Source organism: Sinorhizobium fredii NGR234, from assembly GCF_000018545.1.
GTDB lineage: Bacteria > Pseudomonadota > Alphaproteobacteria > Rhizobiales > Rhizobiaceae > Sinorhizobium > Sinorhizobium fredii_A.
In genome coordinates, this window is record NC_012587.1 from 1,967,246 (window position 1) to 2,428,618 (window position 461,373).

Annotated in this window: 402 protein-coding genes, 2 tRNA genes, 2 other RNA genes, 10 pseudogenes and 2 riboswitches (2 of these 418 only partly in view); of the genes and pseudogenes, 176 read left to right on the forward strand and 240 right to left on the reverse strand. The window is 62.5% G+C overall.

Features of this window, described 5'->3' with window-relative positions; translation table 11 throughout:
• From NGR_RS20795 to NGR_RS20810, 4 genes are all read right to left on the reverse strand, one after another.
• Positions 1-355 carry the 5' portion of a BA14K family protein gene (locus NGR_RS20795; RefSeq protein ID WP_012708441.1) on the reverse strand. The gene continues 47 nt to the left of window position 1, outside the view, so 355 of the gene's 402 nt are visible here — the first part of the coding sequence; it begins with the start codon at positions 353-355; its stop codon lies off the left edge, out of view.
• Positions 356-566: 211 nt separating this feature from the next.
• Positions 567-1,058, reverse strand: a complete 492-nt coding sequence (locus tag NGR_RS20800; protein ID WP_012708442.1) for a BA14K family protein — start codon at positions 1,056-1,058, stop codon at positions 567-569.
• A 186-nt stretch (positions 1,059-1,244) separates the two neighbouring features.
• Positions 1,245-1,862, reverse strand: coding sequence for a hypothetical protein (locus NGR_RS20805; RefSeq protein WP_012708443.1), 618 nt, complete (start codon positions 1,860-1,862; stop codon positions 1,245-1,247).
• A 113-nt stretch (positions 1,863-1,975) separates the two neighbouring features.
• Complete coding sequence (locus tag NGR_RS20810) at positions 1,976-2,473, reverse strand: helix-turn-helix domain-containing protein (RefSeq protein ID WP_164924378.1); 498 nt, start codon at positions 2,471-2,473, stop codon at positions 1,976-1,978.
• Positions 2,474-2,779: 306 nt separating this feature from the next.
• Here NGR_RS20810 and NGR_RS20815 point away from each other — a divergent pair, with 306 nt between their 5' ends.
• The 4 genes from NGR_RS20815 (at position 2,780) to NGR_RS20830 (ending at position 4,821) form a co-directional block, all read left to right on the forward strand.
• A complete protein-coding gene (locus NGR_RS20815; RefSeq protein ID WP_164924379.1) occupies positions 2,780-3,469 on the forward strand; it encodes a LexA family transcriptional regulator in 690 nt (229 codons plus the stop codon).
• 221 nt (positions 3,470-3,690) lie between these two features.
• The gene (locus tag NGR_RS20820; RefSeq protein ID WP_012708446.1) at positions 3,691-4,017 is read left to right on the forward strand and encodes a hypothetical protein; all 327 of its coding nucleotides are present in this window, start codon (positions 3,691-3,693) and stop codon (positions 4,015-4,017) included.
• Complete coding sequence (locus NGR_RS20825) at positions 4,014-4,292, forward strand: hypothetical protein (RefSeq protein WP_012708447.1); 279 nt, start codon at positions 4,014-4,016, stop codon at positions 4,290-4,292. The genes NGR_RS20820 and NGR_RS20825 overlap by 4 nt, the downstream gene beginning before the upstream one ends.
• Before the next feature lie 91 nt (positions 4,293-4,383).
• Positions 4,384-4,821, forward strand: coding sequence for a hypothetical protein (locus NGR_RS20830; protein ID WP_240545155.1), 438 nt, complete (start codon positions 4,384-4,386; stop codon positions 4,819-4,821).
• Positions 4,822-4,870: 49 nt separating this feature from the next.
• Here the strand turns inward: NGR_RS20830 and NGR_RS20835 are convergent, their stop codons facing one another.
• The 4 genes from NGR_RS20835 to NGR_RS20850 form a co-directional block, all read right to left on the reverse strand.
• Positions 4,871-5,626: a pentapeptide repeat-containing protein gene (locus tag NGR_RS20835; protein ID WP_012708449.1), complete on the reverse strand. Its 756-nt coding sequence runs from the start codon at positions 5,624-5,626 to the stop codon at positions 4,871-4,873.
• A gap of 161 nt (positions 5,627-5,787) precedes the next feature.
• Positions 5,788-6,780, reverse strand: a complete 993-nt coding sequence (locus NGR_RS20840; RefSeq protein ID WP_012708450.1) for a TIM44-like domain-containing protein — start codon at positions 6,778-6,780, stop codon at positions 5,788-5,790.
• Between the two features lie 127 nt (positions 6,781-6,907).
• Positions 6,908-7,918, reverse strand: a complete 1,011-nt coding sequence (locus NGR_RS20845) for a glycosyltransferase family 2 protein (RefSeq protein WP_164924636.1) — start codon at positions 7,916-7,918, stop codon at positions 6,908-6,910.
• A gap of 286 nt (positions 7,919-8,204) precedes the next feature.
• Positions 8,205-8,975, reverse strand: coding sequence for a Stf0 family sulfotransferase (locus NGR_RS20850; RefSeq protein ID WP_012708452.1), 771 nt, complete (start codon positions 8,973-8,975; stop codon positions 8,205-8,207).
• Between the two features lie 271 nt (positions 8,976-9,246).
• On the opposite strand from NGR_RS20850, the gene NGR_RS20855 reads away from it, so the two are divergent.
• Positions 9,247-9,322, forward strand: a tRNA-Lys gene (locus NGR_RS20855).
• 204 nt (positions 9,323-9,526) lie between these two features.
• Here NGR_RS20855 and NGR_RS20860 read toward each other — a convergent pair.
• The 8 genes and pseudogenes from NGR_RS20860 to NGR_RS20895 all read right to left on the reverse strand — a co-directional run bounded on the left by NGR_RS20860 (position 9,527) and on the right by NGR_RS20895 (position 18,790).
• The gene (locus NGR_RS20860; RefSeq protein WP_012708453.1) at positions 9,527-10,444 is read right to left on the reverse strand and encodes a PhzF family phenazine biosynthesis protein; all 918 of its coding nucleotides are present in this window, start codon (positions 10,442-10,444) and stop codon (positions 9,527-9,529) included.
• Positions 10,445-10,633: 189 nt separating this feature from the next.
• Positions 10,634-11,362, reverse strand: coding sequence for an NUDIX domain-containing protein (locus tag NGR_RS20865; RefSeq protein WP_012708454.1), 729 nt, complete (start codon positions 11,360-11,362; stop codon positions 10,634-10,636).
• 1 nt (position 11,363) lies between these two features.
• The gene (locus NGR_RS20870) at positions 11,364-12,470 is read right to left on the reverse strand and encodes an endonuclease/exonuclease/phosphatase family protein (protein WP_012708455.1); all 1,107 of its coding nucleotides are present in this window, start codon (positions 12,468-12,470) and stop codon (positions 11,364-11,366) included.
• A gap of 216 nt (positions 12,471-12,686) precedes the next feature.
• The gene (locus NGR_RS20875) at positions 12,687-13,130 is read right to left on the reverse strand and encodes a TIGR02594 family protein (protein ID WP_012708456.1); all 444 of its coding nucleotides are present in this window, start codon (positions 13,128-13,130) and stop codon (positions 12,687-12,689) included.
• A 677-nt stretch (positions 13,131-13,807) separates the two neighbouring features.
• Positions 13,808-14,383: an S-(hydroxymethyl)glutathione synthase gene (gene gfa, locus NGR_RS20880; RefSeq protein WP_012708457.1), complete on the reverse strand. Its 576-nt coding sequence runs from the start codon at positions 14,381-14,383 to the stop codon at positions 13,808-13,810.
• 229 nt (positions 14,384-14,612) lie between these two features.
• Complete coding sequence (locus NGR_RS33580) at positions 14,613-14,999, reverse strand: DUF1176 domain-containing protein (protein WP_164924381.1); 387 nt, start codon at positions 14,997-14,999, stop codon at positions 14,613-14,615.
• A 113-nt stretch (positions 15,000-15,112) separates the two neighbouring features.
• Positions 15,113-15,661: pseudogene (locus NGR_RS33865) on the reverse strand (DUF1176 domain-containing protein); the annotation flags it as partial.
• A gap of 198 nt (positions 15,662-15,859) precedes the next feature.
• Positions 15,860-18,790, reverse strand: coding sequence for a beta strand repeat-containing protein (locus NGR_RS20895; protein ID WP_012708460.1), 2,931 nt, complete (start codon positions 18,788-18,790; stop codon positions 15,860-15,862).
• 514 nt (positions 18,791-19,304) lie between these two features.
• Here NGR_RS20895 and NGR_RS20900 point away from each other — a divergent pair.
• Both NGR_RS20900 and NGR_RS20905 read left to right on the forward strand, forming a co-directional pair.
• Positions 19,305-21,329, forward strand: coding sequence for a BTAD domain-containing putative transcriptional regulator (locus tag NGR_RS20900; protein ID WP_012708463.1), 2,025 nt, complete (start codon positions 19,305-19,307; stop codon positions 21,327-21,329).
• A 475-nt stretch (positions 21,330-21,804) separates the two neighbouring features.
• On the forward strand, positions 21,805-22,929 hold the full coding sequence (locus tag NGR_RS20905; protein ID WP_012708464.1) for a helix-turn-helix transcriptional regulator: 1,125 nt from the start codon (positions 21,805-21,807) through the stop codon (positions 22,927-22,929).
• 9 nt (positions 22,930-22,938) lie between these two features.
• On the opposite strand, the gene csgH is transcribed toward NGR_RS20905, so the two are convergent.
• Positions 22,939-23,241 (reverse strand): curli-like amyloid fiber formation chaperone CsgH, encoded by a 303-nt coding sequence (gene csgH / locus NGR_RS20910; RefSeq protein ID WP_012708465.1) that lies wholly within the window; start codon positions 23,239-23,241, stop codon positions 22,939-22,941.
• Between the two features lie 70 nt (positions 23,242-23,311).
• Positions 23,312-23,671: a hypothetical protein gene (locus tag NGR_RS20915; protein ID WP_164924382.1), complete on the reverse strand. Its 360-nt coding sequence runs from the start codon at positions 23,669-23,671 to the stop codon at positions 23,312-23,314.
• 695 nt (positions 23,672-24,366) lie between these two features.
• On the opposite strand from NGR_RS20915, the gene NGR_RS20920 reads away from it, so the two are divergent.
• Complete coding sequence (locus NGR_RS20920; protein ID WP_012708468.1) at positions 24,367-25,536, forward strand: hypothetical protein; 1,170 nt, start codon at positions 24,367-24,369, stop codon at positions 25,534-25,536.
• A gap of 438 nt (positions 25,537-25,974) precedes the next feature.
• Here the strand turns inward: NGR_RS20920 and NGR_RS20925 are convergent, their stop codons facing one another.
• The 3 genes from NGR_RS20925 to NGR_RS20935 form a co-directional block, all read right to left on the reverse strand.
• Complete coding sequence (locus NGR_RS20925) at positions 25,975-27,714, reverse strand: TRAP transporter large permease (RefSeq protein ID WP_012708469.1); 1,740 nt, start codon at positions 27,712-27,714, stop codon at positions 25,975-25,977.
• On the reverse strand, positions 27,711-28,379 hold the full coding sequence (locus NGR_RS20930; RefSeq protein WP_012708470.1) for a TRAP transporter small permease subunit: 669 nt from the start codon (positions 28,377-28,379) through the stop codon (positions 27,711-27,713). The genes NGR_RS20925 and NGR_RS20930 overlap by 4 nt, the downstream gene beginning before the upstream one ends.
• Positions 28,380-28,458: 79 nt before the next feature.
• On the reverse strand, positions 28,459-29,601 hold the full coding sequence (locus tag NGR_RS20935) for a TRAP transporter substrate-binding protein (RefSeq protein WP_012708471.1): 1,143 nt from the start codon (positions 29,599-29,601) through the stop codon (positions 28,459-28,461).
• 256 nt (positions 29,602-29,857) lie between these two features.
• Here NGR_RS20935 and NGR_RS20940 point away from each other — a divergent pair, with 256 nt between their 5' ends.
• The 3 genes from NGR_RS20940 to NGR_RS20950 all read left to right on the forward strand — a co-directional run bounded on the left by NGR_RS20940 (position 29,858) and on the right by NGR_RS20950 (position 34,885).
• Entirely contained in the window at positions 29,858-31,198 is a 1,341-nt protein-coding gene (locus tag NGR_RS20940; RefSeq protein ID WP_012708472.1) for a PQQ-dependent sugar dehydrogenase, read from the forward strand.
• A 195-nt stretch (positions 31,199-31,393) separates the two neighbouring features.
• Positions 31,394-33,166 (forward strand): adenylate/guanylate cyclase domain-containing protein, encoded by a 1,773-nt coding sequence (locus tag NGR_RS20945; RefSeq protein ID WP_012708473.1) that lies wholly within the window; start codon positions 31,394-31,396, stop codon positions 33,164-33,166.
• A 468-nt stretch (positions 33,167-33,634) separates the two neighbouring features.
• On the forward strand, positions 33,635-34,885 hold the full coding sequence (locus NGR_RS20950) for an IS110 family transposase (RefSeq protein WP_012708474.1): 1,251 nt from the start codon (positions 33,635-33,637) through the stop codon (positions 34,883-34,885).
• Positions 34,886-34,989: 104 nt separating this feature from the next.
• Here the strand turns inward: NGR_RS20950 and ftsZ (NGR_RS20955) are convergent.
• A pseudogene (gene ftsZ / locus NGR_RS20955) lies at positions 34,990-36,026 on the reverse strand (cell division protein FtsZ).
• 313 nt (positions 36,027-36,339) lie between these two features.
• Between ftsZ (NGR_RS20955) and NGR_RS20960 the strand changes: the two are divergent.
• Positions 36,340-36,534, forward strand: coding sequence for a hypothetical protein (locus NGR_RS20960; RefSeq protein WP_012708477.1), 195 nt, complete (start codon positions 36,340-36,342; stop codon positions 36,532-36,534).
• A 25-nt stretch (positions 36,535-36,559) separates the two neighbouring features.
• Here the strand turns inward: NGR_RS20960 and NGR_RS20965 are convergent, their stop codons facing one another.
• The 7 genes and pseudogenes from NGR_RS20965 to NGR_RS32700 form a co-directional block, all read right to left on the reverse strand.
• The gene (locus NGR_RS20965) at positions 36,560-38,272 is read right to left on the reverse strand and encodes an HAD-IIB family hydrolase (RefSeq protein ID WP_012708478.1); all 1,713 of its coding nucleotides are present in this window, start codon (positions 38,270-38,272) and stop codon (positions 36,560-36,562) included.
• 141 nt (positions 38,273-38,413) lie between these two features.
• A complete protein-coding gene (locus tag NGR_RS20970; RefSeq protein WP_012708479.1) occupies positions 38,414-39,022 on the reverse strand; it encodes a glutathione S-transferase family protein in 609 nt (202 codons plus the stop codon).
• Positions 39,023-39,383: 361 nt separating this feature from the next.
• Positions 39,384-40,447: pseudogene (locus NGR_RS20980) on the reverse strand (ABC transporter ATP-binding protein).
• The gene (locus NGR_RS20985) at positions 40,435-42,459 is read right to left on the reverse strand and encodes an ABC transporter permease (RefSeq protein WP_012708481.1); all 2,025 of its coding nucleotides are present in this window, start codon (positions 42,457-42,459) and stop codon (positions 40,435-40,437) included. The pseudogene NGR_RS20980 and the gene NGR_RS20985 overlap by 13 nt, the downstream one beginning before the upstream one ends.
• A 7-nt stretch (positions 42,460-42,466) precedes the next feature.
• Positions 42,467-43,447, reverse strand: coding sequence for an ABC transporter substrate-binding protein (locus NGR_RS20990; protein WP_012708482.1), 981 nt, complete (start codon positions 43,445-43,447; stop codon positions 42,467-42,469).
• Positions 43,448-43,597: 150 nt separating this feature from the next.
• Complete coding sequence (locus tag NGR_RS32695; RefSeq protein ID WP_202800174.1) at positions 43,598-44,602, reverse strand: hypothetical protein; 1,005 nt, start codon at positions 44,600-44,602, stop codon at positions 43,598-43,600.
• Positions 44,603-44,621: 19 nt separating this feature from the next.
• On the reverse strand, positions 44,622-45,278 hold the full coding sequence (locus NGR_RS32700) for an RNA-directed DNA polymerase (protein WP_012708484.1): 657 nt from the start codon (positions 45,276-45,278) through the stop codon (positions 44,622-44,624).
• Between the two features lie 373 nt (positions 45,279-45,651).
• On the opposite strand from NGR_RS32700, the gene NGR_RS21000 reads away from it, so the two are divergent.
• The 3 genes from NGR_RS21000 (at position 45,652) to NGR_RS21010 (ending at position 51,284) form a co-directional block, all read left to right on the forward strand.
• Complete coding sequence (locus NGR_RS21000) at positions 45,652-46,764, forward strand: AI-2E family transporter (protein ID WP_012708485.1); 1,113 nt, start codon at positions 45,652-45,654, stop codon at positions 46,762-46,764.
• Positions 46,765-46,931: 167 nt separating this feature from the next.
• Entirely contained in the window at positions 46,932-48,050 is a 1,119-nt protein-coding gene (locus NGR_RS21005) for an efflux RND transporter periplasmic adaptor subunit (RefSeq protein WP_012708486.1), read from the forward strand.
• A gap of 3 nt (positions 48,051-48,053) precedes the next feature.
• The gene (locus NGR_RS21010) at positions 48,054-51,284 is read left to right on the forward strand and encodes an efflux RND transporter permease subunit (RefSeq protein ID WP_012708487.1); all 3,231 of its coding nucleotides are present in this window, start codon (positions 48,054-48,056) and stop codon (positions 51,282-51,284) included.
• Here the strand turns inward: NGR_RS21010 and NGR_RS21015 are convergent.
• The gene (locus NGR_RS21015) at positions 51,253-52,065 is read right to left on the reverse strand and encodes a class I SAM-dependent methyltransferase (protein WP_165447157.1); all 813 of its coding nucleotides are present in this window, start codon (positions 52,063-52,065) and stop codon (positions 51,253-51,255) included. The genes NGR_RS21010 and NGR_RS21015 overlap by 32 nt on opposite strands.
• Before the next feature lie 399 nt (positions 52,066-52,464).
• Positions 52,465-53,373, reverse strand: coding sequence for an SDR family oxidoreductase (locus NGR_RS21020; protein ID WP_012708489.1), 909 nt, complete (start codon positions 53,371-53,373; stop codon positions 52,465-52,467).
• 79 nt (positions 53,374-53,452) lie between these two features.
• Between NGR_RS21020 and NGR_RS21025 the strand changes: the two genes are divergently transcribed.
• The 3 genes from NGR_RS21025 (at position 53,453) to NGR_RS21035 (ending at position 56,072) form a co-directional block, all read left to right on the forward strand.
• Complete coding sequence (locus NGR_RS21025; protein ID WP_012708490.1) at positions 53,453-54,034, forward strand: TetR family transcriptional regulator; 582 nt, start codon at positions 53,453-53,455, stop codon at positions 54,032-54,034.
• An 88-nt stretch (positions 54,035-54,122) separates the two neighbouring features.
• Positions 54,123-54,797: a glutathione S-transferase family protein gene (locus NGR_RS21030; protein ID WP_164924638.1), complete on the forward strand. Its 675-nt coding sequence runs from the start codon at positions 54,123-54,125 to the stop codon at positions 54,795-54,797.
• A 216-nt stretch (positions 54,798-55,013) separates the two neighbouring features.
• The gene (locus NGR_RS21035) at positions 55,014-56,072 is read left to right on the forward strand and encodes an aldo/keto reductase (RefSeq protein ID WP_012708492.1); all 1,059 of its coding nucleotides are present in this window, start codon (positions 55,014-55,016) and stop codon (positions 56,070-56,072) included.
• Positions 56,073-56,120: 48 nt separating this feature from the next.
• Here the strand turns inward: NGR_RS21035 and NGR_RS21040 are convergent, their stop codons facing one another.
• The 5 genes from NGR_RS21040 to NGR_RS21060 form a co-directional block, all read right to left on the reverse strand.
• A complete protein-coding gene (locus NGR_RS21040; RefSeq protein ID WP_012708493.1) occupies positions 56,121-56,537 on the reverse strand; it encodes a nuclear transport factor 2 family protein in 417 nt (138 codons plus the stop codon).
• 110 nt (positions 56,538-56,647) lie between these two features.
• The gene (locus NGR_RS21045) at positions 56,648-58,672 is read right to left on the reverse strand and encodes an acyltransferase family protein (RefSeq protein WP_012708494.1); all 2,025 of its coding nucleotides are present in this window, start codon (positions 58,670-58,672) and stop codon (positions 56,648-56,650) included.
• Positions 58,673-59,024: 352 nt separating this feature from the next.
• Complete coding sequence (locus tag NGR_RS21050; protein WP_012708495.1) at positions 59,025-60,251, reverse strand: PLP-dependent aminotransferase family protein; 1,227 nt, start codon at positions 60,249-60,251, stop codon at positions 59,025-59,027.
• 158 nt (positions 60,252-60,409) lie between these two features.
• Entirely contained in the window at positions 60,410-61,597 is a 1,188-nt protein-coding gene (locus NGR_RS21055) for an ABC transporter substrate-binding protein (RefSeq protein ID WP_012708496.1), read from the reverse strand.
• Between the two features lie 138 nt (positions 61,598-61,735).
• Complete coding sequence (locus tag NGR_RS21060) at positions 61,736-62,659, reverse strand: adenylate/guanylate cyclase domain-containing protein (protein WP_164924385.1); 924 nt, start codon at positions 62,657-62,659, stop codon at positions 61,736-61,738.
• A 239-nt stretch (positions 62,660-62,898) separates the two neighbouring features.
• Here NGR_RS21060 and NGR_RS21065 point away from each other — a divergent pair, with 239 nt between their 5' ends.
• From NGR_RS21065 to NGR_RS21085, 5 genes are all read left to right on the forward strand, one after another.
• The gene (locus NGR_RS21065) at positions 62,899-63,501 is read left to right on the forward strand and encodes a class I SAM-dependent methyltransferase (RefSeq protein ID WP_012708498.1); all 603 of its coding nucleotides are present in this window, start codon (positions 62,899-62,901) and stop codon (positions 63,499-63,501) included.
• Between the two features lie 59 nt (positions 63,502-63,560).
• Positions 63,561-64,082, forward strand: coding sequence for an aldo/keto reductase (locus tag NGR_RS21070; RefSeq protein ID WP_012708499.1), 522 nt, complete (start codon positions 63,561-63,563; stop codon positions 64,080-64,082).
• 65 nt (positions 64,083-64,147) lie between these two features.
• Positions 64,148-65,278 carry an IS5-like element ISRsp5 family transposase gene (locus NGR_RS21075; protein ID WP_012708500.1) on the forward strand — a complete coding sequence of 377 codons (1,131 nt, stop codon included), beginning with the start codon at positions 64,148-64,150 and terminating at the stop codon, positions 65,276-65,278.
• A gap of 134 nt (positions 65,279-65,412) precedes the next feature.
• Positions 65,413-65,856, forward strand: coding sequence for an aldo/keto reductase (locus tag NGR_RS21080; RefSeq protein WP_240545157.1), 444 nt, complete (start codon positions 65,413-65,415; stop codon positions 65,854-65,856).
• Between the two features lie 82 nt (positions 65,857-65,938).
• On the forward strand, positions 65,939-66,193 hold the full coding sequence (locus NGR_RS21085; protein WP_012708502.1) for a hypothetical protein: 255 nt from the start codon (positions 65,939-65,941) through the stop codon (positions 66,191-66,193).
• Positions 66,194-66,300: 107 nt separating this feature from the next.
• Here NGR_RS21085 and ilvC read toward each other — a convergent pair whose 3' ends face one another.
• Both ilvC and NGR_RS21095 read right to left on the reverse strand, forming a co-directional pair.
• Positions 66,301-67,320, reverse strand: a complete 1,020-nt coding sequence (gene ilvC / locus NGR_RS21090) for a ketol-acid reductoisomerase (RefSeq protein WP_012708503.1) — start codon at positions 67,318-67,320, stop codon at positions 66,301-66,303.
• Positions 67,321-67,378: 58 nt separating this feature from the next.
• Positions 67,379-68,008: a TetR/AcrR family transcriptional regulator C-terminal domain-containing protein gene (locus tag NGR_RS21095; RefSeq protein ID WP_012708504.1), complete on the reverse strand. Its 630-nt coding sequence runs from the start codon at positions 68,006-68,008 to the stop codon at positions 67,379-67,381.
• 276 nt (positions 68,009-68,284) lie between these two features.
• On the opposite strand from NGR_RS21095, the gene macA reads away from it, so the two are divergent.
• Together macA and NGR_RS21105 are read left to right on the forward strand one after the other, a co-directional pair.
• Entirely contained in the window at positions 68,285-69,553 is a 1,269-nt protein-coding gene (macA, locus tag NGR_RS21100; RefSeq protein ID WP_012708505.1) for a macrolide transporter subunit MacA, read from the forward strand.
• Between the two features lie 8 nt (positions 69,554-69,561).
• Positions 69,562-71,505 (forward strand): MacB family efflux pump subunit, encoded by a 1,944-nt coding sequence (locus NGR_RS21105; RefSeq protein WP_012708506.1) that lies wholly within the window; start codon positions 69,562-69,564, stop codon positions 71,503-71,505.
• A 127-nt stretch (positions 71,506-71,632) separates the two neighbouring features.
• Here the strand turns inward: NGR_RS21105 and NGR_RS21110 are convergent, their stop codons facing one another.
• Positions 71,633-72,196, reverse strand: coding sequence for a transglutaminase-like cysteine peptidase (locus NGR_RS21110; protein ID WP_012708507.1), 564 nt, complete (start codon positions 72,194-72,196; stop codon positions 71,633-71,635).
• 198 nt (positions 72,197-72,394) lie between these two features.
• On the opposite strand from NGR_RS21110, the gene NGR_RS33670 reads away from it, so the two are divergent.
• Both NGR_RS33670 and NGR_RS21120 read left to right on the forward strand, forming a co-directional pair.
• A complete protein-coding gene (locus NGR_RS33670; RefSeq protein WP_164924386.1) occupies positions 72,395-74,203 on the forward strand; it encodes a hypothetical protein in 1,809 nt (602 codons plus the stop codon).
• 226 nt (positions 74,204-74,429) lie between these two features.
• On the forward strand, positions 74,430-75,140 hold the full coding sequence (locus tag NGR_RS21120; RefSeq protein WP_012708508.1) for a thermonuclease family protein: 711 nt from the start codon (positions 74,430-74,432) through the stop codon (positions 75,138-75,140).
• 20 nt (positions 75,141-75,160) lie between these two features.
• Here NGR_RS21120 and NGR_RS21125 read toward each other — a convergent pair whose 3' ends face one another.
• The 3 genes from NGR_RS21125 to NGR_RS21135 form a co-directional block, all read right to left on the reverse strand.
• Positions 75,161-76,063 (reverse strand): aminoglycoside phosphotransferase family protein, encoded by a 903-nt coding sequence (locus NGR_RS21125; RefSeq protein ID WP_164924387.1) that lies wholly within the window; start codon positions 76,061-76,063, stop codon positions 75,161-75,163.
• 64 nt (positions 76,064-76,127) lie between these two features.
• The gene (locus NGR_RS21130) at positions 76,128-77,396 is read right to left on the reverse strand and encodes an NAD(P)/FAD-dependent oxidoreductase (RefSeq protein WP_012708510.1); all 1,269 of its coding nucleotides are present in this window, start codon (positions 77,394-77,396) and stop codon (positions 76,128-76,130) included.
• Between the two features lie 90 nt (positions 77,397-77,486).
• Positions 77,487-77,951 (reverse strand): Lrp/AsnC family transcriptional regulator, encoded by a 465-nt coding sequence (locus NGR_RS21135; RefSeq protein ID WP_012708511.1) that lies wholly within the window; start codon positions 77,949-77,951, stop codon positions 77,487-77,489.
• Between the two features lie 221 nt (positions 77,952-78,172).
• On the opposite strand from NGR_RS21135, the gene NGR_RS21140 reads away from it, so the two are divergent.
• Positions 78,173-78,892 (forward strand): aspartate/glutamate racemase family protein, encoded by a 720-nt coding sequence (locus NGR_RS21140; protein WP_012708512.1) that lies wholly within the window; start codon positions 78,173-78,175, stop codon positions 78,890-78,892.
• Between the two features lie 264 nt (positions 78,893-79,156).
• Here the strand turns inward: NGR_RS21140 and NGR_RS21145 are convergent, their stop codons facing one another.
• Positions 79,157-79,561: a winged helix-turn-helix transcriptional regulator gene (locus NGR_RS21145; RefSeq protein ID WP_012708514.1), complete on the reverse strand. Its 405-nt coding sequence runs from the start codon at positions 79,559-79,561 to the stop codon at positions 79,157-79,159.
• 154 nt (positions 79,562-79,715) lie between these two features.
• On the opposite strand from NGR_RS21145, the gene NGR_RS21150 reads away from it, so the two are divergent.
• Positions 79,716-80,603 (forward strand): SDR family oxidoreductase, encoded by an 888-nt coding sequence (locus NGR_RS21150; protein ID WP_012708515.1) that lies wholly within the window; start codon positions 79,716-79,718, stop codon positions 80,601-80,603.
• Between the two features lie 135 nt (positions 80,604-80,738).
• Complete coding sequence (locus NGR_RS21155; RefSeq protein WP_012708516.1) at positions 80,739-81,350, forward strand: 2-hydroxychromene-2-carboxylate isomerase; 612 nt, start codon at positions 80,739-80,741, stop codon at positions 81,348-81,350.
• Between the two features lie 20 nt (positions 81,351-81,370).
• Here NGR_RS21155 and NGR_RS21160 read toward each other — a convergent pair whose 3' ends face one another.
• From NGR_RS21160 to NGR_RS21170, 3 genes are all read right to left on the reverse strand, one after another.
• Positions 81,371-81,772 (reverse strand): DUF983 domain-containing protein, encoded by a 402-nt coding sequence (locus tag NGR_RS21160; protein WP_012708517.1) that lies wholly within the window; start codon positions 81,770-81,772, stop codon positions 81,371-81,373.
• Between the two features lie 193 nt (positions 81,773-81,965).
• Positions 81,966-83,396 (reverse strand): PLP-dependent aminotransferase family protein, encoded by a 1,431-nt coding sequence (locus NGR_RS21165; RefSeq protein WP_012708519.1) that lies wholly within the window; start codon positions 83,394-83,396, stop codon positions 81,966-81,968.
• 46 nt (positions 83,397-83,442) lie between these two features.
• Positions 83,443-84,195, reverse strand: coding sequence for a pyridoxine 5'-phosphate synthase (locus NGR_RS21170; RefSeq protein ID WP_164924388.1), 753 nt, complete (start codon positions 84,193-84,195; stop codon positions 83,443-83,445).
• 196 nt (positions 84,196-84,391) lie between these two features.
• Between NGR_RS21170 and NGR_RS21175 the strand changes: the two genes are divergently transcribed.
• The 5 genes from NGR_RS21175 (at position 84,392) to NGR_RS21195 (ending at position 88,616) form a co-directional block, all read left to right on the forward strand.
• Positions 84,392-85,099, forward strand: a complete 708-nt coding sequence (locus NGR_RS21175) for a DUF899 family protein (protein WP_012708521.1) — start codon at positions 84,392-84,394, stop codon at positions 85,097-85,099.
• A 285-nt stretch (positions 85,100-85,384) separates the two neighbouring features.
• Positions 85,385-86,479, forward strand: a complete 1,095-nt coding sequence (locus tag NGR_RS21180; RefSeq protein ID WP_012708522.1) for a hypothetical protein — start codon at positions 85,385-85,387, stop codon at positions 86,477-86,479.
• Positions 86,480-86,868: 389 nt separating this feature from the next.
• Positions 86,869-87,543, forward strand: a complete 675-nt coding sequence (locus NGR_RS21185) for a MerR family transcriptional regulator (RefSeq protein ID WP_012708523.1) — start codon at positions 86,869-86,871, stop codon at positions 87,541-87,543.
• Positions 87,544-87,918: 375 nt separating this feature from the next.
• The gene (locus NGR_RS21190; RefSeq protein ID WP_012708524.1) at positions 87,919-88,161 is read left to right on the forward strand and encodes a glycine zipper 2TM domain-containing protein; all 243 of its coding nucleotides are present in this window, start codon (positions 87,919-87,921) and stop codon (positions 88,159-88,161) included.
• A 101-nt stretch (positions 88,162-88,262) separates the two neighbouring features.
• Complete coding sequence (locus NGR_RS21195) at positions 88,263-88,616, forward strand: EF-hand domain-containing protein (protein ID WP_164924640.1); 354 nt, start codon at positions 88,263-88,265, stop codon at positions 88,614-88,616.
• A gap of 159 nt (positions 88,617-88,775) precedes the next feature.
• Here NGR_RS21195 and NGR_RS21200 read toward each other — a convergent pair whose 3' ends face one another.
• The 7 genes from NGR_RS21200 to NGR_RS21230 all read right to left on the reverse strand — a co-directional run bounded on the left by NGR_RS21200 (position 88,776) and on the right by NGR_RS21230 (position 97,785).
• A complete protein-coding gene (locus NGR_RS21200; protein WP_012708526.1) occupies positions 88,776-89,462 on the reverse strand; it encodes a hypothetical protein in 687 nt (228 codons plus the stop codon).
• 21 nt (positions 89,463-89,483) lie between these two features.
• Entirely contained in the window at positions 89,484-90,668 is a 1,185-nt protein-coding gene (locus NGR_RS21205) for a hypothetical protein (RefSeq protein WP_012708527.1), read from the reverse strand.
• A 36-nt stretch (positions 90,669-90,704) separates the two neighbouring features.
• Entirely contained in the window at positions 90,705-91,511 is an 807-nt protein-coding gene (locus NGR_RS21210; protein WP_012708528.1) for a TfuA-like protein, read from the reverse strand.
• Between the two features lie 4 nt (positions 91,512-91,515).
• Complete coding sequence (locus NGR_RS21215) at positions 91,516-92,727, reverse strand: YcaO-like family protein (protein WP_164924389.1); 1,212 nt, start codon at positions 92,725-92,727, stop codon at positions 91,516-91,518.
• Positions 92,711-95,785, reverse strand: coding sequence for an ATP-binding protein (locus NGR_RS21220; RefSeq protein ID WP_012708530.1), 3,075 nt, complete (start codon positions 95,783-95,785; stop codon positions 92,711-92,713). Before NGR_RS21220 ends, NGR_RS21215 begins: the two co-directional genes overlap by 17 nt.
• A 229-nt stretch (positions 95,786-96,014) precedes the next feature.
• Entirely contained in the window at positions 96,015-96,647 is a 633-nt protein-coding gene (locus tag NGR_RS21225; RefSeq protein WP_012708531.1) for a LysE family translocator, read from the reverse strand.
• A 10-nt stretch (positions 96,648-96,657) separates the two neighbouring features.
• Complete coding sequence (locus tag NGR_RS21230) at positions 96,658-97,785, reverse strand: ATP-dependent DNA helicase (protein WP_012708532.1); 1,128 nt, start codon at positions 97,783-97,785, stop codon at positions 96,658-96,660.
• Between the two features lie 296 nt (positions 97,786-98,081).
• Between NGR_RS21230 and NGR_RS21235 the strand changes: the two genes are divergently transcribed.
• The 4 genes from NGR_RS21235 to NGR_RS21250 all read left to right on the forward strand — a co-directional run bounded on the left by NGR_RS21235 (position 98,082) and on the right by NGR_RS21250 (position 101,073).
• Complete coding sequence (locus tag NGR_RS21235) at positions 98,082-99,170, forward strand: AbrB family transcriptional regulator (protein ID WP_164924390.1); 1,089 nt, start codon at positions 98,082-98,084, stop codon at positions 99,168-99,170.
• A gap of 187 nt (positions 99,171-99,357) precedes the next feature.
• Positions 99,358-99,732: a COG4315 family predicted lipoprotein gene (locus tag NGR_RS21240; RefSeq protein ID WP_012708534.1), complete on the forward strand. Its 375-nt coding sequence runs from the start codon at positions 99,358-99,360 to the stop codon at positions 99,730-99,732.
• Positions 99,716-100,264, forward strand: a complete 549-nt coding sequence (locus NGR_RS21245; protein ID WP_012708535.1) for an RNA polymerase sigma factor — start codon at positions 99,716-99,718, stop codon at positions 100,262-100,264. The genes NGR_RS21240 and NGR_RS21245 overlap by 17 nt, the downstream gene beginning before the upstream one ends.
• On the forward strand, positions 100,261-101,073 hold the full coding sequence (locus NGR_RS21250) for an anti-sigma factor family protein (RefSeq protein WP_012708536.1): 813 nt from the start codon (positions 100,261-100,263) through the stop codon (positions 101,071-101,073). Before NGR_RS21245 ends, NGR_RS21250 begins: the two co-directional genes overlap by 4 nt.
• Before the next feature lie 11 nt (positions 101,074-101,084).
• Here the strand turns inward: NGR_RS21250 and NGR_RS21255 are convergent, their stop codons facing one another.
• From NGR_RS21255 to NGR_RS21270, 4 genes are all read right to left on the reverse strand, one after another.
• Complete coding sequence (locus NGR_RS21255; protein ID WP_012708537.1) at positions 101,085-101,462, reverse strand: nitrile hydratase accessory protein; 378 nt, start codon at positions 101,460-101,462, stop codon at positions 101,085-101,087.
• Positions 101,449-102,108: a nitrile hydratase subunit beta gene (gene nthB, locus NGR_RS21260; protein WP_012708538.1), complete on the reverse strand. Its 660-nt coding sequence runs from the start codon at positions 102,106-102,108 to the stop codon at positions 101,449-101,451. The genes NGR_RS21255 and nthB overlap by 14 nt, the downstream gene beginning before the upstream one ends.
• Positions 102,105-102,749: a nitrile hydratase subunit alpha gene (gene nthA, locus NGR_RS21265; RefSeq protein WP_012708539.1), complete on the reverse strand. Its 645-nt coding sequence runs from the start codon at positions 102,747-102,749 to the stop codon at positions 102,105-102,107. The genes nthB and nthA overlap by 4 nt, the downstream gene beginning before the upstream one ends.
• 91 nt (positions 102,750-102,840) lie before the next feature.
• Positions 102,841-103,437 (reverse strand): LysE family translocator, encoded by a 597-nt coding sequence (locus NGR_RS21270; RefSeq protein ID WP_012708540.1) that lies wholly within the window; start codon positions 103,435-103,437, stop codon positions 102,841-102,843.
• Between the two features lie 495 nt (positions 103,438-103,932).
• On the opposite strand from NGR_RS21270, the gene NGR_RS21275 reads away from it, so the two are divergent.
• The gene (locus NGR_RS21275; protein ID WP_012708542.1) at positions 103,933-104,778 is read left to right on the forward strand and encodes an aldo/keto reductase; all 846 of its coding nucleotides are present in this window, start codon (positions 103,933-103,935) and stop codon (positions 104,776-104,778) included.
• Positions 104,779-105,033: 255 nt separating this feature from the next.
• On the opposite strand, the gene ilvN is transcribed toward NGR_RS21275, so the two are convergent.
• From ilvN to NGR_RS21290, 3 genes are all read right to left on the reverse strand, one after another.
• Entirely contained in the window at positions 105,034-105,606 is a 573-nt protein-coding gene (ilvN, locus tag NGR_RS21280; RefSeq protein WP_012708543.1) for an acetolactate synthase small subunit, read from the reverse strand.
• 24 nt (positions 105,607-105,630) lie between these two features.
• Positions 105,631-107,409, reverse strand: coding sequence for an acetolactate synthase 3 large subunit (locus tag NGR_RS21285; RefSeq protein WP_012708544.1), 1,779 nt, complete (start codon positions 107,407-107,409; stop codon positions 105,631-105,633).
• Positions 107,410-107,650: 241 nt separating this feature from the next.
• Positions 107,651-108,991, reverse strand: coding sequence for an Ig-like domain-containing protein (locus NGR_RS21290; RefSeq protein WP_012708545.1), 1,341 nt, complete (start codon positions 108,989-108,991; stop codon positions 107,651-107,653).
• A gap of 187 nt (positions 108,992-109,178) precedes the next feature.
• Between NGR_RS21290 and NGR_RS21295 the strand changes: the two genes are divergently transcribed.
• Both NGR_RS21295 and NGR_RS33675 read left to right on the forward strand, forming a co-directional pair.
• A complete protein-coding gene (locus NGR_RS21295) occupies positions 109,179-111,215 on the forward strand; it encodes an ATP-binding protein (protein WP_012708546.1) in 2,037 nt (678 codons plus the stop codon).
• A gap of 460 nt (positions 111,216-111,675) precedes the next feature.
• Positions 111,676-112,107, forward strand: coding sequence for a nuclear transport factor 2 family protein (locus NGR_RS33675; protein WP_348774937.1), 432 nt, complete (start codon positions 111,676-111,678; stop codon positions 112,105-112,107).
• A 12-nt stretch (positions 112,108-112,119) separates the two neighbouring features.
• Here NGR_RS33675 and miaA read toward each other — a convergent pair whose 3' ends face one another.
• Entirely contained in the window at positions 112,120-113,031 is a 912-nt protein-coding gene (gene miaA, locus NGR_RS21305; RefSeq protein WP_164924391.1) for a tRNA (adenosine(37)-N6)-dimethylallyltransferase MiaA, read from the reverse strand.
• Between miaA and serB the strand changes: the two genes are divergently transcribed.
• Positions 113,030-113,917, forward strand: a complete 888-nt coding sequence (gene serB / locus NGR_RS21310) for a phosphoserine phosphatase SerB (protein WP_012708549.1) — start codon at positions 113,030-113,032, stop codon at positions 113,915-113,917. The genes miaA and serB overlap by 2 nt on opposite strands.
• The gene (locus tag NGR_RS21315; protein ID WP_012708550.1) at positions 113,914-114,483 is read left to right on the forward strand and encodes a GNAT family N-acetyltransferase; all 570 of its coding nucleotides are present in this window, start codon (positions 113,914-113,916) and stop codon (positions 114,481-114,483) included. The genes serB and NGR_RS21315 overlap by 4 nt, the downstream gene beginning before the upstream one ends.
• A gap of 81 nt (positions 114,484-114,564) precedes the next feature.
• On the opposite strand, the gene NGR_RS21320 is transcribed toward NGR_RS21315, so the two are convergent.
• The 8 genes from NGR_RS21320 to NGR_RS21355 all read right to left on the reverse strand — a co-directional run bounded on the left by NGR_RS21320 (position 114,565) and on the right by NGR_RS21355 (position 120,914).
• Positions 114,565-116,073 carry a Do family serine endopeptidase gene (locus tag NGR_RS21320; RefSeq protein ID WP_012708551.1) on the reverse strand — a complete coding sequence of 503 codons (1,509 nt, stop codon included), beginning with the start codon at positions 116,071-116,073 and terminating at the stop codon, positions 114,565-114,567.
• A 194-nt stretch (positions 116,074-116,267) separates the two neighbouring features.
• Entirely contained in the window at positions 116,268-116,654 is a 387-nt protein-coding gene (locus NGR_RS21325; RefSeq protein ID WP_012708552.1) for an ACT domain-containing protein, read from the reverse strand.
• Positions 116,655-116,660: 6 nt separating this feature from the next.
• On the reverse strand, positions 116,661-116,846 hold the full coding sequence (locus tag NGR_RS21330) for a DUF2065 domain-containing protein (protein WP_012708553.1): 186 nt from the start codon (positions 116,844-116,846) through the stop codon (positions 116,661-116,663).
• A 7-nt stretch (positions 116,847-116,853) separates the two neighbouring features.
• Complete coding sequence (gene hflC, locus NGR_RS21335) at positions 116,854-117,786, reverse strand: protease modulator HflC (protein ID WP_012708554.1); 933 nt, start codon at positions 117,784-117,786, stop codon at positions 116,854-116,856.
• Positions 117,783-118,868 carry an FtsH protease activity modulator HflK gene (gene hflK / locus NGR_RS21340; RefSeq protein WP_012708555.1) on the reverse strand — a complete coding sequence of 362 codons (1,086 nt, stop codon included), beginning with the start codon at positions 118,866-118,868 and terminating at the stop codon, positions 117,783-117,785. Before hflK ends, hflC begins: the two co-directional genes overlap by 4 nt.
• Positions 118,869-119,073: 205 nt before the next feature.
• On the reverse strand, positions 119,074-119,613 hold the full coding sequence (locus NGR_RS21345; protein WP_012708556.1) for a dihydrofolate reductase: 540 nt from the start codon (positions 119,611-119,613) through the stop codon (positions 119,074-119,076).
• Positions 119,606-120,211: a glutathione S-transferase gene (locus tag NGR_RS21350; RefSeq protein ID WP_012708557.1), complete on the reverse strand. Its 606-nt coding sequence runs from the start codon at positions 120,209-120,211 to the stop codon at positions 119,606-119,608. The genes NGR_RS21345 and NGR_RS21350 overlap by 8 nt, the downstream gene beginning before the upstream one ends.
• 199 nt (positions 120,212-120,410) lie before the next feature.
• Positions 120,411-120,914: an Lrp/AsnC family transcriptional regulator gene (locus NGR_RS21355; RefSeq protein WP_012708558.1), complete on the reverse strand. Its 504-nt coding sequence runs from the start codon at positions 120,912-120,914 to the stop codon at positions 120,411-120,413.
• 145 nt (positions 120,915-121,059) lie between these two features.
• Here NGR_RS21355 and putA point away from each other — a divergent pair, with 145 nt between their 5' ends.
• Both putA and NGR_RS21365 read left to right on the forward strand, forming a co-directional pair.
• Positions 121,060-124,752: a trifunctional transcriptional regulator/proline dehydrogenase/L-glutamate gamma-semialdehyde dehydrogenase gene (putA, locus tag NGR_RS21360; protein WP_012708559.1), complete on the forward strand. Its 3,693-nt coding sequence runs from the start codon at positions 121,060-121,062 to the stop codon at positions 124,750-124,752.
• A gap of 56 nt (positions 124,753-124,808) precedes the next feature.
• The gene (locus NGR_RS21365; RefSeq protein WP_164924392.1) at positions 124,809-124,994 is read left to right on the forward strand and encodes a hypothetical protein; all 186 of its coding nucleotides are present in this window, start codon (positions 124,809-124,811) and stop codon (positions 124,992-124,994) included.
• A 438-nt stretch (positions 124,995-125,432) separates the two neighbouring features.
• On the opposite strand, the gene NGR_RS21370 is transcribed toward NGR_RS21365, so the two are convergent.
• The 6 genes and pseudogenes from NGR_RS21370 to NGR_RS21395 all read right to left on the reverse strand — a co-directional run bounded on the left by NGR_RS21370 (position 125,433) and on the right by NGR_RS21395 (position 131,552).
• On the reverse strand, positions 125,433-126,815 hold the full coding sequence (locus NGR_RS21370; RefSeq protein ID WP_012707092.1) for an IS1380-like element ISRsp7 family transposase: 1,383 nt from the start codon (positions 126,813-126,815) through the stop codon (positions 125,433-125,435).
• A gap of 128 nt (positions 126,816-126,943) precedes the next feature.
• Entirely contained in the window at positions 126,944-127,963 is a 1,020-nt protein-coding gene (locus NGR_RS21375) for an Ldh family oxidoreductase (protein WP_164924393.1), read from the reverse strand.
• 133 nt (positions 127,964-128,096) lie between these two features.
• Positions 128,097-129,133: pseudogene (locus tag NGR_RS21380) on the reverse strand (quaternary amine ABC transporter ATP-binding protein).
• A complete protein-coding gene (locus NGR_RS21385) occupies positions 129,126-130,013 on the reverse strand; it encodes an ABC transporter permease (RefSeq protein ID WP_012708564.1) in 888 nt (295 codons plus the stop codon). The pseudogene NGR_RS21380 and the gene NGR_RS21385 overlap by 8 nt, the downstream one beginning before the upstream one ends.
• A gap of 73 nt (positions 130,014-130,086) precedes the next feature.
• Positions 130,087-130,911, reverse strand: coding sequence for a pyrroline-5-carboxylate reductase family protein (locus tag NGR_RS21390; protein WP_012708565.1), 825 nt, complete (start codon positions 130,909-130,911; stop codon positions 130,087-130,089).
• A gap of 11 nt (positions 130,912-130,922) precedes the next feature.
• A complete protein-coding gene (locus tag NGR_RS21395; RefSeq protein ID WP_012708566.1) occupies positions 130,923-131,552 on the reverse strand; it encodes a TetR/AcrR family transcriptional regulator in 630 nt (209 codons plus the stop codon).
• A 144-nt stretch (positions 131,553-131,696) separates the two neighbouring features.
• On the opposite strand from NGR_RS21395, the gene NGR_RS21400 reads away from it, so the two are divergent.
• The 10 genes and pseudogenes from NGR_RS21400 to NGR_RS33680 all read left to right on the forward strand — a co-directional run bounded on the left by NGR_RS21400 (position 131,697) and on the right by NGR_RS33680 (position 141,763).
• Positions 131,697-133,733 carry an NADH:flavin oxidoreductase gene (locus NGR_RS21400; protein WP_012708567.1) on the forward strand — a complete coding sequence of 679 codons (2,037 nt, stop codon included), beginning with the start codon at positions 131,697-131,699 and terminating at the stop codon, positions 133,731-133,733.
• Between the two features lie 31 nt (positions 133,734-133,764).
• Positions 133,765-134,370: a dimethylsulfonioproprionate lyase family protein gene (locus tag NGR_RS21405; RefSeq protein ID WP_012708568.1), complete on the forward strand. Its 606-nt coding sequence runs from the start codon at positions 133,765-133,767 to the stop codon at positions 134,368-134,370.
• 32 nt (positions 134,371-134,402) lie between these two features.
• Positions 134,403-135,149: an electron transfer flavoprotein subunit beta/FixA family protein gene (locus NGR_RS21410; RefSeq protein WP_012708569.1), complete on the forward strand. Its 747-nt coding sequence runs from the start codon at positions 134,403-134,405 to the stop codon at positions 135,147-135,149.
• A gap of 25 nt (positions 135,150-135,174) precedes the next feature.
• Positions 135,175-136,107 (forward strand): electron transfer flavoprotein subunit alpha/FixB family protein, encoded by a 933-nt coding sequence (locus NGR_RS21415; RefSeq protein WP_012708570.1) that lies wholly within the window; start codon positions 135,175-135,177, stop codon positions 136,105-136,107.
• 37 nt (positions 136,108-136,144) lie between these two features.
• Complete coding sequence (locus NGR_RS21420) at positions 136,145-136,819, forward strand: dimethylsulfonioproprionate lyase family protein (RefSeq protein WP_164924394.1); 675 nt, start codon at positions 136,145-136,147, stop codon at positions 136,817-136,819.
• 33 nt (positions 136,820-136,852) lie between these two features.
• Positions 136,853-138,517 (forward strand): electron transfer flavoprotein-ubiquinone oxidoreductase, encoded by a 1,665-nt coding sequence (locus NGR_RS21425; protein WP_012708572.1) that lies wholly within the window; start codon positions 136,853-136,855, stop codon positions 138,515-138,517.
• Positions 138,518-138,547: 30 nt separating this feature from the next.
• The gene (locus tag NGR_RS21430; protein WP_012708573.1) at positions 138,548-139,675 is read left to right on the forward strand and encodes an S-(hydroxymethyl)glutathione dehydrogenase/class III alcohol dehydrogenase; all 1,128 of its coding nucleotides are present in this window, start codon (positions 138,548-138,550) and stop codon (positions 139,673-139,675) included.
• Positions 139,676-139,677: 2 nt separating this feature from the next.
• Positions 139,678-140,511, forward strand: a complete 834-nt coding sequence (fghA, locus tag NGR_RS21435; protein WP_012708574.1) for an S-formylglutathione hydrolase — start codon at positions 139,678-139,680, stop codon at positions 140,509-140,511.
• 57 nt (positions 140,512-140,568) lie between these two features.
• Complete coding sequence (gene gfa / locus NGR_RS21440; RefSeq protein ID WP_012708575.1) at positions 140,569-141,141, forward strand: S-(hydroxymethyl)glutathione synthase; 573 nt, start codon at positions 140,569-140,571, stop codon at positions 141,139-141,141.
• A gap of 133 nt (positions 141,142-141,274) precedes the next feature.
• Positions 141,275-141,763, forward strand: a pseudogene (locus NGR_RS33680) (GFA family protein).
• Between the two features lie 124 nt (positions 141,764-141,887).
• On the opposite strand, the gene NGR_RS21450 reads toward NGR_RS33680, so the two are convergent.
• From NGR_RS21450 to NGR_RS21460, 3 genes are all read right to left on the reverse strand, one after another.
• Positions 141,888-142,184: a DUF1330 domain-containing protein gene (locus tag NGR_RS21450; protein ID WP_012708576.1), complete on the reverse strand. Its 297-nt coding sequence runs from the start codon at positions 142,182-142,184 to the stop codon at positions 141,888-141,890.
• 149 nt (positions 142,185-142,333) lie between these two features.
• The gene (locus tag NGR_RS21455) at positions 142,334-143,449 is read right to left on the reverse strand and encodes a mandelate racemase/muconate lactonizing enzyme family protein (protein WP_012708577.1); all 1,116 of its coding nucleotides are present in this window, start codon (positions 143,447-143,449) and stop codon (positions 142,334-142,336) included.
• An 8-nt stretch (positions 143,450-143,457) separates the two neighbouring features.
• Complete coding sequence (locus tag NGR_RS21460; protein WP_012708578.1) at positions 143,458-144,588, reverse strand: alcohol dehydrogenase family protein; 1,131 nt, start codon at positions 144,586-144,588, stop codon at positions 143,458-143,460.
• A 120-nt stretch (positions 144,589-144,708) separates the two neighbouring features.
• Here NGR_RS21460 and NGR_RS21465 point away from each other — a divergent pair.
• Positions 144,709-144,954: pseudogene (locus NGR_RS21465) on the forward strand (LysR family transcriptional regulator); the annotation flags it as partial.
• Between the two features lie 130 nt (positions 144,955-145,084).
• A pseudogene (locus NGR_RS21470) lies at positions 145,085-145,681 on the forward strand (proline racemase family protein); the annotation flags it as partial.
• Positions 145,682-145,714: 33 nt separating this feature from the next.
• Here NGR_RS21470 and thyA read toward each other — a convergent pair.
• A complete protein-coding gene (gene thyA / locus NGR_RS21475; RefSeq protein ID WP_012708580.1) occupies positions 145,715-146,632 on the reverse strand; it encodes a thymidylate synthase in 918 nt (305 codons plus the stop codon).
• 216 nt (positions 146,633-146,848) lie between these two features.
• On the opposite strand from thyA, the gene NGR_RS21480 reads away from it, so the two are divergent.
• The gene (locus NGR_RS21480; protein ID WP_012708581.1) at positions 146,849-147,274 is read left to right on the forward strand and encodes a gamma-glutamylcyclotransferase family protein; all 426 of its coding nucleotides are present in this window, start codon (positions 146,849-146,851) and stop codon (positions 147,272-147,274) included.
• Positions 147,275-147,411: 137 nt separating this feature from the next.
• On the opposite strand, the gene NGR_RS33225 is transcribed toward NGR_RS21480, so the two are convergent.
• From NGR_RS33225 to NGR_RS21495, 3 genes are read right to left on the reverse strand one after another with little or no spacing between them, the layout of a single operon-like run.
• Positions 147,412-147,630: a hypothetical protein gene (locus NGR_RS33225; RefSeq protein WP_012708582.1), complete on the reverse strand. Its 219-nt coding sequence runs from the start codon at positions 147,628-147,630 to the stop codon at positions 147,412-147,414.
• Between the two features lie 57 nt (positions 147,631-147,687).
• Positions 147,688-147,930 carry a hypothetical protein gene (locus NGR_RS33230; RefSeq protein ID WP_012708583.1) on the reverse strand — a complete coding sequence of 81 codons (243 nt, stop codon included), beginning with the start codon at positions 147,928-147,930 and terminating at the stop codon, positions 147,688-147,690.
• A gap of 19 nt (positions 147,931-147,949) precedes the next feature.
• Positions 147,950-148,156 carry a hypothetical protein gene (locus NGR_RS21495; protein ID WP_164924395.1) on the reverse strand — a complete coding sequence of 69 codons (207 nt, stop codon included), beginning with the start codon at positions 148,154-148,156 and terminating at the stop codon, positions 147,950-147,952.
• Positions 148,157-148,381: 225 nt separating this feature from the next.
• Here NGR_RS21495 and ssrA point away from each other — a divergent pair.
• The 4 genes from ssrA (at position 148,382) to NGR_RS21515 (ending at position 150,025) form a co-directional block, all read left to right on the forward strand.
• Positions 148,382-148,738: a transfer-messenger RNA gene (ssrA, locus tag NGR_RS21500) on the forward strand.
• Positions 148,739-148,943: 205 nt separating this feature from the next.
• On the forward strand, positions 148,944-149,456 hold the full coding sequence (locus tag NGR_RS21505) for an SspB family protein (RefSeq protein ID WP_012708585.1): 513 nt from the start codon (positions 148,944-148,946) through the stop codon (positions 149,454-149,456).
• A gap of 17 nt (positions 149,457-149,473) precedes the next feature.
• Entirely contained in the window at positions 149,474-149,701 is a 228-nt protein-coding gene (locus NGR_RS21510; protein ID WP_012708586.1) for a DUF4169 family protein, read from the forward strand.
• Positions 149,702-149,794: 93 nt separating this feature from the next.
• Positions 149,795-150,025 carry a ribbon-helix-helix domain-containing protein gene (locus tag NGR_RS21515; RefSeq protein WP_012708587.1) on the forward strand — a complete coding sequence of 77 codons (231 nt, stop codon included), beginning with the start codon at positions 149,795-149,797 and terminating at the stop codon, positions 150,023-150,025.
• 2 nt (positions 150,026-150,027) lie between these two features.
• Here NGR_RS21515 and NGR_RS21520 read toward each other — a convergent pair whose 3' ends face one another.
• Both NGR_RS21520 and NGR_RS21525 read right to left on the reverse strand, forming a co-directional pair.
• A complete protein-coding gene (locus NGR_RS21520) occupies positions 150,028-153,771 on the reverse strand; it encodes an AsmA family protein (RefSeq protein ID WP_012708588.1) in 3,744 nt (1,247 codons plus the stop codon).
• Between the two features lie 63 nt (positions 153,772-153,834).
• Positions 153,835-155,241: an FAD-binding oxidoreductase gene (locus NGR_RS21525; protein WP_164924396.1), complete on the reverse strand. Its 1,407-nt coding sequence runs from the start codon at positions 155,239-155,241 to the stop codon at positions 153,835-153,837.
• Positions 155,242-155,712: 471 nt separating this feature from the next.
• On the opposite strand from NGR_RS21525, the gene NGR_RS21530 reads away from it, so the two are divergent.
• From NGR_RS21530 to NGR_RS21565, 8 genes are all read left to right on the forward strand, one after another.
• Positions 155,713-156,153 carry a DUF1772 domain-containing protein gene (locus NGR_RS21530; RefSeq protein WP_012708591.1) on the forward strand — a complete coding sequence of 147 codons (441 nt, stop codon included), beginning with the start codon at positions 155,713-155,715 and terminating at the stop codon, positions 156,151-156,153.
• 198 nt (positions 156,154-156,351) lie between these two features.
• Positions 156,352-157,551 carry an ABC transporter substrate-binding protein gene (locus NGR_RS21535; RefSeq protein WP_012708592.1) on the forward strand — a complete coding sequence of 400 codons (1,200 nt, stop codon included), beginning with the start codon at positions 156,352-156,354 and terminating at the stop codon, positions 157,549-157,551.
• A 116-nt stretch (positions 157,552-157,667) separates the two neighbouring features.
• A complete protein-coding gene (locus NGR_RS21540) occupies positions 157,668-158,534 on the forward strand; it encodes a branched-chain amino acid ABC transporter permease (protein WP_012708593.1) in 867 nt (288 codons plus the stop codon).
• A 4-nt stretch (positions 158,535-158,538) separates the two neighbouring features.
• Entirely contained in the window at positions 158,539-159,525 is a 987-nt protein-coding gene (locus NGR_RS21545; protein WP_012708594.1) for a branched-chain amino acid ABC transporter permease, read from the forward strand.
• Positions 159,526-159,527: 2 nt separating this feature from the next.
• Complete coding sequence (locus tag NGR_RS21550) at positions 159,528-160,307, forward strand: ABC transporter ATP-binding protein (RefSeq protein ID WP_012708595.1); 780 nt, start codon at positions 159,528-159,530, stop codon at positions 160,305-160,307.
• A 3-nt stretch (positions 160,308-160,310) separates the two neighbouring features.
• Positions 160,311-161,033, forward strand: a complete 723-nt coding sequence (locus NGR_RS21555) for an ABC transporter ATP-binding protein (protein WP_012708596.1) — start codon at positions 160,311-160,313, stop codon at positions 161,031-161,033.
• Between the two features lie 9 nt (positions 161,034-161,042).
• A complete protein-coding gene (locus NGR_RS21560) occupies positions 161,043-161,798 on the forward strand; it encodes an aspartate/glutamate racemase family protein (protein WP_012708597.1) in 756 nt (251 codons plus the stop codon).
• A gap of 142 nt (positions 161,799-161,940) precedes the next feature.
• A complete protein-coding gene (locus tag NGR_RS21565) occupies positions 161,941-162,645 on the forward strand; it encodes a GntR family transcriptional regulator (RefSeq protein ID WP_164924646.1) in 705 nt (234 codons plus the stop codon).
• A gap of 54 nt (positions 162,646-162,699) precedes the next feature.
• Here NGR_RS21565 and NGR_RS21570 read toward each other — a convergent pair whose 3' ends face one another.
• A complete protein-coding gene (locus NGR_RS21570) occupies positions 162,700-165,840 on the reverse strand; it encodes an efflux RND transporter permease subunit (protein ID WP_012708599.1) in 3,141 nt (1,046 codons plus the stop codon).
• Positions 165,837-167,030 (reverse strand): efflux RND transporter periplasmic adaptor subunit, encoded by a 1,194-nt coding sequence (locus tag NGR_RS21575; RefSeq protein ID WP_012708600.1) that lies wholly within the window; start codon positions 167,028-167,030, stop codon positions 165,837-165,839. Before NGR_RS21575 ends, NGR_RS21570 begins: the two co-directional genes overlap by 4 nt.
• Before the next feature lie 249 nt (positions 167,031-167,279).
• Between NGR_RS21575 and NGR_RS21580 the strand changes: the two genes are divergently transcribed.
• The 3 genes from NGR_RS21580 to NGR_RS21590 all read left to right on the forward strand — a co-directional run bounded on the left by NGR_RS21580 (position 167,280) and on the right by NGR_RS21590 (position 171,276).
• Positions 167,280-168,101 (forward strand): cyclase family protein, encoded by an 822-nt coding sequence (locus NGR_RS21580; RefSeq protein WP_012708601.1) that lies wholly within the window; start codon positions 167,280-167,282, stop codon positions 168,099-168,101.
• A gap of 20 nt (positions 168,102-168,121) precedes the next feature.
• Positions 168,122-168,532, forward strand: coding sequence for a carboxymuconolactone decarboxylase family protein (locus NGR_RS21585; protein ID WP_012708602.1), 411 nt, complete (start codon positions 168,122-168,124; stop codon positions 168,530-168,532).
• Between the two features lie 128 nt (positions 168,533-168,660).
• Positions 168,661-171,276 (forward strand): ATP-dependent helicase, encoded by a 2,616-nt coding sequence (locus NGR_RS21590; RefSeq protein ID WP_012708603.1) that lies wholly within the window; start codon positions 168,661-168,663, stop codon positions 171,274-171,276.
• A 10-nt stretch (positions 171,277-171,286) separates the two neighbouring features.
• Here NGR_RS21590 and NGR_RS21595 read toward each other — a convergent pair whose 3' ends face one another.
• Together NGR_RS21595 and NGR_RS21600 are read right to left on the reverse strand one after the other, a co-directional pair.
• The gene (locus tag NGR_RS21595) at positions 171,287-171,748 is read right to left on the reverse strand and encodes a GNAT family N-acetyltransferase (RefSeq protein WP_012708604.1); all 462 of its coding nucleotides are present in this window, start codon (positions 171,746-171,748) and stop codon (positions 171,287-171,289) included.
• 86 nt (positions 171,749-171,834) lie between these two features.
• Positions 171,835-172,545: a phosphoribosyltransferase gene (locus NGR_RS21600; RefSeq protein ID WP_012708605.1), complete on the reverse strand. Its 711-nt coding sequence runs from the start codon at positions 172,543-172,545 to the stop codon at positions 171,835-171,837.
• 283 nt (positions 172,546-172,828) lie between these two features.
• Between NGR_RS21600 and NGR_RS21605 the strand changes: the two genes are divergently transcribed.
• On the forward strand, positions 172,829-174,064 hold the full coding sequence (locus tag NGR_RS21605; RefSeq protein WP_164924397.1) for a GGDEF domain-containing protein: 1,236 nt from the start codon (positions 172,829-172,831) through the stop codon (positions 174,062-174,064).
• Positions 174,065-174,252: 188 nt separating this feature from the next.
• Entirely contained in the window at positions 174,253-174,753 is a 501-nt protein-coding gene (locus NGR_RS21610) for a CreA family protein (RefSeq protein ID WP_012708607.1), read from the forward strand.
• Between the two features lie 98 nt (positions 174,754-174,851).
• Here NGR_RS21610 and NGR_RS33235 read toward each other — a convergent pair whose 3' ends face one another.
• The 4 genes from NGR_RS33235 to NGR_RS21625 all read right to left on the reverse strand — a co-directional run bounded on the left by NGR_RS33235 (position 174,852) and on the right by NGR_RS21625 (position 178,731).
• On the reverse strand, positions 174,852-175,154 hold the full coding sequence (locus tag NGR_RS33235; RefSeq protein WP_012708608.1) for a hypothetical protein: 303 nt from the start codon (positions 175,152-175,154) through the stop codon (positions 174,852-174,854).
• 252 nt (positions 175,155-175,406) lie between these two features.
• Entirely contained in the window at positions 175,407-175,799 is a 393-nt protein-coding gene (locus NGR_RS21615; RefSeq protein ID WP_012708609.1) for a hypothetical protein, read from the reverse strand.
• Positions 175,800-176,188: 389 nt separating this feature from the next.
• Positions 176,189-176,653, reverse strand: coding sequence for a chemotaxis protein CheW (locus NGR_RS21620; protein WP_012708610.1), 465 nt, complete (start codon positions 176,651-176,653; stop codon positions 176,189-176,191).
• A gap of 2 nt (positions 176,654-176,655) precedes the next feature.
• Entirely contained in the window at positions 176,656-178,731 is a 2,076-nt protein-coding gene (locus tag NGR_RS21625; RefSeq protein WP_012708611.1) for a methyl-accepting chemotaxis protein, read from the reverse strand.
• A 308-nt stretch (positions 178,732-179,039) separates the two neighbouring features.
• Here NGR_RS21625 and NGR_RS32415 point away from each other — a divergent pair, with 308 nt between their 5' ends.
• The 4 genes from NGR_RS32415 to NGR_RS21640 all read left to right on the forward strand — a co-directional run bounded on the left by NGR_RS32415 (position 179,040) and on the right by NGR_RS21640 (position 183,304).
• Positions 179,040-179,198, forward strand: a complete 159-nt coding sequence (locus tag NGR_RS32415) for a hypothetical protein (RefSeq protein WP_012708612.1) — start codon at positions 179,040-179,042, stop codon at positions 179,196-179,198.
• 145 nt (positions 179,199-179,343) lie between these two features.
• A complete protein-coding gene (locus NGR_RS21630) occupies positions 179,344-179,943 on the forward strand; it encodes an SCO family protein (protein ID WP_012708613.1) in 600 nt (199 codons plus the stop codon).
• 132 nt (positions 179,944-180,075) lie between these two features.
• Positions 180,076-180,951 carry a 50S ribosomal protein L11 methyltransferase gene (locus NGR_RS21635; RefSeq protein WP_012708614.1) on the forward strand — a complete coding sequence of 292 codons (876 nt, stop codon included), beginning with the start codon at positions 180,076-180,078 and terminating at the stop codon, positions 180,949-180,951.
• A 517-nt stretch (positions 180,952-181,468) separates the two neighbouring features.
• On the forward strand, positions 181,469-183,304 hold the full coding sequence (locus NGR_RS21640) for an aminopeptidase P family protein (RefSeq protein WP_012708616.1): 1,836 nt from the start codon (positions 181,469-181,471) through the stop codon (positions 183,302-183,304).
• Between the two features lie 230 nt (positions 183,305-183,534).
• On the opposite strand, the gene NGR_RS21645 is transcribed toward NGR_RS21640, so the two are convergent.
• From NGR_RS21645 to panC, 5 genes are all read right to left on the reverse strand, one after another.
• The gene (locus NGR_RS21645) at positions 183,535-183,774 is read right to left on the reverse strand and encodes a hypothetical protein (protein WP_012708617.1); all 240 of its coding nucleotides are present in this window, start codon (positions 183,772-183,774) and stop codon (positions 183,535-183,537) included.
• 101 nt (positions 183,775-183,875) lie between these two features.
• Complete coding sequence (locus tag NGR_RS21650; protein WP_012708618.1) at positions 183,876-184,184, reverse strand: AzlD family protein; 309 nt, start codon at positions 184,182-184,184, stop codon at positions 183,876-183,878.
• Positions 184,185-184,187: 3 nt separating this feature from the next.
• Entirely contained in the window at positions 184,188-184,904 is a 717-nt protein-coding gene (locus NGR_RS21655; RefSeq protein WP_012708619.1) for an AzlC family ABC transporter permease, read from the reverse strand.
• Positions 184,905-185,076: 172 nt separating this feature from the next.
• Entirely contained in the window at positions 185,077-185,898 is an 822-nt protein-coding gene (gene panB, locus NGR_RS21660) for a 3-methyl-2-oxobutanoate hydroxymethyltransferase (RefSeq protein WP_012708620.1), read from the reverse strand.
• 2 nt (positions 185,899-185,900) lie between these two features.
• Positions 185,901-186,776 carry a pantoate--beta-alanine ligase gene (gene panC / locus NGR_RS21665; protein ID WP_012708621.1) on the reverse strand — a complete coding sequence of 292 codons (876 nt, stop codon included), beginning with the start codon at positions 186,774-186,776 and terminating at the stop codon, positions 185,901-185,903.
• Between the two features lie 284 nt (positions 186,777-187,060).
• Between panC and NGR_RS21670 the strand changes: the two genes are divergently transcribed.
• Entirely contained in the window at positions 187,061-187,465 is a 405-nt protein-coding gene (locus NGR_RS21670) for a VOC family protein (protein WP_012708622.1), read from the forward strand.
• A gap of 234 nt (positions 187,466-187,699) precedes the next feature.
• On the opposite strand, the gene ligA is transcribed toward NGR_RS21670, so the two are convergent.
• The 25 genes from ligA to NGR_RS21795 form a co-directional block, all read right to left on the reverse strand.
• Positions 187,700-189,853 carry an NAD-dependent DNA ligase LigA gene (gene ligA, locus NGR_RS21675; RefSeq protein WP_012708623.1) on the reverse strand — a complete coding sequence of 718 codons (2,154 nt, stop codon included), beginning with the start codon at positions 189,851-189,853 and terminating at the stop codon, positions 187,700-187,702.
• A gap of 164 nt (positions 189,854-190,017) precedes the next feature.
• Entirely contained in the window at positions 190,018-191,691 is a 1,674-nt protein-coding gene (gene recN, locus NGR_RS21680; protein WP_012708624.1) for a DNA repair protein RecN, read from the reverse strand.
• Positions 191,692-191,727: 36 nt separating this feature from the next.
• Positions 191,728-192,594: an outer membrane protein assembly factor BamD gene (locus NGR_RS21685; protein WP_012708625.1), complete on the reverse strand. Its 867-nt coding sequence runs from the start codon at positions 192,592-192,594 to the stop codon at positions 191,728-191,730.
• Between the two features lie 323 nt (positions 192,595-192,917).
• The gene (gene lpxC / locus NGR_RS21690) at positions 192,918-193,871 is read right to left on the reverse strand and encodes a UDP-3-O-acyl-N-acetylglucosamine deacetylase (protein ID WP_012708626.1); all 954 of its coding nucleotides are present in this window, start codon (positions 193,869-193,871) and stop codon (positions 192,918-192,920) included.
• A 321-nt stretch (positions 193,872-194,192) separates the two neighbouring features.
• Entirely contained in the window at positions 194,193-195,953 is a 1,761-nt protein-coding gene (ftsZ, locus tag NGR_RS21695) for a cell division protein FtsZ (protein WP_012708627.1), read from the reverse strand.
• 98 nt (positions 195,954-196,051) lie between these two features.
• On the reverse strand, positions 196,052-197,383 hold the full coding sequence (gene ftsA / locus NGR_RS21700; RefSeq protein WP_012708628.1) for a cell division protein FtsA: 1,332 nt from the start codon (positions 197,381-197,383) through the stop codon (positions 196,052-196,054).
• Positions 197,380-198,309 (reverse strand): cell division protein FtsQ, encoded by a 930-nt coding sequence (gene ftsQ, locus NGR_RS21705; RefSeq protein ID WP_164924398.1) that lies wholly within the window; start codon positions 198,307-198,309, stop codon positions 197,380-197,382. Before ftsQ ends, ftsA begins: the two co-directional genes overlap by 4 nt.
• The gene (locus NGR_RS21710; RefSeq protein WP_012708630.1) at positions 198,297-199,217 is read right to left on the reverse strand and encodes a D-alanine--D-alanine ligase; all 921 of its coding nucleotides are present in this window, start codon (positions 199,215-199,217) and stop codon (positions 198,297-198,299) included. The genes ftsQ and NGR_RS21710 overlap by 13 nt, the downstream gene beginning before the upstream one ends.
• Before the next feature lie 330 nt (positions 199,218-199,547).
• Positions 199,548-200,522 (reverse strand): UDP-N-acetylmuramate dehydrogenase, encoded by a 975-nt coding sequence (gene murB, locus NGR_RS21715; protein WP_012708631.1) that lies wholly within the window; start codon positions 200,520-200,522, stop codon positions 199,548-199,550.
• Positions 200,523-200,525: 3 nt separating this feature from the next.
• Positions 200,526-201,935, reverse strand: coding sequence for a UDP-N-acetylmuramate--L-alanine ligase (murC, locus tag NGR_RS21720; RefSeq protein WP_012708632.1), 1,410 nt, complete (start codon positions 201,933-201,935; stop codon positions 200,526-200,528).
• Complete coding sequence (gene murG / locus NGR_RS21725; protein WP_012708633.1) at positions 201,932-203,053, reverse strand: undecaprenyldiphospho-muramoylpentapeptide beta-N-acetylglucosaminyltransferase; 1,122 nt, start codon at positions 203,051-203,053, stop codon at positions 201,932-201,934. The genes murC and murG overlap by 4 nt, the downstream gene beginning before the upstream one ends.
• A 3-nt stretch (positions 203,054-203,056) precedes the next feature.
• The gene (ftsW, locus tag NGR_RS21730; protein ID WP_012708634.1) at positions 203,057-204,211 is read right to left on the reverse strand and encodes a putative lipid II flippase FtsW; all 1,155 of its coding nucleotides are present in this window, start codon (positions 204,209-204,211) and stop codon (positions 203,057-203,059) included.
• An 85-nt stretch (positions 204,212-204,296) separates the two neighbouring features.
• Positions 204,297-205,688 carry a UDP-N-acetylmuramoyl-L-alanine--D-glutamate ligase gene (gene murD / locus NGR_RS21735; RefSeq protein ID WP_012708635.1) on the reverse strand — a complete coding sequence of 464 codons (1,392 nt, stop codon included), beginning with the start codon at positions 205,686-205,688 and terminating at the stop codon, positions 204,297-204,299.
• Between the two features lie 6 nt (positions 205,689-205,694).
• Positions 205,695-206,795 carry a phospho-N-acetylmuramoyl-pentapeptide-transferase gene (gene mraY / locus NGR_RS21740; protein WP_012708636.1) on the reverse strand — a complete coding sequence of 367 codons (1,101 nt, stop codon included), beginning with the start codon at positions 206,793-206,795 and terminating at the stop codon, positions 205,695-205,697.
• 138 nt (positions 206,796-206,933) lie between these two features.
• Positions 206,934-208,367 (reverse strand): UDP-N-acetylmuramoylalanyl-D-glutamyl-2,6-diaminopimelate--D-alanyl-D-alanine ligase, encoded by a 1,434-nt coding sequence (locus tag NGR_RS21745; RefSeq protein ID WP_012708637.1) that lies wholly within the window; start codon positions 208,365-208,367, stop codon positions 206,934-206,936.
• 1 nt (position 208,368) lies between these two features.
• Entirely contained in the window at positions 208,369-209,829 is a 1,461-nt protein-coding gene (locus NGR_RS21750; RefSeq protein ID WP_012708638.1) for a UDP-N-acetylmuramoyl-L-alanyl-D-glutamate--2,6-diaminopimelate ligase, read from the reverse strand.
• 66 nt (positions 209,830-209,895) lie between these two features.
• Positions 209,896-211,644 carry a peptidoglycan D,D-transpeptidase FtsI family protein gene (locus NGR_RS21755; RefSeq protein WP_012708639.1) on the reverse strand — a complete coding sequence of 583 codons (1,749 nt, stop codon included), beginning with the start codon at positions 211,642-211,644 and terminating at the stop codon, positions 209,896-209,898.
• Positions 211,644-212,045: a cell division protein FtsL gene (gene ftsL / locus NGR_RS21760; protein ID WP_012708640.1), complete on the reverse strand. Its 402-nt coding sequence runs from the start codon at positions 212,043-212,045 to the stop codon at positions 211,644-211,646. The genes NGR_RS21755 and ftsL overlap by 1 nt, the downstream gene beginning before the upstream one ends.
• Positions 212,046-212,051: 6 nt before the next feature.
• The gene (gene rsmH / locus NGR_RS21765; protein WP_012708641.1) at positions 212,052-213,077 is read right to left on the reverse strand and encodes a 16S rRNA (cytosine(1402)-N(4))-methyltransferase RsmH; all 1,026 of its coding nucleotides are present in this window, start codon (positions 213,075-213,077) and stop codon (positions 212,052-212,054) included.
• A 14-nt stretch (positions 213,078-213,091) separates the two neighbouring features.
• Positions 213,092-213,532, reverse strand: coding sequence for a division/cell wall cluster transcriptional repressor MraZ (gene mraZ / locus NGR_RS21770; RefSeq protein WP_012708642.1), 441 nt, complete (start codon positions 213,530-213,532; stop codon positions 213,092-213,094).
• A gap of 426 nt (positions 213,533-213,958) precedes the next feature.
• An RNA gene (gene rnpB, locus NGR_RS21775) (RNase P RNA component class A) lies at positions 213,959-214,356 on the reverse strand.
• A gap of 51 nt (positions 214,357-214,407) precedes the next feature.
• Positions 214,408-215,619: an NAD(P)/FAD-dependent oxidoreductase gene (locus NGR_RS21780; protein ID WP_012708643.1), complete on the reverse strand. Its 1,212-nt coding sequence runs from the start codon at positions 215,617-215,619 to the stop codon at positions 214,408-214,410.
• 284 nt (positions 215,620-215,903) lie between these two features.
• Positions 215,904-216,437 (reverse strand): lytic transglycosylase domain-containing protein, encoded by a 534-nt coding sequence (locus NGR_RS21785; protein WP_012708644.1) that lies wholly within the window; start codon positions 216,435-216,437, stop codon positions 215,904-215,906.
• Positions 216,438-216,663: 226 nt separating this feature from the next.
• Entirely contained in the window at positions 216,664-217,428 is a 765-nt protein-coding gene (locus tag NGR_RS21790; RefSeq protein WP_012708645.1) for an N-acetylmuramoyl-L-alanine amidase, read from the reverse strand.
• A complete protein-coding gene (locus tag NGR_RS21795) occupies positions 217,425-218,132 on the reverse strand; it encodes a J domain-containing protein (RefSeq protein WP_164924399.1) in 708 nt (235 codons plus the stop codon). Before NGR_RS21795 ends, NGR_RS21790 begins: the two co-directional genes overlap by 4 nt.
• A gap of 318 nt (positions 218,133-218,450) precedes the next feature.
• On the opposite strand from NGR_RS21795, the gene NGR_RS21800 reads away from it, so the two are divergent.
• The 3 genes from NGR_RS21800 to NGR_RS21810 all read left to right on the forward strand — a co-directional run bounded on the left by NGR_RS21800 (position 218,451) and on the right by NGR_RS21810 (position 221,645).
• Positions 218,451-219,665 carry a pyrophosphate--fructose-6-phosphate 1-phosphotransferase gene (locus NGR_RS21800; RefSeq protein WP_012708647.1) on the forward strand — a complete coding sequence of 405 codons (1,215 nt, stop codon included), beginning with the start codon at positions 218,451-218,453 and terminating at the stop codon, positions 219,663-219,665.
• Positions 219,666-219,872: 207 nt separating this feature from the next.
• Positions 219,873-220,508 carry a LysE family translocator gene (locus NGR_RS21805; protein WP_012708648.1) on the forward strand — a complete coding sequence of 212 codons (636 nt, stop codon included), beginning with the start codon at positions 219,873-219,875 and terminating at the stop codon, positions 220,506-220,508.
• 117 nt (positions 220,509-220,625) lie between these two features.
• Positions 220,626-221,645, forward strand: coding sequence for a lytic transglycosylase domain-containing protein (locus NGR_RS21810; protein ID WP_012708649.1), 1,020 nt, complete (start codon positions 220,626-220,628; stop codon positions 221,643-221,645).
• Between the two features lie 49 nt (positions 221,646-221,694).
• On the opposite strand, the gene NGR_RS21815 is transcribed toward NGR_RS21810, so the two are convergent.
• Positions 221,695-223,059: a serine hydrolase domain-containing protein gene (locus NGR_RS21815; RefSeq protein WP_012708650.1), complete on the reverse strand. Its 1,365-nt coding sequence runs from the start codon at positions 223,057-223,059 to the stop codon at positions 221,695-221,697.
• Between the two features lie 247 nt (positions 223,060-223,306).
• Between NGR_RS21815 and NGR_RS21820 the strand changes: the two genes are divergently transcribed.
• The 5 genes from NGR_RS21820 (at position 223,307) to NGR_RS21840 (ending at position 228,606) form a co-directional block, all read left to right on the forward strand.
• A complete protein-coding gene (locus NGR_RS21820) occupies positions 223,307-224,557 on the forward strand; it encodes a DUF3419 family protein (RefSeq protein WP_164924400.1) in 1,251 nt (416 codons plus the stop codon).
• Entirely contained in the window at positions 224,554-225,231 is a 678-nt protein-coding gene (locus tag NGR_RS21825; protein ID WP_012708652.1) for a class I SAM-dependent methyltransferase, read from the forward strand. Before NGR_RS21820 ends, NGR_RS21825 begins: the two co-directional genes overlap by 4 nt.
• A 154-nt stretch (positions 225,232-225,385) precedes the next feature.
• Positions 225,386-226,165, forward strand: coding sequence for a glycoside hydrolase family 25 protein (locus NGR_RS21830; RefSeq protein WP_012708653.1), 780 nt, complete (start codon positions 225,386-225,388; stop codon positions 226,163-226,165).
• Between the two features lie 146 nt (positions 226,166-226,311).
• Positions 226,312-227,529 (forward strand): lytic murein transglycosylase, encoded by a 1,218-nt coding sequence (locus tag NGR_RS21835; protein WP_012708654.1) that lies wholly within the window; start codon positions 226,312-226,314, stop codon positions 227,527-227,529.
• A 138-nt stretch (positions 227,530-227,667) separates the two neighbouring features.
• Positions 227,668-228,606 carry a DMT family transporter gene (locus NGR_RS21840; RefSeq protein ID WP_012708655.1) on the forward strand — a complete coding sequence of 313 codons (939 nt, stop codon included), beginning with the start codon at positions 227,668-227,670 and terminating at the stop codon, positions 228,604-228,606.
• Positions 228,607-229,203: 597 nt separating this feature from the next.
• On the opposite strand, the gene metF is transcribed toward NGR_RS21840, so the two are convergent.
• The 4 genes from metF to NGR_RS21860 all read right to left on the reverse strand — a co-directional run bounded on the left by metF (position 229,204) and on the right by NGR_RS21860 (position 234,116).
• Positions 229,204-230,136 (reverse strand): methylenetetrahydrofolate reductase [NAD(P)H], encoded by a 933-nt coding sequence (metF, locus tag NGR_RS21845; RefSeq protein ID WP_012708656.1) that lies wholly within the window; start codon positions 230,134-230,136, stop codon positions 229,204-229,206.
• A 2-nt stretch (positions 230,137-230,138) separates the two neighbouring features.
• Positions 230,139-231,158, reverse strand: a complete 1,020-nt coding sequence (locus tag NGR_RS21850) for an ArsR/SmtB family transcription factor (protein ID WP_012708657.1) — start codon at positions 231,156-231,158, stop codon at positions 230,139-230,141.
• A gap of 415 nt (positions 231,159-231,573) precedes the next feature.
• Positions 231,574-233,223, reverse strand: coding sequence for an energy-dependent translational throttle protein EttA (ettA, locus tag NGR_RS21855; protein WP_012708658.1), 1,650 nt, complete (start codon positions 233,221-233,223; stop codon positions 231,574-231,576).
• A gap of 119 nt (positions 233,224-233,342) precedes the next feature.
• Positions 233,343-234,116, reverse strand: a complete 774-nt coding sequence (locus NGR_RS21860; RefSeq protein WP_012708659.1) for a ribonuclease T2 — start codon at positions 234,114-234,116, stop codon at positions 233,343-233,345.
• 246 nt (positions 234,117-234,362) lie between these two features.
• Between NGR_RS21860 and NGR_RS21865 the strand changes: the two genes are divergently transcribed.
• Positions 234,363-235,316: an alpha/beta hydrolase gene (locus NGR_RS21865; RefSeq protein ID WP_012708660.1), complete on the forward strand. Its 954-nt coding sequence runs from the start codon at positions 234,363-234,365 to the stop codon at positions 235,314-235,316.
• 60 nt (positions 235,317-235,376) lie between these two features.
• Entirely contained in the window at positions 235,377-237,023 is a 1,647-nt protein-coding gene (locus NGR_RS21870; RefSeq protein ID WP_012708661.1) for a thiamine pyrophosphate-binding protein, read from the forward strand.
• Between the two features lie 15 nt (positions 237,024-237,038).
• Here the strand turns inward: NGR_RS21870 and NGR_RS21875 are convergent, their stop codons facing one another.
• From NGR_RS21875 to NGR_RS21885, 3 genes are all read right to left on the reverse strand, one after another.
• Positions 237,039-237,245, reverse strand: a complete 207-nt coding sequence (locus tag NGR_RS21875) for a hypothetical protein (RefSeq protein WP_012708662.1) — start codon at positions 237,243-237,245, stop codon at positions 237,039-237,041.
• 268 nt (positions 237,246-237,513) lie between these two features.
• Complete coding sequence (locus NGR_RS21880; RefSeq protein ID WP_012708663.1) at positions 237,514-237,852, reverse strand: TIGR01244 family sulfur transferase; 339 nt, start codon at positions 237,850-237,852, stop codon at positions 237,514-237,516.
• Positions 237,853-237,924: 72 nt separating this feature from the next.
• The gene (locus NGR_RS21885; RefSeq protein ID WP_012708664.1) at positions 237,925-238,761 is read right to left on the reverse strand and encodes a DUF4432 family protein; all 837 of its coding nucleotides are present in this window, start codon (positions 238,759-238,761) and stop codon (positions 237,925-237,927) included.
• Between the two features lie 249 nt (positions 238,762-239,010).
• Between NGR_RS21885 and NGR_RS21890 the strand changes: the two genes are divergently transcribed.
• A complete protein-coding gene (locus NGR_RS21890; protein WP_012708665.1) occupies positions 239,011-240,450 on the forward strand; it encodes a L,D-transpeptidase family protein in 1,440 nt (479 codons plus the stop codon).
• Positions 240,451-240,615: 165 nt separating this feature from the next.
• Positions 240,616-241,905 (forward strand): NAD(P)/FAD-dependent oxidoreductase, encoded by a 1,290-nt coding sequence (locus tag NGR_RS21895; protein WP_012708666.1) that lies wholly within the window; start codon positions 240,616-240,618, stop codon positions 241,903-241,905.
• Between the two features lie 71 nt (positions 241,906-241,976).
• Here the strand turns inward: NGR_RS21895 and NGR_RS21900 are convergent, their stop codons facing one another.
• The 6 genes from NGR_RS21900 to NGR_RS21925 form a co-directional block, all read right to left on the reverse strand.
• The gene (locus tag NGR_RS21900; RefSeq protein WP_012708667.1) at positions 241,977-242,693 is read right to left on the reverse strand and encodes a ParA family protein; all 717 of its coding nucleotides are present in this window, start codon (positions 242,691-242,693) and stop codon (positions 241,977-241,979) included.
• Positions 242,694-242,895: 202 nt separating this feature from the next.
• Positions 242,896-244,041, reverse strand: a complete 1,146-nt coding sequence (locus NGR_RS21905) for an iron-containing alcohol dehydrogenase (protein ID WP_012708668.1) — start codon at positions 244,039-244,041, stop codon at positions 242,896-242,898.
• Entirely contained in the window at positions 244,038-245,423 is a 1,386-nt protein-coding gene (locus NGR_RS21910) for an aldehyde dehydrogenase family protein (RefSeq protein ID WP_012708669.1), read from the reverse strand. Before NGR_RS21910 ends, NGR_RS21905 begins: the two co-directional genes overlap by 4 nt.
• A 215-nt stretch (positions 245,424-245,638) precedes the next feature.
• A complete protein-coding gene (locus NGR_RS21915; protein ID WP_012708670.1) occupies positions 245,639-247,003 on the reverse strand; it encodes a glutamine synthetase family protein in 1,365 nt (454 codons plus the stop codon).
• 94 nt (positions 247,004-247,097) lie between these two features.
• Positions 247,098-248,645, reverse strand: a complete 1,548-nt coding sequence (locus NGR_RS21920) for an amino acid permease (protein WP_012708671.1) — start codon at positions 248,643-248,645, stop codon at positions 247,098-247,100.
• Positions 248,646-248,751: 106 nt separating this feature from the next.
• Positions 248,752-249,525 carry an N-formylglutamate amidohydrolase gene (locus tag NGR_RS21925; protein WP_012708672.1) on the reverse strand — a complete coding sequence of 258 codons (774 nt, stop codon included), beginning with the start codon at positions 249,523-249,525 and terminating at the stop codon, positions 248,752-248,754.
• A gap of 167 nt (positions 249,526-249,692) precedes the next feature.
• On the opposite strand from NGR_RS21925, the gene NGR_RS21930 reads away from it, so the two are divergent.
• The 6 genes from NGR_RS21930 to NGR_RS21955 all read left to right on the forward strand — a co-directional run bounded on the left by NGR_RS21930 (position 249,693) and on the right by NGR_RS21955 (position 255,555).
• Positions 249,693-250,571 (forward strand): MurR/RpiR family transcriptional regulator, encoded by an 879-nt coding sequence (locus NGR_RS21930; RefSeq protein WP_012708673.1) that lies wholly within the window; start codon positions 249,693-249,695, stop codon positions 250,569-250,571.
• A 192-nt stretch (positions 250,572-250,763) separates the two neighbouring features.
• Complete coding sequence (locus NGR_RS21935) at positions 250,764-251,870, forward strand: ABC transporter substrate-binding protein (RefSeq protein ID WP_012708674.1); 1,107 nt, start codon at positions 250,764-250,766, stop codon at positions 251,868-251,870.
• Between the two features lie 114 nt (positions 251,871-251,984).
• Positions 251,985-252,866 (forward strand): ABC transporter permease, encoded by an 882-nt coding sequence (locus NGR_RS21940; protein WP_012708675.1) that lies wholly within the window; start codon positions 251,985-251,987, stop codon positions 252,864-252,866.
• A complete protein-coding gene (locus tag NGR_RS21945) occupies positions 252,863-253,645 on the forward strand; it encodes an ABC transporter permease (RefSeq protein WP_012708676.1) in 783 nt (260 codons plus the stop codon). Before NGR_RS21940 ends, NGR_RS21945 begins: the two co-directional genes overlap by 4 nt.
• An 11-nt stretch (positions 253,646-253,656) precedes the next feature.
• Positions 253,657-254,718: an ABC transporter ATP-binding protein gene (locus NGR_RS21950; protein WP_012708677.1), complete on the forward strand. Its 1,062-nt coding sequence runs from the start codon at positions 253,657-253,659 to the stop codon at positions 254,716-254,718.
• A 110-nt stretch (positions 254,719-254,828) separates the two neighbouring features.
• Positions 254,829-254,993, forward strand: a riboswitch (FMN riboswitch).
• 88 nt (positions 254,994-255,081) lie between these two features.
• Positions 255,082-255,555 carry a 6,7-dimethyl-8-ribityllumazine synthase gene (locus NGR_RS21955; protein ID WP_012708678.1) on the forward strand — a complete coding sequence of 158 codons (474 nt, stop codon included), beginning with the start codon at positions 255,082-255,084 and terminating at the stop codon, positions 255,553-255,555.
• Between the two features lie 72 nt (positions 255,556-255,627).
• Here the strand turns inward: NGR_RS21955 and NGR_RS21960 are convergent, their stop codons facing one another.
• The gene (locus NGR_RS21960) at positions 255,628-255,954 is read right to left on the reverse strand and encodes a TfoX/Sxy family protein (protein WP_012708679.1); all 327 of its coding nucleotides are present in this window, start codon (positions 255,952-255,954) and stop codon (positions 255,628-255,630) included.
• 124 nt (positions 255,955-256,078) lie between these two features.
• A complete protein-coding gene (locus NGR_RS21965; protein WP_012708680.1) occupies positions 256,079-257,050 on the reverse strand; it encodes a GlxA family transcriptional regulator in 972 nt (323 codons plus the stop codon).
• 108 nt (positions 257,051-257,158) lie between these two features.
• Here NGR_RS21965 and NGR_RS21970 point away from each other — a divergent pair, with 108 nt between their 5' ends.
• From NGR_RS21970 to NGR_RS22015, 10 genes are all read left to right on the forward strand, one after another.
• Complete coding sequence (locus tag NGR_RS21970; protein ID WP_012708681.1) at positions 257,159-258,061, forward strand: 3-keto-5-aminohexanoate cleavage protein; 903 nt, start codon at positions 257,159-257,161, stop codon at positions 258,059-258,061.
• A gap of 234 nt (positions 258,062-258,295) precedes the next feature.
• On the forward strand, positions 258,296-259,786 hold the full coding sequence (locus tag NGR_RS21975; RefSeq protein WP_164924401.1) for a carnitine 3-dehydrogenase: 1,491 nt from the start codon (positions 258,296-258,298) through the stop codon (positions 259,784-259,786).
• Between the two features lie 232 nt (positions 259,787-260,018).
• Positions 260,019-261,179, forward strand: a complete 1,161-nt coding sequence (locus NGR_RS21980; RefSeq protein WP_164924402.1) for an acyl-CoA dehydrogenase family protein — start codon at positions 260,019-260,021, stop codon at positions 261,177-261,179.
• A 202-nt stretch (positions 261,180-261,381) separates the two neighbouring features.
• Positions 261,382-263,445: an acetate--CoA ligase family protein gene (locus NGR_RS21985; protein ID WP_164924403.1), complete on the forward strand. Its 2,064-nt coding sequence runs from the start codon at positions 261,382-261,384 to the stop codon at positions 263,443-263,445.
• Between the two features lie 5 nt (positions 263,446-263,450).
• Complete coding sequence (locus tag NGR_RS21990; protein WP_012708685.1) at positions 263,451-264,233, forward strand: carnitinyl-CoA dehydratase; 783 nt, start codon at positions 263,451-263,453, stop codon at positions 264,231-264,233.
• 257 nt (positions 264,234-264,490) lie between these two features.
• Entirely contained in the window at positions 264,491-266,080 is a 1,590-nt protein-coding gene (locus tag NGR_RS21995) for an ABC transporter substrate-binding protein (protein ID WP_012708686.1), read from the forward strand.
• Positions 266,081-266,082: 2 nt separating this feature from the next.
• On the forward strand, positions 266,083-267,195 hold the full coding sequence (locus tag NGR_RS22000; protein ID WP_012708687.1) for an ABC transporter permease: 1,113 nt from the start codon (positions 266,083-266,085) through the stop codon (positions 267,193-267,195).
• Entirely contained in the window at positions 267,192-268,019 is an 828-nt protein-coding gene (locus tag NGR_RS22005) for an ABC transporter permease (protein ID WP_012708688.1), read from the forward strand. The genes NGR_RS22000 and NGR_RS22005 overlap by 4 nt, the downstream gene beginning before the upstream one ends.
• The gene (locus NGR_RS22010; RefSeq protein ID WP_012708689.1) at positions 268,012-269,643 is read left to right on the forward strand and encodes an ABC transporter ATP-binding protein; all 1,632 of its coding nucleotides are present in this window, start codon (positions 268,012-268,014) and stop codon (positions 269,641-269,643) included. The genes NGR_RS22005 and NGR_RS22010 overlap by 8 nt, the downstream gene beginning before the upstream one ends.
• A gap of 85 nt (positions 269,644-269,728) precedes the next feature.
• A complete protein-coding gene (locus NGR_RS22015; RefSeq protein ID WP_012708690.1) occupies positions 269,729-271,726 on the forward strand; it encodes a CocE/NonD family hydrolase in 1,998 nt (665 codons plus the stop codon).
• 55 nt (positions 271,727-271,781) lie between these two features.
• Here NGR_RS22015 and NGR_RS22020 read toward each other — a convergent pair whose 3' ends face one another.
• Positions 271,782-272,705: an alpha/beta hydrolase gene (locus NGR_RS22020; RefSeq protein ID WP_012708691.1), complete on the reverse strand. Its 924-nt coding sequence runs from the start codon at positions 272,703-272,705 to the stop codon at positions 271,782-271,784.
• A 225-nt stretch (positions 272,706-272,930) separates the two neighbouring features.
• Here NGR_RS22020 and NGR_RS22025 point away from each other — a divergent pair, with 225 nt between their 5' ends.
• The 10 genes from NGR_RS22025 to NGR_RS22070 all read left to right on the forward strand — a co-directional run bounded on the left by NGR_RS22025 (position 272,931) and on the right by NGR_RS22070 (position 284,647).
• Entirely contained in the window at positions 272,931-273,839 is a 909-nt protein-coding gene (locus NGR_RS22025; RefSeq protein ID WP_012708692.1) for a LysR family transcriptional regulator, read from the forward strand.
• 134 nt (positions 273,840-273,973) lie between these two features.
• The gene (locus tag NGR_RS22030; RefSeq protein ID WP_012708693.1) at positions 273,974-275,134 is read left to right on the forward strand and encodes an ABC transporter substrate-binding protein; all 1,161 of its coding nucleotides are present in this window, start codon (positions 273,974-273,976) and stop codon (positions 275,132-275,134) included.
• A gap of 207 nt (positions 275,135-275,341) precedes the next feature.
• A complete protein-coding gene (locus tag NGR_RS22035; RefSeq protein ID WP_012708694.1) occupies positions 275,342-276,340 on the forward strand; it encodes an ABC transporter ATP-binding protein in 999 nt (332 codons plus the stop codon).
• On the forward strand, positions 276,337-277,287 hold the full coding sequence (locus NGR_RS22040; protein WP_012708695.1) for an ABC transporter permease: 951 nt from the start codon (positions 276,337-276,339) through the stop codon (positions 277,285-277,287). The genes NGR_RS22035 and NGR_RS22040 overlap by 4 nt, the downstream gene beginning before the upstream one ends.
• Positions 277,277-278,092 carry an ABC transporter permease gene (locus tag NGR_RS22045; protein ID WP_012708696.1) on the forward strand — a complete coding sequence of 272 codons (816 nt, stop codon included), beginning with the start codon at positions 277,277-277,279 and terminating at the stop codon, positions 278,090-278,092. Before NGR_RS22040 ends, NGR_RS22045 begins: the two co-directional genes overlap by 11 nt.
• Before the next feature lie 25 nt (positions 278,093-278,117).
• Positions 278,118-279,545 (forward strand): gamma-aminobutyraldehyde dehydrogenase, encoded by a 1,428-nt coding sequence (locus tag NGR_RS22050; RefSeq protein ID WP_012708697.1) that lies wholly within the window; start codon positions 278,118-278,120, stop codon positions 279,543-279,545.
• Between the two features lie 323 nt (positions 279,546-279,868).
• Complete coding sequence (locus NGR_RS22055) at positions 279,869-282,058, forward strand: TonB-dependent siderophore receptor (RefSeq protein ID WP_012708698.1); 2,190 nt, start codon at positions 279,869-279,871, stop codon at positions 282,056-282,058.
• Between the two features lie 4 nt (positions 282,059-282,062).
• Entirely contained in the window at positions 282,063-282,818 is a 756-nt protein-coding gene (gene fhuF / locus NGR_RS22060; protein WP_012708699.1) for a siderophore-iron reductase FhuF, read from the forward strand.
• A 1-nt stretch (position 282,819) separates the two neighbouring features.
• Positions 282,820-283,944 carry an ABC transporter substrate-binding protein gene (locus NGR_RS22065; protein ID WP_012708700.1) on the forward strand — a complete coding sequence of 375 codons (1,125 nt, stop codon included), beginning with the start codon at positions 282,820-282,822 and terminating at the stop codon, positions 283,942-283,944.
• Positions 283,945-284,128: 184 nt separating this feature from the next.
• The gene (locus NGR_RS22070) at positions 284,129-284,647 is read left to right on the forward strand and encodes a hypothetical protein (RefSeq protein ID WP_012708701.1); all 519 of its coding nucleotides are present in this window, start codon (positions 284,129-284,131) and stop codon (positions 284,645-284,647) included.
• Here the strand turns inward: NGR_RS22070 and NGR_RS22075 are convergent, their stop codons facing one another.
• Positions 284,648-285,232, reverse strand: a complete 585-nt coding sequence (locus NGR_RS22075; protein ID WP_012708702.1) for a cysteine hydrolase family protein — start codon at positions 285,230-285,232, stop codon at positions 284,648-284,650.
• A 114-nt stretch (positions 285,233-285,346) separates the two neighbouring features.
• Between NGR_RS22075 and NGR_RS22080 the strand changes: the two genes are divergently transcribed.
• Entirely contained in the window at positions 285,347-285,790 is a 444-nt protein-coding gene (locus NGR_RS22080) for an Lrp/AsnC family transcriptional regulator (protein WP_240545159.1), read from the forward strand.
• Positions 285,791-285,947: 157 nt separating this feature from the next.
• Here NGR_RS22080 and NGR_RS22085 read toward each other — a convergent pair whose 3' ends face one another.
• From NGR_RS22085 to NGR_RS22095, 3 genes are all read right to left on the reverse strand, one after another.
• Positions 285,948-287,492, reverse strand: a complete 1,545-nt coding sequence (locus NGR_RS22085; RefSeq protein ID WP_012708704.1) for a trimethylamine methyltransferase family protein — start codon at positions 287,490-287,492, stop codon at positions 285,948-285,950.
• A gap of 175 nt (positions 287,493-287,667) precedes the next feature.
• Positions 287,668-290,115 (reverse strand): GcvT family protein, encoded by a 2,448-nt coding sequence (locus NGR_RS22090; RefSeq protein ID WP_012708705.1) that lies wholly within the window; start codon positions 290,113-290,115, stop codon positions 287,668-287,670.
• A complete protein-coding gene (locus tag NGR_RS22095; protein ID WP_012708706.1) occupies positions 290,112-292,559 on the reverse strand; it encodes a GcvT family protein in 2,448 nt (815 codons plus the stop codon). Before NGR_RS22095 ends, NGR_RS22090 begins: the two co-directional genes overlap by 4 nt.
• Before the next feature lie 129 nt (positions 292,560-292,688).
• On the opposite strand from NGR_RS22095, the gene NGR_RS22100 reads away from it, so the two are divergent.
• Positions 292,689-293,540 (forward strand): LysR family transcriptional regulator, encoded by an 852-nt coding sequence (locus NGR_RS22100; RefSeq protein WP_012708707.1) that lies wholly within the window; start codon positions 292,689-292,691, stop codon positions 293,538-293,540.
• A 139-nt stretch (positions 293,541-293,679) separates the two neighbouring features.
• Here NGR_RS22100 and NGR_RS22105 read toward each other — a convergent pair whose 3' ends face one another.
• The 3 genes from NGR_RS22105 to NGR_RS22115 form a co-directional block, all read right to left on the reverse strand.
• Entirely contained in the window at positions 293,680-295,368 is a 1,689-nt protein-coding gene (locus tag NGR_RS22105) for an alpha/beta hydrolase (protein WP_012708708.1), read from the reverse strand.
• Between the two features lie 124 nt (positions 295,369-295,492).
• Positions 295,493-295,996 (reverse strand): methyltransferase family protein, encoded by a 504-nt coding sequence (locus NGR_RS22110; protein WP_012708709.1) that lies wholly within the window; start codon positions 295,994-295,996, stop codon positions 295,493-295,495.
• Between the two features lie 13 nt (positions 295,997-296,009).
• Positions 296,010-296,468, reverse strand: coding sequence for an Lrp/AsnC family transcriptional regulator (locus NGR_RS22115; RefSeq protein WP_164924404.1), 459 nt, complete (start codon positions 296,466-296,468; stop codon positions 296,010-296,012).
• Between the two features lie 126 nt (positions 296,469-296,594).
• On the opposite strand from NGR_RS22115, the gene NGR_RS22120 reads away from it, so the two are divergent.
• Entirely contained in the window at positions 296,595-297,878 is a 1,284-nt protein-coding gene (locus NGR_RS22120; protein ID WP_012708711.1) for a cystathionine gamma-synthase family protein, read from the forward strand.
• A 26-nt stretch (positions 297,879-297,904) separates the two neighbouring features.
• On the opposite strand, the gene NGR_RS22125 is transcribed toward NGR_RS22120, so the two are convergent.
• Together NGR_RS22125 and NGR_RS22130 are read right to left on the reverse strand one after the other, a co-directional pair.
• Positions 297,905-298,255: a glyoxalase superfamily protein gene (locus NGR_RS22125; RefSeq protein WP_012708712.1), complete on the reverse strand. Its 351-nt coding sequence runs from the start codon at positions 298,253-298,255 to the stop codon at positions 297,905-297,907.
• An 88-nt stretch (positions 298,256-298,343) separates the two neighbouring features.
• Positions 298,344-298,823, reverse strand: coding sequence for a DUF1772 domain-containing protein (locus NGR_RS22130; RefSeq protein ID WP_164924405.1), 480 nt, complete (start codon positions 298,821-298,823; stop codon positions 298,344-298,346).
• A gap of 179 nt (positions 298,824-299,002) precedes the next feature.
• A riboswitch (cobalamin riboswitch) is annotated at positions 299,003-299,277 on the forward strand.
• A gap of 40 nt (positions 299,278-299,317) precedes the next feature.
• On the opposite strand from NGR_RS22130, the gene NGR_RS22135 reads away from it, so the two are divergent.
• Together NGR_RS22135 and NGR_RS22140 are read left to right on the forward strand one after the other, a co-directional pair.
• On the forward strand, positions 299,318-299,494 hold the full coding sequence (locus NGR_RS22135; RefSeq protein WP_012708714.1) for a CbtB domain-containing protein: 177 nt from the start codon (positions 299,318-299,320) through the stop codon (positions 299,492-299,494).
• A 175-nt stretch (positions 299,495-299,669) separates the two neighbouring features.
• Positions 299,670-300,458 (forward strand): CbtA family protein, encoded by a 789-nt coding sequence (locus tag NGR_RS22140; RefSeq protein WP_012708715.1) that lies wholly within the window; start codon positions 299,670-299,672, stop codon positions 300,456-300,458.
• 34 nt (positions 300,459-300,492) lie between these two features.
• On the opposite strand, the gene NGR_RS22145 is transcribed toward NGR_RS22140, so the two are convergent.
• Both NGR_RS22145 and NGR_RS22150 read right to left on the reverse strand, forming a co-directional pair.
• Complete coding sequence (locus tag NGR_RS22145) at positions 300,493-301,311, reverse strand: IucA/IucC family C-terminal-domain containing protein (protein ID WP_240545160.1); 819 nt, start codon at positions 301,309-301,311, stop codon at positions 300,493-300,495.
• A gap of 4 nt (positions 301,312-301,315) precedes the next feature.
• Positions 301,316-302,629 (reverse strand): glucoamylase family protein, encoded by a 1,314-nt coding sequence (locus NGR_RS22150; RefSeq protein WP_164924648.1) that lies wholly within the window; start codon positions 302,627-302,629, stop codon positions 301,316-301,318.
• 284 nt (positions 302,630-302,913) lie between these two features.
• Between NGR_RS22150 and NGR_RS22155 the strand changes: the two genes are divergently transcribed.
• Complete coding sequence (locus NGR_RS22155; RefSeq protein WP_012708718.1) at positions 302,914-303,708, forward strand: DUF1194 domain-containing protein; 795 nt, start codon at positions 302,914-302,916, stop codon at positions 303,706-303,708.
• 120 nt (positions 303,709-303,828) lie between these two features.
• Here NGR_RS22155 and NGR_RS22160 read toward each other — a convergent pair whose 3' ends face one another.
• The 6 genes from NGR_RS22160 to NGR_RS22185 all read right to left on the reverse strand — a co-directional run bounded on the left by NGR_RS22160 (position 303,829) and on the right by NGR_RS22185 (position 308,276).
• Positions 303,829-304,062, reverse strand: a complete 234-nt coding sequence (locus tag NGR_RS22160) for a hypothetical protein (RefSeq protein ID WP_012708719.1) — start codon at positions 304,060-304,062, stop codon at positions 303,829-303,831.
• A 183-nt stretch (positions 304,063-304,245) separates the two neighbouring features.
• Positions 304,246-305,427, reverse strand: coding sequence for a YcaO-like family protein (locus NGR_RS22165; protein WP_012708720.1), 1,182 nt, complete (start codon positions 305,425-305,427; stop codon positions 304,246-304,248).
• Positions 305,428-305,456: 29 nt separating this feature from the next.
• A complete protein-coding gene (locus tag NGR_RS22170; RefSeq protein ID WP_012708721.1) occupies positions 305,457-305,672 on the reverse strand; it encodes a hypothetical protein in 216 nt (71 codons plus the stop codon).
• Positions 305,673-305,695: 23 nt separating this feature from the next.
• Complete coding sequence (locus NGR_RS22175; RefSeq protein ID WP_164924407.1) at positions 305,696-307,492, reverse strand: adenylate cyclase; 1,797 nt, start codon at positions 307,490-307,492, stop codon at positions 305,696-305,698.
• A 7-nt stretch (positions 307,493-307,499) separates the two neighbouring features.
• Positions 307,500-307,868, reverse strand: a complete 369-nt coding sequence (locus NGR_RS22180; protein WP_012708723.1) for a helix-turn-helix domain-containing protein — start codon at positions 307,866-307,868, stop codon at positions 307,500-307,502.
• A gap of 201 nt (positions 307,869-308,069) precedes the next feature.
• The gene (locus NGR_RS22185; RefSeq protein WP_012708724.1) at positions 308,070-308,276 is read right to left on the reverse strand and encodes a CsbD family protein; all 207 of its coding nucleotides are present in this window, start codon (positions 308,274-308,276) and stop codon (positions 308,070-308,072) included.
• Between the two features lie 360 nt (positions 308,277-308,636).
• On the opposite strand from NGR_RS22185, the gene nuoH reads away from it, so the two are divergent.
• The 3 genes from nuoH (at position 308,637) to NGR_RS22200 (ending at position 310,905) form a co-directional block, all read left to right on the forward strand.
• Positions 308,637-309,623: an NADH-quinone oxidoreductase subunit NuoH gene (gene nuoH / locus NGR_RS22190; RefSeq protein ID WP_012708726.1), complete on the forward strand. Its 987-nt coding sequence runs from the start codon at positions 308,637-308,639 to the stop codon at positions 309,621-309,623.
• Positions 309,624-309,755: 132 nt separating this feature from the next.
• Entirely contained in the window at positions 309,756-310,322 is a 567-nt protein-coding gene (locus tag NGR_RS22195; RefSeq protein ID WP_012708727.1) for an NADH-quinone oxidoreductase subunit I, read from the forward strand.
• A gap of 142 nt (positions 310,323-310,464) precedes the next feature.
• Positions 310,465-310,905, forward strand: a complete 441-nt coding sequence (locus tag NGR_RS22200) for a CBS domain-containing protein (protein ID WP_012708728.1) — start codon at positions 310,465-310,467, stop codon at positions 310,903-310,905.
• A gap of 33 nt (positions 310,906-310,938) precedes the next feature.
• Here NGR_RS22200 and nuoG read toward each other — a convergent pair whose 3' ends face one another.
• The 16 genes from nuoG to NGR_RS22280 all read right to left on the reverse strand — a co-directional run bounded on the left by nuoG (position 310,939) and on the right by NGR_RS22280 (position 328,684).
• On the reverse strand, positions 310,939-313,551 hold the full coding sequence (gene nuoG, locus NGR_RS22205) for an NADH-quinone oxidoreductase subunit NuoG (RefSeq protein ID WP_012708729.1): 2,613 nt from the start codon (positions 313,549-313,551) through the stop codon (positions 310,939-310,941).
• A gap of 30 nt (positions 313,552-313,581) precedes the next feature.
• Positions 313,582-314,844 carry an NADH-quinone oxidoreductase subunit NuoF gene (nuoF, locus tag NGR_RS22210; RefSeq protein WP_012708730.1) on the reverse strand — a complete coding sequence of 421 codons (1,263 nt, stop codon included), beginning with the start codon at positions 314,842-314,844 and terminating at the stop codon, positions 313,582-313,584.
• A 4-nt stretch (positions 314,845-314,848) separates the two neighbouring features.
• Positions 314,849-315,361, reverse strand: a complete 513-nt coding sequence (gene nuoE, locus NGR_RS22215; RefSeq protein WP_012708731.1) for an NADH-quinone oxidoreductase subunit NuoE — start codon at positions 315,359-315,361, stop codon at positions 314,849-314,851.
• 17 nt (positions 315,362-315,378) lie between these two features.
• Complete coding sequence (nuoD, locus tag NGR_RS22220; RefSeq protein ID WP_012708732.1) at positions 315,379-316,593, reverse strand: NADH dehydrogenase (quinone) subunit D; 1,215 nt, start codon at positions 316,591-316,593, stop codon at positions 315,379-315,381.
• Between the two features lies 1 nt (position 316,594).
• Entirely contained in the window at positions 316,595-317,158 is a 564-nt protein-coding gene (locus NGR_RS22225) for an NADH-quinone oxidoreductase subunit C (protein WP_012708733.1), read from the reverse strand.
• On the reverse strand, positions 317,155-317,658 hold the full coding sequence (locus tag NGR_RS22230) for a NuoB/complex I 20 kDa subunit family protein (protein ID WP_012708734.1): 504 nt from the start codon (positions 317,656-317,658) through the stop codon (positions 317,155-317,157). Before NGR_RS22230 ends, NGR_RS22225 begins: the two co-directional genes overlap by 4 nt.
• Positions 317,646-318,011: an NADH-quinone oxidoreductase subunit A gene (locus tag NGR_RS22235; protein ID WP_012708735.1), complete on the reverse strand. Its 366-nt coding sequence runs from the start codon at positions 318,009-318,011 to the stop codon at positions 317,646-317,648. Before NGR_RS22235 ends, NGR_RS22230 begins: the two co-directional genes overlap by 13 nt.
• 139 nt (positions 318,012-318,150) lie before the next feature.
• A complete protein-coding gene (locus NGR_RS22240; protein WP_012708736.1) occupies positions 318,151-319,590 on the reverse strand; it encodes an NADH-quinone oxidoreductase subunit N in 1,440 nt (479 codons plus the stop codon).
• Positions 319,587-321,062 (reverse strand): NADH-quinone oxidoreductase subunit M, encoded by a 1,476-nt coding sequence (locus NGR_RS22245; protein ID WP_012708737.1) that lies wholly within the window; start codon positions 321,060-321,062, stop codon positions 319,587-319,589. Before NGR_RS22245 ends, NGR_RS22240 begins: the two co-directional genes overlap by 4 nt.
• An 8-nt stretch (positions 321,063-321,070) precedes the next feature.
• A complete protein-coding gene (locus NGR_RS22250; protein ID WP_012708738.1) occupies positions 321,071-322,831 on the reverse strand; it encodes a Na(+)/H(+) antiporter subunit D in 1,761 nt (586 codons plus the stop codon).
• Complete coding sequence (locus NGR_RS22255; protein ID WP_012708739.1) at positions 322,824-323,078, reverse strand: hypothetical protein; 255 nt, start codon at positions 323,076-323,078, stop codon at positions 322,824-322,826. Before NGR_RS22255 ends, NGR_RS22250 begins: the two co-directional genes overlap by 8 nt.
• A complete protein-coding gene (locus tag NGR_RS22260; RefSeq protein WP_012708740.1) occupies positions 323,075-324,538 on the reverse strand; it encodes a monovalent cation/H+ antiporter subunit D family protein in 1,464 nt (487 codons plus the stop codon). The genes NGR_RS22255 and NGR_RS22260 overlap by 4 nt, the downstream gene beginning before the upstream one ends.
• Positions 324,539-324,542: 4 nt before the next feature.
• Positions 324,543-324,845, reverse strand: a complete 303-nt coding sequence (nuoK, locus tag NGR_RS22265; RefSeq protein ID WP_012708741.1) for an NADH-quinone oxidoreductase subunit NuoK — start codon at positions 324,843-324,845, stop codon at positions 324,543-324,545.
• Positions 324,845-325,345: an NADH-quinone oxidoreductase subunit J family protein gene (locus NGR_RS22270; protein WP_012708742.1), complete on the reverse strand. Its 501-nt coding sequence runs from the start codon at positions 325,343-325,345 to the stop codon at positions 324,845-324,847. Before NGR_RS22270 ends, nuoK begins: the two co-directional genes overlap by 1 nt.
• A 239-nt stretch (positions 325,346-325,584) precedes the next feature.
• The gene (locus NGR_RS22275) at positions 325,585-326,469 is read right to left on the reverse strand and encodes a hypothetical protein (RefSeq protein ID WP_012708743.1); all 885 of its coding nucleotides are present in this window, start codon (positions 326,467-326,469) and stop codon (positions 325,585-325,587) included.
• A 211-nt stretch (positions 326,470-326,680) separates the two neighbouring features.
• The gene (locus NGR_RS22280; RefSeq protein ID WP_012708744.1) at positions 326,681-328,684 is read right to left on the reverse strand and encodes an aldo/keto reductase; all 2,004 of its coding nucleotides are present in this window, start codon (positions 328,682-328,684) and stop codon (positions 326,681-326,683) included.
• Between the two features lie 240 nt (positions 328,685-328,924).
• Here NGR_RS22280 and NGR_RS22285 point away from each other — a divergent pair, with 240 nt between their 5' ends.
• From NGR_RS22285 to NGR_RS22300, 4 genes are all read left to right on the forward strand, one after another.
• Positions 328,925-329,821: a helix-turn-helix domain-containing protein gene (locus NGR_RS22285; RefSeq protein ID WP_012708745.1), complete on the forward strand. Its 897-nt coding sequence runs from the start codon at positions 328,925-328,927 to the stop codon at positions 329,819-329,821.
• Between the two features lie 72 nt (positions 329,822-329,893).
• On the forward strand, positions 329,894-330,424 hold the full coding sequence (locus NGR_RS22290; RefSeq protein ID WP_012708746.1) for a dihydrofolate reductase family protein: 531 nt from the start codon (positions 329,894-329,896) through the stop codon (positions 330,422-330,424).
• A 486-nt stretch (positions 330,425-330,910) separates the two neighbouring features.
• Positions 330,911-334,330, forward strand: coding sequence for an STY4851/ECs_5259 family protein (locus tag NGR_RS22295; RefSeq protein ID WP_240545162.1), 3,420 nt, complete (start codon positions 330,911-330,913; stop codon positions 334,328-334,330).
• Positions 334,327-340,455, forward strand: coding sequence for a DEAD/DEAH box helicase (locus NGR_RS22300; protein WP_012708748.1), 6,129 nt, complete (start codon positions 334,327-334,329; stop codon positions 340,453-340,455). The genes NGR_RS22295 and NGR_RS22300 overlap by 4 nt, the downstream gene beginning before the upstream one ends.
• Before the next feature lie 77 nt (positions 340,456-340,532).
• Here the strand turns inward: NGR_RS22300 and NGR_RS22305 are convergent, their stop codons facing one another.
• A complete protein-coding gene (locus NGR_RS22305; RefSeq protein ID WP_012708749.1) occupies positions 340,533-341,297 on the reverse strand; it encodes a competence protein CoiA in 765 nt (254 codons plus the stop codon).
• A gap of 265 nt (positions 341,298-341,562) precedes the next feature.
• Entirely contained in the window at positions 341,563-342,351 is a 789-nt protein-coding gene (locus tag NGR_RS22310) for a glutaredoxin family protein (protein WP_012708750.1), read from the reverse strand.
• Positions 342,352-342,425: 74 nt separating this feature from the next.
• Between NGR_RS22310 and NGR_RS22315 the strand changes: the two genes are divergently transcribed.
• On the forward strand, positions 342,426-342,809 hold the full coding sequence (locus NGR_RS22315) for a MerR family transcriptional regulator (protein ID WP_012708751.1): 384 nt from the start codon (positions 342,426-342,428) through the stop codon (positions 342,807-342,809).
• Positions 342,810-342,861: 52 nt separating this feature from the next.
• Positions 342,862-343,602, forward strand: a complete 741-nt coding sequence (locus tag NGR_RS22320; RefSeq protein ID WP_012708752.1) for a hypothetical protein — start codon at positions 342,862-342,864, stop codon at positions 343,600-343,602.
• Between the two features lie 101 nt (positions 343,603-343,703).
• Here NGR_RS22320 and NGR_RS22325 read toward each other — a convergent pair whose 3' ends face one another.
• From NGR_RS22325 to NGR_RS33870, 3 genes and pseudogenes are all read right to left on the reverse strand, one after another.
• Positions 343,704-344,744, reverse strand: a complete 1,041-nt coding sequence (locus NGR_RS22325; RefSeq protein ID WP_240545163.1) for a hypothetical protein — start codon at positions 344,742-344,744, stop codon at positions 343,704-343,706.
• Between the two features lie 219 nt (positions 344,745-344,963).
• On the reverse strand, positions 344,964-345,728 hold the full coding sequence (locus tag NGR_RS22330) for a metallophosphoesterase (protein ID WP_012708754.1): 765 nt from the start codon (positions 345,726-345,728) through the stop codon (positions 344,964-344,966).
• A gap of 610 nt (positions 345,729-346,338) precedes the next feature.
• A pseudogene (locus NGR_RS33870) lies at positions 346,339-347,518 on the reverse strand (MFS transporter).
• 181 nt (positions 347,519-347,699) lie between these two features.
• Between NGR_RS33870 and istA (NGR_RS22340) the strand changes: the two are divergent.
• Together istA (NGR_RS22340) and istB (NGR_RS22345) are read left to right on the forward strand one after the other, a co-directional pair.
• Positions 347,700-349,250: an IS21-like element ISRsp2 family transposase gene (gene istA, locus NGR_RS22340; protein WP_010875060.1), complete on the forward strand. Its 1,551-nt coding sequence runs from the start codon at positions 347,700-347,702 to the stop codon at positions 349,248-349,250.
• Positions 349,251-349,261: 11 nt separating this feature from the next.
• On the forward strand, positions 349,262-350,038 hold the full coding sequence (gene istB, locus NGR_RS22345; RefSeq protein WP_012708757.1) for an IS21-like element ISRsp2 family helper ATPase IstB: 777 nt from the start codon (positions 349,262-349,264) through the stop codon (positions 350,036-350,038).
• Positions 350,039-350,214: 176 nt separating this feature from the next.
• Here istB (NGR_RS22345) and NGR_RS22350 read toward each other — a convergent pair whose 3' ends face one another.
• Both NGR_RS22350 and NGR_RS22355 read right to left on the reverse strand, forming a co-directional pair.
• Positions 350,215-350,814, reverse strand: coding sequence for an NADPH-dependent F420 reductase (locus NGR_RS22350; RefSeq protein WP_012708758.1), 600 nt, complete (start codon positions 350,812-350,814; stop codon positions 350,215-350,217).
• A 26-nt stretch (positions 350,815-350,840) separates the two neighbouring features.
• Positions 350,841-351,593 carry a 3-oxoacyl-ACP reductase family protein gene (locus NGR_RS22355; protein WP_012708759.1) on the reverse strand — a complete coding sequence of 251 codons (753 nt, stop codon included), beginning with the start codon at positions 351,591-351,593 and terminating at the stop codon, positions 350,841-350,843.
• 111 nt (positions 351,594-351,704) lie between these two features.
• Between NGR_RS22355 and NGR_RS22360 the strand changes: the two genes are divergently transcribed.
• Entirely contained in the window at positions 351,705-352,634 is a 930-nt protein-coding gene (locus NGR_RS22360; protein WP_012708760.1) for a LysR family transcriptional regulator, read from the forward strand.
• Between the two features lie 59 nt (positions 352,635-352,693).
• Here NGR_RS22360 and NGR_RS22365 read toward each other — a convergent pair whose 3' ends face one another.
• The 3 genes from NGR_RS22365 to NGR_RS22375 form a co-directional block, all read right to left on the reverse strand.
• A complete protein-coding gene (locus tag NGR_RS22365) occupies positions 352,694-354,640 on the reverse strand; it encodes an AAA family ATPase (RefSeq protein WP_164924410.1) in 1,947 nt (648 codons plus the stop codon).
• A 32-nt stretch (positions 354,641-354,672) separates the two neighbouring features.
• Positions 354,673-355,284 carry a hypothetical protein gene (locus tag NGR_RS22370; RefSeq protein WP_012708762.1) on the reverse strand — a complete coding sequence of 204 codons (612 nt, stop codon included), beginning with the start codon at positions 355,282-355,284 and terminating at the stop codon, positions 354,673-354,675.
• A 224-nt stretch (positions 355,285-355,508) separates the two neighbouring features.
• Positions 355,509-356,105: a hypothetical protein gene (locus tag NGR_RS22375; RefSeq protein WP_240545164.1), complete on the reverse strand. Its 597-nt coding sequence runs from the start codon at positions 356,103-356,105 to the stop codon at positions 355,509-355,511.
• Positions 356,106-356,245: 140 nt separating this feature from the next.
• On the opposite strand from NGR_RS22375, the gene NGR_RS22380 reads away from it, so the two are divergent.
• Positions 356,246-356,392 (forward strand): hypothetical protein, encoded by a 147-nt coding sequence (locus NGR_RS22380; RefSeq protein WP_164924411.1) that lies wholly within the window; start codon positions 356,246-356,248, stop codon positions 356,390-356,392.
• Between the two features lie 4 nt (positions 356,393-356,396).
• Positions 356,397-357,035 (forward strand): hypothetical protein, encoded by a 639-nt coding sequence (locus NGR_RS22385; RefSeq protein WP_012708765.1) that lies wholly within the window; start codon positions 356,397-356,399, stop codon positions 357,033-357,035.
• A gap of 27 nt (positions 357,036-357,062) precedes the next feature.
• Here the strand turns inward: NGR_RS22385 and istB (NGR_RS22390) are convergent, their stop codons facing one another.
• A complete protein-coding gene (istB, locus tag NGR_RS22390) occupies positions 357,063-357,800 on the reverse strand; it encodes an IS21-like element ISRel16 family helper ATPase IstB (protein ID WP_012706223.1) in 738 nt (245 codons plus the stop codon).
• 11 nt (positions 357,801-357,811) lie between these two features.
• Positions 357,812-358,594, reverse strand: a pseudogene (locus NGR_RS22395) (Mu transposase domain-containing protein); the annotation flags it as partial.
• Between the two features lie 44 nt (positions 358,595-358,638).
• Between NGR_RS22395 and NGR_RS22400 the strand changes: the two are divergent.
• The 4 genes from NGR_RS22400 (at position 358,639) to NGR_RS22415 (ending at position 361,902) form a co-directional block, all read left to right on the forward strand.
• Positions 358,639-358,902, forward strand: coding sequence for a DUF5372 family protein (locus NGR_RS22400; protein WP_348774936.1), 264 nt, complete (start codon positions 358,639-358,641; stop codon positions 358,900-358,902).
• 190 nt (positions 358,903-359,092) lie between these two features.
• A complete protein-coding gene (locus NGR_RS33245) occupies positions 359,093-359,542 on the forward strand; it encodes a helix-turn-helix domain-containing protein (protein ID WP_010875068.1) in 450 nt (149 codons plus the stop codon).
• Positions 359,543-359,561: 19 nt separating this feature from the next.
• Positions 359,562-359,828, forward strand: a complete 267-nt coding sequence (locus NGR_RS33250) for a transposase (protein ID WP_010875069.1) — start codon at positions 359,562-359,564, stop codon at positions 359,826-359,828.
• Entirely contained in the window at positions 359,818-361,902 is a 2,085-nt protein-coding gene (locus NGR_RS22415) for a recombinase family protein (protein ID WP_010875070.1), read from the forward strand. The genes NGR_RS33250 and NGR_RS22415 overlap by 11 nt, the downstream gene beginning before the upstream one ends.
• On the opposite strand, the pseudogene istA (NGR_RS22420) reads toward NGR_RS22415, so the two are convergent.
• Positions 361,876-362,661: pseudogene (gene istA, locus NGR_RS22420) on the reverse strand (IS21 family transposase); the annotation flags it as partial. The gene NGR_RS22415 and the pseudogene istA (NGR_RS22420) sit on opposite strands and share 27 nt — an antisense overlap.
• Positions 362,662-362,824: 163 nt before the next feature.
• On the opposite strand from istA (NGR_RS22420), the gene NGR_RS22425 reads away from it, so the two are divergent.
• Entirely contained in the window at positions 362,825-363,676 is an 852-nt protein-coding gene (locus NGR_RS22425; protein WP_164924412.1) for a hypothetical protein, read from the forward strand.
• Between the two features lie 149 nt (positions 363,677-363,825).
• Entirely contained in the window at positions 363,826-365,625 is a 1,800-nt protein-coding gene (locus NGR_RS22430) for an ATP-dependent nuclease (protein ID WP_193377885.1), read from the forward strand.
• A 160-nt stretch (positions 365,626-365,785) separates the two neighbouring features.
• On the opposite strand, the gene NGR_RS22435 is transcribed toward NGR_RS22430, so the two are convergent.
• From NGR_RS22435 to NGR_RS22470, 9 genes are all read right to left on the reverse strand, one after another.
• Positions 365,786-367,474, reverse strand: a complete 1,689-nt coding sequence (locus NGR_RS22435; RefSeq protein WP_012708769.1) for an AAA family ATPase — start codon at positions 367,472-367,474, stop codon at positions 365,786-365,788.
• Positions 367,475-367,525: 51 nt separating this feature from the next.
• Positions 367,526-368,590, reverse strand: a complete 1,065-nt coding sequence (locus NGR_RS22440) for a dsDNA nuclease domain-containing protein (RefSeq protein ID WP_012708770.1) — start codon at positions 368,588-368,590, stop codon at positions 367,526-367,528.
• A gap of 516 nt (positions 368,591-369,106) precedes the next feature.
• A complete protein-coding gene (locus NGR_RS22445) occupies positions 369,107-369,511 on the reverse strand; it encodes a hypothetical protein (RefSeq protein WP_012708771.1) in 405 nt (134 codons plus the stop codon).
• A gap of 28 nt (positions 369,512-369,539) precedes the next feature.
• On the reverse strand, positions 369,540-371,705 hold the full coding sequence (locus NGR_RS22450; protein WP_012708772.1) for a TniQ family protein: 2,166 nt from the start codon (positions 371,703-371,705) through the stop codon (positions 369,540-369,542).
• A gap of 1 nt (position 371,706) precedes the next feature.
• Entirely contained in the window at positions 371,707-372,660 is a 954-nt protein-coding gene (locus NGR_RS22455) for an ATP-binding protein (RefSeq protein ID WP_012708773.1), read from the reverse strand.
• On the reverse strand, positions 372,657-375,080 hold the full coding sequence (locus tag NGR_RS22460; RefSeq protein WP_012708774.1) for a DDE-type integrase/transposase/recombinase: 2,424 nt from the start codon (positions 375,078-375,080) through the stop codon (positions 372,657-372,659). The genes NGR_RS22455 and NGR_RS22460 overlap by 4 nt, the downstream gene beginning before the upstream one ends.
• Positions 375,080-375,859, reverse strand: coding sequence for a hypothetical protein (locus tag NGR_RS22465; protein WP_240545165.1), 780 nt, complete (start codon positions 375,857-375,859; stop codon positions 375,080-375,082). Before NGR_RS22465 ends, NGR_RS22460 begins: the two co-directional genes overlap by 1 nt.
• A 94-nt stretch (positions 375,860-375,953) precedes the next feature.
• A complete protein-coding gene (locus NGR_RS32420; protein ID WP_012708776.1) occupies positions 375,954-376,103 on the reverse strand; it encodes a hypothetical protein in 150 nt (49 codons plus the stop codon).
• 1,891 nt (positions 376,104-377,994) lie between these two features.
• Positions 377,995-378,070, reverse strand: a tRNA-Ile gene (locus tag NGR_RS22470).
• A 148-nt stretch (positions 378,071-378,218) separates the two neighbouring features.
• On the opposite strand from NGR_RS22470, the gene NGR_RS22475 reads away from it, so the two are divergent.
• On the forward strand, positions 378,219-379,004 hold the full coding sequence (locus NGR_RS22475; protein ID WP_012708777.1) for an SIMPL domain-containing protein: 786 nt from the start codon (positions 378,219-378,221) through the stop codon (positions 379,002-379,004).
• A gap of 319 nt (positions 379,005-379,323) precedes the next feature.
• Here NGR_RS22475 and NGR_RS22480 read toward each other — a convergent pair whose 3' ends face one another.
• From NGR_RS22480 to NGR_RS22535, 12 genes are all read right to left on the reverse strand, one after another.
• The gene (locus NGR_RS22480) at positions 379,324-379,680 is read right to left on the reverse strand and encodes a hypothetical protein (RefSeq protein WP_012708778.1); all 357 of its coding nucleotides are present in this window, start codon (positions 379,678-379,680) and stop codon (positions 379,324-379,326) included.
• A gap of 312 nt (positions 379,681-379,992) precedes the next feature.
• On the reverse strand, positions 379,993-380,397 hold the full coding sequence (locus NGR_RS22485) for a ketosteroid isomerase-related protein (RefSeq protein WP_012708779.1): 405 nt from the start codon (positions 380,395-380,397) through the stop codon (positions 379,993-379,995).
• Between the two features lie 179 nt (positions 380,398-380,576).
• Positions 380,577-380,999 (reverse strand): secondary thiamine-phosphate synthase enzyme YjbQ, encoded by a 423-nt coding sequence (locus NGR_RS22490; protein ID WP_012708780.1) that lies wholly within the window; start codon positions 380,997-380,999, stop codon positions 380,577-380,579.
• A gap of 209 nt (positions 381,000-381,208) precedes the next feature.
• Positions 381,209-381,562: a DUF1428 domain-containing protein gene (locus NGR_RS22495; protein ID WP_012708781.1), complete on the reverse strand. Its 354-nt coding sequence runs from the start codon at positions 381,560-381,562 to the stop codon at positions 381,209-381,211.
• Between the two features lie 227 nt (positions 381,563-381,789).
• Complete coding sequence (locus NGR_RS22500; protein ID WP_012708782.1) at positions 381,790-382,359, reverse strand: transglycosylase SLT domain-containing protein; 570 nt, start codon at positions 382,357-382,359, stop codon at positions 381,790-381,792.
• Between the two features lie 405 nt (positions 382,360-382,764).
• Complete coding sequence (locus tag NGR_RS22505) at positions 382,765-383,058, reverse strand: GYD domain-containing protein (RefSeq protein WP_012708783.1); 294 nt, start codon at positions 383,056-383,058, stop codon at positions 382,765-382,767.
• Positions 383,059-383,378: 320 nt separating this feature from the next.
• On the reverse strand, positions 383,379-385,433 hold the full coding sequence (rpoD, locus tag NGR_RS22510) for an RNA polymerase sigma factor RpoD (protein ID WP_012708784.1): 2,055 nt from the start codon (positions 385,431-385,433) through the stop codon (positions 383,379-383,381).
• Between the two features lie 471 nt (positions 385,434-385,904).
• Positions 385,905-386,942, reverse strand: a complete 1,038-nt coding sequence (gene tdh / locus NGR_RS22515) for an L-threonine 3-dehydrogenase (RefSeq protein WP_012708786.1) — start codon at positions 386,940-386,942, stop codon at positions 385,905-385,907.
• 78 nt (positions 386,943-387,020) lie between these two features.
• A complete protein-coding gene (locus tag NGR_RS22520; RefSeq protein ID WP_012708787.1) occupies positions 387,021-388,208 on the reverse strand; it encodes a glycine C-acetyltransferase in 1,188 nt (395 codons plus the stop codon).
• A gap of 173 nt (positions 388,209-388,381) precedes the next feature.
• Positions 388,382-390,247, reverse strand: coding sequence for a DNA helicase RecQ (gene recQ / locus NGR_RS22525; RefSeq protein ID WP_164924413.1), 1,866 nt, complete (start codon positions 390,245-390,247; stop codon positions 388,382-388,384).
• 235 nt (positions 390,248-390,482) lie between these two features.
• Positions 390,483-392,474, reverse strand: coding sequence for a DNA primase (dnaG, locus tag NGR_RS22530; RefSeq protein ID WP_012708789.1), 1,992 nt, complete (start codon positions 392,472-392,474; stop codon positions 390,483-390,485).
• A 142-nt stretch (positions 392,475-392,616) separates the two neighbouring features.
• Positions 392,617-393,066 carry a GatB/YqeY domain-containing protein gene (locus NGR_RS22535; protein WP_012708790.1) on the reverse strand — a complete coding sequence of 150 codons (450 nt, stop codon included), beginning with the start codon at positions 393,064-393,066 and terminating at the stop codon, positions 392,617-392,619.
• Between the two features lie 324 nt (positions 393,067-393,390).
• Here NGR_RS22535 and carA point away from each other — a divergent pair, with 324 nt between their 5' ends.
• A complete protein-coding gene (gene carA / locus NGR_RS22540) occupies positions 393,391-394,596 on the forward strand; it encodes a glutamine-hydrolyzing carbamoyl-phosphate synthase small subunit (RefSeq protein WP_012708791.1) in 1,206 nt (401 codons plus the stop codon).
• Positions 394,597-394,799: 203 nt separating this feature from the next.
• Here carA and NGR_RS22545 read toward each other — a convergent pair whose 3' ends face one another.
• Both NGR_RS22545 and NGR_RS22550 read right to left on the reverse strand, forming a co-directional pair.
• Positions 394,800-395,912, reverse strand: coding sequence for an ISAs1 family transposase (locus NGR_RS22545; protein WP_012708792.1), 1,113 nt, complete (start codon positions 395,910-395,912; stop codon positions 394,800-394,802).
• 257 nt (positions 395,913-396,169) lie between these two features.
• A complete protein-coding gene (locus NGR_RS22550) occupies positions 396,170-397,372 on the reverse strand; it encodes a pyridoxal phosphate-dependent aminotransferase (RefSeq protein ID WP_012708793.1) in 1,203 nt (400 codons plus the stop codon).
• Between the two features lie 439 nt (positions 397,373-397,811).
• On the opposite strand from NGR_RS22550, the gene NGR_RS22555 reads away from it, so the two are divergent.
• The 3 genes from NGR_RS22555 to NGR_RS22565 all read left to right on the forward strand — a co-directional run bounded on the left by NGR_RS22555 (position 397,812) and on the right by NGR_RS22565 (position 399,763).
• Positions 397,812-398,195, forward strand: coding sequence for a hypothetical protein (locus NGR_RS22555; RefSeq protein WP_012708794.1), 384 nt, complete (start codon positions 397,812-397,814; stop codon positions 398,193-398,195).
• Positions 398,185-398,379: a hypothetical protein gene (locus NGR_RS22560; RefSeq protein ID WP_012708795.1), complete on the forward strand. Its 195-nt coding sequence runs from the start codon at positions 398,185-398,187 to the stop codon at positions 398,377-398,379. Before NGR_RS22555 ends, NGR_RS22560 begins: the two co-directional genes overlap by 11 nt.
• Before the next feature lie 202 nt (positions 398,380-398,581).
• Positions 398,582-399,763, forward strand: coding sequence for a PQQ-dependent sugar dehydrogenase (locus NGR_RS22565; RefSeq protein WP_012708796.1), 1,182 nt, complete (start codon positions 398,582-398,584; stop codon positions 399,761-399,763).
• A 9-nt stretch (positions 399,764-399,772) separates the two neighbouring features.
• Here the strand turns inward: NGR_RS22565 and NGR_RS22570 are convergent, their stop codons facing one another.
• Positions 399,773-400,201, reverse strand: a complete 429-nt coding sequence (locus NGR_RS22570; RefSeq protein WP_164924655.1) for a hypothetical protein — start codon at positions 400,199-400,201, stop codon at positions 399,773-399,775.
• Positions 400,202-401,076: 875 nt separating this feature from the next.
• Between NGR_RS22570 and NGR_RS22575 the strand changes: the two genes are divergently transcribed.
• Together NGR_RS22575 and NGR_RS22580 are read left to right on the forward strand one after the other, a co-directional pair.
• A complete protein-coding gene (locus tag NGR_RS22575; RefSeq protein WP_012708798.1) occupies positions 401,077-401,292 on the forward strand; it encodes a cold-shock protein in 216 nt (71 codons plus the stop codon).
• A 150-nt stretch (positions 401,293-401,442) separates the two neighbouring features.
• Positions 401,443-401,853: a BA14K family protein gene (locus NGR_RS22580; protein ID WP_012708799.1), complete on the forward strand. Its 411-nt coding sequence runs from the start codon at positions 401,443-401,445 to the stop codon at positions 401,851-401,853.
• Between the two features lie 71 nt (positions 401,854-401,924).
• Here NGR_RS22580 and NGR_RS22585 read toward each other — a convergent pair whose 3' ends face one another.
• Together NGR_RS22585 and NGR_RS32425 are read right to left on the reverse strand one after the other, a co-directional pair.
• Positions 401,925-402,566, reverse strand: coding sequence for an MBL fold metallo-hydrolase (locus NGR_RS22585; RefSeq protein ID WP_012708800.1), 642 nt, complete (start codon positions 402,564-402,566; stop codon positions 401,925-401,927).
• Positions 402,567-402,656: 90 nt separating this feature from the next.
• Entirely contained in the window at positions 402,657-402,818 is a 162-nt protein-coding gene (locus NGR_RS32425) for a hypothetical protein (protein ID WP_165447158.1), read from the reverse strand.
• Positions 402,819-403,054: 236 nt separating this feature from the next.
• On the opposite strand from NGR_RS32425, the gene NGR_RS22590 reads away from it, so the two are divergent.
• The 4 genes from NGR_RS22590 to NGR_RS22605 all read left to right on the forward strand — a co-directional run bounded on the left by NGR_RS22590 (position 403,055) and on the right by NGR_RS22605 (position 406,764).
• Entirely contained in the window at positions 403,055-403,678 is a 624-nt protein-coding gene (locus NGR_RS22590) for a DUF1236 domain-containing protein (protein ID WP_012708801.1), read from the forward strand.
• A 238-nt stretch (positions 403,679-403,916) separates the two neighbouring features.
• A complete protein-coding gene (locus NGR_RS22595; RefSeq protein WP_012708802.1) occupies positions 403,917-404,399 on the forward strand; it encodes a MarR family winged helix-turn-helix transcriptional regulator in 483 nt (160 codons plus the stop codon).
• Between the two features lie 205 nt (positions 404,400-404,604).
• Positions 404,605-405,306: a response regulator gene (locus NGR_RS22600; RefSeq protein WP_012708803.1), complete on the forward strand. Its 702-nt coding sequence runs from the start codon at positions 404,605-404,607 to the stop codon at positions 405,304-405,306.
• A gap of 78 nt (positions 405,307-405,384) precedes the next feature.
• Positions 405,385-406,764 (forward strand): ATP-binding protein, encoded by a 1,380-nt coding sequence (locus NGR_RS22605; protein WP_164924656.1) that lies wholly within the window; start codon positions 405,385-405,387, stop codon positions 406,762-406,764.
• 86 nt (positions 406,765-406,850) lie between these two features.
• On the opposite strand, the gene NGR_RS22610 is transcribed toward NGR_RS22605, so the two are convergent.
• The 4 genes from NGR_RS22610 to NGR_RS22625 all read right to left on the reverse strand — a co-directional run bounded on the left by NGR_RS22610 (position 406,851) and on the right by NGR_RS22625 (position 409,421).
• Positions 406,851-407,192 (reverse strand): tRNA-binding protein, encoded by a 342-nt coding sequence (locus NGR_RS22610; RefSeq protein WP_012708805.1) that lies wholly within the window; start codon positions 407,190-407,192, stop codon positions 406,851-406,853.
• A 136-nt stretch (positions 407,193-407,328) separates the two neighbouring features.
• Complete coding sequence (proC, locus tag NGR_RS22615) at positions 407,329-408,147, reverse strand: pyrroline-5-carboxylate reductase (protein ID WP_012708806.1); 819 nt, start codon at positions 408,145-408,147, stop codon at positions 407,329-407,331.
• A gap of 1 nt (position 408,148) precedes the next feature.
• A complete protein-coding gene (locus tag NGR_RS22620) occupies positions 408,149-408,649 on the reverse strand; it encodes a YbjN domain-containing protein (RefSeq protein WP_012708807.1) in 501 nt (166 codons plus the stop codon).
• Between the two features lie 484 nt (positions 408,650-409,133).
• On the reverse strand, positions 409,134-409,421 hold the full coding sequence (locus NGR_RS22625; RefSeq protein ID WP_164924414.1) for an accessory factor UbiK family protein: 288 nt from the start codon (positions 409,419-409,421) through the stop codon (positions 409,134-409,136).
• Between the two features lie 173 nt (positions 409,422-409,594).
• On the opposite strand from NGR_RS22625, the gene lgt reads away from it, so the two are divergent.
• The 6 genes from lgt to NGR_RS22655 all read left to right on the forward strand — a co-directional run bounded on the left by lgt (position 409,595) and on the right by NGR_RS22655 (position 415,820).
• Complete coding sequence (lgt, locus tag NGR_RS22630; RefSeq protein WP_165447169.1) at positions 409,595-410,446, forward strand: prolipoprotein diacylglyceryl transferase; 852 nt, start codon at positions 409,595-409,597, stop codon at positions 410,444-410,446.
• A gap of 12 nt (positions 410,447-410,458) precedes the next feature.
• On the forward strand, positions 410,459-411,562 hold the full coding sequence (locus tag NGR_RS22635) for a class I SAM-dependent methyltransferase (RefSeq protein WP_012708810.1): 1,104 nt from the start codon (positions 410,459-410,461) through the stop codon (positions 411,560-411,562).
• 169 nt (positions 411,563-411,731) lie between these two features.
• Complete coding sequence (gene pgeF, locus NGR_RS22640; protein ID WP_012708811.1) at positions 411,732-412,526, forward strand: peptidoglycan editing factor PgeF; 795 nt, start codon at positions 411,732-411,734, stop codon at positions 412,524-412,526.
• 1 nt (position 412,527) lies between these two features.
• Positions 412,528-413,679 (forward strand): M24 family metallopeptidase, encoded by a 1,152-nt coding sequence (locus NGR_RS22645; RefSeq protein WP_012708812.1) that lies wholly within the window; start codon positions 412,528-412,530, stop codon positions 413,677-413,679.
• Positions 413,680-413,780: 101 nt separating this feature from the next.
• Positions 413,781-414,689: a hypothetical protein gene (locus NGR_RS22650; RefSeq protein WP_012708813.1), complete on the forward strand. Its 909-nt coding sequence runs from the start codon at positions 413,781-413,783 to the stop codon at positions 414,687-414,689.
• Positions 414,690-414,887: 198 nt separating this feature from the next.
• Positions 414,888-415,820, forward strand: coding sequence for a ribose-phosphate pyrophosphokinase (locus NGR_RS22655; protein WP_164924415.1), 933 nt, complete (start codon positions 414,888-414,890; stop codon positions 415,818-415,820).
• Positions 415,821-416,267: 447 nt separating this feature from the next.
• On the opposite strand, the gene NGR_RS22660 is transcribed toward NGR_RS22655, so the two are convergent.
• The 17 genes from NGR_RS22660 to adh all read right to left on the reverse strand — a co-directional run bounded on the left by NGR_RS22660 (position 416,268) and on the right by adh (position 436,266).
• Positions 416,268-416,942, reverse strand: a complete 675-nt coding sequence (locus NGR_RS22660) for a prepilin-type N-terminal cleavage/methylation domain-containing protein (protein WP_012708816.1) — start codon at positions 416,940-416,942, stop codon at positions 416,268-416,270.
• Complete coding sequence (locus NGR_RS22665; RefSeq protein ID WP_348774929.1) at positions 416,929-417,333, reverse strand: type IV pilus modification PilV family protein; 405 nt, start codon at positions 417,331-417,333, stop codon at positions 416,929-416,931. The genes NGR_RS22660 and NGR_RS22665 overlap by 14 nt, the downstream gene beginning before the upstream one ends.
• Positions 417,311-417,790, reverse strand: a complete 480-nt coding sequence (locus tag NGR_RS22670; RefSeq protein ID WP_012708818.1) for a prepilin-type N-terminal cleavage/methylation domain-containing protein — start codon at positions 417,788-417,790, stop codon at positions 417,311-417,313. The genes NGR_RS22665 and NGR_RS22670 overlap by 23 nt, the downstream gene beginning before the upstream one ends.
• A complete protein-coding gene (locus tag NGR_RS22675) occupies positions 417,787-419,001 on the reverse strand; it encodes a type II secretion system F family protein (protein ID WP_012708819.1) in 1,215 nt (404 codons plus the stop codon). The genes NGR_RS22670 and NGR_RS22675 overlap by 4 nt, the downstream gene beginning before the upstream one ends.
• A complete protein-coding gene (locus tag NGR_RS22680; protein ID WP_012708820.1) occupies positions 418,998-420,635 on the reverse strand; it encodes a GspE/PulE family protein in 1,638 nt (545 codons plus the stop codon). The genes NGR_RS22675 and NGR_RS22680 overlap by 4 nt, the downstream gene beginning before the upstream one ends.
• Positions 420,632-421,426, reverse strand: a complete 795-nt coding sequence (locus NGR_RS22685; protein ID WP_240545166.1) for a general secretion pathway protein GspK — start codon at positions 421,424-421,426, stop codon at positions 420,632-420,634. The genes NGR_RS22680 and NGR_RS22685 overlap by 4 nt, the downstream gene beginning before the upstream one ends.
• Positions 421,427-421,503: 77 nt before the next feature.
• On the reverse strand, positions 421,504-421,731 hold the full coding sequence (locus tag NGR_RS33255; RefSeq protein WP_240545167.1) for a hypothetical protein: 228 nt from the start codon (positions 421,729-421,731) through the stop codon (positions 421,504-421,506).
• 296 nt (positions 421,732-422,027) lie between these two features.
• Positions 422,028-422,621 (reverse strand): type II secretion system protein GspM, encoded by a 594-nt coding sequence (gene gspM, locus NGR_RS22695; protein WP_012708823.1) that lies wholly within the window; start codon positions 422,619-422,621, stop codon positions 422,028-422,030.
• On the reverse strand, positions 422,618-423,679 hold the full coding sequence (locus tag NGR_RS22700) for a PilN domain-containing protein (protein WP_012708824.1): 1,062 nt from the start codon (positions 423,677-423,679) through the stop codon (positions 422,618-422,620). Before NGR_RS22700 ends, gspM begins: the two co-directional genes overlap by 4 nt.
• Entirely contained in the window at positions 423,666-424,136 is a 471-nt protein-coding gene (gspG, locus tag NGR_RS22705; protein WP_012708825.1) for a type II secretion system major pseudopilin GspG, read from the reverse strand. Before gspG ends, NGR_RS22700 begins: the two co-directional genes overlap by 14 nt.
• A 1-nt stretch (position 424,137) precedes the next feature.
• Positions 424,138-424,611, reverse strand: a complete 474-nt coding sequence (locus NGR_RS22710) for a prepilin peptidase (protein WP_012708826.1) — start codon at positions 424,609-424,611, stop codon at positions 424,138-424,140.
• Between the two features lie 9 nt (positions 424,612-424,620).
• Positions 424,621-426,738 carry a type II secretion system secretin GspD gene (gspD, locus tag NGR_RS22715; protein ID WP_164924417.1) on the reverse strand — a complete coding sequence of 706 codons (2,118 nt, stop codon included), beginning with the start codon at positions 426,736-426,738 and terminating at the stop codon, positions 424,621-424,623.
• A 232-nt stretch (positions 426,739-426,970) separates the two neighbouring features.
• The gene (locus NGR_RS22720) at positions 426,971-427,783 is read right to left on the reverse strand and encodes a hypothetical protein (RefSeq protein ID WP_012708828.1); all 813 of its coding nucleotides are present in this window, start codon (positions 427,781-427,783) and stop codon (positions 426,971-426,973) included.
• Positions 427,784-427,806: 23 nt separating this feature from the next.
• Positions 427,807-430,242, reverse strand: coding sequence for an RHS repeat domain-containing protein (locus NGR_RS22725; protein WP_012708829.1), 2,436 nt, complete (start codon positions 430,240-430,242; stop codon positions 427,807-427,809).
• A 63-nt stretch (positions 430,243-430,305) separates the two neighbouring features.
• The gene (locus NGR_RS22730) at positions 430,306-433,860 is read right to left on the reverse strand and encodes a toxin TcdB middle/N-terminal domain-containing protein (RefSeq protein ID WP_012708830.1); all 3,555 of its coding nucleotides are present in this window, start codon (positions 433,858-433,860) and stop codon (positions 430,306-430,308) included.
• Between the two features lie 266 nt (positions 433,861-434,126).
• Positions 434,127-434,522, reverse strand: a complete 396-nt coding sequence (locus tag NGR_RS22735) for a DUF779 domain-containing protein (protein ID WP_012708831.1) — start codon at positions 434,520-434,522, stop codon at positions 434,127-434,129.
• Between the two features lie 235 nt (positions 434,523-434,757).
• Positions 434,758-436,266: an aldehyde dehydrogenase gene (gene adh, locus NGR_RS22740; RefSeq protein WP_012708832.1), complete on the reverse strand. Its 1,509-nt coding sequence runs from the start codon at positions 436,264-436,266 to the stop codon at positions 434,758-434,760.
• Between the two features lie 367 nt (positions 436,267-436,633).
• Here adh and NGR_RS22745 point away from each other — a divergent pair, with 367 nt between their 5' ends.
• Positions 436,634-437,836, forward strand: a complete 1,203-nt coding sequence (locus NGR_RS22745; protein ID WP_164924418.1) for an integrase core domain-containing protein — start codon at positions 436,634-436,636, stop codon at positions 437,834-437,836.
• Positions 437,837-437,938: 102 nt separating this feature from the next.
• On the opposite strand, the gene NGR_RS22750 is transcribed toward NGR_RS22745, so the two are convergent.
• Positions 437,939-438,895 (reverse strand): helix-turn-helix domain-containing protein, encoded by a 957-nt coding sequence (locus tag NGR_RS22750; protein WP_012708834.1) that lies wholly within the window; start codon positions 438,893-438,895, stop codon positions 437,939-437,941.
• A gap of 244 nt (positions 438,896-439,139) precedes the next feature.
• On the opposite strand from NGR_RS22750, the gene NGR_RS22755 reads away from it, so the two are divergent.
• From NGR_RS22755 to pth, 5 genes are all read left to right on the forward strand, one after another.
• On the forward strand, positions 439,140-440,321 hold the full coding sequence (locus NGR_RS22755) for a benzoate/H(+) symporter BenE family transporter (RefSeq protein ID WP_012708835.1): 1,182 nt from the start codon (positions 439,140-439,142) through the stop codon (positions 440,319-440,321).
• Between the two features lie 156 nt (positions 440,322-440,477).
• On the forward strand, positions 440,478-441,089 hold the full coding sequence (locus NGR_RS22760) for a 50S ribosomal protein L25/general stress protein Ctc (protein ID WP_164924419.1): 612 nt from the start codon (positions 440,478-440,480) through the stop codon (positions 441,087-441,089).
• Between the two features lie 252 nt (positions 441,090-441,341).
• The gene (locus tag NGR_RS22765) at positions 441,342-443,708 is read left to right on the forward strand and encodes a putative bifunctional diguanylate cyclase/phosphodiesterase (protein WP_012708837.1); all 2,367 of its coding nucleotides are present in this window, start codon (positions 441,342-441,344) and stop codon (positions 443,706-443,708) included.
• Between the two features lie 24 nt (positions 443,709-443,732).
• A complete protein-coding gene (locus tag NGR_RS22770) occupies positions 443,733-444,467 on the forward strand; it encodes a substrate-binding periplasmic protein (protein ID WP_012708838.1) in 735 nt (244 codons plus the stop codon).
• 210 nt (positions 444,468-444,677) lie between these two features.
• Positions 444,678-445,397, forward strand: coding sequence for an aminoacyl-tRNA hydrolase (gene pth / locus NGR_RS22775; RefSeq protein WP_012708839.1), 720 nt, complete (start codon positions 444,678-444,680; stop codon positions 445,395-445,397).
• Between the two features lie 185 nt (positions 445,398-445,582).
• On the opposite strand, the gene NGR_RS22780 is transcribed toward pth, so the two are convergent.
• Positions 445,583-445,795, reverse strand: a complete 213-nt coding sequence (locus NGR_RS22780) for a hypothetical protein (protein WP_012708840.1) — start codon at positions 445,793-445,795, stop codon at positions 445,583-445,585.
• Positions 445,796-445,857: 62 nt separating this feature from the next.
• Positions 445,858-448,896, reverse strand: a complete 3,039-nt coding sequence (locus NGR_RS22785) for a beta strand repeat-containing protein (protein ID WP_164924420.1) — start codon at positions 448,894-448,896, stop codon at positions 445,858-445,860.
• A gap of 273 nt (positions 448,897-449,169) precedes the next feature.
• Between NGR_RS22785 and NGR_RS22790 the strand changes: the two genes are divergently transcribed.
• Positions 449,170-450,399, forward strand: coding sequence for a LysR family transcriptional regulator (locus NGR_RS22790; protein ID WP_012708842.1), 1,230 nt, complete (start codon positions 449,170-449,172; stop codon positions 450,397-450,399).
• 55 nt (positions 450,400-450,454) lie between these two features.
• Here the strand turns inward: NGR_RS22790 and clpS are convergent, their stop codons facing one another.
• Positions 450,455-450,766 (reverse strand): ATP-dependent Clp protease adapter ClpS, encoded by a 312-nt coding sequence (gene clpS / locus NGR_RS22795; protein ID WP_012708843.1) that lies wholly within the window; start codon positions 450,764-450,766, stop codon positions 450,455-450,457.
• A 176-nt stretch (positions 450,767-450,942) separates the two neighbouring features.
• Between clpS and ychF the strand changes: the two genes are divergently transcribed.
• From ychF to NGR_RS22810, 3 genes are read left to right on the forward strand one after another with little or no spacing between them, the layout of a single operon-like run.
• Positions 450,943-452,046 (forward strand): redox-regulated ATPase YchF, encoded by a 1,104-nt coding sequence (gene ychF / locus NGR_RS22800; RefSeq protein ID WP_012708844.1) that lies wholly within the window; start codon positions 450,943-450,945, stop codon positions 452,044-452,046.
• A gap of 26 nt (positions 452,047-452,072) precedes the next feature.
• Positions 452,073-452,525 carry a MaoC family dehydratase gene (locus NGR_RS22805; RefSeq protein ID WP_164924421.1) on the forward strand — a complete coding sequence of 151 codons (453 nt, stop codon included), beginning with the start codon at positions 452,073-452,075 and terminating at the stop codon, positions 452,523-452,525.
• On the forward strand, positions 452,522-452,992 hold the full coding sequence (locus NGR_RS22810) for a MaoC family dehydratase (protein ID WP_012708846.1): 471 nt from the start codon (positions 452,522-452,524) through the stop codon (positions 452,990-452,992). Before NGR_RS22805 ends, NGR_RS22810 begins: the two co-directional genes overlap by 4 nt.
• 34 nt (positions 452,993-453,026) lie before the next feature.
• Here NGR_RS22810 and NGR_RS22815 read toward each other — a convergent pair whose 3' ends face one another.
• A complete protein-coding gene (locus NGR_RS22815) occupies positions 453,027-453,569 on the reverse strand; it encodes an adenine phosphoribosyltransferase (protein ID WP_164924422.1) in 543 nt (180 codons plus the stop codon).
• Positions 453,570-453,867: 298 nt separating this feature from the next.
• Here NGR_RS22815 and NGR_RS22820 point away from each other — a divergent pair, with 298 nt between their 5' ends.
• Positions 453,868-454,053, forward strand: a complete 186-nt coding sequence (locus NGR_RS22820) for a DUF1059 domain-containing protein (protein WP_012708848.1) — start codon at positions 453,868-453,870, stop codon at positions 454,051-454,053.
• A gap of 15 nt (positions 454,054-454,068) precedes the next feature.
• Here the strand turns inward: NGR_RS22820 and NGR_RS22825 are convergent, their stop codons facing one another.
• The 3 genes from NGR_RS22825 to NGR_RS22835 are packed head-to-tail and all read right to left on the reverse strand — an operon-like array spanning position 454,069 to position 456,577.
• Positions 454,069-455,328, reverse strand: a complete 1,260-nt coding sequence (locus NGR_RS22825; RefSeq protein ID WP_012708849.1) for a CCA tRNA nucleotidyltransferase — start codon at positions 455,326-455,328, stop codon at positions 454,069-454,071.
• Positions 455,325-455,957, reverse strand: coding sequence for a CoA pyrophosphatase (locus tag NGR_RS22830; protein WP_012708850.1), 633 nt, complete (start codon positions 455,955-455,957; stop codon positions 455,325-455,327). Before NGR_RS22830 ends, NGR_RS22825 begins: the two co-directional genes overlap by 4 nt.
• The gene (locus NGR_RS22835) at positions 455,954-456,577 is read right to left on the reverse strand and encodes a DUF1285 domain-containing protein (RefSeq protein ID WP_012708851.1); all 624 of its coding nucleotides are present in this window, start codon (positions 456,575-456,577) and stop codon (positions 455,954-455,956) included. Before NGR_RS22835 ends, NGR_RS22830 begins: the two co-directional genes overlap by 4 nt.
• Before the next feature lie 268 nt (positions 456,578-456,845).
• Between NGR_RS22835 and NGR_RS22840 the strand changes: the two genes are divergently transcribed.
• The 3 genes in view from NGR_RS22840 to NGR_RS22850 are tightly spaced (at most 3 nt apart) and all read left to right on the forward strand, a layout consistent with a single transcriptional unit that may run on beyond the window.
• Positions 456,846-457,859 (forward strand): AAA family ATPase, encoded by a 1,014-nt coding sequence (locus NGR_RS22840; protein ID WP_012708852.1) that lies wholly within the window; start codon positions 456,846-456,848, stop codon positions 457,857-457,859.
• A 3-nt stretch (positions 457,860-457,862) separates the two neighbouring features.
• The gene (locus tag NGR_RS22845; RefSeq protein WP_012708853.1) at positions 457,863-458,783 is read left to right on the forward strand and encodes a DUF58 domain-containing protein; all 921 of its coding nucleotides are present in this window, start codon (positions 457,863-457,865) and stop codon (positions 458,781-458,783) included.
• Positions 458,780-461,373 carry the 5' portion of a DUF4159 domain-containing protein gene (locus NGR_RS22850; RefSeq protein ID WP_012708854.1) on the forward strand. 220 nt of this gene lie beyond the right edge of the window, so only the first 2,594 of its 2,814 coding nucleotides appear in the window; its start codon is at positions 458,780-458,782; its stop codon lies beyond the right edge, outside the window. Before NGR_RS22845 ends, NGR_RS22850 begins: the two co-directional genes overlap by 4 nt.

A 461,373-nucleotide genomic window follows, 5' to 3' on the forward strand; every position in this document is an offset into this window, starting at 1 on the left:
GATAGGAGTTGTCGTCGAGACGGTATGAGGCATAGCGCTCGAGACACCAGCGCATATGGGCATTCAGGTCGAGGCGGATCTCGCGGCGGGGGCGCATGCGCGGCCCGACAGTTCCCGGCAAGGGCCCGCCGACCGTCGCTCCCGGCCCAACGCCGATGTCGGGCCGTTGTCCTTGATAGCGCGATGCACCATAGCTTGGATAGCGCGGCAGGATAAAATCCCTGTATTGCCGCTCGACGAAGAGCTCATGCTTGGAAGGGCCCGCGCAAATGCCGATGCATGTTTGAGCCACTCCCGGAGCGGGACCTACCACGGCACTCCCAAGCGCCAAAGCAATGATAAATGGTGTTCTCACTGGCTTCCGTCTCGCGCAGCAGTCCCGCTACGCGCACCTCTTCAGGGGGCCGGCCGAAGGGCGCCTTGTCGATATCCATCTTAGCAGAATGTCGACGGTCCCGCCCCTCAATTTCTTGAAAGCTGGCCCATGGCGCCGACGGCGAATCGACGCTGACCGCCTCGTGCCCGGAGCGGCCAGTCACTATCACGAAGAGTCGCCTACAGCTTGCTTATAGATAAGGCGAAACGCATAGTCGACGCGGCCCATAATAGGGCTGGTAGGTGTTGTCGTAGGCCCGATAGGACCGATAGCGCCCATAGCACCAGCGGACGTGGGGATTGCCTCCGGCATAATATCGCGGTCCCGAATAGTACCGCGGCTGCGCCAGCAGCCCGCCGATAATCGCGCCGGCCGCGAGACCACCGAACAATGCGCCAAAATCATCGTCGTCGTCATCGTAGTGCCGGTAGTGATGGCGACGGTATCCGTTTCGGTAGTAGCGATTGCTATAGTGCCCTCGCCGATAGTCGCGCCCGCGAACACAGGGATATCGGCACCCGCTCCCCTTGAATTGTTCACCCCGTTCATAGGAGAACTGGACCCGCTGAACATCGGCGGTTTCCGATTTTACGGTCGGCATGGTGGGAAACGCCCCTGCGGGCGGCGGAACGCTGCTCATCGCCGTCGCCAGCGACAGGGCAATGATTGCTAGCCTCTTCATTGCCATTACCTTTCCTAGGATCTGTCATCCCTTCGAAAGAGAGAATGGCTGAATTCCGGATTTGTGCCAGCGTCTGGAGAGCGATCACGAAGTGTTGATCGCTTCCGCGACATTGGCTTGACCGGACTGGCTGGTTGAGCTCTCGTCGAGCACTTGTGCCGTCTTTGTAGTGGGATAATATTCCTATCACGGCTCAAAACAATTGTCCCTCTCGCCGCAATCGTGCAAACCCTTTTCGAAGACGAGGGCGTTCAATCCCCGCTTGAGCCACAGCAATTGTGCCTCCGGCATCATCCGCAGCCCTTCATAGTCCATCACGCAGACATTGAAGACCGTGGATTTGACCTGCCGCCCCTCGTCGCATCCGAGCAACACGCCTTCGAGCCGCATCATTCTTTCTGTCGCCCGCTTTATCTGGCGATGGCGCTCCTCGGTCGTCTCGGCGGGATGCCCCTGTACCCGGTCGAGCGCTTGGGCACGTATGCTCGGAAAAGGGATGCCGCTAAGGTGATAATATCGCGCCATCACGCGCCCATAGTCGTCACCAGCCTCCCGCTGCGCTTCGGTGATCCGCCCGTCAAGAAACAGCCGTCCAAGCGTATAGCCGGCGAAGGTACTGCTCGTGGCGAGCCCATGCATGCGCTTTCGCGCCGCAAGCGCTACGGCCATGGTCTCCTTTTCGCTCTCGCGCTTCGCCCAATCCGGTTTGATCTTGCCACAGGCGAAGCGCTCGGCATCGATTTTGCGCGGACGTCCGAGTTGCGCCTTGCGCTTTGCACGGAGCTTCTGAGCCTTGCTCAACATTGATTTATCCTTTCGAAATTTCGGGACGAGGAAGAAGCGCGCCGGGTTCGCAATCCCGGCTCTCAAAATCGGGAGCCGGCGCCGCATCCCGGTGCGCTGCAGGTGGCGGCCGATCACGGCACTGGGCGATTCACGACTGCGAGCACCGTCGTATGGTCGCGATGAAAGATGCGGCCGATCCTCGGCAGCGACAGATCTTTCCGCTTCTCGTAGACCGCACGCATGCAGGCATGTCGGGGTTTCACCAACTGACGGTCGCGCCGGACGCTGACAATGTCCGCCCACGTCACGCCAGGAAAGTCCGCGAGCACGGCTGCAACGATCTCCTCGATCGAGGACCTGTCGCAATCCGCTTCGTCGCCGTCATCCGCGCGACGACCTGACAACAGCATTTGAGCTTGCGCGAGCAGCCGCGCCTGAGCATCGGCCAAATCCTCTTCCAGCGTAGCTATTCGACGCGCTTTTGTGGCGTTCGCCGTGGCGAGTTCAGCCAGTTGTGCCTCCAGTTCGGCGATTGCGGGCCATCGTCCGGAGTTGCCCGCAGAGCGGACCAGCCGCTCACGGACCGCCAGATAATGACGATGCTGCCTTGCGAGTTGCGAACTGGTCATGCGCTTTTCCTCCCCACTGTCCAGAGCGCCTGAGGCTCGGCCCAACTCCCGACCTCCCCGGAACCAGCACGAGGCCACATCAATGGTCGACGCGTGCAGCAAACGCAGCCGTCCGTCGCTTGCCCGCTCCTTATACTGTCCTCGCGGTGCTCGATGGCACGCTGGGCGACTGCATCCTCTCCCTTGGAGATCGGATATGGGTAGTTCATAGGCGATTGTCTCCCTTGACTTCTCACTCACGAATGACACCATACATGTTGTGTTGTCAACATGATTTATGTTATGCGTGTTGCTATGCTCCATGTCATGAATGAAAAATCTGAACGATTGCGCCAGGCACGCATCAATGCGAGGTACCGCTTTGCCTCCGATGCGGCGAACGCCCTTGGCATCGTCGCCTCGACTTATCGCGCCCACGAGAACGGCCAGAACGAATTTGACTTTGCCGAGGCCAAGATCTACGCGCGCAAGTTCAACGTCGATCCCGTTTGGCTCATGGGCGAGGCAGCGGACGCAGAGACCGGCGGACCGATCCCGATCCCCAAGCCGGCAGAGGTCGACCCACCGAACGCCGGCCCTCCCACCAAGCTGGTCGGACCGGGCAAGAAAATCCCTGTCTTTGGCCAGGCCGTTGGCGGTGTAGATGGTGAATTTCTGATGAACGGCACTGTGCTGCACGAAGTCCTGGCGCCGCCCATTCTGTCCGACATTTCTGATGCTTACGCGGTTTCAGTATCCGGCGATTCCATGTATCCGCGCTATGAAGACGGCGAAGTTTGCTTTGTCGATCCCGGGCGGCGCGTCAGGAAAGGCGACTATGTGATCGCCCAGATCCGCCTGGAAGAGGGCGGCGCCCTGCTCGCCTACGTGAAGAAATTCGTCCGGCATAACAGTTCCGAGCTGGTACTTGAGCAGTTCAACCCGCAAAAGGAACTGCGCTTCGAGGCCCGCACGGTGCACTCGGTCCATTACATCGCGCTCGCCGGCAACGCCTGAGCGCCCCTTCAGGCCGCAGCCTTCTCAACGACATTCAGGGCGTGCCCTGCCATTGCCCGCCGTTCCGAATCGTCGGCGACCGGCTTCGCGCCCTGAGATCGTGATGTCATCATTTCAACACGGAGAATGTTGACATGTTTCGTGTCGAATGAGATGTTGTCCTCAGGTCGAGATACATCGCCCAACGCGACGGTGACGATTGGAGACTACGAGGAAAGCAGATGTCCATCCCACGCATAAAGTCCAATTTCCACGACCACGTGGAGGAACTCTTCTCGGCCGATTTGCTGCGATCGAGCGACACGGAAAATCAGACGGCGCTGAAGACGTTTCTCTCCTCCACCTATTCGAGCCTCGCCTCGCTGGCCTGGCATTTGGGCGCTGACGGTGACGTTTTTCAGCGCGAAGCCGTGCCTGCGTCGGAAATCACCGACGACGCCTTCTTCGAAATAGCCCGCGAGCGCGAGTTTGCGGGCGTTCGGGCCGACAACACGCAAAGTTCTCATGGAACGCACAACCACCGTCAGCAATTCGGGAGATTCCTATGATGCGCGCCGAGACCTATGCCGTCGTCAATCTCGCCGCCTTGAATCTCATCGAGGCGATAAGCGCCGCCTATTACGTCACCGAGGAGGAAGCTGCCGCCCGCCACGAGTTTCGCGCGCGCCAGATGCTGAAGAAGGTCGCCGCTGCATTGGGGTACGAAGTGGCCACGGTCGTCCGCACCGATGGAGTCGCAGACGAGCCTAAAAAGGATTGCTTCTCCGGCCATCCCGGCCTCAGCCTCGTGCCCATGCCTCATGAAAGGAAGATTGAGATATAGTTTAGCTATGTCCAAGGTCGCGGCTGGAGCGGACATGATCGCCGACGTCTCGGAAAGATCCTACGAACCGTTGACCTTGGCGGATCTGAGGATGATCGCCTCGGCCGCCATGCGAAGTGTCAGCGCCATTTTCGATCGTGCAAAAGTGGCCGGCCTCTATCGCGATCGTCTGCTCCTGCTGGCCCTCGCGCAGGGAAGCGCGCTCCACTACCTCGATGGCGCGAACGGCATAAAGGATTTCGACGTGTGGGCCTACTTCGAGGCCGGTCCCGCAAAACCGTTTCCGCACAGGAAACGGTGGTGCAGCGACCTCGGCCCGACGCGCTTCGGCAGACACCCCGACGATCTCGGCTATTCCGGCCGCCGCCTCGATCTCATGGGCCGATCGATCGAAATGGTCAGCGACGAAGACGCCGAGGACGCCGTGCGGCGATGGCTGGCCTCAAACGCAAGATCGGCCGTCGCCCTACGGCAAAAGCCGGTGTTCTGCCTATTCCCAGAGAGTTCCTTCGGCAAGCGGATCAACTAATGCATGTGGCACGAAAGGTGCGCAGCGCTTTTGGGATAACGAGATGCGCTCAGTCATCGTCTGGAGGGCACGGCCACTTGTCAGGCGCCGCAAGACCAGCGGGAAGTTTCGTTGCAGCATCGCCACAAGCGAGATCGATTTGATCCTGCGTAAGACCCGTTGCAGCCGAAAGGTCTAGCCCCTCGATCCTTGTCAGGAACAGAAAGGCGCGGTCGAAATCGATCGGACCCTCGAAAACTGCGCCGCTCAGATCGGCACGCGAGAGATTGGCCACGGAAAAGCGCGTTCCAGTCACAACAGCCTTGCCGAAATTGGCGCGGCCGAGTTCGGCCTTCTCGAAATCGGCTCCCGTCAGCCGCGCCCCAGAAAAATCGGCGCGCTGCAACTCGGAACTGACGAACAATGCACTCTCGGCGGAAATGCCGGAGAAGTTGCCACGATAGCCCTCGACTCTGGAAAAGTTCGCTTTATCGGCCTTGGCGCCGGCGAGCGAGGCCCGCACCAATGTGGCCTTCTCCAGATTTGCCGCGGTGAGATCAGCGCCGCTCAGATCCGTGGAGGCAAAATCCGTATCGACCAGATTGCCGCCTTTCAGGTCGCTGCCGCCGATCATCAGTTGCCGTTTGTTGCAATCCTGCCAGTCAACCCCGGGTCCCGGCAGGCTCTTGCAATCCGCCGCCGCCGCGCTGCAGGCAAGGCCCGATACGGTGAGCCCGATCAGGCATAAAACGATGCCGCGCCGCTTCACGGCCCAGCTTGGCCGCCACCCTGCATGCTTGGCCGATGCCGATGCCCACAAGACCATGTCAATCGCCCCCTGAGAGGATCTCTATTTTATTATTCAACGCGCTGCGACGAAAGCCGGTCGCCGCCTCCTGCCGAGCGCGGCTTTCCTGCGCCCTGGCACGCACGGCCAAGGCGGCCGGCATCCGCCGGATTGGGAGCACCGATCCCGGCTTTTGCCGCTTATGCTTCGACCGCCTGAATCGCGGAGACCTGCCAGTCGCCGCCCCGCTTGCGCGCGAAAGTCCACAGTTCCACGGCTTCGGTCGGCCGTTCGGCATCGCCGCTGACGATGCGGCCGGTTGCGCGGTCGCGCATCACGTCGATGCTCTCGTAGCGCATGGCAACAGTCGCATAGTCGGTGCCGCTCTCGTTCCAGGCCTCGGCCACGTCGCCCTGGACGAGGTGAACCTCGCGAACGTCGTTCTTGAGGCCCTTCGTCGCGTCCTCGCCAAGCTCTTCGGCAAGGTAGGACATGGCCTCCGGAGTCGTTAGCCGGCGCAAGGCCGCATAATCTTCCGCCGCGTAAGCCGCCTGCAACTCCTTCAGCATCGTTTCGAACCGGTCGAGATCGCCCTGCTCGACGCCGATCTCGTCCGTCTGCGCACCCACGGCAGACGCTGACGCTGTGGTGGAGGTCGCGGCGGCGCTCGCACCGAGGCCACCCGGCCCCTCGCCGATTCTCGGAATGCGGAACGACGACGGCGCTGTTGCGGCTGCTGAAGACTGTGCCGAAGACCCTGCATAGGCCGGGCTCTGCCCACGACCCAACAGTCGCATTGCGAAGGTGACGACGAGGAAGATCAGGCCAAGCTGCAGCAGCAGTCCCAGGAAGCCGATGCCGCCGCCAAACCCGTGGCCGAGCAGCATGCCGAACAGCCCGCCCATCAGCAGACCGCCCAGCATCGAGCCGCCGAAACTGTTGAAGAAGCCGGGACGGTTTGCCGTCCGGTTCTGTGTCGTCGGGCTGGTGGCGCTCGGCGCAGTCTGCCGTGGCGTCATGGTCCGCTCGATCGGCGCAGCCGGAGTGGGCGCCGTGCGTGTTACCGGCGCGGTGGAAAAGGTCCGGCTGCCACGCGAGCCGAATCCCCCGCCGGCGCGCCGGGCGTCGGCGACGTCGACCACCGTCAACATGACCACGAGGGCGACCGCCATTATCGACAGAATACGCTGCATCTATATGCTTCCCATTACAACTCCGACCGCGTTGCGGCCACGCAAGGCGCATATAGCGCTTGCGGTGCGAGAGTTTAAGGGTTTCGGTGCGAATTATGAAAGGACGCCGTATTCATCAATCGCGACGTCATTTCCGCTTCGTTGCTTCCCGCGTCGCGATCGGCTCCGATGCGAAGGGGATAGGGGCGATGAAGCCGAGCTCCAGCAATTGCCTTGACCCGGAAAACCGGACGGAATGCTCATCTGCAAAATCGAATTCGCCGGTTTTCTGCAGGTCATTCAACATCTTGCGGTAAATGGCGGCACCGTCGAAATACTGTCCGTCGCTAACCGCCTGTTCGATCTTCTCGCGGTAATCGGAAAAGAACTTGAAGTGCAGCAACACCCCGGAAATGTCCAGGAAGTTTCTTTCGCAGGGTAGCGGCTGGTGGATGCTGACGCTAAGACTGCAATTCCTGTCCCAAAAGATCAGCGGATATTTGATGAGTTCCAGCACATGCGCGAACTTGCGCTTCCGGGGACCGCCGGTGATGCTTATGGCTCGTTTGGTATAACTGATTTCATAGCCAACGCCGTCGAAATGGTCAGCGATTTCCCACGGCATGCGATGATCGTCGGTGTCGAGCGTGGCCGAGCCGATCGGCTCGATCGGATACATGTCGAGCATGGGAGCAGCGAGGCGCTTGTCGCCCCGCCGTTCGAGTACCTGGATCAGCTTGTCGAGACGCTGATGCTCAGAGTCCTGATAGATCAGAAACTCATCGGAATCGACATTGACATACCACCTGTCCGCGCCGTAGCGGTCGAATAGGGCTTCGCGCCACTCACGACCACGGCGAGCATCGCGGTAACGCAGGGGTGAACCCCACACTTCGACGTCCGCTTGAGAAAGCAGATATTCGCGGGTCCCGTCGGATGAAACGTCATCGACACAGATGAAACGGGAAACGCCGAGCTTCCTGTAATGCGCCAGGAAGGCCGGCATCAGCTTTATGTCGTTGTGCGTATTGAAAACGAGCGGAAGATCATTCTTGGCGAGAGGTCGGGGACCGCCTTCCCGAAGGCAGACCATCGCAATCTCGCGTTTCCTTTTGCGCACTCGAGCCGTGAGCTTGTAGGTCTCATAGCGGGTCAGCAACCGGTCCAGAAGACCCCTGTGGCTTCGCCCGGACCCAGAAAGACGAAAGGGATAATGAAGATCGCCCAATATGCGCTCCAGTCGGCCGTCCACGATACGCGCGTGTACCGATATCGCCTCGAGAATTCAACTCCACACGAGCGGCACACTGACCGCTACCGCATGTGTCCTTAGTTCGTATTCGATTTAGGGACAAAAACATGCAGCAATTCAAAGTGCTGCAGCGACCTGTGCGTCTGAAAAAGACGCACGGCGCTGTAGTTATCGCATGATCCGAATCTGCCCCTCAGAACGCGAACGGATAGCGCGGCTCAAGACTCCGCGTCGCCAGCTTGAAGAAGTTCTTGATCTTCCCGGGTATGTGTTCGCGGCGATCATAGGCGTCCAGCAAGTGTGCAGATTTGCGATCCTCGTTGAAGCGGGCAACCCATTCATCGGTCACCTCGTCGCGCTGAACCGCCATCGTCGTTTCGAGCGCCCCCGGCGCGGGCACCCCCAGGTGTTCTGCGACGCAAGAGATGAAAGGAGATGGGTCCGGGACCAGGTTCTCGTAGACGAACTCGGTGGACTCCGCACCTGTGAGTTCCAGATAGCTCCGCCAGAAACTATAGCTGTCGCGAATATAGAAAAAGCACTTCGCGATCTCTTCGAAATTGTATTGAGGATCAGCATTTCCCTGAACATGGGCAGCAAAACTCCGTGTTTGTCTTGCCCTGGCATAGGAAATGGCTTGCCGTAGCGTGTCGTCGCGTCGCAGGAAGACAAGCGCCACATCGTGTACGGAAAGGCAATATTGAATGAAGTCCATCCCATAGATTTCACGGGTGATGAAAAGATGGTTGGGGAATATTTTCAGCCCGAAGTTGCCATTTTCGGTGGAACTTTTTCGGATGATTTCCTCGAAGAATTCCTCCCACGACAAGGAGCTGGTGTCGAGACGATGGATTTTTGGCGACAGCCATTCGCTCGATTGCCCCATGTTTCCTGAATTATTGATGAGGGAGCCAAGCCAATTCGAGCCGCTTCTCGCCTCGGTCAAAAGTAGATACCCGCGCATAAATCTCCGTCAGATCCGTCTTGCAACGCTCCAGCCGGTCGGGGTGCTAGAGAGAAATGTCGGCGATTTTTGGGGCGCTTCGTGCTCGCCAAAGGTATTGAACTGCCGATCTGGAGCGTTGAGGCCAGTCACGAAAATCGCAGCACGCACTCGCCCACCGGTTCACCGAATGAGGACGATAATTTTTCCCAAGAATTTTGCAGAGGGTGCTGGACAAGCCAGTCGAAGGCCATTATACGCCCCACCAGACCGCTGCGACGCGGTCTTGGACGGGTGATTAGCTCAGTTGGTAGAGCAGCTGACTCTTAATCAGCGGGTCCACGGTTCGAGCCCGTGATCACCCACCAAAAACTCCTCAATGTTGCAATTCCTTGATGTTTTTGCGCGCAACGCGACTCAAGACCGGATTTTGCAGCGCCCCGGTCGATTTGACCAAACTGGTCTACTGTAATTCTCCCTCAGGTGGGCCAATCTGCGGGTACCGATGCAGCTGCCTAAGCATATCGATGCCACCGCCCCGCCCCCGGTAACCGTCGATGGCCTCGGATCGCCTAAACCGCCAATTCCCCCTCGGCAATCTTCACCGCGTGGCCGCCGATACGCGCGGTCGCGATCTTGCCGCCGGCAATGTCGAGGTGCAGATGGATGAAGGAGGGCCTCCCCATCTCCACCCCCTGCTCCACCAGGATCGGGTGGTGCCCATCGACAAGCTCATCGAAGAGGTGAATCGCGCCGGAGAGCGCCGCCACCGCCGCGCCGGTTGCCGGGTCTTCGGAGATCCCCATCTCCGGGCGAAACATGCGGGCATGAAACCGGGCCATGTGGTTGATGCCGCCGCGGCAGTAGAGATAGGCGGCGGCGAGCCGGCCTTCGGCCAGCGGCGCGAGTCGCTCCCAACGCTGCGGGTCGAACTCGACAGCCGCGACGGCACCGACATCGTGCAAGGGCACCATGACAAAGGGAACGCCGGCACTCCAGAAGGAAATGACATGATTCTCGAAACCGATCTGCGTCGCCTTGAGGCTAAGCGCATCGGCAATCGCCTGCTTGTCGAAGCGCGCATCCAGCCGGCTCGGCTTGCGGGGCAGGTCGAATTCGGCAAATGTCGGGCCGCCGGGCCGCAGCCGCACCGCCGCGCGCACCGGCCCCACCTTCTGCTCCAGAATCTGCATGAGATCGAGCGGCTTCTCCGCGTCGCCGTAGAGCCCCTCTGCGAGCGCCACCGCCGCGCCGACGGTCGGGTGCCCGGCAAAGGGCAGTTCGTGCCAAGGCGTGAAGATCCTGAGGCGCACTGAATGGGTGGCACTCCCCGGCCGCTGTATGAAGACGGTCTCGGACAGATTGAATTCCTGGGCAATCGCCTGCATGGCCACGTCGCTCAGGTCTCCGGCATCGAACACCACTGCAAGCGGATTGCCCTCGAGACGCTTCTCGGTGAAGACGTCGTAAATCGCGTAGCGTCGTCCCATGCATCTCCCCTTCGTGAAGGCGCGCGTTTCCCGATGCTCCCTTGTCCGAAACGGACCCGCACGAAGCTTGCTATGCTCTCGCCCCGGCGGCAAGGCGAAAACATCCACAGATTGACCCACGGACAAAAGCATGCAGCATTTCAAGATACGGCAAGCGCCTCCGAGTGGACGCGCGGCGCTGCAACCGCCTCACCGCGCAAAGAGCCACTTGAGGATCGGCGGGATGAACGCCGGATAATTGTGCGCTGTGGGCTCGGGTCCGCGGATTGCCACCGCCTCGTCGATCTCCGGATGCGGATCGGCGGCGACGTGCGCAGCCACCCGCGCAAGCACTTCGTCTGCCGTGGCTGAGAGCCTGAAAACGCGGAAGACAGTGACGGTACTGTCCATGTGAATGGCGTTCCATCCCGTTTCGGCGACCGCCTCGGAAAGCGAAATGCCTGTTTCCTCCTTGACCTCACGGGCAATGTTGCCGGCGACGTCGCAACGTCCGTCGACGATATCTTCCGGCTCCAGCGAACCGCCGGGGCTGTAGACGCGGCCGGGATTGGCCGTGCGGGCACCCATGCGGATGGCGATCATGGCCCCGTCCGAGGAAAACAGCATCGGCATGCCGAAAAGATGATACGCGCCCGGTTCACGCGTTCTTCGCCACCAAAGGAACGTCGAATAGGGTACGATATGGGCTCGCGCGGCGATGTGTCCGTCGGCGATGCGGATCTCCCGCTGCAGCAGCATCCTGCCGTCGAAGAGATGCGGGTTGGCGGCGATCTCGCGCTGCCAGCTTTGCCGCGCTCGTTCCGCCTCGGCGAGATGGAACGGATGCGGCTCGGCCGAAACTTCGATGTCGATCTCCGAGACCGGGAAGACCGTGCCTTCCGCCGGCCAGGCTGCCCGGTTGCCTTCGAGAACGGTCATGTCATATGTCCAGCGTCATGACGAGTGGGCAATGGTCGGAGGCCTTGGGTCGGTCCCAGCCGGTGCGCGGATAACGCTCCACCTCCTGCCCAGCGGGAAAGATCGTCCGGTAGGGTTGGCCGGCGCGGACGATTTCCGGAACACGGCTGGAGTTGCGCCGCGCAAGGGCCGGTGACAGCCAGATGTAGTCGAGTTGGCACAGGTGCCGTTCCTCCGGGCCGCGGCTGTGGAAGAGCGTCCAGCGATCAAGCACCGGCCGCCTCGACATGGGGTTCTCGACAAAGCCGTCATGGCTGAGAATGTCGAGCGCGCTCACCTCTTCCTCATGCGGCACGAATTCGTAGCCGTTGCGCCGGTCGCCGAGGATGACCACCTTCTCCTGATAGTCGTTCATGTCGCCACAAATGGCGAACATCTTGTCCGCGGTATGACCGCGACCGAACCGGCTTTCGATGACGTGGCGCACCGCCTTCGCCTCGGCTGCGCGAAGTGCCATTGTCGCCCGTCGGCCGTCGAGGCCGTCTCGGGCCGGCCCCATCGATTTGAAATGCACCACATAGAGCGTCAGCGGCCGGCCGCCGATCCTCAGATCCACCTCCAGGCAGTCGCGTTTGAAGATGCGGTCGCGCGGACGGTTGGTCAGTGCCAGTTCCTCGTTGAAAAGATCGAGATCTTCATAGGTCAGCGTGGCATGGCTCTTGACCTCCAGGCATTCGATCCTTTGCCCGTCGCGCGTCTCCTCGCGCATCAGCACCGCCACGTCGATGCCCCGAGAGTCGTTGCCTTCGATCAGGTACTTTTGTCGGTAGCCGTTGCCGACCATGCGGAAGAGATAGCCGTATTCGAAGGCCTGCAGCGCCGCCATGTTGTCGGCCTCCTGCAGGCAAAGAATGTCGGCATCGCAGTCGGCGATGGCGAGCGCCGACATCTGCCGCGTGTCGTCCGTATGGGCGATCGTGCGCGCCTCTTCCAGCCGCTGATACTCCGCCTCGCTGCGCACATCGAAAAGCCGCAACACCCGGTCCTGCTTGAGCTGGTTGCGGAAGCCGGAAAAATCGAAGCGGCTGAGCAGGTTCTCGATATTGAAGGTGGCAAGGCGAAGCGACATCGGGCAATCCGCAAAAATGGAAATGCCGCGGAGATTACTGCATGATTCCTTAAATCGGAATCGATTTAAGGACAAAATCATGCAGCATTTCAAAGGCTACAGCGACCTTAGCGCGTCCGAATGGACGCGCGGCGCTGTCGCGCGGGACGACCAAAAGTGTAAAGCGCAACGCCCTCTTTGGCGCCCGATGTCGACTGGGACGCAGCCTTGTCCGTTCTAGCGCCTGACGGCGACCACTTGGCCGCGGCTGAAATAGGACAGTTGCACCCTTCCGGACTGATTGCCGCCGATCAACCGCGCGGTCGATTTCGACAGCGTGGAGAGGATCCCGACATGATAGCTACGGCCGGTCCTGACCACGATGACGTCGCCCGGGCGGGCGTAGGAAAGCTTGATCGGCGCCCCGAACCGGATCCAGGACCGCGCAAAGCTGTAGCTCTGTGGCGGTTGCCGACCGGCTTTTCGGGCGATCATGCCCATGAAGTGTCCGCACCAGGGCGTGCGTGCCGGGTTGATGCCAAGGGCGGCGCGCAGCCGCTTGTTGTTCTTGACCTCGTGCAGACCCGCATATTGCTGGGCCTGGGCCAGCATGCCTGCCGACGTGGTCTCCGGTGATGTAAGCGCGACTAATGCCGCAGTCAGAAACGCCACAACCTTCATGAGTCGGGTCTCCTTTGTGCGCGGGCCGGCCTCATGCCGGGTTGCGCCGCTCTGCGTTTCCGTCCATCGCACCGGGTATGCCCCCCGTAGGCGCGCAAATTCCTTGCACGCAAAGAGCCGCCCGCGTTCGGGAGAGCGTCCCGAACGCGCGAATGAAATGCTCCGGAATCAAAGGGCTAGAGCGTCCTTGATCGAGGCGCGCGACAAACCTCAGGCGAACCTGAGAGGCCGAAGCTTTGCATGGCTCCGCCCGAGAGCGGTGCAGCCCTATGGCAACCACGCAAACTACATCACGCCTTCGCTACGACGTACGAAAGACTCTCTAGCGCTTTGAGGCTGCACATCTCCTATCGCTGGATCCCGATGTCGAGTTCCAGGATTGAAGTTGCAGCCGGCCCGCAAACTGCAATGGCCGTGCCCCAACCTGATGGCGGTCGCTCAGCGAGATATGGAATTCCCCTGCCAGCCGTTGGTCAGCGTCAGGACTTTGCCGGTGAGGTGCAGCGAAATTGTGGCAGAGATCGCGCCTAACGTGCGCGAGGCGCGCATTTCTACGCCGATCCGGCTGGATCGACCCAAAATTGGCGCGCCGACACCCCGAGGCACCGGGATTTTTCGCGCGTGCATTTCTGGTTCGTCACCCGCGCAGCGCGCGGCGGCACTCGAAGCGTTCCCCCCTACTGCGTCAGAACGCCGCTCTTCTTTGCTGTCCAGGCAGCAATGAAGTCCATGAGATCGGGCGACAGGCAGTCGTAGGGTTCGAGGCCGAGCTGCCTTAGATGATTGCGGACCGAATTCATTCTCGAGGGGTCGACGCCCGCCTCGATGATCGACGAAACGAAGGCCGCGAAAGTGGGCTCCGGCCATCCGCGCTCCTGGAAGCGTTCCGGATGAATGAAGTCGAGCCCCTGGAACGCGTGCTCGCGCTCGACCGGCCCGTACATGTGCACGCCGCATTCCCGGCACCGATGGCGTCGGATCAGCGCCGTCGGATCGACGATCTCCAGCTTGTCGCCGTTTTCGATCACGCTGACATTCTCATGAGGCGTGACCGCCACGATAGAAAAAGTAGCGTCGGCCGGTTTCCAGCATTTCGTACAGCCGCAGGCGTGATTATGCGCGATCCCGCCGGATATCCTGACTTTGACCGGGCGGTCAGTGCAGGCGCAGACCAGCGTGCCGCCGCTGAAGCCCGGATCGCCCTTGGCGAAGCCGTTGTCGAGCCATGGATGCAGTGAAATAGGGGTTTCCATTTGTTCCTCCCTCGGCTGCACTCCCGTGCCGCGCCTCTCCGGACTCGTGCAACCTTCTCAAGCGTTTACGCCGGATCTGGCCCTCAGCCTGCGCACCGGCGAAGAGACCGCGACGTTCAGCCCCGAGAATAGCACTGAACGCCTCCGTTGCCGAATTCCATCTGGATGCGGACCCGCCGCCGATTGCGTCGTCACGGAGAAACACAGCCCTTGAGCATCGTGCATTCCCTCATTCCCTGTTAGCGCGATAGATCACGGGCCACTCGCTGGCTACGATACCTCGACACGTGTCGAGCCTGCCGTAACGCAGCAGTTGGAAACGCTCGCCGTCCCACACCCATTCCCCCTTCTCGCCACAGTCTCCGGCCCCACGCCCGGCATTTGTTGCCGAAAGCGTCAAGCCGTCTCTGGAGATCGAAGGATTGACGAGTTCGGTCAGCACCGAAACGCCATTTTGGAAGCGACCGTTACTGCTGCCGTGGTCTTCGAAGACGACCGGGGTGACCTGCCCCTCCGCGACGATAAAGAACGAGTAGCCGATATTGTAGGCGGCTGCCCAATTGCAGATGCCCCATAGTGTCTGCCTTGCCGAGAGGCGGGCAACGATCGGCTCCATGCCATCCGGGCAGGAAGAATATCGGCGTCCTTCGTCGCATCTGCGGTGGAAGCCGGCGGCGGACTGTCCTCGACGATTTGGATTGGTTTCGCCGCCACAAGCGGCGCCTCGGGAACTGCGGGAACCCTGGAAGCGGGCTGCCAGCCCTTGTTGACGAGGGCCGTAACAGTCCCACCGCGCATTTGCCTGTCGTCGACGAAACGAAGCGACGGCACCGATCCCGCCACCGCGATCACCACGCGCGCCAAAGCCCTCCCATTCTTGTCGCTCCTTGAAATGCGGAGTTGCCTGGCCTTGCCCAGCGCAACGAAAAAGGCATCGGCATTCTGACCGGACAGCACCGCCTTCGTGTAAACACCGTCCTGCTCGCTGATGAACCCGCCCACTTCCTGATCGTCCAGGAAGACTTCCAGCTTCCTATCCGTTCGTGGTTCGACGTCATAAAAACCAAAGGTCACGAGAGGCGCAGCCTTCGCCGCGCCGCCACGCTCGATCTTCACGAACCCGATTTCCGCAACACCCTCCTCGGGCAGTCCGATGGCCGAGCAGGATCGGAGATTGTCGCAACCGGCGACCCAGTTCTCGAAATACGCCATCTCCTGGGCAAGAACATTGGAAGCCGACAACACGAGCGCTATCGCCGATTTCATAAAGCTACGCATTTTCTAGCCTTTTCTGAATAACGGAATAGAGACCATCAAGCGGGACAGGTCGCTGCAAGCAAATTATGGACAAACGGCATCGGAATCTCCGAACAATGAGCGCTCAGCGGCTGGCGGCCCGAATGTTTTACTGACTGGACGGGGCGGGATACTGTCTATCCCGCCCCGTCTCGCTATCAATAGGCTAGCGAAACCGCGTCAGGCGAGGAGTAAATCTCTAGTCGAGAGCGTCGTGACACCCTTCAGGATCGCCACCAGTTCGAGGTCCGCCTCGCTGCCCTTGCCGTCGGCGTCGAACCACAGGCGGCCGTTGTCGCTTTCGAACAGAAAGGTGCCCTTCGTGCTGGTCGCCACCGGATCGGCGCCGACGACGAGCGTCACGCTGGCGTCGGCGGCGGCAATGCCGTAGTCGCTCTTGTCGATCAGCAACTTGTCCTGGCCGCGGGTGAAGTCGGTGATGACGTCGCCCTCGCCGTCGCGGCCGGAACGGTCGAAGACGAACAGGTCGTTGCCGGTGCCGCCGGTCAGCCAGTCGTCGCCGGCGCCGCCGTTCAGCCGGTCGACGCCGGCGCGGCCGTCGAGGACGTCGTCGGCCCCACCGCCGTTGAGGGTGTTGGCGAGCGCGTCGCCGCGGAGGACGTCATCATTGCCGCTGCCGTTGATGATCTCGAAGTTCTTCACCGTCAGGCCCTGCGCCATGCCCCTGTTCGAGGCCTGGCTCTGCAGATCGAGCACGACCGAGATGTCGCTGGCATTCGCGAAGGACAGCGTGTCGGTGCCGGCGCCGCCGTCGAAGACGTCCGTCCCGCTGAACACGGTGCGCACCAGCGTATCGTTGCCGGCATCGCCGAAGAGGCTGTCGCTGCCGGCGCCGTCGTGCAGCACGTCATTGCCGGCTCCGCCGCGCAGCGTGTCGTTGCCGGCATTGCCCTCCAGACGATCGTTGAGGCTGCCGCCGGTGACGGTATCCTTGCCGGCACTGCCGAGATAGTTCAGCACCTCGAAGGCTTTGAACGAGGTGGTCGTGTCGACGGTGGCGCTGCCGGTCGCGAAGCTGAAGGAGATGTCCTTCGTCTGGTTGCGCGCGTCGAGATCGAGCGTGTCGGTCCCGGTACCACCGTCGGCGGTGTCGCCGATCCCGGCATAGACGCGGTCATTGCCGTCTTCGCCGGAGATCTTGTCGCGGCCGCCGTAGAAACCGACGCCGTCGCCCGACAGCGTGTCGTTGCCGAGGCCGCCGGCCAGCGTGTCGTTGCCGAGATTGCCGGCCAGCACGTCGTCGCCGGCGCCGCCGGTCAGGCTGTCGTGGCCGTTGCCGCCGTGCAAGGCATCATTCAATGCGCCGCCGACGAAGATATCGTTGCCGCTGCCGCCGACGAGCTTCACCCGCTCGATGTTCTTGACCGCGACTGGCGCGTTGCTGACGGTGACGGAGGGAGCGAGCTTGAAGGTGACCCCAGCCGTATATTTGGAGAAATCGATCCCCGCGAAATCGGTACCGGTTCCGCCATCGAGCGTCAGCTTTCCGGTCGAGGCTGTCCGCTCGAACGAGTCGTTGCCGGTGCCGAGATCGACCGTGTTGTTACCAATCAGGGCACCGCTGTCGCCGACGGTGACCGTGTCGTTGCCGTCGCCGGCGTTGATGACATTGGTGCCGCCGAAGTCGATGAGGCGGTCGTTGCCGGCCCCGGAGGAGAGGCTGTCATTGCCGGTGCCGCCATCGAGCATGTCGGATCCGGCGGTGCCGATCAGCGTGTCGTTGCCGGCAAAGCCGGAGAAGCTGACGCTCTGGGCGCTGCCGACCGACTTGACGACGTCATTGCCGGCGCCGAACGACACCCGGTAGTGCTCGAAGTTCTTGAGGCTGGTGCCGTCCGACAGCGTCGCTGTCGCATTCGTCGCCGAGAAGCTCAGGCTTGCCGTCGCCGCACGCCGATCGACGATAACCGTATCCGTGCCGGCTCCGCCGTCACCGCTGTCGGCGCCGCCGTCGCCGAGGGTGACGACATCATTTCCGTCACCGCCCGACACGCTGTCTTTGCCGATGCCCGCATTGAGATTGTCGTTGCCGGCGCCGCCGCTGACCGAGTCGTTGCCGGCACCGCTATCGACGACGTCGTTGCCCGCTCCGGTGACGATCTTGTTGATCCCGGTGCCGGTCGCAACGATGGTGTAGTGGTCCATGCCGACGAAGGTCGTGCCGCCGGCCAGCGTGTTGAGCTGCGTCGGCAGCTTTGCCGTGAAATCGCCTGTGAAGTTGCGGATGACCAGGCGATCGCTGCCGCCGGCGTCGGTGATCGTGTCCTTGCCCTCGCCATAGATGTAGGTGATCGTGTCGTTGCCCAGTCCGCCCTCGACCTTGTCGTCGCCGGCGCCGCCGTCGAGCATGTCGTCACCATCATCGCCGAACAGGCTGTCCGTGCCCAGGCCACCGGAAACGGAGTCGGATCCGGTGCCGCCGCGAACGTCGTCGTTGCCGCCGTCGCCGGCAAGAAAATCGTTGCCATTATCCCCGGTGAGGACATCATTGCCGTCACCGCCGTTGAGGAAATCCAGTCCATAGCCGCCTTTCAGGGTGTCGTTGCCGAGGTCCCCCATCAGCAAGTCGGCACCGCGGCCGCCGGTCAGCTTGTCGTCGCCCTCGCCCCCCGAGAGCATGTCACTGTAGTTACCGCCAGTGACCATGTCGGCGAAATCGGTGCCGGTAATGTAAAACGCTTCGACATTGGTGGCCTGGATGTTGCCTGTCAGCGTCTGCGGCGTAATCCAGTCGCGGATCGTGATGCTAACGCCTTCCGAGAGTTCGGAATAGTTGACCATCAGGCGGTCCGTGCCCGATCCGCCGTCGACGACGTCGCCGTCGCCAAAGTCGAGCTCGCGCAGCAGCGGCACTTCCGACATGATCGTATCGCGTCCCGAGCCGCCGTTGATATGGTCGCTCGCGTCACCGCCATCGAGGAAATCATCGCCGCTGTTGCCGTTCACTGTGTCTTCGCCCGTATCGCCGAAGATCATGTCGCCTTGGAATGAGCCGCTGAGCGTATCGTTTCCGCCCATGCCTAAAATCTGGTCCGTGCCGAAATCGCCATCCAGCGTATCGGCGCCGTCGGTGCCAGGTATCATTTTCATTTGTCTCTCCTGAGTACTTGTTGGCATAGAAGCTTCGTTCGCCGGCTAGGAGCAGCGTCGAAGCGGATTTGAGTTTTTCGGAAAATGCTGCCGCGGCTGGATGCCGGCGACCTTGCTTGAGAGGACGTCTTCGCTAACGGTTCTTGATCACGGCCTTATCTCCCCGAATCCGGACGACTACGTCCATGTCCGCCATATTGTTCAGAAAAATCCGGCGCGGTGTTCCCATGGAAACAGCCTGAATGTGGCGAAGAACTCTACTTCGATCGTCACGGAGAAAGCTGGAGGCGCAGACGGATCATGCTGAAAATTTTAAGTTTCCTCGCTGAATATAGTGGACGTTATATTTCATCTGACCCGACAGGAACGCTCCATCCGGCATCGGAGACCGCACGCCCCGAGCATATTCCACTCCTTGGCGTCGAAGGGCGACTCGCGTTTCGATGCTGCTTGTCGCATTGGGCCGCACCCGATTTGAAAATTGAGCATAAGCCGTCCGTGAAAAGAGCGTGAAATGAGCGAGGGACCGAGGTTTTCAGAGAGCGTCCACGCATCGCGGGTCAACTTCACCCTGCTTGGAGGGTTCGCCGTGTGCTCCGGCAAGGGCGAAGCGCTGATCCTGCCGACTGCGAAGGTCCGGCTTCTTGCCGCCTATCTCGCTTTGACAGCCGGCCAGTATCAGGCCCGCTCGAAGCTCTGTGCGCTCTTTTGGGAGGACCGCGGCGCCGATCAGGCGCGGGCGAGCCTGCGCAATGCGCTGGCGTCCATCCGCTTCGTGTTGGGCGACCGGATACTGATCGCGAACCGCGACGCGGTAATGTTCGATCCGGACTTCATTTCCGTCGACGTCAGCGAACTCGAGGCGCTTGCGGCCGGGAGTGCGGCAACGGCCGGAGCCGAAACGGCGCGGCGCCTTTCCTCTCCGTTTCTGGAAGGCTCGACGGTCTCGGGGGAAGAGCTATCGGAATGGATCGAGTTCGAACGAACGCGGTGCCGCAATCTGTCTGAAATACTGCTTGCAAAGACGGCAGAACAGCTTGCCGGCGTCGGCGAAGAAGCCGCCGCCGTGGCGCTCGCCCAGCAACTGGCCGCGCTCGACCCCTTTCGGGAAAAGAGCCATCGATTGCTGATGCGGCTCTATGCGCGCCAGGGAGAGCACGCGCTCGCCATGGCGCAATTCCAGAGGTGCCGCCAACTGCTAGCCGACGAGCTCGGAACCGAGCCCTCGCCGCAAACCGTCGCCCTGGCCGATGAACTATCGTTGAAAGGGATGCCTGCCCGGGAGGCCAGACGCCCGGAAGTCGCATCCACGTCCCTGCAACGGCAAACGGCGCGGGCTGCGGAGACCGATTTCCGAATCTCCATCGCCGTCCTCCCCTTTCTCCGTCCGGCGGAAGATGCCGACCAGTCTTTCCTCGCGGAGGGCCTTGCAGAGGATCTGATCACGGAGCTTTCGCGTCATAAGGATTTCCTCGTCATTGCCCGCCAATCGACCTTAGCACTCGACCCCGAACCGCGGCATGCAGAGCACGCCGCTCGGGCACTTGATGTCCGCTATGTGCTCACCGGCAATCTCAGACGACGGGGCGAGGATCTCAGTCTCGGCGTCCAGCTCGTCGACACGGCCACTCACCGCACCGTCTGGGCCGAACGCTACACCCGCAAGCTTGAAGAGATATTCGCGGTCCAGGAGGAAATCGTCGGTCTCATCATCACTGCAGTCGACGCGGAGGTGCGCTCGTCCGAGCGCGAACGGGCGCTGCGCAAACTGCCCGAGACCATGGATGCCTGGGAACTCTTCCACCGCGGCCTCTGGCACGTCTACAATTTCTCGATTGACCAAATCGAGGCGGCGGAGGAATGCTTCAGGCGCGCGACGGTCCTCCACCCACGCTTCGCGCTCGGCCACGCTGGCCTGGCGCAGGCCGCGGTCGTGCGCATCGTCTGGCAGATGTCGGAAGATATCCCCGCAACACTTGAGTCCGGCCTCGCCCACGCCCGCCATGCCGTCGCCCTCGATGGCGCCCATCCGTATCCGCACGTCATGCTGGGGAGGCTTCTCACCTGTCAGGGCGAGCTCGGTCTTGCCCATGATCATCTTCGCATAGCCATAGAGCTCAACCCGAGCTACGCCCATGCCTTCTACGCGCTGGCGCAGGTGCATATCTGGTCCGGACGGCCGGGCGAAGCCCTTTCCTACATCGATCGCGCCATCCGCTTCAGTCCGCGCGATCCGCTTCTCAGCATGTTCATGACCGTGCGTTCGGTCTGTCTCTTCCTGATCGGCGACATCGCCGGTGCGGAGGCTTCGGCCCGCGCCGCAATCGGCCGCCAGGCACGCGAGTGCTGGTCGCGATTGGGACTTGCCGCAGCACTCGCCGAGAGCGGCCGTACCGACGAGGCGTTGGCAACAGTCGCCGAGGCCAAGACGATCCTGCCGAACCTCTCGATCGCGACCCTCGATAACCTGATCGGACGAATGGCGCCGGCGCCGCGCCAACGTATTATAAACGCATTGAACCGGGCAGGCCTTGAATAGCCGGTTTTGCAAAGGCGAAAAGCCATCGGCCGCGCTCCAACCGCATTGCGGCGCAGCATTTCCTAAATACTTGATAAAGTTGACGCACGAAGCGGTTGCCATCGGCATCACCAAGCCATCCTAGTGCGGCGCAATACAATTACTCCGTTTGGCCGCCAAGATTATTCTGGAGGAATTGCTAAAATACATGTATCTTTCGAGCTAGATCGCCCTTGGGAGGGGTTAGAATTCCGGGGATTGGTCGAAGCGATAAGACAAATATTTGCTATACGAGGCCCAGATTAACATCTGCTGGCCGTCATATTCATGATCTGCAAGTGTGACGTAGTGAGTCTTCTTAACGCCCTGCTGCAACAGACATTTTTCTATTAAAGGTCCATTGCTGAATCACCGATTCATCTAGAACGAATTGTGAACCAAATTTCTATTGCGTGTCGTCATTGAAAGGGGCGTTGTGTAACCGGAGTACTGGACGATGTCGGACGCGTACCAAGACAAATTATTGCTTAGCCTCATTCAAGCGATTTACGAAACAGTATTATTGCCTTCCGCTTGGGATCGAATTGTCGCGGATCTGACGAAACTGGCGCGGGCGGAATCGGGCGCCATTCTCGGATTCGAGGGGCTCGACAACAAAAAGATCAGCCTTGCCGTCAAGGGTGTGCAGCGGTCGGCTCTGCTGGACGTCGATACGCTTTCGGCGCTCGACGATGCCACGCTCGCGATGGGCTTGGGAGCGATCGCGACCCTGCCCGTGACGCTGGCGAACAGCGCGCCATGGTCTTCCGCCTTGCGTCGCTGCTTTGGCGAAGACGGCAAACTTCTCGTTCTGCTCGTATCGAAGGAAGGAAGCCGGCGAATTTTCGTCGCCTGCTTCTTCCCGCACGCGGCCGATAACCATCTGGCGATAGCCGCCGAAACGCTGATGAAGGTTCTCCCCCATTTCCAAACGGCGTTCGCCTTGCAGAAAGCGATGGTCAACGAACGGGAAAAATCGACACGCACGGAACGGGCTCTGAGAAGCTGCGCCACGTCGTCGGCCATTGTCACCGCCGATCTTCGGGTAAAATTCGCCAATCGCCGCTTTGGTCGTTTTGTCGATGCCTCGGGATCGTTCATCGAATTCAGCGATGAAGGGCTCGAATTCCAGGACGAAGAGCTTCAGTCGGAGGTCGAGGACCTGATCGAACAGGCGCGTGTCAACAAGCACGATCACCACCTGCGCTGGGCGAAGAGCAAACGAACCGGAGTAAGCTGGATTGTCAGCGTCGATTTCCTGTCGTTTGGCAGCGACACCTATCGATTCGGCAACGTCTTCTCCAGCAACGAGCCGAGCTTTCTGCTGACGATCCGGGAGCTGAGCCGGAACACCTTGCTCACTCCCGACGATATCAAGACAGTCTTCGGGCTCACGCCAACCGAAGCTGCGTTGGTGCACTCGCTTGCCAACGGCGACGCGCCGTCCGACATCGCGAAACGGCGGGGCGTTTCCAAGAACACCGTCCACAATCAGCTCGCCTCGGCGATGGGGCGGCTTGGTGTGCGCCGGCAGGCGCAGCTCCTGAGTTCGCTCGCCGTGCTTTCGTTTTTCACGAAATGACCGGGCCGGTCACGGAACAGAACTTTCGCACAACAGCACCCCGTCGGCGCCGTAGACCGACAGGCGAGCCGTCCACACATCGGGTGCGGCGCTGACCATGATCGTTGAAAGCTCTTGCCGTCCGGCTTGCTCGCTCGCGAACGCGCCGGCTTGCACATTCGTCGACGACCCCGTCATCACCTTGAAGTGATAGGTCCCCCTTTCGGTCCAGTCGCTGTGCAGCGTCGCAACCAAGGAGGTCAGATTGTTGGTTCTGGAATGCTCGATGACACATTCGATCGGAGCATAGGCGATTGCATCCACGCTGATCATGGCCTCATCCCGCAGGTTGTTTCTCCCAAAAGAGGACCGGCCGCCATCGCGGCCGGTCGATCAACGTCGATCAGTCCTGCACTGTGATGGAGAGATTTCCTTCTCCGTCCTGGTGGGTCAGCGATTTGTTGCCGTAACCGAACTGGAACGTGCCCGAAGCGTTGTACTTGCCCTTTTGCAGGGTGATCGCCTTGTGGTTCTTTCCGAACTGCGCCGTTCCGGAGATATTGCCCTTGCCTTCCTGAACAGACACGGACTGGTTACCCTTGCCGACTTGCCCGGTTCCGGAGAAGTTGCCCCAGCCCGACTGGCCGGTTGCAGACATGTTGCCGAAGCCCTTCTGGCTCGTCACGGATACGTTGTTGCCGGCATAAGCGCCGGAAACGGTGGAAAATGCGAGAAGTGCGGAAATTGCAAGCGTCTTGATCATGACCATGTCTCCCACTTGGACGCCATCATGGCGCCAGGAGACGGTCGCAGAATTATCTTGTTTAGTACTCATGAACAGATAACTAGAAAGTGCGTACGTTTCTCGCCAAAGAATCACGTTTTGTAACAAAAAATTCACCAATATATTCGCTCAGTTGGTGCAATTATACTATTACTATTCCAGAAATTTACCCAACTTGAAAGTTTGGAAATCCAAGCAACCACAATCTTGGTTATGTTTTCTCAATATGCTGCTCGCCTCCGTCGACGGCCGCCTCGCAGGTGCGTTCAGCAGCGCACTCTTTTTTTACCAATTCCTGAAATACTGCAGGCGAACGCCTTTGTTCGCCTCGATCTGAACCGCCAAGCCGCGGGACACCTGCTGCATGTCTCCTTAAATCGACGTCGATTTAGGGACAAAGACATGCAGCAATTCAAAGTGCTACAGCGACCTTTGCGCGCCTGATAAGGCGCGCGGCACTGTGGAGGCACGACTGAGCAGTACCGAGTATCAGTTGATAAGGGGAAAACGTTCTGGGCGCCGACGATGTGGGGCGGCATCCCTCGACCGAGGAGCCGCACGGCAGCATCACAACCACGTTGATTGCTCGCTTGCCGGGCCACTTAGCCGGTGTCTTGGCGATCGTCATCTGTTGGCAGCAGTCAACCGATGTGAGGGCCGACGAGCCGATACAGATGATGAGTTCGGCAGACGTTCCGACTTTCTCCTGGAGCTTTGGCGCCCGCTGGGAAGACATCGACACGCCGGACCTGGCCTCGAACGTCATGGCGCCGGTCGGGACTGGTCTCGATCCACCCGATACCGTCGGCGTAAGAACGGCTTTTTCCTTCCGGCTACCGCTCGAAGAAGCCGGGAGCGGACCGTTCTTCCTGGAGTGGGACGGAACGATTTCGCATGCAAGCGGCTCCTCCCGGACGGTCGTGCAGCCGGTCGGCAGCAGCTTTGATCTTACGGCCGGCGAACCGGCCGGCGGAAGCATCTCTCTGGCGACAGCGACCGACCTCACGGGAGCGACCGCCGCCGGCACGATACATTTCACGGATAGTTCGGGCGATGACTCAGGCATCATGGCCTTCGCCCATTCGCCGGCAGGAAACGGCAATGCCATCACGCAATATGCCACCGGCGGCACGCGAACGGGGGCCGCGTTCATGGCCCTGGTCACCCGCGGCACTCCATCGGCCGCCGCCTATGCAGCTTTTGCGGACGATCGAGGTCTCTTCTTTCAGGCCCTCGGCGACCTGGAAGGAAGTGTCGTAAGATCCTCGGTCGAACAACGGGCGAACCATTTCGATCAGACGCTCTGGCTCGGCTCCTCGCTCGATCTTGGGAACGGCTGGACGATCACTCCGAGGTTCGGCCCGACTTACCGATCGACAAGGCAGGACACCGTGTTCCGCACGGAAGTCGACATCGATGAGGGCGTTGTGTCCGGTGTGGCAATTCCAGCTATCGGCTACCAGGAGACGATCAAGCTCTCCGCCGACTATTACGGCGTCGTTTCCGGTCTGACCGCGGAGACACCGGTGGCCGAAAACATCCGGTTTCAGGTCAATTTGAATGCGGGCGTCGCGCATTATCGGGCGCGCCTCGACAACCACGCGACCGCGATATTCCCGGAAGCCGATATCAGCCTGTCCTCCAGCGAGCAAAAGCGAAGCGGCGGCACGTTCCTTGCCGACGTCAGCGCTGCGATGATCTTTTCGTCACATGAAAGCCTCTCGGTAAAGTTTGAAGCCGGCACGAGTTTCCTCGCGGACGTGCCGGTCTATCGGTCCGGAACGCTCGATACGGACGACACGCAGAGCTACTATCTGGCCGTCGGTCTGGTCCATCGGTTCTGAGGGACTCCTATTTGACATTCTCGACCCAAGAAGACCGTATACCGGGTCAAATACAGTGGCATCACCCACCGGGAAGAAAACGCCAGGTTGCGCAAGAATCGATCGTGCACCGTTACAATTCGCCCTGAAAAGTTACTGGACCGAAGCCGCTGATCTGGCGAATATGCGGTTGCAAATCATCGAACTGATTTCAGTATCAATTTAGATCAGAGCTCACTGCGAAGTGAGCTCTGATTGAGAATCGAACCGGTTGAGCTCGCGGCGGCTCTCGGGGAAACGTGCTGATCGGTACAGCCCAGTATATTCCAGGGCGGGCGCGACATTACCGCCAAAATGACTGCGCCATAGGTGGGACATTTCACCGCTTCCTTGAAGGGCTCGCTTGCTGACAGCGGGCCCTTTCTTTGACTCGAGACCGGGACGGTTCGGCGCGCCTGCTCAGCCGTAGAGATAGTTCGGCAGCCACAGTGTCATGCCGGGCCAGATATACATGATGATCATGCAGAGGATAACGATCAGCATGTAGGGCATCATGCCCGCGAAAATCTGCCTGAGCGTGACGTGCGGCGGAGAGACGCCCTTGAGATAGTAGGCGGACATGGCGACCGGGGGCGACAGGAAGGCCGCCTGGAGATTGACGAAGACGAGAACGCCCCAGACGATCGGATCGATGTCGAAGTGCCGGAGCATCGGCAGGAAGATCGGCACGAAGATGATGATGATCTCCGTCCATTCGAGCGGCCAGCCCAGGATAAAAATGATCGCCTGCGACAGGATCATGAACTGCAGTGGTGTGAGATCGAGGGCGAGCACCCATTCCTCGACCAGCGCCTGTCCGCCGAGGATCGCGAAGACCGCGGAAAACAGCGCCGATCCGACAAAGAGCCAACAGACCATCGCCGTCGTCTTCGCCGTCAGGAACACCGCTTCCTTGGTCCGCTTCCAGTTGAGCGTTCCCGCCTGCAAAGCGAGCAGAAACGCCCCCGCCGCCCCGACCGCTGCGGATTCCGTCGCTGTCGTGATGCCGAAGAGGATGACGCCAAGCACGACGATGGTGAGGATGGCAAGCGGCATGACAGAGGAAGTCAAGAGCTTGACGACCTGTAGGCGTTCGGCCGTCATCTTGCGATAGTACCGGACGAGCAGGATGAGCGCGACCGCCGCCGCCAGCCCGAACCACAGGTAAAAGCCCGTCGCCGGTCCGTCGGCGCCGGTCGGCGCGGCATCTGCCGAAGGTGCTCCGAGTTCCTCCAGCCCCTCGGGCGCTTCGGCTTCAGCCCCCTCAGGATGGATGACCACATACCACCACACAAGCGCCAGCGTGCCCGAGGTCAACAGAAAGGGGACGAGCGCAGCGGCTGCATTCTTGAGAAGCTTCCAATAGGTAAGAGGTCCTTCTTCCGTCTCGATCGCCCATGCTCGCCGAGGTGAGAACAGCGCGGCAAGGAGCCCGACCAACATGTTGCGCGAATAAAGCGCCTCGAAGCGCCTCATCCAGGCCGGCACCGGGACACGAGTCTCTTCCTCGGGAAGGGCCGGCGCGATCTTCGGATTGAGCGCCGCCCAGCCAAGGACATAGGCAAGATAGAGAAGCGCGAGGAAGAAGCCCGGGAACATCGTCGCGGCATAGAGTTTGACCACCGATTGCCCGGCGACCGCCGCATAGACGATGATCATCACCGAGGGCGGGATCAGGATGCCGAGCGTGCCGCCGGCGGTGATGACCCCGGAGGCGAGCTTCACGTCATAGCCGGCGCGCAGCATCGGGTTCATGGCGATCACCCCCATCAGCACCACGACCGCGCCGACCAGGCCGCTGGCGATGCCCCAGAAGGTGCAGATGATCAGCGTCGTCACTGCGAGCGAAGCCGGCACCCGGCGGAAGGAAAGCTGGACGCTGTAGAACATCTTGTCGACCAGCGCGCCGCGCTCCATCACATAGCCCATCAGCACGAAGAGCGGGATGCAGATCAGCACGTCGTTGGTCATCGCCCCATAGGTGCGCTGGACCATGAGGTCGAAGACGCGGTTGTCGATCCAATGCTCGGCGGGATTGTAGAAGGCGTAGAAGCCGAAGACCATTCCGAGCCCCATCAGCGTGAAGGCCGTCGGAAATCCCATCAGGATCACAACGACGATAAGCATCAGCATGGTCAATCCGAGAAACGGGTCGCTCACGGCTCCTCCTCACCCCCGAGACCGCGCTGCCGGGCCGCTTTTTCGATGTCCTGCGCCCGCTCGATCGCCGCTGCGCGAGCCTCGACGTCGACATGTTCGCTGTGGGCAAGCTGCTCGGCGACCACGTCCATCTCCTCGACGTCTTCCATCCGGCGCGGCCATTCCCCGGTCCTCAGGCAGGCGATGCAGCGGACGATCTCGGCGAGCCCCTGCAGCATCACGAGGGCGCCGGCCACGGGAATGACCGTCTTGAAATAGTAGATCGGCGGCCCTTCCGCCGTTACGGTCGAGTGCTCACCGATGCGCCAGGAAAGGGCGGCATAGTCGTATCCGGCATAGACGAGTGCTGCGACGCCCGGCAGGAAGAACAAGATATAAAGCGCAAGATCGAGCGCAGCCTGGGTGCGGGGTTTCAGCGAGCTGTAGATGAAATCACCGCGCACATGGGCGTTCTGTGCCAGCGCATAGGCGCCGGCCAGCATGAACAGCGTGCCATAGAGCATGTTGCTCGCGTCGAAGATCCAGGCGGTCGGCGCATTCATGATATAGCGCTTGAATACCTCGACGCAGACCAGCGTCATCAGACCGATGATCAGCCATGCGGCGGCCTTGCCGGCCCACACGCTGAGCTTGTCGATGCTGATGAGAAAATGCTGAACGTCCACGCGTCCCCCCCCCCGGATGCCCCACGCTCCGACCACGCGTCACCGGCACCGACCCGCTGACGCGTGAAAGGTGAGAAAGTCAGAGCGACTTCGCGACCCCCTCTTTCCCGAAATAGTGGTCGAACGCCAGCCGCCGTCCGACGAGGGTGTCCTGTTCCCACCGCGTGGCGCGCTCGGCAAAGGCGATCTGGGACTGGATCACCTCCTTGAACAGCGGGTTTTCAGCCGACTTCTTCTTCACCACCTCGTCGTAGACCTCGAGCTGCCTCTTGAGGATCGCCTCCGGCGTCTTGTAGAACTTGACCTGATCGGTGGTCTGCATCTCCACATAGTCACGCGAGTAGCGGTCGATCGCCTTCCAGTGCATGTCCTGCGAGGCGGCTTCCGCCGCATTGGCGATGATCGCCTTTATCTGTTCCGGCAACTGGTCGTATCGCGCCTTGTTGAACAGAACTTCGAACTGCTCGGCATTCTGGTGATAGCTCTGCAGCATGCAGATCTTCGATACGTCCGGGAAACCGAGCACCCGGTCGGACGAGGCATTGTTGAACTCCGCCGCGTCGAGCAGGCCGCGATCGAGCGCGGCGACGATCTCGCCGCCCGGCAGAGCGTTGACCGCCGCGCCGAGCCCGGTGAAGACGTCGATCGAGATGCCGACCGTGCGGAATTTGAGGCCCTGGATATCCTCGGCCTTGGCGACCGGCTTCTTGAACCAGCCGAGCGGCTGCGTCGGCATCGGCCCATAGAGGAACGAAACGACATTGGCGCCGATCGATTCATAGAGCTTGGCAAGCAGGTCCTTGCCACCACCGTATTTATGCCAGGCGAGCAGCATGTTGGCATCCATGGCGAAGCCCGGCCCTGAACCCCAGAGCGCCAGCGCCGACTGCTTGCCGTAGTGGTAGGCGACGACGCCATGACCGCCGTCGAGCGTCCCTTGCGATACCGCATCGAGCAGGCCGAAGGCCGGCACGACGGCGCCCGACGGCAGCACCTCGATCTTGAGATCGCCGCCCGTCATGTCGTTGACCTTCTTGGCAAAATCAATTGCGAACTCGTGAAAGATGTCCTTCGACGGCCAGGTACTTTGCCAGCGCATGTTGGTCGGCCCTTGCGCCTTGACGACGCTAGGCGCCGCGACTGCCGCTGCGCCGGCCATGGCCGCGCCGCTCAAAAATTGGCGACGCGATGTTCTCCCCCGGGTCCGGGTTCCTTGCTTCATCTTTTCCTCCCAGAGCCTGCGCACATGAGGAACAGGTTTCCGCAGGCGATTCAAAGTTCTACGAGGCGGCACGCCCAATTCGAGGCGTCGCGCCCCAGTCGTTTCGAGCTGCTTCAAGAATACTCCTGAATGCTGCCCCACGCAAAGATTGCAGGAACAAGAAGGGAACACGGGTGTTTGAGGGACTGACTAGGAATATTGCGCCACGGCCGCGCATCTAATGCCGAAACGGCGCAATGCATTCGGAGGACATCCGATGAAGACCGGCTTCCCGCGCAACTCACTCATCATCATCCTGGGCGCGCTTCTCGTGGGCTGCACCAGCGTCTCCGCGCAGCGCACCGGCGCAATCGCCGGGAGCGGTGGCTACGGCCCGAACCCCACGCTGCCGAAGCCAAGACCGACGCTGATCCCGACTATCAGGATTGCCGAGGCGAAAGGCTGGCCGGGAGGTGCGTTACCGCAGCCGGCTAAAGGGTTGAAAGTGAATGTCTTTGCATCCGGCCTGGACCACCCGCGTTGGCTGCATGTGCTGCCGAACGGCGACGTGCTGGTCGCCGAAAGCAATGCTCCGGAGAAGAAGAACAGCGGCTTCAGCCTTCGCAAGCTGGTCATGGGCGCCGCGATGAAACGGGCTGGCGCGGCGACGAAGAGTGCCAATCGCATCACACTGCTGCGCGACACGAATGGCGACGGCGTCGCCGATCTGCGCCGGCCGTTTCTCGAGGGGCTCAATTCGCCCTTCGGCATGACCTTGTCGAACGGCAGGCTTTACGTCGCCAACACCGATGCGCTGGTCGCCTTCCCCTATAGGAGCGGCCGGACCCGGATAACCGCAAGACCGGAAAAGATCGTCGATCTGCCAGCCGGTGATCTGAACCACCATTGGACCAAGGACGTCATCGCGAGCCCCGACGGTCGCAAGCTTTACGTTACGGTGGGCTCAAACAGCAATGTCGGGGAGAACGGCATGGCGGCGGAGATAAACCGTGCAGGCGTGCTCGAGGTCGACCGGGCAAGCCGCCGCACCCGGGTGTTCGCCTCCGGGCTGCGCAATCCGAATGGCCTCTCCTGGAACCCTGAGAGCGGCGAGCTCTGGGTCGCCGTCAACGAGCGGGACGAGATCGGTGACGATCTTGTCCCGGATTATATGACCTCTGTTCGCGCCGGCGGTTTCTACGGCTGGCCCTACAGCTACTTCGGCCAGAACGTCGACGCACGGGTCAAGCCGCAGCGCCCGGACCTCGTCGCCAGGGCGATCAAGCCCGACTACGCGCTTGGCTCGCATACCGCCTCGCTTGGGCTGACATTCTCCAAGAAAGCGAAGCTGGGGCCGAGCTACCGCAACGGCGCTTTCGTCGGCCAGCACGGCTCCTGGAACCGAAGCGTCTATAGCGGATACAAGGTCGTCTTCGTCCCATTCCGCAACGGCGAACCGAACGGCCCGCCGAGGGACGTCCTCACCGGTTTCATCGGCCGCGACAACAAAGCGATGGGTCGGCCGGTCGGCGTTGCGATCGACAGGACGGGCGCCCTGCTCGTCGCCGACGACGTCGGCAACATCATCTGGCGCGTGACGCCGGCGAAGGGTCGGTAGACCGCTCCACAAACAGCTCCATCTCGATGGCGAAAGCCCGCGGTGGACACCCCTCTCTGCCGTTGCTACTCTTCGCAGGTGGGCCGAGGGACGGCTGCCTGGCGGTTTCGCGCCTCATTTCCTGGAAACCGTCGCGCCCGTGACTTGAGTTGAATCACTCCAGATCGGCGTGATTTCAAACGAGGAGGTTGCCGCATGAGGCGGCTGGCAGCGATCCTGGATGCGGATGTCGTCGGCTACAGCCGCCTGATGGGGCTCGACGAGGCGGGAACCTTCAGCGCGCTGAAGGCCTGCCGCAGCACCCTGATCCTCCCGACAATCGCCGCGCATAGCGGCCGGATCGTAAAGCAGACGGGCGACGGCTTGCTGGCGGAATTCGCGAGCGTTGTCGATGCCGTCGGCTGCGCCATGACAATCCAGCAGATGATGCCGCAGCACAACGAAAAGGGCAGCACCCAGCGCTTGGAACTGCGTATCGGCATCCACCTCGGCGACGTCTTTGTCGAAGACGACGACATCCATGGCGACGGCGTTACCGTCGCGGCGCGCCTCCAGGAAATCGCTCCGCCCGGCGGAATCTGCGTTTCGCAGCAGGTCCATGATCACGTCGCGTCCAAGCTTCATTTCCCGGCCACCGATTTCGGCAAGCGGACACTCAGCGACGTGCGTGGCCCCGTTCGCATCTGGGGATGGCAACCGGGTGGGACGCCTGAGCCCGCCCCGGCCGCGCCGCCGCCGGACGAACGGCCGCTACAGGAGCGTCAGCGCCCTTCGATTGCCGTCCTGCCCTTCGTCAACCTCTCGAGCGTCGGCGAGCAGGAACATTTTTCCGACGGTTTTACGGAAGAATTGATCGCGACGCTCGCCCGCTGCCGCTGGCTCAGGGTGGTGGCCCGCAATTCATCCTTCACCTACAAGGGCAAGTCCGTCGACGTCAGGAAGGTGGCGGAGGACCTTGGCGTCAAATACGTCATCGAGGGCAGCGTTCGCCACTCCGGGAACCGCATCCGGATTACCGCCCAGTTGCTGAGCGGCGAAAGCGGCATGCTGCTCTGGGCGGAGCGCTATGACCGCACGCTCGACGATATTTTCGTCCTGCAGGACGAGATCGCCGGCCAGATCACCGGCACCGTCGAGCCGGAACTCGGGATCATCGAATTCGCGGCGCTGCGTGGCCATCCCACCGCCGACATGGATGCCTGGAACATCTATCTGAAGGGCCTCTGGCACCTCTACAAGTTCAACATCGACGATCTGAAGACCGCCAAGCAACTCTTCGAGCGGGCTATCGGCCTCGAGCCCACCTTCGCGCAGGCCCATGCGCGGCTTGCCTATGTCCATATCCAGCTCGGCTGGTACGGGCCGCTGGAGGAACGGGCCGAGCGGATCGGCGACGCCATTAGGCTCGCCGAGCGGGCGATCGCCCTCGACAGCCGCGAGCCGGCAGCGCATCTGGCGCTCGGCCGGGCGCTGGCGCTCGGCGGCCAGCCGGAGCGCGGCATCGACCATCTGCGCAACGCGCTCCGGCTCGATCCGAGTTTCGCCCAGGGCCATTTCGCCCTCGGCCAGGCGCTTTGCTATGTCGAGCGTCCGGAAGAAGGCATCACCGCGATCAACGAGGCTTTCCGGCTGAGCCCGCGCGATCCGCATCTCTGGACCTTCCACAACATGCTGGCGATCGCCCACTATCAGGCGGGACGGCTTGCGGAATCGGTTGCCGCGGCCCGCGCCTCGCTGCGCCAGGAAAACGTCACCTTCTGGCCCGCCATGGTGCTGGCAGCCGCCCTCGGCGCCGAAGGCCCGAGCGTCGAAGCAGGTGAAGCCGTTGCCGCCCTTCTTTGCCGGCGACCGGACCTGACGGCCGACAAGGCGCGGGCCGAATTCTATTTCGGCAGCCTGCCGGCCATGCCGGAGCATTTCATCGATCGCTTCGTCGACGATCTGCGCCACGCTGGCCTAAAGGCTTAGCTTCGTACAGAGCAGGCGCGCCCCTCATCCGGCCTGCCGGCCACCTTCTCCCCGCACGCGGGGCGAAGGGAACTCGCGGCGCCCTCTGAAATCCCCTCTCGCCGCTGCAAATCCCTTCAACGGGGCGCAGGAGACCCGCGGCGCCCTCTGAAGTCCCCTGTACCTTTTTCCGGCGGTTCTTGGGTTGCACGCCGTCGTCGCGTGTCGTGCGAAGTGAAGCGTAGCGGAATGAAGCATGACCCGCGACGATGGCCGAAATTGGCGTAGCCTTCCTGAACCGAGCCGATTCGTCGGGAGCAACCAATTGTCCCCTGTGGCCCGACCACCTGGAGAGGACGCGTGCCCCGTCGGATTGGCCGTGATCGATGCCCCGTGGGGAGTCCGCGCCGGAGCTGTATCCGTTTCCGAGCGCCAGTACAGGGATCGGCGAAGATCGCGGTGGCTCGCAGGCTTGGACGAGGAGAAGGGATGACCGATCAGAAACAATTCTATGCCGGCGTCGACTGGGCGTCGGAGAGCCATCATGTGTTCCTCACGGATGGTGATGGCCGGAAAATCGGCGAAAGGGTCTTCAGGCACGGCGGCGAAGGGCTCGCCGAGCTGGCGGCCTGGCTGACGGCAACCAGCGGTGCAACCGAGGCCGGGCAAATCCAGGTCGCGATCGAGGTGCCGCACGGGCCCGTGGTCGAGACGCTGATCGAGCGCGGCTGCCAGGTGCATGCCATCAACCCGAAACAAATGGATCGCTTTCGCGACCGGTTCACCCTGGCCGGCGCCAAGGACGACAGCCGCGATGCCGAAGTGATGGCCTCGGCCTTGCGCACCGATCGCCGGTGCTTCCGGCTGCTCGCCGCCGCCGATCCTGTCGTCATCGAATTGCGCGAATGGTCGCGCATGGCCGAGGACCTCGGCGCCGAGCGCAACCGGTTGACCAACCGCATGCGCGAGCAGCTCTGGCGCTACTTTCCTGCGCTGCTCGAGCTCGAAAACGACCTCGGGGCCGAGTGGCTGCTCGATCTCTGGGAAGCCGGGCCGACGCCGGCCAAAGCCGCGCGGATCCGCGCGGCGACGATCGCCAAGCTTCTCAAACGCAACCGCATCCGCCGCGTCGACGCCACCCATGTGCTCGCCGTGCTGCGCACGCCGCCCGTCAAGGTCGCCGCCGGGACGACCGAAGCCGCCAGCGCCCACATTGCCACGCTCATTGCCCGCATTCGCCTCGTGAACCGGCAGCTCAAGCAAGCGCATCAGCGGCTCGATACCCTGACTGCCCGCCTTGTCCCGACCGAGGAGACCGAGCCGGGGCAGAGGAAGCAGCATGACGTGGAGATCCTCGCATCCTTGCCGGGAGTGGGAAGGATCGTCCTCGCCACGCTGCTCGCAGAAGCCTTCGATGCCCTGCAGCGACGTGACCACGCCGCCTTGCGCAGTTTGACAGGAGTCGCGCCCGTTACCAAGCGGTCCGGCAAGAGCTGCATCGTCATCAGAAGACAGGCCTGCCACGACCGGCTCGCCAACGCCATGTACCATTGGGCACGCGTCGCCATTCAGCACGACTCTCGGAGCCGTTTGAAGTACGCCGCCCTTCGAAGCCGAGGTCACAGCCACGGTCGTGCCCTGCGATCCGTCGCCGACCGCCTCCTCAACGTCGCATGCGCAATGCTGAAAACCGGCACCACCTTCAATCCTTCCTTGGCCGAGCAGAAACTCTCTTGCTAAACGGTGGGGAGTCCTCTCCCCGCATGCGGGGCGAGGTTAGCCTCGGGTTTAACCCGAGGAAAGGGCAAATATACGCCACTTCCGAACGGGGCTTGTCGAACCAACTACTGCAGCGTCCGCACCGGCGCGGCCGCCGGCTGGCCGTTCATTGCCTCGGGCGCCGCCGCGTCGGTGCCGCGGCCGCTGTCGAGGCCGGTCGCCCGACCGAAACGCGGAAGGTGCCGTCGAGGCTGCGGTCGAAGATCGCGCCGACGACGATGTCGGCCTCGTCGTAGACCTCCTCGCGGATCCGGGTCGCCGCTTCGTCTACCTCGAAAAGCGTCATGTCCATGCCGCCGGAGATCGACACCAGCACGCCCTTCGCGCCGCGCATCGACACTTCGTCGAGTAGCGGGTTGGCGATCGCCGCCTCGGCCGCCATCATCGCCCGGCCCTCGCCGGCCGCCTCGCCGGTGCCCATCATGGCGCGGCCCATCCCCTTCATCACCGTCTTCACGTCGGCGAAGTCGAGGTTCATCAGGCCTTCCTTGACGATGAGGTCGGTGATGCAGCTGACGCCGGAATAGAGCACCCGGTCGGCGATCATGAAGGCATCGGCGAAGGTGGTCTTGGAATCGGCGATACGGAAAAGGTTCTGGTTGGGGATGACGATCACCGTATCGGCGCTTTCGCGCAGCCGCTCGATGCCGAATTCCGCCGTCTGCATGCGCCGCTTGCCTTCGAAACTGAAGGGCTTGGTGACGACCGCGACCGTCAGGATACCGGCCCGCCGCGCGGCTTCCGCGATCACCGGCGCCGCGCCGGTGCCGGTGCCGCCGCCCATGCCGGCGGTGACGAAGCACATATGCGTGCCGCCGAGGTGATCCATGATCTCGTCGATCGATTCCTGCGCCGCCGCATTGCCGATGTCCGGCAGCGAGCCGGCGCCGAGGCCTTCGGTGATGGCCGCGCCGAGCTGGATGCGGCGCGCCGCCTTCGACATGGCGAGCGCCTGCGCATCCGTATTGGCGGCGATGAAGTCGACGCCCTGCAGGTCTTCGGCGATCATGTTGTTGATCGCGTTGCCGCCGCCCCCGCCGACACCGATGACAGTGATTTTCGGGCGCATCTCGGTGATGATCGGCTTCTTGTACTCTGTCATGGCTCTTCTCCTTGGGCAGTTCCCCGGCCGTCGAAAGCTGCCCGTGCCCCGGGAAACGCGATCGAATGCGGTGCGGCGCGAATCACACGCCTTCATTCTAGGAATTCAAAAAGGCCAGGGAGAAGGCAAGAGGGGCAAATTCAAGGCAAGTCCACAGCTACGTGTACGGCAGGCGAACCACTATCGGCATTTTGACCACAAGTTGCACGCCCATCCCTCCCTATTCGGGCGCGGCAAAAGCGAAAAGCATTCCGGAAGGAACAAGCAAATGCCCCGGCACGTTCCATTCCGTATTCATTGAGGAGTGGCTGCAATGGGTGTCGACCAAGCCCCGACGACAAAGGGCAAGAAATCCGCTGGCGGTCTGCACAAGAGCGCCGCCAAGGAAGAGAAGAAGGTGGAGGCGCAAAAGGGATCCGATCTTGCCAAGGGCGCCGATCGGTTCGAGGAGCGTTCGAAGAGTTCCGACGGCAGGAGCGCCGGCGCGAAACAGAAGCCGAAACGCTAAACTCGTTTCGTCCCTCGCCGCCGCCTCAGCGGGTCCCGGAAGCCGCTGCGATGTAGCGACGGCGCACCGCCTCGGCGAGCTTGTTGCGGCTCTCGGCGGGTGAGAGGGACCGATCCTCTTCGATTCCCGCCGCTTTCTGTGACAGGTCGGGATCGCCGATGCTCTCGCCGAACCATTTCGAGTAGTCGCCGGCCCTGAGGTGGTGTTCCCACGTCTCGTCGTCGATTCCTTCGGCAATCTGCAGGAAGATCGTCAGATTGTCGGCGCGCAGGTTCAACTTGTCCTCCGGACCGCGGAAATAGAAGCTCGCCTCCTCGCCGAGATGCCCTTCGGCATATTTGCGCGCGTTGCGCGTGCGAACCTGCTTCGGCTTTTCGGCCCGGATGCGCTGCACCGACGCACCTGGCGCGCGCCGCCAGAAAAGCACCTCCTCGTCTTCGTGGAATTTTTCGAGGCCCGCCGGCGACGCCTCGCCGACCGCCCGGCAGAAGGTCTCGATCGCCTCGTGCGCCTTGGGGCCGAGGGCCACCACCGCCGTGACCGCCGCGAGTACGCCTGGCGAGGCCGCATCGGGATGGTCGGTGATCATGATCGTCCCCGAAATGTCGTCCGCAGGCGCCAGCGGGGCACCGTCGCGCGCCGCCGGCATGAGGTGATCGACCGCGTCGATGATCAGCCAGTGCGGCCGGCCCGTCCGGGCGCGCTGCGCCGACAGGCCCGACATCAGCTTGGCGAAGAAGGAGGGGCGTTCCTCGGGCTCGAAACCGAGCGCGCTGACAACCACATTGTCGTCGGGGTTGGCGAGGATTTCGAGCACCTGGCTGTCGGTCGGCGTGGTCGAACCGTTGCCGACGGTCACTGCACCTTCGAGATCCTCGTAGTCGCCCTCCGGATCGAAAACACAGAACTGGAAGCGCCGCTCGCGCAAATGCTCCGAAAGTGCCGTTGCGAGCATCGACTTGCCGACGCCGGAACTTCCGGCGATCAGCAGCACGTCAGGCGGTCCGATTTCCACCGGCCCATTCTCGCTCTCGCCGACCGGCACCAGGTGGCGCTGATTGGTGCAGAACGCATAGTCGCGCTCGACCATCGCGACGATCAGCTCCTCGACCCCCTCGCCGCGCGCGCCTTCAAGCGCAAAATCGGCGGTATCTTTCAGGGCCGGTAAGGCGTTCGCCACCGCCGCGCCGCAGCCGCACATCCGCAGCAAGGCGTGGTCGTTCTCCGCATCGCCGACCGCCACGACGTTCAGGAAGGAAAGCTGCATCTCCTTCAGCGCCGCCTTCAATCCCGTCGCCTTGTTGACCCCGGTCGGAAGGATCATCACCGCGCCCTTGTTGAAGATGATCTCGAGCTCGAGGCCGAGCTCGTTGATCGCTTCCAGTGCGGCCGCCTGATGCGGCTCCCAGGTGGCGACGATCGAGCGCCCGACCGATATGTCATCGACGCCCTTCTGCCGAAGGCGCTCGACGAATTCCCTCGGCGGCGCCGGCGCGATCGGCGTCTCCTCACCGGTATCGGGCGAGTAGAGCAAGGCGCCGTTCTCGACGACGACCTTGTCGAAGAGGTCGATTTCAGGGAAAACCCGCTTGAGGTCCGGCAACTCGCGCCCCGTGACGAGCAGCAGCTTGCGGCCCGTCTGCTTCAGTCTTTTCAGCGCGTCCAGGGTTTCCGGCCGGACCATGCCGTCCTCGGCTAATGTGCCGTCATAATCCGTCGCAAGAGCCATGAAATACATGAGATTGCCCGCCTCTCGTGCCGGGTCGGCCTCCCCGACCTCGCCGTTATAGTGCTGACGGGGAACGTGCGAGCCCCATGCTGGTTCCCGCGCGATAGCGGATCCAGGCGACCTATCGGGCCGAAGCGAGCCTTTGCGGCCTCACGCGTTCCAGCTCCGCCGGCTCCTCACCCGCTCGTTCCAGCGCTTCACGTTCTCGAGCGAAGCGGGGATTTCCATGCCGAAGACGTCGCCCAGCCAGCCGCAGACGCCGGCGGTGATATCGGCGATCGAGAAATCGTCTCCCGCAAGGAACGGCCGGCCATCGGCAAGCTCGCGGTCGAGCCAGGCCCATTTCTTCGGCACGGCCCGACGCTCGGTTTCGGCGAAGGCCGGAAATTGCGTGAGGCGATCCTTGAAGAACGCATCCGAGTGCAGCGCGACATTGCCGATCGTGGCGAAGATCACCAGTTCGGCCCGCCGGTTCCACATCTCCACCTTGGCGCGGCTGACGGCGTCCGATCCGAAAAGCGGCGGCTCCGGATGGGTCTCCTCGAAATAGCGGCAGATCGCGACGCTTTCGGTGATGATCGCTCGGTCGTCGAGCTCCAATACCGGAATCTGGCCGAGCGAATTGAGCTTCAGGAATTCCGGCGCCTTGTGCTCGCCCTTGGCGAAGTCGACCTCGACCATCGGCACGTCGATCGCCTTTTCCTTGAGGAAGATGCGCACCCGATAGGAGTTCGGTCCCATGCCCTGGTGAAGCTTCATTGTCTCCTCCTTTGCTTATAGTCCAAGCATTGTGGGCACTATGGCGAAATTGATTGCATATGACAACCAGTTTAATTATTTATCCAGTTCCAGAAGGAATGGGACCCACCCTTCATCGTCGGCTGACTTCATCAACGTCGGACGCGACCTCCGTCATGCCTGAGTGAAGGTTCAGGCCCGCCCACCTCTCTTCGTCATCCTCGGGCTTGACCCGAGGATCCAAACGCAAGCCGTTCAAAACGCTTCAAAAATCTTGCTCGTTCATGGATCCTCGGGTCAAGCCCGAGGATGACGGAGGACCGGAGGCGGTGCGTCCCGAAACGTCGTCGGTGCACGCAAACGCATGCGCGCCCCGACCCCCTCAAAGCCGCCAGCCACCCGCGATCACAAATGGCGCCATCTGTCCCTCGGCGATCGCCACGCTGCTATAGGCCTTCAGCCGCTGGCCATCGCCAGCGCGAGGTCGAGGGCGAAGCGTTCGCCTTCGAACACCGACGAGACGACCCGCATCCGTATGCCGTCGGTGCCGCGGTGGACTTGCTCCGGCCGCACCAACACGTCGGCAGGCGGCACGTCGGCAAGCGACCCGCCCCCGGCAGCACGCGCCGCGACATCCCGCGGCCCAAGCGCCTCCCGCAGCACCGGCCAGTCGAGCCGCCGTTCGCCATTCTCGGGCAAGCTCAGCCGCAGAATGCTGCCGCGCCCGATCAGCCCGCCGACCACCCGGCCCTCCGGCCGCGCGTAGATGTGCGCCGGCGCGGCCACCTGGAGAAGCCGCCCCTCCGACATCACCGCGACGTCGGTCGCGAGCGCCATCGCCTCGGCCTGGTCGTGGGTGACATAAACCATGGTGGCGCCCGAGCGTTCGTGAAAGGCGCGGAACGTCTCCTCCATCGCCTTCCTCAGATGCTGGTCGAGATTGGCGAGCGGCTCGTCGAGCAGCACCACGTCCGGCTGGGTGACCAGGCAGCGGGCGAGCGCCACCCGCTGGCGCTGGCCGCCGGAAAGCTCGGCCGGCCGCCGCTCGGCATACTCGGTGAGCTTGACCAGCGACAGCGCCTCGCCGACGCGCATCTGCCATTGAGCCCCGGAAATACCCCGCACCTTCAGGGGATAGCCGACATTCTGCGCGACCGTCATATGCGGCCAGAGCGCATAGGACTGGAACACCATCGCCATGTTGCGCTTTTCTGGCGGCAGGGCGCGCCCGGCGTCCGAGAGCCGCCGCTCGCCATAGGAAATCGAGCCGTCGCTCGGCTGCTCGAAGCCGGCGATCATCCGGAGCACCGTGGTCTTGCCGCAGCCCGACGGCCCGAGAAGCGCCAGGAAAGCCTGGCGGCGCAGCGTCAGCGACACGTCGGCCACCGCCGGCCTTCCATTCCCGCCGAAATCCTTGGTCAGATGGTTGAGGATCAATTGCGCCACGGCAACACGCCCTCCGGCAGATGTTTCGCCAGCAATTCGAGCGCCGTCATCAGCGCGATCACCAGGAGGACGACGAGCACCGAGAGCGCCGCGGCGAGATCGGAGGAGCCGCTGTCGTCGAGATTGAAGATCGCCACGCCGAGCGTCTGGGTGCCGGCCGACCAGAGCAGCGCCGAGACGGTCAACTCGTTCGCGGCAATCAGGAAGACGAGGATGACGGAGGCACCGGCGGCGGGCGCCACGAGCGGCAGGAGCACGTCGCGCATGCGGCGGAAGAAACCCGCGCCGGCAAGCCTTGCCGCCTCCTCGAGCGCAGGGTCCATTTGCAGCATGGCACTCACCACCGGCTTCAGGCTGACGGCGAGGAAGGACGAGAAATAAGCGGCAAGGATGATCCAGATCGTCCCGTAGAGCGAGACGCCGACGACCGGCAGCGGTGCCGCGAAGGTGAGGATGAAGGCGACGGCGAGCACTATGCCGGGCAGTGCATAGGGAATCTCGATCAGGATGGCGACGAGACCCGCGAGCGCCCCCTTCCGCCGCGCCAGCAGATAGGCGGCCGGCACGGTGACGGCGAGCAGCCCGAGGGCGGCGGCGGAAGCCAGGAACAGCGAATTCTTGAGCGCCGTCAGGGTGATCGACTGGCGGAAGAGGATTTCGCCATAGGCGTCCAGCGACATGGTGTCGAAATTGAGCGGCACGCCATAGGCCGGCACGAGCGAGCTTGCGACGAGCGCCAGCAGGGGTGCGGCCAGCACCAGCACCAGCACCGCCCAAAGCAGCGCCTCGACAGCGACGCGAAAGCGGCCGAGCGAAAAGGCGGCGCGGGCCCCGGAATGGCCGATGAGGCGATAGTCGCGGCCTTGAAGGGCCCGCTGCTGCACGATGAGCCCGGCGGCGGAGATTGCCGCGATCAGCGTCGAGATCAGCGCAATCTCCCCGAAGGTGGCGGCGCCGAAGCTTGCCAGCCGGCTGAAGATCAGCGTCGGCAGCGTCTCGATCCCGGCCGGAATGCCGAGGATCGCAGGAATGCCGAAATTGCCGACGCCGGAGACGAAGGCGATTGCCCCGCCGGCAATCAGCCCCGGAGCGCCGAGCGGCAGCACGATATCGCGAAACACCCGCAGCGGCCCGGCGCCCGCCAGCCGCGCCGCCTCGATGCCGTCGCGCGGGCTCGCCGCAAGCCCGGCCTTCAGAGCCAGGAAGACGAGCGGCGCATGCTGCACGCCCAAGAGAAGCGCGATGCCGGAGAGCGAATAGAGCGGCTGCGGGCTGCCGAGCGGCGGCGCCAGCCCGAGCGTCTTCAGGAGCGGGCTCGCCGGTCCCGACATCTCCACCCAGGCAAGCGCCGTCACCTGCGGCGGGATCATCATCGGCAGCATGAAGGCGAAGCTTAAAATCAGCTTGCCCCTGATATCGGTGAGCGCCAGCGCGAAGGCGAAGAGCGAACCGAGGATAAGCGACACGACCATGCCGCCGGTGGCGGTGAGAAGCGTGTTGCGGAGCGCCGCAAGGGTCGCCGGCGCGAAGATCAGCCGCGCCGCCTCGCCGTCGACAAGCCCGTTCACTCCCGCCCCGGCCAGGCGGGCGAGCGGCAGAACGGAAAGCAGCAGCACGGCGCAGAGCACGAAAGGCAGCAGCCAGGCCGGCTCGCCGCCGGGCACCCGCGGCTTTCGTGGGCGGAAGCCGAACCGCCGCCCTTCTCGGCTGCAGCGCGGCGGCCTCGCCTTGGGGAAACCGGCTTCCCTCACGTGAGGCATCGGCGGTAGTTCGACGCCGCTCAAGGTCCGCGTCAGTGCGCCCGGCAGTTTTCCGAACGTCGTCCGGGGCCGTCGGCCTTCCGCCGCCTCCCCGCCCCCGAAGAAAAACCCGCGAAAGAAAGACCGCAGCCGGCCGAAGCGCCGCGCCCCCGACGGAAGGCGTCGAGGCGGCTCCGGGAACCCGGAGCCGCCTTCCGCATCCGATTCCACCGGAGCGCCCCGGCTGCGGGCGATCTCGTCGGCTCGCGTCATATGGCGATCAGTTCGTCCCGAAAATGCCCGAGAAGGTCTTGAGGGCCGCCTCGGAATTCTTGACCGCCGCCGCCGCATCGACCGGCAGCACCTTGATCGTCTCGCGGGCCGGATAGCCTTCCGGCAGCGCCACGCCGTTGCGGGCCGGGATATAGCCCATCTTCACCGCCACCTTCTGGCCTTCCTCGGAGATGAGGAAGTCGACGAATTTCTTCGCCGCATCGACGTTCCTGGCGGTCTTCAAGATGCCGACCGGCTCGGTGACGGCGGAAACGCCCTCGGCCGGGAAGACGAATTCCACCGGCGCGCCCTTGGCCTTCTCGCGGATCGCCATGAAATCGACGAGCATGCCATAGGCCTTCTCGCCGGTCGCGACCGCCTTCAGCACGCCGCCATTGCCGCCGGCCGCCGTCGCGCCGTTTTCGGCGAGCGCCTTGTAATAATCCCAGCCGAGGCCGGGAATGGCGGCGAGCGTCTCGGCATGGATCAGCGCAGCACCAGAGGTGAGCGGGCTCGGCATGGTGACGAGGCCCTTCGCCTCGGGCTTTGCGAGATCCTGCCAGCCTTCCGGCTTCATCGCGGCGGAGGTGTTGTAGACGATGCCGGTGGTGATCATCTTGGTCGAGTAATAGGCTCCATCCGCATCATAGAGCGCCGCATCGTAGCCCGCCGCCTCCGGCGACTTGTAAGCGAGCAGATGCCCGCCCTCCTTCAGCCGCTGCATCGTCACCGTGTCGGCGATCAAGAGCACGTCCGCCACCGGATTGCCCGCCTCGATCTCGGCCATCAGCTTGGCCATGATCTTCGTCGTGCCCTCGCGCACCCACTCGACCTCGACGCCGGGGTTTGCCGCCTCGAACGCATCCACCGTCGCCTGCGCATCCTCGTTCGGCTGGCTGGTATAAAGCACGAGGCTTTCGGCATGGGCCGCGGTGGAGAGAAGACCGGCGACGAGCGTGGCGGCAACGGCGGAGAGAAGCGTTTTCATGGGATTGCCCTCGGTCAGAGAAAGATGGCGCCGAGGGATAGAGGGTGGGTTTTACAGGGGTGTGACAGGGGGCGAAGTGGACAGTCGGCTTTGCGCTGATAGCGGCTGGTCCACACAAACGACGGTCGGCTTGAGCTTAGCGCAAACGAATTAGTATTCGTTGTCGTGGAACTCATCGACGAAGTCGTCGTCGTCCATCTCATCCAAATCCAGCAAGAAATCCTCCAAGAAGTCGTCCCGGACGCGTCGCATGCGATCGTTCCCCCCGCGCAAGCTTCTCAGGGTCGCTGCGATCGATGTGAAGCCCCTACCGATTTCTAGAAACCTCACACTTCTACGATGAAGCAAAGAAAAATACTGATCTTGCTCAATGAACTGGGCATTGGCGCCGGGATTTATACCTCGGCCGACACTTTCGTAGGCGTACAACCACATTGGACTTCGAAGTCCATCCGCGTTCAAGAATTGATTCCAAATTCTGGGATTTATCGGCCCGTCGACTTGCCCCCGGGAGACCGATAAGACGACAAGCAGCGCAATCATCGAATTGTCCATCTCAAACATGGGCTCAAGCGCCGCTGCGCGAACAGTAATGTTTAGTCGCAAGATCAGGAAAATGAGCCAGATAATTTCTCCAGATCGATTAGCTTTAGCAAGTACCGGAAGTCGATTCTCTACGAAATCTTTTATGTTGTTTCTATCAACGTCACGACGTTCAGCGTGTCTCAAGACAAATATCTCTACGAGAAACGAGATTAAGCTGGAATTTCGGCGATAAGCTTTTATCAAATTACTCTGTATTTTCTTCCAATCGTCAGCGCGTACAAAAGCTAATCGGGCGTTCTGAAAAGCGAACTTCTCAACGTTAAGCTCGGGGTGAGCGTCGCAAACTCTACCCACCTCGTAAAAGAAATGCTGAAACTCAGTATAGTTCGCACCGGCTTGAGGTATATGCACCCTGAGGGCCTGTTTCCATCCTGTGTTTTGTCGAAAGGATGTTGGGTAAATGGCGGATTTCTCGCTGTTCAACTCCAGTTCAAAGTGAGCAGCAGTCTGGCGTAGCGCCGAGATTAAGGTTTCTCCATTCTCGCCGTTGACACTGCTGATAGTGTAGTCGTCGATGTAGCGCGATGCATCTCGGAGCGTAACGCCCAACTTGTTCCGAAGCCTTTCGTCAACCGCTGATGCAACCACCCCCAGCGATCAAACGTGAAGTATCGGGTCCGACTGGGAGCCCGATGGTTTGACCATCTTGTCCGTTACGACAAAGAAGATCGATCATGTTTCCATAGTGGGCAACACCTCTATTTGCCTTCGCCCATTGCTTCCCATAGATCGCCCATGGAATGGCATGTGTGTATATTGAGTGAAAGAAAGCTCGAACGTCAGCCGAAACGAACTCTTCTCTTCGCGAGGATAGGTCGACTCGGAAATCATCGCGCAAATCCACACTGGGCCGCATCAACGCTCTGTCCTCACTCCAGTCGAACACCGGGGGCGATGCGGAAATGCCCGATCTCTTCGCTTTCCTCCGCAAGTCCACATAGTTGTCAGCGATTACGTTTGCCAAAAGAAGATACGAAATAGGATTCAATACGCCGTGACGTCTGTCATCCTTGCCGAACCGCGGAAAATAGAACCAACTTGGCTCGGATACGTATTTCTGAAACGCTGGCTGATTTCGAACCGGCGGCAGTGCCATGATGCCGTCAACAAATGATCTTCTGAACCGTGCCAAGTCCTCCGAAACGAAGCACGGGGGAAGCTCGGGAGCAAAAAAACCATGTGATAGCAATCGTTTCAGCCGCGCTGATTTTGTCTTCGCAGTCAATGAAGTGTACTCCCCTGTGCCGCCAAAATAACAATAGCAATTGCCGTCGATTATACCTTCTATCGTGCGTGAAGGTTGCAGCTAAGGCGCGAACGCAATTAAGTGGCAATTTACTGATGGAATTTGTGCCTTGCCCGCTTAGCGGCTGCTTTTTAGGCTCAAGGACAGTCATCATCGACTGCCCTCAACTTCCAATCCACCTCCCCAATCGATTCTCCACCGCCAAGCCCACCCTTCCCGCCACCCCGCCCCCGCTGTACACTCCCCTTGCCGCCTGATCCCGTCCGCATCCGGACGCCGCGATCCCGCGGCCATGCCGGCCGTCGCGGGGGCGAACGGCGGCGGGCGTTGCCGCGCCCCCGGGGAGGCCGCCATGGACGATGCGCAAACCCCAGTCAAAGCCGAACCTGCCGCCCCGCCGGCGTCGATCGAGCCCAGGGTCACCGAGTTCCTGCGGCTCGGCGTGCTGGCGCTTTTCGCCTACTGGTCGCTGACGCTCGTCGCGCCCTTCGCGATCATCGCCATCTGGGCCGGCATTCTCGCCGTCGCGCTCTATCCGGTGTTCAGGGCGCTCGCTGCCCTCTTCGGCGGCCGCCCGCGCCTTGCGGCGGCGGCGATCACCGTCGTCGCCCTGGCGGTGATCGCCGGCCCGCTGGCGGCGATCGCGCTGAGCTTCGCCGAAGCGGTGCAGGCAGTGCTTGCGAAACTGGCGTCGGGCACGCTCGTGGTGCCGGCACCGCCGGATGCGGTGCGCGACTGGCCGCTGATCGGCAACTGGCTGCACGCCGCCTGGGCGCAGGCTTCCGGCAATCTGGAAGCGACGCTGCAGCGCCTGGCGCCGTCGCTGCTGCAGGCCGGCGGCACCGTGCTCGGCAAGATCGCCGGCATCGGCGTCGACCTCATCGGCTTCATCGTTTCGGTGATCATCGCCGGCTTTCTCTTCCGCCCCGGGCCGCGGCTCGGCGAAGGGCTGAAACTCTTCGCCCGCCGGGTCGCCGGCGAGCGCGGCGCCGGCTTCGTCGATCTCGCCGGCGCGACGATCCGCAATGTCGCCCGCGGCGTGATCGGCGTGGCGCTGCTGCAGGCTCTGCTCGCCGGGCTTGCCTTCTCGCTGTTTGGCATTCCGGCCGCAAGCGTGCTCGCCTTCGCCGTGCTGATCTTCTGCATCATGCAGATCGGCCCCGCCCCGGTGCTGCTGCCGGTCGCCATCTGGGCGTGGACGGCGATGGAGACGCGTGCCACCCTCGGCCTGACCTTGATCCTGGTGCTGATCGGGCTGATCGACAACGTCCTGAAGCCGGTGCTGGTCGCCCGCGGCCTGAAGACGCCGATGCTCGTCATCCTCGCAGGCGTAATCGGCGGCACGCTGTCCTATGGGCTGATCGGCCTTTTCCTCGGGCCGATCGTGCTCGGCGTCTTCTACGATCTGGTCGTCGCCTGGATGCGCTCCGTGCCACGGCCGGAGGACGAGACGAAGCCGGCGTGATCCGCCGGCGCACGCCCCGTCCACCTGCCGCGCTACGCCCCTTGACTATCGGCACCGGGACGTATCAATCTCAAGTTGCGTGACTTGGCGGGGTGAAAGTGCTCTGATTCCGGGTCATCCGAGAGTGAAATCGTAAGCCGTCTCAAGCTGTAACGGGGGAACGTTGCATGCGTGGTTCGAGAACTCTGGCTGCCGTCCTTTCATCAACCCTGCTCGCCGCGGTCTCGCTCGCGCCGGACAAGCTTGGCGCCCAGCAGGCGCCGGCGCCGGCCGTCGTCGTGGCGCCCGCCGCCATCATGGACCTGCGCGAAACCGCCGACTTCACCGGCCGGATCGTCGCGGTGCAGAAGGTCGATATTCGCGCCCGCGTTTCCGGTTTCCTCGAAAAGGTCAATTTCACGGAAGGCCAGAAGGTCATCGCCGGCAGCGTGCTCTATGAGGTCGAGGACGGCACCTATCGCGCCGCCGTCCAGGAGATCCAGGGCTCGATCGAGGCCGCCGAGGCGAGCCGCGAACTTGCCGTCCTCGAGCGCGACCGCGCCCAGCGGCTGATCTCCAGCAACACGGTTGCGCAGGCGACGGTCGACACCGCAAATGCGCAGGTGAAGAAGGCCGAGGCCGACATCGTCCGCCTCAAGGGCAGCAAGCAGGCGGCCGAGCTCAATCTCTCCTATACGCGGATCGTCGCACCCTTCGATGGCATCGTCGGCCTCTCCGCCGTCGATGTCGGGGGGCTGGTCGGTCCGGATTCCGGCTCGCTCGTCACGCTGACCCGGCTCGATCCGATCAGCGTCCAGTTCCCCGTCGCGACCTCGATCCTTCTCGACTATCGCGAGCGCTCGGTGCGCGGCGAGGTCCCCGCGGGCGGCGATGTCGAGATCACGCTGCCGAACGGCATGACATATCCGAAGCGGGGCGTGATCAATTTCGTCGCCAGCGACGTTTCGCAGGGCACCGATACGATCACGGTGCGCGCCGAGCTTCCCAACCCCGATTCACTCCTGCTCGACGGCACCCTCGTCCGCGTCACCTTCGAGCAGACCGAGAAGCAGGAGGTGCTCGCTGTTCCGCAGCAGGCGATCCAGCGCGACCAGCAGGGCGCCTTCGTGATGGTGGTCGGCGCCGACTCGAAGGTCGAGCTTCGCCGCGTCGACGTGGCCCGCTCGAGCCGCGGCCAGGCGGTCATCGCCAAGGGCCTCAAGGAAGGTGAGCAGGTGATCACCGAAGGCGTCGGCAAGGTGCGGCCGGGCGTCACCGTCGATGCGGCACCGGCAGCGGGCGGCTGAGCCATGATCTCCGAGATCTTCATCGATCGTCCCCGCTTCGCCGCGGTCATTTCCATCGTCTTGACGCTTGCCGGGCTTATCGCGCTGACGGCGCTCCCCGTCGCGCAGTTCCCGGACATCGTGCCGCCGCAGGTGAGCGTCACGGCGAGCTATCCGGGCGCCGGCGCCGAGGTGGTCGAGTCGACCGTGGCGCAACCGATCGAAAGCCAGATCGTCGGCGTCGACGACATGCTCTACATGAAGTCGACGAGCGGCGCCGACGGCTCCTACACGCTGACGGTGACCTTCGCCGTCGGCACCGACCCGGACATCGCCACCGTCAACGTGCAGAACCGCGTCTCGCTCGCCGAGGCGAGGCTGCCGTCCGAAGTCAAGCAATCCGGCGTCAGCGTGCGCAAGAAGTCCTCGGCGCTGATGCAGGTGATCGCCATCCATGGCGAGAACGACAGCTTCGACAACCTGTTCCTGTCGAACTACGCCACCATCAACGTCATGGATACGATCAAGCGCGTGCCGGGCGTCGGCGATGCCGCGCTCTTCGGCGCGCAGGACTATTCGATGCGTGTCGTGCTCGACATCGATCGGCTGACCAGCCTCGGCATGACGCCGACCGACGTGATCAATGCGCTGAAGGCCCAGAACGTCCAGGCGGCGATCGGCCGCATCGGCGCCCAGCCGATGACGGACGACCCGCTCTTCCAGCTGAACCTGCAGACCCAGGGGCGGCTCGCCGATCCGAAACAGTTCGAAGACGTCGTGCTTCGGGCCGAGGCGGACGGCTCCTTCGTGCGCATCCGCGATGTCGCCAAGGTCGAGCTCGGCGCGGCGAGCGCGGATTCGAGCTCCCGCTTCAACGGCAAGCCGGTCGCGATGATCGGCACGTACCTCGCGCCCGGCGCCAATGCGCTCGCTGCCGCCGAGGGCGTGCGCACGGCGCTGGAGCGCCTGTCGCAAGCCTTCCCGGAAGGCCTCACCTACAAGATCTCCTACGACACCTCCGAATTCGTCGAGGCGAGCGTCGAGAATGTCGTGCACACGCTCATCGAAGCCTTCGTGCTGGTGATCCTCGTCGTCTTCCTGTTCCTCGGCAACTGGCGCGCGACGCTGATCCCGCTCATCGCCGTGCCGGTGGCGCTCATCGGCACCTTCGCGGTGATCCTCGCCATGGGCTTCTCGCTCAACACCGTTTCGCTGCTGGCGCTGGTGCTGGCGATCGGCATCGTCGTCGACGACGCGATCGTCGTCGTCGAGAATGTCGAGCGCGTCATGGAGGAGAACCCGGGCATGCAGGCGCCGGAGGCGGCGCGCCTTGCCATGGGCGAGATCACCGGCGCGATCGTCGCCATCACCCTGGTGCTGCTTTCGGTTTTCGTCCCGGTCGCCTTCATCCCCGGCTTGAGCGGCCAGCTCTTCCAGCAATTCGCGGTCGCCGTTTCGGTCTCCATGGTGATCTCGGCGATCAATGCGCTGACGCTGAGCCCGGCGCTCTGCGCCGTCCTCCTTAAGCCGCATCATGGGGAAAAGCGCGGCATTCTCGGCTGGATCTCGCGCCGCATCGACAACGGCCGCGACGGCTACGTCTTCGTCGCCGAGAAGATCGCCCGGCGGGCCGTGATCGGATTGGTATTGCTGGCGGTCGCAATCGCTGCCAGCGGCTGGCTGTTCCGCGTCGTGCCGACCGGATTCCTGCCGAGTGAAGACCAGGGCATGTTCTTCACCGAGGTCCGCCTGCCCGAAGGCGCCTCCTACAACCGCACCGATGCCGCCCTTCGCCGGGTCGAAACCTTCCTTCGCGACATAGAGGGCGTGCAGGACGTGACGAGCGTCTCCGGCTACAGCTTCCTGGATGGTCTTTCGAAGTCGAACAGCGCCTTTGCGGTCGTCACCATGAAGCCCTTTGGCGAGCGTGAGGCGGCGTCCGCCTCGGTGAACAGCGCCATTGCCACGGCCATGGCCAAGGGTCTGACGGTCCGCGAGGCGCAGGTTTTCTCCTTCAACCTGCCGCCGATCCTCGGCCTCGGCACCGGTTCCGGCTTCGAATATCAGTTGCTCGACCTGCAGGGCCGCTCGGCGGCCGACCTTGCCGCCACCGCCGGCGGGCTGATCATCGCCGCCAACCAGAACCCGGAGCTCGGGCCGACCTTCACCACCTATTCGGCAAGCGCACCGCAGCTCTATCTCGATGTCGACCGCGACCGGGTGCAGGCGCTCGGCGTCTCGATCAGCGATCTGTTCGCCACGCTGCAGGGCACGCTCGGCTCCTATTACGTCAACGACTTCAACCTGTTCGGCCGCAGCTGGAAGGTGAACCTGCAGGCGGGCCAGGCCGACCGGGACTCCGTCAACGACATCCAGCGCCTGCATGTGCGCAACGCCGCCGGCGGCATGGTACCAGTCGCTTCCGTTGCGCGCGTCGACTATATCGTCGGTCCGCAGACGATGGTGCGCTACAACAACAACCGCTCGATCACGCTCAACGGCCAGCCCGCCACCGGCGTTTCCTCGGGCGAGGCGCTGCAGGCCATGGCGGCGCTTTCGGCCACCACGCTGCCGCCGGGCTACAGCTACGAGTGGACCGGCACGGCACTGCAGGAGCTTGAAGCCGCCGGGCAGACGACCGTGATCCTGGCGCTCGCCGTGCTCTTCGCCTATCTCTTCCTCGTCGCGCTTTACGAAAGCTGGACGATCCCGGTCCCGGTGCTGCTCTCGGTCGCCATCGGCGTCACCGGCGCGCTCATCTCGGTGCTCATTGCCGGCCTTTCCTTCGACGTCTACGCGCAGATCGGCCTTGTCGTGCTGATCGCACTTGCCTCGAAGAACGCCATCCTGATCGTCGAATTCGCCAAGTTCCAGCGCGAAAAAGGCGCCGGCATCGTCGAGGCGGCCGTCGAGGGCGCCCGCGCCCGTTTCCGCGCCGTGATGATGACGAGCTTCGCCTTCATCGTCGGCCTGATCCCGCTCGTCACCGCCGATGGAGCCGGCATGCTCAGCCGCCGCGCCGTCGGCACCGGCGTCGCCGGCGGCATGCTCGCAGCCTCCCTGCTCGGCATATTCGTCATCCCGGCGCTCTATGTCACTTTCCAATGGCTTCGCGAAAGAGGCCACAGGTTCGCCGGCCTGTCAGGCCCCCACAGGGGCGAGACGCTGCCGCCGACCCCCGTCGAAGAGGAGAAACACGATCGGCGGGCGCCCGCGACGGCCGCTACCGCTGCGCAGTCACCACCTGCGCCCTGATCGGCCGCTCGATCATCCCGCTCCCGAACCGTTTCGTCAGCACCGCCGCCACGCCCTCGGTCACCGCCGCCAGCGCCGAAGCGTCGCGCTCCTCGATCTCGCTGCGCACGGGCGTCCCCTGGCAGAAGCCAGTCGCAGCATCGGGAGCGGATATGGGCCCGTTCCTCTTCTCCAGCGTTTCGACCGTGATGTCGTGAAAGCCGGCAGCCTCGAGATCGGTCCTGATCTTTGCGGGGTCCGCGTAACCGTGCGGCACGCGGCGCATGAAGCTCGGCGGGTTCTCCGGAAAGCGTGCTTCCAGCGCCTCTACGGCCGCATGGGCCACCTCGTTTGGCTCGATCCGGTCCCACACGTTGAAGAGGAAGCGCCCGCCGGGCTTCAAGACGCGCCACACCTCGCGGTAGGCCTTCACCCGGTCGGGGAAGAACATCACGCCGAACTGGCAGAGGACGACATCGAAGCTCTCGTCATCAAGGGGCAAGGCCATGGCATCCGCCTGCTGCCAGACGATCCGTTCGTCGTCGCCTTGCCTCATGTGCGCGACGTCCAGCATCGGCTGGTTGAGATCAGTCGCGACAAGCTGTGCCTCGATATCGAGCTTCGGCGCCAGCGCCCGCGTGACGACGCCGGTGCCGGCGGCGATCTCCAGCAGGTCGAGGGGTTTCAGCCGCGCCACCCGCTCGGCGAGGTCGATCGCATAGGGTTCGAAGAGCAGCGGCACCATCAGCCGCTCGTAGATTTCGGGTATCGCTCCGGCAAAGACCTTGTCCGCTTCCGCCATGGCCATGTTCTCCCCTGTCGGCCAGCCGCACCTCCCGATGACGGCCGCTCTCGCCAAAGCATGATACGACTTTACGTTGCTTTTCCGAAGCGGCCCGACAGCGAAAGCGGAAAGCCGTACGCTCTCAGGCCCTTGAGAGGACTTCCGATCGCTAAGCGGCTTGCCTCACTTTACGTCAGCCAGAAGGCTGTCGTTAACGTTGCTTGGTCGAAACGGACATCATCACTCCCTCATCCCTGTGCTCGTCACAGGGATCCAGCCACGGTGCGTCTGCACCGTGAACAAGAGAAAGTGCATGCAAGCTTTCTCCCGCGCCGCGACGCGGCGCCGCTGGATTCCTGTGACAAGCACAGGAATGAGGTGCGGCTATACACGGTTCCCTTCACTCGGGGTGCCCCCTCACCGATACCCAGTCGCATCCGCCGCCTTCCCCGCCTCCATCACCTCGTCCATGTAGCGCCAGCAATCCGGCCGCGAGCCGTCGAGGTCGGTGAAGCCGTAGACCTGGGCGAGCCCACCGCTTGACAGCGACTGGCCGTTGAAGCGGGCCTTGTCCGGATCGGCGCCAAGCGCCGCCACGGCCCGACCGACGAAGCGCGGGGTCTCGGAAATGACGAAATGCGGCTGGAACGCCGTGGCATCGCGCCAGTTTTCCTCGGTCACCTTGAAGGCCTCGAGCATCATTTCCGAGCGCAGCCAGCCAGGGGTGAGCGAGACGGCGGTGGCGCCATGAGGCGCAAGGTCCTTGGCATGCGCCCAGGCCATCCGGTTCGCCGAGGTCTTGGCAAGGTCGTAGAAGGGCGAGAGCCGGTAGTGTTCGGCATTGTATTGCGCCGTCCCGTCGGTCACCTCCACCAGCAGTCCGCCCGGTCGCTCGATCAGGAGTGGCAACGCGTAGTGGGCGGTGATCAGGTGCGTGTCGATGGCGAGCCGCAGGATCCGCAGCCCGTTTTCGAGATTGTGGTCCCAGACCGGCTTGTTCCACTCGAAGAGCTTCTCGCCACCCCAGATGTCGTTGACGAGAATGTCGAGCCGGCCCTCATCGCGGCGAATGCGTTCGACGAGCCCCTGCACCGCCTCCGGCTCAAGGTGGTCCACCTGCACGGCGATCCCCATGCCGCCGGCTGCGGTCGCGAGTTCCGCCGTTTCCTCGATTGTCTCGGGCCGCTGGTATTCCGACGCCTGCGCGCGCGTCGTCCGCCCCGTGACATAGACCGTTGCGCCCGCAGCGCCGAGTTCCACCGCAATGCCGCGGCCAGCACCGCGCGTTGCACCTGCGACCAGCGCCACCTTGCCTTCGAGCGTCATCTCGTCCTCCCGAGAAAAATCTGGCCTACATCGGCCGATGGATATATAAACGCTTATTCGGTTATAAATAAAGGCCAAAATGCCCCGCCCCAAAACTCTGCCGAACGAAGACGTGCTCGACGCCGCCCTTGGCATCATGCGCAAGGTGGGGCCGGAAGGCCTGACCTTCGCGGCCCTTTCCGCCGCCTGCGGCCTTTCCGCCTCGACCCTGGTGCAGCGGTTCGAGACCAAGTCGGGCCTCATCCAGGCGGCCCTGCTGCACGCCTGGGACCGTCTCGACCGGTTGACGGCTGAACTGGCAGGCAGCATGCCGAAAACGCCGGCGGGTGCCGTCGCGCTGCTCGTCGGCCTGTCGGGCGACTATGGCGGCATCGAAAGCTATGCGGATGATCTCCTGATCCTGCGAGAGGACCTGCGCGACCCTCACTTGCGCGCCCGCGGCGCCGCCTGGCGCGACGTGCTCTCCGCCGCCCTTGAGGAGCGCTTCGGCGGAGTGCCAGCCGCCCCGGCCGGCATCGGCCTGATGATGGCGGCGCAATGGCAGGGCGCCCTCCTCTGGTGGAGCTTCGATCCATGCGTGCCGGTCACGGATTTCGTCGAGGAGCGTCTGGAGCGCTTTGTCGCGACCTTCGCGGCGGAGCGGGAAGCGCATTCGAGCTGAATCGCAGCGGGACCATCTTCCCTCTTTTTTCTTTGCGCGGGTGCGCTATACTGATTGCGAAACGCAACCAATGATCATGGGCACTCACATGGCTCTGACGCTCTACATCCATCCGCTCGCCTCCTTCTGCCACAAGGTACTGATCGCGCTTTATGAGGCCGGAACGCCCTTCGAGGCGAAGGTCGTCGATCTTATGGATCCCGAGGAGAATGCCCGCTACCTGGAAGTCTGGCCGGTCGGCAAGATTCCGGTGCTGCACGACGGCGCCCGCGACCGGATCGTGCCGGAAACCTCGATCATCATCGAATATCTCGATCGCCATTACCCCGGCAACGAACCGCTGCTGCCGCGTGACGAGGCGCTGGCCCTCGAAGCCCGGCTTTGGGACCGCTTCTTCGATCTCTACATCCAGGTGCCGATGCAGAAGATCGTCACCGACATGCTGCGCGTTTCCGGCGAGAACGACCGGCGCGGCGTCGCCGATGCGCATGCGGCGCTCGCCACAGCCTATGACCTGGCCGAACGGCAGCTTACGGACCGGCGCTTTGCGGTCGGCGAAGCCTTCACCCTGGCCGATTGTGCCGCCGCGCCCGCGCTCTTCTATGCCGGCATCGTGCAGCCCTTCAGCGGCACGCATCCGAGCCTTTCGGCCTATTTCGAGCGACTGCTCGAGCGCCCGTCCGTCCAGCGCACGCTTGCCGAGGCGAAGCCCTATTTCAATATGTTCCCGTACAAGGAAGCGATTCCGGCGCGCTTTCTTTGAAAACCGCGAACTCCCATTGCCCCTCATCCCGCTGCCGCGACCTTCTCCCCGCAGGCGGGGAGAAGGGGCAAGCCGCGCCCTCTCAGTCCCCTCGCCCCGCTCGCGGGGAGAGGGCTAGGGTGAGGGGCAAATGCCACCGCCAAAGAACTGCGCCGGCTTGCACTTTAGCCCTGACCCGCTACCTTCTCCGGCAACGACTACCAAAGGAGCGAGACAATGGAATATCGTCTGCTCGGCCGCTCCGGCCTGAAAATCTCCACCATCACCATGGGGACGATGACGATCGGCGGCGGCGGCAAGTTTGCCCAGGTCGGCACTGTCGGTGTCGAGGAGGCGCGCCGCTATGTCGACCTTTGCCTCGATGCCGGCGTCAACCTCATCGACACGGCCGATATCTATTCGACCGGCACCTGCGAGGAGATCCTTGGCGAGGTCCTCGGCGGCAAGCGCAAGAACGGCGTCCTCATCGCCACCAAGGCGCGCTTCTCCATGGGGCCCGGCCCGAATGACGGCGGGCTCTCGCGCCAGCACCTGATCAGTGCCTGCGAGGCGAGCCTCAAGCGGCTGAAAACCGACGTGATCGACCTCTACCAGGTGCACGAATGGGACGGCCAGACGCCGCTCGAGGAAACGATGGAAGCGCTCGACACGCTCGTCCGCCAGGGCAAGGTGCGCTACATCGGCTGCTCCAACTATTCCGGCTGGCACATCATGAAGGCGCTCGGCATCAGCGCGCTCGAGCATCGCCAGCGTTTCGTCAGCCAGCAGATCCACTATACGCTGGAGGCCCGCGAGGCCGAATACGAGCTGGTTCCGATCTCGATCGACCAGGGCCTCGGCATCCTCGTTTGGAGCCCACTTGCCGGCGGCCTGCTTTCCGGCAAGCACCGCCGCGCCCAGACGCCGGAGGGTACGCGCCAGTTCGCCGGCTGGAACGAACCGCCGATCCGCGACGAGGAGCGTCTCTGGAAGATCGTCGACATGCTGGTGGCGATCGCCGCCGAGCGCAACGTCTCGCCCGCGCAGGTGGCGCTCGCCTGGCTGATCGGCCGCAAGGCGGTCACCTCCGTCATCATCGGCGGCCGCACCGAGGCGCAGTTCCGCGACAATCTCGCCGCGGCAAATCTGAAGCTTTCCGACGAGGAACGCGAACTGCTCGACGCCGTCAGCCTGCCGCCGGTCATCTATCCCTATTGGCACCAGCTCTGGACCGCCAAGGACCGGCTCGGCGCGGCAGATCTGTCGCTGCTCGGGCCGCATGTTTCAGCAGGATGAGGCGCGGCCGGTCTTCCGGCGTCGGCCGCGCTGTGCGGGCGTTTTCGTTCAGCGGCTCAGCAGGCCGACGGTTTCAGCCACTTCCAGCGTGTCCACGAACTCGGCGAAATCGATCACCCGGCCATCCTTGAAGGTGAACTTGTCCATGAGTTCCATGTCCTTCGAAATGTTCAACGGAATGAAGCGCACCGGGCCGGCGCGATGCACGCACACGGTGTCGCCATCGACGTGCAGGCTGACGATGCTGACGCCGGAGAGGTCCCAGGTGTCGATCAGCGCCTGGATGGAGCTTCGAATGGAGTCCGTGCCGTTCACCGGCTCGGTCATCGCCCCCAGCCATGTGCTCCCAACGATGCGAAAGCGGCAGCTCGGGTCGAACCACCCCATGATACCGTCGAGGTCGTTTTCATTTCGGGCGCCGTAAATCATCTTTACGGCACGTTCCAGTTCGTTCCGATCCGTCATCGCTATCCCCCCATTGGAACCGAGGCGCGGTATGCGGGCGCGACCGCCTCACTTCCCCTTTTCCGCGCAGCCGTGAGTGTGCACCTGCTCGGCTCAGGTTGCAATGAGCCTCATTGCAACTTGACGGGATCGTCATTTGATTTCGTTCGATCCTGAAATGCCCCGACACGCCTGTCCCCGAAGATCGCCCGCTCGAGGGACGGCGCCAGCGATTCCGCGTAGGGGGTGGCGATATGGTGACGGTCGCGGAAGGTAAGCTTGCCGTCGATCACGGCGGGGCAGGTTGTGCGATTGCAGAACAGGTCGACCACATCCACATAGGACGCATGCGTCTCTAGAGCGGCCTTTCTTTCCGCGGCGGGGATGGTTTCTTCGACCGCTTCGCTGCGCGGCGTGTCGCAATCGCTCGGGCTCCGCTTCTGCCAAAGCGCGCGCGCCACGCATTTGTCGAGATAGGATTTGTGCACCGGCACGTCGCGCAGCAGCACGACCTCGCTGCCGGCGCGCTCCAGTGTCTCGACCGAGCGCTTGATGCCTTTCGCCCAGTCCCGCACGTCCATCTGGTGGGTGGATACGAAATTGATGCCGTTCCGCACATAGCTCGACGAGTATTGCGACAGGATCACGACATCCGGCTTCAGCGCCGCGATCTCTGCAAACGCCCGGCGCTTCCACGCGTCGCATTCGCTGTAGTTCCGCATCAGTACGCCGTTCCACGTCGGCACATCTGCCGCCGGACAGGACGACTTCAGATAGGTGACGAGCCGCCAGCCATTGTTTTCGGCGATCTTCTTGAGCGGCGTCGACCAATGGTCGGCATGGGAATCGCCGAGGAGAACCACGGTCTTCTCAGGTTTGGCGGCGCCGAATGCGCAAGCCTTCGGCTGTATCGCCTCCCTTTCGAGCACGCAGGCCGAATCGAACTCCCGCGCCGCCGATTTGCGCTCGGCGCTCTGCTGGATCTGCCGCTGCTCGCCATCGAAGCTGTAGCCCGCGAGGGAGGCACTGCCATAGGCAAGCGTCGTACCGGCTCCGGTGAGCAGTGCGGCAAGCCCCAGCGACCGTCCCGTCCTGGCCGCCAGCCAGCCGTTGTGGCGGATCGGATTTTCGATGAAGTGATAGCTGAAGAGTGACAGGAGCAGCGTAACCGCCAGGCACAGAAGCCGATCGACGACCGAGAGTTCCGGTTCGACAATGCCCGCATAGACGATGACCGGCCAGTGCCACAGATAGAGGGAATAGGAGAGCTTGCCGATCTCCTGGAACGGCCGGAGCGCCAGGACGCACTTGGGGCCTGCCGCTCCCTGATGCGCGCCGCTCAGGAGCACCATCACCGTACCAAGAACGGGGACAAGCGCGATCAAGCCCGGAAAGGGGATCTCCTCCGTCACGGTCAGATAGGCCGATGCGATGAGCACCAGCCCGAGCCAGCCAAGCGCCGGCGAAAAGCAAAAGCGCCGCGCCCATTGTTGCGGCAGGGCCATCGAAGCGAGACCGCCGAAGGCAAATTCCCAGGCTCGCAGCGGCGAAAAATAGAAGGCCCAGGGCTGGGACACGGCCGTCATGTACCAGCACAGCGCAAACGAGATGGCGGCCACCAAGGCCAGGAGAAGGAAAGGACCGCCTTTTCCCGGGCGGAGCCGCGCGCAGATGAGAAGCAGCGCCGGCCAGACGAGATAGAATTGCTCTTCGACCGAGAGCGACCAGAAATGAATGAAGGGATTGTTCGACGCGTCGGCGGCGAAATAGTCGACGGTCCAGCGGATCAGCCAGAGATTGATCATATAGGCCGAGGCGAACAACGACCCCTTGGAGTAGAACTGCTGCTCGGACGGCGCGAGAATGAAATAGCCGAAAAGCAGCGTCACCAGGATGACGAAAAGCGAGGCCGGAAGCAGCCGGCGGGCGCGCCGCGCGTAAAAGCGCCAGAGATCCACCGTGCCGCTTCTTGCAACCTCCTGCTGCAGATGCCTGGTGATCAGAAAGCCCGAAATGACGAAGAAGATATCGACGCCGACAAATCCGCCCGGCAGGCTGGTCATTCCGAAGTGGAAAGCGATAACCCCAGATACGGCCAGGGCGCGGAGTCCTTCGATATCCGGACGAAAATTTCCTGAAGTCGCGGCTGTACTCATACAAACGACGCCCTGTCCCTAGGCCCCCGAGCAGCTGAAGAAACGTCGGCAAGACGGGAGGCACAGTTTCTTTTGCGTCGCAACAATCTTGCTGCAGCGCGGCGTGACGGGCGCGATCCTGATTCAGAATATGGCCTCAATAAGGGGCCCGGGCGCGTTTGTTCCCTTGCGCGACGCGTGACAGGCCCCTGAGCGGCCCGGCGGGCGCATTCGGCAGGTCGCTTCAGAAGCGACCCAATGGTTTATGATCTTCTCGATAAAACAACGAGTTGAAGTGAAAACCTCAACTCGAGTCGTGGCTGTGCGAGGGTGCTCTCCGTGGCGGGGCGCTCGTTTGTGGAAAAACCGTCGCCTAGGCGGCTTGCGCCACCTCGCCGCGAATCAGATCGCCGAGCCGGCGGATGCCTTCCTCGATCATCTTGTCGTTGGCGCAGGAGAAACTCAGGCGCAGCGTGTTCTCGCCCGAGCCGTCGGCGAAGAACGCTCGACCGGGAACGAAGGCGACCTTGGCGGACTGGATCGATTTGGCCAGCAGCTCGGCGCCGTCCGTGCCCTTCGGCAGGGTAACCCAGACGAACATGCCGCCTTCCGGCTTCGTCCAGGTGACGCCGGCCGGCATGTATCTGTCGAGCGCCGCGAGCATGGCGTCGCGGCGATGCTTGTAGACCGCGTGAATCTTCGCCACCTGTTCGTCGAAGCCGCGCCCGGCGACAGTGCAGATCGCCATCTGGTTGATGGTCGAGGAATGGAGGTCGGCGGCCTGCTTCAGCAGCACCAGCTTGCGGATCACCGGCTCGGCCGCGCAGACCCAGCCGACGCGAAGCCCCGGCGCCAGCGTCTTGGAGAAACTACCGCAGTAGATCGTCCGGGCGCTGTTGATGTCGCCCTTTCGGGCGATCTCCAGCGCCAGGATCGGCGGGATCGCCTCGCCGTCGTAGCGCAGCGACTGGTAGGCGGCATCCTCGATGACCGGGATGCCGAGTTCCTCGGCGAGGTCGAGCACCCGCTCGCGACCCGCGCGGTCCACCGTCTCGCCGGTCGGATTGGCGAAATCGGCCGAGAGATAGGCGAACTTGACCCGGCCGCCCGCCTCGGCGGCCGTCTGGACGTAGGCTTCCGGAGTACGGTTACCGCCGGGATTCAGTCGGTCGTAGTTCGGCTCATAGGCATTGAAAGCCTGCAGCGCGCCAAGATAAGTCGGCCAGGTGACGAGCGCCGTGTCCCTGGGCGAGAGGAACAGCTTGCCGAGATAATCGAGCCCCTGCTGCGAGCCGGAGGTGATGAAGATGTTGTCGACCGTCGCGGGAATGCCGAGCGCCGCCATCTGCTTGGCAAGCCATTCACGCAAGGGCCGGTACCCTTCGCTGACGGAATATTGCAGCGCGGCGCTGACCGCCGGCCCGCCGAAGATCTCCGCATAGGCTTGGCTGAACTCGGCTTGCGGAAAGAGCTCTGGATCGGGAATGCCGCCGGCGAAGGAGATGATGTCCGGACGGTCGAGCAGCTTCAACAGTTCGCGAATTTCCGAAGCCTTCATCCGGCTCGAGCGCGTGGCAAAAATGCTTTCCCAATTGAGCATGCGGCCCTCCCTCTTGGCGAAGGCCGGACATGATCACAGCGTTGGATTTATGTCAATATTCCTGACCTATTTTGCTGCCGTTTTGACAAGCCTCGAAGAGGACGCGGCCCGACCGCGGTTCCGTCATCGGCCGGCAGACGCCTTCCGCGACGACTGGTCTACTGCGGTATCGGCGTCTGGCAGGTGCCGATGGTATTGAAGGACATCGGACCGAGGTCGGGCTCAGGCGGCACGCACTCTATCGCGACGCCGACGATGGCGTCCCAGCCTTTGATGATAACCTCTCGCGCCCTTTCCTGTTCCTCGATGCTCGGAAAGGCCGGATCGGAAGCCGCCCCATCGCGCTCAAGCGGCAGTTTCTTCTGCCAGTCGACAGGCACCACTCCTCTGCTCGCGAGATCCTGAAGTCGGATCGGCTCGCAATGGTCCCTCAGCCAGGCGATTTGCGTCGCGTCGGAGTAAAGGTGCTCCATCCACAGCCGCGCCGCGTTCGGATGTGGAGCAAAGGCGCTGATCGCCTGAGCATAAACACCCGCGACGACGCCTGTCCTGGGCCTGACGATCTCGATCCTGGTCTTGCCCCCGAACTGGTCACGGTCGGCGAGCGCAAGATACTCCCAGCGGATGAGGATGGGCGTGCGCCCTTCGACAAGCGAGTCGGTGTTGCCGATGACCGGTAAGAAATTGCCGCTCCTGTTGAGTTCGGCGAAGAATTCCAGGCCCTGTCGTGCCGCTTCTTCGACGTTTCGGTCCGTGACGGACAGCCCCGCCGCGTACACACCCAGAAGGGCCTGATTTGATGACAGGTTGCCGGCAAGGGCGATCGAACCTCTGTATTCGGGCCGGGCAAGATCGGCCCAATCCTGGGGCAAGCTCTTGACCAGGTCCGCATTGATCTCGAAGACGAGCACGCCGTAGTAGTCGCCATACCAATGGCCGTCCGCATCCTTGACGGCATCCGGGATGGTGTCCCAGGTCGAGACCTTGTAGGGCTGCAGCAATCCGTCTCGTTTCGCCTGAGGCGCGAAGGAAATGCCTATATCGATGACATCCGGCCTTTCAGTGCCGGCCCAGATTCCCGCCTTGATTGCCTCGATCTGGTCTTCGGACGCGGCCTCCGGTCGAGCCTCGTTGACCGTTATCCCGTATTTCGCCTCGAAGCCGTCGATGATGCCGCCATATCCGCACCAGTCGCGGGGCAAAGCAATGACGTTGAGCTGCCCCTCCTTCTTGGCCGCGGCAGTCAGGTCGGCTATCGGCTCGGCAGAAGCTGCGGCAGCAAAGGCGAAAATGGCGAGTGCCGCAGGCGCCAATGCCAGACGGTTCGCTACTGAGCATCGTTTCATCACGAGGCCCCCCGTAGATTCGCCGATCAAGTCTATCACCATCCGAGAACCGTTGACATGACGCTCGCGCCTGCCAACTCAGGAAGACTTCAACCGATCTCACTGCGGGGGCTGCTGCTCCGATTGCCGGCGCATTGCTCAACGCCTGGCGCTGCCTCGTGCACGCATGGCCCATCGGATACCCGCGGCGATCGCCAGGCCGAGCAGTGGCCAGCGCGCCCAGAATTCTTCGCTCCAGGTGAGAAGATTGATCGTGACAACGGCGAGCCCCGCGAGTGCGAGCGTGGCAAATCCACGATCCAGTTGCGTGGTCCTGATCCACAGGAATGCTGCGGCCAGCCCCATCCCGAAGAGCGGCCAGACTGCCCAGAGCTCGCCTTGCCACGAAAGAAGGTTTATGACGACCAAAGCGGCCGCGATCATGCCGAGCACGCGATAGATCCGTGCACTCCGTCGGTCGGGTTCGCCGGCCGCAGCCGGCACGGGCTGCGCCTCTCGTCCGAAGGCCGGGCTGCCCGTCTGTGATGTTCGATCCTCCGCGGCACCGATCCGAACCGCATAGCTCGGAACGCCGCCCTCGATGTTCTTGACCTCGAGCTGGCCGAGAAAGTCGAAGCCGACCGCCACCTTGTTGCGCACCTGGTCATAGACCGTGTTGGAAATGACGACGCCGCCGGCGGGCGCGGAGGCTTGCAGGCGCGCGGCGATGTTGACGCCGTCGCCGTAAATGTCACCGCCCTCGGCAATCACGTCGCCGAGGTTGATGCCGATGCGGAAGTACATCCGAGCCGCGCTCGGCCGTCCGGCGTTCAGGCCGGCCAGTTCATTCTGGATGTCGACGGCTGCCCTCACCGCTTCCACGACGCTCGGGAACTCGGCGATCAGCCCGTCACCCCAGGTGTTGACCACCCGCCCATCGCGCGACTGGATGAGACGAGCCATAGCGTCGCGGTAATGCCTGAGGGTGGCCAGCGTTCCTTCCTCATCGGCCCCCATCAGGCGCGAATAGTCCTGAACGTCGGCGCTGAAGATGGTCGTCAGCTTGCGACGCGTTTCCGCCATGGCCCTTGATCCTCGCTCGGTCTCCGCCGTATGGTACAACCCAAAGGTTTCGACCCGTTGCACCTTTCGCCAATCGAATCCAAGTGGATCCAGCATACAGAGTGCTCGCTGCTACGGCGACCCCACAATGTTTCGAGGTACCCAAACAGCTATAACGCAAGCACGGGTTATGTGCGTCAAGTTCGGCAAAAAGGGGCGGCCATGGCCTGGTCATGTGGCGTAGCGATGGGAGTGCGTCCATGACGACAATCGATAACGGCAACGATCGCTTCTACCGCGACAACGCCGCCGCCTATGCAGGCCGCGCTCGCCGGACGCCTGCATCACGGCTGGACAAGTTCCTCGCAAGGTTGAACCCCGGCGCCTCCGTGCTGGAGCTTGGCTGCGGCGGTGGCCAGGACAGCGCCTATATGATTGCCCGCGGCTTTGATGTTACTCCGTCGGACGGATCGCCGGAAATGGCCGCCGAAGCCGCACGCCTGCTCGCGCGGCCGGTTGAGGTGATCCGCTTCGAGGAACTCTGCTGGCGCGCGCGCTTCGACGGCATTTGGGCGGAGGCCTGCCTGCTGCATGTGCCGCGCAACGCTCTTCCCGATGTGCTCGCCCGCATCGTCCTCGCCTTGAAAGCCGGCGGCATGCTGCAGGCAAGTTTCAAAGCCGGCGACATCGAAGGCCACGACGCTTTCGGCCGCTACTACAACTACCCCTCGCGCGACTGGCTGCGGCAGCAGTTCGAGGCGACGGGTTGGATCGGCGTCGAAATCGAAGAGATCGATGGCAGCGGTTATGATGGCAAACCGACCCGCTGGCTGCATGTGGCGGCCACGAAGCCCGACAATTGACTTCGCTGGGCCGAGACCTAGGTAACGGGCGGTCCTCCCCCCAAACCAGTGAGAAAGCCATGCACCACAGAACTCTTGGCCGCACCGGCCTGCGTATCTCCGAAATCGGCTACGGCGCCTGGGGCATCGGCAACAGCGGCTGGCAAGGCGCAAGCGACGAGGAATCCGCCAGAGCCTTGAACCGGGCGATCGATCTCGGACTGAACTTCATCGACACCGGGCTCGGCTACGGCGACGGCCATAGCGAAAGACTGATCGGCAAATTGCTGCGTGAGCGCTCGGAGACGATCCACGTCTCGACCAAGATACCGCCGAAGAACCGGATATGGCCGGCCCGTGCGGGCACGCCGGTCGAGGACGGTTTCCCCGCCGATCACGTCATCGCCTGCACCGAAACGAGCCTGCGCAATCTCGGCGTCGACACCATCGACGTCCAGCAGTTCCACGTCTGGTCGGACGAATGGGTGGGGCGCGGCGACTGGCTGGAGGCCGTCGAGCGGCTGAAACGCGATGGCAAGATCCGCTTCTTCGGCGTCTCGATCAACGACTACGAGCCCCACAATGCCCTAACAGGCTGCTGAAAAAGCCCTGGCGCTTGGGTTGGATCAATGATTCCCTGCGGTTGCAACAGAGGGGACTGATTTGCATGCGCGGTGGGGACGACCGAACGGGATCACTGTTTTCCTATGTCGACCTTGAGGCACGGGTTCCGGCCAGTCACCCGCTTCGGGTGATGCGCGCGCTGGTGAACGCTTCGCTTGTGGCGCTGGATGGGTCGTTCGCGGCGCTCTATGCGAAGAGGGGTCGCCCATCGATTGCTCCGGAACGGATGCTGCGGGCAGTGCTGTTGCAGATGCTCTATTCGATCCGCTCCGAGCGTCAGTTGATGGAACGGCTGGAGTTCGACCTGTTGTTCCGCTGGTTCGTGGGCCTTGGGATCGACGATGCGGTGTGGGATGCCTCGACGTTTTCGAAGAACCGGGACCGGCTGCTGACGACTAAGATCGCGCAGGGCTTCCTGTCGGCGCTGCTTTCGCAGCCGGCGGTGAAGAAGCTCCTGAGCGCCGAGCATTTCTCGGTCGACGGCACGATGTTGAAGGCGTTCGCCTCGATGAAGAGCTTCCGGGCCAAGGATGGCCCAAAGGGCGACAATGACCAGCCACCGGCAGACGGCCGGAACGGCGAGCGCGACTTCCGCAAGGAGAAGCGCTCGAACGAGACGCATGCCTCGACGACCGACCCGGACGCGCGGCTTTACCGCAAGGGCAATGGTCAGGAGAGCCGGCTGGCCTATCTGGGGCACGCGCTGATGGAGAACCGCAACGGCCTGGCGGTCGCCGGCATGGTGACGCATGCGACCGGCACCGCCGAGCGGGAAGCGGCCACCGAACTGAGTGCGGACCTTGCCGAAGGCGCGACGCTTTGCGGCGACAAGGGCTACGACGCGGAAGCGTTCGTCGAGGGGCTGAAGGACCGCAAAATCGTGCCGCATGTGGCGATCAACGGCACGGTGAGCAAGACCGGCAAGGTGCGCAAGACGGCAGTGCCGCCGCAGGTCGCGCAAAGTCCCGGCTATGCGATCAGCCTGCGCTGCCGCAAGCGGATCGAGGAAATCTTCGGCTGGATCAAGACGACGGCCGGCTTCACCCAACTCAAGGTCCGCGGACTGGACAAGGTGAAGGCGGCCTTCACCTTCGCCCTTGCCGCCTACAACATCGTTCGTCTTCCGAAATTGCTCGGCTCGACGGGAGAAGTGTGCCTTGAGGGAGGCAAATAGGCCAATATGACCGGAAAACCTGCCTTGACCGGCCTGTTTCCTGCCGATACCCGCCAAAAAACCGCGCCCACCGCAGTATCTTGCGGTAACGCAACACGATTTTCAGCAGCCTGCTAAAGCTCATCGAAAGCGGCGTGGTCGACAGCGTCCAGGTGATTTACAACGTCTTCGAGCAGGCGCCCGAAGAACAGCTGTTCCCGGCCTGCGAAGTGTACAAGGTCGGCGTGATCGTCCGCGTCGCGCTCGACGAAGGCGGCCTGACCGGCCAGATTCGCGCCGACACGATGTTCCCGGAAGGCGACTTCCGGCAGAACTACTTCCGCGGTGACCGGAAGCGCCAAGTCGAGGAGCACACGCGAAAAATCGTCGAGGATCTGGCGATTGCTCCCGATGCGCTCGCCGAGACGGCGCTCCGCTTCGTCCTCAGCCACCCGGCCGTCTCGACCGTCATCCCCGGCATGCGCTCGGTCCGCAACGTCGAGCGCAACTGCGCCATCGGCGACGGGCGCGGGTTGCCGCAAGAGCAGCGCGAGAAACTGCGCGCCCATAGATGGCCGCGCAACTTCTATCGGGACTAACTTGTCCTGTCCAAGGAACTGAACCGCCCCTCGGCGGTTGGACCCGGTGCATCGCACGAAGCGATGGTACTGGAGGTTTCATATGTTGAAGAAAATGTTGGTTGCAGCCGCGATAGCCGCGGCGTTCGGCTCCCCTGCATTCGCACAGGCGGATATTGTCTGTGACCAGGCGGGCATGACGAAGCTCGAAACGGACGTAGGCCAGATTACTGACTCCGGACGCAAGGAGATGGCGCAGAAAGAGCTCGCCATGGCCAAGGAAGCACTGACCGCCAATGACCAGGACAAGTGCAAGACCCATATGACAAATGCCATGAAGGGCAAAGACCCGATGTGAAGCGGTCAGGTCCGCGTCGCCTCGTCGCCTCTCGGCCACTTCCCCTCACATAAAATGAGAAGCCGAGGCACTGGCCCCGGCTTCCTCTAGCCCTTGGGAGGTAAGGCTCAGTTCTTCGCCTTGTCGACCAGCTTGTTCTTGCCGATCCAGGGCATCATGCCACGCAGCTTGGCGCCGACTTCCTCGATCTGATGGGCGTCGTTGACGCGGCGGATACCCTTGAAGCGGGCCGCACCCGAACGATACTCCTGCATCCATTCCGAGGTGAACTTGCCGGTCTGGATGTCCTTGAGGACGCGCTTCATCTCGGCCTTGGTCTCGTCCGTGATGATGCGCGGGCCGGTAACGTATTCGCCCCACTCGGCCGTGTTGGAGATCGAGTAGTTCATGTTGGCGATGCCGCCTTCATAGATCAGGTCGACGATCAGCTTCACTTCGTGCAGGCACTCGAAATAGGCCATTTCCGGTGCGTAGCCGGCCTCGACCAGCGTCTCGAAACCGGCGCGAATGAGCTCGACCAGACCACCGCAAAGAACGACCTGCTCGCCGAAGAGGTCGGTTTCGCACTCTTCCTTGAAGTTGGTTTCGATGATGCCGGAGCGGCCGCCGCCGACGCCGCAGGCGTAGGAGAGCGCAAGATCAAGGGCGTTGCCGGAAGCGTTCTGGTGAACGGCAACGAGGCACGGAACGCCGCCGCCCTTCTGGTATTCGCCGCGAACCGTGTGGCCCGGACCCTTCGGCGCGATCATGACGACGTCGACGGATGCCTTCGGCTCGATCAGGCCGAAATGGACGTTGAGGCCGTGCGCGAAGGCGATCGCCGCGCCGTCACGGATGTTGCCGGCAATCTCGGCCTTGTAGATGTCGGCCTGCAGTTCGTCCGGGGTCGCCATCATCATCAGGTCGGCCCAGGCGGCAGCTTCGGCAACCGTCATCACCTTGAAGCCGTCGGCTTCGGCCTTCTTCGCCGTAGCCGAGCCGGACTTCAGCGCGATGGCGACGTTCTGTGCGCCGGAATCCTTGAGGTTCAGCGCATGGGCGCGGCCCTGCGAACCATAGCCGATGATGGCGACCTTCTTCGACTTGATGAGGTTGAGATCGGCATCACGATCGTAATAGACGCGCATTGAACTTTCCTTCCCTTTGCTTGTCCGTTTCCCTTTGACGGCCCAGATGGGACCGCCGTTACGCTTTTCCGCCATAGAGGGTGAGAAAGGCGTCGACCGCCCGCTCCGCCCTGCGGCCGAAATTCTTCTGCAGGCCTCTCGGGTCCTCGCCGAGCAGCATGCGCAAATGCCAGTCGGAGACGACGAGCCCGTAGAGCGCGCCATAGGCCTCCTCCGCATCGCCGAAGGCGAGAAGCCCCGCCTTTCGGCCCGCCTCGAGCAGCGCCCCTGCCCTGCGGCCGATCTGCCGGCGCCCGCGCTCCTCGAGCAACCGGCCGAGCTTGGAGCCCTCACGGCTTGCCTGGCCGATCGCCAATCGGTTGAGCGCCAGCGACACGTCGCCGGCAAGCACATCCAGCAGGTCCTTGGCGAAGGCGACAAGATGCGCCCGGAGGCTCGCCTCGTCCAGCGCCTCAGCCGAAACGTCGAGCGTCCGGACCTTGCTCGCCTGGAAGGCGATCATCGCCGAAAGCAGCCCGTCGCGATCGCCGAACCACTTGTAGAGGCTCTCCTTCGAGCAACTCGCCGCACGCGCCACGCCCGCGGTCGTCAGCGCCTTCTCGCCGCCGTCGACGAGGAGCCGCAGTGCCTGTTCCAGAACGGCACCCTGACGATCCGTCAGGCCGCTTCCGGTACCGGTCTGCTTCATCGTTTCGACGCCTAGCACTTCGTTGTCGCTCCATCAGTACCGTACGGTACGGTTCGCCACTTCTATTCAGGTGATGCCGGAACGTCAAGCCGGATTCCGCCGATAAAATGTACTGCGTGATCAAAGGTCGTCGGGAATCGCCTCTTGGGTAGCGGCGACTCCGACCGCCAGTAGCAGCAATGATTACCAAAATATAATGATCCCGCCGCTGTTCCCTCGCCCCGTTCGCCCTTATTTTGAAAGGAGAATATCCGAGGGAGGGAAGCCACTGAGCCGATGAGCAAGACAGCGAAGACGATCAGACAGGAAGCGCCGGCTGCGGCGCCGAATGTCACCCTGATGCCGAGCCCTGCCGCGCCCGCCCGCCGCAGGCGACGCTGGCGCCTGCGGATCGCCGTGCCGGTCCTCGTCGCCGTGCTCGGCGCCGGTTACTATGCTTGGAGCCGGTACGGCGCGCAGCCAGAGACCGCGATGATCACGCAAGTGGTTATGCGCGGCGACATCGAGGACAGCGTCACCGCCGTCGGTACACTCGACGCGATCAAATCCGTCGATGCCGGCGCGCAGGTCTCCGGCCAGTTGAAATCGCTGCATGTGGAGATCGGCGACAAGGTCGCGGCGAACCAGCTCGTTGCCGAAATCGATCCCGCCTCGATCGAGAACAGGATCGAGATCGACCAGGCGGAACTGGCCAACCTCGAGGCCCAGCTCGTCTCGAAGAAGGCCCAGCTCGTGCTGAAGGAAGCGAATATCGAGCGGCAGCGCAGCCTCGTCGCGACGAAGAGCGTTTCCCAATCGACCCTCGACCAGGCGATTGCCGACCACACCGCCGCCCAGGCCGAGGTGCAGGCGATCGAGGCGCAGATCCGCAAGCAGAAGGCGACGCTCGCCGGCGACAAGGTCGATCTCGGCTACACCAAGATCTATGCGCCGATGGCCGGCACGATCGTCGCCAATCCGGCCAAGGAAGGCCAGACGCTCAACGCCAACCAGACGACGCCGACGATCGTCACCATCGCCGATCTGTCGACGATGACCGTCAAGGCCCAGGTTTCGGAGGCCGACGTCGGCAAGCTGAAGATCGGCATGGACGCCTATTTCACCCTGCTCGGCCAGCCGGGCAAGCGCTTTAACGGCAAGCTGCGGCAGATCCAGCCGATGCCTGACACGGAAAACAACGTCGTCCTCTATTACGCGCTCTTCGACGTTCCCAATCCGACCGGCGAACTGATGATGTCGATGAGCGCCCAGGTCTTCTTCGTCGAGGCGGCCGCCAAGGACGTGCTAGTCGTGCCCAGTGCCGCGATCCGCACGCCGCGCGGCAACGGCGCTGGCAAACCCCAAACGGAGGTCACCGTGCTGACCCCGTCCGGCGCCACCGAAACCCGCGCGGTCGAGGTCGGCATCCGCAACCGCGTCAGCGCCGAGATCGTCAGCGGCCTGAAGGAGGGCGAAAGCGTCGTCGTCGATTCGAGTTCGGGCTCCTCCGGAACCAGCCAGCGCAACACACGCAGCCGCGGCATGCGCATGCCGCCGATGTTCTGAAGACGCCGATGCAATCCCTCATCGCGCTCAAGGATGTCAGCAAGACCTATTTCAACGGCGACCTCGCCGTGGAGGTCCTGCATGACATCTCGCTCGATATCGAGGCGGGCGAATTCGTCGCGATCATCGGCCAGTCCGGCTCCGGCAAGTCGACCTTGATGAACATTCTCGGCTGTCTCGACCAGCCGACCTCGGGCGAATACCTGATCGACGGCGAAAGGGTCTCCTGCTTCGACGCCGACGAACTTGCCGCATTGCGCCGGCGCACGTTCGGATTCGTCTTCCAGGCCTATAACCTGATCCCGACCGCAAGCGCCCAGGAGAATGTCGAGGTACCGGCAGTCTATGCCGGCGTGCCGGCACATAACCGGCACGAGCGCGCCGAGGCGCTGCTGAAATCGCTCAATCTCGGTGAGCGGCTCGACCACCGGCCGAGCCAGCTATCCGGCGGGCAGCAGCAGCGCGTTTCGATTGCCCGCGCCCTGATGAACGGCGGCCGCGTCATTCTCGCCGACGAACCCACCGGCGCGCTCGACAGCCAGAGCGGTCGGGAGGTGATGGCACTTCTGCGCGAAATGAACGAGAACGGCCACACGATCATCGTCATCACCCATTCGCGCGAGGTTGCAGAACAGGCCGACCGGCTGATCGAGATCCGCGACGGCCGGATCATCGCCGACCGCGCCAAAAAGGGCCGGAGCAATCCGGAGGCCGCTTTCGGCCTGGCCCAGCGCACCCGCGAGGGGCTTGCGGCGATCGCCGACGTCTCGGAAGCGGTCAAGATGGCGATGCGGGCGCTGCGCGCAAACCTCTTCCGGACGATCCTGACGCTGCTCGGCATCATCATCGGCGTCGGCTCCGTCGTCGCCATGCTGGCGATCGGCACCGGCGCGCAGGATTCGGTGCTGAGCCGCATCTCCTCGATGGGCTCGGATCTCCTGCTGGTGCGCCCGAGCATGGCCAATTTCCGCGGCAGCGCCGGCGGCAGCAACGTCACGCTGGTACCGGCGGATGCCGACGCCATCCTCGAATTGCCGAACGTCGCCTTCGCCGTTCCTGAAATGACGAGCACTGTGACGCTTCGGCGCGGCAATATCGACTATCAGACCACCGCCAATGGAACCGTGCCGCAATTCGTGGAAGCAAAATCCTGGCCCGTCGGACGCGGTGAATTCATCAACAGCGACGATATGGAGGGCTACGCGCCGGTCACAGTCCTCGGACAAACCGTGGTCAAGACGCTCTTCCCCGACGGCTCCGACCCGATCGGCCAATATGTGCTCGTCAACAAGATTCCCTTCCAGGTGATCGGCGTGATGAGCGAGATGGGCGCGAGCGCCGGCGGCAACGATCAGGACGACGTCGTGCTGGTGCCACTGACCACGGGCAGCATGCGCATTTTCGGCCAGCGCAACATCCGTACCATCACCGTCGAGGTGAAGGACCCTTCCGCCATCGACCTCACGCAGGAAAAAATCCAGGCACTCCTCAACGAACGCCACAAGAAGGAGGACACGCAGATCACCAACATGTCCTCGGTCCGTGAGGCCTTTACCGAGACGTCAAACACGATGAAGCTGTTCCTGGGTTCGGTGGCAGCGATTTCGCTGCTCGTTGGCGGCATCGGGGTAATGAACATCATGCTGGTAAGCGTCAGCGAGCGCACCCGCGAAATCGGCGTGCGCATGGCGACCGGCGCCCGCCGCCGCGACATTCTTGTGCAGTTCATTGTCGAGGCGCTCGTGGTGTCCGCCATCGGCGGCGCGGTCGGCATTGTCGCCGGCCTCGGCACGGCCTATGTCGCCCGCACGTTCGGCATGCCGGTCAGCTTCACCGCCGGTCCCGTAGGGCTTGCGTTTGGCTGCGCCTTCCTGACCGGGCTGCTCTTTGGCTACCTGCCAGCCCGCAATGCCTCACGGCTACAGCCCGCCGTTGCCTTGAGCGCCGACTAGATCACGATGGGTCTGATCGACCCAAGATCATAAAAATGAACGATTCCAAAAGGTAAGAGCGGGAGGCGGCGCCGTAGGTCGGAGTCCCTCGCCGCTGCCCGCAGGCCCTCAAACCGGACGGAGCACTTCAGATCGCCTCCGCTCCGCCGATGCGCTCCCAGCGACTGCCGTTCGACTGCGACTGCCGCGCAAAATAATCGTAAGGGGTGCGTGACCAATCGCGCACGGAATTGGTCATGTTGTCGAGCACAAGGTCGCCCTCGCTCGTGCGGACCGTCAGCACCGTGTGGCCGGCGCCGTGATAGCGGGCGACAGTCAGAAGCAGCGCTGATGCGGGCCAGCCGCGCTTTAATAGCTCACGCTTCTTCAGGATGGCGAAGTCCTCGCAGTCTCCATAACCCGCCGGCACCCGCCAGTCGTCATCCTTGCCAACATTGGCAATGTCGCTGCGTTCCCTGATGCGCGCGTTGACGGCTCGGTTGACTTGCTGCAACTCGCTGGCCTTGTCGGGTCGAAGCGCGACGGTTTTTGCCCCGCCCTTGGTGCTGCACAACTTGGGTTCGCGCGTGCAAAACGACGCGAAAGCCGGCGGGGCAAATGCCTTGCCGCCAATCTTCATGGTTGTACCCGCATGAGCGGCCACCGGGGCCGCAATCAGCAACAAACAGACATGCGCGATCAAGCGTTTCACAAACGTCCCCCTTCAACGGCGAGCGCAAAACCCCCACTCCGACGTAGAGTCTAGCTAATAAGGATTAACGCAGACTTGATTAAGCCGAAATGGGGCAAGGATATGGCAAGGCTACCAATAATTCGTAAATTGACCCATGCCCAGTTATAGGAAAACTATTGAATAGTTTCTTAAGTTTTATTGTGCCGGAGTATTTCTATGCAAAGAATTGGTAAAATATCTCCTAAAATAATTCTCTTACTCTCCACCGCATCAATAGCAGCCGTGATCGTAGCAATGGACGCTAACGCAGTAGAGCGCCGGCGCATGACTGCGGCTCAATGCGGTCCCCTTACGGAAGACAACTTTGCATCGTGCTGCGCCGCAATAAATCGTTCGAAGATTCTCACCCGCGCACAGATCAGCATGTGCCCTCCTCTGTCGACTGCGGCCATTGGCAAGAGCACGCGCCGAGATGATCGCAGTGACGGCGCCAGCCACGGCGACGGCAAGGACGGCTCCGGCAGTGGCGGCTCCGCCGGCTCAGGCGGCGGTGGCGGCGGCTCTACCGGCGGCGGTGGCGGCTCGGGTGGCGGCGGCTCTACCGGCGGCGGTACTGGCGGCAGTGGTGGCGGCTCCGGTGGTAGTGGCGGGTCAGGCGGCAGTGGCGGCTCAAGTGGCGGCGGCTCCACCGGCGGCGGCGGCTCTGGCGGTAGTGGCGGTACTGGCGGCAGTGGTGGCGGCTCCGGTGGTAGTGGCGGGTCAGGCGGCAGCGGCGGCTCGAGTGGCGGCGGCTCCACCGGCGGCGGCGGCTCTGGCGGTAGTGGCGGTTCGGGTGGCGGTGGGTCCACCGGTGGCAGCGGCGGCTCCAGCGGTGGCTCCGGCGGTGACGGTGGTTCCGGCGGTGGTGGCGGCTCCGGTGGTAGCGGTGGCTCCAGCGGCGGCGGCGGCTCTGGCGGCAGCGGCGGCTCCGGCGGTGACGGCGGCTCTGGCGGCGGCGGCTCCAGCGGCAGCGGCAGCGGTGGCTCCGGCGGTGACGGTGGCTCCGGCGGCGGTGGCTCCAGCGGTGGCGGCAGCTCCGGCGGCTCCGGCGGCAGCGGCGGCTCCGGCGGTGACTCCGGCGGCAGCGGCGGCGGCTCAGGCGGCAGCGGCGGCTCCAGTGGCGGTGGCGGCTCCGGCGGCAGCGGTGGCTCCGGCGGTAGCGGCGGCTCCAGCGGCGGCGGCGGCTCCAGTGGCGGCGGTGGCTCCAGTGGCGGCGGCGGCTCCAGCGGCGGCGGCGGCTCCAGCGGCGGCGGTGGCTCAGATGGCAGCGGCGGCTCCGGCGGCAGCGGTGGCTCCGGCGGTAGCGGCGGCTCCAGCGGCGGCGGCTCCAGCGGCGGCGGCTCCAGCGGCGGCTCCGGTGGCGGCGGTGGCTCCAGCGGCGGCGGTGGCTCCGGTGGTAGCGGCGCCTCCAGTGGCGGCGGCGGCTCCAGCGGCGGCGGTGGCTCCAGTGGCGGCGGCGGCTCCAGCGGCGGTGGCTCCGGTGGTAGCGGCGGCTCCGGTGGCGGTGGCGGCTCCAGCGGCGGCGGTGGCTCCGGTGGTAGCGGCGGCTCCAGTGGCGGTGGCGGCTCCAGCGGCGGTGGCTCTGGCGGCGGTGGTAGCGGTGGCTCCAGTGGCGGCGGCGGCTCCAGCGGCGGTGGCTCTGGCGGCGGTGGCGGCTCCGGTGGCTCAGGCGGCGGCGGCTCCGGCGGCTCCAGCGGTGGCGGCGGCAGCGGTGGCTCCGGTGGTAGCGGCGGCTCCAGTGGCGGCGGTGGCTCCGGTGGTAGCGGTGGCTCCAGTGGCGGCGGCGGCTCCAGCGGCGGCGGCTCCGGCGGCGGTGGCGGCTCCAGTGGCGGCGGTGGCTCCAGCGGCGGCGGCTCCGGCGGCGGTGGCTCCAGCGGCGGTGGCGGCAGCGGCGGGTCTGGCGGCAGTGGCGGCAATAATGGAAATGGCAACGGCGGTGGCGACGGGACCCCGGGCAGTTCCGGTAAAAGCGACGACACTCGCTAAGGAGCGTTCGCGCTCTACAGCGCGGGTGGCATCCAGACCCTGCGGGCCGCGCCTACGGTACGGCGTGACGGAGCAGGTATAGAGACCAACGATCGGCAAAGGGCGGGTTCCGGCGGGACCCGCCCTTCATCGTCGGGAGAAACGGCGTCATTTCGCCGGGCATCCGTGACAACCTTTCAGCAACCCCTCGATCCGATAATGCCCCCGCAATTGAGGATCGAATCGGATGGCCAAGGGAAATTCCACGCGACGCAGGCGCAGCACGAGGTCGAAAGACGGCCGGGGCGGAATGACACCCTGGTATTTCGCCGCCATTATCCTGGTCGGCGGCATTGTTGGCTACGACCATCGGGAACAGCTCGGGAACTGGCTGAACAAGCGAGAAATCGCGGAACTGTCCTCAACGCCCGGGACGAAGCCGGAGACGAAGTCAAAGGCGACGAGCGTCACACCGCGTCCGAAGGAGCATACGAGTTCCATTGCAACGAATCGTGCGTTGATCCCACCGGCACCCGTCGGGAGGCCGATGCAACAGCCGCCGGTGCGGCTTGCTTCAATTCCCGCAGGGCACAACACGTTCTTCTTCTGCGGCATTCGCCACGACAACTGCGTGATTGACGGCGATACGTTCCTCTTCAACGGAGAAAGGATCCTGATCGCCGATATCGACGCGCCCGAGACGAAGCACGCAAAGTGCGATGCGGAGCGGTCGCGCGGCTCCCATGCGAAGGCGAGACTGCGCGAGTTGCTGAACGCGGGCAAATTCACGCTGGTCGCTTCGGCGGAGGGCTTCACCGACGAAGAGGCGGGCAAACCGCGCGTGGTGGTGAGAGGCGGCAGGTCGCTGGGCGACATTCTGGTGTCCGAGGGGCTGGTGAGAAAGCGCGCCAGCCGGCCCTCAAGCTGGTGCAGTCAATCGGCGCGCGCCTCGGGCTGACCGATCGCAGCCGCTGCAGCTCAATCGAACCGCGCGTGATCGACGAGGACTTCGGCAATCACGCGCCGCGACTTCTCGACCTCGAGCCGATCGGTGCCCGGCATCTCGGCCGCGACGATCAGCGCCTTCCACAGCGTCCAGCCACGGCCACGCGCCCAGGTTCCCCTGTCGAGCGGAAGTGCCTCGCGAAACGCCTCGCGGCTCTCGCCGTCGAACATCGTCCAGGCGATCGACAGATCGCAGGCTGGGTCGCCGACACCGGACGTGCCGAAATCGATCACAGCGCCCAGACGGCCGTTTTCGACGAGGAGATTGCCGGAACTCACATCGCCATGGAACCAGACCGGCTCTCCCATCCACTTGGCGGCAAGCGCTGCATCCCAAACGGAACGCGCTAAGTCCGTATCGATCCGGCCCTCGAGTGCCGCAAGGGCCCAGCGCGTTTCATGCTCGTACACGGTCAGCGGACCGCCGCGGAAGAAATTATGCTGGCCCGGTAGCGGCCCGCCATCGGCGTTTGTAGCCTGCAGCGCGGCCAGGAACTCGGCAAGCGCCACCGCAAAGACGCTCCTATCGGTGATCGGAGCATGTGTCGCAATCTCGCCCTTTCGCCATTGGTAGATCGACCAATGCCAGGGATAGCCCTCGCCCGGTCGCCCCATCGCCATTGGCGCAGGAATAGGCAGTGGCAGATGCGGCGCCAGCCGCGGCAACCAGCGCTGCTCCTTCTCGACCTGGAGGGCATAGGATGCGGCGCTCGGCAGGCGAACCGCCAAGTCATCACCGAGATGAAAGGTCCTGTTGTCCCAACCACCATGCCGAACCGGCCGCACCGGCAGGTCCGTCCATTGCGGAAATTGCTTCGCAATCAGCCGCCTGACGAGCGATACGTCGATTTCGATCTTGTCAGAGGAGGCGGCCATCGAACCTTGTCGCTGCATAGCGCAATAGGTTGCGTGGAAAGCCACCAATTTGCAACCAGCGCGGCTAGTCCTCTCTTCGCTGGGCTTCCTTTTGCGTAATGAGTCGCGCGCTGTGCTGGCCGCTTAGATAAATCCACAACCAACTCCAGGCGACCGCAAACCGGCTGCGGGTACCGATCAGGAAGTAGATATGGGCGATGCCCCAGATCCACCAGGCAAGCCCTCCCTTCAATTTGATCCGGCCGAAGTCGATGATCGCGGCGCGCTTGCCGATGGTGGCGAGACTTCCCTGGTGGCGGTAGCGGAAGGGACCGGGCGCCGGCTGCCCGTCGAGACGGGCGCGGATCACCCGGGCCACATAGGCGCCCTGCTGCTTGGCAGCGGGCGCGATGCCCGGCACCGGCGCACCATTCTCCTGCTTGATCAACGCCGTGTCGCCGATCACGAAGGCATCCGGGTTGTCCGGCGCGGTAAGATCCTGATCGACCATGGCACGGCCTGCGCGATCAGCGTCGATCCCGAGCCATTTTGCGGCCGGGGAAGCCTGAACACCGGCCGCCCACACGAGCGTGCAGCTGGCAACGAAGCTATCGCCGATCCTCACGCCGCCCGCCGTGCAATCCGTTACCGGCGTGCCGGTGCGCACTTCCACGCCGAGCTTCCCAAGCTCGGCCATCGCATAGGCGGAAAGCTCTTCGGCGAAGGCCGGCAGAATGCGCGGTCCCGCTTCGACAAGTATCACGCGCGCCTGGCGCGTATCGATGCGGCGGAACTCGTCCGGCAAGGTTCGGTGCGCCATTTCGGCGATGATGCCGGCAAGTTCCACACCCGTCGGACCCGCCCCGATAATCGTGAAGGTCAACAGCGCATCGCGCCTGGCGGGGTCCTCCTCGCTCTCGGCCTGCTCGAATGCGAGCAACACGCGCCGGCGAATGGTCGTCGCATCCTCGAGCGTCTTCAGTCCCGGCGCCACGTGGGCCCATTCATCGTGGCCGAAATAAGCATGCGTCGCACCGGTCGCGAGCACCAGAGTGTCGTAGGGAATTGCCCGGCCACTCGCGAGCGTGACTGCCTTCGCCGCTCTATCGATGCCCTGCACCTCGCCGAGCAGCGTCGTCACCTCCGGGCGGTCGCGGTAAAGATGGCGGATCGGCCAGGCGATCTCGGAGGTCGCCAGAATGGTGGTCGCGACCTGATAGAGCAGCGGTTGAAAGAGGTGGTGATTGCGCCGATCGATGAGGGTGATGCGGACCGGCGCGCCCTTCAGATCATGGACAAGTTGCAGCCCGCCGAAGCCGCCGCCCACGACCACCACGTGATGTTTCTCCTGCATGGCTGCTGCCTCGTTCGCTGAATAGACACCGCGTCGGCAGCCTTCGCTCCGGCGCCGACGCTTGCAAGGCGCAATGCCGCGCCGTAGACGTCATTCGGCGTACCGGACCGGAACCGCCGTCCCGCTTTTCAGGACTTCCATGGAGATCGAGGCCGTAACGTCGAAAAGCTCCACCTTACGCACGATCTGCTTGTAGACCATGTCATATTGCTCGACTCGCGGCAGGACAACCTTGACGATATAGTCGTAGTTGCCGGTCAACCGGTGCGCCTCGACGATTTCGGGAATGTCGCTGATCGCTCGCCGGAACGTCTCGATCCACTCATCGGAGTGATGTGCCGTCTTGATGAGCGCGAAGACCGTCGTGGGTACGCCCATCTTTTCTCGGTCGAGAACGACGATGCGTCTGGCCACATAGCCCCCCTCTTCCAGCCGCTGGATGCGACGCGAACAGGCCGACAGGGAAAGGTTCACCCGCTCGGCAAGATCGCCCATCGCAACGCTCGCATCTTCCTGCAGAAGTGTGAGAAGTTTACGGTCCCTTTCGTCCAGCACGCCCTTTACTCCTCACCCAACGCCACAGCGACGCCTGAAATTTGCATGAACTGAACAAGCGACGCAAAAAACTCTTGAGATTTTCTTCTTAGATAGCCCTCAAAGCAAACAAATCCAACCCGACTCGGGTCATAATCTTACCGCTGGAACGAGATCGGAAAGTGGCAACGCGCTCTTCCCGTTTCAGTTCCAACAATCATATGCGAAAAGGGAGCGAGTTGATGGAAATGCGTAAGATCGGCCTCATCGGCGGCATGAGCTTCGAAAGTTCGGCGGTCTACTACCGGATGGTCAACGAGGCCGTTCGCGAGCGGCTGGGCGCATTGCATTCGGCGGAGGTGCTGCTTCATTCCGTCGACTTCCAGAAAATCGTCGATCTGCAGAAGGCCGGGCGCTGGGACGAGGCGGCCGGGCGTCTGTCCGAGGTTGCCCGCGCCCTTCAATCCGGCGGGGCCGATTGCGTGCTGATCTGCACCAACACCATGCACCTGATCGCCGACGCCGTCGCGGCTTCCGTCGATATCCCGCTGATCAACATCATCGACGAGACCGCACTTCGTCTCAAGGAAAGAGGCAGCCGCCGGCCGCTGCTGCTCGCCACCCGCTATACCATGGAGCACGGCTTCTATGCCGAGCGCATGAAGGCGCACGGCATAGATCTGATCGTTCCCGACGCCGACGGCCGCAAGCTGACCCACGAAATCATTTTCGACGAGCTCTGCGCCGGCAAGGTACTGGACACTTCGCGCGAAGCACTGATGACGCTGATCGAAACCGCGAAGGCAGAAGGCGCCGATGCGGTCATTCTCGGCTGCACCGAGATCTGCCTGATCCTCGACCCGGCCAACCTGCCGCTGCCGGGCTTCGATTCCACGGCTATTCACGCCGACGCAGCGGTTGATTTCGCGCTCCTCGACCGAAAGGTAGTCTGCGCTGCCTGACCGAACGACCACGGGGGTTCAAGGCAAGACAACGCCCGCTCCCCCGGGCGTTGTCGATGCCACGGCGATGTCCGTCGAAATTCCGGAGGCGCGCACCTTACCGCCGCTGATACATCCCCACCGCGGCACCAAGAGCAATGCCGATGGTGATACCGAGCGGGACGTCATCGAGCGCAACTCCTAGGGTTGCGCCGACACCGACGCCAATTGCAATACCAACTGCCATGAACGCGGCAGTACCACAGGCATGTGGCGACAATCCGCCTACGGCACCTCGTCGAACTCAGCGCGCGCCTTGCGGATCGCGTCGTGATTTTCAAGCGACCAATCGACGAACAGCCTGAGGACGGGCAGGAATGATCGGCCGAGATCGGTGAGGCTGTATTCAACGCTCGGCGGCTGCGTCGGATAGACGGTGCGGCTCAGATAGCCGTCGCGCTGCAGGTCGCGGAGCGTCTGTGTGAGCATCCGCTGGGAAATGTCCGGGATCAGCCGGCGGAGCTGTGAAAAGCGCAACGGTCCATCGGCAAGTGACAGGAACATCAGCGAATTCCACTTGCCGCCGATATTGTCCATCACATCCCGTACCGGGCAATTGTCGATATCGAGCGGCATACCGCAGACGATTGCCACACGCTTGCCTTTCACGCCGCCGGTCGCCTTGTTCATGGCGGTACCCTTTCCGTAACCTTCGCAGAAAAAACTGCCTCCTTTACAGCTCTTAGCAGATTACGGGATAAGAGCAACTCTCAAAACGAGACCAGCATTCGGCATGACCCGGTAGTGGCATTGCGAAGCTGGAAAGCAGAGTGAAAGGAAGATCATGTCCCAGACATTGCTCGTAACCGGTGCTGCAGGTCAGCTCGGCAAACTCGTACTCGATGCGCTTCTCGCCTCCGGCAAGACGAAGCCGTCCGATATCATCGCCACCAGCCGCGACACCGCCAGACTCGCCGATTATGCCGCCAAGGGCATCGAAACCCGCGCCGCCAGTTTCGACGACCCGCAATCGCTCGAGAAGGCTTTTGCCGGCGCCGACCGGCTCCTCATCATCTCGACCGACACGCTGGACGAGCCGGGCAAGCGGTTGAAGCAGCATCTCGCCGCCGTCGACGCAGCCAAAAAGGCCGGCGTCAGGCACATCCTCTATACGTCCATGCCCAATCCGGAAAACTCGGTCATCCCCTTTGCCGTCGATCATCTCGGCACCGAAAACGCCATCAAGGCGAGCGGCATCCCCTATACGATCCTGCGCAATGCCTGGTACATGGAAAACCTGTTCCTGGCGCTGCCGCATGCGCTTCAGTCCGGGCAATGGTTCTCGTCGGCCGGCGAAGGCCGGATCTCCCATGTGGCGCGCGACGACCTCGCCAAGGCCGCCGCGGCCGCGCTGGAATCGGGCTCGACGGAAAGCCGCATTTATACGCTGACCGGAGCCCAGGCTCTCACGACCGCGGAGATCGCCACCCTCGTCGCCGAAGCCACCGGCAAGACGCTGGACGTCGTCCACATTTCCGACGAGGCTCTGGCAGGCGGCCTCAAGGGCGCCGGGCTCCCTGACTTCTTCGTGCCGATCCTCGTGTCGTTCGACACCAATACGCGTGAAGGTCATTTCGACGTGGTGACCAGTGACGTGGCCACCCTCACCGGCAGAGCTCCGGTCGGGCTGTCGGCTTTCCTCGCGGCAAACAAGGCCGCTCTTAACCAGTAACAATTGGTCGCGATGACGACCGGCCCGGCGTCCGCAGCCGGGCCTTCTCGTCATGCTTGCCCCGAAGCCCGTATTTCCGCCACCCTCCCGCCTCAGCGTGCTATCGTGAGGCTCGGTCGGATTGGAGGAAGAACGATGACCGCACCGGTCGACTTCTGGTTCTCGATAGGAAGCCCCTATACCTTTCTCGCCGTGATGCGGCTGCCGGAGGTCGCCGAAAGGGCGGGCGTCGATGTTCGTTGGAGGCCCTTCGACCTCCGCGCGATCCAGGCCGAGGCAAATGACGGGCCTTTCGCCGACAAGCCGCTCAAGGCCGCCTATATGTGGCGCGATATCGAGCGGCGTGCCGCGAAGTTCGGCCTGCCGGTGAGATTGCCGATCCCCTATCCGCTTGCCGACCTCGCACTTGCGAACCGCGTCGCGGTGCTCGCCGCCAAGGAAGGCTGGTGCTCCGCCTACACGATCGCAACCTACCGGCGCTGGTTCGTCGACCGTGAGCCCGCCGGCAGCGAGCCGAACATCTCGAGGAGTATCGAGGAAGCGGGGCAAGACCCTGTCCGCGTGCTCAAACAGGCAAGCACCGGCGCCGTTGCCGAGGCGCTAAACGCAGCGACCAGCGAGGCGAAGAAGATCGACATCTTCGGTTCGCCCTCCTTCGTCGCCGATGGCGAACTGTTCTGGGGCCACGATCGCCTGGAGGACGCGATCGAATGGCAGCACAATCTGGACCAGGGGAACCCGGGGTGAGCTTCGGTGCCTAGTGCGGCTCATCGAGCCGGCGTTGCGTCTGACTTCCGCACCAGTTTCCCCTCTTCGGCCTTGTAGAAGAACTGGCTGGCGACCAGCCAGCCCTTCAGCGGCCTCAACGGCGGGATGCAGGTCAGGAGCATGAACGGCCCCGTCACCAACAAATGCACCCAGAGCGGCGCATTGTATTGCACTTCCAGCCAGACGCCGAGAAACACGCTGGGCACGCAGGCGAAGCAAATCACGAAGAAAGCGGGGCCATCGGCCGGGTCGGCGAAGGAATAGTCGAGGCCGCAGACCTCGCACTCTTCCCGGAGCGCCAAGAATCCCTTGAACAGGTGCCCCTGCCCGCAGCGCGGGCAGCGACCACGCAAACCCGTGTGCAGTGGCGACCGGGGCGTCCACTCATCGTTTGAAGACATCATTCTTCCTTTTCAGGTTTTCCGCAGGCATGCGCGAACCAGGGGCCCAGGGCCGGACGTTCCAGAGGTCGGGCGCCGCCGCGGCATCAGGCAGGAACCATACATAACATACACTTCTAACATTGTATGCATGCACGACTGCGACAATTCCGCCCGCCTGCAGACAAAACGCCTTGGAAATACGAACGCGCCTTCAGACGACGAGACTGAGCGCCGCCGGCGATCGTGCGAGAAGATCGGAAATGACGTCGAGGCTTCGCTGCAGTTCGGCCCGCGTCTCCGGCGCGCCGAGGCCGAGACGCACGGCCTCCGGAGGATCCGAAAGCGCGAAGGCATCGCTCGCCACGACATTGACGCCCAGAGCCCTGAGCCGGGCGGTAAACTCGCCGCGGCTCCATTGGGGCGGCAATCTCAGCCACAGGTGAAAACCCTCGCGGTCGGCCAGGACATCGGCGTCGGGCAGTCTGTCGGCAACCATCTGCTGGCGGCGCCCCGCTTCGCTGCGTATGGCCGCCAGCACCGCTTGTGCCGTGCCATCCTCCACCCAACGGGTGGCAATCGCTGCCGAAAGCGGCGATGCCATGCCGGCCGTGGCGCGAATGGCGCTTTCCAGGCGAACGGCGGCCGTTGAATCCGGCACGACCAGATAGGCGATCCGCAGTGCAGGCGAGAGGCATTTGGCCAGCCCCGCCACGTGATGGACGATATCCGGAGCAAGGGCTGCAAGCGGCGGCACGGGCGCTGCCGGCAACGCGCCATAGGCGTCATCCTCTATGATCGCAACGCTGTGCCTTCGCGCAATCGCTACGATTGCCTCGCGCCGTTTCAAGGGCAGCGTAGCGGTTGTCGGATTGTGCAGCGTCGGATTGCAGTAAAGCACCTTCGGCCGATGCTCGAGGCACGCGGCCTCGAAAGCTTCCGGCACAAGGCCCCATTCGTCCATTGCAACTCTCAGGACGTCGATGCCGAGATACGCCGCCACCGAACGAAGACCGGGATAGGCGAGCGCCTCGGCACAGATCCTGTCCCCCTTCGTCGCCAGCAGGCCAAGGGTTGCAAGCAGCGCCCCTTGCGCTCCGGGGCAGACCAGCACTCGCTCCGGCGAGACTTCGCCGAGCCGCGGCTTCAGCCAGGTCGCGCCTGCGGCCCGGTCTTGCCGCGCACCACCAACGGGTTGATAGCGCATCAGCAGGGCAAGGCCCTGCTCGTGCTGCAAGTCGGCGATATCGCCCCACATCCTTTCCGCAAGCGGCGGGTCATCGAAGAGCGGCGGCAGATTCATGCTCATGTCGACGAGCCCGGCCGGCGACGAACTACCGACACCTCTCGGTCGCGCCCTCACATAGGTGCCTTGCCCGACCCGACCCTCGATCGAGCCGCGCCGCCGCGCCTCGTTGTAGGCACGGCTGACGGTGGTGAAATCGATGCCGAGTGCGGCCGCAAGCGCCCGCTGCGGCGGCAAACGTGTCCCGGCCGGCAGGCGCCCTGCCGCGACGTCGGCAGCAATCTGTTCGGCGATGGCGAGGTAGAGCGGCCCGCGCATCCTGCCAAGCTCCGGCATCCACGAAAGGCTTCCGCGATCCTTGCCATGCGATATCCTTTTCATAATGTATGGATATTGCATGGATGCACTCACCAAGCAAGTCGCTGATGAGGGGCTCCCGCGAGCCCTATACCGCCTCGCCGCAGGCGCGGCGGAAGCGACGCACCGTCTCCGCCATGCCGTATTCCAGCGCGTCGGCCGTCAGGCCGTGGCCGATCGACACTTCGGCAAGTGCCGGGATGTGCTTGACGAGCAACGGCAGGTTGGCGACCCTCAGATCGTGTCCCGCATTGACGCCGAGGCCGAGGCCGATTGCGATTTCGGCCGTGCGGCCGAGTTCGCCGGCGATCCGCTCGGCCCCGTCGGGATCGTCGTGGCAGCCGCCATAGGGCCCCGTGTAGAGTTCGATGCGATCGGCGCCGGTCTCCCTGGCGAACTTCAGCGCTTCCGGATCCGGGTCACCATCGGCAAACAGCGATACGCGAAAGCCTTTCTTCTTAAGGCGCCCCACCACGCTGGCGAGCAGGGCTCGGTTCTCGCGAAAATTCCAGCCATGGTCGGAGGTCGCCTGTGTCGGGTCGTCGGGCACCAGCGTCACCTGCTCCGGCTCGTGGCGTTCGACGAGTTGGAGAAACTCCTCGTTGGGGTAGCCTTCCATGTTGAACTCCGCCTCCGGGAACTCGTCGTCGATCAGGTCGCGGATCGGTTGCAGGTCGGAAAACCGGATGTGCCGCTGATCGGGTCGCGGATGGACCGTCAGTCCACTCGCGCCGGCTTGAAGCGCGATCCGGCCGACGCCGGTCACAGAAGGCCATGGGAGATCGCGCCGGTTGCGCAGCATGGCGATGGCATTGAGATTCACGGAAAGCTTTGCGGGCATATCGATACTTTCAAAGCGATGCACTCGAACGAGCGCCGGCGACCAAATCGATCGTCGCAGTTCTACCGCAGATTTTGCAAGATCGGAATCGGCCTTTGCACGGTTTCGTCCAGGGCGTTTTGACATCCCCTTATTATGTTGATATCAACCTTATTCGCTGACCGGGCAGCATGTCGCAACTTCGGAGGAGAACATCATGACGACGCAGGCCCCACTCGTCCCCGCATCGGACCTTGCCGCAAGGAACCGCGCCCGCTTCCCGAATGAGAGTGCCGAGTACCGCCAGGCACGCAACGCGTTGCTTGCCGAGGAAATCGAACTCCGCCGCCACATCGAGCGGGTGGCTGCGCAGCGCAGGCAGTTGCCGCCGGGTGGCGAAGTGCCGCGGACCTATGTTTTCGAGGGGGAGAACGGCTCCGTGACGCTCGCCGACCTCTTTGGGGACAAGGACACGCTCATCGTCTACAGCTACATGTTTGGCCCGAAGCGCGAGAAGCCCTGCCCCATGTGCACGTCGCTGATGGCCGCCTTTGAGGGCAAGGTACCGGACATCGAGCAACGCATCGCTCTGGCGATGGTCGCCCGCTCGCCGATCGAGCGGCTCCTTGAAGCCAAGAAGGCGCGCGACTGGACCCAGTTGAAGGTCTATTCCGACAGCGAGGGTAGCTTTACCCGCGATTATGTCAGCGCCGAAGACGCCGACGTCCCTGGCTATACGGTTTTCACCCGCCGCGATGGCACGATCCGGCATTTTTGGAGCGGCGAGATGAATGGCGAAATGGCCGATCCCGGTCAGGATCCACGCGGCGCACCCGACCCCGACCCGCTGTGGCACCTGCTCGACACGACGCCGGAGGGCCGCGGGACGGATTGGTATCCTAAACTGGACTATCGGCGCGCTTAGCCTGCACGATCCCGGTTGAGCACATCAAACGGGGCACGGACATCCGGCCGTGCCCCTTGCCTCTACTGCATCCTTCCTTAAAATCGCAGCCGATTTAAGGACAAAAACATGCAGCACCTGAAAGTGCGACGGCGCCCCAACCCACTTCGGAATCGGTCCATTTCAGAAAAACCTGACATTTCTTGTTGCTAAACCTGACAAGCACCATTTTTTGGTCCTAAATCTCGAATCAGGTTAAAACTGTCCGCTTCTCACGGCGTAGCGCCTTTTCTTCCGGAGCCATTGATGATGCCAGCCGAAAGGCCCTGTGACGAGTCGATCCGGTCGGCGCTCGGCCGGATTCTCGACAGCAAGGGCTTTCAGCGCTCCGAGCGTCTGCGTGCTTTCCTGACCTATGTGGTCGAGAGGGAGATCGTCGGCGAAGCCGGGCAATTGAAAGGCTACTCCATCGCGGTCGACGTCTTCGGACGCGGCCAGGCTTTCGATGCCGATAGCGATCCTCTCGTGCGCGTCCATGCCGGAAAGTTGCGCAAGTTGCTGAAAGGCTTCTACGAAGCCGAGGGGTCCGGCGAGAAATGGCAGATCAGCATCCCGAAGGGAACCTATGTGCCGGAGTACCGGCTGCGTGAAGCTGTTGCGGAAGTTCCGGTGCGAGCAGCCACGGCTGCCCGTCCCGCCAGGCGCCGGCCCGCCTGGCAACCCACTCCCTTCTCCTCCCCCTGGGCGGTGCTGACGGTCCTTCCGCTTCTGTTGTTCACCCCGCTGCCGTCACCGAAAGTAGCGCTCGACTTCGCCGCGGAAGCCAAGCTTGCGAACGGCCCGATGGCCGCTGTCCGCGGCCTTCCCTCCGTTCGCTTCATCGTCGACGCGGAGCATGGGAATGCGGAGCATTTCGCCGAAGTGTTGCGAGCCGCCGCGCTCCGCCACAAGACCCTCACCTCCGCAGATGTGACCGGCTCTTCCGGCGCGACCGGCTCCTTGAATCCGGCGCTCGCCTTCTCCGTTACGATCGCCTGGCACGATACGCCGGAGCCCGGAGTTCGCGTCACGCTTTCGCACGACGGCGAAGCCGTGCCGCTCCGGCAGGACTTCATTGGCGCGCAACAGCTGGCAAGTGAAGCCGATATTCTCTACAGGACGACGTCCCTTGCCGCTCAGCTTTTCGGCCTCGACGGCGAAATCTACGCCCACGCCGCCACGGAGGGGCTGCAGAGCACATTGATGCGGTGCATGGTGACGACGGCGCGCTACAAGAAGCTCCTGACGCGCGAGACCTTTCAGGAGGCCTGGTCGTGCCAGCAGGAACTTGCCCCGTTGAAGGGCGACGAGCCTCTCTTCATTCTCTCGGCAAGCCGGCCGCACCAGCTCTTCGGCCACTGAGAATCCGGAGTTGCTGCAAGTATTTCCAAATCCGATGCTTCGGCAAGGAAGCATCCAACTTCCATATTCTTGGGCGCCCGAGCTCGCCAATATTTTACCCGCAATATTGGGGGCTGTTAATTTCGCTGATTCGCACTTACCGTGACCCGTGCGTTGGAATTTAGATGCCTGGTTCGCCCGTTGGGGCACGGCACGTTCGGATGAACGCGCAAGGAGCTCCAGCCCCTCACGACAGCACCGCGCCTCGAAAGCGCCGCGCCGGGTGAAGGGCAAGCACATTGGTCTGCAGTAGTCGTGCCACGCGCACGATGTGCCCCGAGAGGCAGCCGGTAGCGGCGATTGCGATTGGCTGATCGCGACGTCACGGCGCGGCAAACGGGGGGCGCGGAATGTCACAGGATCCAAGGAAGAATGCAGAGGTCGGCATAGCGCCGGGCACGCGCGGTTTTCTGCCGAAGCTGCCCACTCCTTATTTCGGCTCGGACGACCGGCTCGCCATTGCCGAAATGGCCGAGGCTTTTGGGGTGACGCACCGGACTTTGCATTTCTACGAGGAGAAGGGACTGCTGAACGCCGCGCGCCTTGGTCCCATGCGTGTCTATGGCGAAGGGCATATCCGCCGCATGGCCGTGATCAACGCGTGCCGGGAGATCGACATGCCGGTTGCCACGATCCAGGACCTGATGGCGGCGCTTGACGCGGCGCAAAGCCAGACGGAGGCCGACCGGATCTTCGAGGCGGCGCTGCAGTCGCGCCGCCGCGAACTTGGAGCCCAACAGTCGAACTTGCGCCGGCAGATGCAACGGATTGCCGAACTGCTCGAAACCGGGTCCAGTGGGCGTACTGATCCTGCACCCGGGCAGATCCATCTGTCGCCTATCGAAAGCGAATGCCTTGGCCTGATGGCCGCCGGGCACCCTGCCGCGCGGATCGCGCAGCTGATGGGCATGGACATCACCGCGGCCCTCACCCTCGAATCCGGCATTATCCGCAAGTTCGATGCTCAAAACCGCTTCCAGGCGGTTGCGAAGGCCGTGCTTGCCGGCATGATCGCCTCGGAATAGCACGTCGAACGCGCTGTCGCTCTACCGCGCCGTGCGTCTTTTCAGACGCACCAAGGACGCTGTAGCACTTTGAAATGCTGCATGTTCCTGTGCTCAAATCGGCTGCGATTTAAGGAAACATGCAGTAGGCGGCGGCGCTTCTGAGGCCCGATGGCCCCAAAGAGTTGTCATCATCCGTCCGTGGCAGTAGTATTTGCGCGCAGTTGCGGACGTCTCGTCGACAGACTGTATGTTTCGTCGTCATGCTGCTTCTGACCAATCAGAAGAGCTTCCCGCACTTCGGGAGACATATTCAGAAGCTTATTTACATCCGACGCCAACAATGGCGCTTCCGCCGATTCTTATTGCTTTCGGACGAAGGTATTGGAGGAAAAAATGAGCAAGCCTACCGTAATCATCATTTTCGCTGGCGCCCTCGCCTTATCCGGGTGCCAATCCGCTGCGACATCCCAAGGGGGACGCAACGAGTTCGGCTGCATTGCCGGGACGGTCGGCGGCGCGATCGTCGGCGGCGTGGTCGGCGCGACCATCGGATCGGGAACCGGTCAGCTCTGGGCCGTTGGCGGCGGCGCCACGCTCGGCAGCGCGGCCGGCAATGCCTTGACCTGCGCCTATTAGAGCGGGATGCGCTCCGCTCTAAACCTTTGTTTTTTGCCGCATTTGTGCGACGTCAGGTGATTCCACCTGACTGCAAAATGCTCTAGCGGAGAGCCGCCATGATGCGAAAACTCGTTCTTTCGACGGCACTCGTGCTTTGCCAGCTTGTTCCGGCCGCCGCGCAGGCTCAGTCTGCGGCAATGAACCAGGGGCAAATGGATCGCCTCGACCGTGACCGAAACGGATCGGTCGACCGGTCCGAGTACCAGGCATTCATGACAATGGCCTTTGCAGGTCTGGACAAGAACAAGGATGGCAGCCTGCGCTCCGGCGAAGTGGCGCAGGCACTGAACGCTCAGCAATTTGCCGCCACCGACACGAACGGCGACGGCAAGCTCAGCCAGAGCGAGTTCCTGAACAGGGTCATGGCGGATTTCCAGGCGGCCGACCGCAGCGGCGACGGCAGCCTGCAATAGGAAGCATGAACGCGCCTACAGCGCCGTGCGTCTTTTCAGACGCACTCAGGACGCTGTAGCACTTTGAGTCGCTGCATGTTTTTATCCTCAAATCGGCTACGATTTAAGGAAACATGCAGTAGCGGCCTCCACGGACCGGGCGAGGTATCGGCGCACATCTCAATCGCGGTGCCGAGCCGGCGCTAGCGCCATGGTTTGTGCGTAGGCCATCGGCGAGCGGCTGCCCGGCATGTTTTCGTCCAGGACAAGCGTTTTCACATCATCTGAGCGGACGTCGAGAGCAATGACACGTTCAAGCTTGTCAATCTGCCAGACGGCGTAGCCCAGTTCCGGAACATATCCACAATCGCACCCGCAATCACCGCCAAGGATTTCCCTTGGCTCTGCGGGCAGATACATGATTTGCGGCTTCGGCAACTTGTAGCAATGGCCTTCATAGGCATAGCCGTAAATTACGCCAATGCTCTTGATATATTTGCTGTCGTCTCCACGAAAATTGCGCGATGGAATATTTATCTCTACCGTGAGCTTTAAGACTTCAGCTTGCGTCTCATCAACCAAAGCCAATACGATCTGCTGCTGAAACAGGTCAATCAACTTCTTCTGGGCAACACGTCTGATGATGCCAGAGATCAGCTTCTTGTCTTCGGCTTTAATTTCACGACCCCTCAGTTCCTCTTCGAGACTGACGTCGAGTTCCCCGATTTCCTCGGGCGTGAATATCGATAGAGTGACAGCGGGGCGGCCATAAAGACGCACCTCGCTTGGATTGTAAGCGTCATAGTGTGGAGCCTCGAGGCCCTTCGCCTGGTTCCCCACGCCGGGATGGTTGCAACAATCACTCATGTTCCTCTCCTTTTCCTGGCTTCACCTTCGACCGATAATCTCACGCCATGCGAAATTTGCTTCCAGCACCTCCGCAGCCCCGCCTTGGGCGGCGGCGATGACCGCGGTTGCGGCCTGATCCAATCGCATCGTTGTCGGATCGAGCGTCCGCAACGAAGCCCCAAGCGCCTGTCCGACCGTGTCGCGGGCGGACGCCAACGCCAGTTCGAAAATCAGCGGCTTCATCTGAAAGGCCTCGGCTGTCGCGGCGCGGAACTCGTCGAAGTCACGCTGGCTCAACCCGCGCAGGTCAATGTCGAGAAGCCGACTATCGGCACAATCCCGCGCGACCAGTTCGCGATGATAAAGCTCGACAATGGTATCGAAGATGGCGCCGACAAAGGGGAGCGCACGGTCGTGCACCTCGCCGGTCACGTCCGACATGCGGCGGAAGTTGGTCGCGAGCCGCACCTGGGCTTCGGGGCTCGTTTCGGCAAAGCGATTGAGCTCGTTATAGAGCAGCAGATTGCCCCGCGTCCGGCGCAGCAATCGGTCGATGGCCGAGCCGAAATGCAGGAACGAGATCAACGACACGGCGTCCGAAAACGCCTCCGAAAACGGAAAGAAGTCTGCTGCGCGCGAAACTATCGCCGGCACGCCGGTTTCGGACAGGAGGATCAGATGTCCGACCTCGTGGGCAATCGTATCGAAATTCAGCGCATAGGGACGCAGAATCCCGTCGGTATCCGAACACCCCAGTTCCAGGAAGCCGTAGCCCGCCTGCGCATTGTCCCAGTTCACAAAGGCCACGATTTCGAGGCGAGGAAAAGTCTGATCGAAAAACCATCGAACCGGCCGGCCGAGATAGCTCTGCCATATGTCGAGAACGAAGTGCACGCAGGCATAGGCGTGCACGGAGAGGAATTCCCGTGACGTCGGCGATACATTGTCGAAGTGGCGGTCCGGACCCGGCCCTGCCGGGGATCGCCTCGCCCCATCGAAGGGCGGCAGCCTATCAAGGCCATAGGGCTGCTTGTCCGAGAGCGGATCGACCACATACATCAACGCGTCGCTTGGCCCCGGACCGATCTCGTCCCGCAAGATCGGCAGCCAGACACGATCCGGCTGCTCGTATCCCGGAATGAAAGGGGGTTGGGGGAATATCCAGAAGCGCGTGCCTAGGCGCGCATCACCAGACTCTAGGGCCTCATTCCGAAGCAAACGCATCGCACAATTGCCCCCTCGGTCGGTGAAATCCGGCAATCAGGGATTGAATTTATAAGTGTTCACTAATTTTGAGTCAATGCCGCCGGCTTCCAGGTCCCGCATGAAGGTGTTCGTCGCCATCCAAGAATCGCCGCCGCCTGCCGTCCGTGCCCGTCGCACAAGGCTCGGCGCGGCGCCAAGCGCCAGGAGAGCGTCCTGTCTTTTTTGGCTTACCATCGTCTGCCGCAGTTCTTGGACGCGGCCGTCCGGCCATCCCGCCGCACCCACTATAGTCGCGAGCGTGCGCTCGCGAAAGTTCATATTTCGCGCCATTGTTGTGAGCAGCGCACGTTCGGCAGGCGTAATGATCTTGCTGCGCATCAGAACGGAAAAGGTCCGCTGCAGATCGACGAGCGAGTCAGTTAGTTGCATAAAGCCGAGCTCCGCCGGCCCCGAATGCACGGCCACCGCATCGTCCGGTGTCAGTGCGGGAGGCGACCCGCAAACGTCTCTTGGCGACGAAAGAGCCCATCGCCGATACCATCGGTAGATCAGCCCGACGCCGATCATTCCGAAGTCGCTGAGTTCGGCCGCCCGCAGCGCCCCCATGCTGGCGGCTCCGACCATGAGAATTCCCTGCGCCATCGCCCAGAGGATCTCCTTGTGCCTGACGGCCGGCCGGTCTTCGAACTGGCCGTCGATCAGGATCATGGCACGCGGGCGGAAAGCATGGGCGGCCAACAGAATGTCACCCTGCGCGGCGGGTTGCAGATAGATGGCGTCGAGCACCGCCTCGGCCTCGGCAATCCGAAGCGTCGGACCGAGAAACACCAGGATCGGACCCTCTTCGCTCGCATCCGCCATCTGCTCACCGTACAACATTGAATGGGTATGCGCGGGCAAGGACCGTCCTCACGCAGCGGACGCCCGTTTCGCGATCATGCCCCACCGGGACGGCGACGACAGGACCGAGGCCGGCGGCGACGATGCCGTTCAGCAGGGAGCCGGAATCGACGAACGCAGGCAAAGCGGCTGGCGCGATCGGTCTTGCGGAACCTTCCGCGACAATAAGCTCGCGGGCTCTCGCAACGACCACCTCGGTGCTTCTCTTGTAGTGTGCTCTCGTCTGGTCATCGCGAGCACCGGAAATCGCTCCTGCCCTGGCCGCCAGCGCCTCGAGCATGGCGCTTGCGGCCGCAGCTTCGACGCTCGGACCGGCGGCATAGCCTTCAGTCGGCAGGGCAAGGATCGGTTCGCCGGGACCCGTCTCGATCGTCTGGCACCAGATGACCGGAATGCCGGCCGGCGAAGGGGCATGCCACAGCGCGAAGGATATCCCGCAGGCTTCCGCGATAGCGCGGATATGATCCACCCGTTGGCCGAGCCCCGTCACGGCAATGCGCATCCGGTCGAAGAATCCGTGCGTCGCGAAGGCGCGGGCAATGGCATCGCGCTCGACGCATTCGAACAGGCCGTGCAGATAGGCGCCGCGGGCCTCCATATGGCAGGCAAGCCCCGTTGTCGTGCGTGCAAACCAGCCATCGTGGACCGGCGGCGGATCCGTGTAGCGAGTGTGGACCAGCTCTACGGGAACCGGCAGCGCATGACCTGTGGCGACATCGAGACCGGCGATCCAAGGCAAGATCTTCGTCCGCCAGTTTCCCGATCTGGCCACGACTAGATTGTCAAAGAGGCCGTCGGCAATTTCGAGCTCCTCGGCGGTCGCCAGGAAGACGCGCTCGGCCGGAATAGCTTCGGCATAATAGCGCTCCAGTGATTCCATGATTGCGCCCATCGACGCTTCCGCCGTCGTGAGGCCCCGCCCCAGGGACGTCACCTCTGACAATGCCGCCGGACGAACGGCTTGCACCACGGGGAGTCCGAGTCGATCCAGCCCCGTCAGGTCGCCGATCCGCGTTATTCGCGCTCTTCGGCAGAGTGGCAAAAGCGCCTGGAAGCGACGCTTGGTCTCCTCGGGGTTGGAGGTTATGGAAAGAAAGGCGCGTAGGTCTGAAAAGATCGCCGTATGAAAATCGGCCAGCCCTTCATTCAGGCGACTGCGATCAGCACCTGACGACAACGCCGAACTCCTGAACCGACTGTCGGGCGCGCTTGGCAAGGGCCATCGCTCCCTGGCCTTCTGCAATATCGATGGCCGATCGCAGATCTTCAGCGAGCACATCCCGATGCGCCCCCGCTTGGGCGTTGAGAACGGCTCGACACCGGTGCAGTTCCGCCAGCCAATAGGCATGGCCGGTTTCCTCGGCCTTTTGGATAGCCTCGTTCACAATGTCGATCGCCTCGCCCGTCTTGCACGCCCGTCCAAGCAGGGTGGCGTGCATGTAGAGGTAGATCGGCAGATCCGCGACCGCGCCCAATTTTCTGAGAAGCGAAAGGCCCTCCCTAAAAGCGCTGTGCCCATCGTCAAGACTGCCCTTATGTGCCTCGGCCCAGCCCCCGAAGAGCAGCGACAGGCCGGACAGGGACTGCATCTCGTGCTTCGTGGCAAAATGCGCCATCCGTTCGGTAACTTCAGTGAGGCGCTCGAAGTCGTCCCGATAAAACGCCGATACGGCTTCGGTATCGAGCGAATGCGCCTTGCTCGGCGCATGCGCTATGCGGTCGACGAAAGCGATCATCTTGGACAGCGCCGTGTCCGAGGCCTTCGTTTGCCCCGTCAGCCACAGGGAAAGGGCGAACTGGCCGAGCGCGCACACCTTCGCGTCATGCCCGCCGAATTCCATCCGGCTTCTCCTTGCCGTTTGCTCGTCATAGAGCGCCAAGCCGGCCTTGATCGCCTCCTGGGTCTCCCGATGCCGGCCGAGATTGAAATCGATGGCCCAGATACAATGGTTCACCTGCAGTTGGATCTCCGGATCGTCGGCCCTCGCCAACATGGCCTGGACCTCCAGGGCCCGGTCGTGCATGACGCGGAAATTCGAACCGGTAAACCACCAGCCCCAATAGATCGGGAACCACTTCGACTGCTCGTCCATCGGCTGCCGTCGGGCGATTTCAACCCCGTCTTCATAGAGCTTGCGCGCGGGGGGCGAATTCAGCCCCACTAGGCCAGTCAGGATCGGCCCGAGCGCCGTCAGCGCAGCAAGCTGCAACGTCTCGACGGGGCGCCCCTCGCCCAATTGGCTGCAAAGTCTCAGCGCATGTTCCAGATACTGGCGCGCCTCGATCATCGCCGAGCGGCTCGAACTCTCCTTCCCGGCGGCGATCAGCAGTTCGACTGCATTCTCGAGGAGGCCAGCCCGCTCCGCGTGTTCAGCCAGTGCGCCGGTGTCGATCCAGGCGGCCATGCCGCGGTTCTGGCCGACGGCGCCAAATAGCCGCCGGTGCAACACCTGCCGCTGTTTGCGCAGCAGCGCGTTGTAGATCGTCTCCTGGATCAGCACGTGGCGAAAACCGTAGGCAATGCGCCCGGGTGCCCGAACCCGCGTCAGGAACCCGGTCTCGCACAGCGTATCGGCCGCGCTGGCGATTGCCTTCTTGCTGAAGTCGGGCAGCAGCACACGCAGCAGAGGCAAGGTCACCTGCGTACCGGCCGCCGCTGCCGCTCGCGCCACTTCTCTGGCCGGACCCAGATGCTGCAGCCGCGCGTCCAGTATGGATTCGAACGCCGACAGATGGGCCGGCTTCATGTTCTCCGACAGGCTCGCCTCATCCGCTTCGGCATCTTGGGAGGCCCATTGGCAGATTTCCTCGATGAACAGAGGAACGCCGCCGGATATGCGTTCCGCCACTTCGAAGAGTTCCGGCAGCCTCGCCAGCCGATGCTCCGGCCATTTCGCCCGGATCGCCCGCCGCGTTTCGTCACTGTCCAGAGGACGCAACGACAGCCGCAGCGGGTTCGCCGCGTCCAGCCATACGGCGGGTGAACCGCGCCGCGACGTCAAGACGAGAAAGATCGGGAACTGATCAATGAGCCGGGCCGCCTCGCCGAGCAGGTCGCGCGAGGTCGGATCTATCCAATGGATGTCCTCGACCGCTATGACCACGGGGCCGCCTCGGCAGACCGCTTCCAGCGTCCGCAAGAGCGCCCGGTGCGCTTTCTCGCGGATCGCCTTGGGATTATCATTGGCGAGGCTCTGGTTTTGTCCTTCCGCGCCAAGCAGATAGGCGAAGACATCGATCGCCTCCTTGTCCTCGATGCCGTTGCGCCCGAACAATGTCGCCACGTCGGAGGCCGTGACGCCCATCTGCCCATGTCTCGTCGTCGACACGGGAAAGCTGTGCAGCAGCGGATGCAGCGTCGAGCGCAAGCCGCCGGGGAGGCACTGGAAGAAAAACAGCTTCGAGCGCCGATCCCGCGTCTTCCTGCGGATCTCCCGCAGAAGGCGGGACTTGCCGATGCCGGCATCCCCCTCGATGATGAGACTTGCGCCCCGCCCGGCAAGGACGCCATCCCAGGTACGCACGATCGTATTCAGCTCGCTCTCGCGGTTGATGAAGGGACCGCCCAGCCGGCCATATGCATAGAAGCGGTCAACCTCCATCTTGTGTCCAAGCGCCCGCCACACTTTCTCGGGTGCCGAGAAGCCCTTGAGCGTCTTGCTGCCCTGGAATACGAAGGCATGCGATCGCCCGGCCAGGTTTCGCGTCTCCTCGGAAACCAGGACGCCGTTCGGCTCGGCGATCACTTGTAGGCGGGCCGCCATGGCGAGTGCCGCGCCGGTGACGGGCTCCTGAAGCCAGCTCTCCCGTTCCATATCGCGGATGAGGGCCGCGGACGTGGCGATCCCGACGCGGACGCGGAGGTCATCCCGTCCGCCCTCTTGGCCGACGCTCTTGCAGCCGTCAACGATTGCCAGGCCGGCGCGGATCGCCAGCGAAGCAGCATCCTTGGCGTCGAGATCGATCGGAAACAGTGCCACGCCGCCGTCGCCGGCCTCGTGCTGCATCACGCCGGAGTGCGACGCGATCGACTGCCTGCTCGACTCCTGAAAGGCGGACATCAGGTCCTGATAATCCTCGATGTCCATGACATGCAAAAGATCGGTCGACCCGACGAGATCGTAGCAGAGCGCCGTGACGATGCGGCGCTCGCTGCCAGGCGCGGCGGGACCGCCGGCACGGGTAGTGCGGCTGGCTGCTCTTCGTGGTGTATTGGTTCGGCTTTCGCGCAGCATGCACCACCACCCCGCATTCGGCAGCGCGCTTCCGTGAGACTTAGACGCGCATGTTCACGACAAATAATCTGTTTCTTGCAATTCCTGAAATATCTCGTCTGAGGAGACGCGCTGGTAAGTCTACTCGCTCTCCTTCCCTTGGCGAAGCCAAGGCTGCTCGTCGGACCGGTCTATGTCAATCGGCGCAGAGTTGCAACGATCTCGCCGCTCCAATACGCGGCCCATACTGTCAGCTCTTCTGCAGGGCGAGATGGGCGCCCAATCCGACGAGGGTCGCGCCGCCGATGCGTTGCACCAGGCGCTGCGTCCGACTTGAACGCTTGAGCCTCGATAGAAGCGCACCGGCGAGCACGACACAAAGAATATCCGCCGACGAGAACATCAGGTTGACGACCGATCCGAGGACGACGAACTGAAGCCAGACGGGTAGCGACGCCGAGGCATCGACGAACTGCGGCAGGAAGGCAACGAAGAAGATCGCAGTCTTCGGGTTGAGAATCTCGACTGCGATGCTCTCGAAAAACGCACGTTTTCCCGATTTCGCCTGGACGTCCGGCAGGTTGGCTTCGCCATGCACCTTTGCACGGAAGAGTGACACGCCCATCCAGATCAGATAGGCGGCGCCGGCGAGTTTGACGGTCAGATAGAGCGTGGGCACGGCATGAAAGAGCGCCGAAAGCCCCGCCGCGGCCGCAGCAACGTGCACATAGCCGCCGACATGAATACCGAACGTCGCCATCAAGCCGGACCAGCGGCCGCGCGCAACCGTCTGGGCGGTCGCGTAGAGCATGGCCGGTCCCGGCACATAGGCGAAGACGGCAGTGGTGATGAGAAAAGTGATCAGCAATCCGGTCGACGGCATTGTTGTCTCCTCACCTGACGATCGTCAGGCGCTCCGCCGCGCGGGTGATTGCCGTATAGAGCCAGCGTTCGCGCGTGTCGCGGAAGGCCCAGCTCTCGTCGAAGAGCACGACATTGTCCCATTGCGAGCCCTGCGCCTTGTGCACGGTCAGCGCATAGCCGTAATCGAATTCGTCGTAGCGTTTGCGGGTGGACCAGGGAATTTCGCCCTCAACGTCCTCGAAGGCCGCTTTCAGCAGCTTGATCTTCGCCGCGCCGCGATCCATGTCGTCGTCCTCGGGGCGGATCATCAGGTTGATCCCCGGCTTAACCGTCTCCTTCGACGAGCTCATCACCTGCCAGAGCGAACCGTTGAGCAAGCCCTTGGCCGGATCATTCCTGAGGCAGACGAGCTTGTCGCCCGATTGCGGATACTCGCTCGTAAAGCCCTTCAGCTCGCGCAGACGCTGGTTGTAGCGCCGCCGCGTCCGGTTGGTGCCGACAAGCACTTGGTCGGCCTCTAGCACCAGAGGCTGGGTCACTTCGCCCTTGGAGATGATCTGCGCCGTGCCGAAGTCGCCATGCATGATCTCCTTGCCCTCGCGCACATGCATGGCAAGCTGGATGATCGGGTTGTCGCGCGCCTGGCGGTGAATGTCGGTCAGCAGATAGTCCGGTTCGTGATTGGTGAAATAGCCGCCGCCCGTCACCGGCGGCAGCTGCCCCGGGTCGCCGAGCACGAGAATTGGCGTGCCGAAGCTCATCAGGTCCTTGCCGAGCGCTTCGTCGACCATCGAGCATTCGTCGATGATGATCAGTGCCGCCTTGGCGACGGGGCTCTGGCGGTTGATTGCAAACATCGGCGCAATCGACGTCTTGCCGGTTTCCTCGTCCTCGACCTCCTCTTCGCCCCGCGGCCGGTAGATCAGCGAATGGATGGTCTTCGCATTGCTGGCCCCCTTGGATCGCAGCACCTGCGCAGCCTTGCCGGTGAAGGCCGCAAAAAGCACCTCGCCGTCGACATGCTCGGCAAAGTATCGGGCGAGCGTCGTCTTGCCGGTCCCGGCATAGCCGAACAGCCGGAACAGCGGCGAGCGGCCTTCCTTCAGCCAACGCGAAACGGCCTTCAGGGCCTCATCCTGTTGCGGAGCGAATTGCATGGGCTGAAGTGTCAGGATTCGGCGCCTCGGCGCAAGCCCGGATTTCCATCTACCCCCGCCGGAGATGTCTCGGCGCTCACAATGCCGCACCGCTGCACTTGCGCGAAATCTTCTGCGGCTCGAGAGGCATCAATCGGTCTCATGCACTGCGTCCGGACGCCCACTCTCCATGAAGATCGCTGTAGCGGTTTCTTGGCATGGCACCTTGAATCGGCGCGCGCGATGCTGCTAACAACTCGAGCAGCTGCATACTGTGTGCACAAGCAGCGAAAAAGCCCTCCTCACTGGAGAAACCCTTGAAGCCGGAACATCCCGCAACGCCGATGACGCCCGAGAGCACCGGGGTAGGTCGTTTGCCTCAGATTTGGCAATGGTGTCTGCTGGCCGCGCTTTCCCTGATTCTTGCTGCCCTGCTCGAAATGGCGGGCATTCCTGCCGGGCTGCTGATGGGACCCATGGTTGCCGGCGCGCTCGTCGGCATGAACGGCGGCACGATCCGCCTACCCCGCCAGTTCTTTTTCTGCGTCCAGGTCGTTCTGGCGATGATGATCGCCGGCTCGATGCGGCCCGATCTGTTCGCGACCTTTTCCAGCAATTGGCCGCTCTTCCTCGCCGTCATCCTGTCGGTGATCGGCGTCAGCACGCTCTGCGGCTGGACAATCACCCGGATGCGCATCTTGCCTGGAACGACAGCGATCTGGGGGTCCTCGGCCGGCGCCGCCTCGACGATGCTGCTGATGGCGGACGCTTATGGTGCGGATGCCCGTCTCGTAGCCTTCATGCAGTATCTGCGGGTCGTCTTCGTCGCCGGCGCAGCGACGATGGTCGCACATCTCTGGGTCAGCGGCACGGAGGCCGAGACCGCGACCCGCTGGTTTGCGCCGGTCGCCGGCCTGCCCTTCCTCGCGACCCTTTCCGTCGGCATCGTCGGCGGCTTCCTCGGCAAGTTGCTGCGCGTGCCAGCCGGGGCCTTCCTCGTTCCCTTCGCCATTGGTTCCGCTCTCAATGTCACCGGCATGTTGACGATCGAATTGCCGCAATGGCTGCTAGCGCTTTCCTTCGCGCTGCTCGGTTGGAACATCGGGCTGAGTTTCACCCGCAGCATCATCGCGCATGCGCGCCGCGCCTTCTTGCCGACGCTCGTCTCCATCTTCGTACTCATGGCCTTTTCCGGCGCGCTTGCCGTGCTGCTCATCAAGGCGGCCGGCATCGATCCGCTGACCGCCTATCTCGCCACCAGTCCAGGCGGCCTCGATTCGATCGCCGTCATCGCCGCCTCGAGCGATGTCGACTTGCCCTTCGTCATGGCGCTGCAGACCGCCCGGCTTCTGATCATTACGCTCATCGGGCCGGTCCTCGCCCGTTTTGTCGCCGACCGCGTCTGAATTGAGAACCCGACCACCCCGCGAAATGCGCCCTCACAACTTTCGCGGGCGAGCCGGGAATAAATCCTGAACCGTCCGTGTCTCACTTCGCGAACCTGGAACCGGTTCCGCGTATAGCCCGCCACTTGGCCAAGGCCGGGTGTGCGGCGTTGCGTGAACTTCGTAGGCTTGAGGAAGGAACCCACCCATGAGAACGTTTGCATTGGCCATTGCCATTTCCCTTGCCACGACCGCCTCGGCGTTCGCGGCGCCGCCGGTAAAAACGGTGGAGAGTGAAAAAGGTCCCGTGCTTGCCGCGGCCAACGGCATGACGCTTTACACGTATAAGGACGACCAGAAGGGCGTCTCCGCCTGCTATGATCAATGCGCCAAGAACTGGCCACCCTTCATGGTGGAAGGCAACGCAATGCCTGAAGGCGCTTACTCGATCGTCGAGCGCAAGGACGGCAGCAAGCAATGGGCCAAGGACGGCATGCCGCTCTATTTCTGGGTAAAAGACAAGAAGATGGGCGATATCACCGGTGACGGTGTGAAGGGCGAATGGGATGTCGCACGGCCGTGACGGCTCGGAGGCGGGCGCGGACGCTTCCGCGCCCGACCCTTTCGAAGAGGACGTTCTCAGCCTGATGCCAGCGCTCAGGCGCTATTCGCGCAGCCTCGCGCGGTCCGATTCGGACGGCGAGGACCTGTTGCAGGATTGCGTCGAGAAAGTGCTGGCGCGCCGTCAGCAATGGCGCGGCGTGAACCTGCGCGCCTGGGTTTTCACGATCATGACCAACCTCTATCGCAACCGCCATCGCCACCGCGCGCTGCACCCCGAGGTCGAATACGACGAGGCGCTTGGGCTCGTTGCCGAAGAGCAAAACGCCGATCCATTGCAAAGCCGCCTACTCGAACGCGCGCTGGATCGGCTGTCGGCGGAGAACCGCTCGGTACTGATGCTCGTGGTCATCGAAGGATACCGCTATCAGGATGTCGCGGAAATGATGGCCATTCCGATCGGCACGGTGATGTCGCGCCTGTCACGCGCCCGCCGCCAGCTCGCCGAAGCGATGAAGGATGACAACGTGATCACCCTGCGGAGACCGAAATGACGGATGAATTCAGCACCGTCTCCGAAGACGAACTGCACGCCTATGTCGATGGCCATCTCGGCCAGCCGGAGCGGCAGCGTGTCGAAGCCTGGCTGGAAAGGCACCCGGTCCGCGCCCAAGAAGTCCGCGAATGGCAGGCCCAGGCGGCTGCGCTGCAACAACATTTCGCTTCCTATGCCCGAGACAATGAAGGCGATCGGGCGCTGCTTTCCGCCCGTTTCGACCAGGACAACGCCGTCACGTCATCCCACGCCACCACGCTCCGTCGCATCGCCGCCGGCCTGCTGATTTTTGCGACCGGTGTCCTTGCCGGTATCTATGCCGCGCCCACCCTTGCCCCCGATCAGCGGCTCGAAACGGCTGAGAACCCCGACAGCCTTCCCCGCCAGGCGCAATCCGCCTTCCTCGTCTACGCGAGCGAAGTGCGCCATCCGGTCGAAGTCGGGGCCGACCAACAGGCACATCTGGCGACCTGGCTCGGCAAGCGGCTCGATTACGGGTTGAAGATCCCCGATCTCTCGGCGCTCGGATTTTCGCTGGTCGGCGGCCGGCTGATCCCCGTCAATGGCACGGCAGGCGCCATGCTGATGTATGAGGATGGCTCCGGCCAGCGCCTGACCGTGCTCCTCGGCCGCAACAGGGACAATCGCGAAACGAGCTTCCGCATTGCCAGCCAGGGCGCCCTCGGGACCTTCTACTGGATCGACGGCGAGATCGGCTACGCGGTCACCGGCGAGGTACCGCGCGACCTCCTGCAGAAGGTCGCCCACGAATGCTACCGGCAATTCGAGGCTGCCGACGCATCGTAGCGGCCGCTGGCTCATTCCTGCCGGCGCGGATCGTTTTCCAGGATGATCGGCTTGCCGTGCGGCGTCGCCTCGGCGGCACGCTGCCAGCTTCTGACCAGCGCCTCGAGTTCCGGGGCAGAGGTGATCGACAGGTTCGCCACGAGGTGGCTGAGCGCCGCCACCCAGCAATCGTAGTAGTCGCTGCCGTCGGCCTTGCGCTCGGGCTTGTGAAGCTCAGCCGAAAGTGCCTCGGCCCATTCCGTCCAGGAAAACACGCCCTGTTCGTGGAGCCGGACGGTCATGGCGAAGGCCGCCGCCTGCCACGGCTCGGCGAAGACTGGATCGCCATCCGCCGATTTCGGCAGTTCGGCGGAGGCGACCAACGGAGATGCGGTGTTACACGCGCTCAAGATAGCTCTCCCATGCGTCGATCGAGACGGTCAGCGACGGATCGGCGCCCTCGCCCCAGACCTCGCCGCCATCGAAGACGACCGTGTAGACCCATTGCGGGTTCTCGCCCTCGCCGTGAGCGTTGTCGTCCGGGAAGACAAAACTGCCCTGCACCGCTTCCACGACGCCCATCTTGGCGCGGGCATAGCGCGGCAGGCGCGTGTGGGTTTCCGGATTGAAGTTTTTTGTGCGTACGCGTTCGCCGACAGCAAAACGCGGCGGCGCAGCGACGGGCCGGTCGCAAGGCCCGCCTTTGGCGAGCACGCCCGCCACCATATCGGCCTTGAGCACCCGCTTCGGCTCGCGCCCCTTTTCGAGCATATGGCCGGCATCGAGCTCCGTTTGAGACACGAAGCCATGGCGCTTCAGCAGCGTTTCCAGCGCCCGGGTCCAGATTTCGTAATAGCTTGCCGCGAGATAGGTCGCAGGCGGCAGGCTTTCGCGCGCATGCCGGCTTTCGTCGATCGTCCAGGCGCCGAAGGCGCCGCAGGAGAGCGTGATGCCGAGCGCCCGTTTCTCCCATTCCGCATGGAAACAGGGCTCGTCCTTCTCCGGCGCGATCGGGCCAAGGCCGTGCTGGCCGCCAAGGTCGTGCGGTCCGTTCATCGGGCTGCCTCCGGTGATAATGCCAGCCCGGTGCCGATCATCGAGTCGCGCGTGACGAGTGCGGCCAGCGCCTCCTCGCCGAGCCCCGCGGTACTCTCGGGCCGTTCGGGCACGACGAGATAGCGCAGTTCCGCCGTCGAATCCCAGACGCGGATCTTCTTCGCGACCGACAGCTCAAGCCCGAATTCGGCAAGCACGCCGCGCGGGTCGATGACGGCGCGCGAGCGATAGGGCGGCGCCTTGTACCAGACGGGCGGCAGGCCGAGCACGGCCCAGGGATAGCAGGAACAGAGCGTGCAGACGATGAGGTTGTGCGTATCCGGCGTGTTGAAGACGGCGCGCATATGCTCGCCTTGGCGACCGGCAAAGCCGAGGCTGGCGATCGCCGCCGTCGCATCACGCTGCAGCCAGTCGGCAAACTCCGCATCGCTCCAGGCCTTGGCGACGACCCGGGCACCGTTGCGCGGCCCGACCTTCGTTTCGTAAGTCTCGACGATCGCATCGATTGCCGCCGGATCGATCAGCCCCTTTTCGGTCAGCACCGTTTCCAGAGCCTTCACCCGGGCTTCCATATCGGTGAAATGGTTGTCGTGATGGTGGTGACCGTGATCGTCTTCAGGGCCACGATGATTCTCGGACATTCTGCGCCTCCTCTGCCGGAAACACGGCTATTTCTAATGCATTAGGGCGGAATTCGGAATCAACATATCAAAGTATTTTCACCGAGCGCCATCATTGCTTTAGCATCGGCCAAAGGCTGACGACGAGCAGCACCGCCATGGTGATGTTGAACCATTTGAGCCGCGCCGGCTCCGAAAGCCATTGCCTGAGCACCGATCCGAAGCCCGCCCAGGTGGAGACGCTTGGCACGTTGACGATCGCGAAGACGAGACCGACGACGAGCACGCTCATGAGATAGCTGTCGCCGCCGGTATAGGTGGCCATTGCCGAGACTGCCATCACCCAGGCTTTCGGATTGACCCATTGGAAAGCGGCGGCCTGGAGGAAGGTCAAAGGCACCGCACCCGCCTTGCCCTCGCCGAGCGAGCGCGAGGAGCCGATTTTCCAGGCGATCCAGACGAGATAGGCACCGCCGGCGAACTTCAGCGTCGTATAGAGAAGCGGCACGGAGTGAAGCAGTGCTCCAAGCCCCAGGCCGACGGCGATCAACAAAACGAAAAAGCCGCCGCCGATGCCGAGCATATGCGGGATCGTTCGGGCAAAGCCGAAATTCACGCCCGAGGCAAACAGCATCATGTTGTTGGGGCCTGGCGTGATCGATGTCGTGAGGGCGAACAAGAAAAGTGCCAAAAGCGTATCCGGTTGCATATATTTCTCTCTGAGCTTCGATCGGAGATCGGCGGCAGGTCAGCCTTCTCAGATCGATTCCTGAATTTAGGTCAGGCTAGCTGACCTAAATTCGAAGATCAGTCAGAATCTTGTCATGGTCACAAACGGAATGTGGTGGAGTGTCTCGCATCAGAGATTGTGGCAACAAAAAAGGCCGGGCGAACCCGACCTTCCTCGTCCTCTCGACCTGCCAATGCCAGTACATCCGTGGTCAAAGGCAGGGAGACGACATCCGTGTTGAGCGACTATCCAACCGATTGCGGCAGGACTTCGCGACGTGGCGCTTCAGCGCTAAAGCAACATCGCCGATCAACATCGATGACCCCGATGTAGTGAGCGATTGTGCTCTCCGCAAGGCACGACGCAGCTTTTCTTGATCGGATTCCTTGTCGCTTTGGCGATTCATTGCAGGGACATGGACTTTTTTCGCCAGGATACCATCTTGCCAGGATCCAACCTAACGAGGCGCCTGTGATGCACGACACGATTCCGAGCACTGCTTTCCCCGACGGGCGCAAGGTCCCGGTCCTCGGTCAGGGAACCTGGAAGATGGGCGAGAACCGAGCGAAGGCGGCCGACGAAATCCGCAGCCTCCAGGTCGGACTCGATCTTGGCATGACGCTGATCGACACGGCGGAAATGTACGGCAACGGCGGCGCCGAGGGCATCGTCGGCGAAGCGGTCAGGGATCGGCGAGACGAAGCCTTTATCGTCAGCAAGGTGCTGCCCTCCAATGCCAGCCGGTCGGGCACGCTCGCCGCCTGCGAGCGAAGTCTCCGCAATCTCGGCACCGACCGCATCGACCTCTATCTGCTGCATTGGCGCGGTGGTTATCCGCTCGCCGAAACCGTCACCGCTTTCGAGGAGCTGAAGAAGGCCGGCAAGATCCTCGCCTGGGGCGTCTCGAACTTCGATGTCGACGACATGAAGGAGTTGCAGTCGGTTCCGGACGGCAGCAGCGCCGCGGCAAACCAGGTACTTTACAATCTCGCCCGCCGCGGCATCGAATACGACCTCCTGCCCTGGTGCCGCGACCGTGGCGTGCCGGTCATGGCCTATTCGCCGCTTGATGAAGGTCGCCTGCTCCACGATACCGACCTGGTCCATATCGCCAAGGCGCACCAGGCGACGCCTGCGCAGATCGCCCTTGCCTTTCTCAAGACCCGCTCCGGCGTCATCTCCATACCGAAGACCGGCTCTGCCGAACGCGCCCGCGAAAACCGCGACGCGATGGACATTCACCTGACCTCGGAGAACCTCGCCGAGCTCGACCGCGTCTTTCCGCCGCCGAGGAAGAAGATGCGGCTGGAGGTTATCTAACGCCGGAAGGCAGTCGCCTTTGAGACTGCCCCTCATCCGGCCTGCCGGCCACCTTCTCCCCGCAGGCGGGGCGAAGGAGACCCGCGGCAACGCTTCGCCCCAAAAGTCCCCCTCTCCCCGCACACGGGGCGAAGGAGGCTCGCGGCAATGCTTCGCCTCAGAAATCCCCTCTCCCCGCGCGCGGGGAGAGGGTTGGTCCTCGGGTTAAACCCGAGGAGAGGGGCAAATCCCCGGATACAGTCTGTCGATACGGACTCACATCCCCTGCGGCCCGCGGTTCATCGCGGCAATACCGGTGCGGCATACCTCGATGAGCCCGAGCGGCTTCATGATGGCGATGAATTGCTCGATCTTCGAAGGCTTTCCGGTGATCTCGAAGACGAAGTGGTCGATATTGGCATCGATCACCGAAGCGCGGAAGGCATCGGCAAGCCGGAGCGCTTCCACGCGGTGCTCGCCCGAGCCATGCACCTTGACGAGTGCCAGTTCCCGCTCGACCGGCCGGTCGTGGCCGAGGCCTGCGGCGCGCACCGTCAGGTCGACGACGCGATGCACCGGCACGAGACGCTCAAGCTGGTTCTTGATCTGCTCCAGCACATGCGGCGTACCGCGCGTGACGATGGTGATGCGCGACAGATGCGCCTCATGCTCGGTCTCGGAGACCGTCAGGCTCTCGATGTTGTAGCCGCGGCCGGAAAACAGGCCGATGACGCGGGCGAGCACGCCCGGCTCGTTGTCGACGAGGACGGAGAGCGTGTGCGTCTCCGCAAGCTCCGTCTCCTTGGCGATGAAATAGGCGGAGCCCGTCGGTTGAAGATGTGCGCTCATTCTCTTGTTTCCTAACCCTTATCCTCAGACGAGCTGGCGGCCCTTGGCGTCGATCGCGTTGGCAACGGCTTCATCGGTCGCCTCGTCGGGCAGCAGCATTTCGTTGTGCGCCTTGCCGGACGGGATCATCGGGAAGCAGTTGGCGAGGTTGGCGACGCGGCAGTCGAAGATCACCGGCGCCGGCGTATCGATCATCCGCCGGATCGCATCGTCGAGTTCGCCCGGCTTCTCGCAGCGGATGCCGACGCCGCCATAGGCTTCGGCCAGCTTGACGAAGTCCGGCATCGCTTCCGTATAGGAATGCGACAGGCGGTTGCCGTGCAGAAGCTGCTGCCATTGCCGGACCATGCCCATGTACTGGTTGTTGAGGATGAAAATCTTGACCGGCAGACCGTACTGCACCGCACAGGACATCTCCTGGATGCACATCTGGATCGAGGCATCGCCGGCGATATCGATGACGAGGCTCTCCGGATGCGCCACCTGCACGCCGATCGCGGCCGGGAAGCCGTAGCCCATCGTGCCGAGGCCGCCCGAGGTCATCCAGCGGTTCGGCTGCTCGAAGCCGAAGAACTGTGCCGCCCACATCTGGTGCTGGCCAACCTCGGTGGTGATGTAGGTGTCGCGGTCCTTGCTGAGCTCATAGAGCCGCTGGATCGCATATTGCGGCATGATGACGTCGTCGTTCGGCGTATAGGCCAGCGAATTGCGTGCCCGCCACTTGGCGACCGCCCCCCACCAGCCATCCAGGCGTGCCTTGTCGAGGGTCTTCGCCGCCGCGCGCCACAACCGGATCATGTCTTCGAGAACCGTGCCGACATCGCCGACAATCGGGACGTCGACCCGGACGTTCTTGTTGATCGAGGAAGGGTCGATGTCGATATGGATCTTCTTCGAATTCGGCGAGAAGGCATTGAGCCGGCCGGTGATGCGGTCGTCGAAGCGGGCGCCGATGCAGATCATGACGTCGCAGTCATGCATCGCCATGTTGGCCTCGTAGGTGCCGTGCATGCCGAGCATGCCGAGCCAGTTCTTGCCGGAGGCCGGATAGGCGCCGAGGCCCATCAGCGTCGAGGTGATCGGGAAGCCGGTGAGGTCGACCAGCTCGCGCAGGAAATGCGCGGCCTGAGGGCCGGAATTAATCACCCCGCCGCCGGAATAGATGATCGGCTGGCGCGCCGTCTTCATCAGCGCGATCGCTTCTTCGATCTTCTTCAGGTCACCCTGCGTCTTCGGCTGATAGCTCTTCTGCGTCGGGACCGCGGAAGGCGGCGTGTAGGTGCCGGTCGCGAACTGGATGTCCTTCGGGATGTCGACAACGACCGGACCCGGCCGCCCCGACTGGGCGACGCGGAACGCCTCGTGGATGATGCGGGCGAGATCATTGACGTTCTTGACCAGCCAGTTGTGCTTGGTGCAGGGCCGCGTGATGCCGACCGTGTCGCACTCCTGGAAGGCATCCGAGCCGATCAGCGGGGTCGGAACCTGGCCGGAGATGCAGACGAGCGGGATCGAATCCATCAGCGCGTCCTGGAGCGGCGTGACGGCATTGGTAGCGCCGGGACCGGAAGTGACCAGCATGACGCCGACCTTGCCGGTAGAACGGGCATAGCCTTCGGCCATGTGGCCGGCGCCCTGCTCGTGGCGAACCAGAATGTGCTGGATTTCTTCCTGCTGGAAAATCTCGTCATAGATCGGAAGCACGGCGCCGCCCGGATAGCCGAAGATGTGTTCGACGCCATTGTCCTTCAGAGCCTGGAGAACGATCTCCGCCCCTGTCATCTGGTTTTCAGTTCCGCTCATTGGCCTGCTTCCGTCCCTTTTGTAAGGCTTGGGGTGATTAGCTTGTTTGAAGACATAAAAAAAGGCCCCATCAGGAGCCTCGTTCAGCGCATGGGTGGCTACCGCCGGATGGTCACACCATCCTGCCCATGCGCCGTCCCACCACAAGAATAACCGCGAAGTTTTTCATGGGCCGATTTGATAAACAGAAATCGCCGAGCCGTCAACGCCGATTTGTCGGGCATTCTTCCCGGGCCGTCACTTAGAAAACAAGGAAATCCTCCGCGGAGAGCGAACTGCCGCCGCTCACGATAGCGAACCGAACTGCATCTGCGCCCCCGCTTCCATCCGCATCGTAAAACAGCTCCCCGCGAGCTTCGTCATATACGATGCGGTCGTCTTCATCGGCTGCGATCTTGCCATATGCAAAGGCCGCGCTATCCAGCGTGCCGACCGAGAGCGTCGTAAATACGGCGGCGTCCAGCTTGAACAAATCGTCAGCCGCGCAGAAGTCCGGGAGTCGATCGCAGTTCGCTTTGCCCGGCGCAACGTCGAATAGGAAGGAATCGGCTCCTTCCCCGCCGATCAGCGTATCGCGACCGATGCCGCCGCTGAGAATGTCGTTGCCCGCGCCGCCATTCAGCCGGTCGCTGCCCTCCATGCCGTCGAGGACATCATCGAACCGGCTCCCCGTGATGCGGTCGTTGCCACCTGCCGCAGCGACCAACACAGGGTGGTCATACGCCTGGTAGCCGATTTTCTCGGCGGCATCGGTCAATATGATCGATTGCGGGGGCGGCGTGACGGTAATGGTGATGGTCGCCAGATTACTGTTGCCCTGACCATCGGTGACGTAAATGGTAAAGCTGTCGGTCCCGAGAAAACCCGCCTCTGGAGTGTAGTCGAACAGGTTCCCGCTCAGGAAATCCTGATGGAAGTGCGGACTCCCCCCATATTCGCCTTGGGGAAATGGGTAGTAGCCGCCCTCGTAACGGGTCTCCTGCTCCAACGTGCCATGCGCCGGTCCTTCGATGACAACGAAGGCCAGCAGATCGAAATCGGCGTCCTTCGCATTGAAGGCCACGTCCTCCAGGGACTGGCCAGGGACAAGCGTGAAGCTCATGTCGGTGGCTATGGGGGCATGGTTGACGAAGCTGTCCAAGTGCAGCGCGCCATCCTGTAGGATGATCTGGTGTTGACCGTACTGCGTGTTCTCGCCGCCGAAATACTCGTTTGCGCCGATCCATGTCACCGTAATGTCATTGGAACTTTCCGCTGCGACCGACACGATTTGGGCTGAAAGATAAGCTGCCTGATCCGACAAGCTGCGAATGTAATTGCCCTCGTTATCGAAGACGAATGTCTCGATCGTCGTCGCGACCTCGGTCCTGCCGTCATGGGTGAGGGTTGTGATCGTGAAAAAGCCATCGAACACGTCGACCGACGCCACCTCGACTGAACCGAAGGGGTAATCGGCGCGCGCGGCGATCGGTCCGAGGACAACACCCTGCGGTGCGGTTATCGTGAAGAGGACCGCATCCGGGCTCTGGTTCTCGACGTCTTCCCAGACGGTCAGCTCGCTTCCATTGCTCAAGCTCGGCATGGCCCCCTCCTCGTTCACGCGGAGAAACAATGGCTCTCGTCGTGGATAACACGGGCCGGCCGCCACTACATCCCTGAATGCTTAGGGTGATTTGGCTCCGACTCCGTAAACCCGAAGGGCCCGCCCAAGCGCAACCACTTGTTAAAGTCGTTCCGCTATCCTGGAACGCTATCAGCCGAGGTGTGCGTTGCCCAACAGTGAAGCTCAAGCCCCGATCAGCGCCGGAGAACAGGAGCGCCGCGACGGCACGAAGCCGGGAAATCGTTTCCTCGGCCGGGTCGTCGCCTGCAGCGGTTCGCGCGCGACGATCGCGGCGGTCGCCGAAAAGGGCGAAACCTCGCTCACCGAACTGTGGTCGGTCGGCCGGCTGATCTCGATCTCGGTCGGCACGAACCGCGTCGTCGCTCTCGTCTGCTCCATGCAGACCGCCGCCGAAGAATGGAGCGAGGAGACCAACAACACCGTCCGCATCGAAGTCGAGCTGATGGGCGAAGTCTTCAAGGGACCCGACGGACGCGAAGAGTTCTCGGCCGGCATCAGCCGCTATCCCTATCTTGGCGCGATAGCGCATCGGATCCGCGCCACCGACCTCGCGCGCATCTATGATTCCAAGCAGGCCGACAGTTGCGTCATCGGCAAGCTGACGCAGGACGAAAGCCTCGATGCGACCATCCATGTGCCTTCGATGCTCGCCAAGCATTTCGCCATCGTCGGCACGACCGGCGTCGGCAAGTCGACCGCGGTGACCCTGCTGCTCAACAAGGCGATCGCCGCCGATCCGAAGCTGCGCGTCCTGATCCTCGATCCGCACAATGAGTTCGCCGCCGCCTTTCCGGAGAGTGCGGTGGTGATCGAGACGGATACGCTCGACCTGCCCTTCTGGCTGTTCCGGCTGGAGGAGTTCGCCGAAGTGATCTTTCGCGGACGGCCGCCGGTGCCGGAAGAACTCGACATCCTGCGTGATGTCATCCCGGATGCGAAGAAGGCCTTCAAGGGCGGCGAATCCGGCCTGATGCGCCGCCAGACCGAGAAGAGCTCGATCACCGCGGACACGCCCGTCCCGTACCGCATCGCCGATTTGCTGGCGATGATCGACGAGCGCATCGGCCGGCTTGAGGGCCGCACCGACAAGCCGCACTTGCGCTCGCTGAAGATCAAGATCGTCTCGGCGATCAACGATCCGCGCTATCACTTCATGTTCTCGTCGAACACGATCACCGACACGATCCAGGATACGATCGCCAAGATCTTCCGCATACCTGGCGAAAGCAAGCCGATCGCCACCTTCGAACTGGCTGGCATACCGTCCGAAGTCGTCAACTCGGTCGCTTCTGTGCTCTGCCGCATGGCATTCGAAATCGGTCTCTGGAGCAATGGCGGCATCCACATGCTGGTGGTTTGCGAAGAGGCTCACCGCTACGTGCCTGCCGACCCCACGCTCGGCTTCCTGCCGACGCGCCAGGCGATCGCCCGCATCGCCAAGGAAGGCCGCAAATACGGCGTGTCGCTCGGCATCATCACGCAGCGCCCCGGCGAACTCGATCCGACGATCCTGTCGCAGTGCTCTACCGTCTTCGCCATGCGGCTCGCCAACGACCGCGACCAGGAGATCATCCGCTCGGCGATTTCCAATTCGTCGATTTCGACCACCAGCTTCATTTCCTCGATCGGCAACGGTGAGGCGATCGCCTTCGGCGAGGCCGTGGCCGTGCCGATGCGCATGCGCTTCAGCAGGGTCGAAGAGGCAAGGCTTCCCCGCGCCCACGGCATCATCGACAAGGTCGACGAGGATGCGCCCCCGGTCGTCGACCTCCGCTCGATCGTCAGCCGCATGCGGGCCATGAACGGGCCCGATATTTCAAGCTTCCAGCAAAGCTATCTCGCGGCGCAAAGCGCCCCGGTAGCCGACGACGGGGAAATCGAGGATGAGGCGGCCGATGCTGCCTTCCCGGATCCCGGCGGATTGCCCGAACCCGCGCTCGAATCCTATCGGCCGGATATGCTGCCGCGCACCACCGAGCCGGTCAATCCGCAGCTGGAACGCTTCAATCAGATCCGCGAGCAGATTCTTTCGGGGCAGGCCGAGAGAGACGCCGCGCGCACGCTGCACCCGCCGGCACCGCCGGAACGCGGCTTCTCGGGCGCTGCAACCGAACCGCATCGTCCGGGGTCACTGCGTGAAAGCCTGCTGAAGCGCCCTCTCGGCAGCATCATCCGCAAATAGCACGGATCGGATTCCGACCTTCAACGTTGTTGCCATAAGCGCGCGGCGGGGCGACACGACGGAGGATCCAATGGACGACCGAGAGGCTTGGGATCGGGAGCGCAGATTGTGGCTCGAAGGGGCAGGCGTGTACCAGCAACTGCTCGACGATGAATGCCTGATGGCCTTCGCGCCGGTGGGCATCCTCTCCGGAGCGGAAATCATCCGGGCGCTCGATGGCGCGCCGCGATGGCTGGACGTGGAGATGACGGAGCAGAGGAGCGCTCGGCCCAATGACAGCGTTCTCGTGTTGGCCTACCGGGCCGACGCCCGGCGCGACCCCGATGTGTCCTATGCGGCCTATTGCACCTCGACCTATGCTCGAACCGGCGAGGACTGGCGCCTCATTCAGCACCAACAGACGCCGATCGCTGATCCGTCAGCAATGCACTCGTCACGATCATCGCGACAGGAGGGCACGATGGATGAAATCCTTCGGAGCTTTTTCGCGCGCTATGAAAGCATGGCAAATCGTGTGCTCGCCAGGGACATGGACGTAGGCGAGACGACGTTTGCCTTCGCGTCGGATTTCATCGCGGCTTCGCCGGCCGGCGTGATGGCCGGAAAGAACGATGAGAGCCTGAAAGGGTCGATGGAGAAGGGCTATGCCCGCTACCGGGCGATCGGCACCCGGGAACTCAATATCCGCGACCTCGAGATCACGCCGATCGATGCGCTGCATTTCCTCGTCCGGGTCGATTGGCGGTCGGTCTACGAGGTGGATGAGAGGCCCGATGTCGTCATCGATTTCGAAGTCCACTATCTCGTTCAATTGCTCAAGGGAGAGCCGAAGATCTTCGGCTGGGTGAGCGGCGACGAGGAGGCGGTGCTGCGGGAGCACGGCATCGGCTGAGCAGAACTGCCCCTACAGCAGGTCGTCTGGCTGCGCAATCCGCTGCCAGCTGTCATCGAGCTGGTTGCGGAACCAGGTCATCTGGCGCTTGGCATATTGCCGCGTCGCCGCTGCTCCCGTGGCAATCACCTCCGCGGCGCTCATCTCACCCTCCAGCATCGCGGCGATCTGTTGCACGCCGATCGCCTTCATTACCGGCATGTCCGGCGAAAGCTTCAGCGCGAGGAGCGCTCGCACCTCCTCCACCGCACCACTCGCGAGCATCGTCTCGAAGCGTCGATCGATCCGGCTGTGGAGAAGCGCGCGCTCCGGCAGCACGACGATCTTCCGCGCTTGGGTTGGATCGACGATCATCGGGCCGCGGCTCTGCTGATAGACGCGAATGGGCTTTCCGGTCGCCTCGATCACCTCAAGCGCCCGCACGATCCGCTGGCCGTCCCCCGGCCCCAGCTGTTCCGCCGTCTGCGGATCGCGGCTCTGAAGCTCGGCATGCAGCGCCGCAGCTCCCTCCATCCTCAGCCGCTCACGCAGTGCATCGCGGATGTGCGCCGGAATCGCAGGCATTTCCGACAGGCCGCCGGTCAGGGCCTTGAAATAGAGACCGGTGCCGCCAACGAACACGGGCAAACGTCCCTCGCCGCGCAGCTTCGCGACCAATGCCTCGGCGTCCCGCAGCCAGGCTCCGGTCGAATAGAGGCGGCCCGCCGGCACATGGCCGTAGAGAAAATGCTCGATGCCCCGCATCTCGGTCTCGTCCGGACGCGCCGTCAGCACTTTCAAGGTGTCGTAGACCTGCATGCTGTCGGCATTGACCACCACCCCGCCATGCCTTTCGGCCAGCGCCACCGCAAGCGCGGACTTGCCGCTGGCGGTCGGCCCGGTTATCAGGATCGCGTCCGTATCTCGTTCGAGGTTTTTCATCATGGCTCTCGTTGCCACGCTTATCGCCAATCCGTCAAATCCTGTCCTGACGCCCGCACTGGCGGAGGCGGCGGCCGAAGCCGTCCAGGCATCCGGCCTCTACTGGCTGGCCGATGGCATCGCCTGCGACCTCGCGCTCAGGGACGGCACAGACCCCAATGACGCCGAAGCGCGGCTGCGGGCTGCGATCAACGGAGCAGCCATCGACGTCGCCGTGCAGGAAGCCGAAACCCGTCGCAAGAAGTTTCTGATCGCCGACATGGATTCGACCATGATCGGCCAGGAATGCATCGACGAACTCGCTGCGGAAGTAGGCCTCAAGGAGAAGGTTGCTGCGATCACCGCCCGCGCCATGAACGGCGAGATCGCCTTCGAACCGGCGCTGATCGAGCGGGTCGCACTGCTGAAAGGATTGCCGACCACGGTCATCGCCGAGGTGATCGCCAAACGCATCACGCTGACGCCCGGTGGCCGGGAATTGATCGCCACCATGAAGGCGAAGGGCCATTACACGGCGCTCGTTTCGGGGGGCTTCACGGTCTTCACCGGACCGATCGCCGAAAAACTCGGCTTTGACGAAAATCGTGCCAACGAGCTCCTCGAAGAGAATGGGGCACTGACCGGCGACGTGGCCCGTCCGATCCTCGGCAGACAGGCGAAGGTCGATGCGCTTATCGACATTTCGGAAAGGCTCGGCATCTCGACGGCGGATGTGATCGCCGTCGGCGACGGCGCCAACGATCTCGGCATGCTGCAGCTTGCCGGCAGCGGCGTGGCGCTGCACGCCAAGCCCGTCGTTGCCGAACAGGCGAAGATCCGTATCGATCATGGTGATCTCTCCGCCCTCCTCTATCTCCAGGGCTACCGCAAGACGGATTTCGCGGCGTGATCATTCGCGAGACCGCGCGTCTGAGAATCCGCAATTGGCGCGAGTCTGACCGCGATCTCTTCGCCGAGATCAACAGCGATCCGAAGGTAATGGAGTTCTTTCCGTTCCGCCGCAGCCGAGCCGAGTCCGATGCGCTGTTCGATCGCAATGCGTGGAGCATTCGCGAAACCGGTTTCGGCTTCTTCGCCCTTGCACTGCGTGACAATGACTTGCCAATCGGCTTCTGCGGGCTGGCACGCACGGATCTTGAGCCACATCTGCCCGAGAGCACCGTCGAAATTGGCTGGCGCCTTGCCGTTTCCCATTGGGGCAAGGGCTATGTGACCGAGGCCGCGCTGGCGCTTCTCCACCACGGTTTCAGCGAAAGAAAGCTAAGCGAGGTCGTCTCCTTCGCGGTCGTGTCGAATGCCCGGTCCATCGCCGTGATGAGGCGCATCGGCATGCGACCCGAGCCTCTTCGCGACTTCGATCATCCGGGCGTGCCCGACGCTCATCCGCATTTGAAGCGTCACGTGCTTTATGCAGTTACCGAGAAGCAGTGGCAGGCAGCGAGGTCGCCGAACTGAGTTATTCGCGCGCCGCCGACGCCAGGCGCGTTCGCTGAGCCCGTCTTTTCCGGCCGATCACCGACGGTCGAAAGCCGCGGACTACTCCATCCGGACGGTGACGAAGCGTAGCTCGCCGGACTTGTTGGCGATCATCAGCAACGCGTTGCGGCGACCGTCGGCCTTCAGTTCCCCAACGCGGGAAGTGACGTCTTCCGGCGAGTCCATTGCTTCCTGGCCGACTTCAACGATGACGTCTCCCGCCTCGACGCGGCGCTCGGCGGCGGGCGAATTCGCCTGGACCTCCGTCACGATGACGCCATTGACGCTTTCCGCAATGCCGAAGGCCTTGCGGCGATCGGCATCGAGCACGGCGAGCTTCATGCCGAGCACGACGTCAGTTGCCGGCAATGTCGCGGCCGGCGGTTCGCTTGGCTTGGGGCTCTCTTTCTTCAGTTCCCCGCCACTTCCCGCACTGGCCAGATGCTCGCCATCCTCGAGCCGGCCGAGTGTGACGCGCACCGTCTGCTCCTTGCCGTCCCGGATGATCACCACATCGACGGCCTTGCCGACCGGGCTTTCGCCGACCGCGCGCATGAGATCGCGCATCTCGCCCACCTCGGTTCCGTCGAACCGGATGATGATATCGCCCGCCTTGATCTCGCCATGCGAGATCGGGCCGCCTTCGATAATGCCGGAAACCAGCGCCCCGCGCGGCACGTCCATCTTCAGGCTTTCGGCGATATCGTCGGTAACCGGCTGGATACGCACGCCAAGCCAGCCGCGCCGCGTCTCGCCGAAGTCCTTGAGCTGGTTGACGACGTTCATCGCCAATTCGGTGGGCACGGCGAAGCCGATGCCGACCGACATGCCGGTCTGCGAAAGGATGGCCGTGTTGATGCCGATCACCTCGCCCTGCATGTTGAACAGCGGTCCGCCGGAATTGCCGCGGTTGATGGCGGCATCGGTCTGGATGAAGCTGTCATAGGGGCCGGCATTGATGTTGCGGCCACGCGCCGAAACCACGCCGACGGAGACGGAGACGCCGAGCCCAAACGGGTTGCCGACGACCATCACCCAGTCGCCGATCCGGATTTTCCGGGAATCGCCGAAGGAAACCGCCTTGAGCGGCGTCTTCGGCTCGACCTTGAGCACCGCCAGATCGGTCTTCGTATCGGTGCCGACCAGCTTCGCCTTCAGCCTGGTGCCGTTGGAGAGGTTGATCTCGATATCGTCCGCGTCCTGGATCACATGGTTGTTGGTGACGATGTACCCGGACGGGTCGATGATGAAGCCGGAGCCAAGCGAGTTGACCGTGCGCGGGCGTCCGCCCTCGCCGCCCTGCCCCTTGAAGAATTCGTCGAAGAACTCCTGATGCGGCGAGCCTTCCGGCACCTGCGGCATTGGCGCGTTGTCATCCTCGCCTTTGACGTTCTGCGAGATGGAAATGTTGACGACGGCGTCGAGCAGGCTTTCGGCGAGATCAGCGACGGAGGGTGGCCCGGCCGCCGGCCGCGGAAGCGCTGTTTCGGCAAGCGCCGTGTTGGAAAAGAGCAGTGCCGTCGCAGCCGCGAGCACAAGGCCGCGGAAGAATTCAGGTCGTTTCGACAAGTCGCTGTGCTCCTATCATTCCCTTGCGTCACGCCAAGCTCTGGCGGTCCGCGATCTTTGCGGGGTCTGTTTCCATCCGTCTCGGCGAATTATACCACTGCCGCAAGGCGTTGCGGCGGCTGCTTCGCGCAGCAATCGATCTTCCCTTGAAGATACGGCGGATTTCCGGAGCGTCCAGACACGATTTCCTGATCTCAGGTGGTAATTTCGTGGCCGTGCTCCTTCAGCGCCGCCGCCGCTTTGTCGAGATCGGAACCGGCGACGAAGACGTAATCCGTGCTGAAGGTCGAATTGGCGAAGACGCCGACGCCGGCCGCCGAGAGCGGACGAAGCACCGAAGACAGAACGCCCGGCACGGAGAAGCTGAAATGCTGCTCTATGCGGAAACAGCGCCAGCCGAGCGAGCTCTGGACGCCGGAAGGAACGCGGGCAGCACGGCAGACAAGGGTCATTTCCTCCCGCGAACTCGATACCGTCCAGAACCCCGGCCCCGGCAGCCACTCCGGAATAGCGGACCCGATGTTCAGGCGGGTAATCGCATATTCGGCATCGACCAACCGGATCAGCAGTTTATGTGGCATTTCGCATTATCCTCGAAGCAACCAGACAAGTCCGACGCCAACCGCCACCGATGTGAGTCCGGCGAGGCGCAGCTGATGCTCCGGGACATACGGCAAACGCTTCGCCAATTCCACAAGAACCAAAGGGGCCAGTGCGTACACCAGCCCCTCGATGATCAGGAAGAATGCAAATCCGGTCAGAAGATCGGACATCGTCCGCTCAATCTCCGGTTGCAGGTGCCGCCGGCGCGGTCGGCGACAGCGGTGCCGCTGCCCCGTCCGCACTGTTGAAATAACGGAAGAATTCTGAGTGCGGCGACAGCACCACGGTTGTATCCGGATTTCCGATTGACTGAGCATAGGCCGCCATCGAGCGGTAGAACTCGAAGAAGCCGGGATCGCGCTGGAAGGCGTCGGCAAAGATCCCCGTCCGCTCGGCTTCGCCCTCGCCTCGGAGGATTTCCGAATCACGCTGGGCATCCGCGACGATCTCGACCACCTGGCGATCGGCGATCGCGCGTCGGCGCTGGCCCTCTTCGTTACCGCGGGCGCGGATCAGTTCGGCCTCGGCCAGACGCTCCGCCTTCATGCGGTCGTAGGTCTGCTGCGAGACTTCCTGGGTCAGGTCGGTCCGGCGGATGCGAACGTCCTCGATATTGAGACCCAGCGATTCGGCGTCAGCCCGAAGATCGGTGCGAACCTCGCGCATCATCGATGCGCGCTCGTCGGAAAGCGCTGCCTCGAAGCCTCTCAAACCGTAGACGCGGCGCAGCGACGCATCGAGGCGCGTGCGAAGCCGCGCTTCGGCGGATTCGCGGTCGCCGGAAACCGTTTCACGGAAGCGGCGGGGATCGGCGATCCTGTAGACCACGAAGGCGTCCACCTCGTAGAACTTGCCGCCGGAAACCTGCACGCGGATATTGTCGAGGTCGAAGCGGAGCGCCTGATCCTCGACATATTGCACGCGGTCGGCATCCATGAAGGCGAAGGGCAGCTTGAAATAAAGCCCTGGCTCGGTCTTCACGTCGCGGATCTCACCGAAACGGACGACGATCGCCTGCTGGCGCTCATTGACCACGAACACCGACGAATAGATGACGACCAGCACCGCTGCGAGAACGATGAGAATGATAGAGCTGCGATTGTTTATCATTGGGTACCTCCCGACTGCGCGGGTCTGCCGATTTCGTTGAGCGGCAGATAGGGCAGCACGCCCTGGCCGTTCTTCTCATCGAGAATGACCTTCTTCGACTTGCCGAGAACATCCTGCATGGTTTCGAGATAAAGCCGCCGGCGCGTCACTTCCGGCGCCTTGGAATAGGCGTCATAGACGGAAATGAACCGCTGCGCCTCGCCCTGGGCTTCCTTGACGACGCGGTCCTTGTAGGCGGCCGCCTCTTCGCGGATCTGCGCTCCCTGGCCGCGCGCCTTGCCGAGCACCTGGTTGGCGTACTGGTTGGCTTCCTCGACGAAGCGATCCTCGTCCTGCTCGGCGCGCTGCACCTCGTCGAAGGCGTCGGCCACTTCGCGCGGCGGTGCCGCGTCCTCGATCGCGACCGTGTTCACCGAGATGCCGGCGCCGTAGGTATCCATGGTCGCCTGGATGGTGTTCTTGACGTCCGCGGCGATCGCCTGACGGTTGTCGCGGAAGATGTCTTGCGCCGGACGCCGGCCGACGACCTCGCGCATGGCGCTTTCGGCCACCTGCTGCAGCGTGTCGGCCGGGTTTTCGACGTTGAAGAGATAGGACTTCGGGTCGGTGACCGAGAACAGCACGGAGAACTGCACGTTGACGATATTCTGGTCGCCGGTCAGCATCAGGCCGGCGCTCGACTGGGCGCCGACGCGGCTGCCGATATTGAGCTGCTGCTCCGTCACCTTGACGATCTCGACGGTCTCGAGCGGCCAGAAGTGATAGTGCAGGCCGGGCATGGAGATTTCCTCCTTCGGCTTGCCGAAGCGCATTTCGACACCGCGTTCATCCGGCTGGACAGTGTAGATCGAATTGAGCAGGAGGAAGCCGACGATCAACAGGCCGACAATGACGAAGACGCCGCCGTTGAAGCCGCCCGGAACCACGTTCTTTAGCTGATCCTGGCCGCGACGGATGATCTCTTCCAGATCCGGTGGCCCACCCCGGCCGCCACGCGGCCTGTTTCCCTGACCCCAAGGCCCTTGATTGCCGCCGCCGCCCCATGGGCCGCCGCCGCCGCCATTCTGATTGCTCCAGGGCATCAAAACCTCTCTTCAAACTATATTCTCTCGCTGAACGCCCCGCAGACATGCGGCCGGTCACGACGTGATCCCGTTATAGGTATCATGTGCATTGCTTTCAACGCGATACGGGCGAGTTCACCGTAAAGTGCTAAAAATAGTTGACGGGTCCTCGACAAGAACGGAAAGGAGCCGAACGGGGCATCTGAGGCCGCTCGGGCATCGGCTATTTCGGCAGCGTGTCGCGCCGGCGCCAGGTGACAAAATGCATCGCATGGCTGTCCTTCTCACCGCGCGGCAGATCCTCTTCGAAGACCTTCTCGAAGGCTACCGGATCGATCGGCGGAAAGCGCGTGTCGCCTTCCACTTCGGCCTGCACTTCCGTCACGTGCAGCACGTCGGCGAGGTCGATCGACTGCCGGTAGATTTCGCCCCCGCCGATGATGCAGACCTCGTCGGTGCCGAGTGCCGCAGCATGTGCCCGCGCCCTCTCGAGCGCCTCCCGCAGCGAGGCGGCAACCTCGGCGCCGGTGGCCGCGAAATCAGGGTCACGGCTGATCACGATGTTCGGCCGGTTTGGCAGCGGTCGTCCGAGCGACGCCCAGGTCTTGCGTCCCATGACAACCGGCTTGCCGATCGTCAGCGCCTTGAACCGCTTGAGATCCGTCGAAAGCCGCCACGGCAGGTCGCCCTCACGCCCGATCACGCCATTGGTCGCGACCGCAACGACGATGACGATCTTCGGTTCCGGTCTTGCATCAGTCATGGAAGCCTCTCGGTTTGCTGTCGATTTCGCGGGCGCGCAGAAGCGCCGGGCGATCGGTCACGAGGTGGATATAACGATCGATGACGCCGCTTTCCGGCAGGATCTTGCGCATCCACTGCAGAGCGCTTGCGAGCAGCAGGTCGGCCGCGCTCATCTTGTCGCCGATGAGATAGGGCTGGCGGGTCAAAACCGCGATCACATGCGCGCACATCTCGCTATAGAGCCGCGCCAGCATCGGATTGTTGACGGTGACGCCGGAAATATGGGCGAGCGCCGTCGGCTCGATCACGCCGGCATAGTAGGCGAGCCAGGAGAGATAGGCGCCACGATCGGGGTGGCCAGGCGGCCGCCCGAGACTGCAGTCGGGGTAGAGGTCGGTCAGATACTGCGCGACGGCGGCAGATTCCCAGATCAGCGTCCCGTCGTGCAGGAGGGCCGGCACCTGCTTGTGCGGATGCGGATTGTTCTCGTCCGGACCGCCGGACCCATCCCAGCGGCGGATATTGACGTAGCGAATCTCGTATTCTGCACCGAGTTCCTCGAGCAGCCAGATGATCCGCGACGAGCGCGACAAGGGTGCATGGATCAGCGTCAGCATCAAATCCTCCTCTCCGCCGGTCGCTCCCGGCTTCCCGACGCATGGCCGGACCGATCGATCGGGCCGCCCGATACTTGGCTCATTCGAGACCACACCGCGACGGGCGCCTCATATGTGAATCGGCTTCGTAGCCAACGAGCGTAACGTCTTCGAACTCGAAGGAAAATATGTTCCTCACTGCCGTATCCATCCCCAGAAATTATCTAGCCCCGGAAAAGCGCGCTGCGATACCGCTTCCGTTTTCCTTGACGGTCTGCATTGCCACATTGGTCGAGGTGCTGGCGACATAGGGGAGATTTGATATCCGTTCGCCCAACACTTCACGGTATCTGCGTATGTCCTTGGTTCTGATCTTGAGCAGATAATCGAACCGTCCCGCGATCATGTGGCATTCTTCGACTTCTTTGATTCTTCGGACCGCCTCATTGAATTTTTGAAGCGCCTCCTCCTGGGTGTTCGACAATTTGACTTCGGCAAAAGCTATGTGTTCGAGCTGAAGCTTGGATGGATTGATGATCGCCGTGAAGCCCTGAATGTAGCCCTCGGAGATCAATCGTTTCATGCGCATTTGACAAGGTGTCTTCGAAAGCCCGATCTTCGCAGCCAGATCGGTGACCGAAATCCTTCCGTCAGCGGAGAGGACCTCAAGAATCTTCTGATCGTATTGGTCAATTTCACTATTTTGACCGCTCTCTCCGGACATAATTCCTCTCCATCGTGCAGAAAAAAGTCAAATTCCCATCCAGTAAGCCATAACGAAGTCGGAAAGACTAGAGCGGGCGTGATAATTTGAAGACATGATCCCGGGAGCCCCAGGTTTCCCTGGCCGAACCGTCGAAAGGTCACCCATGTCTACGCAGCCGCTCTCCGAACCCGACACCGCCCGACCATTCGCGGCTTTCGCCCCGCCGATCCGCCAGCAGTCGACCCTCCGGCAGGAAATCACCGCAGCTTACCGGCGGCCGGAAACCGAATGCCTCCCTCCGCTTGTCGAAGCCGCCCGGCTGACCGGCGCGACGAAGGCGAAGGTGGCGGTGATCGCCCGCAAGCTCATCGAAGCATTGCGCGCCAAGCACAAGGGAACCGGGGTCGAGGGCCTGGTCCACGAGTATTCTCTGTCGAGCCAGGAAGGCGTGGCGCTGATGTGCCTCGCGGAAGCGCTGCTCCGCATTCCGGACACCGAGACGCGCGACGCCCTGATCCGAGACAAGATCGCTGAGGGGGATTGGAAGTCGCACCTTGGCGGCACCAAATCGATGTTTGTGAACGCGGCTACCTGGGGTCTCGTCGTCACGGGCAAGCTTACATCGACAGTCAACGACAGAAGCCTCGCCGCCGCCCTCAGCCGTCTGATTGCTCGCGCCGGCGAACCTGTAATCCGCCGTGGCGTGGACATGGCCATGCGCATGATGGGCGAGCAGTTCGTAACGGGCGAGACCATCCAGGAGGCGATCAAGCGGTCAAAGCCGCTCGAAGCCCGCGGCTTCCGATATTCCTATGACATGCTCGGCGAAGCCGCAACGACCGCGGCCGATGCCACCCGGTATTTCCGTGACTACGAGAACGCGATCCACGCCATCGGCAAGGCCTCTGGCGGCCGCGGCGTCTACGAGGGTCCCGGGATCTCGATCAAGCTCTCCGCGTTGCATCCCCGCTACACCCGCACCCAGACGGAGCGCGTCGTCGGCGAGCTGTTGCCCAAGGTGAAGCAGCTTGCTCTCCTCGCGAAGCGATACGACATCGGCCTGAACATCGACGCCGAAGAAGCTGACAGGCTTGAGCTGTCGCTCGACCTGCTGGAGGAGCTCAGCCTCGACAAGGACCTCGGTGGCTGGGACGGTCTCGGCTTTGTAGTCCAGGCCTACGGTAAGCGTTGCCCGTTCGTGCTCGACTACGTCATCGACCTGGCCCGTCGGTCCGGCCGACGCATCATGCTCCGTCTGGTGAAGGGCGCCTATTGGGACGCCGAGATCAAGCGCGCCCAGTTGGACGGCCTCGAAGGGTTCCCGGTCTACACGCGGAAGGTCCACACGGACGTCGCTTACATCGCCTGCGCCCGCAAGCTTCTCGCCGCTCCCGACGCCATATTCCCGCAGTTCGCCACCCATAACGCGCAATCGCTGGCGACGATTTACGAGCTCGCAGGCCCGGACTTCGAAGTCGGCAAGTACGAGTTCCAGTGCCTGCACGGGATGGGCGAACCGCTTTATGACGAAGTCGTCGGCAAAGCCAAGCTCGATCGCCCCTGCCGCATCTATGCCCCCGTCGGCACCCACGAGACGCTGCTGGCCTACCTGGTTCGACGCCTCCTGGAGAACGGGGCGAACTCCTCGTTCGTGAACCGCATCTCCGACGAAAACGTCTCGGTCGACGAGCTTATCACCGATCCGGTCGACGTCGTGGAAGCGATGCCCGTCGTCGGCATGCCTCACGACCAGATCGCCTTGCCCGCTGATCTTTATGGCAGGGAGCGGGCCAATTCGAAGGGTCTCGACCTCTCCAACGAGGATACCCTTGCCGACCTCGCCTCACGGCTGCAAGCCACCGTCACGCAGGACTGGCACGCCACCCCGTTGCTGGCGGACGGCTCGCTGGAAGGCAAGACGCGACCTGTCGTGAACCCGGCAGACCACAATGACGTCGTCGGATCGGTAACCGAACTCGCCGTCGAAGACGCATCGCGAATCGCGCGTATGGCCGCTGAAGGGGCCGCTCAATGGGCGGCGACATCACCCGCGGAGCGCGCCGATTGCCTAGAACGCGCCGCCGACCTCATGCAGGAACGGCTGGAAGTGCTGATGGCGATCGCCATGCGCGAAGCCGGGAAGTCAGCGGCGAACGCGGTCGGTGAAGTCCGCGAGGCGATCGATTTCCTTCGCTATTACGCTGTGCAGGCCCGCAAGACGCTCGGTCCGTCGCATGCTCCGCTCGGGGCGGTTCTCTGCATCAGCCCGTGGAACTTCCCGCTCGCGATCTTCACTGGTCAGGTCGCCGCGGCGCTCGTGGCCGGCAACTCGGTCATGGCGAAACCCGCCGGCGTCACGCCCATCATCGCATTCGAGAGCGTGAAAATCCTGCACGAGGCAGGCGTGCCGCGCGGGGCGCTGCAGTTCATTCCGGGTAGCGGAAGGCTGGGTGCCGCGCTGGTCGCCGCCCCGGAAACCGCCGGTGTCATGTTCACGGGTTCGACGGAAGTCGCCCGGCAAATCCAGGCACAGCTCGCTGAACGGCTGTCTGCCAGCGGGAAGCCCATTCCGCTGATTGCCGAAACGGGTGGTCAGAACGGCATGATCGTGGACTCGTCCGCACTTGCCGAACAGGTGGTCTTCGACGTTATCGCCTCGGCCTTCGACAGCGCCGGTCAGCGTTGCTCGGCCCTGCGCGTTCTTTGCCTTCAGGAAGATGTCGCCGACCGCACGCTGACGATGCTCAAGGGCGCTTTGAAGGAGCTGACGATCGGCCGGACCGACAAGCTTAGCATCGACATCGGCCCTGTCATCAACACCGGTGCCAAGGAGGAGATCGAAAGCCACATCGAGCGGATGCGCTCCCTCGGCTGCAAGGTCGAGCAGCTGCCTCTTCCCCGTGCTGCCGAACTCGGAACCTTCGTCGCTCCGACGATCATCGAACTGAAGAAGATGTCCGATCTGACCCGCGAGGTGTTCGGGCCTGTCCTCCACGTAATGCGTTATCGTCGTGAGGACCTCGACCGGCTTATCGACGAGGTCAACAACTCCGGTTACGGCTTGACCTTCGGCCTCCACACGCGCCTCGACGAAACCATCGAGCACGTGACGAGCAGGATCAAGGCGGGCAATCTCTACGTCAACCGCAACATCATCGGTGCCGTGGTCGGCGTCCAGCCGTTCGGCGGCCGCGGTCTTTCGGGTACGGGTCCCAAGGCAGGCGGTCCGCTTTACATCGGCCGCCTTGTACAACGGGCTCCCGTACCGCCGCGCCACGGCTCGGTTCACACCGATCCGGCACTCCGTGAGTTCGCCTCCTGGCTGGGCCGGCGCGGCCACAACGCGGACGCGGACGCCGCCCGCGATCTGGCGGACGTCTCCGCGCTGGGCCTCGACCAGGAACTCGCCGGACCCGTTGGAGAGCGGAACCTCTACGCGTTGCATCCCCGCGGCCGCATCCTTCTCGTTCCCAAGACGCAACGGGGCCTCTTCCGCCAACTGGCGGCCGCCCTGGCTACGGGGAACGAAGTAGTGATCGACAAGGCTTCCAATCTGGAGAACGCGCTGAACTCGGTTCCCGCCTCGATAGCGGCAAGGCTTTCCTGGAGCGCGGACTGGAATTCTGCAGGTCCTTTCGCGGGTGCACTCGTCGAGGGTGATGTCTCCCGCGTTCAGGAAGTGAACAAGCGCATCGCCGCGTTGGATGGGCCATTGGTGCTCGTCCAGGCTGCCACCCCAGAGGAATTGGCCAAAGACGCAGGCGCCTACTGCCTTAACTGGCTGCTCGAGGAGGTCTCAACCTCGATCAACACTGCCGCCGCCGGCGGCAATGCGAACCTGATGACGATCGGATAACGCGTTGGCTGCCCGGCGAAAACCGTCGGGCAGCTCCATTTTTCGGGAGATAGACGATGGCACTATCGAAAATCCGGCAGAAGCCGCACGACGAACTTCTTCAGAACTACAAGCCGTTGGGGCTCAAGGCCGTGGTCGCGGCGCATGAGATCAAAGTGAAGTCAGAACCTGTGGTCTTGCCAGCGGAGCCGGTCTATGGACAGCTCCCGGAAGGATTTCACATGCCGATCGAGCTGGATTGACACTCGATCGGCGGATAAACCACAGGTCGGAAGCAACGAAACCTTGCGCAGCATCGCGCAGTCGGCGGGATCCAGACAAGGCTGTTCGACATACACGTCAAGGTTTCCGGAAAGCCGGAAGAGCGCCGAAGTCAATTCAGTGATGGATGCGATCTGAACCTACGCTAGAGAATTTTACAGTCAGGTGGAATCACCTGACGTCGCACAAATGCGGCAAAAACAAATGGTTAGAGCGGCAGTGCGGACGCATGTGCGCGCATCCCGCTCTAGCCCGCTTCTCTCACCGCCTTTAGCGCCGGTGGCGCAACTCGGCCCGCCGGGACGCCTGTTTGGCGCTCCGGCTTCGAAGACGAACGGAGTCGGCGCCACTGTGAGCGGCGGGTCTGGGTTCGGCGATGTCTCCTGTTCTGGTTGCGGAAGGGTTTCAGGCCGGCGGCATCAGCGGGCCGCGGCACGTATTCGGGCGTGTGCCAGTGCAAATTCGTCGGCATAGGGACAGGCGGATGCCATCGCGATTTTGATGCGACGCACCGAGACGCGGACCTGGGCGCCGATCTTTAACAGCTTCAGCCGGATGGTGCCGCAGGTCGCCTCGGCGAGCCGCGTATGGGCAAGGCCAAGGCGGCGCAGGGCGCAGATCAGCACGTAGGCCAACGAGGCGAACCAGAGGCGCAGTTGATTGGCGTGCATGGTGTGGGCGCTGGTGCGGTCGGCGTAGAGATCGAGCTGGCATTCTTTGATGCGGTTCTCCATGTCACCGCGGGCGCAGTAGAGATCCTCGTAAAGCGTCTGTGCCGCCCAGCGCTCTGGCTTAAGGGAGGTGACGATGAAGCGCGGATTGGCGCCCAGCAGCGTCCATTCCGCTTTTCCAACGACCCGCCGTCGTCGTGTCCAGCTGTCCTTGGTCGACCACAGGAAGTCGCGGAAGACGCGGGTCGCCTGGGCGCTTGCCTGGGATAACAGGCTTGCTTCCTCCATGGCCGGCGCGATTTGCCTTTCCAGCCGCGGGTTGCGAGCAAGGCCAAAGACATAGTCGACCTTGTTGGTCTCGCACCAGTCCATCAGTTCGTCGCGGGCGAAGCCGGAATCGGCGCGCAGGATGATGCGCACGTTTGGCCAGCTTTGGCGGATCTGCCCGATGATACGATCGATTTCGGCGACCGAGCCTGCGCTGGCGTCGATGTTCGAACGCCGTAGCTTGGCCGAAAGCAGGTGGCGGCCGCAGAAGATGTACAGCGGCAGATAGCAATAGCAGTTGTAATAGCCGTGAAAGAACCGACCCTCCTGGTGACCGTGCAGCGGATCATCGGTGGCGTCGAGATCGAGCACGATTTCCTCAGGCGGGCTGTCGTGCGCGTCCAGGAACAGCTCGATGAACAGCGCTTCCAGCGCTTGCCTGTCGTAAGCGATCTTGTGATAGCGCGTCGGCTGGCCGAGACGGCCGTGCTCCAGCCGGTTCAAGGTGGATTTGCCGGCAAGCACCGCACAGTCTTGCCGCTTCGGCGTCAGCCGCTCCGACAGAAGCGCGAGCACCGGGTCGTGGCGCAGCCTGTCGTGGTCATCGACATCCTCGTAGCCCAGCGCGATCGCCGCAACGCGCTGCCCGACCAGCGTGCGCACGCTGTGGACCGTGCACGTCGGATCGCGGTCATCAACGAAGCAAGCGGCCACCCGGTCGAACAGTCCGATGACCCCATCGACATGGCGAAGCAGCAGGGCGCCGGCATCCGAGGTGATCGCTCCGCCGTCGAAACCAGCGACCACTTTGTGACCGTCGAAGCCTTCAAATTCGAGCTGCTCGGCGATACAGTGTGTTTGCATCGGACCCCCTCAACGAATCTGATAACCCTTTGTAGCAAAAGAAGTTTCTCAGATTCGCGGGCCCGATGCACCTCTTACTTTGAGATATTCAGGCTAGGTGCGTCTCCGACAGAGTGCCAATTCTTCCTTCAAGCCAAGGACATGTTGCCTGCGGCGGGCGCGTTTGCAGCGAACTCGGCGATACGCCGATGAACGCCAGCGGGGATGGTCAGTTGTTCCTTCTTTGAGGTGCCCGTTACGCCAGGTATGAAAACCCCAAGGCCCGCCAGGCGATCAGCCTGCGTTCTCGCACGGGCGATACGGGCCGCCTGATCCACTCCGGGCATCATGGCGATTACCGTCATCCCTACACCAGGCGAGACGTCGCCCGACCTGAAATCGGGTGTGTCAAGAGACCAGGGTCCGCCGGACAAACCAGCAGACATCATCTCGACCATCAGAGCGACATTGGCTCCCTTGCGTCCGCCGAAAGCCAGCAGCGCGCCCTTCAGTGCGAGATTGGGGTCCTCGGTGTCGTTGCCATCCGCGTCAACGGCCCACCCGGCGGGGATGCTGCGCCCCTCCGAGGCGGCAGCCACGATATTGACGAACGCGGTTGCGCTCGAAGCTTGGTCGATAATCATGGGTGGCGATCCGTCACCCATGGGGAATCCGAACGCCAAGGGGTTTGTGCTATAGACGGCGGGACCTCCCGGTTTAGCGACGACCATTGCGTTCGCGTTCGTCGCGGCGAGGCCGACGATCCCTTCTGCGGCCAGTCGTCGAACAAAGTAGCCGAGTTCGCCGGCCGTATAGCTGTTCGTCTGAGTGAAAATCGCGACGCCGAAGTGCCTGACGGTCTCCACGAATTGGTCGAACGCCTGGTCAAATCCGAGCTGGGCGATGCCACGATCTGCATCCGATACGAAGAACGCCGCAAAGGGTCGGTTCAGCTTCGGCTGCGGATTGGTGCTGATCCGGCCATCGCGAAAACTGTCGAGGTAATCGACCAGGTGAGGAAAGCCGAGCGTTGGCGGTCCGAACAGCGCGGCAGACATGGTCGCGGCCACGAGCGAGCGCGTCGTTGGCTCCGTAGCACCCGCACCGCGACATGCGCGCGCCGCGAGGCCTTCGGCTTCCTGCCCGACGAGTGTCACTTCGTCTGCCATGCTAAATCTCCAATCCTGTTTTCTGCCTTCGTAGAACGCGTAAGGTGGAACTCGGGCATGAGTCCTCCGTGCAATTCCCGCCATCGGATGCTCACATCCGATGGCGGGAAGCTTGGCCGCGGTCATCGGATCCTCAGTGGAGGCTGACGGCGGCAGAGGCGAGCCTCTTGAGGTCCACGGTTCCAAGGGGCATGCCCGCCGGATCGATGACGACCAGGTCCCTATGACCTTCCCGGGCGATGATCTTGATGGCATCTTCGACCGAGCTGCCGGCGACGATCGTAGCGCCGTTGATAGCGTGATCCGCGCTCAAGGGCTGCATGACGGCATCCACATGGATGACGCGGCCGCGGTTCACCTCCCGCACGAAGTTCGCGATGTAATCGTCCGCCGGGCGCAGAACGATGTCCTGGCTCGTGCCCGCTGGATGACTTCGCCGTCACGGAGAATGGCGATCTTGTCGCCCAGTCTCAAAGCTTCGTCCAAGTCGTGCGTAATGAACACGATCGTTTTCTTGATCTCCTTTTGGATATCAAGCAGAACGGTCTGCATGTCCATCCGGATCAGCGGGTCAAGCGCCGAATATGCTTCGTCCATCAGGAGGACGGGCGCGTCGTTCGACAGGGCACGCGCGAGGCCGACGCGCTGCTGCATGCCGCCTGAGAGCTGGTTGGGATACTTTTCCTCGAAGCCCTTCAGTCCGACTCGCTCGATCCAGCGCATTGCGACGTCGATGCTCTGGCTCCTGGAGACGCCCTGCACGTCGAGGCCGAAGAGCGTATTGTCGAGGACACTCCTGTGCGGCAGAAGGGCAAACTTCTGAAACACCATCGCGGTCTGATGACGTCGAAACTCGCGAAGCTCGTTCTCGTTCATCTTGACGACGTCGACGCCATTGACGAGGACCTCGCCATCCGTCGGATCGATCAGCCTGTTGATGTGACGGATCAGCGTGGATTTACCTGATCCGGACAGGCCCATGATTACCTGGATATTGCCCGATGGCATATCCAGATTGATGTCCTTGAGACCCAGAATATGGCCGAACCGCTCATTCAGCTCGGTTTTCGTAAGCCCCTTTTTGACGGCCTCAACATGGGCCTGAGCGTCCCGCCCGAAGATTTTGTAAAGGTTGCGGATTTTGATCCCGTCGAAATTCTTGTCAGCCATGGACAATCTCCCTGTGCTTCTGGAGTCGCTCGCCATAGGCCTGGCTGACGCGGTCGAAGATGATTGCGATCCCCACGATGGCGAGGCCGTTGAAAATACCCAGCGTGAAGTACTGATTGGCGATAGCCTTGAGCACGGGCTGACCGAGTCCCTGGACCCCGATCATCGAAGCGATGACCACCATCGCAAGAGCCATCATGATCGTCTGGTTGATCCCGGCCATGATGGTCGGGAGCGCGAGAGGCAGCTCAACGTTTCTGAGTTTCTGCCACTTCGAGCACCCGAACGCATCGGCCGCCTCCAGCACGTCCCTGTCGACAAGGCGGATGCCGAGATCGGTAAGACGGATCATCGGAGGCAATGCGTAGATGACGACGGCGATCAGTCCGGGAATACGCCCGATGCCGAGAAGCATGACCACGGGAATGAGGTAGACAAAGCTCGGCATCGTCTGCATGACGTCGAGCACAGGGCTGACGATCCTCTGCAAGCGGTCCGACCGAGACATGGCGATGCCGATCGGCAGTCCGACGACGATCGAGATGACCGTACAGACGAAGATCATCGAGATGGTTCGCATGGCGTCCAGCCACATGTCGAAGTACCCGATGAGGAGCGGCGTGACCATCGTGCCGGCGACGACCCTCAGGTTCCTGCTGGCAAGCCAGGCGATCGCCACGATTACGACAAGGACGATCGGCCACGGTGTCTGGGTCATCAGGCGTTCTGCCCAGATGAGGAACTTGCTGAGCGGCGCAAACAATCCTTCGATGAAATCGCCATAGTTGCGGGTGAAAGTGCGGAACGCGTTGTCAATCGAGAGCTTGAATTGCCTCAATGACTCGTCGTTCATATGCGGAAACTCGCTAAACCAGTCCATTTGGTTCCCCTTATTGCCGGTTCCGATCGTTGCTTTTGTCGATTGGTGGCGCTCCATGCCGGAGCTGCCTGAACTACGCCGAGGCGGTCGGTTGCGGAGCCTCGGCGTCCGCATGCCCCATTGCGATTGACTTGCGAAAGGCTGCGTCCAGGCCGCGGCCCACCGCGTCGTCGATGCCTGCCGCGCGCATCGCGTCCATCGCCGCCGCCGTCGTGCCGCGGTAAGCCATGAAGGTTTCGACGAGATCGTTGGGACAATCAGCCCGGAGCTCGGCCAGACGGCCCGCGCCTACGAGAAGAGCGTTCACGCCTCGGCGCGCGACGTCTCGGTTTATTCCCCGGGCGACTGCGTGGTTCATCATCGCGGCGGCAAGGAGCGCCGGAAACGCCGGGCCGGACCCGGTGAGGCCCGTGAAATAATCAATATCCGCTTCGGTCGCCAGTCTGTCAGACGTCCCACACGACTCGAAGATCGCCTGCGCGATGCGACAGTCCTCCTCGCCGGCCGCTTCCGAGGCCACCCACGGCGTGTAGGAACTCCTCACTTCTGCGGCACCGTTCGGCAGCGAACGCACTATTCGGTCGGTTTGGAGGTGGCGGGCGAGGTGTTCCAGGGTGACACCGGCCATGACCGAAATCACAAGCTTGCCCTGGGCGCTGACGCGGACCGCCGGGAAATCTTCCGGTCGCACAGACACGATGACGACGTCTGAGCGCTCGACGAGGAGCTGGTTGTCTTTCGTCCAGGTCGCGGACGGAAGGACGTCAGGCTTGGCGCTCCGATAAGAAAGAGTGAGGGCTTCGGCGTCGGCGATCCCGGCTTCCACGATGGACTGGGAGAAGGCCTTACCCAGCCAGCCCCCCGCCCCTATGATCCCGATTCTCGCCTGACTCCCCATCAGTCCATCTCCTATTTCGGCACGTAGCCGTGCCGCGCGAAAAAGCGGTCCAGCTCGCGCTGCTCGGGCTTTTTGCCTGTGTAGATTTCCACATAGGTCGGAATGCGTTTCATCCGCAGCGCGACATCCTCCTTCGCCTGCATGGTGATGTAGCCAATCTGGACGAGATAAATCGTGCGGGCGCGTACGTCTGCCGAGACCGCGTCGTAGCCGAATTTCTCGAACATCTCGGTGATCGCGCTGATGCGCGCCTGGTCTGCTTTCTGCACTTCGGCCAGAATCTCATCCGACTGAAGCGCCCAGCTGCGGACCGCGAACTCGAACTGCGAGTCGAAGATCGACTTGTCGAGCCAGCAGTCGAAAACGTTCAACATCGCCTCGACCACTGTCTCCGCATATGCGCCCGACTGCTTGATGAGGTTGCCGGTATTCTTCTCCCGCCACTTGCCCAGCAGCGCATTGAGCAACTCGTCCCTGTCTTTGAAGAACCAGTAGAAGCTGGTCCGCGAAAGATTCAGTCGCTTTGCAAGTGCGAGGATTTTGACCGAGTCGACGCCGGATTCGAGCAGGGATTCATAGGCAGCCTCGAGCCAACCCTCCTGCGATCCGCGCCATCCGCTGTCGTTCAAAACCTGTTCCATGGTTATCTCCTAACAAACCGTCACAGTGAAAACAAGAGAAATGTACACTCCTGTCAAAAAAACAGACTTGCCAGCAATCGTCCTTGACGCCGATGTACATTCTCAATACCGTCTCGTCATAATCTCTAAACCGGAGCTTTCCTGATGTCGAACGATCCTCTGCTTCAGCCCTACAAACTCAAGCACCTGACGCTCAGGAATCGGATCATCGTTACGTCGCACGAACCGGCTTACCCTGAGGACGGCATGCCGAAGGAGCGCTACCGCGCCTACACCGTCGAGCGCGCCAAAGGTGGCGTGGCGCTTACCATGACGGCCGGTTCGGCCGCGGTCTCCAAGGACAGCCCTCCGGTCTTCAACAATCTCCTCGCCTACAAGGACGAGATCGTTCCGTGGGTTCGGCAAATGACCGACGCCGTGCATGAGGAAGGCGCGGCCATCATGATCCAGCTTACCCACCTCGGCCGACGGACGCGTTGGGACAAGGGTGACTGGCTGCCAGTCGTCGCCCCCTCCCATCATCGCGAGGCATCCCACCGCGCCTTCCCCAAGAAGATGGAAGACTGGGACATCGAGCGTATCATCAAGGACTTCGCGGATGCCGCCGAGCGCATGAAGGCTGGCGGCATGGACGGCGTCGAACTCGAAGCCTACGGACACCTGATCGACCAGTTCAATTCGCCGCTTACCAACGAGCTCGATGCCCCCTATGGCGGCTCGCTCGAAAACCGCATGCGCTTCTGTCTTGATGTCTTCAAGGCCATGCGAGAGAGGGTCGGCGACGACTTCATTCTCGGCGTACGCTACACGGCCGACGAACGGCTCCCCGGTGGCACCGACAAGGAGGTTGGCATTGAGATTTCGAAACGTCTCAGAGACAGCGGCCTCGTCGACTACCTGAACGTCATCCGCGGCCACATCGATACCGACGCCGGCTTGACCGACGTCATCCCGATTCAGGGCATGGCCAACTCTCCCCACCTGGACTTCGCCGGGGAAATCCGGGCGGCGACCAACTTCCCGACATTCCATGCAGCCAAGATTCCGGACGTCGCCACGGCCCGCCATGCTGTCGCGTCCGGGAAGGTCGACATGGTGGGCATGACGCGTGCTCATATGACCGACCCGCATATCGTCCGCAAGATCATGGAAAAGCGCGAAGACGATATCCGTCCATGCGTGGGCGCCAACTACTGTCTCGACCGCATTTACCAGGGTGGTGCCGCCTACTGCATCCACAATGCCGCGACCGGGCGCGAGCTGACGATGCCGCACCAGATTCCAAAGGCTGGCGTCAGCAAGAAAGTCGTGATCGTAGGCGCAGGTCCGGCAGGGCTCGAAGCCGCACGAGTAGCGGGCGAGCGCGGGCACGACGTCACCGTCTTCGAGGCGGCAAGCGATCCCGGCGGACAGGTCCGTCTGACGGCTCAGAGCGAACGCCGTCGCGAGATGATCAGCATCATCGACTGGCGGATGGCGCAGTGCGAGAAACTCGGCGTGAAGTTCCAGTTCAACACCTGGGCCGAGGCAGAGACGATCGAGGCCGAAAACGCCGACGTCGTGATCATCGCGACCGGCGGGCTGCCCCATACGGAAGTCCTGTCCAGGGGCAACGAGCTCGTCGTGTCGTCCTGGGACATTATTTCGGGCGACGTAAAGCCCGGGACGAACGTACTCATCTTCGACGATGCGGGCGACCATGCGGGCCTTCAGGCGGCCGAGTTCATCGCCAAGTCTGGGGCAAAGGTTGAAATCATGACGCCGGATCGGTCGTTCGCACCGGAAGTCATGGCGATGAACCTCGTCCCCTACATGCGGTCGCTTCAGAAACTCGATACGACCTTCACGGTCACCTACAGGCTGGAGTCTGTCGAGAAGCGCGGCAACCAGCTCGTAGCAACCGTCGGCAGCGATTATGGCGGCGTTTCGAAGGAACGGGTGTTCGACCAGATCGTCGTCAACCACGGGACCATCCCGCTGGACGAAATCTACTACGAACTCAAACCCAAGTCCTCCAACCTGGGTGCGGTTTCCTACGACCAGCTTATTGACGGTCAGCCCCAGGCGGTAAACCGAAACAACGAAGGAAAATTCCAGCTCTACCGTATCGGCGATGCGGTGTCCGCGAGGAACACCCACGCGGCCATCTACGACGCGTTGCGTCTGGTCAAAGACATCTGATCTCGGTTTGGAGAGTTAGGGACGTCGACCGATGCTAAGAAGCGAGCCACTCCAGGGCTTTTTGGATGCCGCATTCGTGGCATTCGATCGCTTTGCCGTCGATACGCGAGCTCGGCAGTCGATCATGCAGGTCTTCTCAAGGTTGGCGAGCCCATTGCCGATCAGGCAGGGCCAGGGAAGACGCCTGCCCGTCGTCGATCGCTTCCTCGCCACCGCGTTGGAAACCGGAAGCGACGACGCCGTCCTCGCCGCGCTGCTCGATCGTTTCAAGGCGATTGAGGAACAGCTGGAGTGGAAGACCCGCTCCATCTACGATCACACGGCAAGCGCTACCTTTCTGCTCGGTCACGGCAACGCCCTGATTGTCGGACCGCAGGCCCTTGAAGACCGGACCGATGCCTGGATCGGCGCATCCCTTTTGGCGCCGGACGTCCGCTATCCGGACCACAATCACGCCCCTGAAGAAACATATCTCGTGCTGTCGGAGGGGGAGTTCAGCCAGGCCGGCGGCGAATGGTTCGCTCCCGGTATCGGTGGCTCATTCTTCAACCCGCCAAACATAAAGCACGCCATGCGGTCGGGCACAAAGCCCCTCTTCGCCTTCTGGGCATTGTTGCCCGATACGCCCCAACATTGAGGCCAGCGACAAGCCAAACAAGGGAAACTGCAATGAAGATCATCGTACCGGTCAAACGGGTGGTGGACTACAACGTCAAGATCCGCGTCAAGGCGGATGGGTCGGGCGTCGAACTCGCCAACGTCAAGATGTCGATGAACCCGTTCGACGAGATCTCCGTCGAAGAGGCGCTGCGCCTCAAGGAAGCCGGCAAGGCCTCGGAAGTCGTCGTCGTGTCGATCGGCCCGGCCAAGGCCGAGGAAACGCTGAGGACCGCGCTCGCCATGGGCGCCGACCGGGCGATCCTCGTCGAGACCGAGGACCAGGTCGAGCCGCTCACTGTCGCCAAGATCGTCAAGGGTGTGGCCGAGGCCGAACAGCCGGGGCTGATCATCGTCGGCAAGCAGGCGATCGACGACGATTCGAACCAGACCGGCCAGATGCTCTCGGCGCTCTTGGGCTGGGCCCAGGGCACCTTCGCCTCGAAGGTCGAGCTCGGCGACGGCAAGGTCAATGTCACCCGCGAAGTCGACGGCGGCCTGCAGACGGTCGAACTGAAGCTGCCGGCCGTGGTGACCACCGACCTCAGGCTCAACGAGCCGCGCTATGCCTCGCTGCCGAACATCATGAAGGCGAAGAAGAAGCCGCTCGACAAGAAGAGCCCGGCCGACTTCGGCGTCGACACGGCGCCGCGGCTGAAGGTGTTGAAGACCGAGGAGCCGTCCGGCCGCAAGGCCGGCATCAAGGTCAAGTCGGTCGCCGAGCTGGTGTCCAGCCTGAAGACCGCCGGCGTGCTCTAACCGGCAGATTTGAGGAGATATAGACATGGCCGTTCTTCTTCTGGCTGATCATGACAACGCCACGCTTTCCGACCAGACCGCCAAGGCGCTGACGGCGGCCCAGAAAATCGGCGGCGACGTTCACATCCTCGTCGCGGGCTCGGATGCGAGGGCAGCGGCCGACGCCGCGGCAAACCTTTCCGGGGTCTCGAAGGTCCTGCTGGCCGACGATGCGGCGCTTGCCAACAACCTGGCAGAACCGCTTGCAGCATTGATAGTCTCGCTTGCAGGCTCCTACGACGCGATCGCCGCGGCCGCGACCTCGGTCGGCAAGAACGTCATGCCGCGCGTTGCGGCGCTGCTCGACGTCGCCCAGGTCTCGGAAATCATCGAGGTCGTCTCGGCCGATACCTTCAAGCGTCCGATCTATGCGGGCAATGCGATCCAGACAGTTCAGGCCACCGACAGCAAGAAGGTGATCACCGTCCGCACCGCCTCGTTTTCCCCGGCCTCTCGAGGCCCCGCTGCTGCCGTTGAGGCAGTCTCAACGGCAGCTCTTTCTTCCGGTCTCTCCACGTTCGTTGCAAACTCGCTGTCGTCCTCCGACCGCCCGGAGCTGACCTCGGCGAAGATCATCATCTCCGGCGGCCGGGCGCTCGGTTCCTCGGAGAAGTTCAAGGACGTGATCCTGCCGGTCGCCGACAAGCTCGGCGCCGCCGTCGGCGCGTCGCGCGCCGCCGTCGATGCCGGCTATGCGCCGAACGACTGGCAGGTCGGCCAGACCGGCAAGGTGGTCGCGCCCCAACTTTACATCGCCTGCGGCATCTCCGGTGCCATCCAGCACCTTGCCGGCATGAAGGATTCCAAGGTGATCGTCGCCATCAACAAGGACGAGGAGGCGCCGATCTTCCAGGTCGCCGACTATGGCCTCGTCGCCGATCTATTCGACGTCCTGCCGGAGCTCGAGAAACTGACCTGACATCGAAAAGCTCACCTCCACCAAGGACGAAATCAAGGTGTATCGCTACCAGACCCTGCAATATCCGGTCGAGTTCGAACCGCTTGCATCTGCTTCCAGGTGGATGTCGATGCGCGGCAGCCGGCCGGCCGCCTTGCAAGCGTTTATCAGCGCGGCCGGAAACCTCTTTCTTGCAGACGATGTCCCGACAATGGCCAGATACATTGCCGGGAAAGTCTTTCACGACATCTCACGCGCCAGCAGCCACTATTGCTCGGGAGGCATCGAGCTTCCCGCCGTAAGCCATCTCTCGCTCGCTGTCGGAAGGGCACGCGAGCAAGGGGGAAAGATCGCGGCGGTCGCCGCGGCGATGGAGGCAATTGTTCCCGGACTGCGCTGGTACCAAAGCAATACGGGCCCGTTCGCCAGCGTCAACTTTCTCGACGGCCACGCCCACGCATACATTGTTGGGCCTGATGGTCTCGAGCAGCGAGACTGTATCCATCTAGGGGTCACCATATTGGCTCCTTTCACCAGATATCCCGATCATCGCAGGCGCTATCCCGCTGCCTTCGCGGCGCTCTCGCACATGGAAGTTCGAGTGGACGAGAGCGCTTGGATGCCTCATCGCGCCGGCGGGGTATTTTTCGCCGAAGGCGGCAGCGGCCTGGCGCTTCGCTGCACCAGCGGGCCTGCGCTCGTGCTTTGGTGCGAAAGAGCGAGCGGCCGGTGATGCAAACCCGCCTATTTTTGAGATTCAATTGGAATGTCTGACCGGATGGAACTCCCCGAACGCGAGAGCATGGAATTCGACGTGGTGATCGTCGGGGCGGGTCCGGCCGGGCTTGCCGCGGCGATCCGCCTGAAGCAGGTCAATCCGGAGCTCTCGGTCGTCGTGCTCGAGAAGGGCGCCGAGGTCGGCGCCCATATCCTCTCCGGCGCCGTCGTCGATCCAATCGGTATTGACCGGCTGCTGCCCGATTGGCGCAACGACGCCGACCATCCGTTCAAGACCGAAGTCACCGACGACCACTTCCTGTTCCTCGGCCCGGCCGGCTCGATCCGCCTGCCGAATTTCCTGATGCCGCCGTTGATGAACAATCACGGCAACTACATCGTATCGCTTGGGCTCGTCTGTCGCTGGCTGGCGACCCACGCCGAGGCGCTCGGCGTCGAGATCTATCCGGGCTTTGCCGCGACCGAGGTGCTCTACAACGACGAAGGCGCGGTGATCGGCGTCGCCACCGGCGACATGGGCATCGAGCGCTCCGGCGAGCCGGGCCCGAACTTCGCCCGCGGCATGGCGCTCTTGGGCAAATACACGCTGATCGGCGAGGGGGTGCGCGGCTCGCTCGCCAAACAGCTGATTGCCAAGTTCGATCTCTCGAGGGACCGCGACGTCCAGAAATTCGGCATCGGCCTGAAGGAACTATGGGAGGTCAAGCCGGAGAACCACAGGCCGGGCCTGGTACAGCACTCCTTCGGCTGGCCGCTCGGCATGAAGACCGGCGGCGGCTCGTTCCTCTACCATCTCGAGGACAATCTCGTGGCCGTCGGCTTCGTCGTCCACCTGAACTACAAGAACCCCTATCTCTACCCGTTCGAGGAGTTCCAGCGCTTCAAGACGCATCCGGCCATCCGCGGCACCTTCGAGGGCGGCAAACGGCTCTCCTACGGCGCCCGGGCGATCACCGAGGGCGGCTACCAGTCGGTGCCGAAGCTGTCCTTCCCCGGCGGCGCGCTGATCGGCTGCTCGGCCGGCTTCGTCAACGTGCCGCGCATCAAGGGCAGCCACAATGCGGTGCTGTCGGGCATTCTCGCCGCCGAGAAGCTGGCGGCGGCGATCGCCAGCGGCCGCGCCAATGACGAGCCGATCGAGATCGAGCGCGGCTGGCGCGACAGCGCCATCGGCCAGGACCTGAAGAAGGTCAGGAACGTCAAGCCGCTCTGGTCGCGCTTCGGCACGGCGATCGGCGTGGGGCTCGGCGGCCTCGACATGTGGACCAACACGCTGTTCGGCTTCTCCTTCTTCGGCACGCTGAAGCACGGCAAGACCGATGCGCAGAGCCTCGAACCGGCCGCGCAGCACCAGAAGATCGATTATCCGAAGCCGGACGGGGTCTTGACCTTCGACCGGCTGTCCTCGGTGTTCCTGTCGAACACCAACCATGAGGAGGACCAGCCGATCCACCTCAAGGTCAAGGATCCGGAACTGCAGAAGCGCTCCGAATTGGACGTCTATGCCGGTCCGTCGACGCGCTACTGTCCGGCCGGCGTCTACGAATGGGTCGAGAAGGACGGTAAGCCGACCTTCGTCATCAACGCCCAGAACTGCGTGCACTGCAAGACCTGCGACATCAAGGACCCCAACCAGAACATCAACTGGGTGCCGCCCCAAGGCGGCGAAGGCCCGGTCTATCCGAACATGTAAATCGAAGTTTGTACCCGGAAAGGAAATCACATGGACGTACGCGCCGCTGTTGCCGTTCAGGCAGGAAAACCGCTTGAGGTAATGACCGTACAGCTGGAAGGTCCTCGCGCAGGCGAAGTGCTGATCGAAGTAAAAGCGACCGGCATCTGCCACACGGACGACTTCACGCTCTCGGGCGCCGACCCGGAAGGCCTGTTCCCGGCGATCCTCGGTCATGAGGGTGCCGGCATCGTCGTCGACGTCGGGCCGGGCGTCACCTCGGTGAAAAAAGGCGATCATGTCATCCCGCTCTACACGCCGGAATGCCGCGAGTGCTATTCCTGCCTGTCGCGTAAAACGAACCTCTGCACCTCGATCCGCGCCACCCAGGGACAGGGCCTGATGCCGGATGGCACATCCCGCTTCTCGATCGGCAAGGACAAGATCCACCACTACATGGGCTGCTCGACCTTCGCGAACTACACCGTTCTGCCCGAGATCGCCGTCGCCAAGGTCAACCCCAACGCGCCCTTCGACAAGATCTGCTACATCGGCTGCGGCGTCACCACGGGCGTGGGCGCGGTGATCAACACCGCGAAGGTCGAGATCGGCGCGACCGCTATCGTCTTCGGCCTCGGCGGTATCGGGTTGAACGTGCTGCAGGGGCTGCGCCTCGCCGGTGCCGACATGATCATCGGCGTCGACATCAACCCGGACCGCAAGGAGTGGGGCGAGAAATTCGGGATGACGCACTTCGTCAATCCGAAGGAGATCGGCGACGACATCGTGCCCTACCTCGTCAATATGACGAAGCGCAATGGCGACCTGATCGGCGGCGCTGACTACACCTTCGACTGCACGGGCAATACCAAGGTCATGCGCCAGGCGCTGGAAGCGGCGCATCGCGGCTGGGGCAAGTCGGTCATCATCGGCGTCGCGGGCGCGGGCCAGGAAATCTCCACCCGTCCCTTCCAACTCGTCACGGGCCGCCAGTGGATGGGCACAGCCTTCGGCGGCGCACGCGGCCGCACCGACGTTCCGAAGATCGTCGACTGGTACATGGAAGGCAAGATCCAGATCGACCCGATGATCACCCACACCATGCCGCTCGAAGATATCAACAAAGGCTTCGAGTTGATGCATTCCGGCGAGAGCATCCGCGGCGTCGTGGTCTATTGACGATGCAGACGATCAGTCTCGACAAGTCGTTCGGCGGAACGCAGGGCGTCTACTCGCACGAGTCGGCAGTCTGCAAGTCCACGATGACGTTCGCCGTCTTCACGCCACCCCAGGCGGCCGAACGCCCCTGCCCCGTTGTCTGGTATCTCTCGGGCCTGACATGCACGCATGCCAACGTGATGGAAAAGGGCGAATACCGTAGAGCAGCGGCGGCTCTCGGTCTTATCGTCGTTTGCCCCGACACAAGTCCCCGGGGCGAACAAGTTCCGAACGAGCCGGACAACTGGCAATTCGGAAGCGGTGCAGGGTTCTATCTGGATGCGACAGAGAGTCCGTACGACGAACACTACCGCATGTATTCGTACATCACGAAGGAACTCCCGGAGGTTATCGCCTCTCACTTCCCGGCTGACATGACGCGACAAGGTGTATTCGGACACTCCATGGGCGGCCACGGGGCGATCACGATCGCTCTCAAACACCCGTCAGTCTTCCGAAGCTGCTCCGCCTTTGCGCCGATTGCCAGACCGATGGAAGCCGGTTGGTCTAAGCCCGCGTTCGAAAAGTATCTCGGCAGCGCCGCAGCCGCTTGGAGGGAATACGATACCTGCGCCTTGATCGAGGACGGCTATCGGTTTCCGGAACTGTTGGTCGACCAGGGCACATCCGACACATTCCTTGAGGATGGACTGAGGCCGAGCGAGCTCGAGAAGGCCTGCGCCGAAGCCGGCATCCCCCTGAAGCTGCGGATGCAGGAGGGCTACGGCCATTCCTACTACTTCATCTCGACCTTCATGGAAGACCATCTCCGGTGGCACGCGGAGCGGCTGTCTTAACGAAACGCAACTTTGCAACTCCGGACAATGGGGTCCGGCGAAAGAGGAGGGAATAACATGGGAAATCTGCATCTACATCCGCACCTGGATGGCGGACCGCGGGGAAGCGGAAAGCAGTTTTCGGGAGGCGTTCTGACGTGCGCGTGCTCCACGAACCCGGTCAAGGTAAAGGTCAACAGCGACATCGCGCACAACCACGCCTGCGGATGCACCAAGTGCTGGAAGCCTGAAGACGCCACCTTCTCCATCGTCGCGGTTGCCGCGACGGAAAAGGTCGAAGTCCTCGAAAATGGAGACAAGCTCGCTGTCGTCGACCCGTCGGCACTCATCCAGCGCTACGCTTGCAAGGACTGCGGCGTCCACATGTATGGTCCGGTCGAACGCGACCATCCCTTCCAGGGCCTCTCGTTCATCCATCCGGAACGTTTCGAAGAAGATGGATGGGCCGAACCAGGCTTTGCCGCATTCGTCTCCTCGATCATCGAAAGCGGCTTCAGCCCCGAAAAAATGGACGAAGTCCGTTCGCGCCTCAAAGAGTTGGGTCTCGAACCTTACGATTGCCTCTCGCCCGGCCTCATGGATTATATTGCCACGTGGACCGCTAAAAAGAGCGGCGCATTGCCTGCGTAAGGCTTAGGTTGCACTGCGACTTGCAGTCAGGCACTCCGATACCGGCTTTCGCCGCAAGGTCGCCTCCGTCCGGCGACCCAATACGGCGAAGGTCGGCATCGTCTTTCACACTATGACCTTCGAGTTAGACTGAGTGCGGATAGACGGAAGCTGTCATTGCGGGAACACAAGCTACACCGCGGATATCGATCCCGCCGAGGTCTCCGTCTGTCACTGTACAGACTGCCGGAGCTCACCGGTACGGTTTACGGAGTAACCGTCAGCGTTCCGCTTCGAGCGGGATGAGGAAAAGTGCGCGCGGTTTTCCGCCCGCATCCCGCTCTAATCATTTAGAATCGATCACGCTTATGATTTTGGGTCGATCAGACCCACATAGCGGGCGAACCCCACCCTTTATGGAAAAAACCGCCGATAACGGCCGGAAACGGCTGCAATATTTCTGCGGGACATGTGGTTCGCCAATCTACAGCGTTGGCGAGGGCGATGCTGCCAATGTCGTGGGCATACGCGCCGGAACCAACCGGCAATTCCCGAACTCATGCCGAGATCACAGATCTGGTGTTCGTCCGCCCTGTCATGGCTTGACGAGGTGAAGGCTCTCCCCGGCCGGCCAGGAGATTAACGCGAGACCTGGTATCATTGCCGAAGCGGAGGTGAACGACCATCGCCTCGAGGACGGTCCAGCACGAGTATTCCCGTCTGCGCATTTTCAACGGGTCGCCGTCTGCTCGAACTTCAGGCAGCGCCTATACGAGATCGCCCTGAATAATAAGCAGCTCGCGCTTCGAAGCCTTCAGCGCCAGAAGGCGAGCCTCTTGATAAGCAGGATCGTCGTAGCACGCCCGTGCGATCTCGTACGACGGGAACTCCACGACGATAACCCGCTGAGCGTCCCGCGACTCGAGAAGGATCGGCGGCGTGACAAGCTGATTGATGCGGGCAGCGTACTTCTCCGCGATCGGCTTCCAGAGTTCGCCGTAATCCCTCTGGGCTCCTTCATCCGATATCTCCGTTCCGATAATGAGCCAATAGCCCTTCATCATGAGCACTCCCTTCGCATGCGGCTTGCAACGTGCGTGCCGCCCTTCGGTCGAATCTGGTTTGTCTGAGGGTTCCCACGGGAACGCATTCGAGTTTGATGTTTTCGGAGCCCGCCTCGGCAATCAGGACGATACCCTCCTCGCAACGGCAATCAAGAATAGGTGGCGACTGGTTCACCGAGCACGTCAAGACGAGGCGTGATTCCAAGCCCAGGCAGCTTCGGCGCCCTGACAAGCCCATTCACGACCTCGAACGGACCGTCGGCCGTCTTCAAAGTCACCATGTCGCGGCATTCGAGAACACTGCGCAGGTTGCGTTCCGGGACCGTCTGTCCAAGGTGTACGATCGCCGCGAACGCGATATCCGAACCCGTCGTTTCCTGAACGCTTACGGTGTAGCCGGCCGCCAGGCAGATGTCGCGATGGCGGCGTCCTCGCGTCAGGCCGCCGTTCTTCGATATCTTGAGGCCGATGCCTTCGGCGGCGTCATCTGCAACGAGTTGCGATACGGATGCGTCGTCCGTCGCCAGTTCGTCGAAAATGATCGGAACGTTGGTACGGCGTCGCAGGGAAACGCACTCGCGGTAGGTCGCACAAGGCGCTTCGAGTACGAAATCAAGACCCGGGGGCAGAAGACGCAACATCCGCAGCGCGCTTTCGACCGTCATGCCACCGTTCGCGTCGACGATGAAGAATTCGCCCGGCTTCTTGTCGGCAAGGGAAGCGGCAATTCTAGCAGCGTCGGTCTGCGGATCGTCGCCGACTTTCACCGAGTGGGCCAGGTAGCCCATCGCCCGATGTTCCGCGACACGCTTGCGCATGTCGTCCGGGTCACCAACGTAAATCGACGAAATGACCGGCAGGCCGACGTTGGTGCGACCGCCGAGGAGGTCGCAGACGGGCATCCCGACGGATTTGCCGAAGACGTCCCAACAGGCGACGTCGAGGGCGGTCTTCGCGTGAAGGTGCCCCACGAGCGCGTTGTCCATCGCTTCGTTGACGCGGTCCACGTGACGCGGGTCCAGTCCGATGAGGCTCGGGGCGATTTCCGCGATACCTGCTCGTACGCCCATAGCGTGAGAGGCGATATAGGTGGAGCCGAACGGCGTGCTTTCGCCCCAGCCTTCGAGACCGTCATTCGTGGCGATACGCACGAACGTGGCATCGAAGCTCCGATACTCTCGCCCGCCGGAGAGCAGATAGACTCCGCCGGAATAGGGCAAATCGACCTTGAAAACGTCGATACGTTCGATCTTCAGATCAGTCATGGTCTCTCTCAGGCTGGGATTTCGAGTACGATCTTGCCGACGATGGATTTCGACAGGAATGCTTTCTGGGCTTCGGCGATCTCCTCGAGCGGGAAGGTTTTCGCGACGAGCGGCCGGATTTCGCCACGCTCGATGTAGGAAATGAGATTTTCGAAAACCTCGTCCTCCTGGAACGTGCAGCCGAAAAAGCTCAGGTCCTTCAGGTAGAGCGAGCGGACATCGAGCTCGACGATCGGCCCGGCTATCGCGCCGGCAACCGCGTATCGCCCGCCTTTCTTGAGCACATCCAAAAGCGGCGCGAACCCGGGGCCCGCCGCGACGTCGATGGCCACGTCCATCGATTCCTTGCCGACCCTGGAGACGAGGTTCTCGTCTCGCGCGACAACTTCATCCGCCCCGAGGGCACGAAGGAGCTCGAGTTTGTCCCGGCCCGCCACCGCTGTAACGTGGGCTCCGCGACGCTTTGCAAGCTGGATCGCGGCCGAACCAACACCACCAGACGCGCCCGTGATGACGACCCGCTCACCGGAACGGACCTGTGCGCGATGGACCATTCCTTCCGCAGTGGAATACGCACAGGGAACGGAAGCGAGCTCAATATCGGTCCAGTCGCAGTCCACCTTGTAAGTTTCCCGCGACGGGGCCTTGGCATATTGGGCAAATCCACCGTCGCACTCGGAGCCGAATGTCCAGCATTCGAATGGTCTGTAGTCCACGTAAGAGCGTAACATGTTGCAGACCAGCACACGTTCACCGATGCGAACCGAGTCGACACCCTGACCAACAGCTACGATCCTGCCCCAACAATCGGCACCCTGGATTCGCGGGAACGCGAGCGGCACGCCGGACCAGCTCGCATCGTCATCCTGGACGGAATCGAAACCGGTCGAAGCTCCGTTTTCCGTCGCTGTCGAAATGCTCTTCGAGTACCAGCCGATGCGCGTGTTGATATCGGTATTGTTGACACCGGCGGCCGCCACACGGATGAGGACTTCGCCTGCCTGCGGCTTGGGAAGAGGTATATCGTTCCGGAATTCCAGCTTCTCGAAACCTCCATGTCTTGTGAGCAACACGCCCTTCATCGTGGCGGGCAAACGCGGAATGCCGTGATCCGCAGAGGTCGATGGTGTGTCGTTCATGTTCGTGGATACCTCGTCAAATAGATGATGTCATCGACGACCGGCACATCTGTGTTGATCGCGGCCGGATCATTAGAAAACCCTGTGACAACAGGAGTATCGCACTCCGGACGACTGACAATGGGAGTAAAAATCAGCCATGCTTTGAGTTCAGCTCAAGTCAGGCGTATAAGCGACGTCTCCGAACGGTCGCCGGGCAATCGGGAGCATAGTTTCTTGGTACGTCGCTATTACGATCTGCCTTCTTTGACGGGCCTCGCCGTGTTCGAAGCGTCGGCGCGGCACCTGAGCTTCACCCTCGCCTCGGCGGAATTGAACGTCACGCCCGGAGCCGTAAGTCGCCAGATCAAAGCTATCGAGGAAGAAATCGGTATTCCGCTCTTCGTACGGAAATCCAAGGGGGTAACACTCACCGCCGCCGGAGAAGAGCTCTGCAGCGTCCTGGCCGGAGGTTTCTCGCGGTTTTCGGAGGTTGTTCGGTCCCTCAAGCGCGAAGAGCTTCGCAGCACAACTCGATGCGATAGTGGACGTTCCTGGGCTCGGGAAGACCACCGTGGACACGGCATATGGCGGCGACAGTTTCGTAGTGGTCGACCCCGATCAGCTTGGCCTTGCCCTCATCCCGGAGAACGCACGCACCATAGCCGAAACAGGGATCAGGATCACAAACGCGGCGAACGAACAATTGGGTTTCCTGCATCCCGAAGACACTGGCTGGAACCATATATCATTCTGTTTGTTCGCCGGACCGCTGTATCGGGAGGACGAGCGTTTGAAAGCCCGCTCCGTTGTCGCGATCCAGCCTGGCAAACTCGACCGTTCGCCGACAGGCACTGCTCTTTCGGCTCGAATGGCGCTCCTCAACGCCCGTGGGGTTCTTGCCAAGGGGGATACGCTGACAGCGGTCTCGATTATCGGTTCCGAATTCGTGGGGACTATCGTCGATGAAACGACCGTGGCGGGGCAGAAGGCGATCGTTCCGTCGATTTCGGGCCGCGCCTGGATAACAGGGACGTCCCAGCTCATGCTCGACCCCGCCGATCCCTGGCCCGGCGGTTACAAACTTTCCGACACCTGGCCGACGATCAAGTAGGAGTTGACGTGATTGCCGCGCTGATCAGAACCGTTATACGGCGACTGGGGCTTCGATGCGCTCGTGCGACTGGTATTCCGAAACTTCGAAATCGTCGATAGTGTACCCATCGATCGACGCGGGCCTGCGCTTGATCTCGAGCTTGGGAAACGGCTTGGGTTTTCGCGACAGCTGAAGCCGTGCCTGATCGAGATGGTTGAGGTAGAGGTGGGTGTCGCCGCCCAACCAAACCAGCTCGCCGCGGTCCATATCGACCTGCTGGGCGATCATGGCCAACAACACCGCCTGCTGGCAGATGTTGAAGGGCGCGCCGAGGAAAATATCACAGGACCGCTGGTGGACCATCATCGACAGCTGGGGGCGGCCGTCCTGTCCATTGGGCCACGATACATGGAATTGGTAGGTCATGTGACATGGATGGAGGGCCATCCGGTCGAGCTCGCCGACATTCCACGCGTGAAAGAGAATGCGCCTGCTCGTCGGATTAGTTTTCAGCGTGGATATGACAGTCGCAATCTGGTCATGCTCCTGGCCGTCATTATCCACCCACCGACGCCACTGCTTTCCGTAAACTGGACCGAGGTCGCCCCACTCCGAGGCGAACTCATCGCTGGCAACAATCCTATCCTCAAATTGCTCTTGCGAAATGGTCTCACCAGTGGCCTTGCGATATTTGGCCAGCGGCCAGTCGGTCCATATGCGCACGTTCTCGCGTAGCAGACTTGATATGTTCGTCTGCCCGGTCAGAAACCACAGCATCTCTTTCACTGACGTCTTCCAGTAGACCTTCTTCGTCGTGAAGATCGGTATGGTTCCGTCGGAAAGCTTGAATCTCATCTGCTTTCCGAACAGCGACAGGGTGCCCTCGCCCGTTCGATCCATCCTGCGATCGCCCGTTTCGAGCAGTTCAGACATGAGGTCGAGGTACTGGTATTCGGGATGGCGCGTCATCGGAATCTCCGCATTCTCTATAACCGAAGCCCTCACGCGGCAACGGAAGTCAAGCTACGATTTTGAGCGCAGATTCGCCACTCATTCACTCACAAAAGAAGGAGACTACCGGGAAGATGGCAGAGCCGGCATCCAACACATGCGGCGCCACACGAAAGCCGCGGAACAGCCGGTCGCCCTGGAACGTTGGGATGAGCGGCGCAATCGGAGATTCGTTTGATAGCCACAGCTCAGTTCGTCTTTGTCTTCGGTACACTGAAGAAAGGCTTTCCCCTGCATCGGCGCGGCTTGGCCCATGCCACCTATCTCGGGCTTTATCGCACCGCCACGACCTACCCGCTCCTGGTCGCCGGGCCTTGGTTCGCCCCGATGATGTTCAATGAACCGGGCATTGGGTTGCGTGTCAGCGGGGAGCTCTACCACGTCGACGCCGCGACGCTCGAGCGTCTCGATCGCATGGAGTCAATCGGCAAGCCGGGCAATTTTCGTCGGTCCATCCGGATCGTGCCGGCGCGGCACGGCCCCAGTTGCGAGGCCCTCGCCTATTTCAAGGCGAGGTTTCTGGCCGTTCCCGTCCACACCGGATATCTGCGATCCTACGAAGACCGGCGCTTCGTGCCGCCGTGGCGCCGCAAACTCTAGAGCGGGATGAGGAAAAGTGTGTGCGGTTTTCCGCCCGCATCCCGCTCTAACCTATTAGAATCGATCACGTTCATGATTTTAGGTCGATCCGACCTAAAATCATCGTGGTCCGCGCGGCTCATACCTTTGCCGACGGCCTATTTTGCGGGACGCCGGTTGCCGGCATGGTCCTGGTATTGCTCTGTCTTCGTGGCGTTCTGGTCCAAGCCGCGCGCGTCAGAGTGTTGCGTCTTGTCGCGGTTGGACAGCACATCGTTCTCGCCGAGAATCCCTTCTTTCAAATTGGTCCGGGCGCCGCTGCCCGAGCCCTTTCCCTTGTCCGGTTTGCCGATGTTCTTGCGACTGGCATTGGCCATGGCCATCTCCTTTCGCTATCTCTCTCGCAAATTTCCGAAGTTCCGAACTCAGGCGATCTATCGGCCAATATCCTTGTGATGCCTGCTTTCCTGATTCTCGCCTCTCAGGATGCTGCGGTCATTCTGCTCGCGCGCATCCGCATGCGCCGTGTCGAGTTTATCGCCTTTGCGCTCGGCGTCGCGCAGAGCATCGGAGCGTTTGAGCTTGGCTTCGGCATCGAAGTCCTTGCCGGCATTCGATGTGTTCTCGCGGCCTTGAATTATCCGTTGCTGCTGTTCGTGCGTCTTCCTGCCGACCATGATCGGATCTCCTGATTGCTCATTTGTTCGTTCGGCCGCGGTGGGACGGATCGGCGCCGCCCTGCGGCGTCGGGTCGTTCGCTACGTCGCCTTCGATCGTGTTGTCTCGCTTGAGGTTTTCGTAATCCGACGGCCCGCGAATTCCCTTGGACTGACCGATCCCGGGATCCCGCTCGAGGTCCCTGTCGCTCGGTTCTTGCGTTTTTGGATGTTTGGAAGATGTCATCTGCGCCTCCTTCCCGTCCTGCCGGACTTGCCGCGCCAGCGGGCGGGCTGGCCCGATCTCTCCCTTCTTAACCGGAGCCGACCGCGAATGTTCCGAGAATGTCAGCCCGCGGGCATAGGGCAGCAGCAGCGCCGGTCGGGATATCGACAGGGCGTTTTCGCGGAGTTGAAGGCGCCTGGAGATGCGCCGGCGACGGCGTCTTATTCGCCGCATTTCCTTCTTCCACCCCTTTTCTTGGGCGGCGGAAACACCTATATGACTGATGCCGTCTTCGGGCGGCTATGGCAATAAACGGGCGATGCAATAAACCCATTGGACCCGGGGGCGGTACCCGGCGCCTCCACCAAAAACCGGTCGGCAGACCGGCTTTTGATGGGGGCGAAATAGGATCGACAAGGGCGTAAAGATCGACTTTTTGCTCGGCATTGTACCACCGTTATCGGGCTAAACTTATAGTTGCAAACGACAACTATGCTGAAGCACGTCTCGCTGCCTAACGGCGGTGCGGCACTTCAAATCAAGTCCTTCCGGGTAGCACCGTAAGGCGGGGTCCGAAGGCACCTGGCAACAGAAGCCTTCACCTTCTCCCCCGTACTGAAATGGTCTATAGATGCCTCGATAATTGACTCGTCCGAATTGCACAGGCAATGAGACGAGACATGGCTAGGGGCGAATGCCGCGACGCCAACGGCCCGAATAGGGCATTGAATTGCTGTATGAAACGCGATTTCGATCCGAGCCATCATGCGGTAAAGTGAGTTTGAAGAAAGACGGGGATCAGGATCACATGGGCCAGGACCACATCCGCTACGACATTCTGGCGCAGGACGCGCTCCGCGGCGTCATCCGCAAGGTGCTGGCCGAAGTTGCCGCTACCGGCCATTTGCCCGGCGACCACCATTTCTTCATCACCTTCCTGACTGGGGCTCCCGGCGTACGCATCTCCCAGCATCTCAAGGCGAAGTATCCGGAACAGATGACGATCGTCGTCCAGCATCAGTTCTGGGAGCTGAAGGTTTCCGAGACCGGTTTCGAGATTGGCCTCTCCTTCTCCGATACGCCGGAGAAGCTGGTGATCCCCTTTAATGCCGTACGCGGTTTCTACGATCCGTCGGTGAATTTCGAGCTCGAGTTCGATGTCGCCTCCGGCGAAGAAGACGAGTCGGAATCGGCGGAGATCACCGCTTATCCCGTAAACGAAGCCGATGACGCTTCGCAGAAGGGCCCTGGGCCGGACGGTGCCCCGAAGGGCGGCGGCGGCTCGGTCGTCTCGCTCGATTCTTTCCGCAAGAAGAACTGACCCCGGGGAGCGCAGCGATGACCGGCGACGTCGTCAACCTGCGTCAGTTCCGCAAGCGCCAGGCGAGAACCGACCGGGAGAAGCAGGCCGAGCAGAACCGGATTTCCTACGGCCGGACGAAATCGGAAAAGTCTGTGACATCGGCCTTGAATGAAAAGGCATCGAGGGCGCTCGACCAGGGTCGATTGGAGCCGGCTCGCCCCGAAGCACCGGGCCGGCGAAAGCCGGACGGGGAAGACGCCTGAGCCGCCTTTTGGAAAAACGATTCCCTCACAAGGACTTGGAAACCATTCCGGAATCGGATTGCCAACGCGTTGAATCGACTTGTGAGGCCAGGGATGATCGCCAAGCATTCGGCGACGCTGCACGGACACCGCACCAGCTTCACGCTTGAGGACGCCTTCTGGCAGGAGTTAAAGTCGATCGCCAAGAGCCGCGGCATGCCGCTCGCGCGACTGATCGTGGAAATCGACGACGGGCGCGGCTCGGAGGGAAATCTGTCTTCGGCGATACGGCTTTACGTGCTTGCCTGGATCAAGGCCCAGGCAAGGGCGTCGGACGCCGGTTGAGCCTACCGCACCGTAATATCCGGCAGCATGTCGAAGTTCAGGCCCTGCCCTGCTGGCGGACCTGCGTTCTGCCCGGCAGGCGGCGGCGCATTCCGCTGAACGCCCTGAACCGGCGCTTCTCGAGGCTGCGTTGTCTGCGGTGGCAGTTGGCGCAAGCGCTGGCGTTCCTCTTCGGCCATCCGGCGCGCGGCGGCTGCCCGCGCCATCGCCTCGGCCTTCATGCGCGCTGCTTCGACCGCGGCGGCCTGGCGGCTGCGTTCCTCGATTATCGTTCGCCGCCGTTGGAGTTCGCGCTCGGCCGCGCGTGCCTTGTAAAGCGCGACCTCGCGGCGCAGGCGCTGCTTTTCAAGCACGTTCGCCTGCAGTGTCTCGACCCGCCGGCGCTCCCGTTCGTAAGCACGAAGCGACAGGAAATTGGCAAGGTCGGTAACGTCGACACTGACGCCCGGCGCCGCAAGGAGCCCCGCATAGCCGAAACGCACACGCGGTTCGGCACCGGCCAGGGCCTCTTCGCCGGGCCGGAAGGTCAGGTCGATCGCGCCGCTCATTCGTCGATCCGGAATGTCGAAGGAGACTTCGCCGGAGAAGGCCGCATTGCCGTCCGACGCCGTGACATTCTGCGCCCGGACGGTTCCACCGGCGATATTGAAGGGCACCTTGACCGCGCCGACGACGGATTGCCCGCTGAAAAGCACCTCTGCAGCTGCCTTGCGCACGGCGTCCGCCGAAATCTCCGTTTTCATTGCATCGGCCGCTGCCATCAATTGCGGCAACGCCGCCGTGTTTATGCCATTCAGCGTCACGCCATTGAATGTCGCCGTTCCCGAACCGCTTATCGAGCTGGCCATCGCCTTCGGCGTCGCACCGGAGGCCTCCATCGCGACGGAAAGGTCGAAACGCCCGGTCGCCACGGGACCGCTCTGCCGCGCCCATCCGGCTGCAGCCAGATCTCCGCCCTTCAGGTCGAACCGTGAGCGCAGGAAACCCGAGCCGTTTGCGTTGCCCACCTGCAGCCGCCCCTCGAGCTTGCCTCCCAACCAGTTCCCTGCCGCCTCTGTCAGGGCGAGCTCATCGCCCTTCCATTCGAGCTTTCCGCTGAAATCGGCAACGTCTCCATAGACACCGGGCCAGAAGCGCTTCGCCGTGAGCTCGAGGGCGACGTCAAGGCCGCTCCAGGCCGGCTGCGTCACCGGCGCCAGCGACAATCCGCCCACCGAGGCGTCGTGGACCTGTCCGAGGATCCCTTCGCCCAGCCAGGCGAGATCGATCGCATCGAGCGCCAGTTCGCCGCGAGCCGTGCCCCGAGCCTTTCGGTCGATCGTCAGCGCTCCGGTGAAGCCGTTCTGGTCGGCACTGCCTTCAATTGCCGAGAACGCGATCTTTTCCGGATCGGCAGCAATGTCGGCGACCAGCTTCACCGGCAGTCCGCTGCCCATCTGCGGCAACGCAATGCCCTGCTGCAACAGGTAGGGTTCGAAATCCTCCGTCTGCAGCGTCAGCTTGCCCTGCCCCTCGAGATAGTGATCCCGCGAAAGGTCGACGGTACCCTTGGCGGCGATCTGCGTCTTCTCGGTCGTGAAGGTCAGCGAGCCGTTCGCCTGGGAGCCGTCGGTGTTCTGCAGCTTGACGGCGAGAATGCCGTTGACGTCGGCATCGAACGGGAGCGGGTCGAGCCCGGCCTGACCGAGAAGAACGGCGGTTTGCGGATTTTCAAGCGTTGCCTCCAGCAGCATGCCCTTGCCGGCAAGGGCCTGCCCCACATCGGGCGCTTGATAGCTGGCGGCGATCTTGCCGCCGTTGGCGGTGCCGATCACGCCGAAAGTAAAGGGCGCGTTCCCCTCCTTGCTGCCCGCCGTCAACGTCATGTCGAGGGCTGCGTCGGAATAGTACGGCCCAGCCTTGATCAGCCTTGCCAAGGCCGGATGGGCGATCGTGTGCCGTCCGACCAGTTCCAGGAACGACGTCAATTCTTCCGCGGCAAGCTTCATCTTCGCCGAAATCACGGGCTTTTCGAAGCCGCCGCTCATGCGACCGGAAAAAGCGAGCTGAGCGCCCGAGAGATCACCGATCGCGACCCGCTCGGCCTGCAGCTGGCCATTCTTAAGCGTCAGGACCGCCTGCACGTCGTGCGCCTCCTCGCCGAAGGCGGAGAAGGTCCCGGCGGAAAGTTCGGCAGCAATGGCGTGATTGAGCAAGGTCGCGGAGGAAGCATCCCCGGCGACGAGACCACCCAGCGCCTGCAGCGCCTCGAGGTCGATACGGTTGCCCTTGAGTTGCAGCGACAACGCCGGCTGCTGATCGGCAAAGGACTGGCGCTCCAGCCTCCCCTTGAGAGTCGCGGGACCGGCCGCCACTTCGAGCTTTTCGAATTGCTGCAGCGTATCGGTGAGGTTGACGGTCGCGGCAAAGCCTGCCGTCTTCAACTTGCGGATGGCCGGATCGACCGAGCCGGCCAGCCAGTTGGCGAGCCCCGAGGGTTGGTTCGAGGCGACGACGATATCGCCGCGAAAGGCGCGCTGTCCCTTGAGGTTCAGCCGCCCCTTGGCTTCGAGTTGCGTGCGGCCCGGCAAAAGCGCCACCGCGTCGTCGACGATCCAGCCCGCACCGTCAGGCCGGACATCGAGACGGATGTCGCGCACGGTGGTGTCGCCGATGACGATCGCCGGAAGTTTCAGGCTCGCTCGGCCAGGCACCTGCGGAATGGGAATATCGGCCGCAATCGCCATCATTGTTTCCAGCCGCTGCCGCAGGGAAACTGTCGGGTTGCGGCCGGTCTTGCCGCCTCGGCCGGAATTGCCGATGCGACTGACGTCGATCTGCTGCCCGTCGGCGATTAACAGGAACTTCTGATCCTTGCCGGTGTCGAGCGTCGCCTCGCCGGTGATGATATAGGGATCGTCCGGCGGACCCGCCTCGAAATGATACTCAGGTACGCGAATGCTTTCATTGGTCAGTTGGAATTGGCCATTGATGCGCAGCGCGCCGCCCGACCTGACCTCTTCGGCCGGCCGATTTTCCGTCAAGGTGAACCGGCCCGCGTAGACCGGCCTGAAATCGACGACCTTTAATTCGCCATCGAGCTCGACGCCGAAGGGTCGCTCGTCCGGAGTGAGCCGCGCCCGAAGGCTGAGCGCCCCTTCCTCGTCCACCGTGTTGCTCGTGAAGGAGAAGCTGCCCGCCTCACCATCGAGCGCGGCACTGCCATCGACCTTCCAGGGACCCGCGAGCGAACGCGCCGAGACATCGGCGGAAAGCTCGCTGACGCGGCGCGTGCGCCCGGTCTGTTCGTCGACGAATTCGATCTCGCCGTCAGCGATCTCGACGTTTTCGAGCACCACGGTGTTGGCGGGGATTGCCGCGCGCGGCCCGCGCGCCCAATCGAGCGTACCGTCCGGTTGCAGCCGGAGTTTAGCCTTCGGCCGATCGAGGCGCATGTCGAAGATCAGCGCCTCGCCGCTCAAGAAAGGTGCGAGCTCGGCACTCATCGAGAACTGGGCGACCTGAATCAACGGCTCCCCGCCGGCCTCAGCCCCGACGCGTACGTCGTTGAGCGTTACCGTCGGGAACGGGATGAGCCGCGCATCGACGCTGCCGTGCACGACCACGGGTTTTCCCATGATCCGGCTTGCCTCGCGTTCGAAATCGGTGCGGAAATCGGTCCAGTTTATGAACAATGGCGCAATCAACGCCACGAAGAGCGCGATAACCAACAGGCCGCCGATGATTACGAAGATTCGCGCCAGCACCGTGTCACATTCCCATCTGTTCCGTACGTGCCCCTCTTGTGGATTTCAGCCCAACCGCCTGCATCAGGTAAAGATCTTGCCCGGGTTGAAGATGTTGTCCGGATCGAGCGACCGCTTGATCTGCCGCATCAGGTCGAGCGCCCCGCCGAGCTCTGCTTCCAGGAACGGCATCTTGCCCTGTCCGATGCCGTGCTCTCCCGTACAAGTACCATCCATCGACAGCGCGCGGCTATTCAGCCGTTCGACGAAGGCCTCGACCCGCGCCACGTCGGCGGGGTCCCTGTCGTCGAACAGCACGCCGACGTGGAAATTGCCGTCGCCGGCGTGGCCGACGATCGGCGCGATCAGCCCATGTGCGGCGATATCCTCGTGTGTCGCCGCGACGCAGTCGGCGAGACGCGAAATCGGCACGCAGACATCGGTCGCCAGGATGGCAGCGCCGGGCTTGAGGCTCTTCTGCGCCCAATAGGCATTGTGCCGCGCCTTCCAGAGGCGCGCCCGCTCTTCCGGGTTGGTGGTCCAGACAAATCCTGTAGAGCCGAATTCCGACGCTATTTCGGCGAACTGGCGCGATTGCAGCTCGACGCCCTCGGCGCTGCCGTGAAACTCGACGAAAAGTGTCGGCGTTTCGGCATAGTTCAGGCCGGAATAGGCATTGCAGGCTTGCATCTGCACGGCGTCGAGGAGTTCGATGCGAGCAACCGGTATGCCGGACTGGATCGTCACGATAACTGCGTTGCAGGCGTCCGCGATCGTCGGGAACGGGCAGACACCGCCCGATATCACCTCCGGAATGCCCTGCAGGCGCAGCGTGATCGAGGTGATGATGCCGAGCGTCCCTTCAGCCCCGACGAAAAGCCGCGTCAGGTCGTAGCCGGCGGAGGACTTGCGGGCCCGATGCGCGGTTCTGATCTCCCGCCCGCCGGCAACGACCGCGGTGACCGCAAGCACGTTCTCCTTCATGGTGCCGTAGCGCACCGCATTGGTGCCCGAGGCGCGCGTCGAGGCCATGCCGCCGATCGAGGCGTTCGCGCCGGGATCGATCGGGAAGAAGAGGCCCGTATCGCGCAGATAGGTGTTCAATTCCTCACGCGTCACCCCCGGCTCGACCGTGCAGTCAAGATCTTCCGCATTGACGGCAAGGATGCGGTTCATCCGCATCATGTCGACCGATATGCCGCCCTGGGGCGCATTCACATGACCTTCGAGGGAAGAGCCGGTGCCGAAAGCGATGAGCGGCACGCGGTGCGCCGAGGCGATCTCGACGATCTCGCGGACTTCGGCGGCATTCTCGGGAAAGACGACCGCGTCCGGAAGCTGCGCCGGGATGTAGGTTGTCGTATTGGCGTGCTGGGCCCGGATTGCCTCGCCCGTCTGGAACCGATCACCGAACCGTCCGCCGAGAAGCGTCTTGGCTGCGGCAATGCCGCTCTCGTTCCTCGAACCCGCCTTGATCGCCTTCAACGCCACGACATTTTCCTTCCCATGCGACGTTCGCCCTGAAAACACAGGCCGTCGCAACGTTTTGAACGCCCGCACAATCTATCCTCAATTCGATACCGAATTAAGGAATATGTGGATCGCCGAATGCGGAAAGCCTTCGGCCGCGTCACCCTGCCTGCGAGCAGCTGTCACGACGGTCACGGACAGTTCGGCGACCGATCTCGTCGTCCCCGACCGCACACACGGACCAGCGTCCAGCGCCGCACACGAAGCGCTTTCATTTCAAGGCGCTACTGTGCAAATCGGAATCGGTTTGTCCAGAAGTTACGTCACCCCTTCCGGTTCACACACATCAAATCGCCGGCGCTGATACCGGCTTGTCACAAGCCGCGGCAATTCTCGCGTGAAGCTGGGAAAGGTGAACGACCCACTAGCCGATAATGCAGCTTTTGTTTGCGAGCCCTTCGGGTATCATGTCTGAAAACGGGAGAACGTCTCATGTTCGGCCTGCTCGCTCTACTTACAGCATCCGTTTTCTTTGGCGCCGCCATCTATATCAATCTGGCAGAACAACCAGCGAGACTGCGTCTCGACCACCGTGCCGCACTGGCAGAATGGGGCCCATCCTATCGCCGCGGCTTCGAGATGCAGGCTTCTCTCGCAATCGTCTCCGGCCTCCTCGGCGCCGCCGCCTGGTGGCAAAGCGGCAATGCGCTCTGGGGTCTCGGCGCCGCCGTCATCATCCTGAACTGGCCCTATACCCTGATGCTGATCATGCCGATCAACGCCCGTCTGGAAAAGACGCCGCCGGACCAGGCAAGCGAGGAGACCCGCGAGCTCATCACGCGCTGGGGCAAGCTCCATGCCGGACGCAGCGCCCTCGGCGCCATCGCCGCGGTGATCTACCTCACCGCCGCTGCCGCGGCCATGTCGAGCTGACATCCGCTCTTCGCATCGAGCGAAACTCATCCGTCGCAATGCCCCTCATGAAATGCCGCGAGCAGCGCCGGATGTTCGGCAATGCCAGATATTTTTGTATACAAACTTTCATAGTTATGTTGACAATAATGTATTTTGGGATTTCCCTTGTTCATCCGCATCGCGACAGCGCGCCGGATGCAAAAGATGGGGAGTGAGATGATCAACAGACGCTCGACATTGAAATCGCTGGCGCTCGGCGCCGTTTCATTTCTGGCCATCGCGGCGGGAGGAGCCTTTTCCGCGCAGGCCGAGAACAAGGAGCTCAAAATCGGCTTCGTCGGCGTGACCAGTGGTCCCGCCGCGGCTTGGGGCACATCGAACGTCCGCTCGATGCAGACGCGCGCCGACTGGTTGAATGAAGCCGGCGGCGTGAAGATCGGCGAGGATACCTACAACATTACCATCGTCACCTTCGACGACCAGAAAGACCCCAAGCGCGCCATCGCCGGCATGGAGAAGATGGCCCAGGAAGGCATCCACTACGTGGTCGGGCCAAATGTCGACGACGGCGCAGCCGCCGTCCGCCCCGTGGCAGAATCCAAGGGGATCATCTATTTCCCCTATGCATTTCCCAAGGCACTCTATACGCCGCCCGCTTCGAACGCGGTGCTTGGCATGGTCGCCAACTACCAGTCCGGGCCGGCGATCTATAAATACCTGAAAGAAAACAAGGGTGTGAAGAAGGTCGCTTTCATTGCCGCAAATGAATCCGACCCCCTCAGCCAACGCGACAGCGGTGTTGCTGCCGCCAAGGAACTCGGGCTCGAAGTGGTTGCCGAGAAGGATACATACCAGAACGATACCCGCGATTTCACACCGGTATTGACGCCGATCGTTCAGTTGAAGCCGGACCTTCTTGTTCTGTCCGGCGTTGCGCCCGCCAATGCGCCGCTTCTGATCCGTGCGGCGCGCGAACTCGGCTACGAGGGCCTGATCTCGGCAGAGACGGCACAGGACGCGACCGTATTGCAGGAGGGCGCCGGCGAACTCGCCAACGGCTTCATATCCGTCGGGGGCGCCTCGACGCCGGAAATCCGCACGCCGGTGATGGAGGAATTCATCGACCGCTACACCAAGAAATTCGGCGAGTACAACGACGAGTCCAACACCAAGGTCTATGCCCTCGAATACATTATCGAAACGCTCAAGGCGAACCCAAAGGCGATCGACAATGTGGATGAGTTCAAGAAGACCATGGACACTTTCTCGGCGCCCAATCCCTACGCCAAGGACAGCACGCTGAAATTTGTCGGCGCGACGTCGTTCGGCCAAAAGCGGCAGCTCTCCGTGCCGATGGTGGTCACCGAGTTCAAGGACGGCGCCTTCCAGACGCTGTTCGTCGGCGAAGTCGACTGACATACGCCCACTGAAGTCGCCACGGGGCGCGGACGACGACCAATTGGTTCGGCCGCGCCCGGCACCTCAATCGAGGGCTCGGCACTGACCGGGTCTGCATCGGCTGGATCCGTCGCATGGAACAGGTGATTGCCAACGGACTATATCTCGGCGCCCAATACGCGCTGATCGCGCTTGGGCTGACGCTGATCTTCGCCCTCATGAACGTGCTCAATTTCGCGCACGGTCAGATGTATGTATTGGGCGGCTTCGTGACATACACGATCTATGGCCAGTTGAAGCTGCCTTTCGTCGTGGCGCTGATCTGCTCGGGGGTAACCCTCGCCATTTTCGGCGGGCTGATGGAGAAGTTCCTCTTCCGACCGGTCGTCCGTCGCAGCAAGCGTGAGGAAAGCACAATGCTGCTCGCGGCGGCGACGGCATTTTTTCTCGACGCCGTCATGCTGCTCCTGTTCGGCGAGAAGCAGCGCGGCGTACCGAAGATCATCAGTGGCGTCTTCGTCTCCGACAGAGTGATCCTGCCCTATGATCGCATCTTGGTCGGCGTGATCGCCATCCTGATGATCGCTGCCTTCATGCTCTTCATGCAGTATAGCAAGCCCGGCCGCGCCATGCGGGCGCTGGCGCAGGACCGCGTTGCCGCCCAGCTGATGGGCGTCAAGGTCGAGCGCTATTCGATGATCGGCTTCGCGCTCGGGGCAATGCTCGCCGGCGTCGTCGGCGGATTGCTCGTCAGCATCACCGGAGTCAATTCCGGGATTGGCGGTCCGATCTCCATCAAAGCCTTCCTGATGGTGATGATCGGCGGCGCCGGCGTCGTCGGCGGCGCCATCGCCGGCGGCTTCATACTCGGCATGATGGAATCGGTCGGCCTTACCGTCCTGCGCGAATATGGCGACATCACCTATCTCGTCATTTTCGCCCTGCTGATGATCTTTCTGAGCATCCGCCCCCACGGGCTGATGGGAAAACCGTGGGGCTGATCTCATGCGACATGCGCCAATCGCCACCCTCAAGATCGCCTCGGCAGTCGTCTTCCTGCTAGCCCTGCTCGTGGCCGTGCCGCTGCTGATCAACGCCACCGGACGAACCGATCTTTACTACACGCTGACATCTGTCGCGCTGCTCAGCATCATCAGCGCAGGCGTGTGGATCACCTTCTATATCGGCCGCATCAATATTGGCCAAGGCGCCTATGCGCTGATGGGAGGCTACGTCTCGGCCATTCTGGTCATGAACTACGGCATGTCCTTCTGGCTGACCTTGCCGTTGGCGGGGCTCTTCTGTGCCGCCGCGAGCGTACTCATCGGCCTGCCCATCCTGCGGCTGCGCGGCGTCTATTTCGCCATGGTGTCGCTCGTATTGACCGAAGTCGCCCGCCTTCTCGCCCTTGCGCTGCCGATTACCAACGGCGCCAGCGGCATCGTCAGCATTCCGCTGCCGTCCCGCCTCAGTCTGTTCGGCCTCACGCTCATTCCGGATTTTGCCACGCTCGCCAATCCGCGCCTCTCCTTCTATATCGCTTCCGTGCTGCTGATGGCACTTTGCTTCCTCGGTCTCTACCGGCTCGCCCATTCGCGTATCGGCCAACTGTGCCAATCGCTGCAGCAGAACGAGGAGCTCGCTTCGTCGATCGGCGTCAACATCGCCTATCTCCGCGTCGTCGCCTACGCGCTTTCCTCCTTCCTTGGCGGCGTCGGCGGCGCGATGTTCGCCTCGATTTCCCAGTCGATCTATCCGTCGAGCTTCACCGTCGCCGATTCCGTGAACTTCATGCTCAACTGCTTCCTCGGCGGACTCGGTTACGTACTCGGGCCGATGCTTGGCACCTTTGTCCTTTATTTCGGCTGGGATCTGCTGTTCCAGACGGGTGAATTCCAGTTGCTGATCTTCTCGACGGCGCTGATCGTGCTGATGCTGGTGCTGCCGAACGGACTCCTGAGCCTCGCCCTGCCGCGAAAGAGGAGCCTCTAGCGATGCCGGACATCCTGGAAATCCTTGCGCTCACCAAGCGTTTCGGCGGCCTCGTCGCAGTCAACGACGTCTCCTTCTCCGTCCGCGAACGCGAGATCCTCTCGGTCATCGGGCCGAACGGCGCCGGCAAGTCCACCTTGTTCAAGTTGATCTCGTCCTTCCTCAGGCCCACCGACGGCGAGGTGCGCTTCAAGGGACAGCGCATATCCGGACTCGCGCCGCACATCACCGCTCGCAAGGGCGTGGTTCGGACCTTTCAGGAAACCACGATCTTCAAGAGCATGACCGTGCGCGACAACGTCGTGACGGCCCATCATCTGCGCTCTCGCGCCAGCCTGGCCGGCTTCTACTTCGGCAGTGCCGCCGCGCGCAGCGACCTCGAGGCCTTCGGCACCTCGGCGGACGAGATCCTGACCTTCCTCGGACTGGCTCCAATGGGCAGCGAGATCGCCAGCACCCTGCCCCACGGTCATCTGCGCGCGCTCGGCATCGCCATCGCGCTCGCCACCGATCCGTCCGTCATTCTCCTCGACGAGCCCTTTGCCGGAATGAACCATGATGAAACTCGCCGCGCGGTCGAGATCGTGAGGAAGCTCCGCGAACGCGGCGTCACCGTGCTCCTGGTCGAGCACGACATGCCGGCCGTCATGAATATTTCCGACCGCATCGTGGTGCTCAACTTCGGCCAGAAGATCGCCGAGGGCACGCCGGCGGAAATCCAGCAGAACCCCAAGGTCATCGAGGCCTATCTCGGTGCCGAAGACGAATCGATCGGGATGTAGCCCATGGAGCCGCTGCTCAAATTCGATGACGTCGAGCTCTATTACGACCACGTCTATGCGCTGAAAGGCGTCTCCATCGAGGTCCACGAGGGCGAGACCGTCGCGCTGATCGGCGCCAATGGCGCGGGCAAGTCATCCATCCTGCGCGCCATCACCGGCCTGCAGAAAATTCGCAAGGGCGAGATTCGCTATCACGGCAAGCGCATCGACGGCGTCGCGCCGGACGAGATCGTCCGGCTCGGCATCTCGATGGTCCCTGAAGCGCGCCGGGTCTTTCCCTTCATGACCGTGCGGGACAACCTGCTGATGGGCGCCTTCACGCGCAGCGACAAGGCCGAGATCCAGCGGAGCATCGATATGGTGCTGACGCGTTTCCCGCGACTCAAGGAGCGATATTCGCAGCAGGCCGGGACGATGAGCGGCGGCGAGCAGCAGATGCTCGTCATTGGCCGGGCGCTGATGGCGCGCCCGCGCCTGCTCCTGCTTGACGAGCCGTCGCTCGGCGTCGCTCCAAAACTGGTCCAGGACATCGCCCGCTCGATCGTGGCGATCAACCGCGACGAAAAGGTCAGCGTTCTCCTTGTCGAGCAGAACTCGCGCATGGCGCTCAGGATTTCGCAGCGCGCCTACGCGCTGACGACCGGCAAGGTGGCACTCAGCGGCAACTCGGCCGAGCTGCTGAGCGACGAACGGGTCAGGCATCTTTATCTCGGCGGCGAGTTCTAGGCGGGCGACATGCGCATCCTGGTCATAAACCCAAATACCACCGCTTCGATGACCGACAAGATCGGCAAGGCGGCGCAGGCTGCGGCCTCGCCGGCGACCGAGATCGTGGCGGTCAATCCGGTCGATGGTCCTCCGAGCATCGAGGGCTATTTCGACGAGGTCTTTGCCGTGCCTGGCATTATCGCCGAAATGGCAAAGGCGGGCCCGGTCGATGCCTATGTAATCGCCTGTTTCGACGACACTGGGCTCGACGCGGCGCGCTGCGCCACGGAAGCGCCGGTCATCGGCATCGGCGAGGCGGCCTTCCACCTCGCGACGCTGGTTGCCGGCAAGTTCAGCGTCGTCACGACGCTCGCTCGCTCGGTGCCGGCCATCGAACACAACCTGTCGAAATATGGCCTCACTGCGCGCTGTGCCAAAGTGCGGGCTTCGGATGTCGCCGTTCTGGATCTCGAGTTGCCGGGATCGGATGCACGCCACAGGATTTCCGCCGAAATCGCACGCGCCGTCGTCGAGGACAAGGCGGAGGCAATCGTGCTTGGTTGCGCTGGGATGGCGGATCTCGCCCAGGCTCTCTCGGTAGAGCATGGGGTTCCGGTACTCGATGGGGTGGCCTGCGCGGTCCGGTTGGCCGAAACGGTCTCGGCGCTTGGCCTGAGGACCTCGAAGATCGGCGGCTATGCCGAACCGCGCGCGAAACGCTTTTCCGGACATTACGCGCCGTGGTCTCCACCGATAGGAAAGAAGGCGGCCGGCGCTCCATAGGCCGAGCCTGTCCGAGACTGCCCATTTGGTTGGATTGACCGACTGGCATGCCCTGTGAGAATTCATGAGCTTCGAGTCGGAAGCGCAGAATGCTTTGGTCAGCGCACACCGCTTGAAGGCAAGCTCGCCAGAGACGATGGACATGTTGACAACACTCAGGCCCGAAAAAGATCGACGGAGACCGGCAGCGCGCTGGTCGCCAATCTATCACGGTCTGAGGGATGCGATCGTTAGCCACCGGCTGACGCCGGGCACGAAGCTGCCCGAGGATGAACTCGCCGCGATCTACTCGGTAAGCCGCACCGTCATCCGTGCGGCGCTTCAGGCCCTTGCCCATGACTGGCTTGTGCGGCTGGAGCCAAACCGGGGTGCCTTCGTCGCGCAGCCGTCGCCAAAGGAGGCGCGCGAAGTATTCGAGGCCCGCGCACTGGTCGAGCCCCGCCTCGCTGCGCTCGCCGCCCAGGTTGCAAAGGCCGAAGACGTAAGTTTGCTACGCGGTCATCTCGAGAGGGAGCACGAGGCACTGGACGCCGGCCGCGACAGTGATGCCATCATGCTGTCCGCCATGTTCCACGTCGGTATCGCTGAAATCGCCGATCAATCCGTCCTGACCGGCTTCGTGCGCGATCTCGTGTCGCACTCCTCGCTGATCATCGCCCTCTATTGGAAGCGCCGCGACACGACCTGCGAGAGCCACGCACATCATGCCCTGGTCGACGCCATCGAGGCCGGCAATTCCGACAGGGCCGCGCAACTGATGAAGGATCATCTGCACGATCTGCTGTCCGGCCTCGACCTCGACCGCTCCGGCCGGAAACCGGAAAATCTCGCCGACATCCTCCGCTGAAGCGGATGAGGAAAAGTGTGTGCGGTTCCTTTCCTGGGTTTCGGCGACCGTCCGTCAACCTTCGAACGCGGTGGCCGCATTCATCTCCTCGCTGAGCTTGCGCTCCTCGTCCGCATGCGGCTTGGTGAAGCGAGCGATGACGAGGTAGGCGACCGGGGTCAGATAGAGCGTCACGATCACTGCAAGCCCGAGGCCGCCGACGAGCACCCAGCCGAGCGCAATGCGCGCTTCCGCCCCGGCCCCGCTCGCCAGCACCAGGGGCACGGCGCCGACGATCGTGGCGATCATCGTCATCATCACCGGCCTGAGGCGGATATTGGCGGCGTTCTCGATGGCGCTGCGCACGTCCTGGCCGCGGTCGCGGAGCTGGTTGGCGAACTCGACGATCAGGATGCCGTTCTTTGCCATGATGCCGACCAGCATGACGAGGCCGATCTGGCTGTAGATGTTCAACGTATTGCCGGTCATGATCATCGCGAAGACGGCGCAGGCAAGGCCGAGCGGCACCGTCGACATGATGATGATGCCGCTGACGAAGCTTTCGAACTGCGCCGCCAGCACCAGGAAGATGATGACGATCGCAAATCCGAAGGTGATGAACAGGCCGCTGGCGTTTTCATCGAGCGTCGCCGCTTCCGCAAGCGGCATGACCCGCGACCCCGGCGGCAGCAGTGGCTCGGCCATCTTTTCCACCATCGTGAGCGCCTCGCCGAGCGCCAGGTCGGATTTCAGGCCGGCCGACAGCGAGACGGCGCGAAGCTGGGATTCGCGCGCAAGCTGCGGCGCCACGGCCTTTTCCTCGATCGTGGCGATCGACGACATCGGCACGATCCGGCCGTCGCCGGCCTTGGCGAAGATGTTCTGGAGGTCCGTCGGATCGTTCAGCGGCGTGGTGGAGGATAGCAGCTTGACCGGATAGGCCTCGCCTTCGACGAAGATATCGACGACGCTGCTGCCGTCGAGCATTGCCTGCATCGCCCAGGAAAGGGCACTGATGTCGACGCCGAGATCGGAGGCGCGCTCTCTATCGATCGTCACGGACAGTTGCGCCTGGTTGGCCTCGTAGTTCAGCCGCACGTTTTCGAAGCGGCCGGTATCCTCCATCGCCCGCACGAGCTTTGCTGCCGCATCGCCGAGCTTGGTGTAGTCGTTGCCGACCAGCGCCACCTGAAGACCGCTGCCCGCACCGCGAATACCGAGGCTGTTGGCCTGGATGGTCGAGGCGCGCACCGAAGCCACCTTGCCGGTCACCTTGTTGATGTCGGCGACAATCTGCTGCTGGGTCCGATCACGCTGTTCCCAGGGGGCGAGAGTCAGCACCATGAAGCCGCTATTGGCCGAGCCGCCCTGGCCGGAAATCGAGAACACGTTGGTAATCTCGCCGGACTTGACCAACGGTTGCAGCCCGTCTTCGATCCGGCGCATCTGCGCCTGCGTGTATTCGAGCGAAACGCCTTGCGGCGCGTTGATCCTCAGCATCACCTGCGAGCGGTCCTCGTTCGGCGTCAGTTCCGACTTCAACGTCATGAAGCCCGCCGCTCCGGCGATCGTGAAGAAGGCGGCAACGGTGAAGACGACGAGCGGCGCATTGAGGCAGGCCCGCAGCGTGACGCGGTAGAAGCCTGCGGCGCGCTGGCCGAAACGCGCCATCGGGCCGTGCTGTGCATGCGCCTCGCTGGTCAGCATGCGCGAGGCGAGCATCGGGCAGAGTGTCAGCGAGACGAAGGAGGACAGCAGGATCGAAAAGGCGAGCACGAAACCGAATTCGCGGAACAGCCCGCCGGTCTGCCCGGGCAGGAAGGAGAGCGGCACGAAGACGGCCGCCAGCGTCGCCGTGGTCGCCAGAACGGCAAAGAACACTTCGAGCGTGCCATGCACGGCGGCCGCGCGCGGGCCGAGCCCCTCCGCCCGGCGGCGCACGATGTTCTCCAGCACGACGATCGCGTCGTCGACGACGAGGCCCGTCGCGAGCACGATCGCAAGCAGCGTCAGGATGTTGATCGAAAAACCGGCGAGATAGATCGCCGCCACCGTTCCGATGAGCGCGATCGGCATGCTGATCGTCGGGATCAGCGTCGCGCGCCAGTCGAGCAGGAAGAGATAGATGACGAGCGTGACGATGAAGACGGCGACGCCAAGAGCTATCTCGACCTCATGGATCGCACCGTTGATGAACACCGCGTCGTCGCTGGTGATCTTGAGCTCCGTGCCCTTCGGCAGGATGTCCGCAGAAATCGTATCGACGACTTTGCGCACGCCCTCGGAGATATCGACGGTGTTCGACTGGGCCTGGCGGATGATGCCAAGGCCGATGCCCTGGCGTCCGTTGGAGCGCAGCGCGGAACTCCCCGTATCCGGACCGAGGGTGACGGTCGCCACGTCGCGCAGGCGGACATTGTTGCCGAGGATCAGATTCTCGAACTGCTCGGGCGTCTGCAGGTCCGCAGTCGCGCGCACCGAAATATCCTGGCTGGCACTCGTCAGCGACCCGGCCGGCACGTCGTAGGAAGCATTGGCAAGCGCCTCGCGCAGATTGGCGACGGTGACGCCGCGCCCGGCGAGCTTGGCCTGGTTGAGGTCGATGCGGAAGATCTTCTCCTGGTCGCCATAGACGGTGACATCGGCGACGCCCTCGACCGCCGCCAAACGGTCGCTGATCTCGTTTTCGACCAGCAGCGTCATGTCTTCCATCGACATGGTGTCGGAGGTCAGCGCCAGGCGCATGATCGGCTGGCTGTCGGAATCGGCCTTGACGATGCGCGGCTCCTCCGCGTCATCCGGCAGCCGGCCGCTGACCCGGCCGAGTGCGTCGCGGATGTCGTTCGCCGCTTGGCCGATGTCGGTCGTGTCCGAAAATTCGAGCGTGACGCGGCTGCGGCCGAAGGACGACGAAGAGGAAATACCCTTGATCCCTTGGACACGCGACACCGCGCCTTCGATGATGGAGGTCACTTCGCGGTCGATCGTCTCGGGCGAGGCGCCCTCGAACTCCGTGGTCACGGAGATGACCGGCTGATCGACCTGCGGCAGTTCGCGGATTTCGATGCCGTTCCAGGCGGCAAGGCCCGCGACCACGATCAACATGTTGACGACGAGCGCGAAGATCGGCCGGCGAATGAACAGCGCGGTGAAGCCTGTCTTGCCGCCCTGCCCGCCGGGCGTACTGCCATGGTGACCGCCGAACCCGATGTTCATTGCGCGTCCCCCGCCACCTTCTGCTCGCGTTCGGGGTTTTCTTCGCCGGCGATGCGGACTGCGCCGCCGTCGCGCAACCGCTGCACACCCTCGGTGACGATGCGGTCGCCTTCGGCGATCTCAGCCTCGACCAGCACCTTGTCCGGATTGCGCTGGATGATCTTGATCGGCACCCGCTCGCTGTTGTCGCCGTTGATGCGCCAGATATAGGACCCTTCGGAACTCCACTGGACCGCCAGTGGATCGACGGTCGGGTAGCGATCCCCGTCGAAGGCCATCATGACGGAGAAGGACATGCCGGCACGCAGCATGTCGTCCGGATTCTCGATTCGCGCCCGCACCCGAAGCGTACGGCTCGCCTGGTCGAGGCGGTTGTCGATGGCATGGATGGCACCATCCAGTTGCCGGCCGGGCTGCGCCACCGCGTTCGCCGTGACGGGCTGGCCGACGGAAATCTTGCTGGCAAAGCGTTCCGGTACCCAGAAATCGACAAGGATCTGCGACCGGTCGTCGACGACCGCGATCGGCGTGGAAGTGGTGACGTAGTCGCCGACATTGACGGTGATGATGCCGACGATGCCTTTCGACGGTGCGACGATGTCGCGCCGCCTGAGATCGAGCTCGGCTGTCCTCAGCGCCAGTTCGGCCGTCTGCATGGCGATCTCCGCGTCGCGGACTTCGACCGCCGTCACCGCGCGGGCCGTCCCGAGATTGCGGTAGCGCTCGACCTTTTCCCGGGCGCTGTCGCGCGTCAGCCGGGCGTGCTCGGCAGCAATCATCTGCTCGTCGCTGTCAAGCCGCGCGATCACCTGGCCTTCCTCGATGCGATCGCCCGATTTTACCAGAATTTCCGTGAGATTGCCCGTGGAGGCCGGCGTCACGGTGACCGAACGGATAGCCTCGCCGTTGCCGATCGCGTTCAGTCGGTTGTTGACGATTGCGCTCTCAGCCGGCCTTACGACAACGAGCGCCGCATCCGAGAAGCCGCGACGCCCACCTTCTCCGCGCCCGCCGTTGCGCTGCCCGCCGGCTCCGTCTCCGCTCTGCGTTCCCGACAGCGCATCGATAAGCGGATGCGAAACGCCGATCGCCCCGAGCGTTTCTCCCGCTCCGGGGGCAAAGCGCACCCAGGCGGCGCCCCCGACGACGAGAACGACGAGGCTGACCGCCAGTTGCTTCAAAAAGCGCATTCATGTCTCCGAATAAGATACGCGCTCCAGCGCGGCGCGTACCGGCGGAACGTCCCGAGTTGTCGTGAGTATCGTTATTTGCGTGCCTTCGGGCAATCTCGGAACGCCATCATTACGCATTTGTAATGAAAGCAGAATTTGTTGTCCGCATCATGGCGCCCCGGGGTTGGACGATTGCTGTTTACAGCCGCCGGAGCTCGGCTATTCTGCCGTCACTGAAACCGGACGTTGAAGAGCGGAGATGAGCACATGTGCGATGCATGCGTAATCGAATCGGTAAAGCAGCAGATGTTGTCGCGGCGCAGCTTCTTCCGCGCCGCCGCGGTCGGTACGGCGGGGGTTGCCGCCGCCGGCATGGGGATCGCGCCGGCGGCGCTGGCCGCAGGGCATGCCGGCGTCACCGACCTTACGCACGAACTCCACGAAGAATTTCCCACCTTCTTCGGCCAGCAGCAATTCTTTCGCGAGCAGAAGTTCAACTTTGCCGAACATACCTTCAACCTGTTCGAACTGCGGGTGAACGAACATACGGGCACCCATGTCGACGCGCCGCTGCATTTCTCTGCCGACGGTCTCTCGGTCGCCGAACTGCCGGTTGAAAAGCTCGTCGTGCCGCTCTGCGTTGTCGACATCCGCGAGAGGGCTTCCGCCGACCCGGATGCGCAGGTGACGCCCGACGACATCAAGGCGTGGATCGCCGCGAACGGCGACATCCCGGAGAACGCCTGTGTCGCGATGCTCTCCGGCTGGGCGGAACATATCGGCACGGACAAGTTCCGCAATGCCGATAGCGCGGGCAAGCTGCACTTTCCCGGCTTCCATGTCGAAGCCGCCAAGTATCTGCTGGAGGAAACGAAGACTGCAGGGATTGCCGTCGACACGCTGTCGCTCGACCATGGCATTTCGCCCGACTTCGCCACCCACCGCGCCTGGCTGCCCGAGGGCCGCTGGGGCCTCGAGGCAGCCGCCAACCTCGACAAGCTGCCGGCCAAGGGCGCAACGCTTGTTCTTGGTGCGCCGAAGCACCGCGGCGGCACCGGCGGCCCGGCGCGCGTCTTCGCCCTCGTTTGACACCTCATGCAGGAGGAACCATGAGCACGATCGCGCCGCCGCCCAATCCGGAATCGAACCCGCGCGTCAAGGCGGTCTTCGACGACATCCGCGCCACGCGGAAATCGGACTTCATCAACAATATGTGGCTCTGGCTCGCCTTCGATCCGGATCTCCTGGAGCGCACCTGGGCGGAGGTCAAGGCGGTGATGGCGACGCCCTCGGCGCTCGATCCGCTGGTGAAGGAGATGCTTTACATCGCGGTATCGGTCACCAATGGCTGCGGCTATTGCATTCATTCGCACACGGCCGCCGCCAAGGCGAAGGGGATGAGCGAGGCGGAACACGCCGATCTGCTCCGTGTGATTTCGCTGGCCGCCAAGACCAACCAGTTGGCGACCGCGTTGCAGGTTCCGGTCGATCCGGCCTTTGACGCCACGGCCCAGCGATAAGCGTCACCAGAAGACTGGCGCTGAAAACGCCAGTCTTTCCACAGGCTTGCCCGGGGCGGACGAGACTCCGGAATAAAAGAAGAACATCCTTTCTGGCCTTTCGGTCCCGAATCACTACATTGGGCCGCATGAGCAAAGGTTTCGACGACATTCCCTTCTTCGACGAGGAGCCGGCGCCGCGCAAACCCGCGCCTGCCGCCGGCGGCATCGCCGCGCGCGCCATGGCCGCCCGCGACAAGACCCAGCGGCCGGATTACCTCTCCGGTCTCAACCCCGAGCAGCGCGAAGCCGTCGAAACGCTGGAGGGGCCGGTCCTGGTGCTCGCCGGCGCCGGCACCGGCAAGACGCGGGTGCTCACCACCCGCATCGCCCATATCCTTTCGACCGGCCGTGCCTACCCCTCGCAAATCCTCGCGGTGACCTTCACCAACAAGGCGGCCCGCGAGATGAAGGAGCGCATCGGCGTGCTCGTAGGCCATGCCGTCGAAGGCATGCCCTGGCTCGGCACCTTCCACTCGATCGGCGTCAAGCTCTTGCGCCGCCACGCCGAACTCGTGGGCTTGAGATCCGATTTCACCATCCTCGATACCGACGACGTGGTGCGCCTGATCAAGCAGCTCATCCAGGCCGAAGGCCTCGACGACAAGCGCTGGCCGGCCAAGCAGTTCGCCGGCATGATCGACACCTGGAAGAACAAGGGCCTCGACCCGGCGCAGATCCCGGAGGGCGACGCCCGCGCCTTCGCCAACGGCAAGGGCCGCGAGCTTTATGTCGCCTATCAGAACCGGCTCCTGACGCTCAACGCCTGCGACTTCGGCGACCTGCTGCTGCATCCGATCCGCATGTTCCGCGCCAATCCGGACGTGCTGAAGGACTATCACGACAAGTTCCGCTACATCCTGGTCGACGAGTACCAGGATACCAACACGGCGCAATATATGTGGCTGCGGCTGCTGGCGCAGCGGCCGCAAGGTGCCCGGGAAAAACACCCCTCCCCACCCCCTCCCCACAAGGGGGAGGGGCAGGAGCGGGTGGCCGCGTCCCGCTCCCCATCGAACCTAGTCGAGGAACGCCTGTCGGCGCCGCAGGCTAGCCCCTCCCCCTTGTGGGGAGGGGTTGGGGAGGGGAAATCCCGGGAAGAAAAGCCCCGCGTCAACATCTGCTGCGTCGGTGACGACGACCAGTCGATCTACGGCTGGCGCGGCGCCGAAGTCGACAATATCCTCCGCTTCGAAAAGGATTTCCCCGGCGCCAAGGTCATCAAGCTCGAGCGCAATTACCGCTCGACCGAACACATCCTCGGCGCCGCCGCCCACCTGATCGCCCACAACGAGGGCCGGCTCGGCAAGACGCTCTTCACCGACCGTAGCCACCCGGACGACGAGAAGGTGCATGTGCATGCGGCCTGGGACTCCGAAGAGGAGGCCCGCGCCGTCGGCGAGGAGATCGAGCAGCTCCAGCGCAGGAAGCACAATCTCAACGACATTGCGATCCTGGTGCGCGCCTCCTTCCAGATGCGCGAGTTCGAAGACCGCTTCGTCACGCTCGGCCTCAATTATCGCGTCATCGGCGGCCCCCGCTTCTACGAGCGGCTCGAGATCCGCGATGCCATGGCCTATTTCCGCCTTGTCTGCCAGCCGGCCGACGATCTCGCCTTCGAGCGCATCGTCAACACACCGAAGCGCGGCCTGGGCGACACCACCGTCCGCAACCTTCACGACTACGCCCGCGCCCGCGACATACCGATGCTGGCCGCCGCAACCGAAATCATCGAAACCGACGAACTGAAGCCGAAGGCGCGCAAGGCGCTCTTCGACGTCGTCACCGATTTCCGCCGCTGGCAGACATTGCTCGAAACGACGCCTCATACGGAACTCGCCGAACAGATCCTCGACGAGAGCGGCTATACGGCAATGTGGCAGGCCGACAAGTCCGCCGAAGCGCCGGGACGCCTCGAAAACCTCAAGGAACTCATCCGCTCGATGGAGGCCTTCGAGTCGATGCGCGGCTTCCTCGAGCATGTCGCGCTGGTCATGGATGCCGAGCAGAACGAGAACATGGATGCCGTGTCGATCATGACGCTGCACTCCGCCAAGGGCCTGGAGTTCGACACCATCTTCCTGCCGGGCTGGGAGGAAGGGCTATTTCCGCATCAGCGGGCGCTGGACGAGGGCGGCCGCGCCGGTCTCGAGGAGGAGCGCCGTCTCGCCTATGTCGGCATCACCCGCGCCAAGCGTCGCTGCCATATCTGGTTCGTCTCGAACCGCCGCATCCATGGTCTCTGGCAGACGACCATGCCCTCACGTTTCCTCGACGAACTGCCGATCGACCATGTCGAGGTCGCCGAGCAGGACGTCTCCTATGGCGGCTACAATCGCGGCGGCTACGGCCAGTCGCGCTTCGACAAGGCCGACCCCTTCGAAAACACCTACCAGACGCCCGGCTGGAAGCGCGCCCAGCAGCACCGCACGGAAGCCACCCGCGACAATTGGGGCACCCGCTCAGGCCACGCCGTCGAGCGGATCGGCTACGGCGAATCCGGCCCCCGCACCCGCACCATCGAGGGCGAACTCGTCGCCAAGTCGACGACCGCCGAACCCTCGCGCTTCAATGTCGGCGACCGCGTCTTCCACCTCAAATTCGGCAACGGCAACATTGCCGCGATCGAAGGCAACAAGCTGACGATCGATTTCGACCGCGCCGGTCAGAAGCGCGTGCTGGACGGGTTTGTGGAAAGGGTGTGAAGGGGCGCCCTCAAATCACCATCCGATACATCACGAAGCCGGATTTTTCTGCCACCTTGTCGTAGAGCCGCATCGCCTTGAGGTTCGTCTCGTGGGTCAGCCAGTAAACGCGTGACGTGCCCGCCCTTCTTGCTGCTTCGAAGACACCGTTGATCAGCGCCTCGCCGACTCCTTTGCCGCGCGCTGCCTCGTTGATGAACAGGTCCTGGAGATAGCAATTCGGCTGGATCGCGGTGGTGGTGCGGTGAAAGATGAAATGCGTGAGCCCGACCAGCCGCCCCTTGTTCTCCGCAACCAGGGCATGCATCGGTTCATAGGCATCGAAGAATCGCGACCAGGTCATATGGGTAATGTCCTGAGCGAGCGCGCTTTCGCCCGCGCGTCCGTAAAAGGCGTTATAGCCTTCCCAGAGCAGCAGCCATTGTTCGTAGTCGCTCCGGACGACCGGGCGGATGGAAAGGTTTTCACTCATTGTCGAACCCACCGGAAAGGTCGTTACGGGGGCGCCAGCATAACCCTTGATATCGGCAAGGTCTATCTGGCAGCAGCGTCCCGTCATCACTCGCTTTGATCTGGACCGGTCGAGCCGGTTCGCACCTCTTTTCCTGCTCCTTCGCCTTTCGCGCGTCTCATCAGGGCGATCACCTCGGCATCGGTGGTCTGTTCGAAATCGACGTAATGGATGCTGACGGCATGGAAAGGATGAGGCGTCGCGAGGCAGACAAGGCGGTCGATCTGATGGCGGAGGCCGGCGATCGCGCTCGGCGGAGCCACCGGCACGGCGACGATAAGCGCCGCGGCGCCCGCCTTGCGGAGCGCCTGAACCGCGGCCCGGACCGTGCCGCCGGTGGCAATTCCGTCGTCGACGATGACGACATTGCGCTTTTCCGCTGAAATGCGCGGCCGATCGCCGAGGTAAAGCGTGCGGCGACGCTCCAGTTCGAGACGCTGACGCGCCGTCTCTGCCTCAAGGTACGCCTTGGACGGCTTGACCAGGCGCATCGCCTCGGCATTGAGAACCAACTGCGGCTCGTCGCCGTCGACGAGCGCTCCAAGACCGAACTCGGCATGTCCGGGAGCACCGATCTTCCTGACGATAAGGAGCTCGAGCGGAGCATCGAGAATTGCCGCCACCTCGAAGGCGACCGGCACGCCACCGCGCGGCAGCGCCATCACCAGCGGATCGGCAATGCCTTCGCGCGCTATCGCCGCGGCAAGCCGCCGGCCCGCATCGACCCGGTCTGCAAAGCAAAGGCTCTCATGGGACATGGCGCACGCTCCGGATCATCGTCTGACAGGTTGAACCGATGCACATCATGAGGGGCGACCGGCCATTCAGGCTGCATGGATCGATCGAGAACCTGGTCCAACCGGGATATATGGCCGCCATCGAAAATTTACGTCGCAACCAATGCGAGAAAGAAAGTCAAACCGCTCAAATTGCAGCGAATTTGGCCGGCCTTCGTTAACACGGCGACGCTACGAATTTGATCACGCATACCGCTGGCTCGAAAGCCATCCGCTTCATTTTAGCACGACAGGCCGTTTCGAAATGAGCATTTTCCCTGCCATATCGGTCATTGCGCAGCTGGCACTCCTGTCCGCCCTTCTACGCCTGCGAAGCTCCGAGACAGCCGCCCGAGACTTCTCGATCGCCTGCGCACTATCGGCGATTGCAACGCTTCTCCTGATGGCGTCGACGTCGTTCAGCATGCCGATTGTCGCGATGCCCGGTTATGCGGCGATGATTGCTGCGTTTTTCGGCTTTCTTATTGGCCTTCGCCGGCTGTTGGCCTCATCGGTCCCAATCGGCGTCTGTGCCGCGCTCGCACTTGCGGCAGCGGCGGCCGGCCTTCTTATCGACCCGGGCGGACAGGGCAGCCTCGCCGGAAGGTTGATCGTGATCGCAGGCTGCGGCGCGGCTCTGCTCGCCGTCATCGGCCTGCCGATCCTCGAGAGGCGGGCGAATGACAAGCGGGCGATCCGCACCGGCGCAATCGGCTTGCTGACGGTCGCCTTTACGGGGCTCGTTCACGCCCTGGGGTTCGCGCCCCAAACCTCCCTTGGCCTCTCCGCCTCCCCCGCATCGCTCATCTTCGACTTCTCGCTCGTCTTCCTGCAGCTATTCTTCCTTCCCGCTCTCTTCGTCGCAGTTATCCTTACGATCGAGAATCGCGTTATCGCCAACCTGAGAACGTTGCTCGCACGCGACCCCTTGACGGGGGCGCTGTCGCGCAGAGCGCTCATCGAAGACGGCGAACGGACCATCGCCGACTGCCTTGCCCATCATCGTCCGGCTGCCTTCCTCCAGCTTGACCTCGATTATTTCAAGCAGATCAACGACCATTACGGCCACGCCTGCGGCGACATGGCGCTCGCCCATTTCGTCGCGACGGTTTCCGCGTTTCTCGATGGGCGCGGTATCTTCGGACGGATTGGCGGGGAGGAATTCGGGATCGTGCTGCCGGACCATACCGAAGAGCAGGCAGCCGCCGTCGCCGAAGCGATCTGCCGCGCCGTTCGCGACACGCCGGTCGGTCGGGCGCATCAGCGCATCCGCTTGACGGTCAGCATTGGCATCGCCGCGGCAGCGCCCGGCGACACGATCATGGACGTGATGATCCGCGCGGATCTGGCACTCTACGATTCCAAGGCCGATGGCCGTGATCGCTGCTCGATCGCCAGGCAGCGCCATATCGATGCCAGCGCCCGCGCGCTTGCGGCCGCCGCGGCGCAACTGCGACAAGCCGACGCCTCCCACCAGGATCAGTTGCGCCACACCGCCTGAGGGGCCGAAGCAACAGGGACCCTTGGCGTCTTGCATTGCCGACGCCACCACCTATGTGAACGGTGCTGCCGACTGCATGTCTCCTTGAAGCGACCTCGATTTAAGGACAAAGACATGCAGCAAATCAAAGTGCTACAGCAACCTTTGCGCGTCTGACAAGACGCGCGGCGCTGTAATGGAGGATACCCATGTCCCGCCGCACCCGCTCCTTGCTTCTCGCCACCTTGCTGGCCCTGACCGCCGCGGCCACCTCGCCGGCTCGCGCCGAGACGGTCGGCAAAGTCGGCGTCGACTGGCTCGGCAATGACATCAAGATCGATGCCGTGCGCGATCCGAAGGTGAACGGCGTCACCTGCCACGTCACCTATTTCGACCGCAGCGTCATCGATCGCCTGAAGAACGGCAACTGGTTCGAGGACCCGTCGAACAATTCGATCGCCTGCCGCCAGACCGGGCCGATTACCATCGGCGATATCGATCTGTCGAACGAGGGAGAGGAAGTCTTCCGCTCCGGCCTGTCGCTGATCTGGAAGGATCTGCTCGTGACCCGCATCTACGACAAGGCGAACGACACTTTGATCTATCTTGCGCATTCGCGCCAATTGACCGACGGTTCTGCCAAGATGTCGATCACGACCGTTCCGCTTTTCGGCCAAACGGTCACTTGGGAGAAGGGCCATCCCCAGTAAAGCCCTGACAAGGCATTGCCGCCGCAATCGATTGCGGCGGCAATGTATGCCCTTCAAAGCGAAACTTCACCCGGTCAGGAGACCAATGCGCTCCAGCGTCAGGGTGTCGGGGGAATGATGCCGCGATAGTATTGGCCCTCGCCTCCCTCGTATCTTTCCCTATAGGTAGCACCTCCCGAAGGGTAAACACGCTGGCCGTCAATGCTACCCGTGGGCATGACGTCGACGTTCGACGGGGCAGCCGCGCGAGGCATCAGTGTGCGCGTCGTGTTCTGCGTTCCCGGAGGATTATGCGGGTCTATGCCTTGGTAATAACTGTCCGCAAAGGCCGGTGCAGCAACACCAGCTAGCGCGGACGAGAGGACGAATGCGGCGAATGACGTTTTTAGGGAAACTCTCATGACGTTAGCTCCTATCTCCGTTCAGCATCCTCGCCTCCCGACGGATGCAAAGTGGCAGCATACGGCCTCCTAACGAATGCTGCAGTTCCCAGCATAACACCTTTCGGAGCCATGGCTTCCCCGGCACAGTCAATGTTTCGTCACGTTTGCTCCTGCAACCGTGAAGCAGATTAAGCAACTTTAACTTGACGCCGCGGGCAGCCAACCTGTGCTGCGGAGTGGCCAGCGCGCTTTGTCCCGGCCTTCAGTCCCTCAGGGCACCGGGGCCGGCGGGATGATGCCCTGATAATAGTCGCCCTGGCCGCCACCCTGATACTCGTTCTCGTAGCGCTCGCGGACCTGGGAGGGCGATCCGCCATAGGTGCGCATCGGCACAGCCGGCACGGGCGCGACATAGATGCTACCGGTCGGGGCTGGGTCCACGTAAATGCTGCCGGTTGGCGCCGGATCGACATAGACGGTGCGGTCGGCATAGGACGGGCTCTGGACCATCGGGACCCACATCGATCCTCTGTTCTGGGTCCCCGGCGGATGATGCGGGTCGATGCCCTGGTAAAAGCCGTTCGCGAAGGACGGTACGGCGGCTCCGGCAAGAGCGGATGAGAGGACAAATGCGGCGAATGATGCTTTCAGGGAAACTCGCATGGCGTTGCTCCTGTGTCCGTACAGCATCCTTCAGCGAATGCTGCGACTATCAGAAAAGACTCCTCACCAATGCTGCACTCCCATAACTCGGTTCCCGTGCAGGGTGTTCCTTGCGCGCGGTCGACAACCATCGTGTCTGCGCATTCCGCTGTGGTCGGGATCGCACAGCGAACGCGGATCCGCTGCTGCCTTAAATCGTAGCCGATCTAGGGATAAAGCATGCATTGGATCACGATGATTTTAGGTCGGATCGACCTAAAATCATCGTGATCGATTCTGATGCGGGATGCAGGCGGAAAACCGCACACACTTTTCCTCATCCCGCTCTAAACGCAAGAGGGCCCGATCGCGCGGGCCCTTCAAGCATCGAAGATGACTACCGTTTAAGGCTATGCGGCCTGAGCGAGTTCGTCGGCGATGACGGTATCGAGGTTGAGGAAGCAGACCATCGACTTCTCGAGCGCGACGATGCCGCGGCAGAAGGCACGCTGGGCTTCCGGAATGATCTCCGGCGCCGGCTGCAGGTCTTCGCTGCGGATCGTCATCATGTCGGAAACCTGCTCGACCAGCAGGCCGACAAGTTTGCCGGCGATGTCGGTGACGATGATCGCCGAACGCTCCGACGGCTCGGTCATCTTCATGCCGAGCCGGCATGCCATGTCGATGACGGGGATCACCGCGCCGCGCAGGTTGATGAGACCGAGGACATAGGGGGGCGTATGCGGCATCGGCGTCACCGGTGCCCAGCCGCGAATTTCGCGGATCGCCATGATGTCGATGCAGAATTCCTGGTCTCCGAGATGGAAGGAGACGATTTCGAGATAGGCGCCGGACTGCTTGATTGCGTTGCTCATGATCAGAATTCTTCCCAGTTGTCACCGGAGGCCGTGACGGAGGGCACGGCGGCCGATGTGTTGCCGAAAGCGCCCGCCAGCTTGCCCATGAGAGCTTTGGCGGGAGATGGAGCCGGACGGGCGGATGCCTCTGCAGCCGCCGGCTGACGAAGCGCTAAGGGCTTTGCAGCCATCATTTTGCTTGCGCCGGCCGGCGTGTTGGACCTTGCCGCGCTTGTCGTGCTCGACGGCTTCGCGGCCGGAGCGGCGGCCCGCATCGCCGTCTCGCTGATCTGCCCATTGCGGAATTGGCTGAGCAGTTCGCTGAGCTTCTCGGCATCCTGAGCGAGCGTGTGGCTCGCCGCATTGGTCTCTTCGACCATGGCGGCGTTCTGCTGCGTCATCTGGTCGAGCTGGCTGACCGCGGTATTGATCTCGTTGAGCCCGGTCGACTGCTCGCGCGCCGCCTGTACGATGGAGCTCATGTGTTCGTTGATGCGCACCACGTTTGCGCCGATGCGACCAAGCGCATCGCCGGTCGCCTGGACCAGCTTGACGCCGGTTTCGACCTCGTTGCCCGAGCGTGATACCAAAGCCTTGATGTCCTTGGCAGCACCGGCGGCCCGTTGCGCGAGTTCGCGGACCTCCTGGGCGACGACGGCAAAGCCCTTGCCGGCCTCGCCGGCCCGCGCTGCCTCGACGCCGGCGTTGAGCGCCAGAAGATTGGTCTGGAAGGCAATCTCGTCGATGACGTTGATGATCTTGCCGATCTCGTTCGATGCTCCCTCGATCCGCGCCATGGCAGAGATCGCCTCGCCAACGATGCGGCCCGATTCCTCGGCGTTGACGCGCGTCTCGCCGACCATCAGGCTCGCCTCTTCGGCACGATTGGTCGCCGTTTTGACGGTAACGGTGATCTCCTCCAGCGCCGCCGATGTCTGCTCGAGCGATGCCGCCTGCCTTTCCGTCCGCCGTGCCAGGTCGTCGGCGGCGCTGCGCATCTGTCGGCCGTTGGAGTCGATCGAGACGACGTTCTCCTTCACATTGCTCAGAACGTGGCTCAGCCGTTCGACCGTGTTGTTGAAGTCGCGGCGCAGCGTGTCGAGCCCCTCCTCGAAGGGCTCGCGAATGGCGACCGCCAGATTGCCTTCGGCAAGCTGGTTGAGCGCCCGGCCGAGGGCATCCACCGCGGCCTTGATGCGGCCAACCGCCTGCTCGCGCTCGGCAGCCTGGCGCTCGCGCTCATGCTCCACCTCGTCTCGGCTTGCAGCGGCATTCTGTTCGAGCGAACGCTTCTCCTCTGCCGCGGCCCGGAACAGGTCCACCGACCGGGCCATCTCGCCGATTTCGTCGCCGCGCTCGAGGGCGGCGACGGCCGATGTGAGATCGCCCGAATGGATGCGCTGCATGCTGTCGCGCAGCCCGAGGATGCCGCGGCGAAGCGCGTTGCCGTGGAACCAGATCAGCGCCAGCATGCCGACCATGACCAGGACTCCGAGAACCGCTTGCAATAGGAGTGCGCTGCTTGACGCCGCGCGCGCCTCCTCGGTGCGTTCCGTAGCGAGATTCGCCGCAGCTTCCGTGATTTCAGTCAGGACGGCGCTCATGCGCTCGCCGCCGCCGTCGATCGCGTCGTCCAGGCGCGCGAAATCCCCGGCCGGAGCACCGGACTCCACCAGTCCCTTCAAATCCACTTCGATCGCCTTGCGAAGTTCGGCGAGGTCAGATCCGAAGCTTACAAGACGCTCGGACTTGCCAAGCAGCTGAGCCAAGGCTTGGAGATCGGGGGTCTTCGCGTCGAGCAGTTCGAGCGACGCCTTTATCTGTGCCGCCCGTTCCGGCTGAATCTTGCGCTCCTCGCGGTCGATGATCGAATCCATCGCGATCAGCACCAGTTCTATGCTGGCAAATCGCATTTCCTCGGCCGTTTTCATGCCGTTTTCTGCGACGACCGCCTTTTCGAGAGAAACCTCCAAACGGCTGTTCTGGTAAAATCCGACCCCGAGCAGGGAGCCAAAACCAAGAAAGGCCGCCGCCGCCAGCGTCGCCAGCCGCTGGCTGACCGAGAGGGTGCGGGCTTCAGGAGAAGAGATGGTCATCGGCTGGCAGTCCGTTGCAAATGGACCTGCCCGACGCGAGCGTGGTCCTCCGTTGCGATCGATGCGGATAGCCGGGCTCGATCAACCGGATGACCTCATGTCATATCGAAGTGGTGCACTTCTCCGCGTCTGCCGACAGTGTCAAAGAGACCTTAAACATTCGCTAATACACGCGACCGCACTGCCGCGAAGTGTTGCCTACTGCATGTCTCCTTAAATCGACCCCGATTGAAGGATAAAGACATGCAGCAATTCAAAGTGCTACAGCGAACTTTCTCTTTGCCGTTTCGGGATGCTATGATCGTTGCATGCGCACGGACACGAAAAACTCGCTCTCCCCTCTCCTCCTTGCCCTCGTCGCGGGCGCGCTCGCGATTGTCTTCCTGCTCGCCTTCCAGGGCTGGATCGCCCACGGGGCCGATATCTTCCTGTCGCTCGCCGAAGCGGGCATTTCCTGGTGCTTCTGAAAGTCTGGACGTAAGCCCTCCACTACCGGTGGGAGCCATGGCCTGAGAATGCCTGCGGCCAATTGTGCCTTTGCGCCGTTGGTGGCGAAGCGCTATCTAGGGTGAACGACGGCCGGCAATCGGTCGCAACAGACCGGTGGCAATGATGAAGTCAGTACGCATCGCCCTTTGGGCAGCCATTCTTGTCATGGTGGCCCTGTTGGGGTGGCTCACCTACGACATGACCCAGTCGAAGCAGCAGGCGTCTGCCGGCCCCTTCGGCGTGCCGTTCACGCTGGTTGCCCAGGGTGGTCAGCCGATTACCGAGAAGGCGTTCGCGGGCAAGCCGACCGCTCTCTTCTTCGGCTTCACCCATTGCCCGGAAGTCTGCCCAACGACGCTGTTCGAACTCAATGGCTGGCTGGATAAGGTCGACCCCGAGGGCAAGAGGCTGCAGGCCTATTTCGTCACGGTCGATCCCGAGCGCGATACGCCGGAAATCCTCGGTCAGTACGTCTCCAACGTGTCGAAACGCATCACCGGCATTTCCGGTCCGCCGGACAAGGTCCTCGAGATGATCAAAGGCTACCGGGTCTACTACAAGAAGATCCCGGTCGACGAAGCGAAGCCCGACGGCGACTACACCATGGACCACACCGCCTCGGTCTTCCTGCTCGACGCCGACGGAAAGTTCAGCGGCACGATCTCCTATGGCGAAAACCCCGAAACCGCCGTCAAGAAGCTTGAAAATCTCGTAAGGGGCTGATTGCTGCTCTTTTCTGTCCAAAGCGCCGGCCAAGCCGGCGCTTTGCGTTTGCGTGCTATTCATGTTAGCGGCGAAGCCCCGCGTCTGATCCGACGCGCAAAGCCGGTCTGGCCGCCGAAGGGAACAACGACATTGAGCGAGATACGTCTTTTCGTCACCACCACCGAGAAGCAGGCGGCAGCCATCCTCGACGTCATGAGCGTGAACTTCGAAGAAGAGGGTTACGCCGTTGCGACGATGGAAATCGACGAGAAGCGGGACGTCTGGGAAGCCTCCGTCTATATGATGGCGGACGAAGAGGAGAGCGTAAAATCCCGCCTCGCCGATGCGCTCGCCGCCGATTTCTCCCATCTTCCGATCGAGCGCGAGGTTCTGCCGGAGATCGACTGGATCGCCAAGTCGTTGGAGGGCCTCGCCCCGGTGCGCGCCGGCCGCTTCGTCGTCCACGGCTCGCATGATCGCGACAAGGTGAAGACCGGCGAGATCGCCATCGAAATCGATGCCGGGCAGGCGTTTGGAACCGGCCATCACGGCACCACCGCCGGCTGCCTGGAAATGCTTGCCTGCGTGGCGCGCTCGCGGCGCGTCCGCAACGTCCTCGACCTCGGCACCGGGAGCGGCGTTCTGGCGATCGCCGCCTGGAAGCTCCTGCATGTTCCCGGGCTTGCGACGGACATCGATCCGGTGGCGACGCGCGTCGCCAGCGACAATGCGCGGCGCAACGGCGTCGTCGACGGCCTGACCTTCGCGACCGCGCCCGGTTTTCATTCGACCGCCTTCGGCACGCATGGTCCCTTCGATCTCGTCATTGCCAATATCCTGGCGCGGCCGCTGATGAAGATGGCACCGGAGCTCGTCGCCCATATCGCTCCCGGCGGCTCGGTCATCCTGTCCGGCATTCTCGCCGAACAGCGCTGGAAGGTGCTCGCCGCCTATAACGGCCAGCGGCTCAAGCATGTGCAGACGATCTGGAAGAACGGCTGGGTGACGATCCACCTGACGAAATAGGCTCCGTCCGCCGACCGTCGTCCGAGCGCTGCTTGTTCGATGCGACTTCGGTCACCGCCTGGCAGTCCAAAACGAAAAGGCCGCCCGATCCATCATGGCGGGCGGCCTTCTCGAAACAAAGGCGATGCCGGAGCATCGCCTGCTGGCCGGCTTGTGACCGACCATGCCCGCGAGCTTGAGGAGGAGGAGCGCTCGAGCGGGCTCTACCGTTCCGAAATTGGCCACCTTGAGGGAGGAGGAGAACAGATGACCAGTTATCTCGGAACTGCAGTCTTTTGAACTGCCGGACCTTTGTCCGTGTTCGTTGGCGCCGTTATACCCCATTATTTCAATAGAGAAAGATACATCGCCGCATGGGAGCCATGCATGCGGCGCATATGTATGATTAATGGCCTGTCCGCCCGGCCGTCGGGTCGCGCTCAGGGCAGGATGTCGCCTCTTTCCCCCGGAGCGGCCTTTCCGCTAACATGGCACCACCTTCCCTGCGGTTCTCCGCCAAGCCCTATTGGAATCGATCATGTTTCAGTCCTTCGAAGTCACCTCCACGCCTCAATTCGGCAAGGAGCGGGCCACTGCCTTGCGTGGCGCTTTCGCGCCGCTCGGCATCGACGGCTTCCTCGTGCCGCGGGCCGACGAGTTTCAGGGCGAATATGTACCGGCCTCATCGGAGCGGCTTTCGTGGCTGACCGGCTTTACCGGCTCGGCCGGCGTGGCGCTCGTCACGCAGCGTGAAGCGATCGTCTTCGTCGATGGCCGCTACGTGACCCAATTGAAGGAGCAGGTGGATGGCAGCGTCGTTACCGGCGGGGACCTCATCGGCGAGCCACCGCATCTTTGGCTGGAGGCACATGCGCCGAAGGGTTTCCGTCTCGGCGTCGATCCCTGGCTGCACACCGCAGCCGAGGTCCGCCGTCTCGAGAAAGCCCTCGCGACAATCGGCGGCACGCTCGTTTTTCTCGATGAGAACCCACTCGACCGGCTGTGGACCGACAGGCCTGCCGCTCCCCTCGGCCGCGTGACGATCCAGCCGCTCGAGCACGCGGGCCAATTGGCCAAGGAGAAGATCGCCGCGATCGCCGCGACAGTCGAGAAGGCCAAGGCGGCCGCCGTGGTGCTGACCGACCCCTCCTCGGTCGCCTGGACCTTCAACATCCGCGGTGGCGACGTGCCGCACACGCCGCATCCGCTGGCGCGGGCCGTCATTCATGCGAACGGCCGTGCCGAGCTCTTCCTCGACAAGCGCAAGACCGGCATCGAACAGGAAGCCTATCTGACCCAGCTTGCCGACATCGCGCCGCCCGGAGATTTCGACGAGCGGCTCGCATACCTCGCCTCGACCGGCGCCGCGATCATGATCGATCCGGATCTCGCCCCCTTCGCCATCGGCGAACTGATCCGCTCGAAGGGCGGCTCCGTCATCGAGGCGATCGACCCCGCGCGCCTGCCCCGCGCCCGCAAGAACCCTGCAGAGATCGCCGGGTCAGAACGCGCGCACTTGCAGGACGGCACGGCGATGGTCGAATTCCTCGCCTGGCTCGACAAGAGCGAGCCCGGCAGCGTGACCGAGATCGGCGCGGCGCAGAAACTGGAGGCGGTACGCGCCACGGCCGGCGAGCGCATGCAGAACCCGTTGAAGGACATTTCCTTCGACACCATCGCCGGCGCCGGCTCACACGCCGCGATCATGCATTACCGAGTGACGACGGACACCGACCGACCGATCGAAGCGGGGACCATGTTCCTGATCGATTCGGGCGCGCAATACATCAACGGCACGACCGACATCACCCGCACCGTCGCAATCGGCAACGTGCCGGAGGAACAGAAGCGCTTCTTTACCCTGGTGCTGAAGGGCATGATCGCGATCAGCACGGCCCGCTTCCCCAAGGGGTCACGCGGCGTCGATCTCGACCCGCTCGCCCGCATCGCGCTCTGGAAGGCCGGTGCCGACTATGCGCATGGTACCGGCCATGGCGTCGGCTCCTACCTCTCGGTGCATGAAGGGCCGCAGCGGATCGCCCGGCTTGCCACCCAGGAACTCATGCCCGGCATGATCCTTTCCAACGAGCCCGGCTATTATCGCCCCGGCGCCTTCGGCATTCGTATCGAAAACCTCGTCGTCGTCCGGGACGCTTCGGACATCGAGGGCGGCGATCAGCCGATGCTTGGCTTCGACACGCTGACCTTCTGCCCGATCGATCGACGCCTGGTCCAGCCGGCCCTGCTGACCGACGAGGAACTGGCTTGGCTGAACGCCTACCACGTCGAGACGCGGAACAAGCTGATGCCACTGCTTGCCGACGACGAAACGCGCAACTGGCTGAAGGCCGCAACGGAAGCGGTTTCACGCTGAGTCAGGCGGGATTGTGGATAGGGAGGCCCGGCGGCGTGGGCTGGGGCTACAGGGGGGGCAGCCGGGCCTCCGTTGGGAGGTTTCGATGTCTCAACCAACCACGCCGTTATAGGCACCCCGGCGCTCTCGTGTAACCCGAGAATTTTACTGGATTGCACGCAAAACCACCGAAATCGTTGTTGGCAACCGGATGAAAAGCTGAAAAGCCGGGACGAACCCGGCTTCTTCCTTCAGATTCCGAGCATTTTCTTCGCCTCGCCGAGTGCCGCCTCCGAACCGGCGTGATCGCCGGACTGGTGCAACTGTTCGCCTTGCGCCCGCAATTCCTTGACCTTGGCCATGTCGGCCTCGGAAAGGGACGCGTTCGGCATGGCCGCGTCGATAGCGGCCATCATCGTGGGGCACTGATTGGCAAACGCAGTCATCGGCGCAAGCGCCAGCATAAGGGCAATCGAGATCCTGGAAATCATTGTCGCTCCTCCAGAGCCGGAGGGCACATGCCTCTCCGGCATTGAAGGAATGATAGTCCAGGACCGTTTCTACGCCAAGCTGAACGGAAAGCGCCGCGCACCTACAGGATCAGGTGTCGGATCACCATCACCACGATCCAGCCGACGAGCAGCATCCGGAGCGACGAGAGGCGGAGCCCGACCGCAAAGGCGACAAGCATCGACGCAGCCACGTCGAAGCCGCCATAGACGAAGGCGGGCGCTACCAGCGTCGTCAGCACCGCGGCCGGAACGGCGTTCAGCGCCGCCTCGATTCGCGGCGGAATGTGTTTCAACTGCGTGATCAGCACGTAGCCGCCGACCCGGGTGGCGAAGGTGGCGACCGCGGCGGCGATGATCAGATAGATCAGCGTGAGGTGCTGGGCGTCCAAGGTTCAGGCCCCCTTTTCGATGGCAGGCATGTCACCTGGTTCCCGTTCCTGCGGCAGGCAGGCGGCAAGCAGGACGCCGGCGAGCGCGCCGATGCTGACATGCCAGGGCGAACCGACGAAGTGCATTGCCGCCACCGAGGCAACCGCGCTGGCGGCCACAACCGGCAGGAAGCGGTCACGCTTGCGAAAGCCGAGCACCAGGCCGAGGAAATAGATCGGCAAGAGCACATCGAGGCCGATCGCCTTCGGATCGCCGATCAGCTGCCCGAAGACTGCGCCGGTCGCCGTGTTGACGAGCCAGGGGAAATAGATGACCAGGCCGAAGCCGAGATACCAGGAAAAGCTGACCGGAAGCCCGCGCTCGGCCCGCCTTTCGCTCTCCGCATATTGCGGATCGATCAGCAGGAAGAAGGCGAAGAACTTCTGGACCAGCGTGAAGTGACGGATGTGTTTGGCGATCGAGGCCGAATAGAGCACGTGGCGGAAGTTGACGGCGAAAACCGAGAGCACCACCAGCCAGGGCTGGACATTGTTGCCGAACAGCTCGATGCCGACCATCTGGCTTGCACCGGCATAGACCGCGGCGCTCATGAACACCGCATCGGCGATGCTAAAGCCGTTGTCGACGGCCAGCGCCCCGAACAAAGCGCCGAACGGCGACGCCGCCACCATGATCGGGAAGCCACCGCGCATGCCCTGGCGGAACTCGTCTCTGTTCATGGGTTTCCTCCCGTCGGCACTCGACGCGCGACCGACGCATCCGAAAGCGCTTGTGCGGGACAGATAGGCCCTACCGGAGGCAGGAACAATTCAATTGCACTGATGCACAGATTGAATTTTCTGATGGCTGAACGAGAGGCCGCGGCTAGACATCGGCCGCCGCGGCGGCACCTTAGCGCTTTACCTGGAACGTATGCTCGATCCCGGGGAAAGTGCGGGCCTTGACCTCGTTGGCGTAATCTTCCACCGCCTTCGAGATCGCCGGGGCGAGCTCGGCGAAGTGCTTGACGAAGCGCGGCTTGAAATCGTTGAAAATGCCGAGCATGTCGTCGGAGACGAGGATCTGGCCGTCGCAGGCGGGCGATGCGCCGATACCGATGGTCGGGCAACGCAGCGTTGCGGTGATCTCGCGGGCGACCGGCTCGACCGTGCCTTCGACGACGATTGCAAAGGCGCCGGCGTCGTCGATCGCCTTGGCGTCGCGGCGGATCTTCGCCACTTCCTTCTCGTTGCGCCCGACGGACCGATAGCCGCCGGTGGTGTTGACCAGTTGCGGCATCAGGCCGACATGGCCTAGCACCGGAATGCCGCGGCTGACGAGGAAATCAACCGTCTCGGCCATTTCTGCCCCGCCCTCGAGCTTGACCGCGCTGCAGCCGGTTTCCTTCAGAATGCGCGCCGCACTGCGGAAGGCCTGTTCCTTCGATTCCTGATAGGAGCCGAAGGGAAGGTCGATGACGATGCAGGAGCGCTCGGAGCCGCGCATCACCGCCTGGCCATGGGCGATCATCATGTCGAGCGTGACGCCGACCGTCGTGTCGAGGCCGTAGAGCACCATGCCGAGCGAATCGCCGACGAGTAGGAAATCCACATGCGGGTCGAGCAGCCGCGCGATCGGCGTCGTATAGGCCGTGAGGCTGACGATCGGCCGCTCGCCCTTCAGGGCTTCGATACTGGCGGGGCTCAGCCGCCGCTTCGTGGTCTGGACGCTCATTCTCAGGCAACCTTTGCAAAACGGGCGGATTTCGGAGCGATGACGCGATTGTCGAGCAGCTTCGTGGTGCCGAAGCGGACGAAGAGCAGGAGCAGCACCGGCTTCTCGCCGATCTCGCTGACCGGCTCGAGCGTCAGCGGGTCACGCAAGGCCACCACCTCGGGTCGCGCCAAGGGCTCGTTCGACAGGAACTCGGTGACGCCTTTTTCGACAGCCGCCGCGTCGGTGACGCCGCTTCCGATCAACCGCTCGGCCTCGTCCAGCCCCTTCGGCACGATCGCCGCCGCGCGGCGCTCGTCCGCCGTCAGATAGACATTGCGCGACGAACAGGCGAGCCCGTCGGCTTCCCGAACAGTCGGCACGCCGACAACGGTGACCGGCTGGGCGAGGTCCTCCACCATGCGGCGGATGATCTGCAGTTGCTGGAAATCCTTCTCGCCGAAATAGGCGCGATCCGGCTGGACGATGTTGAAGAGCTTGGTGACGACGGTCGCAACACCGGCGAAATGCCCGGGCCGAACCGAGCCCTCGAGCTCGGAGCCGAGCTTCGGCAGGTCGACGACGGCCTCCATCGGTTGCGGATACATGTCCGCAACGCCCGGCGCGAAAAGAAAATCGACGCCGCCTTCGGTCAGCATCTTTTCGTCGCGAGCAAGATCGCGAGGATATTTGGCGAGGTCCTCGTTGGGGCCGAACTGCAGCGGATTGACGAAGATACTGGCGACGACCACGTCATTCTCGCCGCGCGCGCGGCGCACCAGTTCCATGTGGCCGACATGAAGATAGCCCATCGTGGGCACCAGGCCGATCGTTCTGCCGGCGCGCCGGTGCTCGGCAAGAGCTGCGCGCAACTCGGCGATGCTGGCTATGGTCTTCATCTCCGGACCCTCCAATCCGCCGGGGCGGCAAGTCGCACCCCGCTCGCTGATATGGCGTGTTGCCAGTTCCGCGAAAAGGCAATTGCACAAATTTTGGCTGCAAAGCTCTATCTTGTGCGGCGCAAAAACACAAATGGAAATGGGGCGAGGAGGATCGCCGGGCCTCGGCTGATCGGGCCCTTGAAAGCCGCAAACGTGGCTCCAGATAATTTCTCTCCCACCTGTCGGCAGAGGCCACCTGCCTTCGTCCTTGGCTCATCAATGATCTACACGAGGAGCACCCTATGCGCATGATTTTCGTCAACCTGCCCGTCAAGGACCTGAAAGCTTCCCGAGCCTTCTTCTCCTCCCTCGGCTTCACCTTCAACGAACAGTTTTCCGACGACACCGCCGCCTGCATGGTCATTGACGACAATATCTTTGCCATGCTGCTGACCGAGCCGAAATTCCGCAGCTTTATCATCGGCGAGATCAGCGATACGGCGAGGTCCACGGAAGTCATCACCGCCCTTTCTGCGGGAAGCCGCGCCGAATGCGACGAAATGTTCGACAAGGCGATCGCCGCCGGCGGCAAGCCGTGGAAGCCGGCCATCGACTACGGCTCGATGTACGGCGTGAGCTTCCAGGATCCCGACGGCCATGTCTGGGAGTTGATGTGGATGGACATGTCGGCGCAACAAGAGGGTTGATTGACCGACGCCCCCGGGACTTGCTCTCCCACGTTGCTGCTGTTGTCTGCCGCTTAGGTTTCCCTTATCCGGTCGTCCTCGGGCTTGACCCAGGGTCAAGCCCGAGGATGACGGAGAATGAGTGCTCGCCGCATCTCTGTTTGGACGAGCCGTTGCAACAGCGGCCGCCTCCGCCCTTAACCCGGGTTGGTGCGATGGCTGAGACCTTGGAAAACCTCAAGCGTCTTCCTGTCGCTACCCACCAATCAACGCCAGCCACTCGTCCTCGTCCATGGTCTGAACGCCAAGTTCGCGGGCCTTGTCGAGCTTCGAGCCGGCGCCGGGACCGGCGACCACGATGTCGGTCTTCTTCGAAACTGAGCCTGCCACCTTGGCGCCGAGGCTTTCCGCCTTCGCCTTCGCCTCGTCGCGCGTCATTTTCTCGAGCGACCCGGTGAAGACCACCGTCTTGCCCGCAACGGGGCTGTCCGTCGAGACCCGCGTTTCGGCGCTTTCCGGCCTCACTTCTTCAAGCAAATCGGAAACGACCTTGAGATTGCGCGGCTCCTTGTAGAACTCGACGATAGCGCGGGCGACGACCTCGCCGATACCCTCGATGCTGTTGAGCTCGTTCCAGGCGTCGCCGGCAAGGCTTCCCGCATCGACCATCGCCGCGCGAAAGTGTTCATAGGTGCCATAGGAGCGCGCCAGCAGCTTGGCCGTTGTCTCGCCGACATGGCGGATGCCGAGCGCATAGATGAAGCGATGCAGCGCGATCTCGCGCCGGGCGTTGATCGCCTCATAGAGCTTGCGAACGCTGACCTTTCCGAAACCCTCGATGTTTTCGAGCTTGGTCAGCGACGCCTCCTGCCGGCGCTCAAGGGTGAAGATGTCGGGCGCGGTGCGGATCGACAGCGTCGGATCCTCGCTTTCGAAGAAAAATTCGATCTGCTTCGATCCGAGCCCTTCGATGTCGAAGGCATGGCGCGAGACGAAATGCTTCAGGTGCTCGATCGCCTGGGCCCGGCAGACGAAGCCGCCGGTACACCGGCGCACCGCGTCCACCTTCCCGGTCTTCTCGTTGATGTCGCGCACCGCATGGCTGCCGCAGACCGGGCAGGTGGTCGGGAACCTGTAAGGCTCCGCTCCCTCTGCCCGCTCGTCCATCACCACGTCGACGATCTGCGGGATGACGTCGCCTGCCCGCTGGACGATGACCATGTCGCCGATGCGGATGTCGCGCCCCTCGCGGATCGGCTCGCCGCTGTTGCCGATGCCGCGGATATAGTCCTCGTTGTGCAGCGTCGCATTGGTGACGACGACGCCGCCGACCGTGATCGGCTCCAGCCGCGCAACCGGCGTCAGCGCGCCGGTGCGGCCGACCTGGATGTCGATGCCCTTCAGCCGCGTGAAGGCCTGCTCGGCCGGAAACTTGTGCGCGGTCGCCCAGCGTGGGCTGCGCGATCGGAAGCCGAGCCGCGCCTGCAGGTCGAGGCGGTCGACCTTGTAGACGACGCCGTCGATATCGTAGTCGAGATCCGGGCGCTCGCGCTCGATATGGTGATAGTGCTGAAGCAGCTCGTCCGCGGAAGACAAACGCTGCATCAGCGGATTGACCGGGAATCCCCAGGCCTTGAAGGTCTCGACCATGCCGAACTGCGTATCCGACGGCATGGCGGAAATCTCGCCCCACGCATAGGCGAAGAAGCGCAGCTTGCGGCTTGCCGTTACCTTCGCATCGAGCTGCCGCAGCGACCCGGACGCAGTGTTGCGCGGATTGACGTAGAGCGGCCTGCCCTGCGCCGCCATTTCGGCATTGAGTGCGGCGAAATCGGACTTTGCCATATAGATCTCGCCGCGGACTTCGACGACATCGGGTGCATCGGCCGGCAAGGTCTGCGGGATCATCCGGATCGTGCGGATATTGGCGGTGACGTTCTCGCCCGTCGTCCCGTCGCCACGTGTCGCCGCCGTCACCAGCTTGCGGTTCTCGTAGCGCAGCGACATCGAAAGCCCGTCGATCTTCGGCTCGGCGGTAAAGGCGATCGAGTGGTCAGGGAGCTTGCCTAGGAAGCGGTAGATGCCGGCGACGAAATCGCGGGCGTCCTCGTCGGAAAAGGTGTTGTCGAGCGACAGCATCGGCCGGGCATGGAGAACCGGCTGGAAGGTCAGCGACGGTGCAGCACCGATCTTCCTCGAAGGGCTATCCTCACGGATCAGCGCCGGAAAGAGCTCCTCGATCAGATCATTGCGGCGCTTCAGCGCGTCATAATCCGCATCCGAGATCTCCGGAGCATCCTGCCCGTGATAGAGCGCATCATGGCGGGCGAGCTCCGTCACGAGGAAGGCGAGCTCCTCGGCCGCTTCCGTTTCGGTCAGTTGCTCGACGGGTTTCTTCTCGTTCAGCATGGATGGCGACTCCGGATTGGGAGTCGTTTTACTGCATGATTCCTCAAATCGGAATCGATTTGAGGACAAAATCATGCAGCTATTCAAAGTGCTACGGCGACCTTTGCGCGTCTGAAAGACGCGCGGCGCCGTAGAACAACCTGCGAGAAAGAAAAGTGGTGCGATCAGCCGTTTCCGGCCAGCAAGCGCGCCGCCGCCGCCCTCGCCTCTTCGGTGATCGAGGCGCCGGCCAGCATGCGGGCGATTTCCTCGGTGCGCGCCTCGTCGTCCATGCGGGCGACGCGCGTCGAAATCATTTCGGCTTTTTGCGCCGATGGGCCCTTGGAGATCAGGAGGTGCGTCGCGGCGCGCGCAGCGACCTGCGGTGCATGCGTGACGGAAAGCACCTGGACGGTCTTGGAAAGCCGCTTCAGCCGCTGGCCGATGGCGTCCGCCACGGCGCCCCCGACGCCCGTGTCGATTTCGTCGAAGACCAGTGTCGGCGCCGAACCGCGATCGGCGAGCGCCACTTTCAGCGCCAACAGGAAGCGCGAAAGCTCGCCGCCCGACGCGACCTTCATGATTGGTCCCGGCCGAGTCCCCGGGTTTGTCTGCACGTGGAATTCGACGACGTCGATGCCCTCGGCCGACGGCGAATTCGGATCGCTGGCGACCTCGACCATGAAGCGGGCCCGTTCCAGCTTCAGCGCCGGCAGTTCTTCCATGACCGCGGCCGAGAGCGCGGTCGCCGTGTTGTGGCGTTTTTCCGACAGCGCGCGCGCTGCGGCGTCGAAAGCCGCTTTCGCCTCGGCCACCTGCATTTCGAGCTGCTTCAGTCTCTCCTCGCCGGCGTCGAGATCGGCGAGAGCGGCGATCATCCGGACGGCAAGGGCCGGCAGTTCGGTGACGGGAACCGAATATTTGCGGCTGGCGGCACGCAGCGCGAAGAGCCGCTCCTCGACGCGCTCCAGTTCCTTCGGGTCGAATTCGGTGTTGCGCAGCGCCCGCTCCACGGCCATCTGCGCGTCTGAGAGGTGGTTGAGCGCCCCGTCCAGAAGCTCCACCGTCTCTTCCAGCAGACCCGGCGCCTCGTGGCTCTTGCGTTCGAGCCGTCGCACCAGCGAAGCGATCAGCGGCACAGGCGAGGCATTGCCGTTCAGGAACTCCGACGCCTCGCTGATGTCGCCGGCAATGCGCTCGACCTTCATCATCCGCGCCCGGCTTTCGGCGAGTTCCTCCTCCTCCCCGTCCCGCGGCGCCAGCGCCTCGAGTTCCTCGACGGAGGAGCGCAGGTAGTCCGCCTCGCGTGCTGCCGCCTCCACCCGCTCGCGGTGTTTCTTCAGGCCGCGCTCGGTGTCCCTCCAGGCGCGATAGAGCACCCCTGTCTCTGCCGCCGCCTCGGTGGTGCCGCCGAAGGCATCGAGCAGCGCGCGGTGCGCGTCGATGTCGACAAGCGCCCGGTCGTCGTGCTGGCCGTGAATTTCGACGAGCACCTGCCCGGCCTGGCGCATCAGCTGCACACTCACCGGCTGGTCGTTGATGAAGGCCTTGGTACGGCCGTCGGCCGACTGCACCCGGCGAAAGATCAGGTCGCCGTCGTCGTCGATGCCGTTATCGTGCAGCAGAAGCCGCGCCGAATGGCCGGGCGGGACGTCGAAGACCGCGGTCACCTGCCCCTTCTCCTCTCCATGGCGCACGAGCGAGCCATCACCGCGGCCGCCCAGCGCCAGCGACAGGCTGTCGAGAAGAATGGATTTTCCCGCACCGGTTTCACCGGTCAGCACCGAGAGCCCCGCGTCGAAGCTGAGGTCAAGCCGTTCGATCAGGACGATATCGCGGATCGAGAGCTGGGCGAGCATCCGGTGTCATATCTTCGGTTGGAAGCGCCGAGGCTGTCAGGCGCCGATGAGTTTCTTGCCCGCGCGCGCGATCCAGGACGTGCCGCTTTCGCGCGGCTCGAGACCGCCCGACTGCAGCAGCTTGTAGGAATCGGCGTACCACTGGCTGTCCGGATAGTTATGCCCGAGAACCGCTGCCGCCGTCTGTGCCTCCGCCGTCACGCCCATGGAGAAATAGGCCTCGACCAGACGCGCCAGCGCTTCCTCGACCTGGTTGGTGTTCGGATACTGCTCGACGACGACGCGGAAACGAGAAATGGCGGCAAGATATTCCTTGCGCTCGAGGTAATAGCGCCCGACCTGCATCTCCTTGCCGGCGAGTTGGTCGCGCGCGAAGCGGATCTTCGACTGCGCGTCGTCGACATATTCGGAGTCGGGATATTTATCGACGACCACCTGCATCGCCTCGATCGCCCTCTGGGCCGGCTTCTGGTCCTGCGTCACCGACGGGATCTGCTTCGTATAAGCGAGGCCCTGGATATATTGCGCATAGGCCGCGTCTTCCGACTGCGGATAGAGGTTCAGATAACGATTTGTGGAGTTGATGGCGTCCTGGTACTGGCCGTTGCGATAGGCGACGAAGGCGTTCATCACCAGTGCCTTGCGGGCATATTCGGAGAACGGATGCTGCCGGTCGATCGCGTCGAACTTGCGTCCGGCTTCCGTCGTCTTGCCGGCATTCAGGTTGGCGAGGCCCTGGTTATAAAGCACTTCCGGCGGATCGGTTTCCGCGGTGAGCTTGGTGATATCGATATCCGGGTCGTTCTGGCAGGCGGTGATCAGGCTGCTGCCGGCGATGGCCGCAAGAACGACGGCGACGACGCGCGCTGATTTTCTCATATCAACAGAAACTGCAAGAACCATCGGATATTCCCGTTTCACCTACAGCGCCGCGCGTCTTACAAGATGCGCAATGGTCGCCGTAGCACTTTGAATTGCTGCATGTCACCTTAGATCGAGGTCGATTTAAGGTGACATGCAGTACCGCCAGACTTGCGCGTTTTAGAGCAAGTTGCCTCAAGATCGCAATGTCATGATCGGCAATTCATGCAAATTTGTGACGTTCTGGCGGCTTTCCGCGGGTTGTGCACCCTTTTCCACCCGCAATTCGCCGCGTCTTACTCCACCCCGCCATGAAAAACGCCGGCCTTTCGGCCGGCGACTGGAGAGAAGTGAGCTGTCTTTGCTTATGCCGACCAGGGCGCAAAGCCCGGAGCGGCGACCGCGACCAGTTCGCGCGAGCGCGTGCGCTGGCGCTGGGATGCGGTTTCGACCACCTCATAGGCGGTCGGGTCGCTCAACAGCGCCTTGAGGGCATTGGCGTTCATCTTGTGGCCGCCGCGATAGGAGCGATAGCAGCCGAGGAACGGTGCGCCTGCGAGCGAAAGGTCACCCACGGCGTCGAGCGTCTTGTGACGGACGAACTCGTCCGCATAACGAAGACCTTCGATATTGACGACCGTGTCGTCGTCCGAGATCACCACGGAGTTTTCGAGCGAGGAGCCAAGCGCAAAGCCCGCCGCCCACAGCCGCTCGACGTCGCGCATGAAGCCGAAGGTCCGCGCCCGCGACAGTTCCCGTTTGAAGACGGCCGGCGTCATGTCGCCCTTCCAGGCCTGACGGCCGATCAGCGGGCAATCGAAATCGATCTCGACTTCGAAGCGCATGCCGTCATAGGGCGTGAATTCAGACCAGGAAGCGCCCGATTCGATCCGAACCGGCTTGAGAATGCGGATGTAGCGGCGCTTCACGGCCAGCGCCTGAATCCCCGCCTGCTCGATGGCGTCGATGAAAGGCTCGGAACTGCCATCCATGATGGGCATTTCCGCGCCATGCACTTCGATCAACAGATTGTCGAGGCCAAGCGCATAGATCGCCGCCATGACGTGCTCGATGGTGGCGATCGATGTTGCCGGCGAGAGTCCGAGGACGGTGCAAAGATCGGTGTTGCCGACCTGGGACGAAACGGCCCTGAACTCGCTCACCCGTCCGCCGGCGAGAACCCGCTGAAAGACGATGCCGGCATCCGCCTCGGCTGGATGGAAGGTAATCTCTACCTCGGCGCCGGAATGGACGCCAATTCCTTTGAGGGTTATCGGGCTTGCAATCGTCGTCTGAAACCCGAGCAATTCGATTCCCATTCTCTTCGTCACTTTCAATCAAATACGGCCGAAGCCAAACTCTTGCGGGGACACGGCGATTGTCAACACAGACCTGCCAGTCGTGACCGCCGGCTGTCGGCCGAAGCCACGTTCGAACTGACAGCGATGAATCGCATGCGTCCCCTATCCGATGCTGAAAATAAGAGTTCGGAGGCACCATTCCAAATCACTGTTCGTTTCGCTTTGTTACGCAATTCATATGCGCACAATCGAAATAGCAACCCATTGAAATAAAACAGCAATATGAAAATGCCCGGGCTATCGCCCGGGCACCGGCAAGGTAAAGGAACGGCTTGCGAATCAGTTCGACTGACGGCGCAGGAACGCCGGAATTTCGAGCTGATCGTCCTCCTGCGAGCGCATTTGCGGTGCGGCACGGCCCTGATCATCGAGCTGACCGCGACGCGGCGCGTAGAGGCTCGCCTCGGGCGAAAGCGGACGGCGCTGCTGGGAAGCGGCACTCGGCGCTGCCGAGGTCATGTCGGACGAGACGCTCTGGCTTTCCCGTTCGCGCAACCCAAGCGAGCTCGTGATGCGGTTGAGGAGACCCATCGGACCGCGCTCTTCCTGGAGCGCCGCCGAAGGCTGTGCGCGGTGGTCGATCTCGGCCTTCACGACGGGCGGAAAGTCCTCGACCTTCGGCATGCGCACCGGCTCGGCGTGCTGGCGAATGACCTGAGCAGGCTCCTGGCGAACCGGCTGCGGTTGGATCTGCGGCTGAACCTGAGCTTCCACCGGCCGCGGCATCGGCTGCGCCGGACGCGCTACGGCAACGGTTTCCACCGGAGCGGCGCCGGCAAAGAGCTTGCTCTGCGGGCGAAAGGCCTCTTCCTGCACCTGCGGCGCCGGCTGAATGACCTGGGCGCGGGTGGCGATATCGAGCTCGCGTTCCATTTCGGCTTCGCGGATAGCAAGGGCGATCTGATCGACCTGCTGGACCGGTTGCGGTGCGGCCTGCTGCACCGGCTGCGGCTGGGGTGCCGGCTGCTGGATAGCGACAGGCTGTGGCTGGGCCGGAATGGCAGCGGACGGACGGACGATCGGCTTCGGCGCTACCGGACGAAAGTCGGCGGAGCGGCCGGATACCTCCGCGGCTCCACGGTCGATACCGGTTGCAACCACCGAAACCCGGATCAGGCCCTCGAGGTCTTCGTCGAAGGTCGCGCCAAGAATGATGTTGGCGTCCGGATCCACTTCCTCGCGGATGCGCGTTGCCGCCTCGTCCACCTCGAAGAGGGTGAGGTCGCGGCCGCCGGTGATCGAGATGAGCAGGCCTTGCGCGCCCTTCATCGAGGTTTCGTCGAGCAGCGGGTTGGCGATCGCCGCTTCAGCAGCCGCCATGGCACGGCCTTCACCGGACGCTTCACCGGTACCCATCATGGCGCGGCCCATCTCGCGCATCACCGAGCGGACGTCGGCGAAGTCGAGGTTGATGAGGCCTTCCTTGACCATGAGGTCGGTGATGCAGGCGACGCCCGAATAGAGAACCTGGTCGGCCATGGCGAAGGCGTCCGCAAAGGTCGTCTTGTCGTTGGCGATCCGGAAGAGGTTCTGGTTCGGGATGACGATCAGCGTATCGACCGACTTCTGCAGGTCGGCAATGCCCTGGTCGGCGATGCGCATGCGGCGCCCGCCTTCGAATTGGAAGGGCTTGGTGACGACGCCGACGGTCAGGATGCCCTTGTTACGGGCGGCCTGGGCGACGATGGGCGCAGCACCGGTGCCGGTGCCGCCGCCCATGCCGGCGGTGACGAAGCACATGTGCGTACCCTGCAGATGATCGATGATCTCATCGATGCATTCTTCGGCGGCCGCACGGCCGACTTCCGGCTGCGAGCCGGCGCCGAGGCCTTCGGTGACGGCAACACCCATCTGGATGATCCGTTCGGCCTTGGTCATAGTGAGCGCCTGCGCGTCCGTGTTGGCGACGACGAAATCGACGCCTTGCAGGCCCGCAGTGATCATGTTGTTGACGGCGTTGCCGCCGCCGCCGCCGACGCCAAAGACCGTGATACGCGGCTTCAGCTCGGTAATGTCCGGCTTTTGCAAGTTGATGGCCATAGTACCGTTCCTTCTCTTTTTCTGGCCGCCTTGCCGAGCCGGCCAAATCCTTCAAACTCGAATACCCGTCTGCCCCGCGCCCAACGCGCCGGCGAAACTCAGAAACTCTCTTTCAACCACTGGCCCATCCGGGCGATTCGGCTGTTGCCGCCGCCGAGAGCCGAGAACATGCCACCCTGGCTGGCATGGGTCTCGAGATCGGCGACCTGCGGATAGATCATCAGACCGACGGCCGTCGAGAATGCCGGACCCTTGGCGGCGGCCGGGAGGCCGGCAACGCCGAGCGGACGGCCGATGCGGACATTGCGCGCCAGGATCCGCCGCGCCGCTTCCGGCAGACCGGTCAACTGGCTGGCGCCGCCCGTCAGGACGATCCGCTTGCCGACGATCGGGCTGAAACCGGAGCGCTGGATACGGTCGCGGATGAGCTCCAGCGTTTCCTCGATTCGGGCCCGCACGATGCGCGAGACAAGCGCGCGCGGCACATGGGTCGGCTGGTCGCGGTCGTCCTCGCCGATCGGCGGAACGGAGACGATGTCGCGCTCGTCGGCGCTGTTCGGCAGCGCCGAGCCATGCACGACCTTCAGCCGCTCTGCATCCTCGATCCGGGTCGACAGTCCGCGCGCCAGGTCGGTCGTCACGTGATGGCCGCCGAGGCTGACGGCATCCGCATGGACAAGCTTGCCTTCGGCGAAGACCGAGATGGTCGTCGTGCCGCCGCCCATGTCGATGGCCGCGCAGCCGAGCTCGACCTCGTCGTCGACGAGTGCGGCGAGACCGCTGGCATAGGGCGTGGCGACAATGCCTTCGACCGAGAGATGGGCGCGATTGACGCAAAGCTCGAGGTTCTTCAGCGCCGCCCGTTCGACGGTCAGCACATGCATGTCGACCCCGAGCACGTCGCCGAACATCGCCAGCGGGTCGCGGATGCCGCGCTCTCCGTCGAGCGAGAAGCCGGTCGGCAGCGAATGGAGGATGGCGCGATCGGTCCTGAGCGACTGCTGGCCGGCGGCGGCGAGCACCTTCTTGAGGTCGTTCGCGTCGACTTCCTGGCCGCCGAGGTCGATCGTCGCGGTATAGACGTCGCTCTGCAGGCGGCCGGCCGAAACGTTGACGATGAGGCTGTCGATCGTCAGCCCTGCCATCCGCTCGGCTGCGTCGACGGCGAGCCTTACGACGCTTTCGGCGGCGTCCAGGTCGGCGATGACGCCGTTCTTCACACCGCGCGACTTCTGGTGGCCGATGCCGATGATCTCGATATTGTGGGTGCGGCCGGGCAGGATCTGGCTCTCGGCGCGCGGCGTCAGCCGGCCGATCATGCAGACGACCTTGGTCGAGCCGATGTCGAGCACCGAAACGACGTGCGACCGCTTCGAGGAAAGCGGCTTCAGACGCGGCAGGCCGAAACTGGCGGAACCGAACAGACTCATATCCGCTTCTCCTGCGCCTTCAGCATCTTCTCCCTCGCCTTCAGCGCCACTTCCCGGCGCGCAACCGCTTCTGGTGTGAGCTGTACGGTGGTGCGGTCCTCAAGCCTCAGATCGACGGCAGCGATATCGCGCTCGAGAAGCTGATGACCCTCTTCCATCCCGGCGAGAACCTGCATCGCCCGGGCGATGTCCTTCTCCGGAAGTTTGACGACGACGCCGTTGTCGAGGCGCAGATCCCAGCGCCGGCCCGAGACACGGACGAAGGCCTTGACGCGCGAGCGGAACTCCGGCCAGCGGGAAAACTCGTCGTAAAAGGCAGCCGCAGCGGTCTCGGCATCGCGGCCGACGAAGAGCGGCAACGCCGCGAACTTGTTGTCACGCAACGGGGCAATCACGCTGCCGCTGCGCTCGATAAGCGACAGGTCAGACCCGTGCTGCCAGATGCCGAAGGCCTGGCGCTCTTTCAGATTCACTTCGATGGTCGCCGGGTAGACCTTGCGCACCGTCACGCTCTCCACCCACGGCAATTCACCGATCAGACGGCGCGCCTCAGCGATATCGAGCGCCACGAGCGAGGTCGTCCCGTCGAGACCGAGTTGCTGGAGAATGTCGATCTCGGAGGTCTGCTCGTTGCCGGAGACCCGGACGTCTTCGATGGCAAAGCCGGCAGCCGTCGTCGAAGCCTGCGCGAAGTTCTGCGTGTGACCTCCGAGCGACATGCCATAGACACCGGTCGCCAGAAGGAAAGCGGCGGCGGCGAGCGTGCCGGTATGGGCGGGAAAGCGGACGCGGCCGGCACCGAGGCTGACCAGAAAGCGGACGCCCTTGCGCAGCGGCCGCGGCAAGACGAATGCCTCGTCACCCTCGGCGGCGACGCCGAGCGCAGGACGAACCCTTCTGCCCCTTCTGCCCCTCAACGCAAGCACGATGCGTCCTCCACCATCCATCTTAGAAACTCACCAAACTGAAGGCCCGCATGCTGCGCCATTTCGGGCACCAGGGAGGTCGGGGTCATGCCGGGCTGCGTATTGATCTCCAGCCAGATCAACTCGCCCTCGCCACGATCATCGAAACGGAAGTCGGATCGACTGACGCCGCGGCAACCGATCGCCTGATGCGCCTTCACCGCCAATGATTGTATTTTTTGGTAAATATTTGGTGAAATCTGCGCCGGAATGACGTGCGCCGAACCACCTTTTACGTATTTGGAATCATAGTCGTAGAAGGCATGCCCCTGCGGGATGATCTCGGTGACGCCGAGCGCCACGTCACCCATGACGCCACAGGTGAGTTCGCGGCCGGCAATGTAGCGCTCGACCATGACGCGGTCGCCGTAGCGCCATTCGCTGGAGGTAATGACCTGCGGCGGATGCGACTGGTCTTCCTTGACGATGACGACGCCGAAGCTCGATCCCTCGCGGACCGGCTTCACGACATAAGGCGGCTTCATCGGATGGGCATTGCCGAACTCGCGGCGATCCATGATCAACGCGTCGGCAACCGGGATGCCAGCCGCCTTGGCAACGTGCTTGGCCTGCGCCTTGTCCATCGCAAGCGCCGAGGCGAGCACGCCGGAATGGGTGTAGGGAATCTCCAAATATTCCAGAATGCCCTGGATCGTCCCGTCCTCGCCGAACGGCCCGTGCAGGGCGTTGAAGACAATATCCGGACGCAAATCGGCGAGCACGGCAGCCACATCCCGGCCGACATCGACCCGGCTGACGCGATAGCCCTCGGCCTCCAAGGCATCCGCGCAAGCTGCCCCGGAAGACAGGCTCACCGGCCGCTCCGAGGAAAATCCGCCCATCAGGACAGCAACATGCTTGCCGCTCATTCAGACCCCCAAACAGTACGCCACTATCGCAAAGCTTGCTTGCGTCTGGCTGTTTCCGACAGCCCGAGTCGCGAGATCTCCGCGTAGGGCCACTACAACGACAATATGGTTAACGAACCGTTTACTTTGGTTAACTCTTGTTGCGGTGCCTGCAGTCGCCGTCAGCGAGAATCGACCAATACACAGGGCTTCCATGCTGAATCGGCACTTTTAAAGGCGGGCACGAGAGATTTCCCGCATGTCCCGCGAGCCTTTCGGCGGAGGCTGAGAAGCAGCAAAAAGCCGCGGCGGTTTCCCGTCGCGGCCCTTGTTCATTCGATCCTTCTCGCCTCAGCCGTCAGCGCGGCCGAGGAATTCCTTGATCTCGTAGCCAGGCATAAACTTGCCGATCCGCTTGATCTCCCATTCCAGCTTGATGCCGGAATGCTCGAGCACCTGGGCGCGGACCGTTTCGCCGAGATATTCGAGCTCATAGCCGCTCGCCTGGCCGGTATTGATCATGAAGTTGCAGTGCAGTGGCGACATCTGGGCGCCGCCGATCATCATTCCGCGGCCACCAGCTTCGTCGATCAGCTTCCAGGCCGAATTGCCTTCCGGATTCTTGAACGTGGAACCGCCGGTCTTCTCGCGGATCGGCTGCACCGTCTCGCGATGCTGGCGCACCGCATCCATATCGTGGCGGATCTTCGCCTTGTCTTCCGGAAAGCCCTCGAAGATCGCATGCGTGAAGATCAGATCCTTGGCGGCGGCGGTGTGCCGGTAGGAATAGCCCATGTCGGCGTTGCTCAGCACATGCCTGTTACCCCTGCGGTCGACGGCGTGGACCTCGACGACACGCTCGCGGGTCTCGCCGCCATTGGCGCCGGCATTCATTCTCAGTGCGCCGCCGATCGAGCCCGGGATGCCGTAATAGAAGTAGAAGCCGCCGATGCCATGGTCGAGCGCCATCGCCGCGATGTTCTTGTCCGGGCAGATCGCCCCTGCCTTGATGCGGTTCTCGCCGACGATCTCCAGATCACCGAAACCCTTGGCGGAGAGACGAATGACGACCCCCGGTATACCCCCGTCGCGCACCAGCAGGTTCGAGCCGACGCCGATCACCATGACAGGCACTTCTTCCGGTACCAGCTTCAGGAAGGCGACGAGATCGTCCGTGTCGTGCGGCTGGAACATGAGTTCGGCGAGCCCACCGGCGCGAAACCAGGTCACCCGGTCCATCGGGGCATCGGGCGTGATGCGGCCGCGGATTGCACTGACGCCGTTTCCGAGCGCGTCCAGGAGTTTCTGACCGTTAACCTGCTTCATGCTTCAACTTCCTGAAATTTCCGCGAGTTCCTTGGGAAGCGCCGCGGCCCAATAGGTGATGCTGCCAGCCCCCAAGAGAACCACAAAGTCACCCGGCTGCGCAATCTTCGAGACGACCGGCGCGAGTGCTTCCGGGCCGGTGAGGAATTGGGCATCGCGATGGCCGGCGGCCTTGATGCTGTTGACGAGCGCCTGTGAATTGACGCCGTCGATCGCATCCTCGCCTGCCGCATAGACCGGCGCGATCAGGATCGTGTCCGCGTCGTTGAAGCAGGCGGAGAAATCCTCGAACAGGCTCGACAGGCGCGAATAGCGGTGCGGCTGGTGAACCGCGACGATGCGCCCCTGGCAAGCCTCGCGCGCCGCCCTGAGGACAGCCTTGATCTCGACCGGATGATGGCCGTAATCGTCGAAAATGCTCGCCCCGTTCCATTCTCCGGTAAGCGTGAAGCGCCGCTTGACGCCGCCGAAGGAGGCAAGCCCTTTGGCAATCGCCTCCGGCTCCATGCCGAGGCGCTGGGCGACGGCGACGGCCGCGGTGGCGTTCGAGACATTGTGGCGGCCGGGCATCGGCAGGCGCAGGCCGTTGAGCTGGATCACCTGGCCGGTGCGGCGGCGGCGGATCTCGACATCGAAGACAGAGGTTGCGCCGTCCATTCGGACATTATGATAGCGCACGTCGGCCTGCGGGTTCTCACCATAGGTTATCACTTTGCGGTCCTCGATCTTGCCGACCATGGACTGAACTTCGGGGTGATCCAGGCAGAGGACGCCAAATCCGTAGAAAGGCACGTTCTCGACGAACTGCCGGAAGGCCGCACGCACGGCGTCGAAATTGCCGTAGTGGTCGAGATGCTCCGGGTCGATATTGGTGACGACGGCGATATCGGCCGGGAGCTTCAGGAAGGTGCCGTCGGATTCGTCCGCCTCGACGACCATCCACTCGCCGGCGCCCATGCGCGCATTCGTGCCGTAGGCATTGATGATGCCGCCATTGATCACGGTCGGATCGAGGCCGCCCGCGTCGAGCAGCGCGGCCACCATCGAGGTGGTCGTCGTCTTGCCGTGCGTGCCGCCGATGGCAATGGCATTGCGGAAGCGCATCAGCTCGGCCAGCATCTCGGCGCGGCGCACCACCGGAAGGAACTTCTCGCGCGCCGCAATCAGCTCGGGATTGTCCTTCTTGATCGCCGTCGAGACGACCACGACTTCGGCGTCGCCGAGGTTTTCGGCCTTGTGGCCGACCGAGATCTTGATGCCCTTTTCGCGCAGGCGCTGCACATTGGCGCTGTCCGACTGGTCCGAGCCCTGCACCCGATGGCCGAGATTGTGGAGCACCTCGGCGATGCCGCTCATGCCGATGCCGCCGATCCCAATGAAATGTACGAGCCCGATGGTCTTCGGCATTTTCATGAGCGTGCTTCCTTGAATTTGGCGACTGTCGAGCCGCTGGCAATAGCCTCTACCAGGGAGGCAAGCAAGCGCGCGGCATCCGGTTTGCCGGTTTCGCGGGCGTTCGCCGCCATCTGCGCCAGCGCGTCGGGGGTGTTCATGGCATCGGAAAGAATGCCGGCGAGCCGTTCGGCGTTGAGCTCCGCCTGCGCGATGACCCGCGCCCCGCCCTTGGCGGCAAGCGCCGCGGCATTCGCTGCCTGATCGTGATCGAGCGCGTAAGGATAGGGAACGAGGATGGCCGGACGGCCGATGACGGAGACTTCCGAAACGGTCGAAGCGCCGGAGCGGCAGATGACCAGATGCGCCGAGGCGATGCGCGCAGCCATGTCGGTGAAGAAGGGCGATACCTCGGCCGGGATCCCAAGCTTGTCGTAGGCGGCGGTGACGCCCTCCCGGTCTTCCGGCCGCGCCTGCTGAGTCACCTTGAGCCGCTGGCGCTGCGCGTCATCGAGACGGCAGATTGCCTGCGGCACCGCCTTCGAGAAGAATTGCGCGCCCTGGCTGCCGCCGAAGACGACCAGATGAAAAGGCCCGCCGTGCGGCGCCGCGTAGGGCACTCGGGCCGCCTCCGACACTGCGGGTCGGACCGGGTTTCCAGTCGTCACGGTCTTTGCCGCGAAGGCGCCGGTCCCCTCGGGCAGGAAGCCGCCGGCAATCGCCTGTACCCGCGAAGCCAGCATCTTGTTGGCGCGTCCCATGACGGCATTCTGCTCGTGGATGAGCGACGGAACCCCCATTCCGGTCGCAGCAAGCAGCGGCGGCACGGTCGGATAGCCGCCGAAGCCAACGACTGCCCTCGGCTTGTAGCGGGCAATCAGCCGCCGTGCGGCGCGCAAACCCGTCCAGAGCTTCCAGACCGATTGCGCCAGCTTGATCGGATTCTTCGAGCCGATCGTGGCGGAAGGCACGACATGCACCTCTTCGGCCGGGAATTTTCCGGCGTAGCGCTCGGCACGGCTATCGGTCACGAGATGCACGGCATAGCCGGACGCCTTCAGCTCATGCGCAAGCGCCTCCGCGGGAAAGAGGTGCCCGCCGGTCCCGCCGGCGGCAAGAAAAATGATGCCCTTGTCCATGTCTTACTCCGCCGGCACGCCGACGCCGGATCGAAAGAGGCTGCGCTCCACCGCGCGTTTCTCCGGCCGATGCCGGGTGAGCGCCAGAACGAAGCCGGCGGTCACGCAGATCGCCACCATCGACGAGCCACCATAGGAAATCAGCGGCAGCGTCATGCCCTTGGCGGGGAGCAGTTCGAGATTCACGCCGATATTGATCATCGACTGGATGCCGATCTGCAGGACCAGTCCGGCGACGGCAAAGCGGTTAAAATCGTTGCGTTCGCGGAAAGCATGGTTGAGGCCGCGCATCACCAGGAAAGCGAAGATCAGCACGATGACCATGCAGAACACGATGCCGAACTCCTCCGCCGCCACCGAGAAGACGAAGTCGGTGTGGCTGTCCGGAATGATGCGCTTGACGATCCCCTCGCCCGGGCCGCGGCCGAACCAGTCGCCGCGGATGATGGCGTCGCGCGCCGTATCCACCTGGAACGTGTCGCCCTCGCCGGTCATGAACCGGTCGATACGACCGGCAACGTGCGGCAGCATCGTATAGGCGACGAAGAAGCCACCCGCGGCCGCCCCGGCCAGCACGACGATCCACAGCCAGGGCATGCCGGCCATGAAGAACATGCCGCCCCAGACTGCGGCCGTGAGGATCGTCTGGCCAAGGTCAGGCTGGGCAACGAGCAGCGCACCGACGATGCCGAAGAGCAGGATCGACAGCAGGTTGCCGGGAATTTCCGGCTGCTTGGCGTGCTCGGCAAAGAGCCAGGCGCAGACGACGACGAAGGCGGGCTTCATGAATTCGGACGGCTGGATCGAGATGCCGGCGATCGAAATCCACCGAAGCGAGCCCTTGACCTCCTCGCCGACGAAGAGGACGAGCACCATCATGCCGAGCGATGCACCGAGCAGGATGATCGCCGCGCGCCTGACCTGTCGCGGCGACAGGAAGGATATGCCCACCATCACCACCAGCGAGGGCAAGAGGAAGACCGCGTGACGCTTGACGAAGTGGAAGCTGTCGAGCCCGAGCCGCTCGGCGACCGGAGGACTGGCCGCGAAGGAAAGCATGAAGCCGACGCCCATCAGGAGGATGAAGGTCGCCAGGAAGAACCTGTCTATCGTCCAGAACCAGTCGGCCACGGGGCCACGTTCGGCTCGGCTTACCATCTGTCTGTCCCCTTTTCCGGCGCACTATACGCCAACTTCCGAAGTCCCGGCTCCGCCGCGTCGATCGCGTCCGGTAAATCGCGCCTCAGATGAGCATGGTCACGCCTTCGAGCGCCGCCACATGGCCGACGAAGGCATCGCCCCGCACCTCGAAATTCTTGTACTGGTCGAAGCTTGCGCAAGCCGGGGAAAGCATTACGGCGGTCGGGCCTTCATGATCCCGTGCCGCATCCGCCGCCGCATGCGCGACAGCTCTATCCAGGGTACCGGAAATCTCGTAGGGCACCGCCTCGCCGAGCGTCGCCGCGAAAACGGGCGCCGCCTCGCCGATCAGGTAGGCCTTGACGATCCTCGGAAAGTACGGCGTCAGCGAGCTGATGCCGCCCTCTTTCGGCAGGCCGCCGGCAATCCAGTAGATCCGCTCGTAACTTGAAAGCGCAGGCGCCGCCGCATCGGCATTGGTCGCCTTGCTGTCATTGACGAAGACGATGTCGTCCCTTTTCGCGATTGGCTGCATCCGGTGCTTCAGTCCCGGAAAGGTTTTAAGCCCGTGAACGATGTCCTGCCTGTCGACGCCGACGGTAAGGCAGGCGGCAACGGCCGCCGCCGCATTCTGGGCATTGTGGCCGCCCCGCAGCGTCTGGATACCGCCAAGATCGGCGAACAGCTCAGCTGTCCCGTTTTCAGCCCGCATGAGAGACGAACCCTCGGCATAGATCCCGTCGGCCAAGCCATGACGGCGCGAGATCCGCACGACCTTGGTTCCGGCCCGCTCCACCCGTTCGGCGATCAGGCTCGAGAAACTGTCGTCGACGCCGACCACGGCCGTGCCGCTTCCCGCCACCAATCGTTCCTTGATGTCGGCGTAGTGCTGCATGGTGCCATGACGGTCCAAATGATCGGGCGTCAGGTTGAGGAGTATGCCGGCCGTGGGGTCGAGCGTCGGTGCGAGGTCGATCTGGTAGGACGAGCATTCGACTACAAAGAAACGCCCTGCCTTTGGCGGATCTAGCGTCAGCACGGCCCTGCCGATATTGCCGCCAAGCTGGGTGTCCCGTCCGCTGGACTTCAGGATGTGGGCGATCAGCGCCGTCGTCGTCGACTTGCCGTTGGTGCCGGTAATGGCGATGAACGGGCAATCCGGGGCATGGGCGCGTCGCTCGCGCACGAAAAGCTCGACGTCGCCGATGATCTCGACGCCGGCCTGATGGGCGAGATCGACCGTCCAATGCGGCTTCGGATGCGTCAGCGGTACGCCCGGCGATAGCACGAAAGCGGAAAACGCGCTCCAGTCCACATGGCGCAAATCCGCCGTCGCAATACCTGCGGCCATGGCCTTGGCGACGCTGTCGGGATTATCGTCCCAGGCGGTGACTGCAGCGCCGCCCGCGCCCAGCGCCTCGGCCGTCGCTAGCCCCGAACCGCCAAGGCCGAAGAGCGCGACCTTCCTGCCCTTGAATGTGGTGACCGGGATCATCTTGGCTTACCGCAGCTTGAGGGTCGAAAGACCGACCATCGCCAGAATGACCGCGATGATCCAGAAGCGGATCACCACCTGGCTCTCGGTCCAGCCCTTCTTCTCGAAGTGATGGTGGATTGGCGCCATCAGGAAGACGCGCCGGCCGGTGCGCTTGAACCAGAAGACCTGGATGATGACCGACAGCGTTTCTATGACGAAGAGACCGCCGATGATCACCATGACGATCTCGTGCTTGGTGGCGACGGCAACGGTGCCGATCAGGCCGCCAAGGGCCAGTGAACCCGTATCGCCCATGAAGATCGCCGCCGGCGGCGCGTTGAACCAGAGGAAGCCGAGACCGGCGCCGATCACCGCACCGAGGATGACCGCGAGTTCGCCGGTGCCGGGCACGAAATGGATCTGCAGGTAGTTGGCGAACACCGCGTTACCGGCAAGATAGGCGATCAGCCCGAAGGCCGCCGAGGCGATCATCACCGGCACGATGGCGAGACCATCGAGACCGTCCGTCAGGTTCACGGCATTGCCCGCACCGACGATGACGAAACCGCCGAAAAGCACGAAGAAATAGCCGAGGTTGAGCATCAGGTCCTTGAAGAACGGGAAGGTCACCGACGACCCGAAGGTCGATCCCGCGCTGCCGGCGGACTGCGCCGCCTGCATCATGAAAAAAACGGCGATCGCTGCGATAACGAACTCGATACCGAGGCGCGCCTTGCCGGAAAAGCCCTTGTCCGACTGCTTGGTGACCTTGAGATAGTCGTCATAGAAGCCGATTGCACCGAAGCCGAGCGTCACCAGCAGCGTCGAGACGACATAGATGCTCGAGAGATCGGCCCAGAGCAGCGCCGAACCGACGATGCCGGCAAGGATCATCAGCCCGCCCATGGTGGGCGTGCCGGCCTTCTTGAAGTGCGTCTGCGGCCCGTCGGCGCGGATCGGCTGACCCTTGCCCTGGCGGATGCGCAGCGACGAGATGATGGCCGGCCCGAACAGGAACACGATCAGCGCGGAGGTGAAGAGAGCTGCACCCGTGCGGAAAGTGATGTAGCGGAAGAGATTGAAGAATTGAAAGTGGTCCGCCAGTTCCACGAGCCAGATCAGCATAAGGGACCTTTCCCCAAAGGTTTAGAATTGGACGCCGTCCAACAGAATCGCCTGATGAACGATACCCACTTGCGTTTGACTATGTTAGGCCAATTCCCCTGGCCCGGGCCTTATCCACCAGCATTGGTGGCACTGCCCTTATACTTCGCCGGCTTCGGCCATCTCTTCGGGATAGGCATCGAGAAGAGCCTGAACGATCTTGGCGCAGCCGGTGCCCTTCGATGATTTGACCATCACCACATCACCGGCAGCAACCGCGCCGAGCGCGTAGGAGGTGAGATCGCCGACCGCCTCGCGGTGGACGACCGAGACCTCGCCCGGCAACGCGTCACGCAGATGTGCTATATCGGGACCGGCCAGCCAGACGTCGGTAATGCCAGCCTCCACGATCGGCTCCGCCAGGGCGGCGTGGACAGCCGCCGCATGCTCGCCCATCTCCAGCATGTCGCCAAGAATCGCGATACGGCGACCGCCGGCCGGCGGCTCGGCGGCGCGCAGGAGGGAGATCGCCGCCCGCATCGACGCCGGGTTGGCATTGTAGCTTTCGTCGATCAGTGTCAGGTGGCCGCCACCGATCTTCAGACGGTGTCGCAATCCCCTTCCCTTCTCCGGCTGCATGGTGGCAAGCGAGGCAAGCACACGGTCGAGATCCGCGCCGGCGAGTTGCGCAGCGGCAACCACCGCCAGGGCATTCTCGGCGATATGCCGCCCCGGCGCGCCGATCGTCACCTCCCGCGTCCTGCCGCCAATTCCGGCCCATAGACCGGAACTCTCGGCTCCTCCGGCGAACTCGATCAGCCGATACTCGGATTTGGGGTTGGCGCCGAAGGAGTGAATGTGGCTGACGCCCGCCGCCACAGCTGCCCTCTCGAGAAGTTCAAACTGCGGGCTGTCGCGGTTGATGACCGCATGTCCACCCTTGACGACCCCCTCGAAAATCTCCGCCTTCGCCGTGGCGATTTCGTCGAGACTGGCGAAATTGCCGAGATGGGCAGCGGCAATGCTGGTGACGACGGCCACATGCGGACGCACCATCGCGGTCAGCGGCCGGATCTCGCCGTGATGGTTCATGCCGATCTCGAAAATGCCGAACTCGGTCGTCTCCGGCATGCGCGCCAGCGTCAGCGGCACCCCCCAATGATTGTTGAACGATGCGATCGAGGCGTGGACACGTCCAAGCGGCGACAGGACATGCCTCAGCATCTCCTTCGTCGTCGTCTTGCCGACCGAGCCGGTGACGGCGATGACTTTCGCGGCGCTGCGGTCGCGCGCCGCGCAACCGAGGCGGATCATCGCCTCCAGGACATCGTCGACGACGATCATCGGCGCAATCAACCGCCCGAGCGCCGGAAGCTTTCCTTCGCTGACGACGAGCAGCGAGGCTCCGTTGGCAAGTGCGATGCCGGCATAGTCGTGGCCATCGACGCGATCACCCCTGATCGCGAAAAAGGCCTCGCCCTTGGCGATCGTGCGGCTGTCGATCGAGATGCCGATGATCCCTTCGGGGAGATTGCCGACCGGGCGGCCGTTCATGGCCGCCAGCAGATCGCTGCATGTCCAGAGCCAGTTCAACTTACAGCCCTCCCAGCCCCTTACGGACTTCCGCGTGATCGGAGAATGGCAGCGTCACGGAGCCGATCGTCTGCCCCTCCTCGTGCCCCTTGCCGGCAACGATCAGCGTGTCGCCGGCCTTCAGCATGCCGACGGCGGTCCGTATCGCCTCAGCCCGATCGGCGATTTCGGTGGCCCCCTTGGCACCGGCCATGATCTCCGAGCGGATCGTTTCGGGGATTTCCGAGCGCGGATTATCGTCGGTGACGATCACGACATCGGCGAGCCGGGCGGCAATTTGGCCCATGATCGGCCGCTTGCCCTTATCCCGGTCGCCGCCGCAGCCGAAGACGATGATGACACGGCCGGTGGTGAACGGGCGCACCGATTCGAGCACATTTTCGAGCGCGTCGGGTTTGTGGGCATAGTCCACATACGCAAGCGCGCCGTCCTTCGTCTGTCCGACCAGTTCCAGCCGGCCGGAGGCGCCCTGCAGCTTTTCGAGCGCCGAAAAGGCGACCTTGGCCTCAATCCCCGTGGACATGGCAAGGCCGGCGGCGACCAGCGCATTGGCCACCTGGAAATCGCCGGCGAGCGGCACGTGGATTTCGAAGATGTCATCGCCGACATGGACCTCGGCCGACTGCTTGTGACGGAAATGCTCGACCCGCTTCAAGCTGATGAAATCGCCATTGCGCCCGACGGTGCGCACGTCGTGTCCGGCCTTGCGGGCCGCGGCAATCGCTTCGGCCGACCATTGGTCGTCGGCGAAGATAACCGCCGGCGAGCCCTTCGGCAGGAGCGCTCCGAAAAGGCGCATCTTCGAGGCCATGTAGTGCTCGACGGTCGGATGGTAGTCCATATGGTCGCGACCGAGATTGGTGAAGGCGGCAGCTGCGAGCCGAACCCCGTCAAGCCGGCTCTGGTCGAGGCCGTGACTGGAAGCCTCCATCGCCGCATGCGTCACGCCCTCATCGGCGAGCTCGGCAAGCAGCTTGTGCAACGACACCGGATCCGGGGTCGTCAGCGAGCCATAGTCATTGCGGCCCGGCGCGGTAACGCCGGTCGTCCCGATCATCGCCGCCGCAAGGCCGGAATGCGCCCAGATCTGGCGTGTAAACGAAGCAACCGAGGTCTTCCCCGCAGTTCCGGTTACCGCCACCATCGTTTCAGGCTGGCGGCCAAAGAGGCGAGCTGCGGCCTGCGCCAGGAAACGGCGCGGTTCGGAAAGCTCGAAAACCGGTGCGCCGGCGTCCGCGCCAGACCCCTCTGCAACAATCACCGCCGCCGCGCCGCGCGACAGGGCGTCGGCAATGTAGGCGCTGCCGTTCGCCTTCGTGCCGGCGACGGCGACGAAGAGATCGCCCGGCTTGACCTGCCGGCTGTCGGCCGTAATGCCGGCAATATCGATCTCCGCGGCATTGCCCTGCAGTTGCGCCGAAAGTTCCGGGAAATTCGTTCCCGCCAGGTCCCTGATCTTCATGAACTGCACGTCTCACACCGATATCGATCGCCGAAATCGCGAATCGTCCGCATTCTCATTTCACGGTCAATAAGACACAAGCAAGGCAGAACCGTCTTCTCCGAATTTCGGTTCGACGCCGAGCAGCGGCGCCGAGCGGCTGATGATGTCGCGCACCATCGGCGCGGCGTTGGAACCGGCGGTACGCCCGCCGCCCTCGCCGGTCTTGGGCGCGTCGATGAAGGTCAGGACGATGTATTTCGGATCGTCGATCGGGAAGGCAGCCAGAAAGGCATTGAAGTTCTGATCGTTGACGTAGCGGCCGTTGACGACCTTGTCGGCCGTGCCGGTCTTGCCGCCGACGTTGAAGCCCGGCACCAGCGCCCGCTTGCCCGAGCCGGCAATGCCGTTCCAGCGGAGCAGGAACCGCATGTCGTCGCTCGTGCTCTTCTTGACGACCGCGGTCGCAAGCTCGTTGGCCGCTTCCTCCGTGCGCGGCAGGAAGGTCGGCGGGATGAGCTTGCCGCCATTGACGAGGGCCGCGCCGGCGACTGCCGTCTGCAGCGGCGTGGTCGAGACGCCGTGGCCGAAGGAAATGGTGATCGAGTTGATCTTCTTCCATTCGCGCGGCTGGGTCGGCGTTTTGACCTCCGGCAGTTCGGTCGGCAGCTTGGAAAGCAACCCGAGGCGGGTGAGGAATTCCTTGTGCCCGGGGATGCCGACGAGGTCGGCAACCTTCGCGGTGCCGATGTTCGAGGAATACTGGAAGATTTCCGGCACGGTCAGAACCCGCCGCTTGCCATGAAAGTCCTTGATGGTGAAGCCGCCGATGCGGATCGGCGCCGTCGCATCGAAACTGCTGTTGAGTGTTACCTTGCCGGAATCGAGACCCATGGCGATGGTGAAGGTCTTGAAGGTGGAGCCCATCTCGAACGTGCCGTTCGACATGCGGTTCATCCAGCCCTCTTCGGCGCCTTCGGCGGGCTTGTTCGGATCGTAATCAGGCACGGATGCCATCGCCAGCACCTCGCCGGTGTGGACATCCATGACCACGGCACCGGCGGCGATCGCCTGATAGTTCTTCATGCCGGAATCGATGACGTCGCGGACGATGTTCTGGACGCGTACGTCGATCGAGAGCTTGACCGGCTCGAGCTTGGCGTCGCTGGTCATGCCGATGGCCGCCAGATCGGCAAGCCCCTGGCTGTCGATATAGCGCTCCATGCCGGCAACGCCGCGGTTGTCGATGTTGACGTGGCCGAGGATATGGGCGGCCGTCGGCCCGCCGGGATAGAAGCGCCGCTTCTCGGGACGGAAGCCGATACCCGGAATGCCGAGTGCCAGGATTTCGCTCTGCTGCTTCGGCGTCAATTGCCGACGCAGCCACTGGAAACGCGAGTTCGATTTGAGCTTGTTGTAGATCTCGCGCGCGTTGAGGTCGGGCAGAACCGTTGCCAGTCGCTCCACCGCCTCGTCCGCGTCGACGATCTTGTGCGGCTCGGCATAGAGCGACACGGTGCGGATGTCGGTCGCGAGAATCTCACCGTTGCGATCGAGGATGTCGGGGCGCGAGGCCATCAGGTTGTCGGCGCGCCCGATCGACGACACCGTCTCCGGCTGCGCCACACCGTATTGGACCAGCCGGCCGCCGATCACCGCATAGGCGATGCCGAAGCTGGCGATGACGATCGCAACGCGGCTTCTCGCCTGGCTGGCGTTCTTCTTGCGCGTCCCTTGGAAGGTCACGTTGACGCCCGCCTCTCCGGGGCGGTTGTTGCCGCCGGCAGAGAAATGCGCCTTGCTCTTCAGCACCATGATACGGGAGAGAAACGACATCAGCGCGCCACCGAACCTGTTGCGATGTTATCGGCATTGATGACGGCGGCGATGCCGTCGTCCTTCTTGCCTTTGCCCTTCTTGTCCTTGCCTTCCTCCGGAGGCGGCACATCCGCCTTCAGCATCGGCAGCTCCTCGGGCCTTGCAAGTTGCGTCGAGGGCGTCGGCGCGAGTTGCAGGTCGGCTGCGAAGGCGCCGACGAGCCGCTCCAGCCGGTTCGGCTGGGTCAGCAGCGCCCAATCCGCCTTGAGCAGGTCGATCGTGTCCTCCTCGAGCTTGATCGCGGCGTCGAGCCTGCGGACCTCCTCGAGCTTGTTCTCGGCCTGGTGCTTGATCGTGTAGGTGACCGTAGCGGCCCCGGTCATGACGACTATCAGCACTATATCGAGCGTTCTGAGCATCGTCTGTTAGCCCCCTAGTCTGGCAAGGCTCGCCAGCTCCGGCAGATTGAAAATCGACAGATCGTTTCCCGGCGACGCAGCCGGTGTGCGGACACCGGCTCTCAGTTTCGCCGACCGGGCGCGCGGATTGCGGGACGCTTCGTCCTCGCTGGCCGCAACCATAGGCTTGCCGACTGGCGTGAAGGTTGCGTCCCGTGCAGTGACAAGTGGAAGGTGACGTGAGCCACCCGCCTTGCCCGAGCGATCCTGGAAGAATGTCTTGACGATCCGGTCCTCGAGAGAATGAAAGGTGACGACGACGAGGCGCCCGCCGGGCTTCAGGACCCGTTCGGCTGCAAAAAGCGCATTGGCGAGTTCACCGAGCTCGTCGTTGACAAAAATGCGCAGCGCCTGGAAGACGCGCGTCGCCGGATGGATCTTGTCCTTGGCCTTGCGCGGCGTCACCGTCTCGATGAGGTTCGCGAGATTGCGGGTCGTTTCGAAAGGCGCCTCGGCGCGGCGCTTCTCGATCGCACGGGCGATGCGTCCCGCCTGCTTCTCCTCGCCGAGGAAGCCGAAGATGCGGATGAGATCCGACACCTTTGCCCGGTTGACGACATCGGCGGCGGAGACGCCGGCTGCCGACATGCGCATGTCGAGCGGCCCCTTCTTCTGGAAGGAGAAGCCGCGCTCCGCCTCGTCGATCTGCATCGACGAGACGCCGATATCGAACACGATGCCGTCGAGGCCGCCTTCCGGCACATGATCCGCCAGCTCGGAAAAGCGCGAATGAATAAGCCTGAGCCTGCCTCCGGCAGCGGCAACCATTGGCTGGCCCGCGGCGATCGCCGTCGGATCTCGGTCGAGCGCAATGACGTCGGCACCCGCATCCAGGATCGCGCTCGTGTAGCCTCCGGCACCAAAGGTTCCGTCGAGGATGACCTTGCCGGGCGCCGGCTCGAGAGCCGCCAGCACCTCGGCGAGCATGACGGGAATGTGACGAACCGGTCCGCCATCGGCTTCAGAAGCTCTGTCGCCTTGATCCGTCACCATTCCGCCTCTCCACTCTATTCTGAACGCAGCCCCCGTTGCTTGCGCCCTTCCCGGGCCTCCGCCTGCGCCCTCGCAAACGCCTGCGGTTCCCAGAGCTGAAAATGATCGCCCCGTCCGACGAAGGTCACGTCGGTCGAGATGCCGGTGAAGTCGCGGATGAAATCCGTCACCATCAACCGGCCCTCCGGGTCGAGCTTCACGAAGACGCCGCCCCCGTGAACGAGCAGCGACATCTGGTTGGCCGCATCCGAAAACGGATCCTCGGCGGCCATCTGTTTCTCGAACCGATCCAGAAGCTCCGGCCCACCGACGCTCACCGCCGGAAAGACGAAGTCCTGAAAGCAGTATAGCTCCCGAACACCCGCCTCCAAAAGCACGGCACGAAACGCCGAAGGCACGGAAACCCGCCCCTTGGCATCGATCCGGTTCGTAGCATGTGACAAGAAGCGGTTCATGACGCGAAACGGCCGCCCCCGACTGGCGGGCCACGATCATCGACCCACGCGAACACTCGGCTGCGCACGCAAAAGTCCCCCGCCGGACACGAGCATGCCCGCTTGAACCTTCCGAGGAAGGACCCCTGGAATTTCGCGATGATGGGCCACGACGCAGCCCTTGCGCAGTACCATTATGGGATAACATGGGACCATATGGGCGTCAATGGGAGAAGCTCGTAAACAGCCTCACGGATGATCAAATATTGATAGGTTGTTAAGTTTAACAAAGGGTTACGATTGAGGACTTTGATCCCTTGGAATGCCCGCGGACTGCAGGCATGAGAGGCGTGCCTGCAGTCCCTCATGGCTGCTTCGCTCGGGCGCGACCGAAAGCCTGCGGGTTCCGGCGCTGACGCCGAAACCGCCTGAAGGTGCTGAAGAAAAATCGCCAGTTGGCCTGTAAGCCGGGTTCTGTATGGCTCCGCCTCCGAGGAAGCGGAACGTGGCAGCCATTCATCTGGGACTGCGCTTGCGCACAGCCTCGTGCAACCCACCCGGATGACCGGCCTGGAAACCGGCTGGGCGCTTGCGCGCCCGTGTCATCCCTATTCGGTTTTGCTCCCGGTGGGGTTTACCGTGCCGTCCATGTCGCCATGTCCGCGGTGGGCTCTTACCCCACCCTTTCACCCTTACTCCGCGAGCGGAGCGGTTTGCTTTCTGTGGCACTTTCCCTGGGGTCGCCCCCGCCGGACGTTATCCGGCACCGTGTTTCCGTGGAGCCCGGACTTTCCTCACCCCGCGGCCTTTCGGCACCTGCGGGGCGCGGCTGCCCGGCCAACTGGCAGAGGCTCATTAACCGACCGGGGCGAGAAGCGCTAGAAAAATCGACGCTTTTACCGCGGCTGCAGCGGTGCCGCCGATCGGCAGGCGACGGCGAAATCGGTCTCGTATTCGCCGGCATCGAGCCGGCCGTTCGCCAGCAGCGCCGCGCCGAGCCGGCCGATTTCGTCGGAACTCTTGGCCGCCTGGCCGTTGCCGCCGGTCAGCACGGCAATGCGGTCGCTGACAAAGCCGACATAGGGGTAGCCGTGCCGTGTGAATGCGGTGACGCATGGCGAAAAATGCGTCGATACCGGCTTGAGCCCCGGCATCACGTCGGCAAGCAAGCCACGCATATGGTCTGCCGCCCCGGCGCTCGCACCGCCGCGGAACCACTCGCGAACCGACGCTTCGTCGGCAAGGATCCGATCGCTCGGGTCACCGCCGATCTTGATGTAGTGTTTGCCGTCGGCATAGGCAACCGGCGGCAGCAGATAGTAGCTTTGGTCCTGCGCGGGTGCGGCGCCGATCAGCGACGGCATGCCGTCAAACCCGGCAAGGTCGTCGGGGCTGATCTCTGCGAAGAGCACCGTGCGGGCCTTTACCGACAAATCGATCGGCTTTGGCAGCAGCGCTTCGGAAAGTGAAAAGCCGCCGGCCGCCACGAGAACGCGCCCCGCTCGAAGCCTGTGTCCGCCGGTAGTCGAAACCTTCACCGAGCCGGCCGACTCCGCGACGGAAAGGACCTCTTCGCGGATCACGCCCGCACCCAGTCTCTCCGCCGCGATCGTCTGTGCCCGGACCAGGGCTCGGGGATTGACATAGCCGGCGCCGCGCGCCTCGTGGAGGCCGGCATAACCCTGTGGAAAGCAAAACCAAGGAAAGCGCTCGGCGAGATCCTCGCCGACGATCAACGGCGCCTCGACCCCAAGCCTGTCACGGGCACGGGCAACCCTGTCGAGATAGTCGAAGCCACCGCTCGGCGCCGGCGCGGCGATCAGGCAGCCGACCTCATGGTAGAATTCGATCCCGCTTGCCTCTGCGATCTCCCGGTATCGCTCGATCGACCGGCGGGCGAGGCGTGCCCAAACCGGATCGTTGTCGATCGTGCGGGTGATGCGGGCATTGTCGTAGTGGCTGGAAAAAACGCCGCGATGGTTCGCCCAGTCATCCGGCTCGTCCGGCCCGACAAGCGCGACACGGGCACCCGCCAGGCTCAAGTGGCGCGCCGCCGCTGCGCCCATCATGCCCTTGCCGACGATAACGAAATCAAAGCTTTCCGACATGGATATCCCTCGACGCTTCGCTGCGGGAATAACATGCCGCCCGGCCAATGACACCGAACTCTTTCAAAATTCAACTTATGCCGGAACGCGAGACCTATCCGGCCATGTCCTACAGCGCCGCGCGTCTTATCAGACGCGCAAAGGTCGCTGTAGCACTTTGAATTGCTGCATGTCTTCGTCCTTAAATCGAGGTCGATTTAAGGAGACATGCAGTAGAACCCGCCAGGACTTCCAGAACGGATCGATTGTCGGCCGCCCACCCCGGAGCGGCTCGTCTTTCGACTTTAATTGAGGATGCTCTGGACCTTGCCGCAATAACGCTTCGAGACCGGATTCATGCGCTTGGCACCATGGCCGGCATTGTATTTGAGGATGGTGCCGCAGGTCGAACCGTCCGAGAGCTCCTGGGCCTTCGCCAGATACATCATGCCGAACTTGATGTTGGTGGCCGGATCGTAGAGGCCCTTGGCTGAACCGGAATAGCCCATCATGCGTGCCGTGGCCGGCTTGATCTGCATGAGACCGATTTCACCCGCACTGCCCCGGGCACTCGCATCGAAATTGCTTTCGACCTGGATGATGGCATGTGCGAGATCGACGGGAACGCCATATTGCTTGGCGTAGGACTGGATCAGGATCGTATATTCGGTACCGCGCGTGAGGTCGAATTGCGGTGCGGGATAACCCGTCGTTTTGGTCACCGTCGGCAACGCCGAGGTCTTGATGGTCTTGTCGACACCCCCTGCATACGACGTACCCATCCCGGCGATGAACATGCCAAGGCATGCCGCCGCCGCAGCAACGAAAGATATTCTCATTTAGTTTGAAGTCTCCGGTCTGGGGAACTGGACGGACGGCGCACCCCACCGTCACGACCGATTTCCCGATCGTTATCCCTGACAGGAGCCCGGCGCTTGGACGCCGCATCTCCTGCGTTGATGGACCGGAAATGAAGGGTCTATCATGGTAAACATGTGGCAAACGCAAAAAAATCGCGCGGCATACGTTCGATGGCGCTAAATCAGGGCGCTCTAAAATTGCCGCCTAAGCACCGAATTTCGGCAGTGCCGAGAGCAGCCGGTGTAGCGTATCGATGGTGGAAACGTCGGCGATCCCGTCTACCCGCGATTGACGGAAATGCCGCTGGAAAGCGGCCACCACGCCTTCCGTCGCCTCGCAGAAATCTCCCGTAACTTCAATGTTGTAGCCATAAAGAGACAGCATCGACTGGAGCGCTTCGACCGGCTGGCCACGGTCACCGCGCTGGAAGAAGCGGCCGCCGCCGACGGGCGCCGGCTCGACCCAGTGGCCGACCCCGTGGCGAAATAGCACATCCCAGGGAAAATTTTCTCCCGGATCGACCTTGCGAATCGGCGCCACATCGCTGTGTGCAAGCACCCTTTCGGGCGTGATTTGCCAGCGCTCGCCACAGTGCCGACACAATTCGACGACCGCCGCGATTTGCGCTTCGGGGAAATCCGGCAGCCCGCCGGGATGTCCTGCATTGGCGATTTCAATGCCGATGGAACAGGAGTTGATGTCCGCCTCGCCCTTCCAGAAGCTCTTGCCGGCATGCCAGGCGCGGCGCTCCTCCGGCACGAGCTGGTCGATCCGGCCGTCCTCGTGAACGAAATAGTGGCTGGATACCTGGCTTTCCTCGCGACAGAGCCAGTCGAGCGCCGAGCCCGCCGTGTCCATTCCGGTATAATGCAGGAGAACCATGTCCGGCCGGCGCCCGCCGGCACGCTCGCCATGGTTCGGAGACGGCACGAAGCGAGCCCCCGGAAAGTCGCAGGCCCTCGATGTCATGCGGCGCGGCGTTCTCTCTCGATCGCCTCGTAAGCGGCATTCAACGCCGCCATGCGGTCATTGGCGATCGCATGGAATTCCTCCGGCACGCCACGCGCGACCAGCATGTCCGGGTGGTTCTCGGAAACGAGGACCCGGTAGCGCCTGCGGATATCGGAGAAATCATCCTTCGGAGAAACACCGAGAACCTGATAGGGATCGCGACCGTCGCCATGGACATGGCGTGCCATGATGCGCTGGAAATGCGCCTCGTCCATGTTGAAGATTTCGGCAACGCGCATCAGATAGGCAAGTTCCTTGTCGTGCACCGCGCCGTCGGACTTGGCGATATGGAAGAGTCCGTCGACGATGTCCTCGAGGATCGGGCAGTTGCGCTCGCAGGATGAGCAGAGCGACGCCATCTTCTCGGCATAGGCTTCGTAGCCCGCCACATCCTGGCGGGCGAGGTTGTAGAGCCGAGCGACGTTCTTCGCCTGGTCCGCAGGGAACTTGAAGATGTCGCGGAAGGCGGCGACCTCGGCTTCGTTGACGATGCCGTCAGCCTTCGCCATCTTCGCCGACAAGGCAATCATGGCCACCGAGAAGGCCACCTTGCGGCGCGTCTCGGGATCTCCTTCGAAGAGTGTTCGGACCGCCTCGACCACACCGGCGAGCGCATTGCCGGTGGCCGTTACGATCTTGATGAGGCTGTCCCAGAATGACATGAGTGCGATTGTTCCCTGTCCACGACCAAGCATGGCCCGATGTGGTGGCATATTGCAAGCGGCCGACGATGCCAAAACGTCACGGATGACGGAATTGTGATGGCCCCTCATTAAATCACCTCGCCGTAAATCTCAAGTGAATTGCATTGATCCAGTCTTTTGCCGGGCTGATGGGTCCCTTTTCAGACATCCACAGCCCTGTCATTTTATTTCCATCGGAATTGCGTTAGACCACCGGTGGTCTATGACCTGCGCATAAATTGAGAATGCGGTCGATCTCCCGAACGATCGCAGGATGCCGAAATCCGAGGAGGAAACATGGCCAAGAAGAAAGTCGCAATGCTGACGGCGGGCGGGCTCGCACCCTGCCTTTCATCCGCTGTCGGCGGACTCATCGAGCGCTATACGGATATCGCCCCCGACCACGAACTGGTGGCTTACCGTTCCGGCTATCAAGGCCTGCTTCTCGCCGACCGAATCGAAATCACGAAAGACATGCGCGAGCGGGCCCATATTCTTCACCGCCACGGCGGATCGCCGATCGGCAATAGCCGCGTGAAACTGACCAACGCAGCCGACTGCGTCAAGCGCGGTCTCGTGAAGGAAGGCGAAAACCCGCTTCGGGTCGCGGCCGAAAGGCTTGCTGCCGATGGCATCAGCATCCTGCACACGATCGGCGGCGACGATACCAACACGACCGCTGCCGATCTGGCCGCCTATCTTGGCGCCAACGGCTACGACCTGACCGTCGTGGGCCTGCCGAAGACCGTCGACAACGATGTGGTGCCGATCCGCCAGACGCTCGGCGCCTGGACGGCCGCCGAATACGGCGCACGCTTCTTCGACAATGTGAGCAACGAACAGAGCGCAGCACCGCGCACGCTCGTGGTCCACGAGGTGATGGGCCGCCACTGCGGCTGGCTGACCGCAGCGACAGCGCGCGCTTACGTTCAGATGGCCGCCGGCAAGGAATATGTCGACGGATTCATGATGGATGCGCAGTTGAAGAACATCGATGGCCTCTATCTGCCCGAAGTGAAGTTCGATCTCGAAGCGGAAGCCGAACGCCTGCGCGGGGTCATGAACCGGAACGGCTATGTCACCCTGTTCGTCAGCGAAGGTGCCTGCCTGGACGCGATCGTCGCCGAGCGCGAGGCCGCCGGCGAAACGATCAAGCGCGACGCTTTCGGCCATGTGAAGATCGATACGATCAATGTCGGCAACTGGTTCTCGAAGCAGTTCGCCGCCCTGCTCGGCGCCGAGCGCTCGATGGTGCAGAAATCCGGCTACTACGCCCGCTCCGCACCGGCGAACGGCGACGACCTGCGTCTGATCCAGAGCATGGTCGACCTTGCAGTGGAGAGCGCGCTCAACAAGGTCTCCGGTGTCACCGGCCACGATGAAGACCAGGGCGGCAAGCTGCGCACGATCGAATTTCCCCGTATCAAGGGCGGCAAGCATTTCGACACGTCCGCCAAGTGGTTCGGAGACGTCATGAACGTCATCGGTCAGAAGTGGCAGGCCACGGAATAGGCTGCCGCTCGCTCCAGAGTCCACTACAGCGCCGCGCGTCCAATCGGACGCGCTAAGGTCGCTGTAGCACTTTGAAATGCTGCATGATTTTGTCCTTAAATCGATTCCGATCTAAGGAATCATGCAGTAACAGTTGACGGCTCCGCGTTTGAATGGCTCCCTCCCCGATATCTCGGCTGGAAGCCGTTCAAACGCGGAGCCTTTTTTATGTCTTTCGAACATTGGTTTGCCTTCGTCGCCGCCTCGGCCCTGTTGCTCGCCATCCCCGGCCCTACGATCCTGCTCGTCATCTCCTATGCGATCAGCCACGGGCGCAAGACAGCGGGCGCGACGGTTGTTGGCGTGGCACTCGGCGATTTCACGGCAATGACCGCCTCGATGCTGGGCCTGGGCGCGCTGCTCGCCGCCTCTGCCACTATTTTCACGGTCCTGAAGTGGATCGGCGCCGCCTATCTCGTCTGGCTCGGTTTCAAACTCTGGAAAGCGCCGGTCGCCGGAAGCGGGGAAAATGACACTGAAGCCCCTGCCGCGGAACGGCCGCTGAGGATATTCCTGCACGCCTATGCCGTGACAGCGCTCAATCCGAAAAGCATTATCTTTTTTGTCGCCTTCCTGCCGCAGTTCCTGGATTTGTCGCGGCCCCTTCTTGCTCAGATGGCGATCTTCGAAACGACATTCCTTGCCCTCGCAGCCGCGAACGCGATGCTCTACGCATTGCTTGCATCCGCCGCGGGAAAGACGATTCGCAAACCGAATGTCCGACGGTTGGTGAACCGTACCGGCGGCTCGCTGCTGATCGGCGCAGGCCTCCTGTCGCTCGGCCTGAAACGGGCGACGGCGTGAAATTCGCCCGCGCGCTTGCCGCAACTGGCGGCATAGGTTAATGGAAATTCAAGCGCAGTGGTTGGCAGCCGCTGATTTGCATGGGGCTACGGGGCCCAGAAGCACGAAAGTGACCGCATGGCGACGATCCGTATCTCCGTTTCGAAACAGGCATTTACCGCCATCGCTCTGACATCGGCACTTGCGTCTGGATGCTCCACGGTCGAGCGCACCTCCCTTGAAGAACTGACCGCCGTGCAAACGGTCACCCCCATCGCGAAACCCGGAACGGAGATGACGGCTTACGCTCTGCCGGCGCCCATCGGTATCGCGTCGAGCACCTCGGCGGCACTGAGCACGCAGACGGCGGCAACCGCCGCGGCGCCAGCGGATGCCGCACCGACCGCAATCGCTGCCGCCCCCACTGCCCAGCCGGGTATCACGCCGGCGACCGACGCTGCGCTCGCCTTCGCTGCCCCCCAGACGGTCGCGGTTCCCACGGCCAAGCCAGGCCAGGCCTTCGAAGTGGCCATGGCAGCGCCCGCCCCAGGCAATCTCTCGCCAGCCGCGGCTTCGACCACCATTGACAAGAGCGCCGAGCCGCCCGCCGCGCCGTCCCCAGGCGTTGCCGCCCTGTGGGAATCGGATTTCGACACCGGCGAACCGGTCGGCCTCGAGACCCTGGTGGCCAAGCGCATGATCGTCCCGACGGAGCGTCCCAAGACCGGCGTCATCGGCTCGGCGGTCGGCGTGGTCGCAAGCGTCATTCCCGATTCCCTGAAGCTGACGAAGTCGCCGACCAGTTCCAAGCCCGAGCTCGACCGGCTTATCAAGCACTATGCCGAGCTCAACGGGCTTCCCCTCGAGCTCGTGCATCGGGTCGTCAAGCGCGAGAGCAACTACAATCCGCGCGCCTACAGCCGGGGCAATTACGGCCTGATGCAGATCCGATACAATACCGCTCGGGGCCTCGGTTACGACGGACCCGCCGAGGGTCTCTTCGACGCGGAAACCAACCTTAAATATGCGACCAAATATCTGCGCGGCGCCTGGATGGTGGCCGACAACCAGCACGACGGTGCCGTGAAGCTTTATGCCAGCGGCTACTACTACCACGCCAAGCGCAAGGGCATGCTCGACATGCTGGATATGCGCTGACCGCAGCGCTTTTCGCCTTGCCGTTCCACAATGGTGACCGGCGCGGCGCTCAATCGAGCGCCTCGATTATTTTGCCGTTCAGTTTCTGCACGTCGTAGCCGGTCCGCGAGGGCGTGAGGCCGAGCCGAACCACCGCCAGCCGCAGCGATGGAACGAGCATGATCGCCTGTCCGTCATGCCCGAGCATCCAGAAGGTATCGGACGGAAAATTGCCCGTGCCGGCGCGCCTGCCGTTCTCTGTAAGCCAGACCTGGGCGGAGCCGTAGTCGCCGCCCGATGCGGCAGTGGGGCTTCGCATGAACTCCACAAATCCGTCGGGCAAAAGCGCCCTTCCCTTCCAGCGGCCGTCATCCAGCAGAAACTGCGCAAAGCGCGCCCAATCCTGTGCCGTGGCGTACATGTACGAGGAACCTACAAAGGTGCCGCTCGCGTCCGTCTCCATCACGGCGCTGGTCATGCCGAGCGGACCGAACAGCGCTTGGCGCGGATAGGCGAGCGCCGCAGCCGGCTCATCGAAAGTCCCCATCCACAGGCGCGACAGAAGGTTCGTCGTGCCGGTCGAATAGTTGAACCTGGAACCAGGTGCCGCTTCGAGCCGCTTTGCTGCGGCGAACCCGGCCATGTCGCTTTCGAGAAAGAGCATCCGCGTGACATCGGTAACGTCGCCATAATCCTCGTTGAAGGCGAGGCCGCTCTGCATCGCCAGGAGATCGATGAGCTTGATCCGCGCCCTTTCGTCGCCACTCCATGCCGGTAAAAGGTCAGCCTTCTGCGGGTCCATGCGCCCGGCGGCGATCCGCAGGCCCACCAGCGCCGCAGTCACCGATTTCGTCATCGACCAGCCGAGCAGAGGCGTATTGCGATCGAAACCTTGGCCATAGGCTTCAGCGACCAGTTTTCCGTCCTTGATGACGACGACTGCCCGCACACCTGGCCCGGTCAGTTCGGCATCTTCCGCCAGTTCCTGGAATGCCGGGTCGATCTCCGCCTTGCTTCCCTCGGGCCAGGCGAGGTCCGGGCTATCGGCAGAGGCCGCGACGGCCCCAGCATTGTCAACTCCCGGCGCTGCCAACGCCTGCATGGTTCCGCCAGCAGTTGCAGTGCATCCGAATCCCGGACGATAGACAGCCCGAACCGGCGCGGCGAAGCCGAAGATTCGCGCCGTCACCGCCTGCGGATCGGGATCGAGCGACACGCTGACGAACTTCAGCAGCGGGTGACCGGGCGCCTGTACGTCCTCTGCAAGCACCGCCTGCGGGTCGCGCCCCGCCAGGAAGACGTTGGAGCAAACGATCTTGGCGGCATAACCGTCCCCGACCCTGAGCAGCTCCGGCGGGAAGAAGACCAGCCAGCCTGCAACCCCCCCGACCATCGCCACGGCGAACGCACCGGTTTTGCGCAACAAACCCTTCATAGCCGCCTCCCGTCGACGACAGGAAAACAGGTTTCCAGAGAAAGGAAAAGCCTCTTCGGTGCTTACTGCATGTCTCCTTAAATCGACCTCGACTTAAGGACAAAGACATGCAGCAATTCAAAGTGCTACAGCGACCTTTGCGCGCCTGATAAGGCGCGGCGCTGTAGGAAGCCTGTGGGGAAGCCGTCATCAAAGTGTAGCCGAGTCACTCTAGAAGCGCCTCAGTTTCAACTGGATGGCAGGACAGATGACCGAACTCGCCCCCGATGCCGGCTTTGGCGGAAAGAACGCGAAGCTGAAGAGCGCGCTCCTCCAACACAAGGCTCTGTCCTTTGCCGGGCTGTCGGAGCGCCTGTTCGGACTGCTCTTCTCCGGGCTCGTCTACCCTCAGATCTGGGAAGATCCGATCGTCGACATGGCGGCGATGCAAATCGAGCCCGGCCATCGGATCGTGACGATCGGCTCGGGTGGCTGCAACATGCTGACCTATCTCTCCGCCGGACCGGCGCGCATCGACGTTGTCGATCTCAACCCCCACCACATCGCCTTGAACCGGCTGAAACTCGCCGCCTTCCGTCACCTGCCAAGCCACAAGGATGTCGTACGGTTTCTTGGCAGCACCGGTACGCGCTCGAACGCTCAGGCATTCGATCTCTTCCTCGCGCCCACGCTCGACGCCGGCACGCGCACCTACTGGAACGGCCGCGACCTTATGGGCCGACGCCGCATCGGCGTCCTTGGCCGCAACATCTATCGTACGGGTCTTCTCGGCCGCTTCATCGCTGCCAGCCATGTTCTGGCGCGGCTTCACGGCGTCAACCCGGCCGATTTCGTGCAGGCGCGCTCGATGCGCGAACAGCGGCAGTTCTTCGACGACAAGCTCGCGCCGCTCTTCGACCGGCCTGTCATCCGCTGGATCACCGGCCGCAAGAGCTCGCTCTTCGGCCTCGGCATTCCGCCGCAGCAATTCGACGAGCTCGCCAGCCTGAGCGAGGAACGGTCGCTCGCCGCGGTGTTGCGCCACCGCCTCGAAAAGCTCACCTGCCATTTTCCGCTGCGCGAAAACTACTTCGCCTGGCAGGCTTTTGGCCGGCGCTATCCGCTGCCGCACGAGGGCGACTTGCCGCCCTACCTGCAGGCATCGAACTACGAGGCGATCCGCAATCACGCCGATCGCGTCGCCGTCCATCACGAAAGCTTCACGGATTTGCTCGGCCGCAAGCCGGCATCTTCGGTCGACCGCTACGTGCTCCTCGATGCACAGGACTGGATGAGCGACCGCCAGTTGTACGATCTCTGGAGCGAGGTCACCCGCACCGCCGCGCCGGGCGCGGTGGTGATCTTCCGCACGGCGGCAGAAGCGAGCATTCTGCCCGGGCGACTTTCTTCGGCACTCATTGACCAATGGCACTATGACGCCGAGACCTCGTCGAAGCTCGGCATCGAGGATCGGTCGGCGATCTATGGCGGCTTCCACGTCTACCGGAAGAAAGCATGAGCGCGGCGCAGTCCGCAGGCAATAGCCACGCCAAACTCATGGACCGGATGTATCGCTACCAGCGATACATCTACGATTTTACCAGGAAGTACTATCTGTTCGGGCGCGATACACTGATCCGCGAGCTGAGCGTTCCATCCGGCGGTTCCGTGCTCGAAGTCGGCTGCGGCACGGGGCGCAACCTGGCGATGATCGGCGACAGTTACCCCGACGCCCGCCTTTTCGGTCTCGACATCTCGGCCGAGATGCTGGCCACCGCCAAGTCGAAACTCCGGCGCCAGGGTCGCGCGGATGCAAATCTGCGCATCGCCGACGCCACGAACTTTACGGCCGCATCCTTCGGCGAAAATGGCTTCGACCGCATCGTCATCTCCTATGCGCTGTCGATGATTCCTGATTGGGAGAAGGCGATCGCCGCGGCGATCGCCGCGCTCAACCCGGGCGGCTCGCTCCACATCGCGGACTTCGGCCAGCAGGAGGGATGGCCGGGCGGCTTCCGCCGCCTCCTCCAGACTTGGCTGAAGCGCTTTCACGTCACGCCGCGCGAATCGCTGTTCGACGTCATGCGTTCCAAGGCAGACCGCGACGGCGCCGCACTGGAGCTCAAGTCGATCGGCAGGGGCTATGCATGGATCGCCGTATACCATCGAGCGGCAATTGACCGGGTGCCGTGATCCGCAAACACGGCGCCGATGCAATTGCCGCTTGAGCTAACTCAATTTTTACGATGATATGGTGAAAAGGAGGTAACGCCTCCCTGGGGGACATCACCGTCATGGAAACCATCGCGTGAGGCAGGATCGTCGTTCGTCTTGTAACGGAACCCTCATGCGCCGGCTTCTCCTGGCTTTGCTGCCCATCGCCACCATCCTCTCCGCCTGCACGTCGACCGACTACGACCTCGTGCGGACCGCCTCCATACCGCCGCGCTTCCAGGACACCGACCCGCAGGATTTCGGCGGTCGGACGCCACATCATCACAGCATCCACGGCATCGACGTTTCCAAATGGAACGGCGACATCGACTGGATGAAGGTGAAGAACTCCGGCGTGTCCTTCGCCTTCATCAAGGCCACCGAAGGCAAGGACCGGATCGATGCGCGCTTCCAGGACTATTGGCCGCGGGCGCGCGCCGCCGGGCTCGCCTACGCCCCCTACCACTTCTATTATTTCTGCTCGAGCGCGGACGCTCAGGCCGACTGGTTCATCGCCAATGTGCCGAAGAGCGCCGTCTATCTGCCGCCCGTTCTCGACGTCGAGTGGAACGGCGAATCGAAGACCTGCCGTTACCGCCCGTCGCCGGAGACCGTGCGCTTCGAGATGAAGCGCTTCATGGACCGCCTGGAAGCGCATTACGGCAAGCGGCCGATCATCTACACGTCGGTCGATTTCCATCGCGACAACCTGGTCGGCGCCTTCAACGACTATCATTTCTGGGTCCGTTCCGTCGCCAAGCATCCGAAGGACATCTACGTCGACCGGCGCTGGGCGTTTTGGCAATACACCAGCACCGGCGTCATTCCTGGCATCGAAGGCCATACCGACATCAACGCCTTCGCCGGCTCCGCCAAGAATTGGAAGAAATGGGTGGCCGCCGTTTCGCAATAGGCGGGAGTTGCTGCGCGCATTGAAGCCGTGGCCGCCGTTTTCTTCATTCGGTCATAATGCTCTGAGAAAGCACCGGCATATTGACCTGCGATCTATCGCAGCCCGACGGCTACGCCAGGCCGCTCGGGCCATGGAAAGGAATTATGATGACTGGCAAGGCCCGCAACGCCCTTCTCACACTCGGCCTGCTCGCCCTCTCCAGCACGTCGGTGCTGGCGCAGACGCAGCCTCAACCGCAGACCCCGCCAGTTGCCTGCGGCGGCGACCTTGCGACCTTCCTGGAAGGCGTCAAGACCGAGGCGGTCGGCAAGGGCATTCCCGCCGATGTCGCGGACCGGGCGCTTGCCGGTGCTGCCCTAGACCAGAAGGTACTGAGCCGCGACCGCGCCCAGGGCGTCTTCAAGCAGACCTTCACCGAATTCTCGAAGCGCACCGTCAGCAAGGGGCGGCTCGACATCGGTGCCCAGAAGATGAAGGAGTATGCCGACGTCTTCGCCCGCGCCGAGGGCGAGTTCGGCGTGCCGGCGCCGGTGATCACGGCTTTCTGGGCCATGGAAACGGATTTCGGCGCCGTGCAGGGCGATTTCAACACCCGCAACGCGCTGGTGACGCTGGCGCATGACTGCCGCCGGCCGGAAATGTTCCGGCCGCAGCTGCTTTCGGCCATCGAGATGGTTCAGCACGGCGACCTCGACCCGGCGGCAACCACCGGGGCCTGGGCCGGAGAGATCGGCCAGGTGCAGATGCTGCCGGAGGACATCATCGCCTACGGCGTCGATGGCGATGGCGACGGCCACGTCAATCTGAAGAAGAGTTCGCCTGACGCGATCCTCACGGCGGCAAAGTTCATCAAGAGCCTCGGCTTCACCGCCGGGCAGCCCTGGATCCAGGAAGTCGCTCTGCCGGATCAACTGCCGTGGGAGAAGACCGGGCTGCAGCCAGGCATGACGGCCGGCGACTGGTTCGCTCTCGGCGTCGCGCCGCGCGACGGCAACACATCGCACGGCGCACTTGAAGCTTCGCTTGTGCTTCCGCAGGGACGCAAGGGCGTCGCCTTTCTGACCTACCCGAATTTCAAGATCTACCTCGAGTGGAACCAGTCGTTCATCTATACGACGTCCGCCGCCTATTTCGCCACCCGCCTCGCCGGTGCCCCGCCCTACCAGGCCGGCAATCCGGAGCCCGGGCTTGGCGACACGGAGATGAAGACTCTTCAGACCAAGCTGCAGGCGCTCGGCCACGACGTCGGCAAGATCGACGGCATTCTCGGCTCGGGTACGCGCACCGCCTTGCAGAAGGAGCAGTTGAAGCTTGGCCTGCCGGCAGACGGCTGGGCGACCCCGGATCTGCTCCAGGCACTCTGAATCGAAATCGGCACCACAGCCAATCTTGCAAGAAGCGGGTGGCAACGCCCGCTTCTTCGCATTAATGCTTGCGCAATCCTAAATTGCTGGCTTGGATAGCCCGCGCATCCAATCCGGCTTCGATCGCAGCAGGCCCAAATGCTTTCATCCGCCAGAACCGCCACCACCCACATGACCCTGCGCCTTTGGCTGCTGCTGATGCTGCTCGGCCTGATATGGGGCGGTTCCTTCTTTTTCGCCCGCGTCGCGGTCGCCCATGTTCCGCCTTTTACGCTTGTTCTGCTCCGTCTGGGGCTCGCCGCAATCGCCCTGCATCTTTACCTGCGCGGCAACCACGGTCTCTATCCGGCCCTCGCCGCGCGTTGGCGCGAGTTTTTGGTCATGGGCCTCATCAACAACGCCATTCCGCACGCTTTCATCTTTCTCGGCCAGACCCATATCGGCGCCGGGCTTGCCGCCATCCTGAACGCGACGACGCCGGTCTGGACTGTGCTTATCGCCAACGTCGCGACGGAAGACGAAAGACTGACCGCTGCCAAGCTCAGCGGCTGCCTGCTCGGGCTCGCCGGCACGGTGGCACTCATCGGGCCGAGCGCGCTAGCCGGCATTTTTGGGGCTGCGGGCGACGTACCGCTCTGGGCGCTCGTGCTGCCGGTTCTGGCGGCCGTGAGCTACGGCTTGTCCGCTACCTACGGCAAGCGCTTCCGCGGACTGGCACCGCCAGTGACCGCCGCCGGACAGCTGACTGCATCGACAATCGTCATGCTGCCAGTGGCGGCCTTCGTAGACATGCCCTGGACCCTGCCGATGCCGCCCCTCTCCGCAATGCTGGCGATCCTCGGACTGGCGCTCGTCTCCACCGCCTATGCCTATATTCTCTTCTTCCGCATCATGGCGGAGGCCGGCGCCACCAACACCTCGCTCGTCACGCTTCTCGTGCCGCCAAGCGCCATCCTTCTCGGCTATCTCTTCCTCGGCGAGACGCTGCAGGCAGCAGACATTGCCGGAATGGCGCTGATCGCCGCGGGGCTCGCCGTTCTCGACGGGCGCATTCTACGATCGCGATCGTCGACCTGACAGCGAATCGAAAGAACAGCCTGCATGACTTTGAGTCGCCTCACAGACCGTTACAGGCGTTTACATTAACCTCGCGGAAGCAATTGTGAAAAAAATGTGGCAACCTGAATCTCGCAGGCAATTCAAATATTTATGGCTGTGAATATCCGATCCGGGCAACGCGGTTTTCGCGCTGCAGCACAAGATTCGCTTTGACGCGCCGTTTTTTAGCCCTATGTTTTACGCGTCAACGCAGGGAGGATCCTATGGGACTTACACATTCGTTGAATGTCCTCATGATCAGTGCAGCGTTCGCATTCGTGGCCATCATGCTCTTCGTCTGACGAAAGGCCGCTGAAGTCCAGGCCGGGGACTTAAAATCCGGAAAGTCTAATTCGCAGCAGAACAGGTTAAGACAGGCCGCTCCTACAGCGCCGCGCGCCTTATCAGGCGCGCAAAAGTCGTTGTAGCACTTTGAATTGCTGCATGTCTTTGTCCCTAAATCGAGGTCGATTTACGGAGACATGCGGTAGAGCACACGCTCTTGAACTGCGACATCAGAAAAGCCCATGAACGACGACCCGTTCATGGGCTTTTCGCTTCTCTTGGATCTGATGTTTAAGCCGTGGCTACCGCCCGATAGGACGGTGCGGCCGTACGGTTGGCCGGTCGGCGCGCATAGCCGACCAGGTCGCAGACAGCGGCGATGAGCGGCGAGCGGTTCATCGTATAGAGATGAAAGTCACGAACGCCCCGACGCGCCAGATCGACGATCTGTTCGGCAGCGATATGGCTTGCTTCCTTGAAGCGCTCTTCCGGCTGGTCGTCGAGGTGAGCCAATCGCGAGATAATCGCCTCCGGCACCTTTGAACCGCAAAGCCCGGCAAATCGCACCACCTGTGCAAGATTGTTGATGGGAAGGATGCCCGGGACGATGGGGACATGAATACCGGCGCGCCGCACCCGCTCGAGATATCGCTCGAAATCGTCGTTGTCGAAGAAGAACTGGGTGATCGCGCGCGTGGCGCCGCTATCGACCTTGCGCTTCAGCATGTCGATATCGGCCGCGACATCAGGGCTCTCCGGGTGCTTTTCCGGATAGGCGGAGACGGAAATCTCGAAATCGCCGCGGGCACGCAGTGCCTTCACGAGCGCCGCCGAACTTTCGTAGCCACCGGGAAAGGGCTGGTAGGCACTGCCGATGCCGCCCTGCGGATCACCCCTCAGTGCCACGAAATGCCGGACGCCGCAGGCGACGAACTCGTCGATCACCGCATCGACCTCGGCCTTCGGCGCGCCGACGCAGGTCAGATGCGCCGCCGTGTTCTTCAATCCCACCTCCCCGATCATGCGCTTGACGGTCGTCAGTGACCGCGCCTTGGTGGAGCCGCCGGCGCCATAGGTCACCGTCTGAAACGTCGGCGCGAAGATCGCGAGATCCGCCACGGTCTGGAAGAGCTGGATTTCCATCTCTTCGTTCTTTGGCGGAAAGTATTCGAAGGAGAGTCCGAGATTGCCGCGCTCGGCGGGATAAAGCGTCCGTGCGTTCATTCTCAAATTCCCCCTGCCTGCAAGCGTTGGCGCGGCAAATCGGCCACATCTGCCGCCCGCTGGTCGCGCGCCAACCAGATTGTTACCGTCAGTTTTCCCTCCTCCGCGCCTTCCGGGGCAAGGTCTGTCGTCTTCTCAAGCATTAGACCGGCCTTCTGCAGCCAATCGGCCATCGTCTGGTGCGCAAAACCAAGGCGGGCGTGGGCGTGCTCGTTGCGCAGATATTCAAGACCATGCGGGGCAAAATCGATGATCACCAGCCGCCCACCCGGCACAAGCATACGCGCTGCCTCGGCGATCGCCGCTTCCGGATCTTCCAGGAAGTGAAGCACCTGATGGATCGTCACGAGATCGAAGGACCGGCCATCGAGCGGCAGGTTGAAGATATCACCGTGGCGGATCGAAGCCTTGGTGATGCCGGCCCGGTCGAGATTGGAACGCGCCACCGCCAGCATGTCGCGGCTGGCGTCGACGCCGATGCCGCGCCGGTAGAGCCCTTCGAAGAGCTGCAGGATGCGCCCGGTGCCGGTGCCGAGGTCGAGCAGGCTGTCGACCGGCTCGTCGCCGACCATCGTCTTCAAAGCCGTCTCGACATCGCCTTCGCTGACATGAAGACGCCTGAGTTCGTCCCACTCGGCGGCATTGCGGCTGAAATAGGCCTGGGCCTTCTCCGAACGTGCCTTCTTCAAGGCCGTGAGGCGGGTCGAATCCCTGGCGAGAATCGCATCGTCAGGTGCCGCCGCAGCGAGGAGTTCCCGCACAAGCGCGACCCGCCCGCCCTCTTGCCGTAGACGGAAATAGGCCCAGGCACCTTCCTGGTAGCGATCGATCAGCGCCACTTCAGCAAGCAGCTTCAGGTGCCGGGAAATGCGCGGCTGCGACTGACCGAGAATTTCGGTAAGATCGGTGACGGTGAGATCGCCGGCGGAAAGCAGCGCCAGAAGACGCATGCGCGTCGGCTCACCTGCCGCCTTCAAGACGTCGACCAAGGCATCCAAGCCAAGCGATCCAAGGGTAGTCATCGTCGATCCTCATCAACACATAAAGATATGTTTATGTGATTTGAGGACGGTGCGCAAGCGGGATTTGCGCAGAATGGCAAGGCGATGACGGGGAGAAGACAGTGGAGCCGGGGGAAAGCTCCAGCTTCAGGAATACCGGGCAGCGCCCCTGTTTCTGAGCCATACCGCGCGTCGAGACTGTGCTTGTCACAACGATCCAGTCACGCCGATCGGCGGCGTGAATGCCAACCGCAATGTTTGCTCAAATCGGAACCGCATCTGCCATGGAAACCGATGCGCACAAAAGCGCTTCGCGCCCCCCGGGACTTTGGGGGCGCCGCAGACTTGTGACTGCGCAGGGATGCGGCCACGCGAAAATGGAAGTTTTCCTGCGCAACGAACGCCGCCGGATTGCGGCGCTCGCCGAGCGGCCCACCTATCGTGTCAGTCGCTTATAAGTGACCCGCTTCGGGTTGACCGAGTCCGGACCGAGGCGGCGGATCTTGTCCTTCTCATAATCCTCGAAGTTGCCTTCGAACCACTCGACGTGGCTATCGCCCTCGAAGGAGAGGATGTGCGTCGCCAGGCGATCGAGGAACATGCGGTCGTGGCTGATGATGACCGCGCAGCCGGCAAAGTTTTCGAGCGCATCCTCGAGCGCGGCCAGCGTCTCGGTGTCGAGATCGTTGGTCGGTTCGTCGAGCAGGATGACGTTGCCGCCGGACTTCAGCATCTTGGCGAGATGGACGCGGTTGCGCTGACCGCCCGAAAGCGTGCCGACCTTCTGCTGCTGGTCACCGCCCTTGAAGTTGAAGGACGAGCAATAGGCGCGCGAATTGACCTCATGCTTGCCGAGCTTGATGACGTCGTTGCCGCCGGAGATTTCCTCCCACACCGTCTTGTTGCCGTCGAGCGCATCGCGGCTCTGGTCGACATAGCCGAGTTGCACGCTCTCGCCGATGCGGAACGCGCCCTCTTCCGGCTGTTCCTGGCCGGTGATCATCCGGAAGAGCGTCGTCTTGCCGGCGCCGTTCGGGCCGATGACGCCGACGATGCCGCCCGGCGGAAGTTTGAAGCTCAGGCCTTCGATCAGCAGCTGGTCGTCATAGCCCTTGGAGATGTTCTCGGCTTCGATGACCACTTGGCCGAGCCGCTCGCCGACCGGAATGATGATCTGCGCGTCGCCCGGACGCCGGTCGGCCGCCGCCTTGACCAGTTCGTCATAGGCGCGGATACGCGCCTTGGACTTGGCCTGTCGGGCCTTCGGGCTCGAGGCGATCCACTCCTGCTCGCGGCTGATGGCCTTCTGGCGGGTCGCCTCTTCACGACCTTCCTGTGCCATGCGCTTGGCCTTTGCCTGCAGATAGGCGGAATAGTTGCCCTCATAGGGAATGCCGCGGCCGCGGTCGAGCTCGAGAATCCAGCCGGTGACGTTGTCGAGGAAGTAGCGATCGTGGGTGATCATCAGCACGGCGCCCGGATATTCGCGCAGGTGCTTTTCGAGCCAGGCAATCGTCTCGGCGTCGAGGTGGTTGGTCGGTTCGTCGAGGAGCAACAGGTCCGGCTGCGACAAGAGCAGCTTGCAGAGCGCGACGCGGCGCTTCTCACCACCGGACAGATTGGTCACCTCGGCGTCGCCCGGCGGGCAGCGCAGCGCGTCCATCGCCATTTCGACTTGACTGTCGAGGTCCCAGAGGTTCTGGCTGTCGATGATGTCCTGGAGCTTCGCACCCTCTTCCGCCGTCTCGTCGGAATAGTTCATCATCAGCTCGTTGTAGCGGTCGATGATCGCCTTCTTCGCGGCCACCCCTTCCATGACGTTCTCGAGCACGTTCTTCTGCGCGTCGAGTTGCGGCTCCTGCGGCAGGTAGCCGACGGTCGCGCCGTCGGCGACCCAGGCCTCGCCGGTATATTCGTGGTCGAGCCCGGCCATGATCCTCAGGACCGTCGACTTACCGGCACCGTTAGGGCCGAGAATGCCGATCTTGGCGTCCGGATAGAACGACAGATGGATGTTCTCCAGGACCTTCTTGTTGCCATAGGCCTTGTTGAGTCCGGCCATGTGGTAGATGAATTGACGTGCCATAAAGGAATGCTCCGCATCGGAAGGAAAAATTTGCCCGCTATGTAGGCGAATTATGGTGGCGGGGCAATTGCCAAAGGCCCTGCCCCGCGTCGTTCCTTCGCTGCGATGAACCTCTCCGTTCAGCCCCGCCCGGCGGCGTCGGCAATCCCCTTGGCGCATTTGAACTCGGTCGCCCCGGCCGCCTTCATGAGGCCCGCGAGGTCCGTCTTGCCCGAGAGGTCCCCGGAAAGCCCGATGGTCATTCCCGTGATCACGCTGCGGCCGCCGACGGTCTGGCAGCGCATCCGCACCCGGTCGCCGGCTCCCGTCCCGAAACTCTGGTCGAACGCCGCCTTGATCTGCTGTTCGCCGATCTCCGTACCGATCTTGTCGGCAAAGAGCGCCCTCACCGCCGATGCATTCAGCTCGTCGAGGAGACGAAGCTGCAGCCGGAAATAGTCCTCCGCGTTCCCGGTCTGGCAGGTGCCGCTGCGCAGCCATTGGTGCCGGTCGAGGCCCGACTTCACCCCCGGCATGGCGACGAGCAGCCGCGCGGCGGTCTCGTCCGCCATCGCGAGTTTCGGCAGGTCGAGCCAATCGCCCTTGCGGTCCTGCGTCTTCAGCTCCGCTTCAACGCCGCAATAGCTCTTTTTCAACGGCCAAAGACCATGCAGCGAGAAATGTGTCGCGTCGAACCGCTCGGACGTCTGATCCACGCACTCCTTGCGCGTCGGCCGCGTCTCGCAAAAGCCGGGCTGCCAGCTGACTGCCAGCACATATTGCGTCGTTCCAGTTTCCGGCGCCGTCGTTGCCACTTCACCCGGCGCCTCCTCTGCCGCGGCGAGGGACGACAGCCCCAACCCCAGAACAAGCGTTGCAACTCTCATCACCTGTACCATAGCCCGCTCTGCCATATCGGCCTCCAACGAAAACATAACGAGAACAAAATATCAACAAAAGCGGGAAACTTGCAACCCCTAATATGTTTCTCGCAATTCGGTCTGATCTCATGCGCAAGAAGCAACAAGCGATGATTGCCTTTGGCGGCCAAATCGATTTGATATCTCGCGTGAATGTTGGGCGGTCGCCCGGCGCGGGGACGAAACGCCGGCTCGACCCGCCAGCGCATTTGGAATCTGGCCATTGTTCGAAGGTGAGGCATGTTCGGGCAGGTAAGGACGCTTCTGAGCCCGACGGGCGCGACGCTCGGCTGGCGCCACTGGCCGGCATCCGAGGCACCGCAAGGCATCCTGCTGATCAGCCACGGGCTTGCCGAGCATTCCGGCCGCTACTCCCGCTTCGCCGAAGCGATGGCTTGGCACGGCTTCCATGTCTACGCATACGACCATCGCGGCCATGGCGAGAGCCGCGCATCGGATGCACTGCCCGGGCAATTCGCCCAGCATGGCGGCGTCGAGAAGGTGATCGCCGATCTGCGCACGGTGCGGGAACTGGCCGTTGCCACTCATCCCGGCCTGCCGGTCATTCTGTTCGGCCACTCGATGGGCGGATTGATCGCGCTCAACGCCGCCGAGACCGACCCTGAACTCTTTGACGCGCTGGCCGTCTGGAATTCCAACTTCCGCCCCGGGTTTGCCGGCCGAGGCGCCCAGGCGATCCTCGCGATCGAACGGATGCTGAAAGGCTCGGACGTCCCGAGTCCGCTGCTGTCGAAGCTCACCTTCGGCGCCTGGAGCAAGGCTATCGCCGATCGCAAGACGGACTTCGACTGGCTGTCGCGCGACACGAGTGAAGTTGCGAAGTATATTGCCGATCCGCTTTGCGGCTTCGATGCCAGCGTATCCCTGTGGATCGACGTTTTCGCATTCGCCTTTGCCGGCGCGCGGACCGACCGGCTTGCCCGCTTGCCCGCGAAGCTGCCGGTTCACCTGGTCGGCGGCAGCGCCGACCCCTCGACCGTAAACGGCGACGCCATCGGCTGGCTCGGCCAGCGCATGAAGGCGCGCGGCATGGCCGACGTGACGGTCACGATCTATCCGGGGATGCGTCACGAGACGCTCAACGAAGTCGGCCGCGAGACGGCGACGGAGGATTTCGCCGCCTGGTGCCTTCAGGCGATCGGCTCGAAACGCCGCGTAGGCGAAAGAATATAGTTGCAACCCGGCGTCGGCGCGATCCGAAGCCGGGACGAAAAAGCATTGGGAGGTGCAGGCATGAAAACGGGTGGGCAGTTGGTGGTCGAGGCGCTGGTCGCGAACGGTGTGAAGCGCATCTCCTGCGTGCCGGGCGAAAGCTATCTGGCCGTGCTGGATGCGCTCTATGACACCGACATCGACGTCGTCGTCTGCCGCCAGGAAGGTGGCGCGGCAATGATGGCGGACACCTGGGGCAGGCTGACCGGCGAACCGGGCATTTGCATGGTGACGCGCGGCCCTGGCGCCACCAATGCGTCGGCCGGGCTCCACGTCGCCCGCCAGGATTCGGTCCCGTTGATCCTTTTCATCGGCCAGGTGCAGCGCGAGGCCCGCGAACGCGAGGCCTTCCAGGAGATCGAATATCGCCGCGCCCTCACCGAGGTCGCAAAGTGGGTGGGCGAGATCGACGATCCGGCGCGCATCCCCGAATTCGTCACCCGCGCCTTCGCCGTCGCAACCTCAGGCCGGCCCGGGCCGGTCGTGCTGACGCTTCCCGAAGACATGCTGACCGAAAGCACGGAAGCCCCCGCCGCACGCGCCCACCAACCGGTCGAAAGCCATCCGGGACCGGCTCAAATGGCGCGGCTCACAGCGCTCCTTGCCGATGCGAAGCGGCCGATCGCCATTCTCGGCGGCACGCGCTGGTCGGCCGAAAGCGTCGCCGAATTCCAACGGTTCGCCGAGCGCTGGCATCTTCCGGTCGGCTGCTCCTTCCGCCGACAGATGCTCTTCGATCACCTCAATCCGATGTATGCCGGCGATGTCGGCATCGGCATCAACCCGGCCCTGGCGAAGGAGATCAAGGAAGCCGACCTCATCCTGCTTCTGGGCGGACGCTTGTCGGAAATGCCCTCCTCCTCCTACACGCTCGTCGACGTCCCCTATCCGAAGCAGACGCTGGTGCATGTCCATCCCGATCCGTCCGAACTTGGCCGCGTCTACCGGCCGGATCTGGCGATCGCCGCGAGCCCGCGCGATTTCGTCGCCGCCCTTGGCGACGTGGAGCCGGCCGGCACGCCGGTCTGGGCGCAGCGCACCGCGGCCATGCACCAGGCTTATCTCAAATGGTCGACACCGCCGGAGATCGGCCCGGGCGAGGTGCAGATGGGGCCGATCATGAACTGGATCGAGGCGAATACGGCGCCGGACGCGATCTTCACCAACGGCGCCGGCAATTACGCCACATGGCTGCACCGCTTCCACCGCTTCCGCCGCTACGGCACGCAAGCCGCGCCGGCCTCCGGCTCGATGGGCTACGGCCTGCCGGCGGCGGTCGCGGCGAAACACCTCCATCGCGACCGCGAGGTCATCTGCTTTGCCGGCGACGGCTGTTTCCTGATGCATGGCCAGGAATTTGCCACCGCGGTCCGCTACGACCTGCCGATCATGGTGCTCGTCATCAACAACGGCATCTACGGCACCATTCGCATGCATCAGGAGCGGGACTATCCGGGCCGCGTCAGCGGCACGGACCTGACCAATCCGGATTTTGCGGCGCTCGCCCGCGCCTATGGCGGCCATGGCGAAACAGTCGAGCGCACCGAAGAATTCGCCGATGCTTTCCTCCGGGCGCGCGCCAGCGGCAGGCCGGCGATCGTCGAGATCAAGCTCGATCCGGAAGCGATCACGCCGACGCGGACTCTCAGCGAAATTCGCAGTGGCTGAGGAAGTCAGCCGCCCTTAAATTGTTCGGATCATCTCCCAAAGCTGGCCCGGCTCTTTGACGCCGGTCTGGTAAAGCTTGATGATCCTCCTGGCGAGTTGGTCGGCCTCCTCGCTGCCGATCGATAGATTGCGCTCTTCCAGCGCCCTGTTCAGCACGCCTTCAAGGATCGCTACGTGGCCAGGAAGGACGGGGTAGTCTCGAAAGCTGTTGAAGGGATCCATGGCCGATCTCCTTTCACTGCATGTCTTTTTACATCAAGGTCGATGCAAGCAGACATGCGGTTCAATGCGCTGCAGCATGCATAGAACGGGCAGGAAGGCATCAAAGACGCGAAAGCGCGCTTGTTTGGGCCAAGCGCGCTCCAAGCGTACGATCTTCTGAGGGTGCCGGCGCCCTCGATCGAACCTATGAAATATAGCACCAATGCCGGCGACGGACAACAAGATGCGGTGGTTCGGGGCTGTCCGGGGCCCACGCCGATGCGCCGCCTCAGCTGCGGATGTGCTGGGTCTGCTGGTAGACGGCCGTGGATCGGGCGCCGGACCGGCAATAGCCGAGCATCGGGCGCTGGAATTCGTCAAGCGCATCGACCATGCGGGTCACCGCGTCGGCCGTCACGCCCATCGGGCCGACCGGAATATGGGCGATATCCAGGCCGAGTTCCTGGGCGCGTGCGGCGATCGCGTCGAAGGTCGGCTGGTCGGGTGCCTCGAAATCCGGACGGTGGCAGACGATGGACTTGAAGCCGAGCGCCTTGATCTCATCGAGGTCCTCGACCGTGATCTGGCCGGAGACCGAGTATTCATCGTTGATCTGGCGAATGTCCATGATGTCGCTTCCTCAAGACTGCGTTGCCTTGGTGTAGGCCGCAGGCCAGGCGGCGTCAATCGCGAAGCGATTTCAGGCGATGCCGAAGGCCAGCGCGTAGTCGCGCGACTGTCCGGGCTCCAGCAGGTCAAGCTCGCCGGCGGCCGAAAGTTCCACCCGCTTGGCGACACGGTGCGATGCCGGCTCGATGCTGACGACGTTCGCCACGCCGCGTTGGCAGCGCCACATCTGCAGGAACGGCAGCGTGTCGGCCAGGAACCGCACATGCAGGGCGCGCCCGTGAAGCCCGGGCAGATCAGACAGCGAAACCTCCGCCCAACGGTCTTCGCCGGCGACTGCGGTTCGACAGAAATGGGCGCTCTCGCCTTCGCCGAACCGCCAGGCCAGCGAACCGCCCTCGACCGAGGCGCCTTCGATCCGCGTTTCATCGCCAAGCAGCCGACCGGCGATATTGATGTGATACATCATCATTGGCGCAAAGGCGGACGTGCCGATATTGACGACGCGGTCCTTGAGCATCACGCCGGCCCCAGCCAGTTCCCAAACCCGCTCGATCGCCGCTCTGCCGCCACAGGCAAGATCGACCTCCGTGACAGCCGAGCAGCGCAAGCCATCAGGCGACATCTCCGTCCGGCTGACCGGCGTTCCGGCGAGCGACCCGTGCAAGGGATAGCGCGCGCCATCGTCACGACCCTCGATCGGCTCCGGATGACGGATGTGATCGGGACCGCAGGTGAATAGAAAGCCGGCCAGCGCACGATCGATCCGCGGGTCGCCGTCAGAGGGGATCGCGTCTCCCGGCGACAGGTCGATGCCGGCCGTGACGAAGGCGGCGATATCGAGCGCCGAGGCGCGGTCGAACAGGATATGGCTGTCCGCGCCACTATTTGAGCTGATGTTGGTCTGCATTCGCGTCTCCGCCTGCGCCCAGAATCGGGCATGGCGGGCGCATGATAGCGCAGTGCCCTACCCTTGGAAGCAGATCCTCGGAGTTGAACCAACCCCGCGGAAAAACGTTATGAAAACAAGGCGGTCCAAGGGCGACTCCGGTCTTCCGCCGCGATCGAATGTTGCAACGCCTCGGAAGCTCGCTTAACTAGAATTTTAAGGGATCGTTCATGATGAATTCATTTTTTTCACATTAACGTCGGAATCGGTATGTACCGCCGCAAAGCAACCGCCATGAAAACAGGTTCTCTCGTGTCAGCGACCCGCACCGGCCTTTCGCTTCTCGCCGCACTCGGCCTCCTGGCCGTGGAGCTCGTGCCTGCCCGCGCCCAGGACGGCTACGGCGGCTATTGGGGAAGCGGCGATGTGATGCTGGTCACGCCCGAGGGCGATATCCTCGACTATATGCCCGGACCGGACGAAGTTCGCGCGGTGCGCGACCGCAGCGGCCGCACGGTGCTTGTCGACCCGTGGGGCAATATCGTCGCCACGGTCGTGCCGAATGACGGCTACGGCGTACGCCGCCGCGAATCCGGCTCCGACGTTTATTCCAACCGCCGCGACCGGGGTTACGGCTATTCCGAGCCCGGCGAGTTCACCGGCACTGTCCCCGATTACCGCGATGCTACGCCCGCCCCGGTGGAGCGCGAGGAGCTTCCGAACAGCCTGCCGACACTTGGCGAGGAGCAGGCAGCCTATGATCCGCAATACCAGGAACCGCTGAGCCAGCCGATGCCGCCGGCGATCGAGATGAAGGGCAAGTCGCGCGCCGAAATTACCGCCCTTCAGGTTTTCCTCGACCGCGAAGGATTCTCGCCCGGCGTCATCGACGGCAAGATGGGCTCGAACGTCACCAAGGCGCTCGAGGCCTGGCAGCAGGCGACCGGAGAGAAGCTCGACCCTAACAACACCGAGGACATCCTGGAACGGCTGCGCTTCAATGGCGGCCTGCCGATCACCACCTACACGATCACCGCCGCCGACGCGGCCGGTCCCTATGTCGCTGCGATCCCGGAAGACTATGCCCACAAGGCGCAGCTCCCGCACCTTTCCTTCACCTCGACGACCGAGATGCTCGGTGAAAAATTCCACATGGACGAGGGCTACCTGCGCGAGCTCAATCCGGGCGTCGATTTTTCCATTCCCGGCACCACGATCAAGGTGATCAATCCGGGTCCGAACAAATCCGGCAAGGTCGCCCGCATCATCGCCGACAAGGGCCGCAAGCAGGTGCTTGCCTACGATGACGCGGGGAAACTTATTGCCGCCTATCCGGCGACCATCGGGTCGGCCGACACGCCATCACCATCCGGCACTGTGACGGTCGAGCGGATCGCCTTCGATCCGGGATATACCTACAATCCGAAGATCAATTTCCAGCAGGGCGCGAACGACAGGATCCTGACGTTGCAGCCGGGACCGAACGGACCGGTGGGCACCGTCTGGATTGCGCTGTCGAGGCCGACCTACGGCATTCACGGGACACCGGATCCGTCGAAGATCGGCAAGACCCAGAGCCACGGCTGCGTGCGCCTGACGAATTGGGATGCCACCGAACTCGGCAAGATGGTGAGCCGCGGCGTGACTGTCGAATTCGTCGACGAGCCGGGGGCGCCAATTGCAGCGGATGACTTCGCTCCTTATCAATAGCTCGCCGACGCTCGAGTTTAGGCTGAGCCACGGGCGATCGCCCGCCCGTTTCGCCCGGCAGTGCCGGTCTTCATGACTTCATGAAACATTGTCATGAAAAACTTTGCTGCGATGGTCTTATCAAAGGCAAGGAATCTCTCAATCATCCGCAAAGGAAGGCCCGAAATGGCGACGGAGCGCCCTCTTCCCAATCTCTGGCACGCAACGGCTCCCGCCGCTCCCGAAACCGGCCCGCTCACCGGCGATCTGAAAAGCGATGTGGCGATCATCGGCGGTGGCTTCACCGGGCTTTCGGCTGCACTCCACCTTGCCGAAATGGGCGTCAAGGCCACGGTGATCGAAGCGCGCATGATCGGTTACGGGGGCTCCGGCCGCAATGTCGGCCTGGTCAATGCCGGTATGTGGGTGAAACCCGAGGATCTCATCGCCACGCTCGGCGCCGAGGCCGGAGGGCGCCTGCTGAACGAGTTGGGGGATGGCCCCTCGCTCGTCTACGACCTGGTCGCCCGGCACGGCATCGAGTGCGAAGCGGTCCGCAATGGAACGCTGCATATGGCCGTCGGTCCCGAGGGCTGGAAGGACATCCAGGAGCGCGAGGCCCAGTGGCGGAAGCGCGGCGCGCCGGTGGAGGCGCTTTCGGCCGAAAAGGCGCATGGTCTTTCCGGGGCTGAAGGTTTTGCAGGCGCACTGCTCGACCGGCGGGCCGGCACGATCCAGCCGCTCGCCTATGCGCGCGGCCTGGCCCGGGCGGCGCTGACTGCAGGGGCCGAAATCTACACGGAAACGCCCCTTATTGCTGCCGAGCGCCGCGGCGACGTCTGGAAGCTGACGGCCGGCCGAGGCACGCTTACGGCCCGGCATGTCGTCGTCGCCACCGAGGCCTATGGCGCGCTCATCGAGGGTGCGCCGTGGCGGGCGCAAACGCGGGAACTCACCGTCCTTCCCTTTTTTCAGTTCGCGACCAATCCGCTCCCGGACGATGTCGCCGGCCGAATCCTGCCCGAGCGCCAGGGCGCCTGGGACACCGGCCTCGTCATGACGTCGTTCCGCATGGACAAGCAGAACCGGCTGATCTTCGGTTCGATCGGCCGCCTCGACGCGATGGCCGCGGGCACGCACCGCGCCTTCGCGGCGCGTTCGGTGCGCAAGCTCTTCCCCCATATCGGCGATTTCCGCTTCGAATATTGGTGGGACGGCCGCATCGGCATGACCACCAATCACCTGCCGGTCATGCATGTACTTGCGCCGAATGTCGTTTCCGTCAGCGGCTACAACGGCCGCGGCATCGCCCCCGGCACCGTCTTCGGCCGTGCCATTGCCCGCCATGTCACCGGCGACGACGCGGCGATCCCGCTATCCGAATCGCCGATCACGCCGGATCCGTGGCGGAACCTCAAATCCGCCTTTTACCACGCCGGCGCCCAGGCCAAGCACTTCGTAGACAGGCGGTTCTGACAAAAGTTTTCGACCGGAACGACCTTCGTCAGTTCCGGTCGGCCTTGGGAGGCAATCGGGCGGAAGGGAATTCAAGCGGCCCGTGGTAGAGCCGAGCGCAACCGAGACATCAGCGCCAGGCGTGGCGTCACGGGCAGCAATTTTTGTACCTCGCTCGCAAGCGCAAATGCGTTTTCGCGTGCCTTGTCGAGATTGCTGACGCGGTTTGCGTCCATGGTCTGCAAGGTACCGCCCAGTTCGAAAATCTCGCGAAAAGCGGCGCGTTCGATGATCGGCGTGTCGAGGACGGAAACGCCGCGCGAAGCGAGCAGCGCCTTGATCGCCTGCAACGCCCGCGTCGTCACCAGCGAGTTGACGCGCGTCAGCACCACGGAATGGTTGATGCGCATCCTCGCCTTCTGTTCGATCTGGCGAATGAGCTCCAGGATCTGGACCGCGCCGCGCGCGTCCATGGCACAGCCCTGCACCGGGATCAGCACCTGATCGGAAAGCCCGAGCGCCAGCGCAACGATCGCATCCTTGGCACCCGCGAGATCAATGACGATGAAATCGGCTTCGCCCTTCAGCTCGCGGACATGACAGGGCAGCGAAGCCGGCGTGACGTGCGAGATCACCTCGATATTGGCGACGTGGCCGGAGACCTCCGACCAGCTGGTGATCCACCGCTGCGGGTCGGCATCCAGGATCACGACCCGGTTGCCCTGGCGAGCCAGTTCCGTCGCCAGGATCAGGGCGGCAGTCGTCTTGCCGGCGCCGCCCTTTGCGTTGGCCAAAGTAATGACCGCCATCTTGTCACCTCATTCTGTCGGTGCTCCGTCGCGTTCGCCTCGAAGCAGGTTCGATTAATAGAACCTTTCAGAACATGGTTAACAAAACGGAAATTTTGGCCGGCAAATATTAACCGGCGAGCCCCGCGGGTGGCGCAGTACGCACAAGAAAGCCCGGGAAATCAGGGGTTTCCCGGGCTTGCCAAAAATTAACGAAAAACGCTCAGATGCACTCGCCGAAGAGCTTTCTCGCCGCATCCAGCGTCAGTTCCACCGGGTTTCCGCTGGCGGTCGGATCGACGATCGCCATTTCGGCCATCTCGTCGATGCGGTCGGTGCCGACGCCGAGTGCGGCAAGCTTGTTCGGCACGCCGAGTTCCTCGCGCAGTTGCAGCACATAGTCATAGAAGCCGTCGAAGCCACCGGCGATGCCAAGATAGGCGGCGGCACTCGCGATCTTTTCCTCGATCGCCGGGCGGTTGAAGCGCAACACCGGCGGCATCACGACGGCGTTGGTCATGCCGTGATGGGTGTTGTAGATCGCGCCGACCGGATGCGACAGCGAGTGGATCGCGCCGAGGCCCTTCTGGAAGGCGACCGCGCCCATCGCCGCCGCGCTCATCATATTGGCGCGCGCCTCGATGTCCGCGCCGTCCCTATAGGCACGCGGCAGATACTCCTTGACGAGCCGCATGCCTTCGAGCGCGATGCCCGCCGACATCGGATGGTAGAACGGCGAGGAATAGGCTTCCAGGCAATGGGCGAAGGCGTCCATCCCCGTGCCGGCCGTGATGACCTTCGGCATGCCGACCGTCAGTTCCGGATCGCAGATCGTCACCGCCGGCAGGAATTTCGGGTGGAAGATCACCTTCTTCACATGGCTCGCCGAATTGGTGATGACGCTGGCGCGGCCCACTTCGGAACCGGTGCCGGCTGTCGTCGGCACCGCGATGATCGGCGCGATGCCTTCGACGCTGGCGCGCTTCCACCAGTCGCCGACATCTTCGAAATCCCAGACGGGCCGCGTCTGGCCGACCATGAAGGCGACGCATTTGCCGAGATCGAGACCGGAGCCGCCGCCGAAGGCGACGACGCCGTCATGGCCCCCATCCTTGAACGCCTTGATCCCGGCCTCCAGATTCCTGTCGTTCGGGTTGGGATCGACGTCCGCGAAGATGGCACGCCCGAGACCGCCGCCTTCCAGAATATCGAGTGCGTCCTGCGTGATCGCCATCGGCGCAAGACCGCGGTCGGTGATCAGCAGCGGCTTCTTCATGCCGACGGCCTTGCAATGGTCGGCAAGCTCCTTGATGCGGCCGGCGCCGAACTTGACGGCGGTCGGGTAGCTCCAGTTGGCGGTGATGGTCATGCTGTGACTTTCTTCAGATGGTAGGATTTCGGGCGAGTGAGGTTGTGGAAGCCGAGGACCGAGAGCGAACCGCCGCGGCCCGTCTCCTTGACCCCGGTCCAGCAGAGCGCCGGGTCGAGATAGTCGGCGCGGTTCATGAACACCGTGCCGGTCTCGAGTTCGCCGCCGATGCGGGCGGCACGCTCCGCATCCTTCGTCCAGAGCGAGGCGGTCAGGCCGTACCGGCTGTCGTTCATCAGTTCGATCGCTTCGGCATCGCTCTTCACCTTCATGATGCCGACGGCCGGCCCGAAGGTTTCCTCGCGCATGAACTCCATCGAGTGATCGACACCGACAAGGATCTGTGGCGCGAGATAGGCGCCGCCGTCGTCCTGAGGAAAGAGTTTCGGATCGATCAGCGCCCTGGCGCCCTTCGAGACCGCGTCGGCGATCTGGTTGCGTACGGCCACGGCAAAACGCTTGTTGGCCATGGGTCCAAGGGTCGTTTCGGGATCGAGCGGGTTGCCGAGCTTGTAATTGGAAACCCAGGCGACGGATTTCTCGACGAAGGCGTCGTAGAGAGACTCGTGCACGTAGATGCGCTCAATGCCGCAGCAGCACTGGCCGGAATTGTAGGTCGCGCCATCCATCAGCGTGTCGACGGCCGCATCGAGATCGGCGTCCGCCATCACATAGCCCGGATCCTTGCCGCCGAGTTCGAGGCCGAGACCGGTGAAAGTGCCGGCCGCCGCGCGCTCGATCGAGCGCCCGCCTTCGACCGAGCCGGTGAAGTTGATGAAGTCGAAGCTCTTGGCCGCGATCAGTGCCGCGGTCGTGTCGTGATCCAGGAAAAGGTTCTGGAAGACGTCCGCCGGAACGCCCGCCTCGACGAAGGCACGCACCATGCGCTCACCGACCAGGATCGTCTGGCTGGCGTGCTTGAGGATCACCGTGTTGCCGGCCATCAGCGCCGGCGCCACCGTGTTGATCGCCGTCATATAGGGATAGTTCCAGGGTGCAATGACGAAGACGACGCCGTGCGGCTCGCGCTCGATGCGCCGCTCGAAGCGGTCGCTCTCCTCGACGACGAGCGGCTTCAGCGCATCGGCGGCGATCGAGGCCACGTAGTTGGAGCGTTCGTTAAAACCCCTGAATTCGCCGCCATAGCGCACCGGCCGGCCCATCTGCCAGGCAAGCTCCGGCACCACCTCGTCGACCATCTCGTTGAGCCGGGCAACACCGGCGAGCACCAGATTGACGCGCTCGTCGAGCGGCCGATTCGCCCAGCTTTTCTGCGCGAGCCGCGCCTGAACCACCGCCTGCCTGGCGAGTTCCAGCGGCATTGCAGGCCGCTCGGCATAGACCTCGCCATTGACCGGCGAAATGCATCTGATCATCGTCATGATCGTCTTCCTGTTTCTGCTTTCAAAAATAGAAGACCCCTTCCCACCCCCTCCCCACAAGGGGGAGGGACTTACCGGCCGGCGATCTCCGCACCTCCTCTGCACCGTCGCAACGTGCGGAGGCGCCGAGTTGGGCGGGAGGGCGACGCCAGCAAGCCCCTCCCCCTTGTGGGGAGGGGTTGGGGAGGGGTGGACCCTCGTGCGGAGTGAATTAACTACGCTCTTTCGAACCCGCGCGCGACCTCCCAATCGGTGACGCGCCGGTCGTATTCCTCCTGCTCCCACCGGGCAGCGCGGGCATAGTGGTCGATGACCTCTTCGCCGAACGCCTCGCGCAGCATTTTCGACTCCGACAGCGCCTCGGTTGCCGCCCTGAGCGTATGCGGAATTTCGCGTACATCCTTGCCGTGATAGGCATCGCCGACGAAGGGCGCTTCCAGCTCCATCTTGTTCTCGATGCCGGAAATACCGGCGGCGATCAGAGCCGCAAAGGCAAGATACGGGTTGAGGTCTGACCCGCCGACCCGGCATTCGATGCGGATCGCCTTGGTTTCGTCGCCGCACAGGCGATAGCCGGCGGTGCGGTTGTCCTTGCTCCAGATCGCTTTCGTCGGCGCGAAAGTGCCGGCCATGAAGCGCTTGTAGGAATTGATGTAGGGCGCCAGGAAATAGGTGATCTCGCTCGCATGGGCGAGCAAGCCGGCCACATAGTGCCGCATCAGCTCGGACATGCCGTAGCGACCCTCCTTGTCGTAGAAGAGCGCCTCCTTGCCGTCCAGGCTCCACAGCGACTGGTGAATATGCGACGAGGACCCGGCAGCTGAGTAGTTCCACTTGGCAAGGAAGGTGATCGCCTTGCCGCGCGACCAGGCAATCTCTTTGCAGCCGTTCTTGATGATGGCGTGGCGGTCGGCCATGGTCAGCGCGTCGGCATAGCGGACGTTGATTTCCTCCTGGCCGGCGGAGGCCTCGCCCTTGGAATTCTCGACCGGAATGTCGGCGCCCTGCAGGCCGTTGCGGATTGCCCGCATCACGTCTTCTTCCTTGGTTGTCTGGAAGATGTGGTAGTCCTCGTTGTAGCCGCTGGCGAGTTGTAGGTCGCGGTATCCCGAGAGCCGCGCATCGTCGTAGGACTGGTCGAACAGGAAGAATTCGAGCTCGCTCGCCATGAAGGGCTTGAAACCCAAGGCCTCGAGGCGAGCAATCTGCTTCTTCAGGATGGCACGCGGCGAATGCGGCACCTCTTCATGGGTATGGTGATCGAGGACGTCGCAGAGAACCAGCGCCGTGCCCTCGAGCCACGGGATACGCCGCAGCGTCGCAAGGTCCGGCTTCATAGTGTAGTCGCCGTAGCCTTTCTCCCAGCTTGTCGCCTTGTAGCCGGGCACGGTCTCCATCTCCATGTCTGTCGCCAGCAGGTAGTTGCAGCTGTGCGTTTCCTTCCAGGCGCTATCGACGAAATATTGCGCGTGAAAGCGCTTGCCCATCAGGCGGCCCTGCATGTCCACCTGGCAGGCGAGCACCGTGTCGATGCGCCCGCTAGCGACATCCTCTTTCAATTCCTCGAACGAATAACCCATGAAAGTATCATCCCGTGTTTCGGTGCGGCCGTTTCCATTGCCGCAAAAACGAAGCGGAGATCGCGGGCGCGACCTCCGCTTACTCGTTATTGTCTTAGACTTCGCCGACAGCCTTCTCGGCAACAGCGATCTCCGCCTGGCGGCGCGCGACCTCGTCGCCGATCGGCGGCCCGCGGAAGCGGCGGCTTTCGAAACCGAACCAGATGATACCGGTGACGACGAGGAAGCCGACGGTGATGTAGAGCGCCCAATCGTTCGGCGGCTGAATGCCGAGTACGAAGATCAGCACCATGGCGACGATCGACAGGATCGCGAAGAGCTTGAACATCCCCTCGCCGAGGTTCCACGGCCCCATCTTGTCCCACTTCGAGGTTCCCCAGGCAAAGAGGCCAAGCGTGATCGGGATCGCGAAGGAGAAGAACAGGAAGATGACCGTGCAGGAGACGACGATCGTATAGACCGGCGTTTCGCCGATCGAGACGAGCGAGGAGCCCCAGACGAACAGCACCGAGAGGATCGAACCCGTCCAGATCGCCGCAACGGGCGAGCGATGGGTGGGGCTTACCTTCGAGAGTGCCTTGGAGGCCGGCAGGCCGCCATCACGCGAGAACGCGAAGATCATGCGCGACACCGAAGTCACCGTCGCCAGGCCGCACAGCCACTGGCTGACGAAAATGGCGAGGTAGAGAATGTCCTTGATGGCCGGATGGACCTGCGCGTCCATCGCCCAGAAGAACACGTTCCAGCCCTGCTTGGCGGCCTCGTCCATGTTCGGGATCATCAGCACGAAGGCGCACAGCATGATATAGCCGAAGAGCGCCGACCAGAGCACCGAGGAGACCATGCCGCGCGGCACCGATTCCGCTGCCTTGACCGTCTCCTCCGACGTATGTGCCGAAGCGTCATAGCCGGTGATCGTGTAGATCGGCAGCAGCAGGCCGAGCAGGAACACCCAGGTTCCAGAAGTTTGCGGCCAGACATTGCCGCCCGCCTCGCCCGAATAGTTCGAGAAGGTGAAGAGCCTGCCAATCTCGTAGGAGTCGGCGGCAGCAAGGCAGACAACAGCGAGCAGGATCGCCGTGACGAAGATCAGGTAGCCGGAGAAGTCGGTAAGCTTCGCCGTCAGGCCGATGCCCATATGGTTCACGAGCGCCTGCGCACCGGTAATGATCGCCAGGAAGATGATGCGGGTCGCCGTCGTGTCTTCCAGTCCGAAATAGGGTGTCCCAAACGAACCCATGAAGAAGTAATAGGTGCCGACATTGATGGCGCCGAGAACGGTCACTAGGCCGAGCAGGTTGAACCAGGCGGTCAGCCAGCCGGTGAAGCGGTTGCCGAGGATGGAGCCCCAGTGATAGAGGCCGCCGGCCGTCGGATAGGCCGAACTGATCTGCGCCATCGCGACGGCGAAGACCAGCGAGATGAAGCACCCGAGCGGCCAGCCGATACCGATGGCCGATCCGCCCGCGCCGGCGGTCGCCTGCGCCAGCGAGTTGATGCCGCCGGACAGAATGCAGATGATTGAGAAGGATACGGCGAAATTCGAGAACTGGCTCATGCGCCGCTCGAGTTCCTGGGCATAGCCCATCGAATGCAGGATGTGCAGATCCTGCTTTTTATCGACATCGGTATAGTCTGACATCTTTTTCCCCTGTTTCTCCTGACCCGGCGCGCCATTGCGAAAGGTCATGTCACCACCTGTTCCGGCACCGGAACAGGACCGCGGCTTTGCCGCTCCCCTGGGTCTTTTATTTTCTTGGCAAGGCGGCCACGCTTCTGGCGAGCAGCCCTTCCAGGTAATCGGCCATGACCCTCTGGCCGATCTCGTTCCGGATGAGATCGTTCCTGATCTCAATCATCACGTTCGGCAGTCCATAACGGACGCCGTACTCAATCAAGCTGTGCGTTACCCCGTCAGCCGGCCCGTAGGGTTCGTTGCGACGGATGTCGTATGCAACCTCCCCGGTCGTGGCGACCGCCAGCATGCGGTCGGCGAGCCGGCTGTCGGCGTCGTGCAGAATGCCGAGCTCGACGCCGCGCGGCTTGCCGAAATAGACCGGCGTGAAGCTATGCATGGTGACGAGGATGGGAAGCCGGCCCGCTGCCTTGCGGCCGACGACGAAGTCGGACACGGCGTCACGAAACGGCAGATAAATCTCGTCGACCCGCGCCCGGCGCTCCTCGGCCGACATCGTCCGGTTCCCCGGCACCTCGAAGACCTCGCTGACCACGGGTGTCGCCGCCTCGGACTCCGGAGGCCTGTTGCAGTCATAGACGAGGCGCGAAAAACGCTGATGGATGAGCGTTCCGTCGAGCTTTTCGGCAAGCAGCCTGGAAACCGCCAATGCGCCCGGGTCCCAGGCGATGTGGCTCTCAAGCGCTTCCCTGGAAAGGCCGAGCGTTCCGAGACGCTCGGGCAGACGGCTGGACGCATGCTCGCAGACGAAGAGGAAATCCCCCTTCGCATCAGTATTCTCAATGGCGACCGGGTCGCCCTCTGCCTGCGTCAAAAGCCCCGTCAAATCCGGCCCCCATTGCCTCGTCAGACGCTGTCGTGAAAAGAATTCTTCACGAATCGGCAGCTGTCAACGAAAATCTGAAACGATCTTTTCAGTTTTCCATTGACTCCGATTGCGGCGGCGATGTTTAATTTCCTCAAGCTGGCAGAGACCGGCCGAGGGGCATGACATTGAACGGCAACACGGCATCCATGACGGTGTCGGATGTGATCAACGCGAACTTCGCGGCGCTGACGCGCGCCGAGAAGCGCTTGGCGGAGACACTTCTCGACAACTATCCGGTCTCCGGTCTCGGCTCGATCACCACGGTCGCCGAGAACGCCGGCGTTTCGACGCCGACCGTGGCACGCATGGTTCAGAAGCTGGGCTTTCGCGGCTTTCCGGATTTTCAGTCGAGGCTCCACCAGGAGCTCGAGGCGACGATCTCCAATCCGATCGCCAAGCACGATCGCTGGGCTGCGAGCGCGCCTGGCACCCACATCCTCAACCGCTTCGCCGATGCGATCATGGGCAATATGCGCCAGACATTGTCGCAGATCGAACCCGTCGAATTCGACCAGGCGGCGGCCCTCGTCGCCGACCGCAAGCGCAACGTCTATCTTGTCGGCGGCCGCATCACCCGCTCGATGGCCGATTATCTCTTCACCCATCTGCAGGTCATCCGCACCGGCATCACGCAGATTGCCGCGAATCCGAGCTCCTGGCCGCACTATATCCTCGACATGAAACAGGGCGACGTCCTGATCCTGTTCGACATCCGTCGCTACGAACAGGAAATGGAGACCCTCGCCCGTTCCGCCCGCAATCGCGGCGTCGAGATCATCCTCTTCACCGACCAATGGGGTTCGCCGGTTGCCAAGTCCGCCTCCAAGGTCTTCCGCGCCCAGATCGAGGCGCCTTCGGCCTGGGACAGTTCGGTCATGCTGCTGTTCCTCCTCGAAGCGCTGATCGAAGCGGTGCAGAGCTCGAATTGGGACGAAACCAGGGACCGAATGAGGACGCTGGAGGGCCTCTTCGATTCGACCCGCATTTTTCGCAAGCCAGGCTAGGAGGTACCGGTCGAAATCTGAATCTCCGGATAAGGAATTGTGGGTGCAAGGCGCGTCGCGCACCCCTTGGTAGACAAGTCCTCTCGAAACGACTTTCTCGCCGCAAACGGGAAAAGGCCTGTCACACAAGTTTCATCGCGCCACTTTAACAGCATCGCCGAAATTGACTGAAAACCGATAAGGAGAACGCCAGTGATTTCAAAGACTCAACGCCTGCTCTCGCTCTCGACCGCCATCCTGCTGGCAACCACCGCGGTGGCTGCCGCCGAGCCGAGCGAAGAGCTTATCGCCGCCGCCAAGAAGGAAGGCATGTTGACGACCATCGCTCTGCCCCACGACTGGTGCGGCTATGGCGACGTCATCGCCTCCTTCAAGGCCAAGTATCCGGAAATCCAGGTCAACGAACTGAACCCGGATGCCGGCTCCGCCGACGAAGTCGAAGCCGTCAAGGCTAACAAGGGCAATACCGGGCCGCAGGCGCCTGATGTCGTTGACGTCGGCCTCGCCTTCGGCCCGCAAATGAAGGCCGAAGGCCTGTTGCAGCCGTACAAGGTCTCCACCTGGGACGAGATCCCGGACACCGTCAAGGATGCGGAAGGCCATTGGTACGGCGACTATTACGGCGTGATGTCCTTTCTCGTAAACAAGGACCTCGTGGCCAATTCGCCAAAGGACTGGGCCGATCTGCTGAAGCCGGAATATGCCGGCCAGGTGGCCCTCGCCGGCGATCCGCGCGCTTCGAACCAGGCGATCCTCGGAGTTCTCGCCGCCGGCCTCGCCAAGGGCGCGAAGGCCGGGAAGGAAGCCGGTGAAGCCGGCCTTGGCTATTTCGCCGAACTGAACAAGGCCGGCAATTTCGTTCCGGTGATCGGCAAGTCCGGAACGCTGGCCCAGGGCTCGACCCCCATCATCGTTGCATGGGACTACAACGCCCTCGGCTGGGGCAAGACGCTGAACGGCAACCCGCCGACCGAAGTCGTCGTTCCGGCAAGCGGCGTTCTGGCCGGCGTCTACGTTCAGGGCATCTCGGCCTTTGCGCCGCACCCGAATGCAGCCAAGCTGTGGATGGAGCACCTCTATTCCGACGAAGGTCAGCTCGGCTGGCTGAAGGGCTTCTGCCACCCGGCGCGCTTCAACGCAATGGTCAAGGCCGGCAAGGTTCCGAAGGAACTGATCGACGCCCTGCCGCCGGCAGCTGCGTATGAAAAGGCCTACTTCCCGACGCTGGAAGAGGTCGACGCGAACAAGGCCTCCGTGACCGGCGGTTGGGATTCCGTGGTCGGCGCAAACGTCCAGTAAGCGTATTCGGCAATCAAGCCGCTCCGGCCGGTTTTCCGGCCGGAGCGGATACGATATTCATACGAAATTCAATTGATGGCCGCGTCTGTAACGCGGCTTGTCGGGGCGAACGCAATGTCATCTGCTCATACCGGCGCCAGCCCGCCTGCGCGTCGCCTTCCCCTTCACTGGCTAGGCATCCTGCCGTTTGCCGCTTTCGTGACGCTTTTTCTCATTCTTCCGACGATGAAGATCGTGGTCGGTGCCTTTCAGACGCCGGACGGCAGCTTCACGCTCGACAATATCCAGGGTCTTTTCACGCCTTCGATCCTCGCGGCCTATTGGATCTCCATCAAGATCAGCATCGCCTCGGCGCTTCTCGGCTGCCTGATCGGCTTTGCGGTCTCCTCGGCCGTCGTTTTCGGCGGATTGCCGAAATGGATTCGCGGGCCGCTGCTGACCTTTTCCGGCGTCGCTTCCAACTTTGCCGGTGTCCCGCTGGCCTTCGCCTTTCTTGCGACGCTCGGGCCGGTGGGCATCCTGAGCGTCTTCCTGCGCTCGGAGCTTGGCGTCGATCTGAGGGCGCTCGGCTTCAACCTCCTGTCCTTCTGGGGCCTGACCGTAACCTACCTCTTCTTCCAGATCCCGCTGATGATCCTTATCATCACGCCCGCGCTCGACGGATTGAAGCGCGAATGGCGCGAGGCAGCCGAAATCCTCGGTGCGACCGGCTTGCAATACTGGCGGATGGTCGCCTTCCCGATCCTGCTTCCCTCAATTCTTGGTACCCTGGCGCTTCTCTTCGCCAACGCCTTCGGCGCCGTCGCAACCGCCATTGCGCTGACCGGCTCGTCCCTGTCGATCGTGCCCATCCTGCTCTTCGCCCAGATCCGCGGCGACGTGCTCGGCAATCCGCACCTCGGCTACGCGCTCGCCTTCGGCATGATCGTCGTCACGGGCCTCGCCAACGCGATCTACATCTGGCTTCGCGCCCGCAGCGAGAGGTGGCTGAAATGAGGAAGATCTGGGCCTGGGGCGCTCTCCTTTTCGGCATCCTCTATTTCACTCTGCCGCTCGTCGGCATGACCAACTTTTCGCTGAAGATGCGGCGCGGCGAATATTCCTTCGACGCCTATGCGAAGGTTTTCGGCGATCCGCGCTTCCAGGAAACCTTTACCTATTCCGTGGCACAGGCGCTCTTCACCATCGTCTTCGGCATTCTGCTGGTCGTGCCGACGGCCTATTGGGTCCGGCTCAAGCTGCCGCGGCTGCGTCCCTACATCGAGTTCGTGACGCTGCTGCCACTGGTTATCCCGGCCATTGTCATCGTCTTCGGCTATATCCGGCTCTACAACACGTCGAGCTGGCTGCCGCTGACCGGCTCCGCTTTCGGCACCGACATACTCCTGATGTTCGGCTATGCCACCCTCGCACTGCCATACATGTATCGCGCGGTGGACACCGGCCTCAGGACAATCGACGTCGCTACGCTGACCGAAGCCGCCCAGAGTCTGGGAGCCGGATGGGCCACGATCCTGGCGCGGATCATCCTGCCGAACGCGCTCGTCGCGGTGCTCTCCGGCGCCTTCCTGACCTTCGCCATCGTCATTGGCGAATTCACCATGGCAGCGCTGCTGAACAAGCCGGCCTTCGGCCCCTACATGCAGCTCCTCGGCGCCAACCGCGCCTATGAGCCGGCGGCGCTCGCCGTCATCGCATTCGGCATCACCTGGGGCTGCCTCGGCCTCATCCAACTCGTCTCGCGCTTCCAGAAAAGCGCGCCTCCCAAGGCCTGAGGACCATCCGCATGAGTTTCCTGTCACTGACCAACATCAAAAAATCCTTCGGCCCGGTACAGGTCGTGCACGACTTTAACATGGTTATCGAGAAGGGTGAGTTCGTCTCCTTCCTCGGCCCGTCGGGCTGCGGCAAGACGACAGTCCTTCGCATGATCGCCGGCTTCGAGACGCCCTCCAACGGCAAGATCGTCATCGACGGCACGGACCAGGGCACACTGAAGCCGAACCAGCGCAACATCGGCATGGTCTTCCAGGCCTATGCGCTGTTCCCGAACATGAACGTCCAGGACAACGTCGCCTTCGGACTGAAGGTCGCCGGCGCCTCCAAGGCGGACATCGATACACGGGTGAAGCAGATGCTCGGGCTCATCAAGCTCGAGCACCTGGCGGACCGCTTCCCCTATCAATTGTCCGGCGGCCAGCAGCAGCGCGTGGCGCTTGCCCGCGCGCTTGCCGTCAAGCCGCAAGTGCTGCTGCTCGACGAGCCGCTTTCCGCGCTCGATGCAAAGATCCGCATCTCGCTGCGCGAGGAAATCCGGCAGATCCAGCAGCAGCTCGGCATCACCACGGTGTTCGTTACGCACGATCAGGAGGAGGCGCTGTCGATTTCCGACCGGATCGTCGTGATGAATGCCGGGCGCGCCGACCAGATCGGCACGCCTTTCGAGATCTACAACACGCCGGCGACCCGCTTCGTCGCCTCCTTCGTCGGGACGTTGAACATTATTGAGGGCAAGGTTGCGGACCCGGCGGCGGGCGCCGTGACGATCGGCGATCAGCGCGTCTCGCTTAAGGATTCGATTGCCGGCATGAAGGGTGGCGACAGTATCTCGCTGGCGTTACGTCCGGAGGCAGGCTCCATCGCCGATGGCGCCAAGGGCGATACGGCCCTTGCCGGCGAGGTCGTTTCCACGAGCTTCCTCGGTTCGGTCATCCGCACCCGGCTGCGCGTCGGAGGTGACGTCATCTCCTTCGACATGTTCAACAATCCGGGCGTGACCCCGCCGGTCTCCGGCGACAACGTCACGCTGCGCTTTGCCGCCAAGGATCTGCTGGTCATTCGCGAATAGCCAGGGTCGCGAATAAACTGTCGCGACCGAGGCTGGAAAAATCTGTCGTGATTTCTCGCTTTTTCGTCGGTGCCTGCGTTTGACGGGCGCCGATCTGTCTATATAGTCGCACGCGTTCTCAGGGCGGGGCGGAATTCCCCACCGGCGGTAGCGATCGGCGGATCTAACGGTCCGGTGGTCGAAGCCCGCGAGCGCTTCGAGGCCTACCTCGAAGGTCAGCAGATCCGGTCAGATTCCGGAGCCGACGGTTACAGTCCGGATGGAAGAGAGCAAGCAGTGCGAGCCCCTTCGAGGGGCGGCGCGCATGCATGTTCGCCCGACGGGATCATTGGAAAAACGCCAAACCCTGAAAGGCTTGAGACCATGACCATTCTTTCCCACCCCTCAACCAAGATCGCCATCGTCCGCGCCCGCTGGCACGCCGATATCGTCGACCAGTGCGTCAACGCCTTTGTCGCCCAGTGGTCGAAGCTCGGCGGCAACGCCGCCGACGTCGAGATCTTCGATGTGCCGGGCGCCTTGGAAATTCCGCTGCATGCGCAGACGCTTGCGAAGACAGGTCGCTATTCGGCGATCCTCGGCACCGCCTTCGTCGTCGATGGCGGCATCTACCGCCACGACTTCGTCGCCGGAACCGTGCTGGACGGCATGATGCGCGTCCAGCTCGACACGGATGTGCCGGTGCTCTCCGCCGTTCTGACGCCGCACAACTTCCAGGAAAGCGAGCCGCTGATCGCCTTCTTCCGCGACCACTTCGTGGTCAAGGGTGAAGAGGCAGCCAACGCCTGCGCGCAAATTCTCGACGCCCGCGCCAAGCTGGCGCTCGTCAACGCCTGACAGCTTTCGCTTGATTTGTAGAATGGGAGGGCGCCGCCCGCGAGGCGCGCGCCTCCTTCCATTGTGTCGTGATCACTTCGGCGGCAGCGAGAGCACATAGTCAAGCGCCGCATCCAGCAGGCGCCGGCGTAGGACGTCGTCGCCGTAGGCCTCGGCGCCGGCGCGCAGCCAGCCATGCATTCGACGCTCCCCCATCACCATCTGAGAGATCCCCGGCAGCGCCAGCGCCCAGCCGTCATTGCCCTTGCCAAGTCTCACCAGCATCCCGTCGTCCCGGGCGCCGCAAACGAGGTTGCCGTTCAAGAGAAAAGCCAGTCCGCCGAACATCGGCTTTTCGGAAAGCCCCGGCCGCTCGCCGAGTTCCTGCCGGACCAGTTCCTCAAGTCCGAGATCGCGCATGGATGCCTCACTCTCTTGCCGCCGAAGCTTCGCATGGCGGATTCAATTTCCAACGCGCCGGCGACAGCCCGCTGATTCGATTCATGAAAACGCCCCCGCTCAATCGCCCTCTGAAGTCGTTGAATCAACTCTTGAGCTTCAGCCGTCGCCGCGTCTCGCTCGGGCTTTCGCGGTAATGAGCGCGATAGCTGCGGGAAAACGACGACGATGAGTTGAAGCCGGAGATCGCCGCGATATCGGCGAATTCCATGCGCGTCTCGATCACCTTGCGCCGCGCGGCATTGAGGCGCAACGCCAGATAGTGCTCATGTGGGGCGACCCGCATCGTTTCCCTGAAAAGATCCTGCAAATGCCGGGCGCTGACACCGACCCGACGCGCCAGCCGCTGAAGGGTGAGCGGCTGCTCGACGGTCTCCTCCATCAACTTGACCGCCGCACCGACGCGGGCATCGAGAATGCGCATGTTTCCGATCGCCGGCATCTGCAGGAGGTCGCCGCGGGTACGCTCCTGCTCGTAGATGAAGAGGCGCGAGACCTCGAGCGCCAGCGAATAGCCGTGGGCGCGGCGGATGAGTTCCAGCATCAGATCGAGCGTCGGCAGCGAGCCGCCGGTGGTGATGCGCTTGCCGTCGATGACGAAACGCTCGCGCACCATCGTCACCTGCGGATAGGTGCTGGCGAAATCCTCGAAATCCTCCCAGTGGGTCGTGGCCGAAAAGTCGTCGAGCAGGCTCGTTTCCGCCAAAAGCCAGGAGCCGGATTCAATACCCGCCATAAGATCCCGATAGCGCGCGGTCTGCGACAGCAGCATCTTGAGCTGCGGGGTGGCGCTGCGCTGCCAGTTGTAGCTCGACAGCACGAAGAGCGGCGCTGTCTCGCGCTGCGGCCGGAAAGGGCCGGTCACCGGGATCGGGATGCCGCTCTTCGTCTCGATCGCCGCGCCGTCCGGGCTGAACATCGTCCAACTGTAGAGCATTCGGCCGGCGATGCGGTTGGCGGCGCGCAGCGGCTCGACGACCGAAGCGACGAGGATGAGATTGGTCTCCGGCAGGATCAACAGATCGATATGCTGCGCCTGCGAAACGCTGGCATCCATGGCAAACTTCCTACCCTTATTTCCGATAATGTATAAGTTTATTCTGTTTGTGGAAAGCAGCGTCGCCGTTTCTGGCTCGTAATGGGCTCAACGAAAAGGGAGACAGCTATGCCGCTCAGCATGAACCGCGAGGTTTTCATCACCTGCGCAGTCACCGGTTCGGGAGACACCGTTTCGAAATCCAGCCACGTTCCGATCACGCCGAAGCAGATCGCCGAAGCGGCGGTCGAAGCCGCCAAGGCAGGGGCTGCGATCGTCCACTGCCATGTCCGCGATCCGGAAACCGGCGCCCCGGCCCGCCGCCTCGATCTCTACAAGGAAGTGACCGACCGTATCCGTTCCGCCGATATCGACGTGGTCCTGAACCTCACCGCCGGCATGGGGGGAGATCTCATCTTCGGCAATGTCGAAAGCCCGCTCCCGCTCAACGAGAAAGGCACCGACATGGCCGGCGCCACCGAGCGCGTCGCCCATGTGGCCGAATGCCGGCCGGAGATCTGCACGCTCGACTGCGGCACCATGAACTTCTCGCTCGGCGACTATGTCATGACCAACACGCCGTCGATGCTGCGCGAGATGGCCCGCCAGATGACCGCGCTCGGCGTGCGCCCCGAGATAGAGGCCTTCGACACCGGCCATCTCTGGTTCGCCAAGCAGCTCGTCGAGGAAGGCCTGATCGAGGATCCGGTGCTGATCCAACTCTGCATGGGCATTCCATGGGGTGCGCCGGACGATCTCAACACCTTCATGGCGATGGTCAACAACGTGCCGTCGAACTGGACCTTCTCGGCCTTCTCGATCGGCCGCAACGCGCTCGCCTACCCCGCCGCGGCGATCCTTGCCGACGGCAATGTCCGCGTCGGCCTGGAGGACAACCTCTATGTCGGCAAGGGGCAACTCGCGACCAACGGCCAGCTTGTCGAAAGGGCCGTGTCGGTGATCGAGGGCATGGGCGCCAAGATCATCGGACCGGCAGAGGTCCGAGAGAAATTGAAGCTGACGAAGCGGTAGCAAAAACCCCTCCCCAACCCTCCCCACAAGGGGGAGGGCTTAACCTGCGGCAACGTCCGTCCCCGGAAGAGGCGTCAGCTTCGGCTGAAATGTCCGGTTCGGGGAAATCCGGAGAGGCAAGTGGGCAGTTCGAGAGGGACAGAGAGGATCCGGAGCCACCCATCCCTCCCCCTTGTGGGGAGGGCGGCCCGAAGGGCCGGGAGGGGTTCCTACGACAAACGGGATGGAGAGGAAATGACCATCATCACCAAGGCCGCCTGTGTCGGCGGCGGCGTCATCGGCGGGGCCTGGGCGGCGCGCTTCGTGCTGGCCGGCATCGATGTCAACATTTTCGACCCGCACCCGGAGGCCGAGCGCATCATCGGCGAGGTCATGGCCAATGCGGAGCGCGCCTATGGCATGCTGACCATGGCGCCGCTGCCGCCGCGCGGCAAATTGACCTTCTGCAAGAGCGTCCAGGAAGCCGTCCAGGACGTTGACTGGATTCAGGAAAGCGTCCCGGAACGGTTGCCGCTGAAGCGCGGCGTCATTACCGAGATCGATGCGGCTGCCAAGCCGGATGCGCTAATCGGCTCGTCGACATCGGGCCTGCTGCCGTCCGACCTCCAGTCCGAAATGAAGCACCCCGAACGCATGTTCGTCGCCCATCCCTATAATCCAGTCTATCTCCTGCCGCTGGTCGAGCTCGTCGGCGGCAAGAAGACGTCGCCGGAAACGATCAGGCGGGCCGAGGAAGCGGTCGCCGAGATCGGCATGAAGGGCGTCGTCATCGCCAAGGAAATCGAGGCCTTCGTCGGCGACCGGCTGCTCGAGGCGCTCTGGCGCGAGGCGCTCTGGCTGATCCAGGACGATATCTGCGATACCGAAACGCTCGACGATGTCATGCGCTATTCCTTCGGTATGCGCTGGGCACAGATGGGCCTCTTCGAGACCTATCGCATCGCCGGCGGCGAAGCCGGCATGCGCCACTTCCTCGCCCAGTTCGGCCCCTGCCTGAAATGGCCGTGGACAAAGTTCACCGACGTCGTCGATCTCGACGATACGCTGGTCGAGAAGATCGGCGCCCAATCCGACGCCCAGGCTGCCGGCCGGTCGATCCGCGAACTCGAACGCATCCGTGACGAAAACCTCGTCGGCATCATGCAGGCGCTGAAAGCCGGCAATGGCGGTGAAGGCTGGGGTGCCGGCAAGCTGCTCGCCGATTTCGAGAAGCGTCTCTGGGCGCAAGGCGGCAACCAGCCGAAGAGCTTTGACGCCTCCGGTCCGCTGCGCCTCGTCGAGACCAAGGTCAACGCCGCCTGGGTCGATTACAACGGCCACATGACCGAGCATCGCTACCTGCAGCTCTTCGGCGACACGTCGGATGCGCTGCTCCGGCTGATCGGCGTCGATTTCGCCTATGTGGCGGCCGGTCACAGCTACTACACCGTCGAGACGCATATCCGCCATCTCGGCGAGGCCAAGCTCGGCCAAGCACTCTATACGACGCTGCAAATACTCGCCTCGGACGAGAAGCGCATCCACTTCTTCACCAGGATTCACGACACCGTCTCAGGCGAAGTGATCGCTACCGCCGAGCAGATGATGCTGCATGTCGATGCCCACGCCGGCAAGTCTGTCGCCGCACCGGCCGAGGTATTGGAGAAGCTGAAGCCGATCGCGGAAGGGCATGCGAGGCTTGGGGTGCCGGATGGCGCGGGCAGGCACGTCGGACAGAAACGCTGAGACGACAAGGTGGCGGCCCCTCATCCGGCTGCCGCCATCTTCTCCCCGCAGGCGGGGAGAAGGGACATGCCGCGGCGCCGGGCACCAAAAGTCCCCTCTCCCCGCGTGCGGGGAGAGGGTTAGTCCTCGAGTCAAACCCGAGGAGAGGGGCAAGCCACATCCGGGAAGCCTGCGGATCGATAGGGAGATCGGTCCGGAAATGGCGAGAGCGAAAGAACGACGAGGGAGAACAATGAATTTCGCACTGACCGAAGAACAGCAGATGATCGTAGACACGGTCCGCAGCTTCGTTGAGACCGAGATCTATCCGCATGAAAACGAAGTCGAGCGCACCGGCGTCGTGCCGCGCGAGCTCGGCCAAGACATCGCCCGCAAGTGCAAGGAGCTCGGTTTCTTCGCCTGCAATTTTCCTGAAGAGGTCGGCGGCGCCGGGCTCGACCATCTCACCTTCACCCTGGTCGAGCGCGAACTGGGCCGCGGCTCGATGGGCCTGACCGTCTTCTTCGGCCGCCCCTCCGGCATCCTGATGGCCTGCAACGAGGAGCAGCGCGAGCGCTATTTGCTGCCCGCCGTCCGGGGCGACAAGTTCGATGCGCTCGCCATGACCGAGCCGGACGCGGGCTCCGATGTGCGCGGCATGAAATGTTTCGCCAGGCCGGATGGCGACGATTGGATCGTCAACGGCACCAAGCACTTCATCAGCCATGCCGACATCGCCGATTTCGTCATCGTCTTCATCGCCACCGGCGAGGAGCAGACGCCGCGCGGACCGAAGAAGAAGATCACCTGCTTCCTCGTCGATCGCGGCACGCCGGGTTTCGAAATCCGCGAGGGCTACAACTCCGTGTCGCATCGCGGCTACAAGAACTGCATCCTGACCTTCGACGATTGCCGGCTGCCCTCTTCCCAGATCCTCGGCGAAGTGCACAAGGGTTTCGACATCGCCAATGACTGGCTCTATGCGACGCGCCTGACGGTTGCCGCCACCTCGGTCGGCCGCGCCCGCCGTGCCTTCGACTACGCCCTCTCCTACGCGGCCGAGCGCAAGCAGTTCGGCAAGCCGATCGGCGCCAACCAGGGCGTCTCCTTCAAGCTCGCCGACATGATCACCGAGATCGACGCCGCCGACCTCCTGACGCTGTCGGCCGCCTGGCGGCTCGATCACGGCCTGCCATCGAACCGCGAGATCGCCTCCGCCAAGGTCTTCGCCACCGAAATGCTCGCCCGCGTCACCGATGAGGCGATCCAGATTTTTGGCGGCATGGGCCTGATGGACGACTTGCCGCTCGCCCGCTTCTGGCGCGACGCCCGCGTCGAGCGCATCTGGGACGGCACCTCGGAGATCCAGCGGCACATCATCAGCCGCGATCTCTTGCGGCCGTTGGGGGCTTGAGGATGCTTGGCGCTCATCAAAGAACCCCTCCCCAACCCCTCCCCACAAGGGGGAGGGACTCCTCTGCCGCACCCGATGTAGGACTGCCGCTCCGTAGCCGCTGGTCGCACCGTTGGATTGGGCGAGGCGGTGCCACGCGCAAGCCCCTCCCCCTTGTGGGGAGGGGTTGGGAAGGGGTCTTTTCCAGCAACGGCGGCGCAGCATGACCACCCCGCCCCGCTCCCTCGACCGCCTCATCCGCCCGCGCTCCATCGCCGTCTTCGGCGGCAAGGAAGCGCGACGGGTCATCGAGCAATGCGACAAGATGGGCTTTGCCGGTAAGATCTGGCCGGTCCATCCGCGCGAGGAGGAAATCTTCGGCCGCCGCTGCTACCGCTCGGTCGCCGACCTGCCGGAGGCACCGGATGCCTCCTTCGTCGGCGTCAACCGGGCGCTCACGATCGACATCATCCGCGACCTTTCCGCGCGCGGCGCCGGCGGCGCCGTCTGCTATGCCTCCGGCTTCCGCGAAGCGGTAAGCGAGCTTGCCGACGGCAACGACCTGCAGGAGGCGCTGGTCGCCGCCGCCGGCGACATGCCGATTGTCGGCCCCAATTGCTACGGCTTCATCAACATGCTGGACGGGGCGCTGCTGTGGCCCGACCAGCACGGCATGCTGCGCGTCGAGAGCGGCGTGGCGATCCTCACCCAATCCTCCAACATCGCCTGCAACATCTCCATGCAGAAGCGCGGGCTTCCTCTCGCCTACGTGATGACCGCCGGCAACCAGGCCCAGACCGGCCTCTCCGACATCGCCTTCGCCGTGCTGGAGGACCCGCGCGTCACCGCCGTCGGGCTCCATATCGAAGGATTCGACAGCGTCGAGGCGCTGGAGAGGCTCGCAACCCGGGCCCGCGAATTGCGTAAGCCGGTCGTAACGCTGAAGGTCGGCAAGTCGGAGGCCGCGCAGCTTGCGACCGTTTCCCACACGGCGTCCCTCGCCGGCAACGACCGTGTCTCCTCGGCGCTGCTCGCCCGCCTTGGCATCGGCCGCGTCGATACCTTGCCGGAACTCCTGGAAACCCTGAAGCTCCTCCATCTCCACGGTCCGCTTGCGAACGCCGATATCTCATCGATGAGCTGCTCCGGCGGCGAAGCCTCGCTGATGGCGGATGCCGGCGTCCGGCGCCAGGTCAACTTCCGGGCACTCAAGGACGAGCAGCGTCAGCCGCTCAGGGAAAGCCTTGGCGAGATGGTGACGATCGCCAATCCGCTCGACTACCACACCTTCGTCTGGGGCAACCGCGACAAGCAGACCGCCGCCTTCACCGCCATGATGCAAGGCGGCTACGCGCTGAACCTGATCGTGCTCGACTTCCCGCGCCTCGACCGTTGCCACGCCGAAGATTGGGTGACGACCTGCGATGCGGTCATCGACGCAGCGAATGCGACGGGCGCCGTCGCCGGCATCGTCGCAAGCCTCGGCGAGAACATGCCGGAGGAGACCGCTCTCTCCTTGATGGCAGCAGGCGTCGTGCCCTTCTTCGGCATAGACGAGGCCCTCGCCGCCGCGGAAACTGCGGCCGCGATCGGCGGCGCCTGGGCGCGCCCCGCCCCGCCGCCCCTCATAAAGGCTGCAGCGGCCGGCGGCGATGCCATCACATTGACGGAGGCGGAGGCAAAGGCCGAGCTCGCTGCATCAGGCGTTACAATCCCGCGCGGCATTGTTGCCATGACGGCTGACGAAACGGCGGATGCGGCTGAGACGCTCGGCTTCCCAGTCGTGCTCAAGGGCCTATGCGTCGCTCACAAGACCGAAGCCGGAGCGGTCAAGCTCAATCTCACAAACCGCGAAGAGGTGCTCGCCGCCGCGCAAGCGATGGCGTCGGTCGCCACGGGCTACCTGGTGGAAAGAATGATCGCCAGGCCGGTCGCCGAATTGATCGTCGGGGCGATGCGCGATCCCGTCGCCGGCCCGGTGCTGACCATCGGCGCCGGCGGCATCCTCGTGGAACTACTCGACGATTCGGCAATCCTGACCCTACCGACCACCGAAGCGATGATCGAAGCGGCAATTGGCGGCCTGAAGGTCCGCAAACTGCTCGATGGCTACCGCGGCGCCCCGAAAGGCGATGTCGCAGCGCTGACAAGGACTGTCGCAGCCGCGGCATCCTATGTCGTTGCAAACGCTTCCAAAATTGAAGAACTCGATATCAATCCTATAATGGTGTTGCCGGTCGGCCATGGAGCCGTTGCCGCCGATGCCCTGATCCGCCGGAGGAAATGACGCCTATGACCGGACCGATCCTCACCCGCCGCGAAGGCGGCATTCTCGAAGTCACGATCGACCGGCCGAAGGCGAATGCCATCGACCTCAAGACCAGCCGGGCCATGGGCGAAATCTTTCGCGACTTCCGCGACGATCCGGAGCTTCGCGTCGCAATCATCACCGGCACCGGGGAAAAATTCTTTTGCCCCGGTTGGGATCTGAAGGCGGCGGCGGAGGGTGATGCCGTCGACGGCGACTATGGCGTTGGCGGCTTCGGCGGCATGCAGGAACTGCGCGACCTCAACAAGCCGATCATTGCCGCCGTCAACGGCATCTGTTGCGGCGGCGGGCTGGAGATCGCACTCTCGACAGACCTCATCCTCGCTGCAGAACACGCGACCTTCGCGCTGCCGGAAATCCGTTCGGGCACGGTCGCCGATGCCGCCTCGATCAAGCTGCCGAAGCGCATCCCCTACCACATCGCCATGGACATGCTTCTGACCGGACGCTGGCTGGAGGCCACGGAGGCGCATCGCTGGGGTTTCGTCAACGAAATCCTGCCGACGGGGCGGCTGATGGAACGCGCCTGGGAGCTCGCTCGCCTGCTCGAGAGCGGACCGCCGCTCGTCTATGCGGCAATCAAGGAGGTCGTCCGCGAAGCCGAGGGCCGCGATTTCCAGGCGACGATGAACAAGATCACCCGTCGCCAGTTCAAGACGGTCGACGTGCTCTATTCGAGCGAGGATCAACTGGAAGGAGCGCGCGCCTTTTCGGAGAAGCGCGATCCGGTCTGGAAGGGAAGGTAAAAGCCGGCTGCGAGAGCTCGCAGGAACGCAGTCCATAAGGCATGCTTATGGAAAGAAATGATTATTTAGGACGTTACAAGCTTCATCCGAGCAGATAGCCTTATGGTTGAAGCCCGTACCGTCCCCGGGACAGAAGGGAGAACGAGAGGAAACGGATCTAAGCGCAGAAGTGCCTTGAGCCATCCCAGAATGGCGATACGCAGTCTCTACCAATCACAATGAACGGCGAATGCCGGCTAACGAAAGGGAACAGGGGAATGAGCGATTACAAGGATTATCTGACACGACAGGTCATGCTGGGCAAAATCAACCGGCGCGAATTTCTCGGACGGGCGGCTGCCCTCGGCATCGCCGCATCGACTGCGAACACGCTGTTTGCGGTGAGCGCCGCGGCGCAGGAGCCGAAACGCGGCGGGCACCTTAAGCTTGGCCTCGAAGGCGCGGCCGCAACCGATTCGAAAGACCCGGCAAAGGCGCTTTCACAATTCCTGTTCGTCGTCATCAGAAACTGGGGCGACCTGCTCGTCGAAACCCACCCGACGACCGGTGCGGCCGTACCGGCGCTTGCAGAGTCCTGGGAGCCTTCCGCCGACGCGGCGACATGGACCTTCGCGATCCGCAAGGGCGTCAAATTCCATGATGGCAAGGAACTGACGGTAGAGGACGTCGTCAAGACGCTGCAGCGTCACACGGACGACAAGTCGGAGTCGGGCGCCCTTGGCGTGATGAAATCCATCAAGGAAATCAAGGCCGATGGCGGCAAGCTCGTGCTGACGCTGACCGAAGGCAATGCCGACCTGCCGCTGCTGCTTTCGGATTATCACCTCGTCATCCAACCGAACGGCGGTATGGACAACCCCGACGCCATGATCGGCACCGGTCCCTACAAGGTCGCGAGCTTCGAACCGGGCGTGCGTGCCACTTTCGAAAGGAACCAGGACGACTGGCGCACGGATCGTGGCTATGTGGACACGGTCGAACTGATCGCCATGAACGATGCGACGGCGCGCATCGCCGCGCTTTCGTCCGGTCAGGTGCACTTTATCAACCGCGTCGATCCGAAGACGGTCAGCCTCCTGAAGCGCGCGCCGACCGTGGAAATCTTGAATACATCCGGCCGCGGCCACTACGTCTTCATCATGCATTGCAACACCGCGCCGTTCGACAACAACGACCTCAGGATGGCGCTGAAGCTGGCGATGGATCGCGAGACCATGGTTCAGCGCATCCTCGGCGGTTACGGCAAGATCGGCAACGACTTCCCGATCAACGACACCTATGCCCTCTTCCCGGAAGGCATCGAGCAGCGTGTCTATGATCCAGACAAGGCCGCCTTCCACTACAAGAAGTCGGGCCACAGCGGGCCGGTGCTGCTGCGCACCTCCGACGTCGCCTTCCCGGGCGCGGTGGATGCCGCCGTTCTCTACCAGGAAAGCGCCAAGAAGGCCGGCATCGAGATCGAGGTCAAGCGCGAGCCGGGCGACGGCTACTGGACCAACGTCTGGAACGCCCAGCCATTCTGCACCTCCTATTGGGGCGGGCGCCCGACGCAGGACCAGATGTACTCGACCGCCTATCTTTCGAACGCCGACTGGAACGACACCCGCTTCCAGCGTGAGGACTTCGACAAGCTCCTGCTCCAAGCGCGTTCCGAACTGGACGAGCCCAAGCGCAAGGACATGTATCGCACCCTGGCGATGATGGTGCGGGACGAAGGCGGCGTGATCCTGCCGATGTTCAATGACTTCGTGAACGCGTCCACCAAGCAGGTGAAGGGCTACGTCCACGACATCGGCAACGACATGTCGAACGGCTATGTCGCAACCCGGGTGTGGCTGGACGCCTGACCATGGAAAGCGGACCGATCACTGGTCCGGTCCTGACCGATGGGGTCGCGGGTGAAACACACCCGCGCTCCGCCGATCTTTCCGGAGTGCCAGCAAAGCCCAACCCCGCCGCCGCCACGGGCGAGATCGGCGGCTCCTTCTGGCGGCGTTTCGTCTTTCGCCGCCCTCTCGTGGCGCTGATCCTTCAGCGCCTCGGCCTCAGCGTCGGCCTGCTCTTCGCCGTGTCGCTGATGATCTTCGGTGGCATCGAAGCCTTGCCCGGCGATTTCGCCACCACTTATCTCGGCCAGTCGGCGACGCCGCAGGCGGTCGAGAACATCCGCAAGGATCTCGGCCTCGACCGGCCCTGGAGCGAGCGTTACCTCACCTGGCTCGGCGGCGCCGTGAAGGGCGACTTCGGCACCTCCTGGGCGAGCAAGAATTCGGTCAGCGAACAGATCGGCAAGAGGCTCGGCAATTCGCTGTTCCTCGCCTTTTTCGCGGCGCTGATCTCGGTGCCCGTTGCCGTCGGGCTCGGCATGTTGGCGGTCCAGTTCCGCAATCGACTACCGGACAAGATCATCAACGTGATCTCGCTGGCGGCGATTTCGCTGCCGGAGTTCTTCATCGGCTATCTGTTGATCATGGTCTTTGCCGTTCAATACGGCGTCGCCACCTTCCCGGCGACGGTCTATGACAGCATGACCCTCACCGAGCGGCTCTCGGCGATCGCGCTTCCGGTCGCAACCCTCGTGCTCGTCGTCCTTGCCCACATGATGCGCATGACGCGGGCGGCGATCCTCAACGTCATGTCGTCGGCCTATGTCGAAACCGCCGAACTCAAGGGGCTCGGGACCTTCCGTATCATCGCCCGCCATGCCGCCCCCAATGCCGTCGCACCGGTCATCAACGTCATCGCCCTGAACCTCGCCTATCTGGTCGTCGGCGTTGTCGTCGTCGAGGTGGTGTTCGTCTATCCCGGCATGGGGCAGTACATGGTGGATGCGGTGACCGTGCGTGACATGCCCGTCGTGCAGGCCTGCGGCCTGATCTTCGCGGCCTTCTACATCTTCCTCAACATGGCGGCCGACATTCTCGCCATTCTCGCCAACCCGAGGCTGAGGCACCCGCGATGAACCTGCGATCTATCCCCATCAGCGCCTGGATCGGCATCATTGGCATAGCGCTCTGCCTGCTTTGCGCGATCTTCGCGCCCTTCATCGCCCCATTCGGCGAACGGGACGTCGTCGGCGAGATCTGGGCGCCGGCCGGCGGTGACTTCCTGCTTGGCACCGACAATCTCGGGCGCGACCTGCTGTCGCGTCTGATCTACGGCGCCCGCACCACCATCTTCGTGGCGCTGGCGGCGACCTTGGTCTCCTTCGCGCTCGGCATGTTCCTGAGCTTCACGGCCGCGGTCACCGGCGGCTTTGTCGACCAGCTCTTCTCGCGTTTCAACGATCTGATGATGGCGGTCCCGACGTTGATCTTCGCGCTCGTCGTGCTCGCCGTCCTGCCGCAGCATCTCTGGATCCTCATCCTCGTCATGGCCGTGCTCGATTCCACCCGCGTCTTCCGCATCGGCCGCGCCGTCGCCCTCGATGTCGCGGTGATGGAATTCGTCGAGGCCGCGAGGCTTCGCGGCGAAGGCTCGCTCTGGATCATCTTCCGGGAAATCCTGCCGAACACGCTGTCGCCGCTCTTGGCCGAATTTGGCTTGCGCTTCGCCTTCTCGATCCTGTTCCTCTCTACCCTGTCCTTCCTCGGCCTCGGCATTCAGCCGCCGGCCGCCGACTGGGGCGGCATGGTCAAGGACAACAAGGACGGCATCATCTTCGGCATCTCCGCCGCCCTGGTCCCCGGCGCGGCGATCGCCACCCTCGCCATCTGCGTCAATCTCGTCGTCGACTGGCTGATGAAGCGCACCTCGAGCCTGAAAGGAGGGCGCGGCGATGCCTGAGCTGCTTTCCGTCAAGAACCTGAAGATCGAGGCGACGAGCTATCCGCCCGGCGAACCGCCGAAGGTGGTGACGCTGGTCGAAGGCGTTTCCTTCAATCTCGAAAAGGGCAAGGTCCTCGGCCTCATCGGCGAATCCGGCGCCGGCAAGTCGACGATCGGCCTCTCGGCACTTGCCTATGGCCGCGGCGGCGTGCGGATCACCGGCGGCGAAGTCCTGCTCAACGGCAAGGACATCTTGAAGCTCGACCGCAGCGGCATCAATTCGGTCCGCGGCTGCCACGTCTGCTATGTGGCGCAATCCGCGGCCGCCGCCTTCAACCCGGCACACAAGCTCGGCGACCAGGTGATCGAGGCGTCGCTGCGCCACGGCATCATGAACCGCGAGGAGGCGAAGAAGCGCGCCCTCTATCTCTTCCGGGTGCTCGGGCTTCCCAATCCGGAGACCTTCGGCGATCGCTACCCGCACCAGGTCTCAGGCGGGCAATTGCAGCGCGCCATGACCGCCATGGCGCTCTGCCCCAATCCGGAACTGATCGTCTTCGACGAACCGACGACGGCGCTCGATGTCACGACGCAGATCGACGTGCTGGCCGCGATCAAGCACGCCATCGAGGAGACGCATACGGCTGCGCTCTATATCACCCACGATCTCGCCGTGGTCGCCCAGATCTCCGACGACATCATGGTGCTCCGCCACGGCAAGACCGTCGAATACGGCACCACCAAGCAGGTGATCGAAGCGCCGAAGGAGGACTATACAAGGGCGCTCGTCAGCGTCCGGCAAACAAAGCGCGACGAAGCCCCGGACCAGTCCGGCACGCTGCTCAAGATCGAGCATGTCCATGCCGCTTACGGCAATGGCTTCAAGGTGCTGCACGACGTGTCGATGCACCTGTCGAAGGGCCAGACGCTGGCGATCGTCGGCGAATCCGGCTCCGGCAAGTCCACCCTCGCCCGCGTCATCACCGGGCTGTTGCCGCCGACGGAGGGCCGCATCACTTTCGACGGCAAGGACCTGCCGAAGGCGCTCAAGGGCCGCACGAACGAGGAACTGCGCCGCATCCAGATGATCTACCAGATGGCGGACACGGCCATGAATCCGCGCCAGACGGTGCGCGACATCATCGGCCGGCCGCTCTCCTTCTATTTCGGCATGCACGGCGCCAGAAAAACCGAACGCGTCAAGGAATTGCTCGACCAGATCGAGATGGGAACGCGCTTCCTCGACCGCTATCCGGCCGAATTGTCGGGCGGACAGAAGCAACGCGTCGCGATTGCCCGAGCGCTCGCCGCCAAGCCGGAGCTCATTCTCTGCGACGAGCCGACCTCGGCACTCGATCCGCTGGTGGCGGAGGGCATCCTGAATCTGCTTATGAAGCTCCAGGAAGAAACCGCTGTTTCCTATGTGTTTATCACTCATGACATCGCCATCGTGCGAGCGATCGCCGACAGCGTCGCGGTAATGCATCGCGGCCGACTGGTGCGCTTCGGGCCGAAGTCGAAGGTGCTCTCGCCGCCCTTCGACGATTACACGGACTTGCTCCTGAAGTCGGTGCCGGAAATGGAAATCGGCTGGCTGGAACGGGTGCTGAAGACCAGGCGCATGGAGAGTGCGGGGAATTGACCCTCGAGCGGGGCGCCTCCGCCCCGCTCTCGTTCCAATCCGCTGTTGATCGCTCACGCGCAAGAAAAATCAGGAGAAAACAATCGTGTCCGATCGCAACTTCACCGTCATCGAGAACGAGTGGATCACGCTGAAAGATGGGACGCGGCTGGCGGCGCGCATCTGGATGCCGGAGGGCACCGAGCAGAACCCGGTGCCGGCGGTGCTCGAATATCTGCCCTATCGCAAGCGCGACGGGACCTGCGCCCGTGACGAGTCCACCTACCCTGTGTTCGCGGCGGCGGGCATTGCCGGCGTTCGCGTCGACATCCGCGGCTGCGGCGAATCCGAAGGGGTGATCGACGGCGAATATACGCCGCGCGAACTCTCCGACGGCTGCGAGATCATCGAATGGATCGCTGCGCAGCCCTGGTCGAACGGCAAGGTCGGCATGATGGGCATCTCCTGGGGCGGCTTCAACTGCCTGCAGGTGGCCGCTCTGAAGCCGCCGGCGCTCAAGGCCGTCATTTCGATCGCCTCGACCGTCGACCGCTATAATGACGACATCCACTACAAGAACGGCTGCCATCTTTCGGCGCAACTCTCCTGGGCCGCCACCATGCTTGCCTATCAGTCGCGCTCGCCCGATCCCGAACTCGTCGGCGAAGGGTGGAAAGACATGTGGCTCGAGCGGCTGGAGAACGAGCCGTTTTTCCTGGAGGAGTGGCTGGAGCACCAGCGCCGCGACGACTTCTGGCGCCACGGCTCGATCTCGGAGGATTTCGACGGCTTCCCGATCCCCGCGCTTGTCATCGCCGGCTGGGCCGACGGCTACCGCAACACGCCGATCAAGGCGGTCGAAGGACTCGGCGAAAAGGCCAAGGCGCTGATTGGCCCCTGGGTTCATAAGTATCCACATTTCGCCTGGCCGAAGCCGCGCGCGGATTTTCACAGCGAGGCGATCCGCTGGTGGAACCGCTGGCTGCGCGACGAAAAGAATGGTGCGGAAAAGCTACCGCAGATGCGCGCCTATATTCTCGACGGTCCGAAGCCGGCCCTGAGGCGCAACGATGATCCGGGCCGCTGGATCGCCAGGGATGTCTGGAGCGCACCGGAGACGCGCACTTTCGCGGTTTCGAGCGATGGCGGCCTGATGACCGGCTCCACGGCCAAGAGAGGAATTGGAGACATCTACATCCGCTCACCGCTCGATACCGGCACCGCCGCCGGCGAGTATTTCACCTTGAAGCCGGATGCCGAGATGGCCGGCGACCAGCGCAGCGATGATGCGGGTTCCCTCACCTTCGACAGCCGACCCCTGCTCGAGGCGGAGGACTATCTCGGACAGCCGGTCCTGACCTTGGACGTCTCCTGCGGCGCCGACACGGCCAATCTTGTGGCGCGTCTGGTCGACATTCACCCAGATGGCACGGCAACCCGCGTTGCCTTCGGCGTCCTCAACCTGGCGCACCGCAACGGCAATACGAAGCCGCAGCCGATGCAGAAGAACCACAAGACGCGTATCACGCTGGTGCTCGACGCCTGCGGCTACCGCTTCCGCGCCGGCCATCGCATCCGACTGTCGCTCTCGACCTCCTACTGGCCGATGATCCTGCCGCCGCCGACCGATCCGGGTCTGACGATCGACACCGGAAGCCTGTCGCTGGCGCTGCCGCTCCTCGGCGACCACCGCGAGATCGTCGTGCCGCAGCCGGCCGACCCAAATCCGCTGCCCACCTATATCGAGCATTCGCCGGCGAAAACGCGCCGCACGATCGAACGCGACATGTCAAAGGGCGTGACGCACTACCGGATCTACGAGGACACCGGCCTCGTCGAACACCCCGACACGGGCAACGCAACGCAGGACATCCGCGACGAGGTTTGGTCGATCGCACCCGGCGATCCGCATTCGATGACGGGCGTCTCCACCTGGACCTGCATAGCAAAGCGCGGCGAGCAGTCTCTCAGGACCGTCTCGACCTCGCGGCTTGGCTGCAGCGAAACCGAGTGGATTACGTCTGCCAAGGTCGAGGCCTTCGAGGATGAAACGAAAATCTTTGAGAAGGCTTTCGAGAAGCGTGTCCGGCGAGACTTCATGTGAGTCGGGCGACCGACCGACCACCCGGCTAATGAAGATCGGTCTCTCCGCCCATGCGTCAAGCTGTCCCGACCAGCCGCGCCACGCCATGAACCAGATGGCGAAATCCCTCGCTGGCGCCCGGGCTCATATGACGCGCCCGGAGCCAGGCATGGATCATCTGCGGTTCTTCGCGATAGGTCACGTCGACGCCCGCCTGCGCAAGCCGAGCGGCATAGGTCCGCGCGTCATCACGCAACGGATCGAAATGAGCCCCGGTGATGTAGGCCGGCGGAAGTCCAGACAGGTCCGCAGCCCTCAATGGATAAGCGAAGGCATCGTCGCTCGGCGCCTTCAGCACCTCGCGATAATAGGCCACGTCCGTCGTCGAAAGCCCCGGCGCCTCCGCCATCTCGCCATAGGAACCGCTGACGAGATCGCCGCCGAGGCCGGGATAGATCAGTGCCTGACCGACAATGCCGGAAAGCCCTTCGGCCTTGGCCTTGAGCACAATGCCCGCAACCAGATTGCCGCCTGCACTGTCGCCTGCAACGACAAGCCGGCTTTCGTCGGCGAGAAGTTCTTCAAGCACCGCATAGCAATCCTCGAAGGCCGCGGGCCAGACATGCTCCGGCACTAGGCGGTAATCCACGGCGACCAGTTCGGCGCGCGCACCATGAGCGAGTTCGGCACAGATGGCATCATGGCTTTCCAGCGACCCTACGACGAATCCGCCGCCATGAATGTAGAAAATCCGGGTCTCGGTCGCGATGTCCGCTGGCCGATAGTGCCGGATTGGTATGCGTCCGGCCACGACCTCGTCGCGCCGCTTCAGCCCCTCCGGCGACGGCGCGTCGAATTCGGCGCAAAGGGCATCGTACCATTGCCGCTGTTGCGCGACCGAAGCGTTCACGGCGTCGGCCGGGTAAAAAGCCTCACAACGCGCGTGAAAGGCGAGAATGCCGGGCTCCGTCGGCATCGGTTTTGATCGTCTCGAATCCATCCTGCGCTCCCTACAGCGCCGCGCACCTTATCAGGCGCGCAAGGGTCGCTGTAGCGCTTTGAATTGCTGCATGTCTTTGTCCTTAAATCGAGGTCGATTTAAGGAGACATGCAGTAGAGCGCACCTTAACACCGCCGGGCCACCGCGCATGCTGAAATGCGCCAAGTCATGGCGCTTCACGCCTCTGACTTGCCATCCGCTCGTCGCCCGGTGTTAATTCGCTCCATGGCATTCACACTCCGGCAGTTGCAATATTTCGTCGCCGTCGCCGAGCAGGGGTCGGTCACCCGTGCGGCGCAGAACCTGTCGATCTCGCAATCCTCGATCACCGAAGCGATCAAGGAACTGGAGACCGATCTTGGTGTCGAGCTTTTCGATCGCCATCCGAGGGGCTTGGCGATCACCCATAACGGCCACCAGTTCCTCCGCCACGCGACGAAGATTCTCGCCGACGTTTCGGACGCCCGGCGGAGTTTTTCGGACAGCCGCGAGGAGCGCGGCGGCAAGCTCAATCTCGGTGTTACCTCGCTGGTTGCCGGCTATGTGCTCTCGGACCTGCTCGCCCGCTATCGCCGCGCCTGCCCCGGCGTCGAGGTGAGCGCCATCGAGGACAACGGCTCCTATCTCGAACATCTGCTGGTCGGCGGCGAACTCGATGTGGCCGTCATGGTGATCTCCAACCTGCGCGACCGCATGGCGCTGCAGGCGGAAATCCTCGAGACCTCGCCCTACCGGCTCTGGCTGCCGATCGGTCACCCGCTCGTCAGCGCCGACATCATCTCGGTCGAGGATATCGCCAAGGAACCGCTCATCATGCTGACGGTCGACGAGATCGAGGAAAACACCGGCAAGCTGCTCTCGGCGCTCGGCGCGCGCCCGCACGTCGCCTTCCGTACCCGATCGGTCGAGGCGGTCCGCAGCCTGGTCGCGACCGGCGCCGGTATCGCCCTTCTGCCTGACCTCGTCTACCGACCGTGGTCGCTCGAAGGCGACCGGATCGAGAGCCGCGACGTTTCCGGCGCGCTGCCCGTCGTCCAGGTGGGCATGGTATGGCGCAAGGGTTCCAGCCTGCCGCAGTCGGCGCGCGATTTCGTCGGCATCGCCGAGGCCCTGCGCAGCGCGCGTCCGCGCTAATTCCGGTCAAGCCAGGTATCGGAAAAATCGATATCGGCATTCTGATTAATGAATTTGCGAATACGGAGAAATAGAGGCACGCTTCATCCCAGGGAACAAGTCCGCGGAATGCGGCACAAACTGGGGAGACTTCCATGAAGCAGATCCTGAAATCCTGCACGGCGCTTACCCTTACGCTCGGCCTCGTCGCCCCGGCGCTTGCCCAGGAGCCGCTGAAGGAGCTCGGCCAGGGTGAAGGCCAACTGTCGATCGTCGCCTGGCCCGGCTACATCGAGCGCGGCGAAACCGACAAGAGCTACGACTGGGTGACCGAATTCGAGAAGAAGTCGGGCTGCAAGGTCAGCGTCAAGACCGCCGCGACCTCCGACGAAATGGTCGCGCTAATGAATGAAGGCGGCTTCGACCTCGTCACCGCTTCGGGCGACGCCTCGCTTCGCCTGGTGGCCGGCAAGCGCGTTCAGCCGATCAACACCGCCCTCATTCCGAGCTGGAAGACGATCGACGAGCGCATGCAGAACGCACCCTGGCATACGGTCAACGACGTGCATTACGGTACACCCTATGTGTGGGGGCCGAATGTGCTGATGTACAACACGGAGGCCTTCAAGGGGCAGCCGCCGAAAAGCTGGAACGTCGTCTTCGAGGAAATGACGCTGCCGGACGGCAAGTCCAACAAGGGTCGTATCCAGGCCTATGACGGGCCAATCCATGTCGCCGACGCGGCCAATTACCTGATGGCCCACAAGCCCGAGCTCGGCATCAAGGACCCTTACGAGCTCAACGAAGAGCAGTACAAGGCCGCCCTCGATCTGCTGCGCGTCCAGCGCACCCTCGTCGGCCGCTACTGGCACGACGCGATGATCCAGATCGACGACTTCAAGAATGAGGGCGTCGTCGCCTCCGGCACCTGGCCGTTCCAGGTCAACCTTATGCTGGCAGAAAAGCAGCCAATCGAGTCGGTCTTCCCGGAAGAAGGAGTGACGGGCTGGGCCGACACGACCATGCTGCATGCCGACAGCGAGCATCCGAACTGCGCCTATATGTGGATGGAGCACACGCTGGCGCCGAAGGTCCAGGGCGATGTATCCGCCTGGTTCGGCGCCAATCCCTCGGTCGGGGCGGCCTGCAAGGGCAACGAGCTTCTGACGGATGAGGGCTGCCAGGCCAATGGCTACAACGACTTCGACAAGGTCAAGTTCTGGAAGACGCCGGTCGCCAAATGCGCAAGCCAGAGCGAATGCGTGCCCTATCACCGCTGGGTGTCCGACTATATCGGCGTGATCGGCGGACGGTAAGCCGCCGCTTCCCTCCCCCTTGTGGGGAGGGTGGCCCGCAGGGCCGGGAGGGGTCTCACACGACGCAACTCCCCTCCCCAACCCTCCCCACAAGGGGGAGGGAGCTCGTTCCCGTATGCCGCGTTTGCCACGAGTCCCCTTCGCCCCGCCTGCGGGGAGAAGGTGCCCGGCAGGGCGGATGAGGGGCAAAACCTCTGGAGTGCCCTAATGACCACCGCCGTCCTCTTCGACACCGTATCCCGCCATTTCGGTGCGGTGCGCGCCGTCGATCGCGTCAACCTCTCGATCGCCGAGGGCGAGTTCTTCGCGATGCTCGGGCCGTCCGGCTCGGGCAAGACGACCTGCCTGAGGCTGATGGCCGGCTTCGAGCAGCCGACCAACGGGCATATCGAGATTTTTGGCGAGACGGCGGAAGGCGTGCCGCCCTATCGCCGCAGCGTCAACACCGTTTTCCAGGACTATGCCCTGTTCCCGCATCTCTCCATTCTCGACAACGTCGCCTATGGACTGATGGTCAAGGGCGTCGGCCGCGAGGAAAGGCGAAAAGCGGCGGAAGATGCGCTCGCCATGGTCAAGCTGCCCGGCTACGGCACACGCCGGCCCGGTCAGTTGTCCGGCGGCCAGCGCCAGCGCGTGGCGCTCGCCCGCGCGCTCGTCAACAAGCCCAAGGTGCTGCTCCTCGACGAGCCGCTCGGCGCACTTGATCTGAAGCTGCGCGAACAGATGCAGGAGGAACTGAAGAGCCTGCAGAAATCGCTCGGCATCACCTTCGTCTTCGTTACCCACGACCAGGGCGAGGCGCTGTCGATGGCCGACCGCATTGCCGTCTTCAACGAGGGCCGGATCCAGCAGCTCGGCCTGCCGGAAGACGTCTACAACCAGCCGAAGACCCGTTTCGTCGCCGATTTCGTCGGTTCGTCCAATGTGCTCTCAGCCAAGCTCTGCCAGAGGCTCGGGCTGAATGCGTCCTTTGCCAGCCTGAGGCCGGAGGCGGTGGCGATCGCGCCAGCGGCCGACGGCGCGCTGAGCCTCTCCGGCACTGTCGCCGGCCGCAGTTTCCTCGGCGCGACCAACCGCATCGTCGTCGATGTCGACGGCACCCGCATTGCCGTCGCCAGTCCCGCCGCACAAAGCGTCCCGGCGATCGGCAGCCCGGTGACGATCAGCTTCGCCGCCCGCGACCTTCACCCTATGGAGGACGCATGACGATCGTTGCCGAAAGCTTCGTCCTTCCGGAGCGCCGCAGCGCGGCCGGCCGTCTCTCGGACTTTTTCTGGCGGCACCCGCATGTGCTGCTGACGGTGCTGCTCGGGCCGCCCCTGCTGTGGCTCGGCGTCGTCTATCTCGGCTCGCTGTTCGCGCTGCTCCTCCAGAGCTTCTTCTCGATCGACGAGTTTTCCGGCCTTATCAACTACGAATTCACGCTTGCGACCTACCGACAGCTTCTGAGCGAAGCCAATCTCGACATCATCCTGCGCACCGTCTCGATGGCAGCCCTCGTGACGCTCGTCTCGGCCTTCATCGCCTTCCCGATCGCCTATTACGCGGCGCGCTATGCGCGCGGCAAATGGAAGGCGCTCTTCTATCTCGCCGTCATGCTGCCGCTCTGGTCGAGCTATCTCGTCAAGGTCTACGCCTGGAAGCTGATCCTTGCCAAGGAAGGCATCCTCACCTGGGTCTTCGAGAAGCTGAACCTCCTCTGGCTGCTCGATGCCTGGCTGGCGCTGCCGATCGTCGGAGGCAATTCGCTCTCGGTCAGCTATACCGGCACCTTCATCGTCTTCGTCTATGTCTGGATGCCCTTCATGATCCTGCCGATCCAGGCGGCACTGGAGCGGGTCCCGGCCAATCTCATCGAAGCCTCGTCCGACCTCGGCGGCACGCCGGCGCAGACCTTCCGCCATGTGCTTTTCCCACTGGCGCTGCCCGGCATCGTCGCCGGCTCGATCTTCACCTTCTCGCTGACGCTCGGCGACTACATCATCCCGCAGATTATCGGCTCGTCGCGGCTGTTCATCGGCCAGGCCGTCTATGCCCAGCAGGGCACCGCCGGCAACATCCCGCTCGCCGCCGCCTTCACCGTCGTGCCGATCGTCATCATGGGCGCCTATCTCTGGATGGCCAAACGCATGGGGGCCTTCGATGCGCTCTGAGAAATCGAACCGCGCGCCCCTTGGCCTGAAGATCGCCGCGGCCGCCGGTCTTGCCTTCATGCACGTGCCGATCCTGCTGATTTTCCTCTATGCCTTCACGACGGAGGAAAAGACCTATCAATTCCCGCCGCCGGGGCTGACGACGCAATGGTTCGCGGTCGCCTGGAGCCGGCCGGACGTCTGGGCCGCCCTCACCCTCTCCGTCAAGGTCGCCGCGATCGCCACCGGCGCCGCACTCATCCTCGGCACACTTTGCGCCGCCGCGATCAGCCAGACGCGCTTCTTCGGCCGCGAGACGGTATCACTGCTGGTTATCCTACCGATCGCGCTGCCCGGCATCATCACCGGCATCGCGCTGCGCTCGGCCTTCTCGATGGCGGACATCCCGTTCTCGTTCTGGACGATCGTGCTCGGCCACGCGACATTCTGCATCGTCGTCGTCTACAACAACGCGGTCGCCCGCTTTCGGCGGATTTCCGGCTCGCTGATCGAAGCCTCGATGGACCTCGGCGCGGACGGCTTCCAGACCTTCCGCTACGTGATCCTGCCGAATATCGGCACGGCGCTGCTCGCCGGCGGCATGCTCGCCTTTGCGCTCTCCTTCGACGAGGTGATCGTCACGACGTTTACCGCCGGACAGCAGTCGACGCTACCGATCTGGATGCTCGAGGAACTGATCCGCCCGCGCCAGCGGCCGGTGACCAACGTCGTCGCGATGATCGTCGTCATCGTCACCTTCCTGCCGATCCTCGGCGCCTACTACCTCACCCGCGACGGCGACCAGATCGCCGGAGCCGGCAAATGACATCGAACATCAAGGGAGAACAGACATGGACACGCAACTCCTGATCGGATCGCGTTTCGAAGCCGGAACCGAGGCCGAGGAGCACATCCTCAACCCGCGGACGGGCGCCCGGATCATCGATCTCGCCGAAGCCTCCCATAGACAGATCGACGCCGCCGTGGACGCGGCAGAGCGCGCCTTCGACACCTGGTCCGAGACGACGCCGGCCGAACGCTCGAACCATCTCCTGAAGATCGCCGATGCGATCGAGAAGCATGCCGACGACTTTGCCGCGCTCGAAGCCCTGAACTGTGGCAAGCCGATCAATGCCGTGAAGAACGACGAGCTCCCGGCGATCATCGATTGCTGGCGGTTCTTTGCCGGTGCGGTGCGCAACCTGCACGCGCCGACCGCCGGCGAATACCTGCCGGGTCACACCTCGATGATCCGCCGCGACCCGATCGGCATCGTCGGCTCGATCGCCCCCTGGAATTATCCCTTGATGATGATGGCCTGGAAGCTGGCGCCGGCAATCGCCGGCGGCAACACCGTCGTCTTCAAGCCGTCCGAGCAGACGCCGTTGACCGCGCTGAAACTGGCGCGGCTCTTGGCCGACATTCTTCCCGAGGGCGTCGTCAACGTCATCACCGGCCGCGGCGAAACGGTCGGCAACGCGCTGATCAATCATCCCAAGGTCTCCATGGTGTCGATCACCGGCGATATCGCCACCGGCAAGAAGGTGCTGACGGCGGCGGCGAAGACGGTCAAGCGGACCCATCTCGAACTCGGCGGCAAGGCGCCGGTCATCGTCTATGACGACGCCGATCTCGAGGCCGTCGTCAACGGCATCCGCACCTTCGGCTATTACAATGCCGGCCAGGACTGCACCGCCGCCTGCCGCATCTATGCGGAGGCCGGCATCTACGAGAAGCTCGTCGCCGACCTGACAAGCGCCGTTTCGACGATCCGCTACAACCTTGCCGACGACACCGAGAACGAGATCGGACCGCTGATCTCCAAGCGCCAGCGCGATCGCGTCGCCAGCTTCGTCGAGCGGGCGGCTGACCAGAAACATATCGACATCACCACCGGCGGCCGCACGGGCAGTGCGGAAGGGTTCTTCTTTCAGCCGACGGTCGTCGCCGGCGCGACGCAGGAGGATGAGATCGTCCGCCGCGAGGTCTTCGGGCCGGTCGTTTCCGTCACCCGCTTCACCGGCAAGGACGACGTCGTCGCCTGGGCGAATGACAGCGACTATGGCCTCGCCTCCTCCGTCTGGACGAAGGATATCAGCAGGGCGATGAAGGCTGCCTCACGGCTGCAATACGGTTGCACCTGGATCAACACGCACTTCATGCTGACCACCGAAATGCCGCATGGCGGCGTCAAGCAGTCGGGCTACGGCAAGGACATGTCGGTCTATGCGCTCGAGGATTACACGGCCGTTCGGCACATTATGATCAACCACGGCTGACGGGCGAGCAAGCTCTCGTCCGAGCCGCTTCCAAGGGGGAGTGCCCACCCGGGCCGCCCTCCCGCTTTCGGCTATCCCCTCCTACTTGTGCCCTTCCGCCACTCCCCAAAACGGCCGAGGGGCATTTTCTTGCCCACTTCGATGGCTCAGCGCTCCCCGGTTGTAATAGACGCACCGTGTCACAACGTGTGGCCGCTGTTGCCTATTTCCCACAAATTCAAAACATGACTTTAATAGTCATAAATGCTACTTGCGGGCGCAAAAATCATGAGTGATTAAGTCATCTTATCGATTTTCGTTTACCGTCCAGAAAGTTGCATCGCATGCCTAATCAAACAATCCGCCTGCTGCCGCTGATCCGCGCCACTCTCGCCGGGACCTCCGCCCTTGCCCTCGTCGCCACGGCGCAGGCGCAAGAGGCTCAACAGGAGACCGCCGGCAATGCGGAATCGACCGCCCTCGAAACCCTGATTGTGAACGGCGGCAGCGGCGGCGTTATCACCGCCGACGGCTATGTCGGCACGAGCAGCGCAACTGGGGCGAAAGTCGACACGCCCTTTCTGCAAACACCGCAGTCGATCTCTTCCGTTACCGAGCAGCAGTTGAAGGACCGCAACCCGCAGACGCTACTCGACGTCTTGGCTTACACCCCAGGTTCGCGCGTAAACGCCTTCGGCTTCGATCCGCGCTTCGACAGCTTTTCGGTGCGCGGCTTCGATGTGACCTACACCGGCGTCTTCCGTGACAACCTGCGCCAGCCCGGCGCGAGCTCGTCCATCTTCAAGACCGAGCCATACGGTCTCGAAGGCGTTTCCATTCTTCGCGGTCCGTCGTCCGCCCTTTACGGCGCATCCGGCGCGGGAGGTCTGTTCAACCTGATCACCAAGCGGCCAACCGAAGTGCCGCTGCACGAACTGCAAGTGCAATACGGCACCGATAATCGATACCAGGGACAGTTCGATTTCTCCGGTCCGATCAACGAAACAGATCCGGTCTATTACCGGCTGACCGGGCTCCTGCGTGACTCCGACACCGAGCAGGTGAGCGTGCCTGACGACCGCGCCTATATCGCGCCAGCCTTCACCTGGAAACCGGACGAAGACACGAGCCTGACCGTTCTCGGCGAATATTCACGCACCAAGACCGGCGGCACGGCGGCCTATTACAACGACCCGTTGACCGGTGAGGTAACGGACATCTTCGCGGGCAACCCCGCCTTCAACGATTCGGTGCAGAAGCAGGCCCGACTGGGCTACGAATTCGAACATCGGCTCAACGAGACATTCACGTTCCGCCAGAACGCGCGCATCTCGACGCTGAATACGGACGCGGACTGGGCCTTCGCCTATGCCCCGAACGACGTTGATCCGACGCTCCTTGACAGCAGCGCCGGCACCTTCGACGAGCGGCTGACGGCCTTCGTCATCGACAACCAGCTGGTAGCCGAATTCGATACCGGGGCGCTCGATCACACATTGCTCGCGGGCGTCGACTATACCAAATTGCGTTTCCGCTCTCTCTCCGGTACGGGCGTTTCCCCGCCGCTCGACACCAACAACCCGACGCAAGGTCGCCCGGTTGCGGCGATCGACTTCAGCAGCCGGGTCGTCCAGGATCAATGGCAGCTCGGCACGTACCTGCAGGACCAGATCCGCTACGACGCCTGGACGCTAACCGGTGGTGCACGTTATGACTGGGTTTCGACCGATACCGACACGACTGATCTCGCTACCGACGCGGTGAGCACCGTATCGCAGAACGACAAGGAATTTTCCGGCCGCATCGGCTTGACCTACGAAACCGATTTCGGCCTAGCACCCTATATCAGCTACTCGACAGCATTCTCGCCCAATGCGGGGATCAACAGAGAAACGAACCAGCCGTTCAAGCCGACGGAAAGCGAACAGCAGGAAGTCGGCGTCAAATATCTCTTGCCGAACAGCAACACGCTGATCACCGCCGCTCTCTTCAACATCGACCAAACCAATAGCCTCTATTACGAGGTTGTGGACTTGCCCACTGGGCCCGAGAACATTCAGGTGCAGCGCGGCAAGGTGCGCTCCCGCGGCTTCGAGCTGGAGGCGAACACTAGCCTCGACAACGGCCTGTCGCTGGTGGCCTCCTATACCTACACCGACGCAAAAATCCTCGAAGGTCCTGCGGACACGATCGGCAACTACGTCTCATCCGTGCCTCGCCACATGGCCTCTGCCTGGGCGTATTATACCCTGCCAGAGGATGGGCCGGGATATGGCCTCGGCTTCGGGGCAGGTGCTCGCTTCCTCGGGTCCAGCTACGGCAACGACCAAAACACGACGCGCAATTCGTCTCGCGTCCTGTTCGACGCCGCTGCTCACTACGACTTTGCGGCCCTCGACAAAAAATATGAAGGTTTGCGTCTGCAGGTGAATGCGACCAATCTGTTTGACCGTCGCGAAGCGGTTTGCTCGGCAGGCTTCTGCTACCGCGACCGGGGCCGCGCCGTCATCGGCTCGCTGCGTTACAACTGGTAGCGCCATGGCGATGGGCGGGCATGAAAGCGTAGCGCATCCTGGCGGGTCGACGGTCCTGTCGGCGGCCTTTGCAGGCCCGCATGCCTGGTGCAACGAGAAGATGGTGCTGTCGGCCGATCTCGCCGATGGCATGCCGCTCGCCGAGTTCTTCGCCTCCGGTGCCTTCGACCGGGCGCTTTCGACCTATGCGGCAACATTCGACGGCGGCGATCGACGCGCCGTCGCTTCCATGTGGTCGCTTTTCTATCTATCGAGTCTCACCATCCCCTATGTCGTCGCCTGGGCGCTGGAGCGTCAGGTACTGCCCATTCGTTTCGACGAGATGACGGTGGCGCTTTCAGCCGACGGCTTGCCTCGTGCCCTCGGTGTTCCGGCGCCCGGTGACTGGAGCGATGAGGATGGGCAGGAGATTTTCTCCGCCCTCCAGCCTCTGGTGGACGAGCACCTTGTCAGGGTCATTGGTCATCTCAAGGCGGTGGGCGGCATTGCACCGAAGCTCGCCTGGAACAACGCCGCCGTCTACATCGACTACGCGCTGCGAACCGCCGGAACTGAACCCTTGAGCAACCAGGCCGATGCGATGACGAGCTTGCGCCTGATGCCGAACGGAGCGACCAACCCCTTCTTCGACTGCCTTCGCCACGAGGAGGAGAACGGAGCGCAGGTCTGCCGGCGCAAAATCTGCTGTCTGCGCTACCTTCTTCCCGGCATCGCGAGCTGTGGCAGCCTCTGCGCCCTTCCAAGCCAAAGGAACCAATAACTTGCCTCAGACCTCTTCGGGCGTCGTTCGAAGCGCCGCAATGCTGTTGATCGCCCTGCTCGCCTTCACTGCCCGGGCGCAAGCGCAGTGGCCGATGACGGTTACCGATTCGACCGGACGCGAGGTCACGATAGCTTCGCGCCCCCAGGCGGTGCTGCTCGGCACCGGTTTCAATCTCATCGCCCTATCGCTGATCCACCCCGATCCGGTAAACCTGCTGGCCGGCTGGTCCGGGGACATGAAGGGTGACAACCCGGAAATCTATGAAAGCTTCCGGCGCAAATTCCCGAGACTTGCCGAGGTGCCGCTGATCGACGACGGCAGCGGACCGGGCTTGTCCTTCGAGACGATCCTGACGCTCAAGGCAGATCTGGCGCTCCTCGCCAATTGGCAGGCGGATACCGAGGCCGGCCAGCGCGCCATCGACTATCTCTCGGGGATCGGCGTCCCGGTGGTCGTCGTGGACTTCAACGACGATGTCCTGAAGCGCACGCCCGACACGATGCGCCTGCTCGGCAAGATCTTCGAACGGGAAGAAAAGGCCGAGGAATTCGCCCGCTTCTACGAGGAACGCCTTGCCCGCATCCGCGACCGGGTTGCCAAGCACCCTGAGCCGGGACCGACGGTGCTGATGGAAGCCTTTCCCGGTGCTGACCGCTGCTGCTGGGCCTATGGCATCGGCGGCCTTGGTGAATTCATCAGCCTGACCGGCAGCCGCAACATCGCCGAAGGCAAGCTGCCGCGGCCGGGCGGCATGATGAATGCGGAGGCGATCATGGCCGAGAACCCCGAGGTCTATATCGCCACGTCGTCGCCTGGCGGCAAATATAGCGGCTTTTCGATCGGCCCGGGGGTCAGTGGCGACGAGGCCGAGCGGACATTGGCAAAGGTGGCCGCCACGCCGGTAATGGAGAGTATCGGAGCCGTCCGCAACGGCCGCGTCCACGGAATCTGGAACTTCTTCAATGCTATCCCGCTGAACATCGTTGCCGCGGAAGCATTTGCCGCCTGGCTGCGGCCGGAGCTGTTTGCCGATGTCGACCCGGCCAAGACCCTGGCCGAAATCAATGAACGCTTCGCGGCCGTTCCCTTCGATGGCGCCTATTGGATCAGTCTAAGGAAGTGAACTTCGCCCAAAGGCGAATGCAGGCCAGCGGCGATTGCCAGCTTTGCGCGCGAACCGATAAGATTCCTCCACTGCATGATCCTTGGATTGGTATCGCTTTAAAGTGAAAATCGTGCAGTAATTCAACGCGCTACAGCGCCCCTTGCGCGTCCTGGTGGACGGGCGGCGCTGTAAGAGGATCTACATGCTGTGGGTGATTGCGTTATTCCTGGGCTTGGCGATCGTGTATCTCGCCGCCCGCTATGGCCGCTTCCGTAGCTGGGTGGAGCCGGTCCTTTCCATTGCGGTTGCGGTGGGGCTCGCCGCCGCCTTTCTGGTCTGGCTCAGCGAAAGCACACCGGACGCGCCTGCACCCGCGCCCGCCCCGCGCCCGGCCGGGCTCGCCCCTTCCGATATCGCGCTCGATAACCTCGCCTTCGAGCGCAACCAGGCGGAACGCAGCTATCGCCTCCGTGGAACCGCTCGAAACAAATCGTCAATCACGCTGGAATATTTCCGTCTGACGGTCACGCTCGAGGATTGCCCGGAGAGCGGATGCACGCGGGTCGGCGACGACACGGCGCTTGTGCTCGTGCGTGTCCCGGGCGGTGAGACCCGCCCCTTCGAGACGTTTCTCACCTTTCCGTTCCGGGAGGATGAAGCGCCCAGGGCGCCCAAATGGAGCTACCGTATCCTGGAAACGAAGGGCGCAACGGCGCGATGATCACGCCGCTTTCGCGGCGTCGAGCGCGGCCAGCATGTCCTCGGTGGCCACCACTTCGGCAAAGTCCGCCCTCAGAGTCGCCACATGCGCGCGGTGGATGTCCCGCGCCGAGATCACCCCGCCCGCGCCATCCGCCAAATCGAAACAATCGCAGGCATCCTCCACGAGGATCACACGATAGCCGAGATTGGCGCCGACCCGCACCGAGGTCGAGACACACATGTCGGTCGAAATGCCGAACATCACGACGGTATCGGCTCCGAGGCGGCGGAGCCTGAGGTCGAGATCGGTGCCGATGAAGGCCGCATTCACGCTCTTGCTGATAAGGGGTTCCTCTCCCAATGGGTCGAAGCCGGGACGAAAGGCGTTGCCGGGCTGCCCCGGCCGCAGCGTCGAGCCTTCCACGACGCTGTCGTGCCGCACATGTATGATCGGCCGTCTCACCGCGCGCCACGCGGCCAGGAGCGCCAGCCCGTTTCCATCGACACGTTCATTCCAGCGCGGCGGCCACGGCGCTGCATCGAAGGCGCGCTGCATGTCGATCGGGATCAGGACGGTATTTACGGGAAGTTTCAAGCTGTTCATGACAGGGTCTCCTTCGTTGTTCGAAGAAGCTAACTGCCCTATCGTCCGGTTTCATTGAGCACGATGCCGCCTTGCCCGGACATTCGTCCGCCGCGCGCGCCCGAGGACGACGAATTGACTGAACTCGACGAAAAGGACCGTCTGTTGCTGGCGGCGTTGCGCCAGGATTCCCGCCAGAGCCTGGTGGCGCTCGCCCGCCATGCAGGCCTGTCGCGCAGCGCCACGCATGAGCGGCTGCGTCGGCTGGAAACCAAGGGCACGATCGCCGGCTATACGATCCGGCTTGGGGTGGAAGAGAAGGCCCCGGTTGTGCGCGCCCTCGTTGCCGTCGCCTTCCAGTCCGGCAAGAACTGCGACCATGTCTTGCCGCGCATTTCCGGCATGCCGCACGTCGTCAGTTGCTGGTCTCTCGCCGGCGCGACGGATCTCATGCTGCTCGTCGAATGCGACTCGAACGGTGACCTCGACACCATCCGGCGACAGATCGCCACCATTCCGGGCATTGCCACGGTGCAAACGCATGTGACGCTCAGGACGCATTTCGACCGGCGCCGCTAATGCCTGTCGCCCAAAAGTGTGCAGCGGTTTTGGGATGACGACATGCACAAAAACAAAGACCTAAAACGCGCCGCGTGAGTACGTTTGAACGCGACGCGCTTTAGTTCACGATAAGCGGGAGGCGGGCGGAAAACCTTTCCTCATCCCGCTCTATCCTTCAGCAGTAGACCCTGAACTTTTCCCGGATGGCGCGGTCGATTTCCGGTGCAATGACGGATGGGGCAGCCTCGGCGAGAATGCGGTTCTTCCGCTCGATGGCGCGGGCGACGAGGTCCGGACGGCCGATCTCCACCCATTCCTTCGGGCTCGTGCGGTCGGCAACGGCCGGGTAGATGTACTCGGTCTGCATCAGCCCGAGCGTCTGGGGATGGCCGAGATAATGGCCGGGACCGTCGAGGCAGACGGAGCGCATGGTTTCGAGGGAGACCGAATCCTCGGTCACGTCGATGCCGCGGATGCAGCGCTGCACCTGCCCGAGCAGGTCGTCGCCGAGCACCAGCGACTCGAGGCAGAAGCCGAGGAGCGAGGCATGCATGCCGACCGCCTCGTAGACCATGTTGAGACCGGAAAGCCCCGCCATGACATTGGAGATCGCCTGTTCCCAGCCGGCCTGCATGTCGGGCAGCTTCGCATCCGCGATGCCGGCGGCGGCACCGCCCGGCAGACGATAGAACTGGTGCATCTGGGCGCAACCGGCCGTCAGCAGCGCCTGCTCGCCGGAGCCGCCGGACATGGCTCCCGTCCTTAAATCCGAAACAAACGGCCAGGTCCCGAAGACGGCCGGATGGCCGGGGGACAGCGCATTGACGTAGACGACGCCGGCAAGGCATTCGGCGACCGCCTGGACGATCGCCGTTGCCAGCGGCGCCGGGGCCGTGGCGCCCGCCTGCCCGGCGGAAAGCAAGAGGATCGGCATGCCGCCGCGAATGCACTTCTCCATGGTGATGCAGCTCTCTTCCGCAAACTTCATCGGCGGCACCACGAAGCAGTTGGAATTCGAGACGAAGGGCCGCGCCCGCCAGTTGTCCTCGCCGCCGGCAATCATATGGATGAGGTCGAAACAGCCCTCGACATGCGACGGATCGGAAAAGCTGGTGCCGACATGCTTGGTGGTGCCGGCGCAGCAGGCATAAAGCGTGTTGATGTCCATCAGGAAATTGTCGGGAACGTCGCGGCAGACCATGGCGCGCTGGAAGAAATGGACATTGTCGAGATGATGGACGAGCTGCGCGGCGTTGAGCAGGTCCTTCGCCGTGGACTCGCGATATTCGCGCTTCTCGACATCGACGACATGCACGGCGGCACCCGCCGTGCCGTAATGGACCCGCGTGCCGCTCAAGTTCAGATCCTGTTTCGGATCACGGGCGTAGAGGGTGATGTCGCGGGCGGCAACAGCCAGCATGTCCTCGACAAGCGCGCGGGGAAAGCGAATGCGCCCGTCGTCTCCGAGGATGGCGCCGGCGCCGGTCATGATGTCGACCCCGGACTTCGGCGCATTGGCAAGGCCGATCTGCTCCAAAGCATCGAGCGCTGCCTCGTGGATGCGCCGGACATTCGCCTCGCTCAGCGGCTTGTATTGCCCGCCGGCAAGACCCGGGCGGACCGGCCGGATATTTTCCGCAAGCGGCGCCGCGCGAAGCGCCACACGCGCCGCCCGCCCGCCGGACCGTCTGGAAACCGCAACTGCGCATTCGTCAGCCATCATCATCTCCCAATCGCACTGTAGCTCTTCGCCCCTCGCGCTTTCCGGCGGAATTGCCCCTCACCCTAACCCTCTCCCCGCACGCGGGGAGAGGGGACGAGCCGGTGCCGCGAGTCCCTTCTCCCCGTCAAAACGGGGAGAAGGTGCCGGCAGGCGGATGAGGGGCAATTATTACTTACACCCGCACCCGCTCCGCCTTCGGGTCGTACATGGGCTTCAGCGAAGCCTCTGCCTTGACCCTAGTTCCAGCGATTTCGATCTCGTAACTCGACGCCAGCACGTCCGCGGCGCTCTCGCCGCTACAGGGCACATAACCGAGCCCGATCGCCCCACCGAGATGGTGCCCGTAATTGCCGGACGTGATCGTCCCGACGATCTCGCCGTTGCGGACGATTGCCTCGTTGTGAAAAAGCAGCGGCTCCGGATCGGTGAGCCGGAACTGCACCAGCCGGCGCGACAGATCCTCGTCTTGCTTCGTAAGCACTGCCTCACGGCCGATGAAATCACCCTTGTCGACCTTCACCGCAAAGCCGAGCCCGGCCTCGAGGACATGGTCCTCGTCTGTTATGTCGTGGCCGAAGTGGCGGAACGCCTTCTCGATGCGGCAACTGTCGAGCGTATGAAGCCCGCAGAGCTTGAGGCCGACATCACGTCCCGCCTCTTCCAGCGTCTCGAAGATATGCGCCGCCTGGTCGGTGGAGACATAAAGCTCCCAGCCGAGCTCGCCGACATAGGTGACGCGGTGGGCGCGGGCGAGTCCCATGCCGATCTCGATCTCACGCGCCGCGCCGAAGGGATGCGCCTCGTTGGAGAAATCGTTCGGGCTCACCTTCTGCATCAGCTCGCGCGCCTTCGGCCCCATCACGCAGAGCACGCTTTCGGCAGCGGTCGCATCGGTGATCACCACGAACTCGTCGCCGAGATGCTTGCGGAGCCAGGCGAGGTCGCGTTGCAAAGTTGCGCCGGGGACGATGAGCAGGAAAGCGGTCTCGGAAAGTCGCGTCACCGTCAGGTCGCTCTCGATGCCGCCGCGGGCGTTCAGCATCTGCGTATAGACGATGCGGCCCGGTTCGACATTCAGCTCATTGGCGCAGAGGCGCTGCAGGAAGGCGAGCGCATCGCGTCCTTCTACCCGAATCTTGCCGAAGGAGGTCATGTCGAACAGGCCGACGCCATTGCGAACGGCGAGATGCTCGGCCTTCTGGTTCTCGAACCAGTTCTGCCGCTTCCAGGAATAGCGATACTCGCGTTCCTGGCCTTCTTTCGCGAACCAGTTGGCGCGCTCCCAGCCGGCTACTTCCCCGAAGACCGCGCCGCGGGCCTTCAGGTGCTCGTGCAGGGGCGAGCGGCGAACACCGCGTGCCGTCGCCATCTGGCGATAGGGGAAGTGATCGGCATAGAGAAGGCCGAGCGTCTCGGAGACACGCTCCTTGAGATAGGCGCGGTTCTTCTGGAACGGCTGGGCCCGGCGGATATCGACCTCCCAGAGGTCGAAAGGCGGCTCGCCGTCGTCCATCCATTGCGCCAGCGCCATGCCGGCGCCGCCGGAGGAGACGATGCCGATCGAGTTATAGCCGGCCGCAACCCAGTAACCTTTGAGTTCCGGTGCCTCGCCGAGATAGTAGCGGTCGTCAGGCGTGAAGCTTTCCGGCCCGTTGAAGAACGTATGGATACCCGCCGTCTCCAGCATCGGCATGCGGTTGACCGCCATTTCGAGGATCGGGGCGAAATGGTCGAAATCCTCCGGCAACTGGTCGAAGCAAAAGTCCTCGCGGATACCTTCCATGCCCCAGGGCTTGGCCTTCGGTTCGAAGGCGCCGACCAGCATCTTGCCGGCATCCTCCTTGTAATAGGTGCACTCGTCCGGCACGCGCAGAACCGGCAGGCGGCTTAAGCCCGCGATCGCTTCGGTGACGATATAAAAGTGCTCGCAGGCATGCAGCGGCACCGTGACGCCGGACTGGCGGGCGAGTTCCCTGCCCCACATGCCGGCGCAATTGACGACGTTCTCCGTTTCGATCGTGAAGCACTCGCCGTTCTGCTCGCAGGTGACGCCGGTGACGCGGCCATCCTTCTTCAGGACCGCCGTAACCTTGACGCCTTCGATGATCGTCGCGCCGCTCTGCCGTGCGCCCTTGGCAAGCGCCATGGCGATGTTGGCCGGATCGCACTGGCCGTCGAGCGGCAGGTGCACCGCCGCCTTGACGTCGGAGACGTTGAGATGCGGATACATCGCCTTGACTTCGTCCGGCGTGATCTCGCGCACATCGACGCTGAAGGCGCGCGCCAGCGAGGCCTGTCGGTAGATCTCCTCTTTACGCTCCTCGGTGAGCGCAACGGTAATCGAGCCGTTCTGGCGCATGCCGGTCGAAATGCCGGTTTCGGCCTCCAGCTTGACATAGAGGTCGGCCGAGTATTTCGCGAGCCGCGTCATGTTCTGCGAGGCGCGGAGTTGGCCGATCAATCCGGCCGCGTGCCAGGTGGTGCCTGAGGTCAATTGCTTGCGCTCGAGCAGCACGACATCGGTCCAGCCGAGCTTCGAGAGATGATAGGCGACGGAGCAGCCGGAAACACCGCCGCCGATGATCACCGCGCGCGCCTTTTGAGGGATGGGCTTCGTCATGCCTTCAGTCTTTCATTCGAGGGATCCCAGAGCGGCTGGTCCGGCTCAACCGTCGCCTTGAAGCGGTCGCCGAAGATCTCGACTTCGATCTCCCGGCCGGGCACCGCGAGATCGGCACGCAGCATGCCGAGGGCGATCGACTTGCCGACGCGATGGCCCCAGTTGCCGGAGGTCGTTTCGCCGACGACCTCGCCACCCGACCAGAGCGTCGACATATAGGGCGCGTCGCATTCGCCGGCCTCGACGGTCAGCGTCACGAAGCGCTTCGCCACACCCTGCTGTTTCTCGCGCTCCAGCGCCGCCTTGCCCTTGAAGCCGGGCTTCGACCAGTCGACGAAACGGTCAAGACCGCCCTGCAGGATCGTGTAGTCGGTCGAAAGATCGCCTTTCCAGGCGCGGTAGCCCTTCTCGATCCGCAGGCTGTCGAGCGCTTCCATGCCGAAGGGTTTGAGCCCATGCTTTTGGCCGGCCTCCCACACCGCGTCGAACACCGCTGCGGTGTCCTCGACCTTGGTGTGGACTTCCCAGCCAAGTTCACCGGCAAAGGAGACCCGCACCAGTTGGCAATAGCGCCCGGCGATCGCAGCCGTCTGATGCGTCAGCCACCCCTTCGCAAGATCGGCATCCGACACTTCCGCCAGGATCGCGCGCGATTTTGGCCCACTCAGTATCTGGCAGGCGAAATTGGCCGTCACGTCGTCGAGCGTAAACACGGCACCGGCTGGACGGTGCTTCAGCAGCCACTCGAAATCGTGCCACTGCGCCGTTGCTGCGGTGATCAGGAAGAAGAAATCCTCCTCGATCGCCATCACCGACATTTCCGTGACGATCCGTCCCTTGTCGTCGGCGAAATAGGCAAGTCCGATACGCCCCGGCTTCGGCACGCGGCCGGTGATGAGGCCGGAGAGCCAATCGCGCGCCCCCTCGCCCTTCAGCCGGAAGCGCGAGAATCCCGGCAGGTCGAGGATGCCGGCGGCATCGCGGACAGCCAGGCACTCCTCCTCGATCCGCTTCGCCCAAGCGCCTTCGCGTCCCCAGGTCTGCGTCGCCGCCTCGGACGTATCGTCGCCGGGCTGCGCATACCACATCGCACGTTCCCAGCCATTGTAAGCCTTGAACTGGGCGCCGAGCGCGGCGATCCGGTCATGGATCGGCGACAGCTTCCTGCCGCGCCCGGCCGGCCAATAATGTTTCGGGAAATGCATCGCATATTCGTGGCCGTAGATTTCCTTGCCCTTGGCGATGCAATAGTCCTGGTCGGTATAGTCGGTGTAGCGGCGCGGATCGCAGGACCACATGTCCCATTCCGTCTGGCCCTCGGTGATCCACTCGGCCAGCACCTTGCCGGCGCCGCCCGCCTGGCAGATGCCGAAGGTGAAGACGCAGGCCTCGAAGGCATTCGGCACGCCCGGCATCGGCCCGATCAGCGGATTGCCGTCCGGCGCATAGGGGATGGGCCCGTTGATGACGCGCGAAAGGCCGGCCGTGCCGAGGATCGGTACACGCTCGACCGCATCGTTTAGATACCACTCCAGCCTTTCGAGATCGTCCGGGAAAAGCTGGAACGAAAAATCCTCCGGCATCGGGTCGTCCGGCGTCGTCCAGTGCGCCCGGCAATTCCGCTCGTAGGGACCGAGATTCATCCCGTATTTCTCCTGCCGGAGATAGTAGGAGGAATCGACGTCGCGGAGCAGCGGCAACTTGTGCCCCGCCTCCTTCGACCAGTCGGCAAGCTCCGGGATCTCGTCGAAGAGAATATATTGGTGGCTCATCACCATCATCGGCACGTCGCGACCGAACATCTTGCCGACTTCACGGGCGTAATATCCGGCGGCATTGACGACATATTCGCAGCGTATCTCGCCCTGCGGCGTCGTGATGACCCACTCGTCGTCCTCGCGCCGGGCGCCCGTGACCGGACAGAAGCGGATGATCTTCGCACCCATGTCGCGCGCACCCTTGGCGAGCGCCTGGGTGAGCTGCGCCGGATCGATGTCGCCGTCATAGGGATCGTAGAGCGCGCCCGTCAGCTCATGCGTCTCGAGGAACGGATAGCGGCCGCGGATCTCGTCCGGACCAAGAATATCGAGATCCATCCCCTGATAGCGGCCCATGCCGACGACGCGCTTGAATTCCTGCAGCCGCTCCCTGGAATGGCCGAGGCGGATCGACCCGGTCACGTGATAGTTCATCGGATAGTCTACCAGGGCACCCAGCTCGCGATAGAGCGAGGCCGAGTAGCGCTGCATGTTCATGATCGACCAGGACGAGGAGAAGGTCGGCACATTGCCGGCTGCATGCCAGGTCGAGCCGGCGGTGAGCTCGTTCTTCTCCAGGAGCACGCAATCGGTCCAGCCGGCCTTGGCAAGGTGGTAGAGCGAGGAGGCGCCGACGGCTCCCCCGCCGATGATCACGACACGCGCGTGAGACGGCAAATTCGACATGCGTAATTCCCTCGTTTGAACGGATATTTGACGAGCAGGCCAAGGCCATCAAGTGGAGAGATCAGGCTTTATTGATCGAGGTATTCGATTAGACTGATTGCGGCGAGTGCAAGGAGGCAGCCCCCCAAGATGCAAGTCGATCTGATCGAGACCTTTCTGGATCTGATGGAGACGCGAAGTTTCAATCGCACCGCCGAGCGGCTGAACATCACGCAGTCGACGGTTTCCCATCGCGTCAAGGCGCTCGAGGCACAGTTCAACCGCAAGCTCTTCACCCGCAACAAGGGCGGGACAGTTCCGACCGCCTCGGGCCTGCGCTTTCTGGATTATGCAAAAGCGCTGCAAAACCAGTGGCATGAGGCGACGCGTGCGGTGGCGAGCGCCGGCGCCCTGGAGCGCTCCATGCGACTCGGTATCCAGCACGACCTCGCGCATGCATTCGCCGGCCAATGGGTGGCCGCCATCCGGCGCGAGTTGCCGGCGACGGAAATCTACATGGAGGCGGACTATTCCAACCAGATGAACCGCGATCTCGCCGCCGGGGAACTGGATCTCGCAATTCTCTACACGCCGCACTACCTGCCCGATCTGCACTATGAAAGGATCGGCGAACTGCATTACGTGCTTGTCAGCACCGAGGCTCGCGACATGGCCGGCGTAAAGCCCGAAACCTATATCCGCTCCAGCTACTCGCCCGCCTTCGACCGCGCCCATCGCTTGGCGCTGCCGCATCTTTCGGCAGCCTCACTTGCCGCCGGGCAGAACATGGCGATCATCGGCCTGCTGCGTTCGCTTGGCGGCGCAGCCTTTGTGACGGCCGCCACTGCAGAGCGGCTTTCCCACGACGGCATCGCGGCTATTGTCGACGACGCGCCGGTCATTCCGCAGGCGATCTATGCTGCGACGAGTCTTCGCACCCGCCACGCCCACCAGCACCGCAAGATCATCGGCGCCATGCAAGGGCTGCTGTTCGAGCCGTAGCCTCGGAGCAGCAGAAGTTGCCCCTCTCCCCGCAAGCGGGGCGAGGGGACTGGAGACGCCGCCACAAGTCCCTTCGCCCCGCTTGCGGGGAGAAGGTGCCGGCAGGCGGATGAGGGGCGCTCAAGGAAACGGGACGCCCTCACCGCGCCTTGAATTTTTCCTTCAGCCGCGCCACATCCTCGGCCGTTACGCCCTGCGGATCGGTGACCGCCATCCAGGCGTCGATATAGTGTTCCGGCGCATAGACATGGCCGTAGCCCATCGGCGAGGTGGTTGCCATCGCCATATCGGCGAGGAGCTGTAGCCCGGTCACCACAGGAAACCACTTCAGCGCCGGAGAAACATCGGGTCCGCGCGGTGCCCTCATCCAGTCGGGCTCGCGGTAGAAGGCGTGCGGGTCGAAAAAGGTCACCGGGTCGCTGGCATACTGCAGATAGATGATCCGCATGGCGCCCCAATGCGCACCGGGAATGTCGAGCGCATTCTCCTGGTTGGTGAAGCGGATCACGGAACTGTCCCGATAGCGCGGCAGCCAGGCGGGCGAGCCCGGGACGCGGTCCGCCGTCACCGAACGCCACAGCCCGCTTTGAAAGGGCGGGCCACTCCAGAGCGCGCCCTGGAAGGGATCGCCGATCACATCGAAGAGATCGACCGACCCCTGCGAATTCATCGCCCCGAGGCTCAAGCCATGCAGATAGAGCTTCGGGCGCCGGTCCTTCGGCAACCTCGTCCAATAACCGTAGACCTCGTCGAAGAGCGCGTTGGCCGCATCCGCGCCGTAGCCCGGCTCAACGAGAAGCGACAGCCAGCTGGTGAGGTAGGAATATTGCACGGCGACGCTCGCGACGTCACCGTGCAGTAGATACTCGAGCGGATCGAGCGCCTCCGGGTCGATCCAGCCGGTGCCGGTCGGCACGACGACGATCAACGACTTGCGCTCGAAGCCCCCGGCACGTTTCAGTTCCTCCAGGGCCAGTTTCGCCCGTTCGCGCGCCGTTTCGGCAGAGTTCAAGCCGACATAGACGCGCACCGGATCCGGCGCTGCGCCGCCGAAGAAGGCGCCGATTTCGGCGCCCGTCGGGCCGGAGGCGATGAACTGTCGCCCCTGCCGCCCAAGCTCGTCCCAGAGCACGAGCGACGCTGCGCTGCCGGTCTTGACGGGATCGGTCGGGGGCGCGACGTCGGGATCGATGAGTGCGTCGAGCTGCTGGAAAGAACTGTCGGCCGCACGAAGCGCGAACTTGAAGATCACGCCATTCGTCACGGACCAGAAGAGCGCAAGAGCGACGAGCCCACCAAGCGCGTTGGCGATGGGGCGCGTCAGGAAATATTGCAGCCAACGGGAAAGAACACGGAAGGTCAGCCGGAACAGCCGCGCCAGGAACACCAGCGCAACGAACACGACGCCGGCTATGAGACCGAGTTTCACGGGATCGGCGCTCTCGATCGGCTCGATACCCATGATCTCGCGGACGGTATTCTGCCACCCCGCCGCCTGCCAGAGAAATACCGCCGCCGCCGCTATGCAGACAATGGCCGCGGCGATCTTCAGCGTCCGCGCCCGCCGCGACGTCGGCTCGGGCAATTCAAAAAACGACCAGAGCCACCGCAGGAACGCGCCGATTGCGTAGCCGGCGGCGAGCGAAGTGCCGGAGATCACCGCCTGGATCAGATAGGGGCGAGGAATGAGGCTCGGGGTCAACGAGACCGCGAAGAAGATGACGCCGACAAGCAGGCCGCTCGTAGAAAAGGAACGCAACAGATTGGCAAGATAGCGCGGAATTGGCCGCGTCGCGCTCGACAGGTCCGTCTGTTGAAGGTGTTCCATTGCGGGCCTCCACTCTGCGGGCGGTGTCATCATTGCTGCGCCGGGCGACCGAAACGAACGGCGCATACCGACAATGTCGCCTCCCGCACCTGCACAGTCAATCGGCGCAACCCGAAGATGCGCGTCAGGCTTTTTTCCACGGCGTCAGCCTCGGGAGCCAGCGCGGCACGTTATGCTGATACGATTCATATTCGCCGCGAAAGGCGCGGTGCAGCGTCGGCTCCTCGTAAGAGATGACGAAGAGATGGCAGACCGTCCAGAACGCCGCTCCGTAGGCAATGAGCCTCCAGTCGCCAAATAGCAATCCCTGCCCCAGGATGATCGTCAGCACCGAGAGGTACATCGGATTGCGCACGTGACGATAGAACCCGGTGACGACCAGGGTTTGGGTCGGTGCAACCGGGGCCGGCGTGCCGAGGCCTTCCACGGCGAACCGTCTGATCGAATCGACCAGCCCGGGAAGCCCGGCGACGATCAGGATGACACCGACCGCCTGGGTCACCCATGTGCCGAGAAAGGGGTCGCGAAACTGCCAGCGGGTTATCCACCATGGGAGAAGTCCCGCGATCGCACAGGGGACGACCACGAAGAAAACCGCTGAACCGAGGATTGCGATGGGCCTTCGCATGATGACCTCGAGATTAGATCCGTCGCTCCTTGATGGTATTCATCACGAAGCTCGTCTCGATCGAGGCGACGCATTTGAGCCGGGCGATCTTCTCCTTGATGAAGCGCTCGTAATGCTCGAGACCGGCGCTCATCACCTTCAGCACGTAGTCGCGGGAACCGGTGACGAGGTGGCATTCGAGAACCTCGTCCCAACCGCGGATCGCCTCCTCGAACATCACGATTTCGTCCTCGTGCTGGCGGCTGAGGCGGACGGTGGCGATCGCCGTCATGGTCCAGCCCTCAACGACCGGGTCGACGAGCGCCGTATAGCCACGGATGACGCCCGTTTCTTCCAGGCGCCTGAGCCGCCGCAGGCACGGCGACGGAGAAAGGCCGACGCGCTCGGCCAATTCATTGTTGGTGATCCGCGCGTCGGAAATCAGTTCCCTCAGGATGCGGCGGTCCATCTCGTCGGCAATTTTCTGCGTCATATCGCTCAGGCCCCGGCAAAAAGTTGCGTTCATCAAAACGAAGTGATCGCAAATAGCAAGGATCGGCCCAAGCGTTTGATATAATTTAGCCGTTAGTCGAGTCCGTAGCGCCCAGGGAGAAAAACCATGACCGCGCCGCATCCGTCGAAGACCCATATCGGCAACCATAAACTGCATCCCGAAACGCTGATGCTGAATTATGGTTACGACCCCGAGCTTTCGGAAGGGGCCGTCAAGCCGCCGATATTCTTGACTTCGACCTTCGTCTTCCACTCCGCCGAGGAAGGCCGTGACTTCTTCGATTTCGTCTCGGGTCGGCGCGAACCGCCCGCGGGCGTCGGTGCCGGGCTCGTCTATTCCCGCTTCAATCACCCGAACAGCGAGATCGTCGAAGATCGCCTCGCCGTTTTCGAACGGGCCGAAGCCGGCGCGCTGTTTTCGTCCGGCATGTCGGCAATCGCCACCACGCTGCTTGCCTTCCAGCGACCGGGTGACGCGATCCTGCATTCGCAACCGCTTTACGGCGGCACCGAAACGCTGCTCGCCAAGACCTTCCTCAATCTCGGCATCCACGCGGTCGGCTTTGCCGATGGCATCGACGAGGCGGCCGTCAGCGCCGCTGCCGAGGAGGCGATGAGCAAGGGGCGCGTTGCCGCCGTCCTCGTCGAGACGCCGGCCAATCCAACAAACAGTCTCGTCGACGTCGCAATGATCCGCCGCATCGCCGAGAAGATCGGCGAGAAACAGGGGCAAAGGCCGATCGTCGCCTGCGACAACACGCTGCTCGGGCCGGTCTTCCAGCACCCGATCGAGCACGGCGCCGATCTGTCGCTCTATTCGCTGACCAAGTATGTCGGCGGCCATTCCGATCTGATCGCCGGTGCCGTACTCGGCTCCAAGGCGCTCATCAAGCAGGTGAAGGCGCTTCGCGGCTCGATCGGCACCCAGCTTGACCCGCATTCCTGCTGGATGATCGGCCGATCACTGGAAACGCTGGCGGTCCGGATGGAGAAGGCGAACGAGAACGCCCGCATCGTCGCCGAGTTCCTGCGCGACCATCCGAAGGTCGACGGAATCCACTACTTACCCTTCCACGACGAAGCCTCGCCGGTCGGCCGCGTTTTTGCCGGGCAATGCACGGGCGCCGGCTCGACTTTCTCCTTCGACATCGCCGGCGGCCAGGAGGCAGCCTTCCGTTTCCTGAACGCGCTGCAGATCTTCAAGCTCGCCGTCAGCCTCGGCGGCACGGAATCGCTGGCGAGCCACCCGGCTGCGATGACGCACTCGGGCGTGCCGATCGAGGTGCGGCGCCGGATCGGCGTGCTCGAATCGACCATCCGCCTGTCGATCGGCATCGAGCATCCGGACGACCTGGTCGCCGACGTCGCGAACGCGTTGACGACCGTCTGATCCGTTGCGGGGGCGCCGCCCCCCGCTCAATGCCACAGGATATTGACGATGTTGCCGAACGGATCGCGCACGAAGAAGCGCCGCACACCCCAGGGCTCGTCAGTGATGTCAAAGACGATCTCGATGCCGGCGGCCTTTGCGCGCCGATAGACTTCGTCGACATCGTCCACCTCGATCGAGAGCGCCGGCACCGGCGTTCCCGATCCGCCTTCAATGGCAAAACCTACCTGCGGCATGGCTGATCCGCCCTCGGCCGCAAAGGTGACCAGCCAGCCGTGATCCATCACGACACTGAGACCAAGCAGATCCGCATAGAAACTGCGCGCCCGTTGCGGATCGGATACTTGAAGGTTGGGCACGATGCGCCGGACCGCCATGGTATCCTCCCTACAGCGCCGCGCGTCTTATCAGACGCGCAAAGGTCACTGTAGCACTTCGAATTCTCACCATCCTCATGCCTGCGCTTCAGCCTCGCTGGAAGCCAAGCACGAAAAGGGCGAGCGAACCGATCGAAGCAATCGTGCGGACATGGTTCCACCAGACCCAATCGGTCAAGTAGCGCTGCTGCCAGATTTCGGTGGCGGCCTGGACCGAAGTCGCGTTGGCGAGCGCGTTGTTGAGCGGGACATTGAAGACGATCGTGACCCCGAACGTGCCGACGAGGTAGACGAGCCCGCTCACCGCCAGGAGATAGCTCCCCTGCCCGTCCCAGATGAAAGCGGCGGCTATCAGGATCACGCCAAGCAGCGCCGTGCCCATGAAGGCGGCGAAGAACAGCGGATTCTGGATTACGACGTTGATCGCGTTCATGGTGGCAACGCCCTGTTCCGCCGGCAATCGCGCCAGTGCCTGCATGATGCAGACGGAAAAGACGAAAAAGAGCCCGGCCATAAGTCCGGATCCGATAACGGCGGCAAAGGCCAGGGCAGGAACAAGGGCAAGCATCGCACAGACTCCGGGTCTACAAACGCGACCGGCGGCCGCACGCGCTGTCCAACAGATAGCCGACCGATGCGATATAGTCATCAGCAGTTGTCCCTGCGTGGCGCTGCAACACGAAAAGCGCGCAATATCCTCCTGTACTTTCCACCACGGCTCGATTGACATCGTCGGTGTCCGCACCTAATCATCGCTGATCGGTTGGTTCCCGGAATGCGAACGCGTTTCGGGAGTAAACGGGAACGTGACGGATGGACCCAAGCTGGGCATCTCAATCACGGCCGACCCCGCGACTGTAGAGCGGCGTGAATTTGTCGTTCCGGAGCAATCCGGGAGAAGCCACTGGGTATAAACCGCGAGAGGGCGGTTCGAATCTGGGAAGGCGAGGCAAGTTCCTTGGTGTCTAATCTAGACATCTGACGCCGTGAGCCAGGAAACCTGCCAAGCGATACGGGCATAGTGCCCAGCGGGAACATCCCATTGCCATCACGGAGGTTGTCATGGCTACATCTACAGTTTCGAGCATTCCGCTCTCCCTCAGCGACCGTTTGACCGCGGGCATCATCGCCCTGATGATCGGCGCTTTCCTCGTCTTCGGCGCGGGCCTGGCGAATTCGGCCGTCCTGCACGATACGGCGCACGACACGCGGCATTCCTACGGCTTCCCCTGCCACTAAGCGACGTGATGGAACGCTTGCCGCGTTCCAGAACGAGCAAGACAATCGACCCTCCGGCGTTCGGAGCGCGCGTCGTGCCGTCGGCACGTGTCCGCGGCTGCGAGCGCTGGCTTGCGTCCATGGAACCGGGCCGGCTGTGCCGCAAGGCGACCGTGCCTGCTGAGGAAAATCGACAATGATCGTAAAGACACTTCTGGCCGCGATCGTGGCCGGGCTGATCGCCGGCGTCTTCATGTCCGCCGCCCAGGAATTGCGCGTCACGCCGCTCATCCTGCATGCGGAAGAATTCGAGGGCGAAGCACCGGCTGCAGGCGAGCAGCCCGCCGGTGAACAGCCGGCGGCCGCGGATCATCAGCAGCATTCGTCGCTGAACGGCGTCCCCACCCTGGGCGAGATCCTCGCCGCTCTATCGCCGGTCACCCCCGCCTACGCCCATGAGGGCGAAGAACACGAGGAAGGCGGCATCATGTTCGGCATGAGCCGCTTCTCCGGCACGCTTGCCGCCAATCTGGTTACCGGCGCCGGCTTCTCGCTGCTGCTTGCCGGCATCAGCCTCGTGATCGGTTATCCGATCACGCTTGCCAACGGCGCGCTCTGGGGCGCCTTCGGCTGGCTCGCGGTGCATCTACTGCCTGCAATCGGCCTGCCGCCGGAACTTCCGGGCTTCCCCGCCGCCGAGCTCGGCGACCGCCAACTCTGGTGGGGGGCGACGATACTGTTCTCGGCCGCCGGCCTTTACCTGTTGGCGCTCCGCGGCGAAATCGTCGCCAAGCTGGCGGGTCTCGTTCTTGTCGCCGCTCCCCACCTTTATGGCGCGCCGCAGCCGCTCGACATTTCCAGCAACGTGCCGGCCGTGCTCGGCGCCGAGTTCGCCGTTGCCGCACTTGCGACGACGCTCGCCTTCTGGCTGGTGCTCGGCATCGTCTCCGGCTTCATCAACGACCGGTTTCTGAGAGCACACTAGCATTTGTTCACACGTTCCTCCTCACCTTGATCCTTCAAGGTGAGGAGTGGCGCCGATCGAGCAAATGCGCTCTTAGCCTCTCCCGCCGGACCTCCGGATCCAGCAGCACGCAGGCGTCGCAAAAGTCGCCGGCGTCGGTGCGGTAATAGAGGCAGCAGCCGCCGCGCATCCGGTAGGTTCGGGCATGCGGAGCTTCCGCCACTATCTTCTCAAAGTGAAGCTCCGGCGATGCGAGCGGCGAGTGAGCGCGCTTGACGATCGCCAGCGCCTGCTCGGTTGCCGCGTCCTCCTCGCCGCGCCGGCGACCGATCTCCAGGAAAGCCCCTGCGAGGCCGTCAGCGGCCAGCCGCCATTGTGCACGGGCCGACAGACCGCAACGCTGTTTCACGAGAGCGATGACCGGCTTCAGTTGCGCAACGAAGACATCGTGGAAGCTCCGCGCCGCCTCCCCCTTATTTTCGCCCGGCGAAAGTTTGACGAAGAAATGAAAGCGGCCGGCCGCGAGCGTTCGCCCGTCGAAGGGCCGCAAATAGGTTTCGAAACGCAGTCCCGAGACGCTCGCGACAAGGCCGCTGGCGAGATAGATTGCCCCTGCCACAAGGCTGAGTTGATGGCTGTAGAAGGCGATCAGATGCGCCGCCCTGACCTTGTCGTCCATGCCGGATGCAAAGCGATCCTGATAGGCAAGGCAGGTTTCGACATTCGCCGCATCGGACCAAAAATCGTCTGGCGATTGGAAGTTTGCATCTGAGGTCGCAACCGAACAGGCGACTTCCGGAATTGCCGCCACCAGCCAGTCGACCGCGGCTGCCACTCGGCCCCGGCCCGCCGCGCTCTCCTGATGCTGTCCCATTCTCTCAACCATCAAACACGCCGGGTGTAAGCCATCCGCCTTCGAAGCCTGCCCTTTTCAGTCCGCGGCCGAATGCCGGGATGCTGCGCGTGAGTTCCCAAACAAGGCCGCTTCTCCAGTTCTCGATCATCATGACTGCCAGCCCCTGGTCAAGCCCGACGATCCTGTCATCGACCCAGCCCTCGCGCCCGCCTCCCGGCAGGCTCGGATTGAAGCCGCCCGGAAAGCGGCCGTTGCGAAGCAGGGCCGGATAGTGCGCCAGCAGATGGGAGAGACTGTCCAGGCAGTCGTCCGGCGCGAAAGGCAGGCCCGCAAGCGGCGCCCAGGGAACCAGGGTCCCGTCATTGGCATCGAATGGAGCGCCGCGCGCCGCATAGCCCAGAAGCCTCTGCCGCCGGCCATCACGCAGCTTCAGCCAGCCCTTCGGTGCATGGCAGGCGCTGAAGCCCCAGAGATCGCGGCAATAGCCGAAAAAGCGGTGAGGATTTTCTTCCGCATGAGCGCGCTGCAATGCGATCGCCCGGCGGGTATTCGCAAAGTAGTCACTTCTTGCCGAGCGCATCCCCATGTCGCCTATGTCACGGAAGTCGATCCAGGCATGGGGAAAGAGGTGAACGAACAGCGGGCCGGCATGAAGGTGCGCCGCCTCTTCGATCGTCAGCCACTCGTGCGCCGCCGAATAGGCGCCGTAATGCTCCGGTGCGATTGGTCGGGTCGACGAGCCGAGCGCCAGCACGTAAAGAAGCAATGCCTCGCTGTAACCGCGCCAACGGTGCTTCAGGAAACGTCCTGGCGGCCTCCAGCCCATGGCTACCGTGTCTCCGCGATTGAGGGCCCAGACCCAATCCGCCCGCTCATAGAGCCTCGCAGCAAGGCTGCGGATCTCCGCCTCGCCTGGCTCGCGCGTGCAGAAATAGGCCGCAGCCGTCAGGACGCCAGCCAACAGCAGCGCCGTGTCGATGGTCGAGAGTTCGCTGTTCCAGGTGCGCTCGCCCGTCCGCATGTCCAGAAAATGGTAGTAGAATCCGCGATGGCCCGTTGCCTGCCTGTCGCTCGCCTGCCGGCTGCCATCGAGAAAGCGCAAGGTGGAGAGCACGCGGTGGGCCGCGTCGGGTCGCCGTATCCAGCCGCGCTCGACGGCAACCGGATAGCAAGACAGCCCGAAGCCGGTGGCCGCGATGCTCGACGGCGACCCCTCCCGCGATGTGTCGGCGACAAGCCCCGTCCGGGCATCGGAATAACAGAGGAAATAATCGAAGGCGGCGCGCTGCAGCCTCTCGATCAGGACGATGTCGCTGTTCGACGGGAAGTGAAGCATGACGAGGTCTTGTTTGACGACCATGGCCAGATTGGGTTCATCAACCCAATGCCGGCGCTGCAAGGTCTTGAATTGAAGCACTCTTGTCTCATGGGCAGTCTATTTGGCGCCTTTTCTCCTGTCTCAGGCGTCACGATCAAATAATATTGCAATCACGCTTGGTCGCGACAGTCGCCGATCGGCAATCCTGTGATACATTTCAGTTCTGGGGCCATGCGTTCTAACGACGATGGCTCGGAGGGACAGAAGGTCCCGACGGTAGATCATGACGATTGGCGGATGCGATGTTGAGCATGCTGGCATTGATCATGGCACTCAGCGGCAGCCCGATGCAGACGGCCGCCGCGCCCCCGAATGTCGATGTGGAACTGGTTCTCGCCGTCGACATGTCCGGCTCGATGGACATGGAGGAAGCGCGGGTGCAGCGGTCCGGCTATGTCCAGGCGCTCAGGCACCCGGAATTCATCAACGCCGTCAAGGGTGGATATCTCGGCCGCATTGCCATCGGCTATTTCGAATGGGCCGGCATGGTCAACGAGGCTTCGGTCGTCACTTGGCAGGTGATCGAAGGCGCCGAGGATGCCGAAACCTTCGCGGCCCGGATCGAAGCGCGGCCGATCGGAACGCGGCGCGGCACATCGATTTCCAATGCGATCATTTTTGGTACGAGCCTGATCGACACCAACGCCTTTTCCGGCGCGCGCCGCGTCATCGACATTTCCGGTGACGGCCCCAACAATACCGGCCCACCCGTTGCCCCCGCCCGCAACGAGGCGGTGTCACGCGGCATCATCATCAATGGACTTGCGATCCTGATCCGTCCCTCCGTGTCGACCGGCCCGCTCGACCAGTACTATGCGGAGTGCGTGATCGGCGGGCCTGGTTCCTTCGTTCTTCCGGTGCACGAGGCCGAGGATTTCGCAATTGCCATCCGGCAGAAGCTGATACTCGAGGTGAGCGGGGTGACGCTTCCGCCCACGCTCGCCCTCGCCGCCGGCGAAACGGCCGCAGATTGCATGATCGGTGAAAAGCTTCGGCCGGGCTTTCTGGACAGGGTTTACCCGGAACTCGACCGTTAGCCGGTCAGGCGGCCGCGTCCACACGCCACGGCACATTTCCTCAAATCGGAGCCGATTTGAGGAAATGTACCCCGACTTTGTGCGCCTGAAGAGATGCCGCGGGTGCTGTCCGCATCAGCTTCACTGCAGCAGACGAAACCCGCCCGCTAGATCGGCTCCCGCGGCCGCGAACTCGCGCCGATCGCGCAGTTCCGTGGCGACAGCCTGTAGCGCCATGTCGATGCAGTATTCCAGGGCTTGCGCATCCATCGCGCGGGCACTGTCGCGGATATGGGCCAGCATTCTGGCAATGCTCGCAAATTCCGCTTCATGGTCGGCCGCTGCCGAAACAGAATAAGTCATTTGAACCCCCATTGCGTGTACTACCCTCGCAACGGACTATAGATGAATTTCCCGTTCGCGCGCGTTGCACGAGCGTTGCACACCCATCAGTGGTGTTTCGTGATGGAACTCACCAGTCCGAGGCAGGAAATCTACGCCCCTTCGTCCCCTGATGCAGTTCCCTTTGGCACAGGGCACTTCGAGCGCCCCGCTGCCTCACGACGAAATCGCCTTTGACAGTGCGCGAGGTCCGAAGCGGCGCGCTCGCTCGCCGTCCGGATTCTCAAGATCCGGCACCAGTACCTTGACCACGGCGAAGGGCAGATCGGCACGAGCGAGGGGAACTGCGATGACAGACCGCACGCCTGCCTTTTTCACACCGGAAACTGCGTTCCCCAGCAATGCCTCGATAGGCGTGTCGGCGCAGGCAACAGGCTTTGTGACCGATCGCGGCGCTGCGAGAAAGGCGCGGCGCGTCGATTCCGGCAATGCCCGCCTGAAGGTCTCGGCATAGACGTCGTCGCGGGCGCCGCCGATATAGGTGAGCCGTGACTGCGCCGCCTCCGTTACCGCCCTGATCGCGGCACGGACGGCGGAAGGGTGCGCCCCGCAACCGCTGGTCACCTCGACGAAGCGGAGATTGCCGGCAGTCGCCGTGCCGCGTGGGCCGAGATATGCGAGAAAGCACGGAATGCCGGTATCGCTGGTGATGTCGAAGAGCCGCAATTCGAGCCCGGCCGCCGTGATGCGGCCGACGAGCGCGTCGAGCGCCGGATCGTCAAAGGATTCCGGATCGACGCATGCTTGATGGCGGGCTTTCTGCCCGGACACACGCCAAAGACTGTGCGCATCGCGTTCGACCCGCTCCAGCAGGCCGTGCAGGACCGCCTCTTGCCTGATGTTGCCCGACGCGAGCCCATCCGACGACATCCAGAAACGCGATTGTCTCGTACGGTCGAGAAGCACCGCTTCGAGTGGCACGAAAACGTCGCGGCCGGAGACCAGATCGGCGCCGCCGACCCATTCGACTTCCTCATCCGGCCGGATATCGTCGCGGCCGGCCGCGATCAGCCCATACAGCGGATCGAAGGCCCGACCGGCGGCACGCAGGTTTTCCGCCGTGTCGATGAAAATCTCGACGGCGGGATCGCCGGCGACGACGCGCTCCAGCGCCTCCATCACCGCCGATGTCCGGGCATCGGCGTCCGTCAGCCCCTTTCCCTGGGCAACCACGATGGACCGCGAATTCGGCGTGTATGCGCACCAGACCGGAATCCCGATCTTGTCGAGCCCCGTATGCCTGGCAACGCGCGTCACGCCGAAAACGGAAAGATACGGCCGAACACGGTCGAACGTTTCCGCCGGGTCGCACACCCTATCGGAATAATCGTTGCCCAAGCGCGGCTACTCGCCGATGTCGTGGCAGATCAACTGTCCACGTGACCTGCAAAGACGTCATCTACCGACGCCACTGTTATGGCGAGATCAACATTGTTGACGAAGGTGCTGCCCAACTGTCGAAAGCCATTGACGGTTGCCAGATCGCCCGTCACGGAATCAAGCTGCCTGACGGTCCCATTTCCAAGATCTACCATCCAGAGACCCGGCTCTCCCGGGATCCCGATCACAACAACTTTGGCCATAGTGTTTCCCCTTACGCCCACGATCAAAAACCGGCCTTCTTCAGCCCCTCACGATAGAGATCCTTCTGCCATTGCTCCTTGAACGGAATGACAGAAAGCCATTTGTCGACATCGAAAGTCGGATTCGCCTTCAATGCCCGCATCCTGTGCTGGCGCGCTTTCTTGCGGTCACCCAGCATTGCCCAGCTCGCGGCAACGATCCTATCTGCCGGCGACTTGTCCTTCATGTCCTGGGCAAAGCCTATGGCCTCATGGTATTCCCCGAGGAAATAGCTGGCCCCCGCGGCGCTCCAAAGATAGGCATCTGGCGCCAGCGGGTTGAGCGCAAGGGCCTTGCCGAGTTTGTCCAGGGCCTCGCGAGGGCGGGAGGCGTGCACGAGCGTGTCGGCGTGGCTGTAGAGCACGTCGGCATATTGCGGGCTCAATTGTTCGGCCAGGTCGAGCGCTGCCAAGCTTTCGTCCACATCGCCCTGGTAGAGCTTCACGACGCCCACCTCGCGGTGAGCGGTGGGCAGGCGCTCGTTGCTCTCGATCGCCTGCTTGGCATGCCGCTCTGCCAGGGTGAGAAGTTCACCGTCGGCCCGCGCAGTCAGCAGCCACTCGGTCGCATAGGTGCGCGCGATGCCACTCAGCGCCGGCGCAAAATCCTGCCTGTGCTTCAGCGCATCCCGGAAGTCATGACGCGCCCTGCGAACCTCCGGCAGGCCTAGGCCCGAGAGATGCCGCAGTCCGCCGAGATAGGCATAATAGGCTTCCGGATGCGCCAGGTAATCGAGGTGCTCCGGTCGCCCCGTCTCCACTTGCTCGGTGACAGCGCGCGCCACGTGGTAGGCGATCTCTTGGCGCTGCATGAGGACGCCTGCGGGCGAGATCAGGAAGCGATCGGCCCAGACGATCTGGTCGGAGGGAAGGAAGACCAACTGGGTAAAGAGCCCTTGATCCGACATGCGGCAATCAAGCGCATAGGTGACGCCATGCCTCTCGAGGATCGCCGCCTTGTCCGCCGACTCACGGATGCGCTCTGCTGTATAAGGCGCGACAACGGTCATCGAGCGCAGGGCACAGAGGCCTATCGTTATGTCCTCGATGACCGCCACGCTGACGGCATGGAGCATCGGGTCGCTGCCGAAGGCCGCCGGCGGAAGGAGAGCGACGCGCGGAAGCTGCACGGGTTGCGGTGCACTCGCCTCCGCTTGCGCTGTAGCCGCGACCGAGGGGCTGACGCTTAGCAACGGCCCGTAGCTAACGCGTTGCAGGATGTCGCGAACGGCGGCATCCGCCGGATCGAGCTCCAGGAGGTGCGCACAGGCGGCGCGCAGCGTCGACCGGTCAGACGACCGCGGCGCCGCTTCGATCAGCGCGCTCCGCAGCACCTCCGTAAAGCCGCGTCGCTTCTCCGTCACCCAGTCCGCGTAACGTCCGGGGGGCAGATCTGCCGACGCCAGGAACGTATCGCGCCAGAGTGAAAGGGCGTTACGGAAGCTCTCTTCCGAGCCGCCTATGCCGTCGAAATCGGAGACATCGCAGGAGATCGGCCCCAACGCCACCTCAGTTTCCGTGGCCGACAGGACTGCACCCGCCGGCGTGGCGAGGTGCTGCATGCGCCATAGCGTCGAACGCAGATTCTTGAATGCGACGCTTTTTTCCCTGTCAGGCCAAATCATCGTCGCGAGCTTGTCGCGGGTGACGACCCTTTGCCCGGACGCCGAGAGATAGGCGAGAATCAGCAGCCCGCGCTCCGGACACGCGACTGCTCCGCCGGCGGCATCGATTAGCAACAACTCCCCGAAGGTCTTGAGGTGAAAGCCCGCCCCCGTCACAAACACCTCAACCGACTAATAAGCCCAAGGTCCGGCAGCCCCACAGCGCAGGCCGGACGATCCGCTGGCGTCCGGCGGCCCGCGACCGAAACATTGTCGACTTCCTGAAATCGGACCCCTCGATCGTCTTCAGCAATCCGCCTCCGGACGCCGGTGACTCCTCGAAGAAAAATGTAAAATGAACCTGCAAGACGTCGGCCATCGCCAACAATTGGGCGGCGCAGACGCGGCGTGTCCCCTGCTCGTACCTCCGGACCTGTGCGACCGGCACACCGAGCGCCGCGCCAAGATTCTCCTCGTCCATCCCCAGCGCCTTGCGGCGCAGCCGGATGCGATGACCGACGAAAGCGTCAATGGAATTGGGCTGGCTGAGCACCTTTCGCCTCCGCGCAAGAGTGGCTGGCTGCTACCCTCAAAGATGCTTGAAAATCGGAACCGATGCAACTCGGGGCTTTGCGGGATACACAAGGTTCTCCTTTGCGTTTCGATGCACCGCACACCCCGTGATGCAGTGCCGCTACGTCACCTTTCCCGACACAAGGAAAAACCCCGCGCGAGGCGGGGTTTTTCCTGAACATCAGTTCCAGGTTTGTCGATTGTACCAGTCATCGAGATCCCGGTGCGCACGGTCCTTCTCAATGCCGTACCGCTCCTGGATCTTCCCCTCGAGCTGGTCCATGTTACCGTCGATCTGGTCAAGATCGTCGTCGGTCAGCTTGCCCCACTGTTCCTTGATCTTGCCCTTCACCTGCTTCCAGTTACCTTCGACGCGATTCCAATCCATGCCGTTTCCTCCTGGCTTGTGACTGTCATGTCGGGAAAACTCGCAATGGCGGCATTTGTTCATTTTCAGATCGTGGCCCGTAAGCCCGGCAGGAACGAATCCGCGCATTCATGCATTTACCGGGCAAGTACGGAGGCCCAATGCGAAACGCCCATCCAGGCCGGGCCTCCTCCGGGTGGGCAGCCGTGGCCGAGCCGGTCGGATGCGTTTTCTTGGGCGAGCCGTCGCCCGCTCTCACCGCAATCATCCCCTAATTGAAGAGACGGTACACCTTCGAGCTCGCAGACAGACGACGCCAAGCTGGTGTATAGTCAGGAAAAATCCGGTCGCACCTTTCAACCCGGAGAAGTAGCCGCGGACATGGAGCTTGTCGTTGCCATCGGCCTGATCGTCTTCAAGGTTGCGTTGCTGATTGCGATGCTCTTGCTCCTGCCCTTGCCGCTGACCTGGGTGGAACGCAAAATCGCCGGGCACATGCAGCAGCGGATGGGCCCGATGCGCGTTGGCTGGCACGGGCTGCTGCAGCCGGTGGCGGACGGGATCAAGCTCCTGACCAAGGAAGACCACATCCCGGCCGAGGCCGACCGCTTCCTGTTCAAACTTGCACCAATCCTGGCGCTCGCGCCGCCCTTTGTGGTGTTCGTGGCAATCCCGTTCGGAGAGTCCGTCTCCGTGCTCGGCAACGAGATCACGCTCTACGTTTCGAACATGAACGTGGCGCTCCTCTTCGTTTTCGCGGTGATCGGCCTGGAAGTCTATGGCGTCATTTTCGGCGGCTGGGCGGCAAACAGCAAATATGCGGTCCTCGGCAGCCTCAGGACCTGCGCGCAGATGATCAGCTACGAGATCCCGATGGGATTTGCGGTGATCGGCGTGGTCATGCTGGCGCAGTCCATGAGCCTGCTCGAGATCGTCCGGGCCCAGGAAGACGTCTGGAACATCGTCTATCAGCCGATTGGATTCTTCGTGTTCTTCGTCGCCGGGCTCGCCGAAGCGCAGCGCATCCCCTTCGACCTGTCGGAGGCGGAAGGCGATCTCGGGGCCGGCTTCCATACCGAATATAGCGGCATCCGCTTCGCCTTTTTCATGGTCAGTGAATACGTCGTCATGCTTTTGGTGTCGGTCCTGACGGTGATCCTGTTTTTCGGAGGCTGGAACGGCGTGCTGATCCCCTTGCCGCCGCTCCTCTGGTTCGCCCTCAAGGTGGCGTTCTTCGTCTATTTGTTCATGTGGTTCCGCTTTACTTTCCCCCGTTATCGCTACGACCAGTTGATGGCGATCGGTTGGAAAGTCTTGCTTCCTCTGTCGATGGCGAACATAATTATTACTGGTATTGCTTTCATTTAGGCGCCCCAAACGGGCTCCACCGCATGCTTCCTTGGGTCGAGCCGATTCAAGAAAGAAATGAGGCAGCAATTCAAAGGGCTACGGCGACCTTGTGCGTCCGGAAGACGCACGGCGCTGTAGAGCGAGGCGGCGATGTCGCGCCCAAGGGACACAATCGGCACATGGATCGGCTGGACGTTCTTCGCCGACCTGGCGACTGGTTTGGCGCTGACCTTCGGCTACATGTTCTCCAAAACCGTGACCATGCAGTACCCGGACAAGGAGAAATGGCTGCCCTATTCGCGTTATCGCGGCCACCATTTCCTGAAGCGTGACGAAGAGGGCGAGATCAAGTGCGTGGCCTGCGAGCTCTGCGCCCGGATCTGTCCCTGCTATTGCATCGAAGTCGTGCCCTACGAGGACGAAAAGGGCAACCGGCGCCCCGCCAAATTCGAGATCGACACGGCCCGCTGCCTGTTCTGCGGGTTGTGCGAGGACGCCTGCCCGGCGGATGCGATCGCTCTTGGCCAACAATATGAATTCTCGAGTTTTTCCTCGCGCGATCTGGTGATCGGTCGCGACGACCTGCTGGCAAAGCCTGGCAAGGCGGCGACTGGCGGCGGCGTCGTCGCCGCGCGCCTGAACACGCAGAAGGACGTGCTCGTCGAGACGGACGAGCGGCAGGGCTACAACTGGTGGCGGAATATCCGGCGAAAGTGAGCACACCAGCTCTCAGACCGGAACGCCACCCGCATGTCCTTGGATCGGAGCCGATCCATGAATGAGAAGTGCAGCAATTCAATGTGCTACGGCGACCTTTTGCAGCTGAAAGACGCACGGCGCTGTAGGAGAGGAGGCTCAGATGTTTGTCGGCGAAATCGTGAAGAACAAGGGTGTCGGAGTCATCGCGGTCGCTCCCGAACAGCCGATGGTGGAAGTCCTGCGGCTGTTTCGAGACAACAATATCGGCTTCGTGGTCGTCAGCCAATCGGCCGGGGAATATCTCGGCACGCTGTCGGAGCGGGATTGCTGCAATGCGATGGCCGAACACGGGGCCGAGGCGGCGATGATGCGGGTTGGCGACGTCATGAACCGCAGCGTGGCGATCTGTTCGACGGAAGATTTGCTGCCCTTCGTGATGGCGATCATGACCCAACGGCGTACCCGCCATGTGCTGGTGATGGAAGGTGACGACATTGTCGGCGTGGTCAGCATCGGCGACGTGGTCAAGCACAGGCTCGACGAAGCGCAACGCACCGAGCAGGACCTGCACGACTATATTCGCGGGACCCACTATCACTGACGAGATCAGCGACAGCAGCGGTGAGATCCGAAGTCAGGGCGAGCCTGCCATGCCCTGCCCGAGATCATCTGCGTTCGCGGCAGGGCCGGCCTGGGCGTCAATCTCGAACGCCGCATGCGCCTTTTGAACCTCGACCGGACATGGATACTCACCCCGCCGCATGAGGCCGTTGAGCCGCAGAGCCCTGTAGTTTTCGGGGACGAACACGAGACCGCGAGGAAAGCGCCTGTTGACCTTGAGCTTTGCGGTCAATTCGCCCTGAGCAGATCGCACGACCACTTGATCGCCATCCGAAATGCCAAGTTGCTGAGCCTCCTGCGCGTTCATCTCGACATAGGGATCATCCGCGACCGTATTCAGGATCTCCGAGCGTTCGGAAAGATAACCGTTGTGGAACAGGCAGTCGCCGGTGACCAGCATGAGCCCGTCGCGGACCTCGAAGGTCGGCGGCGCCGGGTAGAACCCGCTGGCAGGTGGCGTCGGGTCCGCTTGTGTGAAGGCGCCGTCGGCCCCAAGCCCGTCCGGTGTCAATCCCTGATAGGCCGGGACCAGCCGGGCGATCTCGTCGAAGATTTCGCCTTGCATAGATGGCTTCAGCACCTGGCGCCGGAGTGCCGCGACGAATTCGAAGACTTCCAGGTTGCCTCTGGCCTCGAAGGCAGGTGCGCGGAATTTGCGGAGCGTCTGGATGCGGCCCTCATTGTTGGTGAACGTGCCGGCTTCCTCGCCGTAGCCCGCCGCCGGCAGCACGACCTCGGCCAGGCCGGCCGTGTCCGTCAGGAAGGTGTCCTGCACGATCAGAAGATCGGCGGCGCCAAGCGCCCGCTTTACGAAATCCCTGTCGGGATAGGCAAGCAGCGGGTCGGTTCCGGCGACATAGAGCGCGCCCATCCGCCCGTCGACACAGAGATCCAGAATAGCGTCGAGATTCGCTCCAGGCTCAGACGGGATTTCGGCGTCCCACGCCCCTTCGTGAGTCGCTCGCGCCGAGTCGTCGGTGACCGCCCGTAGCCCCGGCAGGGTCGCCGGCAGGACCCCCATGTCCCAGGCGCCCATCTGGTTGGCGCGGTCGAAAAGGAACTGCATTGCCGGGTCTTTGCCGAGCATTCGGAGAGCCTGCAGCAGGTTGCTGACCTGCTGCAGCATCGCGCGCGCTTCGGGTGATCTGAGGAGGCCGACACTGACAAGCACCGTGACGCCGCGACTGTCCCTGAGGCCGGCGACCAGGCGATCCGATTCTTCGCTGCCGGCGCTCTCTGACGGCCTGCCGATTGTCGCGCCGACTGCGTCAATCGTCTCGCCTGAAAGGTTCTCGCCGGCCGCTGCCGCGAGCCCGGCGACCACCGCTGCAAGGCTCGCCGCCTCGCCGCCCGGCGGCACGCGAAGCACCACCCGGGCATCGGCGTCGAGGCGCGATGGCCGCGCCGAGAGCAGGAGCAATCCGGCCTGCCGCTGCCGCACGGCGTCGCGCAGCAGATATTCGGTTACCGGATTTTCCTCCGTCACATTGCCACCGATCACCAGCACGCAATCCTTGTCGATTACCTCCTGCAGCGGAGCACGCGTGTAGAAGCCTCCAAGCAGCGGCCCGAGCGTGTCGAAGGGTGCGGACCAGCGCGACGAGCAATCGATGTTGTTGGTCCGGAATACCGTCCGCATCAGCTTTTGGAACTGATAGAGCACCTCGTTGGGCAGGCGCGCCGAGGCAAGCCCGCCCGCGGCCTTGTTCTCGACGGCCGCAAGACGCCGACGCAGGTGGTCACCAGCCTCACTCCAGGAAACCGGCACCAGGACGCCATCCCGGCGGATCATCGGTCGCTTGATCCGGTCTCGGCTCTCGACAAAATCCAGCCCAAAGCGCCCCCGCACGCAGAGCGTTTCCCGGTTGACGCCATGCTCCGGCTTGGAGCGCACCCGCATGAACTCGCCCTTGCGTGCCCCGACGGTAAGCTGGCAGCCGGTGCCGCAATGCGGGCAGATCGTGTCGGTCTCGGCGAGGTCCCAGGGCCGCGCCTTGTAGCGATAGGGAAAACTCATCAGCGCGCCGACCGGACAGACCTGGACGCAGTTGCCGCACTGATCGCAACTCGCAAGACTGCCTTCGAAGCCGGTGACGGCAGTATCCATGCCCTTTTCGACGGTCCCCAGGGCGACGGCGCCGACGACCTCCTCGCACATCCGCACGCAACGCTGGCACTGGATGCAGCGGTTGACGTTCATGATGATAACCGGGCTGAGGCGGATATCCCGCGAGTGGAACACACGCTTGGGATCGCGGAACTCGCTTCGCCGTGGCCCGTAGTCCATCACCATGTCCTGCAGCTCGCATTCGCCGCCCTTGTCGCAGATCGGACAGTCGAGGGGATGGTTGGCAAGCAGCATGTCGAGCATGGAAGAGCGCGTTTCGTCGATCAGCGGCGTGTTCGTCCTGACCACCATGCCATCGGTGACCGCGGTGGCGCAGGACGGCTGCAGCCGCCGCAGCCCTTCGATCTCCACCAGGCACATGCGGCACGACGCCAGCGGCGGCAGCCGCTCCAGATAACAGAAGGTCGGAACATCGATGCCCAAGCGCTGGGCTGCCTGAAGCACCGTCGAGCCAGCCTCAACTTCCAGGGATTGCGCGTCGATCGTGATCCTAACCATATTTCCTCACAGCCTGTTCCGGCACAGTCGTTAGTGGAAGGGGCACCTCCGCTCCTCGATATGGGCAGCGAACTCGTCGCGGAAATGCGCAAGCGCGGCCCGCAAGCCCATTGCCGCGCCGTCACCCAAGGCACAAAAGGTGTTGCCGAATATGCCCTTGCAGAGCTTCTCCAACTGCTCAAGGTCGCCCGGCGCACCCTCCCCGGCCTCGATCCGACGCAGCACCTTCACCGCCCAGTTCAGTCCTTCCCGGCATGGCGTGCACTTGCCGCAGGACTCGTGGTGGAAGAATTCGACGATCCGCGCGGCCACCTTGACCATGCAGGTCGAGTCGTCGACCACGATTACCCCAGCCGAGCCGAGCATCGAGCCGGCGGCAGCCAGCGAGTCGAAATCCATGCCGACGTCCAGACCACCCTTCGGGATGACCGGTGCCGAGACCCCGCCCGGGATCACCGCCTTGATCCGGCGTCCCGGCAGCGGCCCGCCGGCGTGCTCCACCAGTTCGCGCAGCGGTATACCCATCGGCAGCTCGTAGAGACCGGGTTTGCGCACCTGCCCGCTGACACAATAGAGCTTAGGCCCGGGGCTCTTGTCCGGACCGATGGCCCGGAACCAGTGCGGCCCGCGCATGACGATATGCGGCACGCAAGCCAGGGTTTCGACGTTGTTGATCACGGTCGGGCTGGCATAGAGCCCGGCGACGGCCGGAAACGGCGGTTTCAGCCGCGGCTGCGCCCGCTTGCCCTCGAGCGACTCGAGCATCGCCGTCTCCTCGCCGCAGATATAGGCGCCGGCACCGCAGTGGATATGGATGGCGAAACTGAAATCCGATCCGAGGATGCCCGCGCCGAGATAACCCTTGTCGCGAGCCTCGGCGATCGCCTGTTCCAGGCGACGAATAGCCTTCACATATTCGCCGCGAACGTAGACATAGGCGGTTTCGGCTCCGATCGCATAGGCGCTGACCGCCAGGCCCTCGACGAGCTGGTGCGGGTCACGTTCCATGATGATCCGGTCCTTGAAGGTTCCCGGCTCGCCCTCATCGGCGTTGCAGCAGAGGTATTTCGGCTTGTCGGACTGCTTCGGCACGAAGCCCCATTTCATGCCCGTCGGGAAGCCGGCGCCGCCGCGGCCGCGCAGGTTGGATTGCTTGACGAGTTCGACGACCTCGTCGGGCGTGTGCTCGCGCAGCACCTTGGCCAGCGCCTGATAGCCGCCGCCGGCCTCGTAGGTAGCAAGCACGTGGCCATCCGGAGCATCGATATTCTTGAGGAGGACCGGTTCGAACATGACGCTACTCTCCCGGCGATGCTGCATCAGCGAGATCGGCACCGATCACCTGACCTGCCTCCGCCCGCAGCCTGTCCAGAAGCGCATCGAGCCGCCCTGTGTCGAGGTTGCCGTGATAGTCGTCGCCGACCTGCATCACCGGAGCCATCTCGCAGGCGCCAAGGCATTCGACGGTCGAAAGGGTGAACAGCCGGTTCGGGGTGGTATCGCCCTTCCTGATTTCCAGCACCGTTTCCAGATGCTTCAGCAGCGCCTCGGATCCGCACAGCATGCAGGAGACGTTGTCGCAGAGCTGCAGGTGGAACATGCCGACCGGCTCGGTGTGGAAGAGCGTATAGAAGGTCGCGAGCTCGTAGACCCAGATCCGCTCGACGCCGAGAATGTCGGCGACCTCTTCCAGGACCGGACCGGGCAGATGACCATGTTCCTGCTGCGCGATGAGCAGGGCGGGCATGATCGCCGAGCGCTGGTCGGGATACCGCGCCGCTGCTTCTTCGATCTTTTCGCGCATGCTCATCGTCTCTTGAACTCCTGCTACTTGTCCACCTCCGCCATCACCGGATCGAGGCTGCCGAGGACGGCGATCATGTCCGCCAGGTAACGGGCATTGGTCACCCCGAAGAGCGCCTGAAGATTGACGAAGGACGGTGCCCGCACCTTCATGCGGAACGGCTTTTCCGATCCGTTGCTGATGATGTAGAAGCCGAGCTCGCCCTTCGGCGCCTCGATGGCCGAATAGACCTCGCCCTTCGGCACCTTGAAACCATAGGCAGACAGGTCGAAATGCTGGATCAGCGCCTCCATCGAGCAGTGCACCCGATCCTTGTCCATGGGAAAGGCGATCGTCGGCATGTCGACCTGAAACGGCCCCTCGGGCATCTGCTCGAGACACTGCTCGATGAGCCGGACGCTCTCGCGCATCTCCTCGACCCGGCACTGCCAGCGCGCGTAGCAATCGCCCTCCTCGCGGGTAATGACGTTGAAGTCGAGCCGATCGTAGATCTCGTAGGGTTCGTCGCGGCGAATGTCCCAGTCGACGCCGGAAGCGCGCAGGTTCGGACCGCTGAGGCCGAGGTCGATGCCGTCTTCTGGGGATATCACACCGATCCCTTGGGTTCGCTTCAGAAACACCCGGTTGTTCTCGATCAGCCTCTCATAGTCGCGGATCCGGTTCGGGAAGATGTCGCAGAACTCCCGGATCTTGGGGAGGAAGCCTTCGGGCAGGTCCTCGCGCACCCCGCCGACCCGGCAGAAGGACGTGTGCATCCGCGCGCCGGTGGCCATTTCCAGAAGGTCCATGATCATTTCGCGCTCCCGCATGGCGTAGAGCAGCGCGGTCATCGCGCCGAGATCCATCGGCAGGGCGCCGGTGATCAGAAGATGACCGGAGATCCGCGCCAGCTCGGCCATCATGACGCGGATATACTGCGCACGGATCGGTGCTTCGATACCCAGGAGCTTTTCCACCGCCAGCGCAAAGGCCAGGTTGTTCGAAGGCGGACAGACATAGTCGAGCCGGTCGGTGAGCGGAAAGATCTGCGTGTAGGTGAAGCTCTCGGCGAGTTTCTCGGTGCCGCGATGCAGGTAACCGATATGCGGGTCGACGCGGGCGACAAACTCGCCGTCGAGCTCGAGGACGAGCCGCAGCACCCCGTGGGTGCTCGGGTGCTGCGGGCCGAGGTTGAGAAGCACCTCCTTGGTGTCGAGCGCTTCGCCCTGCGGCCTCATGAGCTCAGTGACTTCGGTCATCTCACGTTCCCGGCGTCGAGCGGCCTCCCGTTGGAATGTCGTTGGTGGCAAGGTCCGGCTGCGTCGGCGGCGGCCCTTCGGCGCCGAACGGATTGAGGTCGTCCTTGTAACCGCGCAGCGGAAAGTCCTTGCGCTGCGGGAAGCCCTCGAAGCCTTCCCACATATAGATCCGCCGCAGATCGGGGTGTCCCTCGAAGCTGATCCCGTACATGTCCCAGGCCTCGCGCTCATGCCAGTTGGCCGTGCGCCAAACGCCTGTCACCGAGGGCACCAGCGGCGGATCGCCGAGGCGGCACTTGATCCGGATGCGCCATTTGTTCGGCAGCGAATAGAGGTGGTACACCGCCTCGTAGCGCGGCGCTTCCGGGAAATGATCGACACCGCAGATGTCGGAAAGGAAATCGAACCGCAGCGCCGGATGCTCCTTCAGGAACCGGCAAAGCTCGACGATCTTGTCAGGCGGCACGGCGAACCCATGAAGTCCATGCGAGACGCCAAGCTCCTCGACTGCCTCTCCAAAACGTTCCGAGATGAGGGTGCTGATGACGGACGCCTCGACGCTCATGATGCGGCGATCCGGTCCAGCGGCGTCCCGGCGAGCGCCCTGTCTTTCTTGATTTTCTCCTGGAGCAGGAGGAAACCGTGCATCAGGGCTTCGGGCCGCGGCGGACAGCCGGGCACATGCACGTCCACCGGTACGAAGGTTTGCGCCCCCTGCACCACGGCATAGGTGTTGTAGACCCCGCCCGAGATGGCGCAGGTGCCCATGGCGATCACCCAGCGCGGCTCCGGCATCTGGTCATAGAGCCGGCGCACCACCGGCGCGAACTTCCGCGTCACGGTACCGGCGATGATCATCACGTCGGACTGGCGGGGCGACGGCCGGAACACCACGCCGAACCGGTCGAGATCATAGCGGGCGCAACCCGCCGAGATCATCTCGATGGCGCAGCAGGCGATCCCGAAGGTCTCGGGCCACAGCGCCGAGCGGCGGCTCCAACTGATGACGCTGTCGGCCGTGGTGAACAGCACACTGTCGCGGATCGCATTGCCTACGCCTCCCATTCCAGCGCTCCCTTCAACCAGGCGTAGGCGAAGCCCACGAGCAGCAATACGATGAAGACGAACATCTCGACAAAGCCGATGAGCCCGATTTCCTTCAGGACGACGGCCCAGGGAAACAGGAACATCGTCTCGACATCGAAGACGACCAGCAGGATCGCGAGGATATAGAACTGCACCCGGAAGCGGCCCCCGGCGGCTTCGCCGGCCGGGTCCATGCCGCACTCATAGGGCATGTTCTTCTCGGGATAGGGATTGGAGGGGCGCAGCAGCGATGAGACAAACAGCGTCGCCCCGACCACCAGAACAATTCCGGCGATCATCACTAGAACCGGCAGGAACTCGATCGCAGTCATATCATCGCCCTGTCCAACGAGGGCTTTCCTCGGCGCCGACCCCTTTCCGGAGGGATAACGCGGGTGCCCAGAAAAGCGAATTGGGCAATTCTTTCTTGAACTTGCAGTCTATTCCGTCGAGCAGACCATTGCAAATAAATCAACCGCCAAACACTGACTGCTGAGCAAGCCTCAGAAACCACGCCGGAAACAGGCCGATGCCGATGGTCCCGGCGGCGGTGCAGAAGAGCGTGGTGCGGACCAAGGGCGTCAGCGCCGGCTCGAACGCTCTCTCCGGCTCGCGCATGTAGATTACCATGACGATGCGGATGTAGAAGTAGGCGGCAACGGCGCTCAACAGCACCGCGACCACCGCCAGGAAGACGAAACCGCGTTCGACGAGCGCAACCAGCACGTAAAACTTGGCGAAGAACCCGGCCGTCGGCGGGATGCCGGCGAGCGAAAACAGATAGATGAGCATGAGAAGTGCCAACCCCGGATGCGACTTGGCGAAGCCTGCATAGTCTTCGATGACCTCGCCGGAGAAATCGCCGTTCCGCATCATGATGACGGCGCCGAAAATACCGAGATTCATGAAGGCGTAGATCAGCAGATAGAGCATCACACTCGCGACCCCGTCCGCCCCGCCGGCCACCACGCCGAATGTGGCAAAGCCCGCATGGGCGATGCTCGAATAGGCGAGCAGCCGCTTGAAATTATCCTGCACCAGGGCCACGAAACTGCCGAGTGCCGCCGTCACCACCGCAATGACCGCGACGATGATCCAAACGTCCGAAGCCGCAACCAGCGGATTGAGGAACACCCGGAGGATGACCGCGAATCCTGCCGCCTTCGGGCCCACCGACATGAAGGCGGTCACCGTCGTCGGCGCACCTTCATAGACATCCGGCACCCACATGTGGAACGGTACCGCGCCGATCTTGAAGACCAGCCCTGCGACGATGAAGACCACCGCCAGCAGCAATCCCGGATCGAACGGATCGCCGCTCACCGCGGCCGCCATCGCGTCCAGTTGCGTCGTACCGGTGAGCCCGTAGACGAGCGAAACGCCGTAGAGGAAGATCCCCGTCGAGACCGCACCAAGGATCACGTATTTCAGCGCCGCCTCGTTCGACCGCCGCTCGTGCCTAAGGAAGCCGGTCAGCACATAGGTGCAGAGCACCATCAGTTCGAGGCCTACGTAGATCGACAGGAGATCGGTCGACGAGGCCATGATCATCATGCCCGAGAGCGCGAAGAGCAGCATCACGTAGTATTCGCTGCTGCCTATCCCTTCGATATCGGCATATTTCCGCGAAAGGAGGAACGTCAGCACCGTGGCCAGGTAGAAGACGAACTTGAAGAAGACCGCGAAGCGGTCCGCGACGAACATGCCGGAATAGGCCGGCCGCACCTCGCCGGCCAGCATAAGTGTGGCGAGCGCGGCAATCAGCACGATTGCGACGGAAGCCGAGACGAGCCAATGGTCCTGCCCGTCCCGCATCAATTGTCCGAGGATCAGCAGGATACAGGCGCCGGTGATCACGATGATCTCGGGCAGGCTTGCCAGCACCCACTGGAAGAGCACGGCGCCAGTCATTGTCCGCTCCCCTTGTCGTGCACCTCAGTCAGCAAATTCTTCACCGAGGCGTCGATGACGTTGAGGAAGGGCTTCGGATAGAATCCCACCCAGAGCACGAAAACCGCCAGCGGCAGGATCGCCGCCATCTCGCGGACGTTCACATCGCGGATCTCGTACCGCGCGCCGACGCTCGCCGGACCGAGTGCAACCTTGCGATACATGCCAAGGAGATAGGCTGCACTCAGCAATGCCCCCAGAACGGCGGCCGTACCGACGGCCATGTTGGCGGCAAACCCGCCCGACAGCACCAGCAGTTCGCCGACGAACGAATTTGTGCCCGGCAGCGCCATCGATGACAGCGTGAACAGCGCGAGAAACCCGGTATAGACCGGCGCCACCTTCATCAGCCCGCCATAGTCGGCGATGCTGCGCGTATGGGTCCGCTCGTAGATCACCCCGACGAACAGGAACAGCGCGCCCGTCGTCACGCCATGATTGAACATCTGCAGGATGCCGCCTTCGAGGCCGCGCAGATTAAGCGAGAAGATCCCCATCGTCACGAAGCCCATATGGCTGATGCTGGAATAGGCCACCAGCTTCTTCAGATCGTCCTGCGCCAGCGCAAGCAACCCGCCATAGACAATGGCGAGCGCCGAAAGCGCCAGCATCAACGTCGAATAATAGACCGACGCCTCCGGCAGCATCGGCAGCGAAAACCGCAGGAACCCATAGGCGCCCATCTTCAGGAGTACGCCGGCGAGGATGATGCTGCCCGCCGTCGGCGCCTGGACGTGGGCGTCCGGCAGCCAGGTATGGACGGGAACCATCGGCACCTTGACCGCGAAGGCGATGAGGAAGGCGAAGAACAGCCAGGACTGGACATCGAATGGCAAATCCTGCGCAGTCAAGGCGAGGATGTCGAAAGTCTGGCCGCCGTGGAAGTAGAGCACGATGACGCCGATGAGGAACAGGAGGCTCCCCGCGAGCGTGTAGAGGAAGAACTTGAAAGCCGCATAGACGCGGCCCGCGCCGCCCCAGACGCCGATGATCAGATACATCGGGATCAGCATCGCTTCCCAGCAGACATAGAACAGGAACAGGTCGAGCGCTGAGAACACCCCAAGCATCAGCGCCTGCATGGAAAGCAGCGCGACCATGAACTCCTTCACCTTGCGATCGATGGCGACCCACGAGGCGAGCACGCAAATCCAGCCGAGCAGCGCGGTGAGGAACACGAAAAGCGCGCTGATGCCGTCGACGCCGAGCGCATAGGTGATACCGATCGCCGGCACCCAGGGGTACCTCTCGGTGAACTGCATCTCATGGGTCGTCGTGTCGAAGCCAGCCAGCATCGCAACCGCGAACGCGAAGTCGGCCATCGTAAAACCGAGCGCCGTCCAACGCACCGCATCGTCATTGCGCAGACACATCAACACCGCTGCCCCGGCAACGGGCAGGAAGACGATGAGGCTGAGCAGCGGGAACGTCATCGCACCCCCTATCGCCACACGACGGCGAAGACGGCGATCGCCGCGATCAGTCCGGCAATCATCGCCAACGCATAATGGGTCACGACGCCCGTCTGCAGCCGCCGCAACACCCCACCGCCGTCAAGGATCGCATGCGCCACGCCATTGACGACCGCATCCACGCCGTTGAGATCGACCCGAAGCCCCGCTCGCGCGGAACCGTGCAGCAAGGGCAGCGCCGCTGTCTCGGACATGTCGCTGACCGCCTTCTCGTAGCGCGCCAGGGGTCGCTCGGCGAACCACATGAAGGCGCGCGCCCCCTTGCGGTAGAACCAGTCGGTGTCGATGCTGATCGTGTTCTCCGGATCGAGCGCCTTGAGGAACATGACGAAGCCGAGCGCGGTAAACATCAGCACGCCGAGGCTCTCGGTGAGGTGGACGCCCGTATAGGGTTCGAAGTCGACCGGATAGGGAAGCAGTGCGTAAAGCGGCCTTGGGAAGAGCCCGATCGCAACGCAAAGCGTCGCCGCCATGGCCATCGCGACCAGCATGTTGCCGGGCGGCTCCCGCGCCTCGAGCCCCCGGTCCGTGCCGAAGAACATATAGTACGGCAGCTTGAGCCCGGTGTGCAGGAACGTCCCCGACGACGCCATCGTCAGCGCCAGCATCACCAGGGCGCGGTGATCCTCGCCGGCGGCGGCCACCACCATCGACTTGGTGACGAAGCCCGAGAAGAACGGAAATGCCGAGATCGCGAAGGCGCCGATCATATAGAGCGCCACGGTTATCGGCATGGTCCGGTAGAGCCCGCCGAGTTCGGTGAGCTTCCGCCGCCCGGTGACGTAGATCACCGCGCCCGCCCCCATGAACAGTAGCGCCTTGTAGAGGATATGGGCGAAGGCATGGCTGGTGGCTCCGTTCACGGCCAGCTCGGTGCCGATGCCGACGCCCGCCACCATGTAGCCGACCTGACTGACGATGTGATAGGCGAGCAGCCGCCGACAGTCGTTCTCCAGCACCGCGTAGACGACGCCGTAGAGCGCCATCGCCGTGCCGAGCCAGACCAGGAGCTCGGTTCCCGGATAAGCCCGCGCCAGCACGTAAACGGCCGTCTTGGTGGTGAAGGCGCTCATGAACACCGCCCCGGTGACGGTCGCTTCCGGATAGGCATCGGTCAGCCACGCATTGAGCGGCGGCACCGCGGCGTTGAGCAGGAAGCCGGCAAGGATCAGGTAGGTGCCGGGCCCCATTCCCACGCCGATCGGTCCAAACAGGAACGAACCGCTGGCAAGCCCGTGCAGGACGATGCCGCCGAGGAGCACGACACCGCCGGTGACATGCACCATGAGGTAACGGAACGCGGCGCGGATCGCCTTCTCGCCCCCTTGCGCGAACACCAGATAGGCGGAGGCAAACGCCATGCCCTCCCAGAACAGGTAAAGCGTCAGGTAGTCGCCGGCGAACACTACGCCAAGCGCGCTGCCGACATAGACGAACGCCGCCACGTGCTGGCCGGCCTCGGTCAGGTGCAGCGCATAGACCATGCCAATCAGCGCCATGAGCGTGAAAACCGTGGCAAAGACGATGCTCAGCTTGTCGACCTTGGCGATGAGAATATCCTGGCCGATGAACTGTGCCGCACCATAGCTTCCCGGCTGCATCGCAAGCACCGCGAGGATCGCCAGAACCGGGATCGAGAGCAGATAGGCCTTGCGGATCGCTCCCTGCAGGAAGGGGATCGGCAGGGCGCCGAGAATGAACAGCAGGGCCGGATGGACAAACTCAATCATAATAGTCCTCGCGCCGCATGAGCCCGCCCTGATGACCGAGGAACTTGGAAACGAAAATCAACAGCACGCAGGAGACGAAGCCATAGACGGCCGACCAGCCGGGCAGGCGCTCCCACAGATATTCGGCATGTTCGCGGGGAACGACAAAGTCGGCGAGGACGATCAGCACGAGCACGAGATAGAACAGCCGGAGCCGCCGCCTTGCATGGGCCTCGTCTCCGAAGAAATCGACGATCCGCTTGATCATCGGACCACTCCTTCCGCCAGAGCGAGGAAATAGCCGGGAAAGATGCCCATCAACACCGACAGGATGGCGGTCGCGACCAGCGGCACCGTCACCAGCGGAATTTCCCGGATCGTCGCGGGGCTCTCCGTCGTCCCCGCCCCGAAAAAGGCGACATAGCTGACCGGCAGGAAATAGGCGGCGTTCAGGATCGAGCTTGCCAAAAGCACGATCAGAAACGCCATCTCCCCCGCCTGGACCGAGCCGAGCGTCAGATACCATTTGCTGACGAAGCCCGCTGTCGGCGGCACGCCGATCATGCTGAGCGAGGCGACGAAGAATGCCCCCATCGTCCAGGGGAGCCGGCGGCCGATGCCGGCCATGTCGCTGATATTGCGTTTTCCCGACGCGCAATAGATCGACCCGGCGCAGAAGAACAGCGTGATCTTGGAGAAGGCGTGCGCCGCGATGTGGACGATCCCGCCGACCATCGCGACGGGCGAGAGCAGAACCGCGCCCAGCACCACATAGGAGAGCTGGCTGACCGTCGAATAGGCGAGCCGCGCCTTCAGGTCGTCCCGCGTCAACGCATAGATCGACGCCGTCAGGATGGTGAACGAGACCAGATAGGCCGTGGCGATGCCGAGCCCCAGCCCGCCCATCAGCCCCGTGCCGAAGACGTGGAACACCACCCTCAACACGCAGAATACGCCCATCTTGACGACGGCCACCGCATGCAGGAGCGCGCTGACCGGCGTCGGCGCCACCATCGCGGCGGGCAGCCAGGCGTGCATCGGCATCACCGCCGCCTTGGCGAAGCCGAAGAGATAACAGAAATAGACGACCGTCAGCAGCGCCGCCGAGGCATTGGCCTTCGCCAGCAACCCTCCCGGCGCAAAGTCAAGTGAGCCGGCGATGTGATAGGTCAGCGCCAGCGCCGCCAGCAGCACGCTCTTCGACGCGCCCATCAGATAGACGAGGTATTTGCGGCTGCCCCTCCACCCCTCCTCGTCCTCATGGTGGTAGACCAGCGGATAGGTGACGAGGCTCAGCACCTCGTAGAAGATCACCAGAGTGAACAGGTTGGCGGAAAAGGCACCGCCGACGGCCGCCGCAAGGCTCACGGCGAAGCAGGCGAAGAAGCGGGTCTGGGCGTGCTCCTTCAAGTGCCGCATGTAGCCGATCGAATAGATTGCCGCCACGATCCACAGCAGCGACGAGACGGTGGCAAACACCATGCCGAGCGCATCGACCCTGAAAGCGAGGTCGATCCCCGGCAGGACCTCGAACAGCCGCAATTCGACTGTGCCACCCGAAAGCACCGTCGGCGCCATCGAGGCGACGATCGCGAACATGACGACTGCGGCAAGCGGCGAGACGAGGTCGCGGAGCTTTTCGCGCTTGTGGAGGAGGAGAACTGCGAGGGCCGCCAGGCCCGCGACGGCGACGGCAAGTAGGGGCCGGATGGAGATCACCGGGTCCAAGCCGCTATCCTTTCATCACGGTGACGTCGTCGACCTTGAGGGTGGACTTGTTCCGCACGAGGGCAACCAGGATGCCAAGCGCGACGGCAACCTCCGCAGCCGTGATGGCGATGACGAAGATCGCGAAGATCTGCCCCCGGAAATCGGCGTAGTACCGCCCGAAGGCGATGAAATTGATATTGACCGAGTTGAGCAGCAGCTCCAGCGACATCAGCACGACGAGAATATTGCGCCTCAGCAGCACGCCCGCCGCGCCGATCACGAACAGGGCCACGCCCAGCGAGATATGCCACCAGAGCGGCACCATCAGCCCGTCTCCTTTCGCGCCAGAACGATGGCGCCGACGAGCGCTGCGAGCAGGATGACGGAGGCGACCTCAAACGGCAGGAGATAATCGGCGAAAAGCGTCGTGCTGAACTCTCTGATCTGGTCGCCGCCCCCCTTGGCGGCAGGCTCCGTCGCCGAAAAGCGCTCGCTCGACAGCACCAGCACGAGCATCTCCGCCCCGAGCAGGACGAGCAGCACCAGGGCCGGCAGGTTGCCGCCCGGCAGGAATCGCTGCAGCACCGCTTCGCGCACGTCGATCATCATGATGACGAAGAGGAACAGGACCATGATCGCGCCGACATAGACGAAGATCTGGACGACGGCGAGCAAAGGCGCCTCGAGCAGGACGAAGACGGCCGAAATCTGCAGGAAGCAGGCCATCAGTGCCAAGGCGCTGTGGACCGGATTGCGGGCCAGCACCACGATCAGGGCGGTGATCACAGCTACCGCGGCGAACAGAAGAAAGAACCCCTGATCCATCGACGCCGACCCTCCCACGCGAACTGTAACTCGGCGCGAGACGGCCAGATGTGAGGTAGCGCCGCACTTCAGATGCGTTCACAAATTGTGCCCTAGTCTCGGATTTTTCACAAGAATGATTGTCGGCGGAAGTAAACGCGGGGCTGGCCCAAGCATAAGGCAGCCACCACGCCGTTAAGGCGTGCCATGGATTTTGGCACGCCTTCATGTTCTCCTTCCTATGCAGAAAGTTCAACCGCTTACGGCAGCAGGGTCGTGGTCGTCCAGGCCGGACCGTTGCGCTCTTCCTGCTTGAGCGTCGAAGAGCCGAAGTTGTAGCGCAGTCCCGTTGTCAGCGTGTGGCTATTCTCCGGCTCGAAATCGATGCCACCGCTTTCCAGGCTTGCTCGGTCGAAGCGGTATCCTGCGAACACCGTGACAGGCATGAACTCCGGACGGTAGTTGCCGATGACCGAGGCTGTCGTCAGATCAAGATTCGCATCGGCAACGTCGAAGTCGAAGTTGTGCAGCCCGACTTCGCCGTCGATCCGCATGTTGTCGGTAAGATACAGTCGAGCGCCGATCTTTCCGAAATAGTGGTCGGCATCGAGGCCAACGATTTCAGACTTGCCGTAGCCCAGTTGCGTGTATGCGGTACCCACCGCATCGAAATAGGCCGCTTCGATGCCGCCGGAATTGTCGGTGACATCGTCGCTTCCTCCCGCCAGCCCAGACGCAAAACCGGTCCCGAGCCGCGAGCTTTGAAAGAATGCGCCCAATGCATAATCCTGGGTTGGGCGATAGTAGACGTGCGCTGCTCCAAAGGCGTTGTCGTAGTCGGCGTCATCGACGTCGGTCTGGCCATATCCACCGTCGGCCTGGAGGTTCAGGCCGGAGCCGGCGTCGAAATTGACTGCGCCGCGCAGAGCCCAGCCCTTGCTGTCCAAATCGGAGTCTGACGTCTTTCCGGCGTGAAGCTCGCCCTCGACATAGCCGACCACGGGACTTGCTACAGCAGGTGAGGCTTCTTCATACGACGCGCCGCTGTCGGCAGATCCACCAACCAGCGGCCCATCCATGTCGGCAGCTTCAGCACTCATTGCTGAAATCAAGATCGCAGTCGTTGCGAACAGGGCTTGTTTCATGACGATATTCCTAGAGAGAGAATATCGTCACCCTATCCACTCTTGGTTAACCATAACTTTAAGTCCTCTCTCTGCACTGCGTGATACAACCACGGATAAGCATCCTCTAAATCACCCGGCAGGTTCCGTGACCCTCGCAACGGAGAGCCGAGGGGAGCCGACGGCGACGATCTTGGGATCGCTCGCGTCGACCCTGTCCGAGCCCCGGCGATCAGCCTTCCAGCCAACTGAGCTCTTCCGGAGTGAGCGTGATCTCAATGGCCGAGAGGCTGTCTTCGAGCTCCGCGACGGTACGGGGGCCGATCAGCGGGATGACAGGAAACGGTTGGGCGATGACATAGGCGAGCGCGAGGTGAATCGGGCTGCAGCCGCGCTTCCTGGCGAGTTCGATGGCGCGGTCGCGGCGTCGGAAATTGCGGTCGGAATACCAGACACGGACGATTTCCTCATCGTCATGCTTGTCGCGCCCTGCCCGGTCGGTGAAGAAGCCCCTTCCCTGGCTCGACCAGGCGAAGTTGGGAATCTGCCGCTTCTTCAGCCAGTCTTTCCAGCGGTCGTCGGACGCCGCGACGCAGCCGGGCCAGATGGGATCGAGCATCTCCGCCAGCGAGAAGTTGTTGGAAAGAGCGGCCGGCGCGGTCTTGCCGTTTTTCTCGGCATGGGCGATGGCCTCGTCCATGCGTTCGCGTGTCCAGTTGGACCCACCGAAAATACCCCGGATCCGCCCGCGCCGGACCTCGTCGTCCATCGCGTCGACGAATTCGCCGACCGGGATGTCCGGATTGTCGCGGTGCATGAAGTAGATGTCGACATAGTCGGTTTTCAGCCGCTCCAGCGACTGATCCAATTGCCTGGCAATGACGTCCGGATAGCAGAGCGGCGAATGGGCGCCCTTGCCGATCAAGACGATGTCCTCGCGGTTGACCCTGCGGCTCGCATGCCAGTCGCCGAAAATGCTCTCGGTCTTGCCGGCCCGATAGACGAATGCGGTATCGAACACATTTCCGCCAGCTTCGTAGAAGGCATCGAGCGTTAGCGAGGCGGACGCGAAACTCGGGAAGAACTCGAAGCCCAGCGAAACGGTGGAGACCGGCTTGGCCACGCCCGGAATCCGCCGCTTGGGCAGGCTGTTGCCGGCGACGACGGGCGCGCCCGTGATGTTGACGGTCCGCCTCGCGGCCGTCTCAATCCCGTATTCGAGACCGACGGATGCACGCCAGCGGTCGAGGACGCGCAGATTGGCGAGGGTTTCTTCGGCATTCATGCCGGGGAAGCTGAACTCGGTGCGGCCGGCCCGGATCGCCTCGCCCACCGCATCGACCTCGAACGAATAGAGATGGCGCTTCTCCTCGACCTCGATCGTCTCCTGTCCGTCGCCCCTGATGATTTCGATGCGCCCTACCCCGCCGTCTTTGCCGGAGGCGAACCAGAAGTCCTTCACCTCGATGCGGCCCTTCGAACCGATGATGCGCAGCACGTTGTCCTGCTCGGCCATGATCGAGCAGGACACCTCCGCGACGATGTCGTTCGGAAACTTGAGAACCGCCGAGGCCCACTCGTCGACGCCGGACGGCCCCAGCCGGGCAGCCCCGGATACCGTCAGCGGTTCGAGATACGGCTTTTGCTCCTGAGCACCGGCGAGCATGCGCACCATGGAGACCGGATATCCGCCGACATCGAGAATGCCGCCGCCGGCGAGGTCATTGGCAAACAGGCGGTGCTCGGCGCGATAATCGCCCATATCGAAGCCGAAACTGGAGCGGATGATCCGCACCTCGCCGATGGTCCCGTCCCGCACCAGGTCGACGAGACGGGCAGTCTGCGGATGGAACCTGTACATATAGGCTTCGCCGGCGAAGACCCGGGCCTTTGCCGCCTCGTGCAAGATCGCTTGCGCGTCGTAGGCCGAAAGCGCCATAGGCTTTTCGACCAGCACGTGCTTGCCGGCACGCACCGCCTTGATCGCCCATTCGGCATGGCTCGGATGCGGGGTGGCGATGTAGACCGCGTCGATCTCCGGATCCGCGAGAAGCGCGCCGTAACCTTCGACGATGCGCGCCCCCGGAAACCCATCGCCAAGGCCCGGCTTGCCGGGATTGCGGGTGGCGATGGCCGCAAGGCATCCGGTAGCAGAATGGGCAATCCCTTGTGCGAATGTCCGCGCGATGGTGCCGGGGCCGATAATACCCCATCGGATCGGTTGTTCTGAAGTCATGGGATATCCTTTTCGATCGGTCTTGGAAGTGGCGGATTGATCGGCTCAGCCGCTTGCCTTCGGAATCGAATGGAAAGCAGCGTCTGGCGGAAATGCCGACGCGCGGCGGATCGGCGCAGGGAGCGAGAGACGCCCGAAATGCTTGAAACACATTGAAAACCTACCTTTTTCGATTGTAGTTCTTCAGCGGATATGGGGCACATTACCGGCGGGCGAAAATCTGTCTCGTACAGGGGGAATGTGGATTTGGCGGAAAGTAAGATTGTCGAAAGAGTGATCTACCAGCCGGGTATCTGCGGCATCGAGGGCATGCCGACCCGGCTGCATTTCTTCCACGCCCATCCGCCGATCATGCTGTGCGCCCATTGGCATGCGCAGATCGAAGTGAACTACGTGATGCGGGGCTCGGTGCATTACCGCATGGCCGGCCATGATCTCAGGCTCGGCGCCGGGCAGATGTGCATCTTCTGGGGCGGGCAGCCGCACAGGATGGACGCGTCCTCGGATGACTCCATCTATGCCGGCGCGCATCTGCCGCTCGTGCATTTTTTCCGCATGCGATTGCCGCCGGCAATCTCGGCAATGCTCATGGGCGGCGCTACGATGCTGACGTCCGAGACCGATTGTGCCGACGACCGGAACTTTCCGCGCTGGCGCAACTGGGCAAATTCCGGAGACGAAGTGAAGGCCCAGCACGCCGTGGAGGAACTGCTGCTGCGCGTCGAGCGCATGTTCATGGAGCCGTACACGATCGTTTCGACCGACATGGAATGCAAATCCGAGAGCGCCTCGGTCTCGCCCTCGTTCGGCGTCGTGCGCATGTGCGATTTCATCGCTGCGAACTTTCTCGAGGAGATCGATGCGGTCGATATCGCCGCGGCAGCCGGCTTGCACCCGAAATACGCCATGAACCTGTTTCGCAAGTCGACCGGCATGACTCTGATCAAATACGTCACCCTGCTGCGTCTTTCGCGGGCGCAAGCCATGCTGATCAACGGCAACGACAGCGTTCTGCAGGTGGCGATGGACAGCGGCTTCGGTTCGGTGAGCGCCTTCAACAAGGCCTTCCGGCAGATCGCCGGCATGCCGCCTTCGGATTTCCGACGCAACGTGCGCGCCGCGGCGGCAGGTGGGTAGCCGGATTGTAGCCCACTTCATTTCCGCGTACCCTCGGCAGAATTCGAGGGGCGGTGGGGGAGAATATGCCGAATGGCGAGACTCGTCTTTGCATTGAACCAGTCGCTGGACGGCTATGTCGACCACATGGCGTTTGCGCCCGGTCCTGTGCTTTTTCGTCATTTCATCGACGACGTGCGCAGCCTGACGGGCAGTGTGTACGGTCGCCGCATGTATGAGGTGATGCGGTACTGGGACGAAGATCATCCCGAGTGGGACGAGGCAGAGCGTGACTATGCGGCGGCGTGGCGGAGCCAACCGAAGTGGGTCGTATCGCGCTCGTTGAAGTCGGTTGGCCCGAACGCCACTCTTTTCGAGGATGATGTGGAGGCGGCGATACGCGGGCTGAAAGCTCAACTCGGTGGGGAGATTGAAGTTTCCGGACCAGAGCTAGCAGGAAGTCTGACCAAGCTGGGCCTTATCGACGAGTATCGATTGTACCTCCATCCCGTTGTGCTCGGCCGCGGCAAGCCGCTCTTTGCCGACCCACGGCCCCCACTGCGCCTCGTGGCGAGCGATCGAATCGGCGAGGACGTGATCAGGCTGACATACGTTCCAGCATAGTCACGGAATCGGGCGTGGAATTAGACGCCGAACGTTTTATTGGTGATTGTTTTGTGGCCCGCCACAAACCTCTGAGCTGACGCTCTCCGAAAATCAACGACTTAGCTCGATTTGCGCCATATCCATTTGGACGCAACGCCACATACCTCTGACCAAACTGGCCTCGAGCGCCACATCCCTCTGAACCATTCTGTAAAGCTTTGATTCGGAAGTTTAATTTGCGCAGGTAGAATAGCCGAGCAAGCTGAGGCGAAACTGCCCCCTGAACACATCCAGTCGATTGTTGGAGCCGGGCGTGCGAAGTGGAAGACAGTGTTCCCAGTCGCAGTCGCTATGCCTCGGAATATGTTGAATGCCGTTGTGTGCCGATCTGCAATTCGGCCCCATTGAAGCCGGCCGATTTTCACGCCATCCTCAAAGTGTGAACATTGAAGCGAACTCAACTTTAAATAACAATACTGTTCGAATCGCTGGGTGGGGACTGCCGTGCATTTAAACAGCCTCGATGACGATAGTCTCCGCAAAGAATTCGAGCGGTCCTACCATCATCTTTGGGCTCTTGAGCAGCTCAATGACATCTTGAAAAAGCGGTACTCCGATGCGGCGTTCAATCTTCAATTACTGGTAGTCAAGAGACTTCGCGAGCTACGCAACGTGCCTAGCGCCGCTTCTACCCCGAGCGATCCAGCCAGTTCCTGGACTACGGCGTTTCTCAGCAAAAGAAACCTCAAAGCGCCTAACGGTCAGCCGTTCCACCGTTACAGGATGACCGACGAGGAATTCAGCGAAGCTGGGGTCGTGCTCAGGGGGCTCGCTGCCAGGCGGAAGCTGATACCTGACCAGCGGACCGCCTGCGGGGTCTTTGCAGCATTCTGCGCTGAGTGGTTCCGACGGGAGGCAACGTCGACCTTCAGGAAATGGGACGCATTGGCACCCGATATATTTCCGGCCATTCATGGAAACCAGAAGAGAGAGATGGCCGAAAATGGGCTCAGATTCTGGCGACGCCCGCTTCTGAAGATCAACGGCGCGAATGAGTACCTTCTTTCCTTGGCGCTAGAGGGCGGTGTTCCCGTCAAGGTCATTGCGGATGAAGGTGCGGGGTGGCTTAGGGATTATCTGAGGCACCTGCTTCGTTTCGCGCTGGCGGGGCACGAGGTCGCCGCGGTGCGTGGCTATGCCCATGACGAGTCCTATAGGATTAAGCTCAGCTATCGGAACGATGCGTTTGTCGATCTCTGCGCGGAGCTGGCAGCCGAAGTCGCCAAATGGCGAACCGTTGTCGAAAGCGAGGCTATCGCCGGGATCGATCCTGTTTCCTTTTTGGACGCCAAGTACCCAACATGGAAGGATTCCATCCCGGTCTACCTTCCGACAGGCGCGGACTCGGCAGCTCGGGTTCTCCTCACGGGGCTAATCGCGGAAAAGATCGAAGCCTTCTCGAGCCATGGCATCGGATGCGAAAGGTTCCTTAGCTTAGAAGGTGGCGTGTGGCAGCCTGCACTTCGGATACAGGCAACAGGGGACATTCCGATGGGTCGGCTCCCCGGTGTATCGACGGCGACTCGGTGGCGCGCAACACCAGCCGGTATTTTGGCCGACTATCTTCCCAGCCAGTTGGCTTTGTTCGAGCCGCCGTCCGACGACCAGCAGTCCTGGCGGGTCCGCCCTTTGGCTGACCTGAGCCGAATGATAGTCGGGTTCCCACTTTCAGCGACCGTCAGCGTTAACATCACGGCTAACAACAGTGTTCAAGCGTTCGATTGGCCAAACGGCCAGCGAGCTACGTCCGACGTTCTCGTTTTCGATGAAGTAGAATCGTCGGAAACCCCCACCCTACTTCGACTGGTCAAAACGGGGTCATCGAGCCTTCCGTCCAAGAAGCTGTTCGTATTGGTGCCTGCGGCATGGACAATAGAAGGCAGCGACGAAGCCGTCGGACGGATATGGCGGGTGGCTGATCGAAAACTGATCGAGGTGACCGGGACCTGTTACTTATCTGAGGGTGGGGTCACCGAAGGTGGTCGCTATCGCGTTCAAGCGGGGAGTGAACAGCGCGACGAAACGATCGAGCTGACCTCACGTTCCTCGCCGGGGATAAGTACCGCCGGCGATTTCGACGTGATGGAAGCGCCCGTCAGGCTGGTTGTCACCAGGAATGGAGCGCCCCGCCCGATCGAACGGGATGAATTGTTCGTCAGGCAATCCGGAGGACCTTGGAGGGCGCTGCCCGGGGGGGAAATTCCTGACGTCGGCATGGTCGAACTTTCGTGGCGCGACCCGAAATCCAATATTCAGATAGAAAAGCGGCGCATCGCTGTTGTTCCGGCTGGAGCGTCGGTCAAAGGCCTCTTGACGACGCCAACGACCGGGCGGATATCGCTGGCCGAACTCCCCGGATGGACGCTCGCACTTTCCAATGTCGCGAACGCCGTTTCGAGGAATGACGCCGGCAACATTCTTATCGAATTCAGCGGCAAACCAAACTACCGTCTACCGGCACTATTGGAGCCTCCCGAGGGCAAGCCAATCCCGATCCTGGTCCCGGTTGCCGCCCGCGATTCGGTTATCGTGAACGGTGATGGCGAGGTGGTTGATGCCGGGCAGCAAATGGACCTGGCATCTCTTCGCGGCTCGCGGGCGATTTCCTCTCACAAATCGGTCCTGGTGATCTCGCGAAAGGGTTCCAAGTCGCAGGATATCTCAGTTGAGGTGGACGGAGAGTTTGCGATCTCCACGCTCAAGTCGGCGATCGAACAGATCATGGCGAGCGTCGAGCATCAGGATGTCAAGCTCGATATGCATTTCGTTGGTGATTCTCGGCAGCCCATCCGACTTGCGAGGTATCGATGGGATCGCCCGAGGCAAGAACGAGGAGCCGTCATATTTTCTACCGTGGGCGTCGCGGTCTGTCGTCCTGTCCTCGCCCCAGAGGTCGAGCGCATGCTGGACCATTTCCAACCTGATCGATTCAGTCTGCCTGAAGATGTGTATGGTCCCTGCCTAGTTTACCTCCGCGACGGACCTGACATTCTGACCCGGCCACTGCTCCTCATTGGGGCTGCGGAGGTACCTGCGTTTCCTTCGGGGTCGCTGCGCACTGCGCTCTGCCTGAGGAATTACAGTGAACTTCAAACGGCAATCGCGGAGCGGCTGGGAAAGCTCTGGTGTGATCCGAACGCAATTGAGGACCTAGCCTACATCAGGACGCTAGTCGGAAACCTTGACGGCCTACCGCCGACCGCGTTCGAGGCCCTGAAGAACCTCCCGCATCATCCGAAAACCTTGGTTCGGTTGCTGCTGGGGGCAGCTGACGACAAAAGCCGTGTAGCGGTGTGGGGATTGCAGGGACAGTTGCCGTTCATCTGGCTTGGTATCCCCCTTGAGTGCTGGAAATGCGCATTCGACTTTGAGCGGAGCACGATAGAAAATGCACTAGCGCAGGTTCCGGGCTCCGACGAGTTTCGCCTCGAAATCCTAGTTAGGTACTTCCGGGACAAACTCGCAAGCCTGGTCGACATCGAGCCCTCTCTCGCGGCGGTCTTTTCCGCGCTCGACTTTCCCCTCGCGCCCCGCACCAAGCCGCTAGAGAACATTATCGAAGACTTCATCAAAGACCAGCGGTCGCGGGAAACCGAAGACTCGAGCCACGTCGTTCGGGCAGCTCCCCTCGCCCGTCGTGTGTCCGAGCTCGGGCTTGCCGTGCCCAATGGCATAAGTCACCGCTTCAGTCTCGGAGACTTTGACGCGCTTTACGCGCCGATCCTTCTTGCTGCGAGTGCGCGCGGGCTTGCGATCATCGACCCCGACCTCGAAGTTCCACTTCGGGCCGCGCTTCACGAGAACGGTGCTTTCGTCTCCGAAGCCTATCCCCATTTCTTCAATTTCTTCAGGACCAAACAATGAAACCCTTTGAAACGCTGGCTGACATCAGACGTCGATCCGTAGACGCCGTCGTGGCGCAGCTCGGTACCAATAACGAGGCCCTGAACCAGCAACTGCGTTCCATGCTCGGTAGTGAGCGGACCGGAGACGGCTCACTCATTCAAGACCCCGTCATCGAAGGAGCGCACCCTTTCATCACAGCCGCCGAAAGCATGGCTGAAGTCCCGCCAGATGTGCTCCGCCCGCAACTCGTGTCGATCCTGGACGGACTCGATGAGGAAGACGAATATCGGTTTCCAAAATCCAGAAAACCTTTCAGGCATCAGTTGCAAGCCTGGACCAAACTTGCCCAGCCCGGAACCCCGCAATCGGTGCTCGTTACGTCGGGGACTGGCTCAGGAAAAACGGAGTGCTTTCTTTTTCCGATCCTCAGTGATCTCATCAGGCAGACCGAGGGCAACTCGGCAACATTGGAGGGCGTCCAGGCGATCATGCTGTACCCGCTGAACGCCCTCATTGAAAGTCAGCGGGCGCGTTTGTCCGCGTGGACAAGTCCCCTAAAGGGCCGCGTCCGGTATTGCCTCTACAACGGCGATCTCCCCCAGCCGGCTCTCCCAGAAAGCGAACGCAAGGCTTCGCCCGAACGCCAAATCGACAGACATCAGCTTCGCTCTTCACCAGCCCCAATATTGGTGACGAACATTACAATGCTCGAGTACATGCTGGCTCGAGCTGAAGACCAACCGATTATCGAGAAGTCAAATGGGAAACTGCGGTGGATCGTATTGGACGAGGCGCATTCGCTGGTCGGTGCTGCCGCTGCCGAAACAGCACTGCTCATCCGACGCGTCCTGCTCGCATTCAATACCGCCCCTGAGAACGTTCATTTCGTGGCTACCTCGGCAACGATCGGCGATGACCGGGACACCGATGACAAGCTTCGACAGTTTCTGGCCGAGGTCGCGGGCATACCTGACGACCAAGTGCATGTGATCAAGGGTGACCGCACCCTACCCCATCGTCCGAATGCCAAAGCCGACATGCAGATCGATCCATCGGCAGCGACTCCCGCCGAGCTCTACGACTATTTCGGAGGAAAGGAACAGGTCTGGGAATTTATCAAAACGCTCAAGGAAAAACCGCAACCGCTAACGGCGCTGGCAAAAGTCGCCAGGTCCGTCGGTATCGAAACCGAAGACTTCATGTCTCTGCTGGCCGCAGCTGAGAAATCGGACCCGGAGACCGGAGAACCGGAGCGCCTCGCGCCAATGAGGGTGCACAGTTTTGAGCGAGCAATTCCCGGTATCTGGGGATGCGTCAATCCAGACTGCGTCGCTGCACCATCAGGATGGCCGTTTGGGAAGTTGTTTCCCAGCAAATTCGAGAACTGCGACACATGCGGCGCTCCGGTGGTCGAGCTGATCAGCTGTACGGAGTGCGGAGAGCCAATGCTGGAGGCGGAAGAAGACAGGTCGGATGGTAAATTGCGCCCGTCCCGTCGGGGATTGGAGCGAGACGAGTTCCAGTATGAGGCCGAACGCGACGGAGAATTGGACGCCGAGGGCGACGAGGACGATGACGAAGAGGACGGCGACGCATCGCTTGCCCACAAATACATGGCAAAGCAGACCATCCTGTTCGCCGCAACCCCTTCAAAATCCTCCCGTCTTATCTCCCTGTCGACCAAGGATTGGAGCGTGCTTGCTGGTCCGACTACCGACTCCGTCAACTTGAGGTACGAGGAAAAGTCGGTCGCAGAGGGCGTCTGCCCTTGCTGTGGCGTCAATGCGCTGCGCGGCATCGACAATCTGCTTCGACCGGTACGTTTCGGTGCGCCTTTCATGGTCACGGCGGCCGCACCAATACTGCTCGAAGCTGTCGATCCGAAGCCCAACAGCGAACGCACGTTACCATCCTCTGGTAGGGGCCTCATTTCGTTCACTGACAGCCGCCAGGGAACAGCCCGGATGTCGGCGAAGTTCCAAGCGGAGTCCGAGCGGAATTTCGTGCGATCATTCATCTACCATGCGGTGCAAGGTGCACTTGCGGCCGACGAGGACACTCCCGAGGTGGCAAACGTTCGCACCGTTATTGCGCAAATCGAGCCCCTGGTTGGCACGAACCCAGGACTACAGCTCGTATTGGATGGACAACGCGAACAATTGGCGAAGCTGACGAGCGAGAGCGTAATCGGCGTCAACTGGAACGCACTCATAGATCGCCTCGCGAGGCGACCGGAGGTTGAGTTCTGGATGAAGGAAGTCTGGGAACCTCGCGACCCGGATCGCTTCGGCGATGCGCACAAATTGGCGGAATTCCTGCTGTTGCGCGAGCTGTTCAGACGCCCGCGGCGCGCGAACTCGCTAGAGACCCTGGCACTGGCATGCCTAAAATTCCCGTCTGTGGAGCGCATTGCTTCCATGCCGCCGGCGTTCACACGCCGCGGGAAAACGATAAATGATTGGCGTTATTTCCTGACCGCCATCATCAATCACTTCATACGCGCGAAATCGGCGGTGGACGTAGATCGTCGCACGATGCGCTGGATCGCACCTCAGATTAAGTTGCGGCCGCTTCTGGGGCCGGGGCGCTCCAGCGGAGGCGACAAGCGTTATGTGATTTGGCCCAAGGTTCCTCGGAACCTGTCGAGCCTGTCCACGCCTCAGACCCTCCTCATCATGGGGCTGAAGCTCGATATCGCCGACCCGAGCGATCGTGACGACATGCAGGATTGCCTTCAGATGGCGTGGGATCAGCTCCAACAGGTCTTGAACGCCGACCGTGACAATCCCGCGCTCGACTTCTCAAAGTCGGTCGTCGCGCCTGTGACCGACGGCTTCCGATGCCCGATCACTCGCAAGGCAATAGAGATCGCACCTTTCGGCCTCACTCCCTACGTTCGCATCAATTCGGCGGTTTCGAATGCCACTCCGCTCAGGATGCCAGAGATTCCATTCCAGCTCATCGCGCCCGACGATCCAGCATCGGCCAAATCAAAAATCTCGGACTGGCTGAACACCGACGGACGTGTCGCCGATCTCAAGAAGGCGGGCATTTGGATCAACATTTCCGAACGCATTGCGCTCTTCGTCGATTACGCCCGGTCTGCAGAACACTCCGCTCAACAGGAAAGCCAGCGTCTCCGGCAATACGAGACGGATTTCAAGGATGGCCGAATAAATATCCTAAACTGCTCTACGACGATGGAAATGGGCGTGGACATCGGCTCTGTTTCCACGGTGATGATGACAAACGTTCCGCCGTCTATCGCGAACTATCGCCAGAGAGTAGGTCGCGCAGGGCGGCGTAGGCAGCCGTTCTCCATGGCATTCACGTTCTGCCGGGACCGCCCGCTGGATCGCGAAGCCTTTGGAAATCCCTTGGCATATCTCGATCGAGCAATGTCACCTCCCAAGGTCGCCTTGAACAGTCGGCCAATCGTCCAGCGACACGTCAACGCATATCTTCTCCGCCAATACATGCTGGCCAGGGGCGGAGACACTCTCAAGCTGACAATCGGCTCGCTGATGGGATGCCCGATCAAACTGCTGGAAGGTCGGGTCGAAAATGCCCCTGTATCGCAATTCCTGCAATGGCTCGAAGACCCAAGCACCATCCGTGCGACGACCGCGGACTTGAAGACGCTAGTGGCTCGGTCCGTGCTGGAGCAGGACAGCACGCTGGTCGAGGATTGCCGGAAGGCAATGCAGGAGGTTGAGGAGGTTTTTGTCCACGAATGGGAAGGCCTTCGTCAACTTGCACGCGACGAAGGCGAGAACATGAAAGAAGCAGGCCGAGCTCGCATGTCGCTCGAACTCCAGAGGCTTTGCGGCGAATTCCTCCTCAGCGCTCTCGCTGACAGAGGTTTCCTACCGGGACACGGATTCCCCACAAACGTTGTCACGTTCATCCCTCACAGGTCGAAGAAGCCAAAGCAAGATGAACCGTCGATGGACGGTCGCAGACACGCGAGGCTGTCCGGCCCCCAACGATCCCTAGACCTGGCGATCCGCGACTATGCCCCCGGTTCGGAAGTCGTCCTCGACGGCCTCGTGCACCGCTCGGCCGGCGTTCTACTCAACTGGAAAAGACCTGCGACCGAAGAAAAGGTCAGAGAGGTCCAAAGCATTCGCCGGCACTGGTGCTGCTCGCAATGCGGAGCTGCCGAGACCACTCTTCAGGATGTGCGTGTCTGCCGCGAATGTGGTGCGCAGGTACTCAGCGTCGAATACCTGCGGCCCAGCGGATTTGCTGTCGACTTCTGGAAGAAGGAACATGCAGATACCGATCGGATCACATACGTTGCGCCGGAGGAACCCGTCGTATCGATCGCAGAGGAGCCGTGGATCGCGCTCCCTATCCCATCTTTGGGGCGCTTCCGCGGGAGCGGCGAAGGCACCGTGTACTACTCGAATGCCGGGCCGACCAGGAATGGTTACGCGGTCTGTTTGCACTGCGGTCGCGCCGAACCCGAGCTCGATCCCGCTGGTAATTCCGACGAGGCCCGTTCGTTCTCGCCTCTGGATGGACACCGCCCGCTGAGACGGAAAGCAGCCGACGGCGACATCATCTGCGAAGGCGTCGAGAAGAAGTGGAAAATCAAACGGAATCTCGCCCTCGGTTACGAGATCACGACTGACGTCTTCGAGTTGCAACCTTCAACTCGAATTTCCAAAGCGGCGGCGACCGCATTGGTTATCGCCATGCGTGAAGCTCTTGCGCGCTCGCTAGGCGTAGAGGCAGACGAAATGGGTTATTCCGTTCATCGCTCCAAGAACGAACTTGGTGGTGACTGCAATTCTCTGCTCGTCTTTGACAAGAACGCAGGCGGCGCTGGGTTCTCGATTGCGATGGGCTACAACATCGCGAAGGTACTCAAGGATGCGGAGGAAATCCTGGATTGCAGCAGTCCAGGGTGTGTTGACGGCTGCGCAGCCTGCGTTCTTACCTCGGACGCTCCGTTCGAGGACGGAGAATTGGACAGGACTTCAGCCCTCGCCTTCGTTCGCGGCCATCTGAGCTTTGGTGCTGCGGTGGAAGTCAGAGACCGTTTCTCTGATGACACGGTTCTCTCGATCGCGATTACCGACGAAGTCGATCGCGAGCTTAAACGTCGCAATAATCCGCTTTTGAGAATCTACATACCCGAGGATGCCGATCTCGGACAGATACCTTCGTGGTCGGTTATGCAAGACCTGAGCACCTGGTCATACCGTGGATATCGTCTCGCCGTCGTGGTGCCACCCAAGACAGTCGCACGATCAGATCAGGCATCGAAGCTCGTTCTTCAGACGCTGGGACACAGACTATCCGTGGACGACAGGTTCGCGATCCATATCGGCGAGGCACCGATATGCTCAAACGGCGCGAGTGTTCTAGCGACCGTAAGCGGGAATGGCCACACCATGGCTTGGGCGACACATAGCGCTTCATCTCGCTATCCTGGCATCGCCTGGGGACAGCCGGCAGAAGGCTCCATCTTCAGGGGGACCATCCAAGACACCGCGTCCACAAACCCGATTTCACCTTCGGAGCTTCTCCCGCAATCGACTGCGAAGGTGCTTCTTATCGAAAAGAATCTGGATCGTTCGATGAGCCTCTTCGGAACAGGCATGGCAGGGCTCATCCGAACCAATCTAGCGAACCTCGGATTTGAAGCGGACGCCGCGATATCACGAATTGAATATAAGGACCCGTATGTGCGGTCGCCGTTGGTGTCAAAACTGCTTATCGACACGGCAGCGGCATTGTTCAAGTCCTCGACGTCGCCCGTCTTAAAAATCACGACCGCGCCGCCGAAAGCGCCGGTTTCGCCTCCAAAGCATATTTCGAACGACTGGCCCGACGGCCACTTGGTTTCCTCGGTGCAAGCAGAATATGGTCGTCTGAAGAACATTGACGTCCAGGTCAGCCTCGGCGACTGCGGCCATGGTCGATTTATGGAGTTGTCGTTTACCGATGGGCGCGCGGCCACTGTGATTTTCGACCAGGGCTTCGGCGCTTGGACTCCAACAGTCCGGGACAGCCGCACATTGCATGACTTCACGCAGACGCCGTACGCACAAGCGTCGTCGATGCAGAAATCCAATCCAATGCTAGCGAGAAAGGGAGTGTGGCCGACATATGTCGTGCTAAGAGCTGGATAAGCGCGTGGGTGTCCCTCTTGGTACTACCTTGGCGGACCGAAATCCGCCAAGGTAGTACCTCTTGATTTCACGCTGGGTCAGAACCTCCACCGACGGGCATCTTTCCTCGCGCGATATGCCTCGAAACCCGGCAACGCAGACCGACGAGACGGAGGCGGCTTGAGCCTGCCAAACCCGCGTATAGGCGTGCCGGAGAGGAAATGGTCGATGACACTCTGTCTGTGAACGGGCGTCGCGATGACCCGACCGCGGGGGATGTAGGTCAGCCACCAAATCAATCCTGTGGAAGGCAGCCAAGGCGACGAAAAGTCCGCGTCACCGAAATCCAGAAACACGGGGTGACTGCCTCCCCTCCAGCGTCCGATGATCGCAGAGTCCTGATCCGAGAGAAGCCATGAGCGCGCCTTCGTCTCGGCCGATGGTGCATAGGTCAGCGCCTCCTGGAATGACGGCAGATCGCGTTTCAACCGATTGCCGTTCACAATCCACACCATGCGGCCATAGAACGCCTCGCGAGCCGCCCGCTCCTCGGGGGTGATAGCTGAATACTGGAACTCAAGCACACTACCGCTCGCGGACTTGACATCGGCTATGTGGACATCGCCGTTGGACGCGATATGCCTGATCTCCTGCCACTCCGCGGGAAACTGGTTCTTCCAGCCGCGATGCCATTCGGTTTCGGGTTCCCACCAGCGGTCACAGGCGACGGTACTCTTATGTGCCCAGTGGTGCAGTCGTTTGAGACCGCACTTGGGGATCATGGGCGAGGAGCATCCGGGGCAATTCCCGCGAACGCCTGTCGTCGCCTCCAGACGGATTCCTTCTACGAGGGCATACTTCATTGTCATCTCCAAACAGCCATGAGCCGCGCCAAAAACGACGCTTGCTCGGTTCACAAGGGAAAATGGCGGGCGGCTTGGATACCGCTTGGAGGTTCTTCGGGCAGGTTTGGCTGCCTCATCTTCGTAGTCGTCCGGTCCGCCTGACGACTAAGCGAAGACTAGAGGCCTGCCCCCAATAATGCAATGCCGGACCGCTGCGGACATTTACCGATCGGTACTGCTTCCTAGCGTGGAATGGCACCGATCGGTGTTGAGCGCCGGGAGACTACATGGCGTGCCCGACAGGGATGCCGAGCGAAGCTGCAGCCATCCAGACCGCCATCGCGATCATCATCAGGTTTTCCGTCAGCGAGATGAAGCCGAGGGGGACGTTGCTCGCTCCGCCGACACAGGCGCACTTCAGCTCCCTCTTGTCGATGTAGACTGCCTTGAAGACGGATGCGGCTCCGACAGTGCCGATGAAGAACGCCACCGGAACCGATAGCCAGTTCAGCGCGCCGGCTATCATCAGGACCCCGGCCAAGCCTTCGGCATAGGGGTAGATGTAGCTGTACGGAACCCAGCGCTTCGCCAGCAAGTCATAGTTCAGGAACATCGTTGCGAAACTCTCGACGTTCTGGAGCTTCAGCAGGGCAAGGACGACCATCGAGAAGGCGATGAACCATTCAGCCGCCCGCAGTGTGAACGGGCTGCCTTCGGCCACGTAGCTGGCGGCCATTGCCATCAAGGCGGTCAAAGCAAACAGGACGATCACAGGGCGGTAGCTGGTGGCCTTGGTGTCCGCGACGGGTTTCCCAAGGAACCTGCGAAGGTCGTCGTACCCTCCGACCCTTTGTTCTCCGATGAAAACCTGCGGTGTCGTCGCCACTCCGTGCTGTGCCTTGAAGGCGTCCGTCTCTTCGCGCGTCGTCAGGTGGCGGTCGTCGACTTCATAGCCCGAACGCTTCAGCAAGTCCTTCGCCTTCAGTCCGTACGGGCAGGTATGCTCCGCCATCACCATGCGATACAGCACGGCCTTCTTGGAAAGATTTCCGGGGTTTGTCCTGTCCAACATTTCACGGCTCCTCACTCTTGTGAAACAGTTGGCACGACAATACGTTCCGTACCATGGTACGGAGTCAATAAGCCATGGAAATGACGATCGGAAAATTTGCGGCAGCCGGACAGGTGGGTGTGGAGACGATCCGCTACTATCAACGGCGGGGGTTGCTGGCCACGCCGCGACGTTCTGAGGGAGTGCGCCACTACGGCGACGGAGACGTGCGCCGGCTGCTGTTCATAAGGCAGGCCCAGGCGGCGGGTTTCACCCTTGAAGAGATCAAGGAACTGCTCGATTTGGATTCCGGCGAGGACAGAGAACGAGCCCGCCATCTTGCCAAGAACCGAATCAATGCCCTGGACACCAGGATCGCCGAGCTTCAGCGCGCGCGGGAGGCATTGCAGCGCCTCGTCGGGGAATGCGCGACGGGCAAGTCAGGTCCTTGTCCGATCCTGGAATCCTTCGAATTGTAAATGCCACCTCGATGACCAGGATGGGCGAGATCATGACAAAAGGAAACGATACGTGATTGATGACGGCTTGGAGGCGCTGAGGGCGGAAATCGGACTTAGAGAAATAGCCTCGCTGGTGGAGCGGACGGCAAGGTGGGTTGCCCCGGAGACATTTCGATATTTGCCAGTGTGGTACCCGGAACATGCGCGACGGAAGCTGTTCTACAATGCGAACTGGTCGGAACCGCGCATCAACACCAACCGGGTCAGCAAGACCAAGGTCCACAAATTCGAAGGGAACATCAACGCGAATGAAGCGCTGACTAGGGCGCTCGGTCTTCGCAAGAAGAACCGGCCGAATTGGTCGTGCTGCCATTTATGGGGTGTCGACGATGCCAAATATCAGAAGTCGAACGACGTGGTCGCGGATCACCGCTTTTACTCCTGCATCGCCAACATGGTCCTTTTGCCGACTCCGCTGAAGGCATTCACCGATACTATGCCCGAGATTAAAGCGATGCTGCGACTTTGTGCGCGCAACCTTTACGGTTGGCAATGCGATCACGAGACCCTGGAAGCCACCAATAAGGCCCTTGATGCATGGAGCGAATGGTCAGCGTGGCCCAACAGCTGGCCGAGGCAGGGCGAAGAGAAGCGCCCGCTTGGCACCATACCATTTTCAGAAGAAATCAAGGCAGACGCAGATCGAAGGCTCGCGACGATCCGTCGCGACCTCGTAGAAGCGGGACAATTCTATCCTCGTGAGGAGGTCCGTAGCGCGCTCAATTATTGGCGGATTGCGGAGGCGGGGTAACCACGACATCAAGGCAAGACGATCGCGTCACGTGCAGTGGCCTTCCGAACAACAATGTCCTGCATGCTTCCCCACGATCGCATTGCTATGAACTTCTTGTCCTACTCGTTGACGAAGTAATACCCGTCCATCCGTTGCTCCCTGACGTCGCGAAACGGGTTGTTCAACGCCAGAAGAGCATCGAACTCGGGATCGCGCTCCCAGGGTTCGGCAATCAAGCACCAATCCAGATGCAGGAACTCACCATCCTTCGAAACGAGGACCCCGATACCCCGGCCGGCCTCGCTCATATATTTTGCGGCTGCCGTCAGGCTCTGGAGGCCTGTGCTCCTTGCCAGTTCCCCTTCAGGTCCTGTTGTCGGCCTCCCAGGAGGGAAAGGCGAAAACATGAAACTGCAATCCGTGGCCGGGAAATAGAACCTGTAGGGCCGTTCGAACCGCCCGCCCTTGGCGGCTTCGATCGACAAGTCCAGCCTTTGCTTGGCAGCTCTCCACGCCGACCTCGGAAGCTTTGCGAACTCGAGCAGGATGCGGGAGTAGTCAGCGCTATCGTCAGGCTTTTGAATGTGATCGGCGAGACGGTTCATGATCGGAGAAAGGTCGGACTGCTCGGCGTCGTCCACCAAGCGATCCAGCGCTTTATGTGATGATGGCGATGGAAGCGCTTCATCGGACAGGTAAGCCGCCAAGACATCAGCCTCAACAACCGCCACCTTCGCCTCGGTGAGCGCGAGAAGCGCCTTCTGGCGGTATTCAAGGTAGCGGCGGATTTCCTCGGGAACCGCGAGCGTCTTGACGACTAGGCTGTAGTCGTTCCGCTCAAAAATGTGGATGAATCCCGCAGTCTCACTGTCGTGGTACTGAGTGCGTCGACATTCATCCGGCAACGAAGGGCCAGCGGCGTAAAGGATGATCTTTTCAATGTGGCGGAGATCACGGCCGCGAACGTGATAGCGTTTACCGCGTCCGTTCGCGATTGAAATTGCTTCGTGTTCTTTGAGGAACCGGAGGGAGTCCTTGATTTGACTGACGGCCTTCCGTCGGACCGCGTCCTTGAACCAGCGTTTTTCCGTCTCGGGATCGTCTGTCGGTTTCGCGCGCTCCTTCATCTGAATGACGAAGGCTGTTTCACCGAGCCACACGAAGCTGTCGGCGAGTTCCAGCTCCTGACCCGGTCGCGGCGAAACTGGTTCTGCGAGAACGTGAATTCTTCCCAGAAGGTGGAGCCATTCAGTTGAGCAGTGAATCCTCGAGGGTCATGAAGTGCCATACGCTGGAGATGGGGCGTCTGCCTGCATATAGGTTCATCAAACGAGTAGCTCAACTCTGCCGCGAGGTAGCACCCGCGATATCACGATAACCTAGATTTCGATGACGAGCTGCGGATCGAAGCCGATCCCCTCCCCGGGATAGCCGCGCGGATTGGCTAGCACTCTCGTCCCCCCGACCCGGTAATCAACCCTCTTGTGAACGTGACCATGCACCCACAACGCTGGCTGCCCATCGACGATCAGGTCCTCCAAATTGGTGGCGTAGCAGGCGGAGAGCGGATCGCCCCGGAACTCGGCTGGAATCGATCTGGGCGACGGGGCGTGATGGGTTAGGACGACCGTATACCAGGCCGTGGCGTTCTCCAGCGTGGATTTGAGAAACGCCCTGGACTCGTGATGCTTTCGGTAAGCATGGATCGGCTTGAACTTCCGATAGGGAAGCTTGGAAAACTTGATCTTCTTGTAGTCGTTCATCCCGCTCTGGGCGGCCGCCATCGCCAGTTCGGGATCGCCCCCGTTGAGGCGGAAGTCGGTCCACAGGGTCGCCCCTACAAACCTGACGCCTCGGATGTCTACGGTCTCGTTTTCGAGCCAATGGATGTTGGGATAGCGGTCTCGCAGCGAGCGCGCATCGCGGATGCTCTCCTGCACGGAGCCTCCATAGTATTCATGGTTCCCTGCCGTGAACACGACAGGCATCGAGGAAGGGATGTTGGTCGCCAACCATTCGATGCTCCGGACGATGCCGCGTGTCAAAAGATCGCCCGCGCAAACCAGGACATCGGCATCAGGAGGCGGCACAACGAAGGGTTGGCCGAATTCCAAATGCAAGTCGGAAATGATCCAGAGTTTCACGCTTCGACACCTTCCTGAGTTGGAAGCGTCGTCTGAACCTGATCGTCTACCGAAAGCCGGATGACTTCTGCGCTTTCAGGCCACATCTGCTGATTTTGATCTCTTGATGCCATTCCTGACCTCGATACGATAACTGCCGCCTCCGCTTGCGCGGTCGAACGTCAAAGTACTCGTATCGGAAACAGGACAGCTTTGATCATGACAAGAACATTTAGAGAACATCCGTTCTCCCGTCAAGAGCGTTCGGGGATGTCGAGTGGCTAGCCTGATTGATTTTGTCCGGATGGGACCTGTCAGCGCTTGCCGGATGGCTACACTGAGCTCAAGGTGCGCTGGGCCGGATATAAGGAGATCACGATGGCTCGGCCGTCACGCCGTAAGAAGACCCGCCGCAAGGAACCGTCGTTGGGTTCTGCCTTGAACGAGGTAGGATTCAAACCACTCGGCCGTCGGATAAAGATTAAGCAGGGCATCGATCAGGTGAAGCTCCGCTTACGCTTGATTGCAAACACCTAAGCAGCGCTCCTGAGGAGCACACACTGCTCTCCTGCGAGGGCAGTGTGTGCCTGTTGACCGTCGCGTCTCATTGGATGGTGGGGAGTACGGCGCTCTATTGTTTTCCGGTAGACGCGCCGACTAAAAGGGCGGTCAGCAAGGCGGCCACGCCTCCTATCACCAGAGCGCTTGCGACCCCAAAATGATCGACGGCCAGACCTCCAACCAGAGCACCTGCTCCAATGGCGAGCTGCGCAGTCGAAACGAACAAGGCTGCCACGCTTTCGAGCTGGTCGGGCGCAGAGCTGAACATATAGGTTTGCATGGCAATCGGAAGCATCCCGAAGCCGAAGCCCCAGGCGAGCGTCCAGATCGTTGCGGCCAAGGCGCTATCCCCTGTTATCGCGAGGCCAAACGCAGACAAACTGATCAACGCAGCAGTCCCCGACACAGAGAGTCGCAAGTTCCTACCTACGGCCCAGCCGCCGAACAGATTTCCGATGAAGCCGGCAATACCGTATCCGAGAAGCAGCGCGCTGAGCACGGCCGCGTCGATATGCGAGACCCGATTGAGAAAAGGCGTGATGTAGGTGTAGGCGGCGAATTGCCCTATGAATATCAGGACAGCGGCAAGCAGGCCTACTTGCGTCTTTCTGTTTCGAAGGACCGCGGGGACTTGGGCCAACCCGGATGACTGCTGTGGCTTGATCGAGGGCAAGAGCACCAGGAGCGCAGCAACGACGAAAATGGCTACTCCAGACGCCAGACCAAAGACGCCAACCGAGCAGATTCCCGACGAGTGCGCCCGCCGGCACCCCGGCGACCGTTCCCAGCGACACCCCGGAATAGATCAGAGACGTCGCACGTCCGCCCTCCGCTCCGGGGCGAAGGCGCGGACCAAGTGATCCCCCGATCGTCCAGAAGCCACCGACTCCGATCCCCAGTAGAACTCGGCCAAACATCAGCGCCTGGAAACTGGTCGCCATCGCAACAATTGCATTTGACAGCACGAGCAGACCCAAAAGTAAGACCAGAACGTGCTTGCGGTCGAACCGACCCGCAAGGCCTATCGTGAGAGGGGCGGCGATGGCGGCGAGGATGCCCGGCGTCGTCACCATCAGGCCAGCCTGCCCCTCGCTGATTCCAATGTCCGCTGCGATCTGCGGCAGCAGTCCAACGGGTAGGAATTCCGTGGTGACGAGAGCGAATGCGCCAACTCCGACGCTGGCAACTGCGGCCCAGGACGCGAGTGGCGCATGCGCACGAGTTTGCGCATAGCTGGGCGAAACAGGCATATCTGCGGGTTTCGGCAAAGTCCGGACAGGATTTCCGGTAATCTCCGGACACAGTTTTCAGTAATTCCCGGACAGCGATTCCGCTAAATCCCGGACAGTTTCCGGCGGCGGTTTGACGGGTTGGTTCGCGGCTGCGCCGTCTTGTTGGTTAGGCCTCTCACGACAACGTTGAGAGGGGCCGATGCCGAGACGGAAGCAAGCAAGACGAACGACAGTGAGGGATATCCGGACTATTCTGCGCCTGACCCATGAAGAGGGTCTTTCGGTGCGCGAGATTGCCGAGCGGCTGAAGATCGGCAAGAGCTCGGTATCGACCTATTTGCTGCGATCTCGGGAAGCCGGGCTTTCGTGGCCGTTGCCAATCGGCGCGGACGAGGATGCAAAGCTGGAGCGGCGGCTGTTCGGCCGAGCCGGTCGACCGCCGCGCGATCTCAGCGAGCCGGACTGGGCGCTGGTGGTTCGGGAGCTGAAGCGCAAAGGCGTGACGCTGACGCTTCTATGGCAGGAATACCGCGCCAGCCATCCTGATGGTTACGGCTTCACCTGGTTCTGCGAGCAGGTTGCCGCCTTTCGGCAGCGCACCAGTGTAGCGTTCCGCAATCGGCACGCGGCGGGCGCCGTGATGCAGACCGACTATGCCGGGCCGACGGTGCCGGTGATCGATCCGGCAACCGGTGTCATCCATCCGGCCCAAATCTTTGTCGCGGTGCTGGGCGCCTCCAACCTGACCTTCGCCCATGCCAGCTTTAGCCAGCAGTTGCCGGATTGGATCGACGGTCAGGTGCGTGCTCTGACCTTCTATGGTGGGGTCACCAAGGCAATCGTGTGCGACAACCTCAAATCGGGGGTGGCCAAGGCCCTTTGGTTCGAGCCGACATTGACTGCGACGTTCGCCGCCATGGCGGAGCATTACGACACCACGATCCTGCCGACCCGCAGCAGGAAACCGCGCGACAAAGGCCGGGTCGAAGGCGCGGTATTGATCGTGGAACGCTGGATTCTGGCCCGGCTCAGGAACCGTACCTTCTTCTCGCTTGCCGCCCTCAACACGGCGATTGCCGAATTGCTCGAGGACCTGAACAACCGGACGATGCGCCATGTCGGCAAAAGCCGCCGCGAGCTGTTCGAGGAGATCGAGCGGCCAGCCTTGAAGCCCTTGCCGGCGATACCGTTCGAATATGCGGAATGGAAGTCGGCGAAGGTCCATCCGGACTATCATGTCGAGGTCGACAAGACCTTCTACTCGGTGCCGCATCGGCTGATCGGATGCACCCTCCAGGTGCGGCTCACCCACCGGGTGGTCGAGATCTTCCACGACCACCAGCGTGTCGCCAGCCATGTTCGCCGCTCCCAGCGTTCCGGCCACGTCACCGTCAACGACCATATGCCCAAGGCGCATCAGCGCTATGCCAACACCACGCCGGCCAATCTGATCGGCCGTGCGACCCAGATCGGCCCCAATGCCGCCATCCTGGTCGAACGCATGATGCGCGACAGGCCGCATCCGGAACAGGGATACCGCTCGGCCATGGGCATTCTGTCGCTGGCGCCGCGCTATGGATCCCAGCGCCTCGAGGCGGCCTGTGAGCGGGCGCTCACCATTAATGCCATCACCTATTCCTCCGTCGCCTCCATCCTCAAATCCGGCCTCGACCGGGAAAGACCGCAGGCTGAACACGCGGCCCCCACGCCTGCGCATACCAATATCCGTGGCCGATCCTACTACCAGTGAAGGAAGCAAGAATGCTGACGAACCCCACCCTCGACCAGATGCAGGCCCTCGGGCTGACGGGCATGGCCGCCGCCTGGCGCGAATTGACCGAGCAGTCCGGCACCAATGAGCTCAGCCGCGATGAGTGGCTCGGACTGATGCTCGACCGCGAAGTCACCCTGCGCGCCGACAAGCGCATCCGTAACCGGCTCGCCTCCGCCAAGCTACGCTTTGCCCAGGCCTGTATCGAAGATATCGACTTCGCCGCCGCCCGCGGTCTCGACCGGCGCAACACCATGGCGCTCGCCCAGGGGCAATGGCTCACCGCCCACGAGGGCCTGATCATCACCGGCCACACCGGCACCGGCAAGTCATGGCTGGCCTGTGCCTTCGGCAGGCAAGCGGCCAGGCTCGGTCACTCCGTGCTCTATGTGCGCGTGCCCCGAATGTTCGAGGAGCTCGCGCTTGCCCGCCTCGACGGCTCCTTCCCCCGCCTCATCGACAGGCTCACCCGCGTCCAGCTCCTCATCCTCGATGACTTTGGAACCCATACGCTCTCCGATCAGCAGCGCTTTCACCTCTTCGAAATCGTCGAGGAGCGTTATCAGCGAAAGTCCACCCTGATCACAGCTCAGGTTCCCGTGGCAAGCTGGCACGACCTTATTGCCGACAGCACGGTCGCCGACGCCATACTCGACCGTATCGTCCACAATGCTCACCGCATCACCCTCCGGGGCGAGAGCATGCGAAAGCAAAAAAGCGCACCCCTCTTGACTGGGGCAGAAAACGGCGAAATCAATCAGCCCTGATGCTAACCAGGCTGCCGAGGACCAACCGCATCAAACTGTCCGGACTTTAATGAAATTGCTGTCCGGGATTTAGCGGAATCAATGTCCAGTTTTTGCGAAGCGCGCACATATCCATTTGAAAGTCCCTTATCAGTGAGAACGTTCGGCCGGAGGAACGAGCTTCCGGCCGAGGTTCGTCATCCAAACTTCACGAGGTTGAGTGCGGGGAGCGGACCACCGGGGAACTGCACGAGCTTTCCACCGACCGAGACCGGACCGAGATCGACCCCGGCGAAGCCCAATTTGGCGATCAGCGCACCAACTTCGGCCTTCGACCTCGCGTCATCTCCCGAGTAAAAGAGGACACGGCTTCCACCCTCGGCACGCGGATCGCCAGAGAGCAGATGCGGAGGAAGATGGTTGAACGCCTTTACGACGCGAGCGCCTGGCACCAGGTCGGCGAAAACTTCGGTCGACAATCGCCCATTGAGTTCCGCTGGCTGGAAGAGAGGACGCTCGATCGGGTTGTTGGCGTCGATAACGATGCGCCCGGCCCAATCAGAAAGACCCGCCAATGCCTTGGGCAACTTCGACCACGGCACGGCGACCAGCACGAGATCGGCCTTGGCCGCTTCCTCGACGGTGCCTGCCGTGATGTGTGGCGTAAGTTCGACCGCGAAGTCCCGCAATGTGTCGGGACCACGGCTGTTGGAGATCGTTGCGGCGATACTGTTCCGGGCAAGCGCGCGGGCGAATGCGGAGCCGATCTCGCCGGCTCCAATGATACCGATAGACATTGGAAGTCTCCAGGTTGGGTTGCTGATCAGGCGGTGAAGCCGCCATCGGCGACGATGTCAGCGCCGGTTACGAAGGCAGCCTCTGGGCTGGCGAGATAAGCCACGACACTGGCGACCTCGTAGTCCTTGCCGTAGCGGCCGATCGCCATGCCGGGGCCGACGATCTTCGAGACGGGACCTCCATCCGGGTTCATGTCGGTGTCGGTCGGGCCAGGGTGGACGGTGTTCACGGTGATGCCCTTGGGACCGAGGTCTCTCACGAGGCTGCGGTTGAAGCCGGCGACGGCTCCCTTCGTCAGCGTGTAGAGAGAGGCTGTCGGAAAGGCTGCATACCGGACCATGGACGAACCGATATGGATGATGCGCCCACCCGACTTCATGCGGCGTGCGGCTTCCTGCGTGCCGACGAACACACCGGTCACGTTGACCGCGATCATGCGCTCGTAGTCTTCGAACTTGATGTCCTCGATCGGACCGCCGAGTGCGATGCCGGCATTGTTGACAAGGATGTCGAGGGAGCCGAACGTTTCCTCCGTCTTGGCAACCGCAGCCCGTACGGATTCAGGTTTCCCAGAGTCGGCATGGATGGCGATGGCACGACCGCCTGCGTCTTCGATTTCCTTCACGACTGCGGCAGCCTTTTCCGGCGAGGCGCTGTAGGTAATGGCGACTGCGGCTCCATCTGCCGCGAGGCGCTTTGCGATGGCTGCGCCGATAGAACGGGAACCGCCCGTGACGAGAGCGGTCTTGCCGGAGAGTTTCAAAGAGATGTTGGTCATTGCGATCACTCCATTGCTCGGTTTCGATGGAGTGAATATCGCCCTCTTATTCCTCTATGATTAGAGACAATAGACTGTTATTAATTTCAAGCAATCATTGAAAGATCGCTCATGGAAACACTGGCAAATCTCGAGTCCTTCGTTCGCAGCGCGGAGCTTGGCAGCTTCTCGTCCGCAGCCCGCAGGCTGGGACTGACTCCAGCGGCGGTCAGCAGGAACGTCGCCGCTCTGGAATCCAACCTGAAGCTTCGGCTCTTCCAGCGCAGCACACGGAGTCTGGCACTGACGGAGGCGGGCGAGCGCTTCCTCCATTCGGTCCGTGACCACCTGGAAAGCCTTCAAGGTGCGATTGCCGAGGCTTCCAATGAGCAGGCCGAACCGGCAGGTGTGCTGAGGCTCAGCATGAGCCCCACATTTGGAATTGAGTACATTCTCCCGAAACTGCCCGAGTTCATGAGCCGGTACCCGCTGATCAGGCCGGAATGGATGTTCGAGAATCGGCAGGTTGACCTGATCGCCGAGGGATACGACGCGGCGATCGGTGGTGGATTCGAGCTGACACCAGGCATCATTGCGAAAACCCTTGCCTCGGCCCACATCATCGCGGTTGCCTCGCCGTCATATATGCAGGACCGCGTTCCGCCTCACGATCCATCCGGCCTGACTGAGCTGGACGGCATTGTCATGCGCTCGATGCGGACAGGTCGAATTCGACAATGGCAGATGCGAAACGTCGCAGGTGAAGAGCAGTCGGCGGCGCTGAAGGAACGGATCGTCGTCAACGACCCGGCCGCGATGCGATCCGCCGCGGTTCTGGGGCTTGGCGTCGCCATGATCGCGAAACCGGACGCATTGCCTTACCTGGAAAACGGTGAACTCGTCCGGTTGACACCTGGATGGTACGCGGACGCTGGTCCGATTTCGATTTACTATGCGAACCGGACCTTGCTTCCCACCAAAACCCGCGTGTTTATTGATTTCATCGGCGAGGTCTTCCAACGTGAAAGGTGGTCCGAACGGTTCGCGGGCACGTTGGGATAATGGCCCGTAGTTAATTAGCGGCTCCGCCCCTCTCTCGAGCGAGGAGCGGAGCCTGACCGCTAGCCGTCACGTCCTGACGGATGCGGATTCGGTGCCCCTGGACTACAAACGCCCAGAAGCGCCCGAATTTCGTCGCCGATGACGCGGCCCTTTGCGACCAGCGCCTCGGTAAGATGGTCGAGTTCCTCACGATGCTCCGCAAGAAGCGCCACCGCACGGTCGAACTGGGCCTTCAGCCTTGCATCGACGAGACCCCGCAGTTCTGGGTCACGATCACGGAGATACTCGAGGGGGCGGTCACCCTTTCCAAGCTCAACAGACAGCACCTCACCGAAACCAAAATGACGCTCCAGCTTCGTGGCGATATCGCTTGCCAGAACCAGGTCCGATGACGGCGCACCGCCTGCCCCGTCTGCATGGCAGCCATAGACTACCGTCTCGGCCGCGATGCCGCCCAAGAGCATGGCGATCCGGTCGTCGTAATAGCTTGCCGTCTTAACCCGACCGACCTCGGGTTCCAAGACGGTCATTCCGACGGACTGAGCGCCGACTCCAAGGGCCGCATCCCGGTCGATGTGAACCTGTTTGAGCACGTCGCTTGCAAGGACGACCGCCACGATGGCATGGCCTGCTTCGTGGACCGCGGTGTGGCGCAGCTCGCTCTCGCTCAGGACATATCGTGCGGGCATTACCTCGAGGAGGAGGTCTTCCGACAAGGCAACCTTCCGCCGCCTCGAAAGCCGCCGTGCGTCGCGAGCAAGCTTCTCGATGTCAGCACCAGACCATCCCCGGGTCGCCGAGACGAAACGGGCGAGATCGCCGCCGAACGCCTGATCGCGCAGATGATGTCGCAAAATCGCGACCCTGGCGGCAGCATCGGGCAATGGGATTTCGATCAGCGTCTCAAGCCGTCCCGGCCGAAGCAGGGCACGGTCGATGACAGACGGGTTGTTGGTGGCACCTACGACGATGACGCCCTCACGACCCTCTACAGGATCAAGGCATTCAAGCATCCCATTGATTACCTGCCGCCGATAATCCCTTGCATGGTCGTCGTCCCCTTCCCGATCACCGAAGCTGTCGAACTCGTCCACGAAGAGGATGCTGGGCGACTGCTTCATCGCTTGTGCGAATGCAGCGCGCATTGCCTTCAGGTAGTCGCCCAGATGACCGGCCGCCTGCCAACGGGCGGCAGACGCGACCACGAGGTCGACCTCGCAGGAATTCGCAAGCGCCCGGGCATATGTCGTCTTTCCGCAGCCGGGCGGACCATGCAGCAACGCGCCGCGATCGACGTCTTCCCACGCAATCTCCCCAGCCTTCCACGCACGCAAGTCCGCGGCTAGCTGAAGGCCCCAGGTCTTCGCTGCACCATAGCCCGCCAATTCCTCAAGGCTTGGTCCCTTGGGCTTCACTGGCGCGGGCGCGGACTTCTCGGCCTCGACGATCGATTTCTTCAGTTGGCGGACCGCGCTGAGCAACGGCCTCGTGCCGCGGACGGTCGACGCGATGGCGTCAAACGAAAACCCTGTCAGCAACGAGGCGATCTCCGGCGTCATCCCTCGCACTTTGGCGACCCGAGATGCCGCCATGTAGTGGTCGGCGGAGGGCGAAGGAATTTCAGCGATGACGTCGGCGGCCAACTTCACTTCTGAGGGGATGTTGTCCATTCTCTCCGTGACGAGGACGATCTGCCGACCGTAACGAAAGCGGTCGTAGATCGCCCGGGCGTCGGGCGGCCCATCGGGAACCGTCATGACGATAGCGATCTCATTACAGTCCTCATCCACAGGAACGGGGTCCCGGATTAGCGACGAGACGGCGCGTCGATAATAATCGCTCGTTCCTTCGGCGACATTCAGGATTACGATGAAGGCAATGCCTTTGCGTCGCAGGAAGGGTCTGAGGGCACCTCGAACGGCACAGCTGGCCGCCGCGACGACAAGGCTAGGCGGGGACTGGCGTCTGTTTAGCGTGAACGAACTGGGGGACATCTGGTGGCTCATTTGTGATCTTGGCACGGGGCGGCGACTTCCGTTCACCGCGATATGCGCCTCACCACCGTTTCCGGTCCTAACGGGGCATCGTCCAGGTCGACTTCGAGATATCGGTTGAGGATCATGGCGGCGAGGCCCGCGACTGGCTTCGTTTCCTGAAACGCATTCAGGCACTCGGCGATGGGCATCGATCCGTTTTCGTCGAGAGCGCCCAAGAGGCGCAGCCGATCGCCGAGCGGGACGGTGTAATTGCCGTAGCGGAGCAGGTCCTTGGCATTACGGAGGCGGAAACCTCCATGGAGTTCATCACGCGACATCCTGCGGTACGACGCGCCTCGCCTTCCAAAGGCTTGCTCTAAGGCAGCGGTGTCGACGGAGGGTTCGTGGTCATGGGCATCGACGAAAGCGATCCGGGCATTATCATGGATGACTTCGAAGTCTGGCACATGGTCGAGTTCGAGGGCGGAGCTTGGCATGCACCGCCATGACACGACCGAAGGCTCGACATCGAGCAGGCATCCGACATCACGGGCCGCCTGCGAGCGGAAGACCTTACCGCCTTCGCACCGCATAGTCGCCGAAGGATAGAAAATGCGGATCGATGTAGAACTAACGGCCGTCTGAATTGACGCCGACTGCCTGCCCGTACCCATGACAACCTCATACGCAAACATGGTCGTTCGCCGCCGCGGTCATCGCGACGGAAGATCAACGTATTCGTATGAGCCGGCTCTTTCTGATCATGGACAGAACAAATAAAGAACATTTTCATATAGTCAACCGGGGCAAGGCGAAAAATCGTGCTCCTGCAGTGATTTAGGGCAGTCCCCCGTCATACCGCATAGCACGATCCCTCGATTGAGAGCTGGCGTATGCTCTACTCGTGCAGGCCCCAGTTACGATCGGCATCATTCCGGCGATTGAAGGCCGCCGAAGGTTTGCCTGTTCCAGACGTGCGCCGCTGGCCATCAGAGCCTATCCAATGGAACGAGACCTCGTAGTCGGTATTCTTGCCACTGTTTGTCGGATACCCGTGGAGGGATTTTGTGACGTCGATGCCAGCGAGCGTGAGGGTCGCCTCGCCTTTCCCCACATGTTTCCAGAAGATGCGGTCGAGCAATCTGTTGTCCAAGAAATCCCGCTCCTCGACCAAGGAGATGTCATTCACGGCGGCCTGCTTTCGTCTGCGTTCAGCGATCTGCGCTCTAAGGACATCGGCGTTTTCCAGATACTGATCAGCAAGCGGGGTCTCCTGCACGACTTCGCCCCGGTCCATTGGCAGCGCACCTGCGCGATATGCCCTCAGGATGGCGGCGGCTGCATCTGGTCCGATGACGTAGACCGTATCGTACACGCTGTCACTTCGCGGGAAGATGTCCCGCCTCTCGTCTTTCGAGAGCAAATCACCATCCATGATCAGGGTGCGTGTTTTGCGGGGCTTGACCCCAGGTAGGCGAGAAATGAAATCCGTCAATGGAAGCAAAGCGTCCTCCGCAATGGTTGCTGACGATATGTAGACCCTTGGTCCGCCTCATCCAAGTCGACGATTTGGTCCACTTCCGGAATCCTGGTTCCCGGGCTAGCCTCTCGCACCCACAGCGATTCAAGGCCCACATGGCAACAAAAACCACCATTGCAGACCTGTTTCCAGACGACGAGGGCATGATCCTCGTTGCCAAGGACGTGAACGACGGATCGCCGCGTCATATCACCGAGGTCCAACGGTGGAGACTGCAGATGCGTCTGCTTCGGATGCGGTAGGCCATTGGTTGCAAAGAACGGCGGCGACCCGTCTCGAATGGCGTACCACTTCGCCCATCGCCCTGAAGACATGGTCTACGACTGCACGACGGCGGGCGAGACCGCTCTTCATGCACGCGCCAAGGAGATCATCGAGAAACACCGTCGAGTGACCCTGCCGCCGACGACCACACCAGACCTTGACGGAAAGCCAGTGGACGTCACACCCGAGCGGTCTATAGACCTCACCGATGTCCTCCTCGAGACGGCAACAGGAGAACTGATCCCCGACGTCACCGCGACAATGCCAGATGGTCGACGGCTCTTCATCGAGATCGCGAACACACACCCCTGCCCTCAATCGAAAATCGAAAAGTTGGGCATCATGGGCGTTGAGGTCCTAGAGATCGAGGTGGCAGCATACAGGAACACCCCTCTCGATGACCTCGACGAGATCATTTTGGACCTTGCGCCGCGCCGACTGATCCATTGTTCCGAAAGAACGGCTAAGGCGGCTGAGATCGAAAAGCAACGCCGTCGTATTGAGGAGGCAGAACGCCAGGATGCCGATTCCGATGAAGCCGCCCCTTTGTTCCGAGATGATTGCGCCCCCGGATTCCGGGATGATCTCGCCCCCTTGAGGCTGGGGTCCTGCTGGCTGTAGTTGTTGTCAGTTGATCGTGGTCGCGTGTCAAGATTTCCGGCGCTGGTTTTGCCGTAAGCTTTCGCCGGATAGGTCGATGCGGTGGGCATTGTGAACGAGGCGGTCGAGGATGGCATCGGCATAGGTTGGATTGCCGATGATCTCGTGCCAGGCTGAGACCGGAAGCTGGCTGGTGATGATCGTCGAGCGGCGTCCGTAACGATCTTCGAGGATCTCCAGAAGATCGTGGCGCGCTTGCTCATTGAGCGGTTCCAGACCCCAATCGTCAAGGATCAAGAGCTGGACGTGCCCGAGGGTTCGCTGCAGTCTTGCGTATCGACCGTCGCCGCGAGCCAAGGCAAGATTGGCAAACAGCCGCGGCACACGCTGGTAGAGAACCGAGCGATCGTCGCGACAGGCTTTGTGCCCAAGCGCACAGGCCAACCAGCTCTTGCCGACGCCGGACGGCCCGCAGATCGCCAGGTTGTCGTGGGCATCGATCCAGTCGCCGCCGATCAGCTTCATGAACAGCGCGCGATCGAGGCCGCGTTCACTGCGATAATCAACATCCTCCGGCACGGCCTGATGGCGCAGCTTGGCGAACCTCAGACGTGCGGCAAGCTTGCGATCGTAGCGCCAGCTCCATTCTCGCTCGAGCAGCAGCCCCAGCCACTCGGCATGGGACAATTGTTCGCTCTCGCCGTTGCTGATCAGTTCGTTGAACGCCTTGGCCATGCCGGTCAGGCCCATGGCGTTCAATTTATCAAGGGTCGGGTGGGCAAGCATAGGTCTTCTCCTCAGTGGTAATAGCGGGGACCGCGGATGTTGGAGTGGTGGATGGGTTCAGGTGAGGCTGTGCCGGCTGACGCTGGCGATCGGTCGAGATTGTTGTCGAGAATGGAGCGCACCGATCCATAGGTTCGCGCGCCGATTTCCAATGCCCGGCCGCACGCCGCATTGACCCTCTCGCGCTCGAAGGCTTTGACGAGGCGGATAATGCCCAGACAGGCTCTGTAGCCCTGTTCCGGATGCGGCCGATCAGCGAGAATACGTTCGCAGAGCAAGGCAACGTCCGATCCGATTGCCGATGCTTCGCGGCTAATGCGCTCGATCGTCCAGTCGGCAAAGCGGCGATGCGATGATGGCATGTGTTCGGGTGTTGTCGTGTGCTTGCCATTGCCACTCGAGCGTCGGTGGGCAGCGATGCGCTCACCTTTGTGGAAGATCTCGATGGTATTGGCGGTGATGCGCGCCTCGACCTGCTCACGGGCAAATCGGTAGGGCACCGAGTAATAATGTTTGTCGATATCGACATGATAATCGAGCCCGGCCCGGCGTATGCGCCATTCCGCAAAGACGTAGCGTTCGGCGGGCAGCGGCCGCAGAGCAGGATGGTCGATCTCTTCAAACAACTGCCGTCGCGTGCGCCCGACCCGGCGCAGAACACGGGTGTCGTTGAGATCGACGAGCAATTCACCAATCGCAGCATTGACGTCGGCAAGGCTGTAGAAGACGCGGTGGCGTAGCCGGCCCAGCAGCCAGCGCTCGACAATGCGAACCGCGGCTTCGACTTTTGCCTTCTTTCAAGTCCAGGACTGCAGTTCGTACTGACACTCAAGTGCGTATAGAGTTCGAGGTCACGCACCCGTTCCATCCGTGGCGCGGCCAGCGCTTCGTGTTGTCGACACGCAAGCAGAACTGGGGCGAGGATCGCGTCATGTTCTACGACGCGGATGGGCGGCTTCGCTCGCTGCTTGCGTCATGGACGGACGTCGCTGCACCCGATGTTTTCATTCAGATCGCGGCCGGTAGGTCGTTCGTGCGTCCAGATGATCTGGCAACCCTAGCCGCATTGATCGAGCAAATCGAGCGCAGCCATGGCGGCTGAATGCGTGTCAGGCAATTTATGCCGATTATGTAAATCTAATTATGCCGAATCATACGGGCGCTCACAGCGATAATTGCCTCTACATTGTAGTTATATGCAGCATAAACAGCCATATCGCCCGGCGTCGTTAGGTTGACACGTTCTCTATCGAGGCGTAATTTGATTTACACCACTAGGAAGAGGTTATGCCATGCCCAACGAGACCAAACGTGAGCGACTGCGCGAGCTCGGAGCACTCAATGCGCGGCCCGAAGCCGTCCGTGCACCCTGGTTTCGTGAGTCCACCTTCTTCGATCCTCTCGATCTCGTGCAGGTGAAGTACGAGATGCTGCGTCACGTCCAGGAGGATGGCGTCAACAAGGCCGATGCCGCCGCGCTTTTCGGTCTGTCGCGGCCAACCTACTATCAGGCCGAGGCCGCGTTCGAACGCGACGGCATTGCCGGCCTGCTGCCGCGCACCCGAGGGCCAAAGTCGGCCCACAAACTCACCGACGAGGTCATGCAGCTCATCGAGCAGAACCAGCATGCGGGCGCCCCGCTGCAGGCGCGCTCCCTGGCAGAACTGCTGCATTCGACGCTCGGCATCAGTGTCCATCCCCGCAGCATCGAACGCGCGATCGCCCGTAAAAAAAAACGGTGAGCCCCATGCACGCACCCCGGTGCTACCGCGCAGCTGCAAGGATTTCTACGAGACGCTGCGCACCGCCGTCCTTTGCGGTCAGGCCTGCGCCAAGGACATGGGCGCCATCGTTTTCCACGGCCTTTGGCAAGGGCTGGCGGTGCTGATCGCGCAGCCTCCCCCGCCGACGCATCGGCGGCTGGAATCACGGCCTACGGCTTCGGTCGCAGTGCACGATCGCCAGCTCGTGCACATGCTCGCCAACATGGTGCTGGCAGCAGAGACCCGAGGGAACCATGTCTACTGACATCGCCATAAAGGTTGACGCCGACCATCTGCGGCGTGATGCATTCCTCTACGTGCGTCAGTCCTCGCTTCGTCAGGTGTTCGAGAACACCGAGAGCACCAAGCGGCAATACGCCCTGCGCGATCGCGCCGTGGCGCTGGGCTGGCCGATCGAACGTGTCCACGTCATCGATAGCGACCTCGGCCTCTCCGGCGCGCAGTCGCAGGACCGCGACGGCTTCCAGCACCTGGTGAGCGAAGTGGCGATGGGACATGCAGGGATCGTGCTGGGGCTGGAAGTGTCGCGCCTGGCACGCAACAATGCCGACTGGCACCGTCTCCTTGAGCTGGCCGCCTTGTCGCGCACGCTCATCATGGACGAGGACGGCGTCTATGATCCGGCCTATTTCAACGACCGCATGCTGCTCGGCCTGAAGGGCACGATGAGCGAGGCCGAACTGCACATCCTGAAGTCGCGGCTGCAAGGCGGCATTCTCAACAAGGCGCGCCGCGGCGAACTCGAGATGCCGCTGCCGATCGGGTTGGTCTACACCCCTGACGCGCGGGTCGTGCTCGATCCCGACCGACAGATCCAGGACACGGTGCGGCTCCTGTTCGATACTTTCCGCCAGACCGGCTCGGCCTGCGCCGTCGTGCGCCGCCTGCGGGGCGAGAAGATCCTCTTTCCGCGGCGTATCCGTCGCGGCATCGGCAAGGGCGACGTCCTGTGGAACGAGATCGACCATTCCCGCGTGCTCCAGATCTTGCACAACCCGCGCTATGCCGGCGCCTTCGCCTATGGACGCACGCGCACCGCCTACAATGCCAAGCTGAAGCCCGTGCAACTGCGCGTGGCGAGATCCGACTGGCAGGTACTGATTCCCGACGCCCACGACGGCTACATTTCCTGGGCCGAATACGAACGCAATCAGGCAGCCCTGGAACAGAACGCCACCGGTTTTTCACCCGGCCTGCGTGGACGCATGCCCCGCCAGGGCAGCGGCCTGTTGCAGGGACGGCTGCTGTGCGGCCGCTGCGGTGCACGCATGCGGGTCCATTACGAGCCGTTCGAGGGGCGGCTGCGCCCATATTACGTCTGCAACGAAGCCGTCGTGCGACACGCCGGCAAACACTGCCAATGGGTGCGCGGTGCTCCGGTCGACGAGGCGGTGAGCGCGCTACTGCTGGAGGTAATGGCGCCGGCAGCGATCGATGTCGCGCTTGCCGTGCAGCAGGAGATCACCCAGCGCGTGGAGCAGGCCGCGGCGCTGCGCGGCACGCAGCTGCAACGCGCCCGCTATGAGGCTGAACTGGCCCGCCGGCGCTACCTGAAGGTCGATCCGGACAACCGCCTGGTCGCCGACGCGCTGGAAGCCGACTGGAACGCACGGCTGCGCGACCTCGACGCACTCCAGCGCGAGCACGAGCGCCAGAACGAGGCCGACCACTCGCTGCTGGACGAGCCAGCGCAGCAGCGCATCAGGGCGCTGACCGCCGATTTCCCGCGCATCTGGAACGACGAGCGCACCGGTGCCGTCGAACGCAAGCGCATGCTCGGCCTTCTCATCGAAGACGTGACGCTGCTCGTCGACGATGAGGTCAACATCAACATCCGTTGGCGCGGCGGGCGCACGCAGAGCCTGTCGGTGGCCAGACCTCGGCCTATGTCGGTGATACGCAAGACGCCGGCACAGGTCGTGGCGTTGATCAACGAGCTGCTGGAGGCCACCAACGACCGGCAGATCGCCGCTCGTCTCAACGAACTCGGGCATCGCAACTGGCGCGGCGAACCCTTCACGCCGAAGAAGGTCATGCTCGTGCGCCGCACCTATGGTTTGAAGAGCCGGTACGAACGGCTGCGCGAGGGCGGCATGCTCACCGGCGAGGAAGTAGCCCAGCAGCTCGGCGTATGCGAATCGACCGTTCACCAACTCGGGCGCAAAGGCACTCTCAAGCGTCATCGATACGCCAGCAACCATCGATACTTGTACGAACCGCCGGGCAACGTCAGACTCGAAAAAGGCGCCGGCAGTCGATATGGTGGCCGTCAACCCAGATTAATTGTCGCTCAACCACTCCAACAAGGTGCATCGTGATGTCCGCTCCTTATCGCGCGGCCGGCGCGGTCGCGTCGGAAGAACAGCGCTTCCGTAATGCGCTGCCATGCCGGCATAGGTGCGATTGACCTGCGGATCAAAATGGCAGGCCTTGATGACGGCGACCTTGGCATTATCGGGCACCAGCAGCGCCGGCGCACCACCGAACGCCTCAAGCGCCAGCAGGTGGCATTCAATCCAGTCGGGAAGTGTTTCGCTCCAGCGAGCATGTGCGAATGACAGGCTCGATGCCCCGAGCACTGCCACGAACAGGTGCGCTTGCCGCGTCTTTCCCGACAATCGGTCGATGACCACTGTGACCGTGTCGCCGGCATAGTCGACGAACAGCTTTTCGCCGGCCGCATGGTCCTGGCGCAGCGTCACCGGCAGCTTCAGGGCCCAAGCGCGATACAAATCGCAGTAGCGGCTGTAGCGATATCCATCGGGATGAAGGCCGATATACTCGTCCCACAGGATCTGCAGCGTCACATGCTTGCGTTTCAGTTCGCGATGAACATGCGCCCAATCCGGTTCAACGCTGCGCCGGTGACCGGTCTTCGTGCCGGCAGCTTTATAGAGAGCCGCTTCCAACACCGCATCGCTGACATCGTCGCCCAACGGCCAGGAAAGTCTGGCACGCTCCAAACGGCGCAACGTCTCGCGCACGGTCGAGGGGGCCGCGCCAACGCGCACCGCAATCGACTTGTGGCCAAGCCCTTCCTCAAATCTGTATCTCAGAATCTCGCGGACACGCCGCATCTTTAGTCTCTCCGCTGGCATCCCGTTCCTTCCCCTCTGACACTGAAAGGAGGAACGTCTCACCAGCAGGACACCCCGACAAACGACCCCGTTCAGGGGGCGGCATCATCTCGGAATCAGGGGGCAACTAATTCTCGGAATTGGGGGGCGGAATGATTTCGGAATGCGGGGGCGGCTTGCCTCGGAATCCGCACGCCAGGAAGCTGAGCGGCTTGTAGCCGTCTATCGAGAACCCCCGACGGCCAGACATCGGAAGGCTGTGGAGCTGGTCGAGGAGATGTCCCTGTGGGGTCTTGATGAATTCATGGACGCGGACGACACCCAGCCGTCGGCGTTCATCGTTCCCCGCTGCCAATGGCAGGCCGCTGTGCTCTTCAGGTTCATGGACACCCAATATCCCGCCACCGTGTCGCCAATCGACATGGTGGACAGGTTCAGGGAGCGGGAGTGGGAAAAACCGGACCTCGTATTCATGAAGACCGAGACATCGCGGAAGATCGCCGCCTTGGCCGAGGACTTCAAGTCGGCCTACGAGGAGGTCCTGGCCTACATGAGACGGCTGGAAAAGGCGGAGGTCGTCTACCAGAAGCCCGGGAAGACCTTCTACATGACCTATGACTTCAAGAAGAAGCTCAAGGCTACCCTGGAAGCGCTTCAGGCGGCCGACGCCAACAGGGACGTCATCAGAGAGGTATACGAGGACATCGAGAAACTGCTGAAGCCCGGAGGCGGTGGTATGCCGGACTTCGAAGGATGGCTACAGCAACAGGCAAACCAGCATGAACTCGCCGTCCAGGAATTCCTGGCTAACGACGACCTCGTCTATGGCATCGTGGAAAACCTCAAAGAGATAGAACAGGTCATCCAAAAGCGCGCGGACGGCGAATGGGAGGAACTGCCCGACGACCTCATGGGCCTTCCGTTGGTCGACATGGTCAATCGTCTCATGCAGACGTGGCATGAAGCCGAAGAGAGCGCGGGTGACGGCTGGCGGGCGAGGATGGAAAATCCTTAGATCGATGCATACGTGATCCGAAACAAATCGCGGCACTCCAGAAAGGCAGGAAATCAAGGAACCCGTCGGCCTCTCGCAAAGCTACCTTCCCCCTGCACCCCTGCCGGGTTAACATCATGGACTACAACCAATGTCAGGAGATGCAGTGCATGAAATTCGCAGGTTTCAGGGTCCAGAATTTCCGCAATATCTTGGACTCCGGGTGGATCGAGGCCAATCGGATCACGGCTTTCGTCGGGCAGAATGAGGCAGGGAAAAGCAATCTGTTCGAAGCCCTGTACGTATTGAACCCCATTATTCCCGATATTGAATACTCGGTAGACGAGGACTGGCCCGTCGACCGTTGGGAAGGGAGAAAAGATGCCGAAGGAGAACCTGTATGCGAAGCGAGATTTGAACTTAACGCAGCGGAGATCGCCAGTCTGTTCTCCGCCGCCAGGGTTCCTATTCCCGCTCCCGCCGACGGCGAAGACCCAGTCCCTGAACCGCAGCTGCCAACCGACGCATCGCTGAACCTGACCAAATGGTATGGCTACAAGACCGAGCACAAAGCCGTTGGATATCCCGAGGGAGCGCTCGATCCAGCAAAGGTCGCAGAGTGGGCCACCAAGAATGTCCCGAAGTTCGTCTATATCCGCGACTACGAGATGTCGGGCGCTCAAGTCGAACTGGACCAGCTGTATCAGCGTCTGACTAATGTCGGTGGCAAACGCCATCAACTGAGCAACGAGGATCAGACGGTCCTGATTATTCTCGATCTCGCGAACATCGACCTCAAGGATTTCATCGAAAAAGGGAAGACAGCCGAAGGTCGCACAAACCGTTCTTTCGACAAGCGGTCGGCCTCGAAGTATCTGACGAAGCAGTTCTCAGAGCTGTGGCGACAGAAGGAGGTTGAGTTCGATATCGAAATCGATGGACCAACGCTGAACATCTTCGCAGAGGACGCGAATATTGGAATGCCCGTACGCCTCCACCGGCGTTCTACAGGATTCCGATGGTACGTTTCATTCGCGTGGAAATTCACGCATGCCACCAAGGGCGATTTCAAGAACTGCGTTCTCCTGCTCGAGGAGCCTGGCGTCCATCTTCACTTCACGGGCCAGCGCGACCTCCTGACTGTCTTCGATAGGCTGTCGGCGAACAACACGATCCTGTATACCACCCACCTCGCATCTATGGTCGATCTCGCGCATCCTGAGCGTGTCCGTATCGTGGAAAGCCGTGACCACCATCTCTCGATAACTCAGGGCATCGTCAGCCAGCAAAAAGAACCCATGGCTGTCATCGAACAAAGCCTGGGCCTCACGGGAGATCAAAGTGGTATCCTCGGCAACCGCCAGGTCCTCATCGTCGAGGGCGGGGATGACACCGTCGTCCTCAACAAGCTGTCCGGCCTCCTCAAGTCCGGGGGCAAGGAGGGCCTCTCCGACCGCGTTTATCTCTGGCCCGCACACGGCGCGCAGAAGACCCCGATGTACGCCGGCTTCGCTATTGGACAAGGATGGGATGCAGGCGTCTTGCTGGATAGCGACGAGGCGGGGAACGATGCAAAAAGCAAGATCACTGAGCTTTACCTTCCGAAGCTGGCTGAGGGGAAGGAGCAAAAGTTCAGAACGCTAATGCTAGGACAGGCAGCCGGTTCAAAGAAAACCGATTTCGCAATTGAGGACCTGTTCCCGGACGCTTTCTACGTTGACTGCGTCAACAAGGCCTACGGCTTGGCGATCAAGCTAGACGACTTGCCGCAGGACGGATCGGACATGATCACGAAACGCGTAGAACACCTTCTGAAATCTCGATACGGCCACAAGAAACTCGATAAGAGAACCGTGATGGCAGAAATGTGGAAGCGCTTCGATACCTGGAAATCCGTAGACGATCTGCCGAAAGAGGCAGTGCAACATTCAGAGAAGGTGTTTAAGGTTATCAACGCCGCCTTCGGATGATCGGCACGATCCGTCCTGCATTTCTGAAACTGATATGCGGGACGGATCGTTATGCTCCGGTCATCGCTGTAGTCGACCGAGACTCCGAGTGAAGTTCGGCGTCGTGGTCCGCCGCGCACTATGGCGCGAAGCGGATTGAGAACCGCTAGCTGGCAGATGGTCACATTCGCTCTATCAGCGGCGACAACCTTGCATAGACAGCCTCATACTCTCCTGACGACAGTATAGACTTCTTCTCAGTGAACTCGCGCAGCATGCTGGCGTCGATCGCGTTGCCGTGGAGCGAGATCGTTCCGATAATCGTCTGGCCGCTATGAGGTCTTGCCGACGTGACGAGCTTGATGATTGCCGGTGCATTGGTCATGTCCTGCTCTTGCTGGACGGGACTGTCGATAACCAACGGGGCTGCAAACGCCGTCGAGAATTTTCGGATCGTTACATCCAATGCCAGAATGTAGGCGAGCAAGAGCCGTGGCTGTTCGCTCCCCGTCTCGACGATGCGGCCGCTGATCTTCGTAACGGCATCGTTGTCGGCGTCCAACACATTCAGCGCCTTCATGTACTGAGACATGAAGGCCGCGTAGTACTTCTCGACTGTCTGCCGTGTGGATGGATTGTCGATCTCGCGGATATCGGTGTCGATATCCGATATCTCAGAAACGATTTTGCCGATCTGAGTTTCGAGGTCATCTATCTGGCTGCGAAGCAGGGCCGCCGCCGTGCGGCGTCCCTCGTTCTCGATCAGCTCACGAAGGGTGACGTCACCCCGTCGTTCATCGAGAAGGGCCTGAATCTCCGCGATCGTTTCGTCCGCCGACCGAATTTGCCTCTGGATTTCTTCGACACTCTTGGCCAGTCCCCGCTTCTTCTGTTGGGCGTCGCTGAGGAAGGTGAAGCATTCCTCCCGATCCGTCAAAATGGCGAAACGGTTGGTGAAATCATTCAGGTGCATCGTGCCACAAGTCGGGCAAGGGATTTTATCCCGAATGTCGTCTGTCGCCCACTGCGCGTCCTCTGACAGCTCAGCAATCGATGCTTCGACGATCGCGATCTGCTCGTCGATTAGCACTCGCCGGTCAACGATATCGGCAAGTTCAGCCGCACGGGTCTGCCGAAGTTCTCGTATGGATTTGACCTTGACGAGTAAGTCCTGGATCGCATTTTCATGGTCTTCGAGAGACAGCTCAACACCGCTGAAACCCGGCTCAAGCCGCAGTCTGCTGATCGCGTTCTGGACAATGGTGCGATCCTGCCCGAGTTCCTTGGTCTGTAAGTCCAGCTGCTTCTTTTTCGCAGTCAATTCGTAATATCGGTTCGGTCTGATGCCCGAATGAAATTCGACCACGGAAGTCTTGAAGTTGGAGTACTGCGTGAGGCGGTCGAAAGAATTCAGAGGCTTCGACCAGCCTGCGTCCTGGTCAACGTAGAACGGCAGAAACGCATATGCAGGCGGTGGCTGCTCGGGCTCTCCCTTTCTATTGGAGAGGACGAGATTGAAGTCGAGAAGATCGGCCAAGAACGGTCCGAGTTCGCTCGTGAAGGAGTTCGTCGACAGTAGGAGTCGATCTCCCTCGTCGAAAATCGCCACGCGGTCCTTGTTGCGTAGAGCCTTATATCGGACGCCGTCGATCGTGAACGTCAACAGCCCCTTGACGGCTACCTTCTTCCATTTCGGATGAATTACGGCTGGCGCAGCACCCAAGGTCCAGTATATGTGCTTAATCAGAGATGATTTTCCGACTCCGTTTTCCCCGGTTATTACCGTCAGTAGGGGATGAAACTCCACCTTCCGCGCTTTCCGTTCGGTCAGCGACAGCAACTCCAGACTTTCGAAGATCAAGTTTTTCATGGTTCTTTTTTCTGAGGTTTCGGACCAGTAGGAGAAATCTGTCGCTGTCTCTCATCGCTTGTACTCGTAGAGGATGACCGCCTTAACGAAGTCATCGGTCGCATTGGGCTTCCAGCGCCTCACTTCGTCAGAGACAAGGGGTAAGCACCCTTCCATTCCCCCTTTCAACGTGGCAGCGGCGTCGATGACGGGGGTGACTGTTTCCTTCACGTTTGCCGCAAGCTCTAGGGTGCCAGCACTCCAGCGGCGCTTGCGTTCGGCCATGTAGCTGTTCCACTCCCGCTCTAGCCTGCTGTCTTCCTGATGTGGAACCGCGAGTTGCCGCGAGGTGGTTTCCCAGCTTGGCCGGTATAGATACGCACTGTCCAGTGCCCCGAGCCACTTGTCCATGTCTGCCCGGGTCATGAATTTCGACGCTTTCAAGTCGGCGAAACTCTTCACATTCGCGAGCCGCTTGGAACGCCTTTTTCCTTCGTTTGCGAGATGAAGCGTGAAAGGGACGGAACCGGGTTCGGCACTGGTGTGGTCCTTCAAGAACAGACTGACCTCACCGAAAACGGCTTGTTCGTAGCTTGCGAGGTTGAGTTCACAGTAATCGAAATGGAAATAGCCAAGGTGATCGACTTCCTTGAAGCCCTTATTTTCGAGCTTCATTGCCGTCACGAACTTGGCAACGTCTTCGGGTTTCGCCGTGCTGAAGCTGGCCTCGCCGTACTTCGTGCCGATTTCGACGAGGGGTTGGTTACTGACAAAGACGAGCTTTTCAGCGGCGCTTCCAAACCGCTTGAAGTTGCCGAACATCTTACCGACGAACGAGGCTTTCGGTTTAGGGACCTTCCCCGTGCTCATGGGACGGTCAACCAGTCTTGTGATGGTCCAGTTTCCCGCTTCCTGTGTCTTTACCTGATAGAAGACAGCTTTCGTGGGGGCGTCGGCGTCGTCTAGCGAAACGATGTCGTCATGGAATTCAAAGGCGACGGCGTAATTGAGATCGGCGGCATGCAGTTTGAGAACTTTGGATATGCCCCATGCGGTCTGAAAGTCGAACCGGTCGATGGCGGTGCGTCCGCCGTTCTCGGGCTCCTTTACCGTCATCATGTCGTCGATCAGCTTCACCACGCCTCCTGAAGTCCGTATCGAATCGAGCGGTTCCTCCGTGGGCTGTATCCTATTGGTGTCTTTGGTTTATTGGAAGCCGGATCGCAGAGGACATGTATCGCCCTTTTTGTTCCGGAAGGGCAACGCCGCGACCTCGCGGCACGCTCGGAGCGTTCGAATGGCGGCGCGACAACTTGCGCCCAATGGTCGTGCTGTGCCGATCCTCCACCATTTTGTGGACACCGTTAACAAATGACGAACATTTACCGTTGGGTGAAGGGCCATTTCCTCGAGCCAGAAATCCTGTACCGCCTGCGGCTGAACGTCGACGCTTACATCCGCAATCAAATCCTCGTGGAGATGCGCCGCGGCACCGGGACTTCCCCTGTTGACGCCATCCTGGGAGGCGTTGGCTATGTGAACCGACATCTGCCACATCTGGAATCGCCGCGAGTGAGGTCCCAAGGCAGACCTGTAATTCCGGCGAAGAAGCGCGGGAGGAGACGGCGTCGATGGCCGATAGATGCCCTACAGTCAGGACTCCAATGGCAGCTTGATCGATGGGAACTTGGGCTGGATCAACTTGATGAGCTTGGTAAAGGGCTTCTTGTGAAGGAAGAGGTCCAGTGGCTTTGCTCCCGCGAACAGTTGCCTCGTTCCAAGGTGCAGCTTATTGCCAACAAATCTGTGGGGGCCGCCGACGCAGTGTGCGTGCGGCCGTGAGGGGAATGGATCGGCATCAGTTTTGTGAACCTGCCAAACGCAATTGTCGACCTTGTAATCCTTCTGCACCAACACGTAGCCATCTGCATTCTGGAAGACAACGTCGTCCCCTAGATCGACAACAACGAAATCGTCATTGTCGTCCAGAATTGTACCGCCCGGCCATTCTACCTCCTCATTAGCATCCAAAATTCTGACAATCCGCATGCCAACCATCGACCTTCTCCCGAAATGAAGGATGAGATTATGCTGGCGGACCAGAGTTGTCAGCGGTTTTCCGCTTCCTCCACCGTTCCCTCGTCTTCGCGTTTTGCCGCGCCGTGGCCTCCTTCATCACAGCGTCGAAGACACCGAGCATTTCCTTTATTGAGACGACGTAGTCCTCCGTATTCAGGTCGAACCAGAAATTCTGCCGTTCGCCCCTAGCGCTCAAATTGATATGGATTCCACCAAGACCCGGGTCGTACTGAAAGTGCGCCGACATACCCCTGCTTGAGTTCCAGACGCGTTGGCCACACATCGGCAGACGTGGCGGGAAAATCAGGTACGGACAGACCTTGGCCGCCTCTGGCACGATGATTTCCCAGAACCTGTCTACTCTGGCGTCTTCCAAAACTGTTGGATCGTTCTCCAGTTCATAGACCCGCATGACATCGTCCCGCCTGAAAACGGTGTCGATCTGCTTTCCGCCCTTGACGAATTTAACGATAGGCCGGACGCCCTCGCGCTGCATCCTCCAAGTCACCGCATGCCCGGAGATGCCCATGCCATGTCCGAAGTCGGACGCCTTGGCATGGCCGGCAGCGAAAGCTTCGACTGCCTCGCGGGAAATCAGGACCTGACGGGGACTACGTTCCACCTCCCCCAGATGACCTTCCTTCACCAAAACGAACACCGTCTCATACGTCATGTTCAGGAGCGCCTGGGCCTCGCCCATGGTCATCGTCTCGTCAGAGCGCGTGAACGACTGACGTTTCCGCTTAGCGTCCGTGTGTACCATGAGTCGCTTGAAGCCAGGGACGTCGCTGCGCTTTTCGCAGATGACGACCTCGCCTTTCAGGCACGCGACAGCCAGTTCGCCGGGCAGGATATTGTTGCGGACACGATAGGTGTGGAATGTAAGGCCGTAGGCAACGGGACCAGTCACCGGGAGGTCCTCGATCAAACGCAGCACATTGGCAACCTGATCCGGCGAATACCGTCCTCCTGCACGTCGACCGGGATTGAGCCCCTTGAAAACGGACAGGTAACCAGCGTGAACTAGATGGCGGATGGCATCCTGGTGAATACCGAGCCGCTTTGCCGCCTCGCCAACCCCGATAAGGGTCTCCTTGAATTTGGCGATAGCGGGGATGGCCTCGGCAGCCACGGTGCGGCGCTCTCGAGTTTTCTGAAGGACGCCGATCTCGCGAGCCAGGAGCTCGACCGCGCGGGGTTCGATGTTTAGCTGCTTCGCAATCTCCACACGCGGAGCGAACTCCACGTCGAAGTCCTCGTCTTTAACACGCCGGTCGTATCCTTCGGTCTCGAACACGGCGGCCTCTTGGAAGGCACGCCTCAGTGTCGATCGGAGGCTTTCGGGAAGAAAAGCTAGCATCGGATAGCCCCAACTGAAGTGGGCCGCGACTCCCCTCGCCTTATGTCCGCGCCGATATTTGCGGTGCCAAGTTCGGAATGCTTCGGCCAAGTCTCCCCTGTCCCCGCAAAGAGCGCCGTAGCCGATGTCCCCGGAGTGTTGGCCGATTGCGGGATGTTTCCTTACAGGTGGGTTTTCGAGAAAGCGGCCGACGAACTCGCAGTAGTCGATGACGTCGGGAATGCTGATGGCGTCGAGCAACGGCGCACTGGTCGGCTCGAGCCAGCCGAAGCGGCCGAGAAGATATCGGGCAAACGGCGCGCCGTCGTCTCGCTTGGGCAAGGGATGGCCGAGCGCATAGCCGTCACGGGAGTATTCAAAGCCGAGCCACGACCAAGGGACAAGCGTCCCGCCCTCATCGCGCGTCACCAACTCGACACAGTGGATCGGGCAATGGCGGATGGATTCAACCTCCCACCATCCGCGGTGACGGGGGGACTCGTGGATGCAGCCAGGGCACCAGCGCCGCATCCCTAATCGAATGTGGTGGTACGGCAGACTATGTCCTCGGAGGACATAGCCGTCGCCGTCACGGAGCGGCGTGTTGAAGCGCAGCCGCTTGAACCACTCGGGCGGCATGGGATGCCGCTCGAGGGTTTCCATCAACTGATTGGTCGCGACGCGGTTGACCTCGAGGTCGTTCCATTGGGCGAAGGTGGTCATGCTGACCGAGCCTTCAAGCTCGGCCAGCCGCATGAAGTATCCGTGGGCGGGTTCGTCGGATGCCGGAGAAATGTCCCAGCGCGAAAATACAAGGGTCTGGATGAATGTCATGTCACGCCGCCATCTGGAAAGGATACGTGGTCTCGCCGATGCGCTTGCGCATGAAGCAGGCCGCCTTGAGATGCTTGCCCGCGATACATGGCGCGTCTTCTGCGATCGCGCGACGTGCGGCGTCGATCACGATGTTCATCGTCAGGCCGACGGAACCGCCTGCGGCGAGCTTCCACTCATCGATCCATTCATCACGGTCGAGACCGGAGTCTTCCGCAAACGGAAGGCGTTCGGAAACGCCCGCCAGAAATTCGAGGTAGTGGTCGAGTTCCTCGTTCATCGAAGTGTCGTGTTCAGCAAGATGTGCCGCCGGGAAGGAAGCCCGGTTAAAATGCTGCCTGTGTTCCAACATTCCCGCCTCGATGACGTTCAGGCCAGCCAGGAGGATTGAGCAAGCCCCGCTGTCTGCCAAGGCCTTGATCAACGAAAGCATGCCTTTCCGCTTCGCGGGTGGGGCCTCGAAAATGTAGTGGGCATCGTCCAGGATAACGAACACGGTGCCATGGCTGGCGACGCGCCTAACGCATTTGCTCTCGAGCGATTTACCGCCGATGTATGGTACCGAGGACGCCCCGGTGGCGAGGTAGAGCGCCGTCGCCAAGTCAGGCGCGCCCCACCTGTCCATGACCTCCACGTAGGCGAATGGATAGGTAAAACTGCTTTCGGGCGTGAGTTGATACGGTTTGTTGTCGCGCAGGAGCGTTTTCAGGAGCCACGACTTGCCAGCGCGGGAATTGCCCAGGAAGCCGACGATTTCGCCTGTGATGGGCGCGCCGTCCTTTCCCTGCTTATGCAGGCCGAAGACTTCCTTGTAAGCCGTATTGAAGCGTGGATACCGGACAAGGAGGTTCTTGACCTGCTCCTGCCTTTCGGCCGGGGAAAGCTTGAGCATGGCGAGACGCGCCTTCTCGTCGTTCACGTAGGAAACCTCATGAAAATTGGGCAGGATGATCATTTGGTGTCTCCGTTTTTGGCCAGGCGTGCGCGGCGCGCGGCGCGGGCGTCTTCGATGGTCTTTTCAGTCAGGGCAGCGGTCTCGGCAGCGATGGGGGCGGCCGCAGGTGGTGTTTCCTTCACGGGGCCGGACTTCTCGGTCCTGGGCCGACCACGACGCTTATGTTCCTTGACGGCATCTTCGAGCGGATCGCGGATGGTCACGGTGCCGTCGGCGTTCATGACCGCAAAGTTCTCGGGCGTTCCGTCACGGTCGTTCGCCGGGTTGCTCAAGGACTTCGACCGCTTCGATTTAGGTTCCAAAGGAGCGGCGAAATCGATGTGGCCCGCACTCGCGGCCGCGCTGGTCGTCGCGGTGACGATGGCGCTGCGCTTGAGCTTCTTGGAGACCTGGGTCCGGAATTTCAGGAGCGCCTGGGCATTACGTTGAAGGCCCTTCTTGTCGTAGATGTCCGCCAGTTCCTTCGACAGGGTCCTCTTGGCGACGATGAGGTCCTCGATCGTCACGCGCTTGCCCCTGGTCAGCTTGTTGTGATGCTCGACGGTCTTCCGGTGCTGGTACATAGTCGTCCCGCGGGCATACTCGAGGCAGCGGCCGTTGGCGCGCAGGCGGATGACCCTGTCCGGGCGGTAGGGATTGACGACGAAAGCATTGGAGATGTCTCCCCACTCGACCGTGAGCTTGTACTTGACACCCGGGCGATGATCGGGATGGGCGGTGATCTCGAGCAGGTCTTCGGACACGTAGGTGATGTGTTCCGACGTCATGCCGTCGTTCTGGATGGTCACCTCGGTGGTATGGCCGCCAAGGGCGAGGAAGATTTCCGGATCGATCGGGTCGCGGGGCGGCATGTTCGCCTGTCCCGCCAGCCATACATCCTCCGGGGTGGCCTTGAGTCGCGGAAGCTTGCCGATGCCGCGCCGCGGGGTCTTATGGTAATCCGCGATCCAAAGGACCATGAAGTCCTCAAGCTGGCGCATTGTGATCAGCGGAAGGCCAAGCCCCTTGCTCTCATCGAATAGTTTGCGGCGCTCCGGGTTCGACATCGTGGTGCCGGGAAGCTTGTGGAAGAGCTGACGCATCAGCGTACCGAGCATGCGCTCGACCAGCCCCTTCCCGGTTGGCTCTCCAGGCACGTTTTCGATGAGTTCGAAGCCGAGTTCCTCGGAAGCACCCACGATCTTGTGACCGCGCAGGAATGACGCCGCGTCGGTCACAAGGGCCGCAAAGTCGCCGTACTGGTTCCATTCGACGCCTGGAAACCTGCTCATGTCCTTGGGGTACATGGCGAGGCGCATGCCGTGCAGGAAGGCTTCGAAGCATTCGTCCTCGAAGTGGATGGCGAAGCCGATGATGCATCCGCTCTTCTTGTCTACGAACAGCAGGATATGCGGGCGTCCGAACAGGAACTGGAACTCGTCGTCGCACACGACGATGTCGCCGAGGGTATAGTCCGCTTCCACGATGCCCAGGATATGATCGGGGAGCGCCCGAGACGTGTAGAAGCTGTGTTTGCGACGCGCGTATTCCGGGCCGAACCGCCAAAGGTCCTTCGAGTAGCGGTCCGGTGCTGCGAAGCGCCGCTGGATGGTCCGCAGCATGGGAACGAGGAGCGTCCCGTCCGGCTGCGTGATGTCCTTCACGAGCTGGCGGTGTTCGCTCTTCGCAAGCTCGACTTTGATCTGTTCCTGAACGTCGAGAGCTGTACCGGCGGGAAGCTCCCATGCCCACTGCACGCATTCATCGATGATGTCCTCGAGCCGCGGATCGAACTTCCTGACCGTGTTGCCGCCGGACGTTTCGGTCGCGAGCGCGAGCAGACGGTTGAAAGGGTTCTCCTCGTACTTCTTGAGCCACATCCTCAGCGAATTGTAAGCGGGCCGCTTGTCGTGGCCTTTATCCTGCGCGTGCTTAGCCGCCACCTCGAGGATAAGCTTTTTGGTGAGCCGGACCTTTCCGCCCTGGCGCGCTTCCACCAGCTTGCGGGCATACCACCAGCGTTTCATCGCGGTGGTCCGTGCCTCCTTCGTGAGGGCCAGATAGCTCTTGATCTGCGGTTGCTCGGTCTTCTTTGACGCGCGCTCTGCCTTGGTATTGATCGGGATCAGGCGAAACTCCCGTTCCAGGACGCTGATCTGCCAGTCGGACAGGAACGTCATCTCGTTCGTGTCCGTATTCTGGACCATGAACTTCTCGCCCCCGACGCCGTACCGCGCCCTGGACATCACCGCGCAATAAGCGACCTTGGTCCGATCGAGATTGAAAACAGCGAATTGCGAGCCAGGCCCGAAATTGTAACGTTGCGGCTGGTGCTTACCGCCTCCGACAGGATGGGGCGGGATGTCGAGTTCCGCGTAACTCGATGCGGGGACGAGCGCTCCGTTGGTGAGGAACGTGCTTTTGTGATGCATGAAGCTCATCAGTTGGCCCTTTCTTCGATATTGGCCAACAGGGAGGACTTCCGGGTGATCTTGGTGGCGAAGGAGATGACGGCCGACATGTCGAGGGTGATCTCGCCTTCATTGGCGAGCCACATCACGGCCGAGAACGCGCGTTTGATTTCGGGAAGCTCGCGATACTGCGCGATGGTGCCGTCGTCGTTGAAGAAGACGTGCGCCCGATTGGGGAGCGCGGCGGCCAGAGTGATCGCCGCAATATCCGTGACGATGGGAAGCGACGCCATCGCGCGCCGGACCCCCATGATAGCTTCCATGTTCGGCCGCCAGGCGTGGTAGCGGATGGTCTGGTAGTTCTTCCACCGTGGCTGGCGGTGCAGCTCGGTTTCATCGAGCACGCGATAGGTCGCGCGGTAGTCTTCCCAGAACGTCCTCTTCAGCCTGTTTGTACGGCTTTCCAGCCAAGGCATGTCGCGCTGTTCGGCTACGGGAACGATGTCGAAGTAGGAAGCCTGCTGCTGGCGTGACCAGATACCGAGATCGGGGACATGATCGAGCGTGCCGATTACGCCGTATCGGTCCTCGACCTCGTATTCCAGCCGCATTGGGAAGTCGCTGATGCGCACGACCTCCGGATTGCACTCGAAGTGAATGATGGCGTCACGCATCAGGGTCGAGTGCGCCCTCATCGATTTCCGTGCGCCCTTGCGCAACGGAACGTTGACGGGAATCTTCCTGTTCTTCTGGCGTTTGGCGACCTTCTTGAGTGGTACGTGGTCATCCCCGAAGCCGAAGAACTTCATGAGCTGTTGTTCGTTCATCTCTTGTCTCCAGACATGGCTCCGCCGACGCCGATCTTCGCAATCGGCGGAGTGAGTTACAGATTGGGGAAAAGGATCAGCAGTGCTTGGACAGCTCGTCTTCGTAGAGATGGCCCTGCCATTCGCGCATCAGGTCGGCGATGGTGATGCATTCGCAGCCAAGAGAGTCGATGTCGGCCATCCGGATCGGACGGGCGGTGGAAACGGTGTCGTCGATGAAAAACATGCGCACTTCTCCCGATGGCACACGGCCAAGCGGGTTACGATGAACATTGGGGAAGAGGGACGCACCTTCTTGGCGCGTGCCTGGAGGTCAAAGTTCGGAGAGTTTGGCGAACCGCCCGAACTGCAAGCAAACGACTACGAACTGCCGATGGCAGTCATATTCGCGTGGCTATCTGCAGTCCGTGGGCGGTCATGGGTGCGATCCCGTGTAGGGAAACGGTATGGCTCATCGTTTCCGTTCACGGTTTGTACCGGACGAATTCGAAGAGTCAACCGGGCCCAGCCCAGCAGACTGCAGAATTTTCATGGAAGGGGGACGAGCCGACGCGGGAATCCGTTGACAGGACCAATCCAACCGGCAACACTCAAACTGCTAGGTTCTGGTGTTTTTTGGTTGGTTTATTGGTGTCCTGCCCTGCAGTCCCGATAAACAATCAGGAAGCTCACGGATTTCCACACAACGGGTCGTCCTCTAACGGGGCGGCCCGTTGTTACTTGGTCGGCGGCGTAGGCGATTGGCCATCCTTCACTCCTGGCTTCGTTGGTCCTGGCAAAATATTGAGCGCCGACCGCTGAAGTTGGCAAGCCTTTCCCTCGACCACACGCCCGGCCCTTTTGGACGACACGACAGCTGCCGAATTATTTTTTCGGGTAGCGTCGGCAACATCCAAAAAATTAGAACATCCTAATGTATAGACGAGGCAGCTTTTACCTCTACGGAAAGCCGTCTACTTTTGTGGACAATTCCTCGGCTGAAAAAATCTGCTGGTGCCCCTAGACAAGCACGAAGTTTGTTCTATTTTTGTTCACCATGAAAACCTGGACCTTGATCATCACCGCTCGAATAGGCTGAACGCCCTGGCCAAGACGGCCACCGTCCGGAATCGTGTTGTCGAGGTCTATCCATATGCTCGCCATTGAAGATGTCGTTGGCGCTCCTGCCGCAGGGGGAGTAGCGACGCGGAAGTCTTTCTTTCCATCATTCGTTGCCGCTGGTCATACCCAGGATACCAACCACTGCCATCCTGGTCGCGATCGATCCGTGAAGTCTCTCCTGTCTGCGCCACCCGACTTCTGGACGCCGAGAATCCAGGTCTACGATTTCCTCGACGACAACACATACCCCGCCGACGCGGAATATTCTCGTTGGCGGCCGTTAGGCCCGGCATCGTCTGGCCCCACTAGAATGCTCGCCGTGACGAAAGACGTCACGAGCGTGTCAACTGCTTCGGAACAAAGGTGCGAAGGTTGAATGAGTGGGAGCGAAACGACGTCTATAATTGGGGTGGGATGTGCAGCGCAGGAGAAGCAGAATCAGGAAGCTCCATGATGCCCTGGGGTCCAAATTTTCCAGTTCGGATGGGTTTCGCACCGACGGTGGTCCGGGCTAGATATGAGGTCTTTGACTATCAGTGGAAGTCCTCGCGACCTCGGCCCTCGGCAAGAAGGAAGACTGAAGCAACCGCGACCACGCGATACGCGCCCGCGGTTGGGACTAATGCATGACTTCATTTGCGCCCATGTAAGCGTCAGGAAATTGAAGAACTCGCTCGCAAAAGCGACGTCTTGAATTTCCGAAAATAGGCCGTCTCTCTGGAAGAGGATATCAAAGACGTCGGGGCAGAAGGACGTCGCCGAGCCGAAAAAGCCTAGCGGAACCCAAGCACATTTATGATTAAATTTCAAGGCGTTGACTGATTATCAACTTTGTGCCGCCCGACCGTTTGACCGGGCTATTCACATCTTTGTGAGTTGACGGTTTTTCTCGCAAAATCGCATCTCAAGTCCGTCTTTTTGACCGCCTCGGCCATCCCGCGGCGGTCTTTTTTGTCCCTGAAGTTCAGAGGTTGATGGCGGCGGGTTCAGACGTTGATGGCGGCCGAGATGTTTGTTGGTGGGCCCGGAGGGACTCGAACCCCCAACCAAGCGGTTATGAGCCGCCGGCTCTAACCATTGAGCTACAGGCCCTGCCGGTCGTCCGGCCGCCGCGAACCAATGGCAATTCGCGGCCTCGAATGCCTCTAGCGGAAAACCTTTTTGCCGACAAGCCATTGCCGCAATGCCTACACAATCGATAAGCATGGATTTGGCGGATAACAACCGGAGAGAAACATCCATGATTTCCACACGCATTGCCCGCCCGGTCCAAGTCGCGGCGATTGCCGCTGCCTTTGCCGGTGCTTTCGCGGCGGCCGCGGCGGCGCAGGACAGCGGTGCCGGCAGGGCCGACGGCAAAGGCCGCCCGGACGCGGCGAGAGGCCGCCAGGCGCTGATCAAGGTTTCCGGCGAAGGCCGGGCCACGACGGCGCCCGACATGGCGATCGTGCAGCTCAGCGTCGTCAAGGATGCGAAGACGGCGCGCGAGGCGCTCGACGCCAACAACAAGGCGATGGCGGAGATGCTGGCGGCGCTAAAACAGTCCGGCCTTGCCGAGCGCGACCTGCAGACGAGCGGCTTCTCGATCATGCCGCAATACAACTACCCGCAGAACAGCGACGGCACCGCCCGGCCGCCGGAACTCGTCGGCTACCAGGTCGTCAACGGCGTCAGCGTGCGCGTGCGCGATCTGACGAAGCTCGGCGAAATCCTCGATCAATCCGTCACGCTCGGCGTCAACCAGGGCGGCGGCATCGAATTTACCAACGACAAGCCGGACGCCGTGATCACCGAGGCCCGCAAGGCGGCCGTTGCCGATGCGATCAACAAAGCAAGGGTGCTGGCCGAAGCGGCCGGCGTCTCGCTCGGCCGGCTGATCGAACTTTCGGAACAGCCATCGCGCGGAGAGCCGCCGGTGCCGATGCGCAGCATGGCCAAGGAATTCGCCGCCGATCAGGTGCCGATCGCAACCGGCGAACAGGCCTATAACGTCACCGTCAACGTGACCTTCGCGGTCAACCAGTAGCGCCGTTCAACTGCTTTCGCCCTCATCCCTGTGCTTGTCACGGATGAGGGCTGCGCCGCATCCACGGCGCGCAAGAGTCTCTTCAGCCCAAGAACTTGGGCTGGCTGGATTTCTGTGACAAGCACAGGAATGAGGATCGGAGGAGCCACCGCGCTGTCGCAACCGAGGAGCAGCGGCTGGCTGCGTCTGAAGAGACGTGCGGCGCTTCGATCTTCCAGCCCGAGACCCGAGGCTCACCTCTCCTTCACATCAAAAAAGAAGAGCCCCGACGCTTGGCGCGGGGCTCCGTTTCCATCCGCCGGGGAAGCGGAACTATGGTTTACCAGCGACCGATGATCGGGCAGCCACGCACATTGGCGAAGATGATCGCCTGGCGGTCACCGTGACGGCGACCTTGGACGACGACCTGGCGGCGCGAGACGTCGGCGACATGGGCGCGGCGCAGGCCGCGGTCACGTGCCTTGTCGACGGCCAGCCACGGTTCGCAACGGCCGCGGCGTTCCCAGCGGTCGCGGCGCCAATCGTCGCGATAGTAGTCACGGTCGCGGTATTGAACACCGCCGCCCTGGCCGAATTCGAAGACCAGCGCATCGGCCGAAGCCGTGGTGGTCGTGCCGACAAGGCCGGTCAGTCCGACAACGGCGGCGACGGCTGCATTAACAAGAAATTTCCTCATGGCGTTTCTCCGTTTAGCGAAGGGGTTGGCGGTCACTCTCTCATCGATTGATCCAAATCTAGACCGGACAAGCTGAACGACACCGGAACCCTCCATTCATGCGGCGTTCAGGATGAGGCCCGCCCCAGCGCGCCAATCACAGCCGATTCGGCCGGATTTGCGGCAGGTCACAGGCGGGGACGCGAACGGACGACCGCTCGCGCTTTTCTCTTCCCGTTCAAGGGGAAACGACAAGAGGACGGTTTCGTTCCTTCCGGCCGCACAAGCGAGGTCATAAGGCTTTGAAAAAATGTGGCTTTCTTTCGCAGCCGGTCAATCGGCCAGTTCGCGATCGAACAATTTCAGGTTGCGGTAATGGCTAAGCCGGGTGATGAGCCCATCCTCGATCTCGAAGATAAACACGCTCGGCACGGCATAGGCTTGGCCCGACGCCTCCGGGAAGCCGGCCATCGTCTCGCGGTAGGTGCCGCGCGCGGTCGTGTCGGCTGCCACCCGCTGCCCGAAGGCATCGCGCATCAGCACGACGTCGCCGAAGCTCTCGTCGAAATGGCGCAGATAGCTCATCACCCAGGTCCGGAGCGGCCCGATGCCGAGGGTGCGCTGACCGGTCAGCGAATCGAAGGCGACGTCGTCGTCGAGGAGACTTGCGAGCGTTTCGAAATCCCGGTCGTTCACAGCCTCGATGAAGCGAGCGGCAATGGTCTGGGCGTCCGTCATCGTCTCCTCCTCTACGGCGCCGCGCGTCTTAGACGCGCAAAGGTCGCTGTAGCGCTTAGAATTGCTGCATGTTCTTATCCTTGAATCGGCTACGATTTGAGGAAACATGCAGTAGTCAGCATGCCGTTCATTCTACAGCAGCAATCTTCAGATCGGCCAGTCCGGAGAGGAGCACAGCGTCAATTGCCGAGATGCAGAACGATCTCACGGCGGTGCGGGCGATCGCGGTGCTCGAAAAGGTAGATCCCCTGCCAGGTCCCGAGCGCCATGCGCCCGTCGATAACCGGAACGCCGAGCGAGACCTGGGTCAGGGCCGCCTTGATATGGGCGGGCATGTCGTCCGGCCCTTCCTCGCTGTGGATGATCCAGCCCATCGAGGGATCGGACGCCGGCGGCACGAGGCGACGGAAGAATTCGTGCAGGTCACGTCGGACTTCCGGATCGGCGTTTTCCTGGATGATGAGCGAGGCGGAGGTGTGGCGCACGAAAACCGTGAGAAGCCCCTCCGAGACCGCGCACGACCGCACGAAATCGGCGGCCTCGCCGGTGAACTCGTAGAGCCCCTGCCCTCTGGTGGCGATGGTCATGACGGTCTGCGGCATTGCTGTCGTCCTGGATGGGCTTGCGCCGGCCCCGTTACCAAAAAACTCTATTCGCGGAATTCATCCGGGTTGAAAGAACCGCTCAGGCGTTGCGTAGAGCCTACTGCATGCCTTCGCCCTTAATCGACCTCGAATCAAGGGCGAAGGCATGCAGCGATTCAAAGTCGGCGGCCCTTGCGCGCCTGATAAGGCGCGCGGCGCTGTAGGGGTCAAAGCTCCAGGAAGCTCTCGAACCCGCCATAGATCATCCGTTTGCCGTCGAAAATCGATTTCCATTCGTCGCCCTGCAGCCGCGGATCCGCCATCACCTTGGCGACGATCGCGTCGCGGTCCTGGCGCGACCGGTAGACGACCCACGAGAAGACGACCGTCTCGTCCTCCTTGGCCTGCACCGCGCGCGGAAAGGAGGTGAGTTCGCCATAGGGAACGTCGTCGCCCAGGCATTCGACGTAATTCAGGGCACCGTGTTCCTTCCAGACCTCACCGGCCTTGCGGGCCAGATCCTTGTAGGCCTCGATGTTTTGCTTCGGCAGCGCCACCAGAAAACCATCCACATAAGTCATTGTCCGTCTCCTCCGTTGAAAGACAACAAAGGACGACCGGGGCGGAAAGGTTCCGACACGCCGAGGCGATTTTTTAGAGCGGGGTGAGGAAAAGTGTGCGCGGTTTTCCGCCCGCGTCCCGCTCTACCTTTTAGCAACGATCACGTTCATGACTTTGGGTCGATCAGACCCAAGTCATCGTGATCTAAGGGGCGGGCGACCGCTCCATCAACAGGCTTGACGAGCCCTCACCCGCCGCAGCCCTGCAGTTGGCGCGCGTAGAGCGCGGCGACGTTGCTGGCGCGCTTGGCGCCCGTCTTCGCCGTATCGCTCCAATTGCCGCGCGCATAGCCGCCGTGGCCGTGATAGTAGGCAATGTAGAGCCGATAGGGGTCGTTGAGGGCGATGCCGTTCTGCTGGTGGCTTTGACTGTGGTACCAGGCGATGAAGCGGATCGCGTCTTCGAAGTCCGTGCGGCGCGCCATCCAACGCCCGGTTTCGGCCTGATAGCGGGCCCAGGTGCCGTCGAGCGCCTGCGAGTAGCCGTAAGCCGTCGAGATCCGCGTCCAGGGAATGAAGCCGAAGAGCTTGGTGCGCGGCGGCCGTGCATTGTGGCGGAAGCCGGACTCCGTATAGATCGTCGCCATCAGCACCGGCACTGGCACGCCATATTCGCGCTCCGCCGCATAGGCGGCCCGGCGCCAATTGTTGAAAAGGCCGTCTTTCTGCTCGAAAACCGCGCAGGCGTTCCGGGTATCTCTCGGCACCGTTCCGCAGCCGGCCAGCAACAGGAGGACGACGACAAAAACGCAACGCATCGCGGAACCTCTCATATGCGAGAGATTGATAAAGCGTAAATGTTAAGGAACGGTATTGAAGCGAAGTTGAACGACTGGGCCGGCACCTACAGCGCCGTGCGCCTTTGCTCGGCTGGATCGCCGACCGCCGCCTCCAACATTGCTGGAGAATCGATGTTTGGCAGATAAGCGGCGTCAGCTTCGACGGGGTTTCCGCAAGGCTTCCCGCGGCGCCGTTCTACCCAAGTGTGCGCGATTGCCCCTCTCCTCGGGTTTAACCCGAGGACTGACCCTCTCCCGTTTTGACGGGGAGAGGGGACTGAGGCGGCGCCGCGCGTCCCTTCGCCCCGCTTGCGGGGAGAAGGTCGTGGCAGCGGGATGAGGGGCGACCCTGGAAGGAACGCTCCGAGCCGGAAGCCAAGCCCTCTAGCCGAGCGTGCCGATCAGTTCGCGATAGGCAGCCTCGGGGAAAGCCTTCAACGTGCGGGTGCGTACATTGCCGTAGGTGCCAAGGGTCAGCGAAAACCGCGCGGCAACCGCATCGTCCGGCGCCTCGCAGATTGCGACCATGTCATATTCACCCATGGTGAGGTAGAAATCCTTGAAGGAACCGCCCATTTCCTCAAGCACTTTTCTGGCCGCATCCAGCCGTTTCGGCGACTCACGCACGGACTTGATACCCTGATCGGTCCAATTGAGGAGCACGACGTAAGTGGTCATCTCACACCTCCCGAAGGAGCACCCCGCCCTCGAATAAGAGCGTCCAAGATGCTCCGTTTCAAGAAAAGGCTAGAGCGCTCTCGCGCATTCGAGGTCCGGCGCTCTACGGCACGGTGGACGCCTGCGGTGCAACTACTCCTCTCGCACTGCAACCAGTGCCCCCTTTCGCTGCAAGCTGCGAAGTATAATCCCGCGCTTTGAACCGAACAAGTTCAGCCGCGTTCACCCCCATCCCGCAGGGCTACCCAGGCGGTCGACATAAAAAGGCCGGGCGTTTGGCGCCCGGCCTTGATGGTTTTCACAAAAGTCTCGGCCTGAGTTCAGCTGTCCAGGAACGAGCGCAGCTTGCGCGAACGGCTCGGGTGCTTGAGCTTTCTCAGCGCCTTCGCCTCGATCTGGCGGATGCGTTCGCGGGTCACCGAGAACTGCTGGCCGACTTCCTCGAGCGTATGGTCGGTGTTCATGCCGATGCCGAAGCGCATGCGCAGCACGCGTTCCTCGCGCGGCGTCAGCGAGGCGAGGACGCGCGTCGTCGTCTCGCGGAGGTTTGCCTGGATCGCCGCGTCGATCGGCAGCAATGCGTTCTTGTCCTCGATGAAATCGCCGAGATGGGAATCCTCCTCGTCGCCCACGGGGGTTTCGAGCGAGATCGGTTCCTTGGCGATCTTCAGAACCTTGCGCACCTTCTCGAGCGGCATGGCGAGCTTTTCGGCCAGTTCCTCCGGCGTCGGCTCGCGGCCGATCTCGTGCAGCATCTGGCGCGAAGTACGGACGATCTTGTTGATCGTCTCGATCATGTGCACCGGGATGCGGATGGTGCGGGCCTGGTCGGCGATCGAGCGGGTGATCGCCTGCCGGATCCACCAGGTTGCATAGGTCGAGAACTTGTAGCCGCGGCGGTACTCGAACTTGTCGACCGCCTTCATCAGGCCGATATTGCCTTCCTGGATGAGATCCAGGAACTGCAGGCCGCGGTTCGTGTACTTCTTGGCGATGGAGATGACGAGACGCAGGTTCGCCTCGACCATTTCCTTCTTGGCGATGCGCGCCTCGCGCTCGCCCTTCTGCACCATCGAGACGATGCGGCGGAACTCGGCGATGGAAATGCCGGTCTCGGTGGCGAGATTCTGAATCTCCTGGCGGATGTCGCGGATCGTCTGGTTCTCGGCCCTGGCAAATTCCTTCCAGCCCTTGCCGGCGAGATTGCTGATCGACTTCATCCAGTTCGGATCGAGTTCGGCGCCGGAATACTGTTCGAGGAAGGAGTCGCGCTTGACGCCGTAGGATTCGGCAAGGCGCAGCAGCCGCCCCTCGTTCTGCATCAGCCGCTTGGAGATGTCGTAAAGCTGCTCGACCAGTGCGTCGATGCGGTTCTGATTGAGCGACAGCGACTTCACCGCCTTGATCAGCTCGTCCTTCAGCTCCTTGTAGCGGCGCTCCTGGGCCGGCGACAGCGTGCCGGTCGCGGCGAGCCGCGCTTCCACCTGCTGGTCCTGCAGCTTGCGGAGCTTCTTGTAGGTCTCGGCGATGATGTCGAGCGTTTCCATCACCTGCGGGCGCAGTTCCGCTTCCATCGCGGCGAGCGACAGGTTGGACTCGTCGTCGTCCTCTTCCTCTTCCTCGACCGGCTGGCCTTCACCGCCGACATTGGTGATGTCGTCGTCATTGGCCGCCACGCGCGACTTGCGGGTCTTTTCCTTCTCCTCGGCCGCCTTGCGGTCGGCCTCGATCTTTTCCGGGCTCTGGAACTGCGGCGCCGCCTTGGCCTCAGGGCCGGAATAGGTGGTCTCGAGATCGATGATCTCACGCAGCAGCGTCTGGCCCTCGTTCAATTCGTCGCGCCAGATGATCAGCGCCTGGAAGGTGAGCGGGCTCTCGCAGAGACCGGCGATCATCGTTTCGCGGCCGGCCTCGATGCGCTTGGCGATGGCGATTTCGCCTTCGCGGGAGAGCAGCTCGACCGAGCCCATTTCGCGCAGATACATGCGCACCGGGTCGTCGGTACGGTCTGTCGGTTCTTTCTTCTTGCCGGTCGCAAGCGCGGTGCCGCTGACCGTCGCGAGTTCGCCGCCCTCGCTCTCTCCGTCGTCGCTGCTGTCCTCGTCGTCGCCGCCGGCCGCTTCCTCGGCTTCCTCGTCCTCGATGACGTTGATGCCCATGTCGGAGAGCATGGCCATCGTGTCTTCGATCTGCTCGGAGGTGACTTCCTCGGAAGGCAGGACGGAATTGAGTTCGTCCATCGTCACATAGCCGCGCTTCTTGGCGGCCTTGATCATCTTCTTGACAGCGTCGTCGGAAAGATCGAGAAGCGGACCGTCCGGAGTGCCTTCGCGTTCAACGTCTGCTTCTTCGTTTTCTTTGACTTTTGTTGCCATTTATTCGTCGCTTTCCTTGTCGCAACCGGCGTGCGCCGGTGCCCAATACCGCTCGGGGGTTCGGGCGCGCCGCGCACCCGCCACCGACTCATTTCCCCTGACGTAACGGGATGATGTTTAATTCCTGATTAACCACGACAGCGATCGCGGTTGAGCGGGCAAGCTTCGACAGTCCTGCCACTGAATCGTCCCTGGCATGAGTTCCTATCCGCCGTATCATGTCGCCATTTCTGCTTGAAATGGTGATTCCCAGAATTTTCGATCCCGTCAAGCGTTTCCGGTGGAAAACCGCCCAAATCGGCAAAAAAGGCCGATCAGCGGGTATTTGCGCTGTCTATCAGCTTTCGCTCAAGATGTAGGTGCGACCTGCCAAAAGACAAGGGCCGCACGTTTTCCGGGGCCGCACGTTTTCCGGCGGGGGCCTATATGCACCAATAATGGCCTGAGCGAGGCGGCGTGAGCAGGTTCGCCTTAAATCCAATCCATCACAACCTTGCCGGAATTGCCGGAGCGCATAGCCTCGAAACCGTCGCGGAACGCATCGATGCCGATCCGGTGGGTGATGACCGGCGCAAGATCGAGTCCGCCCTGGACGAAGGCGATCATCTTGTACCAGGTCTCGAACATTTCACGGCCGTAGATGCCCTTCAAGTTGAGCATCTTGAAGATCACCTTGTTCCAGTCGATCTCGAAGCCGGCCGGTGCAATGCCGAGGATGGCGATCTTGCCGCCATTGTTCATCTTGTCGATCATGTCGCGGAAAGCGGGTGCCGCACCCGACATTTCGAGTCCGACATCGAACCCCTCGGTCATGCCGATCGATCGCATCACATCGGCGAGGTTCTCTTTCGAGGCGTCGACGACATGGTCGATGCCAAGCTTGCGGGCGAGATCGAGGCGCACCGGGTTGATGTCGGTGATCACCACCTTGCGGGCCCCCGAGCGCTTGGCGACCAAGGCACCCATGATGCCGATCGGCCCGGCGCCGGTGACCAGAACATCCTCGCCGACCAGATCGAAGGAGAGTGCCGTGTGCACGGCATTACCGAAAGGATCGAAGATCGCGGCGATCTCGTCCGGCACGTCGTCGGGGATCGTCACGACATTATATTCCGGCAGGCAGACGAATTCGGCGAAGGAGCCCGGCCGGTTGACGCCGACCCCGAGCGTGTTGCGGCAGAGGTGCCCCCTGCCCGCCCGGCAGTTGCGGCACTTGCCGCAGACGATATGGCCCTCGCCGGAAACCCGTTCGCCGACATGGTGCTTGGTGACCGCCGAGCCGACCTCGGCGATCTCGCCCATGAACTCGTGACCGACGACCATCGGCACCGGAATGGTCTTCTGCGCCCACTGGTCCCAGTTCCAGATATGGACGTCGGTGCCGCAGATCGCCGATTTCTTGACGCGGATCAGCACATCGTTCGGCCCGACCTCAGGTACCGGCACGCGTTCCATCCAGAGCCCGACCTCCGGCTTCGTCTTGACCAGCGCCTTCATCATGTTGGTCATTGCAAGATCACTCCTCCGCGTCTCACGCAGCTTTGCCCCTCTCCTCGGGTTAAACCCGAGGAGAGGGGCAAAGCCCACTCAAATCACGCCCAGCTCGCGCCCCACCTCCGCAAACACCGCGATCGCACGACGCACATCCGCCTCGCTGTGCGCCGCCGACATCTGGGTGCGTATGCGCGCCTGTCCTCTCGGCACGACCGGAAAGGAAAAGCCGATGACGTAGACGCCCTTTTGGAGCATGCGGGCCGCCATCTCCTGGGCCAAGGCGGCATCGCCAAGCATCACGGGAATGATCGGGTGCCCCTCGCCGGCCAGCGTAAAGCCGAGCTTCGACATCTCGGCCCGGAAGAGCGCCGCATTCGCGTAAAGCCGTTCGCGCAGGTGATCGCCGTTGTCGATCAGTTCAAAGACCTTGAGCGAGGCGGCAGCAATCACCGGAGCAAGCGTATTGGAGAAGAGATAGGGCCGCGAGCGCTGGCGCAGCCACTCGACGACCTCGGCCCTGGCCGAGGTGTAACCGCCCGAAGCGCCGCCGAGCGCCTTGCCGAGCGTGCCGGTGATGATGTCGACCCGACCTTCGACGCCGCAATGCTCCACCGAGCCGCGGCCATGCTTGCCGACGAAGCCGACCGCATGGCTGTCGTCGACCATGACCATCGCGCCGTATTTCTCCGCCAGATCGCAGACGCCCTCGAGATTGGCGATGATGCCGTCCATCGAGAAGACGCCGTCGGTGGCGATCAGCTTGAAGCGGCTGCCCTCGGCCTTCTTCAACTCCTCTTCCAGCGCCGCCATGTCGTTGTTGGCGTAGCGGAACCGCTTTGCCTTGGAGAGCCGAACGCCGTCGATGATCGAGGCGTGGTTCAAGGCATCCGAGATGATGGCGTCTTCCTCGCCGAGCAGCGTCTCGAACAGCCCGCCATTGGCATCGAAGCAGGAGGAATAGAGGATCGTATCCTCCATGCCGAGAAAGGCGGAGATGCGCGCCTCGAGTTGCTTGTGCTCCTCCTGGGTGCCGCATATGAAGCGCACCGAGGCCATGCCGTAGCCGTAGCGGTCGAGCGCCTTTTTGCCCGCCTCGGCAAGCTCCTCGTTGTCGGCGAGGCCGAGATAGTTGTTGGCACAGAAGTTCAGAACTCTTTCGCCGGACGCCACTTGGATCTCGCCCGCCTGCTTCGAGGTGATGACGCGCTCCGACTTGTAGAGCCCGGCCGTTTTCAGGCCGTCGAGTTCCGAACTGAGGTAGGAAAGGAAAGCAGAGGTCATGGCTGGTCGCTTTCGAGCAAAGGAGTTTGTCTAGACAAATAGCACGACGGCTAACGACGAACAGCAAATTCTCGCTGCATTGTTGAGGTGAAACGCGCCGGATTCAAGCGCCTTCCGCGCCGCCGACGCGGCGCTGCTGGCGCGTCCATGCTAGGAATGCCGGCGTTCTTGGGTCAGCCGCCGTCCTCAAAAGAATCGATCACCGTCAGAAAGGCCTCGCCATAACGTTCCCGCTTGCTTTCGCCGATGCCGGGTATGTCGAGGAGGTCGTCGAAATCGCGGGGTCGCTGCTTGGCGAGCGCGATCAGGGTCGTGTCCGGGAAGACCACATAGGGGGGGACGTTCAATTCCTTCGCGATCGAAAACCGCTCCGCCCGCAGCTTCTCGAAAAGCTCGAGATCGGAGCCGGCCAATTCCGAGCGCTCGCGGGCCGATGTCGATTTCTGGCCGCGGGCCGCCTTGCCGGAACTGGGCCGATCCTTGCGGAAGAACACCTGCCGCTCGCGCTTGAAGACGGCGCGTGCCTCCGGTTCGAGCTTCATGGCACCAAAGGCGGCGTGATCCACCGTGATCAGGCCCGTGGCCAGCAATTGGCGGAAAACCGATTGCCACGTGCGCGCCGGCAAGTCCTTGCCGGCACCGAAGACCGGCATGTCGACATGACCGAAGCGCTCGGTCTTCTCGTTGACGGTTCCCATCAGCACGTCGATGACATGACCGGTGCCGAACCGCTCGCCGGTCCGGTAGACAGCAGCGAGCGCCTTGATCGCCGCTTCCGTGCCGTCCCAGGTCTCGACCGGCTTCAGGCAGGTATCGCAGTGGCTGCAGCGGCCGGAATGCGCCTCGCCGAAATGCGCGAGGATCGCCTGGCGCCGGCAGCCGGCCGTCTCGCAGATCGCCAGCAGGGAATTGAGCTTGGATCGCTCGATGCGCTTGATCTCGTCGGGCGCCCCGCCCTCGTCTATCATGCGCCGCCGTTGGATGACGTCTGCCATGCCATAGGCCATCCAGACTTCCGATGGCAGCCCGTCGCGCCCTGCCCTTCCCGTCTCCTGGTAATAGGCCTCGACCGAGCCCGGCAGGTCGAGATGCGCGACAAAACGCACGTCCGGCTTGTCGATCCCCATCCCAAAGGCGACGGTCGCCACCAGGCAGAGATTTTCCTCCTTCAGGAAAGCGTCCTGATGACGATCGCGCAAAGCCCGATCCATGCCGGCGTGATAGGGAAGCGCACGGATGCCTTGCTCGCTCAGCCACTCGGCCGTGTCCTCGACCTTGGCGCGCGACAGGCAATAGACGATGCCGCTCGAATCCTTGAAGCGCGACAGGAAGCGCAACAGCTGCTGGCGCGGCTGGTCGCGTTCGACGATCTCGTAGGCGATGTTCGGCCGGTCGAAGCTCGAGGTGAACACCCGCGCGCCGCCAAGCGCCAGCCGCTCGATGATGTCGTCGCGCGTATGGTGGTCGGCGGTGGCCGTCAGCGCAATGCGCGGCACGCCGGGAAAACGCGACGCAAGGCAATCAAGGCCGCGATACTCGGGTCGAAAATCGTGTCCCCACTGGGAGACGCAATGTGCCTCGTCGATGGCGAAGAGCGCGATGTCCATGTCGCCGATCATCTCGGCGAAGCCGTCGGTGACAGCACGCTCCGGCGTGACGTAGAGCAGGTCCAGTTCATCCGCCGCAAGCGCACGACGGACGGCGATCGCCTCGTCGCGGGTCAGGGAAGAGTTGAGCCCGGCAGCGCGAATGCCAAGCTGCTTCAGCGCCTCCACCTGATCGCGCATCAGGGCAATCAGCGGCGAGACGACGATGCCGACGCCCTTGCGGCATAGCGCCGGTATCTGGAAGCAGAGCGACTTGCCGGCCCCGGTCGGGAAAAGCACGACCGCATCACCGCCCGCCACCACCTGTTCGATTACGGCCTGCTGCTGGCCGCGGAAGGCGGAATAGCCGTAGATACGTTTGAGAATGTCGAGGGGATTGACGATGCCTTGCGGCTCGAACAGGCGTGCGGTGGTGTTGGGCGTTTCAGGCATGGAATGGCTTTCGTCGGGTGCAGTATGAGAAAAGTTGGATGAAAACGGACAAGAGTTGACTTGCGCCTCATCTGTAGCTTTGCCCCTCACCCTAGCCCTCTCCCCGCAAGCGGGGCGAGGGGGCAACCGCGTGTGCGCTCCATTGACGGTCGCCTCCCACTCCGGAGGCGGAAAATGGGGCAGTGCGAGCGCCCGCGAGCCGGCAGGCGGATGAGGGGCAATTCGCGAGAGGGCATCACCGCGCCGCCGGCCCCTTGACCCGCCCCGAAAGCACCCCGAAGCCTTCGATGATCGCTTCCTGGTTCTCCAGCCGCGTCACTTCCAACTGAACCTCCTGAAGCGTGCGCAACAGTTGCGGCACGGCCTCGATATCGCCTTCCTCGGTTGCATACGCGAGCTCCCTTTCGAGCTCGCGACGCTGCCAGTTGAGCGCCTTGGTGCGCTTGTGCAGCGCCAGCGCCTGCAGGTAACCCTCGCGCGCATCTTCGGGCGCGGCCGCCGTCGTCGCGGTCCATAGCCGCGCATAGCGGATCTGCTGGTCGAGCGCGCCGATCAGGACGCCGAAGCCCTCCGTTTCCAGTTGTTCGACGAGCCCTTCCCGTGTCAGCCGAGGTCCGTTCGTCGCTGCCGCGTTCAAAACCGCCGCCCAGCAGCGCTGCAGATCGCGATGATCGAATTCGATCGTCGAGATCTCGTCATATTCGTCGAAAAGCAGTTGCGGGTGGTTGACGATCGTCAGCGCGAGTACGCTTTCGCGCAGCAAGGGCACAGCCTGCTGGCCACTGACAAGAGAGGAGCGCGCCAACCGGTCGGAAATCGTGGTCGGGCCGGCGTTTCGGTCGGCGCCGGCCTGGCGAAAGCCGCCGCCTTGCCGTCCGCCGCGATCTCGCCCGCCCCGCTCGAACGGCCGCCGTTCACTCCTGAACGGCGCACTGCCCTGCAAAAAGGCATTCAGCCGGTCGCGCATGTCCTGGCCGTAATGGCGGCGCACGCTCTCGTCGCCAACGACCGAGGTCACCTGCCGCAGCCGCGCTTCGAGCTCGGCGCGTTTTTCCGGCGTGTCGAACCCGCCGCCCTGTACCTCGCGCATCCAGACCATGTCGGCCAGCGAGCGGGCATTGGCGAGCACCTTGTCGAACGGCTCGCGCCCTTCATGGCGGACGAGATCGTCCGGGTCCTTGCCGTCTGGCAGCATGGCGAAACGGACCGAACGGCCGGGCTTCAGATGCGGCAGCGCCAGATCGACGGCGCGGTTGGCCGCCCGGATGCCGGCACCGTCGCCGTCGAAGCAGAGCACCGGCTGCGCCGTCATCTTCCAGAGGAGATCGAGCTGATTCTCGGTGAGCGCCGTGCCAAGCGGTGCCACGGCATTCTCGAGACCCGCCTGGTGCAGCGCGATCACGTCCATGTAGCCTTCGACGGCGATGATCGTTCCTGTTCCGTCCGCACCCTGCGAGGCCCGCCTTGCCCTGGCGAAATTGAAGAGCACGTTGCCCTTGTGGAAGAGCTCGGTCTCGTTGGAGTTCAGGTATTTGGCCGGCGCATCGGCCGACATCGCCCGCCCGCCGAAGGCGATCACCTTCTCGCGCGCCGAGAGGATCGGAAACATGATGCGGTCGCGAAAGCGGTCGTAGGAGACCGGAACGTCCGGCCCATGCACGACGAGCCCACAGGCCTCGATCTGCTCCTTGCCGACGCTCTTGCCGGCGAGGAACTCCTTCAGCGCATTGCGGCTGTCCGGCGCAAAGCCCAGCCGGAAAGTCTCGATCGTGCGGCCGGTCAGTCCGCGTTCACGCAGATAGGCGCGTGCCTTCGCCCCCGTCGCGGCCTGGAGCTGGTCCTGAAAGAACTGCGTCGCCAGTTCCATGACGTCGAGAAGACTCGTTCGCTCCCTCTCCCGCCGCTCCGCCTGCGGATCGGGCTGCGGCATCGGAACGCCCGCCATATCGGCGATCTGCTGCACCGCTTCGGGGAAGCTCAGACCCTCGAGGTCGGTCAGGAAACGGAAATGGTCACCGGAAACGCCGCAGCCGAAGCAATGATAGCGGCTCTTGCGGTCCTCGCAATGAAAGCTCGGCGACTTCTCGCCGTGAAAAGGGCAACAGGCCCAGTAGTCGCCGCGCGACACATTGGTCTTGCGCCGGTCCCAGGTGACACGCTTGCCGATCACGTCCGAAATCGGGACGCGGTCGCGGATCTCGTCAAGGAAGGACGGTGAAAAGCGCATGAATACCTCTGGCCAGCTTCCATATAAGCGGCATGGCTGGAGGAAGCCACCGTTCCCCATCGATCTTGCCCGCTTTTCACAGGCGGCCATCGAAGAGGATGGGAACTGAGGCGCCGCCGCGGATCAGGCGCGGCGCAGTGGACTACTTCAACAGTTCCTTGATGATGCCGGAAGCTTTTGCGAAATCCATTTGGCCGGGATAGCGCTCCTTCAGCGCATTCATGACCTTGCCCATGTCGCGCAGCCCCTGGGCGCCCGTTTCCTGGATGATCGCGACGCAGAGTTCCCTCACCTTTTCCTCGGAGAACTGCTCGGGCAGGAACTCGTTGATGATGGAGATTTCCTGCCGCTCCTGCTCGGCGAGTTCCGGGCGGCCGCCCTGATCGTAGATACGTGCCGATTCTTCGCGTTGCTTGATCATCTTGGCGAGGATCTGCATGATCTCGTCGTCGCCGGCCGGCCCCTTGCTTTGGCCGCGGTTGGCGATGTCGCGGTCCTTGATGGCCGCCTGGATCAGCCGAACGGTCGAAGTGCGTCGGCTATCCTTGGCCTTCAGCGCTTCCTTCAGGGCATTTGCGAATTGCTCGCGCATCTCTTTCTCCATGCCGAAGCCGGCCCGCGCTGCCTGCGGGCGGAGCCGTTCCTTGCCTTATTGTCGTCGCCGTCTTAAACCAGTGCGGCAGGTACAATCAAACCTAATACGCAACTGTTTGAATTATAACGAACTTTATTTCCGGACAATTCACCGCGGCCGGTTGACCCGGTTAACGCCTTTGTCTATTTTCCGGCACCTGCACGAACATCGGCATGAACCTCTTTCTCGCGGGGCTTCCGCGCGCCATGCCGCATGCAATTTGAAATGGGGCTGAACCGACCGGCTTGAAGCCGCGCCTTCCGCCGCAACGGGATAGGAACGATGACCGCGACACCCGCATGGACAACCCAGAAACCCACCGCTTTGCTCGTTCTGGCCGACGGCACGGTGATCGAAGGCAAGGGCATCGGCGCGACCGGCAAGGTTCAGGCCGAGGTCTGCTTCAACACGGCGCTGACCGGCTATCAGGAAATCCTCACCGATCCCTCCTATCTCGGCCAGATCGTCACCTTCACCTTCCCGCATATCGGCAACATCGGTGCCAATGACGAGGATATCGAGGATCTGACGCCTGCCGCCCGCCACGGCGCCGTCGGGGTGATCTTCAAGGCCGATATCACCGATCCCTCCAACTACCGGGCTGCCAAGCACCTTGACGCCTGGCTGAAGGCGCGCGGCGTCATCGGGCTCTGCGGCATCGACACGCGGGCGCTGACCGCCTGGATCCGCGAGAACGGCATGCCGAACGCGGTGATTGCCCACGACCCGTCCGGCGTCTTCGACATCCAAACGCTGAAGGCGGAAGCGAAGGCCTGGAGCGGTCTGGTTGGGCTCGACCTGGCCAAGGTCGCGACCTCCGGTCAGTCCTACCGCTGGAACGAGAAGCCTTGGGCATGGAATGAGGGCCACGCCACACTTGGCGAGACCGAAGCGGCCTATCACGTCGTGGCGCTCGACTATGGCGTCAAGCGCAACATTCTGCGCCTCTTCGCCGGCCTCGATTGCCGGGTCACGGTCGTTCCGGCCGCGACGAGCGCTGACGAAGTCCTGGCGCTCAAGCCGGACGGCATCTTTCTCTCGAACGGCCCGGGCGACCCGGCCGCCACCGGCGAATATGCGGTACCGGTGATCAAAAACCTGCTGAAGAGCGACATCCCGGTCTTCGGCATCTGCCTCGGCCACCAGATGCTGGCGCTGGCGCTTGGCGCCAAGACCGAGAAGATGCATCAGGGCCACCACGGCGCCAACCACCCGGTGAAGGACCACACGACCGGCAAGGTCGAGATCGTCTCGATGAACCACGGCTTCGCGGTCGATTCGAAGTCGCTGCCGGAAGGTGTTGAAGAGACTCACATCTCGCTTTTCGACGGCACCAATTGCGGCCTGCGCGTCAACGGCAAGCCGGTCTTCTCGGTCCAGCACCATCCGGAAGCCTCGCCGGGCCCGCAGGACAGCCATTATCTGTTCCGTCGCTTCCTCAACCTGATCCGCGAGAAGAAGGGCGAACCGGCGCTCGCCGAACGCTGAGAGCAATCGCGCCCGTCTGGCTGCCAGAGGAGACAACCCCCTCTGGCCTGCCGGCCATCTCCCCCACAAGGGGGGAGAATACGCGCGGCTGCCGATCGCTCGGACCGAAACGCGCCTACAAGCGGAACCCTGACGCCTACAAGCGGACCCTCAATTGAAGCCACAGAGGGCGCCCCGTCGATTCTCCCCCCTTGTGGGCAGGGCTATCGCATATGAGTAAAGAACTCATGGAAGAAATCTCTGTTCCAGTTTACGCGGCGCATTTTGCTTGCGATGGGCTTGTCGAGTGGGTGGGCCGCCAAGATGTCGCGCGCCAGCCTGCGGATGACGGCAAGATTTTGCGGGGCATTGTCCTTGCGGCTGCGGGCGTCGTCTTCGTGGAAGACGACGTCGAGGCTCCAGTGCAATTGGTTCTCGATCGTCCAGTGGGCGCGCACGACCTCGGCGAGCTTGTGAGGCGCAAGTACTTTGGAGAGGGCGATATAGCGCACGGAGGTCACCGCCCTGCCGTCGGCGCCCTGCCGCGTGGCCTGGATGCGGCCGATCGCCTTCAGACCGGGAAAGGCGGGCGCTTGCTTGAACGCCTTGAGTGGCAGGACGCTGGCGCGGCGGGTTTCGAGGCGGCCGTGGCCGGTCTCGCGGGTCTCGTGGAAGGCGAGGTCACCGGCCGCGTCGGCCGCCACGAAGCCGGCTTCGGCGCAGGCAAAGAGCCGGCCGCGATTGGCCTTGAGCGCCAGGGCATAATGCGCCTTGCGCCCGATCAGCGCCTTGGCCGTGTCGGGGCGGCAATGCAGCGCGTCCGCCGTGACGATGCAGCCCTTCAGGTCGATGCTCTTCAGCAGCGCCAGCGTTGCGGCGACCTCGTCGGAACCTTCCGCCCGTTTGGTCGCCACCGACAGCCGCGTCTCGGCATCCCAGACGCTCACCATCACCGGCGGCATGAAGGCGCGTCCCTTTTCATAGCCGCGCCGCAACGCCTTGCCGTCGACCGCCACCACACCGCGCGGGCGCGGGCCGAGGCCCAGCCCCTGGCGCAGCGCCGCCAGAAAGGCGCCGAGCGCCCGCGCCAGTTCGTCCGGGTCGATGAGCCGGAAGATGCGGCTGAAGGTGTCGTGGCTCGGGCAGCCGTGCCGGAGCGTGACGATCTCCTTCAGTTCCGCTTCCCGGCCCTCGACGAATTCTGCGATCTCCACGCAGTTCTTCGCCCCGCAGAGCGTCGCCGCCAGCGCCAGAAACAGCAGCTCGGCCAGATCATGCCGCGCATTGATGTCGCGCGGATCATGTATTTCCCGTAAAATCGACAGAGCAAACGGCATCAAGGCGCCCTCGTAAAAGAGAAAGCCTTCCAAGAATCCATTCAAAGCTTCCTGGCAATACCTAATACTGATATGCGATTCCCCTGCCCTTGTGGGGGAGATGGCCGGCAGGCCAGAGGGGGTATTGCCGCCAGCCCCGTCATATCCGAAGAGAATGTCGTAGGCTCAACCCGTTAGCATCTCGCCCTGACTCGAAATCTGAACATGAAAGAGCCCGCCGCAAAGGGCCGGCTCTTCATCAGTGATAATCGCTGCGCTTACTTGCAGGCGCCGCAGAAACGCTGGATGCGGCGGCAAGCCTCTTCGAGGAGTTCCTCGGAGGTCGCGTAGGAGATGCGGAAGTTCGGGCCGAGACCGAAGGCCGAACCGTGCACCACAGCAACGCCTTCCGCTTCCAGAAGTTCGGAGACGAAATCCTCGTCGGTCTCGATGACCTTGCCCGATGGCGCGGTCTTGCCGATCAGCCCGGCGCAGGAGGGGTAGACGTAGAAGGCGCCTTCCGGCGTCGGGCAGGCGATGCCCTTGGCCTGGTTCAGCATCGAGACGACGAGATCGCGCCGGCCCTGGAAGATCTCCTTGTTGCGCGCGATGAAATCCTGCGCGCCGTTCAGCGCCTCGACGGCGGCCCACTGCGCGATCGAGGTGGCACCCGAGGTCTGCTGGCCCTGGATCATGTCCATCGCCTTGATGAGAGCCAAGGGGCCGGCGGCATAGCCGATGCGCCAGCCGGTCATCGCATAGGCCTTGGAAACGCCGTTCATCGTCAGGGTACGGTCATAGAGGCCGGGCTCGACCTCGACCGGCGTTGCGAACTTGAAGTCGCCATAGGTCAGGTGCTCGTACATGTCGTCGGTCAGCACCCAGACATGCGGGTGTTTCATCAGGACGTCCGTCAGCGCCTTGAGTTCGTCATGCGAATAGGCCGCGCCCGACGGGTTCGAGGGCGAGTTGAAGACGAACCACTTGGTCTTCGGGGTGATCGCCTTGTCGAGATCCTCGGCCTTGAGCTTGAAGTTGTTCTCCTGCTTCGTCGAGACGAAGACCGGCGTGCCGCCGCAAAGCGCCACCATTTCCGGATAGGAGACCCAGTAGGGCGCCGGGATCACGACTTCATCGCCCGGGTTGAGCGTCGCCATGAAGGCGTTGAAAAGAATCTGCTTTCCACCGGTGCCGACGATCGTCTGGGCGGCAGTGTAGTCGAGGTTGTTCTCGCGCTTGAACTTCTTGGCGATCGCTTCGCGCAGTTCCGGGATGCCGGAAACCGGCGTGTACTTCGTCTCGCCGCGGTTGATCGCGTCGATCGCCGCCTTCTTGATGTTGTCCGGCGTGTCGAAATCCGGCTCCCCTGCTCCGAGGCCGATGACGTCACGGCCTTTCGCCTTCAGCTCGCGGGCTTTCTGCGAAACGGCAATGGTGGCGGAGGGCTTTACACGGGAAAGGGCATCGGCAAGGAAGGCCATGGTGTGAGGTCCTGATCGTTTCGAAACGGGCGTGAGACGCTACGGAACGGAAGACCGGGCTCCATAGCGGTTAGGTCTATGTCGAAAGACGTCCGGTCTTGCAAGCGTTCGGCTGAGAAAAATACCCGTAAGGCCGCGCAAAATGCGTCACCATGACAAAGTTTCATCAGAACGATCACGAACGCCCATGGGATGACGGCCGTCCGCCAAGGGCGGCGACCAGCCGGGGCGGTCGTCTCGCCAAGGTTCCCAGACCCGACGCGTAGGAACTATCGACCGCAACGCTGCGGCTTAGAAAATCGGCGCGCCCACGAGTTTTTGCATCGCCTTTGTTTCGCCACAATAACTGTCGCAGAGCGCCGCAATTCCGTCCTTCAAGAGCCGATTTCCGGGCGTCATCTCACAGGGGTGCGAACGCAGTGGCATCATGGGGGTCGCTATGTTTCTCGACGACGAAATCGCTTCGACGCGTACAGGCCGCAACGAGGCCCGCTGGGGATTTTATCTCGCGCTGGCGGCTCTCGCAGTCTGCATGGTGATGATCTTTGGACTGGTGGTCGAGACGTCGGCCCAGGCGGCGGAGCCGGAACAGCAATCCGGCGCGGCAGCAAAGCTTGCCATGCTGGTCGTTGCCGACCCCGCCTCGGCGGCTCCGTCGGGGCCGGTCGGGCTCGATAGACCGCAAATGCCGACGGAAGGTGACCGGCAGATCCTCGCCGGCGCGACGCTGCTCGCCGCCGCCCTCACGGCCGGCACCACTTTTGTCGTCGGCAGCCAGGTCGCCGCGTTCAGCAGGGCGAGAAGCAGACGCCATGGCCGATAACGAAGACGACCTGCCTGGACAACGCGCCGGTTTCCTTGCCCGGCTGTCGGCCACCGAAACGATCATCGTGGCGATCATCGCCATGGTTGCCCTTGCCGGCTTGATGCTGATCGGCAAGGATTTTTACATGAAAGCCAAGAGCGAGCATTTCGCAGCGGAGAAGCAGCTCACAAGCAGCAGCTAGGGGTCAATATCGAGCCCTTCTGACGCCGCGCCTTCAAGGAAGCGGCACTCCCGCGCGTTGCCGCCCGCACCCGCGATAAAGCCGTTTTGATCGAATTTGACTTGAAGCAACGGCGGCTGAGTACCAGTTTCTTTCCTGAACGGAAAAGAGCGGCCGAATCTGCTTCAGCAGGCTTGCCGCCGCGTTAGGAGTGTCGAATCGCATGCGGCCCGGGCAGTGGACAAGAACCAAGCTAAGCCAGATCGGCGCGGCGCTCGCCCTGCCCCTGGCCGCAGCCTCGTTCCTGTCGGTCGCCCTGCCTGCCGCTGCTCAACAGGTCCGGGAATTCCAGACGCAGACGGGAACCCTCCTTGTCGAGACACTGGCGGGCGGGCTCCAGCACCCCTGGGCGGTCGAAGTCATGCCGGACGGCGCACTGATCATCACCGAACGGCCAGGACGCCTGCGCATCCTCCGTGACGGCAAGCTCTCCGCTGCGGTAAAAGGCGTTCCGGACGTCGCCGAACATGGCCAGGGCGGCCTGCTCGACATTGCGCTCGACCCGCAATTTTCCGCCAACCGCGCCCTGTACCTCACCCTCTCGGCCCGCGGCGACGGCGGCTACGGCACCGTTCTGGTGCGGGCGACGCTCTCCGCCGACCAGCGGAGTCTGACGGATGTGCAGGAAATCTTCCGGATGAGCCGGTTCACGCGGGCCGGCCAGCACTTCGGTTCGCGCATCGCCATTGATCGCGACGGCAGCCTTTTCTTCGGCATTGGCGACCGGGGCGATGGCGAGCGCGCCCAGGATCCGCGCGACCACGCCGGCGCCATCCTGCACATCAATGCCGATGGTTCCATCCCCGCCTCCAACCCTTATCGTGTCGGTACCGAGGGCCGTCCGGAGATCTGGTCGAAGGGGCACCGCAACCCCCAGGGCATTACCTTCGATCCGGCCGACGGCAAGCTCCTGACCGTCGAGCATGGGGCACGCGGCGGTGACGAAGTGAACAACCCGCAACCGGGCAAGAACTACGGCTGGCCGCTGATCACCTACGGCAAGGACTATTCCGGCGCGGAGATCGGTGAAGGGACGGCCAAGGACGGCTTGGAGCAGCCTCTTTACTACTGGGATCCCTCGATCGCTCCCGGCGCGCTCGCCGTCTATCGCGGCAGCATGTTTCCGGAATGGAACGGCAACCTGCTGGTCGCGGCGCTGAAATACCAGTTGCTGGCGCGCCTGGAGCGAGACGACACCGGCGCGATCACGTCCGAGGAACGGTTGTTCGATGGCGAGTTCGGCCGCATCCGCGATGTGGTCGTCGCGCCGGACGGTGCGCTGCTCATGGTGACCGACGAGCAGAATGGAGCCGTTCTCCGGGTCTCGAAGGCGCCGACCCAGTGAGGCATCACTTCAGAGCGAGGCCCTGACTTCCTTTCGGAACATGAACTTCAGCCCGGACCACACCGGGTCCACCGCACAGACCTTTATGTCGACAAGGCCGTGCGGCAGGAAGATCTCCCGGAGAGCATCCTCCGTGAGCGTGGTGGCAACGCCGGAAGCACGTTTCGGCCAGGATATCCAAAGTATCCCATCGGGCTTCAGCCGGTCGGCCAGGGCCGATGCCTGTACCTCGAGCCTGTCCCTCTCCGTCTCGAAGCAGTGGATGTAGTCAAACCGGCGAGATGCTGTCCCCTCGATTGATCTGGCAACCTGAGCAAATCCAGGATAGGCCGCGATTTCCTGCAGGTGCGCCGGCACATCGAGAAGCAGCGCCGCCTGTCCGTCGCGCAGGCCGAGCTTTTTCCCAAGGGCCGTCCCTGAATAGCCCGCCAAGTTCATTTCCGATCCGATCGACATCGTGACGCACGGGCCTCGTTTCGGGCCGCGAGGATGAAACTTGCCCGACAAAAACGCAACTGGTAGAGCGGCGGCGCGATCACGGGGCGAAGCCGCCTTGTGTTGCTTTTCGTCCTATTCGCTCACCCCGGGACTGCCGGAGCCCACGAAGCGGCGCCGGCAAGCGGCGGAAGCCGCCGCTTGAAACTGCAAGAATTAGCTACATCGGCAAGCCAAGCTGGACTTACTATATTACTTATTTACTGTTCTCGGCCGCTCTACTTTGCCCAAAAATGGATCAGCATGCAGCAGAGGCGAGCTACAGAGAAAGTTCTTTGTATTTTTTCTGTAAGTTCGTGCAAGCGCTTCACCGCCTGGCGGCTTTCCGCGAAGCATGAGACTTATCAGAGGGTTGCGACTCGAATTCCCAACTGCCCAACATAGAGGCATGTTCGACAGCGACACGATTTGGCGCAAAAAATCCAATGTGCCGCATCGGTCCACCAAAAAGCTGTGGATTCAACAGCTTGCGCCGCGTCCGGAATATCCTTTGCCGCGGCTCGAATTGACCTGTTTTTGAGCAATGAGAAGACTCAATACCTCGCCGGAAAAGTTTTGCTTGCCAATTCAAAATAAACTGATCACTCTTACTCTGTTCGGGCAATTTGCGAACGCGGGAAGATCTTGAAATAAATGCGAGCCGGAGACGCAAACCACTCCGGGCGGAGAATCGTGGGAGGGCCAATTTGCCATCCTTCTCAAGGTTCGCTGCGATAACAGGACCCTTTCCTCAATTGTCGAGAACTGCCTGCCCCACGCCCTTCCGGGCAAACTGTAATGCCACCCTTCGACCGGGTGGAGAGAAAAGGACCTGACGCATGGCCGAGACTGGGACTGTAAAATTCTTCAACACCGACAAGGGCTTTGGCTTCATCAAGCCTGAAAACGGTGGCGCCGATATCTTCGTGCATATTTCAGCCGTGCAGGCCTCGGGCCTGAACGGACTGAGCGAAAACCAGAAAGTATCCTTCGATACCGAGCCGGATCGCCGCGGCAAGGGCCCGAAGGCCGTCAACCTGCAGATCGTCGGCTAACGCCGCTCTCTGTCACTGATCAAGTTTGCAGCCCGGCATTTTTGCCGGGTTTTTTCGTTCAGGCTCCGTTCAGTTTGGGCCGGATAGGGTCTGCCCATCATGAAAGCCGGACCTTCAGTTCGGCTCCTCCATGCACAGGATTGAAGCCCCATGAACAACTTCCTCAAAGCAGCCGTTCTCTCGCTCTCCGCCGCCGCCCTGGTTCTCCCGACCTTCGGCACTGCGCAGGCAGGCGATCACGATGATGCGTGGGCGGCAGGCGCGGTTGGCCTGGTCACAGGCACCCTTATCGGCGGCGCGATCGCCTCGCAGCCCCGCTACAGTGAACCGGTCTATATCGATCCGGAGCCCGAATATTACGAGCAGCGTCCGGTCTATCAACCCCGCCCGGTATACCGCGCCCGCCCGGCCTATCGCCAGGTTGTCGTCGACAGCTACGATCTTGAGCCCTGGACCCCGGCCTGGTACCGCTATTGCTCGCAGCGCTACCGCTCCTTCGATGCGGAGAGCGGCACCTTTGTCGGTTATGACGGCCGCAGCCATTTCTGCACTGCCGGCTGATCGCAGCGCCATTTGAACGCAAAACCCGTGCCTCACGCGAGGCACGGGTTTTTTCATGTCCATATTTTCGATCAGAGCCCGCGCAGATACGGGTTGGTGCGACGCTCCTCGCCGATTCGGCCACCCGGTCCGTGGCCGCAAATGAAGCCGACGTCGTCACCGAGTGGAAGGATCTTGTCGCGGATGGAATCGAGGAGCTGCTGATGATCGCCGCCCGGCAGGTCGGTGCGGCCGATCGAGCCGTGGAACAGCACGTCGCCGACATGGGCAAAATTCTGCGCGCGATTGAAATAGACGACGTGGCCGGGGGCGTGGCCGGGGCAATGCAGCACCTCGAAGACATGATCTCCGAATGAAACCGTGTCCCCGTCGTTCAGCCATCGGTCCGGCAGGACGTTCTGCACCTTCATCGCCAAACCGAACCGTTCCGCTTGGCTCTCCAGCCGTTCGAGGAGCGGCAGGTCGTCCTTGTGCGGGCCGATGATCTCAAGCCCGAGCGCCTCTTTCAATTCCTTGGCCCCGCCGGCGTGATCGATATGGCCGTGGGTAAGCCAGATCGCCTTGAGCGCGAGGCCGTTTTCGCGGATCGTCTGCAGGATGACGTCGACGTCGCCGCCGGGATCGACAATCACGCCTTCCTTCGTCTCGCTGTCGAACAGCACCGTGCAGTTCTGCTGAAAATGCGTAACCGGGATGATGCCCGCCTGTAACATGCCGATCCTGCCTCGTTTTCCACATCGCCAATAGGCGGGCGTCGCCGCCGCGCCACCTATAGCGCTATATGGGCGCGGAAACAGCGCAAATCAGCGAAGGGCGACAATTTCCGTTGTTTCCACCGCTGTCGGAAATTGCACCGTGGTGAGCAACAGGGCGGAGACGGCGAGCTTCGCCGCCACGACAACAAGGACCAGCGGACGCAGCCGCCGGGCGGTAAGCGTGGCCTCTTCGACAGTCTCATACTGCATAACCCGGCCTCCCGGTTGATGGCGCCCTCTGCACAGGGGGCGAAACTTCGTCCAGTTCCTCGCTGCGTGTCCTCGGTGATGGGGAGCGATCTCGCTTACATCGAGACGCTCCGCCGTCGGCCCAAGCAACGCTCGGCGACGGCAATATGTTTCATGTTCACATTTCCTGATGTCACGCCGGGAACATCCAAGGCGCGCGGGGCGTTTGGCCCGCATCATAGAAGAGGAGCAAGACAATGAAGACCCTCTCCCCCCACCTGATCAGAACGGTCGCGGCAGCGGGTTTGATCCTCGCTGCCGGCGTCTCGTCCGCTGCTGCAGCGATGAGCGCGACGGCAGTGACCGACCTCAACGTGCGCGCCGGGCCTGGTCCGCAATATCCGATCGTCGCCCTGGCGGCGCGCGGCAGCACGACCGTGCTCGAGGGCTGCATCGAAGGTAGCCTGTGGTGCCGAGTGAATGTCGGCGGCGTCAGCGGCTGGGCCTATGCCAGGTATCTCGCAGCCGACCAAAGCGGCTCGACGGTGGTGATTTCCGAACGGCGCGCGGAACTCGGCGTTCCGGTCGTGACCTACGAAGCGACGGGCAGCACCGTGGCCACTCCGGCCGAACCCCTCGAATTGATCGGCCCTGTTGAAGAGGTCGATGCCATCACCCCGCCTGCGGCGGTAGGCACCTACATCACCTCTAACCCCGTGGATCCGGTCTATCTTGACGGCGAGGTGGTTCTCGGCGCCACATTGCCGAACACCGTCGCCGTCCGGCCGATCCCGGACTACAACTACGAATACGTTATGGTAAACGGCCAGCCTGTTCTCGTGGAGCCCTCGACGCGGCGGATCGTCTACATCTATCGCTGACGCCTACTGAATTACGAGCGTCCAAGCGCCGCGCGTGTCCAACGCGCGGCGCACCTGTTTCCGTAGCAACCGGCCTGCCGCCTCCAAAGACAGGTGCGCAGCGGCCCCGCCGCCTCCAAATGCAGCGACGGGATTTGAATGCTATTTGGCTCGTCAGGCGTAGAATTGTGTCAACAAAGCTGACATGTCTTTCTATATATGTCGCTAAGCGCAATCCGCCTTGAAAGGAAATGACCGCGTGGCCGGCCAATCCAGGGACAACAGCCAATTCATGACCGAAGTCGGCCGCAAGGATGAGGACACCATCGACTTCGAGATCATCGAGTTGCTGTTTTTTGCCTACCGCGATTTCACCGGCGATCCGGATGCCATTTTGGAAAAGAGCGGCTTCGGGCGCGCGCATCACCGCGTCGTGCATTTCGTCAACCGGGAGCCGGGAATGACCGTGGCCGACCTTCTCGATACGCTGAAGATCACCAAGCAGAGCCTCGCCCGCGTCCTCAAGCAATTGATCGACTCAGGCTATATTCGCCAGGTGACCGGTCCGGAAGACAGGCGCCAACGCATGCTCTATACGACGAAAGAAGGCCAGGCTTTGGCACGGGCGCTGGCGGAGCCACAGTCCCGCCGCATAGCGGATGCATTGGCGAAGACCGGTCCCGGCGCGCGTGAAACCGTCAAGCGGTTTCTCGTAAACATGAAGAACAGCGCCGCGGACTGATGCCGGGGCTCTGCCTTCGATTTTATTAGGACAAGCGGATAAACCCCTGCAATCGGGGAATGGGGCGGCCGCCGCGCATCTGCTTCAATGCGGGGCCACTCAAATTTGGGAGGAGGATAGGCTGATGACCCGGACCGGTTCGATTCGACGTCAGCGCGATCCAAAGGGGAAATAAGGCTCTGCCGAGTATAAGGGTTTGCCAAGCATGATAGCCAAAGCGAAAGTGGCCGATGACGCGGCGCATCTTCTGATCGTGGATGACGACCGGCGCATTCGCGACCTGCTCAACCGCTTTCTGGTGGAACAGGGGTTTCGCGTGACGACGGCGGCAGACGCCGGCGAGGCGAGGCGAAAGCTCATCGGACTTGACTTCGACCTGCTGATCGTCGACGTGATGATGCCTGGCGAGAGCGGCATCTCGCTCACCCAGGGCCTGAGACAGATCAAGACGGTGCCGATCATCATGCTGACGGCGCTCGCCGAGGCAAATTCACGCATCGAGGGCCTGGAGGCGGGCGCCGACGACTACCTGCCGAAACCCTTCGAGCCGCGCGAGCTCGTCCTCCGGATCAACAACATACTGCGCCGAAACCAGCCCGCTCAGGCGCCGAAGGTCGATCAGGTCATCTTCGGCCCCTATACGTTTTCAGTGGTGCGCAAGGAGCTTCGCCGCGGTGCGGAGCACATCCGGCTGACCGACCGCGAACAGGAGATCATGACGCTGTTTTCGCAGCGCGCCGGCGAAACCATTCCCCGGCACGAACTGATCGGCGACGACGCCGAGGTCGGCGAGCGGACGATCGACGTGCAGATCAACCGATTGAGGCGCAAGATCGAGGACGATCCCTCGAATCCCGTCTGGCTACAGACGGTGCGCGGCATCGGCTATCGATTGAGTGTAGACTAGGGTGGCCGGGTTTCCTGCTTCACGGCATTCGTCATTCCGCCTTAACATGGAACCGCTTCGGCGACGACGCAGACGATGATGGTAAGCTTTGACAGCCTCAGGCGCGCAAGATCGAGCAGCGCCGACAGCGCCTGGAAGCGCCTCATCCGCTGGCTGCGTCGCCGCCTGCCGATGGGTCTCTACGCCCGGTCGCTGCTCATCGTCGTCATTCCGATGGTGTTGCTGCAGTCGGTCGTCGCCTTCGTCTTCATGGAGCGGCACTGGCAACTCGTTACGCAGCGCCTCTCGGCGGCGGTCACCAACGACATCGCGGCAATCGTCGACCTGATCACGACTTTTCCGCAGGACGGCGACATAGACCGGATCGTCCGCATCGCCCGTGACGAGCTCGACCTCAACATCGCCGTCGAACCAGGCGGCGAACTGCCGCCGCCGCGACCCAAGCCCTTCTTCGAGATTCTCGATCAGATTCTCAGTGAAGAGATTTCCAACCAGATCCGCCTCCCCTTCTGGATCGATACGGTCGGCAATTCGAAAATCGTCGAGATCCGCATCAAGCTCGAAGACGGGCGCATTCTGCGTGTCTATGCGCGGCGCAACCAGGCCTATGCGTCGAATACGCATATATTTCTCGTCTGGATGGTCGGCGCGTCGCTCGTCTTGCTGGCGATCGCCATCCTCTTTCTGCGTGGACAGATCCGCCCGATCCTGGCACTTGCCAACGCTGCGGAGAGCTTCGGCAAGGGCCAGAAGATCGATGACTTCGCCCCGCGCGGCGCCGACGAGATCCGCCGCGCCGGCCTGGCCTTCATCCTGATGCGCGAGCGCATCGAACGCCAGATCGAGCAGCGCACCGCGATGCTGACCGGTGTCAGCCACGATCTGCGCACCATCCTGACGCGCTTCAAGTTGCAGCTGGCGCTCTCCGGCGACAATCCGGACCCCAGCCTCAACCAGGACGTCGAGGACATGCAGAACATGCTGGAAGGCTATCTCGCCTTTGCCCGCGGCGAGGCGGAAGAAGATGTCGGCGCGTTGAAGCTCAGCGACCTGATGGCCCGACTTGCGGCAGAGGCCGAGCTCTACGGCAAGACGCTCGCCACCTCGATCGAGGGCGGGGACAACATTCGCGTCCGGCCGAATGCCTTCACCCGGCTCGTCGCCAATCTGGCGTCGAACGCCTACCGCTATGCCGACACGGTCCGGATCGAGGCCCGCCATACCCCCAAATGGCTGACGATCACCATCGACGATGACGGTCCCGGTATTCCGGAGCCCTCGCGGGAGGATGTCTTCAAGCCGTTTTTCCGACTGGACGAGGCGCGCAATCTCGACAGTTCCGGTACCGGCCTCGGCCTGGCCATTGCGCGCGACATCGCCCGGAGCCACGGAGGCAACGTCACCCTCGGCGACAGCCCGCTTGGCGGGCTGCGCGCCACGGTGCGCGTCCCGACGTGATATCCGCTCTCGCTACCGCGAATAGGTCGGGGCCAGACGCGCCGTTCGTTGAAAGGGCGCCAAATTCTGTCTCGGGGTCGTGACAGCTACATCAGCTTTCGGCCGTTCGGAACGGGCCTGTCGGTCGCGGCCAGCACGATCGCGCCCTCTTCGTCTGCAAAGCCGAGGGTCAGGACTTCGGAGCGGACCGGGCCGATCTGGCGCGGCGGGAAATTGACCACGCCGAGCACCTGCCGCCCGATAAGGTCTTCCGGCCTGTAGTGCACGGTGATCTGCGCAGACGACCTTTTGATGCCGATCTCCGGGCCGAAATCGATCCTGAGCTTATAGGCGGGCTTCCGCGCCTCGGGAAAATCTTCGGCCTCGACGATTGTGCCGACGCGAATATCGACTCGTTCGAAATCCGAAAACTCAATGACGTCCGACATCACGGTTCCTTTGACGAGAGCTCGCCGCATCCGAATTAGCGCAATTCAACCGATTTCGGAAGCACTCGCGGCAGACAGGAAAACCCGCTGCCTTCCCACGGCACATGCGCGAACTGTTCGGCGCGGAAGTCGTGCCTCAGCCGGCCAGTTCCTCGGCGCGCTGGCGCGCCGCCGCGATGGCCTCGTCGAAGAGCGGCTGCATGCCGTCATCCGCCATCAGGACTGCCAGAGCCGCGGCAGTCGTGCCACCCGGCGACGTTACGTTCTGGCGGAGGCGTCCGGCGGCGTCGGGGGACTGGTGGAGAAGCTCACCAGCCCCCGCGACGGTTTCCCGAGCGAGCCGCATGGCAAGGTCCGCCTCGAGGCCGAGCTTTCGCCCAGCCTCCGCCATGCACTCGACGAGATAGAAGACGTAGGCCGGTCCGCTGCCGGACACTGCAGTCACTGTATCGATGTCGGCTTCGCTGGCAACCCATTCGACCGGCCCGCTGACCTTCAGAAGGTCATGAACGAGCGCCCGTTGCTTTTCGGTCACGCGGGCATTGGCGAAAGCGCCCGTGACGCCGCGCCCGATCATTGCCGGCGTGTTCGGCATTGCGCGCACGATCGCCGTTTCGCCGAGATGGCGCTCGATGAAACCGAGCGTCTTGCCGGCCGCGACGGAAACGACCACCGTGTCCGGACCGACGAGCCCCGTCAACGGCGGGAGCACAGCCTCCATGACCTGCGGCTTGACGGCAAGAAAGATAACACCCGCCGCGACACCTTCGGGCGCAGCAGACGCGTGGGCCACGCCGTTCTCGGCGATCAGCTTCTGCATGGCAGGAGGTGGGCCCGGATCCAGGACCAGAACATCGCCGCCGCGAACCCCGCTCCTGATCCAGCCGCCGAGCATGGCGCCGCCCATATTGCCGGCGCCGACAAGAACGATGGGACCGGAAACGGCGATGCTCATCTCATGCCTCCCCTACCGTCGCAAACATGACGGTATCGACGGCGCGCTGCGCGTCCATGCCGGACCAGACGACGAACTGGAATGCCTGGAAATAGGTTTCGCAGGCATCCAGCGCGCTCGACAAAAGCACTTCCACCTGCCGGTTGGTCGGCTCGGCGCCACCGGCAAGCAAAAGAGATTGCCTGAAGATGATGACCTCTTCTTGGCGCCAGAGATCGAAATGTCCCATCAACACCTGGCCATTGATCTGCGACAGCAGGCGGATCACCTCGTTGACGCGGCTTTCCGGCACCTTGATGTCGAAGGCGCAGGCGAGATGCAGCGCCTCGAACTCCTCCATCCAGGAGAAGGAAACGTGATAGTCCGCCCACCGGCCCTCGACCGTCATGGCGATCTCGTCTTCGCCGGACCGCTCGAAGGACCAGTCATTGTTGGCGGCGACAAACTCGATCATATCGACCGGGTTGGATTGGCGCTCGACTTCCATTTCCAAAAGGCTCATGCATCACCCTAAAGGCACGGCGGGAGGCACGCGAAGTCACGTTCACAAGACGCAACGCTGCAAACCCAACACCGGATACCGACACACTATGATTGCTGGACCTGCGGCTATCCTGGCTTCTTTACCCTGCCCGGAGCTTGCGCTGCCCGTTTCGAATCATCATTTAAAATCAGTGTATAATGGCAGAGTCACCCTGCCAGCCCCTGAGCCGAAAAATTGCAGGGAAGAAGTCTCGTCGCCTTAGGATTTTGATTCAGCGGGGGTGCTTAACCGACTCTGCGATAAGGGTTTTTTGGCAGTGTCCACAGGTGGAAAACTTTTCAGCTTTCGTTAACCCTGACGCTGAAAGCAGCGGTTGTGGCGAAACGCATCGACCGGCGAGTCGGTCGGCCAAGAAACTTGCCGGATTCCACAGCGGCCGGAGCCGCCGCCCGCCCGCGGCTCGAAGGCGGAATTCCAATCCTTGCGGCGGCCCTTCTTCCGACTATTTGCCCGTCGTGATGTCGCCGGTGACCTGACCTGTCGCGGCAAGACGATCTTCAAGCGCCACAATGCGGGCGAGCAAGGCGTCGTTCTCCTCGCGCGCCTTTGCAGCCATCTCCTTGACGGCCTCGAACTCCTCGCGCTTCACCACGTCCAGCGAATTCAGCCAGCCTTCCGCCTGCGCACGAAAGGCTGTTTCGACCTCGCGTCGGACGCCCTGGGCCGCACCGGCAGCATCCGTCATCAACCTGGCAAGATCATCGAGAATGCGGTTGGCCCCTGTGCTCATCGTTTCGTCTCCATTTCGCTCGCGCCTCATGGGCGAGCCCCGTGATTTTCAGGTAGGGTCGTGCGCACAAGGATGCAAGGAAAATCAGAGTGTCCGGCGGAAAGACCGGGCAGCCGCTTGACCACGCCTGCTTCGACCGCCATGTTCCGCCGACCGACCGGCCGGCACGAGAGATGACCTTGGAAACACTGATTACCCGCCTTGCCATTCTCCCCTTCCCCGAAATCGATCCCGTGATCTTCACGATCGGACCGCTCGCCGTACACTGGTATGGCCTCGCCTATGTGGCCGGCATCCTGCTCGGCTGGTTCTACGCCCGTCGCATGGTCCAGAATCCCTCGCTCTGGCGCAACGATTCGCCCCCGCTCGGTCTGACGCAGCTCGATGATTTCCTGCTCTGGGCGGCCGGCGGCATCGTCCTTGGCGGGCGCCTCGGCTACATTCTCTTCTACGACCTCGGCTCGGTGCTGCAAAACCCGGTCCGCGCCATCGAGATCTGGAACGGCGGCATGTCCTTCCATGGGGGCCTTCTGGGCACGACGCTGGCGATCGTCGTCTTTGCCCGCAGGAACGCCATACCCATCTGGAGCCTGCTCGATGTCGTGGCGGCCGTTGCGCCGATCGGCCTCTTCTTCGGCCGCATCGCCAATTTCATCAACGGCGAGCTCTGGGGGCGGCTTTCTTCCATGCCCTGGGCAGTCGTCTTCCCGAACGGCGGTCCTTTCCCGCGCCACCCGAGCCAGCTTTACGAGGCTCTTCTCGAGGGAATTCTGCTTCTCCTTGCCCTTACCTATCTCGTCCATCGCCGTGAAGCCCTGAAGACGCCCGGGTTCGTCACCGGCATCTTTGTCTGCGGCTATGCCGCCAGCCGCATTTTCGTCGAATTCTTCCGCGAACCGGACGCACAGATCGGCTATCTTGCCGGCGGCTGGCTGACCATGGGCATGGTGCTTTCGCTGCCGATGGCTCTGGTCGGAATATGGGCCATTGCGCGGGCGCGCAGGGCGGCAGCCGCCGCCGCATAAACGGACTGGTGCATGACGAACCCTCTCGCCGACAAGATCAAGGCGCTGATCAGGACCAATGGGCCGATCAGCGTCACCGATTATTTTTCCCTCTGCCTCGCCGATCCGCAGCACGGCTACTATCGCGTTCGCGAGCCCTTCGGACGGGCCGGAGACTTTACGACCGCGCCGGAGATCAGCCAGCTCTTCGGCGAGATGATCGGGATATTCCTGGTTCACGCCTGGCAAGAGCACGGCTCCCCGGCGCAGGTTGTCATCGCAGAAATCGGCCCGGGCCGGGGCACGATGATGTCGGATATGCTGCGTGTCATCGGCCGCCTGGCGCCCGATCTCTACGCGGCCGCCGACGTGCATCTCGTCGAAACCAGCGAAAGACTGCGCAAGGTGCAGGCCGAAACGCTGGCCAGCCATGACGGCAAGATTCAGTGGCACGCAAGCTTCGACAGTTTGCCTTCCGGCTTCCTGCTTCTCGCCGCGAACGAGCTTTTCGACGCAATACCGATTCGCCAATTCGTCCGGACCGCACAGGGATTCCGCGAACGCATGGTCGGGCTCGATGCCGATGACGAACTGACCTTTGCTGCCGGTGTGGCCGGCATCGATTCCTCTTTGCTGCCGACACCGGCGCAATCGGTCGCCGAGGGCACGATCCTGGAGGTCGCCCCCGCCCGCGATGCGGTAATGGCGGCGCTTTGCGAGCGCCTCCGTGCGGACGCAGGCACGGCAATCCTTATCGATTACGGCCATCTGGCCACGGGCTACGGCGACACGCTGCAGGCCGTCCGCAATCACCGGTACGACCCTCCCCTTGCCAATCCGGGACGCGCCGATCTCACTAGCCACGTAGACTTCGAGCAACTGGCGCTGCGCGCCAAGACGGAAGGCCTGCAGGTGAACGGCCTCGCCCGTCAGGGCGACTTCCTGATCGGCCTGGGCCTGCTCGACCGGGCGGCGGCCCTTGGCCGCGACAAGGATCTAGCGACCCAGGAGCGCATCCGCGACGATGTCGAGCGGCTCGCCGGCGCCGGTGCTGGAAAGATGGGCGAACTGTTCAAGGTGCTGGCCGTCAGCAGTCCGGAAGTGGCTTTGGCGCCCTTCCGAAAGAAGGCACGGTAGCAGGGGAAGACCGCAATTTCGGCGCGGAGCCGACCGTCGTCTCGCGGTTCCGCGATTGACAGTCCTGGCCGCCCGGGCCAACATCGCCCGGCAAATCAGCCGCAAATCATCGGGCCGGACGCGCCCTCCATCCGACGAAACCAAGTAAATTCAAGGGCGAGAACACCGAATGCAGGACGACGCCTCGCTTTCACCCGTGCAGAGCCCGCTCTTCGGCGCCGAGGCGGGGCCAGAGATCGCGCATGGCTATTTCACCCGTCGGGGCGGCGTTTCCGAGGGCATCTATCGCGGCCTCAATGTCGGCCTCGGTTCCAATGACGATCGCGAGCGCGTCGGCGAGAACCGCGCCCGGGTCGCCCGCTGGTTCAATGCCGAGCCTCGCCGTCTTGCAACGGTTCATCAGATTCATTCCCCGGATGCGATCGTCGTCGACGGCAACTACGACGGTGCACGACCGGACGCCGATGCGCTGGTGACGGCGACGCCCGGCATCGTGCTCGGCGTGCTGTCGGCCGATTGCGGCCCGGTGCTCTTCGCCGACCCGCAGGCGCGCGTCATCGGCGCCGCCCATGCCGGCTGGAAAGGAGCGCTCGGCGGTGTACTGGAAAGCACGATCGACGCAATGGTTTCGCTCGGCGCGCGCCGGGAGCGCATTGTCGCCTGTCTCGGACCATCGATCAGCCGTCAGCACTACGAAGTCGGCCCGGAGTTCGTCGAACGCTTCCTGGCGGCCGACGACAGCTATGCATCCTTCTTCAGCCCGTCCGGCCGCAACGGCCATGCGATGTTCGACCTGCCCGGGCTGACGGTCCGGCGGCTGAAGGGCGCTGGCGTGGCGGCGGAAAACCTCGATATCTGCACCTATGCCGACGAGGACCGCTTCTTCTCCTATCGCCGCACCACGCATCGGCAGGAGGCCGACTACGGGCGGCAGATATCCGCAATTTGCATACGGGAGGCTTGAGATGGCGCTTCACTTCGCCGAAGAGGAATATGCATCGCGCCTGGCACGGCTGACGGCCAGGATGCAGGAAGAAAGGCTCGATGCCGTCCTCCTCTTCGCGCAGGAGAGCTTGTACTGGCTGACCGGCTACGATACCTTCGGCTACTGCTTCTTCCAGACGCTCGTCGTCAAGCGGGACGGCTCGATGGTTCTGCTTACCCGTTCGGCCGACCTGCGCCAGGCGCGCCACACATCCAACATCGAGCGCATCGAGATCTGGGTGGATCGCGTCAACGCCGATCCCGCCATGGACCTCAAGAACCTCTTGAGCGAGCTCGACCTGCTCGGTTGCCGCATCGGCATCGAGTACGATACGCATGGCATGACCGGCAAGACGGCGCGCCTCGTCGACAATCAGCTCTCGACCTTCGGTGAACTGGTCGACGTCTCGATGCTCGTCAGCCGTCTGCGCCTCATCAAGAGCGCGTCGGAAATCGCCCATGTCGAGAAGGCCGCGAGCCTTGCCGACGATGCGCTCGACGCCGCCTTGCCGCTGATCCGTCCGGGCGGCAGCGAGGCCGATATCCTCGCGGCCATGCAGGGCGCCGTCTTTGCCGGCGGCGGCGACTATCCGGCCAACGAATTCATCATCGGTTCCGGCGCCGATGCGCTGCTCTGCCGGTACAAGGCCGGCCGGCGCGTGCTCGACGCCAATGACCAGCTCACCCTCGAATGGGCCGGCGTCAGCGCCCATTATCACGCGGCGATGATGCGCACGATCGTGATCGGCGAACCCACCAACCGACACCGCGAACTTTACAGCGCCTGCCGCGAGACGATCCAGGCAATCGAGATGGTGCTGCGGCCCGGCAATACCTTCGGCACGGTCTTCGATGTCCATTCGAGGATCATGGACGAGCGCGGCCTCGCCCGCCATCGCCTGAATGCCTGCGGTTATTCGCTCGGCGCCCGCTTCTCGCCCTCCTGGATGGAGCACCAGATGTTCCATGTCGGCAATCCGCAGGAGATAGAGCCGGACATGTCGCTCTTCGTGCACATGATCATCATGGATTCCGACAGCGGGACGGCGATGACGCTCGGCCAGACCTACCTCACGACCGACGACAGCCCGCGGCCGCTGTCGCGCTACGGGCTGGACTTCATATCTGCGTAAGGAAATCGTCCTATGCTTCCGGCGAGAAACGAGAGGAAGTGCGGCAGCCGGCTTTCCGGCCGCACACCGCGCCGACCAGTTCGAGCCAGACGGTGGGAACGATGCGAAAGCAGATCATGCCTATCGCAAGCCTTGGTCTTGCCGCAGCCATTGCCGGCTGCAACACCACGGACGCCCTGATCCCGCAAGTGGACGTGGGCGGCGGAACCTTCCGCTCGCCACCGGTGACGCAGTCGGATCTCGACGCCATGTCCGCGCAGACCGCCGTGATGCCGGTGGAAAGCGTGCCGGCAAGCCGCACGGCAGCCTTCTCGGCGCAACCGAATGTTTCCGGTCCGCCAACGCAATACGCAACTGGTCACACCGACTACACGGATCCCGCCGGGACGCTCGAGGGCCAGGCAAACCGCCTCGCCGAGGGCGTTGCACCGGTGCAGACCATGCAGCCCCAGCCGCCGCAGGCAGAAAATCCACCGCCGCAGGCAGAAAATCCACCGCCGCAGGCAGAAAATCCACCGGCGCAGGCAAGACGTATCGCGCCGCCAGGGGAAGAAGGCGCCGAGCAGCCGGCGCAGACCGAAGTCGCGAGCGAACCGCAGGAGACGCGGCAGGCCGCCGCTTCGCCGGCGCCGGCGGCCACGGGTGCCGGCGGCATCCGCTTCCTGCCGATCATCGGCGCTCCGGTTCAGGCCGTAACGCCCCTCTCGAAGCAGCTCGGCGCCTCGGCCCGGGCGCAGGGCATCACCATCAAGAGCTCCGCCGACACGTCGAGCGACCATATCCTCAAGGGCTATTTTTCGGCGCTCAACGACGACGGCAAGACGACGGTCGTCTACGTCTGGGACGTTCTCGACGGCAGCGGCAACCGCCTGCACCGCATCCAGGGGCAGGACACGGTGGAAGGCAGCGCCGCTGAACCCTGGAGCGCCATCCCGCCGCAGACGATGCAGGCGATCGCCGAGAAGACGATCGACGCCTACCTCGAATGGCGCCAGTCCCAGCGCGGTTGACGCAAAGTTTTTAGGATAATAGGCGCTGCGGCGCAGCAATCCCCTTGCATTCACCTTCAAGGACGCTAAAAAGCGGCCGATCAGCTCTGACAGCGGCCATCGCAGCGATTGCCCGCGATCGGAATGGCTCAGGGAATTTGCGCGGACAATCCCGGACTGGACCGGACGGTGGCCGCGCCAGCTCAAGGCGGACCGTCTATGAAGGTTTTCGCAGGCAATTCGAACCGGCTGCTGGCCGAAGCGATCTGCAACTATCTCAACCTGCCGCTCGGCAAAGCCACGGTGCGGCGCTTCGCCGACCAGGAGATCTTCGTCGAGATCGGCGAGAACGTGCGCGGCGAGGATGTGTTCATCGTCCAGTCGACCTCCTTCCCGACCAACGATCATCTGATGGAACTTCTCATCATGATCGACGCGGTCCGCCGCTCCTCCGCCCGCCGCATCACCGCCGTGCTTCCCTATTTCGGCTATGCCCGGCAGGACCGCAAGCCCGGACCCCGCACCCCGATCTCCGCCAAGCTGGTCGCCAACCTCATCACCGAAGCCGGCGCCGACCGCGTCCTCACCCTCGATCTCCATGCCGGCCAGATCCAGGGCTTCTTCGATATCCCGACCGACAATCTCTATGCGGTTCCGATCCTGGCGCGCGACGTCAAGGAGCACTACGACCTTAAGAACGTCACGGTCGTTTCGCCGGACGTCGGCGGCGTCGTGCGTGCCCGGGCGCTTGCCAAGCGGCTCGACTGTCTGCTGGCGATCGTCGACAAGCGTCGCGATCGCCCCGGTGAATCGGAGGTCATGAACGTCATTGGTGACGTCCACGGCAAGGATTGCATCCTGATCGACGACATCGTCGATTCCGGCGGCACGCTCTGCAACGCCGCCGAGGCGCTGCTCAAGAACGGCGCTACCAGCGTCACCGCCTACATCACCCACGGCGTGCTCTCCGGCGGCGCATGCGCCCGCGTTACCTCCTCGATGCTGAAGGAACTGGTGATCACGGATTCCATCCAGCCGACCACCGCGGTGCAATCGGCCCACAACATCCGCGTCATCTCGACCGCCGGCCTGATCGGCGAAGCCATCAGCCGCACCAGCCAGGAAGAATCGGTTTCGAGCCTGTTCGACTGAGGCCGCGTCTCGATACATGGAGCCGATCGCCTTGGACGCGATCGGCTAATCTCTTTTTACATCAAAGACATATGATGCCGTTGCTCGGGGGATACGCCAAGATACCGTATTCATTGACCTCGCGTGACGTCCGCATGAGCCCTTGCAAGAGCAGTCCGAGCAAAGCACCACGGACGCTGATGCGCTTCACGCCGCCTGCAGTTCCTTGGCCGTAAAGGTTCGCCGGCACCCGCGTCTTCGAGAGCCTTTCGGAATGGCAGGGGTCGAGCCGAAGCGGCCATTGAAAGCCGCGAAGTGTGTGTCTCGATGCCGCACATCTTAGACGTTCGACGCCCCTGCGGCTGGGCGTCCTCAAAAAGAAGACGGAGCACCTCGCGCCAATAAGCTGGCACACAGTCGTCTCGCCACCCCAATACAGCCGAATCCCTCTTCCCCGACCGCAATGCTTCACCTCGACATACCGATCGTTCTGGACGCTCTGAACTGTTCGCCTTTTGTGGAAAGCTCGACCTGAAAGCGAATGGCGACTGGTAAATGGGGGCGCCCGGTCCAGTCATCCATCCAAACCGCGTTACCACCTGCATCCATCATCATGTACTGAAAGGTAATCCCGGTGATTTCTGGGTGCAGCACGAGCTTTTCTTCATTTTTATTCCGCCCGTCCTGTCCCAACCGACGCGGCAGCGACGTTCGGACCAGCGTGCCTCGACCAGCGGGTGATTCCATACTGAAGTCTACCTCTCTGAGCGCCCGTGAAAGGAAGCCTGTGCGCACCACGGCAGTAAAGCGAACTTCATTTCCCGAGCCCGCCAACGAGACGGGCTCGGCTGAGGCTGCCCCCAGCAACGGCAGTTCCAGTGCACCGGCTAACTCGTCCGCTACGCGATCAGCAACCCCCTCGGCGACTGACTGGGAAGCGGACCTTTCGCCGAGCCGCAACAGACCTTGTAGCTGACGCGCGCCACCGATCATCATGGCGGCCATGACAGAAGCGATAGCCAGCACGACGAGTACCTCGATCAGGGTATATCCGTCCCTAGCGCCTGAACTCAGCGGCCCAGGCGACGAGGCCGAAATGTTCGCTCCGGAGGCAACCCCGCACCGCCGGTCAATGGTCAACATCAGACTCCTCGCGCTTTGCTACCGCGAAGTATGTAACGTAAGTGCGAATGAGCTTTCCCTGCGGGTTAACGACGCTCAGCGACGCGCGAACCACTTGCCCATCGATCGCCCCGCCGGATAGAAGTGTTCGGCTTATCCGCCAGGCATAACCTTCGGGGGTGCGGCCAGCCTCCTCTCCGATGATCGTGCCGCGCTTGTCGAGATGCTCAATAAGAATCGCGCTGACCAATCGGTCCGCCATCCCAATTTCCCTGGTCGTGGAGAATACTCTGACTGCGGTCGAAACGCTCTGATTGGCGACCACGAGAGCCGTCGACAAGATCAGGAACGCGATCAGCATCTCAAGGAGAGTGAACCCCTCGTCTCGATCAATTCTGGGAGTCATCGGCATACTCGACAAGCCCAGTCAGCCAATTGACGCGCAGCTTGGCCCACTCTCCGTGAGCATTGGCGATGCTGATCTCGGCTCCGGAGGAAGAGCCGTCCGGAAGAAAGGTGATGCTCGAGACCGCGTCGCCAGTACCGGCCTCCTGTCCAGCGGTCACGACGAATGAGTATTCGGCGGGCAGGATCACCTCGGAATTATTCGCGGCAATAATCACCCTCTTATCCTGCATATCGAAGCGTGCCGATTGGGCTCGCCCGGAATTTAGCGCCCTGAAACGCAGCGCCACGAGACTCCGACCGATCTTATGAGCGAAAACCTCAGGCGAGTTCACCCCGCGCAGAACGCCGACGCCGAGGAATGAGATGCCGGTGGCAGTGGCGATGACCGCCAGAACAACGAGCATCTCAAGCAGCGTATAACCGGCTGTGCCTCGTCGGGTATCGGCCACGGGGTCCATCATTGCGCCGCCAGATTGTTGATGCTGAGCAGCGCGGTCATAACGGAAATCACAACACCTCCCACCAGCGCGCCCATCGTGATCGTCAACGTCGGTGTCAGCATCGCGAATAGACGGCGCCGCGCCTCTCTCGCCTTTCGTTCCAGCAAGTACGCCGCGCGCTTCAGCGCTTCGGGAAGCTTGTTGGATTCATCACCTACCTTGATCAATGACAAGGTGGACTGTTCAAAGAGACCTGAGGCTTCAATGGCCTGTCGTAGCGAGGTGCCACTGACCACCCGATCCCTGACTGCGAGCAGGGGCTCGGCATAGGCTGCGAGAGGGCAAGCCTGTGCCGCGAGTTCCAGGGCCTTCTTGACGCCGACTCCGTTTCCCGTCAGCGTCGCGAGGACCTGCAGGTAGCGCGCGCTCGCCTCGGCCCGAGCCATCCTTCCGGCAATCGGCATGTGCAGCAGTAGGTTGGATAATGCTCGGCGTCCAGGAGAGGTCCTATAGGCGCCTATAGCCGCGGCAAGTGCGAAGACACAGATTGGCAGTATAAGCCTAGCCCAGTCGACCAGCACGCGTCGGACTGCTGAAAGTACGGAGATCAGCATCGGACGTGCATGTTCCGCCCCCTCGAAGACAGGCTCTATCGCCGGCACTAGGACGAACATAATTACGCCGATCGAAAACAGCATCACCGCGAGCAGAAAGGCAGGGTAGAGAAGCGTTTCGATTGCCTCGGCGCGACGCGCCTTCTGATCTTCGAAGCTTTGGGCGAGAGATGCGACGACTTGTTCCAGGCGCCCCGCCTGCTCGCCGCTTAGAAGCAAAGCCGTCACTTCGGGTGGGGCGTTCTGCATGTGGGCAAAGGCACTGGAGAACGATCCACCCGCCATCACCGCTGCGACGAGGTTTGAGAGCTCCTCACGGCCTGCCGCCATCTCGCGGTCGTCGACAACGGTCTTCAGCGCTGCGTCTATCGTAAAGCCCGCCTCCAGCAAGATCTGCAGTTCGGAAAAGAACCGGCCGAAATCGATGGACCTGAAAGCGGGCCGAAGCGACCAATCCCGATGAAAAAACTGGCTTCTTGCCGCCGCAACTTCGAGTGACAGTGGTCGGCAACCGCTCTTCAGAACGAGGCGCATGGCCTCCTGCTTGTCGGCCGCTTCTACTGTTCCCGACGTCTCGGTCCCATTTGCGGTATATCCACGGTATACGAATGTGGTCATGAGACATCCGTATTGAGGACGCGCGCGATTTCCTTCTGGTCCGTCACTCCGTCACGAATCAGACGCGCTGCGCAGGTTTTGATGGGAATCATGCCGTCGTCGATCGCTTGCTGTTCGACGTCGGCTTCGGAGGCACCCCGTTGCAGCGCTGTAGCAAGAGTCGGTCCCATCCGCAGGACCTCGTAGATCGCGCGGCGACCTGAATAACCCTGTCCACTGCAGCCTGGACATGCGGCTTCAGCGTGGCCCCGGCTTCGACCCTGGGCACAGGAGCAAAGAACACGGACAAGACGCTGTGCGATGACTCCGCGCAGCGTTGCCGATATCAGGTATCCCTCGATACCCATGTCCCGCAATCTTGTGACCGCGCCGGCGGCATCGTTTGTGTGCAGCGTTGTCAGGACCAGATGGCCGGTGAGTGCCGCCTGGATAGCGATCTGCGCCGTCTCCCGGTCACGAATTTCGCCGACCAGGATGATGTCAGGGTCTTGTCGCAAGACGGAGCGCAGTGCGCGCGCAAAATCCAGATCGACTGCCGCATTGACCTGGAGCTGGGTGACACCTTCCATCTGGTATTCGACCGGATCCTCGATCGTGAAGATCTTGACGCCCTCCTTGTTCAGGTCTTTGACAAGCGAATAAAGGGTGGTCGTCTTGCCGCTGCCAGTCGGCCCGGTAACGATCAACACGCCGTTTGGAGAGCGGGCAATATCCGCGATCGTGTCGCGGGCGGGGGGATCGAAACCGAGCGTCGCCAGATCCAGCGAAGGCACCTGGGCGTGCAAAAGTCGCAGGACGATGGTTTCTCCGTGCACACTGGGAATGATCGACACACGGAAATCGACCTCGTTGCCCCTGAGCGCCAGCCTCATGCGACCATCTTGGGGCAACCGACGCTCGACGATATTCAAGCCCGCCAGAATCTTGATGCGTGTAGCGATCCCCGCAAGCGTCGACCGCGGCACAAACTCGCTGTTGGAAAGAAGGCCGTCACGGCGAAACCTAATCCGGATGCGATCCTGGGACGGTTCGATGTGGATATCCGTGGCACCGCTATCGAAACCGCTTTGCGCGATGGCAGAGACCAAATTGATGATCGGCGCTTCCAAGGCGATGTCACGCAACCGATCCGCATCTTCCTCGAACGCTTGATAGCCATTCGAGGAAGCAACGGCGGACGAGCTGCTTTCGAGCGATGCCAGGGAGTCTATCGCCGAGGCGATCTCCCGCCGCGAGAATACCCTTATCTGCAGCTTCGCATCGAAGAAATATTCCAGCAACGCCACGACCGTTTCATCCAACGGGTTGGCCAGTGCGACGACTTGGTCCTCACCGTCGCGGCCGATCGGCATCACGCCCTGCGTACGGCCGAAGCTGGTGTCGAAGCCTTCGAAGCTGCGCGACAAGACATCCGCTTCGGGCATTGGCACGCGCGGAACGACGAGGTACTCGCTGAGCCATCCGGCGAGGTCTTCGTCGCGCGAAATACCCAGTTCCGTGACGACGACGTCGAACGGCAGATAAGAGGTCGCGAGCGCAGCGCGAACACGCTGGGCGGCCTCGTCGGACCACCTCCCTTTGTCCTGCAGGAAAGTGATAAACGACGCCGTCGAAGCAATGCCCAAACCGGTCATGGGTCGTAGCTCCGTATCAACGGTTCGGCCACGCCGCCACAAGGCGCATTCCCCGACAGAGGCACCCCCAGATCGCCTTCATCCACGACGCTCAAGCTGCGTCGCAGCATCCGCGCGCCGTCACCTTCCTCACCCGCGCGCTCCATCATCGCCCTGAACATGAAGCCGCTTGGCCGCCCTTTCCTGACACGCGCGATGCTCACTTCCGACACCGACGAGTCGCCGTTTTCCGCCAGAAATTCCGAGCCTCTGCCCGCCTCGATGACCTGACGGAGTTGGCTGTCCACATGTCTCGAAGCAACCGTGTCCGTCTGGTTGAAGACCGTGAAGATCCGAGGAATTCGGCCCGTCGATATGGTCTCGGCACCGGAAATATCGGCAAGCTCGCTGACATCCTCGAAAGGCGCATGCTTGAGGTCGACGGCAGAGCCGTCGGCGACGCCTCCACCGCTCGGGCTGCGATACCGTTCCGCGACAGTTGTTGCCGCGATCGCACCGGCCTCGTTCAGACCGACGGCACGAAACCCGAACTGCAGGAGTTGCAGGCTCGCGCTGTTCAGATCCACGAGGCCCCTTTGATCCTGAACATCCAGGTAGAACACGTAGCGCTCGGTCTCGCATCTTTGCCAACGCACCAGCGGTTTCTCGTTGACATTCAATATGAAGATCGTACGCGCCAAGCCCTCCGCTAGGACTTCGAACTCCCGGCGTTCATGGGTGTAGGCCGCCGAGAGCGTCTGCACCCGGCCGGCGATCGCGAGCGGCGCGATCGCAGCCGAGATCAGCAGCACGAACAGAAGCACGGAAATAAGCCCGAAACCTGCCTCGCCATTGCGAAGTAATGCAATAATGCTCTTCATCGGCCAACCTATTCCGGATAAAGCGTGAGCTTCAGGCCCGGCTCACCTTCCGGAAGCGTTGACTGACCATCACTCGTAAGCAGAACTGCGTCGGCGCGAACTTCGAGAACACGCCAGCCGCCAATGCTGCCGCCCGCGGCCACCCAGTCGCTTGCCCCTGTATCTTCGTCAACGATCAGCGCCGTGCCACCATCTCCCCCCTTCTCGGTACCGAGCAGCCTGAGCCTTGACGTCATGGCGTCCGGCGCTGGAGGAACCGGTTCGACCGGTTCAGGCGCAGGCGGCGACTCAGGGTCTCCAATTTGCACAGGTCTCCTCGACGGAGAGAAGAGCGGGCGAAGCTGGAACTGTATCGCTGCTGCAATTTCTGTGTTGTCGCCAGAAGCCGCAGCTGTTTCGGCTCCTGCCTTGGGCGTCTCGAACACGAAGTCATATGACAGGGCGGATCGATCGACCTCAAACCGGTAGGCCCAAGAGTACAGAACTGCACCGAGGGCACAGGTGGTAATACAGCCAGCCAGGGCACCCCGCCTCATTTGTCTGCCCCCGCTGCTTGTGGTTTGCCGTCGGTCGCGCCAAGCATCAGGATCGTGGCGCTTAATTCGGGAGGTGTGTCGAGACCATACGCTTCCTGATAGTTGGATTGGATGTCCATCTCTCTGATGAACAGGCTGGGCTGGCTCAACTCGATGGCTGCAACCACCGCATGGATCGTATTCATGGATCCCGAGACATTCACCCGCAGTCCCAGGAGAGCGATGCCGTTGTCTCCATCCATCCTAACATTGCTGACAGAATTGATTTGGGCGCCGGCGGTCACCGCCTGTTCCTGTAGCCATCCCTGCAGGCCCGCTGTTATGACAGCTTCATTCTCGCCTTCCAGGAACAGTTGATGGCCATCCGTGGCGGGCATGGGATTGGCCTTGAGAAATACTGTCGCGGCTGACCTGATGGCCTGAAGCCTGCCCAGAAGGCGGCGTTTGTCCTCTATTTCGGATAGGCTCTCTCCGATGCTGCTTAGACCCACAGCGAAGGTAAGGGCCATCACAACAGCGCAAAACACGAGCATACACAAGGCGATCGCGCGCTGGACCCTTGGCGGCGCGTTGACGAGCCTCAGCATCATGGCTTCGCTCCGTTCTGTCTGAAGGAAATGGTGAATCGATCCCCCTCGAAACCTGGGACCTTCACGACAGGCGAGGCGAATTGCGCCGCTTCGAATAGATCACTGCCTTCGATCAGCGGGATGAGTTCGGAGGACGCTTTCGAAAAGCCGGATATCTCGACCACCTTCGCCTTGACCGTAAGGTTGGTAAGGTAGCTGGAGTCGGGGACGATCCCGCTCAGTTCCTCCCACATCGTCGTCACGCGCGTGGATGCTTGTCTCTGCGCCTTCAACGCTTCAAGTTGGGAAAGCTTGGCCCGGAACGTATCATACGCACGACGAGCCTTTCTGGCATCAGCTTCAGCTTGAGCGATTTCCCCATCCAGACGGCTGTTTGCCGCAGACGCTTTGGAATGGAGCTGGTGCCATGAAAGAAGCAGGAACACCGCGGTCGCGGCAAGCGTCGCCGCGATTAGGAACTGGTCCGGCCGAACCCGCCGCCTTGCTCGAAGCGGCGTGCGGTCAATCGTCAAGCGATCGATGGCACCGTCCTCACCTTCGGTCGAAAGCTCTTGCGCGTCGAGCTTCGCCGCCCGCAACTGTTCGTGTATTTGGGCAAGAATACTGTTTCGAACAAGGTAATAGGCCGAAGCAGCGCCCTCATCGGCAGGTGCGAGGATCTGGACGTCACCTCTGTTAAATGGCGTCTGCGTTTCGATGTCGAGTTCCGCTGCTCGCCTTAGCGCCGAAATTGGAAGTCGCCGCGGGGAAACCATGCGGCGAAGCCGGCGGTCGGGCGCGAGATGAACCCGGAGGCCGGTCCGGCCAATCGCACCGCCCGCCTGGAGTGCCCTCAGCCTCTCACCCAATTCCGGTAGCGGTATCAAGTCAGCCTCTTCCCCGAGCTTGCAGCCATCTCGCGTGACAGTTACGACCGTCGCGGCCTTAACTCGCTCGCGCATTCGCGACCGCAGGAAAGGCGGAAAAGAGTGCAGGAGTTCGCTCCGCCACCAGACAAGGAAGTCCTTGAGACCCAGCGCGGCGCCATAGAGAGACGGGGCAAGCTCACGGAAAGTCACGGTCCTCCCCCTCTCCTCCCGGCTTGCCGTCGCGCCCCAGGGAACCGACTATGAACGACTGATCGCCCTCGGGGGCTTGATAGCGATAGCCGTTGCCCCACGGATCCTTGAGGTCTGCTGCATTCTTCAGATAGGGGCCATTCCAATTCTTGGCATTCTGCGGTGCGTTCGAGAGCGCGGCCAAACCCTGTTCGGCCGTCGGGTATTCGCCGAGATCGAGGAAGTAGAGTTCGAGCGCGCTTTCAAGGTTCCGGATCTGGATCTTGGCGCTGTCGGCTTTCGCGGTGCCGAGATAGTTCAAGACACGCGGCGCAACGATTGCGGTCGTCAACCCGATGATCGCCAGGACGACAAGCAGCTCGACGAGCGTAAAGCCTGCCTCATTGCCGTCGTCGCCGGTGCGACCGTCGCATCGATCGGAAGAACGGGCTTTGCGGATGCCAGGCAGCAAGAGCATTTCAAATCTCCAGGACAGATATCGAGCTCGCCTCAGCGAGCCAGCTCACGGCAAGACCCAGGGCGAGAAACGGACCGAAGGGCACTCTTCTTGTGCGCAGGTCTCCCCTCCAGACCGGCAGCATGGCGAGGACGAAGAGGAGCGCGCTGAAGCTCGCGGCGGCGAGGAACAGCGGAAAGCTCGCAATGGTGATCCAGCATCCCGCCGCAGCGGCCATCTTAACGTCGCCAAGCCCCAACCCGATCTGCCCGCGAGCGCGGAAATGCACGGCGCGCGCCAGCGCGAAGGTTCCCCCGAAGACGACCGCGCCTGAAACGATCCGCAGCCCATCGAAGCTGCCGAGCAGCCAATGTGCCGCGATGCCGGTGAGCCCGAGAAGAACGTTGCAGAGATCGGGAATTATGGACCTTCGCGCATCGATCAGCGCGATCACCGTGAGCTGAACCATGAGGATGGCAAAGACGAGTGCCTCCATGCCTTTCCCCTAGTTGGCGACGCGGACCAGGTCGCGCTGCATGCGCCTGCCCGGCGTGTCGGTGCGGTCGAAATCGAATTGCTGGCGGAATTCGTCGGTCACCTGCCGCGCTTCCTGCACGTCACGCACGATCCGCGGCCGAATGAAGATGATCAGCTCGGTGCGGTTGATGCCGTCGGTCTTCGACTTGAAGGCATTGCCGAACAGGGGGATATCGCCGAGCACCGGCATCTTCTTCTGGCCGAGTGATTTCTTTTCCTGGATCAGGCCGCCGAGCGCCAGGCTCTCGCCGTCGTTGACGACGACGCGGGTGGAAATCTTGCGCTGCTGGATCGTAGGAGAATCGATGCCCGAGGTCGTCGTCTCGACGACGTTGCTGACCTCCTGCTGGATGTCGAGCATGACGCGGCCGGAACTGTTGATCCGCGGCGTGACCGCGAGAATGATTCCGGTGTCCTTGAGCTCGACGGAGTTGACGATTGCCGCATCGGCGGAGGACGTGCTGGTGCTCGTCTGCGTGACCGTCGGCACCTGGTCGCCGACCTGGAGCTTCGCCTGCTGGTTGTTGATCACCATCAGGTTCGGCGAGGAAATCACCTTGACGTTGGTGACGCTGGAGAGCGCCTGCAGCGCTATCTGGGCGTCGCCGGCGAGATGCGTCCAGTTGAAGCCCGGGAAGGTGGCCGCAACGGCACCCGATGCAAGATCCGATAGCCCGAAGGCGTCGCTGTTGTGCTCGAAATACCAGCGCAGGCCAAATTTGAGTTCGTCGTTCAGACTCACTTCGGCGATCACGGCTTCCAGGAAGACCTGGGTCGGCAGCACGTCGAGCTGGCGGAGGATCTGTTCGATCCGCTGATATTCCCGTGCGGTGGTCGAGATCAGCAACGCGTTGTTCTCGATATCGGCAACGACGGAGGGAACCGAACTGACCGGCGCGCTTGCCGCTTCGACCGCGGCCTCGGGCGGCATTTCCATGGGAGCCCCTTCCCCGCCGGCGGCAACGGTCTCCGCGACGAGATCAGGGGCAACGACGCTTTGCCGGACGACGGTTCCGCCGCCGGCCTGGCCTGTTGCCAGCACGCTCTGCAGGACTTTCGCAAGCTCGGCCGCCGGGCGGTTCTGGATCTCGTAGACGAAGAGCTGCTCCTCGTTCGTCTCGGCGATCTTGTCGAGCTTGGCGATCCAGGAAGTGACCCTCGGCAGGTAGCTCGGCCGCGAGGTGATCGCCAGGATGGCATTCAGCCGCGTGTTCGGGATGAACCGGATCGTCTTCGCATTCGGGCCGCCATCGACGCCGAAGACGGAATTGAGCTCCTTGACCAGCTCCTGTGGCTGCGAGGCCTTGAGCGGATAGAGCGCCGTCGACATGCCCTTCATCCAGTCGACGTCGAAGACCGAGATCGCCTCGCGGATCGCCGCAAGCTCGCCATTGTTGCCGGCGACGACGATATAGTTGCGGGTCGGATCGGTCCTCAGCACCGCGCCCTTCTTGCTCACCTGCTCGATGATCTCGCGCATCTCGTCGGCGCCGATATAGTTGAGCTGCAGCACCTGCACCTTCATACCCGGCTCGTTCATCGGCACCCGCGGACCGATGATGGCGTTCGAGGCGGTCGCCTCGGAGATCGGCACGATCTCGTAGCGATCGGCCTTCTTGACGATCGCCGCGCCGTTTGTCGCGAGCGACACTTCGAGGATGTCGAGCAGGCTCTGCCGCGACATCGGGCTTGATGTCTGCAGCGTGATATTGCCGGTGACCTTCGGGTCGACGAGGTAGTTGTAGCCCATGATGTCGCCGAGGATCTTCTTGGCGGCCTGGGCGACCGGCGCATCGACCAGGTTGATCGTGTAGCCCTCCGATCCGTCCGCCGCCTTGCCAGCGGAGATTGCAGAGAGCGATTCTCCGGTGAACTCACCCGTGCCGACCTGCGCAAATCCGCGCGGCGCGGAATTTGCGCGGCGCGCACCGGTGATCGCCTTGGAGGCTGGGTAGCCGTAGGTGCTGGAATTCGTTGGTTTTCCAACACCTTCCATTAGTGAATTCCAGCGCTCGTCGTTATTCTCCAAGGCGCAGCCGGCGAGCATGGCAAGCCCCATGCCAAGCACAAATCGAACCCTGCCCACCCCGGAATCCCTCAACCTTTGCTTTCAATGTCTTACAGGAGATAAGGGTCTACTGGGATCGAAACTGTCCAAACGACTAAATATTTCCACAGCTTTGTGTTTTGCGTTGAAAACACTGCCCTGACAGATCGCGAGGCTGCTTGATAGGTTGCATTAAGAATGCGAGACGCACCGCTTTCCCGTGCGTCGTATCAAATTTGTTCACAATTCATGTTGTGGGAACATATCTCCCTTAGCTTTTCACCATTAGCAGGCCCGCCTTTAGCATCGATCGACGGACTTCGGCAGCTTCCGGTGCGGTCAGTTCCCAGACCGCTCCGCCGTTGCTCAAAAGTGAGAGCGTACCTCGTGACTTCGATTTTCCAAACCAGCCTCTCTTCGTCAGCGGCTCTTCAATCCAGTCCTGAAAGCGAACTCCGTGTATTATTTTGCCGAGATGAGCGGGGCTTAGGTAGTTCCATTTGAACACATCTCGGAAGTAGCCATCTGAGAAGCTCTTGCCAAAGAAATACTCGTTCCTAAATTCACCCGACGCTTTTCCCACTGCTTCCGACATGCCCGAGCTTATTGCTCCGTCCGTAAACCAAATTGGTCCTTCGCGGACCGTCAGATCGTAGATGATACCATACTGAGGGAAAACAAAGCCCAGCACTTCCTGAAGAATGGCGTCAACGTCTAAGGGTTGCTCCCGGTCGCGTTTGTAGTGAATTAGGACACGCCGCCCTGGCGAATAGTCAGTTACACCCACAGCAAGGCTGCAATCACGGACATTGCCTTTTTCGAAGTAGTTCACGGCAGTGAAGTAAGAGTAATTGTCGAAATTCCCTTCGGCTATGACCTTGTCGAGGAGGCTGAACTTCGGCGCTCTGCTTTTCCTTCCTTCGTCTATGCCAACATGCGCATGCGATGGATTCTCTTCTAATATTGCACAAATGTTCTCGATGAGTTCCTTCGCCTCCCGAACAGGTAACTTTCTGTCGAGCCCATAGAACACGATGGTGGTCATCATTGTGTCGACAAAGGGCAGTTCACGTAAATCACTCATGAAACCGTCTCACGCAATTGACATCAAAAACCGAAGAATGACTTGACCGCTCCCCACAGTCCGCCGCCGGACGAACCGCGACCATGGCTGCTTGTGTCCCTGTAACCGTTCCCGCCGCCAAGTGCCGAGTCAGGGTTGCGAGAAGGATGATCTATCGCAAAGTCCGCGCCCTGTGACCCAGCCGATGCTCGATTGTTCGCCAGTTTCACCTCCGCATGTTCTATTCTCTGGCACGCAGATACGCATTCGTAGTGATCGACACGACCGTCCTTATAGACGACAGTCACATCATCACGCTCTCGCGCGATCCCTTTTCTACCATAGCTCGTGTTATAGGATTTGTTCAGATACACTTTCTCAACATTCGGATTCTTGGCGGCCGCCTCTGCGATCTCGCTGCTCTTAGCCGCATGCCAGGCGTCCGTCGTTTTCTGGACGTTTCCAGCAATCTTCGATGTCCAATTCGGATCGACCTTTGTCGCCGATTTGCCAAAGAATCTGGTGACCTTGCTTGCGCCTGCGGGCACATAGGGAACGGCTGCGGCCGCCGCATCCACTGCCAAATCGACGCTTGCTTCTTGATAGATCTCACCGTCGAATGCGGCCCCATAGCCAAGCTTGCCCAAGTCGTAGACCAAGCTTAGCGCGTCCCAAATCTCATCGACAGGGATATGGCCGTTAGGATCTGACTTGTTTATCGGATCGTTGGCGGCATAGGCGTAGCGGTTGGTGCCGACGCCCGCGAGCGTCGGATTCCAGTCATCCGGTGAGATGAAGCGGCCGAAGCTCGGGTCCATGTAGCGGGCGTTGAGGTACATCAGCCCGGTTTCCGGATCGAAGCGCTCGCCGATATAGTTCTTCTGCGTCGCCATCGCCTTGTTGGCGGGCTCGCCGAAGGCTGCGTAGCGGGTGCTCTCGACGATGGCGCCGGTGCTGTCGGTGACGGCCCGGACCGACGACAGGTGGTCGCGGTGCAGGAAGTATTTCGTCTTGCCGACGACGCGGATGTCCATGTGCGGATAGCGGGTGAACACCTGATCGGCCGGATCCCATTCGACACCGGCATCCGGATAGAGCGTCGTGCCGAGCGGCCAGCTCTTCTTCGCCCGCGCCCCGTCGGGACCATAGGCGAGCGTCACGGTTGAACCGCCGGCGTTGACGACCTGCGAGACGCGGTTGGCGCGGTCGTAGGTGAAGCTGCGCGCCCCGTCCGACAACAGGTTGCCGTTGGCGTCGTAGCTGAAGGCGACGCCGTTCAGGGAGAGCGGCGCATGCGGCCGGTCGGCGGTGGCCGCCGGGTAGACGAAGCCGCCGGTCAGCCGTGTGCGGGTTCTCAGGTTGTCGTTGGTGTAATAGCTGAAGTCCTCGGAATAGGCCGATTCCGGATTGCCGGCATGGGTGACGCCCGAGAGCCGGCCGAAGCCGTCGTAGTCGTAGGTCCAGTCGTTGACCGTGCCGCTGGCGTTGATCGAAGTGATGCGGCCGGTCTTGTCGCGGCCGTAGCTGCCGTTGACGATGGTGACGACGGGGCTACCATCCGTGGGGTAGAGAGAGGTGTTGAACGCTGTGAGCCAGCGCCGCAGCGGCGAATAGGCGAAGGTCGTCTTTACGCCATTGACATAGGTGATCGACGCGGTCTGGCCGTCCGGCTCGTATTCGATCGCGGTGATATAGGCGGGGATGGCGTAGAGCTGGGATTTGCGGTTGTAGCTCCACTTGCTCGCGCTGGTGCCGACGTCGAGCGCCTCGGCATCCGGACCGTAGTCCTTCCAGAGCGGCAGCCGCCCCTTGTCGTAGCCGGTCTGCTCGATATGCTGCACACCGTCGATGGTGACAATCTTCTTCAGCAACAGGCCGTCGGCATTGTAGTCGAACTGCTGCGAGGCGGCGCCGTTTACGGAACTCGTCAGCTGCCCCTTGTTGTAATAGCCGGCTTCCGCCGTGTTGTCGTAGCCGTTCTGGGCAATCAGGATGCCGTTGGTGCCGGCCGACGCATTCGCCAGATCGTCGTAGGCGCGCGTCGTCACCGGCCGGCCGAGCTTGTCATAGGTGATCGTCGTCACCTTGCCGCGCGCATCCGTCTGGCGGATCACCCGGCTGGCGTCGTCATAGACATAGAGCCACTTGCCGAGATCCGGATCGTGGGCGACGAGGCGGTTGCCCATCAGGTCGTAGCTGTAGCTCCAGGTCGAGCCGGCCGCGTCCATGACCTTGAGCATGCGGTGCAGCCCATCATAGCTGGCGCCATAGAGCCGGCGCGACGTATAGGTGCCGTCGGCGGCGGTCGGGGTGCGCTGCACCACCTCGGTGACGTCGCCGCCGGTCGAGACATGCGTGAAGGTCGACATGCCTTCTTCGTCGATCACCTGGGTGCGGTCCAGGAGCACGTTGCTGCTGCCGCCATTCGCATCCGGCAGCGCATAGGCGTAGCTCTTGAAGGTGCTGTCCGGATTGGTCACCCTGAGCGGCCGGTTCGCCCAGTCGAAACTCGTCGTCGTCCAGTAGGGCGCCGGCTCCGCTTCTTAGGGCAGGCTGACCTTCGCCTTGTTGCCGCGGTCGTCATAAACCGTCTCGACATAGGAGGTCGGAGAGCTCCCATCCCCGGCCGTCAGGACTTTCCAGACCCGACCGAGACCGTCGAAGTACTGCGCCTGGTCGGCGGTGCCGGTGTGGTTCGCCCGGCCCGTCGTGGTGACGATGCGCTGGTTCAGCGGATCGCCGAAGGCGGCATAGCTGGTCCTGACGTAAGAACCGGTGACCTCATTCTCGACGAGGGTCGGACGGCAGAAGACGTCATAGCTGTAAGCGGTGACGACGCCGTTCGCAGCGGTCTTCGAGGCCGGTGCGCCGCAAGGCGCGTTCGGCACGGAGGTCGTCACGTGACCGAGGGGATTAGTCTCCTTCACCACATAGAGCTTATAGGTGCCGTCATAGGCCCAGGTCGTCGTCTCGTCGCCGCTGATCGTCGCCGTCAGCCGGTTGCCATTGGCGGGGTCATAGGTGAAGGTCGAGGTCTGGTAGCTGCTCGCCGTCGTGTAGTCGCGCCGGGCGGTCAGGCTGCCCTGCTCCGGTGCGGCCGCATGGGCGTTGTCGTCGTAGAACAACAGCGTCTGCCTCAGCAATGTGCCGGTCAGATCGACACCTTCATAGGTGCGCTGCCGGTGCGGCAGCGACCTGATGTATTTGGCGGTGTTGACGGTGTAGTCGGTGTCGACCAGAACCTCGTCGCCCTCCTTGTCGGTGCGGCCGTGGTTGATCTCGGCGGTGATGTTGCCCCAGGCGTCGAAGCTGCGCGTCGTCTTCAGCGTCCGCGTGACGCTGCCTTCGGTGCGGGTCGTGGTCGTCGCCGTGTTCAGCGCCGAATAGGGCAGTGTCGCCGTCTTCAGCGCATAGGTCTCACCGACGGTACGGCGCACGACGCCGTCGTCGTCGAGATGCTCGATCTTCGACGGCAGGCCGACTGCGGCGTTGGACAGGACATAGGTGGTCCGCACGACCGGCGATGCAGTGTCGCCGGCAATCTTCGGCAGGCTCTTCGTCACCGTGCCGAAGCCGAGGAAGCGGCGCCGGCTCGCATCGTAGTATCCGTTCGCATAGCTGTAGGCGGTCGTCGCCGTGTCCCCACGACCATCGGCTGCCGTAACCGTGGCCACCGTCGGCAGCACGAAGGGCAGGAACTTGTTTGCATAGGCCGTCGAGGGTCGATAGGCCGTCTTGACCTGCCCGCCCTGCTCGTTCGTCACGGTGTTCAGCAGATTGGCCGGACCGCCTGCCGCTGTGCCGTAGAGGATCGAGTACGGAGTATTGGCGAAATGATCGAAGAGCTTGTTCGTATAGTCGGAATTTTCCAGCGGCGGCTTGTCGCTGTAGTCTGGGTCATACGGGTTCGTCGACGGCGCCGCCAGCGTTGCCGGAGCAGCTAAAAGATCCGTTTGACCGTCACCATTGAAATCCCCAGCCGTCATGAAACTCGTTGACCGGCCGAGATAGGTCTGAGGGAAAGTATTGCCCTCCTGCGATTGGTGCATGCGGAAGGAATACCACCTGCTATTGCTAAGATTGACAAGCCTGGCGCTTCTTGTCGGCAAGACTCCGAGGCCGAGTTCGGCCTTGCCATCGCCATCGGCGTCGGAAACGAACGGCGACGTCGCCTGTTCCATATCATCGACTGGAAGCTTCTCTCTCCAAGGTACCAGCCGGTCGCCGGTGAACAGGTAGATCGAGATGAAGCCATCGGCTTCGTCGCCGTCATTCTGGCCGAAATAGAAGTTGACGAGATCGTCAAGTCCGTCGCCGTTGAGGTCCAGCGCCACCCAGTTCTTGCCGCATTTGTAGGTGGAGCCGCATTTGGCGATACCGATGGTGGGCGTCTCGCTGACGCCGTTGTGGCTGACGTTAAGCGTAACGGGAACCCCGCCGTTGTTGATGCCGCTGGCACCAACCCTCTGGGTGCGGCCGTCACCGAAAAAGTTGCCGTAGCCTTTCCCCAGCCCAGCGAGACTGTCTCGGCCGTCGCCGTCCCAGTCGATGGAAAAGCTCGAGCCGTTGCCGCAGAGCCCTTTAAGCCGCGAATCCGTAATCGCATTCGATGCCCCCTCCGCCGCAAGGCAATCATTGACGTCGACAGCGAATGTGTCTCCACTCTTGGTAAAGGTCGCCTGGTAGCGAACAGTTGCCGCTTCGGTATCGTTCGTCAGTACAAGCGTTTGCGTCTGGGTCTTGTCAGTGCCGAAGCGTCCCCAAGCGACGCCATTGACGATCTTCGCGACAGTCTTGTCATCGTCGTTGAAGGCAAAACCCACGCACGGCAAGCCCACGTTCTGCGACGAAAATGTCGCGTTTCTATCAGGGCTATGGAAGAGCACAGAGCTGCAACTTGAATCAGTGAAGGAGTCAAATTTGCTTTTGAGAATTTCCGTCACGCCGTCCGAGTTGAGGTCGGCGCCGGCCAAAGCGGCTCTCCAATAGACTCTGGAGAATTGCTTCCCCGGATAGGGATAGTCGTCATTCATTACCCTCCAAGAGACGACACGCCGCTGGTAGGGCATGCCGGTGAGACCTTCGATCGTCTTGCCGCTGAAACCCGTCCCGCTCGCATCGTTGTAGTCGAAGGTCGTTTTCGGCAGCGCCGTGCCGCCGGTGATCGTCTCGTCCTCGTCCAGGACGACATTGCCGCCGAAGTGCTGCACCGAGATCAGCCGCGACGCCAGGCTCAACGGCGCGGGATCGTAAGAGAGCGCATAGCCAGCCGACACGGTGGAGCTCGTCTTCACCAGGATCGTCTTGATCCGCTTGGTGATCGTCGAGATCGTGTGGCCGTTGGCGGCGGTGATATAGTCAGGACGCGTCTCGTAGAAGAACTGGATGCTCCGCCCGTTGTAGGAGACCGTCTTCGGATAACAGACCGGCATGTCGGCGCAGTCGTAGCTATAGCTGACCGTATTGCCGTAGGTGTCCTTCACCGTTCTCGCAAGCCAGCGGTAATTGAAGGCGATATCCTTGGCATCTTCCGTCGTGGCGGCCGAGGCGGCGATCTTGCCGACCGACTCGAAGGTCGTCACCGTGCCGTCGCGGCCGGTCACCTGCCAAGTGTTGCTGGCGCTGTCGAACTTGATCCTCAGATAGTTCTCGACTTCCGAGACCCAATTGCCGCCAGAATCACACGAAGCCCCCTCGCCCGCACATTTGACGAGCGGCTCGCCATTCAGAAGATAGACGTCCTCCGGTAGATATTGCGGCACGCCGAGCTGGTATCCTGCCCGTTCAATCACCGGCACACCGGACAGTCCCCAGCCATAGCCGAGCCAGCCCTGGTATTCGCCGCCGGTCTTCGTCTTGCGGCCTGAGTTGTAGCTCAGCCCGAGCTTCGGCTCGAGGCCGCGGAACGCCGGAATCTCGATCGGATAGTTGTAGGTGAAGACACCATTGTTGCCGACCTCCGGCTGCCCCGTCTCGATGCGCCGGACCGCCTCGTTGGCGCCATCGGGATTGACGTGCACCTCGGCCGTCTGAGCCTGGAGATTGGAAAGGAGAGAAAGAAAAAAGATCGAAGAGACGAAGATACCGCCAACACGCATAGAGAGAGTGCCACCTGCCACCAATGATTGCAGCATGGCTAGGACGGAATCGGCCGCAACTCAATGGGGTAACAATAAATTCCCACACTAAAAAATAAGGGGAACAAAAAGTGGGTTAACGGGGCGGTAAAGGACGCCCGATGATGAGAAGGCAAATCACGTCTCCGCAGGTCATTTTTGTGGAGCGTGACGGCGTGACCGGTTAGGGGGCCGATGCCGCCCTTCGGCAACCTTGGCACAATTTTCCGCCCTCCACCCAATACAGACTATGTCGCGCGGCGAGGCAAAGGCCGAGGCGGCACCACGCAACGCTCGCCGCCGCCGAAGAGCCGTGAGCGCGTCAGGAAGCGCTTCTCGCGGCCGTTGTCGAGCGAGAACATGCCGCCCCTGCCCGGCACCACGTCGATGATCAACTGGGTGTGCTTCCAGACCTCGTATTGGCTGGCGCTGATATAGACCGGCACGCCGTCGATCTCGCCGAGCTTCACATCGTTGTCGCCGACGATGTAATCATCGGCCGGGTAGCACATGGGCGACGAGCCATCGCAACAGCCGCCCGATTGGTGGAACAGGATATCCGGATGATCGCGCCGGATTTCGCGGATGAGCGCGATCGCCGCGTCGGTCGCAAGCACGCGCGGCTCGCCACTTGTTTCCGTCATGGTTTGCTCCTTCCTGCCTGCATGTCTCCTTAAATCGACTTCGATTTAAGGACGAAGACCTGCAGCAAATCAAAGTGCTAAAGCGACCTTTGCGCGTCTGATAAGACGCGCGGCGCTGTAGACGCCGACGGCTCCCGATGGAACATCGGGAGCCTGCCGGGAGGATGACCGGCACAGGCGGGATGAGAAAGTGCGAGCGGTTTGACGCCCGCATCCCGCCTGATTTCTGCCGGGATCAGAAGAAGCCGAGCGCCTTCGGGCTGTAGCTCACCAGCATGTTCTTGGTCTGCTGGTAATGGTCGAGCATCATCTTGTGCGTCTCGCGGCCGATGCCCGATTGCTTGTAGCCGCCGAAGGCGGCATGCGCCGGGTAGGCATGGTAGCAATTGGTCCAGACGCGGCCGGCCTGGATTTCGCGGCCGAAGCGGTAGCAGCGATTGGCGTCGCGGCTCCACACGCCGGCACCGAGGCCGTAGAGCGTGTCATTGGCGATCTCGAGCGCCTCGTCCTCGGTCTTGAAGGTGGTCACCGACACGACCGGTCCGAAGATTTCCTCCTGGAAGATCCGCATCTTGTTGTGCCCACGGAACACCGTCGGCTTGACGTAGTAGCCACCGGCGAGGTCGCCCTCGAGCACGTTGCGCCCGCCGCCGGCCAGGACCTCGGCGCCTTCCTGCTTGCCGATGTCGATATAGGAGAGGATCTTCTCCAACTGTTCGCCCGACGCCTGCGCGCCGATCATCGTTGCACTGTCGAGCGGATTGCCCTGCCGGATCGCCTCGACCCGCTTCACCGCCCGCTCCATGAAGCGATCATAGATGCTTTCCTGGACCAGCGCCCGGCTCGGGCAGGTGCAGACCTCGCCCTGGTTGAGCGCGAACATCGCGAAGCCTTCGAGCGCTTTGTCGAAATAGTCGTCGTCCTCATTGAGCACGTCGGCGAAGAAGATGTTCGGCGACTTGCCGCCGAGCTCGAGTGTGACGGGGATGAGGTTTTGGCTGGCATATTGCATGATCAGCCGCCCCGTCGTCGTCTCCCCGGTAAAGGCGATCTTGGCGATGCGCGGGCTGGTCGCCAGCGGCTTGCCCGCTTCGAGCCCGAAGCCGTTGACGATGTTGAGCACGCCCGGCGGCAACAGGTCGGCGATCAATTCGGCGAGGATGAGGATCGAGGCCGGCGTCTGCTCGGCTGGCTTCAGGACGACGCAGTTGCCGGCGGCAAGGGCCGGCGCCACCTTCCAGGCGGCCATCAGGATCGGGAAGTTCCACGGAATGATCTGGCCGACGACACCGAGCGGCTCATGGAAATGGTAGGCGACCGTATCGTGGTCGATCTCGCCGATCGAGCCTTCCTGTGCCCGGATGCAGGCGGCGAAATAGCGGAAATGGTCGATCGCCAGCGGAATATCGGCGGCCATGGTTTCGCGGATCGGTTTGCCGTTGTCCCAGGTCTCGGCCCGCGCCAGAAGTTCGAGATTGTCCTCCATCCGCGCGGCGATCTTCATCAGGATGTTGGAGCGCTCGGTGGTCGAGGTGCGGCCCCACTTCTCCTTGGCGGCATGGGCAGCATCGAGTGCGAGCTCGATATCGGCGGCATCCGATCGGGCTATCTGGCAGAGCGAACCGCCGGTGACAGGCGTGGTATTGTCGAAATAGCGGCCGGCGACCGGCTCGCGCCATTCACCGCCGATGAAATTTCCATACTTGTGCTTGAACGGGTTATCGAGAATTTTCTGATGCAGCATCGCTTCCTCCCTTGGAAAAACCAGCACTCCAATTTGCTGTGGGAGGTAGAGTGAAGCCGAGCGCGGATTTTCGGTAGTGCGCCGCAGCAGCCTGCAACGCCATCTGTTTCAGAATTGAGACAGGTTATTGTCCATTGTCGTGCTGCAGCGCAGCAATGACTGAGAGTTTCTCGCCTGGGTCTGCCCCTCATCCGCCTGCCGGCACCTTCTCCCCGCAAGCGGGGCGAAGGGACGATGCCGCGCCGTCTCAGTCCCCTCTCCCCGTCAAAACGGGGAGAGGGCCAGTCCTTGTCCGAACCGGATAGATTGGTAACAGAACGGACCGTTTACATAGGTGACAGTTCTCTAGATGCCGGGAGGACCGGCGATGGTTTGGAGAGAGACTGGCATCATGGAGGAGCGGCTGAAGTTTGTTGCGGCATGTTTGTCCGGCGAGGAGACGATGGCTGGGCTTTGCGCGCTCTACGGGATATCGCGCAAGACGGGCTATAAATGGCTGAGACGCTTTCAGCTGCGCGGTCCTGCGGGGCTGGAGGATCTGCCGCGAGCACCACTTAACCACGGGCGGGCGACGGCGGCAGAGCTGGTGGAGCGGATCGTGGCGGAGAAGGAAGCGCATCCGCTATGGGGTCCGAAGAAGATCGTTGCGCGGCTGGCGCGACAGGACCCGGCGACGGCTTGGCCGTCGGCTTCAACGGCGGGAGCGATCCTCAATCGGCACGGGCTGGTCGGGCGGCGGCGCGCCCGGTGGAAGGGGGCCGGCAACGGCCCTTGGCCGGAGCCGGCGATGCCAAATGCGGTATGGACGGGCGACCACAAAGGCTGGTTCACGACCCGCGACGGCTGGCGCTGCGAACCGCTGACGGTGATGGATGTCAAAAGCCGTTATCTGCTGGCGCTGGAGGCGACCGGCTCGACCGGTGACGAAGAGGCCTGGCCGGTGTTCGAGCGGCTGTTTGACGAGCATGGCCTGCCCGACCGCATCAGGACCGACAACGGTCCGCCCTTCGCGGCGGCCGGTGTCACCGGACTGACGCCGCTATCCCTACGCTTCGTGCGGCTGGGGATTACGCTGGAGCGCATTGCGCCAGGTAAGCCGCAGCAAAACGGAAAGCACGAGCGCTTCCATCTGACCATGCTGCCGCTGGCAAAAGCGCCGGCAGCCGACCGGGCCGCGCAGGCCGAAGCCTTCGAAGCGTTTCGGCGTGAGTACAATGAGGAGCGACCGCACGAGACGCTCGGCATGGACACGCCGGCCGAGCACTACCGGGCCTCGACGCGCAAAATGCCGGTCAGCCCTCCCGAACCCGATTATCCGGCCGAGGCCGCGGTGCGCAAGGTGCGCCACAACGGCGCCGTCAAATGGCAGGGCGCGGAGATTTACGTCTCGGCCACGCTGGTCGGAGAGGTGGTCGCCATTGAGGAGACGGAGAGCGGCGAATGGACGATGCGCTTCTACGCCCATCGCCTCGGCTTTATCGACGAGAAACGCGGCAGGCTCGTCCGCAAAACCGTCTTGCAACCCCGACCAGCCGTCGGTCTTGCGGACGAGCTACGGGAAGAACTGTAACCCATGTATCCGGTTCAATGTGTTACCCACCTATCGGCTGGACATCCTCGGGTTAAACCCGAGGAGAGGGGCATTCTTTAGCTTCGACGCCGGTGCATCGGCTCAATTCAACGAAAGCCGCTTCATCTTGCGGTAGAGCGTCGCACGGCTGATGCCGAGCAGGTCGGCGGCCATCGACACATTGCCGTTGGTGCGCGACAGTACGCGGCGGAGCGCTGCTCGCTCGGCGTCCGGCAATTCGGCCCCCTCCCGGGGAACACCCTCCTGGAGCAGGTCGGAGGCGGGAACGCCGGCTGCAATGCGCCTGTCGTCGAGCCCGAGCCACTGCCGGGCCGCCCGCGTGGCGCCGAGCACGAGGTCATCGCGATCGACGGCGAGCAGAGCCGGTCCTTGGCGATCGGCCGGCACGAGCACGATCCGCGCCTCGGCAAAGGCCCGGCGGAACAGGTTTGCCTCGATGCGGGCGGCGGCATCCCGCACCGCTTGCGAGAGGATCGAGAGCGTCGCCTCGGAGGCGTCGTCGCGGCAGGTGGAAATGTCGAGCGCCGCGGCAAGGCGCCCGGTTTCGTCGCGGATCGGCGCTGTCGCGCAGCTCAAACCGATATTGCGGCTCAAGAAATGTTGATCGCGATGGATGACGACGGGGCGCTCGTCGGCAATCGCCGTACCGATGCCGTTGGTTCCGACGCTCGCCTCGCTCCACACGGTCCCCGACCAAAGCCCGACGCCGCGAAAATCGGCATCGTCCCCGTCTGCCCCGCGTCGCTCGAGCGCAATGCCCTTGTCGTCGGTCAGCAACAGGCAGCATCCGGACTTGACGATGACGGCGAACAGCCGGTCGAGTTCGCCGACGGCTTCCGCAATCAGCACCTCGGAGCGTTCGCGCGCCTGCCGAAATTCGCCAACGTCGAGGCGCCATGGCAAGCGCGCCTCCTCAGGGGCCAGACCGTGCAGGGTCATGCAGCGCCGCCACGAGGCGGCGACCGGCGAACTGACGGCTGCCGACGACTGTTGCGCGGTTCTGTAGACGTGTTCCGTATGGTCCCTGATTGCAGGCATTCGCTCCCTCCCTGAAAGCGTCCTCCGGCGGCAAATCGCCTGCACCCTCCCGGTTCGGTACAGCCGTATCGGCGGCCACTATGGCCGAGACTGCGCGGCGGGTCTACCCAGACGAAGGTCGGGCCAGCGCTGCCCTTCGTCGGCAGACCGGCCGGCAGTATCGACCCGGCCGCCGATATGCTACGCCGTCCGCCAGTTCCTGCGACTCGCCCGCAATACCCGCCCGCAACACCGGTCGTCCGCCATGCTTCGTGATTTCTCAGTGCAAAGCCTCTTCATGGGCGTCCTTATCGCCTTCGTCGGCTTCGCCAGTTCCTTCGCCGTCATTCTGCATGGCCTCGCAGGCGTCGGCGCCACGGAAACCCAGGCAGCCTCGGGCCTGATGGCCCTGTCTCTTTCCATGGGCGTCTGCGCGATCGTCATCAGCATCATCACGCGGCTTCCCGTCAGCATCGCCTGGTCGACCCCCGGTGCGGCGCTGCTGGCAACGTCAGGAGCCGTCCAAGGGGGCTTCAATGCCGCCGTCGGCGCCTTCCTCGTTTGCGCCCTGCTGATCGTCGTCGCCGGCCTCTGGAAGCCGCTCGGACGGGTGGTCTCCTCCATTCCGCCGGCGCTCGCAAACGCGATGCTCGCCGGCGTGCTGTTGAGCCTCTGTTTCGCGCCGGTGAAGGCGATCGCTTTCAATCCGCTCTTCGGTCTGCCGATCGTCCTCGCCTGGGCGATCGTCGGCAGCGTCAACAAGCTTTATGCCGTTCCCGCCGCGCTTGTCGCCTTCGTTCTTGTGATCGCCTTCGGCGTCGAGATGCCGGACGGCGCCTTTGCGAAGCTCTCGTCCGCCCTCGTCCCCGAGGCTGAATTCGTTCCGCCGGTTTTCAATGCCGCGGCGATGATCAGCATCGCCCTGCCGCTCTTCATCGTCACCATGGCGTCACAGAACATTCCCGGCATCGCGGTGCTGAAGGTCAATGATTATCACCCGAATCCCGGCCCGCTCTTCGCCACGACCGGGCTCTTTTCGTTGTTCAGCGCACCGTTCGGCGGCCACGCCGTCAACCTGGCGGCGATCACCGCGGCGATGTGCGCCGGTCCCGATTCCCACCCGGACCGCAAACGCCGTTACTGGTCGGCAATCAACGCCGGCATCGCCTATATCATATTCGGCCTGCTCGCCGGCGCCGTCACCACCTTCGTCAGCCTGGCGCCACCGGTGCTGATCGAGGCCGTCGCAGGCTTGGCGCTCATCGGCGCCTTTTCAAGTTCCGCCGTGGCCGCCTTCACCGAAGCCCGGACCCGCGAGGCCGCCGCCATCACGTTCCTCGTCACCGCATCGGGCGTCAGTTTTGCCGGCGTCTCCGGCGCCTTCTGGGGCCTCGTCGCCGGCGGCCTCATGCTGGCGCTCGCGCGTTTTTCCCGGCGCAAAAGCTGACAGGCGCCGCACTTCTTGCATTTCGGCCGGTTCTCCGCTATGGACCCGGCGTCCGCGCAGACACCCTTGGAGGCAACGCGGATGAAGCTGCTTTGCGGCTTCAGGTTTTTCCGCCCGTGGCGGACGAACTCTCCAAATAACCAGAAAGGTCTATCCATGAGCCAGACTTACGAGCTCAAGGCCGAGACGCGCGAACGGGTTGGTAAGGGGTCCTCCCGCGAACTTCGCCGCAACGGTCTTATCCCGGCTGTCATCTACGGTGACAAGCAGGCCCCGCTTTCCATCGCGCTCTCCACCAAGGAAGTGACGATGAAGATCCACGCCGGCGGTTTCATGACCACCGTCGCGACGATCGACGTCAATGGCGAGAAGATCCGCGTCCTGCCGAAGGACTACCAGCTGGATCCGGTTCGCGATTTCACCATGCATGTCGACTTCCTGCGCGTCTCCAAGGGCAGCCAGGTGTCGGTCCAGGTTCCGGTTCACTTCGAAAACGAAGAGAAGTCCCCGGGCCTCAAGCAGGGCGGCACGCTGAACATCGTTCGCCATGAAGTCGAACTGAACGTTTCCGCCGACAACATTCCGGAGTTCCTGAGCGTCGACCTCAGCGGCCTCAAGATCGGCGACACCGTCCACATTTCGGACGTCAAGCTTCCGGCTGGCGCGACTCCGGTCATCGCCGATCGCGACTTCACGGTCGCCACGATCGCCGGCCGCGCCCAGGAAGTTGAAGTAGCCGAAGAGGCCGAGGGCGAAGCGGAAGCTTGATCCGCGACTGCTGCAGCGGCTGAGCGGCCCTTCCGGTCCTACATTTGAGAAACCCGTCCCGCACCAGGGGCGGGTTTTTTCGTTGTGCACCGCACGCAAGCCGCGAGGCGCAGCCGCGCCCTATGAAATCTCGGCGTGCAATTTCAGCAACATTTAAGGTTTTGATGATGTGCTGCGCGCGGGGGACAAAGCGTGGCAGTGCAAGAGAATCCGAATGTCGAGAATGGTGACGTGCGCCGCCGGGGGCATCCGATGATGCACTCGGTGGAGAGCCGGTTTATTGCAATTGTCTGCAGCGCAATGCTTGTATTCGTTGCGCCTTTGTTGGCATTGTTCCTCGCCATATCCAGCGAGCGGGTCTCGCGGGAGCGCCTGCAGAACGTCGAACTGCTGATGCAAGCCAGCGGGGAAGCGCTTGGCAAGCCTATCTGGGACTTCGATCAGGACGGCATCGAGCGGATTGCTCTTTCGCTGATGAACGCCAGCGACGTTCGCGCCGTCACGATCCGCGATACTGCGGGAAACATCCTTGCGGAACTGCCCCCGGGAAGCCCTGACGCCGTGGACGGCAAGTCCCTGGAAACCGCGATTTCCTACGACAGCGTCAAAGGACCCGTGCCCGTCGGCGGATTGACGGTCGTGGTTCCCACGTCCGGCCTCCTGTTGCGCTTCAGCAAAGACGAGTGGACGATCCTCGGCATCCTTCTTTTTGCCGTCGCTACAGTCTTCGCGGCGGCGCTGATCGGCAACCGATTCATCGTGATCCGGCCGCTGATGCGGCTCACCGCTGCAGTCGAAGCGACGCGGCGCCTCGGATCGCGCCATCGGGTCGACTGGAATTCGGACGACGAGATGGGCGCCCTGGCCGGCAACTTCAACGCGATGCAGGACCGGCTGGAGCGCGAGGAAAGGGAGTTGAAGAGCGCGCATGCCCGCGCGACGGAGACCTATAATCTGACGCCGGCCATGCTTTTCTCCCGTGACGCCGCGGGCCGGCTGAGCGCGGTCAGCGACTATTGGCTGCTGGCGACCGGCTATCTCCGCGACGAAGTGATCGGGCGAAGCTTCACCGATTTCATCGATCCATCATGGCATGAGGCCTACCACCAGAGCGCGAAAGCGACAGCGGTGGATGGTGACGATATCACCGAATTGACCCTGCCGTTCCGCAAGGCGGATGGCGAGTTCATGACCGTGCTCATCCTCGAAACGGAAACGAGCAGCGGCGAGATCTCGCTTTCGGTGATGACCGACGTCACGGCCTTGAAACAGGCCGAAAGCCGCAACCATACCCAGGCGATCACCGACCACCTGACCGGGCTCCTCAACCGGCAAGGGTTCGAGAACGCGCTCGACGAGGCAATTCTAAGCGCCGACCAGTGCGGCATGCAACTCGCCTGCCTGTTCATCGATCTCGACCGCTTCAAGTGGATCAACGACAATTTCGGCCACGCCGCCGGCGATGCGGTCTTGCGCCAGACGGTGGAGCGCATCCGGGCGGCGCTTCGACCTGAAGATGTGATCGCGCGGCTCGGCGGCGACGAATTCGCCATTCTCATTGCCGCAACGGACGTCGCTGTCCTTGCAAGCGAGATCGGAGAGAGCATCTGCGCTGCGCTGCACGAACCGATGCCGATTACCGGAAACGAGCTCTTCGTCAGCGCCAGCGTCGGCGTTTCGGTCTACCCGGCCCACGCCTCCGGCGCCTCCGACCTGCTGCTCAAGGCAGACATGGCCATGTATGCCCGCAAACGCGACGGCAAGAATGGCCTGCAGGTCTTCGATGCCGGCATGCTCGACGCGGCCCGCGAGCGCCACGAGATCGAGCAATGCATAGAGGCAGGCCTGAAGGAGGACTGGTTCGAAGCCTGGCTGCAGCCGATCGTCAGCCTCGATGACGGGCAGATTGTCGGTTTCGAAGCGCTGATGCGCCTTGATCATCCGGAAAAGGGCCTGATGCCGCCGGGCAAGATCATCGGCATTGCCGAAGAGACCGGCACGATCGGCCGCATCGGCGACCGAGTCCTGGAAAAGGCGATCCGGCATCTTGCTGCCATCTCCGCTTTGGACGGAACCCAGAGCACCTATCTCGCCGTCAACTTCTCGCCATTGCAGTTCGAATTGACCCTGCCCCACAAGCTCGCGGCGCTTCTTCTCAAGCATCATATTTCGCCGCAGCGCATCGTCGTCGAGATCACCGAAGCGGTGCTGATGCTCGACAATCCGGAAGTCCACGCGGTCCTGAAACAGCTGAACGAGTTCGGCTGCCGCATCGCGCTCGACGATTTCGGCACCGGCTATTCGTCGCTCAGCTACCTCAACCGCTTCCCGGTGGATATCGTCAAGGTCGATCAGTCCTTCACGCGCTCCCTGAGTTCCGGCGCCGCCGATGTCCGGCGCAAGAGCCGCATGCTGATCAAGGGTATTCGGACGATCTCCCACCAGATGGGCTGCACGGTCGTCGCCGAAGGCATCGAGACGGACGAGCAGTGGCAACTCCTGCGCAAGCTCGGTGTGGATAATGGCCAGGGTTATCTCTTCAGCCGGCCGATGCCGATAGACGGTATGCTGACCATGCTGGAGAACGAATCCGAAGCGAAGGCCAGCACTCCTGCCTAGGAGCGGGCCAGAAGGAGACAAGGCGTGAAGCAACTGATCCTGGCATTCTTCCTCGGTCTGTCCGCCGCCGCTCACGCCGAGACCATCCATTTCGTCACCGAGGAGTACCCACCCTACAATTTCTCGACCGACAAGGGAGCGAGCGGCGCCTCGGTCGACCAGATCGCCCTGATCATGAAGGCGGTCAAGCTGCCGTACGAGATCGAGGTCCTGCCGTGGGCGCGCGCCTTTGCGCTTGCGGAAAGCAACCCCTTCCATTGCGTTTTCACGACCGGCCACGATGCCGAGCGGGACAGGAAGTTCAAGTGGATCGAACCGCTTCTCGTCGATCACATGATCATGGTGCGCCACAAGGATTCCGCCGTCGAGCTTGATTCCCTCGATGAGGCCAGGCAGTTCATCGTCGGGACGCAGCGCGAGGACTTTTCCGCCAACTATCTGAAGGAGCATGACTTTCAGAGGATCGACTATGCCGCCAGCCTCGACTCGACGCTCAAGAAGCTGATCGCCGGCCGCGTCGACCTGATGATGACCTCGGAAAAGACCTTCGAGACCATGCAGGCCGACGGCAAGCCTATCGAAGCAGCGCTGGTGCTCGAGGGCAAGCAATACGGCATCGCCTGCCACAACGACATGCCCGATGATATTGTCACGCGCATGCAGGTCGAACTCAACCGCCTGATCGCCACGGGAACCCAGGATCGCATCTACGAGCAGTATGGCCTGCGCCCGGACGGAATAAGGCAGGCGGCGAAATAGAGATTGACTTGCTCGGACGACGGGGTTGAGTTGCGGGATACGGGTGAATGCCCCTCCTTGGGTTAAACCCGAGGACTAGCGCAGCATGCACCTTCTCCCCGCGAGCGGGAAGAAGGTGCCGGCAGGCGGATGAGGGGCGGACGTAGAAGGAAGCGCGTCCACGCCTTCTGATTCCGTACCCAAAGCAGGAAGCATTCAGGAGTCGGCCGCATGCTGATCATCGCCGGACTTGGCAATCCAGGGTCCAAATATGCCGGTAACCGCCACAATATCGGCTTCATGGCGGTCGATGCCATCTGGCAGCGCCAGGGCTTTTCCTCCTGGTCGAAGAAGTTCAAAGCGGAAATCGCCGAGGGCGAGATCGCCGGCGAGCGCGTCCTGCTCATCAAGCCGCAGACCTTCATGAACCTTTCCGGCGAAGCGGTCGGTGAAGCAATGCGCTTCTACAAGCTCGCACCGAAGGACATCGTCGTCATCTATGACGAGCTGGATCTCATCGCCGGCAAGGCGCGGATCAAGATCGGCGGCGGCCATGGCGGCCACAACGGCATCAAGTCGATCGACGCGCATTGCGGCAAGGAATATCGCCGCCTCCGCCTCGGGATCGGCCATCCGGGCGTCAAGGACCTGGTTCACGCGCATGTGCTCGGCGATTTCGCCAAGGCCGATCAGGCCTGGCTTTCGTCCCTCCTCGACACCATCGCTGACAATGCCGGCATGCTCGTCAAGGGCGAAGACTCCCAGCTCATGAACAAGATCGCCCTTGCCACCGGCGGCAAGCCCGACGCGGAAGAGCCGCAGGCGCCGAAGAAGCAGGTCGGCCAATCCCATATCCATAAGGCCCGCAACGCCGCCCAGCCGAAAAAGCTGCCGGCAACCGGTCCGATGGCCGACATGCTGAAGAAGATGTTCGGCTCGAAAGGGGATTAGTCCTCCGATCTGGTTCCGCTCGCGGAAAATTGCTCCCGCTCCGAAAGAGGCTTCGCCTCACGAGGGACCCCCCTCGGTATTTGCCGAACGCGCATCCCCGTGAAGATGCGCAGACTGTCAAGAAGCAGGAGCCAGAGATCAGAACGGTGCATCCGTTTTCCTCCGGAAAGTCGAGGGCGTCATGATCACCCCGTCAGCCCGCGATAGGACGTCGGGACCGCCGCAGTTTCGTGGCATCGGGCCAGCCCGTCGAGCCAGCGAGCGAGATCTTCCGGGATTTCCGCATGGCCGCTCTCCATGGCTTCCACCCAGGAGAGCTGGCATTGAAGCGCGGATGTCAGCTCGATTGTCGTCCACCTCAAACTGACTAGGCATTCAGCAAAGCGCTCGGGCGTCATCGGTGCAGATCTTCACAAGGATGAGTGGTGCCCGCCCGAGCAGGCGGCGGGCACCGATAAGCTCACACAAACAGGAAGTCGCTGATCGCCAGCGTCGAGACGTGCGTGCTGCCATTCGCCAGCGTCACGATCAGCTCGGCGTCATAATTGTTGCCGGTGCCGTCGCGGTCGTACCAAAGGCGGCCGTTGTCCGATTCGAACAGGAACTGCGGCCCCGTCCCCGAGGCGGTCGGATTGGCGCCGACCACCAGTCCGGGATTGCCGGTTGCGGCCATGCCGAAGTCCGAGCGGTCGACGACCAGCTTGTCCTGGCCGCGCGTGAAGTCGACGATCTGGTCGCCGGTGCCGAAGCCGTCGCTGTGGAACACGAACTGGTCCTTGCCGGTGCCGCCCTGCAGCAGGTCGCCGGCCGCACCGCCTTCGAGCACGTCGTCACCGGCCCCGCCGAAGAGGAAGTCGTCCGCGCCGCCGCCGAAGAATTTCTCGTTGGCGGACGTGCCGCGAATGTCGTCGTCCTGGCTCGAACCATAGACGACTTCAATGCCGGTCACGGTCAACCCCTTGGCCATGCCGCCGTTGTTGGCGTTGTTGGCGAGGTCGAGCTTCACCGACATGGAGGAGTCGAAGCTGAACTTCAGCGTGTCCGTGCCGGCACCGCCGTCGAAGCTGTCGGTGCCAATCTCATTCGTGCGGATCAGCGTGTCGTTGCCGGCATCGCCGTAAAGCTTGTCGTTTCCGGCGCCATCCTCGAGCCGGTCGTTGCCCGCGCCGCCTCTCAGTGTATCGTTGCCGCCATTGCCCTTGAGCACGTCGTTGAGAGCGCCGGCGGTGACGCTGTCGTTGCCGCTGGTGCCGTAGAATTCCAGGCTTTCGGCGCCGGTGAACTTGGTAGCCGCGTTGACCGTCACCGTGCCGTTCGAGAAGACAAAGCTGACGCCGGTCGCCTGGTTGGCGAGATCGACATAGACGCGGTCGGTGCCTGTCCCCGCATCGGCAAAGTCGCCCTGGTTGATGCGCAGGCTGTCATTGCCCGCACCACCGTAGAGCTTGTCGGCCTGCGTGTCGAACTGCGTGCTGTAGGTCGCCTGCAGCGTGTCGTTGCCGTCACCGCCTTCGAGCCTGTCGGCCCCTGCCCCGCCATAGAGCCGGTCATTGCCGGCGAGCCCCTTGAGCGTGTCGTTGCCGCCCCCGCCATGGAAGAGGTCGCTCAGCGCGCTGCCCGTCAGGCTGTCGGTGCCCGATCCGGTCCAAATCTGCACGGCTTCGACATTCCTGAGCGTCACGTCGCCATTGGTCAGGACCGCGCTCGGCGACAGCACGAAGCTCATGTTGGCGGTGCCCATGGAGCGGTTCACCGCGGCCGTGTCCGTTCCCGTGCCTCCGTCGACGGTGAATTTGCCCGCGGTGAGTCCGCGAAACGCGTTGATCGTCACCGTGTCATTGCCGGTTCCCAGCAGGATCGAATTGGCAGCGGTGCCTGAAGCGATCTCGAGTTCCACCAGGTCGTTGCCGGTCCCGGCATCGATCGTGTTGGCACCACCGTCGTCAATAATCCTGTCGTTGCCGTCTCCACCCTTGAGCGTATCGTTGCCCGCTCCCCCGTCGAGCCAATCGCTGCCTTTTCCGCCCGTCAGCCTGTCATTGCCGTTGGCGCCGTAGAACTTGACGGACAGCGCCGCGCCGGCGGTGAGTGTATCGCTGCCGGAGCCTGCGTGGATCGCATAGTGCTCGGCGTCGGTGACACTGGTGCCGTCATTCAGCGTGCCGGTCACGCCGCTGATCGAAAACGTAAGGTTGGTGGTCGCATCGCGCCGAACGATAGTGACCGTGTCGGTGCCGGCACCGGCCCTGATCGTGTCCTTGCCGCCGTTTCCGACCGTGATCGTATCATTGCCGTCACCGCTGTTGACGATGTCGACGCCATTCCCGGAATCAATAGAGTCGTTGCCCTTGCCGCTGCTGAGCGTATCGTTCCCGTCGTGGGAGCGCATCGTGTCGTTGCCGTCGCCGGTAGTCCAGTTGTCAACGGTAGAGCTACCCATGCCGCTGTCGAACGAATAGGCCTCCATGTTGATGAAGGTCGTGCCATCCGACAGTGTGTTGGAGAGGTTGGATGCCTTGGCGGTGAAGGTGCCGCTCAGGTTCTGGACTTCGAGAATATCGGTGCCCGCGCCGCCGTTGATCGTGTCCCGGCCGTGGCCGATGGTAACGCCGACGCGGTCGTTGCCGTCTCCCCCAGTGATCGTATCGAGACCTAAGCCGCCGTTGAGAAAGTCGTTGCCGCTCCCCCCGTCGAGAGTGTCGTTCCCGCTGTGGATCAGGTTGAAGGCGACATCGCCGTAGAGCGTATCGTCGCCGTCGCCGCCCGACAGCGCGTCGGCCCCGTTGGCGCCGGTGAGGTGGTCGTTCCCGGCCTCGCCGAAGAGCTTGTCGTCGCCGACGCCGCCATCGCCCATGTCATTGCCATAGCCACCCCTGATCGTGTCCGCGCCGATGTCACCAGACAGAATGTCGGAGCCGTTGCCGCCATTGAGCGTATCGTCGCCGTCGGCGCCGTCGAGCATATCGCGACCGATGCCGCCGTTCAGCGTGTCGTTTCCATCGCCGCCGTTGAGGAAGTCATTCCAACGGCCGCCGGTGATCGTGTCAGCGAAATCGGTGCCGACAATCATAAACTGCTCGACGTTGGTGACCTTGATCCCGCCGGCAAGGTTCGATTGCGCAATCGGATCCGGCGCGGCGAAGGTGAGCGCGGTCGTTTGGTCCGTGAAGGACAGCGCTAACGTATCGAACCCCAATCCGCCGTCGACCACGTCCCCGTCGCTATCAGCCGGCTCGAAAGCCATGACCATGTCGTCGCCGGTGCCGGCATTGATCGAATCGGCTCCGGCTCCCCCCTGGATGTTGTCGGAGCCGGAACCGCCGCTGATTGCATCGTTTCCTACGTCACCGTTGATCGTGTCATTTTGGAAGCCGCCGGACAGGATATCGTTACCGGCGAGCCCAAAGATCTGATCCGTACTGAAGCCGCCGGACAGGGTATCGACTGCGTCCGTGCCTAAGATGAAGTCCTGCTGGTCGGTGCCCGGATTCGTTGCCATTGCCTCATTCCCTCCTTGATGGACGCACGATCGCCTTTCCGCCCGACACAGCCAGGCGGCTTCAGGATCGCTACAATTGGTGGACGGCTCGGGCCGACGCGGCCCGCGCATTTCGGCCGATACCCTCGGCAGCAGCCTTGGGTACAACCGGAAACAACTCCAAAACGTCGAACTTATTCGTTCCTGGCTCGGAGTCGTGTTGGGCCTATCGTTTAGAAAGCAGTAGACGTTTTGTGAAATTCAATATTCACATGGGCCGCATCCACGCGGTGAATGGAGCACTTCGGCGGCAGCCGGATGCATGGTAGAGGTGTTCCTTCGGGCACAAGGCATGCGGCGCAGGATGCGATACATGCGCACGGAAGGCTCGGGAAGATTAACCATGGGGTGGGCGGATTAGTGAACCTGAATGCATTCGACCTCAATCTCCTGCGGGTTTTCGATGCGCTCATCCGCGAGCGCAGCGTGACCCGCGCCGGCGACCAGATCGGCCTTAGCCAGCCCGCGGTGAGTTCTGCGCTCAGGAGGCTGCGCGACCTCTTGGACGACCAGCTCTTCATTCGCCGCGGCAACGACATGATCCCGACGCCCCGGGCGCTGGAGCTCGGCTCGCCCGTCCGCGACGCGCTCGGCAAGATCGAACTCGCCCTGCACAAGCGCCGGCATTTCGATCCCGCCACCATCCAGAGGCGGTTTACGCTTCTCGGCTCGGACATATTTTCCGTGATGGCGATGTCCGCCCTCTCCCGCTGCTGCGCGGAGGAAGCGCCCGGAATTTCGCTTCATCTCGTGGACAGCGCTTTGGGAAATGCCGAGCGGCTGCTGCAGGAAGATGCGGTCGACATCGCCCTCGAAACCGAGCTCAATGTCCCTGATTGGGTGTCCAGCATGCCGCTGCTGGCGGCACCCTACGTCGTCGTGGCCTCGGCCAGGCATCCGGGAATCACCGCGGCCGGTGTCGCTGCACGCGAGGCCATTCCGCTCGACCTCTTCTGCCGGCTCCATCACGTGGCGAGGTCGTCCGCGGGCGTGGTGAACTGCGTCGTGGACGCCGAACTCGCCAAGGTCGGCCGCAAGCGGCATGTGGCGCTGACAATGCCCCACACATTGGGAGTCGCCGTCGCGACCGCCAATTCCCTGCATCTGGCCACGGTCCCACGCCAATTCGCGGAACTGATGGCGAGTCATCTCGGATTGAAAATCTACGAGGCGCCCGTGCCGCTTCCCGCGACGAATATCAACGTGTTCTGGCACTCCCGTCATGATGGCGACCCTGCACATCAATGGCTGCGCCGGCAAATCGTCCGGGTCAGGGACGAATTCGATGCGAAGATGCGCACGCGCGCGAACCCCGAACTGTCGATAGGATGCCCGTTCGATAACAATGAGCCGGTCAAAGCGACCCGGCTCGACAACGGCATAGCCGCCCGCCCCGCGTCCGACAAAGGCCCTGCAGCGCCGCACGCCTCGCACGCCCCTCAAAAAATCGCCGCAGACCTTTGAATTTGCTACCGTAATCTCGCCCGGAGCTCGACCCGATCCAGGAGCTCCCCGGGGCTCACTCTTCCGGCTCCGTGGTGAACATCAGGGGGAAGCCGGCTTCCTTGCCGAGGTCGGTCGCTTCCTTGGCCTTGGTCTCGGCGATATCCCGGGCGCAGACCACGACGACCGACGTGCCGAGCTTATGGGCGGTCATCATCACCCGATAGCCGGCCTCCTCGCTCATGCGAAAAATCGCCTTCAACACCATCACCACGAAGTCGCGCGGCGTGTAGTCGTCGTTGACGAGGATGACCTTGTAGAGCCTCGGCCGCTCGAGCTTGGGCTTCACCCTCGTTTTTCGTTTGGGGGCGACTTCATTGTCACTCATCGGAAAACTCACCCGTTGATGACATGCGGTGGGGTCGGACGCAGTATTGCGCGCACGGCACCGGCATTCAAGCCGAAGCCGGCCGATCCCATCCGAAGCCTCGCGAAGAGCTTGACCGCTCCTCTCCTTTATCCCATAGCCACGGCCAAGAAATTCGAGAACGACAGGTTTTAGCCATGGGCTTCAAATGCGGTATCGTCGGGCTGCCGAATGTCGGCAAGTCCACACTCTTCAACGCGCTGACCAAGACGGCGGCGGCGCAGGCGGCGAACTATCCATTCTGCACGATCGAGCCGAACACCGGCGAGGTCGCGGTGCCGGACGCGCGGATGCGCAAGCTTGCCGACATCGCCAAGTCGAAGGAAATCATTCCGACCCGCATCTCCTTCGTCGACATCGCCGGCCTGGTGCGCGGCGCGTCCAAGGGCGAAGGTCTCGGCAACCAGTTCCTCGCCAACATTCGCGAAGTCGATGCGGTGGTGCATGTGCTGCGCTGTTTCGAGGACGACGACATCACCCATGTCGAAGGCCGCATCCATCCGGTCGAGGACGCCGAGACGATCGAGACCGAGCTGATGCTCGCCGACCTCGAGAGCCTCGAGCGGCGCACGGAGCAGACCCGCAAGCGGGCGGTGGGCAAGGACAAGGAGTCGATGGCGCAGCTTCCGATCATGGATGCCTCGCTGAAACTTCTTCAGGAAGGCAAGCCGGTCCGCACCCTGCTGCCGAAGATCGATGCGGAGGAGCTGCGCGTCCTGCAGGGTCTCAACCTTCTGACCGCCCATCCGGTTCTCTATGTCTGCAACGTCGCCGAAGCCGATGCGGCAGAGGGCAACGAACACACCCGCGCCGTCGCCGAAATGGCCAAGGCCCAGGGGGCCGAAAGTGTCGTCATCTCGGCAGCGATCGAATCCGAGGTCGCCCAATTGCCCGACGATGAGGCCAAGGAATTCCTTGCAGCCTTGGGCCTGGAAGAAGCCGGCCTCGACCGGCTGATCCGCGCCGGCTACAAGCTGCTCGACCTCATCACCTATTTCACGGTCGGGCCGAAGGAGACCCGCGCCTGGACGATCCCGCGCGGCACCAAGGCGCCGCAGGCGGCCGGCGTCATCCACTCGGACTTCGAGCGCGGCTTCATCCGCGCCAACACCATCGCGTATGACGACTTCACTGCGCTGGGCGGGGAAACGGGTGCCAAGGAAGCCGGCAAGGCGCGCGACGAAGGCAAGGAGTACGTCGTCCAGGACGGCGACGTGATCCACTTCCGCTTCAACACGTAATCGTTCCGGCTGCCATGGAGGGCGGCATGCTCTATTTCGAGGATTTCACGCCGGGGCGACGCTTCGTCTATCGGCCGTTCGAAATGCAGGCTGCAGACATGATCGCCTTTGCCGGCGAGTTCGACCCGCAGCCGGTGCATCTCGACGAGGAAGCCGGCAGGCGCAGCATCCTAGGCGGCCTCTCGGCCTCCGGATGGCACACCAGCGCCATCGGCATGCGGATGATGATCGACGCCTTCCTCGGCAATTCGTCGTCGCAGGGTTCGCCCGGCATCGACTTCATGGACTGGAAGAAACCGGTGCTGGCTGGAGACGTGATCTCCGGCTTCAGCCTGGTTCTGGAGGCGCGACCGTCCAGATCGAAGCCCCAGATCGGTCTCGTCAAGTTCCGCAACGAAATCAGCAATCAGAGCGGCGAACCGGTTGCGGTCTCCGAATGTTCGGTCATGTTTCGACGCCGCGAGGGTGGGCGACCATGATGACTCTCGAAGAGCTTTATGCGGCCGGCCGCAAGACCGTGATCGGCAGCCTGACATTTACGGCGGACGATATCATCCGCTTTGCCCGCGATTTCGATCCGCAGCCCTTCCATCTCGACGAGGAGGAAGCAAGACGCTCGCTCTTCGGCGGTCTTTGCGCCTCCGGCTGGCACACCAGCGCCGGCTGGATGAAGTGCTTCGTCCGCTTCTGGACAGACGAGGTCCGGCGCCTCGCGGCAGAGGGGCTGCATGCGCCGAGGCTCGGGCCGGCTACCGGCTTCCGGGAGCTCAAATGGCTGAAGCCGGTCTATGCCGGCGATACCGTGGCCTATGCCGTCACGCTGCTTAGCTCTCGCACCCTCGCCTCCCGCCCCGGCTGGCGGATCAACGCGATTCTCTGCGAGGGGGAGAACCAGCACGGCGAGCCGGTGATCCGCTTCGAAAGCAAGGTCATCGAATTCACTTGAGAGAGCGAGCGGCGAGCGCTCGCTCTCGTCTTCCCTAATGCCCTTCGAACTCGATCAGCGTGCGAACCTTGACGCCGAGCGCTTCGAGCTTCTTGCGCCCGCCGAGTTCCGGCAGGTCGATGATGAAGCAGGCGGCGACGATGTCGGCGCCCATCTGCTGCAGGAGCTTGGTGGCGCCCTCGGCGGTTCCGCCGGTGGCGATCAGATCGTCCACCAGGATGACCTTTTCGCCGGGCTGGATCGCATCCTTGTGCATCTCCATCTCGTCAACACCGTATTCGAGGCTATAGGCGATCCTCACTGTTTCGTGCGGCAGCTTGCCCTTTTTGCGGATCGGCACGAAGCCGGCCGACAGCTGATGCGCGATCGCGCCGCCCAGGATGAAGCCGCGCGCTTCGATGCCGGCGATCTTGTCGACCTTGGTTCCGGCATAGGGATGGACGAGTTCATCGATCGCCCGGCGGAACGTCTTCGGATTGCCGAGCAGCGTCGTGATATCGCGAAACACGATGCCGGGCTTCGGATAATCCGGAATGCTACGGATGGCGGCAGTCAGTTCCGATTGGACAGCGATCATGATGTGGAAACGGCCTTTGGAAGTCTTGAGGATGGCAAAGCCATAGCACCATCGAGCCGCTAGTTCCCAGGGATTTCTTTGCGCAACGGCCGGCCGGAACAATTTGTCCGGACCTCGGGTTGATGTTACGCTTACCCTCGGCAGGTCCCGGCCGCGGCTCTGTTCGCTTGCAATACGACAGAGCGGGATGAGAAAGTGGCGGCGGTCTTTCGCCGGTATCCCGCACCGACTTCTTGGATGAAATCATGCAGCTTTGGCTTGATGCGAAAGCATGCTGGTCCAGAGAAAGGAGAACACCATGCGCCTATTCGAATGCGGTTCTCTCGTTCCGGGTTGCCCCTGGCATACCCGTGCCGACAACGATGCGGAAATCGTCCGCCGGGTCGTCGAACACATGCGCGACACCCATGGGGAGACGGTCATCCGCGAAAACATGGTCGACAACATCAAGGCGCGCATCGTCGACGAGACCCAGGCCGCCTGACTGCGGCGCCGTCGTTCAGTCCGGACGCAGCCGGGATTCGAGCCGGGCGACCAGCGTCGCCCGGTCGATACTGAAGTTGCGGTCGATCCAGAAATTCTCGAGTTCCGTCAGCAGTTCCCCGACCTTGGGTCCGGCGGGTACGCCCGCCTTCAGGACATCGGCGCCGCTTAAGGGGAAGACGGGACGCTGCCACCTTTCCGCCCGCGACAACAGCCGCTGAAAGGCGGCGGTTTCGGCAAGGTACGCCGGATCGGTTTCCGATTTGCGCCGCGCTGACGCGAGCGAAAGCTTGAGGCGCGCAACAATGCCCTCGGCACCCTTCCGGTAGAGTTCGCGATCGAGTGCTGCGTCGGCGAGCGTGGCGGCAATGGCCGGAGCCTCGGCAAAGCGAACAAGAAAGGCCGCTTCCGCTTTCGACAGGCGCAGCCGCGCCGCCATCCTCTCGAGCCGCTCGGCATCGGGCGGGACGATGGCCGCCAGCCGCAAAAGCGGCTCCGGCACCCAGAAGAAAATTTTCTCGGCCGCGATCAGGCCCGGAATGGCGTCGATCCCCCATTTCTCGGTTTCCGGCAGCACTTCGCCGAGCACGCCTGCCTGGCGCATCCAAAGCAGGGCGCGGCCCGGATCTTCGGCCGCAAGCAGCTTCTTCATCTCGCCCCAGACGCGCTCGGCCGAGAGCGTAGCGAGCTTCGCGCGCGCCTGCGCGCAGGCCCTCAGCCCCTCCGCATCCGGGCGGCCCGAACCGTAATGCGCGAAAAAGCGGAAGTAGCGCAGGATGCGCAGATAGTCCTCCGCGACCCGTTCGGCCGCGCTGCCGATGAAGCGCAACGTCCGGCTCTCGATATCGGGCAGCCCGCCGACATAGTCGAAAATCTCGCCGTTGGCGTCGGCATAGAGGGCATTGATCGTGAAATCGCGGCGTCCCGCATCCGCCTTCCAGTCGGTGCCGAAGGCCACTTCGGCGCGGCGGCCATCGGTCGCCACGTCGCGGCGCAACGTCGTCACCTCATAGGGAATTCCGCCGATCACCAGCGTGACGGTGCCGTGGTCGATGCCCGTCGGCACCACCTTGATGCCGGCACTCTTCGCCCGTTCCACCACATCCTCCGGGCGCCAGGTCGTCGCCAGATCGACGTCACCGGCCGGCAGGCCGAGGAGGCTGTTGCGGACGGCGCCGCCGACGACCCGCACTTCGCCGCCGTCGGCGTTCAACAGCTCGAAGACGCGGCCGAGCGATGGGGCCTGGAACCAGGGTTCGGCGGCGATCGAAGTCATGCATAAAGCCTTTCGTAAAGCATGCGGACAATGCCGGCCGTGATCCCCCAGATGTTCCGTTCGCCATAGGGCATCCGGTAGAAATGTCGTTCCGCGCCCTCCCAGTGGCGGCTCCCGCGCCCATGATTGCGAGGATCCATCAGAAAGGAGAGCGGCACTTCGAAGACGCTTTCGACTTCTTCGGGATTGGGCACGAGCTCGAAACCGGGCTGGACGACGGCCAGCACCGGCGTGATGCGGAAGCCGGACATCGCCATGTAGTGCGGCAGGCGGCCGATCGTCTCGACGAAACGCGGATCGAGGCCGATCTCCTCCTGCGCCTCGCGCAGCGCCGCCACTTCGATCGAATGATCCTCGGGATCGACGGCGCCGCCCGGAAAGGCCACCTGGCCCGAATGCTTGCGCAGATGCGAGGTGCGCTGGGTGAAAATGACACTCGCATCTTCACCGTCATCGACGACAGGAACGAGCACCGCCGCATCCTTCAGATGCAGGGACTCGACATAGGGCACGATGCCGGGGTTGAGGAGGAAGTCGCCGTGATCGCGCCAGGCGGTCTCGATCGGACCGCCTGTCTGCTTGAGCGCGCGGCGACGGAACTCGTCGGCGGAAAACAGCGGATGGTTCATCGCGACAGCGCTTCCAGCTCGGCCGCCGGCATGATCGGGAAGACGGCTGCCGCGGACCGGACGCAGAACATCTCGACGCCGTCGATCAGGGCGGTTTCGCCGAGTTCGACGATGTCGTACATGACCGGCCGCGAAACGAGCGCCTCGAGGCGTCCGCGCACGTGCAGATAGGGCTTCAGTTCGCGGTTATTTCCATGGATGACGAAGCGCAGCGGATGCCCAGGCCCTGCCTCCACCACGTCGCCGACATTGGTGCGGAAGGTGAGCACGGTTTCGCCATCCCTCACCGTCACGCTCATTTCGACGGCGATGAATGGCGCATCGGCGACGCGGATACCGACCTTTTCCACCGGCGTAACGAGGTAGGTCTTGTCGTCCTCATCCTTGCGCAGGACCGTGGAAAACAACCTCACCAGCGGCTGCCGGCCGATCGGCGTGCCCATGTAGAACCACGTTCCATCGCCGCGGACTTCCATGTCGATGTCGCCGCAGAAGGGCGGATTCCAGCGATCGACCGGCGGAAGGCCTTTCGCTTCGCCCCCGGTCTGGCCGGCAGCGCGGGCGATCAGGGCGGCAAGTCCCGCCGCGTCGCCCGTGTGCTGAATCTTGGTTTCTGCCATCGTTCTGTCCCGTTTGGCCCCAATCTTGCCTCGGAAGCGTAGCGCCTCCGCGAGGCGTGCAGCATGTTCGTCATCGGTTACGAGCACCTTGACCGCACTTCGCGCTTGGCGGAGAAGCAATTAGTATGCTTCAGGGCTTCATGAAGCTCACGAGATAGTGCGTTGGCGGCGGCTTGTCAGCCGTCTGCCAGGGTCTAAATTGAAAAAAGGGAACCGGACGCCGGGTGGTGCCGAATCGGTTTCGACACGCACGAGCGGGAGACAGGCGATGAGTGTTATGAAAACCGCGGCCGAATCGGCCGACGAGAAGGCGATCGTCGCTGCCGCGGAGGCGGCTCTCGGGGAAATTGCGCTCATTCGCGCGGAGGTCGGCAAGGTCATCTTCGGCCAGGAGAGCGTCGTCGAGCAGACCCTGCTGGCCGTTCTATCCGGCGGCCATGCTCTGCTCGTCGGCGTGCCGGGCCTTGCCAAGACCAAGCTCGTCGCCACGCTCGGAACCGTTCTGGGGCTCGCCAACAGCCGCATTCAGTTCACGCCGGACCTGATGCCTTCGGATATTCTCGGTTCCGAAGTGATGGACCAGGATCAAGCCGGCCATCGATCCTTCCGCTTCGTTCCCGGACCGATCTTCACCCAGCTTCTGATGGCCGACGAGATCAACCGCGCCTCGCCGCGAACCCAATCGGCGCTGCTGCAGGCCATGCAGGAATACCACATCACCATTGCCGGCGCCCGCAAGGACCTGCCACAGCCCTTCCACGTGCTGGCGACCCAGAACCCGCTCGAACAGGAGGGCACCTATCCGCTGCCCGAGGCGCAGCTCGACCGCTTCCTGATGCAGGTCGATGTCGGCTATCCGGAGCTCGCCGCCGAGCGGCAGATCCTGCTGGAGACGACCGGCGTAACGGAGGCTGAAGCCCGCCCCGTCATCAATGCGGAACGCCTGCAGCAACTCCAAAACCTCATTCGGCAGATGCCGGTCGGCGGGAAGGTCGTCGACGCCATCCTGTCGCTCGTCCGCTCCGCCCGGCCGGGCAACGGTAACGCCGCCACCGACAAGAACGTCGCCTGGGGACCAGGCCCGCGCGCCGGCCAGGCCCTGATGCTCTGCGCCCGCGCTCGCGCTCTCTATGACGGCCGGCTGGCACCTTCGATCGACGATATCCTCGCGCTTGCCGAACCCGTGTTGCAGCATCGCATGGCGCTGACCTTTGCCGCCCGCGCCGAGGGCATGACGGTGCGGGATGTCATCGCTGACCTGGTGAAGCGAGCCAAGGGATAGCGCATGGCCTCGATCGGGCAAACAGTCGCGCGTACACCGTCCGGAGAAGTCCTGTCGCGCGCCCAACAGCGCGCGATGCTCGTTCCCGACTGCCTTGTCGAGGCCCGCCGCATCGCCAATACGGTGATTGCCGGCTGGCATGGCCGGCGCAAGCGCGGCATCGGCGAAAATTTCTGGCAGTTCCGCCCGTATAGCCAGGGAGAAAGCCTGTCGCGCATCGACTGGCGTCGCTCTGCCCGCGACGATCACACCTATGTCCGCGACCGCGAATGGGAAGCGGCACACACGATCTGGCTCTGGGCCGATCTTTCTCCGTCGATGATGTATAAATCGACACTCGGCGCCGTTTCGAAGGAAAGCCGTGCGCTGGTGCTGATGCTGGCGCTCGCCGAAATCCTTGCCCGCTCCGGCGAACGGATCGGCTGCCCCGGGGTCATGGAGCCGGTATCGGCGCGCAATGCCGCCGAGCGCCTGGCGGCGGCGATCATGCTGAGCCCGCTTGGCGGCGGCCTGCCCGAGACCGGCATGATCCGCGGCGCCAGCGATCTGGTGCTGATCGGCGACTTTCTCGATCCGGCAGACAAGGTGATGGAGCGGCTTGGCCCGCTCGCCCGCAGGGGACTTCGCGGCCATGTCGTCGAAATCGCCGACCCGGCCGAAGAGGTGTTCCCCTATGCGGGCCGCACCGAATTCACCGATCCGGAAACCGGCGAGAAGCTGACGGCGGGCCGCGCCGAGATCCTGCGCGAGGATTACCAGCGCGCCTATCGCGCCCGCCGCGACAGCCTCGGCTCCGGCCTGCGCCACCTCGGCTGGACCTTCATTCCGCATCGGACCGATCGACCGGCATCGGAGGCGCTCGTCGCCGTGCACATGTATCTCTCCGGAATGCCCACTCGCGCGACGCACGGGGGGCAGCTATGATCGGTGGCCTCGCCTTCGCCTTTGCCAACCCCGCGATACTGGCAGCCCTTGTGGCCCTGCCGGTGATCTGGTGGCTGCTGCGCATGACGCCGCCGCGGCCTGCGGCGGAAGTCTTCCCGCCGCTGCGCATCCTGGCCTCGGTGATGAAACGCGAGGAGACGCCCTCTAAAAGCCCCTGGTGGCTGACGCTTCTCCGGATGCTGATGGCCGCCGCGGTTATCTTTGCGATTGCGGACCCGGTCTTCAATCCGCGCAGCAACACGCTCGCCTCGTCCGGCCCGCTGGCGCTGCTGATCGACAACAGCTGGGCGACTGCACCCGACTGGGAGCGCAGGGTCGAGGCTGCGTCGGCTTTGATCGACGATGCCGAGGCCAGGGATCTTGCCGTTTCGGTCCTGTTCACCGGAGATCGTCAGCACGATGCGACGCCTGCCTCGGCCGCCGCCGCCCGCACCCGGCTCGCCGCCGCTGCACCGGTGCCGCTGCCCACCGATCGGCGATCGGCGCTGGCGGCACTCGAGACGGCTTTCGATGCCGCCTCGCCCGGGACGATCGCATTCCTCACCGATGGCATCGAATCAGCCGATCAAAAGACCATGACGGCGCTGAAGGAGGTCGGCGCGGCCGAACTTCGGGTGATCGAGGCAGACGGCGGACAGACGGTGGCACCGACGAGCACGAGCAACGAGTCGAGCGGCATGTCGGTGACGGCAACCCGCTTGAAGACGGACGACCGCCGGTCCCTTTCGATCGTCGCTTACGATGCCCGCGGCCGCGCAATCGCCGATGGCACGATCGATTTCTCCCCCGGAGCGGCTGTCGCCAAGGGAACGATCGAAGCCCCGTTCGAACTGCGCAACGATTTCGCCCGCCTCGGCATCGAGGGTGCGGCGACCGCCGGCGCCACCCATTTGCTCGACGACGGCTTCCGCCGGCGTCGCGTCGCGCTGCTGAGCGGCGAGGCGCGCGACCTGTCTCAGCCGCTGCTGTCGCCGCTCTACTATATCAACCGCGCGCTCGCCCCCTATGCGGACCTCATCGAACCGCGCGAGACCGACCTTGCGGTCGCCATCCCCGAGCTCCTGGAACAGCGCCCCTCCGTCCTGATCATGGCCGACATCGGCCGGTTGCCGGAAGAAACCTATCCGCTGCTGGCGAAATGGATCGAGAATGGCGGCATGCTGATCCGCTTCGCCGGCCCGCGCCTCGCCGCTGCACCGGCGGACGATCCGCTCGTTCCGGTGACCCTCCGGCAGGGTGAGCGGGCACTCGGCGGTGCCCTCTCCTGGTCGGAGCCGCAACCGCTCGCCGACTATCCGGCGAACAGCCCTTTCGCGGGCCTGGCGCGGCCGAGCGACATTCTTGTCAAGCGGCAGGTTCTGGCCGAGCCGACGGCGGATCTGGTCGAGCGTACCTGGGCGAACCTCGCCGACGGCACGCCCCTCGTTACGACCGCGGCGCGCGGCACCGGCCGCATCGTCCTTTTCCATGTCAGCGCCGAGGCGACCTGGTCGAACCTGCCGATCTCCGGGCATTTCGTCGAGATGCTTCGCCGCAGCATCCAGCTTTCGCGCAGCGGCGGCGTCGCCGGTGAAAGCAAGGCGGCGCAGGCGCACACGCTGGCGCCTTACCGGCTCCTCAACGCTGACGGCGTGTTGGTCGCGGAAACCGGCAATGCCCGCCCGCTGGAGGTGGAGCCGGGTAAGGTTCCCGCCACTACGCCGGACAATCCGCCGGGTCTCTATGGCTCCGAGGACGGCTTCACGGCATTGAATCTGCTGCCGCGCGACGCTGAACTCAAGCGGATCGACATGACTCTTGCGGGAACCCATACTGTAGAACGGCTGGTGCGTGCAGAGAGCTGGTCGCTGAAGCCGGCCCTGCTGACCCTCGCTTTGTTTCTGCTCATCGCCGACGCTGTTATCGTGCTCTTCATGGGGGGCGCCTTCTCTCGCCTCCGCATGGCACGCGCCGCTTCGGTGCTGGTCGTCGCATTGGCCGCAAGCGCCCTCTTCACGCCGCCACAAGCCCTTGCGGACGACTCGAGACCCGACGATGAGCGTATTCTCGAACGTCTGGACACGACGCATCTCGCCTATGTCGTCACCGGCGAGGACGATGTCGACCGGCTTTCGGAAAGCGGGCTTCGTGGCCTGACCGACTTCCTCACCTACCGCACGACGCTTGAACCCGGCGCGCCTGTCGGTCTCGACATCATGAGGGACGACCTCAGCTTCTATCCGATCATCTACTGGCCGGTCTCGGCCGGCGCCCCGATGCCGAGCCCGCAAGCCGTCAGCCGCATCGACGCCTATATGCGTGCCGGCGGCACCGTCCTGTTCGACACCCGCGACCAGTTCTCCTCGCTCGGCGCCGCCTCAAGCGGCACCAGCCCGAATACGGAACGGCTGCAGGCAATTCTGGCCAATCTGGATATCCCGCCGCTGGAGCCGGTACCCGCCGACCACGTCCTGACGAAGGCCTTCTATCTCCTGACGAATTTCCCCGGCCGCTACACCGGCAGCCCGCTCTGGATCGAGGCGCAGTTCGAAAATCGCGACGAGCCGAGCAACCGACCGGCCCGTTCGGG

Coding starts and splice junctions, on each gene's coding strand:
- NGR_RS20970 (WP_012708479.1), bottom strand. CDS start 39,022: ATGAAGCTTCACCAGGGCATGGGACCGAACTCCTATCGGGTGCGCATC.
- NGR_RS22600 (WP_012708803.1), top strand. CDS start 404,605: ATGATAGCCAAAGCGAAAGTGGCCGATGACGCGGCGCATCTTCTGATC.
- NGR_RS21455 (WP_012708577.1), bottom strand. CDS start 143,449: ATGACTGATCTGAAGATCGAACGTATCGACGTTTTCAAGGTCGATTTG.
- NGR_RS21890 (WP_012708665.1), top strand. CDS start 239,011: ATGTACCGCCGCAAAGCAACCGCCATGAAAACAGGTTCTCTCGTGTCA.
- NGR_RS21385 (WP_012708564.1), bottom strand. CDS start 130,013: ATGGACTGGTTTAGCGAGTTTCCGCATATGAACGACGAGTCATTGAGG.
- NGR_RS21885 (WP_012708664.1), bottom strand. CDS start 238,761: ATGCAGACCAACATCAGCTCAAATAGTGGCGCGGACAGCCATATCCTG.
- rpoD (WP_012708784.1), bottom strand. CDS start 385,433: ATGGCAACAAAAGTCAAAGAAAACGAAGAAGCAGACGTTGAACGCGAA.
- NGR_RS21545 (WP_012708594.1), top strand. CDS start 158,539: ATGCGACATGCGCCAATCGCCACCCTCAAGATCGCCTCGGCAGTCGTC.
- NGR_RS21405 (WP_012708568.1), top strand. CDS start 133,765: ATGCTAAGAAGCGAGCCACTCCAGGGCTTTTTGGATGCCGCATTCGTG.
- ftsW (WP_012708634.1), bottom strand. CDS start 204,211: ATGGTAAGCCGAGCCGAACGTGGCCCCGTGGCCGACTGGTTCTGGACG.
- NGR_RS21020 (WP_012708489.1), bottom strand. CDS start 53,373: ATGACGCTCGAAGGCAAGGTGGCGCTGGTCGCAGGTGCAACGCGCGGT.
- NGR_RS22645 (WP_012708812.1), top strand. CDS start 412,528: ATGGCGCTTCACTTCGCCGAAGAGGAATATGCATCGCGCCTGGCACGG.
- mraZ (WP_012708642.1), bottom strand. CDS start 213,532: ATGAACCGCTTCTTGTCACATGCTACGAACCGGATCGATGCCAAGGGG.
- NGR_RS22835 (WP_012708851.1), bottom strand. CDS start 456,577: ATGGCAGAAACCAAGATTCAGCACACGGGCGACGCGGCGGGACTTGCC.
- NGR_RS20825 (WP_012708447.1), top strand. CDS start 4,014: ATGATGCGCGCCGAGACCTATGCCGTCGTCAATCTCGCCGCCTTGAAT.
- NGR_RS22105 (WP_012708708.1), bottom strand. CDS start 295,368: ATGGAACACCTTCAACAGACGGACCTGTCGAGCGCGACGCGGCCAATT.
- NGR_RS21615 (WP_012708609.1), bottom strand. CDS start 175,799: ATGCGAGTTTCCCTGAAAGCATCATTCGCCGCATTTGTCCTCTCATCC.
- NGR_RS21870 (WP_012708661.1), top strand. CDS start 235,377: ATGAAAACGGGTGGGCAGTTGGTGGTCGAGGCGCTGGTCGCGAACGGT.
- NGR_RS22120 (WP_012708711.1), top strand. CDS start 296,595: ATGACCGCGCCGCATCCGTCGAAGACCCATATCGGCAACCATAAACTG.
- NGR_RS20945 (WP_012708473.1), top strand. CDS start 31,394: ATGAGGCGGCTGGCAGCGATCCTGGATGCGGATGTCGTCGGCTACAGC.
- NGR_RS21980 (WP_164924402.1), top strand. CDS start 260,019: ATGAATTTCGCACTGACCGAAGAACAGCAGATGATCGTAGACACGGTC.
- NGR_RS22430 (WP_193377885.1), top strand. CDS start 363,826: ATGAAATTCGCAGGTTTCAGGGTCCAGAATTTCCGCAATATCTTGGAC.
- rsmH (WP_012708641.1), bottom strand. CDS start 213,077: ATGGTGACGGATCAAGGCGACAGAGCTTCTGAAGCCGATGGCGGACCG.
- NGR_RS21375 (WP_164924393.1), bottom strand. CDS start 127,963: ATGGCAGACGAAGTGACACTCGTCGGGCAGGAAGCCGAAGGCCTCGCG.
- NGR_RS21350 (WP_012708557.1), bottom strand. CDS start 120,211: ATGCTGACGCTGATCCATGCACCCTTGTCGCGCTCGTCGCGGATCATC.
- NGR_RS21875 (WP_012708662.1), bottom strand. CDS start 237,245: ATGGATCCCTTCAACAGCTTTCGAGACTACCCCGTCCTTCCTGGCCAC.
- NGR_RS21460 (WP_012708578.1), bottom strand. CDS start 144,588: ATGAACGACACACCATCGACCTCTGCGGATCACGGCATTCCGCGTTTG.
- NGR_RS21540 (WP_012708593.1), top strand. CDS start 157,668: ATGGAACAGGTGATTGCCAACGGACTATATCTCGGCGCCCAATACGCG.
- NGR_RS22680 (WP_012708820.1), bottom strand. CDS start 420,635: ATGACCGGTTTGGGCATTGCTTCGACGGCGTCGTTTATCACTTTCCTG.
- NGR_RS21055 (WP_012708496.1), bottom strand. CDS start 61,597: ATGAAACGATGCTCAGTAGCGAACCGTCTGGCATTGGCGCCTGCGGCA.
- NGR_RS22605 (WP_164924656.1), top strand. CDS start 405,385: ATGGTAAGCTTTGACAGCCTCAGGCGCGCAAGATCGAGCAGCGCCGAC.
- NGR_RS21920 (WP_012708671.1), bottom strand. CDS start 248,645: ATGTCAGACTATACCGATGTCGATAAAAAGCAGGATCTGCACATCCTG.
- NGR_RS20905 (WP_012708464.1), top strand. CDS start 21,805: ATGTCGGACGCGTACCAAGACAAATTATTGCTTAGCCTCATTCAAGCG.
- NGR_RS20940 (WP_012708472.1), top strand. CDS start 29,858: ATGAAGACCGGCTTCCCGCGCAACTCACTCATCATCATCCTGGGCGCG.
- recQ (WP_164924413.1), bottom strand. CDS start 390,247: ATGCCTGAAACGCCCAACACCACCGCACGCCTGTTCGAGCCGCAAGGC.
- NGR_RS22625 (WP_164924414.1), bottom strand. CDS start 409,421: ATGAGCACAGGGGCCAACCGCATTCTCGATGATCTTGCCAGGTTGATG.
- NGR_RS21165 (WP_012708519.1), bottom strand. CDS start 83,396: ATGCAATATCCATACATTATGAAAAGGATATCGCATGGCAAGGATCGC.
- NGR_RS21645 (WP_012708617.1), bottom strand. CDS start 183,774: ATGATTTCCAGGATCTCGATTGCCCTTATGCTGGCGCTTGCGCCGATG.
- NGR_RS21170 (WP_164924388.1), bottom strand. CDS start 84,195: ATGCCCGCAAAGCTTTCCGTGAATCTCAATGCCATCGCCATGCTGCGC.
- NGR_RS22415 (WP_010875070.1), top strand. CDS start 359,818: ATGTCTACTGACATCGCCATAAAGGTTGACGCCGACCATCTGCGGCGT.
- carA (WP_012708791.1), top strand. CDS start 393,391: ATGACCGCGACACCCGCATGGACAACCCAGAAACCCACCGCTTTGCTC.
- NGR_RS20985 (WP_012708481.1), bottom strand. CDS start 42,459: ATGACGCGAGCCGACGAGATCGCCCGCAGCCGGGGCGCTCCGGTGGAA.
- NGR_RS22200 (WP_012708728.1), top strand. CDS start 310,465: ATGTTTGTCGGCGAAATCGTGAAGAACAAGGGTGTCGGAGTCATCGCG.
- NGR_RS22050 (WP_012708697.1), top strand. CDS start 278,118: ATGGACACGCAACTCCTGATCGGATCGCGTTTCGAAGCCGGAACCGAG.
- NGR_RS22305 (WP_012708749.1), bottom strand. CDS start 341,297: ATGAAGTATGCCCTCGTAGAAGGAATCCGTCTGGAGGCGACGACAGGC.
- istB (WP_012708757.1), top strand. CDS start 349,262: ATGCTGACGAACCCCACCCTCGACCAGATGCAGGCCCTCGGGCTGACG.
- NGR_RS22355 (WP_012708759.1), bottom strand. CDS start 351,593: ATGACCAACATCTCTTTGAAACTCTCCGGCAAGACCGCTCTCGTCACG.
- NGR_RS22040 (WP_012708695.1), top strand. CDS start 276,337: ATGACGATCGTTGCCGAAAGCTTCGTCCTTCCGGAGCGCCGCAGCGCG.
- NGR_RS22745 (WP_164924418.1), top strand. CDS start 436,634: ATGGTTTGGAGAGAGACTGGCATCATGGAGGAGCGGCTGAAGTTTGTT.
- panC (WP_012708621.1), bottom strand. CDS start 186,776: ATGAAGACCATAGCCAGCATCGCCGAGTTGCGCGCAGCTCTTGCCGAG.
- NGR_RS20820 (WP_012708446.1), top strand. CDS start 3,691: ATGTCCATCCCACGCATAAAGTCCAATTTCCACGACCACGTGGAGGAA.
- macA (WP_012708505.1), top strand. CDS start 68,285: ATGAGCAAGACAGCGAAGACGATCAGACAGGAAGCGCCGGCTGCGGCG.
- NGR_RS22660 (WP_012708816.1), bottom strand. CDS start 416,942: ATGTTGACCATTGACCGGCGGTGCGGGGTTGCCTCCGGAGCGAACATT.
- NGR_RS21505 (WP_012708585.1), top strand. CDS start 148,944: ATGGGCCAGGACCACATCCGCTACGACATTCTGGCGCAGGACGCGCTC.
- NGR_RS22230 (WP_012708734.1), bottom strand. CDS start 317,658: ATGGGAGGCGTAGGCAATGCGATCCGCGACAGTGTGCTGTTCACCACG.
- NGR_RS21515 (WP_012708587.1), top strand. CDS start 149,795: ATGATCGCCAAGCATTCGGCGACGCTGCACGGACACCGCACCAGCTTC.
- nthB (WP_012708538.1), bottom strand. CDS start 102,108: ATGAACGGACCGCACGACCTTGGCGGCCAGCACGGCCTTGGCCCGATC.
- NGR_RS21685 (WP_012708625.1), bottom strand. CDS start 192,594: ATGGTTCTTGCAGTTTCTGTTGATATGAGAAAATCAGCGCGCGTCGTC.
- thyA (WP_012708580.1), bottom strand. CDS start 146,632: ATGACGCGCCATCCCGAATACCAGTACCTCGACCTCATGTCTGAACTG.
- NGR_RS21290 (WP_012708545.1), bottom strand. CDS start 108,991: ATGCCGAGCTTGAGCAATGGAAGCGAGCTGACCGTCTGGGAAGACGTC.
- NGR_RS21155 (WP_012708516.1), top strand. CDS start 80,739: ATGACCGCACCGGTCGACTTCTGGTTCTCGATAGGAAGCCCCTATACC.
- NGR_RS21450 (WP_012708576.1), bottom strand. CDS start 142,184: ATGATGAAGGGCTATTGGCTCATTATCGGAACGGAGATATCGGATGAA.
- NGR_RS20800 (WP_012708442.1), bottom strand. CDS start 1,058: ATGAAGAGGCTAGCAATCATTGCCCTGTCGCTGGCGACGGCGATGAGC.
- NGR_RS20815 (WP_164924379.1), top strand. CDS start 2,780: ATGAATGAAAAATCTGAACGATTGCGCCAGGCACGCATCAATGCGAGG.
- NGR_RS22830 (WP_012708850.1), bottom strand. CDS start 455,957: ATGAACCATCCGCTGTTTTCCGCCGACGAGTTCCGTCGCCGCGCGCTC.
- NGR_RS33225 (WP_012708582.1), bottom strand. CDS start 147,630: ATGGCCAATGCCAGTCGCAAGAACATCGGCAAACCGGACAAGGGAAAG.
- NGR_RS22225 (WP_012708733.1), bottom strand. CDS start 317,158: ATGAGCGTCGAGGCGTCCGTCATCAGCACCCTCATCTCGGAACGTTTT.
- NGR_RS22070 (WP_012708701.1), top strand. CDS start 284,129: ATGCTGTGGGTGATTGCGTTATTCCTGGGCTTGGCGATCGTGTATCTC.
- NGR_RS21040 (WP_012708493.1), bottom strand. CDS start 56,537: ATGACGGATCGGAACGAACTGGAACGTGCCGTAAAGATGATTTACGGC.
- NGR_RS21750 (WP_012708638.1), bottom strand. CDS start 209,829: ATGAAGATCAGGGACCTGGCGGGAACGAATTTCCCGGAACTTTCGGCG.
- NGR_RS21270 (WP_012708540.1), bottom strand. CDS start 103,437: ATGCAACCGGATACGCTTTTGGCACTTTTCTTGTTCGCCCTCACGACA.
- NGR_RS21410 (WP_012708569.1), top strand. CDS start 134,403: ATGAAGATCATCGTACCGGTCAAACGGGTGGTGGACTACAACGTCAAG.
- NGR_RS21365 (WP_164924392.1), top strand. CDS start 124,809: ATGGCACTATCGAAAATCCGGCAGAAGCCGCACGACGAACTTCTTCAG.
- NGR_RS22185 (WP_012708724.1), bottom strand. CDS start 308,276: ATGGATTGGAATCGCGTCGAAGGTAACTGGAAGCAGGTGAAGGGCAAG.
- NGR_RS33580 (WP_164924381.1), bottom strand. CDS start 14,999: ATGGAGCCGATCGTTGCCCGCCTCTCGGCAAGGCAGACACTATGGGGC.
- proC (WP_012708806.1), bottom strand. CDS start 408,147: ATGAGCATCGCCGTTTCCGGTCCCATCGTTCTTGTCGGCGCCGGCAAT.
- NGR_RS22730 (WP_012708830.1), bottom strand. CDS start 433,860: ATGCGTGTTGGCGGTATCTTCGTCTCTTCGATCTTTTTTCTTTCTCTC.
- NGR_RS22565 (WP_012708796.1), top strand. CDS start 398,582: ATGCGGCCCGGGCAGTGGACAAGAACCAAGCTAAGCCAGATCGGCGCG.
- NGR_RS22255 (WP_012708739.1), bottom strand. CDS start 323,078: ATGATCAAGCGGATCGTCGATTTCTTCGGAGACGAGGCCCATGCAAGG.
- NGR_RS22780 (WP_012708840.1), bottom strand. CDS start 445,795: ATGACGCCCGAGCGCTTTGCTGAATGCCTAGTCAGTTTGAGGTGGACG.
- NGR_RS22380 (WP_164924411.1), top strand. CDS start 356,246: ATGGCAACAAAAACCACCATTGCAGACCTGTTTCCAGACGACGAGGGC.
- NGR_RS22805 (WP_164924421.1), top strand. CDS start 452,073: ATGCTCTATTTCGAGGATTTCACGCCGGGGCGACGCTTCGTCTATCGG.
- NGR_RS32415 (WP_012708612.1), top strand. CDS start 179,040: ATGCGCACGGACACGAAAAACTCGCTCTCCCCTCTCCTCCTTGCCCTC.
- NGR_RS21945 (WP_012708676.1), top strand. CDS start 252,863: ATGAGGAAGATCTGGGCCTGGGGCGCTCTCCTTTTCGGCATCCTCTAT.
- NGR_RS32425 (WP_165447158.1), bottom strand. CDS start 402,818: ATGCAGTATGAGACTGTCGAAGAGGCCACGCTTACCGCCCGGCGGCTG.
- NGR_RS22670 (WP_012708818.1), bottom strand. CDS start 417,790: ATGATGGACCCCGTGGCCGATACCCGACGAGGCACAGCCGGTTATACG.
- panB (WP_012708620.1), bottom strand. CDS start 185,898: ATGAGCGTCCAGACCACGAAGCGGCGGCTGAGCCCCGCCAGTATCGAA.
- NGR_RS21710 (WP_012708630.1), bottom strand. CDS start 199,217: ATGAGCGGCAAGCATGTTGCTGTCCTGATGGGCGGATTTTCCTCGGAG.
- NGR_RS22610 (WP_012708805.1), bottom strand. CDS start 407,192: ATGTCGGACGTCATTGAGTTTTCGGATTTCGAACGAGTCGATATTCGC.
- NGR_RS22010 (WP_012708689.1), top strand. CDS start 268,012: ATGCCTGAGCTGCTTTCCGTCAAGAACCTGAAGATCGAGGCGACGAGC.
- NGR_RS21285 (WP_012708544.1), bottom strand. CDS start 107,409: ATGAGCGGAACTGAAAACCAGATGACAGGGGCGGAGATCGTTCTCCAG.
- NGR_RS21390 (WP_012708565.1), bottom strand. CDS start 130,911: ATGGGGAGTCAGGCGAGAATCGGGATCATAGGGGCGGGGGGCTGGCTG.
- NGR_RS22495 (WP_012708781.1), bottom strand. CDS start 381,562: ATGACTTATGTGGATGGTTTTCTGGTGGCGCTGCCGAAGCAAAACATC.
- NGR_RS21585 (WP_012708602.1), top strand. CDS start 168,122: ATGAGCACGATCGCGCCGCCGCCCAATCCGGAATCGAACCCGCGCGTC.
- ettA (WP_012708658.1), bottom strand. CDS start 233,223: ATGGCACGTCAATTCATCTACCACATGGCCGGACTCAACAAGGCCTAT.
- NGR_RS22455 (WP_012708773.1), bottom strand. CDS start 372,660: ATGATCATCCTGCCCAATTTTCATGAGGTTTCCTACGTGAACGACGAG.
- NGR_RS20805 (WP_012708443.1), bottom strand. CDS start 1,862: ATGTTGAGCAAGGCTCAGAAGCTCCGTGCAAAGCGCAAGGCGCAACTC.
- tdh (WP_012708786.1), bottom strand. CDS start 386,942: ATGACCAACATGATGAAGGCGCTGGTCAAGACGAAGCCGGAGGTCGGG.
- NGR_RS22570 (WP_164924655.1), bottom strand. CDS start 400,201: ATGAACTTGGCGGGCTATTCAGGGACGGCCCTTGGGAAAAAGCTCGGC.
- NGR_RS22245 (WP_012708737.1), bottom strand. CDS start 321,062: ATGACGTTCCCGCTGCTCAGCCTCATCGTCTTCCTGCCCGTTGCCGGG.
- NGR_RS21065 (WP_012708498.1), top strand. CDS start 62,899: ATGACGACAATCGATAACGGCAACGATCGCTTCTACCGCGACAACGCC.
- NGR_RS21240 (WP_012708534.1), top strand. CDS start 99,358: ATGAGAACGTTTGCATTGGCCATTGCCATTTCCCTTGCCACGACCGCC.
- NGR_RS22250 (WP_012708738.1), bottom strand. CDS start 322,831: ATGATTGAGTTTGTCCATCCGGCCCTGCTGTTCATTCTCGGCGCCCTG.
- NGR_RS22195 (WP_012708727.1), top strand. CDS start 309,756: ATGTCGCGCCCAAGGGACACAATCGGCACATGGATCGGCTGGACGTTC.
- NGR_RS21840 (WP_012708655.1), top strand. CDS start 227,668: ATGCTTTCATCCGCCAGAACCGCCACCACCCACATGACCCTGCGCCTT.
- NGR_RS21035 (WP_012708492.1), top strand. CDS start 55,014: ATGGAATATCGTCTGCTCGGCCGCTCCGGCCTGAAAATCTCCACCATC.
- NGR_RS22710 (WP_012708826.1), bottom strand. CDS start 424,611: ATGGAGGCACTCGTCTTTGCCATCCTCATGGTTCAGCTCACGGTGATC.
- NGR_RS21780 (WP_012708643.1), bottom strand. CDS start 215,619: ATGTCGGAAAGCTTTGATTTCGTTATCGTCGGCAAGGGCATGATGGGC.
- NGR_RS22370 (WP_012708762.1), bottom strand. CDS start 355,284: ATGGGTACGGGCAGGCAGTCGGCGTCAATTCAGACGGCCGTTAGTTCT.
- NGR_RS20840 (WP_012708450.1), bottom strand. CDS start 6,780: ATGCAGCGTATTCTGTCGATAATGGCGGTCGCCCTCGTGGTCATGTTG.
- nuoH (WP_012708726.1), top strand. CDS start 308,637: ATGGAGCTTGTCGTTGCCATCGGCCTGATCGTCTTCAAGGTTGCGTTG.
- NGR_RS21220 (WP_012708530.1), bottom strand. CDS start 95,785: ATGCTGCGCGAAAGCCGAACCAATACACCACGAAGAGCAGCCAGCCGC.
- NGR_RS21060 (WP_164924385.1), bottom strand. CDS start 62,659: ATGGCGGAAACGCGTCGCAAGCTGACGACCATCTTCAGCGCCGACGTT.
- NGR_RS21330 (WP_012708553.1), bottom strand. CDS start 116,846: ATGTCCGATCTTCTGACCGGATTTGCATTCTTCCTGATCATCGAGGGG.
- NGR_RS22505 (WP_012708783.1), bottom strand. CDS start 383,058: ATGACCACTTACGTCGTGCTCCTCAATTGGACCGATCAGGGTATCAAG.
- hflK (WP_012708555.1), bottom strand. CDS start 118,868: ATGCCCTGGAGCAATCAGAATGGCGGCGGCGGCGGCCCATGGGGCGGC.
- NGR_RS21180 (WP_012708522.1), top strand. CDS start 85,385: ATGATGCCAGCCGAAAGGCCCTGTGACGAGTCGATCCGGTCGGCGCTC.
- NGR_RS21950 (WP_012708677.1), top strand. CDS start 253,657: ATGAGTTTCCTGTCACTGACCAACATCAAAAAATCCTTCGGCCCGGTA.
- NGR_RS21825 (WP_012708652.1), top strand. CDS start 224,554: ATGAGCGCGGCGCAGTCCGCAGGCAATAGCCACGCCAAACTCATGGAC.
- NGR_RS22815 (WP_164924422.1), bottom strand. CDS start 453,569: ATGATCGCTGTCCAATCGGAACTGACTGCCGCCATCCGTAGCATTCCG.
- serB (WP_012708549.1), top strand. CDS start 113,030: ATGGCTCTCGTTGCCACGCTTATCGCCAATCCGTCAAATCCTGTCCTG.
- NGR_RS21620 (WP_012708610.1), bottom strand. CDS start 176,653: ATGAGCAACGCAATCAAGCAGTCCGGCGCCTATCTCGAAATCGTCTCC.
- NGR_RS22500 (WP_012708782.1), bottom strand. CDS start 382,359: ATGCGTTGCGTTTTTGTCGTCGTCCTCCTGTTGCTGGCCGGCTGCGGA.
- NGR_RS21120 (WP_012708508.1), top strand. CDS start 74,430: ATGGCCAAGGGAAATTCCACGCGACGCAGGCGCAGCACGAGGTCGAAA.
- NGR_RS21610 (WP_012708607.1), top strand. CDS start 174,253: ATGTCCCGCCGCACCCGCTCCTTGCTTCTCGCCACCTTGCTGGCCCTG.
- NGR_RS22475 (WP_012708777.1), top strand. CDS start 378,219: ATGATTTCCACACGCATTGCCCGCCCGGTCCAAGTCGCGGCGATTGCC.
- NGR_RS22055 (WP_012708698.1), top strand. CDS start 279,869: ATGCCTAATCAAACAATCCGCCTGCTGCCGCTGATCCGCGCCACTCTC.
- NGR_RS21250 (WP_012708536.1), top strand. CDS start 100,261: ATGACGGATGAATTCAGCACCGTCTCCGAAGACGAACTGCACGCCTAT.
- NGR_RS22665 (WP_348774929.1), bottom strand. CDS start 417,333: ATGCCGATGACTCCCAGAATTGATCGAGACGAGGGGTTCACTCTCCTT.
- NGR_RS21175 (WP_012708521.1), top strand. CDS start 84,392: ATGACGACGCAGGCCCCACTCGTCCCCGCATCGGACCTTGCCGCAAGG.
- NGR_RS21355 (WP_012708558.1), bottom strand. CDS start 120,914: ATGTCCGGAGAGAGCGGTCAAAATAGTGAAATTGACCAATACGATCAG.
- NGR_RS21415 (WP_012708570.1), top strand. CDS start 135,175: ATGGCCGTTCTTCTTCTGGCTGATCATGACAACGCCACGCTTTCCGAC.
- gfa (WP_012708457.1), bottom strand. CDS start 14,383: ATGGAAACCCCTATTTCACTGCATCCATGGCTCGACAACGGCTTCGCC.
- NGR_RS22435 (WP_012708769.1), bottom strand. CDS start 367,474: ATGAAAAACTTGATCTTCGAAAGTCTGGAGTTGCTGTCGCTGACCGAA.
- ligA (WP_012708623.1), bottom strand. CDS start 189,853: ATGCTGAACGAGAAGAAACCCGTCGAGCAACTGACCGAAACGGAAGCG.
- NGR_RS21940 (WP_012708675.1), top strand. CDS start 251,985: ATGTCATCTGCTCATACCGGCGCCAGCCCGCCTGCGCGTCGCCTTCCC.
- NGR_RS21955 (WP_012708678.1), top strand. CDS start 255,082: ATGACCATTCTTTCCCACCCCTCAACCAAGATCGCCATCGTCCGCGCC.
- NGR_RS21370 (WP_012707092.1), bottom strand. CDS start 126,815: ATGCAAACACACTGTATCGCCGAGCAGCTCGAATTTGAAGGCTTCGAC.
- NGR_RS33235 (WP_012708608.1), bottom strand. CDS start 175,154: ATGAGAGTTTCCCTAAAAACGTCATTCGCCGCATTCGTCCTCTCGTCC.
- NGR_RS22650 (WP_012708813.1), top strand. CDS start 413,781: ATGCGAAAGCAGATCATGCCTATCGCAAGCCTTGGTCTTGCCGCAGCC.
- NGR_RS22810 (WP_012708846.1), top strand. CDS start 452,522: ATGATGACTCTCGAAGAGCTTTATGCGGCCGGCCGCAAGACCGTGATC.
- NGR_RS22280 (WP_012708744.1), bottom strand. CDS start 328,684: ATGACTTCAGAACAACCGATCCGATGGGGTATTATCGGCCCCGGCACC.
- murC (WP_012708632.1), bottom strand. CDS start 201,935: ATGAAAATGCCGAAGACCATCGGGCTCGTACATTTCATTGGGATCGGC.
- NGR_RS21005 (WP_012708486.1), top strand. CDS start 46,932: ATGCGTGGTTCGAGAACTCTGGCTGCCGTCCTTTCATCAACCCTGCTC.
- NGR_RS21605 (WP_164924397.1), top strand. CDS start 172,829: ATGAGCATTTTCCCTGCCATATCGGTCATTGCGCAGCTGGCACTCCTG.
- NGR_RS21160 (WP_012708517.1), bottom strand. CDS start 81,772: ATGTCTTCAAACGATGAGTGGACGCCCCGGTCGCCACTGCACACGGGT.
- NGR_RS20965 (WP_012708478.1), bottom strand. CDS start 38,272: ATGTATTTCATGGCTCTTGCGACGGATTATGACGGCACATTAGCCGAG.
- NGR_RS22365 (WP_164924410.1), bottom strand. CDS start 354,640: ATGAGCCACCAGATGTCCCCCAGTTCGTTCACGCTAAACAGACGCCAG.
- NGR_RS20895 (WP_012708460.1), bottom strand. CDS start 18,790: ATGAAAATGATACCTGGCACCGACGGCGCCGATACGCTGGATGGCGAT.
- NGR_RS21075 (WP_012708500.1), top strand. CDS start 64,148: ATGCGCGGTGGGGACGACCGAACGGGATCACTGTTTTCCTATGTCGAC.
- NGR_RS22785 (WP_164924420.1), bottom strand. CDS start 448,896: ATGGCAACGAATCCGGGCACCGACCAGCAGGACTTCATCTTAGGCACG.
- NGR_RS21010 (WP_012708487.1), top strand. CDS start 48,054: ATGATCTCCGAGATCTTCATCGATCGTCCCCGCTTCGCCGCGGTCATT.
- NGR_RS21655 (WP_012708619.1), bottom strand. CDS start 184,904: ATGAACAGAGACGAGTTCCGCCAGGGCATGCGCGGTGGCTTCCCGATC.
- NGR_RS21070 (WP_012708499.1), top strand. CDS start 63,561: ATGCACCACAGAACTCTTGGCCGCACCGGCCTGCGTATCTCCGAAATC.
- NGR_RS22575 (WP_012708798.1), top strand. CDS start 401,077: ATGGCCGAGACTGGGACTGTAAAATTCTTCAACACCGACAAGGGCTTT.
- NGR_RS22155 (WP_012708718.1), top strand. CDS start 302,914: ATGTTGAGCATGCTGGCATTGATCATGGCACTCAGCGGCAGCCCGATG.
- NGR_RS21565 (WP_164924646.1), top strand. CDS start 161,941: ATGTTGACAACACTCAGGCCCGAAAAAGATCGACGGAGACCGGCAGCG.
- NGR_RS22560 (WP_012708795.1), top strand. CDS start 398,185: ATGGCCGATAACGAAGACGACCTGCCTGGACAACGCGCCGGTTTCCTT.
- NGR_RS22620 (WP_012708807.1), bottom strand. CDS start 408,649: ATGAGCCTTTTGGAAATGGAAGTCGAGCGCCAATCCAACCCGGTCGAT.
- NGR_RS22755 (WP_012708835.1), top strand. CDS start 439,140: ATGCTTCGTGATTTCTCAGTGCAAAGCCTCTTCATGGGCGTCCTTATC.
- NGR_RS21860 (WP_012708659.1), bottom strand. CDS start 234,116: ATGGCAGAGCGGGCTATGGTACAGGTGATGAGAGTTGCAACGCTTGTT.
- NGR_RS21030 (WP_164924638.1), top strand. CDS start 54,123: ATGGCTCTGACGCTCTACATCCATCCGCTCGCCTCCTTCTGCCACAAG.
- NGR_RS21245 (WP_012708535.1), top strand. CDS start 99,716: ATGTCGCACGGCCGTGACGGCTCGGAGGCGGGCGCGGACGCTTCCGCG.
- nuoF (WP_012708730.1), bottom strand. CDS start 314,844: ATGTTCGAACCGGTCCTCCTCAAGAATATCGATGCTCCGGATGGCCAC.
- NGR_RS21625 (WP_012708611.1), bottom strand. CDS start 178,731: ATGACCATCTCTTCTCCTGAAGCCCGCACCCTCTCGGTCAGCCAGCGG.
- NGR_RS22790 (WP_012708842.1), top strand. CDS start 449,170: ATGGAGCACTTCGGCGGCAGCCGGATGCATGGTAGAGGTGTTCCTTCG.
- NGR_RS22545 (WP_012708792.1), bottom strand. CDS start 395,912: ATGCCGTTTGCTCTGTCGATTTTACGGGAAATACATGATCCGCGCGAC.
- NGR_RS22825 (WP_012708849.1), bottom strand. CDS start 455,328: ATGACTTCGATCGCCGCCGAACCCTGGTTCCAGGCCCCATCGCTCGGC.
- NGR_RS20830 (WP_240545155.1), top strand. CDS start 4,384: ATGATCGCCTCGGCCGCCATGCGAAGTGTCAGCGCCATTTTCGATCGT.
- ilvN (WP_012708543.1), bottom strand. CDS start 105,606: ATGAGCGCACATCTTCAACCGACGGGCTCCGCCTATTTCATCGCCAAG.
- NGR_RS22760 (WP_164924419.1), top strand. CDS start 440,478: ATGAGCCAGACTTACGAGCTCAAGGCCGAGACGCGCGAACGGGTTGGT.
- hflC (WP_012708554.1), bottom strand. CDS start 117,786: ATGATAAACAATCGCAGCTCTATCATTCTCATCGTTCTCGCAGCGGTG.
- ftsA (WP_012708628.1), bottom strand. CDS start 197,383: ATGAGTCTGTTCGGTTCCGCCAGTTTCGGCCTGCCGCGTCTGAAGCCG.
- NGR_RS21145 (WP_012708514.1), bottom strand. CDS start 79,561: ATGAACAAGGCGACCGGCGGCGTGAAAGGCAAGCGTGTGGCAATCGTC.
- NGR_RS22590 (WP_012708801.1), top strand. CDS start 403,055: ATGAAGACCCTCTCCCCCCACCTGATCAGAACGGTCGCGGCAGCGGGT.
- NGR_RS21085 (WP_012708502.1), top strand. CDS start 65,939: ATGTTGAAGAAAATGTTGGTTGCAGCCGCGATAGCCGCGGCGTTCGGC.
- fhuF (WP_012708699.1), top strand. CDS start 282,063: ATGGCGATGGGCGGGCATGAAAGCGTAGCGCATCCTGGCGGGTCGACG.
- ychF (WP_012708844.1), top strand. CDS start 450,943: ATGGGCTTCAAATGCGGTATCGTCGGGCTGCCGAATGTCGGCAAGTCC.
- NGR_RS21975 (WP_164924401.1), top strand. CDS start 258,296: ATGACCATCATCACCAAGGCCGCCTGTGTCGGCGGCGGCGTCATCGGC.
- fghA (WP_012708574.1), top strand. CDS start 139,678: ATGCAGACGATCAGTCTCGACAAGTCGTTCGGCGGAACGCAGGGCGTC.
- NGR_RS21195 (WP_164924640.1), top strand. CDS start 88,263: ATGCGAAAACTCGTTCTTTCGACGGCACTCGTGCTTTGCCAGCTTGTT.
- NGR_RS33230 (WP_012708583.1), bottom strand. CDS start 147,930: ATGGTCGGCAGGAAGACGCACGAACAGCAGCAACGGATAATTCAAGGC.
- NGR_RS22765 (WP_012708837.1), top strand. CDS start 441,342: ATGATGCACTCGGTGGAGAGCCGGTTTATTGCAATTGTCTGCAGCGCA.
- NGR_RS20935 (WP_012708471.1), bottom strand. CDS start 29,601: ATGAAGCAAGGAACCCGGACCCGGGGGAGAACATCGCGTCGCCAATTT.
- NGR_RS22315 (WP_012708751.1), top strand. CDS start 342,426: ATGGAAATGACGATCGGAAAATTTGCGGCAGCCGGACAGGTGGGTGTG.
- NGR_RS21795 (WP_164924399.1), bottom strand. CDS start 218,132: ATGTCATTCTGGGACAGCCTCATCAAGATCGTAACGGCCACCGGCAAT.
- mraY (WP_012708636.1), bottom strand. CDS start 206,795: ATGCTGATCTGGCTCGTGGAACTGGCGGACCACTTTCAATTCTTCAAT.
- adh (WP_012708832.1), bottom strand. CDS start 436,266: ATGCTGCATCAGAAAATTCTCGATAACCCGTTCAAGCACAAGTATGGA.
- NGR_RS22840 (WP_012708852.1), top strand. CDS start 456,846: ATGAGTGTTATGAAAACCGCGGCCGAATCGGCCGACGAGAAGGCGATC.
- NGR_RS22465 (WP_240545165.1), bottom strand. CDS start 375,859: ATGAAGTTCTTCGGCTTCGGGGATGACCACGTACCACTCAAGAAGGTC.
- NGR_RS21555 (WP_012708596.1), top strand. CDS start 160,311: ATGGAGCCGCTGCTCAAATTCGATGACGTCGAGCTCTATTACGACCAC.
- NGR_RS22480 (WP_012708778.1), bottom strand. CDS start 379,680: ATGAGGAAATTTCTTGTTAATGCAGCCGTCGCCGCCGTTGTCGGACTG.
- NGR_RS22270 (WP_012708742.1), bottom strand. CDS start 325,345: ATGGATCAGGGGTTCTTTCTTCTGTTCGCCGCGGTAGCTGTGATCACC.
- NGR_RS20865 (WP_012708454.1), bottom strand. CDS start 11,362: ATGACCGTTCTCGAAGGCAACCGGGCAGCCTGGCCGGCGGAAGGCACG.
- NGR_RS21000 (WP_012708485.1), top strand. CDS start 45,652: ATGGACGATGCGCAAACCCCAGTCAAAGCCGAACCTGCCGCCCCGCCG.
- NGR_RS21230 (WP_012708532.1), bottom strand. CDS start 97,785: ATGCAATTCGCTCCGCAACAGGATGAGGCCCTGAAGGCCGTTTCGCGT.
- NGR_RS22130 (WP_164924405.1), bottom strand. CDS start 298,823: ATGCTTGCCCTTGTTCCTGCCCTGGCCTTTGCCGCCGTTATCGGATCC.
- NGR_RS22140 (WP_012708715.1), top strand. CDS start 299,670: ATGATCGTAAAGACACTTCTGGCCGCGATCGTGGCCGGGCTGATCGCC.
- NGR_RS21670 (WP_012708622.1), top strand. CDS start 187,061: ATGCGCATGATTTTCGTCAACCTGCCCGTCAAGGACCTGAAAGCTTCC.
- dnaG (WP_012708789.1), bottom strand. CDS start 392,474: ATGCGCTTTTCACCGTCCTTCCTTGACGAGATCCGCGACCGCGTCCCG.
- istA (WP_010875060.1), top strand. CDS start 347,700: ATGCCGAGACGGAAGCAAGCAAGACGAACGACAGTGAGGGATATCCGG.
- gspM (WP_012708823.1), bottom strand. CDS start 422,621: ATGATGCTGAGGCTCGTCAACGCGCCGCCAAGGGTCCAGCGCGCGATC.
- murG (WP_012708633.1), bottom strand. CDS start 203,053: ATGGACAAGGGCATCATTTTTCTTGCCGCCGGCGGGACCGGCGGGCAC.
- murD (WP_012708635.1), bottom strand. CDS start 205,688: ATGATCCCGGTCACCACATTCAAGGGCAGGAAGGTCGCGCTCTTCGGC.
- NGR_RS22720 (WP_012708828.1), bottom strand. CDS start 427,783: ATGAGTGATTTACGTGAACTGCCCTTTGTCGACACAATGATGACCACC.
- NGR_RS22030 (WP_012708693.1), top strand. CDS start 273,974: ATGAAGCAGATCCTGAAATCCTGCACGGCGCTTACCCTTACGCTCGGC.
- NGR_RS21985 (WP_164924403.1), top strand. CDS start 261,382: ATGACCACCCCGCCCCGCTCCCTCGACCGCCTCATCCGCCCGCGCTCC.
- lpxC (WP_012708626.1), bottom strand. CDS start 193,871: ATGGGAATCGAATTGCTCGGGTTTCAGACGACGATTGCAAGCCCGATA.
- csgH (WP_012708465.1), bottom strand. CDS start 23,241: ATGATCAGCGTGGATGCAATCGCCTATGCTCCGATCGAATGTGTCATC.
- NGR_RS21275 (WP_012708542.1), top strand. CDS start 103,933: ATGCACGACACGATTCCGAGCACTGCTTTCCCCGACGGGCGCAAGGTC.
- NGR_RS21800 (WP_012708647.1), top strand. CDS start 218,451: ATGGCCAAGAAGAAAGTCGCAATGCTGACGGCGGGCGGGCTCGCACCC.
- NGR_RS32420 (WP_012708776.1), bottom strand. CDS start 376,103: ATGTTTTTCATCGACGACACCGTTTCCACCGCCCGTCCGATCCGGATG.
- NGR_RS22125 (WP_012708712.1), bottom strand. CDS start 298,255: ATGGCGGTCCGGCGCATCGTGCCCAACCTTCAAGTATCCGATCCGCAA.
- NGR_RS21960 (WP_012708679.1), bottom strand. CDS start 255,954: ATGCGCGATCTCGGACTTGAGGAACTGGTCCGGCAGGAACTCGGCGAG.
- NGR_RS22025 (WP_012708692.1), top strand. CDS start 272,931: ATGGCATTCACACTCCGGCAGTTGCAATATTTCGTCGCCGTCGCCGAG.
- NGR_RS22020 (WP_012708691.1), bottom strand. CDS start 272,705: ATGGATTCGAGACGATCAAAACCGATGCCGACGGAGCCCGGCATTCTC.
- putA (WP_012708559.1), top strand. CDS start 121,060: ATGTCTACGCAGCCGCTCTCCGAACCCGACACCGCCCGACCATTCGCG.
- NGR_RS20870 (WP_012708455.1), bottom strand. CDS start 12,470: ATGTCGCTTCGCCTTGCCACCTTCAATATCGAGAACCTGCTCAGCCGC.
- NGR_RS21560 (WP_012708597.1), top strand. CDS start 161,043: ATGCGCATCCTGGTCATAAACCCAAATACCACCGCTTCGATGACCGAC.
- NGR_RS22655 (WP_164924415.1), top strand. CDS start 414,888: ATGAAGGTTTTCGCAGGCAATTCGAACCGGCTGCTGGCCGAAGCGATC.
- NGR_RS21150 (WP_012708515.1), top strand. CDS start 79,716: ATGTCCCAGACATTGCTCGTAACCGGTGCTGCAGGTCAGCTCGGCAAA.
- NGR_RS21640 (WP_012708616.1), top strand. CDS start 181,469: ATGTTTCAGTCCTTCGAAGTCACCTCCACGCCTCAATTCGGCAAGGAG.
- NGR_RS22845 (WP_012708853.1), top strand. CDS start 457,863: ATGGCCTCGATCGGGCAAACAGTCGCGCGTACACCGTCCGGAGAAGTC.
- NGR_RS21095 (WP_012708504.1), bottom strand. CDS start 68,008: ATGAAGCAGACCGGTACCGGAAGCGGCCTGACGGATCGTCAGGGTGCC.
- NGR_RS21140 (WP_012708512.1), top strand. CDS start 78,173: ATGGAAATGCGTAAGATCGGCCTCATCGGCGGCATGAGCTTCGAAAGT.
- NGR_RS22445 (WP_012708771.1), bottom strand. CDS start 369,511: ATGGTTGGCATGCGGATTGTCAGAATTTTGGATGCTAATGAGGAGGTA.
- NGR_RS21185 (WP_012708523.1), top strand. CDS start 86,869: ATGTCACAGGATCCAAGGAAGAATGCAGAGGTCGGCATAGCGCCGGGC.
- NGR_RS21905 (WP_012708668.1), bottom strand. CDS start 244,041: ATGACCATCACCGCCAACTGGAGCTACCCGACCGCCGTCAAGTTCGGC.
- pth (WP_012708839.1), top strand. CDS start 444,678: ATGCTGATCATCGCCGGACTTGGCAATCCAGGGTCCAAATATGCCGGT.
- ftsZ (WP_012708627.1), bottom strand. CDS start 195,953: ATGGCCATCAACTTGCAAAAGCCGGACATTACCGAGCTGAAGCCGCGT.
- NGR_RS21910 (WP_012708669.1), bottom strand. CDS start 245,423: ATGACGATGATCAGATGCATTTCGCCGGTCAATGGCGAGGTCTATGCC.
- NGR_RS22585 (WP_012708800.1), bottom strand. CDS start 402,566: ATGTTACAGGCGGGCATCATCCCGGTTACGCATTTTCAGCAGAACTGC.
- nuoG (WP_012708729.1), bottom strand. CDS start 313,551: ATGGTTAGGATCACGATCGACGCGCAATCCCTGGAAGTTGAGGCTGGC.
- NGR_RS22485 (WP_012708779.1), bottom strand. CDS start 380,397: ATGACGGACGCCCAGACCATTGCCGCTCGCTTCATCGAGGCTGTGAAC.
- NGR_RS21865 (WP_012708660.1), top strand. CDS start 234,363: ATGTTCGGGCAGGTAAGGACGCTTCTGAGCCCGACGGGCGCGACGCTC.
- NGR_RS22635 (WP_012708810.1), top strand. CDS start 410,459: ATGACGAACCCTCTCGCCGACAAGATCAAGGCGCTGATCAGGACCAAT.
- NGR_RS22580 (WP_012708799.1), top strand. CDS start 401,443: ATGAACAACTTCCTCAAAGCAGCCGTTCTCTCGCTCTCCGCCGCCGCC.
- NGR_RS21805 (WP_012708648.1), top strand. CDS start 219,873: ATGTCTTTCGAACATTGGTTTGCCTTCGTCGCCGCCTCGGCCCTGTTG.
- NGR_RS33245 (WP_010875068.1), top strand. CDS start 359,093: ATGCCCAACGAGACCAAACGTGAGCGACTGCGCGAGCTCGGAGCACTC.
- NGR_RS21895 (WP_012708666.1), top strand. CDS start 240,616: ATGGCGACGGAGCGCCCTCTTCCCAATCTCTGGCACGCAACGGCTCCC.
- metF (WP_012708656.1), bottom strand. CDS start 230,136: ATGAACGCACGGACGCTTTATCCCGCCGAGCGCGGCAATCTCGGACTC.
- murB (WP_012708631.1), bottom strand. CDS start 200,522: ATGAAGCAGGTTAACGGTCAGAAACTCCTGGACGCGCTCGGAAACGGC.
- NGR_RS22170 (WP_012708721.1), bottom strand. CDS start 305,672: ATGGCCAAAGTTGTTGTGATCGGGATCCCGGGAGAGCCGGGTCTCTGG.
- NGR_RS21755 (WP_012708639.1), bottom strand. CDS start 211,644: ATGTCGTTTCTCTCCCGTATCATGGTGCTGAAGAGCAAGGCGCATTTC.
- NGR_RS21830 (WP_012708653.1), top strand. CDS start 225,386: ATGCGCCGGCTTCTCCTGGCTTTGCTGCCCATCGCCACCATCCTCTCC.
- NGR_RS21105 (WP_012708506.1), top strand. CDS start 69,562: ATGCAATCCCTCATCGCGCTCAAGGATGTCAGCAAGACCTATTTCAAC.
- NGR_RS21425 (WP_012708572.1), top strand. CDS start 136,853: ATGTCTGACCGGATGGAACTCCCCGAACGCGAGAGCATGGAATTCGAC.
- clpS (WP_012708843.1), bottom strand. CDS start 450,766: ATGAGTGACAATGAAGTCGCCCCCAAACGAAAAACGAGGGTGAAGCCC.
- NGR_RS22035 (WP_012708694.1), top strand. CDS start 275,342: ATGACCACCGCCGTCCTCTTCGACACCGTATCCCGCCATTTCGGTGCG.
- NGR_RS21045 (WP_012708494.1), bottom strand. CDS start 58,672: ATGAGTACAGCCGCGACTTCAGGAAATTTTCGTCCGGATATCGAAGGA.
- NGR_RS21995 (WP_012708686.1), top strand. CDS start 264,491: ATGAGCGATTACAAGGATTATCTGACACGACAGGTCATGCTGGGCAAA.
- NGR_RS21970 (WP_012708681.1), top strand. CDS start 257,159: ATGCCGCTCAGCATGAACCGCGAGGTTTTCATCACCTGCGCAGTCACC.
- NGR_RS22100 (WP_012708707.1), top strand. CDS start 292,689: ATGCAAGTCGATCTGATCGAGACCTTTCTGGATCTGATGGAGACGCGA.
- NGR_RS20850 (WP_012708452.1), bottom strand. CDS start 8,975: ATGCGCGGGTATCTACTTTTGACCGAGGCGAGAAGCGGCTCGAATTGG.
- NGR_RS21130 (WP_012708510.1), bottom strand. CDS start 77,396: ATGCAGGAGAAACATCACGTGGTGGTCGTGGGCGGCGGCTTCGGCGGG.
- NGR_RS22090 (WP_012708705.1), bottom strand. CDS start 290,115: ATGACGAAGCCCATCCCTCAAAAGGCGCGCGCGGTGATCATCGGCGGC.
- istB (WP_012706223.1), bottom strand. CDS start 357,800: ATGCTTGCCCACCCGACCCTTGATAAATTGAACGCCATGGGCCTGACC.
- NGR_RS22535 (WP_012708790.1), bottom strand. CDS start 393,066: ATGCGCGAGCAATTCGCAAATGCCCTGAAGGAAGCGCTGAAGGCCAAG.
- NGR_RS21025 (WP_012708490.1), top strand. CDS start 53,453: ATGCCCCGCCCCAAAACTCTGCCGAACGAAGACGTGCTCGACGCCGCC.
- nuoK (WP_012708741.1), bottom strand. CDS start 324,845: ATGGTGCCGCTCTGGTGGCATATCTCGCTGGGCGTGGCCCTGTTCGTG.
- NGR_RS21205 (WP_012708527.1), bottom strand. CDS start 90,668: ATGCGTTTGCTTCGGAATGAGGCCCTAGAGTCTGGTGATGCGCGCCTA.
- NGR_RS20835 (WP_012708449.1), bottom strand. CDS start 5,626: ATGGTCTTGTGGGCATCGGCATCGGCCAAGCATGCAGGGTGGCGGCCA.
- NGR_RS21880 (WP_012708663.1), bottom strand. CDS start 237,852: ATGGACATTCGCCAGATCAACGATGAATACTCGGTCTCCGGCCAGATC.
- NGR_RS21225 (WP_012708531.1), bottom strand. CDS start 96,647: ATGCCGTCGACCGGATTGCTGATCACTTTTCTCATCACCACTGCCGTC.
- nuoD (WP_012708732.1), bottom strand. CDS start 316,593: ATGACCGAAGTCACTGAGCTCATGAGGCCGCAGGGCGAAGCGCTCGAC.
- NGR_RS21325 (WP_012708552.1), bottom strand. CDS start 116,654: ATGCCACATAAACTGCTGATCCGGTTGGTCGATGCCGAATATGCGATT.
- NGR_RS22490 (WP_012708780.1), bottom strand. CDS start 380,999: ATGCCGCAGACCGTCATGACCATCGCCACCAGAGGGCAGGGGCTCTAC.
- NGR_RS22360 (WP_012708760.1), top strand. CDS start 351,705: ATGGAAACACTGGCAAATCTCGAGTCCTTCGTTCGCAGCGCGGAGCTT.
- NGR_RS21210 (WP_012708528.1), bottom strand. CDS start 91,511: ATGGCGGATGCGAGCGAAGAGGGTCCGATCCTGGTGTTTCTCGGTCCG.
- NGR_RS21495 (WP_164924395.1), bottom strand. CDS start 148,156: ATGACATCTTCCAAACATCCAAAAACGCAAGAACCGAGCGACAGGGAC.
- NGR_RS21900 (WP_012708667.1), bottom strand. CDS start 242,693: ATGGCGGTCATTACTTTGGCCAACGCAAAGGGCGGCGCCGGCAAGACG.
- NGR_RS20900 (WP_012708463.1), top strand. CDS start 19,305: ATGAGCGAGGGACCGAGGTTTTCAGAGAGCGTCCACGCATCGCGGGTC.
- NGR_RS20990 (WP_012708482.1), bottom strand. CDS start 43,447: ATGAAAACGCTTCTCTCCGCCGTTGCCGCCACGCTCGTCGCCGGTCTT.
- NGR_RS22075 (WP_012708702.1), bottom strand. CDS start 285,232: ATGAACAGCTTGAAACTTCCCGTAAATACCGTCCTGATCCCGATCGAC.
- NGR_RS21590 (WP_012708603.1), top strand. CDS start 168,661: ATGAGCAAAGGTTTCGACGACATTCCCTTCTTCGACGAGGAGCCGGCG.
- pgeF (WP_012708811.1), top strand. CDS start 411,732: ATGCAGGACGACGCCTCGCTTTCACCCGTGCAGAGCCCGCTCTTCGGC.
- NGR_RS21810 (WP_012708649.1), top strand. CDS start 220,626: ATGGCGACGATCCGTATCTCCGTTTCGAAACAGGCATTTACCGCCATC.
- NGR_RS21600 (WP_012708605.1), bottom strand. CDS start 172,545: ATGTCCCATGAGAGCCTTTGCTTTGCAGACCGGGTCGATGCGGGCCGG.
- miaA (WP_164924391.1), bottom strand. CDS start 113,031: ATGATGAAAAACCTCGAACGAGATACGGACGCGATCCTGATAACCGGG.
- NGR_RS33670 (WP_164924386.1), top strand. CDS start 72,395: ATGCAAAGAATTGGTAAAATATCTCCTAAAATAATTCTCTTACTCTCC.
- NGR_RS22350 (WP_012708758.1), bottom strand. CDS start 350,814: ATGTCTATCGGTATCATTGGAGCCGGCGAGATCGGCTCCGCATTCGCC.
- NGR_RS22450 (WP_012708772.1), bottom strand. CDS start 371,705: ATGACATTCATCCAGACCCTTGTATTTTCGCGCTGGGACATTTCTCCG.
- NGR_RS22275 (WP_012708743.1), bottom strand. CDS start 326,469: ATGAAACAAGCCCTGTTCGCAACGACTGCGATCTTGATTTCAGCAATG.
- NGR_RS22145 (WP_240545160.1), bottom strand. CDS start 301,311: ATGGGACAGCATCAGGAGAGCGCGGCGGGCCGGGGCCGAGTGGCAGCC.
- NGR_RS22520 (WP_012708787.1), bottom strand. CDS start 388,208: ATGACCTCTGCTTTCCTTTCCTACCTCAGTTCGGAACTCGACGGCCTG.
- NGR_RS21630 (WP_012708613.1), top strand. CDS start 179,344: ATGAAGTCAGTACGCATCGCCCTTTGGGCAGCCATTCTTGTCATGGTG.
- NGR_RS22095 (WP_012708706.1), bottom strand. CDS start 292,559: ATGTCGAATTTGCCGTCTCACGCGCGTGTCGTGATCATCGGCGGGGGA.
- NGR_RS22675 (WP_012708819.1), bottom strand. CDS start 419,001: ATGACCACATTCGTATACCGTGGATATACCGCAAATGGGACCGAGACG.
- NGR_RS22085 (WP_012708704.1), bottom strand. CDS start 287,492: ATGGCTGACGAATGCGCAGTTGCGGTTTCCAGACGGTCCGGCGGGCGG.
- NGR_RS22820 (WP_012708848.1), top strand. CDS start 453,868: ATGCGCCTATTCGAATGCGGTTCTCTCGTTCCGGGTTGCCCCTGGCAT.
- NGR_RS21200 (WP_012708526.1), bottom strand. CDS start 89,462: ATGAGTGATTGTTGCAACCATCCCGGCGTGGGGAACCAGGCGAAGGGC.
- NGR_RS20960 (WP_012708477.1), top strand. CDS start 36,340: ATGGGTGTCGACCAAGCCCCGACGACAAAGGGCAAGAAATCCGCTGGC.
- gfa (WP_012708575.1), top strand. CDS start 140,569: ATGGGAAATCTGCATCTACATCCGCACCTGGATGGCGGACCGCGGGGA.
- NGR_RS21050 (WP_012708495.1), bottom strand. CDS start 60,251: ATGCTCAATTGGGAAAGCATTTTTGCCACGCGCTCGAGCCGGATGAAG.
- NGR_RS21395 (WP_012708566.1), bottom strand. CDS start 131,552: ATGGAACAGGTTTTGAACGACAGCGGATGGCGCGGATCGCAGGAGGGT.
- NGR_RS22550 (WP_012708793.1), bottom strand. CDS start 397,372: ATGGCCTTCCTTGCCGATGCCCTTTCCCGTGTAAAGCCCTCCGCCACC.
- NGR_RS33255 (WP_240545167.1), bottom strand. CDS start 421,731: ATGACGTCAAGGCTCAGGCTGCTCGGTACCGAGAAGGGGGGAGATGGT.
- NGR_RS21015 (WP_165447157.1), bottom strand. CDS start 52,065: ATGGCGGAAGCGGACAAGGTCTTTGCCGGAGCGATACCCGAAATCTAC.
- NGR_RS21785 (WP_012708644.1), bottom strand. CDS start 216,437: ATGAGAATATCTTTCGTTGCTGCGGCGGCGGCATGCCTTGGCATGTTC.
- NGR_RS21835 (WP_012708654.1), top strand. CDS start 226,312: ATGACTGGCAAGGCCCGCAACGCCCTTCTCACACTCGGCCTGCTCGCC.
- NGR_RS21345 (WP_012708556.1), bottom strand. CDS start 119,613: ATGACTGATGCAAGACCGGAACCGAAGATCGTCATCGTCGTTGCGGTC.
- NGR_RS21570 (WP_012708599.1), bottom strand. CDS start 165,840: ATGAACATCGGGTTCGGCGGTCACCATGGCAGTACGCCCGGCGGGCAG.
- NGR_RS22750 (WP_012708834.1), bottom strand. CDS start 438,895: ATGCCTGCAATCAGGGACCATACGGAACACGTCTACAGAACCGCGCAA.
- nuoE (WP_012708731.1), bottom strand. CDS start 315,361: ATGAGCATGCGCGAAAAGATCGAAGAAGCAGCGGCGCGGTATCCCGAC.
- NGR_RS20915 (WP_164924382.1), bottom strand. CDS start 23,671: ATGATCAAGACGCTTGCAATTTCCGCACTTCTCGCATTTTCCACCGTT.
- NGR_RS21915 (WP_012708670.1), bottom strand. CDS start 247,003: ATGGGTTATTCGTTCGAGGAATTGAAAGAGGATGTCGCTAGCGGGCGC.
- NGR_RS20875 (WP_012708456.1), bottom strand. CDS start 13,130: ATGAAGGTTGTGGCGTTTCTGACTGCGGCATTAGTCGCGCTTACATCA.
- NGR_RS22555 (WP_012708794.1), top strand. CDS start 397,812: ATGTTTCTCGACGACGAAATCGCTTCGACGCGTACAGGCCGCAACGAG.
- nthA (WP_012708539.1), bottom strand. CDS start 102,749: ATGTCCGAGAATCATCGTGGCCCTGAAGACGATCACGGTCACCACCAT.
- NGR_RS22005 (WP_012708688.1), top strand. CDS start 267,192: ATGAACCTGCGATCTATCCCCATCAGCGCCTGGATCGGCATCATTGGC.
- NGR_RS22000 (WP_012708687.1), top strand. CDS start 266,083: ATGGAAAGCGGACCGATCACTGGTCCGGTCCTGACCGATGGGGTCGCG.
- NGR_RS22310 (WP_012708750.1), bottom strand. CDS start 342,351: ATGTTGGACAGGACAAACCCCGGAAATCTTTCCAAGAAGGCCGTGCTG.
- NGR_RS22160 (WP_012708719.1), bottom strand. CDS start 304,062: ATGGGGGTTCAAATGACTTATTCTGTTTCGGCAGCGGCCGACCATGAA.
- NGR_RS20950 (WP_012708474.1), top strand. CDS start 33,635: ATGACCGATCAGAAACAATTCTATGCCGGCGTCGACTGGGCGTCGGAG.
- NGR_RS22115 (WP_164924404.1), bottom strand. CDS start 296,468: ATGACGCAGAAAATTGCCGACGAGATGGACCGCCGCATCCTGAGGGAA.
- NGR_RS21430 (WP_012708573.1), top strand. CDS start 138,548: ATGGACGTACGCGCCGCTGTTGCCGTTCAGGCAGGAAAACCGCTTGAG.
- NGR_RS33675 (WP_348774937.1), top strand. CDS start 111,676: ATGGATGAAATCCTTCGGAGCTTTTTCGCGCGCTATGAAAGCATGGCA.
- NGR_RS22460 (WP_012708774.1), bottom strand. CDS start 375,080: ATGAGCTTCATGCATCACAAAAGCACGTTCCTCACCAACGGAGCGCTC.
- NGR_RS21815 (WP_012708650.1), bottom strand. CDS start 223,059: ATGAAGGGTTTGTTGCGCAAAACCGGTGCGTTCGCCGTGGCGATGGTC.
- NGR_RS21535 (WP_012708592.1), top strand. CDS start 156,352: ATGATCAACAGACGCTCGACATTGAAATCGCTGGCGCTCGGCGCCGTT.
- recN (WP_012708624.1), bottom strand. CDS start 191,691: ATGCTCGCCCAGCTCTCGATCCGCGATATCGTCCTGATCGAACGGCTT.
- NGR_RS21125 (WP_164924387.1), bottom strand. CDS start 76,063: ATGGCCGCCTCCTCTGACAAGATCGAAATCGACGTATCGCTCGTCAGG.
- NGR_RS21820 (WP_164924400.1), top strand. CDS start 223,307: ATGACCGAACTCGCCCCCGATGCCGGCTTTGGCGGAAAGAACGCGAAG.
- NGR_RS20810 (WP_164924378.1), bottom strand. CDS start 2,473: ATGACCAGTTCGCAACTCGCAAGGCAGCATCGTCATTATCTGGCGGTC.
- NGR_RS21990 (WP_012708685.1), top strand. CDS start 263,451: ATGACCGGACCGATCCTCACCCGCCGCGAAGGCGGCATTCTCGAAGTC.
- NGR_RS22135 (WP_012708714.1), top strand. CDS start 299,318: ATGGCTACATCTACAGTTTCGAGCATTCCGCTCTCCCTCAGCGACCGT.
- NGR_RS21575 (WP_012708600.1), bottom strand. CDS start 167,030: ATGCGCTTTTTGAAGCAACTGGCGGTCAGCCTCGTCGTTCTCGTCGTC.
- NGR_RS22240 (WP_012708736.1), bottom strand. CDS start 319,590: ATGACTGGCGCCGTGCTCTTCCAGTGGGTGCTGGCAAGCCTGCCCGAG.
- NGR_RS21595 (WP_012708604.1), bottom strand. CDS start 171,748: ATGAGTGAAAACCTTTCCATCCGCCCGGTCGTCCGGAGCGACTACGAA.
- NGR_RS21580 (WP_012708601.1), top strand. CDS start 167,280: ATGTGCGATGCATGCGTAATCGAATCGGTAAAGCAGCAGATGTTGTCG.
- NGR_RS21190 (WP_012708524.1), top strand. CDS start 87,919: ATGAGCAAGCCTACCGTAATCATCATTTTCGCTGGCGCCCTCGCCTTA.
- NGR_RS21530 (WP_012708591.1), top strand. CDS start 155,713: ATGTTCGGCCTGCTCGCTCTACTTACAGCATCCGTTTTCTTTGGCGCC.
- lgt (WP_165447169.1), top strand. CDS start 409,595: ATGACCTTGGAAACACTGATTACCCGCCTTGCCATTCTCCCCTTCCCC.
- NGR_RS21965 (WP_012708680.1), bottom strand. CDS start 257,050: ATGGATGCCAGCGTTTCGCAGGCGCAGCATATCGATCTGTTGATCCTG.
- NGR_RS22150 (WP_164924648.1), bottom strand. CDS start 302,629: ATGCTTCACTTCCCGTCGAACAGCGACATCGTCCTGATCGAGAGGCTG.
- NGR_RS20860 (WP_012708453.1), bottom strand. CDS start 10,444: ATGGGACGACGCTACGCGATTTACGACGTCTTCACCGAGAAGCGTCTC.
- NGR_RS22110 (WP_012708709.1), bottom strand. CDS start 295,996: ATGCGAAGGCCCATCGCAATCCTCGGTTCAGCGGTTTTCTTCGTGGTC.
- NGR_RS22045 (WP_012708696.1), top strand. CDS start 277,277: ATGCGCTCTGAGAAATCGAACCGCGCGCCCCTTGGCCTGAAGATCGCC.
- NGR_RS22290 (WP_012708746.1), top strand. CDS start 329,894: ATGGCGAGACTCGTCTTTGCATTGAACCAGTCGCTGGACGGCTATGTC.
- NGR_RS22735 (WP_012708831.1), bottom strand. CDS start 434,522: ATGACGGAAACAAGTGGCGAGCCGCGCGTGCTTGCGACCGACGCGGCG.
- ftsL (WP_012708640.1), bottom strand. CDS start 212,045: ATGCTCAGAACGCTCGATATAGTGCTGATAGTCGTCATGACCGGGGCC.
- ilvC (WP_012708503.1), bottom strand. CDS start 67,320: ATGCGCGTCTATTACGATCGTGATGCCGATCTCAACCTCATCAAGTCG.
- NGR_RS22300 (WP_012708748.1), top strand. CDS start 334,327: ATGAAACCCTTTGAAACGCTGGCTGACATCAGACGTCGATCCGTAGAC.
- NGR_RS22425 (WP_164924412.1), top strand. CDS start 362,825: ATGCGGGGGCGGCTTGCCTCGGAATCCGCACGCCAGGAAGCTGAGCGG.
- NGR_RS21850 (WP_012708657.1), bottom strand. CDS start 231,158: ATGACTACCCTTGGATCGCTTGGCTTGGATGCCTTGGTCGACGTCTTG.
- NGR_RS22235 (WP_012708735.1), bottom strand. CDS start 318,011: ATGACTGCGATCGAGTTCCTGCCGGTTCTAGTGATGATCGCCGGAATT.
- NGR_RS21400 (WP_012708567.1), top strand. CDS start 131,697: ATGTCGAACGATCCTCTGCTTCAGCCCTACAAACTCAAGCACCTGACG.
- NGR_RS20920 (WP_012708468.1), top strand. CDS start 24,367: ATGATGAGTTCGGCAGACGTTCCGACTTTCTCCTGGAGCTTTGGCGCC.
- NGR_RS21510 (WP_012708586.1), top strand. CDS start 149,474: ATGACCGGCGACGTCGTCAACCTGCGTCAGTTCCGCAAGCGCCAGGCG.
- NGR_RS21550 (WP_012708595.1), top strand. CDS start 159,528: ATGCCGGACATCCTGGAAATCCTTGCGCTCACCAAGCGTTTCGGCGGC.
- NGR_RS21790 (WP_012708645.1), bottom strand. CDS start 217,428: ATGACATCGAGGGCCTGCGACTTTCCGGGGGCTCGCTTCGTGCCGTCT.
- gspG (WP_012708825.1), bottom strand. CDS start 424,136: ATGCTCTTGCTGCCTGGCATCCGCAAAGCCCGTTCTTCCGATCGATGC.